General features: G+C 69.0%; 399 protein-coding genes, 3 tRNA genes, 2 rRNA genes and 1 pseudogene. 166 read left to right on the plus strand and 239 right to left on the minus strand.

Annotated elements, in window-relative coordinates; translation table 11 throughout:
• Window positions 1-216: 216 nt before the first annotated feature.
• Window positions 217-1,536, minus strand: a complete 1,320-nt coding sequence (locus LX88_RS27025; protein WP_258950608.1) for an NAD(P)-binding domain-containing protein — start codon at window positions 1,534-1,536, stop codon at window positions 217-219.
• Window positions 1,537-1,691: 155 nt separating this feature from the next.
• On the opposite strand from LX88_RS27025, the gene LX88_RS27030 reads away from it, so the two are divergent.
• The 4 genes from LX88_RS27030 (at window position 1,692) to LX88_RS27045 (ending at window position 4,835) form a co-directional block, all read left to right on the plus strand.
• Window positions 1,692-2,363 carry a hypothetical protein gene (locus tag LX88_RS27030; protein ID WP_258950609.1) on the plus strand — a complete coding sequence of 224 codons (672 nt, stop codon included), beginning with the start codon at window positions 1,692-1,694 and terminating at the stop codon, window positions 2,361-2,363.
• Window positions 2,364-2,373: 10 nt separating this feature from the next.
• Window positions 2,374-3,552, plus strand: coding sequence for an RtcB family protein (locus LX88_RS27035; RefSeq protein ID WP_258950610.1), 1,179 nt, complete (start codon window positions 2,374-2,376; stop codon window positions 3,550-3,552).
• Window positions 3,553-3,622: 70 nt separating this feature from the next.
• Complete coding sequence (locus LX88_RS27040) at window positions 3,623-4,207, plus strand: hypothetical protein (protein WP_258950611.1); 585 nt, start codon at window positions 3,623-3,625, stop codon at window positions 4,205-4,207.
• Window positions 4,200-4,835, plus strand: a complete 636-nt coding sequence (locus LX88_RS27045) for a hypothetical protein (RefSeq protein WP_258950612.1) — start codon at window positions 4,200-4,202, stop codon at window positions 4,833-4,835. The genes LX88_RS27040 and LX88_RS27045 overlap by 8 nt, the downstream gene beginning before the upstream one ends.
• A gap of 60 nt (window positions 4,836-4,895) precedes the next feature.
• On the opposite strand, the gene LX88_RS27050 is transcribed toward LX88_RS27045, so the two are convergent.
• The 3 genes from LX88_RS27050 to LX88_RS27060 all read right to left on the minus strand — a co-directional run bounded on the left by LX88_RS27050 (window position 4,896) and on the right by LX88_RS27060 (window position 5,976).
• Window positions 4,896-5,237 carry a hypothetical protein gene (locus tag LX88_RS27050; protein WP_258950613.1) on the minus strand — a complete coding sequence of 114 codons (342 nt, stop codon included), beginning with the start codon at window positions 5,235-5,237 and terminating at the stop codon, window positions 4,896-4,898.
• Window positions 5,238-5,391: 154 nt separating this feature from the next.
• On the minus strand, window positions 5,392-5,553 hold the full coding sequence (locus tag LX88_RS27055; protein WP_258950614.1) for a hypothetical protein: 162 nt from the start codon (window positions 5,551-5,553) through the stop codon (window positions 5,392-5,394).
• A 225-nt stretch (window positions 5,554-5,778) separates the two neighbouring features.
• A complete protein-coding gene (locus LX88_RS27060; RefSeq protein WP_258950615.1) occupies window positions 5,779-5,976 on the minus strand; it encodes a hypothetical protein in 198 nt (65 codons plus the stop codon).
• Between the two features lie 1,030 nt (window positions 5,977-7,006).
• Between LX88_RS27060 and LX88_RS27065 the strand changes: the two genes are divergently transcribed.
• Complete coding sequence (locus LX88_RS27065; RefSeq protein WP_258950616.1) at window positions 7,007-7,423, plus strand: hypothetical protein; 417 nt, start codon at window positions 7,007-7,009, stop codon at window positions 7,421-7,423.
• Between the two features lie 266 nt (window positions 7,424-7,689).
• On the opposite strand, the gene LX88_RS27070 is transcribed toward LX88_RS27065, so the two are convergent.
• From LX88_RS27070 to LX88_RS27085, 4 genes are all read right to left on the minus strand, one after another.
• On the minus strand, window positions 7,690-8,457 hold the full coding sequence (locus LX88_RS27070; protein ID WP_258950617.1) for a GntR family transcriptional regulator: 768 nt from the start codon (window positions 8,455-8,457) through the stop codon (window positions 7,690-7,692).
• Window positions 8,458-8,488: 31 nt separating this feature from the next.
• Entirely contained in the window at window positions 8,489-9,322 is an 834-nt protein-coding gene (locus tag LX88_RS27075; RefSeq protein ID WP_258950618.1) for a glutamate ABC transporter substrate-binding protein, read from the minus strand.
• Window positions 9,323-9,496: 174 nt separating this feature from the next.
• Window positions 9,497-12,166 (minus strand): bifunctional acetate--CoA ligase family protein/GNAT family N-acetyltransferase, encoded by a 2,670-nt coding sequence (locus tag LX88_RS27080; protein WP_258950619.1) that lies wholly within the window; start codon window positions 12,164-12,166, stop codon window positions 9,497-9,499.
• An 18-nt stretch (window positions 12,167-12,184) separates the two neighbouring features.
• Complete coding sequence (locus LX88_RS27085; protein WP_258950620.1) at window positions 12,185-13,357, minus strand: acetoin utilization protein AcuC; 1,173 nt, start codon at window positions 13,355-13,357, stop codon at window positions 12,185-12,187.
• Window positions 13,358-13,418: 61 nt separating this feature from the next.
• Here LX88_RS27085 and LX88_RS27090 point away from each other — a divergent pair, with 61 nt between their 5' ends.
• On the plus strand, window positions 13,419-14,021 hold the full coding sequence (locus tag LX88_RS27090) for a DUF3558 domain-containing protein (protein ID WP_258950621.1): 603 nt from the start codon (window positions 13,419-13,421) through the stop codon (window positions 14,019-14,021).
• A 27-nt stretch (window positions 14,022-14,048) separates the two neighbouring features.
• On the opposite strand, the gene LX88_RS27095 is transcribed toward LX88_RS27090, so the two are convergent.
• Window positions 14,049-14,900, minus strand: coding sequence for a sulfurtransferase (locus LX88_RS27095; RefSeq protein ID WP_258950622.1), 852 nt, complete (start codon window positions 14,898-14,900; stop codon window positions 14,049-14,051).
• Between the two features lie 78 nt (window positions 14,901-14,978).
• Between LX88_RS27095 and LX88_RS27100 the strand changes: the two genes are divergently transcribed.
• Genes LX88_RS27100 through LX88_RS27115 form a run of 4 tightly spaced genes read left to right on the plus strand, consistent with a single transcriptional unit; the run spans window position 14,979 to window position 19,855 of the window.
• Window positions 14,979-15,674 carry an iron-dependent transcriptional repressor DtxR gene (locus tag LX88_RS27100; protein ID WP_090073330.1) on the plus strand — a complete coding sequence of 232 codons (696 nt, stop codon included), beginning with the start codon at window positions 14,979-14,981 and terminating at the stop codon, window positions 15,672-15,674.
• Window positions 15,671-16,846, plus strand: coding sequence for a galactokinase (galK, locus tag LX88_RS27105; protein WP_258950623.1), 1,176 nt, complete (start codon window positions 15,671-15,673; stop codon window positions 16,844-16,846). The genes LX88_RS27100 and galK overlap by 4 nt, the downstream gene beginning before the upstream one ends.
• Window positions 16,847-16,882: 36 nt before the next feature.
• Window positions 16,883-17,845, plus strand: a complete 963-nt coding sequence (galE, locus tag LX88_RS27110) for a UDP-glucose 4-epimerase GalE (protein WP_258950624.1) — start codon at window positions 16,883-16,885, stop codon at window positions 17,843-17,845.
• Between the two features lie 6 nt (window positions 17,846-17,851).
• The gene (locus LX88_RS27115) at window positions 17,852-19,855 is read left to right on the plus strand and encodes a S9 family peptidase (protein WP_258950625.1); all 2,004 of its coding nucleotides are present in this window, start codon (window positions 17,852-17,854) and stop codon (window positions 19,853-19,855) included.
• Here LX88_RS27115 and LX88_RS27120 read toward each other — a convergent pair.
• Both LX88_RS27120 and LX88_RS27125 read right to left on the minus strand, forming a co-directional pair.
• Window positions 19,825-20,865: a DUF4192 domain-containing protein gene (locus LX88_RS27120; protein WP_258950626.1), complete on the minus strand. Its 1,041-nt coding sequence runs from the start codon at window positions 20,863-20,865 to the stop codon at window positions 19,825-19,827. The genes LX88_RS27115 and LX88_RS27120 overlap by 31 nt on opposite strands.
• 173 nt (window positions 20,866-21,038) lie before the next feature.
• The gene (locus tag LX88_RS27125) at window positions 21,039-22,838 is read right to left on the minus strand and encodes a Xaa-Pro dipeptidyl-peptidase (protein ID WP_258950627.1); all 1,800 of its coding nucleotides are present in this window, start codon (window positions 22,836-22,838) and stop codon (window positions 21,039-21,041) included.
• A 107-nt stretch (window positions 22,839-22,945) separates the two neighbouring features.
• Here LX88_RS27125 and add point away from each other — a divergent pair, with 107 nt between their 5' ends.
• Both add and cutA read left to right on the plus strand, forming a co-directional pair.
• Window positions 22,946-23,947 carry an adenosine deaminase gene (gene add, locus LX88_RS27130; RefSeq protein ID WP_258950628.1) on the plus strand — a complete coding sequence of 334 codons (1,002 nt, stop codon included), beginning with the start codon at window positions 22,946-22,948 and terminating at the stop codon, window positions 23,945-23,947.
• A complete protein-coding gene (cutA, locus tag LX88_RS27135) occupies window positions 23,944-24,258 on the plus strand; it encodes a divalent-cation tolerance protein CutA (protein ID WP_258950629.1) in 315 nt (104 codons plus the stop codon). The genes add and cutA overlap by 4 nt, the downstream gene beginning before the upstream one ends.
• Here the strand turns inward: cutA and LX88_RS27140 are convergent.
• Entirely contained in the window at window positions 24,241-26,265 is a 2,025-nt protein-coding gene (locus LX88_RS27140; RefSeq protein WP_308203462.1) for a helicase, read from the minus strand. The two genes, cutA and LX88_RS27140, sit on opposite strands and share 18 nt — an antisense overlap.
• 289 nt (window positions 26,266-26,554) lie before the next feature.
• Between LX88_RS27140 and LX88_RS27145 the strand changes: the two genes are divergently transcribed.
• Window positions 26,555-27,853 carry a 6-phospho-beta-glucosidase gene (locus LX88_RS27145; protein WP_258950630.1) on the plus strand — a complete coding sequence of 433 codons (1,299 nt, stop codon included), beginning with the start codon at window positions 26,555-26,557 and terminating at the stop codon, window positions 27,851-27,853.
• A 206-nt stretch (window positions 27,854-28,059) separates the two neighbouring features.
• Window positions 28,060-28,545 (plus strand): signal peptidase II, encoded by a 486-nt coding sequence (lspA, locus tag LX88_RS27150; RefSeq protein ID WP_258950631.1) that lies wholly within the window; start codon window positions 28,060-28,062, stop codon window positions 28,543-28,545.
• Here lspA and LX88_RS27155 read toward each other — a convergent pair.
• Entirely contained in the window at window positions 28,517-29,182 is a 666-nt protein-coding gene (locus tag LX88_RS27155) for an endonuclease V (RefSeq protein WP_308203464.1), read from the minus strand. The genes lspA and LX88_RS27155 overlap by 29 nt on opposite strands.
• A complete protein-coding gene (locus tag LX88_RS27160; RefSeq protein ID WP_258950632.1) occupies window positions 29,160-30,125 on the minus strand; it encodes a DUF3500 domain-containing protein in 966 nt (321 codons plus the stop codon). The genes LX88_RS27155 and LX88_RS27160 overlap by 23 nt, the downstream gene beginning before the upstream one ends.
• A gap of 205 nt (window positions 30,126-30,330) precedes the next feature.
• Here LX88_RS27160 and LX88_RS27165 point away from each other — a divergent pair, with 205 nt between their 5' ends.
• Both LX88_RS27165 and LX88_RS27170 read left to right on the plus strand, forming a co-directional pair.
• A complete protein-coding gene (locus LX88_RS27165) occupies window positions 30,331-30,615 on the plus strand; it encodes an ArsR/SmtB family transcription factor (protein WP_372511436.1) in 285 nt (94 codons plus the stop codon).
• Window positions 30,608-31,087, plus strand: coding sequence for an SRPBCC domain-containing protein (locus LX88_RS27170; RefSeq protein WP_258950633.1), 480 nt, complete (start codon window positions 30,608-30,610; stop codon window positions 31,085-31,087). The genes LX88_RS27165 and LX88_RS27170 overlap by 8 nt, the downstream gene beginning before the upstream one ends.
• A 105-nt stretch (window positions 31,088-31,192) precedes the next feature.
• Here the strand turns inward: LX88_RS27170 and LX88_RS27175 are convergent, their stop codons facing one another.
• From LX88_RS27175 to LX88_RS27190, 4 genes are all read right to left on the minus strand, one after another.
• Entirely contained in the window at window positions 31,193-32,134 is a 942-nt protein-coding gene (locus LX88_RS27175) for an MBL fold metallo-hydrolase (RefSeq protein WP_258950634.1), read from the minus strand.
• 39 nt (window positions 32,135-32,173) lie between these two features.
• Window positions 32,174-32,602 (minus strand): CBS domain-containing protein, encoded by a 429-nt coding sequence (locus tag LX88_RS27180; protein WP_258950635.1) that lies wholly within the window; start codon window positions 32,600-32,602, stop codon window positions 32,174-32,176.
• A gap of 144 nt (window positions 32,603-32,746) precedes the next feature.
• Complete coding sequence (locus tag LX88_RS27185; RefSeq protein WP_170176661.1) at window positions 32,747-32,914, minus strand: hypothetical protein; 168 nt, start codon at window positions 32,912-32,914, stop codon at window positions 32,747-32,749.
• Window positions 32,915-33,122: 208 nt separating this feature from the next.
• Complete coding sequence (locus tag LX88_RS27190) at window positions 33,123-34,082, minus strand: DUF6923 family protein (protein WP_258950636.1); 960 nt, start codon at window positions 34,080-34,082, stop codon at window positions 33,123-33,125.
• Between the two features lie 324 nt (window positions 34,083-34,406).
• Here LX88_RS27190 and LX88_RS27195 point away from each other — a divergent pair, with 324 nt between their 5' ends.
• Window positions 34,407-35,165, plus strand: a complete 759-nt coding sequence (locus tag LX88_RS27195) for a bestrophin-like domain (RefSeq protein WP_258950637.1) — start codon at window positions 34,407-34,409, stop codon at window positions 35,163-35,165.
• Here the strand turns inward: LX88_RS27195 and LX88_RS27200 are convergent.
• From LX88_RS27200 to LX88_RS27215, 4 genes are all read right to left on the minus strand, one after another.
• On the minus strand, window positions 35,162-35,818 hold the full coding sequence (locus tag LX88_RS27200; protein WP_090073300.1) for an EcsC family protein: 657 nt from the start codon (window positions 35,816-35,818) through the stop codon (window positions 35,162-35,164). The genes LX88_RS27195 and LX88_RS27200 overlap by 4 nt on opposite strands.
• Before the next feature lie 10 nt (window positions 35,819-35,828).
• The gene (locus LX88_RS27205) at window positions 35,829-38,345 is read right to left on the minus strand and encodes a PEP/pyruvate-binding domain-containing protein (RefSeq protein WP_258950638.1); all 2,517 of its coding nucleotides are present in this window, start codon (window positions 38,343-38,345) and stop codon (window positions 35,829-35,831) included.
• Window positions 38,346-38,427: 82 nt separating this feature from the next.
• A complete protein-coding gene (locus tag LX88_RS27210) occupies window positions 38,428-39,330 on the minus strand; it encodes an ADP-ribosylglycohydrolase family protein (protein ID WP_258950639.1) in 903 nt (300 codons plus the stop codon).
• A 61-nt stretch (window positions 39,331-39,391) separates the two neighbouring features.
• The gene (locus LX88_RS27215; RefSeq protein ID WP_258950640.1) at window positions 39,392-39,943 is read right to left on the minus strand and encodes a hypothetical protein; all 552 of its coding nucleotides are present in this window, start codon (window positions 39,941-39,943) and stop codon (window positions 39,392-39,394) included.
• Between the two features lie 98 nt (window positions 39,944-40,041).
• Here LX88_RS27215 and LX88_RS27220 point away from each other — a divergent pair, with 98 nt between their 5' ends.
• A complete protein-coding gene (locus LX88_RS27220) occupies window positions 40,042-40,563 on the plus strand; it encodes an HNH endonuclease (protein ID WP_090073293.1) in 522 nt (173 codons plus the stop codon).
• 27 nt (window positions 40,564-40,590) lie between these two features.
• Here LX88_RS27220 and LX88_RS27225 read toward each other — a convergent pair whose 3' ends face one another.
• From LX88_RS27225 to LX88_RS27235, 3 genes are all read right to left on the minus strand, one after another.
• On the minus strand, window positions 40,591-43,416 hold the full coding sequence (locus LX88_RS27225; RefSeq protein WP_258950641.1) for a vitamin B12-dependent ribonucleotide reductase: 2,826 nt from the start codon (window positions 43,414-43,416) through the stop codon (window positions 40,591-40,593).
• Window positions 43,417-43,481: 65 nt separating this feature from the next.
• Window positions 43,482-43,952 (minus strand): transcriptional regulator NrdR, encoded by a 471-nt coding sequence (nrdR, locus tag LX88_RS27230; protein ID WP_030474703.1) that lies wholly within the window; start codon window positions 43,950-43,952, stop codon window positions 43,482-43,484.
• A 259-nt stretch (window positions 43,953-44,211) separates the two neighbouring features.
• Window positions 44,212-44,496, minus strand: a complete 285-nt coding sequence (locus tag LX88_RS27235) for a hypothetical protein (protein WP_090073289.1) — start codon at window positions 44,494-44,496, stop codon at window positions 44,212-44,214.
• A gap of 222 nt (window positions 44,497-44,718) precedes the next feature.
• Here LX88_RS27235 and lexA point away from each other — a divergent pair, with 222 nt between their 5' ends.
• The gene (lexA, locus tag LX88_RS27240) at window positions 44,719-45,396 is read left to right on the plus strand and encodes a transcriptional repressor LexA (protein WP_372511437.1); all 678 of its coding nucleotides are present in this window, start codon (window positions 44,719-44,721) and stop codon (window positions 45,394-45,396) included.
• On the opposite strand, the gene LX88_RS27245 is transcribed toward lexA, so the two are convergent.
• Window positions 45,380-46,120, minus strand: coding sequence for a GbsR/MarR family transcriptional regulator (locus LX88_RS27245; protein WP_258950642.1), 741 nt, complete (start codon window positions 46,118-46,120; stop codon window positions 45,380-45,382). The two genes, lexA and LX88_RS27245, sit on opposite strands and share 17 nt — an antisense overlap.
• Window positions 46,121-46,244: 124 nt before the next feature.
• Here LX88_RS27245 and LX88_RS27250 point away from each other — a divergent pair, with 124 nt between their 5' ends.
• Window positions 46,245-47,348: a cytochrome P450 gene (locus LX88_RS27250; protein ID WP_258950643.1), complete on the plus strand. Its 1,104-nt coding sequence runs from the start codon at window positions 46,245-46,247 to the stop codon at window positions 47,346-47,348.
• Window positions 47,349-47,351: 3 nt separating this feature from the next.
• On the opposite strand, the gene LX88_RS27255 is transcribed toward LX88_RS27250, so the two are convergent.
• From LX88_RS27255 to LX88_RS27265, 3 genes are read right to left on the minus strand one after another with little or no spacing between them, the layout of a single operon-like run.
• Window positions 47,352-48,260, minus strand: a complete 909-nt coding sequence (locus LX88_RS27255) for an SdiA-regulated/phytase-like domain-containing protein (RefSeq protein ID WP_258950644.1) — start codon at window positions 48,258-48,260, stop codon at window positions 47,352-47,354.
• Window positions 48,261-48,298: 38 nt separating this feature from the next.
• Window positions 48,299-49,759 (minus strand): GTPase HflX, encoded by a 1,461-nt coding sequence (gene hflX / locus LX88_RS27260; protein ID WP_258950645.1) that lies wholly within the window; start codon window positions 49,757-49,759, stop codon window positions 48,299-48,301.
• Window positions 49,760-49,784: 25 nt separating this feature from the next.
• The gene (locus LX88_RS27265; protein WP_258950646.1) at window positions 49,785-50,285 is read right to left on the minus strand and encodes an ArsR/SmtB family transcription factor; all 501 of its coding nucleotides are present in this window, start codon (window positions 50,283-50,285) and stop codon (window positions 49,785-49,787) included.
• Window positions 50,286-50,339: 54 nt separating this feature from the next.
• Here LX88_RS27265 and LX88_RS27270 point away from each other — a divergent pair, with 54 nt between their 5' ends.
• Together LX88_RS27270 and LX88_RS27275 are read left to right on the plus strand one after the other, a co-directional pair.
• On the plus strand, window positions 50,340-51,581 hold the full coding sequence (locus LX88_RS27270) for an MFS transporter (protein WP_258950647.1): 1,242 nt from the start codon (window positions 50,340-50,342) through the stop codon (window positions 51,579-51,581).
• On the plus strand, window positions 51,574-52,470 hold the full coding sequence (locus tag LX88_RS27275; protein WP_258950648.1) for an SMP-30/gluconolactonase/LRE family protein: 897 nt from the start codon (window positions 51,574-51,576) through the stop codon (window positions 52,468-52,470). The genes LX88_RS27270 and LX88_RS27275 overlap by 8 nt, the downstream gene beginning before the upstream one ends.
• A gap of 16 nt (window positions 52,471-52,486) precedes the next feature.
• Here the strand turns inward: LX88_RS27275 and dapF are convergent, their stop codons facing one another.
• From dapF to LX88_RS27290, 3 genes are read right to left on the minus strand one after another with little or no spacing between them, the layout of a single operon-like run.
• Complete coding sequence (gene dapF, locus LX88_RS27280) at window positions 52,487-53,308, minus strand: diaminopimelate epimerase (protein ID WP_258950649.1); 822 nt, start codon at window positions 53,306-53,308, stop codon at window positions 52,487-52,489.
• The gene (miaA, locus tag LX88_RS27285; RefSeq protein WP_258950650.1) at window positions 53,296-54,204 is read right to left on the minus strand and encodes a tRNA (adenosine(37)-N6)-dimethylallyltransferase MiaA; all 909 of its coding nucleotides are present in this window, start codon (window positions 54,202-54,204) and stop codon (window positions 53,296-53,298) included. Before miaA ends, dapF begins: the two co-directional genes overlap by 13 nt.
• Window positions 54,201-54,881 carry a class III extradiol ring-cleavage dioxygenase family protein gene (locus tag LX88_RS27290; protein ID WP_258950651.1) on the minus strand — a complete coding sequence of 227 codons (681 nt, stop codon included), beginning with the start codon at window positions 54,879-54,881 and terminating at the stop codon, window positions 54,201-54,203. The genes miaA and LX88_RS27290 overlap by 4 nt, the downstream gene beginning before the upstream one ends.
• Before the next feature lie 170 nt (window positions 54,882-55,051).
• Between LX88_RS27290 and LX88_RS27295 the strand changes: the two genes are divergently transcribed.
• A complete protein-coding gene (locus LX88_RS27295) occupies window positions 55,052-56,398 on the plus strand; it encodes a DUF349 domain-containing protein (protein WP_258950652.1) in 1,347 nt (448 codons plus the stop codon).
• 131 nt (window positions 56,399-56,529) lie between these two features.
• Here the strand turns inward: LX88_RS27295 and LX88_RS27300 are convergent, their stop codons facing one another.
• Both LX88_RS27300 and miaB read right to left on the minus strand, forming a co-directional pair.
• The gene (locus LX88_RS27300; RefSeq protein WP_090073269.1) at window positions 56,530-56,997 is read right to left on the minus strand and encodes an Rv2732c family membrane protein; all 468 of its coding nucleotides are present in this window, start codon (window positions 56,995-56,997) and stop codon (window positions 56,530-56,532) included.
• Window positions 56,994-58,475 carry a tRNA (N6-isopentenyl adenosine(37)-C2)-methylthiotransferase MiaB gene (miaB, locus tag LX88_RS27305; RefSeq protein ID WP_258950653.1) on the minus strand — a complete coding sequence of 494 codons (1,482 nt, stop codon included), beginning with the start codon at window positions 58,473-58,475 and terminating at the stop codon, window positions 56,994-56,996. Before miaB ends, LX88_RS27300 begins: the two co-directional genes overlap by 4 nt.
• 131 nt (window positions 58,476-58,606) lie before the next feature.
• On the opposite strand from miaB, the gene LX88_RS27310 reads away from it, so the two are divergent.
• Window positions 58,607-59,521, plus strand: a complete 915-nt coding sequence (locus LX88_RS27310; RefSeq protein ID WP_258950654.1) for a TAXI family TRAP transporter solute-binding subunit — start codon at window positions 58,607-58,609, stop codon at window positions 59,519-59,521.
• Between the two features lie 6 nt (window positions 59,522-59,527).
• Here LX88_RS27310 and LX88_RS27315 read toward each other — a convergent pair whose 3' ends face one another.
• Complete coding sequence (locus LX88_RS27315; protein ID WP_258950655.1) at window positions 59,528-60,913, minus strand: sensor histidine kinase; 1,386 nt, start codon at window positions 60,911-60,913, stop codon at window positions 59,528-59,530.
• Between the two features lie 54 nt (window positions 60,914-60,967).
• A complete protein-coding gene (locus tag LX88_RS27320) occupies window positions 60,968-61,642 on the minus strand; it encodes a response regulator transcription factor (RefSeq protein ID WP_258950656.1) in 675 nt (224 codons plus the stop codon).
• A 159-nt stretch (window positions 61,643-61,801) separates the two neighbouring features.
• On the opposite strand from LX88_RS27320, the gene LX88_RS27325 reads away from it, so the two are divergent.
• From LX88_RS27325 to LX88_RS27340, 4 genes are all read left to right on the plus strand, one after another.
• Window positions 61,802-62,530, plus strand: coding sequence for an amino acid ABC transporter ATP-binding protein (locus LX88_RS27325; protein WP_258950937.1), 729 nt, complete (start codon window positions 61,802-61,804; stop codon window positions 62,528-62,530).
• 39 nt (window positions 62,531-62,569) lie between these two features.
• The gene (locus LX88_RS27330; RefSeq protein WP_258950657.1) at window positions 62,570-63,463 is read left to right on the plus strand and encodes a glutamate ABC transporter substrate-binding protein; all 894 of its coding nucleotides are present in this window, start codon (window positions 62,570-62,572) and stop codon (window positions 63,461-63,463) included.
• A 79-nt stretch (window positions 63,464-63,542) separates the two neighbouring features.
• Window positions 63,543-64,190 carry an amino acid ABC transporter permease gene (locus LX88_RS27335; RefSeq protein WP_090073259.1) on the plus strand — a complete coding sequence of 216 codons (648 nt, stop codon included), beginning with the start codon at window positions 63,543-63,545 and terminating at the stop codon, window positions 64,188-64,190.
• A complete protein-coding gene (locus LX88_RS27340; protein ID WP_258950658.1) occupies window positions 64,187-65,059 on the plus strand; it encodes an amino acid ABC transporter permease in 873 nt (290 codons plus the stop codon). The genes LX88_RS27335 and LX88_RS27340 overlap by 4 nt, the downstream gene beginning before the upstream one ends.
• 133 nt (window positions 65,060-65,192) lie before the next feature.
• Here LX88_RS27340 and LX88_RS27345 read toward each other — a convergent pair whose 3' ends face one another.
• Window positions 65,193-65,468, minus strand: a complete 276-nt coding sequence (locus tag LX88_RS27345) for a hypothetical protein (protein WP_258950659.1) — start codon at window positions 65,466-65,468, stop codon at window positions 65,193-65,195.
• A gap of 134 nt (window positions 65,469-65,602) precedes the next feature.
• On the opposite strand from LX88_RS27345, the gene LX88_RS44380 reads away from it, so the two are divergent.
• Window positions 65,603-66,250, plus strand: coding sequence for a response regulator (locus LX88_RS44380; RefSeq protein ID WP_308203465.1), 648 nt, complete (start codon window positions 65,603-65,605; stop codon window positions 66,248-66,250).
• On the opposite strand, the gene LX88_RS27355 is transcribed toward LX88_RS44380, so the two are convergent.
• From LX88_RS27355 to LX88_RS27370, 4 genes are all read right to left on the minus strand, one after another.
• Window positions 66,237-66,986: a succinate dehydrogenase/fumarate reductase iron-sulfur subunit gene (locus LX88_RS27355; protein ID WP_258950660.1), complete on the minus strand. Its 750-nt coding sequence runs from the start codon at window positions 66,984-66,986 to the stop codon at window positions 66,237-66,239. The two genes, LX88_RS44380 and LX88_RS27355, sit on opposite strands and share 14 nt — an antisense overlap.
• A complete protein-coding gene (locus LX88_RS27360) occupies window positions 66,983-68,851 on the minus strand; it encodes a fumarate reductase/succinate dehydrogenase flavoprotein subunit (protein WP_258950661.1) in 1,869 nt (622 codons plus the stop codon). Before LX88_RS27360 ends, LX88_RS27355 begins: the two co-directional genes overlap by 4 nt.
• Window positions 68,852-68,860: 9 nt before the next feature.
• Window positions 68,861-69,625 (minus strand): succinate dehydrogenase subunit SdhC, encoded by a 765-nt coding sequence (gene sdhC / locus LX88_RS27365; protein WP_258950662.1) that lies wholly within the window; start codon window positions 69,623-69,625, stop codon window positions 68,861-68,863.
• An 86-nt stretch (window positions 69,626-69,711) separates the two neighbouring features.
• Window positions 69,712-70,002, minus strand: coding sequence for an Rv0250c family protein (locus tag LX88_RS27370; RefSeq protein WP_030474675.1), 291 nt, complete (start codon window positions 70,000-70,002; stop codon window positions 69,712-69,714).
• A 227-nt stretch (window positions 70,003-70,229) separates the two neighbouring features.
• Here LX88_RS27370 and edd point away from each other — a divergent pair, with 227 nt between their 5' ends.
• Window positions 70,230-72,086, plus strand: a complete 1,857-nt coding sequence (gene edd / locus LX88_RS27375; RefSeq protein WP_258950663.1) for a phosphogluconate dehydratase — start codon at window positions 70,230-70,232, stop codon at window positions 72,084-72,086.
• 413 nt (window positions 72,087-72,499) lie between these two features.
• Window positions 72,500-73,123: a bifunctional 4-hydroxy-2-oxoglutarate aldolase/2-dehydro-3-deoxy-phosphogluconate aldolase gene (gene eda, locus LX88_RS27380; RefSeq protein WP_258950939.1), complete on the plus strand. Its 624-nt coding sequence runs from the start codon at window positions 72,500-72,502 to the stop codon at window positions 73,121-73,123.
• A gap of 15 nt (window positions 73,124-73,138) precedes the next feature.
• Here eda and LX88_RS27385 read toward each other — a convergent pair whose 3' ends face one another.
• The 3 genes from LX88_RS27385 to LX88_RS27395 all read right to left on the minus strand — a co-directional run bounded on the left by LX88_RS27385 (window position 73,139) and on the right by LX88_RS27395 (window position 76,888).
• A complete protein-coding gene (locus LX88_RS27385; protein WP_258950664.1) occupies window positions 73,139-75,679 on the minus strand; it encodes a helix-turn-helix transcriptional regulator in 2,541 nt (846 codons plus the stop codon).
• A 235-nt stretch (window positions 75,680-75,914) separates the two neighbouring features.
• Window positions 75,915-76,358, minus strand: a complete 444-nt coding sequence (locus LX88_RS27390) for a zf-HC2 domain-containing protein (protein WP_258950665.1) — start codon at window positions 76,356-76,358, stop codon at window positions 75,915-75,917.
• A 2-nt stretch (window positions 76,359-76,360) separates the two neighbouring features.
• Window positions 76,361-76,888: a sigma-70 family RNA polymerase sigma factor gene (locus LX88_RS27395; protein WP_258950666.1), complete on the minus strand. Its 528-nt coding sequence runs from the start codon at window positions 76,886-76,888 to the stop codon at window positions 76,361-76,363.
• Between the two features lie 260 nt (window positions 76,889-77,148).
• Here LX88_RS27395 and LX88_RS44840 point away from each other — a divergent pair, with 260 nt between their 5' ends.
• The gene (locus LX88_RS44840) at window positions 77,149-78,375 is read left to right on the plus strand and encodes a DUF4142 domain-containing protein (protein WP_504928587.1); all 1,227 of its coding nucleotides are present in this window, start codon (window positions 77,149-77,151) and stop codon (window positions 78,373-78,375) included.
• Window positions 78,376-78,629: 254 nt separating this feature from the next.
• Here LX88_RS44840 and LX88_RS27405 read toward each other — a convergent pair whose 3' ends face one another.
• The 3 genes from LX88_RS27405 to LX88_RS27415 are packed head-to-tail and all read right to left on the minus strand — an operon-like array spanning window position 78,630 to window position 81,318.
• Window positions 78,630-79,763 (minus strand): AAA family ATPase, encoded by a 1,134-nt coding sequence (locus LX88_RS27405; RefSeq protein WP_258950668.1) that lies wholly within the window; start codon window positions 79,761-79,763, stop codon window positions 78,630-78,632.
• Entirely contained in the window at window positions 79,756-80,523 is a 768-nt protein-coding gene (locus tag LX88_RS27410) for an RNA ligase family protein (RefSeq protein WP_258950669.1), read from the minus strand. Before LX88_RS27410 ends, LX88_RS27405 begins: the two co-directional genes overlap by 8 nt.
• A gap of 42 nt (window positions 80,524-80,565) precedes the next feature.
• A complete protein-coding gene (locus LX88_RS27415; RefSeq protein WP_258950670.1) occupies window positions 80,566-81,318 on the minus strand; it encodes a hypothetical protein in 753 nt (250 codons plus the stop codon).
• A gap of 145 nt (window positions 81,319-81,463) precedes the next feature.
• On the opposite strand from LX88_RS27415, the gene LX88_RS27420 reads away from it, so the two are divergent.
• Window positions 81,464-82,264, plus strand: coding sequence for a S1 family peptidase (locus LX88_RS27420; RefSeq protein WP_258950671.1), 801 nt, complete (start codon window positions 81,464-81,466; stop codon window positions 82,262-82,264).
• Window positions 82,265-82,318: 54 nt separating this feature from the next.
• Here LX88_RS27420 and LX88_RS27425 read toward each other — a convergent pair whose 3' ends face one another.
• From LX88_RS27425 to LX88_RS27455, 7 genes are all read right to left on the minus strand, one after another.
• Complete coding sequence (locus LX88_RS27425) at window positions 82,319-83,119, minus strand: alpha/beta fold hydrolase (RefSeq protein WP_258950672.1); 801 nt, start codon at window positions 83,117-83,119, stop codon at window positions 82,319-82,321.
• 108 nt (window positions 83,120-83,227) lie between these two features.
• A complete protein-coding gene (locus tag LX88_RS27430; protein WP_258950673.1) occupies window positions 83,228-83,683 on the minus strand; it encodes a MarR family winged helix-turn-helix transcriptional regulator in 456 nt (151 codons plus the stop codon).
• A 76-nt stretch (window positions 83,684-83,759) separates the two neighbouring features.
• Complete coding sequence (locus tag LX88_RS27435; protein ID WP_258950674.1) at window positions 83,760-84,269, minus strand: regulatory protein RecX; 510 nt, start codon at window positions 84,267-84,269, stop codon at window positions 83,760-83,762.
• A gap of 11 nt (window positions 84,270-84,280) precedes the next feature.
• Entirely contained in the window at window positions 84,281-85,327 is a 1,047-nt protein-coding gene (recA, locus tag LX88_RS27440; protein ID WP_090073224.1) for a recombinase RecA, read from the minus strand.
• Between the two features lie 147 nt (window positions 85,328-85,474).
• A complete protein-coding gene (locus LX88_RS27445; RefSeq protein WP_258950675.1) occupies window positions 85,475-85,669 on the minus strand; it encodes a DUF3046 domain-containing protein in 195 nt (64 codons plus the stop codon).
• 9 nt (window positions 85,670-85,678) lie between these two features.
• The gene (locus tag LX88_RS27450) at window positions 85,679-86,941 is read right to left on the minus strand and encodes an MFS transporter (protein WP_258950676.1); all 1,263 of its coding nucleotides are present in this window, start codon (window positions 86,939-86,941) and stop codon (window positions 85,679-85,681) included.
• 53 nt (window positions 86,942-86,994) lie between these two features.
• The gene (locus LX88_RS27455; protein WP_258950677.1) at window positions 86,995-88,857 is read right to left on the minus strand and encodes an Hsp70 family protein; all 1,863 of its coding nucleotides are present in this window, start codon (window positions 88,855-88,857) and stop codon (window positions 86,995-86,997) included.
• 109 nt (window positions 88,858-88,966) lie between these two features.
• On the opposite strand from LX88_RS27455, the gene LX88_RS27460 reads away from it, so the two are divergent.
• The gene (locus tag LX88_RS27460; RefSeq protein ID WP_372511430.1) at window positions 88,967-93,508 is read left to right on the plus strand and encodes an ATP-dependent helicase; all 4,542 of its coding nucleotides are present in this window, start codon (window positions 88,967-88,969) and stop codon (window positions 93,506-93,508) included.
• Between the two features lies 1 nt (window position 93,509).
• On the opposite strand, the gene LX88_RS27465 is transcribed toward LX88_RS27460, so the two are convergent.
• The 4 genes from LX88_RS27465 to LX88_RS27480 form a co-directional block, all read right to left on the minus strand.
• Window positions 93,510-94,496 carry a 1-aminocyclopropane-1-carboxylate deaminase gene (locus tag LX88_RS27465; protein WP_258950678.1) on the minus strand — a complete coding sequence of 329 codons (987 nt, stop codon included), beginning with the start codon at window positions 94,494-94,496 and terminating at the stop codon, window positions 93,510-93,512.
• Window positions 94,493-95,122: a GntR family transcriptional regulator gene (locus LX88_RS27470; RefSeq protein ID WP_258950679.1), complete on the minus strand. Its 630-nt coding sequence runs from the start codon at window positions 95,120-95,122 to the stop codon at window positions 94,493-94,495. Before LX88_RS27470 ends, LX88_RS27465 begins: the two co-directional genes overlap by 4 nt.
• Window positions 95,123-95,471: 349 nt before the next feature.
• Complete coding sequence (locus LX88_RS27475) at window positions 95,472-96,032, minus strand: GNAT family N-acetyltransferase (protein ID WP_090073213.1); 561 nt, start codon at window positions 96,030-96,032, stop codon at window positions 95,472-95,474.
• Entirely contained in the window at window positions 96,029-96,517 is a 489-nt protein-coding gene (locus LX88_RS27480; RefSeq protein ID WP_258950680.1) for a YbaK/EbsC family protein, read from the minus strand. The genes LX88_RS27475 and LX88_RS27480 overlap by 4 nt, the downstream gene beginning before the upstream one ends.
• A 203-nt stretch (window positions 96,518-96,720) precedes the next feature.
• Between LX88_RS27480 and LX88_RS27485 the strand changes: the two genes are divergently transcribed.
• Both LX88_RS27485 and LX88_RS27490 read left to right on the plus strand, forming a co-directional pair.
• Window positions 96,721-97,140 (plus strand): SAV_6107 family HEPN domain-containing protein, encoded by a 420-nt coding sequence (locus LX88_RS27485; RefSeq protein WP_090073464.1) that lies wholly within the window; start codon window positions 96,721-96,723, stop codon window positions 97,138-97,140.
• Window positions 97,137-97,883: a maleylpyruvate isomerase N-terminal domain-containing protein gene (locus LX88_RS27490; RefSeq protein WP_258950681.1), complete on the plus strand. Its 747-nt coding sequence runs from the start codon at window positions 97,137-97,139 to the stop codon at window positions 97,881-97,883. Before LX88_RS27485 ends, LX88_RS27490 begins: the two co-directional genes overlap by 4 nt.
• Here the strand turns inward: LX88_RS27490 and LX88_RS27495 are convergent.
• Entirely contained in the window at window positions 97,860-99,425 is a 1,566-nt protein-coding gene (locus LX88_RS27495) for an alkaline phosphatase D family protein (protein WP_258950682.1), read from the minus strand. The two genes, LX88_RS27490 and LX88_RS27495, sit on opposite strands and share 24 nt — an antisense overlap.
• A 24-nt stretch (window positions 99,426-99,449) precedes the next feature.
• On the opposite strand from LX88_RS27495, the gene LX88_RS27500 reads away from it, so the two are divergent.
• Entirely contained in the window at window positions 99,450-99,944 is a 495-nt protein-coding gene (locus LX88_RS27500; RefSeq protein WP_090073205.1) for a VOC family protein, read from the plus strand.
• Window positions 99,945-99,974: 30 nt separating this feature from the next.
• Here the strand turns inward: LX88_RS27500 and LX88_RS27505 are convergent, their stop codons facing one another.
• Together LX88_RS27505 and LX88_RS27510 are read right to left on the minus strand one after the other, a co-directional pair.
• Window positions 99,975-100,307, minus strand: coding sequence for a hypothetical protein (locus LX88_RS27505; protein WP_258950683.1), 333 nt, complete (start codon window positions 100,305-100,307; stop codon window positions 99,975-99,977).
• 112 nt (window positions 100,308-100,419) lie between these two features.
• Window positions 100,420-102,072, minus strand: a complete 1,653-nt coding sequence (locus LX88_RS27510; protein ID WP_258950684.1) for a DUF885 domain-containing protein — start codon at window positions 102,070-102,072, stop codon at window positions 100,420-100,422.
• 99 nt (window positions 102,073-102,171) lie between these two features.
• On the opposite strand from LX88_RS27510, the gene LX88_RS27515 reads away from it, so the two are divergent.
• Window positions 102,172-102,834 carry a DUF3153 domain-containing protein gene (locus LX88_RS27515; protein ID WP_372511431.1) on the plus strand — a complete coding sequence of 221 codons (663 nt, stop codon included), beginning with the start codon at window positions 102,172-102,174 and terminating at the stop codon, window positions 102,832-102,834.
• Here the strand turns inward: LX88_RS27515 and metF are convergent.
• Window positions 102,831-103,712: a methylenetetrahydrofolate reductase [NAD(P)H] gene (gene metF, locus LX88_RS27520; RefSeq protein WP_258950686.1), complete on the minus strand. Its 882-nt coding sequence runs from the start codon at window positions 103,710-103,712 to the stop codon at window positions 102,831-102,833. The genes LX88_RS27515 and metF overlap by 4 nt on opposite strands.
• A gap of 67 nt (window positions 103,713-103,779) precedes the next feature.
• Between metF and LX88_RS27525 the strand changes: the two genes are divergently transcribed.
• The 3 genes from LX88_RS27525 to LX88_RS27535 all read left to right on the plus strand — a co-directional run bounded on the left by LX88_RS27525 (window position 103,780) and on the right by LX88_RS27535 (window position 107,382).
• Entirely contained in the window at window positions 103,780-104,883 is a 1,104-nt protein-coding gene (locus LX88_RS27525; protein WP_307791247.1) for a polyprenyl synthetase family protein, read from the plus strand.
• 169 nt (window positions 104,884-105,052) lie between these two features.
• Complete coding sequence (gene mptB, locus LX88_RS27530) at window positions 105,053-106,501, plus strand: polyprenol phosphomannose-dependent alpha 1,6 mannosyltransferase MptB (RefSeq protein ID WP_258950688.1); 1,449 nt, start codon at window positions 105,053-105,055, stop codon at window positions 106,499-106,501.
• Complete coding sequence (locus LX88_RS27535; protein WP_258950689.1) at window positions 106,498-107,382, plus strand: phytoene/squalene synthase family protein; 885 nt, start codon at window positions 106,498-106,500, stop codon at window positions 107,380-107,382. Before mptB ends, LX88_RS27535 begins: the two co-directional genes overlap by 4 nt.
• 8 nt (window positions 107,383-107,390) lie before the next feature.
• Here LX88_RS27535 and LX88_RS27540 read toward each other — a convergent pair whose 3' ends face one another.
• Window positions 107,391-107,789 carry a hypothetical protein gene (locus LX88_RS27540; RefSeq protein WP_258950690.1) on the minus strand — a complete coding sequence of 133 codons (399 nt, stop codon included), beginning with the start codon at window positions 107,787-107,789 and terminating at the stop codon, window positions 107,391-107,393.
• Window positions 107,790-107,858: 69 nt separating this feature from the next.
• The gene (locus tag LX88_RS27545) at window positions 107,859-108,224 is read right to left on the minus strand and encodes an Rv2175c family DNA-binding protein (protein ID WP_245983951.1); all 366 of its coding nucleotides are present in this window, start codon (window positions 108,222-108,224) and stop codon (window positions 107,859-107,861) included.
• A 101-nt stretch (window positions 108,225-108,325) separates the two neighbouring features.
• Here LX88_RS27545 and pknB point away from each other — a divergent pair, with 101 nt between their 5' ends.
• Entirely contained in the window at window positions 108,326-110,344 is a 2,019-nt protein-coding gene (pknB, locus tag LX88_RS27550) for a Stk1 family PASTA domain-containing Ser/Thr kinase (protein WP_307791331.1), read from the plus strand.
• A gap of 72 nt (window positions 110,345-110,416) precedes the next feature.
• On the opposite strand, the gene LX88_RS27555 is transcribed toward pknB, so the two are convergent.
• The gene (locus LX88_RS27555; protein ID WP_258950692.1) at window positions 110,417-111,805 is read right to left on the minus strand and encodes a class II 3-deoxy-7-phosphoheptulonate synthase; all 1,389 of its coding nucleotides are present in this window, start codon (window positions 111,803-111,805) and stop codon (window positions 110,417-110,419) included.
• Window positions 111,806-111,981: 176 nt separating this feature from the next.
• Here LX88_RS27555 and LX88_RS27560 point away from each other — a divergent pair, with 176 nt between their 5' ends.
• Window positions 111,982-112,989 (plus strand): DUF2891 domain-containing protein, encoded by a 1,008-nt coding sequence (locus LX88_RS27560; protein WP_258950693.1) that lies wholly within the window; start codon window positions 111,982-111,984, stop codon window positions 112,987-112,989.
• Window positions 112,990-113,084: 95 nt separating this feature from the next.
• On the opposite strand, the gene LX88_RS27565 is transcribed toward LX88_RS27560, so the two are convergent.
• Window positions 113,085-113,849, minus strand: a complete 765-nt coding sequence (locus tag LX88_RS27565; RefSeq protein WP_258950694.1) for an IclR family transcriptional regulator — start codon at window positions 113,847-113,849, stop codon at window positions 113,085-113,087.
• An 80-nt stretch (window positions 113,850-113,929) separates the two neighbouring features.
• Between LX88_RS27565 and LX88_RS27570 the strand changes: the two genes are divergently transcribed.
• Genes LX88_RS27570 through dmpG form a run of 3 tightly spaced genes read left to right on the plus strand, consistent with a single transcriptional unit; the run spans window position 113,930 to window position 116,615 of the window.
• Window positions 113,930-114,706, plus strand: a complete 777-nt coding sequence (locus LX88_RS27570; protein WP_258950695.1) for a 2-keto-4-pentenoate hydratase — start codon at window positions 113,930-113,932, stop codon at window positions 114,704-114,706.
• Window positions 114,703-115,620, plus strand: coding sequence for an acetaldehyde dehydrogenase (acetylating) (locus LX88_RS27575; protein WP_258950696.1), 918 nt, complete (start codon window positions 114,703-114,705; stop codon window positions 115,618-115,620). The genes LX88_RS27570 and LX88_RS27575 overlap by 4 nt, the downstream gene beginning before the upstream one ends.
• On the plus strand, window positions 115,617-116,615 hold the full coding sequence (gene dmpG, locus LX88_RS27580; RefSeq protein WP_258950697.1) for a 4-hydroxy-2-oxovalerate aldolase: 999 nt from the start codon (window positions 115,617-115,619) through the stop codon (window positions 116,613-116,615). Before LX88_RS27575 ends, dmpG begins: the two co-directional genes overlap by 4 nt.
• 2 nt (window positions 116,616-116,617) lie before the next feature.
• Here the strand turns inward: dmpG and LX88_RS27585 are convergent, their stop codons facing one another.
• From LX88_RS27585 to LX88_RS27600, 4 genes are read right to left on the minus strand one after another with little or no spacing between them, the layout of a single operon-like run.
• Complete coding sequence (locus LX88_RS27585; protein WP_258950698.1) at window positions 116,618-117,550, minus strand: DODA-type extradiol aromatic ring-opening family dioxygenase; 933 nt, start codon at window positions 117,548-117,550, stop codon at window positions 116,618-116,620.
• Complete coding sequence (locus LX88_RS27590) at window positions 117,550-118,434, minus strand: alpha/beta fold hydrolase (protein WP_258950699.1); 885 nt, start codon at window positions 118,432-118,434, stop codon at window positions 117,550-117,552. Before LX88_RS27590 ends, LX88_RS27585 begins: the two co-directional genes overlap by 1 nt.
• Window positions 118,431-118,958, minus strand: a complete 528-nt coding sequence (locus LX88_RS27595) for a cupin domain-containing protein (protein ID WP_258950700.1) — start codon at window positions 118,956-118,958, stop codon at window positions 118,431-118,433. Before LX88_RS27595 ends, LX88_RS27590 begins: the two co-directional genes overlap by 4 nt.
• 14 nt (window positions 118,959-118,972) lie before the next feature.
• Window positions 118,973-119,743, minus strand: a complete 771-nt coding sequence (locus tag LX88_RS27600) for an SDR family oxidoreductase (protein ID WP_258950701.1) — start codon at window positions 119,741-119,743, stop codon at window positions 118,973-118,975.
• A gap of 39 nt (window positions 119,744-119,782) precedes the next feature.
• On the opposite strand from LX88_RS27600, the gene LX88_RS27605 reads away from it, so the two are divergent.
• The 4 genes from LX88_RS27605 to LX88_RS27620 all read left to right on the plus strand — a co-directional run bounded on the left by LX88_RS27605 (window position 119,783) and on the right by LX88_RS27620 (window position 122,922).
• Window positions 119,783-120,565, plus strand: coding sequence for an IclR family transcriptional regulator (locus LX88_RS27605; RefSeq protein ID WP_258950702.1), 783 nt, complete (start codon window positions 119,783-119,785; stop codon window positions 120,563-120,565).
• 77 nt (window positions 120,566-120,642) lie between these two features.
• Window positions 120,643-122,148 (plus strand): flavin-containing monooxygenase, encoded by a 1,506-nt coding sequence (locus LX88_RS27610; protein WP_258950703.1) that lies wholly within the window; start codon window positions 120,643-120,645, stop codon window positions 122,146-122,148.
• Entirely contained in the window at window positions 122,108-122,566 is a 459-nt protein-coding gene (locus tag LX88_RS27615; protein WP_258950704.1) for a cupin domain-containing protein, read from the plus strand. Before LX88_RS27610 ends, LX88_RS27615 begins: the two co-directional genes overlap by 41 nt.
• Complete coding sequence (locus tag LX88_RS27620) at window positions 122,563-122,922, plus strand: nuclear transport factor 2 family protein (protein WP_258950705.1); 360 nt, start codon at window positions 122,563-122,565, stop codon at window positions 122,920-122,922. Before LX88_RS27615 ends, LX88_RS27620 begins: the two co-directional genes overlap by 4 nt.
• Window positions 122,923-122,956: 34 nt before the next feature.
• On the opposite strand, the gene LX88_RS27625 is transcribed toward LX88_RS27620, so the two are convergent.
• From LX88_RS27625 to LX88_RS27645, 5 genes are all read right to left on the minus strand, one after another.
• Complete coding sequence (locus LX88_RS27625; protein WP_258950706.1) at window positions 122,957-124,753, minus strand: FAD-dependent monooxygenase; 1,797 nt, start codon at window positions 124,751-124,753, stop codon at window positions 122,957-122,959.
• A gap of 3 nt (window positions 124,754-124,756) precedes the next feature.
• Complete coding sequence (locus LX88_RS27630) at window positions 124,757-125,113, minus strand: putative quinol monooxygenase (protein WP_258950707.1); 357 nt, start codon at window positions 125,111-125,113, stop codon at window positions 124,757-124,759.
• A gap of 195 nt (window positions 125,114-125,308) precedes the next feature.
• Window positions 125,309-126,337: a 6-phosphofructokinase gene (locus LX88_RS27635; RefSeq protein WP_258950941.1), complete on the minus strand. Its 1,029-nt coding sequence runs from the start codon at window positions 126,335-126,337 to the stop codon at window positions 125,309-125,311.
• A 75-nt stretch (window positions 126,338-126,412) separates the two neighbouring features.
• Window positions 126,413-126,925 carry a polyadenylate-specific 3'-exoribonuclease AS gene (locus LX88_RS27640; RefSeq protein ID WP_090073187.1) on the minus strand — a complete coding sequence of 171 codons (513 nt, stop codon included), beginning with the start codon at window positions 126,923-126,925 and terminating at the stop codon, window positions 126,413-126,415.
• A 21-nt stretch (window positions 126,926-126,946) separates the two neighbouring features.
• A complete protein-coding gene (locus LX88_RS27645; RefSeq protein ID WP_258950708.1) occupies window positions 126,947-127,678 on the minus strand; it encodes a lysophospholipid acyltransferase family protein in 732 nt (243 codons plus the stop codon).
• Between the two features lie 228 nt (window positions 127,679-127,906).
• Here LX88_RS27645 and LX88_RS27650 point away from each other — a divergent pair, with 228 nt between their 5' ends.
• Both LX88_RS27650 and LX88_RS27655 read left to right on the plus strand, forming a co-directional pair.
• Window positions 127,907-128,401 (plus strand): hypothetical protein, encoded by a 495-nt coding sequence (locus tag LX88_RS27650; protein WP_258950709.1) that lies wholly within the window; start codon window positions 127,907-127,909, stop codon window positions 128,399-128,401.
• A 66-nt stretch (window positions 128,402-128,467) separates the two neighbouring features.
• Complete coding sequence (locus LX88_RS27655; RefSeq protein WP_258950710.1) at window positions 128,468-128,593, plus strand: hypothetical protein; 126 nt, start codon at window positions 128,468-128,470, stop codon at window positions 128,591-128,593.
• A gap of 59 nt (window positions 128,594-128,652) precedes the next feature.
• Here the strand turns inward: LX88_RS27655 and LX88_RS27660 are convergent, their stop codons facing one another.
• Window positions 128,653-128,868 (minus strand): hypervirulence associated TUDOR domain-containing protein, encoded by a 216-nt coding sequence (locus LX88_RS27660; RefSeq protein ID WP_090073183.1) that lies wholly within the window; start codon window positions 128,866-128,868, stop codon window positions 128,653-128,655.
• Window positions 128,869-128,922: 54 nt separating this feature from the next.
• Here LX88_RS27660 and LX88_RS27665 point away from each other — a divergent pair, with 54 nt between their 5' ends.
• Entirely contained in the window at window positions 128,923-129,252 is a 330-nt protein-coding gene (locus LX88_RS27665; RefSeq protein ID WP_258950711.1) for a DUF3140 domain-containing protein, read from the plus strand.
• On the opposite strand, the gene LX88_RS27670 is transcribed toward LX88_RS27665, so the two are convergent.
• Genes LX88_RS27670 through LX88_RS27695 form a run of 6 tightly spaced genes read right to left on the minus strand, consistent with a single transcriptional unit; the run spans window position 129,249 to window position 133,493 of the window.
• Complete coding sequence (locus tag LX88_RS27670; RefSeq protein WP_258950712.1) at window positions 129,249-130,232, minus strand: ROK family glucokinase; 984 nt, start codon at window positions 130,230-130,232, stop codon at window positions 129,249-129,251. The genes LX88_RS27665 and LX88_RS27670 overlap by 4 nt on opposite strands.
• Window positions 130,232-130,582: a hypothetical protein gene (locus tag LX88_RS27675; protein ID WP_258950713.1), complete on the minus strand. Its 351-nt coding sequence runs from the start codon at window positions 130,580-130,582 to the stop codon at window positions 130,232-130,234. Before LX88_RS27675 ends, LX88_RS27670 begins: the two co-directional genes overlap by 1 nt.
• A gap of 14 nt (window positions 130,583-130,596) precedes the next feature.
• On the minus strand, window positions 130,597-131,805 hold the full coding sequence (locus LX88_RS27680; RefSeq protein ID WP_258950714.1) for an ArsA family ATPase: 1,209 nt from the start codon (window positions 131,803-131,805) through the stop codon (window positions 130,597-130,599).
• Complete coding sequence (locus LX88_RS27685; protein WP_258950715.1) at window positions 131,802-132,242, minus strand: SRPBCC family protein; 441 nt, start codon at window positions 132,240-132,242, stop codon at window positions 131,802-131,804. Before LX88_RS27685 ends, LX88_RS27680 begins: the two co-directional genes overlap by 4 nt.
• A 23-nt stretch (window positions 132,243-132,265) precedes the next feature.
• Window positions 132,266-133,054 (minus strand): metallophosphoesterase family protein, encoded by a 789-nt coding sequence (locus tag LX88_RS27690; protein WP_258950716.1) that lies wholly within the window; start codon window positions 133,052-133,054, stop codon window positions 132,266-132,268.
• 58 nt (window positions 133,055-133,112) lie between these two features.
• Entirely contained in the window at window positions 133,113-133,493 is a 381-nt protein-coding gene (locus LX88_RS27695) for a polyketide cyclase / dehydrase and lipid transport (protein WP_258950717.1), read from the minus strand.
• Between the two features lie 98 nt (window positions 133,494-133,591).
• Here LX88_RS27695 and LX88_RS27700 point away from each other — a divergent pair, with 98 nt between their 5' ends.
• Window positions 133,592-135,388: an AMP-dependent synthetase/ligase gene (locus LX88_RS27700; RefSeq protein WP_258950718.1), complete on the plus strand. Its 1,797-nt coding sequence runs from the start codon at window positions 133,592-133,594 to the stop codon at window positions 135,386-135,388.
• Window positions 135,389-135,637: 249 nt separating this feature from the next.
• Window positions 135,638-138,505, plus strand: coding sequence for an AfsR/SARP family transcriptional regulator (locus tag LX88_RS27705; RefSeq protein WP_258950719.1), 2,868 nt, complete (start codon window positions 135,638-135,640; stop codon window positions 138,503-138,505).
• A gap of 5 nt (window positions 138,506-138,510) precedes the next feature.
• Here LX88_RS27705 and LX88_RS27710 read toward each other — a convergent pair whose 3' ends face one another.
• The 5 genes from LX88_RS27710 to LX88_RS27730 all read right to left on the minus strand — a co-directional run bounded on the left by LX88_RS27710 (window position 138,511) and on the right by LX88_RS27730 (window position 143,286).
• Window positions 138,511-138,927, minus strand: coding sequence for a DUF6892 domain-containing protein (locus tag LX88_RS27710; RefSeq protein WP_258950720.1), 417 nt, complete (start codon window positions 138,925-138,927; stop codon window positions 138,511-138,513).
• Window positions 138,928-138,965: 38 nt separating this feature from the next.
• Window positions 138,966-140,069: a glycosyltransferase family 4 protein gene (locus tag LX88_RS27715; RefSeq protein ID WP_258950721.1), complete on the minus strand. Its 1,104-nt coding sequence runs from the start codon at window positions 140,067-140,069 to the stop codon at window positions 138,966-138,968.
• A 10-nt stretch (window positions 140,070-140,079) separates the two neighbouring features.
• On the minus strand, window positions 140,080-140,847 hold the full coding sequence (locus LX88_RS27720; RefSeq protein WP_258950722.1) for a basic secretory family protein: 768 nt from the start codon (window positions 140,845-140,847) through the stop codon (window positions 140,080-140,082).
• Window positions 140,848-140,857: 10 nt separating this feature from the next.
• Window positions 140,858-141,862 (minus strand): C40 family peptidase, encoded by a 1,005-nt coding sequence (locus tag LX88_RS27725; RefSeq protein ID WP_258950723.1) that lies wholly within the window; start codon window positions 141,860-141,862, stop codon window positions 140,858-140,860.
• A gap of 65 nt (window positions 141,863-141,927) precedes the next feature.
• Window positions 141,928-143,286 carry an NYN domain-containing protein gene (locus LX88_RS27730; protein ID WP_372511438.1) on the minus strand — a complete coding sequence of 453 codons (1,359 nt, stop codon included), beginning with the start codon at window positions 143,284-143,286 and terminating at the stop codon, window positions 141,928-141,930.
• A 183-nt stretch (window positions 143,287-143,469) separates the two neighbouring features.
• Between LX88_RS27730 and LX88_RS27735 the strand changes: the two genes are divergently transcribed.
• Window positions 143,470-145,170, plus strand: coding sequence for a DEDD exonuclease domain-containing protein (locus LX88_RS27735; RefSeq protein WP_258950724.1), 1,701 nt, complete (start codon window positions 143,470-143,472; stop codon window positions 145,168-145,170).
• Between the two features lie 257 nt (window positions 145,171-145,427).
• Complete coding sequence (locus tag LX88_RS27740) at window positions 145,428-145,715, plus strand: Lrp/AsnC family transcriptional regulator (RefSeq protein WP_030465012.1); 288 nt, start codon at window positions 145,428-145,430, stop codon at window positions 145,713-145,715.
• Between the two features lie 83 nt (window positions 145,716-145,798).
• Here LX88_RS27740 and qcrB read toward each other — a convergent pair whose 3' ends face one another.
• From qcrB to ctaE, 4 genes are read right to left on the minus strand one after another with little or no spacing between them, the layout of a single operon-like run.
• The gene (qcrB, locus tag LX88_RS27745; RefSeq protein ID WP_258950725.1) at window positions 145,799-147,463 is read right to left on the minus strand and encodes a cytochrome bc1 complex cytochrome b subunit; all 1,665 of its coding nucleotides are present in this window, start codon (window positions 147,461-147,463) and stop codon (window positions 145,799-145,801) included.
• A complete protein-coding gene (qcrA, locus tag LX88_RS27750) occupies window positions 147,460-148,587 on the minus strand; it encodes a cytochrome bc1 complex Rieske iron-sulfur subunit (protein ID WP_258950726.1) in 1,128 nt (375 codons plus the stop codon). The genes qcrB and qcrA overlap by 4 nt, the downstream gene beginning before the upstream one ends.
• Window positions 148,584-149,396 carry a cytochrome bc1 complex diheme cytochrome c subunit gene (qcrC, locus tag LX88_RS27755; RefSeq protein WP_258950727.1) on the minus strand — a complete coding sequence of 271 codons (813 nt, stop codon included), beginning with the start codon at window positions 149,394-149,396 and terminating at the stop codon, window positions 148,584-148,586. The genes qcrA and qcrC overlap by 4 nt, the downstream gene beginning before the upstream one ends.
• 52 nt (window positions 149,397-149,448) lie before the next feature.
• Complete coding sequence (gene ctaE, locus LX88_RS27760; protein ID WP_253320751.1) at window positions 149,449-150,057, minus strand: aa3-type cytochrome oxidase subunit III; 609 nt, start codon at window positions 150,055-150,057, stop codon at window positions 149,449-149,451.
• A gap of 93 nt (window positions 150,058-150,150) precedes the next feature.
• Here ctaE and LX88_RS27765 point away from each other — a divergent pair, with 93 nt between their 5' ends.
• The 4 genes from LX88_RS27765 to LX88_RS27780 all read left to right on the plus strand — a co-directional run bounded on the left by LX88_RS27765 (window position 150,151) and on the right by LX88_RS27780 (window position 152,903).
• Window positions 150,151-150,552, plus strand: coding sequence for a hypothetical protein (locus LX88_RS27765; protein ID WP_258950728.1), 402 nt, complete (start codon window positions 150,151-150,153; stop codon window positions 150,550-150,552).
• 66 nt (window positions 150,553-150,618) lie between these two features.
• Window positions 150,619-151,029, plus strand: a complete 411-nt coding sequence (locus tag LX88_RS27770; RefSeq protein WP_258950729.1) for a hypothetical protein — start codon at window positions 150,619-150,621, stop codon at window positions 151,027-151,029.
• Window positions 151,030-151,035: 6 nt separating this feature from the next.
• Window positions 151,036-152,076, plus strand: a complete 1,041-nt coding sequence (gene trpD, locus LX88_RS27775) for an anthranilate phosphoribosyltransferase (protein WP_258950730.1) — start codon at window positions 151,036-151,038, stop codon at window positions 152,074-152,076.
• A gap of 146 nt (window positions 152,077-152,222) precedes the next feature.
• Window positions 152,223-152,903, plus strand: a complete 681-nt coding sequence (locus LX88_RS27780; RefSeq protein ID WP_258950731.1) for a lysophospholipid acyltransferase family protein — start codon at window positions 152,223-152,225, stop codon at window positions 152,901-152,903.
• Window positions 152,904-153,030: 127 nt separating this feature from the next.
• Here LX88_RS27780 and LX88_RS27785 read toward each other — a convergent pair whose 3' ends face one another.
• Window positions 153,031-153,447 carry a cytochrome c oxidase subunit 4 gene (locus LX88_RS27785; protein ID WP_258950732.1) on the minus strand — a complete coding sequence of 139 codons (417 nt, stop codon included), beginning with the start codon at window positions 153,445-153,447 and terminating at the stop codon, window positions 153,031-153,033.
• A gap of 14 nt (window positions 153,448-153,461) precedes the next feature.
• A complete protein-coding gene (gene ctaC, locus LX88_RS27790) occupies window positions 153,462-154,394 on the minus strand; it encodes an aa3-type cytochrome oxidase subunit II (RefSeq protein ID WP_258950733.1) in 933 nt (310 codons plus the stop codon).
• Window positions 154,395-154,575: 181 nt separating this feature from the next.
• Between ctaC and asnB the strand changes: the two genes are divergently transcribed.
• Window positions 154,576-156,504, plus strand: coding sequence for an asparagine synthase (glutamine-hydrolyzing) (asnB, locus tag LX88_RS27795; RefSeq protein ID WP_258950734.1), 1,929 nt, complete (start codon window positions 154,576-154,578; stop codon window positions 156,502-156,504).
• A gap of 42 nt (window positions 156,505-156,546) precedes the next feature.
• On the opposite strand, the gene LX88_RS27800 is transcribed toward asnB, so the two are convergent.
• Together LX88_RS27800 and LX88_RS27805 are read right to left on the minus strand one after the other, a co-directional pair.
• Window positions 156,547-157,311, minus strand: a complete 765-nt coding sequence (locus tag LX88_RS27800) for a class I SAM-dependent methyltransferase (protein ID WP_258950735.1) — start codon at window positions 157,309-157,311, stop codon at window positions 156,547-156,549.
• Between the two features lie 7 nt (window positions 157,312-157,318).
• On the minus strand, window positions 157,319-158,251 hold the full coding sequence (locus LX88_RS27805) for a carbohydrate kinase family protein (RefSeq protein WP_258950943.1): 933 nt from the start codon (window positions 158,249-158,251) through the stop codon (window positions 157,319-157,321).
• A 157-nt stretch (window positions 158,252-158,408) separates the two neighbouring features.
• On the opposite strand from LX88_RS27805, the gene LX88_RS27810 reads away from it, so the two are divergent.
• On the plus strand, window positions 158,409-158,582 hold the full coding sequence (locus LX88_RS27810) for a hypothetical protein (RefSeq protein ID WP_258950736.1): 174 nt from the start codon (window positions 158,409-158,411) through the stop codon (window positions 158,580-158,582).
• A gap of 114 nt (window positions 158,583-158,696) precedes the next feature.
• Here LX88_RS27810 and LX88_RS27815 read toward each other — a convergent pair whose 3' ends face one another.
• Together LX88_RS27815 and LX88_RS27820 are read right to left on the minus strand one after the other, a co-directional pair.
• Entirely contained in the window at window positions 158,697-159,065 is a 369-nt protein-coding gene (locus LX88_RS27815) for a HesB/IscA family protein (RefSeq protein ID WP_030474606.1), read from the minus strand.
• A 182-nt stretch (window positions 159,066-159,247) separates the two neighbouring features.
• Window positions 159,248-160,282: a glycerate kinase family protein gene (locus LX88_RS27820; protein WP_258950737.1), complete on the minus strand. Its 1,035-nt coding sequence runs from the start codon at window positions 160,280-160,282 to the stop codon at window positions 159,248-159,250.
• 42 nt (window positions 160,283-160,324) lie between these two features.
• Between LX88_RS27820 and LX88_RS27825 the strand changes: the two genes are divergently transcribed.
• The 3 genes from LX88_RS27825 to LX88_RS27835 are packed head-to-tail and all read left to right on the plus strand — an operon-like array spanning window position 160,325 to window position 162,621.
• Window positions 160,325-160,951, plus strand: coding sequence for a DUF3043 domain-containing protein (locus tag LX88_RS27825; protein ID WP_090071001.1), 627 nt, complete (start codon window positions 160,325-160,327; stop codon window positions 160,949-160,951).
• A 17-nt stretch (window positions 160,952-160,968) separates the two neighbouring features.
• Window positions 160,969-161,601, plus strand: coding sequence for a class I SAM-dependent methyltransferase (locus tag LX88_RS27830; RefSeq protein WP_258950738.1), 633 nt, complete (start codon window positions 160,969-160,971; stop codon window positions 161,599-161,601).
• A gap of 33 nt (window positions 161,602-161,634) precedes the next feature.
• Window positions 161,635-162,621 (plus strand): aldo/keto reductase family protein, encoded by a 987-nt coding sequence (locus LX88_RS27835; RefSeq protein ID WP_258950739.1) that lies wholly within the window; start codon window positions 161,635-161,637, stop codon window positions 162,619-162,621.
• A 6-nt stretch (window positions 162,622-162,627) separates the two neighbouring features.
• Here LX88_RS27835 and LX88_RS27840 read toward each other — a convergent pair whose 3' ends face one another.
• Window positions 162,628-162,828, minus strand: a complete 201-nt coding sequence (locus LX88_RS27840) for a hypothetical protein (protein ID WP_258950740.1) — start codon at window positions 162,826-162,828, stop codon at window positions 162,628-162,630.
• Window positions 162,829-162,846: 18 nt separating this feature from the next.
• On the opposite strand from LX88_RS27840, the gene cobU reads away from it, so the two are divergent.
• From cobU to cobS, 3 genes are read left to right on the plus strand one after another with little or no spacing between them, the layout of a single operon-like run.
• Complete coding sequence (gene cobU / locus LX88_RS27845) at window positions 162,847-163,386, plus strand: bifunctional adenosylcobinamide kinase/adenosylcobinamide-phosphate guanylyltransferase (RefSeq protein WP_258950741.1); 540 nt, start codon at window positions 162,847-162,849, stop codon at window positions 163,384-163,386.
• A gap of 10 nt (window positions 163,387-163,396) precedes the next feature.
• Entirely contained in the window at window positions 163,397-164,497 is a 1,101-nt protein-coding gene (cobT, locus tag LX88_RS27850) for a nicotinate-nucleotide--dimethylbenzimidazole phosphoribosyltransferase (RefSeq protein ID WP_258950742.1), read from the plus strand.
• Window positions 164,494-165,195 (plus strand): adenosylcobinamide-GDP ribazoletransferase, encoded by a 702-nt coding sequence (gene cobS, locus LX88_RS27855; RefSeq protein WP_258950743.1) that lies wholly within the window; start codon window positions 164,494-164,496, stop codon window positions 165,193-165,195. Before cobT ends, cobS begins: the two co-directional genes overlap by 4 nt.
• On the opposite strand, the gene LX88_RS27860 is transcribed toward cobS, so the two are convergent.
• Window positions 165,192-166,283 carry a branched-chain amino acid aminotransferase gene (locus tag LX88_RS27860; RefSeq protein WP_258950744.1) on the minus strand — a complete coding sequence of 364 codons (1,092 nt, stop codon included), beginning with the start codon at window positions 166,281-166,283 and terminating at the stop codon, window positions 165,192-165,194. The two genes, cobS and LX88_RS27860, sit on opposite strands and share 4 nt — an antisense overlap.
• A 92-nt stretch (window positions 166,284-166,375) precedes the next feature.
• Between LX88_RS27860 and LX88_RS27865 the strand changes: the two genes are divergently transcribed.
• The gene (locus LX88_RS27865) at window positions 166,376-166,645 is read left to right on the plus strand and encodes a hypothetical protein (RefSeq protein WP_258950745.1); all 270 of its coding nucleotides are present in this window, start codon (window positions 166,376-166,378) and stop codon (window positions 166,643-166,645) included.
• Here LX88_RS27865 and LX88_RS27870 read toward each other — a convergent pair.
• Window positions 166,584-167,819 (minus strand): APC family permease, encoded by a 1,236-nt coding sequence (locus tag LX88_RS27870; RefSeq protein WP_258950746.1) that lies wholly within the window; start codon window positions 167,817-167,819, stop codon window positions 166,584-166,586. The two genes, LX88_RS27865 and LX88_RS27870, sit on opposite strands and share 62 nt — an antisense overlap.
• Before the next feature lie 199 nt (window positions 167,820-168,018).
• Here LX88_RS27870 and LX88_RS27875 point away from each other — a divergent pair, with 199 nt between their 5' ends.
• A complete protein-coding gene (locus LX88_RS27875; RefSeq protein ID WP_258950747.1) occupies window positions 168,019-169,491 on the plus strand; it encodes a leucyl aminopeptidase in 1,473 nt (490 codons plus the stop codon).
• 57 nt (window positions 169,492-169,548) lie between these two features.
• Here LX88_RS27875 and LX88_RS27880 read toward each other — a convergent pair whose 3' ends face one another.
• Complete coding sequence (locus LX88_RS27880) at window positions 169,549-170,145, minus strand: nucleotidyltransferase family protein (RefSeq protein ID WP_258950748.1); 597 nt, start codon at window positions 170,143-170,145, stop codon at window positions 169,549-169,551.
• Between the two features lie 136 nt (window positions 170,146-170,281).
• Here LX88_RS27880 and LX88_RS27885 point away from each other — a divergent pair, with 136 nt between their 5' ends.
• Window positions 170,282-170,746 carry an OsmC family protein gene (locus LX88_RS27885; protein ID WP_258950749.1) on the plus strand — a complete coding sequence of 155 codons (465 nt, stop codon included), beginning with the start codon at window positions 170,282-170,284 and terminating at the stop codon, window positions 170,744-170,746.
• Here the strand turns inward: LX88_RS27885 and LX88_RS27890 are convergent.
• Entirely contained in the window at window positions 170,743-171,069 is a 327-nt protein-coding gene (locus tag LX88_RS27890; protein ID WP_030474592.1) for an oxidoreductase, read from the minus strand. The genes LX88_RS27885 and LX88_RS27890 overlap by 4 nt on opposite strands.
• Before the next feature lie 179 nt (window positions 171,070-171,248).
• Between LX88_RS27890 and lpdA the strand changes: the two genes are divergently transcribed.
• From lpdA to LX88_RS27920, 6 genes are all read left to right on the plus strand, one after another.
• On the plus strand, window positions 171,249-172,637 hold the full coding sequence (gene lpdA / locus LX88_RS27895; protein ID WP_258950750.1) for a dihydrolipoyl dehydrogenase: 1,389 nt from the start codon (window positions 171,249-171,251) through the stop codon (window positions 172,635-172,637).
• A gap of 51 nt (window positions 172,638-172,688) precedes the next feature.
• Window positions 172,689-174,434, plus strand: a complete 1,746-nt coding sequence (gene sucB / locus LX88_RS27900) for a 2-oxoglutarate dehydrogenase, E2 component, dihydrolipoamide succinyltransferase (RefSeq protein ID WP_258950751.1) — start codon at window positions 172,689-172,691, stop codon at window positions 174,432-174,434.
• 156 nt (window positions 174,435-174,590) lie between these two features.
• Complete coding sequence (locus LX88_RS27905; RefSeq protein WP_258950752.1) at window positions 174,591-175,481, plus strand: TIGR01777 family oxidoreductase; 891 nt, start codon at window positions 174,591-174,593, stop codon at window positions 175,479-175,481.
• A complete protein-coding gene (locus tag LX88_RS27910; protein WP_258950753.1) occupies window positions 175,478-176,056 on the plus strand; it encodes a phosphatase PAP2 family protein in 579 nt (192 codons plus the stop codon). Before LX88_RS27905 ends, LX88_RS27910 begins: the two co-directional genes overlap by 4 nt.
• Entirely contained in the window at window positions 176,013-176,741 is a 729-nt protein-coding gene (lipB, locus tag LX88_RS27915; RefSeq protein ID WP_258950754.1) for a lipoyl(octanoyl) transferase LipB, read from the plus strand. The genes LX88_RS27910 and lipB overlap by 44 nt, the downstream gene beginning before the upstream one ends.
• Window positions 176,742-176,794: 53 nt before the next feature.
• The gene (locus LX88_RS27920) at window positions 176,795-177,289 is read left to right on the plus strand and encodes a hypothetical protein (RefSeq protein ID WP_258950755.1); all 495 of its coding nucleotides are present in this window, start codon (window positions 176,795-176,797) and stop codon (window positions 177,287-177,289) included.
• Between the two features lie 19 nt (window positions 177,290-177,308).
• Here LX88_RS27920 and LX88_RS27925 read toward each other — a convergent pair whose 3' ends face one another.
• The 3 genes from LX88_RS27925 to LX88_RS27935 are packed head-to-tail and all read right to left on the minus strand — an operon-like array spanning window position 177,309 to window position 179,546.
• On the minus strand, window positions 177,309-178,238 hold the full coding sequence (locus tag LX88_RS27925; RefSeq protein ID WP_258950756.1) for an LLM class F420-dependent oxidoreductase: 930 nt from the start codon (window positions 178,236-178,238) through the stop codon (window positions 177,309-177,311).
• Window positions 178,239-178,248: 10 nt separating this feature from the next.
• Window positions 178,249-179,247, minus strand: a complete 999-nt coding sequence (locus tag LX88_RS27930; RefSeq protein WP_307791351.1) for a CaiB/BaiF CoA transferase family protein — start codon at window positions 179,245-179,247, stop codon at window positions 178,249-178,251.
• A complete protein-coding gene (locus LX88_RS27935; protein ID WP_258950757.1) occupies window positions 179,244-179,546 on the minus strand; it encodes an antibiotic biosynthesis monooxygenase family protein in 303 nt (100 codons plus the stop codon). Before LX88_RS27935 ends, LX88_RS27930 begins: the two co-directional genes overlap by 4 nt.
• 92 nt (window positions 179,547-179,638) lie before the next feature.
• Between LX88_RS27935 and LX88_RS27940 the strand changes: the two genes are divergently transcribed.
• Window positions 179,639-180,415, plus strand: coding sequence for a cyclase family protein (locus LX88_RS27940; protein ID WP_030474582.1), 777 nt, complete (start codon window positions 179,639-179,641; stop codon window positions 180,413-180,415).
• Between the two features lie 171 nt (window positions 180,416-180,586).
• Here the strand turns inward: LX88_RS27940 and LX88_RS27945 are convergent, their stop codons facing one another.
• The 7 genes from LX88_RS27945 to LX88_RS27975 all read right to left on the minus strand — a co-directional run bounded on the left by LX88_RS27945 (window position 180,587) and on the right by LX88_RS27975 (window position 187,141).
• Complete coding sequence (locus tag LX88_RS27945) at window positions 180,587-181,504, minus strand: acyltransferase domain-containing protein (RefSeq protein WP_258950758.1); 918 nt, start codon at window positions 181,502-181,504, stop codon at window positions 180,587-180,589.
• 67 nt (window positions 181,505-181,571) lie between these two features.
• Window positions 181,572-182,786, minus strand: coding sequence for a ketosynthase chain-length factor (locus LX88_RS44385; RefSeq protein ID WP_258950759.1), 1,215 nt, complete (start codon window positions 182,784-182,786; stop codon window positions 181,572-181,574).
• On the minus strand, window positions 182,783-184,051 hold the full coding sequence (locus LX88_RS27955; RefSeq protein ID WP_030474579.1) for a beta-ketoacyl-[acyl-carrier-protein] synthase family protein: 1,269 nt from the start codon (window positions 184,049-184,051) through the stop codon (window positions 182,783-182,785). The genes LX88_RS44385 and LX88_RS27955 overlap by 4 nt, the downstream gene beginning before the upstream one ends.
• On the minus strand, window positions 184,048-184,761 hold the full coding sequence (locus LX88_RS27960) for a hydroxymethylglutaryl-CoA lyase-like TIM-barrel protein (protein WP_258950760.1): 714 nt from the start codon (window positions 184,759-184,761) through the stop codon (window positions 184,048-184,050). The genes LX88_RS27955 and LX88_RS27960 overlap by 4 nt, the downstream gene beginning before the upstream one ends.
• A gap of 195 nt (window positions 184,762-184,956) precedes the next feature.
• On the minus strand, window positions 184,957-185,892 hold the full coding sequence (locus tag LX88_RS27965) for an aromatase/cyclase (RefSeq protein ID WP_030474576.1): 936 nt from the start codon (window positions 185,890-185,892) through the stop codon (window positions 184,957-184,959).
• A gap of 28 nt (window positions 185,893-185,920) precedes the next feature.
• A complete protein-coding gene (locus tag LX88_RS27970; protein ID WP_090070953.1) occupies window positions 185,921-186,172 on the minus strand; it encodes an acyl carrier protein in 252 nt (83 codons plus the stop codon).
• A 159-nt stretch (window positions 186,173-186,331) separates the two neighbouring features.
• Window positions 186,332-187,141: an AfsR/SARP family transcriptional regulator gene (locus tag LX88_RS27975; RefSeq protein WP_258950761.1), complete on the minus strand. Its 810-nt coding sequence runs from the start codon at window positions 187,139-187,141 to the stop codon at window positions 186,332-186,334.
• 210 nt (window positions 187,142-187,351) lie between these two features.
• Here LX88_RS27975 and LX88_RS27980 point away from each other — a divergent pair, with 210 nt between their 5' ends.
• The 5 genes from LX88_RS27980 (at window position 187,352) to LX88_RS44390 (ending at window position 195,037) form a co-directional block, all read left to right on the plus strand.
• Window positions 187,352-187,537 (plus strand): hypothetical protein, encoded by a 186-nt coding sequence (locus LX88_RS27980; RefSeq protein WP_258950762.1) that lies wholly within the window; start codon window positions 187,352-187,354, stop codon window positions 187,535-187,537.
• The gene (locus tag LX88_RS27985; RefSeq protein WP_258950763.1) at window positions 187,534-189,792 is read left to right on the plus strand and encodes a TOMM precursor leader peptide-binding protein; all 2,259 of its coding nucleotides are present in this window, start codon (window positions 187,534-187,536) and stop codon (window positions 189,790-189,792) included. Before LX88_RS27980 ends, LX88_RS27985 begins: the two co-directional genes overlap by 4 nt.
• A gap of 26 nt (window positions 189,793-189,818) precedes the next feature.
• Window positions 189,819-190,463 (plus strand): hypothetical protein, encoded by a 645-nt coding sequence (locus LX88_RS27990; RefSeq protein ID WP_258950764.1) that lies wholly within the window; start codon window positions 189,819-189,821, stop codon window positions 190,461-190,463.
• Window positions 190,464-190,565: 102 nt separating this feature from the next.
• Window positions 190,566-192,836 (plus strand): sensor histidine kinase, encoded by a 2,271-nt coding sequence (locus tag LX88_RS27995; RefSeq protein ID WP_258950765.1) that lies wholly within the window; start codon window positions 190,566-190,568, stop codon window positions 192,834-192,836.
• Window positions 192,837-192,886: 50 nt separating this feature from the next.
• The gene (locus LX88_RS44390; RefSeq protein WP_258950766.1) at window positions 192,887-195,037 is read left to right on the plus strand and encodes a sensor histidine kinase; all 2,151 of its coding nucleotides are present in this window, start codon (window positions 192,887-192,889) and stop codon (window positions 195,035-195,037) included.
• Here LX88_RS44390 and LX88_RS28005 read toward each other — a convergent pair.
• A complete protein-coding gene (locus tag LX88_RS28005) occupies window positions 195,021-196,028 on the minus strand; it encodes a ketoacyl-ACP synthase III family protein (protein WP_090070939.1) in 1,008 nt (335 codons plus the stop codon). The two genes, LX88_RS44390 and LX88_RS28005, sit on opposite strands and share 17 nt — an antisense overlap.
• A gap of 5 nt (window positions 196,029-196,033) precedes the next feature.
• On the minus strand, window positions 196,034-196,621 hold the full coding sequence (locus LX88_RS28010) for a flavodoxin family protein (RefSeq protein ID WP_258950767.1): 588 nt from the start codon (window positions 196,619-196,621) through the stop codon (window positions 196,034-196,036).
• A gap of 108 nt (window positions 196,622-196,729) precedes the next feature.
• Here LX88_RS28010 and LX88_RS28015 point away from each other — a divergent pair, with 108 nt between their 5' ends.
• Window positions 196,730-197,335, plus strand: a complete 606-nt coding sequence (locus tag LX88_RS28015) for a response regulator transcription factor (RefSeq protein ID WP_258950768.1) — start codon at window positions 196,730-196,732, stop codon at window positions 197,333-197,335.
• 21 nt (window positions 197,336-197,356) lie between these two features.
• Here LX88_RS28015 and LX88_RS28020 read toward each other — a convergent pair whose 3' ends face one another.
• From LX88_RS28020 to LX88_RS28030, 3 genes are read right to left on the minus strand one after another with little or no spacing between them, the layout of a single operon-like run.
• Complete coding sequence (locus tag LX88_RS28020; protein WP_258950769.1) at window positions 197,357-198,574, minus strand: NAD(P)/FAD-dependent oxidoreductase; 1,218 nt, start codon at window positions 198,572-198,574, stop codon at window positions 197,357-197,359.
• 1 nt (window position 198,575) lies between these two features.
• The gene (locus LX88_RS28025) at window positions 198,576-199,355 is read right to left on the minus strand and encodes an SDR family NAD(P)-dependent oxidoreductase (RefSeq protein ID WP_258950770.1); all 780 of its coding nucleotides are present in this window, start codon (window positions 199,353-199,355) and stop codon (window positions 198,576-198,578) included.
• Between the two features lie 14 nt (window positions 199,356-199,369).
• Window positions 199,370-199,693: a 2Fe-2S iron-sulfur cluster-binding protein gene (locus tag LX88_RS28030; protein ID WP_090070928.1), complete on the minus strand. Its 324-nt coding sequence runs from the start codon at window positions 199,691-199,693 to the stop codon at window positions 199,370-199,372.
• Window positions 199,694-199,864: 171 nt separating this feature from the next.
• Between LX88_RS28030 and LX88_RS28035 the strand changes: the two genes are divergently transcribed.
• Entirely contained in the window at window positions 199,865-201,283 is a 1,419-nt protein-coding gene (locus tag LX88_RS28035) for an alpha/beta fold hydrolase (protein ID WP_170176567.1), read from the plus strand.
• A 58-nt stretch (window positions 201,284-201,341) separates the two neighbouring features.
• Here the strand turns inward: LX88_RS28035 and LX88_RS28040 are convergent, their stop codons facing one another.
• Window positions 201,342-202,574 carry a cytochrome P450 gene (locus LX88_RS28040; protein WP_090070924.1) on the minus strand — a complete coding sequence of 411 codons (1,233 nt, stop codon included), beginning with the start codon at window positions 202,572-202,574 and terminating at the stop codon, window positions 201,342-201,344.
• A 30-nt stretch (window positions 202,575-202,604) separates the two neighbouring features.
• Window positions 202,605-203,363, minus strand: coding sequence for an SDR family NAD(P)-dependent oxidoreductase (locus tag LX88_RS28045; RefSeq protein ID WP_090070922.1), 759 nt, complete (start codon window positions 203,361-203,363; stop codon window positions 202,605-202,607).
• 99 nt (window positions 203,364-203,462) lie between these two features.
• Between LX88_RS28045 and LX88_RS28050 the strand changes: the two genes are divergently transcribed.
• Window positions 203,463-203,792, plus strand: a complete 330-nt coding sequence (locus LX88_RS28050) for a hypothetical protein (protein ID WP_258950771.1) — start codon at window positions 203,463-203,465, stop codon at window positions 203,790-203,792.
• Window positions 203,793-203,839: 47 nt separating this feature from the next.
• Here the strand turns inward: LX88_RS28050 and LX88_RS28055 are convergent, their stop codons facing one another.
• Both LX88_RS28055 and LX88_RS28060 read right to left on the minus strand, forming a co-directional pair.
• Window positions 203,840-204,853: an MDR family NADP-dependent oxidoreductase gene (locus LX88_RS28055; protein WP_258950772.1), complete on the minus strand. Its 1,014-nt coding sequence runs from the start codon at window positions 204,851-204,853 to the stop codon at window positions 203,840-203,842.
• A gap of 13 nt (window positions 204,854-204,866) precedes the next feature.
• A complete protein-coding gene (locus LX88_RS28060) occupies window positions 204,867-206,081 on the minus strand; it encodes a cytochrome P450 (protein ID WP_258950773.1) in 1,215 nt (404 codons plus the stop codon).
• Window positions 206,082-206,205: 124 nt separating this feature from the next.
• Here LX88_RS28060 and LX88_RS28065 point away from each other — a divergent pair, with 124 nt between their 5' ends.
• Complete coding sequence (locus LX88_RS28065) at window positions 206,206-207,330, plus strand: epoxide hydrolase family protein (RefSeq protein ID WP_258950774.1); 1,125 nt, start codon at window positions 206,206-206,208, stop codon at window positions 207,328-207,330.
• A complete protein-coding gene (locus tag LX88_RS28070; RefSeq protein WP_258950775.1) occupies window positions 207,327-208,733 on the plus strand; it encodes an MFS transporter in 1,407 nt (468 codons plus the stop codon). Before LX88_RS28065 ends, LX88_RS28070 begins: the two co-directional genes overlap by 4 nt.
• A gap of 47 nt (window positions 208,734-208,780) precedes the next feature.
• On the opposite strand, the gene LX88_RS28075 is transcribed toward LX88_RS28070, so the two are convergent.
• Window positions 208,781-209,989 (minus strand): cytochrome P450, encoded by a 1,209-nt coding sequence (locus LX88_RS28075; RefSeq protein WP_258950776.1) that lies wholly within the window; start codon window positions 209,987-209,989, stop codon window positions 208,781-208,783.
• A 143-nt stretch (window positions 209,990-210,132) separates the two neighbouring features.
• Here LX88_RS28075 and LX88_RS28080 point away from each other — a divergent pair, with 143 nt between their 5' ends.
• Window positions 210,133-210,969: an NAD(P)H-binding protein gene (locus LX88_RS28080; RefSeq protein ID WP_258950777.1), complete on the plus strand. Its 837-nt coding sequence runs from the start codon at window positions 210,133-210,135 to the stop codon at window positions 210,967-210,969.
• Window positions 210,970-211,032: 63 nt separating this feature from the next.
• Here the strand turns inward: LX88_RS28080 and LX88_RS28085 are convergent, their stop codons facing one another.
• Window positions 211,033-211,425, minus strand: a complete 393-nt coding sequence (locus LX88_RS28085) for a hypothetical protein (protein ID WP_258950778.1) — start codon at window positions 211,423-211,425, stop codon at window positions 211,033-211,035.
• A 233-nt stretch (window positions 211,426-211,658) separates the two neighbouring features.
• Here LX88_RS28085 and LX88_RS28090 point away from each other — a divergent pair, with 233 nt between their 5' ends.
• The gene (locus LX88_RS28090) at window positions 211,659-211,883 is read left to right on the plus strand and encodes an acyl carrier protein (protein WP_090070905.1); all 225 of its coding nucleotides are present in this window, start codon (window positions 211,659-211,661) and stop codon (window positions 211,881-211,883) included.
• Between the two features lie 9 nt (window positions 211,884-211,892).
• Entirely contained in the window at window positions 211,893-212,933 is a 1,041-nt protein-coding gene (locus LX88_RS28095) for a ketoacyl-ACP synthase III family protein (protein ID WP_258950779.1), read from the plus strand.
• 49 nt (window positions 212,934-212,982) lie between these two features.
• Here LX88_RS28095 and LX88_RS28100 read toward each other — a convergent pair whose 3' ends face one another.
• Window positions 212,983-214,461: an amino acid adenylation domain-containing protein gene (locus LX88_RS28100; protein WP_258950780.1), complete on the minus strand. Its 1,479-nt coding sequence runs from the start codon at window positions 214,459-214,461 to the stop codon at window positions 212,983-212,985.
• Window positions 214,462-214,602: 141 nt separating this feature from the next.
• Here LX88_RS28100 and LX88_RS28105 point away from each other — a divergent pair, with 141 nt between their 5' ends.
• Entirely contained in the window at window positions 214,603-215,076 is a 474-nt protein-coding gene (locus LX88_RS28105; protein ID WP_258950781.1) for a hypothetical protein, read from the plus strand.
• A gap of 115 nt (window positions 215,077-215,191) precedes the next feature.
• Here LX88_RS28105 and LX88_RS28110 read toward each other — a convergent pair whose 3' ends face one another.
• The 3 genes from LX88_RS28110 to LX88_RS28120 all read right to left on the minus strand — a co-directional run bounded on the left by LX88_RS28110 (window position 215,192) and on the right by LX88_RS28120 (window position 218,714).
• Window positions 215,192-216,940: a DHA2 family efflux MFS transporter permease subunit gene (locus LX88_RS28110; protein ID WP_258950782.1), complete on the minus strand. Its 1,749-nt coding sequence runs from the start codon at window positions 216,938-216,940 to the stop codon at window positions 215,192-215,194.
• A 247-nt stretch (window positions 216,941-217,187) separates the two neighbouring features.
• Entirely contained in the window at window positions 217,188-218,267 is a 1,080-nt protein-coding gene (locus LX88_RS28115; protein ID WP_258950783.1) for an acyl-CoA dehydrogenase family protein, read from the minus strand.
• Between the two features lie 21 nt (window positions 218,268-218,288).
• Window positions 218,289-218,714 carry a nuclear transport factor 2 family protein gene (locus LX88_RS28120; protein WP_258950784.1) on the minus strand — a complete coding sequence of 142 codons (426 nt, stop codon included), beginning with the start codon at window positions 218,712-218,714 and terminating at the stop codon, window positions 218,289-218,291.
• 162 nt (window positions 218,715-218,876) lie between these two features.
• Between LX88_RS28120 and LX88_RS28125 the strand changes: the two genes are divergently transcribed.
• Window positions 218,877-219,359 (plus strand): SRPBCC domain-containing protein, encoded by a 483-nt coding sequence (locus tag LX88_RS28125; protein WP_051768599.1) that lies wholly within the window; start codon window positions 218,877-218,879, stop codon window positions 219,357-219,359.
• A 76-nt stretch (window positions 219,360-219,435) separates the two neighbouring features.
• On the opposite strand, the gene ilvN is transcribed toward LX88_RS28125, so the two are convergent.
• From ilvN to LX88_RS28140, 3 genes and pseudogenes are all read right to left on the minus strand, one after another.
• On the minus strand, window positions 219,436-219,702 hold the full coding sequence (gene ilvN, locus LX88_RS28130; RefSeq protein WP_258950785.1) for an acetolactate synthase small subunit: 267 nt from the start codon (window positions 219,700-219,702) through the stop codon (window positions 219,436-219,438).
• Window positions 219,702-221,417: pseudogene (locus tag LX88_RS28135) on the minus strand (acetolactate synthase large subunit); the annotation flags it as partial. The gene ilvN and the pseudogene LX88_RS28135, both read right to left, overlap by 1 nt.
• Before the next feature lie 10 nt (window positions 221,418-221,427).
• Window positions 221,428-222,243 carry an AfsR/SARP family transcriptional regulator gene (locus tag LX88_RS28140; protein WP_030474542.1) on the minus strand — a complete coding sequence of 272 codons (816 nt, stop codon included), beginning with the start codon at window positions 222,241-222,243 and terminating at the stop codon, window positions 221,428-221,430.
• A gap of 543 nt (window positions 222,244-222,786) precedes the next feature.
• On the opposite strand from LX88_RS28140, the gene LX88_RS28145 reads away from it, so the two are divergent.
• Window positions 222,787-223,770 carry a sensor histidine kinase gene (locus tag LX88_RS28145; protein WP_258950787.1) on the plus strand — a complete coding sequence of 328 codons (984 nt, stop codon included), beginning with the start codon at window positions 222,787-222,789 and terminating at the stop codon, window positions 223,768-223,770.
• Between the two features lie 146 nt (window positions 223,771-223,916).
• Here the strand turns inward: LX88_RS28145 and LX88_RS28150 are convergent, their stop codons facing one another.
• From LX88_RS28150 to LX88_RS28160, 3 genes are all read right to left on the minus strand, one after another.
• Window positions 223,917-224,522 (minus strand): response regulator transcription factor, encoded by a 606-nt coding sequence (locus LX88_RS28150; protein ID WP_030474540.1) that lies wholly within the window; start codon window positions 224,520-224,522, stop codon window positions 223,917-223,919.
• Between the two features lie 275 nt (window positions 224,523-224,797).
• Entirely contained in the window at window positions 224,798-225,481 is a 684-nt protein-coding gene (locus LX88_RS28155) for an SDR family NAD(P)-dependent oxidoreductase (protein WP_258950788.1), read from the minus strand.
• Between the two features lie 67 nt (window positions 225,482-225,548).
• On the minus strand, window positions 225,549-226,139 hold the full coding sequence (locus LX88_RS28160; RefSeq protein WP_090070887.1) for a TetR/AcrR family transcriptional regulator: 591 nt from the start codon (window positions 226,137-226,139) through the stop codon (window positions 225,549-225,551).
• A gap of 89 nt (window positions 226,140-226,228) precedes the next feature.
• On the opposite strand from LX88_RS28160, the gene LX88_RS28165 reads away from it, so the two are divergent.
• The 3 genes from LX88_RS28165 (at window position 226,229) to lipA (ending at window position 228,635) form a co-directional block, all read left to right on the plus strand.
• Window positions 226,229-226,537 (plus strand): hypothetical protein, encoded by a 309-nt coding sequence (locus tag LX88_RS28165; protein ID WP_258950789.1) that lies wholly within the window; start codon window positions 226,229-226,231, stop codon window positions 226,535-226,537.
• Complete coding sequence (locus LX88_RS28170; protein ID WP_258950790.1) at window positions 226,534-227,424, plus strand: oxidoreductase; 891 nt, start codon at window positions 226,534-226,536, stop codon at window positions 227,422-227,424. The genes LX88_RS28165 and LX88_RS28170 overlap by 4 nt, the downstream gene beginning before the upstream one ends.
• Window positions 227,425-227,633: 209 nt before the next feature.
• Entirely contained in the window at window positions 227,634-228,635 is a 1,002-nt protein-coding gene (lipA, locus tag LX88_RS28175) for a lipoyl synthase (protein WP_258950791.1), read from the plus strand.
• A 125-nt stretch (window positions 228,636-228,760) separates the two neighbouring features.
• On the opposite strand, the gene LX88_RS28180 is transcribed toward lipA, so the two are convergent.
• The 9 genes from LX88_RS28180 to LX88_RS28220 are packed head-to-tail and all read right to left on the minus strand — an operon-like array spanning window position 228,761 to window position 232,543.
• Window positions 228,761-229,300 (minus strand): alkaline shock response membrane anchor protein AmaP, encoded by a 540-nt coding sequence (locus tag LX88_RS28180; protein ID WP_258950792.1) that lies wholly within the window; start codon window positions 229,298-229,300, stop codon window positions 228,761-228,763.
• Window positions 229,297-229,815, minus strand: coding sequence for a DUF6286 domain-containing protein (locus tag LX88_RS28185; protein ID WP_258950793.1), 519 nt, complete (start codon window positions 229,813-229,815; stop codon window positions 229,297-229,299). The genes LX88_RS28180 and LX88_RS28185 overlap by 4 nt, the downstream gene beginning before the upstream one ends.
• Window positions 229,812-230,126 (minus strand): Asp23/Gls24 family envelope stress response protein, encoded by a 315-nt coding sequence (locus tag LX88_RS28190; RefSeq protein ID WP_258950794.1) that lies wholly within the window; start codon window positions 230,124-230,126, stop codon window positions 229,812-229,814. Before LX88_RS28190 ends, LX88_RS28185 begins: the two co-directional genes overlap by 4 nt.
• Window positions 230,127-230,128: 2 nt before the next feature.
• Complete coding sequence (locus tag LX88_RS28195; RefSeq protein WP_093600157.1) at window positions 230,129-230,305, minus strand: hypothetical protein; 177 nt, start codon at window positions 230,303-230,305, stop codon at window positions 230,129-230,131.
• A gap of 11 nt (window positions 230,306-230,316) precedes the next feature.
• The gene (locus LX88_RS28200; protein WP_258950795.1) at window positions 230,317-230,757 is read right to left on the minus strand and encodes an Asp23/Gls24 family envelope stress response protein; all 441 of its coding nucleotides are present in this window, start codon (window positions 230,755-230,757) and stop codon (window positions 230,317-230,319) included.
• A gap of 56 nt (window positions 230,758-230,813) precedes the next feature.
• Complete coding sequence (locus tag LX88_RS28205; protein ID WP_258950796.1) at window positions 230,814-231,107, minus strand: hypothetical protein; 294 nt, start codon at window positions 231,105-231,107, stop codon at window positions 230,814-230,816.
• Window positions 231,101-231,448, minus strand: coding sequence for an Asp23/Gls24 family envelope stress response protein (locus LX88_RS28210; RefSeq protein WP_258950797.1), 348 nt, complete (start codon window positions 231,446-231,448; stop codon window positions 231,101-231,103). Before LX88_RS28210 ends, LX88_RS28205 begins: the two co-directional genes overlap by 7 nt.
• Before the next feature lie 4 nt (window positions 231,449-231,452).
• The gene (locus LX88_RS28215) at window positions 231,453-231,995 is read right to left on the minus strand and encodes an anti-sigma factor (RefSeq protein WP_258950798.1); all 543 of its coding nucleotides are present in this window, start codon (window positions 231,993-231,995) and stop codon (window positions 231,453-231,455) included.
• Complete coding sequence (locus LX88_RS28220) at window positions 231,986-232,543, minus strand: RNA polymerase sigma factor (RefSeq protein ID WP_030474528.1); 558 nt, start codon at window positions 232,541-232,543, stop codon at window positions 231,986-231,988. The genes LX88_RS28215 and LX88_RS28220 overlap by 10 nt, the downstream gene beginning before the upstream one ends.
• Before the next feature lie 186 nt (window positions 232,544-232,729).
• Here LX88_RS28220 and LX88_RS28225 point away from each other — a divergent pair, with 186 nt between their 5' ends.
• Window positions 232,730-232,936, plus strand: a complete 207-nt coding sequence (locus LX88_RS28225; RefSeq protein WP_258950799.1) for a CsbD family protein — start codon at window positions 232,730-232,732, stop codon at window positions 232,934-232,936.
• Here LX88_RS28225 and LX88_RS28230 read toward each other — a convergent pair.
• The 8 genes from LX88_RS28230 to LX88_RS28265 all read right to left on the minus strand — a co-directional run bounded on the left by LX88_RS28230 (window position 232,926) and on the right by LX88_RS28265 (window position 237,849).
• Complete coding sequence (locus tag LX88_RS28230; protein ID WP_258950800.1) at window positions 232,926-233,954, minus strand: saccharopine dehydrogenase family protein; 1,029 nt, start codon at window positions 233,952-233,954, stop codon at window positions 232,926-232,928. The two genes, LX88_RS28225 and LX88_RS28230, sit on opposite strands and share 11 nt — an antisense overlap.
• A 9-nt stretch (window positions 233,955-233,963) precedes the next feature.
• Window positions 233,964-234,257, minus strand: a complete 294-nt coding sequence (locus tag LX88_RS28235) for a hypothetical protein (protein WP_258950801.1) — start codon at window positions 234,255-234,257, stop codon at window positions 233,964-233,966.
• A gap of 86 nt (window positions 234,258-234,343) precedes the next feature.
• On the minus strand, window positions 234,344-234,829 hold the full coding sequence (locus LX88_RS28240; RefSeq protein ID WP_258950802.1) for a GNAT family N-acetyltransferase: 486 nt from the start codon (window positions 234,827-234,829) through the stop codon (window positions 234,344-234,346).
• 13 nt (window positions 234,830-234,842) lie between these two features.
• Window positions 234,843-236,045, minus strand: coding sequence for a cytochrome P450 (locus LX88_RS28245; protein ID WP_258950803.1), 1,203 nt, complete (start codon window positions 236,043-236,045; stop codon window positions 234,843-234,845).
• Between the two features lie 48 nt (window positions 236,046-236,093).
• Window positions 236,094-236,456, minus strand: a complete 363-nt coding sequence (locus tag LX88_RS28250; protein ID WP_258950804.1) for a hypothetical protein — start codon at window positions 236,454-236,456, stop codon at window positions 236,094-236,096.
• A 310-nt stretch (window positions 236,457-236,766) separates the two neighbouring features.
• Window positions 236,767-236,838, minus strand: a tRNA-Val gene (locus tag LX88_RS28255).
• 38 nt (window positions 236,839-236,876) lie between these two features.
• The gene (locus LX88_RS28260; protein ID WP_258950805.1) at window positions 236,877-237,341 is read right to left on the minus strand and encodes a peroxiredoxin; all 465 of its coding nucleotides are present in this window, start codon (window positions 237,339-237,341) and stop codon (window positions 236,877-236,879) included.
• A 76-nt stretch (window positions 237,342-237,417) separates the two neighbouring features.
• The gene (locus tag LX88_RS28265) at window positions 237,418-237,849 is read right to left on the minus strand and encodes a DUF3052 domain-containing protein (protein ID WP_258950806.1); all 432 of its coding nucleotides are present in this window, start codon (window positions 237,847-237,849) and stop codon (window positions 237,418-237,420) included.
• 319 nt (window positions 237,850-238,168) lie between these two features.
• On the opposite strand from LX88_RS28265, the gene aceE reads away from it, so the two are divergent.
• Entirely contained in the window at window positions 238,169-240,928 is a 2,760-nt protein-coding gene (aceE, locus tag LX88_RS28270; RefSeq protein ID WP_258950807.1) for a pyruvate dehydrogenase (acetyl-transferring), homodimeric type, read from the plus strand.
• Between the two features lie 49 nt (window positions 240,929-240,977).
• On the opposite strand, the gene LX88_RS28275 is transcribed toward aceE, so the two are convergent.
• Genes LX88_RS28275 through pnuC form a run of 3 tightly spaced genes read right to left on the minus strand, consistent with a single transcriptional unit; the run spans window position 240,978 to window position 243,916 of the window.
• On the minus strand, window positions 240,978-242,114 hold the full coding sequence (locus LX88_RS28275; RefSeq protein WP_258950808.1) for a GNAT family N-acetyltransferase: 1,137 nt from the start codon (window positions 242,112-242,114) through the stop codon (window positions 240,978-240,980).
• Between the two features lie 21 nt (window positions 242,115-242,135).
• A complete protein-coding gene (locus tag LX88_RS28280) occupies window positions 242,136-243,308 on the minus strand; it encodes a M14 family zinc carboxypeptidase (RefSeq protein WP_258950809.1) in 1,173 nt (390 codons plus the stop codon).
• Entirely contained in the window at window positions 243,305-243,916 is a 612-nt protein-coding gene (pnuC, locus tag LX88_RS28285; RefSeq protein ID WP_090071057.1) for a nicotinamide riboside transporter PnuC, read from the minus strand. The genes LX88_RS28280 and pnuC overlap by 4 nt, the downstream gene beginning before the upstream one ends.
• 67 nt (window positions 243,917-243,983) lie before the next feature.
• On the opposite strand from pnuC, the gene LX88_RS28290 reads away from it, so the two are divergent.
• Both LX88_RS28290 and LX88_RS28295 read left to right on the plus strand, forming a co-directional pair.
• Window positions 243,984-245,072, plus strand: coding sequence for a phytase (locus LX88_RS28290; RefSeq protein ID WP_258950810.1), 1,089 nt, complete (start codon window positions 243,984-243,986; stop codon window positions 245,070-245,072).
• A 21-nt stretch (window positions 245,073-245,093) separates the two neighbouring features.
• Complete coding sequence (locus LX88_RS28295; RefSeq protein WP_258950811.1) at window positions 245,094-246,140, plus strand: winged helix DNA-binding domain-containing protein; 1,047 nt, start codon at window positions 245,094-245,096, stop codon at window positions 246,138-246,140.
• Here the strand turns inward: LX88_RS28295 and LX88_RS28300 are convergent.
• The 3 genes from LX88_RS28300 to LX88_RS28310 form a co-directional block, all read right to left on the minus strand.
• On the minus strand, window positions 246,137-247,180 hold the full coding sequence (locus tag LX88_RS28300; protein ID WP_090070796.1) for a glucose-1-phosphate thymidylyltransferase: 1,044 nt from the start codon (window positions 247,178-247,180) through the stop codon (window positions 246,137-246,139). The genes LX88_RS28295 and LX88_RS28300 overlap by 4 nt on opposite strands.
• 140 nt (window positions 247,181-247,320) lie before the next feature.
• Window positions 247,321-248,091 carry a mechanosensitive ion channel family protein gene (locus LX88_RS28305; protein WP_258950812.1) on the minus strand — a complete coding sequence of 257 codons (771 nt, stop codon included), beginning with the start codon at window positions 248,089-248,091 and terminating at the stop codon, window positions 247,321-247,323.
• Window positions 248,092-248,308: 217 nt separating this feature from the next.
• Window positions 248,309-249,865 carry an alpha/beta hydrolase gene (locus LX88_RS28310; protein ID WP_258950813.1) on the minus strand — a complete coding sequence of 519 codons (1,557 nt, stop codon included), beginning with the start codon at window positions 249,863-249,865 and terminating at the stop codon, window positions 248,309-248,311.
• Window positions 249,866-249,986: 121 nt separating this feature from the next.
• Between LX88_RS28310 and LX88_RS28315 the strand changes: the two genes are divergently transcribed.
• From LX88_RS28315 to fabF, 5 genes are all read left to right on the plus strand, one after another.
• Entirely contained in the window at window positions 249,987-251,186 is a 1,200-nt protein-coding gene (locus LX88_RS28315; protein WP_090070790.1) for a PucR family transcriptional regulator, read from the plus strand.
• A 194-nt stretch (window positions 251,187-251,380) separates the two neighbouring features.
• The gene (locus tag LX88_RS28320) at window positions 251,381-252,310 is read left to right on the plus strand and encodes an ACP S-malonyltransferase (protein ID WP_090070788.1); all 930 of its coding nucleotides are present in this window, start codon (window positions 251,381-251,383) and stop codon (window positions 252,308-252,310) included.
• Entirely contained in the window at window positions 252,307-253,284 is a 978-nt protein-coding gene (locus LX88_RS28325; RefSeq protein ID WP_090070786.1) for a beta-ketoacyl-ACP synthase III, read from the plus strand. The genes LX88_RS28320 and LX88_RS28325 overlap by 4 nt, the downstream gene beginning before the upstream one ends.
• Before the next feature lie 46 nt (window positions 253,285-253,330).
• A complete protein-coding gene (locus LX88_RS28330) occupies window positions 253,331-253,567 on the plus strand; it encodes an acyl carrier protein (RefSeq protein WP_030474507.1) in 237 nt (78 codons plus the stop codon).
• On the plus strand, window positions 253,564-254,799 hold the full coding sequence (gene fabF / locus LX88_RS28335; protein ID WP_258950814.1) for a beta-ketoacyl-ACP synthase II: 1,236 nt from the start codon (window positions 253,564-253,566) through the stop codon (window positions 254,797-254,799). The genes LX88_RS28330 and fabF overlap by 4 nt, the downstream gene beginning before the upstream one ends.
• A gap of 242 nt (window positions 254,800-255,041) precedes the next feature.
• On the opposite strand, the gene LX88_RS28340 is transcribed toward fabF, so the two are convergent.
• Window positions 255,042-255,614: a hypothetical protein gene (locus tag LX88_RS28340; RefSeq protein ID WP_258950815.1), complete on the minus strand. Its 573-nt coding sequence runs from the start codon at window positions 255,612-255,614 to the stop codon at window positions 255,042-255,044.
• 604 nt (window positions 255,615-256,218) lie between these two features.
• Between LX88_RS28340 and lanKC the strand changes: the two genes are divergently transcribed.
• From lanKC to LX88_RS28360, 4 genes are all read left to right on the plus strand, one after another.
• Window positions 256,219-258,783: a class III lanthionine synthetase LanKC gene (lanKC, locus tag LX88_RS28345; RefSeq protein WP_258950816.1), complete on the plus strand. Its 2,565-nt coding sequence runs from the start codon at window positions 256,219-256,221 to the stop codon at window positions 258,781-258,783.
• 28 nt (window positions 258,784-258,811) lie between these two features.
• Window positions 258,812-258,976, plus strand: a complete 165-nt coding sequence (locus tag LX88_RS28350) for a SapB/AmfS family lanthipeptide (RefSeq protein WP_090058697.1) — start codon at window positions 258,812-258,814, stop codon at window positions 258,974-258,976.
• A 142-nt stretch (window positions 258,977-259,118) separates the two neighbouring features.
• A complete protein-coding gene (locus LX88_RS28355) occupies window positions 259,119-260,735 on the plus strand; it encodes an ABC transporter ATP-binding protein (RefSeq protein ID WP_258950817.1) in 1,617 nt (538 codons plus the stop codon).
• Window positions 260,735-262,453, plus strand: a complete 1,719-nt coding sequence (locus LX88_RS28360) for an ABC transporter ATP-binding protein (protein WP_258950818.1) — start codon at window positions 260,735-260,737, stop codon at window positions 262,451-262,453. Before LX88_RS28355 ends, LX88_RS28360 begins: the two co-directional genes overlap by 1 nt.
• 18 nt (window positions 262,454-262,471) lie before the next feature.
• Here the strand turns inward: LX88_RS28360 and LX88_RS28365 are convergent, their stop codons facing one another.
• Together LX88_RS28365 and LX88_RS28370 are read right to left on the minus strand one after the other, a co-directional pair.
• Entirely contained in the window at window positions 262,472-262,975 is a 504-nt protein-coding gene (locus LX88_RS28365) for a DUF3145 domain-containing protein (protein ID WP_030474501.1), read from the minus strand.
• A 202-nt stretch (window positions 262,976-263,177) separates the two neighbouring features.
• Window positions 263,178-264,518 (minus strand): S8 family serine peptidase, encoded by a 1,341-nt coding sequence (locus LX88_RS28370; protein ID WP_258950819.1) that lies wholly within the window; start codon window positions 264,516-264,518, stop codon window positions 263,178-263,180.
• Between the two features lie 143 nt (window positions 264,519-264,661).
• On the opposite strand from LX88_RS28370, the gene LX88_RS28375 reads away from it, so the two are divergent.
• The 3 genes from LX88_RS28375 to LX88_RS28385 are packed head-to-tail and all read left to right on the plus strand — an operon-like array spanning window position 264,662 to window position 267,632.
• The gene (locus tag LX88_RS28375; RefSeq protein ID WP_258950820.1) at window positions 264,662-265,897 is read left to right on the plus strand and encodes a hypothetical protein; all 1,236 of its coding nucleotides are present in this window, start codon (window positions 264,662-264,664) and stop codon (window positions 265,895-265,897) included.
• A 13-nt stretch (window positions 265,898-265,910) separates the two neighbouring features.
• On the plus strand, window positions 265,911-266,270 hold the full coding sequence (locus LX88_RS28380) for a VOC family protein (RefSeq protein WP_258950821.1): 360 nt from the start codon (window positions 265,911-265,913) through the stop codon (window positions 266,268-266,270).
• Between the two features lie 21 nt (window positions 266,271-266,291).
• Window positions 266,292-267,632, plus strand: a complete 1,341-nt coding sequence (locus LX88_RS28385) for a dihydrolipoyl dehydrogenase family protein (protein WP_258950822.1) — start codon at window positions 266,292-266,294, stop codon at window positions 267,630-267,632.
• On the opposite strand, the gene LX88_RS28390 is transcribed toward LX88_RS28385, so the two are convergent.
• The 3 genes from LX88_RS28390 to LX88_RS28400 all read right to left on the minus strand — a co-directional run bounded on the left by LX88_RS28390 (window position 267,620) and on the right by LX88_RS28400 (window position 269,164).
• The gene (locus LX88_RS28390; RefSeq protein WP_258950823.1) at window positions 267,620-268,246 is read right to left on the minus strand and encodes a TetR/AcrR family transcriptional regulator; all 627 of its coding nucleotides are present in this window, start codon (window positions 268,244-268,246) and stop codon (window positions 267,620-267,622) included. The two genes, LX88_RS28385 and LX88_RS28390, sit on opposite strands and share 13 nt — an antisense overlap.
• 95 nt (window positions 268,247-268,341) lie before the next feature.
• Window positions 268,342-268,560: a DUF6343 family protein gene (locus LX88_RS28395; RefSeq protein WP_258950824.1), complete on the minus strand. Its 219-nt coding sequence runs from the start codon at window positions 268,558-268,560 to the stop codon at window positions 268,342-268,344.
• Between the two features lies 1 nt (window position 268,561).
• Window positions 268,562-269,164: a hypothetical protein gene (locus LX88_RS28400; RefSeq protein ID WP_258950825.1), complete on the minus strand. Its 603-nt coding sequence runs from the start codon at window positions 269,162-269,164 to the stop codon at window positions 268,562-268,564.
• A gap of 136 nt (window positions 269,165-269,300) precedes the next feature.
• On the opposite strand from LX88_RS28400, the gene LX88_RS28405 reads away from it, so the two are divergent.
• Both LX88_RS28405 and LX88_RS28410 read left to right on the plus strand, forming a co-directional pair.
• On the plus strand, window positions 269,301-269,729 hold the full coding sequence (locus LX88_RS28405; protein ID WP_258950826.1) for a MarR family winged helix-turn-helix transcriptional regulator: 429 nt from the start codon (window positions 269,301-269,303) through the stop codon (window positions 269,727-269,729).
• Between the two features lie 124 nt (window positions 269,730-269,853).
• Entirely contained in the window at window positions 269,854-272,085 is a 2,232-nt protein-coding gene (locus LX88_RS28410) for a HelD family protein (protein ID WP_258950944.1), read from the plus strand.
• 57 nt (window positions 272,086-272,142) lie between these two features.
• Here the strand turns inward: LX88_RS28410 and crcB are convergent, their stop codons facing one another.
• Genes crcB through LX88_RS28425 form a run of 3 tightly spaced genes read right to left on the minus strand, consistent with a single transcriptional unit; the run spans window position 272,143 to window position 273,231 of the window.
• Entirely contained in the window at window positions 272,143-272,481 is a 339-nt protein-coding gene (gene crcB, locus LX88_RS28415; protein WP_258950827.1) for a fluoride efflux transporter CrcB, read from the minus strand.
• A complete protein-coding gene (locus LX88_RS28420; protein ID WP_258950828.1) occupies window positions 272,478-272,807 on the minus strand; it encodes a fluoride efflux transporter FluC in 330 nt (109 codons plus the stop codon). The genes crcB and LX88_RS28420 overlap by 4 nt, the downstream gene beginning before the upstream one ends.
• A complete protein-coding gene (locus tag LX88_RS28425; protein WP_258950829.1) occupies window positions 272,788-273,231 on the minus strand; it encodes a MarR family winged helix-turn-helix transcriptional regulator in 444 nt (147 codons plus the stop codon). The genes LX88_RS28420 and LX88_RS28425 overlap by 20 nt, the downstream gene beginning before the upstream one ends.
• 57 nt (window positions 273,232-273,288) lie before the next feature.
• Between LX88_RS28425 and LX88_RS28430 the strand changes: the two genes are divergently transcribed.
• The 3 genes from LX88_RS28430 (at window position 273,289) to LX88_RS28440 (ending at window position 277,226) form a co-directional block, all read left to right on the plus strand.
• Window positions 273,289-274,323, plus strand: coding sequence for an MFS transporter (locus LX88_RS28430; protein ID WP_258950830.1), 1,035 nt, complete (start codon window positions 273,289-273,291; stop codon window positions 274,321-274,323).
• A 74-nt stretch (window positions 274,324-274,397) separates the two neighbouring features.
• Window positions 274,398-275,201, plus strand: coding sequence for an SAM-dependent methyltransferase (locus tag LX88_RS28435; protein WP_258950831.1), 804 nt, complete (start codon window positions 274,398-274,400; stop codon window positions 275,199-275,201).
• 54 nt (window positions 275,202-275,255) lie between these two features.
• Window positions 275,256-277,226 (plus strand): diguanylate cyclase domain-containing protein, encoded by a 1,971-nt coding sequence (locus tag LX88_RS28440; RefSeq protein WP_258950832.1) that lies wholly within the window; start codon window positions 275,256-275,258, stop codon window positions 277,224-277,226.
• On the opposite strand, the gene LX88_RS28445 is transcribed toward LX88_RS28440, so the two are convergent.
• From LX88_RS28445 to LX88_RS28465, 5 genes are all read right to left on the minus strand, one after another.
• Window positions 277,192-278,550 carry an NAD(P)(+) transhydrogenase (Re/Si-specific) subunit beta gene (locus LX88_RS28445; RefSeq protein ID WP_258950833.1) on the minus strand — a complete coding sequence of 453 codons (1,359 nt, stop codon included), beginning with the start codon at window positions 278,548-278,550 and terminating at the stop codon, window positions 277,192-277,194. The two genes, LX88_RS28440 and LX88_RS28445, sit on opposite strands and share 35 nt — an antisense overlap.
• The gene (locus tag LX88_RS28450) at window positions 278,547-278,813 is read right to left on the minus strand and encodes an NAD(P) transhydrogenase subunit alpha part 2 (protein WP_211335646.1); all 267 of its coding nucleotides are present in this window, start codon (window positions 278,811-278,813) and stop codon (window positions 278,547-278,549) included. Before LX88_RS28450 ends, LX88_RS28445 begins: the two co-directional genes overlap by 4 nt.
• Window positions 278,810-279,907 carry an NAD(P) transhydrogenase subunit alpha gene (locus tag LX88_RS44395; protein WP_258950834.1) on the minus strand — a complete coding sequence of 366 codons (1,098 nt, stop codon included), beginning with the start codon at window positions 279,905-279,907 and terminating at the stop codon, window positions 278,810-278,812. The genes LX88_RS28450 and LX88_RS44395 overlap by 4 nt, the downstream gene beginning before the upstream one ends.
• 205 nt (window positions 279,908-280,112) lie before the next feature.
• Window positions 280,113-281,288, minus strand: a complete 1,176-nt coding sequence (locus LX88_RS28460) for a nitric oxide synthase oxygenase (protein WP_372511434.1) — start codon at window positions 281,286-281,288, stop codon at window positions 280,113-280,115.
• Window positions 281,289-281,470: 182 nt separating this feature from the next.
• Window positions 281,471-282,544: an FAD-dependent monooxygenase gene (locus tag LX88_RS28465; RefSeq protein ID WP_258950835.1), complete on the minus strand. Its 1,074-nt coding sequence runs from the start codon at window positions 282,542-282,544 to the stop codon at window positions 281,471-281,473.
• A 72-nt stretch (window positions 282,545-282,616) separates the two neighbouring features.
• Between LX88_RS28465 and LX88_RS28470 the strand changes: the two genes are divergently transcribed.
• The 4 genes from LX88_RS28470 to LX88_RS28485 all read left to right on the plus strand — a co-directional run bounded on the left by LX88_RS28470 (window position 282,617) and on the right by LX88_RS28485 (window position 286,263).
• Window positions 282,617-283,153, plus strand: coding sequence for a TetR/AcrR family transcriptional regulator (locus LX88_RS28470; RefSeq protein ID WP_258950836.1), 537 nt, complete (start codon window positions 282,617-282,619; stop codon window positions 283,151-283,153).
• 125 nt (window positions 283,154-283,278) lie between these two features.
• A complete protein-coding gene (locus LX88_RS28475; RefSeq protein WP_258950837.1) occupies window positions 283,279-284,820 on the plus strand; it encodes an ATP-binding cassette domain-containing protein in 1,542 nt (513 codons plus the stop codon).
• 31 nt (window positions 284,821-284,851) lie between these two features.
• Window positions 284,852-286,075, plus strand: a complete 1,224-nt coding sequence (locus LX88_RS28480) for a cytochrome P450 (RefSeq protein WP_258950838.1) — start codon at window positions 284,852-284,854, stop codon at window positions 286,073-286,075.
• Window positions 286,072-286,263 (plus strand): ferredoxin, encoded by a 192-nt coding sequence (locus LX88_RS28485; RefSeq protein ID WP_090071047.1) that lies wholly within the window; start codon window positions 286,072-286,074, stop codon window positions 286,261-286,263. Before LX88_RS28480 ends, LX88_RS28485 begins: the two co-directional genes overlap by 4 nt.
• Window positions 286,264-286,332: 69 nt before the next feature.
• Here LX88_RS28485 and LX88_RS28490 read toward each other — a convergent pair whose 3' ends face one another.
• Complete coding sequence (locus LX88_RS28490) at window positions 286,333-289,269, minus strand: AfsR/SARP family transcriptional regulator (protein WP_258950839.1); 2,937 nt, start codon at window positions 289,267-289,269, stop codon at window positions 286,333-286,335.
• A gap of 72 nt (window positions 289,270-289,341) precedes the next feature.
• Here LX88_RS28490 and LX88_RS28495 point away from each other — a divergent pair, with 72 nt between their 5' ends.
• The gene (locus LX88_RS28495) at window positions 289,342-289,470 is read left to right on the plus strand and encodes a hypothetical protein (protein WP_258950840.1); all 129 of its coding nucleotides are present in this window, start codon (window positions 289,342-289,344) and stop codon (window positions 289,468-289,470) included.
• A 115-nt stretch (window positions 289,471-289,585) separates the two neighbouring features.
• Here the strand turns inward: LX88_RS28495 and LX88_RS28500 are convergent, their stop codons facing one another.
• The 6 genes from LX88_RS28500 to LX88_RS28525 form a co-directional block, all read right to left on the minus strand.
• Entirely contained in the window at window positions 289,586-290,545 is a 960-nt protein-coding gene (locus LX88_RS28500; protein WP_258950841.1) for an NsdA family TPR-like regulatory protein, read from the minus strand.
• Window positions 290,546-290,824: 279 nt separating this feature from the next.
• A complete protein-coding gene (locus LX88_RS28505) occupies window positions 290,825-291,019 on the minus strand; it encodes a ferredoxin (RefSeq protein WP_258950842.1) in 195 nt (64 codons plus the stop codon).
• A 1-nt stretch (window position 291,020) separates the two neighbouring features.
• Window positions 291,021-292,214 carry a cytochrome P450 gene (locus tag LX88_RS28510; RefSeq protein ID WP_258950843.1) on the minus strand — a complete coding sequence of 398 codons (1,194 nt, stop codon included), beginning with the start codon at window positions 292,212-292,214 and terminating at the stop codon, window positions 291,021-291,023.
• 79 nt (window positions 292,215-292,293) lie between these two features.
• Window positions 292,294-292,857, minus strand: coding sequence for a TetR/AcrR family transcriptional regulator (locus LX88_RS28515; RefSeq protein ID WP_258950844.1), 564 nt, complete (start codon window positions 292,855-292,857; stop codon window positions 292,294-292,296).
• Window positions 292,858-293,006: 149 nt separating this feature from the next.
• On the minus strand, window positions 293,007-294,893 hold the full coding sequence (locus tag LX88_RS28520; RefSeq protein WP_258950845.1) for a glycosyltransferase: 1,887 nt from the start codon (window positions 294,891-294,893) through the stop codon (window positions 293,007-293,009).
• Window positions 294,894-294,975: 82 nt separating this feature from the next.
• The gene (locus tag LX88_RS28525; protein WP_258950846.1) at window positions 294,976-295,395 is read right to left on the minus strand and encodes a DUF6542 domain-containing protein; all 420 of its coding nucleotides are present in this window, start codon (window positions 295,393-295,395) and stop codon (window positions 294,976-294,978) included.
• Window positions 295,396-295,429: 34 nt separating this feature from the next.
• On the opposite strand from LX88_RS28525, the gene LX88_RS28530 reads away from it, so the two are divergent.
• A complete protein-coding gene (locus tag LX88_RS28530; protein ID WP_258950847.1) occupies window positions 295,430-296,497 on the plus strand; it encodes an LCP family protein in 1,068 nt (355 codons plus the stop codon).
• Between the two features lie 111 nt (window positions 296,498-296,608).
• Here the strand turns inward: LX88_RS28530 and LX88_RS28535 are convergent, their stop codons facing one another.
• Window positions 296,609-298,789: an ATP-binding protein gene (locus LX88_RS28535; protein WP_258950848.1), complete on the minus strand. Its 2,181-nt coding sequence runs from the start codon at window positions 298,787-298,789 to the stop codon at window positions 296,609-296,611.
• 238 nt (window positions 298,790-299,027) lie between these two features.
• Here LX88_RS28535 and LX88_RS28540 point away from each other — a divergent pair, with 238 nt between their 5' ends.
• Complete coding sequence (locus LX88_RS28540) at window positions 299,028-299,804, plus strand: STAS domain-containing protein (RefSeq protein WP_258950849.1); 777 nt, start codon at window positions 299,028-299,030, stop codon at window positions 299,802-299,804.
• A gap of 40 nt (window positions 299,805-299,844) precedes the next feature.
• Here the strand turns inward: LX88_RS28540 and LX88_RS28545 are convergent, their stop codons facing one another.
• Entirely contained in the window at window positions 299,845-300,084 is a 240-nt protein-coding gene (locus LX88_RS28545; RefSeq protein ID WP_258950850.1) for a hypothetical protein, read from the minus strand.
• Window positions 300,085-300,242: 158 nt separating this feature from the next.
• Here LX88_RS28545 and LX88_RS28550 point away from each other — a divergent pair, with 158 nt between their 5' ends.
• From LX88_RS28550 to LX88_RS28570, 5 genes are all read left to right on the plus strand, one after another.
• Complete coding sequence (locus LX88_RS28550) at window positions 300,243-301,115, plus strand: NsdA family TPR-like regulatory protein (protein WP_258950851.1); 873 nt, start codon at window positions 300,243-300,245, stop codon at window positions 301,113-301,115.
• 64 nt (window positions 301,116-301,179) lie between these two features.
• Window positions 301,180-301,542 carry a hypothetical protein gene (locus LX88_RS28555; protein ID WP_143086913.1) on the plus strand — a complete coding sequence of 121 codons (363 nt, stop codon included), beginning with the start codon at window positions 301,180-301,182 and terminating at the stop codon, window positions 301,540-301,542.
• Entirely contained in the window at window positions 301,539-301,670 is a 132-nt protein-coding gene (locus LX88_RS28560; protein WP_256239599.1) for a hypothetical protein, read from the plus strand. Before LX88_RS28555 ends, LX88_RS28560 begins: the two co-directional genes overlap by 4 nt.
• Before the next feature lie 4 nt (window positions 301,671-301,674).
• Window positions 301,675-302,346: a response regulator transcription factor gene (locus tag LX88_RS28565; RefSeq protein WP_258950852.1), complete on the plus strand. Its 672-nt coding sequence runs from the start codon at window positions 301,675-301,677 to the stop codon at window positions 302,344-302,346.
• The gene (locus LX88_RS28570; RefSeq protein ID WP_258950853.1) at window positions 302,343-303,644 is read left to right on the plus strand and encodes a HAMP domain-containing sensor histidine kinase; all 1,302 of its coding nucleotides are present in this window, start codon (window positions 302,343-302,345) and stop codon (window positions 303,642-303,644) included. Before LX88_RS28565 ends, LX88_RS28570 begins: the two co-directional genes overlap by 4 nt.
• Before the next feature lie 3 nt (window positions 303,645-303,647).
• Here LX88_RS28570 and LX88_RS28575 read toward each other — a convergent pair whose 3' ends face one another.
• Together LX88_RS28575 and LX88_RS28580 are read right to left on the minus strand one after the other, a co-directional pair.
• Window positions 303,648-304,517 carry an exodeoxyribonuclease III gene (locus tag LX88_RS28575; protein ID WP_258950854.1) on the minus strand — a complete coding sequence of 290 codons (870 nt, stop codon included), beginning with the start codon at window positions 304,515-304,517 and terminating at the stop codon, window positions 303,648-303,650.
• 31 nt (window positions 304,518-304,548) lie between these two features.
• Window positions 304,549-305,679 carry an MFS transporter gene (locus tag LX88_RS28580; protein WP_258950855.1) on the minus strand — a complete coding sequence of 377 codons (1,131 nt, stop codon included), beginning with the start codon at window positions 305,677-305,679 and terminating at the stop codon, window positions 304,549-304,551.
• 54 nt (window positions 305,680-305,733) lie between these two features.
• Between LX88_RS28580 and LX88_RS28585 the strand changes: the two genes are divergently transcribed.
• A complete protein-coding gene (locus LX88_RS28585) occupies window positions 305,734-306,465 on the plus strand; it encodes an AraC family transcriptional regulator (RefSeq protein WP_258950856.1) in 732 nt (243 codons plus the stop codon).
• Here LX88_RS28585 and LX88_RS28590 read toward each other — a convergent pair.
• Entirely contained in the window at window positions 306,462-307,163 is a 702-nt protein-coding gene (locus tag LX88_RS28590) for an SDR family NAD(P)-dependent oxidoreductase (protein ID WP_258950857.1), read from the minus strand. The genes LX88_RS28585 and LX88_RS28590 overlap by 4 nt on opposite strands.
• Before the next feature lie 111 nt (window positions 307,164-307,274).
• Between LX88_RS28590 and LX88_RS28595 the strand changes: the two genes are divergently transcribed.
• On the plus strand, window positions 307,275-307,829 hold the full coding sequence (locus tag LX88_RS28595) for a TetR/AcrR family transcriptional regulator (protein ID WP_258950858.1): 555 nt from the start codon (window positions 307,275-307,277) through the stop codon (window positions 307,827-307,829).
• A gap of 421 nt (window positions 307,830-308,250) precedes the next feature.
• Here the strand turns inward: LX88_RS28595 and LX88_RS28600 are convergent, their stop codons facing one another.
• From LX88_RS28600 to LX88_RS28610, 3 genes are all read right to left on the minus strand, one after another.
• Complete coding sequence (locus LX88_RS28600; protein ID WP_030474457.1) at window positions 308,251-308,982, minus strand: DUF7873 family protein; 732 nt, start codon at window positions 308,980-308,982, stop codon at window positions 308,251-308,253.
• A gap of 75 nt (window positions 308,983-309,057) precedes the next feature.
• The gene (locus tag LX88_RS28605; RefSeq protein WP_258950859.1) at window positions 309,058-309,483 is read right to left on the minus strand and encodes a hypothetical protein; all 426 of its coding nucleotides are present in this window, start codon (window positions 309,481-309,483) and stop codon (window positions 309,058-309,060) included.
• A gap of 74 nt (window positions 309,484-309,557) precedes the next feature.
• Window positions 309,558-309,635: transfer RNA gene (locus tag LX88_RS28610), tRNA-Ile, on the minus strand.
• 107 nt (window positions 309,636-309,742) lie between these two features.
• On the opposite strand from LX88_RS28610, the gene LX88_RS28615 reads away from it, so the two are divergent.
• Window positions 309,743-310,204, plus strand: a complete 462-nt coding sequence (locus LX88_RS28615) for a GNAT family N-acetyltransferase (RefSeq protein ID WP_258950860.1) — start codon at window positions 309,743-309,745, stop codon at window positions 310,202-310,204.
• Here the strand turns inward: LX88_RS28615 and LX88_RS28620 are convergent.
• Complete coding sequence (locus LX88_RS28620; RefSeq protein ID WP_258950861.1) at window positions 310,159-311,019, minus strand: oxygenase MpaB family protein; 861 nt, start codon at window positions 311,017-311,019, stop codon at window positions 310,159-310,161. The two genes, LX88_RS28615 and LX88_RS28620, sit on opposite strands and share 46 nt — an antisense overlap.
• A 70-nt stretch (window positions 311,020-311,089) precedes the next feature.
• Window positions 311,090-311,162, minus strand: a tRNA-Asn gene (locus LX88_RS28625).
• A 143-nt stretch (window positions 311,163-311,305) separates the two neighbouring features.
• Between LX88_RS28625 and LX88_RS28630 the strand changes: the two genes are divergently transcribed.
• On the plus strand, window positions 311,306-311,587 hold the full coding sequence (locus tag LX88_RS28630; protein ID WP_258950862.1) for a YtxH domain-containing protein: 282 nt from the start codon (window positions 311,306-311,308) through the stop codon (window positions 311,585-311,587).
• Between the two features lie 6 nt (window positions 311,588-311,593).
• Here the strand turns inward: LX88_RS28630 and LX88_RS28635 are convergent, their stop codons facing one another.
• From LX88_RS28635 to dnaG, 3 genes are read right to left on the minus strand one after another with little or no spacing between them, the layout of a single operon-like run.
• Entirely contained in the window at window positions 311,594-312,334 is a 741-nt protein-coding gene (locus tag LX88_RS28635) for a trans-aconitate 2-methyltransferase (protein ID WP_258950863.1), read from the minus strand.
• A gap of 24 nt (window positions 312,335-312,358) precedes the next feature.
• Complete coding sequence (locus LX88_RS28640; RefSeq protein WP_258950864.1) at window positions 312,359-312,859, minus strand: hypothetical protein; 501 nt, start codon at window positions 312,857-312,859, stop codon at window positions 312,359-312,361.
• Window positions 312,859-314,745 carry a DNA primase gene (gene dnaG / locus LX88_RS28645; protein ID WP_258950865.1) on the minus strand — a complete coding sequence of 629 codons (1,887 nt, stop codon included), beginning with the start codon at window positions 314,743-314,745 and terminating at the stop codon, window positions 312,859-312,861. The genes LX88_RS28640 and dnaG overlap by 1 nt, the downstream gene beginning before the upstream one ends.
• A 26-nt stretch (window positions 314,746-314,771) precedes the next feature.
• Here dnaG and LX88_RS28650 point away from each other — a divergent pair, with 26 nt between their 5' ends.
• Both LX88_RS28650 and LX88_RS28655 read left to right on the plus strand, forming a co-directional pair.
• On the plus strand, window positions 314,772-315,641 hold the full coding sequence (locus tag LX88_RS28650) for a sigma-70 family RNA polymerase sigma factor (protein WP_372511439.1): 870 nt from the start codon (window positions 314,772-314,774) through the stop codon (window positions 315,639-315,641).
• 114 nt (window positions 315,642-315,755) lie between these two features.
• Window positions 315,756-316,382, plus strand: coding sequence for a dioxygenase family protein (locus LX88_RS28655; RefSeq protein ID WP_258950867.1), 627 nt, complete (start codon window positions 315,756-315,758; stop codon window positions 316,380-316,382).
• A gap of 1 nt (window position 316,383) precedes the next feature.
• Here the strand turns inward: LX88_RS28655 and LX88_RS28660 are convergent, their stop codons facing one another.
• From LX88_RS28660 to LX88_RS28670, 3 genes are all read right to left on the minus strand, one after another.
• A complete protein-coding gene (locus LX88_RS28660; protein ID WP_258950868.1) occupies window positions 316,384-317,196 on the minus strand; it encodes a class I SAM-dependent methyltransferase in 813 nt (270 codons plus the stop codon).
• A 1-nt stretch (window position 317,197) separates the two neighbouring features.
• The gene (locus LX88_RS28665) at window positions 317,198-318,310 is read right to left on the minus strand and encodes a methyltransferase domain-containing protein (RefSeq protein ID WP_258950869.1); all 1,113 of its coding nucleotides are present in this window, start codon (window positions 318,308-318,310) and stop codon (window positions 317,198-317,200) included.
• 82 nt (window positions 318,311-318,392) lie between these two features.
• Window positions 318,393-318,950 (minus strand): carboxymuconolactone decarboxylase family protein, encoded by a 558-nt coding sequence (locus LX88_RS28670; protein WP_258950870.1) that lies wholly within the window; start codon window positions 318,948-318,950, stop codon window positions 318,393-318,395.
• 82 nt (window positions 318,951-319,032) lie between these two features.
• Here LX88_RS28670 and LX88_RS28675 point away from each other — a divergent pair, with 82 nt between their 5' ends.
• Window positions 319,033-319,209 (plus strand): hypothetical protein, encoded by a 177-nt coding sequence (locus tag LX88_RS28675; RefSeq protein ID WP_157512840.1) that lies wholly within the window; start codon window positions 319,033-319,035, stop codon window positions 319,207-319,209.
• Here LX88_RS28675 and LX88_RS28680 read toward each other — a convergent pair.
• From LX88_RS28680 to LX88_RS28700, 5 genes are all read right to left on the minus strand, one after another.
• A complete protein-coding gene (locus tag LX88_RS28680; protein ID WP_258950871.1) occupies window positions 319,206-319,724 on the minus strand; it encodes a Scr1 family TA system antitoxin-like transcriptional regulator in 519 nt (172 codons plus the stop codon). The two genes, LX88_RS28675 and LX88_RS28680, sit on opposite strands and share 4 nt — an antisense overlap.
• Before the next feature lie 78 nt (window positions 319,725-319,802).
• Window positions 319,803-320,804, minus strand: a complete 1,002-nt coding sequence (locus tag LX88_RS28685) for a serpin family protein (protein WP_258950872.1) — start codon at window positions 320,802-320,804, stop codon at window positions 319,803-319,805.
• Window positions 320,801-321,808 (minus strand): serpin family protein, encoded by a 1,008-nt coding sequence (locus LX88_RS28690; protein WP_258950873.1) that lies wholly within the window; start codon window positions 321,806-321,808, stop codon window positions 320,801-320,803. The genes LX88_RS28685 and LX88_RS28690 overlap by 4 nt, the downstream gene beginning before the upstream one ends.
• Window positions 321,809-321,878: 70 nt before the next feature.
• Window positions 321,879-323,117 carry a deoxyguanosinetriphosphate triphosphohydrolase gene (locus LX88_RS28695; protein ID WP_258950874.1) on the minus strand — a complete coding sequence of 413 codons (1,239 nt, stop codon included), beginning with the start codon at window positions 323,115-323,117 and terminating at the stop codon, window positions 321,879-321,881.
• Entirely contained in the window at window positions 323,117-323,791 is a 675-nt protein-coding gene (locus LX88_RS28700; protein WP_258950875.1) for a YdcF family protein, read from the minus strand. Before LX88_RS28700 ends, LX88_RS28695 begins: the two co-directional genes overlap by 1 nt.
• Window positions 323,792-323,842: 51 nt before the next feature.
• Between LX88_RS28700 and LX88_RS28705 the strand changes: the two genes are divergently transcribed.
• Window positions 323,843-324,574: a Type 1 glutamine amidotransferase-like domain-containing protein gene (locus LX88_RS28705; protein WP_258950876.1), complete on the plus strand. Its 732-nt coding sequence runs from the start codon at window positions 323,843-323,845 to the stop codon at window positions 324,572-324,574.
• A 16-nt stretch (window positions 324,575-324,590) separates the two neighbouring features.
• Window positions 324,591-325,463, plus strand: a complete 873-nt coding sequence (locus tag LX88_RS28710; RefSeq protein WP_258950877.1) for a serine hydrolase — start codon at window positions 324,591-324,593, stop codon at window positions 325,461-325,463.
• On the opposite strand, the gene LX88_RS28715 is transcribed toward LX88_RS28710, so the two are convergent.
• Window positions 325,453-326,298, minus strand: a complete 846-nt coding sequence (locus LX88_RS28715) for a hypothetical protein (protein WP_258950878.1) — start codon at window positions 326,296-326,298, stop codon at window positions 325,453-325,455. The two genes, LX88_RS28710 and LX88_RS28715, sit on opposite strands and share 11 nt — an antisense overlap.
• A gap of 324 nt (window positions 326,299-326,622) precedes the next feature.
• Entirely contained in the window at window positions 326,623-328,008 is a 1,386-nt protein-coding gene (locus tag LX88_RS28720) for a glycine--tRNA ligase (RefSeq protein ID WP_258950946.1), read from the minus strand.
• Window positions 328,009-328,101: 93 nt separating this feature from the next.
• On the opposite strand from LX88_RS28720, the gene LX88_RS28725 reads away from it, so the two are divergent.
• The gene (locus tag LX88_RS28725) at window positions 328,102-328,779 is read left to right on the plus strand and encodes a tetratricopeptide repeat protein (protein WP_258950879.1); all 678 of its coding nucleotides are present in this window, start codon (window positions 328,102-328,104) and stop codon (window positions 328,777-328,779) included.
• Here LX88_RS28725 and LX88_RS28730 read toward each other — a convergent pair.
• Window positions 328,760-329,137, minus strand: a complete 378-nt coding sequence (locus LX88_RS28730; RefSeq protein WP_258950880.1) for an antibiotic biosynthesis monooxygenase — start codon at window positions 329,135-329,137, stop codon at window positions 328,760-328,762. The genes LX88_RS28725 and LX88_RS28730 overlap by 20 nt on opposite strands.
• A gap of 17 nt (window positions 329,138-329,154) precedes the next feature.
• Here LX88_RS28730 and LX88_RS28735 point away from each other — a divergent pair, with 17 nt between their 5' ends.
• Genes LX88_RS28735 through LX88_RS28745 form a run of 3 tightly spaced genes read left to right on the plus strand, consistent with a single transcriptional unit; the run spans window position 329,155 to window position 330,190 of the window.
• Window positions 329,155-329,433 (plus strand): hypothetical protein, encoded by a 279-nt coding sequence (locus tag LX88_RS28735; RefSeq protein WP_090070657.1) that lies wholly within the window; start codon window positions 329,155-329,157, stop codon window positions 329,431-329,433.
• Between the two features lie 11 nt (window positions 329,434-329,444).
• The gene (locus tag LX88_RS28740; RefSeq protein WP_258950881.1) at window positions 329,445-329,795 is read left to right on the plus strand and encodes an ArsR/SmtB family transcription factor; all 351 of its coding nucleotides are present in this window, start codon (window positions 329,445-329,447) and stop codon (window positions 329,793-329,795) included.
• The gene (locus LX88_RS28745; RefSeq protein WP_030474433.1) at window positions 329,792-330,190 is read left to right on the plus strand and encodes a Fur family transcriptional regulator; all 399 of its coding nucleotides are present in this window, start codon (window positions 329,792-329,794) and stop codon (window positions 330,188-330,190) included. The genes LX88_RS28740 and LX88_RS28745 overlap by 4 nt, the downstream gene beginning before the upstream one ends.
• A 91-nt stretch (window positions 330,191-330,281) precedes the next feature.
• Here the strand turns inward: LX88_RS28745 and LX88_RS28750 are convergent, their stop codons facing one another.
• The 11 genes from LX88_RS28750 to LX88_RS28800 form a co-directional block, all read right to left on the minus strand.
• Window positions 330,282-330,986, minus strand: a complete 705-nt coding sequence (locus tag LX88_RS28750) for a TIGR03943 family putative permease subunit (protein ID WP_090070651.1) — start codon at window positions 330,984-330,986, stop codon at window positions 330,282-330,284.
• On the minus strand, window positions 330,983-331,993 hold the full coding sequence (locus LX88_RS28755; protein ID WP_258950882.1) for a permease: 1,011 nt from the start codon (window positions 331,991-331,993) through the stop codon (window positions 330,983-330,985). Before LX88_RS28755 ends, LX88_RS28750 begins: the two co-directional genes overlap by 4 nt.
• Entirely contained in the window at window positions 331,990-332,418 is a 429-nt protein-coding gene (locus LX88_RS28760) for a hypothetical protein (protein ID WP_258950883.1), read from the minus strand. The genes LX88_RS28755 and LX88_RS28760 overlap by 4 nt, the downstream gene beginning before the upstream one ends.
• Before the next feature lie 23 nt (window positions 332,419-332,441).
• Window positions 332,442-332,840: a YbjN domain-containing protein gene (locus tag LX88_RS28765; RefSeq protein WP_030474429.1), complete on the minus strand. Its 399-nt coding sequence runs from the start codon at window positions 332,838-332,840 to the stop codon at window positions 332,442-332,444.
• Complete coding sequence (locus LX88_RS28770) at window positions 332,837-333,661, minus strand: isoprenyl transferase (RefSeq protein ID WP_258950884.1); 825 nt, start codon at window positions 333,659-333,661, stop codon at window positions 332,837-332,839. The genes LX88_RS28765 and LX88_RS28770 overlap by 4 nt, the downstream gene beginning before the upstream one ends.
• A 50-nt stretch (window positions 333,662-333,711) precedes the next feature.
• Window positions 333,712-334,464, minus strand: a complete 753-nt coding sequence (gene recO, locus LX88_RS28775; RefSeq protein WP_258950885.1) for a DNA repair protein RecO — start codon at window positions 334,462-334,464, stop codon at window positions 333,712-333,714.
• 163 nt (window positions 334,465-334,627) lie between these two features.
• Entirely contained in the window at window positions 334,628-335,524 is an 897-nt protein-coding gene (era, locus tag LX88_RS28780) for a GTPase Era (protein WP_258950886.1), read from the minus strand.
• Window positions 335,525-335,687: 163 nt separating this feature from the next.
• A complete protein-coding gene (locus tag LX88_RS28785) occupies window positions 335,688-336,020 on the minus strand; it encodes a cytidine deaminase-like protein (protein WP_258950947.1) in 333 nt (110 codons plus the stop codon).
• Window positions 336,013-337,302 carry a hemolysin family protein gene (locus tag LX88_RS28790; protein WP_258950887.1) on the minus strand — a complete coding sequence of 430 codons (1,290 nt, stop codon included), beginning with the start codon at window positions 337,300-337,302 and terminating at the stop codon, window positions 336,013-336,015. Before LX88_RS28790 ends, LX88_RS28785 begins: the two co-directional genes overlap by 8 nt.
• A 5-nt stretch (window positions 337,303-337,307) precedes the next feature.
• Window positions 337,308-337,853, minus strand: a complete 546-nt coding sequence (gene ybeY / locus LX88_RS28795; protein WP_258950888.1) for an rRNA maturation RNase YbeY — start codon at window positions 337,851-337,853, stop codon at window positions 337,308-337,310.
• Window positions 337,854-337,858: 5 nt separating this feature from the next.
• Window positions 337,859-338,908 (minus strand): PhoH family protein, encoded by a 1,050-nt coding sequence (locus LX88_RS28800; protein WP_258950889.1) that lies wholly within the window; start codon window positions 338,906-338,908, stop codon window positions 337,859-337,861.
• 145 nt (window positions 338,909-339,053) lie between these two features.
• Here LX88_RS28800 and LX88_RS28805 point away from each other — a divergent pair, with 145 nt between their 5' ends.
• Both LX88_RS28805 and LX88_RS28810 read left to right on the plus strand, forming a co-directional pair.
• Window positions 339,054-339,800, plus strand: a complete 747-nt coding sequence (locus LX88_RS28805; protein ID WP_258950890.1) for a GNAT family N-acetyltransferase — start codon at window positions 339,054-339,056, stop codon at window positions 339,798-339,800.
• Window positions 339,801-339,810: 10 nt separating this feature from the next.
• A complete protein-coding gene (locus LX88_RS28810; RefSeq protein WP_258950891.1) occupies window positions 339,811-340,593 on the plus strand; it encodes a GNAT family N-acetyltransferase in 783 nt (260 codons plus the stop codon).
• Here the strand turns inward: LX88_RS28810 and LX88_RS28815 are convergent.
• The 6 genes from LX88_RS28815 to hrcA form a co-directional block, all read right to left on the minus strand.
• Window positions 340,590-340,907, minus strand: coding sequence for a histidine triad nucleotide-binding protein (locus LX88_RS28815; protein ID WP_258950892.1), 318 nt, complete (start codon window positions 340,905-340,907; stop codon window positions 340,590-340,592). The two genes, LX88_RS28810 and LX88_RS28815, sit on opposite strands and share 4 nt — an antisense overlap.
• 8 nt (window positions 340,908-340,915) lie before the next feature.
• Entirely contained in the window at window positions 340,916-341,506 is a 591-nt protein-coding gene (locus LX88_RS28820) for a TetR/AcrR family transcriptional regulator (RefSeq protein ID WP_258950893.1), read from the minus strand.
• Between the two features lie 9 nt (window positions 341,507-341,515).
• Complete coding sequence (locus LX88_RS28825; protein WP_258950894.1) at window positions 341,516-342,172, minus strand: alpha/beta hydrolase family protein; 657 nt, start codon at window positions 342,170-342,172, stop codon at window positions 341,516-341,518.
• Window positions 342,173-342,511: 339 nt separating this feature from the next.
• Window positions 342,512-343,243 (minus strand): 16S rRNA (uracil(1498)-N(3))-methyltransferase, encoded by a 732-nt coding sequence (locus LX88_RS28830; RefSeq protein ID WP_258950895.1) that lies wholly within the window; start codon window positions 343,241-343,243, stop codon window positions 342,512-342,514.
• Window positions 343,240-344,388, minus strand: a complete 1,149-nt coding sequence (gene dnaJ / locus LX88_RS28835; protein ID WP_258950948.1) for a molecular chaperone DnaJ — start codon at window positions 344,386-344,388, stop codon at window positions 343,240-343,242. Before dnaJ ends, LX88_RS28830 begins: the two co-directional genes overlap by 4 nt.
• Window positions 344,389-344,431: 43 nt before the next feature.
• On the minus strand, window positions 344,432-345,454 hold the full coding sequence (hrcA, locus tag LX88_RS28840; protein ID WP_090070623.1) for a heat-inducible transcriptional repressor HrcA: 1,023 nt from the start codon (window positions 345,452-345,454) through the stop codon (window positions 344,432-344,434).
• Between the two features lie 125 nt (window positions 345,455-345,579).
• On the opposite strand from hrcA, the gene LX88_RS28845 reads away from it, so the two are divergent.
• Entirely contained in the window at window positions 345,580-345,774 is a 195-nt protein-coding gene (locus LX88_RS28845; RefSeq protein WP_258950896.1) for a hypothetical protein, read from the plus strand.
• Here LX88_RS28845 and hemW read toward each other — a convergent pair whose 3' ends face one another.
• Entirely contained in the window at window positions 345,775-346,983 is a 1,209-nt protein-coding gene (gene hemW, locus LX88_RS28850) for a radical SAM family heme chaperone HemW (protein WP_258950897.1), read from the minus strand.
• 369 nt (window positions 346,984-347,352) lie between these two features.
• Between hemW and LX88_RS28855 the strand changes: the two genes are divergently transcribed.
• From LX88_RS28855 to LX88_RS28905, 11 genes are all read left to right on the plus strand, one after another.
• Complete coding sequence (locus tag LX88_RS28855) at window positions 347,353-349,032, plus strand: nitrite/sulfite reductase (RefSeq protein WP_258950898.1); 1,680 nt, start codon at window positions 347,353-347,355, stop codon at window positions 349,030-349,032.
• Window positions 349,029-349,187, plus strand: a complete 159-nt coding sequence (locus LX88_RS28860) for an Insertion element protein (RefSeq protein ID WP_090006108.1) — start codon at window positions 349,029-349,031, stop codon at window positions 349,185-349,187. Before LX88_RS28855 ends, LX88_RS28860 begins: the two co-directional genes overlap by 4 nt.
• Entirely contained in the window at window positions 349,184-349,879 is a 696-nt protein-coding gene (locus LX88_RS28865) for a phosphoadenylyl-sulfate reductase (protein WP_258950899.1), read from the plus strand. Before LX88_RS28860 ends, LX88_RS28865 begins: the two co-directional genes overlap by 4 nt.
• The gene (cysD, locus tag LX88_RS28870; RefSeq protein ID WP_258950900.1) at window positions 349,876-350,793 is read left to right on the plus strand and encodes a sulfate adenylyltransferase subunit CysD; all 918 of its coding nucleotides are present in this window, start codon (window positions 349,876-349,878) and stop codon (window positions 350,791-350,793) included. Before LX88_RS28865 ends, cysD begins: the two co-directional genes overlap by 4 nt.
• Window positions 350,794-352,137, plus strand: coding sequence for a sulfate adenylyltransferase subunit 1 (locus LX88_RS28875; RefSeq protein WP_258950901.1), 1,344 nt, complete (start codon window positions 350,794-350,796; stop codon window positions 352,135-352,137).
• 14 nt (window positions 352,138-352,151) lie between these two features.
• Complete coding sequence (locus tag LX88_RS28880; protein WP_258950902.1) at window positions 352,152-353,201, plus strand: ABC transporter substrate-binding protein; 1,050 nt, start codon at window positions 352,152-352,154, stop codon at window positions 353,199-353,201.
• A gap of 30 nt (window positions 353,202-353,231) precedes the next feature.
• A complete protein-coding gene (locus tag LX88_RS28885; protein ID WP_258950903.1) occupies window positions 353,232-354,008 on the plus strand; it encodes an ABC transporter ATP-binding protein in 777 nt (258 codons plus the stop codon).
• Window positions 353,992-354,864 (plus strand): ABC transporter permease, encoded by an 873-nt coding sequence (locus LX88_RS28890; RefSeq protein ID WP_258950904.1) that lies wholly within the window; start codon window positions 353,992-353,994, stop codon window positions 354,862-354,864. The genes LX88_RS28885 and LX88_RS28890 overlap by 17 nt, the downstream gene beginning before the upstream one ends.
• Entirely contained in the window at window positions 354,861-355,556 is a 696-nt protein-coding gene (locus LX88_RS28895; RefSeq protein WP_258950905.1) for a sirohydrochlorin chelatase, read from the plus strand. The genes LX88_RS28890 and LX88_RS28895 overlap by 4 nt, the downstream gene beginning before the upstream one ends.
• A 79-nt stretch (window positions 355,557-355,635) precedes the next feature.
• Window positions 355,636-356,031, plus strand: coding sequence for a hypothetical protein (locus tag LX88_RS28900; RefSeq protein WP_258950906.1), 396 nt, complete (start codon window positions 355,636-355,638; stop codon window positions 356,029-356,031).
• Window positions 356,032-356,543: 512 nt separating this feature from the next.
• Window positions 356,544-357,158 carry a cyclase gene (locus LX88_RS28905; RefSeq protein WP_258950907.1) on the plus strand — a complete coding sequence of 205 codons (615 nt, stop codon included), beginning with the start codon at window positions 356,544-356,546 and terminating at the stop codon, window positions 357,156-357,158.
• A gap of 30 nt (window positions 357,159-357,188) precedes the next feature.
• On the opposite strand, the gene LX88_RS28910 is transcribed toward LX88_RS28905, so the two are convergent.
• Both LX88_RS28910 and LX88_RS28915 read right to left on the minus strand, forming a co-directional pair.
• On the minus strand, window positions 357,189-357,641 hold the full coding sequence (locus tag LX88_RS28910) for a MarR family winged helix-turn-helix transcriptional regulator (RefSeq protein WP_258950908.1): 453 nt from the start codon (window positions 357,639-357,641) through the stop codon (window positions 357,189-357,191).
• On the minus strand, window positions 357,628-358,242 hold the full coding sequence (locus LX88_RS28915) for a DJ-1/PfpI family protein (protein ID WP_258950909.1): 615 nt from the start codon (window positions 358,240-358,242) through the stop codon (window positions 357,628-357,630). Before LX88_RS28915 ends, LX88_RS28910 begins: the two co-directional genes overlap by 14 nt.
• Before the next feature lie 62 nt (window positions 358,243-358,304).
• Here LX88_RS28915 and LX88_RS28920 point away from each other — a divergent pair, with 62 nt between their 5' ends.
• Window positions 358,305-359,075, plus strand: coding sequence for an enoyl-CoA hydratase family protein (locus LX88_RS28920; RefSeq protein ID WP_258950910.1), 771 nt, complete (start codon window positions 358,305-358,307; stop codon window positions 359,073-359,075).
• On the opposite strand, the gene LX88_RS28925 is transcribed toward LX88_RS28920, so the two are convergent.
• From LX88_RS28925 to LX88_RS28940, 4 genes are read right to left on the minus strand one after another with little or no spacing between them, the layout of a single operon-like run.
• A complete protein-coding gene (locus tag LX88_RS28925; protein WP_258950911.1) occupies window positions 359,072-359,488 on the minus strand; it encodes a YjfA family protein in 417 nt (138 codons plus the stop codon). The two genes, LX88_RS28920 and LX88_RS28925, sit on opposite strands and share 4 nt — an antisense overlap.
• Before the next feature lie 43 nt (window positions 359,489-359,531).
• Window positions 359,532-359,795 (minus strand): barstar family protein, encoded by a 264-nt coding sequence (locus tag LX88_RS28930; protein WP_258950912.1) that lies wholly within the window; start codon window positions 359,793-359,795, stop codon window positions 359,532-359,534.
• Window positions 359,792-360,241 carry a guanyl-specific ribonuclease gene (locus LX88_RS28935; protein WP_258950913.1) on the minus strand — a complete coding sequence of 150 codons (450 nt, stop codon included), beginning with the start codon at window positions 360,239-360,241 and terminating at the stop codon, window positions 359,792-359,794. Before LX88_RS28935 ends, LX88_RS28930 begins: the two co-directional genes overlap by 4 nt.
• Entirely contained in the window at window positions 360,238-360,444 is a 207-nt protein-coding gene (locus tag LX88_RS28940; protein WP_258950914.1) for a hypothetical protein, read from the minus strand. The genes LX88_RS28935 and LX88_RS28940 overlap by 4 nt, the downstream gene beginning before the upstream one ends.
• Window positions 360,445-360,514: 70 nt before the next feature.
• Between LX88_RS28940 and LX88_RS28945 the strand changes: the two genes are divergently transcribed.
• The gene (locus tag LX88_RS28945; RefSeq protein WP_258950915.1) at window positions 360,515-361,483 is read left to right on the plus strand and encodes a quinone oxidoreductase family protein; all 969 of its coding nucleotides are present in this window, start codon (window positions 360,515-360,517) and stop codon (window positions 361,481-361,483) included.
• A gap of 108 nt (window positions 361,484-361,591) precedes the next feature.
• Window positions 361,592-363,010, plus strand: a complete 1,419-nt coding sequence (locus tag LX88_RS28950) for an amino acid permease (protein ID WP_258950916.1) — start codon at window positions 361,592-361,594, stop codon at window positions 363,008-363,010.
• On the opposite strand, the gene LX88_RS28955 is transcribed toward LX88_RS28950, so the two are convergent.
• Genes LX88_RS28955 through LX88_RS28970 form a run of 4 tightly spaced genes read right to left on the minus strand, consistent with a single transcriptional unit; the run spans window position 362,985 to window position 368,698 of the window.
• On the minus strand, window positions 362,985-364,514 hold the full coding sequence (locus LX88_RS28955) for a DUF885 domain-containing protein (RefSeq protein WP_258950917.1): 1,530 nt from the start codon (window positions 364,512-364,514) through the stop codon (window positions 362,985-362,987). The genes LX88_RS28950 and LX88_RS28955 overlap by 26 nt on opposite strands.
• Entirely contained in the window at window positions 364,514-366,037 is a 1,524-nt protein-coding gene (locus LX88_RS28960; RefSeq protein WP_308203467.1) for a DUF885 domain-containing protein, read from the minus strand. The genes LX88_RS28955 and LX88_RS28960 overlap by 1 nt, the downstream gene beginning before the upstream one ends.
• A 10-nt stretch (window positions 366,038-366,047) precedes the next feature.
• Window positions 366,048-367,304 (minus strand): nitronate monooxygenase, encoded by a 1,257-nt coding sequence (locus LX88_RS28965; protein WP_258950918.1) that lies wholly within the window; start codon window positions 367,302-367,304, stop codon window positions 366,048-366,050.
• Window positions 367,226-368,698 carry a chitinase gene (locus tag LX88_RS28970; protein ID WP_258950919.1) on the minus strand — a complete coding sequence of 491 codons (1,473 nt, stop codon included), beginning with the start codon at window positions 368,696-368,698 and terminating at the stop codon, window positions 367,226-367,228. The genes LX88_RS28965 and LX88_RS28970 overlap by 79 nt, the downstream gene beginning before the upstream one ends.
• Before the next feature lie 97 nt (window positions 368,699-368,795).
• Between LX88_RS28970 and LX88_RS28975 the strand changes: the two genes are divergently transcribed.
• Complete coding sequence (locus tag LX88_RS28975) at window positions 368,796-369,227, plus strand: HD domain-containing protein (RefSeq protein ID WP_258950920.1); 432 nt, start codon at window positions 368,796-368,798, stop codon at window positions 369,225-369,227.
• Between the two features lie 73 nt (window positions 369,228-369,300).
• On the plus strand, window positions 369,301-369,528 hold the full coding sequence (locus LX88_RS28980) for a hypothetical protein (protein WP_258950921.1): 228 nt from the start codon (window positions 369,301-369,303) through the stop codon (window positions 369,526-369,528).
• A 55-nt stretch (window positions 369,529-369,583) separates the two neighbouring features.
• Here the strand turns inward: LX88_RS28980 and LX88_RS28985 are convergent, their stop codons facing one another.
• From LX88_RS28985 to lepA, 3 genes are all read right to left on the minus strand, one after another.
• Window positions 369,584-370,195 (minus strand): class I SAM-dependent methyltransferase, encoded by a 612-nt coding sequence (locus LX88_RS28985; RefSeq protein ID WP_258950922.1) that lies wholly within the window; start codon window positions 370,193-370,195, stop codon window positions 369,584-369,586.
• A 68-nt stretch (window positions 370,196-370,263) separates the two neighbouring features.
• Window positions 370,264-371,115, minus strand: a complete 852-nt coding sequence (locus LX88_RS28990; protein ID WP_504928588.1) for a DUF72 domain-containing protein — start codon at window positions 371,113-371,115, stop codon at window positions 370,264-370,266.
• A gap of 5 nt (window positions 371,116-371,120) precedes the next feature.
• A complete protein-coding gene (gene lepA, locus LX88_RS28995; protein WP_258950951.1) occupies window positions 371,121-372,956 on the minus strand; it encodes a translation elongation factor 4 in 1,836 nt (611 codons plus the stop codon).
• Window positions 372,957-373,039: 83 nt separating this feature from the next.
• On the opposite strand from lepA, the gene LX88_RS29000 reads away from it, so the two are divergent.
• On the plus strand, window positions 373,040-373,468 hold the full coding sequence (locus LX88_RS29000; RefSeq protein WP_090070562.1) for a type II toxin-antitoxin system PemK/MazF family toxin: 429 nt from the start codon (window positions 373,040-373,042) through the stop codon (window positions 373,466-373,468).
• Here the strand turns inward: LX88_RS29000 and LX88_RS29005 are convergent.
• Genes LX88_RS29005 through LX88_RS29025 form a run of 5 tightly spaced genes read right to left on the minus strand, consistent with a single transcriptional unit; the run spans window position 373,453 to window position 377,946 of the window.
• On the minus strand, window positions 373,453-373,629 hold the full coding sequence (locus LX88_RS29005) for a DUF397 domain-containing protein (RefSeq protein WP_258950923.1): 177 nt from the start codon (window positions 373,627-373,629) through the stop codon (window positions 373,453-373,455). The genes LX88_RS29000 and LX88_RS29005 overlap by 16 nt on opposite strands.
• Window positions 373,604-374,449 carry a helix-turn-helix domain-containing protein gene (locus tag LX88_RS29010; RefSeq protein WP_258950924.1) on the minus strand — a complete coding sequence of 282 codons (846 nt, stop codon included), beginning with the start codon at window positions 374,447-374,449 and terminating at the stop codon, window positions 373,604-373,606. The genes LX88_RS29005 and LX88_RS29010 overlap by 26 nt, the downstream gene beginning before the upstream one ends.
• A gap of 59 nt (window positions 374,450-374,508) precedes the next feature.
• Window positions 374,509-375,351: a transglutaminase family protein gene (locus LX88_RS29015; RefSeq protein WP_258950925.1), complete on the minus strand. Its 843-nt coding sequence runs from the start codon at window positions 375,349-375,351 to the stop codon at window positions 374,509-374,511.
• A gap of 2 nt (window positions 375,352-375,353) precedes the next feature.
• Window positions 375,354-376,301, minus strand: coding sequence for an alpha-E domain-containing protein (locus tag LX88_RS29020; RefSeq protein WP_258950926.1), 948 nt, complete (start codon window positions 376,299-376,301; stop codon window positions 375,354-375,356).
• Window positions 376,282-377,946 (minus strand): circularly permuted type 2 ATP-grasp protein, encoded by a 1,665-nt coding sequence (locus LX88_RS29025; RefSeq protein ID WP_372511435.1) that lies wholly within the window; start codon window positions 377,944-377,946, stop codon window positions 376,282-376,284. The genes LX88_RS29020 and LX88_RS29025 overlap by 20 nt, the downstream gene beginning before the upstream one ends.
• 98 nt (window positions 377,947-378,044) lie before the next feature.
• Between LX88_RS29025 and LX88_RS44400 the strand changes: the two genes are divergently transcribed.
• Complete coding sequence (locus LX88_RS44400) at window positions 378,045-378,905, plus strand: P-loop NTPase fold protein (protein ID WP_258950928.1); 861 nt, start codon at window positions 378,045-378,047, stop codon at window positions 378,903-378,905.
• Window positions 378,906-378,952: 47 nt separating this feature from the next.
• Complete coding sequence (locus LX88_RS29035; protein ID WP_258950929.1) at window positions 378,953-380,299, plus strand: P-loop NTPase fold protein; 1,347 nt, start codon at window positions 378,953-378,955, stop codon at window positions 380,297-380,299.
• 56 nt (window positions 380,300-380,355) lie between these two features.
• Here the strand turns inward: LX88_RS29035 and rrf are convergent.
• Window positions 380,356-380,472, minus strand: a 5S ribosomal RNA gene (gene rrf, locus LX88_RS29040).
• Between the two features lie 111 nt (window positions 380,473-380,583).
• Window positions 380,584-380,695 (minus strand): 23S ribosomal RNA (locus tag LX88_RS29045); the annotation flags it as partial.

The raw sequence follows: 380,695 nt of genomic DNA on the forward strand, positions 1-380,695 counted from the left end.
ACTTTCCGGACGTCCCGGCCCTAGCAATGGGTCTTTTGACGACGTCGTCAAAAGACCCATTGCTAAGCCGCAGCTCACAGTGTCACGCCTGGCTGATATATCGCATATCGCTCCCGCCGGATGCAAAAAACGTTTGCGGACGACGGCAAAAGACTCGTTGCAAAGATCCAATTCGCCGGGGCGGCGCAGCCGCTACGGCGAGCGGCACCGGGACAGTCAACGGCGGGCGGCGCCGGCTCGCCGTTCCCGCTGCAACTCCCGCTGATACCCGAGGAAGTCGACCTCCAGCGTGTGCCGCTTCGACTTCACGTACCGGCGCCGCAGCCTCTCCCGGTAAGCGGTGATCTCGGCCTTCATCTCCGGCACCGGCGGCAGCACCCCACGCCCGGAGATCAGGTCGGCGACCCACTCCGCCTGGGCCTCGGCCAGCGGCATGATCGCCCCCAGCGGCTGGATCAGCCCGAGGAAGTACAGCCCGGGATGCGCCGGGTCCACGACCCGCCGATACAGCGACACGTCGTTGTCGGCGGACGCCACCGCGGGAAACTCGGCGGCGGAGAGGAACGGGAACTCCACCTTGTAACCGGTGCAGTAGACGATCACATCCACTTCCTCGCGCGACCCGTCGGCGAACACGACCCCGGAGCCGTCCAGCCTCGTCAGGTTCGGCTTCACGGTGATGTCACCGTGCCCGAGCCGGGTGAGCAGGTCGTCGGACACCGTCGGATGCGCGGCGAGGATGCCGTGCGACGGTTCGGGCAGGCCGTAGTCGGAGAGCTTGCCTCGCGCCAGCTGCAGCATCACCCGCACGGACAGCGCCTGTAGCCACGCGGGTGCGAAGCGGGCGAGCGGCGAGGTGGTCAGGTGATCGGTCGGCATGCCGAAGAGGTACTTCGGCATGATGTGCGCTCCACGGCGCATGGCCAGGAACGTCCGCGAGGAGACGCGCGATGTCTCGACCGCGATGTCGCAGGCCGAGTTGCCGATGCCGAGGACCAGCACCCTTTTGTCCGCGAACCGTTCGGGCGTCTTGTAGAAGTGCGCGTGCGTCTGTTCGCCGTCGAACGAGCCGGGGAAAGCGGGCTCGGGCATCCGCGGCGACCAGTGGTGCCCGTTCGCGACGATCACCGAACCGTAGACACCGGCCATCTCCTCGCCCGTGTCGCGATCGCGCGTCGTGACGGAGTAACCACCCGGCGCGACGGAGACCGACGTGACCTCGGTCCGGAAGCGGATGCGGTCGCGGAACCCGTGGTGCTTCACGAAGTCGTCGAAGTACTCGGCGATCTGGAAGTGGGAGGGGTACGCGGGCAGCCGCGCGGGCATCGGGAAGGACTTGAACTCCATCATCTGCCGCGAGGTGTTGATGTGGAGGGACCGGTAGGCCGACGACATGCCGTTGTCGTTGAGGTAGCGCCAGTTGCCGCCGATCTCCGATCCGGCCTCGAAGCAGTCGAACTCGATGCCGCGGGCGCCGAGCACCTGACAAGCGGCGATGCCAGACGACCCCGCACCGATGACGCACACGCGTTCCATGCGACCGAAGTATTTTCACGTTCGAAGCGGCTGTCAATCACCGGACGCGATCGTGGCCGAACGCCTGCTCGAAGCCGCTGGGAGGCGAGGCGCGCGGTAGCCCGCGGAATGGAACGGGGTGCACCAGACCGGCCCAGGCCAATACGTTGTGGCCCATGCGAAATCTTCTCGTGGCAGTCACGTCGGTACTGGCGTTCGCGGTCTCCACCGGCACGGCGTCGGGTGCGCCGCTGCCGTCTCCGGAGATCTTCGCGTCGAACAACACCGCGGTCATCACCGATCCCGCCGACCCGCGGTTGCGGGACAGACTGGTGCGGTTCGACCGCGAGGTGCGCGGCATTGTGCGCGCCAACGGCGGTCTCACCACCCGTTCGACGCTGCTCGACGGCGTGTTCTGGTCGAGCGACCTGCAGCAGACGACGTTCGAACGGTCCCGCAAGTTCGACGTCACCCTCGACGAGGAAGGCCTGCGCCACACCGCGTCCACGATCAGCAAGCAGTTCCGGCAGGAGTCGGTGCTCACGTTCCGCTTCCTGCCCGCGAACTCGCCGCAGGTCGACGCCGTCCAGGTCGAGGTCGACGGCATCACCGCGACGCAGGTCCGTGAAGGCCTGCTCGCAGACGCGGTCGTGCGCGAGAAGCTAGGCGGCGGCAGCGTCACGTTGCAGGACAAGGCGATCCTCATCGCGGACGTCAACGACCTCCCGACGGTGCGCGCGTTCGTCACGAAGCTCGACGGGGACATGCGCAAGGCCAAGGTTCGCAAGGGCACGTGGGAGTTCGTCAGCGCGGAAACTCCTTTGTGGAACCGGCAAAACGCGGCCTAACCTCGTTGTCATGGCAGCAACTGTGGTCCGCGGCCAGAACGTGGACATCCGAATGTGGACTCGGCCGGACGAGGTCGAGGAGTTCGCCATGCGACAGCTCCAGAACATCTCCGCGCTCCCGTGGGCCGTGAAGCACATCGCGGTCATGCCCGACGTGCATTACGGGAAGGGCGCCACGGTGGGCTCGGTGATCGCGCTGCGCGACGCCGTCTCCCCCGCGGCGGTCGGCGTGGACATCGGCTGTGGCATGGCCGCCGTGCGCACCTCGCTCACGGCCAGCGACCTGCCGGAGACACTGCGTGGGCTGCGGTCTCGCATGGAGGCCGTGGTTCCCGTCGGTTTCGGTCAGCACAAGGCGACCGCGTTCACCGAGAGGGACGCGTCCGACTGGGGCACGTTCTGGAGGAAGTTCGACGACCTGACGCCGGCCGTGAAGGCGCGCGCCGACAAGGCGATGCACCAGATGGGCACGCTCGGCGGCGGCAACCACTTCCTCGAGGTCTGCCTGGACACCGACCAGCGGGTGTGGGTCATGCTGCACTCCGGATCCCGAGGCATCGGCAACGAGCTTGCGCAGCACCACATCGCGGTGGCGCGCACGCTCGCGCACAACTCCGAACTGCCGGACCCGGATCTCGCCGTGTTCCTCGCGGGCACGCCCGAGATGGCGGCGTACCGTCACGACCTGTACTGGGCTCAGGACTACGCGCGACGCAACCGCGCGGTGATGCTGCGCCTGGTGTGCGACGTGCTGCGCGCCGAGTTCCCGCAGATCGCGTTCGAGGAGCCGATCAGCTGTCACCACAACTACGTCTCCGAGGAGAACCACTTCGGCGAGGACGTGCTGGTGACGCGCAAGGGTGCGATCCGCGCCGGCCGTGGCGAGCTGGGAATCATCCCAGGTTCCATGGGCACCGGTTCGTACATCGTGCGCGGGCTCGGGAACCCCGACTCGTTCGAGTCGGCGTCGCACGGCGCCGGACGGAGGATGTCGCGCAATAAGGCCCGCAAGACGTTCACGACGCAGGATCTCGCCGACCAGACAAGTGGTGTCGAGTGCCGCAAGGACTCCGGTGTGGTGGACGAGATTCCCGGTGCGTACAAGGACATCGACACCGTGATGGCGAACCAGTCCGACCTGGTCGAGGTCGTCGCCAAGCTCAAGCAGGTGGTTTGTATCAAGGGTTGATGTTTCCCTTTTGGGTGAACGGGAAGCCTCCGGGACAGCAGAGTCTTACAGCCTGTCTTGGAGGTTTTCCATGTCAACGGGCGCCATCATCGGCCTGGTGGTCGCGGTTCTCGTGGTGCTGGTGGTCCTCGCGTTCGTGTTGAGGCCCGCCATGCAGCGCAAGAAGCTGCGCGACCGCTTCGGCCCTGAATACGACCGCGCGGTCACCGAGAGCGACAGCAGAACCGCTGCGGAGAAGGAACTCGCCGAGCGGGAGCACCGCCACAGCGAGTTCGACCTGAAGCCGCTTTCCCAGACGGCGCAGGAGAGTTACCGCCGCCACTGGGCGAACGTGCAGGCGAAGTTCGTCGACTCGCCGGAGAGCGCCATCGCTGACGCGGACCGGCTCGTGACCGACCTGATGGCCGAGCGCGGCTACCCCACCGAGGGGTACGAGGCGCAGCTGAGCGTCCTGTCCGTCGAACACGCGAAGACGCTGGAGCACTACCGCAAGGCGCACGACATTTCGGAGCGCCAGGAGATCGGCGAGGCAAGCACCGAGGATCTTCGCACCGCGATGGTGCACTACCGCGAACTGTTCACGGATCTGCTCGAACACGGCGCCGAGCCGCGTAAGAACAGGGAAACCGTGCGGAAGGAGAAGACTGATGTCTGAGGCTCCCACTCACGCCGCTGGGGTTCCCACACCGGCTCGGCCGCAGCAGGCCGAGCGCACCCCGCAGCAGACGCAGCGCACCGACGCCGAGCGGACTGACGCCCAGCGCGTTGAGGCCCAGCGCGTTGAGGCCCAGCGTGTCGATGGTCAGCGCACCGATGCGAACCGCACCGAAGCGCAGCGGACCGAAGCACAGCGGACCGAAGCACAGCGCACGGACGCGAACCGTACCGACGCCCAGCGCACTGACGCTCAGCGCACGGATGCCCAGCGGACCGAGCACCAGCGCACTGAAGCGCAGCGCACCGAACGCGAGCGCGGCGAGCAGCACCGCACGGATCAGCAGCCGACCGGGTCGCAGCGCGCCGACCAGCCGCGCACCGACCACAAGCTGTCCAGCAAGCTCGAGGACGAGTGGCAGGCAGTGCAGTACGAGTTCGTCGACGACCCGAAGTCGGCCGTGCGCAAGGCGGACGACCTCGTGACCCGCGCGCTCGAGGAACTGAACACCCGGCACCGTTCCCTCACCAAGCAGCTCGAGGGAAACAGTGATCCACAGACCGAGGACCTGCGACTGGCTCTCCACCGCTATCGGGAACTCTTCAAGTCGCTGGTCGCCGTCAAATAAGTGCTGGAAGCCCCGGCGCCGTGGCCGTAACAGGTGGCGGCGCCGGCAGGCGTTTCCGGATCAGCTGGGCAGCTCGCGGATCTCCATCTCGAGGACGTCGATCTCGTCGCTGATGGCCTCGTCCAGCATGTCGTCCAGCAACTTGCGGCACTCTGCCGATCCGCATCGCGGCAGTCCCGCGCCGAACCTCGGCACCTGCTCCCACCACACCGCCGGGTTGTTCCAGAACGACCCGGACCCCTGGTCGACGCCTTCGAGGCACCGCAGCCTCTGGTCGGCCGCCGGAAGAGCTCGCACGAACTCGATGAACAACGCGAGTGCGTCGGGATTGCTCACCGGGACCGCACCGTAACCGCGCAGGCAGTCCTCGAGTTCTGCGAGGAACTCCGCCTTGAAGGACACGGCACACCCCCGCTCCTCCGCACCGTCGCGGACGTCCTGAAGTTCGTGACAACAACAGTACCTCCGCGGCTCGGGCGGGAAACGAGTGCGAACGGGCGGTATCTTCCTGTGCTCGCACGGGGTCCCGGTGACCCGCAGTCACGTCACCCGGTGGTCACGTTCCTTCGTGGGAGACGTAGTGCGACGCGAGGAAACCGTTGTCCAGCTTGACGATCTGGCCCACGACCAGCTTGCCGGCCGGGTCGGCGCCGGACGTGCCGCTCGCGCCGGTCCGGTCGAACGTCAGCCGCCCGGACGCGCCCGGGAAGTCACGCAAAGTGCGCAGCCTGTCGTAGAGCTCTTCTCGTGACGCCCCAACGGAGGTGTGCCGCGCGACGACGCTGACGGCGTAGTAGGCGAGCAGAACGTGTCCGTTGGGACCCGAAAGGAATGCCCTGCGCGCGTGCTTCTTCTGTGCGGCCTCGTACGTGGTGAAGAACTGTTGCGTCGGCTGGGGAATCGGCTCGCGGCCCGGCGTCCACGCGAACGTCGTGAAGTAGAGTCAGCCATCAGCGAATCGTTTGACTCCTTCCAAATCCCTGAATTTCGTCCCGAGCTGTGTCAGGTCGTCACCGTCGAGCACCACCGGGTCGGTGCAGTTGCTGTGGCTCAGCTCCGCCAGCAGCCCGCCGACCTCCGCGGTGCGGCCGGCGTAGAGGATGAGCGGGTTCGGTGACTTCCCGCAGATGTCCGTGACCACCTGGCCCAGCTGCGTGGTGACGGTGCCGGCGGTCTCGGCGTCTCGCTGGCGAGTTCCAGGACGTGCTCAAGCCCGAACGGCACGACCGGGCTGTACTCGGCCCAGCACGGCGAGCGCGGGCTGTGTGGTCTCGCGGCTCTGCCCGAGCCGATTACGGCGATCACGGACGGAGTGCGTTCGGCGTAGGCGCGGACCTGCTCGGCGACCTTCACCGCATACTTGGACTCACCGCCGAAGTTCGCGAGCACGAGGCGCACCAAGGGGTTGCGGCTCAGTCCGTCGAGCTGGTCCAGTCGCGATGAGCTTCACGCACTGCAGTCCGTCCATTTTGGATATCCACGCGCGATCGCCGGAGAGGTCCGCGGCGAGCTCGGCGGGTTCGAGAATGCCGTAGCGCAGGCCGTGGGTGCTGTCCTAGAGGTAAAGCCGCGCCGTACAACACAAGCAGCACCACGACGAGGTAGGCGGCCACGCGGCGAACCGAGTTGCGGCCGGGCCAGCACCGCGGATAGGGGAACGTGCCGACGGCCGACTGGCGCGGCAGCGACGCCACCGGCGACGCGGAAATGTTGTGTTCGAACGCGCGTTTCCTCGTGCGGTAGGCGCTCAGGCGTTCCTCGGCGCCGTCGAGTTCCTGATGGGGCACGCAGCACCCGGTCGTAAATCTCGACGTTCGGGCGTTCGGTGCGGCTGCGGGAGCGCAGTTCCCAGGTCGCGATCACCGCGTCCTCCAGCAGTCCCGTCTCCGGGCGCACCACGCTGTCGTAACGGCGGTGCAGGTTCCGCGTGGTGCCGCTCCTCATGTACGAGCTGGATGGCGAGCCGCACCGCGAGCGGGTGGCCGTGCGTAACCTCCTACAGCTCCTCCACGAGCGCCTCGGGACTCGACCGTGCTGTTGCGCGTGCGGTTCCACTCGGCAAGGAGCGGCGGTCTGCGCCATGTGAACCGCTCCAGCCGCACGGACTTTGAAACAGGCGAGTTCGGTGCCGACGGGGTCGATTGCTTGATGGCGATGACGAGCAGCGACACGTGCGGTTCCTCGGCACGTCGCTCAGCGAGCAGACTGAGAAGTCGGTCGGCCGTGATGTCGGCGAGGAACGCGGCCACGGGCAGGCGGTCAATCTCCAGGTCCTCGCCAGCGCGGTTGAGGTTCCACGTGTGCACGAGCGCGGCGTCGAACTTCGGGCGTCCGGCGTAGTTCTCGAACCAGCGCAACGCACTCGCGACGCGCGGGTCGCCCAGCAGCCAGCGCAACGGCCGCGGTGCGACGACCGCGAGGCCGATGAGCCACAGCAGCAGGACCTTGCCGAGGCCCTGGGCGGCAGCACCTCGACGGCGTCCGCGACCGCGACGAGCCGGGTCATCTGCTTGGCCGCGAGTTCGCGGCCGCGGTGGTGGGGATCGTCGGCCGGTTCGGCGTACAGCGCGAACCGGGCGAGGTCGTAGCGCGGCAACCGCATGCGGCCGAACTCGGCGTGCCGGTAGGAGCGCAGTTGCTCGGCGGCGGCGGACGTGTTCGAGCAACGACGTCTTGCCGCCACCTCCGAGGCCGAACGCAACGATCACCGGCAGGGGTGTTTCGCGCGGCGTTCCACCAAGGACTCCACCAGTGTGGTGATGTCGTCCCTGCCGACGAGCCCGATCTCCGGTTCCAGCGCCATGATCCTCAGACGCCGCGGGAACCGCTGGTGTTCCGTGCCTGCAGGATCGGACTAGCGGTCGGCGTGCAGCCTCGCGACGAAGCTGAACCGGTCACCGCGGTAGAGCGATCGGGCGCGTTCGATCGGGTGGCCGTCCACGTCGTAGGAGACACGGTGCAGCAGCAGCATGGGCAGCGCCGGGTTCGTGCCGATCAGCAGCGCCTCGCGGGGCGTGGCGAGCACCGTCTCGACGCGTTCCTCGGCTTCAGCGAACCGCACGCCAAGCCGTTCGGTGAGGCACGCGTAGAGCGATCCGGCGGGGTCGAGCTTCTCCAGCAGGTCCGGGAAGCGGCCGCGGCTGAGGTACGTGGATTCGAGGCCGATGCGTTCGTCGTCGGCGAGCAGGACGCGCTCGAGGTGCACGATCGGGTCGCCCGGTTCGATCATCAGGTCGCGGGCCAGGCCGTCGTCGGCGCCGAACTCCTCGACCGTGATCACCGTGCGGTTCGGTTCCACGCCCTGACGGCGCATGCCTTCTGTATAGCTGACCAGCGACAACGGCTGCACGAGCTTCGGCGGCGCGACGAACGTGCCGCTGCCTTGGCGGCGGATCAGCTTACCTTCGAGCACGAGTTCGCTGACGGCCTGGCGCAGCGTGACGCGCGAGACGGAGAACCGTTCGGCGAGCTCGCGTTCGGACGGCAGGACGGTGCCTTCACCGAGGTTCTCGACGAGGTCGAACAGCTCGGCCTTCACCGCGTAGTAGCGCGGGACTCGGCCGTGTTCTGGGATGCCCGCGCGAACGGGTCGATCAGCGCGGTGCGGCGGGACGCGGTTCACGTGGCGTGAGCCTACGTGACGCCCCGTGTGATCACGGGGCCAGCTTCGGCGGATCGGGGATCTTGTAGCCGGAAGATCCAATGTTGACCTCGAGCGACTTGCGCCAGGCACCCGTGTCGATCATCTTCTGCATCGCGGCCCGGACCTTGGCCTTGCTGTCCGGGTCGTCGCGGTGCAGGCCGACGCCGTACTCCTCCTTGCTGAACGGGTCACCGACGACCCGCAGGAGCTCCGGGTTCTGGGCGGCGTAGCCCGCGAGCAGCACGTCGTCGGTGGTGACGGCGTCGACGTTCTCCGCGAGCAGCGCCGTGACGCAGTCGCTGAACTTGGCGTACTCGACCATCTTCACGTCCTTCGCGAACTGGTCGCGGACGTACTCGGCGGACGTGGAGCCGGCGGTGGAACACAGGCGGAGACTGGCGTTGAGCGACTTCGGGCCCTCGATGCGGCTCTCGTTCATGCGCACCAGCAGGTCCTGACCGGCGACGAAGTACGGGCCGACGAAGTCGACGATCTGCTTGCGCTTGTCCGTGATCGAGTAGGTGGAGACGACCATGTCGGCCTCACCGCTGGTCAGGAGCGTCTCCCGGTTGCCCGGCTGCGCTTCCCTCCAGGTGATGTTCTCCTCCGGGACGCCCAGTTCGTTCGCGATGTACTTGGCGACGTCGACGTCGAACCCGCGGTAGCTGCCGTCGAGCCTGCGCACCGCCAGTCCCGGCTGGTCGTACGACACGGCGACGACCATGCGGTCGCTCGAGCTGACCTTGCTGGCCATGCCGGACCCGCCGCCGCCGGCGCACGACGCGAGCAGGAGCACGGCAGCACATGTCGTCGCCACCAGGCGGAGAAGTGCTCTCGGCGTCATTCGTCCCTCTTACAGCGGTTATCAGCTACATCGCGTATTCCACGGGCATGCGCCTGCCCACCTCGTTCGGCGCTGCCCGGTGATGCGGGAAACCTAAGCGCCCAAAGGACGCATGTCCATACCTGCGCGCGAATGAAACATCGGAATCGTTGCGGTAACTCATCAGTACCGCGGTCACCTCAGACGGCGTGGACCGGCGTCGTGCAGGGACGGAGGCGGGCCGATGACTATGCGCGCGCTGCTCACGAAAGCGCCTGCGGCAGAAGCAAGAACGGGCTCGAGCTTGAGCGAACGCACCTCCGGAAGGTCCTCGGCCAGTGCCGCCAAACGGAGTACCAGATCCTGAAGTGCTTTCAGGTCCGCGGGTTCGTCGCCACGGTAACCGGTGAGCAGAGGCGCTGCTTTCGGTGCGGCAACGAGTTCCGCCGCGTCGGTGTCGGTGAGGGGTACCGCCCGGTAGGCCCGGTCACCGAGGAGGTCGCTGACCAGACCCGACAGTCCGAACCAGACCAGCGTGCCGAAGCTCGGGTCGTCCTGCAGGCCCAGGACGCAGCTGACTCCCTTGGGAGCCATGCGTTGCACGTACACGTCCGGTTTCCCGGAGAGCGCGGCGAGGTCGTGGTAGGCGGCCTTGACCGATTCCCGCTGGGCGATGTCGAGCCGGACGCCGACCAGGTCGGTGCGGTGGCGCAGGCGTTCGCTGGTGGCCTTCATCGCGACGGGGTAGCCGAGCTCGTCAGCCGCCTCGACGGCCTCGGCCTCGCTGTGGGCGATGCGGAACGGGACGACGTCGATGCCGTAGCACTCCAGCAGTTCGACGGCCTTGCGGTCGTCGAGGCGGAGCTCGCTGCCCGGGTTGTCCACAATGGATCTCGCCCGGTCGAGGTCGATGCCGCCGGGCCGGACGAAGGTGCCCTGCGGTGCGGCGCGCCAGCGGGCATAGCGGATGGTGCGGGCCAGGGCGAGCACGGCGCGCTCGGGACTGGCGTAGCTGGGGATCGAGCCCTTGCCGGGCATCTTCAGCTCGTCGGGGATGCCCTCGACCGCGAGGAACGTGGAGACGATCGGTTTCGTGCGGGGCGCGGCTTCCTTGAGCGCGCGGGCGTAGGCGGCGCCGGGGACCGCGATCGGGGGCACGAACACGACGACGAGGGCGTCGGTGTCGGAGCGGTCCAGAGCCTCCTGGACGGCCTTCGCGAACTCTTCGGGGGTGGCCTGGGCGCCGACGTCGACGGGATCGCCCGCGAGGTCGAGGTCCTGGGCGAGCAGCGTGTCGGCGGCGAGCAGGCCGATCGCGGTGGAGTTGCCGACGACGGCGACGCGCTTGCCCTTGGGCAGCGGCTGGTGGGCCAGCAGGAGCGCGGTGTCGAACAGCTGCGCCAGCGAGTCGACCCGGATCACTCCGGCCTGCTCGAACAGGGCCTGGACGCTCGCCTCGTCGACCTTCGCGCCGGTGGCGGCGAGGCCGGGGACGACGGCGTGCCGGCCGGACTTCACCGCGACGATGGGCTTGGTGCGGCCGAGCCTGCGGGCGAGCCGCGCGAACTTGCGGGGGTTGCCGAACGACTCCAGGTAGAGCAGGACGACGTCGGTGGAGGGATCGGTCTCCCAGTACTGCAGCAGGTCGTTGCCGGAGACGTCCGCGCGGTTGCCCGCCGAGACGAACGTGGACAGGCCGAGGCCCCAGCCCGCGGCGTTGGCGAGGATGGCCGTGCCGAGGGCGCCGGACTGGCAGAAGAAGCCCGCGCGGCCGCGTGCGGGCAGCATCGGGGCGAGGCTCGCGTTGAGGCGGACCTTGGGGTCGAGGTTGATCACGCCCAGTGCGTTCGGACCGACGACGCGCATGCCGTGCGCTCTTGCCTCCGCCGCGAGCCTGCGTTCGGCCGACAGCCCGTCGGGGCCCGTCTCGCCGTAGCCCGAACTGACGACGACGAGCGCCTTCACGCCCTTGGCGAGACACCCGTCCATGACCTCGTCGACGCTGGCCGCGGGCACGGCGACGACGGCGAGATCGACGTCGTCAGGGATGTCGAGGACGGTCGGATAGGCGCGGACGCCCCGGACCGCCCGATGCTCGGCGTTGACGGGGTAGACGGGTCCATTGAAGTCGGCTTCGAGGAGGTTCTTGAGGACCGCGTGCCCGATCTTGGTCGGGTCGGTGGACGCGCCGATGACGGCGATGCTGCGCGGGTGCAGCAGGTTGTGCACGCTGCGGGCCTCGGCGGCCTGCTCGCGGGCCCTGGCGACGGCGACGGACTCGTCGGTGGGGTCGATCGCGAACTCCAGGTGCAGCACGCCCTCTTCGAACGCCCTGCTGACCTGGTAGCCGGCGTCGCGGAACACCCGCACCATTTGCCCGTTCTCGGCGAGCACCTCGGCCTCGAACCGGGCCAGCCCGACCTCCCTGGCCGCGGCGGCGAGGTGTTCGAGCAGGATGCTGCCCAGCCCGCGCCCCTGGTGCCCGTCCTCGACGACGAACGCGACCTCGGCGCTGTCGCCCCGATGGGCGTCTCCCCGGTTGTCGCCGTGTTTGTCGCCCTGCAGCCGGTCGAACCGGCCGACGGCGACGATGTCGTCGCCCAGGAGCGCGATGAGCGCCACCCGGTCGTGGTGGTCGACGGTGCTGAACCGCTCCAGGTCGCGCTGGGGGATCCGCGGGTACGGCCCGAAGTACCGGAAGTACCGGGTGCGCTCGGACAGCCGTCCGTGGAACTCCCGCAGCTTCTCGGCGTCGTCCGGCGTGATCGGCCGCAGGTGGACGGTGCCGCCGTCGCTGAGGACGACGTCCGCCTCCCAGCTCCTGGGGAAGTCGAACGGATCTCTGCCCGGCACTTCTTCAGGCACGTTGTCCGGCACTTTGTGTCAGTCCCTGGGGTCGTCGGGATCGAGGCCGTGCAAGGGGAACACCGCACGCCGGGTCTCGCGGATAGCCTTGTCCACCGGCTCTTCCGCGTCTCCGCCCCACGGCTGGTACCCAGCGTCGCATCCATCGGTCATGGACGCAGGCAAAGGCCACTCGGGTGCGATCCGCGTCGCATGAGCCACCCAGTCCGCCGGCAACGGCCGGTTCGGGTCGACGTCGCGATCCAGCACCGTGGCCAGCAGGTGCGTCCACGACCGCGGCACCACCCTGAGCAGCTCGTACCCACCGCCGCCCAGTGCGAGCCACTTGTACCCGTGCTCGGTTACCAGGTCACGGAACGCCTGGTAGATCGCCCGGTGCCCGTCCACGCTCAACGACAGGTCCGCGAGCGGATCCTCCTTGTGCGTGTCGACACCGCACTGCGTGACCAGCACCTGCGGCCGGAACGCCCGCAACAACGACGGCACCGTCGCGTGGAACGCCCGCATCCACGCGCCGTCCCGCGTCCCGGCGGGCAACGGCACGTTGACCGCGCTGCCCTCGGCCCCCGCGCCCCCGACCTCACCGGCCCACCCGGTGCCGGGCCACAGGCTCATCGGGTGCTGGTGCAACGAGATCGTCAGCACCCGCGGGTCGTCCCAGAACGCCGTCTGCACCCCGTCTCCGTGATGCACGTCGACGTCGACGTAAGCGATGCGTTCCACCCCGCTACGCAGCAACCACTCGATCGCCACCGCGCAGTCGTTGTAGACGCAGAACCCGGCCGCGCTGTCCGGCATCGCGTGGTGCAACCCACCGGCGATGTTGACGGCCCGGTCCGCCTCACCCGACGCGATGGCCCGAGCCGCCGCCAGCGACCCGCCGACCACCAGCGCCGAAGCCTCGTGCATCCGCTCGAACACGGGGTTGTCCGGCGTCCCCAGCCCGTGCCCGACGTCCCACCCAGCCGTGGGAGCCGCCTGCACGGCGCTCAGGTAGCCCGGCTTGTGCACCAGCTCGATCTCGTCGTCGACGGCCGGCTCGGGCACCCGCATCTCGATGCCGTCGAGCACCCCGAGCGCCGTGGCGAGCCTGATGGTCAGATCGAGCCGCACCGGATTCAGCGGATGGTCGCCACCGAGGTCGTACCCCAGGAAGGACCTGTCCCAGACAACAGCGGCTGGCTTACCCATGCCCAGCAACCTACAGTCGCGAGCCCGGAACCGATCTCACCGAACAGGGGTCAGAGGCGACATGCACCTGCGACCAGCGGCCGTCCTCCTCGCACTGGGCCTGACCCTCGCCGCCGTCTCGGGCTGCGCCGAACAGGTCAAGGGCCAGGCCAGGGCCGACGCCAACGCGACCCAAGAACCCGCGGACCCCACCACGCCTTCGAAAAAGCCACCCACCAGCACCGCGCCCTCGAAGCCGGCGGACCCTGCCCCGCAGAAGCAGGGCGATGTGAAGATCACCACCAAGAAGAAGGCCACCGGCCTCGAGACCTGCGGCGTCCTCAAGACGGCGGACATCGAGGCGGCCACGGGCGGCAAGTCCTCGGCGGACGGCGGCTGCATCCACACCACCACCGGCCCGTCGACCGTCATCACCCAGATGGTCACCGTCCCCGACGCGGTGGACCAGGAAGGCGAGAAGAAGCAGATCGAGATCGGCGGCAACACCGCGTGGCAGGTCAGCGCCTCCAAGGAGGACTGCCAGGTCACCGTCATGCTGACCGACGACCCGACCGTCATCACCTCGGCCTTCTCGGTGAACGTCCTCGCGATCGAGGAGATGGACACCTGCGCGACGGCCCTGAAGCTCGCCACCGAGGGCTTCAACCGAATCCCCGGCGCCTGACACGAGCGTCCTGCCCCGCCGGGCCTGTCAGCCGCCGGTCGCGACCTCTCGGTCCAGCGCACACCAGTTGGACCACGACCCGGCGTACAACGCCGCCGGCTTCTCGGCCGACGTGACCCCCGCGACCTCCAGCGCGAGCACCACGGACGAAGCGGTCACCCCGGACCCGCAGTAGGCACCAACAGCCACATCACCCGACACCCCGAGCCCGGCGAACCGCGCGGCCAGCTCCTCCGGCCCGAGCCACCGCCCGTCCGCTCCGACGTGCCCGGTGGTCGGCGCGTTGAGCGCACCCGGGATGTGCCCGGCCTTGGGGTCGACCGGCTCGGTCTCGCCGCGGTACCGGGCCGCCGCCCGGGCGTCGAGCAGCACGCCGTCCTGAGCGAGCGCCACTGCCTCGTCCGCATCGAGCACGGGCATCTGCCCGGGCCGCACCACCACGTCACCGGCGGCATCCCCCGTCAGCGGCGCCGGCACCTCGGCGGTCACCGGCAGCCCGGCGGCCTCCCACGCGGCGAACCCGCCGTCCAGCACCGCGACCTCGCCGAACCCTGACCACCGCAGCAGCCACCAGACCCGTGCGGCGACCGACCCGTCCCCCGCGTCGTACGCCACGACCTGAACACCCTCACGCACCCCTGCCGCGCGCAGCACCTGCTGCAACCGCTCCGGTTCCGGCAACGGATGACGACCCCCGGTACCGGGGGCGGCGGACAGTTCGGTGTCCAGATCCAAGTACACCGCGCCGGGAACGTGGCTGACCTCGTAGTCTTGGCGTCCGGGTGGTCCGCCGAGACGCCACCGGACGTCCAGCACGACGGTGGCCGAACGCGCACTCAGCGCATCGGCGAGGGCCTCAGGAGTGATCAAGGGATGCACGGCTCACATCCTGCACCCGCGCGGACACCTGTGTCCCCCGGCACGACTACCATCGACACCATACGAAGGGGAGCGGGTGTGAACGACCTCATCGACACCACGGAGATGTATCTCCGCACGATCTACGAGCTCGAAGAAGAGGGCGTGGTGCCTCTGCGCGCCCGCATCGCCGAGCGTCTCGGCCAAAGTGGACCGACGGTGAGCCAGACCGTCGGCCGTATGGAACGCGACGGCCTAGTGATCGTGGCGGAGGACCGCCACCTCGAGCTCACCGAGCAGGGCCGCAACCTCGCGATCGCCGTCATGCGCAAGCACCGGCTCGCCGAGCGCCTCCTCGTGGACATCATCGGGCTCGAGTGGGAGCACGTGCACAGCGAGGCATGCCGCTGGGAGCACGTGATGAGCGAGGCGGTCGAGCGCAAGCTCATCAAGCTGCTCGGCAACCCCACCACCTCGCCCTACGGCAACCCGATCCCCGGCCTCGACAAGCTGGGCGACGGCGAGCCCGCCCCGCCCGCCGAGGCGGACCTGGTACGCGTGGACGAGGTGGCCCGCCGCGGTGGCGGCCGCGTCGAGGTGCGCCGCATCGCCGAGCACGTCCAGCTCGACCCCGACCTGATGGCCGAGCTCAAGGCCGCCGGCGTCGTACCGGGCGGCACCGTGGAGGTCGAGGCGCTCGGTGGCGCCAAGGTCATCCACGTGCGCGGCGGCAACGGCACCGCGGCAGAGCTCGACCCCGCGGTCGCCCACGCCGTCATGGTGCTCGCCCGGTGACCCAGGCGACGACACCGGCGGCGAAGGCGGCCGAGGCGTTCCAGCGCCTGCACGGACGCGCGCCCGGTGGGGTCTGGTCGGCCCCGGGCCGCGTCAACCTCATCGGCGAGCACACCGATTACAACGACGGCTACGTGCTGCCGTTCGCGTTGCCCCACCGCATCGCGGTGGCGGCGTCGCCCCGTGCCGACGGTGTCATGACCGTCAGCACGATGGGCGACGACGGCGGGCTGCAGGAAGCGGACCCGGTCGTGGTCGCGGACCTAGTCCCCGGCACCGTCAAGGGGTGGGCCGCGTACCCCGGTGGCGTCGCCTGGGCCCTTAGAGAGCAGGGGATCGCCGTCACCGGCGGGGCGGACCTCGTCATCGCGGGCGACGTGCCCGCCGGCGCCGGCCTGTCGTCCTCGCACGCCCTCGAGTGCGCTGTCGCGCTCGCGCTGCTCGGTCTCGCCGGCGTCGACGCCGAGCGGGCGGACATCGCGCGCTGGGTGCAGCGCTCCGAGAACGACTTCGTGGGCGCACCGACCGGCATCCTGGACCAGACGGCGTCGCTGTGCTGCATCGAAGCGCACGCCCTGTTTTACGACGTGCGCTCCGGCAAGCCGGAGCAGGTCGCGTTCGACGCGGCCGCCAGCGGGCTCGAGGTCCTCGTCATCGACACCCGCGCCAGCCACGCCCTCGTCGACGGCGGCTACGGCGCCCGCCGGGCGGGGTGCGAGCGCGCCGCCGGCATCCTCGGCATCCCCGCCCTGCGTGACGTCGACATCGCCGAGCTCGACCAGACGCTCGTCAGGCTGCCCGAAGAGCTGCGTCCGCTGGTGCGGCACGTCGTGACCGAGAACGACAGGGTCCTGCGCACCGTCGAGCTGCTCCGTGCGGGCCGGCTCGCCGAGGTCGGGCCTCTCCTCTCGGGCTCCCACGCGAGCCTCCGGGACGACTACCGGGTCTCGTGCCTCGAGCTCGACGTCGCCGTCGACTCCGCGATGGCGGCCGGTGCTCTGGGCGCCCGGATGGTCGGCGGTGGTTTCGGTGGCTCGGCCATCGCCCTCGTGCCCGTCGAACGGCACGACGAGGTCGAGCGGTCCGTGCTCGCCGGCTTCGCTTCGCGCTCGCTCACGCGGCCGAGGCTCTTCACGGCGGTTCCGTCCGCGGGCGCGGGCAGGGACCGGTAGCCAAGAACGATCTTGATCAGGAATGCGAGGACTGTGGTGAAGCTGCTCGTCACGGGCGGGGCCGGATACGTCGGCAGTGTGTGCGCTGCCAGGTTGCTCGAAGCCGGGCACGAGGTGGTCGTCCTCGACGACCTCTCCACCGGCCACGAGGACGCCGTCCCCGCGGGAGCGCGCTTCATCCGGGGTGACATCGCCGAGGTGATCGGCGATGTCCTCGCTGAAGGGTTCGACGGCGTTCTGCACTTCGCGGCGAAGTCCCTCGTGGGCGAATCCATGCAGGACCCAGGCAAGTATTGGACCGGCAACGTCCTTACCGCGATCCGTCTCCTCGACGCGATGAAGGAGCACGGCACGCCGAAGCTCGTCTTCTCCTCGACTGCCGCGACGTACGGCGAGCCGCGGGAGGTGCCGATCCCCGAGACCGCCCCGACCGCGCCCACCAACACCTACGGCGCCACCAAGCTGGCCATCGACCACGCGATCACGTCGTACGCCGCCGCGCACGGCCTGGCGGCGACGAGCCTGCGGTACTTCAACGTCGCCGGCGCCTACGGCGGCATCGGCGAGCGGCACGCGACCGAAACCCATCTCATCCCGCTCGTGCTGCAGGTCGCGCTCGGGCAGCGCGAGCACATCTCGATCTACGGCGAGGACTGGCCCACCGAGGACGGCACCTGCGTCCGCGACTACATCCACGTCCTGGACCTCGCCGACGCCCACCTCCTCGCGCTCGAGAACGCCACCGCCGGCGAGCACCGGATCTACAACCTGGGCAACGGCACCGGCTTCTCGGTCAAGCAGGTCATCGACACCTGCCGCGAGGTCACCGGCCACCCGATCCCCGCCGTCGTCGCCCCCCGGCGCGCCGGCGACCCGGCCGTGCTGGTCGCCTCCGCCGAGCGGGCTCGCGCCGACCTCGGGTGGAAGCCCGAACGCGCCGACATCACCGGCATCGTCCGCGACGCGTGGGAGTTCACCCGCGCCCGGCACGAGGCCTGAGCCGGGATGACCGACTTCGCCTCCTTCGAGAGCTACAACGCCACCGCGCGGCTCGCGTCGCTCGCGCTGTCCCCGGACGGCACCCGGCTCGTCACGGTCGTGTCCACGCTCGCGCCGGACGGCAAGACGTGGCAGGGCGCTCTCTGGGAGGTCGACCCCACCGGGGAGCGGGAGGCCGTCCGGCTCACCCGCTCCGCCAAGGGCGACTCCTCCCCCGTGTTCGCGGCGGACGGGTCGCTGCTGTTCCTCTCGGCCCGCCCGGACCCGCTCGCGAAGCCGGGCGAGTCCAAGGAGAAGAAGGCGCTGTGGCGCCTTCCGGTCCGCGGTGAGGCCGCCGAGGTGCTGCGACCGGGTGCCGGAGTCGGTCAGGTGCGTGCCGCCGGCGAGACGGTGCTGTTCACGTCGTCGGCGTACCGCTTCACGGAGTTCGGCGACGACGACAACGCCAAGCGCAAGGCCCGCGAGGACGCCGGCGTGACAGCGATCCTGCACGAGTCGTACCCGATCCGGTACTGGGACGCGGACCTCGGTCCGGCCTACCCACGGCTGCTGGCGGCCCCTCTCGCGGACGTCACCGCCGAGACGATCACCGACCTGAGCCAGGACTCCGAGACCAGGCTCAGCGACGAGGACGTCGCTCTCAGCCCAGACGGGAAATGGGCCGTCTACGGCCACGCCGTGGACGTCAGCGCCTCCTACGGCCGCAGGACCGAACTGCGGATCGTGGCCACGAACGGTGGTGCGTCGAGGGCGATCGCCTCCGAGGAGGGTTTCTCCTTCCACGGAGCCACGTTCACGCACGACTCCTCCGCCGTGATCGCCATCCGGTTCCGCGAGTCCACCTCGGACTTCCCACACCGGCGCGAGCTGGTGCGCGTCGAAGTGAGCGGCGACTCGATCACGCCACTGGCGCCCGGTTTCCAGGAGGAACCGGACCACCCGGTGGTGAGCCCGGACGGTTCGGCGGTCTTCTTCACCGCGAGTCACCTCGGCCACCAGCCGCTGTGGCGGCTGGACCTGGAAACCGGCGAGATCACGAAGCTGACGGTCTCCGGTTACTACAGCGATCTGGTCGTGAGCCCGGACAGCAAGACGCTGTACGCGCTGCGCAACTCGGTCGACCACCCGCCGCAGCCAGTGCGGTTCGCCGCCACCGGAGCCGATCAGGACCCGGAACGGCTGCGCGCGCCCGGTGCCATCCCCTCGGTGCCCGGCACCCTCACCGAGATCTCCACGGTCGTCGCCGACGGCAGGACCGTCCGTTCCTGGCTGGTGCTGCCGGAAGGCGCCTCCGCCGACTCCCCCGTCCCGCTGGTCCTGTGGGTCCACGGCGGCCCGGTCATGAGCTGGAACGGCTGGACCTGGCGCTGGAACCCGTGGCTGATGGCCGCGCGCGGCTACGCCGTCCTGCTGCCCGACCCCGCTCTGTCGACCGGCTACGGGCCCGACTTCATCAAGGCCGGCTGGGGCCGTTGGGGCGCCGAGCCCTACACCGACCTCATGGCCATCACAGACGTCGCGGTCGAGCGTGCCGACATCAACGCGTCCCGGACCGCCGCGATGGGCGGGTCGTTCGGTGGCTACATGGCCAACTGGATCGCCACCCAGACCGACCGGTTCCGCGCGATCGTCACCCACGCGTCCCTGTGGCACCTCGACGCCTTCTCCGGCGCCACCGACAGCTCCTACTTCTGGATGCGGGAGATGGGCGATCCCCTCACCCAGCCGGAGCGGATCCTGGCGAACTCCCCGCACCTGCGGGTAGCCGACATCAAGACCCCGATGCTGGTCATCCACGGAGACAAGGACTACCGGGTTCCCATCGGTGAGGGGCATCGCCTGTACTTCGACCTCGTCCGACACGGGGTCAATGCGAAATACCTCTACTACCCGACCGAAAATCACTGGATCCTCACCCCCGGGAACTCTCGGATCTGGTACGAGACGGTGTGGGCGTTCCTGGCCGAGCACGTCCTGGATCAGGACTGGGAGCGGCCCGAACTGCTCTGAGTACCGGCGAGGAGCTCACGGGCGCTGTCCATGTACTTGACCGACAGCTCCCGGATCTCCGACGGCGGGAACGCGGCGCTGACGACGGCTCGGACGAGCTTGCCGAGCGTGTGGCCGGGGCAGGCTTCCTCGGCCACATCGAGCGCGATGGACGCGATCCCGCCGTCGCCGCGCTGGTAGGCGTAGAACGCGAGCAGGCACGCGGGCTCGGCTCGTTCCGGTGCGGGGCATGCCCTGGTGAGCTCGAGCCACAGGCGTTCCGCCAGCCTGGACCTGGGCTGTGCCGCGAACCCCATGCTCGCGTCGCGCACCTCGGGCACCGCCAGTGCCTTCGCGAGAGCGACGATCTCCTTGTCCGGCAACGATCCCTTGCGATGCTCCACGGCGTCAATCGCGTCGCTCACCCGGCGCAGTTCGGTGCACGGGTCAGCGTCAGGCGAGCTCGTCATGAGTTCGTCGAGCAACGTGGATCTGCGTTCCAGAGCATCAGGTGGATCCAGTGTGAGGATCGCGGCCATGGCGGCGCGCGACTCGAACGTCACATTGCCTTCGTGTGCCGACGCGGCGGCGACAGCGGACAGCTGGGGATCCGGCAATGTGCCGTGACAGTCGATGTCGAGATAACACAGCCACTGCGCGTCTTTCTGGCACGACGGCAGCCACACGGCTTCGACGACTTCGATGCCCGCGCCACCCAACCGGTGTCTGAGGGCGGTGACCAGTGGCTCGTGCGGCAGTTCCTCGGGCATGTGCTCAGACGGCGGGCATACAACGACGAGGATCACTTCCGACGCGCCGTGTTCTTGCAGCGGACCTTCCAACTGGGCCGCAAGCAGGCCCCTATGTCGTGGGCGTGGAAGGTCGACGCGCATGGTCATGCTGACCAGATGGTCTTTCAGCACCAGCACGACCAGCGAGTCGGCCGGGTGGAACCCCATCAGGTGCGGGATCGCGGCGTACAGATCGCCGGCGTCACGGACTCGGATCGGCTTCGAGAGCGTTGAGGGCATGGGCCCACTGTGGAGGGCGGTCCGGGGTGGTGAGCCGAGTCGGCGCGAGATTGTGGACAACTCAGCGGCTGTGGACAGGTTGAGATCTTGGAGTGTTCCGGCGTGGGGTTCTGTCGGGGGTGGGTGCTAGGTTGCCGCGCTTCGGCCCCGAGAGACCGAAGCGCGGCGGCACGTCAGAACGACTGGAAAACGGAGCGCCAGCCGCCGACTACCGGCAACTCCACTGACGTCCGGGTGAGGTCCAGCGACAGGCCGGCACCCGGCTGCGGGCGCAGCGTGTAGTCGTAGTCACTGGAGATCACGACGAACTCGAGACGGTGACCGGCCTGCAGGACGTAGTCGTCCGGCACGATCGGCACCGCGACGTCGTAGAACTTGCCTGGCTTGATCGGCGACGTCTTGTCCGGCCGCTCCCGGTTCTGCGGGTCGGTCGAACCGCGCGTGATGACGTGCGACCTGCCATCCGGCGCACGGTCGACGAGCAGCGTCGTCACGTTCGCCGCGGGCCGGTCGAACGCGACCCGCAGGTTCGCCGTCGACTTGCCCGACAGCCGCACCGGCTTCTTCGCCGGCTCCGAGGTGTAGGAGAGACGGTTCGGCGAGGTCGCCAGGTCGATCAACGACTCAGCCGTCTTCGTCGCGTCGTCGGTCAGCTTCTCGACACCGCGGCCGGGCAGGACTCCGAGGCCGCCCTTGGCGGCCCCGCCCGCGGACAGCCTCAGCCGCACGTCGGACGTGCCGGGAGCCGGCCAGTCCTTCTCGTCGACCCACGTCTTGTCCTCGCGCTGCAGCGTCGCCTTCGGTTCCTTGTCGACGCCGTTGCGGTGACCCCAGAGGTACTGGGTGAACCAGCGGTTGAGCGTGCGCCGCCACTCGACCGAACGCAGCGTGTCGGCGTCCGTGTGCCCGGACTGGTGCAGCCAGATCTTGTGCGGCGCACCGGTCTTCTTCAACGCCGAGTACCACTGCTCGACGTGCGTCATCTTGACGTTCCAGTCGTTGAGCCCGTGCACCGCCAGCACGGCCGCACGGACCTTGCGGACGTCGTTCATGTAGTTGCGCTTGTCCCAGAACCGGCTGTAGTCACCGGTGACGCGGTCCTGGTCCTTCGCGATCTCGGCGATGATCGGCTTGCAGATTTCCCTGTCCGCGCGCGTGTAGACGTACTCGGCGAGCACGTCGGCGTCCTCGCCCTGGAACGTGCCGGGTGCGACGACGGCACCGTCCGCGCGGTAGTAGTCGTACCAGCTGGAGATCGCGGCGATCGGCACGATGGCTTCGAGGCCGCGCACACCGGTCGAGGCGACGGCGTTGGGCAGCGTTCCGTTGTAGGAGACGCCCATCATTCCGGTCTTGCCGGTCGACCACGTCGCCTTGATGGCCTCACCCGTGGCGGTGCGTGCGGTCGCACGGCCGTTGAGCCAGTCGACGACGACACGCGCCCCAACCGTTTCGTTGACGTCGCCCGTCGTCGGGCAGCCCGTCGACTTGCCGGTGCCGAGCGATTCGGCGTAGACGACGGCGTAGCCACGTGCGATGAAGTAGGCCTCGTAGCGACCCGACGTGATCGGGTTCGGGCCGAGGGCGGCGGTGATGCGTTCGTCGGAGGAGGCCTTGAGCAAGCGGCCATTGCGCTTGTCCGGTACGTACAGCTCGACGTCGACGTTGTGGTTGGCAACGTCGTTACCGCCGGAGAAGTACGGGCTGACCATGTAGACGACGGGGACCTTGAGACCTCGTTCGGTGGCGCGTGGCCGGACGACCTCGGTGTAGACCTCGTCGTCCTTGCCGTCGCGGTCACTGTCGACCGGTGCCCGGACCCAGAGGCTCTCCTTGACCACGTCCTTCGGATCGAAGACGGGTTGCGCCTCGCCGTCCTTGAACACCGGCCCTTCGGCGGCTTGGGCTGTCGTGGGCAGGAATGGCAGAACCAGCACCGCTGTCAGCAGTGCAACTCTTCGTGCGCCCCTCACGAGGCACCCCCAATGCGGAAGCCAGAGACAGGGATCGCCCTGCACCCTCTCCTTTGACTGCAAGACATGTCACCCGTCGAACGGCCCTTGACCTGAGAGCATGGACCGTGCACATTTCCGACTTCGTCCACGCGTTGCCGAAGGCCGAACTGCACGTCCACCTCGTGGGCGCGGCTTCCGTCGACACCGTTCTCGCCCTCGCGCGCAACCACCCCGGTGGGCGAGTGCCTGCCGACGAGGCCGCTTTGCGGAAGTTCTACGAGTTCAGGGACTTCCGCCACTTCATTACCGTGTACGGCATCATCAACGACCTCGTCACCACTGGCGAGGACGTCCGCACGCTCGTCGTCGGATACGCGCGTGACGCCGCACGGACCAATGTCCGATACGCAGAGCTGACGATCAGCGCGACCAGCCACCTGCGAGCGGGCATCGAGCCCGACGAACTCGTCGAGGCGTTGAAGGCAGGCCGCGACGAGGCGCTCGCCGTGCACGGCGTGACGTTGCAGTGGATCTTCGACGTTCCCGGCACCTGGGACCGCGACTGGGGCATGACTAGTGCGCGGTTCGCGACCGAGTACCGGCCCGAGGGGTTGGTCGGGTTCGGGCTGGGCGGATTCGAGTCGGACTCGCCGAGGGCGAAGTTCCGCGAGGCGTTCGCGATGGCGCGCGACGCCGGGCTGCACATGGTGCCGCACGCCGGTGAGACGACGCCGCCCAGCGAGATCTGGGCCGCGCTTCGCGATCTGCGTGCCGAACGGATCGGGCACGGCGTCAGCGCTGTGCAGGATCCGGACCTGGTGCGGCACCTCGTCGACGAGAGCATCGTGGTGGAGGTGTGCCCGACGTCGAACATCCGCACGGGTGCGGTGATGTCGCTGGACGAGCATCCGTTGCCGCGGCTCGTGGAGGCCGGCGTGCCGGTGACGATCAGCACCGACGACCCCGGCATGTTCCACACCGATCTCGACCGCGAGTACCTGCTGTGCCACGAGCGCTTCGGGTTCGGCCGCGACGAACTCGCCGGCCTCGCACGGGCGGCCGTGCGGTCGTCGTACGCACCCGCCGAACTGAAGGACCAACTGCTGAAGGAGATCGACGCCCTGTGAGTGGTACGAGTGTGGTGACGACGACGGTCGGCTCTGCCGAGGCTGCCGAGGCCCTGGCGAAAGGCGTCGTCGAGGCGAGACTTGGCGCGTGCGTACAGATCGTGCCGATCCGCAGCGTCTACCGGTGGGACGGCGAGGTGCGCGTCGACGACGAATGGCAGTGCGTCGTGAAGACGTCTGCCACCCGCGCCGACCAGCTCGTCGCGCACATCAAGGCGAATCACGACTACGACGTGCCAGAGGTCGTCGTCACCCCCGTCATCGGGGGCAACGACGACTACCTCACGTGGGTCTCAGAGGAGACCTCGTAGGTGACGTGGCAACGGCTCGGTGTGCAGGACGCCGAGCCGTTGCGTCGCCCTTGTCAGCGCCACGTACAGCTCGCTGGGCGACATGCGTTGCGGTTCGACGACGAGGACGACGTCGAACTCCAAGCCCTTCGCCGCTCTCGGCGGCATCCAGCCTTCGCCGATGACGGCGATCGTGCGTTCGTTGCACGCATCAGCGTGCGCGTCGAGTTCGTCGCGTACGGCCGCCGATACATCAGTTACGCGGCGGGCCCACGGACGTACTCCGGCCTTGCGCACCGACACCGGCGCCGACGCGTCCGGGTCGACGAGCTTCAGGACCGGGGTGGCGACGGCCATGATCTCGCCGGGGGTGCGGTAGTTGACCTCCAGCCTGCGGTAGGTGAACCGGTCGAACACCGATCCCCAGCTCCGGACGCCGCCGGCCGCCTGGCGCTGGGCCAGGTCGCCGACGACGGTCATGGACCTGTTCGGGCAGCGGCGCAGGAGCACACGCCAGTCCATCGCGGACAGTTCCTGTGCCTCGTCCACGACGAGGTGGCCATAGGTCCACGTGCGGTCGCCGGCGGCTCGCTCGGCGAGGGTGCGCTGGTCCCGGGCCTCGTGCCGGGCGGCCAGCACCTCGGCGTTGACGAAGTCCGTGACGATGTACTCGTCGGAGTCCGCGCGCCTGTCGATCGACAGGACGTCCATGACGCCGCGCGCGTATTCGAGCTGTTCCTCCTCTTCTCGTCTCGCCGCGCGCTCCGCGGCTCCGTCGGACCCGAGCAGGTCGGCGAGCTCGTCCAGCAACGGCACGTCGGACACCGTCCACGCTTCGGCGTCGGGCCGGTGCAGTTCCGGTGCGCCGATCCGGAAACAGCGGCCGTCGTACAGGTCGGCGAGCAACTGCTCCGGTGTGAGCAGCGGCCACAACCTGTCGACGGCGTCGCGCAACGCGGGGCTGTGCCGGAGTTCGTGGCGGACGTCCTCCTCGATCTCCGGCCAGTCGACGCCGATCAGCCGCATCGCCGGCGCGACGAGTTCCTCGGCGAGCGCGAGGAAGAAGTACTTGCGCGCGGCGTTGTGCGGCAGTCCGTAGTAGCGCGTCTTCTCCCGCGCGACGGCGGCGACGTGCGCGTCGAGCGGGACGACGACGTCCTCCAGCTCGATCTCGATGGGCTCGTCGGGAAGTTCCTGCCGGTCGGCGACGGCGACGGCCAGCAGGTCCAGAACTGATGTGTCGCCCTTCAGCCGTTGCAACGCCGGGGTGTCCTCGACGTCGGTGACGACGCCGGGATACAGCTCTCCGGGTGTCGCGAACACGACGTCGGTCTCCCCCAGAGACGGCAGGACGTCGCCGACGTAGCGGAGGAAGCCGGTGTTCGGGCCGACGATCAGCACTCCGTGGCGCGACAGGCGTTCACGGCGCGTATACAGCAGGTATGCCACGCGGTGCAGAGCCACGGCGGTCTTGCCCGTCCCCGGCCCCCCTTCGATCACCAGCACGCTGGGCCCCGAGTAGCGGATGATCTCGTCCTGCTCGGCCTGGATGGTCGAGACGATGTCGCGCATCGTCGCGGTCCGCGGTGCGTTGAGGGCGTCGAGCAGTGCGGCCGTGTCGGTCAGCAGTTCGTCGTCGTGGAAGTCGCACAGCTCCCGGTGACGAACCCGGAAGTGCCGCCGCAGTACGACACCCTCCGGGTTCGCGGCGGTCGCCGTGTAGAACGGACGCGCCGCGGGCGCGCGCCAGTCCAGCAACAGTGGTTCGAAGTCGTCGTCGAACAGTCCGATCCGTCCGATGTAGGTGCAGTCGCCGTTCTCCGAGTCGATGCGGCCGAAGCACAGTCCCACCTCGGCCGCGCGGTACTTCCCCAGTTCCCTCGTGAGCACCTCGACGGAGGCCTCCCGGTCCAGTCGCGGGGTGACGGTGTCCCGCAGTGCGGCCGCAAGACCGGCAGCCGCTTTGTTCCGTTCTTTGTCGAGCCTTTCATACAGAGAGGTGATCCGTGCCTGTTCGCTCGCCAACACCTTGCCCCCTGTGATACAATCCTCTTATCTTCCCGGAAGATTCATTCCGAAAATCCAAAGCCATTCTTTGTATCACACTTCAGTCGCGCGCGGCACCCTTTGCGAGAGCCCGCGATGAAGGTGATCGCCCTGGTCAGCGGCCCCGAAGAGCGTTCGCAGGCTCCGCACCCTTTCAACAGCGGATTGACTGCCAAACCTCCGGCAATTCGTCGTCGACCGCACCTGGAAATGTAGGATTCAGCGAAGCGGCCGCCACTGCGGAAGAGGCCTGAATGGATGTGGTGAAGGCATGAAGCTGGTCATCCTCGGCGGGGGCGGCTTCCGCGTGCCGCTCGTCTATCGCGCGTTGCTCGCCGATCACTCGCCCGGTCGCGTGACGGAGGTCGTGCTGCACGATCTCGACGCTGCCCGGCTGTCCGCGATCGGAGGCGTTCTCGCCGAACTCGCGACCGGCACAGCGCATGCGCCGGCCGTGACGACGTCGACCGACCTCGACGAGACGTTGCGCGGGGCGGACTTCGTGTTCTCCGCGATCCGCGTCGGCGGGCTAGACGGACGCGCGGCCGACGAGAGCGTCGCGGCAGGCTGCGGCGTGCTCGGGCAGGAGACCGTTGGCGCTGGCGGCGTTGCATACGGTCTGCGTACCGTGCCCGTTGCGCTCGACATCGCGCGCCGCATATCAGTGCACGCGCCGGACGCATGGGTCATCAACTTCACGAATCCCGCCGGCATGGTCACCGAGGCGATGGCGGCACACCTCGGCAGTCGCGTCATCGGCATCTGCGACTCTCCGGTCGGCCTCGGGAAGCGGGTCGCGCGGGCGGTCGGCGCCGATCTCGCAGACGCGTGGCTCGACTACGCCGGTCTCAACCACCTCGGCTGGCTGCGGGGTGTCCACGTGCACGGGCGGGACGTGCTGCCGGACCTGCTCGCGGACACCGAGCGGCTCGAGTCGTTCGAGGAGGGCAAGCTCTTCGGCTCGGAGTGGCTGCGGACGCTGGGTGCCATTCCGAACGAGTACCTGCACTACTACTACTTCACGCGTGAGGCAGTGGAGTCCGGCGCCTCGCGCGGGGCGTTCCTCCAGGAACAGCAGAAGCGGTTCTACGCGGCTCCTTCTTGGGAGAACTGGGAACGGACCCGCCTCGAACGCGAGCAGACGTACATGGCCGAGACCCGCGAGGACGAACGCGACAGCGACGACCTCGACGGCGGAGGCTACGAGCGGGTCGCCCTGGACCTGATGCACGCCATCGCGTCCGACAACCGAGCCACCTTGATCCTCAACGTGCCCAACAAGACGACGCTGGCCTGTCTGGACGCGGACGCCATCATCGAGGTGCCGAGCCTTGTGGATGCGAACGGCGCGCGGCCCGTCTCGGTCAGCCAGGTGCCGGATGAGGGCGTCGGACTCGTCACCGCACTCAAGGTCGTCGAACGCGCCACCATCAAAGCCGCCATCAGCGGTGAACGCGCACATGCGGTGAAAGCGTTGGCGCTGCATCCGCTCGTTGACTCCGTGAACATCGCCCGCAAGATCGTCGACGCGCATCCGCTCCTGTCCGGAGTCTTCCGCGCCACGTTCTGAGATCGTGGACGCCCACCTCTTGCGGCAACTCAGTGGATGTCTCGTTCCTGTCTGTGGAGCGCATCGTGGCGGAAGACATCGCGAGCGATCGGGGACGCTGGACGAGCAGTTTCGCGCGGCGATCGACGTTGACGACCTCGCAGCGTTCAAGGAGTGACGAGGGTCTGATGCCGAGTGGCGGTGTTCTTAACTACGCTCGTCCGCAAATGGACACCACCACCTCTCGCCGCGTGCCACTCGTCATGGGCATCGCCGTGCTCGTGCTGCTGCTGGACCAGGCCACGAAGTTCTGGGCCGAGAACGCGCTGACCGGCCGCGCGCCCATCCCCGTGCTCGGGGAGTTCCTGCAGCTCAGGCTCCTCTACAACCCCGGCGCAGCGTTCTCGATCGGTGCGGGGTCGACGTGGATCTTCACCATCGTCGCGGCCGTCGCCGTCGTGATGCTCGCGCGGTACGGCATGCAGCCGCAGACGAGGCTGCGGGCGGCCGCGCTCGCGTTGATGCTGGGCGGCGCGACGACGCACCTGCTCGACCGGCTGTTCCGGCCGCCGGGCTTCGCGCGCGGGCACGTCGTCGACTTCCTCGACTACAACGGCTGGTTCGTCGGCAACGTCGCGGACATCGCGCTGGTCTGCGGTGCGATCCTGCTCGTGCTGCTGAGCTTCACCCCGACGAAGCAACCTGCCGAGTGAGCGTGTCGGCGCGGCGGGTCGTCTCGGGCAGCCGGTAGCGCGGGGCCAGCCGCAACACCTCCGCACATGCCCGGTCCAAGTCGATCTTGTGGCCGATCGACACGAAGACGGGCTTCACGCCATCCTGCGTGCGCAGGGCTCTGCCGACGACCTCGTCGCCGTCGTCACCGTCCATGACGAGGTCGCTCATCGAACCGCGGGCATGGCCGGGCTGCTCGAACGCGCCCATCGGGTTCTTCGCGACACCGACGCTCGGGATGCCCGTGTGCACGCCGAGGTGGCACGCCAGGCCGAACCTGCGCGGGTGCGCGAGGCCCTGACCGTCCGCGACCAACAGGTCGGGTGCGACGGTCACCTGATCGAGGGCCCGCAGCAGGACCGGCATCTCGCGGAACGCGAACAGCCCCGCGATATAGGGGAAGTCCGTCGTGTCCTCGACGATGACCTCGTCGAGGATGGCCAGCGTTTTTGCATCGAACACCACACAAACGCCCGCAACCGAGTCATTGCTACGGTAGCCGACGTCCAGGCCTGCGACGGTGTCTATCTGCAGGTCAGGGGCGCTTTCGGTGATCACCTGGGTGCGCAGGCGTTCTTGCATCGCGACGGCGTCGTCAACCGTTCTGGGCCACTCCACGGACGACAGTGTGCCGTGACGCGTCGTAGTGGGCGGCGAGGAGGTCATCGCCGAAGTCACCTGAATGGCGACGCCAGACAGTGTGGACGTGGTTGGCCTCGTTGGCCGTGTTGTCGTACTCGATGAGCAGGTCCGGGCCTTGAACGCGGTAGTAGTGGCCTTCGCCTCGGCGCAGGGAGCCTTCCCACGAGAAGTGCAGGCGCTCCGGGTCGATCTGGGCGAACTCCTCGTCGGCCAGTTCGTAGGAGAGCCGGTCGAGGTAGAAGCGGACGATGTCGACGAGCAGCTCCGCCGCGGGTTTGCCGAGCTGAGCCGGCGTCACGCCGATCGGTTCAAACGGGCTGGTTCGCGGCGAGTTGCCGCTGCGGATGTCGTGCGGAGCGGTGTCCGAGACGACGGCCAGGCGGCGCGCGGTCGGGCCCATGCGGTCCAGGAGTTCGCGGGCGAGTTCCTCCTCCAGTCGCAGTGGCTGGCCCACGACGCGCCCGCGGTAGGTGACACGGGCCGGGTTCGCGCCGAGGAAGAACGGTGTCGCCGAAACGCGGCCGTCGGCGATGACGACGTTCACCGACAGGTGGTGTCCCTCGACTCGCCAACCCCACGGGTCGTCACCACCGGGCGTGCCGAAGAGCACGGTCCAGAAGTCGCCGTTATGTCGATCGCGGTGCCCGCCTTCGCGGTGGTCGAGCACGTCTTCCAATGCCATCACCGCTGCGGCCTGGGCATAAGCATGCGGGCTGAGCACTGTCGCGAGCATGCCGTGCACCGCCTTGCGCTGCTCTCGCCGAAGCTCGCCTAGCGCGAGTCCTGGGCGTGTACCGGGTGTGTACGCCCAGCGGTGCCTCAGGTCGTCGTCGGTGATCGCGCGAATCGCGTGTTCGCGCTGGTCAGCGGCGAGCAAGCCAATATATCGGTGCGTGGCGTCGGCGACGTCGTGCAGCATGCTTCGAACTTATAGGCCTTGAGGTCGCGGAGCAGCAGCTAGCGGGTTCCCGCGTGCGGCCGAAGTGTGTCGTTGAGAGTCACCTGCCGATGTTGCCGTTCCGAGCTCGAAACCTCGGTTCACAGGTGTTAAAAGCTTACGTAATGAAGCTGCCACATGATGATGACGCCATCTGGCGCGCCCTCGCGAATCCCTGAGGCGCGCGATTCTCGACGTTCTGCGCACGGGACCGCGCACCACGGGCGAACTGGTCGAGGCGTTGGAGACCAGCCGGCACGTCGTCATGCAGCACCTCGGTGTGCTCCGCGAGGCCGATCTGGTGCTCGTGGAGCCGCGGGGCCGGAAGCGGGTCAACCACCTGAATCCCGTGCCCATCCAGCAGATCCACCAGCGGTGGGTCGCGCACTACGAGGAGAACTGGGCAGCGGCGCTGGTCGGCTTGAAGCTCACGGTCGAGAGCGCCGGACAGGAGGATGAGCACGTTGGCTGAACCTGGTACCGAGCTGTTGCACAGCATCGTGATCGCCGTACCCATCGAGAAGGTGTGGGCGGAGATCACCAAACTCGACGGCAAGCAGCGCGCGATGATGGACGCGTTTCTCGACTCCGCGCTCGAACCAGGCGCGCCGCTGTACTACCGGTCCACCGATGGCAAGCGGGTCTTCGTCATCGGCCGCGTCGTCGAGGTCAACCCGCCCAGACTGCTCTCCCACACCCAGCGGCTCACCATGCGCGACGATCCGTGGACCGTCGTCTCGTGGGAACTTGAAGAGGTCGACGGCGGCACGCGGGTGACGCTGCGTAACTCCGGTTGGCCCGAGGGCGTCAAGCGGCTCGACAAGGTCGACGCGACCTGGAAGGGCATCCTCGCCGCACTCAAGCAGGTCGTGGAGTCCGGTGATGTCGGCGCCGCGCTGAGGTTCCAGTACGCGATCATGCGCGCCTTCATGTGGGCCGTCTAAAACGTGAAACCTGGTTTAGCAATGACTCTTCGGACGTCGACGTCCAAAGAGCCATTGCTAAGCAGCAGCTCAGAGCCCTGAAGGAAGCAATATATTGGGTGGGCGTCAGGCGTGGCAGGCGATGGGGCCGCCGTGGAGCTCCATCATGTCCATCCAGACGCGAGGCAGTTCGAGGCGCTCGGAGAGCGGTTTGCCGTCCAGTTCGTGGTAGGCGCGGTGGAGGTTGCCGACCAGGCGTTCGGACTCCTGCCACGACGAGAAGCGCGACTCCCCCGCCTCCCGGACGACTTCCATCGGGGTCTTGCCGGCGGCATGGCCGGACTTGGCCAGGTCTGAGAGGTAGGTCGTGTAGGCGACCAGGTCATCGAGAACGCGGGCGATTTCGGGGCCTCGCAGTAGCGGACCGTGACCGGGGACGATCACGTCGGCGTTGAACGCGCGCAGGAACTCGAGTGCTGACAGGTAGCCATGGATGCTGCCCTCCGCGAGGAACGGCTGGCCGCCCGCGAAGACCAGGTCGCCGGTGAACAGGACGCGCTCGGCCGGGAGCCACGCGACGGTGTCGCCGCGGGTGTGCGCTGGGCCGGGGTGGTGCAGTTCGACCACGCGCGTGCCCAGGTGCAGCGTCAAAGAAGTGCTGTATGTGAGGGACGGCGGGCGAACCTCGATGTGGCCGTAGTCCGGGCCGGTCAGGACCTGCGCGGCGATCAGACCGGCGGCGAGCACCTCTTCGCGGCACGCCTCATGGCCGACGATCACCGTCGAGGGCGGCACGAGCCAGTTACCGAAGGTGTGGTCACCGTGGTGGTGGGTGTTGATCACGTAGCTGGGAGCGGCGGCGGACACCGATGCCACCGAGGCGAGCAACGCGCGGTTGCGGGCCTCGGTGGACGTGGTGTCCACGAGCAGCAGCGTGTCGTCCGAGCCGACGACGACACCGGTGTTGTTGATCATCCAGGACCCGTCGGGCTGGATGTAGGCGTGGACCCCTGGTGCGACCTCCACCAGTTCTGGGACGAGTTCGGGCCGGTCAGGAGAAGGTTTCACCCGAGCCAGCGTACTGAGGCGTTTCCGGTCCGCCGCCGGTCAGCCTTGGGAGATGTAGGCCTGCAACTGGTCCTGCGATTGTTCGAGCTGACCGATCCGGCTCTTCACCACGTCGCCGATGCTGACGATCCCGACCAGTTGCCCGTCGGACAGCACGGGCACGTGGCGGAAGCGCCGCTCGGTCATCACGACCGTGAGGCTGTCCACCGTGTCCGACGGCGAACAGGTGAAGACGTCGGCGGTCATGATCGCCGACACGGGAGAAGACAGCAGTTCGACGCCGACCTCGTGCAGCCGGCGCACCACGTCGCGCTCCGACACGATCCCCGCCACGCCGGACGAACCGACGACGACGATCGCGCCGATGTTGTGTTCGGCGAGCGCTCTGAGCAGTTCGGACACCGGGACGTCCGGGTCGATTGTCGCGACCGCCGATCCCTTGGTCCGCAAAACGTCAGCGATCCTCACCTGGCGCCTCCGATCCTGTCGGTCCGGTAGCAACTCAGGCTAGATCGGATCCGGACAGAACGGGAGATCAAGCCCACGAAGGGAGCAGGGGACGTAGCCGTTCGGCCACGTCCCCTGCCGGTGTCGCGCCTGGTTCGGCGTCGGCTACGCGGATCCTCCGCGGCGACGGGTCGCGAACTGGCGCGGATGGACCAACGGCACACGCTGCTGCGGCAACTGGAAGTGCGTGTTCTGGTCCTGCTTGCCCCGCTTCTGCGCACGTCGCGCGGCACGGTTGCCCGGCTCGGGCTGGGGTTGGGTGGTGTCAGGCATGCGAAAGCCTCCTCGCGAAGAGGGCGTGCAAAGGGCACGGCGAAAGACGGCCGTGAGAGATGGACCCGCGCATGGGTCACCGGAGACGCGCGCGACGACGAGGTCGCGAAGGGCAGCGTCGAGAGCGCTGCGGGGCTTCATCAGATGAAGAGCATGTCCGCAACGCTAGCGAGGCCGCAGCCTCGTGCCAACCGAATTAAGCCGCGTCCTAACCCCGGGCCCGAGCGGCGGCCGCGCCGGCGCCGAGCATCACGAGGATGACGGTGACCATCGCCCACTTGCGGGACTTGGTCATCGGCGTCGTCTCCGGGTCGAGTGCGAGTTCCTTGCGAGGCTCGGGTTTCTGACGCGCGGCACGCACCGGCATCGGTTGCTGCGGTGCGACGGGCGGCGGTGTGGCCGCGATGGGCGAGGGCGGCGGCACGACCGGTGCGGGCGCCGGAGCCGGGGCGGGAACCGGCGCGGGAGGAGCAGGCGGTGGCAGTGGCGCCGGTACCTCGGGGCGGGGTGCGGGAGGTTCGACGCGCGGCGGCATCGGGTTCGGCAGACAGCCCGCCGCGTCGATCATGCCCATCTGCGGGCCGGTCGAGAGTTCCGCTGCCGTGGTGCCCGTGATGCGGTAGACGCGGCTGCGACCCTTGTAACCGTTGTTGATGGCGTAGACGGTGCCGGCCGAGTCGATCAGCACGGCGCCGTACGTGGACCTGCCGGGCAGTTCGGCGATCTCCGCCTTGGCCAACACCCGCCCGGTCATCGGGTCGAACGACACGACCTCGCCCGGCCCCCAGCCCGCGGCCGACACCCCGGTCAGCTTCCCGCTCGCCGGGTCGGCGGTGAAGTCGTCGAGCGTCAGGGCGGGCCAGTCCAGCACCACGGTGCGCACGATCTTCAGATACGACGGGCTGTCCGGGTCGATGTCGATGGCGTGCAGCCGGGCGTGGTCACGCACGTAGAACTTGGTGCCGACGACCGCGCCCGCCGACACGTCGTCGGTGCGGAACCAGTGCGCGTCAACAGGTCCGAGGTCGTTGACCACTCCCCTGGTGTCGATCAGCACGACGTGCGACGGGTTCTTCCACCAGCGGTGGCCCTTGGACGTGAGTCCGACCAGACGGCCCAGCGCCGGCGAGTACCCCAGTGCATTCACCGCGTAGTCCAGGCGGGCCACTTCCGTCACCCCACCGGATGACGCGTCCACTTTCGTGAACATCGAAAAGTGTCCACGATGGGATGAACGTACTTGATAAGCGTCACAGTTCGGCGGCGCAGCTTGAGCAACGGCGCTGGTGAACGGCGTGGAAAGCACCAATAGCGAGGAGACCGCGCCCAACGCGAGCGAATCCCGCCGCCACCGGTATGGAGTAACCCAATACGACAACCGGGTATTTGTGCTGTTGCCGCGCATTCCCACCTGACCATTACTCGTCAACCAGACCGTGCTGTACCGGTCACAGTAGACCGTGGTCTAATCCCACACCAGAAAGGAGCCGAATTGAGCATTTACCTCAGCGGCACGCTCTGGGTTCTCGGTGCCGCAGCCATCTCCGCCGTTCTCGTCGTCATCACCCGCCGGTTCGGCTCGGAGGAAGTGGGCGAGAAGAACCTCGGCGCGGGCGGATCGGTGTTCAGCATCGTCGCCGGTCTGCACGCGGTGCTCGCCGCGTTCATCCTCATCTCCCTGTTCGACTCGGCGAACGGCGCCGAGGAACAGGTGCAGAAGGAGGCCAACGCGCTGGTCGCCGTCGACTGGTCGTCGGACTCGCTGCCGGACCCCGTGAAGTCGCAGGTCGACCAGTTGATCCGCGACTACGTGTCGACCGTCGTCGACGACGAGTGGCCTCGCATGCGCGACGGCGAAGAGATCGGCAACCAGGGCTGGGCCACGTTGAACCAGCTCAGGGACGCGATCTCGACGGCGGCGCCGAACGGTGCCTGGCAGGAGGACCGCAAGGCCGAGGCGGCGAACCAGCTGTGGGAGGTCTACCAGGCCAGGCAGGAACGGCTGGACGCGGCGGACAACGGGGTCAACCCGGTCGTGTGGCTCGCGCTGCTGATCGGCACCGGGCTCTCGCTGCTGTTCCCGTACCTGTTCGGCGGGCCCACCCTGACCTCGCAACTGCTGATCACGATCACGCTGAGCTCGACCCTGGTCCTGCTGCTGTTCGCGATCTACCAGTTGCAGAACCCTTTCAGCGGCGGCGTGCTCATCCCGCCGGACGCGTTCAGTTCCGCGCTGGACCGGCTGAGCTAACGCTGATCGGTCGTTCCGTCCGCTTCCTCGATCTCGACGGACAGCACCTCGCCGTCGATGAACTTCGGCAACACGTCCGTGTGAGTGAAGTAGCGATTCGCGAACGCGCCGACCGCCCTGGTGGACGCGGCGTCGACGCCACCGCCGATGACGCCGCCCAGCAGCGGAACGCCCTTCGCCACGACAGTACCGAGTTTTTTCGTACCGTATTTTGTGATGAGTGCCGACGCGGCCTTCTTGGTGAACTGCTTGATGCCGACTTTCTTGAACAGCTCGGTTCCGGCATTGCCGAGAAGGCACAGCAGGATCGCCATCTGCACCTCGTCGCTGTCCACGTCGTGACCGCGCACCGCCGCGATGGACGCGATGAGGTGCGTCTGGATGACGTAGGTGGCCGCGACGTTGGACGGCAGCGAGATCGGCAGCGTGATCAGGCCGCCGAGGTTCGTGATGAAGCCCTGCGCGCCCGCCAGCGCCACGTGCGTGCGGACGAGGTGCTTGATCGCGTCGGTCTCGTCGCCCTTCTTGACGAGCGCGTCGGACGCCGCCTCGCGGGCGCTCTTGAACGGCCCGAAGCCGTCGACGCCGGCGCGCAGCAGGTAGTCGGCGATGCCCTGCTGGGCCTTGTTCAGCTCACCCTTGGACTCAGCCACGAACCCGACATTACGCGTCCGGCCGCCCTTCTGAGACCTCGACGGGCGACTCCGGTGTGATCACCGCGCCCGTGCTGCCGTCCACGGTGATCCGGTCGCCGGTTCTGATCCGCGTGACGGCCTCGCGCACCCCCACGACCGCCGGAATGCCGTACTCCCGTGCCACGACCGCGCCGTGCGAGTTCGCGCCGCCCATCTCCATCACCAGGCCGCCCGCCGTGAGGAACAGAGGCGTCCAGCCTGGGTCCGTCGACGGCGCCACGAGGATCTCGCCCGGTTCGAGGTGCGCGCCGACCGGGTCCATGACGACGCGTGCGATGCCGGTGATCGTGCCCGCCGACGCCGGTGTGCCGACGAGGTCACCCTCCGCGGGGGCGCCGTGGTGCACGGCTTCGGGTTCCGTGCCGTCCGACAGCAGCACGCGCGGGATGTGCCTGCGCCGCATCTCCCGGTCGTAGACCTCACGGCGCCCGGCCACCGTCGGGCGCAGATCTCCTTGCGCGGACCGCATTTCCTCGAAGTTCAGGAAGAACACGTCGTCCGCGACGTCCAGCCGCCCAGCCGCGACGAGTTCGGCGCCGATGGCGGCGACGCGCTTCCGTAGCACACCGAACAACGTGATGATCAGGTACTTCGGGTACTCCCGCAGGCCGGCGAGCACCCTGGTGCGACGCAGCGCGAAGCGCACGAACCAGCCCCAGCCTCGGGCACGGCGGGCGAGCGTGTCGATCATCGCCTCGGCTTCGGCGGCACCGCGTGCGAAGACCGCGTCGGGGTGGCCCTGGTCGCCTTCCAGGCGCAGGAAGTTCTTGATCACGCCGATGACGTGCGCCGGGTCGTCGGACCACCGCGGCAGGCCCAGGTCGATCTCGGCGACGGCGCGGTGGCCCCACCGCGCGAGGAAGCGGTCGAGCGCGGCCGGGCGTTCGCCGTCCTGGAGCTGCCGCAGCGCGACGGGATCGCGCCTGATCTCCTGCGCGAGGTCCCACATCGCCATGTCCATCTGGGTGGTGACGTTGTTCGGCAGGCCGCGCAGCACGGTCTGCAACTCCCCCGGCCCGGTCCTCACGACCTTGCCGACCAGGCCGAGCATCGCGAACCCGACCAGCGCGGTGGGCGCGAGGCGGGGCAGCACGGGCACGACGCACTGCTGTAGCGCCTGTTCGATCGAGAGGGTCGCGGACTTCTCCAGTATCTGGCGTTCCAACCGCAACGCCTCGCGCACGGCCTTCTCGGGGTTCGCCAGCGCCTTCATCGCCGTCACGGGTACGCGGAAGCGGCGGGCGAGCCGGAGAACGCGCTTCAACGCGGGCGTCGGCGACGAGTTCCTGATCGCGAACCTCGGGTCGTCGAACAGGCCCCGCAGCACCTCGGAGGAGCGCGCCTCCATCACGCCGAGCAGGCGCGTGACGAACTCGCGGCCCACCTTGCTCTGCAGGACCTTGGTGACATCGAAGAAGATGCGTTCGCCGTTCTCCACATAGGACTTGCTCCGCGGATCGCCGATCACGATCTCGAGGGCGGACTTGGAGATCTCCCGGAACGTCGCGCGCCCCATCGGCGTGATCGGTCGTTCGAGCCCCTGTGCGAGGCTGAAGCAGAAGTAAGCGTGCGCGGTGCCGTCCGGGTTGTCCGGCAACGGGAACAGCGTCGTGATCGGCCTCGCCTGGGTGAGGTGCAACTCGCCGTCGTCGTCGATCGCCCACTCGATGTCCTGTGGCGAGCCGTAGCGCCGCTGCACCTTGCGACCGAGGACGGCGAGCCCGTGGATCTGCCCGTCGGTGAGGCATTGGCCGGCGCTCTCGCCGACCTCGACGTGTTCGGTGCCGCCACCGGGCAGCGAGCGGATGACGAGCTTCTTGTCCCCCAGCCGTTTCTCGGCGATCTCGCTGCCGGAGACGACGAAGTGGTCGGGGTTGACGGCGCCGGACACCACGGCCTCACCGAGACCGGGGCTCGCGTCGATGACGATCTGGTCGCGCGTGCCGGTGACCGGGTTCGCGGTGAACATCACCCCGGACACCGCGGACTGCACCATCCGTTGCACGACGACGGCCAGGTAGGTCGTGGTGTGGTCGATGCCGTTGGTGTCGCGGTAGCTGACCGCACGGTCGGTCCACAGCGACGCCCAGCACCGGCGCACGGCGTCGACCACCTCGTCCTCGCCGACGACGTTGAGGAACGTGTCCTGCTGGCCGGCGAAGCTCGCGAACGGCAGGTCCTCGGCCGTGGCGCTGGACCGCACGGCGACCGGGACCCTGTCGCCGAGATTGCGGTACTCGGCGACGACCGCATCACGGATCTCCTGCGGCACAGCGGTTTCCAGCAACGTCCTGCGGGCGTTCTCCGGAGTGGTGCTCGCCAGCTCGTCAGCCTGCGCGACGGCGCGGTAGGCCTCGGTGGTGACGCAGAAACCCTGCGGCACCGGGAAGCCGGCCCTGGTGAGCTCACCGAGGTTCGCGGCCTTGCCGCCCACCGTGGCGAGCATCGTGCCGTCGATGGACTTGAAGCCGATGGTGAGCGTCATGGTCACCCCTCCAGGTGTCGCCTGAAAAGGAGGCTACGAGCATTCGGCGAATAACTCAACACGTGATGAATAAATCACGCCCTCAGGACGAAACCTCCTGATCAGAGCGCTCGACCCAATTCGGGAGAGGCTCGCGCTCCCGCCGCCACTCCTCCGGCGGGTTCGCGACGATGCCGCCGACGATCGCGGCCGTCGTGTCGACGTCGCCGCCGGCCCTGACGCACGCCGTGATGGCGGCGCGGTAGTCGTCGAGGTGGTGCGCGGCGACCCAGAGGGTGAACGGCACGGTGTCCTGCGCCGTCACCCGCGACCCGTTGCCGAGGACGTACGCGGCCTCTTCGGCGTCACCGATCTTGCGCGCCTTGTCGATCCCCTTGCGCACGAACGAGTCTTCGAGGTGGTCGAGCACCGTTCCGAGCAGATCTCGCGGCGGCGTGCCCGTCAGCCGTGCTCTGGCCGCGACGGCCGCCGCGTGTGCCACCGCGAGGCCTCCCATGACACCCTCGGGGTGCTGGTGCGTCACCTCGCTGGCCCGGATCGCTTGCGTCGTCACGGTTCGCGGGTCGTCGGCGAAGTACGCGCCCAGCGGTGCGATCCGCATCGCCGCCCCGTTGCCGCACGAACCTTGCCCGTCGAACGCGCTGGAGGCCGCGTCTTTCCACGGCGTGCCTTGGCGGATCTTGCGCAGGATGGTGAAAGCCCCAGCGCCGTAACCGCGGTAGGGCTCGCACCGATCGGCGAACGTCGCCGCGAGCCGGGTTGGGTCGACGTCACCGTGGTCACGGAGCTCGGCGACGAGGTTGCAGGCCATTTCGGTGTCGTCGGTCCACTCCCACGGACCCCGTGGCGGCTTGCCGGCCACGAGGTCGGGCAACGAGCGGCCGACCATGAAGAACTGAGCGCCCAGAGCGTCGCCGACGGAGAGCCCGTCGAGCGAGGCGTATGCGAGGTCCAGGCGCGCACGAGTGTGCAGAACTATGCGCATCACCTGCGATTTTACCGGTTCGGCCTACCCTGGGCACACGAATTCGGAGTGATCCGGGAGTTCACCTCGACAGCCCGGCAGGCGTGAAGACGAAGCTGTCGCGGAAGCCACCGTCACCACGCCGCGTCGCCATCAGCCGCATCTCCGGCATGAAGTGGAAGAACACCAGCGCCCCCGACCGGTCCGGGTAGCCGAGCGTCTTCGAGTACTTGGGGTTCGTACCGCCCAGCCACAACGGCGGCTCGCCGTACTCGGCGATCACGTCGTCGAGCAGGCAGTCCCGCTCCCCCAGCACGCCGGGGATCCGGCTGTCGGCGTCGAGCGACAGCCAGCCCTGCCGGTGCGCGAGGTCCGCGTACACCGAGGCCATGACGTCCTCGCTGCGGTGGCCGAGCGCCTCGTGCACCGCGCCGCTGACCATCGCCGCGTTCGCCGCGCCGCGCTTGACCAGCGACTCGAGCTCAATCTGCCACCGGTCCGTGCGGTCGTCGGCGAACGCCAGCGCGTCGAGCAGGGTGAGGATCACCGCCTCACCGCCGTACATGCCGGGACGCCGGACAGCCGCGTTGAGCTGACCGAGCAGGTACCGGCGTAAGTCGTCGAACGAAGGCATCTCTCCCCCTTGATGCGAGATGTTCTATCAGTTGCGGGTGGGCGAAACGGAATCGCCTTCATGACCGACAGGGGAGGCAACAACTGGGGAAGGACCACATGAGCATCAGCAACCAGCAGATCGTCGCGTACCGGGTCGAGCACGAGGTCGAGCTCGTCATCGACTGGAGCACGGCCCACGAACGATGCTGGCGCTGCGGTTACAGGTCCTCACTCGAGCAACACCTCGTCGTGCCTGCGTCAATGGGTGGCAGTCGCACCACGGACAACCTCGTGTTGCTGTGCGGGCGGTGCGTCAGCGAGTCGCCGAGCCACCAGGATCCGCAGTACCTGTGGCGGTGGCTGCGCGCGACTTCGGCCTCGTCCTACGACACGTACTGGACGTTGCGCGGGTGGGAGGAGTTCGAGGTCATCTTCGGCCGCAGGCCGCTGGAGTGCTTCGAGGAGGCGGCGGTCAACCACCGGTCGCTGAACGCGGAGTGCCGGGCGCTGGCCGCGGACGAGTTCGCGAAGACCGTCATGCGCTTCGGGGAGGGCCGGCTCAACCCGTCGACGATCGCGTGCGTGATCGCGGAGGTCGAGAAGAAGCTGGCGGACCGCCACGGCATCACACTGCCGTGACGGTCCGCCACTGGTTCAACTGAAGGATCAGCTGCAGCCGGACGTGCTGCCGCAGCCCTCGCACAGGTAGCACGAGCCGGCCGGACGCATCTTCGTGCCGCAGGTCATGCACAGCGGCGCGTCAGCGGCCTTGCCCAGGTGCAGCTCCAGCAGCTCGGTCGAGCTACCGACGTGCTTCGGCGTCTCCGCGGCGGCCTCGACCTGCTTCGGAGCGGCCTCCACCGAGCCGCGCAGACCCTCGAGGTCCACATCGGACGACGCCGGTGCGCCGTACTCGCCGGCCACCTGCGCCGAACGCTCGTCGGCGGTGAAGATGCCGAGCTGCGCGCGCTTGTCGTAGGACAGGTAGTCCAGCGCCAGGCGGCGGAACAGGTAGTCGAGCACCGACGTCGCGATGCGCACGTCCGGGTCGTCGGTCATGCCCGCCGGCTCGAAGCGCAGGTTCTGGAACTTCGAGACGTAGAACTCCAGCGGGATGCCGTACTGCAAGCCCACCGAGATGGACATGGAGAACGCGTCCATCACACCGGCGAGCGTGGAGCCCTGCTTGCCCAGCTTGACGAAGATCTCGCCCAGACCGTTGTCCGGGTAGGAACCGGCGTGCAGGTAGCCCTCGGCGCCACCGACCGTGAACGACACCGTCTGCGACGGGCGCTTCTTCGGCAGGCGCTTGCGGACCGGGCGGTACTCGACGACCGTCTCGGTCTTGGCCTCGGCGCCCTTGTTCGCGCCCTTGCCGGCGGACAGCGGCTGGCCGACCTTGCAGTTGTCGCGGTAGATCGCGAGCGCCTTCAGGCCGAGCTTCCAGCCCTGGTAGTAGATCTCCTCGACGTCCTCGACCGTGGCGTTCTCCGGCATGTTGACCGTCTTGGAGATCGCACCGGACAGGAACGGCTGCGCGGCAGCCATCATCCGCACGTGGCCCATGGGCGCGATGGAACGCTCGCCCATCGCGCAGTCGAAGACCTCGTAGTGCTCGCGGCGCAGGCCCGGCGCATCGACGACGTGGCCGTGCTCGGCGATGAACTCGACGATCGCCTCGATCTGCTCGTCCTGGTAGCCCAGCGACTTCAGGGCGCGCGGCACCGTCTGGTTGACGATCTGCATCGAGCCGCCGCCGACGAGCTTCTTGAACTTGACCAGGGCCAGGTCCGGCTCGATACCGGTGGTGTCGCAGTCCATCATCAGGCCGATGGTGCCGGTGGGGGCCAGCACGGACGCCTGGGCGTTGCGCCAGCCGTTCTTCGCGCCGATCTCCAGCGACTGCTGCCACGCCTCGGTCGCGACCTTGTGCGTGGCGGCGTCGTTTCCGCCGTAGGTGCGGATCAGGTCGTTGGCGGCGGCGTGCTTGCGCATGACGCGCTGGTGAGCCGTGGCGTTGCGCTTGTAGCCGTCGTACGCGCCGACCATGCCCGCGAGTTCCGCGGAACGGCGGTACGAGACACCGGTCATCAGCGAGGTGATGGTCGCGGCGAGCGCGCGGCCGCCCTCGGAGTCGTACGCGTGGCCGGTCGCCATCAGCAGCGCGCCGAGGTTGGCGTAGCCGATGCCGAGCTGGCGGAACTTGCGGGTGGTGTCCGCGATCGGCTCGGTCGGGAAGTCCGCGAAGCAGATCGAGATGTCCATCGCGGTGATGATCAGCTCGACGGCCTTGGCGAACGTGACGGCGTCGAAGCGGCCGTCGTCACCGAGGAACTTCATCAGGTTCAGCGACGCGAGGTTGCAGCTCGAGTTGTCGAGGTGCATGTACTCGGAACACGGGTTGGACGCGGTGATGCGGCCCGACTCGGGGCAGGTGTGCCAGTCGTTGATCGTGTCGTCGTACTGGATGCCGGGGTCGGCACAGGCCCACGCCGCCTGGGCGAGCTTGCCGAACAGCGACTTGGCGTCGACGCGCTCGATGACCTCACCGGTCTGGCGCGCGCGCAGACCGAAGTCGTTGCCGCTCTCGTAGGCGTGCATGAACTCGTCCGACACGCGGATCGAGTTGTTCGCGTTCTGGTACTGCACCGACACGATGTCCGCGCCGCCGAGGTCCATGTCGAACCCGGCGTCGCGCAGCGCGCGGATCTTGTTCTCTTCCTTCGCCTTGGTCTCGATGAACTCCTCGACGTCCGGGTGGTCGACGTCGAGGACGACCATCTTGGCCGCGCGGCGGGTGGCGCCACCGGACTTGATGGTGCCCGCGGACGCGTCGGCGCCACGCATGAAGGACACCGGGCCCGAGGCGGTGCCGCCCGAGGACAGCAGCTCCTTCGAGGAACGGATGCGCGAGAGGTTCAGGCCGGCACCGGAGCCGCCCTTGAAGATCAGGCCCTCCTCGCGGTACCAGTTGAGGATCGACTCCATCGTGTCGTCGACCGCGAGGATGAAGCAGGCGCTGACCTGCTGCGGCGAGCTCGTGCCGACGTTGAACCACACCGGCGAGTTGAAGCTGAACACCTGGTGCAGGAGCATGTACGTGAGCTCGTGCTCGAAGATCTCGGCGTCCTGCTCGCCCAGGAAGTAGCCGTGCTCCTTGCCGGCGCCCACGTAGGTCTTCACGACGCGGTCGATCAGCTGGCGCAGCGACTGCTCGCGCTTCTCACTGCCGACAGCACCGCGGAAGTACTTGCTGGTGACGATGTTCGTGGCGTTCACCGACCAGAACTCGGGGAACTCGACACCGCGCTGCTCGAAGTTCACCGAGCCGTCACGCCAGTTCGTCATGACGACGTCGCGGCGCTCCCACGTGACCTCGTCATAGGGGTGGCGGCCTTCGGTGGTGTAGACGCGCTGGATCTTCAGCGCGGCAGGCTTCGCAGCCGCCCGTGCGGCTGTCTTCTTGGCTGAGCCGCCGACGGTCTCGGTCACGGTGGATCTCCCTCGTACTGGTGCTTAGAAAAGATGATGGTCACGCGCGCTTGGGCGCACGCGGATCACTGCTCGGCCGGTGAGTCCTCGGCACGGGCAGTGCGAAGATCAAGGATTTCCTTCTCGAAGTCCTCTACCGAGGAGAAGGAGCGATACACGCTCGCGAAGCGCAGATAAGCGACCTCGTCGAGCTCACGCAGGGGGCCGAGAATGGCGAGGCCCACCTCGTGACTGGCGATTTCCGCGCATCCCGTCGACCGGATCGACTCTTCCACCCGCTGGGCGAGTTGCTGGAACGCGTCCTCGTCGACAGGGCGGCCCTGACACGCCCTGCGCACGCCTACGACGACCTTGTCGCGGCTGAACGGCTCCGTCACCCCGGAGCGCTTGACCACGGCGAGAACCGCTTCTTCGACCGTGGTGAACCTGCGGCTGCAGCTGTTGCAGGAGCGGCGGCGACGGATCACCTGTCCCTCGTCGACTTCACGGGAGTCGACCACCCGTGAGTCCGAATGACGGCAGAACGGACACCGCACGCCACTTCCCCCTTCTCAGCGCAGCACCCATCGCAGCAGCCACACTGGTCGGGTTACCCACAACCTGTGGACTACTTACGACGGTGTAACCACTAGATGTAGGGGTAGAACCTAGATCGCTGCGGACGGCAACGCAACTCGACACACCACTCGAACGGGGGAACGTTGCGCCGATCAGCGGCGATTACGCAAAAAAGCCCGCCGGTGACGGAGCGTTCACGTCACGGCGGGCACCGAAACACAAGATGTAGGGGCAGACCTACGGGGTGACCCCCGCCTGCTGTAGGTAGAGCACGCCGAGCGCGACCACCGTGAGTGCGCTCAGGACGCCGACCGCAATGAGTTCGAACAACGACTCGCGCTTCGGCCGGACCTCGCACGAACTCGACTCGCGCGACGAGGGCACCACGAGCGGACGCGGCTTGGTCGCCGGCCTGCGGGGCATGACACGAGGACCCGAACGGAGTGGACGTCCCGCTGCGACGTCCGCGTCTTCGACAACCCGCATCCGCTTCTCGACGAGCACCGCCATCACGACCTCCATCGCAGGTCAACCACTATGATCGAACAGGGGTTCGATCGAACGTCCGTGCGAATTTCTACCAGACCCGCCGTCCTGACGCCACAACACGCGCCCAAATACCTCGAACAGGTGTTTGATCTGTGCAGCAAACACGACTACCGTCGACCACGAAGATCGACGGAGGCCGGAATCCCATTCGTACTGGGGGCGGCGAGGAGGACAGCGACCGTGGCAGGCAAGACGATCGAGCCGGACCCAGCTCTTGTGGGCGCAGCGGTGAGTGAGATCGCGGGAAACGCCGGCCTGACTTTGCGCCAGCGCAAAGTGCTCGACGTGATTCGCGATTGGGTCGACCGATTCGGTTACCCGCCGAGCGTGCGTGAAATCGGTGAGGCCGTGGGCCTGACGTCGACCTCGTCGGTCGCGTACCAGCTCCGCGCGCTGGAGCGGAAGGGCTTCCTGCGCCGCGACCCGAACCGCCCGCGCGCGGTGGGAATGCTGCCCAACGAGATCGACGCGGGCCTCGACCCGATGTCCAAGCCGACGCCCGCGTACGTGCCGATGCTCGGCCGGATCGCGGCCGGTGGCCCGATCCTGGCGGAGGAGTCGATCGAGGACGTGTTCCCACTGCCGCGCGAGATCGTCGGCGAGGGCGAGCTGTTCCTGCTGCGCGTCGTCGGTGACTCGATGATCGACGCCGCGATCACCGACGGCGACTGGGTCGTGATCCGCAAGCAGCCCACCGCCGACCAGGGCGAGATCGTCGCCGCCATGATCGACGGCGAGGCGACCGTGAAGACGTTCAAGCGCAAGGACGGCCACGTGTGGCTGATGCCGCACAACTCGGCCTACCAGCCGATCAACGGCGACGAGGCCACCATCCTCGGCAAGGTCGTGACGGTGCTCAGGCGTCTCCCGTAACTTCCCCGCGGGCTCGCTTCTTCTTCTCGAAGAAGTCGAGCCACTTGTCCCTGGTGGCCTCCATGTCCACCACGACGAACGCGAAGAACTGGCCCATGTCCTTGAGGCGGGCTCCGACCGGGGTGCCGAGACCGAAGATCTCGGCACCGTCCAGTCCTGTCTGCGCCCAGACCGAGTTGCGATGGGCGCTCGACAGCCATGCCCGGTACCAGAGGTCGTCGCCCAGGAAGTAGCGCATGCGCTTGCCGTCGCGTTCCGCGTGCAGCAGGTCGATCTCCTGCAGGTAGGTGGTCGACCGCGACACCGTTCCCGGGCTCACCGACAGCCGCAGCACGAGTTCCGTCGCGGACAGGCTGCCCCGGTCGGTCATGAAGATCTCCGCGAGGATCCGCGCCGCTGTGCGCGTCAGCCCGGTCTGCCGGAAGACCGCGACCAGCCGCAGGTGGAACTCCTGCACCTGCGCCGGACTCCGGTCGAACGAGTACGCCTCCTCGTCGACGTCGAGGTCGTCGACCGCGGGCATCCGGCGCATGGCCCGTTCGCTCGCCGCACGGTGCGCGGCGCCCGGCCGGTAGTTGTTGTGGCCGCCGTTGCGCACCACTTCGCGCTGGATCGTCGAGGCTGGCCTTTGCAACCGCCTCCCGATTTCGGAGTACCCCAGCCCGTCCCAGAGGAACTGGGCGATGAGCTGCCGTTCTTCTTCTTCTAGCCGCTTACCAGGCACGACACCATGGTGCCTTGCGCTTCAAGCCATTGCAATGAGTCTTTTGACTTCGTCCGCAAACGTTTTTAGCTTGCAGGGAGAGGAAACAACCTCGTTGCAAGGGGGAGCAATGCCATTGAGTCCGATGACGTATCCGGACGGGCACGTCGGCTGGCGGGCGCACGATCACTCGACCGTGCGCGCCGTGCTCGCGGACGGCCGGTTCAGCATCCGGCCGGATCTGATGCACAACCCGTTCGGGCCGGGCAGCCCTGGGGACGCGCCGCCGTCGCCGCCCGGTGCGTTCACCGATCACGACCCGCCGGACCACACCCGGTACCGGAGCAGGCTGACCGGGCAGTTCACGGTGCGGCGGATGCGGCTGCTCGCCGAGCGGCTCGAGGTGATCACGGCTGAGCACCTCGACGCGCTGGCCGCTCACGGCTCGCCCGCTGATCTGGTCGAGCACTTCGCGGTGCCCGTGCCGGGGCTGATGATCTGCGAGTTGCTCGGGGTTCCGTACGAGCGGCGGACGGAGTTCCAGCGGGACGCGATGCTGCTGACCGGGGCGAGCGGTGCGGAGGCCGGTGAGGCCGAGGCGATGTTCGCCGCCTTCGGGAGGCTGCAGCGGTTCATGCTGGAGATGGTCGCGGCCAAGCAGGCCGAGCCGACGGACGACGTGCTGAGCGACCTCGTCAACTCGGAGCCGGACAGGTCACCGCTCAGCGACGACGAGATGGCGGCGATGGGCATGGCGTTGCTCGGAGGCGGCCTCGACACGACCACGAACATGTTGTCGCTCGGCGCGTTGGAGCTGCTCCGTGAGCCGGCTCGGGTGGAGGCGATGCTCGCCGATCCCGGCGCGGCCGTCGAGGAGCTGCTGCGATACATCAGTCTGACGCCCGCTACGGCGCGTACCGCGTTGGAGGACGTCGAGATCGACGGCGTCGTCGTGCGCGCGGGCGACACGGTGTTCGTCGAGCTGGGGTCGGCGAACCGGGATCCGGCGCGCTACGCCGATCCGGACGCTCTCGACCTGGCTCGGGGCGCGGCCGGGCATCTCGCGTTCGGGCACGGCGTCCACCAGTGCATCGGGCAGCACCTCGCGCGGATCGAGCTGAAGATCGCCTTTCCGGGGCTCTTCACCCGGTTCCCGAAGCTGCGGCTGGCCGTTCCCGAGAGCGAGTTGCCGCATCGGGCGAGTGTGGTGATCGGCGGTCTGGAACGGATGCCCGTCGCCTGGGACTGACCGTCAGGCGCGGCGGCGCAAGCGCAGGCCGATGACCAGGGCGGCGATCAGCACGAGGCCGCCCAGGGTCAGCGCCAGTGGCCAGTTCTGCCAGGACGACGACGCCGGCGGGGCCGCTTCGGACTGGTCGGCGGCGGGCGGCGGTGTCGTGGTCGCCGGAGGGGGTGGCTGGGCCAGGGCCGCGGCGCCCGCGACGGCGCGGATCGGGGTGCCGGTTCCCTCGGAGGCGGAGAGCAGGGTGCCGTCCGGGTCGAAGGCGATGGCCTCGCCCTGCGGTTCGTTCGGCAGCGGGACGCGGACCGGGTCGCCGGACAGGGCCTTCACGACGTCGCCGTCGGGGACCGGGAACAGGTAGGCGTCGGTGTAGGTGCGCAGGGCGATGACGGAACCGTCGGCGGCCGCGGCGGCTCCGGTCACCAGGCGCGAGTCGAGGGTGCCTTCCAGCGGGCCGCCCGGAGTGTCCGTCGACGACAGGGACACGCGCGTGACCTGCTCCAACGGCACCGACGTATCGGTTCGGAGCGGGGCCGTCGGGCGATACACCAGTGCGGAACCGAGGGGTTCCTTGGTGATGATGTACGGCGTCCCGGACTTGTCGATGAACAACGCCTCGGCGTCGTGCTTGCCGTCCGGGTAGGTGACGCGGAACCGCTCCACGGCGCCCGAAGGCGACACCTTGTGCAGGGCGACCGTGGAGCGGGACTTGCCGTTGTCGCCGGTGTCGGACGCCCAGAGGGTGCCGTCCGGCGTCATAGCCAGGTCTTCGACGTCGTAGGGGTCGACGGGCGCCGTGATCGTGCGCGTCACCACGCAGTCACGGCCCATGACCTGGATGCGCAGCGTGCCGTTGTCGCTGTCGCTGACGGCGAAGAACTGCTTTCCGTCGGACGTGAGCCCGGAGAGCTCTTGCATGGCTACCGGGCACACGTCCACCGGTGGAGGCGGGAGGATCAAGCAGGCGTCCCGTTCGTCGCGAACTCCTCGAGCACGTCGGCCAGGTCCGGGCGCACACGGGCGTTGAGCAGCGTGCCCGACTCCGTGTGCTTCTCGGACAGCACCTCGCCGTCGCGGTGCACGCGGGCGACGACCTCGCCACGCGCGTACGGCACGAGAGCCTCGATCACGACCTCGGGGTGTGGCATCAGCTCGGCGATGCGGACCTTCAGCTCCTCGATGCCGAGGCCCGAGTGCGCCGACACGAACGACGCGTCCGGGAACAGGTGCCGCAACCGGGCCATGCCCAGGTCGCCCACCGCGTCGATCTTGTTCACGACGAGCAGCTCGCGCGGCATCGGCGTGTCGGTCTTGTCGTTGATCTCGGAGAGAACCTCGCGCACGGCCTTGACCTGCTTCTCCGGCATGGCGTCGGAGCCGTCGACCACGTGCACGAGCAGGTCGGACTGGCCGACCTCCTCCAGCGTCGAGCGGAACGCCTCGACCAGCTGGTGCGGCAGGTGCCGCACGAAGCCGACCGTGTCCGTCAGCGTGTACGGCAGACCATCGGGCGTCAGCGCGCGGCGCGTCGTCGGGTCGAGGGTGGCGAACAGCGCGTCCTCCACCAGGACACCGGCGCCCGTCAGCGCGTTGAGCAGCGACGACTTGCCCGCGTTCGTGTAGCCCGCGATCGCGATGCTCGGGATCTCGTTCGCCGTGCGGCGGCCGCGCTTGGTCTCGCGGATGACGCCGATCGCGGAGATCTCGCGGCGCAGCTTGGAGATGCGCGCGCGGATCCGGCGACGGTCGGTCTCGATCTTGGTCTCACCCGGACCGCGCAGACCCACACCGCCGTTGCCGCCGCCGGCACGACCACCGGCCTGCCGTGACAACGTCTCACCCCAGCCGCGCAGGCGCGGCATCAGATACTGCAGCTGGGCCAGCTCGACCTGCGCCTTGCCCTCCTTGGACCGCGCGTGCTGCGCGAAGATGTCCAGGATGAGCGCGGTGCGGTCGATGACCTTGACCTTCAGCTTCTCCTCCAGCTGACGCAGCTGGCCGGGAGAGAGCTCGCCGTCGCAGATCACCGTGTCCGCGCCGGTCGCCTGCACCACGTCACGCAGCTCGGCGACCTTGCCGGAGCCGATGTACGTCGCCGCGTCGGGCTTGTCGCGCCTCTGCACGACGCCTTCGAGGACCTCGGAACCCGCGGTCTCGGCGAGGCGGGCCAGTTCGGCCATCGACGCGTCGGAGTCCGCGGCGGTGCCCTCGGTCCACACCCCGACGAGCACGACCCGCTCCAGGCGGAGCTGCCGGTACTCGACCTCGGTGATGTCCTCGAGCTCGGTGGACAGGCCCGCGACACGGCGCAGCGCAGCGCGCTCGACGCGTTCGTAGTCACCTGTGGAGAAGTCCTCCTCTTCCCAGGTGGCGTCGAACTCCGGGTCGAACTCTGTGCTCTGGATGTTTTCCGTCATTTGCCCTTCATCGTCCCACGGACAGTTAGTCCCCCGGATACACCGCGAGGTAGATCGCCACACGGGGAACATCCGGGTTGACCGGTTTCGCGGCCAGCTCATCCATCAACGACGCGAGCCGCTGCTTTAGTTCCTCGGGGTCGACGGTGACGACCAGACGGCTCTGATCCACGTCACTGAGCCCGATGTCGGCAACCTCGCCGAGGAAAGCGTGCAGCATCGCCTCGCCGACGGCGACCGCATTTTCGCTGTTGTCGAGCTGCCAGGAAAGCCCTGTCGACCGATAGGGGATCTCCTTGGCCCCCCGGTTGCCCGCGCGGGACGGCATGGCCTCCAGGAATCCCGCAGCGACGAGCTTGCGCACGTGGTGCAGCGTCGTGGCGGGGTCCTTGCCCAGCCGCTGCGCCAGCTCCTTGTTGGTGAGCGGGCGGTCGAACGTCATGCGGATCATCCGCAGCCGCAGGTCAGAGCTCAGGGCGGCGGCTTCCTCGCTCGTCGCTGGACGTCGCTTCCGGGAGAGTGGCACGCGTCCAGCCTAAGTGATTGACAGTTTCCAATCACTCAGCGCAGACTCCCCGGCATGGCGCTTTGGGGGCATCACGACTTCCGCCGGCTGTGGATCGGCGACACGATCAGCCAGTTCGGCGCGAGTGTCGGCATCACGGTCATACCGCTGCTCGCGGCCGGCGTGCTGAACGCGACACCGTTCGAGATGGGCATGCTCGCCGCGGCGAGCACAGTCGCGTTCCTGCTGATCGGACTGCCTGCGGGCGTCTGGGTCGACCGGATGCGCCGCAAGCCGCTGATGATCGCGATGGACGTCGTCCGCGCCGTGCTGATGCTGAGCGTGCCGCTCGCGTGGTGGATGGGTGTCCTCGACCTGCCGCAGCTGATCGTCGTGAGCCTGGCGATCGGCGTGTGCACGGTCTTCTTCGACGTCGCCTACCAGTCGTACCTGCCGTCACTGGTGGGACGCGACCAGCTCGTCGAAGGCAACTCGAAGCTGCAGGCCAGCATGTCCGTGGCCGAGGTGTCGGGACCGGCGATCGGCGGCTACGTGGCGCAGTTCCTCGGCGCGGCCAACGGCGTGCTCGCGACCGGCCTCGGGTACCTGAGCTCGGCGTTCTTCCTGTTCCGGATCAGGAACGTGGAGCCGGTACCGGAACGGCACCCCGACCCGCACCTGCGCCGCGAGGTCATGGAGGGGCTGCGGTTCGTCTTCGGCAACGCCACCCTGCGCAAGATCGTGGCCTGCACCGGCACGTCGAACTTCTTCCACGGCATCCAGAACGCCGTCAGCGTGCTGTTCCTGCTGCGGGTCGCCGGGCTGAACGAGGGCACGGCGGGCCTGGTCTTCAGCGCGAGCGGGGTCGGCGGCGTGCTCGGCGCGATGGTCGCGCACCGGCTCGGCCTGCTGATCGGCCAGGCCAGGCTGATCTGGCTCGTACCGTTGCTGACCTGGCCGTTCGTGTTGCTCATGCCGTTCACCAAGCCGGGCTGGGGCATCGTGTTCGCCATGGCGGGGCTCGCGATCAGCGCGTTCGGCGTCGTCGTCTACAACGTCGGCCAGGTGAGCTACCGGCAGGCGATCTGCCCCGACCACCTGCTGGGCCGGATGAACGCCTCGATCCGCTGGGTGGTCTGGGGCGCGACGCCGCTGGGCGCACTGCTGGGCGGCGGGCTCGGTTCGTGGATCGGGATCGTGCCGACGCTGTGGGTCTCACTCGTCGGCTCGGTGGCCGGGATGGCGTGGGTGCTGTTCTCGCCGTTGCGGTCTATGCGGGACCTGCCGGCCACGTCTAGCGTCGAGGCCCATGGATGAGGCACAAAAAGCAGGCACCACGGTGCTGCGGGACGGTCTCCACTTCGGCGAGGGACCGCGACGCGGCCCCGACGGCCGCCTCTTCTACTCCGACTTCTATGCGGGCGAAGTGCACGCGCTCGACCTGACGACGGGCGAGGACGAGGTCGTCGTCGCCTTCGACGGCCAGCCCTCGGGCCTCGGCTGGCTGCCCGACGGACGCCTGCTCGTCGTGTCGATGCTCGACCGGACGGTCCGCCGCCTCGAAGGCGGCGACCTCGTCCTGCACGCCGACATATCGGACATCGCGACCTTTCACGCCAACGACATGCTCGTCGACGGTGAGGGTCGCGCGTACGTGGGCAACTTCGGCTTCGACCTGCACGGCCTGATCGACGACGTCGGCATCCCGCGGCTGCTCGAACCGGACTTCGACCCGCCGGGCGCCGCGCTCGCACTCGTCCAGCCCGACGGCTCCGTCAGCGTCGTCGCCGAGGACCTCAAGTTCCCGAACGGCATGGCGCTGCTGCCCGACCCGACGGGCGAGTCCGAAAGCGGCAACATCCTCGTCGTCGCCGAGACCGTTGCATTCAAACTCACTTCGTTTTCGGTCGACCGCAACGGATCGTTGCAAAAGCGCAGGTTGTGGGCCGACGTGAAGGAGTTCGGGATCGCGCCGGACGGGATCGCGGGCGACGGGGACGGCGTGTGGGTGGCGCCGGCGTTGCAGCCGGCGGCGTTCCGCGTGACCGAAGGCGGCAAGATCACGCACCGGGTCGAGACGACGCAGACGGTGTTCGCCGTCGCGGTCGTCGACGACCACCTCGTGTGCCTGACGGCACCGGACTCGAACCCGAGCGTGGTCAAGCCGGACAGGCTCGGGAAGATCGAGATCTACAGGCTGAACTGATATATCGGATATCAGTTCACGCGAGAGCGTCCCACCACGACTTGTCGAGCTCGCCGCGGGCGACGAGCACGGCAGGTCCGGTGAGCGTCGACGTCGTCGGTTCGATGGTCACGAAGACCTGGCCGCCGAGGACGTCGACGGTCGCCGAGCCGGTGGTCCTGCCCTGGCCCGCGAGCCAGGAGGCGACGGCCGCGACGGTGCCGGTGCCGCACGAGCGGGTCTCACCGACGCCGCGCTCGTAGACGCGCATGCGCAGCGCGCCGCCGCGACCAGACTCGGGATCGATGACGTTGATGAGCTCGACGTTCACGCCGTGCGGGAACATCGTGGGGTCGAAGCCGGGCGGCACGGTCAGGTCGAAGCTCCCGACCGGGACGTCGGTGACGCACGCCAGGTGGGGGTTGCCGACGTCGACCGCGAAGCCGCCGATGCCGGCGCCGTCGACCGCGGCGATGGACGTGCCGGTGACCCGTGCGGGGCCCATGTCGTTCGTGACGGAGCCGTCCGGGTGCGTGGTGACCGTCTTGTTGCCCGCGCGGGTGGCGACGACGAACGAGCCCTGCGGCTGGTGGCCCGCGTCGACCAGGTAGCGGGCGAAGACGCGCAGGCCGTTGCCGCACATCTCGGCGATGGAGCCGTCGGCGTTGCGGTAGTCCATGAACCAGTCGGCCCCGGACTCGACGCCGGCACGCACGACGCGCAGCACGCCGTCCGCGCCCAGGCCGCGCTGCCGGTCGCACAGCGCCTGCACGCGCGCGACGGTCAGGTCCAGCTGGTCATCGAGGTCGGGCAGGACGACGAAGTCGTTCTCCGTGCCGTGCCCCTTCACGAACTCCACGGGACAAGGTTAGCGGCGGCGTCCACCAGATCAGGGCGGGCACCGTCGAGCCAGGTGATGCGCTGGTCACGCCGGAACCACGACCGCTGCCGCCGCACGAACCGGCGGGTGGCGCGTTTGGTCTCCTCCGCGGCGAAGTCGATCGTGCAGGCTCCGTCCATTGCGGACAGCACCTGCTGGTAGCCCAGGGCGCGCGACGCGGTCTTGCCGTCGCGCAGGCCGATCCGGACCAGGGCGCGCACCTCGGCCTCCAGGCCGCCGGCGAGCATCTGGTCCACCCGCAGGTCGACCCGCGCGTCCAGTTCGGACACCTCGCGGTCGACGCCGATCTGGACGGTGCCGTAGCGCGCGGGGCCGGGCTTGGGGAGGTTCGCCGAGAACGGTTGCCCCGTCAGCTCGATGACCTCCAGCGCGCGCACGATGCGGCGGCCGTTGGACGGCAGGATCGCGATCGCGGCGGCGGGGTCGAGCTCCTGCAAGCGCCGGTGCAACGCCTCGGGGCCCGCAGAGGCCAGCTCGGCCTCGAACCGCAGGCGCACGGCGTCGTCGGTGCCGGGGAACTTGAGGTCGTCGAGCACCGCCTGCACGTAAAGCCCCGAACCACCGACGAGGACCGGCGGGCGCCCGGACGCGAGCAGGTCCTCGACGACGGCCCGCGTCTCCCGCTGGTAGGCGGCCACGGACGCCGTCTCGGTGACGGACAGGACGTCGAACAGGTGGTGCGGCACGCCCCGGCGCTCGGAGACGGGCATCTTCGCCGTGCCGATGTCCATGCCGCGGTAGAGCTGCATGGCGTCGGCGTTGACGACCTCTCCCCCGAACCGCTCCGCGAGCGCGACGGCCAGGTCGGACTTGCCGGTCGCGGTGGGTCCGACGACGGCGATGGGCGTGATCAAGGGCGCTCCCAGACAGCGACGTGGTAGCCCACGCCGAACGGTGCGAAGAACTCGGCTCCGGAGCAGCGCCACGGGCCGGGCACGCCGGCGAGGACCTGCCACGCCGCACGGCCCTGCGCGCCCAGCTCGCGGGCGAGTTCCAGGTCGAGGCCGAGCAGGCCGTCCACGTCGGCGGTGGACAGCAAAGTGTGGACCAAAGAGTCGAAAGGTCCCGAACGCTCGTCTTCGGAACCGGGCGAGCGGGGGCCGTGGCGGGTGGAGCCGTCGCCGAGGACCAGCAACCCGCACTCCTCCTCCGCCAGTTGCCGTCCAAACGAGACACAGCCGGAAGCGGGCAGGTCACGGGGAACGAGTTCAACGCGTGACACCTCGACTGCACAGCGTTCGCGCAGCCACGCGGTGATCAGCACCGGCAACGGAATGCGGGCATCCGGCGGCAGGTCACCGCCGAGTGACACGGGCAGATCGACCCCATAACCGAGAAATGTTCCCGACAACGGCGGCACGTACGTAGCACGACCGTCGTCGCCCACCGCCACCGCGACCCACGGACCGGGCAGTTCTCCTGCCGCGGCAAGGGTTGCGGCGCGCACGGGCTCGGTTTCGGCGGCGGCTCCCACGACCAGTTCCGGCACCAGGAGGGGTGGGTGCGGCACCACCACAGCGCGCGTGATCACAACGAACGAGGCTACCTATCGTGGACTCCCAGTACCGAGTCGAGCTCTGACCTGTTTGAATGCGCGCGGGGAACTGGGGACGAGAGACCCTCCAGCGCCCGTATTGCATCGGCCCCGCCAACGGCGGGGCGCCCGTGGCAGGCACGGGCGTCAGATGGGAGGAACCGGCGATGTCGGAGCAGGACAGCACACCGGAGGCCGTGGCCGTGGCCACCCCCGTGGAGGTTGCAGCCGAGGGTGTGGTCGAGGAAACGCCGAAGGAGACCGCGCAGGCGACGCCTCCGGCCGTCCCCGTGGCGTCGGACCACCCTGACCGCTGGGGGCGCGTGGACGCCGACGGCACCGTGTACGTGAAGACCGAGGACGGCGAACGTGCTGTCGGGTCGTGGCAGGCCGGTGAGCCGGTCGAAGGCCTCGCGCACTTCGCGCGGCGCTTCGACGACCTGCGCACCGAGGTCGAGCTGCTCGTGTCGCGGCTCAAGACCGGCGCCGGTGACCCCAAGCACGCCATGACCAGCGCGAAGCACGTCAAGGAGCAGCTCGCCGAGGCCGCCGTCGTCGGTGACCTCAAGGCGCTGGCCGCCCGCGTCGAGTACGTGCTTCTCCAGGCCGAGGCCGGCATGGAGAAGGCGAAGGAGGCCAAGGAGGCCGCCCGAGCCCAGTCCGTGGCGCGCAAGCAGGCGCTGGTCGACGAGGCCGAGTCGATCGCGACCGAGTCGACGCAGTGGAAGGTCGCGGGCGACCGGCTGCGCCAGATCCTCGACGAGTGGAAGACCATCCGCGGCGTCGACCGCAAGACCGACGAGCAGCTGTGGCGCCGGTTCTCGAAGGCCCGTGACGCGTTCAACCGCCGTCGCGGCTCGCACTTCGCGGACCTCGACCGCCAGCGCACCGTGGCCAAGTCCTCCAAGCAGTCGCTGGTCGAGGAGGCCGAGAAGCTCGTCGACTCCGACGACTGGGGCACCACGGCCGGTCGCTACAAGGAGCTCATGGTCGAGTGGAAGGCCGCCGGGCGTGCGCCCAAGGAGGCCGACGACGCGCTGTGGCAGCGTTTCCGGGCCGCGCAGGACGCGTTCTTCCAGAAGCGTTCCGAGGCGTTCAGCGAGCGGGACGCCGAGTTCACGGCCAACGCGAAGCTGAAGGAGGAGCTGCTCGCCGAGGCCGAGGCCATCGACCCGACGGGCGACCTCGAGTCGGCGCGCAACGCCCTCTACAAGATCCAGGAGCGCTGGGACGCGATCGGCAAGGTGCCGCGCGAGCGCATCCGCGAGCTCGAGGGCAAGCTCCGCACCATCGAGGAGCGGGTCCGCGGCGCGGTCGACGCCCAGTGGCGCCGGTCCGACCCCGAGGCCGAGGCGCGGGTGGCGCAGTTCCGCGAGCGCGTGGAGCAGTTCGAGGCGCAGGCCGCGAAGGCCCGTGCCGCGGGCGACAAGCGCCGCACCGAGCAGGCCGAGGCGCAGGCCGCCCAGTGGCGCGAGTGGCTCGCTGCCGCTGAGCAGGCGCTGGCGACCCGCTAGTTCGTGACGCGCTGAAAGGGCCCCTCTCCCGTGCGGAGAGGGGCCCTCAGGCGTTTCTGGCGGGCAATGCGGCGCTTCTGGCCAGCAGTGCGCCCGTCACGCCCGGCGAACCGGGGGCGCGGCGGGGTTCGTCACAACTGCGGCGGCCGCGAAGCCGCGATCTTCACCCACTTCACCAGCAGGACGATGACCGCGATCGCCGCGATGATCAACCCGATCCCGGGGCCGGGACCGATCGTCTTGTTGCTCGTCGTCGTCTGCTGCGTCCAGATGGACAGCACGCCGATGATCGACCCCGCGAACAGGCCCAGCGAGCACACCCACGCGAGACCCCAGCGCCGCACGGCGAGCGTGATGCCGGAACCGAGCACGCCGACGCCCAGCGCGAGGTACGAGAACAGCCGTGGGAGGAACAGCTCCGACTCGCCGAGCAGGACCGCCAGCCCCGTGTGCTCCCCGACCCACGGCAGGATCAGCGACACCAGCAACGCCAGCACGGCGATCGAGATCGTCAGCGCTCCGGTACCGGGGTCGATCCGCTTGGCCGCCTGGTGCTCGACCGCGTCGATCTCCTTGCGCAAGAAGTCCTCATCACTCACTGGGCTGCGCACCCCGACACGGCGGGCAGCGGCTCGGGCGCTCCGAACGACGGCAGACCGAGGCCGATGCCCGCGGTCTTGGGCTTGATGCCGGCCTCGGAACGGTCACCGGCCTTGGTGCGGCGCCACGACAGCGGTTCGCCGTCCGCGACGAGGTAGTGCGGGGCCCCGTACGTCACGACCGTCTCGACGACGTCGCCAGGACGCGGAACCGTCGTCCCCGGCGCGAAGTGCACGAGACGGCCGTCGCGCGCACGGCCGCTCATGCGGTGCGTCTCAGCGTCGCGCTTGCCCTCGCCGGTGGCGACGAGGACCTCGACCGTGCGGCCGACCTGCTCGACGTTCAGCGAGTGCGTCATCTCGTTCTGCAGCGCCACGAGCCGCTCGAAGCGCTCCTGCACGACGACCTTGGGCAGCTGGTCCGGCAGATCGGCGGCCGGGGTGCCGGGGCGCTTCGAGTACTGGAACGTGAACGCCGACGAGAAACGGGCCTGGCGCACCACGTCGAGCGTGCCCTGGAAGTCCTCTTCGGTCTCGCCGGGGAAGCCGACGATGATGTCCGTGGTGATCGCGGCGTCCGGCATGGCGGCGCGGACCTTGCCGATGATCCCCAGGTACTTCTCGGTGCGGTACGAGCGGCGCATCGCCTTGAGCAGGCGGTCGGAACCGGACTGCAGCGGCATGTGCAGGCTGTGGCACACCGCCGGCGTCTCAGCCATGGCGGCGATGACGTCGTCGGTGAAGTCCTTGGGGTGCGGCGAGGTGAAGCGCACGCGCTCCAGCCCGTCGATCTCACCGCAGGCGCGCAGCAGCTTGCCGAACGCGAGCCGGTCGCCGAACTCGACGCCGTAGGAGTTGACGTTCTGCCCCAGCAACGTCACCTCCAGCACGCCCTCGTCCACGAGCGTCTGCACCTCGGCCAGCACGTCGCCGGGACGGCGGTCCTTCTCCTTGCCGCGCAACGACGGCACGATGCAGAACGTGCAGGTGTTGTTGCAGCCCACCGAGATCGACACCCAGCCCGAGTAGGCGGAGTCGCGCGCGGCCGGCAGCGACGACGGGAACGTCTCCAGCGCGTCGAGGATCTCGACCTGCGCCTCTTCGTTGTGGCGGGCGCGGTCGAGCAGCACCGGCAGCGACCCGATGTTGTGCGTGCCGAACACGACGTCCACCCACGGGGCGCGCCGCACGATCTCGCTGCGGTCCTTCTGCGCGAGGCAGCCGCCGACCGCGATCTGCATGCCGGGGTTCGCTGTCTTCTGCGGGGCGAGGTGGCCGAGCGTGCCGTACAGCTTGTTGTCGGCGTTCTCGCGGACCGCGCAGGTGTTGAAGACGACGACGTCGGCCTGCTCGGCCTCGGTGGCCCGCGCATAGCCCGCGTCCTCCAGCAGACCGGCGAGCCGCTCGGAGTCGTGCACGTTCATCTGACATCCGAACGTGCGTATCTGGAAGGTCTTCTGAACCTGCACGGTGCTCACGCCCATCACGATAACCCCTGGTCAGTGGCCCAACTTTCGCGGACCGCACAAAGCCCGCCCCATCCGCGCGCTGACCAGGCAGGACCTTCGTCGGGTGCAACGGCCCGCCTGCCCCGTGGCACGATGCGCTGGTGCTGGGACGACTGCATGCCGCCTTGAGCCTGCTGACCGCCGCGACGGTCCTGACGGGCTGTAGCAGCACGGTGTCGGACATCAAGATCACGATGGCCACCGGCAGCGAGAGCGGCGTCTACTACTCGCTGGGCAACGGCCTGGCGGACATCTGGAGCGGGCGGCTCGGCATCGCGCGGCCCCAGGTCGTCCGCACGGACGGGTCCAAGGACAACGTCACCCGGCTCGTCAACGGCCAGGCGCAGGTCGGCTTCTCGCAGGCGGACGCGGTCGAGGGTGTCGAGGGCGCCTCCCGGTTGCGTGCGCTGGCGCGCATGCACGACGACTACCTGCAGGTCATCGTCCGCGCCGACCTGCCGGTGACGAAGCTGCGCGAGCTGTCGGGACGACGCGTGTCGATCGGCGCGACCGGGTCGGGCGTCGAGATCATCGCGAGCCGGCTGCTGCAGGCCGAGAACGTCGCGCCCCAGGCGGTGAACCTGAGCCTCAACGAGTCGGCCCAGGCGATGCAGGAGGGCAGGATCGACGCGTTCTTCTGGTCGGGCGGCCTGCCCACGAGCAGGATCACCGACCTCACCAAGGGGCTCAACGTGCGGATGCTCGACCTGAAGGACGAACTGCCGAAGTTCCGCCAGCAGTTCCCGGTGTACGGGTCGGCGACGCTGCCCGCCTCGATCTACAACCTGCAGTCCGGCCCGGTCATCACCCTCGTCGTGCGCAACTTCCTGCTCGTCGACGAGGCGATGCCCGACGACGTGGCCGAGGCTCTCGTGCGGCAGCTGTTCGACGGCCAGCCCGAGCTCGTGAAGGCCCACTCGGCGGCGCGCACGATCGAACAGCGGTCGGCGATCGAGACGTCGCCGGTGCCGCTGCACAACGGCGCCATGCGCTACTACCGCGACACGAAGGTCTAGACGGGTCTACACGGCCGGGAGCGTGATCACGACCTTCAGGCCGCCGTCCTCGGGCGACTCCAGCGACACGGTGCCGTCGACGCGTTCGACCAGCAGCCGCACGATCGAGAGCCCCAGCCCGGAGCCCGGCACGTTCTGGTGGGCGGGGCTGCGCCAGAACCGGTCGGTGGCCCGCTCGAGCTCGTCGGGCTGCAGGCCGGGCCCGTGGTCGGCGACGGAGAGCCGGATGACACCGTCGACCTTGCGGGCGTCCACCACGATCAGCGTGCCTTCGGCGGTGAACTTCAGGGCGTTGTCGAGCAGCGCGTCCAGGATCGTCTCGACACCGCGCGGCGGGACGAGGCCCATGCCGACCCGTTCGCCGTCGAGCACGAGGTGCACCTCCTTCGCCGCCGCGGCCGACGACCACGCCGACAGCCGCGCCGCCACGGACTTGTCGACGTCGACTGGCACCGGGTCCACGGAACTGGACTCGGCGCGCGCCATGGCGAGCAGCTCGTCGAGGATGCGGTTGAGCCGGTCGGTCTCGCTCGCCGCCTCGACCTGGTGCACCTCCGCCTCGGAGTCGACGTGACCCTCCAGGTTGGACAGCCGGAGTTTCAGCGCCGTCAACGGGTTGCGAAGCTGATGTGACGCGTCGGCGACGAAGGCCCGTTGCGCGGCAAGCACATCGCTCACGTTCGCGGCCATCTGGTCGAACGACCGCGACAACTGCCGCAGTTCCGGAGGCCCGGACTCCGCGCCCACCGGTGGCACCGGCCGGCCCGACACGACCGCGGCGAGGAGCTTCCCCGTCGCCTCGTCCAGCGCCTGCACCGGCCGCAACGTCCAGCGCACCACGGGCAGCGCCAGCAGCACCGCGAGGGCCAGCACCAGCAGGCTTCCCGCGAGCAGCAGGGCCCACCACGCGAGCACCTCGAAGCGGGTCTTGGCCGTCGGCGAGAACGTGATCACCGCGCCGCGCACCTCGCCGTCGACCAGCACCGGTTCAGCGAGCACGACCTTGGAGTCGCTCCACGGTGCGAACAGCTCCGGTGCGACCGGCAGGCGCCCGGCCAGCGCCTTGCTGACCAGGTCCTGCACGGCCGGGTCACCGAGCGCGAGGTCGTTGCGCGAGGCCACCAGCGGCACCGTCGGGGCGTCGCGGGCCACCACGGCCACGCCGATGTCGTACAGCTCGTCGTAGCGCTCCAGCTCGGCGCGCATCAGGTGCGGGCTGTCGTCGATCAACGGCCGTTGCGCCAGCGACGCGAACCGGCTGGTGTCGGTGAGCCGGTCGAGGAACATCTCCTGCTGTTCCGCGGCCGCCACGTTGCGGCCCAGCGGCACTCCCAGGCCCACGAGCACCAGCACGATCAGGGCGAGTACCACGCCCAGCAGTCGGGACCTCACAGCCCGTCACCCCACCCGCTCGCGACACGCAGACGAAAGATCACCCAATCGAGATCACACCTGCCCCAGCCGGTATCCGACGCCGCGCACGGTCTCCAGCAACGACGGCCGGCCCAGCTTCGTCCTCAGGGTGGCGACGTGCACGTCGAGCGTCCGGTTCGCGCCGGACCACGTGCGGCCCCACACCTCGGCGAGGATCCGCTCGCGCGTGCACACCGCGCCACCCGCCGCCATCACCAGCGCGAGCACCTGGAACTCCTTGCGCGACAACGCGACCGACTCCCCCGCGACCGTGACCTCGTGGCGTCCCAGGTCGACGCGCACGTCACCGGTCTCGAACACCTCCGTGGACACCGAGCCCACCCCGACCGGATCGGCACCGCGGCGACGCCGGACGGCGTGCACGCGCGCGACCAGTTCTCCCACGTCGTACGGCTTGACCAGGTAGTCGTCGGCCCCGGCGTGCAGGCCGAGGATCCGGTCGTCGATCTCCCCTCTCGCGGACACCACGATGATCGCGACGTCCGAAGCGGCCCTGATGGCACGGCACAGCGTCACGCCGTCCATGTCGGGCAGGCCGAGGTCGAGCAGCACCACGTCGACGCCGGCGAGGCGGTCGAGCGTGCCGCGGCCCGTGGCTTGGCGGTCCACTTGGAAGCCCCGTCTGGTCAGGGCTGGGACCAAGGCCTCGGCGACCCTGTCGTCGTCCTCGACGAGCAGCACGCGCACTTTCGCTACCTCCCGGGCAACCGATGTCTGCCTGTGACAGAGTTGAGACCCTAAGTCTTGCTCAATGTCCTGGACTGGTGTGGTGGCGGACACCTAGGTTTCCGCCAACGCCGACGACCCCATATGGAGGACTGGATGACTGCCGCCTCTGCACCGCCGATGATTCATGTGGCGGGTGTGGACAAGTTCTTCGGCCCGTTGCACGTGCTCAAGAACGTGCAGCTGGAAGTGCCGAAGGGGCAGGTCGTGGTCGTGCTGGGGCCGTCGGGTTCCGGTAAGTCGACCCTGTGCCGGACCATCAACCGCCTCGAGCCGATCGATTCCGGCGTCATCGAGGTCGACGGGCAGCCGCTTCCCGCTGAAGGAAAAGAACTGGCTCGCCTTCGTGCCGACGTCGGCATGGTGTTCCAGTCCTTCAACCTCTTCGCGCACAAGACCATCGTCGAGAACGTCATGCTCGCCCCGGTGAAGGTGCGCAAGACGCCCGCCGCCGACGCGCGCAAGACCGCGATGCAGCTGCTGGAGCGCGTCGGGATCGCGAACCAGGCCGACAAGTTCCCCGCACAGCTCTCCGGTGGGCAGCAGCAGCGCGCGGCGATCGCCCGCGCGCTCGCGATGAAGCCCAAGGTGATGCTGTTCGACGAGCCGACCTCGGCGCTCGACCCGGAAATGGTCCAGGAGGTCCTGGACGTCATGACGGGCCTGGCCAAGGACGGGATGACCATGCTGGTCGTCACGCACGAGATGGGCTTCGCCCGCAAGGCCGCGGACCGGGTGATCTTCATGTCCGACGGCGAGGTGGTCGAGGACTCGACACCCGAAGAGTTCTTCTCGGCCCCGAAGTCCAACCGCGCGAAGGACTTCCTTGGCAAGATCCTGACTCACTAGTAGTCAGCCCACTTTCGAACGAATGGCAGGAGAAGGACGATGAGGGTTCGCACCCTTGCGGCGGTGCTGCTGACGGGCGCACTGGCCCTGACCGCGTGTGGCAAGGAGGGCAGCCCGACCGACCAGCCGGCGCCCGCCGGCCTCTTCGAGGTCGCCAAGGACGTCAAGGTCGACGGCTCGCCCACGTTCGAGAAGATCAAGGCGCGCGGCGAGCTCATCGTCGGTGTCAAGGAAGACCAGCCGGGTCTGGGCTACAAGGACCCGACGACGAACAAGTACAGCGGCTTCGACATCGACATCGCGCGCCTGATCGCCGCGAAGCTCGGTTTCGACCCCGAGACGAAGATCCAGTTCAAGACGATCCAGTCCGCTGCCCGCGAGCAGGCGCTGATCAACGGTGACGTCGACTACTACGTCGGCACCTACACGATCAACGCCGGGCGCAAGGAGAAGGTCTCGTTCGCCGGACCGTACTTCGTCGCCGGCCAGGACCTCCTGATCAAGGCCGACAACACCTCGATCACCGGCAAGGAAACCCTCAAGGGCAAGAAGGTGTGCTCGGTGACCGGCTCCACGCCGGCCAAGCGCATCAAGGAGGAAAAGCTGACCGAGGACGGCAACGTCCTCGAGTTCCAGGGCTACTCGCAGTGCGTCACCAAGCTCCTCAACGGTGAGGTCGACGCGGTCACCACGGACGACGCGATCCTCAAGGGCTACGCCGCCGCCGAGGAGGGCAAGCTGAAGGTCGTCGGCAAGACGTTCTCCAGCGAGCCGTACGGCATCGGCCTGCCGAAGGACGACAAGGCCCTGCGCGACAAGGTGAACGACGTGCTGCAGGCCTCGCTGGACGACGGCTCGTGGCAGAAGATCTACGACGGCACGCTGGGCAAGTCCGGCTCGTCCGCCGAGAAGCCGAAGATCGACAGGTACTGACGGTTCCTCACGTGGCCGGTGGATCCCGCGTGGGTCCGCCGGCCGTTCCTTTGAAGGCGGACGGACGGCAAGGAAACCGATGAGCGTCCTCACCAACAACCTAGATCTCTTCCTGCGCGCTTTCGGCCAGACGCTCCAGCTCTTCGCGGTCTCCGCGGTGCTGTCGCTGGTGCTGGGCACGCTCCTCGCGGCGCTGAGGGTCAGCCCGGTGCCGGTGTTCCGCGGTGTCGGCACGACGTACGTGACGGTCGTGCGCAACACCCCGTTGACGCTGGTCTTCGTGTTCTTCGTGTTCGCGTACCCGCTGCTGGACATCCTGAAGATCGAGCCGTACACCGCCGCGGTGGTCTCGCTGTCGCTCTACACGGCGGCGTTCGTCTGCGAGGTCGTGCGATCGGGCATCAACACCGTGCCGGTCGGGCAGGCCGAGGCCTCCCGCGCACTGGGTCTCACGTTCACGCAGATGCTCGGCTCCGTGGTGCTGCCGCAGGCGTTGCGCTCGGTCGTGCCGCCGATGACGAGCACGATGATCGCGCTGCTGAAGAACACGACGGTCGCGTCCGGCTTCGCCGTCGTCCAGGCGGGCAACATCCGCGAGCAGTTGGCGGATCAGGGTGACAACGTCCTCATCGGACTCCTGTGGGTCGCACTCGGGTTCGTCATCCTGGTGATGCCGCTGACGTACGTCCAGCAGGTCTTCGAGAAGCGGTGGAGCGTGGCCCGATGAGCATGGTGCTGTTCGACGTCCCGGGTCCGAAGGCCCGCGTCCGTCACAAGATCATGGCCGTCGTCGGCATCGCGGCGGTGGCCGCGGCGCTGGTGTACGTGGTGATGCGGTTCATCGTCACCGACCAGTTCACCGCCCGCAGGCTCGACTGGATCAACTACAAGCAGATCCAGCTCTCGCTGGTCGAGGCGATCGGCAACACGCTCAGCGCGTTCGTCGTCGGCGCGGTGCTGGCGCTGGTGTTCGGCGCGATCTTCGCGGCGGCGCGGCTGTCCGACCACGGGTGGGTGCGCGCTCCCGCGGCGGTGATCGTCGAGATCTTCCGCGCGATCCCGCTCGTGATCATGATGTTCTTCTTCTACTACGGCCTTCCCGTGGCCGGGGTGAAGCTGAGCGCGTTCACGGCCGTCGTGATCAGCCTGATGCTGTACAACGGCTCGGTGCTCGCGGAGATCTTCCGCGCGGGCATCAACTCGCTGCCGAAGGGCCAGAGCGAGGCCGCGTACGCGCTGGGCATGCGCAAGACGCAGGTGATGACGTTCGTGCTGCTGCCGCAGGCGTTGCGGGCGATGCTGCCGACCATCATCAGCCAGCTCGTCGTGCTGCTGAAGGACACCGCGCTCGGCTTCCTCATCACCTTCGAGGAGCTGCTGCGGTGGGGTACGCGCATCGGTGGTGACGCGGTGAACTTCGGCCGCCCGATGATCCCGGTGATGATCGTGGTCGCCCTGATCTACATCGGACTCTGCCTGTTGCTGTCGTGGCTCGCCACGTACCTCGAGAAGCGCAACCGCCGCAACAAGAAGGTCATCAAGCGCGACGACAACAAGGCCGAGATGCTGGTGCTCACCGGCGACGCTCAAGGCTGAACCCGTCTCGCACGAACGGGGCGCGTCCACATCGGACGCGCCCCGTTCGCTGTTCCCAGGCACTGCTTCGCGGTTGTTCGTCACGTAGCCGCCGCCTGGTCGCCGCGTTGGCTCGACGTCCGTCCAGGGGAAGTCAGACGTTCCAGTCGACGACACCACACCAGTCCTGCCTCGCTTCCCCCACGACGTCGAGGCAGAACGTGGTGCCGGCACGGAAGTTCGTGCCGAGCAACCGGCGCGAGCGGTCACCCGCGGGGAACAGCACGGGGCTGCCCGCCACCCGGCGGTCGCCGTCGCGGGACCACCGGATCTCCAGGTCGACCGGACTGGCCGTGACCCGGAGGTAGACGTCCGAGCCGTCGACGGTGATCGTGCGGACGGCGTGCAGGTCGGCGGATGCGGTGCGCATGGCGCGGAACGTATCGGCGTGAACGGAACCGGGTCGTCTCACGAAGAGTGGATCTCCCGTCAACTTTCGCGGTACGCTCGTGGTGGGGGATCTACCGCGGTGACGTCACATGAGTGAGGGGCATCGTGGCGCGCGTGCTTGTAGTGGACGACCAGCCGTTGTTCAGGGCCGGCCTGGTCGCGTTGCTGAACGCTTCACCTGATCTGACCGTCGTCGGCGAGGCCGGGGACGGTGCCACCGCGGCCGCGCTGGCCGAGTCGTCGAGACCGGACGTGATCCTGCTCGACATCCGCCTGCCGGATCTGGCCGCGCTCAAAAGCGTCGCGGCCTCCACGCGGGTGCTGGTGCTGACGACCTTCGACCTGGACGAGTACGTCCACGAGGCGTTGCGGCTGGGCGCGGCGGGGTTCGTGCTGAAGGAGTCCGAACCGGCCCGCCTGATCGCCGCCATCACCGCCGTCGCCTCGGGCGAGATGCAGTTCAGTCCCACGGTCATGCGCAGGCTCGTGGCGGCGTACCTGAGGGGCGATTCAGCTGTGTCGCCGTGGAGTTCGGCCGGTCTGGACGAGCTGACGGACCGCGAGCGCGAGGTGCTGCGGCTGGTCGGCACCGGGCTGACGAACACGGCGATCGCGACCAGGCTGACGGTCACGGAGGGCACGGTGAAGACGCACCTCAACCGCGTGATGACGAAGCTGCGGCTGACCAGCCGGGCGCAGGCCGTGGTGATGGCCTACGAGTCCGGGCTGGTCATACCGCAGGCCGTCGCTAGGACCGCTTGAACAGCTTGTTGCCGAGCCAGACGATCGGGTCGTACTTGCGGTCGGCGACGCGCTCCTTCATCGGGATGAGCGCGTTGTCGGTGATGTGGATGTGCTCGGGGCACACCTCGCTGCAGCACTTGGTGATGTTGCAGAGTCCGAGCCCGTGCTCGTCCTGCGCCTGGTCGACGCGGTCCGCGGTGTCGAGCGGGTGCATCTCCAGTTCGGCGACCCGCATGAGGAACCGCGGCCCGGAGAACGCCTCCTTGTTCTCCTCGTGGTCACGCACCACGTGGCAGGTGTTCTGGCACAGGAAGCACTCGATGCACTTGCGGAACTCCTGCGAGCGCTCGACGTCGACCTGCTGCATCCGGTACTCGCCCGGTGCCAGGTCCTTCGGCGGCGCGAACGACGGGACCTCGCGTGCCTTGGTGTAGTTGAAGGACACGTCGGTCACGAGGTCGCGGATGATCGGGAACGTCCGCATCGGCGTGACCGTGATCGTCTCCGACTCCTCGAAGATCGACATCCGGGTCATGCAGAGCAGCCGCGGCCGTCCGTTGATCTCCGCCGAGCACGAACCGCACTTGCCCGCCTTGCAGTTCCACCGCACCGCGAGGTCCGGCGTCTGCGTGGCCTGCAGCCGGTGGATGATGTCGAGGACGACCTCGCCCTCGTTGACCTCGACGGTGAAGTCCTCCAGCCCACCGCCGGAGTCGTCGCCGCGCCACACCCGGAACTTCCCCTGGTAGCTCATGCCAACTCCTCGGCGGTGAGGTACTTCTCCAGCTCGCTGCGGTCGAACAGGTCCAGCAGGTCGTGCCGGATCGGGATCTGCGCCTTCTCCGTCACCTCGGCCCCGTCGCCGTCGGCTTTGCACACCAACAGCTTCCGGCGCCAGTCGGCGTCCATCGACGGGTGGTCGTCGCGGGTGTGACCGCCGCGCGACTCGGTTCGCAGCAGCGCCGCCTTCGCCACGCACTCCGACACCAGCAGCATGTTGCGCAGGTCGAGGGCGAGGTGCCAGCCGGGGTTGAACTGCTGGTGCCCCTCGACGGTCAGCGCCTGCGCGCGTTCCTTGAGCTTCTCCAGCCGCTGCAACGCCTCCTGCATCTCACCGGCTTTCCGGATGATGCCGACGAGGTCGTTCATGGACTGCTGCAGCTCCATGTGCAGGGTGTACGGGTTCTCGCCGCCTTCCTGCTGGAAGGGTTTGAGCGCCGTGGCCCGCGCCTCGGTGACGATGTCCTCCGCCACGACAGGGCGTCCGGCCATCGCCCGCACGTACTCCGCGGCACCCGCGCCGGCCCTGCGCCCGAAGACGAGCAGGTCCGACAACGAGTTGCCGCCCAGCCGGTTCGAGCCGTGCATGCCGCCGGAGACCTCACCGGCCGCGAAGAGCCCTGGTACCGAGGAGGATCCGGTGTCGGGGTCCACCTCGACGCCGCCCATCACGTAGTGGCAGGTCGGGCCGACCTCCATCGGCTGCGCGGTGATGTCCACATCGGCCAGTTCCTTGAACTGGTGGTGCATGGACGGCAGCCGGCGGCGGATCTCCTCGGCGGGCAGACGCGTCGACACGTCGAGGAAGACGCCACCGTGCGGTGACCCGCGCCCTGCCTTGACCTCGGAGTTGATCGCACGGGCGACCTCGTCACGCGGCAGCAGTTCCGGCGGGCGCCGGTTGTTCGCCTGGTCGGTGTACCAGCGGTCGGCTTCTTCCTCGTTGTCGGCGTACTTGTCCTTGAACACCTCGGGGATGTAGTCGAACATGAACCGCTTGCCGTCGGAGTTGCGCAGCACACCACCGTCACCGCGGACGGACTCGGTGACGAGGATGCCCTTGACGGACGGCGGCCAGACCATCCCCGTGGGGTGGAACTGGATGAACTCCATGTTGATCAGCGAGGCCCCGGCGCGCATCGCGAGCGCGTGGCCGTCGCCGGTGTACTCCCAGGAGTTCGAGGTGACCTTGAACGACTTGCCGATGCCGCCCGTCGCGAGGATCACCGCGGGCGCCTCGAACAGCACGAACCGGCCGGACTCGCGCCAGTAGCCGAACGCGCCGGCGATCTTGTCGCCGTCCTTGACGAGGTCGGTGACGGTGAACTCCTGGAACACCCGCAGACGTGCGTCGTAGTCGTCGAACTCCTTGAAGTCCTCCTGCTGCAACGACACGATCTTCTGCTGCAGCGTGCGGATCAGTTCGAGGCCGGTGCGGTCGCCGACGTGCGCGAGCCGCGGGTACTCGTGGCCGCCGAAGTTGCGCTGCGAGATCCGGCCGTCCTTGGTGCGGTCGAACAGCGCGCCGTAGGTCTCCAGCTCCCAGACCCGTTGCGGCGCTTCCTGTGCGTGCAGCTCGGCCATGCGCCAGTTGTTGAGGAACTTGCCACCGCGCATGGTGTCGCGGAAGTGGACCTGCCAGTTGTCGCTCTCGTTCGCGTTGCCCATGGCGGCGGCGATACCGCCCTCGGCCATGACGGTGTGGGCCTTGCCGAACAACGACTTGCAGAGGACGGCGGTGCGCAGGCCGTGCTCACGGGCCTCGATCGCGGCTCGCAGACCGGCACCACCCGCGCCGATCACGAGAACGTCGAACGAGTGCCTTTCCAGCTCGGGCAAAACCACTCCTTAGTTGATGAAGCGGAGGTCGGAGATCGTTCCCGAGGCGACCAGCGCGACGTACAGGTCCGTGAGGCAGACGAAGATCAGCGAGGCCCAGGCGAGTTGCATGTGCCGGTTGTTCAGCTTCGAGATCTGCGTCCACGCCCAGTACCGGACCGGGTGCTTGGAGAAGTGCTTGAGCCGCCCGCCCGCGATGTGCCGGCACGAGTGGCACGACAGCGTGTACGCGGCGAGCAGGCTCACGTTGACCAGCAGGATGATGTTGCCCAGGCCGACGCCGGTGCCGAACGCGAGGACCGCGTCGTAGATGTTGATCAGCAGCAGGAGTGACGCCGCGTAGAAGAAGTAGCGGTGCAGGTTCTGGGCGATCAGCGGGAACCGCGTCTCACCGGTGTACTTGCTGTGCGGCTCGGCCACCGCGCACGCGGGCGGGGACGCCCAGGCAGCGCGGTAGTAGGCCTTGCGGTAGTAGTAGCAGGTGATCCGGAATCCCAGCAGGAACGGGATGATCAGCAGCGGCGGTGTCAGGAAGCCCGGCAGCGCCGGGAACCACTGACCGAAGTGCGAGGCCGCCGGGATGCACTCCTCCGTGAGGCACGGCGAGTACATCGGTGTGAGGTAGTGGTACTGGTCGACCCAGTAGTAGTCCCCCTGGAACGTGCGGAACGCCGCGTAGATCGAGATGAGCAGCAGGCCGACGAATGTCGTCAGCGGCGGCAACCACCATCGGTCCGTGCGCAGAGTCCTGGCGGCGATCTCTGCCCTCGCCATTGCTCACCTTTCTGGGGGTCCACGTCGTTGTGGAGGAAACGCGTAACGGCCCCCGCGGTCTGCGAGGGCCGTGAGTAAGGGCTGGGTCAGGTCCGGTTCCGGTACCCACCAAGTCCTTCGTCGTCCGCGTCCTTCCAGAGCGACTCGTCGTAAGGCGTGTCTGGCACGACCACGACCTCGCGTTCCACTTGAGGCGCTTCACGCTGCCTCGGGGTGCTCAGGTCGACGAGTTCGGTGGCGTCGATGTCCATGCGTTCCACGTCGTTGGCCAGGCGTTGCACGGCTGCCACGTCGCCGTACCTGGTGCGCAGGTTGCTGACGGCATGCCGCATCTGGCCGATGACCCGGCGCAGCTCGACGATCTCCGTGGAGTTCATGGGACACCTCCGTTCCAAGGTCGTGCCCCGCACTCTGCCCAATCTCAAGCCATGTGACAAGCACCACACGCCAAGATTCAAAACTGGTCGCCTCCCATCTACTGAATCGTTTTTGTGTCCGCGACCAGCCATGACTTACTGTGTGTGGCGTCACGCCCGTCTGTGGGACGCCACCGTTGTCGTCTCGTAAGGGCCCCACCACGGCCCGTGATGACCCGGAGACCCCCATGACCGAACTGCATCCTGTTCTGACAGAGGTGACACGCCGGATCGCCGCCCGAAGCGCCGATTCACGCCGTGCGTACCTCGAACGCGTGGCCGCCGCCGCGCAGGACGGAACGTCCCGGTCCGGCTTCGCCTGCAGCAACCTCGCGCACGGCTTCGCCGGAATCACCGGCGGCGACAAGGCCGCGCTGCGCGCGCTGCGCAAGTCCAACGTCGCGATCGTGTCGTCCTACAACGACATGCTGTCGGCCCACCAGCCGTTCCAGGAGTACCCCGCCTGGATCAAGGACGCGGTCCGCGCTGTCGGCGGCGTGTCCCAGTTCGCGGGCGGTGTGCCCGCGATGTGCGACGGCATCACCCAGGGCCGCGAGGGCATGGAGCTGTCGCTGTTCAGCCGCGACGTCATCGCGATGTCGACCGGTGTGGCGCTGTCGCACGAGATGTTCGACGCCGCGGTGCTGCTCGGCGTGTGCGACAAGATCGTGCCGGGCCTGCTGATCGGCGCGCTGTCGTTCGGGCACCTGCCGTCGATCCTGGTGCCCGCGGGCCCGATGTCGTCCGGCCTGTCGAACAAGGAGAAGGCCCGCGTCCGGCAGCTGTACGCGGAGGGCAAGGCGTCCCGCGAGGACCTGCTGGAGGCCGAGGCCGCCTCGTACCACTCCCCCGGCACCTGCACGTTCTACGGCACCGCGAACTCGAACCAGATGGTCGTCGAGGTCATGGGCCTGCACCTGCCGGGCGCCTCGTTCGTGCCGCCCGGCACCACGCTCCGCCGCGCCCTGACCGAGCACGCGGGCCGCCGCGCCGTCGAGATGGCCAAGGGCGAGGGCTACACCCCGATCGCGCACGTCGTCGACGAGAAGGCCGTGGTCAACGGCGTGGTCGCGCTGCTGGCGACCGGCGGTTCGACGAACCACACGATGCACCTCGTGGCCATCGCCGCCGCCGCGGGCATCGAGCTGAGCTGGGACGACTTCTCCGACCTGTCCGCGGTGGTGCCGCTGATCGCGCGGGTCTACCCGAACGGCGGCGCCGACATCAACCACTTCCAGGCGGCGGGCGGCGTCCAGTTCGTCGTGGGCACCCTGCTGGACTCCGGCCTGCTGCACGCCGACGTCAACACCGTCGCTGGCCACGGCCTGGACCGCTACCGCCAGGAACCGATGCTCGCCGACGGCGAACTGGTCTGGGTCGACGGCCCCGGCCGCTCCCTGGACCTCGAGGTCCTGCGCCCGACCTCCGACCCGTTCGCCTCCGACGGCGGCCTGCGCATGCTCACCGGCAACCTGGGCCGCGCCGTCATCAAGGTCTCGGCCGTGGCGACGGAGAACCACGTCGTCGAGGCCCCCGCCCGCGTCTTCACCACCCAGGAGGCGTTCCAGGAGGCCTTCAAGGCGGGCGAACTGGACCGCGACGTCGTCGTGGTGGTCCGCCAGCAGGGCCCGCAGGCCAACGGCATGCCCGAACTCCACAAGCTCACCCCGCCGCTCGGCGTCCTGATGGACCGCGGCTACAAGGTGGCGCTGGTGACCGACGGCCGCATGTCCGGCGCCTCGGGCAAGATCCCGGCCGCCATCCAGCTCACCCCGGAGGCCGCAGTCGGCGGCCCGCTCGGCCGGGTCCGCGACGGCGACGTCGTGCGGCTGGACGCCACCGCCGGAACCCTGGAGGTCCAGGTTTCGGTGGAGGAGCTGGCGACGCGTCCATTGGTGGACTTCCCGCCGACGAGCCGCGAGTGGATGGGCACGGGTCGCGAACTCTTCGCCGCCCTGCGCCGTAGCGTCGGACCGGCCGACCGCGGCGCGACGGTGTTCGGCCCGATCACCGCCGACCACTTCGCCCCGGTGACCCACCACTAGCCGTTCCGCCTTGGCCTCACCAATATATTGGCCTCGATACCACAGCTGACCTGTGCCTTAGCAATGACTCTTTGGACTTCGTCGTCAAAAGACCCATTGCAAAGGCGCGGCGAAGCCCGACAACACAGTCCGCCAACGCCGCCCGCCGACCGCGCCGGCATCACCGCCCAGCCCGTCCCGCGACCGCCCGTGCCACCTGCCCGGATGCCATTGCAATGAGTCTTTGACTTCGTCCGCAAACGTTTTTTGCATCCGACTGAGGGCAGCAGGCGCGAGACCGACAGACGTAAGGACGGCTGGTGCGGCGGCAGGCAGACTGATATGCGATATATCGGTTTCGGTTCCACACCCGGCCCAAGACTCGGCCCAGTTCGGCAAGGAGAGCAGCAGTGACCAACGGTGACAATCTTCGGGTGACGACCGGCGCGGACCTCCTCGGCCTGTCGCCAGTCATCCCCGTCGTCGTGGTCGACGACGCCGACCACGCGGTGCCGCTCGCCCAGGCACTGCTGCGCGGTGGCGTTCGCGTCATCGAACTCACGCTGCGCACCCCTGCCGCGCTGGCCGCGATCGAGAACGTCGCGCGCGAGGTCCCGGAGATCGTGATCGGCGCGGGCACCATCACGGCACCGGAGCACGCGGAGCAGGCGGCGAAGGCCGGGGCGGCGTTCCTCGTCACTCCCGGCACCACCGACCGGGTGCTCGACGCGGCCGACGCGACCGGGCTGCCGTACCTGCCGGGCGCGGCGACGGTGTCCGAGGTGCTGCGGCTGGCCGAGCGCGGGCTGACCGCGCTGAAGTTCTTCCCGGCCGAGGCGGCGGGCGGGGTCGACTACCTGAAGTCGATCGGCGGCCCGGTCCCGCACGTGCGGTTCTGCCCGACCGGTGGCATCACCCCGCAGACCGCGCCGAACTACCTCGCGCTGTCGAACGTCGGTTGCGTTGGCGGCTCATGGCTGGCTCCCAAGGACGCGCTCGTGCAGGGCGACTGGGACCGCATCGAGACCCTTGCCCGCGAGGCGTCACAGCTCGGGTGACCCAGTTCGTCGCCGTCAGGACCACAAGGCGGCGACGAGCTCAGCTCGTCCCGTGATGCCGAGCTTGCGGTAGGCGCTCGACAGGTGCAGTTCCACCGTGCGACGGGTGAGGTGCAGGGCTTCGGCGATCTGCCGGTTCGTCAGGCCCTGCGCCGCCATCCGCGCCACCCGGTTCTCCTGCTTGGTCAGGCCCTGCACCTGGTCGTCCTCGTGGCGGACCTCGTTGCCCGCGAGTTTGGCCAGCGGGTGCGCGCTCAGCTGGCGGGCCAGTTCGAACGACCGCCGCAGGTGGGCTGCGGCCTCGTCGGTCCGGCACTTGCGGCGCAGGTGGTGACCGAGCCAGTACAACGACTGGGCGTGCAGCAGGCGGTGCGGTGACGAGGCGAGGAGTTGTTCGGCCTCGGTGAGGACGTCGATGTCGTCGGTGCTCATGCCGACGCTCATCAACGCCGTGCCGATCACCCTCGGCGACCCCCACCGCTTGGCCAGGTCGAGTTCCTCGTGCGCGAGCCGTGCAGCGTCGTCACGGTTGCCCAGCGCCAGGTACGCGCGCACGGCGTGGTGCCGCCACGCGATGAGCGCGGGGTTGGGCATCTCGCGTGCGGTGAGCCTGCGGCCGGCTTCCAGCAGGTCCTCCAGCGCGCCCTCCGCGTGGCACGACGCGAGCTTGAGCCGGCCGCGGGCGTAGACGATGTTGATGTGCTGCAACAGGTCGCCGTCCTCGGCGACGAGCGGGGCCGCCTCGTCGAACTGGCCCATCTCGATGCAGACCTCGGCGAGCTTCGCGGTCGCGAGCACGACGGCCGGGCACTCCACGTTGCCCGTCGAGACCGGCGGCGTCAGGAACGTGTACGCGCGCGCCAGGTCGCCGCTGTTGTGGAAGGCGCAGGCGCGGGCGATCATGCTGAGCATCCCGCGGCGCAGGTGCGGGTCGTGCGAGACCGGCGCGGTGCTGTGCGAGCGCCAGAACTTGTTGATGTGCCCGGGGTTGTCGCCAAGTACCGGCACGAGGAACGTGAAGATGTAGGACGCGCCGAAGGCGTCGATCCACTCACCGTCCAGTGCCTCCAGCGCGTACTCGACGGCTTCGGAGTACGAGTCGCCGCTGCGGGCGTTGCCGACCGCGAGCAACGCGGACCGGGCACGCTTGAGGTTCGGGTCCTGCGGGACGTCGCTGACGAGATCTTCGAAGTACTTGCCCGCGCAGTTGGCCATGTGCGCGTCGCGGTTGGCCGCCAGCAGATAGGTGGTGCAGACGAGGTTCCAGACCAGGTCGCGGTCTTCCGGCAGCAGGCGGGCGACGACCATGATCGCGAGTGAGACGGCGAAGTGCGCGTCCGAACCCGTGCACATGCGCTGGATCAACGCCAGCGCGACGTTCGCGGCGAGGTGCGGGTCCTCGCACCTCACCAGTGCGTCGCGGACCCGGTCGCGGCCCAGTGCGTTGTCCCGCAGGTGTTCCGTGTGCCCGAGTTCGACGACGATCGCCAGGCGGTCCTCTTCGGACAGATGTTCTTCGAGCGCCCGTTCCAGGTGCTCGACGCCGCCGACCTCGCGCAGCAGGTCGACGGACCAAGGTAAGCGCACGGACCTGGCTTTCAGCACGTGCTCGGCGACGCGCTCGTCCGGGGCGTCCGACTCGAACAGCAACCAGGCGGCGCGGGCGTGCGCGGCGGAACGGACCGCGATCGGCATGTCGGCGAGAATGCTGTTGCGCACGAACGGATACCGGAACGTCAGCGGGTCGGTGTCGGCGAGCACGCCGAGGCGGACGAGCATGTCGACGGCGGGCAGCGCGTCGAGACCGGTGAGAGCGGAGAGCAGTTCCAGACCGGCGTCGCCGTCGAGGACCGCCGCGGACCGGGCGACCTCGGCGGCGCCGGTGTACTCGCGCAGCCGCATGCCGATCATCTCGCCGACCGCGGCCGAACCCTCGCCTTCCTCGCGCAGCAAGGCTTGCAGCAGATAGGGGTTGCCGCCGGTGAGCTCGTGGCAGCGCTTCGCGTCCCGGCCAGGGAGGTTCTCGGTGAGGCTTTCGACGGCGGTGACGTCGAGGCCGGCGAGGTCGAGGCGGTTCGGGTGGGCGCCGGCGATCTCGGGCAGCGTGACCTCGTCCGTGGAGAGGTAGCCCTGGGACGCGCCGAGCGCGATGACGACCGGCATCTCCTGCAGCCGTGGGCGCAGGTACGCGAGCGCGCGCTTGGAGAAGGTGTCGGCGACGTGCACGTCGTCGATGACCATCAGGATCGGTCCCTTGCGCGCGGAGTTCGCGGCGCGAGCGTACAGCTCTTCCAGGTCGTGCTCGTTCGCGAGGCACGGTGCGAGCTGCCGCACCACCGCGCCGGGGAGGTGGCTCTCCAGGCGGGCGCTCTTGGCGAGACGGACGGTGAACCCGCGTGCGCGGGCGTCGGCGGCGAGCGCGTCGAGCACCGCCGTCTTGCCGATGCCGAACCCGCCGGTGACGACGACGCACGAGCCGGTTCCCTGGACGGCGTCGTCCAGCAAACGTCCGAGAGTCGCGAGTTCCGAGTCCCGGCCGAGTAGTGGAGATGTCACCTCTGTCTACCCCTGCCTTCGGTACCGAGAGGACCGCAGGTCGAAGGTTTCGGTGTTCCTTCGGTGCCGACCGTAGAGACCTGCGCTTCGTCGTCGGGCAAACTTACCCACAGGTAACGACCAACGGAACTGTGAGCTGTTCGCAGTGGTGAGCGGGTGCAACGCGATGATCTTCGCGAGGCTGGTGCGCGGATGGTTCCGCCTCGCCTGCCTGCTCATCGGCTCCCGCCAGGGTTCACACGGGTCCCACCAGCGGAAACCTCTCGGCGTGGACAGATTCCGCGCGAGTGAGAGCGCCGGTGTCGACGGGGTTGTCCGAGTGCGAGGCCAGCGAGTCGACGACCGACAGCACCGCTGCGATGGCGACGACGACGCCCGCCGCCACCAGCAGGATGCTGCGGACGATCGCACACGGCTCGCGCATGCCGAGTGGGCTTCCGGTCAACGCCGGCCGCAACACCGGAGCGAACAGGCCGAAGTCGGCCGCGTCGCTCCGGCAGTCTTCGCACCCGGCTAGGTGCCGGGAGAAGCTCACGTGCTGTGCTGGGTCGAGCACCCCCAGCACATACGCCGCCACATCACCGCACGGCCCTTCCGGGCTCGTGCGGTTCTCGTCGTCGTCCTGATCTCGGTCTGGTCCTGCTCCCGCGTGCTCGTGATGTGGTTGACGGGTCACCATCACTAGCTCCTGTCCTGCAGTGCCCGGCGGATCGTGTGCATCGCCTTGTACAACCGGGACTTGACGGTTCCTTCCGGGATGCCGAGAACGATCGCGGCCTCCTTCACCGTTCGACCCATGACATACGTTTCGTAGATCGCTGAACGGTGTTCGTCACTCAATTGGCGTACCACATCAGTAATGACCATTACTGAAAGTGTCTGTTCCGTGTCGTCCGGAGATTCGGCGATGTCCGGACGCAACAATTCGACTTCCTGCGGGCGCGCCTGCCGGCTCCGCCATCCGTCGATCACAATGCGACGAGCCACAGTACAAAGCCAGCCGCGCAACATACCCGGTTCACGAACGAGGTGCGCGGAGTTCTGCCAAGCCCTGATCAACGTCTCCTGGACGACGTCTTCCGTCCACTGGCGGTCGTAGTTGGTCAGGCACAGGACCTGCGAGAACAACATCCGCTGGAACTGCCCGTAGAGCAACGTGAGCAATTCTTCGTCCTGGTGGGCTTGTGCGACCTTGCCCTGATCGACCATGAAGCTGACAACCTCCCCAGATATCGGCGACAGGTTCGCTTCGGGTGGCGGTCCTAGCGACTCGGCGGCCGAGCATGGAATCGCCCAGATACTACATCGTGAACACGAAAACCCCTCGGGTACGTAAATCAGGACCGAAAGGTTCGCAATTCATTATGTGATGCACGTCACATACATGTCTGAGCATGCCCCGTGAACCCCGACCTCACCTGCGCGTATCACCTTCGAAGGCAGCTCGATCGCGGGAGGGAACGGGCACTATGCGTTACCGATTGGACACGCTGGGACAGCACGTAGCGCTGTTCACCATCCTGTCTGTCGTATTTCTGGGGGCTTTCATCGGAGCCGTCCCAGCTAATGCGCAATCGACAGAAGTACAACAGTCAGACCGCTCGTTCATGGTTTCTTTGAGGCAAGCGAACTCTTGGTTGGTGCCGGTGAGCAAAGAAGCCCCGGCGCGTTCCACGGACACTGGCACAAGTAATGCCGGGCGGGACGTTTTCGAAGGGCATTCACGACTCGACATCGATCTCCTGAAATCCGCCGAAGGACTGGGGGTGGTTCTGCCGAACGACGTCAGCAGTGAACACCAGTCACTCATCGATGAGATGGCAGGACGCACCGGGGACAACCACGACCGCGCCTACGCGACGATCGTCCGGCAAGCGCAGGGCGGCCTTCTCGTAATGGCGGTGCAAACGCGAGCGACAACGCAGAACACCACAATTCGTACACTCGCTCACCAAGCCTCGCAGATGCTGATTCGTACAATGACGGTCCTGGAGAACACGGGCAAGGCCGACCCGTCCGCATTCGAATTGGTGACCGCCAAGGCACAGGTGAACGCGGTCCGCGTCATCGGTCAGAACATCGAACCGTCCGACCGTGAATTGCTCGTGCTGCTGACCCGGCATTCGCTGTGGCAGAAACCGGCCAGTCGTGAGAGCTCCAACCGGGCCCACGACGCGAAGGTCCGCAAGGTCGCGGGCCAGCTCGCCGCCGAGCACACGCAGCTGGCCCAGTCGGTCACGGAGGCCGCCCGCCAGATCGGCGTGGACCTTCCCTCCGAACCGACGACGGAGCAGAAGTCGTGGGCGAACGCCATCTCGTCCAGCTCGGGCGAGGAACTGGACAGCATGTACGCGAACCTGTCCCGCGCCGCCGACGGCTCGCTCATCAACCAGGTCGCCCACGCCCGCGCGACGACCAGGAACGTCCCCGCGCGCATCGCGGCCCAGACCGCCCTGACCGTCCTGCTCAAGCACATGCTCCTGCTGGAGAGCACCGGCCTGGTGAAGGCGAACTCGCTGCAGATGACCGACATCCCGGCTCTCACCCAGCCGAAGGCCAGCAGCAGCCCGCCACCGACCGACGACTCGTCCACGAGCGTCGGCTTCCTCACCGGCATCGCCGTCCTGGTGGTCGCCGCCGCGGGCACCCTCTGGCTGGTACGAGCAGTCGGCCACCACGGAGAACATCGCCGCTGACGCTCACTGACATATCGGCTGCCGCCCTCGCCAACCGATGTGTCAGTGCCCGGCGGGCCCTCCGCCTGCCCGCCGGACGCATCCGTCGCCCCTTAGCAATGGGTCTTTTGACGACGTCGTCAAAAGACCCATTGCTAAGCCACAGGTCAGAGTGATGTCAGGTTGACATAATCATGGTGAACGCTCACGCAGCCAGCGACTCGTCGGTTGTAGCGCCGTCCAAGCCAGGCCTCCGAAGGAGGCTCCGCCGGGGCTCAAGAACGGGTCGAGGGCAGTGCCGTGTCCACCCGTTCGACGACGTGCGCCTCGGTGGGGTCGACCGCCTCCCACTTGCCGACGAGCCGGTCGATCACGGTGGCCGGCACCGGCTCCGGGCGGGCGCGGTTGCGAGCGTGGATCACGTTCCTCGGTGCTTCGAGCCCCACCAGGGTGATGCGGGCGCGGTAGTCGGCGGCGAGGCCGATGCAGCGCTCTCGGAGTTGCTGGGAGATGTTGGTCGCGTTCCAGACGAACCGCTCCCCCGCCCGCAACAACACTCGGGCCTCCTCGAACGCGGCGGCGGACACAGCGCGCTGGTCACCGTCGGGTGCGATGCCCAGTCGCGAGCGCACCGCGTCGAGGCTCACCACCGGCCAGCCCGGCCGGTGGGTGGCGATCCAGTGGTCCTTGCCGACGCCCGGCAGGCCGGACAGCACCGTCACCTCGACGCGCGTGTCGTCGTAGGCGGCGTAGCCGGGGTCCCGGCCGGGCGTGCGGAAGTACTGGAACCGGGCGTGGCCGGACGGGAAGGCACGCGGCCGGTCCAGGCAGTCGCGTTCGCGGCAGTACTCCTCGAACAGCGCGATGTTCTCCAGCACCGAGTCGGCGTCGCCGCAGACCCGGCCGAGGATGTCGGCGCGGGCGAGCGTCGCCAGGTCGTCGTTGCGCGCGAGCAGGCTCACCCGGAACGCGATGCGGTCGAGGTCGGGGCGTTCCAGCGCCCAGAACGGCACCTGGTGGTGCCGCACCAGCGCGGCGACGTGCTCGCGCCAGGCGATCGGGCGTCCCATCTCCCACAACAGCTTGCGCGCCAGCAGGTCTCCCGCGCGGGAGTGTCCGTGCGCGGTGACGCGGCCGTCAGCGATCTGCGTGCGGAACGGCTTCGCGGCGTCGTGCAGCAGCACCGTCGCGAACAGGCGCACTCGGTCCGCCTCGGGACGCGACCACCATTCGGGCAGCGACACCAAGGCCTCGCACGCCATCCGGGTGTGCGTGGCGACGTCACCCTCGGCGTGGTGCACGGGGTCCTGCGGCACGCCTTCGAGTGCGCGCACCCACGGGAACGCCGAGCGCACGGCGTCCCAGTCGAGAGTCCACTGTGGTCCAGTGGGGCAGAGTTGTTCAAACACGGGCCACCACCTGGTTCGGCAGGATCGGGCGGTCCTGCCAGTGGCTGCCCGAGTCCAGCACGGCGGTGTGGAACGTCGGCCGCACCCACTTGTAGCGCTCGACCGTGCGCCCGCCCTCCTCCACCTTGATGTAGAGGCCTTCCATGTCGTCGTCCGAATCCGTTTCCGCGACGACGACTTCCGGGTTCTGCCCCGCCGCCCGCGCCGCGTCGACCAGCGCGTCACGCCACCGAAGGGTGCGGCACGTGGACGGCCCGAGCAACGCGATCAGGTCCCTCAAGCGGCGCAACGGCCCCTCGTGCAGCACCGGCACGGACACCACCGGCGTACCCGAGAGCACGCGACGGCGTTCCGGTGTGGACAGGAACTCACCGGTCGTCCGGTCGAGCAGGTCGAACTCGCAGAAGTGGTGCGGCAGCGCGTCGTAGAACACGGTGTGCTTGGCGTACAACCATTCCCCGTAGAGCACGTACCGCGTGCCGAGCCGCTCCCACAGCACGCCCTGGTGCGTCGCGGCCCACGCCTTCAGCGGCGCGAACTGCCGTTCTCTCGGCCCGCCTGCCAGGAAATGGCCGCGTGACTGGAGTTTCAGCACACCGGCGGAGTCGAAGCTGATGCCCGCGTTGGCACCGTCGAGCTTCTCCTCGACGACGAGGTGCCGCCCCGCGATCGCGCGGAACGGCACCTGGTCGAGGTCCTCGTCGCCTGGTTGCAGGCGCGAGCCCTCGAGGTGGGGCGTTCGCGGGTACTTGCGCAACATGCCCCGATTTGTATCCCGTCCGTGCGCCCGCGAGCGAACGGTTTACGCCTGGCCGACGAACGCAGCCTTGTCGGAGTTGAAGGTCGGCTCGAACACGAGCTGCATCTCACCGGGCTGCGCACCGACCGAGTACGCGACGTGGAAGGTGTAGGCCTTGCCCGGCAGGACGGTCGCCGAGTCGAACGTGCTGTCGCAGCCGCCGCTGGAGTCGAACACCATCTGGGCCTTCTGCCCGTTGAACTGCGCGTCGGTGCCGATCGACATCAACGCGGTCTCGAACGCGGCGCTCGTCCCGTTGGTGATGGTGATCTCGAACTTCACCGCACGGGCGATGTTCTGCGGTGCCGAGAACTGGCCGGGCGTGCACGCGACCGGCGCGGCGACGTCGACCGACAGGCCGTTCGCCCACGAGTACCGCTTGCCCCAGGTCGGGTTCTGGGCGAGCGCCTCCTGCTTCGGGGTCTGCCCGGCATCGACGACCTGTCCCTGGTTGGTGGTGCCGTCGAGGATCTCGACCGCGGCCTGCGTCGCCATCACGGTGAAGGTGATGGCCGCGACGCACAGGACGACGCCGATGATCGCCAGGATCCTGCGGGTGCCGAACAACGCGATGACGCCGAGCACGATCCCGACGGACGCCGCGATGGCGGTGAGGATGTTCAGGAAGATGACCCACGAGCAGACGACGCCGACGATCCCGAGGATCACCGCTGTCCAAGCGAGCGCACCGAACTTCGTGGGCTTCTGAGGTGCGATCGGATGCTCGGCGTAGACGGGCGGCGTCGGATAGGTCATGAAGGCTCCCGGCGGTTGCGATGTGTGACCACGACGTCGATCGGTCCGCTTCACCCGTTAGCCCCACCCGATTGCATCACCCGATCGAGTTACGAACGGCCAGTCGGCTGACTCCTGAAGGTAGCCGAGTGGCTACGATCCGTACATGGCACGACGACTCGCCACAACCCTGCTGACCGTGATCGCCGCACTGGGAGTGGCAACGCCGCCCGCGCAGGCCGCCGTCGACTTCACCGGCACGGTGAAACTCAGCAACTGCTCCGGATCGCTTGTCCGTCTGCCGGGTTCGCGCCCCGCGGACAAGGCGCTCGTGCTCACCAACGGGCACTGCGTCGAGCTCATGAAGGCGGGACAGGTGCACGTCGACCAGCCCGCGGACCGGACGTTCAAGCTGCTCGACGGTTCCGGCGCGGAGATCTCGACGCTGCAGAGCACCCGACTCGTCTACGCGACGATGACCGGCACCGACGCCGCGTTCTACCGCCTCGACAAGACGTATCAGCAGATCCAGCGGCAGCACGGTGTCCGCGCGCTCGAACTGTCGGCCACGCGTCCCGTCGCCAAGGCGGAGATCCGGATCGCCTCCGGCTACTGGAAGAAGATCTACTCCTGCCGGATCGACGGATTCGTCCACCAGGTCAAGGAAGCGAGCTGGACCTGGCACGACTCGCTGCGCTACACGCCGTCGTGCGACACCATCGGCGGCACGTCGGGCTCGCCGATCATCGACGACGCGAGCGGCAAGGTCGTGGGCGTCAACAACACCGGCAACGAGAGCGGCGGGCGCTGCACGATGAACAACCCGTGCGAGGTCGACGCCGGCGGCAAGATCACCGTACGCAAGGGCACCAACTACGGCCAGCAGACCTTTGGTTTCGTAGCCTGCTTCGGCCCCGGCACCGAGCTGAGCCTGTCGCTTCCCGGCTGCGAGGTCGCGAAGCCCTGAACGCGAAGAAGCCGGGACGCCCCTGCCCGCGTCCCGGCTTCTTCGTCTTTCCCACTACCGCGCGGCGCGCACGATCAGGTCGGCCACGGTGTCCGGGTGCGACACGGCCACCGAGTGCGAGGCTTCCTTGACCTCGACGACCGCACGGCCGTGGGCGCGCTCGGCCATCCACTTCTGCGCGGCGATCGGGATGTTCTTGTCCTTGCCCGCCACCACGAAGTACGACGGAACGGCGTGCCACGCGGGCTCGCCGGCCTTCTCGGTCAGCGCGGTGTCGTTGATCGGTCGCTGTGTCGCCGCCGCCAGCGTCGCGTCCTTGCGGGACACGTCAGCCGCGAACTGCTGCCAGTACTTGTCCTGCTGGATCGTCAGGTCCTTGCTGCCGTCACCGATGTCGATGGTGGACAGCGTGTCTCCGAGGGTGCTGCCGGGGAACTTGTTCGACAGTTCGAGGGCGCTCTCGCCCTTCTCCGGTGCGAACGCCGCGACGTAGATGAGCGACTTCACGTTCGGGTTGCCGAGCGCCGCGGCCGACTGGACCATGCCGCCGTAGGAGTGTCCGGCGAGGACGATCGGCCCCTCGATGGAGGCGAGCACCTGGCGCAGGTAGTTCGCGTCACCGGTGACGGACCTGAGCGGGTTCGCCACCGCCACGACCGGGAATCCCTTGCGCTGCAGGCGTTCCACGACACCGTTCCAGCTGGACGCGTCCGCGAACGCGCCGTGCACCAGCACGATGGTCGGCTTCTTGGTGCCCTGCTTCTGCGTGTCCTCCGCCGCACCGGCACCGGACGGAACAACGGCGGCCATCGCCAGGAGCGTCCCCAGAACCGCGAACACCTTGCGAACTCGCATTGGTCTCTCACTCTCGTCGGCCACCGTGGCGGTGGTTCATCGCGCTCGATTAGGTCGTGCACGATGTAAGTTACCCGACGAGTTACCTCGCACGCGATGTGTTTCAGCTCACTGACGCTCTGCGCCGTGCTTCACCCGGTTCAGCGCCCTGCGGAGAATGGTGATCTCCTCGAGGGTCATGCCGAGCGCCTTGCCGAGCTGGTTGAACATCTCGGCGCCGATCCACCGCAGGTCACGGCCCTTGTCCGTGAGCTGGACGAGCACGGAACGCTCGTCGTCGGGGTGCGTGACGCGCACCAGCAGACCGCTCTTCTCGAGCCGCTTGATCAACGGCGAGAGCGTGCTGTACTCCAGGTCGAGCTCGTGCACGAGCTCCCGGATCGGCCTCGAGTCCTTCTCCCACAACAGCAGCATCACCAGGAACTGCGGATAGGTGATGCCCGCCTTGTCGAGGATCGGGCGGTAGAAGCCGGTGACCGCTCGCGACGTCGTGTAGAGGTCGAAGCAGAGCAGGTCGGAGACCGTGGGGGTCACGACTGACGGCGCGTCGGGAGTAGTGCTCACGCTTTTCAGGCTACTCGGAGCCAACCACCCAAGCGGCGTGATCGGTTACGGCACCTCGAACGGGACCGGCCCTGGCCTACGACCAGGGCTCGTCCATCGCCGAGGCCTCGGCCCCCGCGGCGCGCAGTTCGTCGCGCACCACGCGATAGGCGAGGCCTTCCGCATAACCCTTGCGCGCCAACGCACCTACGAGACGGCGGATCTTCGTCGTCTCGTCTACGCCGGACAGGGTGCGCAGACGTTTGCGGACGAGCTCGCGGGCACGTTCTTCCTCGGCCTCGCTGTCGACCGCGGCGACGGCCTCGGCCACCACCTCGTCCGCCACGCCCTTGCGGCGCAGTTCCATGACCAGGGCGCGACGGCCCAGGCCGTTGTACGTGTGACGGGAACGCACCCACATCTCGGCGAACTGCGCGTCGTCGATCAGGCCGGCGCGGTCGAACTTGCCGAGAACGACCTCGGCCACACCGGGACTGATCTCCTTGCGCAGCAGGGCGTCGTACAGCTCCTGCCGGGAGCGGGCCCGAGCGGTGAGCAGCGCGTAGCAGATGTCCCGCGCTTTGCGCTGCTCCTCAGCCTCGTCCAACCCTCACGACCTCAGAACTCGACCGGCGCGACGGGAACCGTCTCGTCGGCGTCGAGGGTGGCGCCGATGCCGAGCTTGTCCTTGATGCGCTTCTCGACCTCGTTCGCGATGTCCGGGTTGTCCAGCAGGAACTTGCGGGCGTTCTCCTTGCCCTGGCCCAGCTGGTCGCCCTCGTAGGTGTACCAGGCGCCGGACTTGCGCAGGATGCCCTGGTCGACGCCCATGTCGATGAGCGAACCCTCGCGGCTGATGCCCTTGCCGTAGAGGATGTCGAACTCGGCCTGCTTGAACGGCGGCGCGACCTTGTTCTTCACGACCTTGACCCTGGTGCGGTTGCCGACGGGCTCGCCGCCGTCCTTCAGGGTCTCGATGCGGCGCACGTCCAGACGCACGGAGGCGTAGAACTTCAGCGCCTTACCACCGGTCGTGGTCTCCGGGGAGCCGAACATCACGCCGATCTTCTCGCGCAGCTGGTTGATGAAGATCGCGGTCGTGTTGGAGTTGCTGAGCGCACCCGTGATCTTGCGCAGCGCCTGGCTCATCAGGCGGGCCTGCAGACCGACGTGGTTGTCGCCCATCTCGCCCTCGATCTCGGCGCGCGGCACGAGGGCGGCGACCGAGTCGATGACCAGGATGTCGAGCGCGCCGGAGCGGACCAGCATGTCCGCGATCTCGAGCGCCTGCTCACCGGTGTCGGGCTGGGAGACCAGCAGCGCGTCGGTGTCGACGCCCAGCTTCTTCGCGTACTCGGGGTCGAGGGCGTGCTCCGCGTCGATGAACGCCGCGATGCCGCCGGCCTTCTGCGCGTTCGCCACGGCGTGCAGCGCCACCGTCGTCTTACCCGACGACTCCGGACCGTAGATCTCGACGACCCGGCCGCGCGGCAGGCCACCGATGCCGAGCGCCACGTCCAGGGCGATCGCGCCGGTCGGGATCACGGCGATCGGGGCACGGCCCTCTTCGCCGAGGCGCATCACGGAGCCCTTGCCGAACTGCTTGTCGATCTGCGCCAGGGCCAGCTCGAGCGCCTTGTCCCGGTCGGGTGCTGCGGGTGCCATCTTGGGTCCACCTTTTGTCGTCTGCCGTTGCTTCGTCATGTTGGACCTGACGCTACTGGCGGGGTCTGACAATTCTGCGAAGCCGGGGGTCGGAGCCACTGTAGCCGAACACGTGTTCGAGCACACGCGACACTCCCGGCGCCTGGTTCAGCGGCGATCTTCCGGAACATCGAACGCTTCGCAGATCGCGATCCAGACTTCCTTGGCCCCGGTTCCGGCCTCCAGCGCCTCGTCGGCGGTACGGCCGCCGAGCGCCGACAGCACGTGGTCACGGGCGATCATCTCGGCCCTGACCTGGCCGAACTCCCCCGACATGAGTTTGCGGAACATGGTGATGCGCACCGGGAGACCCTAACGAACGGGCCTGCGCAGCGATGCGAAGAGGCACACGACCAGCAGCGGCAGCGCGGTGAACCCGACGATCAGCCCGAGCGCCGCGTACGACCACGCCGTCACGACGACCCCGGCCACCGCTCCCCCGATGGCGCCGCCGACGTTCATCATCAGATCGGACAGCCCCTGCGCGGCGGGCCGGTCGTCGACCCGCACGGACTCCGTCAGCAACGCGGACCCCGCCACGAGTCCGGCCGACCAGCCGAACCCGAGCAGCGCCAGTCCCGCGGCGAGTTGCGGGGCGTCGTGCGAGGGCGCCATTCCCGCGACCCCGGACGCCGCCACCACCAGCGACGCGCCGATCGCGAGCACCGGCACGCGGCCCATCCGGTCCGCCATCCACCCGAACAACGGGCTCGCGGCGTACATCGCGGCGACGTGCAGGCTGATCACGACGCCGACCACGCGCAACGACGACCCGGCGTGGTTCATGTGCACCGGCGTCATCGACATCAGCCCGACCATCGCCGTGTGGCACAACATCACACCAACGAGTGCAAGTCGTGCCATCGGCCCGAGCGTCGCCCAGATCTTCAGGCCTCGGGGACTCTCGCCGCTGGAGCCTCCGGCGCAGCAGTCCGCGGATTCAACCGGTCGTGTGCTCTTCACGACGACCAGCGGGTCCGGCCGCAGCCCGAACTGGATCACCAGCACCGCGGCCGCGAGCACGACGGCCGCCAGCAGGAACGGCCCGGCACCCGCCGGGAGACCCAGTGCGCCGGCCGCCTGCCCGGCGGGATCGGCCAGGTTCGGGCCGATGATCGCGCCGATCATGGCCGCCCACACCACGAGGGAGAGTTCGCGCGCACGGCGATGCGGATGCGCCAGATCCGTTGCGGCATAACGAGCCGCGTAGTTCGCGCTGGAAGCCCCTCCGAACAGGAGGAGGCCCACGAGCAACATCTGCCACAGCCCGAGGCCCACGGCGACGGCGGCGATCAACGCACCGAGTCCGCCCATGCCGTAGCCGAGGACGAGCGCGGGACGACGCCCGCTGCGTTGCGCGAGCCGGGCTCCCGGCAGGGCGAGCAGCGCGGCACCCGCGACGGCCGCGGTCTGCGCGAGCCCGCCGACGGCCTCGGACCCGGACAGCGTTGCGGCGATCAGCGTGCTGAACGCGAGGCCGATCGTCACCGCCGCCGACCCCAGGATCTGGGTGCCGGTCAGGACCCGGACGACTTTGCGCTGCACGCGTTCGACCTGCGGCGCGACGGTCACCATGATCACGATCGTGGCACGGCCGAACGTCTCGCCGACAGGTCCATCAGGGGCGGTTACTCCCCCGGTTGCACGGACTTCTCGAAGAAATCGGCCATTTCGTCCGCCTTGAGCTCGTCCGCGTTCTCCTCGGCGGTCTTGGTGAGGATGCCGAACATGGGACGGCCCTTGGCGGTGAACACCAGCACACCGGTGCCGCTCGACGTGGCCGCGCGGTAGTCGCCTTCCAGGCCGTTGCCGGTCCAGTCGGCCTCGACGCTGTCGGTCTGGAACGACTTCGAGATGGAGGCCGCGTTGTTCTCCGCGCCGGTGACGCTGTCGGTGAGGATGTACTGGACCGCGTAGCCGTCGCGGATCGTGCAGCTCACGACCGTGCCCTTGATCTCCTCCATGCCGGTGATCTGCGCGGAGTCGGCCTTCTCGCAGCCGCCGCCGTCCGGCACGGTGCCCGCGAGCTGGCGCAGGCACTTCGTGAAGCCCTGGCCGTCCTGCGCGGTGTCGTCCTTGCACTCGTCGGCGCTGGGCAGGCTCGGGCCGGAGAACGCGAAGATCGCGCCGATCACGCCCGCCACCACGAGGACCGCGGCGCCGGCACCGATGAGGACCTTCTTGTTGTCCTTCTTCGGCGCCTGCTGCTGCGGGAAGTTCATCGGGTAGCTGCCGCTGGTGTTCGGGTTCACCGGGTAGCTGCCGCTCGCCGAGTACGCGCCGCTCGGGTACGACCCACTCGGGTAGGAACCGCTCGGGTACGACCCGCTGGGGTACGAGCCGCTGACCACGGGGTTCGGGCCGCTGACGTTCGGGTTCACCGGGTGCGGGCCGGTCACGGCGGGGCTGACCGGCGCGGTGACGACCGTGGGCGGCTCGACGAACTTGGGCTTGTCGTCCTCGGCCTTGAGCGTGATCATCGCCCGGTCCACGACCTGCGCGCCGGACGCGACGATCGTCTCCGGGTGGTCGGGGTTGGTCGGGACGATGCCGACCTTCTCCGCGATGATCTGCGCGACCAGCGGCATCCGGCAGGAGCCGCCGACGAGGTAGACGTGCTCGGGCGTGACGCCGGCGCGGCGGACCGTGGAGATGAGCACCTCGGTGCTGCGGATCAGGCTCGGCCTGATCAGCGCCTCCAGCTCGCCGCGCGTGATGAGGACCTTCTCGAACGGCTCCGGCATGAGCACTTCGACCTGGGGCAGCTCGGAGAGGTCCTCCTTCGCGAGGCGCAGTTCCTCGCGCAGGCCCAGGCGGGCGCGGTGGTCGTCCACCGTGACCGGGCGCATCAGCCGCTGCCAGCCCGCCGGGTCCTTGTGGGAGACCGTGCGGCCGATGTGCTCCAGCAGCGCCTGGTCGATGTCGAGACCGCCGACGTCGCTGAGGCTGCCGTCGGCGAGGATGCGGTGCTGGGAGTCGAGCACGGAGACGTCGAACGTGTCGGCGCCGAAGTCGTAGACGGCGAGCGGGCGGCCGCTGCCGAGCGAGGCCACCGCGATGGCCTCGGGAACGGGCACGAGTTCGCCGGTCATGCCCGCGAGCCGCGCCGAGGACAGCAGCTTGTTGCGCCTGCTCGGGCCCCACTCCGCCGGGTGCGTCAGGCGGATCTCGTCGAGGTGCTCGCCCTTCAGCAGCGCCGTCACGGCCTCCAGCACGCGGGCGTAGATGGCCGCGAGCGCGTCGTTGACCGGCAGGTTCTGCTCGCCGAGCTTGATCGTCGCCTTGTCGATGTGGCGCTTGGGGTTCGCCTCGTAGCGCGAAGGGTCCTGGCGCGAACGCCGGTCCGCTTCCCGCCCGACGCGCAGGGAACCGTCCTCGTCGAGGTAGACGGACGAGGGCATCGTGGGCCCACCGTCCACATCCACCACACCGTGGTCGGACAGCACCGCAACCGTGTTGGCGGTGCCCAGGTCGACGGACAGGACGCGCACCGTGCTCCCCTCGCAGGACGTACCCGGTGATCGTGCCACAGAGGGCCGTGACGGGTGCTCGGACCTGCGTAATCAGAAATTGTCGGACCTCGGCGTCATGATGGTCGCCATGGACGTGATGGAGGCATTCTCCCCGGCGACCAGGCAGTGGTTCGCCGGGGCCTTCGCCGCGCCCACCCAGGCGCAGACGGGTGCGTGGGCGGCCGCGGCGGCGGGCGAGCACGCGCTGGTCATCGCCCCGACGGGTTCGGGCAAGACGCTGGCCGCGTTCCTGTGGGCGCTGGACAGGCTGGCTTCCTCCACCGCGCCGTCGGAGCCGAAGCGGCGGTGCCGGGTGCTCTACGTCTCGCCGTTGAAAGCGCTGGCGGTGGACGTCGAACGAAACCTGCGCGCCCCTCTGGCCGGCATCAGGCAGGCGGCGCACCGGCTCGACCTGACCGAGCCGTCGATCACCGTGGGCATGCGCACGGGTGACACCTCGCCGGAGGAACGCAGGGCGTTCGGGCGCACTCCCCCGGACGTGCTGGTGACGACACCGGAGTCGTTGTTCCTGCTGCTGACGTCGTCGGCGCGCGAGTCGTTGCGCGGTGTGGAGACGGTGATCGTCGACGAGGTGCACGCGGTGGCGGGCACCAAGCGCGGCGCGCACCTCGCGTTGTCACTCGAAAGGCTGGACGCGCTGCTCGACCGGCCGGCGCAGCGGATCGGGTTGTCGGCGACGGTGCGGCCGGTCGACGAGATCAGCACGTTCCTGTCCGGCGGGCGGCCGGTGTCGGTGGTGCAGCCGAAGACGCCCAAGGTCATCCAGGTCGAGGTCGAGGTGCCGGTCGAGGACATGGCGCAGCTCGGCCAGCCGACGGGTGAGGTGTCGGGTTCCGCCGCCGGAGCCGAGCAACGCACCTCCATCTGGCCGTCGGTCGAGGCACGGATCCTGGAGCTGGTGCGGGCGCACCGGTCGACGATCGTCTTCGCGAACTCGCGGCGGCTCGCGGAACGGCTGACCGCGCGGTTGAACGAGCTCGCCGAAGAAGCCACCGAACTGGAGTCGTTCCCGGCCGAGGCCATCGGCCAGTCGGGCATGACGGTGCAGAAAACCGCGTCCGTCGCCCGCGCGCACCACGGCTCGATGTCGCGAGAACAGCGCACGGCCGTGGAAGAAGATCTGAAATCGGGCCGGCTGCCGTGCGTGGTGGCGACGTCGTCACTGGAACTCGGCATCGACATGGGTGCGGTCGACCTGGTGGTGCAGGTGGAGGCGCCGCCGTCGGTCGCGTCCGGGCTGCAGCGCGTCGGCCGGGCCGGGCACCAGGTGGGCGCGGTGTCGCGGGGCGTGATGTTCCCGAAGTTCCGCGGCGACCTGGTGTCGTGCGCGGTGGTGGCGGAACGGATGCGCGACGGCGCGATCGAGGCCGTGCGGTTCCCGCGCAACCCGCTCGACGTGCTGGCGCAGCACATCGTCGCGATGGTGGCGATGGAGACGTGGACGGTCGAGGAGCTGACGGCGCTGGTGCGGCGGGCGGCACCGTTCGCCGGGCTGCCGGAGTCGGCGCTGAACGCGGTGCTCGACATGCTGTCGGGCCGGTACCCGTCCGAGGAGTTCGGCGAGCTGCGGCCCCGGATCACCTGGGACCGGGTGAACTCCGAGCTGCGCGGCCGTCCCGGTTCGCAACGGCTGGCGGTCACCTCCGGCGGCACGATCCCCGACCGCGGGATGTTCGCGGTGATGACACCGCCGTCGGAGAAGGGGCCCGGCTCCCGCGTCGGCGAGCTCGACGAGGAGATGGTCTACGAGTCGCGGGTCGGCGACACGTTCCTGCTGGGCACGTCGTCGTGGCGGGTAGAGGACATCACGCACGACCGGGTGATCGTGGTGCCCGCGCCGGGTCAGCCCGCGCGGATGCCGTTCTGGAAGGGCGACGCTCCGGGACGTCCGCTCGAACTCGGCCGTGCGATGGGGAAGTTCCTGCGCGAAGTGTCCACGATGGAGGATTCGGCGGCGCGCGAACGCGCCACGTCCGCCGGTCTGGACGAGTGGGCGACGGACAACCTGCTGGCGTACCTGGGCGAGCAGCGGGAGTCGACGCGGCACGTGCCGAACGACAGGATCGTTCTGGTGGAACGGTTCCGCGACGAGCTGGGCGACTGGCGGCTCGTCGTGCACTCCCCGTTCGGCGCTCAGGTCAACGCGCCGTGGGCGCTCGCGATCGCGGCTCGCCTGCGGGAGAAGCGCGGTGTCGAGGTGCAGGCGGCGCACTCCGACGACGGCATCGTGCTGCGGCTGCCCGACGCACTGGACCACGAGGGCGTGGAGGTGACGGCGGGCGCGGAGGACGTGCTGCTCGACCCCGACGAGGTCGAGCAGATCGTGGTCGCGGAGGTGGGCGGCTCGGCGTTGTTCGCGGCCCGGTTCCGCGAGTGCGCGTCCCGTTCGCTGTTGCTCCCCCGCCGCGATCCCAAGCGCCGCACCCCGTTGTGGCAGCAGCGGCAGCGGTCGGCGCAGCTGCTGTCGGTCGCCTCGAAGTACGAGAGCTTCCCGGTGGTCCTGGAGGCGATGCGCGAGTGCCTGCAGGACGTGTACGACGTGCCGGGCCTGAAGGAGCTGATGTCGGACGTCCGCGCGCGCAAGGTGCGCGTGGTCGAGGTCGAGACCCCGTCGCCGTCGCCGTTCGCCCGCAGCCTGCTCTTCGGGTACGTGGGCATGTTCCTCTACGAGCTGGACGCTCCGCTGGCGGAACGGCGGGCGGCGGCGTTGTCGCTCGACTCGACGCTGCTCGCGGAGCTGCTCGGCTCGGAGGCGATTCGCGAGCTGCTCGACCCGGAGATCGTGGCCGAGGTCGAACGCAGCCTGCAGCGCCTCTCCGAGGACCGCCGCCCGCGGCACGCCGAGGACGCCGCGGACCTGCTGCGGTTCCTCGGAGATCTCTCGGACGCGGAGGCGCTCGAACGCGGCGTGCCCCGCGAGTGGCTGGACGAACTGGTGGCCGAACGCCGGGTGATCCGCGTCCGGATCGCCGGCGAGGAACGCAGCATCTCGATCGAGGACGCGGGCAAGGTCCGTGACGCGCTCGGCGTCGCTCTTCCGGTCGGCGTGCCGGAGGCGTTCACCGAACCGGTGGCGGATCCGCTGGGCGACCTGCTGAACCGCTACGCCCGCACCCACGGGCCGTTCCCCGCCTCCGAACCCGCCGCCCGCTTCGGTCTGGGCGTGGCCGTGGTGACGGGTGTGCTGGAACGGATGGCGGCCACGGGCCGGTTGGTGCGCGGTGAGCTCCGTCCCGGCGGCACGCACACCGAGTACTGCGACGCGGACGTGCTGCGCCGCCTGCGCCGGGCCTCGCTGGCCCGGCTGCGGTCCGAGGTGGAGCCGGTCGAACCGGCCGCGCTGGGCCGGTTCCTGCCGCAGTGGCACGGCCTGGGCCGGCGGTTGCGTTCAGCACCGACGGTCGACGACGTGTTCTCGGTGGTGGAACAGCTCGCAGGTGCACCGCTGCCCGCGAGCGCCTTCGAGTCGCTGCTGCTCCCGTCCCGGTTGCCCGGTTACTACCCGGCGCTGCTGGACGAGCTGACGGCGTCCGGCGAGGTGACGTGGACGGGCTGCGGTTCACTGGCCGGTGGCGACGGCTGGATCGCGCTCGCCCCCGCCGACGTGGCCGACCTGCTGCTGCCCGACCTGGTGCCGGAGTCGATCCCGGAGTCGCCGCTGCACACCGCGGTCCTGGAGGCGTTGTCCGGCGGGGCGTTGTTCTTCCGCCAGGTGGTCGACCGGGCCTCGCTGTCCGTGACGTGCACGGACGCCGAAGTCGTCGGCACGCTGTGGGACCTGGTGTGGGCGGGGCTGATCACGAACGACACGTTGTCACCGTTGCGTGCGTTGGTGTCCGGTGGCGGCGCGGCGCACAAACCCCGCCGCAGCGCTCCGCGTGGCCGTTATGCCCGGCTGCGTTCTCGGCCCGACATGCCCTCTCGCACGGGTCCGCCGACGGCCTCCGGTCGCTGGTCTCTGGCGGTGGCCCCGGCCGGCAACCCGACCCGCCGGGCGCATGCGCGTGCCGAGGCTTTCCTGGAACGCCACGGCGTGCTGACGAGGGGCGCTCTCGACACCGAACGCGTGACGGGCGGGTTCAGCGGCGTCTACAAGGTGCTGCGGGCCATGGAGGAGTCGAACCAGGTCATCCGCGGTTACGTCGTCGAGGGCCTGGGCGCCGCCCAGTTCGCGGCACGGGGCGCGGTGGACCGCCTGCGGGCGTTGTCGCGGCCGCCCGGCCAGCCCTCGCAGACCGACCAGGCCGCGGTGGTGCTCGCCGCGGCCGACCCAGCCCAGCCCTACGGAGCCGCTCTGGCGTGGCCGGTTCCGTTGGGCGAGGGCAAACACAGGCCGGCCCGCAAGGCCGGCGCGCTGGCGGTGCTCGTCGACGGCACCCCGGCGCTCTACGTGGAGAGAGGAGGGAAGTCGCTGCTGTCGTTCACCGACGACGATCCGACCCTGCGCACCGCCGCGAACGCCCTGAGCCGGGCTGTCCGCGACGGCTGGCTGGGCCAGCTGGCGGTCCAGCGAGCCGATGGGGAGGTGGCACTTACCTCACACCTGGCGACGGTCCTGCAGGAGGCCGGTTTCCGCGCCACCCCGAAGGGACTGCGCCTGCGGGCGTGACCTAGGCGGGAAACAGCGAGCTGTAGGCGTTGAGCGCCGGCTGCCCGCCGAGGTGGGCGTAGAGGACCGTGGAGTCGCGGTCGATCTCACCCGACGACACGAGGTGGATGAGCCCTGCGAGGGACTTCCCCTCGTAGACCGGGTCGGTGATCATCGCTTCCAGCCCGGCACCGAGCCTCATGGCCTCCAGCGTGGACTCGTCGGCGATGCCGTAGGTGCCGGCGTGGAAGCGGTCGTCGAGGAGGATGTCCTCTTCGGACACCGTGACCTCGCGGAGCTTCGCGGTGTTGTGCGCGATGCGGGTGATCTGCTCCAGGGTCTCCGCGGGTTTGGCGGACGCGTCGATGCCCAGCACGCGGCGGTCGGTGTCGTTCGCGAAACCGGCCACCATGCCCGCCTGGGTGCTGCCGGTGACCGAGCAGACGATGATCGTGTCGAAGAAGACGCCGAGCTGGGCTTCCTGCTGGCGGACCTCGTCGGCCCAGTTCGCGAATCCCATGCCGCCCAGCGGGTGGTCGGAGGCACCGGCGGGAATCGGGTAGGGCTTGCCGCCGTTCGCGCGGACCTCGTCGATCGCCTGTTCCCAGGCGGGTTTGACGCCGATGCCGAACTCGGCGTCCACCAGCCGGACGTCGGCTCCCATCATGCGGCTGAGCAGGATGTTGCCCACGCGGTCGCTGCCGACGTCGGACCACTCGACCCAGCTCTCCTGCACCAGCACGGCCTTCAGGCCGGCGCGGGCCGCGGCCGCCGCGACCTGGCGGGTGTGGTTGGACTGGATGCCGCCGATCGACACGAGCGTGTCGCAGCCGGTGGCCAGGGCGTCCGCGACGAGGTACTCGAGCTTGCGGGTCTTGTTGCCGCCGTAGGCGAGTCCGGAGTTGCAGTCCTCACGCTTCGCCCAGACGGCGGCACCGCCGAGGTGAGCCGTGAGGCGGTCCAGGCGGTGAACCGGAGACGGACCGAAGAGAAGCGGGAATCTGTTCACAGTTCCTCCTTCAGCGTGTTCCAGTTCTGGTCGACCAGGGTCGTGGCCAGCAGTTTGTCGCCCTGCTCGCACGCCTCGATGATCTGTTGGTGCTGCGTCACGGAATGCCGTGCGTTCGGCGAGGAGAACCGGCTGTGCTCGATCCTGCGCACCAGCGGCGTGAAGCGGTCGATGGTCGCGGTGATCGCGAAATTGCCGCAGCAGCGGACGGCCACGGCGTGGAACTCGTCGTCGGCGGCCAGCGCGGCACCGGCGTCGTCGGCGTCGAGCGCCTTCTTGAAAGCCTTGTTCGCGAGGCGCATCGCGGCGATGTCCTCAGCCGTCATCTTCGGCACCGCCAGCCCGATGGCGAGGGAGTGCATCGTCTGCACGACGACGAGCGCATCGTGCACGGGCTCCGCTTCAAGCGCGGTGACACGGGTGTAAGCGTGCGGCTTGGTCTCGACGAGACCCTCGTCGGTCAGCGTGGCGAGCGCCTCGCGCACCGGGGTGCGGGACAGACCCAGCCGTTCCGCCAGCTCGACGTCCTTGATGGGCGTGCCCGGCTCCAGATCACCGCGCACGATCGCCGACCGGATCTCGGCCGCCGCTCGCTCCTTCAGCGACCCATATCCAATATATTGCATATTGGTGAGACTAGGGCTGGGGCCACGTGATCGCAACCAAGGCAGCTCGACCTGGCGGTATACACGCTCTCTCGCCTCACCGCACCCCACCCGCGCCAACTCGGCAGCCATTGCAATGAGTCTTTTGCGGACGTCCGCAAACGTTTTTTGCATGGAGACGGTGCTCGACGTGGTCGAGCCAGCAGGGCGGGAACCGTGCGCGTTCGGCTACGACATGTCCGAGGAGAACGGCTGCCGGCCTGGATAAATGATCATGGGACGGGAAGTGGTCCCGGCCGTCTCACTCCTGAACCGCAGCGCGGAGCCACGCGGGCTGCGCGGGAGCCGGACTGACCTTTGAGGCTGCCGGTCAGACCGGCAGCTTGCGGCCGAGGACCGCGAACGGGCGCGGGTCGCCGGTGAACTGGTAGTGCCGCAGCACGTCCTCGAAGCCGACGCGGCGGTAGAGCTTCCACGCCTTGCTCGGGCCTTCGGGCGTGGAGAGCAGCACGCAGGAGGACCGCACGCCTTCCAGCAGGCGGCGCAGCAGGTCCTCGCCGAGGCCACGGCCCTGCGCGCGCGGCAGCACATGCAGTTCGGTGAGCTCGAAGTAGTCGGTGAGCCAGCTGTCGACGACGGCGGGCGGCGAGACCTGCATCAGTCCGCGCCGCACCTGCTCGTGCCACCACTGGCCGTTCGCGCCTCGGTAGCCGTAGCCGATGCCGACGAGTTCGTCCTGCTCCCCCAGCGCGACGACGCAGCGCCAGTCCTCGCGCATCATGTGGGCGAGCCACATCGGGGCGCGCTGCTCGACGGTGGCGGGCGGGTAGTTCATCGCCGTCACGTACAGCGCGAGGGCTTCGCCCAGCCGCTCGTTCAGTTCCGAGGCGGTGATCTCGACGATGCGCTCCAGGCGCGGCGAGGCCGTCATGCCTTCACCGCCGCGACGCGTCCGTCCGTCAGCGCCACCAGATCGGCGAAGGTGGTGGGGTAGACGGCGTGCGGATGGCCCGCGGCCGCCCAGATCTCCTCGTAGCCGGACAGCGACTCGTCCACCACGGTCTCGATCGGCGCCGGGTGCCCGACCGGCGACACGCCGCCGATCACCTGGCCCGTGTGCTCGCGGACGAACTCGGGGTCGGCGCGCTTGACGGCGTCCGCGCCCACGAGTGCGGCGACAAGTGACGTGTCCGCGCGGTGTGCGCCCGACGTCAGCACCAGCAGCGGGGCCGCCTCGCCGTCGCGCACCGCGGCGAACACCAGGCTGTTCGCGATCGCGCCTACCTGCACACCTACCGCCTCAGCCGCGGCTGCCGCGGTCCGCACGGCGTCCGGCAGCACGACGATGCGTGCGGCGGTGGCGGGCGGCAGGGCTTCCGCGACCTTGCGGATTCCGGGGTGTTCGAGCGCACTCACGTCTCCATGAGACCACGACTCGCGCCTACGCGGTGGGGCGGGTTGAGGAATCCATCGGCTGGCAGCTACTCTGGGGAGGACTCGAACAGGTGTTCGAGTTTCACCATGCCTCGGAGGTGGGGTGGGGGAAGCACCCCACCTCCGAGAGCCGCCGGCTTCCCCTCGGCGGTGACGTCGTTCACCGACGCCACGAGGAGGCCGAGATGACAGCCGATCTTTCGAATCCGGCAGCCTTCCCCATTCCGTTGCCCCCCGCGTCCGCGCTCGTCCTGCTGCGGCAGGCCCACGACTCGCTCGCCGAGTCGGAGCGCACGCCCGAGCCCCCGGAGCGGTTCGCGACCGCTTACCTCGCCGCGTTGCGCGCTGCCGCCGCGGTGCTCGCTTTACGTGGACGGCCCCACCGCGGGCGGTCGAGGCCGACCAGCGCGTGGGTGCTGCTCGCCGCGATGGCGCCGGAAATGACTGAGTGGGCCGCTTTCTTCGCGTCGTGGTCGTCCACACGGGCCGCCGTGCTCGCGGGGATCACCAGGCACGTCAACGCGCGCACGGCAGACGACCTGGTGCGCCAGACCCATCTGTTCGTGGCGCTCGTCGACCGTGTGATGAGCGAGGCGCAGCGGTGAACCACCTGGAAGTACTGCGCCGTGAGGCGGAGTTGCTCGTCATGTCCGCGATCGGCCAGCCACCGCACAAGGGCGTGCCCGCCTGCCCTGGCCTGAACCTCGGGGAGACCGTGCGGCACATCGGCGGCGGCTATCGCGGCGCGCTGGCGTGGATCAGACTCGGCCGCGAGCCCGAGATCGGGGAGTGGCAGGACTTTCCGGAGCCCGGTGAGGACGCGCTGGAGTTCATGCGGTCGGGCGCGGAGGCCGTGATCGCGGAACTCGAGGCGCACGACGAGGACGAGCCGTGCGCGACGTGGTGGCCTGATCAGCAGAACTACGGGTTCTGGCGGCGGCGGCTCGCGCACGAGACGACGGTGCACCGCATGGACGTCCAGGGCGCCGCTGGCATGGAGGTCGGTGCCGTCGCCGACGAGGTCGCGGCCGACGGCGTCGACGAGGTGCTCACGTTGTGGCTGGGGCACAAGCTGGACGTGCTCGGCGTGCGGGGGTCGCGGGACAGCCTCGTCACCATCCAGGTCGAGGACCACCTGTGGCTCACTCGCTGCGGCCCGCACGGCGCGTCGGCGTGGCGCGTGATCGACCCGGAGGACACCCACGTCGCCGACGCACAGGTATCCGCGAGCCCGATGACGATGTACCGCTGGCTGTGGGGACGGTTGCCCGACCGGATGGTCGAGGTGGTCGGCGACCACGACGCGATCGCGCAGCTGTGGGCGCTACTGCGGCTCGCGACCAAGTAGGACGCTCGCGGTCTCCTCGCCCGCTGCCGAGATCAGCCGGTAGCGGGCGCGGAGGCCGTCGAAGTCCAGTAGTGCCACGGAGTTCCCGAAGTGCGGGCCGCTGGTCTTGCGCCAGTGCACCAGGTCCTCCGGCACACCGACCAGCGTCGCGAGCCGGCGGAACACCCACGAGGCCGGGCGGGACCACGACAGCCGGAACCCCGGCCGCAGGAACTTCGGCGCCTCGTTGTGGATGGGCGAGCACACGAGCTGCGCGACCACGGCCTTGGTGGGCCTGGGGAACTCGGCCTCCGCGACATAGCTGTGGTGGACGTCGCCGGAGAGCACGCACACCGTGGCGGACCCGTTGTTCGCGGCTTTCTCGATCATGCGGGAGAGCCGGTCGAACGACTCGCGGAACGCCGGCCAGTGCTCCAGGTCGACCGCCTGCCTGATGCCCTCCGCCGCCTTGCCCTGCCAGCCCGGCTTGCGCGCGCCGATCTCGTTGATGGACTGCAGGTGGCTGAGCGAGTGCGGCATCAGCCACGGCAGTGACGAGCCGATCAGCAGGTGGTCGAAGTCACCCTCGGTGTTCCGCTCGATCCACTCGAACTCCTCGTCGCTGACCATCTGCCGCTTGCCCTCGTCGAGGATGCGGCCGGAACGCGTGTCGACCATGAGCAGCCGCGCGCGGCCGAACTCGCGGCGGAAGCTCCACCACGTCGACTTGCGGCCCTCCACCTCCTTGTCCGCTTCCTCGGCGAACTCCTCCAGCAACGGCAGCACGTCCGTGTCCTGGGCCTTCACCTTGGCGTACAAGGGGTTTCGCGCGAGCTCTTCCGGGCCCAGGTTGCCGAGGTGCTGGTAGACCCAGTAGGAGGAAATGGCACCGCGGATCCTGTCGCGCCACCACGGCTTGTCCGCCATCTCCTTGCGCCACACCGCGGACGTGTTCCAGTCGTCGCGCACGTCGTGGTCGTCGAAGATCATCGACGTCGGCACGACCGACAGCAGCCAGCGGATCTCCGGGTCGCCCCAGGTCTCGTGGTAGAGACGGGCGTACTCGCCGAAGTGCACGACCTCGCCGTCGGGTTCCTTCGTGCCGTCCCTCTTGTCCCGCAGCCACTGCTTGGTGGCCTCGGTGGGTTCGTCGGCGTAGACCTGGTCTCCCAGCAGGATCAGCGCCTGCGGCCACGCCTCCTCCGGCAACTTCATCAGCCGCTGCGCGAACGCGTCGAGCGCGTCGGGGCCGACCGGCTGGTGCGGGGCGGCACGGCACGACCCGAAGGCGATCTGGCGGACCTCACCGGTGCGGATGACCGGCTTCGGGAAGTCGCTGCCGGGTTCCGGCCAGACGTTCTCGCCGTCCAGTCTCACGTCGTACTCGGTGCGGGGCCCCAGGTCCTCGAGCCGGACGAGCGCGAAGTGCTGCCTGCCCGCCTGGAACGTGCGCGTGGTGTGCCCGGCGATCGTGACCTCGCACGAGGCGTCGGTCTCGACCCACACCGTCGCGGACGATGCGTCGACGTATCTGAGGAGGGGTCCGAGCACCAGCTTCGCCACTCGCGAGACAGTACCCTCGTACGAGTGGAAATCACGTTCGAGGCGGCGGATCCCTCCGCGCTGGCCGCGTTCTGGTCCGAGTTCGCCGGTGACGAGATCGAGTTGACGTTCGTGTGGAGCGACGCTCCGAAGATAGAGAAGAACCGGGTGCACCTCGACCTGGCGTCGACGTCGCCCGAACACCAGGCGGACATCGTGGCGCGGGCGTTGAAGCTCGGCGCCGAACACGCCGACGTCGGTCAGGCCGACGTGCCGTGGGTGGTGCTGCGCGATCCGCAGGGCAACGAGTTCTGCGTCCTCGAACCCCGGCCCGAGTACCCCGGCGTGATCGCGGCCGTCGTCGTCGACTCGCGTGATCCGCTGGCGTCGGCCGAGGCGACCGGGCACCCGGTGGCGCGCAGCGGCGACGGCTTCGCCTCGGTGCGGCCCGAGCCGGGTCCGTGGCTCGAGTTCGTGCGGACCGACGACCCGGAGCCGATCACGAACCGCGTGCGCGTCCGGTGGGCGGATCCGGCGTAAGGGCCGGCGTAGCCACGGCAATCCGAGATATCAGTTTGCTGATACGTCGGCTTGATACGCCTCCAGCAGATCGACCAGCGTGTCAGTGAGCGAGATCCCCGACTCGACGGGCACCTGACCTATGCCGGCACCCTCGTCGAAGATGTCCGGAACCGCCGTTGACGCGATCAGGTAAGACCAGTGAACGGGCGATCCGGCGTTACCGGTTCGTGTGGCCACGTACTCCTGGAACCCCGAGAGCGGCACTGCTCCGAGCGCCGAGTTGTAGCCCTCCACGAAGGCGACCGCGGTGCCGTACCTGTCATCCGGCAGATACATCCGGCGCCGATGTCTCAGGTGGAAGCACAGCTCCCGCAAGTCCATCGTTCGGCCCCCAATTTCCCCGCTTGTGCAAAAGACGTTTGCGGACGTCCGCAAACGTCTTTTGCGTAAGGGTGGGTAAGCGCAGGTCAGAGCGTTGCGCTGGGCGGTGGCGTCAGAGGGCGGCCAACCGTTCACGAAGGGTGTCGAGGCCCATCGCGCCCATCTCCAGGGCTTCCTTGTGGAAGCGCTTGAGGTCGAAGTCGGCGCCCTTGCGGGTCCGCGCGTCCTCGCGGGCGGCGAGCCACAGGCGCTCGCCGATCTTGTACGCCGGGGCCTGGCCCGGCCAGCCGAGGTAGCGGTCGATCTCGTCGCGGACGTGCGCGGGCTCCGAGAGGGTGCGGGTCATCATGAACTCGAGGCCGAGTTCGGGGGTCCAGCGCTCGCCGGGGTGGAAGCCGGTGCCGGCCGGGATCTCCAGTTCGAGGTGCATGCCGATGTCGATGATCACGCGGGCCGCGCGGAACAGGTGCGCGTCGAGCATGCCGAGCAGGTCGCCGTCGTCGTCGAGGTAGCCGAGTTCGCGCATGAGGCGTTCCGCGTAGAGCGCCCAGCCCTCGCCGTGGCCCGACACCCAGCAGATCAGGCGCTGGAAGTCGTTCAGCTTCTCGGACTGGTACACCGCCGTCGCGCACTGGAGGTGATGGCCCGGCACGCCCTCGTGGTAGACCGTCGAGGTCTCGCGCCACGTCGGGAACACCGACTTGCCCTCGGCGATCGACCACCACATGCGGCCCGGGCGGGAGAAGTCCGCGGTCGGCTGCGTGTAGTAGGCGCCGACGGCACCGCCGGGCGGGGCGATCCTGCACTCGAGGTTCATCAGCGCGTCCGGCAGGTCGAAGTGCACGTCGCGCAGGTCGAGCAGGGCCTTGTCGGACAGTTCCTGCATCCACGCCTGCAGGCCGTCCTGGCCGTGCACCTGGTAGCGCGGGTGCTCGTCGAGGAACGCCGCGGTCTCCGCCAGGGTGGCGCCCGGCTTGAGCCGCGCGGCCACCTCCTTCATCTCGGCCTCGATGCCGAGGAACTCCTCCCAGCCCCACGCGTAGGCCTCGGCGAGGTCGAGCCGCGAGCCGGTGAAGTAGCGCGAGCCGAGGCGGTAGCGCTCCTCGCCGACCGCGTCCTTCACCGGCGCCTGAGGAGCCAGCGTCGTGCGGAGGAACGAGGCGAAGTCCGCGTAGGCGGCGGCAGCGGCGGTGGCACCGGCGTCGAGAGAGGTGCGCACGGAACCGTCGACGTCGGCGGAGGCGGCGAACGGGCCGAAGAACGTCGTGGCGAAGGTGTCGCACTGCTTGGCGACCTGGGTGACCTGACGCAGTGCGGAAACGTGGCCGCGGGAGGCGGCGTGCGAGAGAGAGGCGCGCAGGCCGTCCAGTGCGGCGGGCACGGCGGAGAGGCGGCGGCCGATGGTGGCCCACTGCTCCGGCGTGTCGGTCGGCATCTGGTCGAAGATGTCGCGCACGGACTGGATGGGGCTCGCGATGACGTTCAGCGAGGACTCGGTCTCACCGGCCTCGTAGAGCTCGTGCTCCAGGCCCGTGCGTTCCAGGAAGACGGCGCGCGCCGCCTCCTCCGAGGCATCCGCCGGCTGCGCGGCGGTGATCGCGGCGAGAGCGCGGACGGCGAGTTCGTCGCGCGCCGCGTGCCCTTCCGGGGAGAGGTCCGTCAGCTGGTCGTCGGAACCCGCGAAGCCGAGACTCGTGGCCGCGATGGGGTCGAGCGCCACGTAGTCGCTGACGAATTTGTTGCTGATCTCGTGCACGGATGCCATGCGCCGAGACGCTACCTCGCGCCTCACGACACCAAAAGGTAGTTAGTCAAGCTCACGACCTTCGGAGGGAACCTGCGTCGTTCGGGTCGTACTGGCAGGATGTCCGCCGTGCGTCGTTCCCGGGCACTGCTGCTGCCGGTCTTCTTGCTACTCACCCTGTTCTCGCTGAGTGGTTGCGTTCGCGTGTACGCCGCCATGGCCGTGTCCGACGACGACCGCATCTCCGGCGAGATCGTCGCGGCCACGCCACCGACGCAGGACAACGACCCCGGTCCGCAGCTCAAGGTGCCGCCAGAGCTCGCGAGCCGCGTCACCACCAAGCCGTACCGGGTGGAGTCGTACGCGGGCACGCAGCTGTTCTTCAACGGCCTGTCGTTCGACGAGATGCGGACCCTGTCGACGTCCACCAGCTCGTCGAACAGCCGCTACAGCCTCAACTTCCGCCGGTCGGGTGATCTTGTCACCCTCTCGGGGTCGGTCGACCTGACCCAGGTGCCCGTCGAACGCGCGGACATCCAGATCAAGGTCAGCTTCCCCGGCAAGATCGTGAACACCAACGGCCGCGAGGAGGAGAACAACACGATCGCGTGGTCTCCGAAACCCGGTCAGGCGTCGATGCTGCAGGCCACCGTGCAGTACGCGGGTGAGAACTCCAGCTCGTTCTTCGGCTGGGCACTGCTGGTCGCCGGGCTCACCGGCGGTGCCGCGCTGATCGTCGTCGTGCTCGCGCTCATCGCGCACAAACGCAACGTCACCCTCTAGGCGCGCGTGACCAGACCCAGGCGCCCGAGCACTTCCTTCGTCGCCTTGGATCTGTTCATCGTGTAGAAGTGCAGCGCGGGAACGCCCTCGTCGAGCAGCCGCTGACACATCTCGGTCGCGATGTCGATGCCGGCCGCCCGGAACCCGGCGGCGTCGTCCAGGTACGGCTCCAGCCGGCGCGAGACGTCGAGCGGCAGGTCCGCACCGGACAGCTCCACGATCTTGGCCAGGCCGCGCGGCGAGAGCATCGGCATGATCCCGGGCAGGATCGCCGCGGAACAGCCCGCGGCCGCCACCCTGTCGCGCATCCGCAGGAACGGCTCCGGCGCGTGGAACAGCTGGGCCACCGCGTAGTCCGCGCCCGCGTCGAGCTTGCGCAGCAGGAACTTGAGGTCGGTGTCGAGGTCGCCCGAGCGCGGGTGCCCGTAAGGGAACGCCGCCACGCCGACGCAGAAGTCGCCGAGCTCGCGGACCAGCCGCACCAGCTCGTCGGCGTAGTTGAGGCCTTCCGGGTGCGCGACCCACTCGCCCATCGGGTCGCCGGGAGGGTCGCCGCGCAGCGCCAGGATGTTCCGCACGCCGATCGCCGCGTACCAGCCGATGACGTTGCGTAGTTCCGCCACCGAGTGCTCGACGGCGGTGAGGTGCGCGACGGGGAGCAGCGTCGTCTCCTGCGCGATGCGGCCGGTGGCGCGGATCGTGCGGTCCCGGCGCGACCCGCCGGCACCGTAGGTGATCGACACGAACGCCGGGTCGAGGCCTTCCAGTTCGCGGACGGCCTTCCAGAGGACCTTCTCGTCCTCCGCGTCACGGGGAGGCAGGAACTCCACCGAGAACTTGGGTGACTCACCCCGGAGCCGCTCCACCACCGACGTCATGGGACCAACCCTAGTGGGTCTTCCGCCAGGTGGGACTGCCGCTCACCATGTGGTACGCGGCCCCGACATGCGGGTGGCCCCGGACACAGCGGAACATGGACGTGTGTCCCACCACCCGATCGACGTTGCGTTGCCCCAGCACGTCGAAGCAGCGTTGACCACGTATCTGGCCTCCCGCCGCGCGTCCGGCGAGGCGATGGACCCGAGCTTCGCGAGCGCCGTCGACGCGCTCTCCGATTTCGTGCTGGGTGGTGGCAAGCGCATCCGCCCGACCTACGCGTGGTGGGGCTGGCGCGCGGCCGGTGGCGATCCCGGCGGCGAGCTCGCGGACGAGGTGCTCACGGCGGTCAGCTCGCTGGAGCTGATCCAGGCGTGCGCGCTCATCCACGACGACCTGATGGACGCCTCGTCGGTGCGCCGGGGCAGGCCGACGGTGCACATCGCGTTCGGCGAGCGGCACCGCGAGCAGTGCTGGCTCGGCTCGGCGGAGCGGTTCGGCATGTCGGCGGCCGTGCTGATCGGCGACGTCGCGCTGGCGTGGGCGGACGACATGCTCTTCGCCGCCGGGCTGCCGTCCGAGGTGCTGCGCCGGATGAGCGAGCCGTGGCGGGACATGCGCACGGAGATGCTCGCGGGCCAGTACCTCGACGTGCTGACGCAGGCACGGGGCGACTCGTCCCCCGACGCCGCGTTGCGCATCGACCGGCTCAAGACCGCCGCGTACACCGTCGAACGGCCACTGCACATGGGCGCGGCGATGGCGGGCGGCTCACCCGAGCTGATCGACGGGCTGCGCGCGTTCGGTGCCGACATCGGCGTCGCGTTCCAGCTGCGCGACGACCTGCTCGGCGTGTTCGGCGACCCCGAGGTGACCGGCAAGCCCGCGGGTGACGACCTGGCCGAGGGCAAGCGCACGCTGCTCGTCGCGCTCGGCACGCAGTTCGGCGCCGATGTGCTCGACACCGCTCTGGGCAAGCCCGACCTCGACCTCGACACCGTCGAGCAGGTCCGGCGCGCGCTCGTCGAGGTCGGCGCCGTCGACGCCGTGGAGGAGCGCATCGAGGAGCTGACGAAGAGCGCGCTGGCCGCCCTCGACGACGCTCCCGTGGCCGAACCGGCCGCCACCAAGCTCGCCGACCTCGCGATCAGCTCGACGAAGCGGACCTTCTGAAGTCGATCATGCACCTCCTCCGATGAGGGTTGATTAAGTCCTCGTGACCGTGTGGGCCGTTGCTTGCTGACGCTTACGCGCGTTGTGCAACGATGTTCGGGCGATGGCAGCAACTCCGTCCCCACCCCGCACGAGCTCCGAGGCGTCGATACAGGAGCTTCAACCAGTCGTGCGCACGAACACCTACGCCATCCCCATCCGCACGACCATGCTCGGCCTGCTGGGCGTGGCTCTGATCGCGCTCGGGGGCATGGGTGCCGGCGCGATCCTGGAGCGCGACCCGCTGCTCGCCCAGATCGGGCTGAGCTGGCTGCGCTACGGCCACGGCCGCGACCTCGCGAGCATGGTCCTGTACCTGGGGCTGGGCCTCGTCATCTGGGCGTGGATCCGGCTCGGCCGCCTCGTGCGGTGGGGCGAGATCGGCGACTTCGCGGTGCTGGTCGCGGTCACGGTCTGGACGTTGCCGCTGCTGTTCGCACCGCCGCTGTTCAGCAAGGACATCTACAGCTACCTGGCCCAGGGCCAGCTCGCGCTGAGCGGCTACGACCCGTACACGGTCGGGCCCGCGGTCCTGCAGAGCACGCTCAGCGAGAACGTCAGCTGGGTGTGGCAGCACACGCCCGCGCCGTACGGGCCGTTGTTCATCCTGATCGCCAAGGCGATCGTCTGGATCACGGACGCCAGCGTCATCCTCGGCGTCGTCGCCATGCGCTTCTCCCTCGCGGGCGGCCTGGTGCTGCTGTGCTGGGCGCTGCCGGGCCTGAGCAGGCACCTGGGCGGCAAGTCGGCGATCGCGCTGTGGCTGGTCGCGGCGAACCCGCTGGTGCTGATCCACCTCATCGGCGGCGCGCACAACGACCTGCTGATGATCGGGCTGATGGCGGCCGGCGTGCTGCTGGTGCTCGACCGCAGGCACGTGCTCGGCTTCGTGCTGCTCGCCCTCGCGTTCTCGGTGAAGGCGACGGCGGTCGTGATCGTGCCGTTCCTCGTCTGGATCTGGGCGGCGCGCCTGGACGGCGACAAGCGCGCCCAGTTCCGCAAGGCGCTGCTGCCGGGCCTCGCCGCGTTCCTCGGCACGTTCGCGGTGTGCACGGTCGTCGCCGGGGTGAACCTCGGCTGGATCCCGGCGCTGCGCAGCTCGTCGATGATCATCAACTGGTTGTCGCTGCCGAGCGCGGTCGGCGACTTCGTGCGCATGGTCGTGAACTGGTTCGTCTACGTCGACGGCGGCATCTTCATCGGCGTGGCGCGGGCGCTGGGCTCCGCGGTGCTGATCTGGATCGCGTACACGCAGTGGTGGGCGGCCCGCGACGGTGAGGTGCGCGACGCCATCCGGCGGGGCGCGCTGACGATGCTGGCCGTGGCGCTGCTGTCGCCCGCGACGCTGCCCTGGTACTTCACCTGGCCGCTGGCGCTGGCCGCCGGGTTCGCGTGGAGCACGGGCGCGCTGGTCACGGTGACGGTCGCGTCGCTGTTCCTGCTGCTGGTGACGTTCCCGAACGGCGACACGGCGCTCTACTCGTGGGGCTACCTGTTCTTCGCGCTGGCGGTGTCGGGCCTCGCGGCGCGGTCGCTGGTGAAGCCGGACCCGTTCGGCCTGTCCACGCGCTACGAATGAGCCCCGGGACCCTGGGCTCCGCCTACGCCGCCTGCCGCCGGGTCAACGCCCGGTACGGCAGGACGTTCTTCCTGGCGACGACGCTGCTGCGGCGTGAACAGCGGCCCGCGGTGCACGCCTTGTACGCGTTCGCGCGCTGGGCCGACGAGATCGTCGACGCCGCCGGCGTGAACGACCGCGCGGGCGAACTCGACGAGGTGGAGCGGCTCCTCGACGAGGAGCCGTCGAACCCGGTCCTGCTCGCCCTGGCCGACACGATGCGCCGCTACGACATCGACAGGTCGCTGTTCACCGATTTCCTCGCGTCGATGCGGATGGACCTCGACGTCACCGAGTACGCGAACCTCGACGCGCTCGGTCTCTACATGCACGGCTCCGCCGAGGTCATCGGGCTGCAGATGCTGCCGGTGCTCGGCACCGTCGTGCCCCGTGAGCAGGCCGCTCCGTACGCGGCACGGCTCGGGACGGCGTTCCAGCTCACGAACTTCCTGCGCGACGTCGGCGAGGACCTCGACCGCGGCCGGGTGTACCTGCCGCAGGACGTGCTCACCGCGCACGGCGTCGACCGAGATCTGTTGCAATGGGTTCGCCGTCATCGGCGCGCAAACGACCGGGTGCAAAGGGCGCTCGACGACCTCGTCGCGCACTCATATGCGATATATCAGTCCGCGGAACCGGGCATCGACATGCTGTCGGTGACGTCCCGCCCCTGTATACGCACTGCATACACGCTGTATCGCGACATCCTGGGGCTCATCGGCTGCGAGGTGCTGTGGCGGCGCGTGGCCGTGCCGAACTCACGACGGCTGGCGGTGGCGGTGCCCGGCGCCGGCCGGGCACTGCTCGCTCGGGCCCCGTTCGCACGCACGGCGACGCGATGAACCCCGCTTTAGATCACGACGACGCCGACGATGTTCGACGTCGCGGAGGCGTAGACGCTCGTGCCGGGGAAGAAGAGGCGCAGGTCGGCGGACGCGTCGATGCTGAGCTTCGCGGTGAAGGTCGAGTTCGGCTGGCAACTGCGGGTGTAGATGTTCGTCCACACCGACGCGCTCACCCTGACCTGGGCGAACACGTCCAGTCCCAGCGTGAGCTGACGCTCGCCCTTGACGCCGAGCTTGCCCTTGATCTGGAGCTGGTCGCCCTTCTTGAGCTTGACCTTGGCGCCACCCGCGTCGAGTTCGAGCGTGGTGGGCTTGGCCTGCACCACCGGCGCGGCGGTCGCGGCGACCGGCGCGAGGAGCAGTCCGAGGGCGGTGAGACCTGCGATGAAAGTCTTGGTGATCATGTGCACCAGCTCAGAGGTTCCGGGCGTCTCGCGCTCGCTGAGACGCCCGGAACCGCTGCAACGGGTGAACTAGAAGCCCATGGCCTGCGCGCGGCGCTTTACCTCACGCCCACGGTCTCCGCGCAATGCTTCGATCGGAGTGCCAGGGAGGCTTTCGTCCTCCGTGAAGAGCCAGCGCAGGATCTCGTCCGTGGAGAAGTTCTGGTCGCGCAGCACCGTGATGGTGCCGGTCAGACCCTTCACCACCCCTCCGGCAGCGATGAACGCCTCGGGGACGACGAGAACGCCGGCCCGCCGCTCGGCGAGCAGTTGCCCGTCGCGCAACATTTGGTGGACCCGGGTGACCGGAAGTCCCATTCGGTCGGCCACCTCGGGGAGAGGAAGAACCTCCAGGTCGGCAGCCAATACATCCGCAGCGGCAGGAATCGCACTCACGGGGGTCACGATGCCATAACCGAACTGGGAACGCCCTTCCGCCAACCGGGTCATCCTGAGCTTTACCATCTCGCACTGTGGAGAGGTCGGTTTCGAACGTGATGGGTGGACTGCTGGAGCAGCGCTACCGGGTGGACTCCGTGCTGGCGCGCGGTGGCATGTCCACCGTCTATCGAGGTCGCGACACCCGCCTCGATCGCGATGTGGCCATCAAGGTGATGGATCCGCACCTGACGGCGGACCCGGCGTTCGTCGCGCGCTTCGAGCGCGAGGCGCGCGCGGCGGCCCAGTTGCACCACCCGGCAGTGGTGTCCGTGCACGACCAGGGCGTCGACGGTGACCAGGTGTACCTGGTGATGGAACTGATCGACGGCGGCAATCTCCGTGACCTGCTCAACCAGCGCGGCAAGCTCGTTCCCGCCGTGGCGTTGAGCATCCTCGGGCCGGTGCTGTCGGCGTTGGGCGCCGCACACCGCGCCGGTCTCGTGCACCGGGACGTGAAGCCGGAGAACGTGCTGATCGGACCGGGTGGCCAGGTGAAGGTGGCCGACTTCGGACTGGCCCGTGCGATCGCCGAGAACGGTGTCACGAGCGACAGCGAGATCCTGGGCACAGTCGCCTATCTTTCACCTGAACAGGTGGAATCCGGCTCGGCGAACGCGCGCAGTGACGTCTACGCGGCCGGGATCGTGCTCTACGAGATGCTGGCGGGTCAGGTGCCCTACCGCGGCGAGACGCCCATCTCGGTGGCCTACCAGCACGTGAACTCGGACGTCCCGTCGGTTCCGGAGATCCCGCTGGCGCTCGACACGCTGGTGCGCAAGGCGACGCGGCGCGACCCGGTGCTGCGACCCCCGAACGCCGACGCGTTCCTGGCCGAGTTGGAGCGCGTGGGCTCGGAGCTGGGCCTCACGCCGCAGCCGGTGCCCGTGCCCGGTTCGGCGCCCGAGAACGACAGGACCGTCGTCATGCGGCCGGTCCCCGTCGCGGTCGGCGCCACGCCTCCCTCGGCCGCCGAGCTGACCAGGCCGGTGGTGCCGAAGCCGCCCCTGAACTCGGCGGCGATGACGACGGTCAGCACCGGGCCTCCTCCGACGCCGCCTCCCGGCATTCCCCTCGGCAACTCGGCGACGCGCACGATGCAGCGGCCGGAGCCGCCGCGCCGCCGTCCCCCGCAGAAGCGCAAGCCGAAGGTCGACCCGGTCGAGGCGGAGCGCAAGCGGCGCAAGAAGCTCTTCACGATCTGGGGTTCCGTGGCCGCCGTCGTGGTGGTCCTCGTCGGACTGTTCTCCTGGTACGTCAGCGCGAACCGCTACACGGAGATGCCGTCGGTGGCCGGGCAGTCCGAGCAGAACGCGATGCTGCTGCTCTCGAAGGCCGACCTCACCGGGCTGGTCGAGAAGGTGCCGTCCAACGACGTCCCCAACGGCACGGTCATCAGCTCCGACCCCGGACCTGGCGCCGAGCTGCGCAAGAACGAGCAGGTGAAGCTCGTCGTGTCGCGCGGCAGGCCCGTGGTGCCGTTCATCACCGCCGGTGCCGAGGTGGAGGCCGCGACCAAGGAGATCCAGGCCGCGGGGTTGAAGACGGCCAAGGACCCGGCGAAGGACGCGTTCCACGACACCGTGCCGATCGGCAAGGTCGTCGGTGTCGACCCGCGTCCGGGTACGGCGCTCGACCTCGACGCGCCGGTGACCCTCATCCTGAGCAAGGGCCCGCCGCCACGCCTGCCAGTGCCGAACGTGACGGGCAAGACGAAGGACGAGGCGACCGCTGAGCTGCAGCGCGCCGGTCTGGAGGCGGTCGACGCGGGTGGCGACGACGCGCCGGAGAACAACGGGTCACGCGTGGTGCGGACGGATCCGCCCGCGGGCACGGTGCTGGACCCGACGCAGAACAAGCGCGTCACGCTCTTCTACCAGAACAAGAACAACGAGGAGATCGAGGTCCCCGACGTCACCCGGCAGAAGGTGCGGGAGGCCAAGGAGGAGCTCGAACGGGCCGGCCTGAAGGTGAAGGTCGAGTTCAACAAGAGCAACAACGCGACCGTGGTGAACCAGTCGATCCCGCCGCGCACGCGGGTGAAGCGAGGAACCGAGATCACGATCGTCGGCCTCTGACATGGGCGAAGCGAAGGGCCCCGCGTTCTCGACGCGGGGCCCTTCGTTCTTCAGCTCGTCTTCAGGAAGCCGTCAGGACCGCAGCATCTCGGCGACGAGGAACGCGAGTTCGAGCGACTGCTGCGTGTTCAGGCGCGGGTCGCACGCCGTCTCGTAGCGGCCGGCGAGGTCGGCGTCGGAGATCTCCTGGGCGCCGCCGAGGCACTCGGTGACGTCCTCACCCGTGAGCTCGATGTGGATGCCACCGGGGTGCGTGCCGAGGCGGCGGTGCACCTCGAAGAAGCCCTGGACCTCGTCGACGATGCGGTCGAAGTGCCGGGTCTTGTAGCCGGTCGACGACTCGTGCGTGTTGCCGTGCATCGGGTCGCACTGCCAGATGACCTTGTGGCCGCTGGCCTCGACCTTCTCGATGATGGCGGGGAGCACGTCGCGCACCTTCTGGTTGCCCATGCGCGAGATGAGCGTCAGGCGGCCCGGCTTGTTGTGCGGGTCGAGGCGCTCGACGTACTCGACGGCCATCTCCGGCGTCGTCGTCGGGCCGATCTTGAGACCGATCGGGTTCGCCAGCATCTCGGCGAACGCGATGTGCGCGCCGTCGAGCTGGCGGGTGCGCTCACCGATCCACACGAAGTGCGACGACAGGTCGTACAGCTTGGGCTCGTCGCCCGTCGTGTCGAGGCGGAGCAGCGCGCGCTCGTAGTCGAGGAGCAGCGCCTCGTGCGAGGCGAAGATCTCCGTGCCGTGCAGCGACTGGTCGTTCACACCGCACGCCGACATGAACTTCAGGCCGCGGTCGATCTCGCCGGCCAGGGCCTCGTAGCGCTCACCCGCGGGTGAGGTGCGCACGAAGTCGCGGTTCCAGTCGTGCACGCGGTGCAGGTCGGCGAGACCCGCGCCGGTGAGCGCCCGCAGCAGGTTCATGGCCGCGCCGGCGTTCGCGTACGCGCGGATCATGCGGCCGGGGTCGGCGACCCGGGCCTCGGGCGTCGCGACCAGGGAGTTGATGATGTCGCCGCGGTAGGACGGCAGGCCGAGCGCGTCGATGCCCGACGAACGCGGCTTGGCGTACTGGCCGGCGATGCGGCCGACCTTCACCACCGGAAGGCTCGCGCCGTAGGTCAGCACGACAGCCATCTGCAGCAGGGTCCGGATGTTCGCGCGGATGTGCGGCTCGGTGTTGTCAGCGAACGTCTCCGCGCAGTCACCGCCCTGCAGGAGAAATGCCTCACCGTTCGCGACCTGCGCCAGTTGCGTGTGCAGCCGGTCGATCTCGGCGGGCACGGTGATCGGCGGCACGCTCTCGAGCACGGTCCGCACGCGACGCACCTGTTCGGCGTCGGGCCATTCGGGCTGCTGGGCGGCCGGGCGCGACAGTGCGTCGTCCAGGCGCTTGCGCATCTCGGGAGGCAGCGGCGGAAGCTCGGGAAGCGTGTCGATGGGCACGTCCACGGTCCAGTTCACGCTGCTCATCCTAGTTGTCCCACACTGAGAGACCGGGTCGGGCCCGTCAGCGCTCGCAGGGGTCCCGGCCTGGGCTTCATCCGGCGCAGCGGCCGTTACCTCCGGCGGGGTGAAGTCTGTTACTCGTCAACTATCCGCCTCTGCCCTGTTGAGACGTCGCGTTGCATGATGTGGCCATGAACGCCACCCGTTTGGATGACAGCACCGCGACCCGGCTGCTGGGCATCGCGGTCGACAACGTCCAGCGCGACCATCCGGTGCACTGGACGCACGTCATCGACGGCGACGACCGGCTCGTCCCGCAGCGGGTGCTGCACCCCGTGTTCGCCGGGTCGTTCGACTGGCACTCGTGCGTGCACCAGACGTGGCTGGCCGTGCGCCTGCTGCGGTTGCGTCCCTCTCTCGCGGGAGCGGACACGGCCCGCAACGCCCTCGACAAGCTGATCACTCCGGACAACTGCGCCACCGAGGCCGCGTTCTTCGCCTCTCCGGCCGGACGGCACTGGGAGCGGCCGTACGGCTGGGCGTGGCTGCTGCTGCTCGACGCCGAACTGCGCACCTCCGGACTTCCGTGGTCGGTGGCGCCGATCGCGGAGGTGCTGCGCGACCGATGGCTGGAGTGGATCTCGGTGGCGCGCCTGCCGATCCGCACCGGCACCCACAGCAACACCGCGTTCGCGACCGGTCTCGTGTTCGACGCCGCCCAGGCGACCGGCGACACCGAACTGGCCTCCGCGTGTGCCGCCGCGGCCCTGCGGTGGCACCGCGACGAGGCCGGGTACGGCGGCTTCGAACCGGACGCCGCCGACTTCCTCTCCCCCGCGCTGACGACGGCCGACCTGATGCGGCGCGCCCTGGACACCGCGGAGTTCGCCGGCTGGCTCGACGCCTACCTGCCGGAGCTCGAGTCGGAACGGTGGCGCGTGCTGCGCGAGCCCTTCCCGGTCGACGACCCCAGCGACCCCTACGGCTCGCACCTCGCCGGGCTCGCGTTGTCGCGCGCGTGGAACTGGGAGGCGATCGCGGAGGCACTGCCGGCCGGGCACCGGTACCTGTCGCTGGCCCGCGCGGCGTCGTCGGCGCATCGCGAAGCCGGGTGGACGTACGTGTTCGGCGGGCACGGCTACATGGCCGACCACTGGCTCGGGACGTTCGGTGCCTACCTCGACGTCAAAGCCTTCTGACCTGCGCTTACACCCCTTATGCAAAAGACGTTTGCGGACGTCCGCAAACGTCTTTTGCATAAGGCCGGACAAAACGGTCAGCGATATATTGGATATCAGCTGCCGGACGACAGCGTGGCGCGCCGGATCAGCGTCAGCGCGATGCCCGTCGCCGCCGCGTGCACCGAGGCCGCGTGCGCACGGGGATCGAACCGGGTGGTCGGCCCGGCGACGCTGACCGCGGCCAGCACGGCACCGTCGTGGCCGAGCACCGGCGACGCCACGCAGGCGAGGCCGACCTTGGACTCCTCGAACTCGTAGGCCACCGCCGTCTGCCGGATCGTGGCCAGCTGGCGGCGGAGCATGCCGGGCGTGACGACCGTGCGCGGGGTCAGGCGGGCCAGCGGAGCGGACAGGACCTCGGTGCGCAGGGACGGCGAGGCGTGCGCGAGCAGGGCCTTGCCGATCGCGGTGGCGTGCAGGGGCATGCGCCCGCCCAGGCGTGACGGTGAGGACGCCTGGCGGTGGCCGCCGATCTTGGTGGCGTAGACGACTTCGTGGCCCTCCAGGAGTCCCAGGTGGACGGTCTCGTGGGTGCGCTCGTAGAGGTCTTCCAGGTACGGCGTGGACACCTCGACCAGGCGGCGTTCGACCGACGCGCGGATGCCCAGCTGAAACAGGTGTCCGCCCAGGCGGTAGCCGCGCGCGCCGCGGTCGAGCAGGCGCACCTCGGCCAGGTCGCCCAGGACGCGGTGCAGCGTCGCCTTCGACAGGCCGGTGCGCCGGCCCAGTTCCGCGAAGCCGAGCTCGTCGTCGTCGGCTCCGAAGGCGTTCAGCACCGACATCACCTTGCCCAGCAGGGTGTTCGGCACCTCGGTCATCACTCGATCGTGCCACCGAGTTCCGGTCAGCGGAACTCCGCAGTGACCGGAACGCCGCAGGCACCACCACGATGTGCGGCATGAACGAAGTTCGAACCGCAGCGGAGCGCCTTGCGAGAGCGGCGCGCGAGAAGGTCACCTGTGCGCCCGTCCGGGATCTCGTCGGCGACGCCAAGGCGTACGCGGTCCAGCAGCACAACATCGCCGCGCGCATCGCGGCCGGCGCCGGACGGACCGGCCGCAAGATCGGGCTGACCTCGTCCGCGGTGCGCCGGCAGTTCGGCGTGGACCAGCCGGACTTCGGGGTGCTGCTCGACGACATGGCTTTCAAGGACGGCGACGTGCTGCCGACGCACCGGCTGTTGCAGCCGCGGGTCGAGGCCGAGGTGGCGTTCGTGCTGAAGGCGGACCTGACGGCCGGGCCGTTCGACGAGCGGGCGGTCGCGGCGGCGGTGGGGCACGTCCGGGCGTCGCTGGAGGTCGTGGACAGCCGGATCGAGGGCTGGGACATCACGTTCGCCGACACCGTCGCGGACAACGCCTCCGCCGGTCTCTACGTACTCGGCACCGAGGAGAGGGAGCTCGGCGAGGTCACGCCCGCGGAGGTGTCGATGGTGCTCTCCGTCAACGGCGAGGAGCGCTCGACGGGCACCGGCGCAGACTGCATGGGCGACCCGCTGACCGCCCTCGCCTGGCTCGCCACGACCGCCGCGGCCCTCGGCGACCCGCTCAGGGCCGGTGACGTCGTGCTCAGCGGCTCGCTCGGTCCCGTCGTGCCCGTCCAGGCCGGCGACGAGGTCGAGGCGACGATCACCGGTCTCGGCACTGTGCGGGCGACGTTCGGGGAGGAGTCGTGAAGGTCGCGGTCATCGGCTCGGGCAACATCGGCACCGATCTCGTCGTCAAGGTGCTCAAGCGGTCCACGACGCTGGAGGTGGCGGCGCTGGCGGGCATCGACCCCGCGTCGGACGGTCTCGCGAAGGCACGGGAGCTGGGCGTTTCCACCACGGCGGACGGCATCGACGGGCTCGTCGCGATGCCGGGGTTCGAGGACGTCGGGATCGTGTTCGACGCCACCTCCGCGGGCGCGCACGCGAAGCACGCCGAAGTCCTGGCCGCGCACGGGAAACGGGTCATCGATCTCACCCCAGCGGCGATCGGGCCGATGGTCGTGCCGACGGTCAACCTCGAGGAACACCTGGGCGCGCCGAACGTCAACATGGTCACCTGCGGCGGACAGGCCACGATCCCGATCGTCGCCGCGATCAACGCGGTCACGCCCGTGCCGTACGCGGAGATCGTCGCCTCGATCTCCTCGCGGAGCGCGGGTCCGGGCACGCGGGCGAACATCGACGAGTTCACCGAGACGACCGCGCGGGCGATCGCGGACGTGGGCGGCGCGCGGAGGGGCAAGGCCGTCATCGTGCTCAACCCGGCCGATCCGCCGATCACCATGCGGGACACCGTGCTCGCACTCGTCAACGCGCCGGATCCCCAGACGCACCAACGGATCCGTGCGTCCGTCGAGCACGCGGTCTCCGAGGTCGCGGCCTACGTTCCCGGCTACCGCCTCAAGCAGGCCGTGCAGATCGATCCGGTCGACCTGCCGGGCACTCTCACCAAGGAACCCGTGACGCATCAGGTCACCGTGCTGCTGGAGGTCGAGGGCGCGGCCGACTACCTGCCTGCCTACGCGGGCAACCTGGACATCATGACCAGCGCGGCGCTGCGAGTCGCGGAGACGATGGCGAAGGCGGTCGTGCGCGCATGAAGATCTACCTCCAGGACGTGACGCTCCGGGACGGCATGCACGCCCTGCGGCACCACATCGACCCCCGCAAGGTCACCGAGATCGCCAGGGCGCTGGACCAGGCCGGAGTCGACGCCGTCGAGGTCTCGCACGGCGACGGCCTCAGCGGCGGATCACTCGTCTACGGGCCCGGCAGCCACACCGACTGGGAGTGGATCGAGGCGGCCGCGGAAGCGTTGACCCAGGCCAAACTCACGACACTGCTGCTGCCGGGCATCGGCACGCTCCACGACCTCAAGCGCGCCCACGGCCTTGGCGTGCAATCGGTTCGCATCGCTACGCACTGCACCGAGGCCGACATCTCCGCCCAGCACATCGCCGGCGCGCGCGACCTCGGCATGGACGTGTCCGGGTTCCTGATGATGAGCCACCTCGCCGAACCGCAGGAGCTCGCGCGCCAGGCGAAGCTGATGGAGTCCTACGGCGCGAACTGCGTCTACGTAACGGATTCCGGCGGCCGCCTGCTCCCCCAGGACGTCCGCGAACGGATCCGCGCGTACAAGGACGTCCTCGACGACGACACCGAGATCGGCATCCACGCGCACGAGAACCTGTCGCTCGCCGTGGCGAACTCGATCACCGCCGTCGAGGAGGGCGCCACCCGCGTCGACGCCTCCCTGGCCGGACTCGGCGCCGGAGCGGGCAACTGCCCCATCGAACCGTTCGTCGCCGTCGCGAACCTCCAGCAATGGCAGCACAACGCCGACCTGTTCGCGTTGCAAGACGCAGCCGATGACCTGGTCCGGCCGCTGATGGACCGCCCTGTCCGCGTCGACCGCGAAAGCCTCACCCTCGGCTACGCGGGCGTCTACGGCTCGTTCCTGCGTCACGCCGGCACCGCTGCCCAACGCACCGGCGCCGATGTCCGCGCTCTCCTGCTGGAGGCGGGACGCCGACGCCTGGTGGGCGGTCAGGAGGACATGCTGACCGACATCGCACTCGATCTCACGCGGTAGCGTCACAGAACGGGGAAGGTGGTTCCGATGCCCATGCCCGTGATCCACTCGGGCACGGGCTCGTAACTGCTCCACACCAACGGAAGCCCCACGGCGACCTGCCCGATCAGCCAGCAGCGGATCTCGTGCCCGCCGCTGCCGGCGTGGTCCTCCAGCGCCTCGTGCCCGAGGGAGGCGACCTCACCGGCTGACCCCGCCGACAGCCGGTCGAGGAACCACTCGTCCCACACCGCGTTCACACGCGCGTCCGGGTTGCCGCCCATCGCGCGCACCCGAGGCTCCCGCGCGGCGGCGAACTCCTTCGCGTAGGACCGGCCCCGGATCAGCGACTCGCGCCGCTCCCCCACCACGGACGGATCACGCGGGTCGTTGGACGGCAGCCAGTGCGACAGCCCGCCGGAGGCGACCACGAGCACGCGGCCGGGGAACTCCGACGAGCGCAGCGCGGCCCCCAGAGCACGACCCAGCTCGACGCACCGGTCCAGCGACGGCAACGGCGGCGCGGCCGTGTTGACCACCAGCGGCACCAGCGGAAGCGTCGTCCCGCCGGTGATCATCTCGTAGCTCTGCACGATGCCGTGGTCGACGGTCAGCGAGTACGACAGCGACACGTCGAACCCCGCGCCGGCCAGGCCGCCGTACGCCGACCAGGCCAGGGTCTGGGCCACCGGCAACGGCCCGGAGCTGCTGCCGAAGTCACCGAACCCCACCGCTTCCTCGACCCCGAGCACGAACGGCGGCATCACGTCGTAGAAGTTGGCGTGGAAGTGGTCCGGCCCGATCACGACGATCGCGTCAGGCTCCAGTCTCTCCACGGCCTGCCGCACGCGGTCCGCGTCACGCAGGAACACCGAGCCCGGACCGGTGCCGTCCGGCGGCAGCAGGGTCGCGAACGGGCTGTGCGACATCCCCGCGAATCCGATGATCTCGGCCATCAGGACGGGTCCTTTCCGTGCAGCAACCAGGTGCGGTGCGTGTCGAGGAACTCGGAGACCTTCTCCCACTGCGGCCAGTGCCCGGCGTCGTCGATGACGTGCAGCCGCGCGTCCGGCAGCCACCCGAGCAGCATGTCCGCCTCGTCCAGACCGCCCGTGGGGTCGTGGCTGGTCCACAGCAACAACGTCGGCGCCGCGACCTTCCCCACCCACTCCGGGTCCCACGCGAAGTCCTTGCGCACCACGGGGTCCTGCAGCACGAGCGTGTTGGTGATCGCCTGTACGAACCCTGGCCGTGAATACACCTGGCGACGCAGGTTCACCAGCTCGTCGGTGACCATCTCCTTGTGGTGGAACAGGAACTCGACCCGCCGCCGCACGGTCTCCTCGCTCGGGTCGAGCACGGCGGCCATGGTGCTGTCCCGCATGCGTTGCATGACCTCGGGCTTGTTCGCGATGTTGCCCGGCGTGTTCAGCACCAACCGATCGACCCTCGAAGGGAAGTGCGCGGCGACCCATGCGACGACCCAGCCGCCCAGCGACTCACCGGACAGGTGCGCCTTCTCGACGCCCAGCGCGTCCAGCAGCCCGACGAGGTGCTCGGACAGCACGTCGATCGTGTACGGCAGGTCGGGCAGGTCGGACCAGCCGTGGCCGACCATGTCGTAGGCGGTGACGTGGAAGTCCTCGGCCAGTCCCGCGATGTCGCGCGAGTAGGCCTCCAGGTGGCCGCCGGTGCCGTGCAGCAGCACGAGTTCCGGCCCGGAACCGGCCTGCAGGACCCTGGTCCGGACGGTGTGGCCGCGCACCGGAACGTCGACGTGCCGCACGGTGTGGTCCACATGCGACAGTTCGCCCCAGATGCTGACGTGCTCGGGAATCACTGGTCCTCCCCTGTTGTGTCGAAACGGGCGCGGGCCTCGCCGAAGGTCGCGAGGCCGGCGCTCTGCCTGCGGGCGAGCCCGAACAGCGCGAGCAGCCGGGAGTTCTCGATGGTGAGGAACTCGACCGGGTCCGAGGTGGAGTCGTTGTAGTGGCGGTGCCAGGTCCACGGCGGGGTGTAGACGAACGAGCCGGAGGTCCAGGTCACCGTCTCGAACTCCTCCGGTTCGGCGTTCTGGATCTCGCTGTGGCCGTCGCCGGAGATCACGAAGTGCACGGTCTCGTGGTAGTGCCGTTGCATGTCCGAGCTCTCGCCCGCCGGGATGACCTGGCGGAACAGCTCGAACGTCGACGTCGGCAGCTTGCCCGCGATCCGCAGCGTCGTCGGGTTCGGCACGGCGCCGGGCGGGATCGTCTCCAGCTCGTCGTCGTGCACGACCAGCGGACGCCCGCCGTCCGGCCGGACAGCGTGCGTGAGCGCCCCGAGGAAGTCGGTCATGGCGAAGTCGGGTCCTGAGGTGGCCAACGCGATCGTCCCTTTCACACTGGAAACTCGGTGCGGCCGCCGTCGACGGTCAGCACGGTGCCGTTGACGTACGAAGCCTGAGGTGAAGCCAGAAAAGCCACGGCCGCGGCGATCTCGCCCGGATCCGCGGCGCGCAGGGCCGGGATGTCGGCGAGGTCCTGCGCGGCGGCGGTGTCGAGGTCCATGCCCGCCGCCTCGGCCCTGCGCCGCAGCACTTCCCGCCGCCGAGGCGTCAGCGTCGCGCCGGGAGCCACGCAGTTGACCGTGACGCCGTCCGCCGCGAACTGCCGCGACACGAGCTTCATGGCCGACGTGACGGCCGCGCGCAGCACCGTGGATGACGCCAGGCCGGGCTGCGGCTGCCGCACGGCGGTCGACGTGACCACCACGGCCCGACCGAACCCGCGCGCCGCCATCGGCGGCAACGCTTCCCGCAGCAACGCCAGCGGGCCGAGCAGCAGCAGATCGAGGTCGCGGTGCCATTGGTCGTCCGAGACCTCGAAGATCCCACCCGGCGACGGACCGCCCGCGTTCACGACCAGCACGTCGAGCGCCCCGTGGCGGTCGACGACCTCGTCCACCACCGCGGCGGCCTCACCCGGATCGGAGAGGTCGCGGACCACGTGGTCCGCGCCGAGTGCCGAGGCCGCCTCTTTCAGCGTCGCTTCGGTGCGTCCGGCCAGCACGACGCGGTGCCCGCTCTCGACGAGCGCCGCGGCCGTCGCCGCACCGATTCCGCCGGCGCCGCCCCCGACTAGCGCGACCCGCGTGGTGTTTGCGTCCATGAGCTCCTACAGTCGCCGTGTGCGAATGGTGGGCCAAGGATGAGTCCCAGTGACCGGGACTCGCAGTCAGGCGAGCCGAGCGGTTCACTCGAACGCGCGGCGGCGATCCTGGACGCCTTCGACGTCACCCACCGCGAGCTGGGCCTCGCCGAACTGGTGCGCAGGTCCGGGCTTCCGCGCTCGACGGTGCACCGCACGGCGGGCCGCATGATCGAGCTCGGCTGGCTCGACAAGCCGGACGACCGCTACCGGATCAGCACCGGCCTGTTCAAGCTCTCCAGCCTGGTGCCCGTGCGGCACGAGCTGCGCGAGGCCGTGCTGCCGTTCCTGCAGGACCTGTACGCCGCCGCCCGCGTGACGGTCCAGCTCGGCGTGCTCGACGGAACCAGGGTGCTGGTCGTCGAGAAGATCACCGGGCACCGGCCGATGCCGATGCTCGACCAGGTCGGCGGGATGATCCCGGCGCACTGCTCGGGTCTGGGCCGCGCGATGCTCGCGTTCTCCGACGCGTCCACTGTGGACGCGGTGATCGCCGCCGGTCTGGAACGCCGAACTCCCCGCACGATCACGAGCCCGACGGCGTTGCGCCGTGAGCTCGCCGCTATCCCGGACCAGGGTTGGGCCTACGACCGCGAGGAGGGCAACGTCGGCATCAGCTGCATCGCGGCCCCGATCTTCAGCGCTGGTGGCGGCGTTGCCGCGGCGTTGTCGGTGACCGGCCCGAGTGCGGCAGTGCGCCCGGAACGGATCGGTCCCGCCGTGCGGATGGCGGCCGCGGCGGCGACCCGTGCCTATTCGACGCGGCGCTGGGAGTCCCACTAGCCGGGACTCCCTGTTGGTCGCCGTCACGGGAGCGCTCCACAGTGTGGTCCGTCACATCCTCACTCAGGAGGACCAGGATGCGAGTCGCGATCATCGGTGCCGGAGTCGCCGGCCTCACCACCGCCAAGGTGCTGCTGCAGGCAGGGCACGAGGTCGAGGTGTTCGACCGGACACCGGACGTCGGCGGCGTGTGGAGCCGCACGAGGCGCTACCCCGGTCTCACCACGCAGAGCCCGAAGGCCCAGTACTCGTTCTCGGACTTCCCGATGCCGAAGGACTTGCCGGAGTGGCCGACCGGCAAGCAGGTGCAGTCGTACCTGGAGGCGTACACGTGGCACTTCGGTGTCGACGCGTGCCTGCGCCTGGAAACGACGGTGACGTCCGTGGTGCCCGTCGACGGCGGGTGGGAGCTGACCACGCACACCGGCACGACGTATCGCTACGACCGCGTCGTCGTGGCCAACGGTGTGTTCTGCGAACCCTCCGTGCCGGCGTTCCCCGGCCGTGACGAGTTCGAGGCGGCGGGCGGACGGGTGCTCGCGGGCACCGAGTTCCTCGACGTCGAGGAGGCGCGGGACAAGCACGCGCTCGTCGTCGGATACGGCAAGTCGGCGTGCGACGTGACGGTGCCGATCAGCGGTGTCGCCGCGAGCACGGACATCATCGCGCGGCAGTTGCTGTGGAAGGTTCCGCGCAAGATCGCCGGTGTCGTGAACTTCAAGATGCTGCTGCTGACCCGCATGGGCGAGGCGCTGTTCCGCTACCGCTTCCTGCGCGGGTTCGAGAAGTTCCTGCACGGCCCGGCGAACGGCATGCGGCGTTCGATGCTCAACTCGCTCGGGTCGGTGTCGGTCAGGCAGTTCGGGCTGGCGCGGCACGGCCTGGTGCCGTCCGGGCAGATGGAGGACATCGTCAAGGGCGCCATCGGCCTGGTCACCGAAGGGTTCTTCGAGGGCGTCGAGTCGGGTGCGATCCGCGTGCACCGCGACATGACCATCGCCCGGCTCAAGGCCGGTGGCGCGGTGCTCTCGGACGGTTCGGTGCTGCCCGCCGACCTGATCGTCTGCGCCACGGGTTTCACGCAGGGCGTGCCGTTCCTGCCCGCAGAGGTGCAGGCGCGGTTGTTCGACGAGCGCGGCAACTTCGCGCTCTACCGGCAGATCCAGCCGATCGGTGTGCCCGGTCTGTACTTCAACGGCTACAACTCGTCGTTCTTCAGCCCGCTCAACGCCGAGATGGCGGCGCTGTGGATCGCGGCCGACCTGGTGGGAGCGCTTTCGCTGCCGGACGCCGCCGCGCGCCGAGCGGATGTGACGGCGCAGCTCGCGTTCATGGACACCGCGACGAACAAGCACCACTGCCGTGGCACGAAGATCATCCCGTTCTCGTTGAAGAACGCCGACGAGGTGCTGGCGGACCTCGGCCTGCAGATCGGCCGGGCGACCCGCGCGTCGCACTGGCTCAACCCCGTCGCGCCCTCGGCGTACCGCAAGGTCACGCCCCAACTGCTCGCCCGTCTCAGTCGAATCGAGGTTGGAGACCATGGAAACCCCCGTGAAGCACCACGTCTACCGCAGCGGTGAGGGCACGAACGTCGGCGCGATCGGCCTGGGCATCTACACACGACTGACCGGCGCGGACACCAAGGGCGCCTACTCGCTGTTCGAGTACGTCGTGCCGCCGAACCTCGGCGGGCCGCCCACGCACGTCCACTCCCGCGAGGACGAGCTGTTCACGTGCGTGCAGGGACGGGTCGTGGTCGAGCTGGACGGCGAGGAACACGTGCTGGGGCCGGGCGATTCACTGCTGATGCCGCGCGGGGTGCCGCACATGTTCCACAACCCGTTCGACGTGGAGACGCGCGTCGTGGCCGTCGTGTCGCCGCCGGGGCTGGAGAACTACTACCAGGCGTTGTCCGAACTGCCGCCGGGACCGCGTGACATGAAGCTGGTCGCGGAGATCATGGTGCAGCACGGGCTTTCGCTGCAGAAGAAGCCATGAGCCGAGCCGAGATGGTGCGGCGGATGTGCGCCGCCGTGGATTCCGGTGACGCGGAGGCGTTCGGTGCGTGGTTCGCTGCCGATGCCACCTACGTCTTCGGCAACAACGAGCCGCTGATCGGCAGGGACGCCGTGATCGCGGCGACCGCGGGTGCCGCCGGAGCGTTGCCGTGGGTGCGGCACGTGGTCGACCAGGTCGCGGAGGTCGGGGACCAGCTGTTCTGCCGGTTCACCATCGAGACCGAGGCGCCGGACGGGAAACAGCTCGCACTGCCCTGTGTGACGGTGATCTGGATGTCCGGGGACGAGATCACCGACTACCGCGTGCACATGGACATGACGCCGGCGATGGCATGAGAAGAGGGGCCCGGTTCGCCGGGCCCCTCTTCTGTCATGCGGCTTGGACCTGGTGTGCGGCAGGGCTTCGGAGCCTCGTGAGGAACCGCCGGCAGGCCTCGAAGTCGAGTTCGTCGCAGCGCCAGGCGATGTGACCGTCCGGACGGACCACGTACAGGGCCTGCGAATCCGGTTCGGTGAGGCCGTAGTGCTCGAACACCTGCGCCGAGTCGGCCCGGTGCACGCGGGCATCTCCTCTGGCCTCGACGCGGGCGACGAGGTGGTGCACGACGTCGAGCCCGGCCAGCGCCGCCGTGTGCGAGGTGATCTCGTCGCCGGTGAGGTGCCTGCGGGACAACGCGATCACGTGCAGCCGGTAGCCCTGCAGCAGGTCGAACACCTGCACGCGGTCGTTGATCCTGGCGTCCGGGACCCGTTGGCCCGCCTGCGGTCCGTGCAGCGAGTAGAGCAACTCGTTGACGTTGATGTCGCTCGGCCGGTAGCCGAGGCTGATCTGCGAGAGGCGCTGGAACGACTTGCGGTGCGGGATCGGGGCCGCCGACATCCGTCCGAGCAGGAACGGCCCGGCGGTGTCGCGCAGCCACGCCTGCCAGCCGCGCAGGCCCGCCGCGACCCGGTAGAGGCGGTCGGTGAACTTCAGCAGCCTGACGCCCGCCGGATGCCGTTCGGCGGAGTAGGTGTCGAGCAGGTCCACGCCGTCGTTGATCGCCACCGCGAGCTTCCACGCGAGGTTGGCGGCGTCGTGCAGGCCGGTGTTCATGCCCTGGCCGCCCGCCGGGGAGTGGATGTGGGCGGCGTCGCCGACGAGGAATCCCCTGCCGCGCCGGTAGTCGTCGACGCCGCGCAGGTGGACCTGGTAGCGACTGGTCCAGATCGGCGCGCTGAGGGTGACGGGCAGGCTCATCGCCCTGCGCAGCTCCGCCTGGAGGTTCTCCAGGTCGAAGTCCGCCGCCGGATCACCGAAGTCGGTGACCATCACCCTGGACGTCTCGGCGCCTTTCAGGGGCAGGAACAGGCCGATGCGGTCGCGGTTCACGAACACCCGGAAGTGCGCGTGGTCGAGCGGCCACTCGACCTTGCAGTCGGCCAGGAGATAGCGCTGGCCGTACTTGTCGCCGTCGAATGTGATCCCGAGCTGCTGCCGGACGGTGCTGTGTGCCCCGTCCGCTCCCACGACGTACTGGGCAGTGACCGTGCGCTCTCCGACCAGCGCGGTGACCGCGTCCTCGGTCTGGTGGAGCTGGGTGAGCCTCGTGCCGCGGCGCACCGTGACGCCGTGCCGCGCGAGGTCCCTGAGCAGCACCTCCTCCACTTCGGACTGCGGCGCCATCAGGATGAACTGGTACGGCGTGGTCGCCGCCTTCGCGCGGTCGAAGTCGAGGCCGCCGACGTGCCTGCCCCTGATGTGGAACCGGATCCCGGTGGTGACGACGCCGCGTTCCAGCAGCTCGTTCGCGAGCCCGATGCTGCGGAACAACTCGATGGTGCGCGCCTGGACGGCGAACGCCCTCGATTCCGTGGCGGGGCCGGCGCCGGCGTCGACCACGCACACCTTCACGCCCTGGCGCACCAGCAGCGCCGCCGTCATCAAGCCGCTCGGACCTGCGCCGACGACGAGCACGTCGCAGTCGTACCGGGCCAGCCGCGGCCCGGTGGGCTTCGGCGGGGCGACCATCGGTTTCGCACGCGTCCTCGACTTGCCGAGGCCCGCCAGAAAGTTGCCGCCGGGACGAGCGGTGACCTGGGGCAGCGGGTTGCCGGTGAGCCGGCCCCACGTCCTGCGGGCGAGCAGGAAGAGCAGCGCGACGACGGCGAAGATCAGCAGGCCCACGGTTCACCTCACCGCCGGCAGGTCGCTGGACATGCGCAGGAACTGCTGGACCAGCGGTCCCCGCACGAGCGGCCCGATCGCGCGGACGAACTCCTGGACGTACGGCTCGGCGAGGTGCTTCTCCAGGTCCTGCTTCGACCGGAACATCTCGTAGATCACGAACTGCGACCGGTCCGCGCGGTCGCGGTGGACGTGGAACTCGATCGAGCCCTCTTCGGCGCGCAACGGCTCCACGAGGCCGAGGATCAACGCCTCGACCTCGTCCTCACAACCGGCTTTGGCCGTCGCGAACCCGAGGTGGGTGTAAGGCCCTGTCTCGTCCGCGTCCGGCTCGGGCAGGACGACTCGCGCGTCGCTCATCGGGTCTCCCTCAACTGCTCAACGGATGGTGAATTCACCATCGCAGTCAGCGAGAGCCGGGTCACAGCGCGAGTCCCAGCGAGCGGGACTTCGCCCCTTATGCAAAAGACGTTTGCGGTCGTCCGCAAACGTCTTTTGCATAAGCGATATATCGGATATTGGATATTGCCAGATAAGGCCAGGTCAGGGGCCAGATCAGGCGCCGAAGAAGACCTCGGCCTCTTCGTAGCGCTCGGTCGGAACCGTCTTGAGCTCGGCCGTCGCCTCCGACAGCTTCACGCGGACGATGTCCGTGCCGCGCAGCGCGACCATGGTGCCGAAGTCGCCGGCGGCGACGGCGTCGACGGCGTGCAGGCCGAAGCGGGTCGCGAGGACGCGGTCGTAGGCGGTCGGGGTGCCACCGCGCTGGATGTGGCCGAGGACGGCCGCGCGGGACTCCTTGCCGGTGCGGTCCGCGATCTCCTCCGCGAGCCACTGGCCGACGCCACCGAGGCGGACGTGACCGAAGGCGTCGCGCTCACCGGAGTGCAGCACCTCGGCGCCGCCCTCGGGGATCGCACCCTCGGCGACGACGATGATCGGGGCGAACTCGCTCTCGAAGCGGCGCTCGACGTGCTCGACGACCTTGTCGACGCTGAACGGGCGCTCCGGGACGAGGATGACGTTCGCGCCACCGGCGAGACCGGAGTGCAGCGCGATCCAGCCCGCGTGACGGCCCATGACCTCGACGACGAGCGCACGGTGGTGCGACTCGGCCGTGGTGCGCAGGCGGTCGATGGCCTCGGTCGCGATGTGGACGGCCGTGTCGAAGCCGAACGTGTAGTCCGTGGCGCCGAGGTCGTTGTCGATCGTCTTCGGCACACCGACGACGCCGATGCCGTCATCGGTGAGGCGCTTGGCGACACCGAGGGTGTCCTCGCCGCCGATCGCGATGATGGCGTCGACCTGGTTCTCCGCGATGGTCTCGCGGATCCGGTCGACACCGCCCTCGACCTTGTAGGGGTTCGTGCGCGACGAGCCCAGGATCGTGCCACCGCGGGTGAGGATCTCCTCGACGTCCGCGAGGTCGATCGACTTGGTGAGGTTCTCGATCGGGCCCTGCCACCCGTTGCGGAACCCGACGATCTCCCAGCCGTGTGCCTTGATGCCCTTGCGGACCACGGCCCGGATCACGGCGTTCAGACCGGGGCAGTCACCACCGCCAGTGAGCACACCGATGCGCATCTGCTTCCCCATCTCTCGTGTTCTGTGTCACGCAGACTGTCACGAGCTGTATCGGTGCAGCAACGCGGGTCTCACTTACCGGACGGGAAAACCGATTTTGAGCCGCTGTTCCTCGATCACCTTCCAGCGCGCGAGGTTGTGCCGCGCGTCGGCGAGAGCGTCGTGCGCGTCCACCGGAGGGGCCGGCAGCTTGGGGCGGCCGACGTCGTCCCAGCGTTGGCGCAGGTCACGGGTGAACCGGGGCAGCGAGCGCGGCAACGCCGGCATCGCACCCCACAGCTGCGCCAGCGCCACGTGGTCGTAGGCGGCGAACCAGGCCCACAGCTCGATTTCGTCGCGCGCCGCGTTGCGGGCGCCGAGGAAGTCGAGCAGGTCCTCGCGGATGCGCTCGCGGCTGCGCCACGCCTTGTCCGCGGGCGAGGGCAGCTGGTTGAGGACGTTCTGCCGCACCCACGGCCCCGCGCGATCGGGGTCGAACTCGGTGGACACGGCGTAGAACTCGCGGCCTTCCTCGTCGACCACACCGATCGACACGAGGTCGATCGTCAGCCCGTCCTCGATGAACTCACAGTCGTAGAAAAACCGCACCGCGACACCCTAGGGGTGCGGTCAGCTCGCCTTCTTCTCGGGCACCCGGTCGCCCTTCCCGCCCTGTTCCGGCGCGGCGGGCAGCTCCTTGGCCTTCGACGCGTAGACGTCGACGTACTCCTGGCCGGAGAGCTCCATCAACGCGTACATGATCTCGTCGGTGATCGACCGCAGCACGAACCTGTCGCCGGACAGGCCCTCGTAGCGGGAGAAGTCGAGCGGCTTGCCGATCTTGATGCGGATCGGGTGCGGCTTCCACATCCTGGAGCCGATGGGGTTCGCCTTGTCCGTGCCGAACATCGCCACGGGGATGACCGGCGCGCCGGACTCCAGCGCGATCCACGCGACGCCGACCTTGCCCTTGTAGAGACGGGCGTCGGGCGAACGCGTGCCCTCGGGGTAGATGCCCAGCAGCTTGCCCTCGCGCACGATCCGGACACCGGTGTCGAGCGCTCCCTGCGCGGCGGACGCGCTGGACCGGTCGATCGGCACCTGGCCGACGCCGGTGAAGAACCACTTCTGCAGCCTGCCCTTGAGGCCCGTGCCGGTGAAGTACTCGATCTTCGCCGGGAACGTGACGCGCCGCGACAGCATCAGCGGCAGGAAGAACGAGTCGGAGACGGCGAGGTGGTTGCTCGCCAGGATGGCTCCGCCGTCCTTCGGGATGTTCTCGGCGCCCTCGATGATCTTCGGCTGGAAGAACAGCCGCAGAATCGGTCCCAGGAGGACGTGCTTCATCAACCAGTACAGCACCTTGGGAAGCGCCTCCCTTAAGACCCCGCGGACCTTGATCCCGACAATCAGCCTACGGAGCCGACCGCACCTCACACAACGAGTCCCGGGTTAGTGCGTCACGGCCGTGCCGGATACGCGCGACCGGGACGTAGCGGGAACGTTCCTGAGAACGTGACTGAGCCGACTGCCGTAACCCGCAACACATCGCGACCGTGCAACGATGAGGGGTCAGAGGGTTGCGGCTTTGTGGAGAGGCTCTGGATGAACGCCCGGCGCGACTCGACCGACGGACCGGAGAACGTCGACGAGCTCTTTGCCGAGATCGTCGCGGGTCTCGAACGGGACGGGGTCGGCAAGGACTGGCTCGACCTCGACGAGGTGGGCCCGGAGACGAACACGGCGACCGGGCACGACGAGCCCGGGCCACGCACCGTCGTGGCGGAAGATCCGGCACCGGACCCTGCCGACGAGCCCGAACGCCGTGATCCGGCCGACGAGGACCACTACGTCCCGCCGGAGCCGCCGCCGTTCCCGGTGCTGCGCGCCTCGACCCTCGCGGCCCTCGGGCTGTTCGTGCTGGGCATCCTGCTGCTGGTCGCGCCCGGCATCTTCGGGCTGCAGTCGCGGATCGGCACGCCGCTGTCGCTGGTGGCACTGTGCGCGGGCGTCGGCTGGCTGATCCTGCGCATGCGCAACTCCCCTCCGCCGGACTCGGGATGGGACGACGGCGCGCAGGTGTGACACGTCACGACTTCGTTGATAACGACGTGATAACGGCCACTCAAACCTTCAGATAACGATTGGGTCATGCCTACCGTGTGGGACATGGACCAGATGCAGCACCTGATGATGGCCCGTGCCATGGCGACCCTGAGCAAGAAGGACGCGGCCAAGCGCCGTCGTCCGCGTATCCTGCGCCTGCTCGGCCGCTAGCTCCCTCAGACCGAGTGTTCGCGGCGAGCGAACAACCCCGACGAGCTCGCCGCGAACACTCATTTCTTCTTCTTCAGCGCTTCCGGCTTGTGGACCGCGTCCCTGCCGCTCTTCGCGCTCTCCACGCGGTACTGGGGCTCCTCCTTCGAGGCCTTCACCTTGCGCCCCGCCGCCTCCTTCTCCGTGGTGATCTCTTCCTTCACCTCGCCGTGGGTCTTCGAGCCGTGGCTCGACCACTCGACCTCGTCGCCTGGCTTGTAAGGATGCTTCGTCATGCCCGCGGGGTACCCCCGACCGGACGAGTCGATCCGTCCAGGAGGAGGACACCAGTGAGCGACGACCACGAGCAGATCCGGAAGGACTTCGGCGAGGCGGTCAACATGACCGCGTCGGAGCTGGAGAAGTGGCTCGGCACCGACGAGTCCAAGGAGGTCGGCGACAAGTCGTCCGGGGAGTCGACCGGGCACGCGTCAGGCCGCCGCATCGTCACGTTGCTGAAGACGAAGCGCGACGACCTGACCGACAGCGACTACCAGCACATGCGCAAGGTCGTCGGTTACGTGCATCGCCACCTCGCACAGCGGCCCTCCGGCGACGTCGAGGACAGCCGCTGGCGCCACTCGCTGATGAACTGGGGCAACGACCCGCTCAAGAGCTAGGCGCGGCGCGAGTGGTTCTTGGCTCGTGAGGCCAACTGGCCCGCCATCTCGCGAGCCAGGGTCGCCGCGCCCACGATGCCCGCGTCGTCACCGAGCTGGGCGGTGCGGATGCGGGCCAGGGGCCGGTGGCCGGCTCCCGTCACCACGGCGGAGTAGTGCTCGCGGGCGTCGTCGAGGAACAGCGGTGCCGAGGTCGACACGCCTCCCCCGATGACGATCACCTCGGGGTCGTAGACGTCGGCGACCAGCGCCAGGCCCTCGCCGAGCCAGCGGGCCAGGTCGGCCATCGCGCGCTTGGCCAGCGGGTCGCCGTCGCGGGCGGCCCCGGCCACCCGGCGGCCGGTCACCGCTCGGGAGTCGCCTGCCGCCTCGCGGGCCAGGACGGTCGAGACGCCGGGGTGCTTGGCGAGCAGTTCGACGGCGGTCGCGCTCAGGGCCGTGCCGCTGCAGTAGCGCTCCCAGCAGCCGTTCTTGCCGCACGGGCAAGGGCGGCCGTTGGGGACGACGCGCAGGTGGCCCAGTTCGGGGGCCACGCCGTAGGCGCCGCGGAAGACCTCGCCGTTGAGCAGCAGCGCGGCGCCGATGCCCGTGCCGATGGCGACGAGGACGGCGGTCTTGGCCCCCTGGGCCGCGCCGAAGCGGTGTTCGGCCAGGGCGGCGGCGTTCGCGTCGTGTTCCAGGACGACCGGCATGCCCAGGCGGTCGCTCATGCGGTCGGCCACGTCCGCCTGCCGCCACGCCAGGTGGGGCGCGAAACGGACCGTGCGGCGGTCTGAGGCGATGAAGCCCGCCACGGCGAGACCGACGGCGCTCACGGTGTGGCGGTCCGCCACCTCCTCCACGGCGGCGACGATCGCGTCTTCGAGGGCGCGTTCGCCCGCGGGCGTGGGGGCGCGTGAGGTGTCCAGGACCGAGCCGCGCGGGTCCACGACACCGGCGCGCACGCTGGTGCCACCGATGTCCACTCCGACGGTGAGCACTATTCGGACTTCCTGACGACCTTGATGTGCTGCACGCGCTGCCCGGCGTCGGGAGCCGGTTCGTCCCCGGCGGGCGGTGACGGCTGCGGGGTGCCGGGCTCGCGCAGGGCCGCCCGCAGCACCGCGACGAGGCCCGCCGCGTGTTCGGCGGCCTTCGCGGCCAGTTCGGAGCGGTCGCCGCGCAGCAGGGCCACGCCGTTGCACAACGGGCACCATCCGCACGTCTCGGGCGTGTGCGTGCCGTCGCCGGCCTCGGAGACGCGCTGCAGCCACGGCTGCATGCGCTCGGCGGCCGTGTCGATGAGCAGCCGCAGCTCCTCGGCGAGCTTGCCGGTGTTGTCCTGGGTCATCTACTAGCTCCTGATCAGCGCCACAGGGACGGGTCCGGCCGGAATCCCACCGTCACGCCACCCGAGTCCATCTCCGCACCGGTGACGATGCAGCGCCGCAACAACGACGGCAGCGCCACGAGCCGGCGCCGGCCGTCGACGGTCAGCGCCAGGTCGTCGCTCACGCGCGCGAGGTCCAGCTCCGTGTCGTCGGACAGCGGCAACGCGATCCGCAGCGAGTACCGGGCGTCGAGTCCGCGCCCGCTGCCCGACACCTCCAGCAACGACTCCGACACCGCCGCACCCGGCAGCGGGTCCGAATCGCCGTAGAGCTGCTCGGCGACCTCCAGCAGCGCCGGCACGCCCACGGGCTCCGACGCGCGGTGGTCGACCGTGCGGATCTCGCCGATCCCGGTCAGTTCGGCCAGCACGGCGTCCTGCTCCTGCCGGCGGGTGCGCAGCCAGGAGGCGGCGGCACCGCGCGCGGCACCCGGCGAGGGCACCAGCCGGTTCGCGATCACACTGTCGACCCGGATTCCCTGCAGCGCCAACGCCGTCAGCGTGCGGCGGGTCTCGGCGGCGACGACGCGTTCAGGCGTCAGCACGAGCCGCACCGAGCACGACGACGAGTCCGCGAGCATCGAGCGCAACGCGTCCAGCCGCTCGGCGAGGCGGCTCAGCGCGTCGGCCGTCGCGTCCCACTTCTCGACGGACCCGGTGCCCGCGACACCCGCGAGGAGCCCGCGCACCACGCGCCGGTGGGTGGGGAAGAGCCGTTCGAGGTAGCCCGCGAACGCCTCGGGCAGCGACAGCAGCCGCAACGTCTCCGCGGTCGGCCCGCAGTCGACGACCACGACCTCCCACGGCCCGGACGCGGCGAGCCGCCGCACCTCCGCCAGCGCGAGGAGCTCCTCGACGCCCGGCAGCACGGTCAGTTCCTCGGCGTCGAGCTCGTCGACGCCGGCGCCCGCCAGCACGGTCCGCAGGTGCCCGCGCAGGTCGCCCCACGCCTCGTCGACGAGGCCGCGCGGGTCGATCTGGCAGGCGAACAAGCCGGCCGCGCCGTCCACTTCGGACGGTTCGGCGCCGAGACGCACGTCGAGCGCGTCGCCCAGCGAGTGCGCGGGATCGGTGGAGACCACGAGCGCCTTGCGGCCGTGCGCGGCCAGCGAGGCGGCCGTCGCGGCCGACAGCGTCGTCTTGCCGACCCCGCCCTTGCCGGTGAAGAGCAGGACCCGGCTCAAGCCGCCTTCTCCGCGCGCTTCTTGAGTTCCTTGAGAGCGGTGTCGAGGATCATCTTCTCGGCCTTGCGGCGGAACAGCCCGATCATCGGGATCACCAGCTGCACCGACAGCGTGTAGGTGACCTTGGTGCCGGTGCCGGACGGCGTGAGGACGTAGCTGCCCTGCTGCGCCTTCTGCATGGTGCCTTTGACTAGTTCCCACTTCACCGACAGACCGTCGGCGGCCCAGTCGTACTTCAGGGTGTACTCGTCCTTGACGGGACCCTGGTCGATCGCGAACCGCACCTGCTCGGCACGGCCGTCGTCGCGGGTGCCGAGGACCTCGACTTCCTTCATCCCGTTCGCCCAGTCCGGGTACGACGGGAAGTCCGCGATGATCGCCATGATCTTCTCAGGCGGAGCGTCGATGACGATGGACTGAGTGGACTCGTCGGCCATAGACGTGGAGGTTACTCGCGTGGCTACCAATTCAGGACGTGAGGCTTGCCGCTGCGCTGGAAGTGCCCGACGTTGACGCACTCGGTGTAGCCCACGCGCACGCGCCGGGCCAGGGGCTGGTGCACGTGGCCGAACACCGACCAGCGCGGCCGTTCGCGCTGGATCTTCTCCAGCGCGGCCCGTGAACCCCACTCGGGACGGCGCGCGACGACGTCGTAGGTCAGTTCCGGGACGAGGGGCGGGATGTGCGTGCACAGCACGTCGACCTGCCCCATCCGGTCGAGCGCCGACGCCATGTCCTGCTCCGTGCGCAGGTACGGGAACCACGGCGCGTCGGGGTTGCGGACCAGTCCGGGCACCATCAGCCCGCCGCCGGCGAAGCCGAACCTGAGCCCGCCGATCTCCGCGGCCTCACCGTCGAGGACGTGCACGCCCGCTCCGGCGAACTGCGGCCACAGGTGCGGACTGTCCACATTGCCCGGTGTCGCGTACGTCGGCGCGGACATGGCGCTGAACAACGCGTGGTACTGCTCCAGCACCGCTTCCTCGACCACGGAACGGGCGTCGGCGAGACCGTCCCACAGCGACCGGATGTAGCTCGCCGTGTCCGCGCGTCTGGTGCCGCGTCGCAGCTCGGCGAAGATCCCGACCTTCTCGGCGCCGAAGACGCGGCCGAGGATCCCCTTGGAATGGTCGTGGTAGTCGACGAAGTCGATCAGGTCGCCGAGCACGACGAGGGCGTCCGCACCGTCACCGGCGCGCGCGAGCGCCTCCGCGTTGCCGTGCACATCGGAAACCACGTGAACCCGCACGGTTCCAACTTAGTTGACGCCGCATGGAGGTGTGCTGCGAGACGCGCGTCAAGCAAGATCACCCGTGCGGCGGGCAGCCGGCCGGACGACCGTCCTCCAGGGTCAGCTTGAGCCCGAGCGAGACCGACTTCGCGTCGAGCTGACGCCGCTGCACCTCACGGCGGGCGTTGCGCGGTGTGAGGGACCCCGAGGGCGGATCAGCGCGGAGGAAGTAGTGCAGCACGGTGCCGTCGAGCATGGGCTCGAGCCAGATCTCCATGGTGCCGACGAGCGCGCCTCCGACCGTCCAGCGCAGGCCCTCGTCACCCCTGTCGGCGTAGACGGCGAGCTCCAGATCAGGCCAGAACTCCCGCCACGAGGAGGGCGAGCTGAAGGCGGCGGCGACCACTCCGGGTGGTACCGCGAGGAAAGTCTCGTCGACGACGTCCACGCTGGCCATGAGGACAAAAGGTAACGGAAGGGCGTACCAGCCTTTGTATCGCCGGAATCACACGCTAGGTTTCCCCACCAGTAACATTTCACCGTACGGAGGTTGACGTGCGCGAGTTCAGCGTCCCCGCCACGGCCGCAGTGGCTCCGGAGGAAAACCTCACCGACATGGTGTGGGCCAACGCGGAGCGCTTCGGCAACGCCGTCAGCTTCCGCAGGCAGATCGACGGCACCTGGGTCGACATCACCGCGCGTGACTTCGCCGCGCAGGTCATGGCAGTGGCAAAAGGCATGGTCGCAGCCGGGCTGGAGCTCGGCGACCGGGTCGGCTTGGTCTCCAAGACCCGCTACGAGTGGTCGTTGCTCGACTTCGCCATCTGGGCGGCGGGCGGCGTCGTGGTGCCCATCTACGAGACGTCGTCGGCGGACCAGATCGAGTGGATCCTGTCCGACTCGGGCGCGACGGCGGTGTTCGTCGAAGCGTCCTCGCACCGAGCGATGGTCGACGACGTCGTCGGCAAGCTCCCCGAACTGCGCCACGTGTGGCAGATCGACGGAGCGGCCGCCGCGGTCGACGAACTGACCGCGCTCGGTGCCGAGATCACCGACGAGCAGGTGCACGAGCGCCGCGGGCAGGTGAAGGCGGAGCACACGGCGACGCTGGTCTACACGTCCGGCACCACCGGCCGTCCCAAGGGCTGCACCCTGACGCACCGCAACCTGCTGGCCGAGGTGCGGTCGGCGCTGTCGCGGTTCCCGGAGATCCTCACGGCCGGCAACTCGCTGCTGCTGTTCCTGCCGCTGGCGCACATCCTGGCGCGTGCACTGGCCGTGGCCTGCGTGTACTCGCGGGTCACCATCGGTCACACGGCCGACGTGAAGGACCTCGTCTCCGACCTGGGCCAGTTCCGCCCGACGTTCGTCGTCGCGGTGCCGCGCGTGTTCGAGAAGGTCTACAACGGCGCGAAGCAGAAGGCGCACGCCGGCGGCAAGGGCAAGATCTTCGACGCCGCCGAGGCCACCTCGGTCGCGTACAGCACCGCGCTCGACAACGGCGGTCCTGGCCTCGGCCTGCGGATCAAGCACGCCGTGTTCGACAAGCTGGTGTTCACGAAGCTGCGCGCCGCCCTGGGCGGTCGCGCGATCGCGGCGGTCTCCGGTGGTGCTCCGCTGGGTGCCCGGCTGTCGCACTTCTTCCGCGGTGCGGGCATCCCGGTCTACGAGGGCTACGGCCTGACCGAGACGTCGGCGGCGGCGTGCGTGACGTTCCGCGGCCAGGAGAAGGTCGGCACGGTCGGCCTGCCGGTGCCCGGCACGTCGGTGAAGATCGCCGAGGACGGCGAGATCCTCATCAAGGGCGACATCGTGTTCACCGGCTACTGGAACAACGAGGCCGCCACCAAGGAGGCCTTGGAGGACGGCTGGTTCCACACCGGTGACATCGGCGAGCTCGACGGCGACGGGTTCCTGAAGATCACGGGCCGCAAGAAGGAGATCATCGTCACCGCCGGTGGCAAGAACGTCTCCCCCGCGCAGCTCGAGGACCGGATCCGGGCGCACCCGCTGATCTCGCAGTGCATGGTCGTCGGTGACAAGCAGCCGTTCATCGGCGCGCTGATCACGATCGACCCGGAGTTCTTCCCGGCGTGGAAGGAGTCGCACGGCAAGCCGGCGTCGGCCGAGGTCCCCGACCTGATCGAGGACGCGGACCTGCTGGCCGAGATCCAGGCCGTGGTGGACGACGCGAACAAGTCGGTGTCCAAGGCCGAGGCGATCCGCAAGTTCCGTGTGCTGCCGGTCGACTTCACGGAGGCGGGCGGCGAGATGACGCCGTCGCTGAAGCTGAAGCGCTCCGTCGTGGCGACGACCTTCTCGTCCGACATCGACGCGATCTACGCGAAGTAACAGCAGGTCGAATGCGCGAAAGGCCCAGGAGCTAGAGAGTGCTCCTGGGCCTTTCGACCCCCAGCGATCGTGATCCGCGAACTTTCCGCGGAACCCGAGAAGTGTGTTGCCCCGGCCCCCCGACCGGGACATGAAGAAGATTGCCGTACGGCGCTGACGTATCGCTGACGCGCCGATGTCACCCGGCGACAGCGCGCTAATAGGGTGTGAGTCAGACGGGGTAGATCTGGTTCGCGCGAGGGGTTGGCAATGGCTTCGGGTCCGCAGTTCCGGCTGCTCGGCCCGCTGGAAGTACGCCTGGGCGGCTCCGCCGTCGTGTTGCGGGCGGGCAAGCACCGGGCGTTGCTGGCGGCGTTGCTGCTGCGGCCGAACCGCGTCGTTCCCGTGACGGAACTCGTCGAGCACGTGTGGGGGGACACACCGCCTGCGCGCATGCGTGGGACGTTGCAGACGTACGTGATGCGGCTGCGGGCGGCTCTGGGTGATCCGTCGCTGATCCAGACGGCCGCGGACGGCTACCGGATGCGGGTGGACCCGCTGGCCGTGGACGCCCATCGCTTCGCTGACGCGGCGGCTCGCGGACGTGCGGCCTCGTCGTCGTCCGACCTGGTCACGGCGCGGAAAGCGTTCGCGGAAGCCCTGGACCTGTGGCGCGGGCCGGTGCTGTCGGACGTGCCGTCGGAGACGTTGTACTCGGAGCACGCGCCGCGGTTGACCGAGCTGCTGATGAGGGTGCACGAGCAGCGGATCGACGTGGAGCTCGCGCTGGGCAACCACGCGGACCTGGTGCCGGAGCTGTTCGGGCTGACGCGGGACCACCCGTTGCGGGAGCGGTTCTGGGCGCAGCTGATGCTCGCGCTGTACCGCTGCAGCAGGCAGGCGGAGGCGCTGGAGGCGTTCCGGCAGCTCGACCGGACGCTCGACGAGCAGCTGGGCATCGACCCGTCGGAAGAGCTGCGGTCGTTGCACCAGGCGATCCTGATGGGCGCACCGGAGCTGGCGGCGCCGGTGGTGGCGCGGGAGCCGGAACGCGCGCCGCCGTCGCCGATGCAGCTGCCCGACGACATCGCGGACTTCACCGGGCGGTCCTGGCACGTGGAGCGGGTCTCCGGGCTGATCTCCGGCGGGTCGGTGCCGATCGTGACGCTCGCGGGACAGCCAGGGGTGGGCAAGACGACGCTGGCGGTGCACGTGGCGCACCTGCTGCGGGACCGGTTCCCGGACGGGCGACTCTACGTCGACCTGCGCGGGTACGCGCTGGGGGCGCCCGCGGACGGGGTGGACGTGCTGTCGCGGTTCCTGCGGGCGCTGGGCGTGCCGCCGGACGAGATCCCGCCGGACGCGGACGAGCAGAGCACCATGCTGCGGTCGCTGCTGTCGGGACGGCGGATGCTGCTGGTGCTCGACAACGCCTCCGCGCCGGACCAGGTGCGGCCGTTGCTGCCGGGCACGGCGTCGTGCCGGGTGATCGTGACGTCGCGGGACGACCTGCGCGGGCTGATCGCGATGAACGGCGCCCGGACCGTGCAGGTGGACGTGTTCCCGGCGGCGGAGTCCGAGTCGTTGCTGGAGAAGCTGCTCGGGCCGGGTGATCACGCGGAGCTGGCGGCGCGGTGCGGGCACCTGCCGCTGGCGTTGCGCGTGGCGGCTGCCTACCTGGCCGGGCGCGACGGCGTGACGATCTCCGGCTCGCCGATCGAGCTCGCCTACGCCGCCCTGCCGCCCGCGCCGCAGCGGTTGTTCCGACTGTTGTCGCTGGTACCGGGGCCGGACTTCACGCCGGAGGCCGCGTCCGCGCTGGCCGACGTGGACGCCGACGGCCTGCTGACGGTGCTGGCGATCGCGCGGCTGGTGGTGTCCCCGGTTCCCGGCCGCTACCGGTTCCACGACGAGCTGGTCCGCTACGCCGCCACCTTGCGCGAAGAGGCGGACAGCCCGTCAGAGCAGCAGGCGTCGTGGACGGCACTGCTCGACCACTACCTGCGCGGCGTCGAGCGCTGCGCCGAGCTGCTCTACCCCGGAATAGTGCGGCTGCCGTCGTCACCGACGGGTCCGGCGCCGCGGATCTCGACGTCGGCCGAGGCCCTCGCGTGGCTCGACGCGGAACGCCCGAACCTGATCGCCGCCATCCGGCACGCGGCCGAGCACGGCCCGGTGGTGATGGCCTGGCAACTGGCGGACGCGCTGCGCGGCTACCTCTGGATCGGCCAGCACGTCGGTGAGTGGCTGGCGACGGCGCACCACGGCCTGCAGGCAGCCCAGAAGTCCGCACACCGCCCGGCCGAGGCCGCGATGCACGCGAACCTCGGCACCCTCTACCTGCGGCTGGGCGAGTACGCGCGGTCCGTCGAGCACCACGACCACGCCATCGAGCTGTACCGGGCCCTGGGCGACAAGGACGCCGAGGCGGGCGCGCTGAACAACCTCAGCCTCGTGCACCGCCGCTCGGGAGACCTGGTCGCCGCGAAGGACACCCTGGTCCGGTGCCTGGAGATGCTGCGCTCGGCCCCGGCGGACAGCGTCAGCACCGGCCTGTACAACCTCGGCCAGCTCGCCGTGGAACTCGGCGAGATCGACGGCGCGGTCGAGCACTTCTCGCAGGCGCTGACCCTCGCGCCCAACGCCGACAGCCACACCTACCTGGGCATGGCCCTGCGCCTGCAGGGTCGTCTCGACGAGGCCCGCGCCCACCTCGAACGCGCCCTGGAGATCGGCAACGTCCCCGCCGGCGAGTCCGAGACCCTGGAGAACCTCGCCGCCCTGGAACTCGCTTCCGGCAACACCGACGCCGCTCTGTCCCTGGCGTCGCGAGCGCTGTCCCTCGTGGCTGACGGGGGTGACCAGCAGGTGGCGACGTCGGTGCGGATCACGCTCGGCGAGACCCGCCGCGCCCTGTCCGACTTCGGCACGGCCGCCGACCTGTTCGAGCAGGCCCTGACGACGGCCCGGCGGATCGGCTTCGCCTCGGGCGAGGTCCGCGCGCTGATCGACCTGGCCGTGGTGCTGCGCGACCTCGACCGGCCCGCCGACTCCCGCTCCGCCGCCGACCAGGCCGCGCGGCGCAGTGCCGAACTGGGATTGCGCGCTCTGGAGAACCGGGCCCGCGAACTCGCCTGACGCCGTCAGAGCCAGTCCGCCTCGATCCCGCGGGCACGCAGCGTCTCCAGCGCCTCGTCGTTGCCCGTGTACAACAGGGTCATCGACTTCAGGTTGGGGAAGTGCCGCAGGTCGGCGAACTCGTCGACGTCGAACAGCGCGTCCTCGCCGTCCCAGTTCGGCGCGATCTGGAGGTAGATCTCGTTGCCGCCGTCCATCTCGATCTCGGTGATCTTCTCCGCGAGCTCGGCGGGGACCTCGAGCGCCTCGAAGTAGGCCAGCGCCTCAGGCACCGCCTCGAAGCTCCCGGCGTCGTAGGTGTAGCCCTGCTCGGCGGCGTGCGCGCGGAGGTCGAACCTCGGCAGGAGGCCCTGGTTGTACATCAGCTCCTGGACGACGGCGAGCTTGAAGTTGGTGTCGGTGAACGGAATCGGCTGGCTCATGCCCGAACCGTATAGGCTGCCGATCCTCTCCCAGCCGGTCAGCCGATGAGGTTCTCGAGGCGGTGTGCGAGCTGGTCCCAGCGCCAGTGGTCGCTGACCCACTCCCGGCCGGCGCGCCCCATCTTGGCCGCCGTCCCGGGATCGGCGAGCAGCGAGGCGATCCGCGCGGCGACGTTCTCGACGTCGAGCCCGTCGACGACGTTGCCGGTGATGCCGTCGCGCACGGTCTCCGGTGCGCCGCCGGACCGGCCGGCCACCACGGGCAGCCCGGTCGCGGAGGCTTCGAGGTAGACGATGCCGAGGCCTTCGACGTCGAGGCCACGGCCGCGCGTGCGGCAAGGCATCGCGAAGACGTCGCCGGCGTTGTAGTGCGCGGGCAGTTCCTCCCACGGCACTGAGCCGGTCAGCACGATGTCGCGGGAACCGGCGGCCATCTTGTCGAGCGTCCTGCGGTACGGTCCGCCGCCGACGATCAGCAGGGCGGCGTCCGGCACCGTGCGCTGGATGAGCGGCAGCGCGCGGATCAGGACGTCCTGGCCCTTGCGCGGCACCAGGCGCGACACGCACACGATCACCGGCCGGTCGCCCAGCCCGTACCGGCGGCGCATCTCGGCACGCGCGGCGGGATCGGGGCGGTACTGCTCGGTGTCCACACCGGACGGGAGGTGCTCCAGCGCCGCCATCGGCCCGAACGCCGCCGAGAACCGCGAGCGGGTGTAGCGGCTGACGTACGTCACGACGTCCACTCCGGACCCGATCGCCCGCAGCGCCTGCCGCGCCACCGGCAACATCGACCAGCCGACCTCGTGCCCGTGCGTGCACGCCACTGAGCGGCTCAGGCCGAGTGACGGCGCCAGCAACGCCAGCGGTGCCGCCGCCCCGAACCACGCGGCCTCGCACGACTCGGCGCGGGCGATGTCACGCGCGCGGGCGAGGACGTCCGGCGTCGGCAGCATCAGCGACGTGGGGTGCCGCACCACCGGGAACGGCTGTTCGGCGTCGAACTCCTCCGCGCCCTTCCACTTCGGCGCGTAGACGACGAGCGAGTCCGCGGGCAGGCGTGTCGCCAAAGCGTGCAGGTAGGACTGGATGCCACCGGGGCGGGGCGGGAAGTCGTTGGTCACCAGCAGGGTTCGGCGCACAAACTCAACGCTATCCGATGGTCGTTCTCAGGAACTCACGCCAGCCCGCCACGTCGACGGCACGGGCGTCCACTGCGGACATCGACGCGTACCGCAGGAAGAAGTCCACGACACCGCGCTCCCCGAGCCGCGACTCCAGATAGACCATGATCGAGTACGCCTGCTGGTACGCGAGATCACGCCCCGAGCCGCCGAAGTCGGTCGGCAACGCCGAGACGTCCGATCTCAGCAGCGGCGCGGCCTGACGGAGCGACAGCCCCGTGCCGTGGAACGCCACCCAGTCCGCGAACCCCTCGACCAGCCACAGCGGGGCCGAGTCCGACGTCAGGTCACGCGTCGCTACGTGCGTGATCTCGTGCCGCAGCAGCACGCCCAGTTCCAGGTCCGACAACGCCGCGGCACGCACCCGGTTGAGGACGACGCGCTGCCCGGAACCGTCCCTGATTGCGACCCCGGCCATGTCCGCGAACGCGGGCCCGACGAGCGCCACGAGCTCGCTGTCCGTCGCCGGAACAACGACGGCGACCCGCTGAGCCCAACTGATATCCAATATATCGGCGACCTCGCGCACCGAGGAGTCCAGCAACCCCGCCACCCGCGACGCCAGCGCACCATCACAAGAACTGCTGCTCACAGTGCCCGCGGCAGCCGTCAGCACCGCCTCTTTGCAATGGGGTGTTGCGGTCGGCTGCAACTCAACGGGCCGTAGTGCAACGCTGACGCCCAGCAGGAACGTCATGGCGACGGTGACCGCCAGCAACGTCCGGAGGTGCCTCACCGGCGCAACGCTATCCCTCGATGCGCCGAATCACCGCGATGGGCCCGATGGCGTCGATCGGTGCGATCTTCACCGGCTGGCCCTCGGTGGAGGCGTGCACGGCCCGCGCGTTGTCGACGGCCATGGCCACGTGCGACCGGCTCGAGTAGTAGACGATCAGGTCGCCAGCACGGACCTCACCGCGTGACACGGCACGGCCGACCCCGGCCTGGCCGCCGGACGTGCGCGGAATCGTGACTCCGGCAGCCGCGTACGCCTTCATCGTCAGCCCGGCGCAGTCCCACTGGTCGAAGCCCGTGGCGCCGTACTTGTACTCGTCGCCACGCTGCGCCAGCGCGAAGGTCAGTGCTGCCCCCGCGGTCCCGGAAGGCACGCTGACCTGCGAGCGGTCGCCGGGGTCGCGCAACTGGTTCACGACGGGGGCGGGCAGCCGCGTCAGCGCCGTCCGCACCTGGTTGATCTGCGCCTGCAACGCCTGGTTGCGCGCGTCGAGGTCGCTCTTCAGCTTCTCGGCCGCCGCGGTGGTCTCCGCGGCGCGTGCCCGCGCGCTCTCCGCCACCTGGTGCGCCTGACGAGCCTTCTCCACGGCGGCGGACAGCCGCGCGAGCGACTCCGCCTTGTCGGAGGCGAGCACCCTCATCATCTCGAGGCGGGTCAGGAAGTCCTGCTGCGAGTCCGCGACGAGCAGCGCCGACAGCTGGTTGAACCGCGCCCCCTCGAACGACGCCTGGGTGATCAGGTCGACCTGCCCCTGGTAATCCTCCTCGTCGCGCTTGGCCTGCCGCTCGATCTGCTGCGCCGCCGCCACCGTCGCGGTCGCGCTGCCGAGCTCCGCCTTGCGCTGCACGAGGTCCTCCTGCGCGCGCAGGACCTCCTCGTTGAGCTTCGTCGCCTGCGCCGTCAGATCCGCGTACGCACGCGCGGGATCGGCCGGCTGCGCGGCTGAGGACACCGCCGGAGCGACCGGGAGTAGCAGCAGGAGAACCAGGAAACCACGGGTGAAGTTGCGCGACATGAGGTCGCCGATCCCCCTCGCCAGAACAAGACCGCCAAGATCGACGGCGTCAGGCTACCGGGTGATCAAACACGCCCGAGACGGGCCAGCAGCACGGCGGACGGCACCGGGTGCGCGCCACGGCGGCGCACCGAGTCCGCGACCGCCCGGTCCGACGTCACCACCACCACGGGCCGCCCCTCGGGCTCCGCCGTGACCAGTGCGCGAATGACGTCATCGGCCAGAACACCGGGGTCGCTGAAGAGCACGCGGACGCCACGAGGAGCAGCCGCGGGCACGGCCACCACCCCGGCGCCGTCGAACACCAGCGTCACCTCGGCGCCCGTGCGCGCGGCCAGCACGGCCAGCTGGTGCACGAGCCGATCGCGTTGATCCGACAACGACAGTTCCGGATAGCCGGTCTTCGTGACGTTGTAGCCGTCCACCACCAGGTGCACCGCGGGCAACGCCAGCAGCCGGTCCAGAGCGGCGGGGTCCTCGACCCGGCCAACGACGCCCTGCGACGCGCTGGCACCTCGCACGAGATCGGCGGGACGCGGCCCGGTGCCCTCGCCCAGGGCCAGCTCACGGCGCAGGCCCGTCACGGCACCGTCGAGGGTGTCCACGAGCAGTGCGAGCCGCACCTCGTCGGCCTGCCGGGCCTCGCGTGCGGACTGCCGCGCCACCTCGGCGTCGGCGATCGCCCGCTGGGCCTTGCCGCGTTCGGTCTCGGCGCGATCGCGCTCCCGGTCGCGCTCGGCGGACAGGCGCTTGACCTCGTCCGCGGTGCGTTCCTCGATCTTGCGCACCTCGGCGGCGGCGGCCGCGGCGGCGTCCTTGGCCTCGCGCAGCTTCACGCCCTGTTCGCGCAACCGCTTGCGCAGGCGTTCCAGCTCGACCTCGGCATCCGCGCGGACGCGTTCGGTGGCACCGTCGAGCTGGGAGCGCTCGGACCGCAGCCGTTCCAGCTCGCTCTCCAGCCGTTCCGCGCGGGCGACGGCCGCGTCCCGTTCGGCTCGCAGCGTCGCGTCGCCCACCCTGCGCGTCACCAGCTCCACGTAGTGCAGCGCGACCTCGTCGCCGGTCAGCACGGCCGCGGCGGCCGCCGTCACCGGGTCCGGTGAGGTCACCTCGAGCGTCGACGGCCTGTTCTTGCGCAGCCACTCGACCACGGCGGTGCGGAAGTTCGCGGAGTCCCGCAGGCCGGCCACGACCTGAGAACCGCCCAGACGAGCGCGCTTGGTCGGGGCGAACTTCGCCACCGGACGCAGGTGCTGGGGCACGTCGACCTTCGCCATCTCGCTCAGCGCGTCCGCCCCCAGCTCGGCGAGCCGCATCCGCAACGGCTCCGGCAGGGCCGACCAGTCCACAGAGGATTCGACAGTGGAATCATCCGCGGACTCACCTGCCTCATCGGCAGGCTGGTCGAACTCGGGCTCGGGCATCGGGTCGGGCACCCCACCAGGCTAGAGCCCCGGCACTCGAGCAACGCACGGACGTGTCCGCCCTTCGCAACAACGATCTGGAAAAGATCACCTGATCACCACTCCAATGGAGCAACCGCAGGTCAGAGCTCCACTGAAGATCAGCTCCAAAAATTGTCAGACCCCGTCGCTAACGTCAGCCACGTGACCGGACAACTGTCCTTCGACGAGCTCGGGACGCCCCTGCGCGACACGACGTTCGTCGTCTTCGACCTGGAGACCACGGGCGGCAGTGCCGAGGAGGACGCCGTCACCGAGATCGGCGCGGTGAAGGTGCGCGGCGGCCAGGTCATCGGTGAGTTCGCCACGCTCGTCGACCCGCAGCGCGGCATTCCGCCGATGGTGGCGCAGCTGACCGGGATCACGCAGTTGATGGTGACGGGCGCGCCGACCATGAAGACGGTGTTGCCCGCGTTCCTGGAGTTCGCGGCCGGTTCCGTCCTGGTGGCGCACAACTCGGGTTTCGACGTCAGCTTCATGAAGGCCGCCTGCGAACGGCACGGCTATCGCTGGCCGAAGCCCTCGGTCGTGTGCACCGTGAAGCTCGCACGGAGGGTACTGAGTCGCGACGAGGCTCCGTCGTGCCGTCTGTCGGCGCTCTCGGACCTGTTCCACACGGAGACCAAGCCGACGCACCGAGCGCTGGCCGACGCCCGCACCACCGTCGAGGTGCTGCACGCGCTGTTGGAACGCGTCGGGAACGTGGGCGTGCACTCGCTCGAAGAACTGCTGGCGTACCTGCCCGAGGTCACACCGGAACAACGCCGCAAACGCTCGCTGGCCGCCCACCTGCCGTCCACGCCGGGCGTGTACCTCTTCCGCGGGCCGAAGGAGGAGGTCCTCTACGTCGGCACGGCGTCAGACCTGCGGCGCCGGGTCCGCCAGTACTTCACGGCGAGCGAGGGCAGGCGCAGGCTGCGCGAGATGGTCGCCCTCGCCGTGCGGGTCGACGCCGTGGAGTGCTCTCACCCGCTGGAAGCCGAGGTGCGCGAACTGCGACTGCTGCGCGCACACCGCCCCGCGTACAACCGGCGCTCGAAGAACCCCCACCACGCCTGGTGGCTGACCCTGACCGACGAACCGTTCCCCCGGATCTCGCTGGTCAAGGTCCCCCGGGACGGCGCGCTGGGCCCGTTCCGCACCCGGAAGGCGGCCGAGTCGGTCGCGGACGCGCTGCTGGACGCCGTGCCGCTGCGCTCGTGCACCATCAAGATCCCGGCCACGAACCAACGCGCCTCCCCGTGCGCCCTGGCCGAGCTCGACCGCTGCAAAGCGCCCTGCGCGGGCCGGCAGACGGTCGACGAGTACTCCCCCGCCGTGGTCGCCGTGCGCGATCTGGTCGTCGGCAGGAGCGCGGACCCGTTACGCACGCTCATCACCCAGCTCGGCGGCCTGGCCTCGGCTGAACGCTTCGAGGAGGCCGCCCGCCGGCGCGACCGCCTGGCGGGCCTGGTCCGGTCCCTGGACCGGGCCCAGCGCCTGGCGGCCCTCGCCGCGCTTCCCCAGCTCGTGGCCGCCAGACCCGACGGCGAAGGCGGCTGGGAGTTCTCGGTCGTGCGCTACGGCCGCCTCGCCTCCGCCGGAGTAGCCCGCCGCGGCACCCGCCCGATGCCGGTGGTCGACGCTCTCGTCGCCTCAGCCGAGACGGTCATCCCTACCCCCGGCCCGCTGCGCGGTGCTCCCCCGGAAGAAGCCGCCGTCGTGCTGCGCTGGCTCGACCAGCCGGGCACCCGCCTGGTGTACGCGGACGAGCCGTGGTCGTCCCCCGCCGGCGCCGCCGCGGCGTGGGTGCCGTGGGCCGAACAAGCCGCGGGCGCCCGCCCCATCCACGACCGCTGGGCCTGACCGGAACACCTCGTTGCACGGCCCTTATGCAAAAAACGTTTGCGGACGTCCGCAAACGTTTTTTGCATAAGGAGGGTAAGCGCAGGTCAAATGGGGTGACTACGACCGATATATCAGTCGAGAAGTCGACAAAGAGACACGCGCAGGTCGTGCGCAGCTCGGCACTCGCGAGCGGCGACGTCCTCACGCAGGTGATCAGGCGGTAGGGCAGACTACGGGTGCTTGAGACACCGGAGCCCAGACCCGAGGAGGACGCCGTGGTCACCGCCATCGTGCTGATCCAGGCCGCCGCCGAACGCATTCCCGAGGCCGCGCAGGAGATCGCCGACATCGACGGAGTCACCGAGGTGTACTCCTGTGCCGGTGACGTGGACCTGATCGCGCTGGTGCGGGTCAGCAAGCACGAGGACCTCGCCGCACTGGTGCCCGGCAAGATCAGCAAGGTCGCGGGCGTGCTGAACACCGACACGCACATCGCGTTCCGCAGCTACTCGAAGCGCGACGACGAGGCCGCGTTCTCCATCGGTCTCGACGACGCCCAGTAGTCAGCCCCACAGCCCAGGGCCGCAGACACGACGAAGGCCCCCGTGAAAGATCACGGGGGCCTTCGTCGTGTTCGTGCGGTGGATCAGGCCTTCGGGTCGGACGGCTTGCCCGCGAGCTCGCTGGCCTCGTCCTGGGAGCTGAGGCCCTCCGAGGCGTGGGCGTGCTTGCGCGCGTTCTCCAGGGCCACGGTCTCCTCGACCGGGTCCGGCGACCACGTGCTGCCGACGACCGGGTGACCGGCCGAGCCGAGCTTGTTCATCTTCTTCGGCACCGACGCGCCCTGGTAGGCGAGCGCGATCGGGTGGCCGTGGTCGTCCACCGGGCCGAGCGGCTGGTGGACCTCGATGAACTCGCCGTGCGGCAGGCGCTTGATGATGCCGGTCTCGACACCGTGCTCGAGCACCTCGCGGTCGCCGCGCTGCAGGCCGATGCAGATCCGGTACGCGATGAAGTACGCGAGCGGAGGCAGCACCAGCATGCCGATGCGGCCCATCCACGTCGTCAGGTTCAACGAGATGTCGAACTGGTAGGCGAAGATGTCGTTGCCGCCCATGAGCAGCAGGACCATGAAGTACGTGATCGCCATCCAGCCGAGCGCGGTGCGGACGGGCACGTCACGCGGGCGCTGCAGCAGGTTGTGGTGCGCGTAGTCCTTGGTCATCTTGCGCTCGATCCACGGGTACATCGCCGCGATGCCGGTCAGCAGCGGCAGACCCAGGATGAACGGCAGGAACGGCGCCGGGATCGTGTAGTTGCCCAGGTAGAACTCCCACGCGGGCCAGATGCGGACCAGGCCGTCGGTCCAGCCCATGTACCAGTCGGGCTGCGAGCCGGCGGAGATCTGCGCGGGGTTGTACGGACCGAAGTTCCAGATCGGGTTGATCTGGAAGACGCCGCCCATGATCGCGATGACACCGACGACGATGGCGAAGAAGCCACCGCCCTTGGCCGCGAACACCGGCATGATGCGCACGCCGACGACGTTGGTCTCCTTGCGGCCCGCGCCCGGGAACTGCGTGTGCTTCTGGTACCAGACCAGCGCGAGGTGCGCCGCGATCAGACCCAGGATGATCGCCGGGATGATCAGGATGTGCGCGGTGTAGAGCATCGGGATGATGTCCGTGCCGGGGAACTCCCCGCCGAACATCAGCCAGTTCAGCCACGTGCCGATGACCGGGAACGAGATCAGCAGGGCCGCCATGACGCGGAGGCCGGTGCCCGAGAGCAGGTCGTCGGGCAGCGAGTAGCCGAGGAAGCCCTCGATCGCGCCGAGCATGAACAGCACGATGCCGATGACCCAGTTGATCTCACGCGGCTTGCGGAACGCGCCGGTGAAGAAGATCCGGAACATGTGCACGACGATCGCGGCCATGAACAGCAGCGCCGCCCAGTGGTGCACCTGGCGGACGAACAGGCCACCGCGCGTCTCGAACGAGATGTCGAGCGTGGACGCGAACGCCCGCGACATCTCGATGCCGCGCAGGTTCTCGAATGCGCCGTTGTAGGTGACCTCGGTCATCGACGGGTCGAAGAACAACGCCAGGTACGTACCCGACAGCAGCAGCACGATGAAGCTGTACAGCGCGATCTCACCGAGCAGGAAGGACCAGTGCGTCGGGAAGACCTTGTTGATCTGCTTGCGCAGACCGGAGGCCGGGTGGAACCGCTCGTCGGCAGCGTTGGCCGCCGCCCCTGCGACGCGCGCGGCGGCGTTGGCCGGCTTCGTCGGCGTGGTGATGGCACTCATGACTTCCGCTCCCAGAACGCCGGACCCACAGCCTCGATGAAGTCGCTGCGGGCTACCAAGTATCCGTCCTCGTCCACAGTGATCGGAAGCTGCGGCAGAGGACGGGTTGCCGGACCGAACCGCGGCTTGGCGTATTCGAAGACGTCGAACTGCGACTGGTGGCACGGGCAGAGCAGCAGACCGGTCTGCTGCTCGAAGAGCGACGTCGGGCAACCGAGGTGCGTGCAGATCTTCGAGTACGCGTACAGGTCACCGTAATTGAAGTCTTCCTGGCCTGCACGCTTGGTGACCGCCTGGTTCGGGCGCAGGCGGATGAGCATCACCGGCGCGTCGGCCCGCTTCAGGGCCGCGACCAGGGCGTGCTCGTCCTCGCGCTCGGACTCCCGGAACGGGAACACCGTCTCGAAGCCGCCCGGCTCGACGTCCTCGGGACGCACCAGGGAGACGTCGTGGAAGTTGCCGGTGTGGCGGCGCAGGTAGACCTTCTCGCCCTTTTCGGCCTTCCAGCCGGTGTGCCACAGCGAGTTCTTGGTCTCGCTGTCCGAGTGCGGGTTCTTGATGAGCGCACCCAGCGGAACAGCGGTGACGCCGAGACCCAGCACGCCGGCGCCGAGGCCCGCGGTGCGCTTGATCAGGCTGCGGCGGCCGAGGCCGCTGCGCTCACCCGCGTCGGCGAGCTCGGCGACCAGCGTGGCGCGGTCGACCTGGGCCGACGGGCCGTCGTGGCGCTGCTGCACCGCGAGCTCGTCCGGGATGAACTTCTTGGTGTAGAGCAGTGCTCCAACACCCAGGCCCGTCACCGACAGACCCAGGAACAGGCCGATCAGCGGGTTGTACAGCATGTGCAGCAGGTGGCCCTCGGGGTTCGAGGGGGACTCGTACTGCCACGGCCAGAACAGGAACACGCCGAGGAAGGCGAGGCCCGCCACCGCGGAGATCACGAACCACAGCGCGACCGCGCGCTGGGCGCGGCGCTCGGCACGGGTGCCGGGGACCGGGAACTTCTCCTCGTAGTGGACGAGCTCGACGCCGTCCATCTTCGTGCCGAGCTTGACGAGGTCGTCCCGGCTCATCTCCGCGAGCTCTGCCTCGCTGGGCAGCTCGATCGGCTTGTCGCCGCTCATGCCTTGGCTCCGATCCAGAGGGTCACGCCGATGAGCGCGGCGATGCCCACGATGAACGCGATCAAGCCCTCGGAAACGGGTCCGAACCCGCCCAGGGGGTTACCTCCGGAGTTGTTGTTCCCGTCGGTGACCGACTTGACGTACGCGATGATGTCTTTCTTCTCTTCCGGCGTGAGCTGGCGCTCGCCGAACTTCGGCATGTTCTGCGGGCCGCTCTGCATCGCCGTGTAGATCTGCTCCTCGGACACGCCGTCGAGTGCCGGCGCGAACTTGCCGGACGACAGCGCGCCACCACGACCCGTGAAGTTGTGGCAGCTGGAGCAGTTCAGGCGGAACAGCTCGCCGCCGCGGGCGGGGTTGTCGCCGCGCAGGCCCTCACCGGTTTCGGAGGGCTTCTTCGGGCCCTCGCCACCGCTGGCGTCGATGTAGGCCATCAGCGCGTTGATCTCCTCGGGGGAGAGCTTCGCGGGCTTGCGGATGGCCTGGGCCTCCTGCCGCGCCATGGGCATGCGGCCGGAGGAAGTCTGGAAGTAGACCGCGGCGTCGCCGACACCGATCAGGCTGGGCCCGCGGTCCTTCACGCCCTCGAGGGACTTGCCGTGGCAGCTCTGGCAGGTGTTGAGGTAGATCTGCTCGCCCTGGCGCACCAGGGCGTCCTGCTGCTGCGCCTGGGCGGTCTGCGCCTGGGGCGCGAAGGCGGCGAACAGCATGCCGGCGCTCAGCAGGCCGAAGCCCAGTGCGAGCAGTCCAGCGACCCGGCGGCGCAGCTTGGTGCGGGCGCCGCGGGGGCGTTTCGTCGTGGTGGTCATGGTGTGCGGCAACCCTTGCTGTCAGTTCGGGAGCTCGTGGCTGGGGAGCAGGTCAGGGCACGATGTAGATGATGGCGAACAGCCCGATCCACACGACGTCGACGAAGTGCCAGTAGTACGACACGACGATCGCGGAGGTGGCCTGTGCCGGCGTGAACTTGCTGAGCTTCGTCCGGATCAACAGGTAGACGAACGCGATCAGACCGCCGATGACGTGCAAGCCGTGGAAGCCGGTCGTCAGGTAGAAGACCGTGCCGTAAGCCGAGGACGGGATCGTGGTGCCGTGCTCGACCAGCTCGATGTACTCGCCTGCCTGCCCGCCGACGAAGATCGCGCCCATGATCAGGGTCACGATGTACCAGCGACGCAAACCGAAGACGTCACCTCGCTCCGCCGCGAACACGCCCCACTGACAGGTGAAGGACGACGCGACCAGGATGATCGTGAAGACCGACGCGTAGGGGATGTTCAGGTGCGTGGGAGGAGGAGGCCATGGCCCCTCGTTCTGGGCCTTCACCGTGAAGAACATGGCGAAGAGGCCAGCGAAGAACATGAGCTCGCTGGACAGCCAGACGATCGTGCCGACGCTGACCATGTTCGGGCGGTTCAGCGAGTGCACGCGCTGGCCGATTGAAGGCGCTGCCGTGGTCACGAGCAGCATTATTGCCTGCGCTATTTCCGTCCGCCCATCGGGTCCTGGGCAGATCATGGGTCGGCTGGGTCACACGCGGGGTCATCGCGAGGAGATCAACGAATGGGCTTGCTGAGCCGATTGCGCGACATGCTGCACCGACAGGCCGAGCCGGCGTTGTCGGTGGACGACCCGGCGCTCGTCGTCGTGGTCGAGGCGTTCGACATCGCGGAGGCCGATTCGGCCGCCCTGGCGCGTTCCCCGCAGTGGCGCGCGGACGAGCTCGCGGTGCTGCGGCACCACGTGCGCATCCCCGCTGAACAGGTAGAACGTGCGCGCGAACTGCTCACGCCGGACGGCTGGGTGCTGGTGGCCGGTGACATATCGCATATCAGTCGCGTGCAGAAGCTGGACGCGTTGCACTGCGCCCAGGAGCGGTCGCGGATGGCCTCGCTGGCGCAACGGCTCGGCGGCGAGGCGCTGGGGTGGGACGCCCTGCAGAAGTCACCCGAACCGGCCCGATAGCATCACGGCGACCTTGGTCACTTTCTTCAGGGACCGCAGTCGGCAGTCGCAGCGGAGGATCCAGAGATGAGCACGCAGACCACGAAGATCCTGGTGTTCAGCCACCGGCCCGAGGTGCGTGAGACGATCATCACTGCGGTCGGCCGCCGTCCGGCGCCGGACCTCGCGCGCGTCGACTACGTCGAGGCCGCGACGATCGCGGACGTCCTCTACGAGGCGGACGCCGGCACCGTCGACCTGCTGATCCTCGACGGCGAGGCGCAGCCGACCGGGGGCATGGGCCTGTCCCGCCAGCTCAAGGACGAGATCACCAACTGCCCGCCGATCGTCGTCGCGGTGCGCCGCAAGGACGACAGGTGGCTCGCGACCTGGTCGCAGGCGGACGCGGTGCTGGTGCACCCGCTCGACCCGCTGGCCGCCGCCGAGACCGTGGCCGAGGTGCTGCGGGGCTCGGCAGTGCCCGTCGTCAAGGGCTGATCGGCCATGAGCCAGCGCACCTGGCCCTCGCTGCTCAACCGCCTGCTCGACGGCGTCGACCTGACCGCCGACGACACCGCCTGGGGCATGGACCAGGTGATGTCGGGCGAGGCGACCTCGGCGCAGATCGCGGCGTTCATCGTCGCGTTGCGCGCCAAGGGTGAGACGCCGGAGGAGGTCGACGGTCTCGCGACGATGATGCTCGAGCACGCGAACCGGTTCACGGTGGACGTGCGGGCGACCGACATCGTGGGCACCGGCGGCGATCATTCCGGTTCGGTGAACATTTCGACGATGGCCGCGATCATCACGGCCGCCGCGGGTGTGCCCGTGGTCAAGCACGGCAACCGCGCGGCGTCGTCGCAGTGCGGCACGGCGGACGTGCTGGAGGCGCTCGGCGTCGCGATCGACCTGCCCGCGGACGGCGTGCGGGAGACCGTGCGCGAGCTGGGCATCGGTTTCTGCTTCGCGCCGGTGTTCCACCCCGGCTTCCGGCACGCGGGCCCGGTGCGGCGCGAGATCGGCATCCCGACGTCGTTCAACCTGCTCGGCCCGCTGACGAACCCCGCCCAGCCCACCGTCGGCCTGATCGGCTGCGCACGGGCGTCGGCGGCACCGCTGATCGCCGGCGTGTTCGCGCGCCGCCGCAACACCGCGCTGGTGGTGCGGGGTGACGACGGCCTCGACGAGATCACCACGACCACGACCACGTCCGCGTGGCTCGCGCAGGACGGTGTGGTGCGCACGGAGACCATCGACCCGGCCGTGCTCGGCGTGAAGCCCGCCCGCGAGGAGGACCTGAAGGGCGGCGACTCGTCCGTCAACGCCCAGGTGGTCCGCGACCTCGTGGCCGGCAAAACGGGGTCTGTGCGGGACGCTGTGCTCGTGAACGCCGCGGGCGCCATCGCGGCGCACGGCGGGTTCTCCGAGGACCTGCACGCCGACCTGACGGCCTCACTGGGCCGCGCGGCCGACGCCATCGACTCGGGCAGGGCGGCGACGCTGCTGAACCGGTGGGTGGAGCTCTCCCAGGCCCTCAAGGGCTAGCGAAGCGGTGTTCCGGTCACGCGTCGTCGCCGGCGCGTGACCCTGCTCGCACGACCGCCGCATCGGCGTAGTCCGAGCGAGTGATGGGCCCGAGATGCGCGCCACGTGGTAACGCCGTGGCAATCGCCACCTGGAATGCTGGAGACATGGCCCTCCTCTACCCGGTGATGAAGCACGTCGTCGCGCGCACTGCCCGTCTCGTCTACCGCCCTGTGGTGGACGGGCTGGAGAACATCCCCACCGACGGCCCCGTCATCCTGGCGGCCAACCACCTCAGCTTCATCGACAGCGTCGTCATGCCGATGGTCGTGCCGCGCCGCGTGTCGTTCCTCGCGAAGGCGGAGTACTTCACGGGCACCGGCCTGAAGGGCTCGCTGTCGCGCCGGTTCTTCTCCTCGCTCGGCCACGTGCCGGTGCACCGCGGCAGCGGCCGTGACGCCCGCGCCGCGCTCGACACGGCCGCCGAGATCCTGGCCCGCGGGGACGCCTTCGCCATCTACCCCGAGGGCACCCGCTCGCTCGACGGCAGGCTGCACCGCGGCCGCACGGGCGTGGCCCGCATGGCGCTCGAGTCCGGCGCCCCGGTCGTCCCGGTCGGCATCATCGGCACCGACAAGGTCCAGCCGGTCGGCAGCAGGTTCCCGAAGATCGTCCCCGTGACGGTCCGCTTCGGTGAGCCGCTCGACTTCAGCCGCTACGACGGCATGCAGGACTCGCTGCCGGTGCTGCGCAGCGTCACCGACGAGATCATCTACCGCATCCTCGACCTGAGCGGCCAGGAGTACGTCGACGCGTACCAGAAGACCCCGGTCGCCGCGGCGGCGTAACCCTGCGCAAGACCTGCGAAGGCCCCTTCCCGCGACGACGGGAAGGGGCCTTCGTCATGTGACGTGTCAGTTCCCACGAACGACGAAGGCCCCCTCCGCATCGGAGAGGGCCTCGGTCGTTGCTGGGTCAGTCGTGGTTCGGACCGGTGTGGTACTCGAACACCAGGCCGCCGACCGCGATCAGCACCAGGACGATGGCGATCACGAGCAGCCATACGTGCCAGAACGCCACCGCGACACCCGTGGTCGCCGCCGCGGCGGCCAGACCGACCGGCCAGTACGAGCCGGGGCTGAAGAAGCCCAGCTCACCGGCGCCGTCGGACACCTCGGCGTCGGGGTTGTCCTCCGGCCGCACCTCGATGCGGCGGGCGACGAACCGGAAGTAGGTGCCGGTGATGAGGGCCAGGCCGCCGGTCAGCGCGAGCGCCACCGTGCCGGTGGGCTCGACGTGGCCGGTCGCCAGGTGCGTCCAGTAGCCGTAGACGACGGCCATCAGGAACGAGAAGGCCATCACCAGGTCGAATACGCGAGCTTCGATCTTCATCGCGGGGCGTGTCCCTACTTCTGGCCCGCGCCGGAGGCCTCGCGGGCCGTCCGGTCGGTGTTGAACGGGGTCGTCGTCGTGGCCAGCGGTGAGCACCACTCGTCACAGTTCACCTGGGAGAGGGCTTCGGCCGTGGTGTACGGCTTGCCCGTCTTCTCGTTGACCTGCTTGCGCAGCTCGATGTACTTCTCGAAGTCGGCTTCCTTCAGAGCGCGGACCTCGAAGTTCATCACCGCGTGGTACGAACCGCAGAGCTCGGCGCAACGACCGACGAACGCACCGGGACGGTCGATCTGGTCGATCTGGAAGACGTTGTCCTGGTTGTTCTTCTTCGGCTCCGGGAAGACGTCCCGCTTGAAGTGGAACTCCGGCACGAAGAACGAGTGGATGACGTCCGTCGAGCGCAGCGTGAACTGGATGCGCTTGCCGGCCGGCAGCACCATGACCGGGACCTCGCCCGAGGTGCCGACCGTGCTGACGACGTTGCCCTCTTCGGTCTTGTGGTCCGGGTACTGGAACTCCCAGTTCCACTGGAACGCGATCACGTCGACGTTCACGTCGGGCTTGCCCGACTTGTCCGTGACGTAGTTCTGCGTCACGGCGGTGAAGTAGAACAACACCGCCACGATCACCGTCGGCACGACGATGAGCACGATCTCCAGCGGGAGGTTGTACGCCGTCTGACGCGGCAGTTCCTCCGACTTCTTGCGGTGGAACACCACCGACCACAGGATCAGACCCCACACGATGACGCCGACGACGAGCGCGGCGATCACGGACCAGGTCCAGAGCTCGCGCATCTTCTCGGCCTGCGGCGTGACGGCCTGCGGCCATCCGAAGCGCAGCACCTCGTCCGTGGAGCAACCGGTGGCCCCGATGCCGACCAGGCTCACAAGCCCAGCGGTCTTCACCAGCCGGGATGCCCTGGTGCCCTCCTTCAGGCCCACTGCTCGCCCGCCTCCTCGTTCCATGCCAACGGATCAAGCGGGAGCGTAGCCCAGCGCAACCACGCTCACCCCTCGGGGGCACCGCCGCTGCGGTGCAGTTTCGGTCACACAGAGCCCCTTCGGCATACTGGGGACTTCCCCGTGGTCTTCCCCTTCATGTCTTTTGAGAGGTGCGAGAGCCTTGTGCGGCCTGGCAGGACTTGTATGCCCTAGCGAGAACGAGGCCGAGAACGCGCGCCCGGCCGTGGAGGCGGCGCTGCGCTGCATGCGGCACCGCGGACCGGACGAGAGCGGCACCAGGCGGGTCGACGAGGTCGTGTTCGGCTTCAACCGGCTCGCGATCATCGACATCGAGCACTCCCACCAGCCGTTGACCTGGGGTCCGGCGGAGTCACCGAGCCGGTACACGATCAACTTCAACGGCGAGGTCTACAACTACCTGGAACTGCGGGCCGAGCTCACCGAGAAGCACGGCGCGGTCTTCCACACCGACGGTGACACCGAGACCATCGTCGCCGCCTACCACTACTACGGGCCCGCGGCGATCACGAAGCTGCGCGGCATGTTCGCGTTCATGATCTGGGACTCCGAGCGCGAGATCGTGTTCGGCGGCCGCGACCCGTTCGGCATCAAGCCGCTGTACTGGGCGCAGGGTCAGAGCGGTGTCGCGTTCTCCAGCGAGAAGAAGATCCTGCTGGAGCTGGCCCCGTCCATCGGCATCGCGCCGAAGATGAACGTCAAGGGCCTGCAGCACTACCTCACGCTGCAGTACGTGCCGGAGCCCGCCTCGCTGCACGACCACATCCACCGCGTCGAGTCCGGCCACTCGTTCACGCTGGTCCCGGGTGAGTCGCCGAAGTTCGAGCGCTACTTCCCGGCGGAGTTCAAGGTCCGCACGGTCCGCAGCGAGGCCGAGGCGAACGCGCTGTACGACGAGATCACCGCGGCGCTGCGCGACTCGGTCGCCAAGCACATGCGGGCGGACGTGACGGTCGGCTCGTTCCTGTCCGGCGGCATCGACTCCACTGTGGTCGCGGCGCTGGCCAAGGAGCACAACCCGGACCTGATCACGTTCACCACCGGGTTCGAGCGCCAGGGCTTCTCCGAGGTCGACGTGGCCGCGGAGTCGGCGGCGCTGATCGGCGTGAAGCACGTGGTCCGCACGGTGAGCGCGCAGGAGATGATGGACTCCCTGCCGCTGATCACCTGGTACCTCGACGACCCGGTGGCCGACCCGGCGCTGGTGCCGTTGTGGTTCATCGCCCGTGAGGCGCGTCAGCACGTGAAGGTAGTGCTGTCCGGTGAGGGCGCGGACGAGCTGTTCGGCGGGTACACGATCTACCGCGAGCCGTTGTCGCTGGCGGGGTTCGAGAAGGTGCCGGGCGCGCTGCGCAAGGCGATGGGCAAGGTCTCGACGAAGATCCCGCACGGCGTGCGCGGCAAGGACCTGCTGCGTCGCGGCGCTTTGACGCTGGAGGAGCGCTACTACGGCAACGCGCGCATCTTCCTCGACGACCACCTGCGTCAGGTGTTGCGCACGTACGACCCGGCGGTGTCGCACATGGACGCGACGGCCGGGCCGTACCGCGAGTCGCGCAACTGGGACCCGGTGACGCGCATGCAGCACGTCGACCTGTTCACGTGGCTGCGCGGCGACATCCTGGTCAAGGCCGACAAGATGACCATGGCGAACTCGCTGGAGCTGCGGGTCCCGTTCCTCGACCCCGAGGTCTTCAAGATCGCGTCGCAGATCCCGAGTGAGTTGAAGATCACGAAGGACACCACGAAGTTCGCGCTGCGCAAGGCGATCCGCGACATCGTGCCGGCGCACGTGCTCAACCGCCGCAAGCTCGGCTTCCCGGTGCCGATCCGGCACTGGCTCAAGGACGAGATGCACGACTGGGCGGTCGACATCGTGCGCAGGTCGCAGACCGACCAGTACATCGACAAGAACGCGGTGCTGCGGCTGATCGAGGAGCACCGTTCCGGCGTGCTCGACCACAGCCGCCGGATCTGGGCGCTGCTGGTGTTCATGATCTGGCACGGCATCTTCGTCGAGGGCCGCATCCAGCCGGTGGTGCCGGAACCGCACTACCCGGTCAAGCTCTAGGTCCGGTGCGTCAGGGCCCCTCCGCGGAGGGGCCCTTTCGTTTCAGCGACGGCCTTGTGCGCTGCAGATCGCGTACGAGCTGACGACTGTCTCCGGGGACTCCATCAGCTCCAGGTAGCGGTCGAACTCGGTGTCGGTGAGCGGGAGCTTCGCGCGCACCAGGCGTGCGGTCGTGGCGAGCACGCGGCACCCCGCGGAGCCGCCCTCCCACTCCTGCACGTCACGGGACCCGCTGACGTCGTTCAGGCCGGCGTCGCGCAGGGCCCTCTCGACGCGTGCGCCCCACGCCAGTTCGGCGCCGGCGTGGTCGAGCATCGTCAGCAGGGCGTTCTTGACCCGCATGATCAGCTTCGCGTCGTCGGGAGCGGCGGAGAGGACTTCGAGCGGCAGGCAGTCGAACTCTTCGAGGACGAGCCAGCCACCGGGCCGCAACGCGTCGCGCAGCTTGCGCAGGACGAGGTCGCGGGCGGGGAGGTAGAAGAGCACCAGGCGGGCGTGGACCAGGTCGAACGCGTTGCCGGGCAAGATGCCGGACACCACGTCGTGTTCCAGGACGGTGACGTTGTCGCGTTCCTCGAGCCTGGTGACGTCGATGTCGGTGACCGTCACGTGCCCGGCCGGGGCGACGACGTCGGCCAGCCAGTTCGCCACCGATCCCCCGCCACCTCCCACTTCGAGGCAGCGCCAGCCGTCCGAGACACCCAGCTGCTCGACGCGGGCGAAGGTGCCCGCGTCGAGCAGTGAGCTCAGCGCGTCGAACTTCGGATCGAGCGACTCACCGGTGTCGCCGAACAGGTACGTCCCCATTGTCCGATCATGGCAGGACGGGAGCGATCTCCTCAGCGGCTTGCGCACCAAACGCGCCACGAATGCGGGCGAGCGCCGCCTCGCGCTCGATCACCCACTCCTGCGTGCCGACGGTCTCGAGCACCTCGACCGCGATGAACGAGCCGAGCTGAGCTGCTCGTTCGATGCTCAGCCCCGCGGTGATGCCGGCGAGGAAGCCCGCGCGGAACCCGTCGCCGACGCCGGTCGGGTCGGTCTTCGCGACCTCGGGGACGGCGGGGACGTGCAGCGCGAAGCCGTCGCGGTCGACGATCTCGACACCCTTGGCGCCGAGCGTGGTGACGCGCTTACCGACGCGGGCGAGGACGTCGGCCTCGGTCCAGCCGGTCTTCTGCAGCAGCAGTTCCCACTCGTAGTCGTTGCTGAAGAGGTACTCGGCGCCCTCGATGAACGCGCGAGCCTGCTCGCCGTCCATGCGGGCGAGCTGCTGCGACGGGTCGACGGCGAACCTGTAGCCGCGCTGACGGCACTCGTCGGCGTGCCGGAGCATGGCCGCGGGGTCGTCCGGGCTGATGATGACGAGCTCGAGGTTCTCGACGCGGTCCGCGATCGGCGCGAGCTCGATGTTGCGGGACTCGGCCATCGCACCGGCGTAGAAGGAGGCGATCTGGCACATGTCGTCGTCCGTCGTGCAGACGAACCGCGCGGTGTGCGCGACCTCGGACACGTACACGCCGGACGTGTCGACGCCGTGCCGCTCCAGCCACGAGCGGTAGTCGTCGAAGTCCTTGCCGACGGCACCGACGAGCACCGGACGCACCCCGAGCACACCGAGGCCGAACGCGATGTTCGCACCGATGCCACCGCGACGGACCACGAGGTCGTCGACCAGGAAGCTCAGTGACACGCGGTCGAGACGCTCCGCGACCAGCTGGTCCGCGAAACGACCCGGGAAGTGCATGAGATGGTCGGTCGCGATGCTGCCGCACACGGCTAGGGGCACGTCGGCTCCTCTTTTCTTGTTGCGCTACGTGACAACTCACCCGGACGAGTACCGCTGTGAAGACTACTGTTTGGTAGGGCTACCGCAGGTCAGACCGCCGTCATACGGTCGGGAGGTGACGATCCCAGAGGCGAGCACGATGAGTGAACTGATCGAGGACTGCGCGCAGCTCCCCTTCGCTCTGACCCACCCCGAGCACCCCCTTCCCGTCCCGCGCGACGCCGCGCCCTGGCAGGTCGACGAGCGGTGCGCCCACCAGGTCGAGGGCCTCGCCGAATACGGCGTCTAGCCCCAGGTCCGGCTCACGGGCCCATCCGGGCAATACCTGAAAGATTTTCAGGTTCACACGCGGAGAGGCCGCGTTCCCGTCGATGCGGGAACGCGGCCTCTCCGCGTGTTCGCCTTAGTGGAACGAGTCGCCGCAGGCGCAGGACCCGCCGGCGTTCGGGTTGTCGATCGTGAAGCCCTGCTTCTCGATCGTGTCCACGAAGTCGATGACAGCACCCTCGACGTACGGGGCGCTCATGCGGTCGACGGCGACCTTCATGCCGTTGAAGTCGACCATCGCGTCACCGTCGAGCGCGCGCTCGTCGAAGAACAGCTGGTAACGAAGACCGGCGCAACCACCGGGCTGGACGGCGATGCGCAGGTGCATGTCATCGCGGCCCTCCTGGTCGAGCAGCGCCTTGGCCTTGACGGCGGCCGCATCGGTCAGCGTCACGCCGTGGCTGGGCGCCTCAGTGGTCGAAGCGGCATCCTGAGCGGTCGTCATGGCTCTCCTAAGAGGTCCTTTGCGGGCGGTTCACCCATCAACAACACGGGCGTTCCCCGCCTTGTTCCGCTTCCCATGGTCCCACAACGACGCCGCATGTCGCCCTAGGTGTCGACTGTCACGTAGACCACGCTCAAGCCAGCCGATATATCAGCTACACCCTCTAACCGGGTTCTCGCACTTCAGCGCGACCACTGCCGTGCCACGTGCTGCGCCGTTGCAATGAGACTTTTGCGGGCGTCCGCAATCGACTTGTGCACAGAGCCGACGTGGTCGGAGACCGAGTAGGCGGCCTGGACGCCGGCGGCGCCCATCTCGCGGCGGCCGACGCTGACCTGGCCCGCGATGGCGATGCACGGGATGCCGCGTTCGGCGGCGCCCGCGGCGACGGCGGTGACGAGCTTGCCTCGCAGGGACTGCCAGTCGAAGCTGCCCTCGCCGGTGATGACGACGTCGGCGTCGTCGAGGGCGGTGTCGAGGCCGGTGAGGTCGCGGACCAGGCCCGCGCCCGACGTCATCGTCGCGCCCAGCGAGAGCAGCGCGGCACCCAGGCCGCCCGCCGCTCCGGCACCCGATACGCCGGATACGGGTGTCAGGACGTCCATGGCGGCCAGCTTCGTTTCGAGGCGTTCGACGGCTTCCGGGGACGCGCCCTTCTGCGGGCCGAACGTGCGCGCGGCGCCGTGCGGGCCGAGGAGCGGGTTCTCCACGTCGGAGGCGGCGACCAGCGCTGTGCCGGTCAGGTCGGTGCCCGCCTCCGACAACGCGGCGAGCATGCCGGCGCCTCCGTCGGTCGTGCCGGAGCCGCCCAGGCCCACCGTTATGACATCGTTGTCAGCCGCCGCTGCCGCGATGAGCTCGCCGACGCCGCGCGTGGCCGCCGTCTCGCAGGTCTGCGGGCGGAGTTCCGCGGGGATCAGGTGGAGGCCGCACGCTTCCGCGGACTCGATGTAGGCAACACGCCGACCGGCGGTGTGCACGCTGAGCCAGCGCGCTTGCACCGGTTCGCCCAGAGGGCCGGTGACGCGGACATGCCGGATGTCGCCGCCCGTGGCGGCGTGCAGCACGTCGACGAAGCCGGGGCCTCCGTCGGCCAGTGGGCGTTCGGCGACGACGTCGCCGGGCTTGGCCTCGCGCCAGCCGGTGGCGATGGCGTCGGCGGCCTCGCGGGCGGTCAGGGTGCCGCCGAAGCAGTCCGGAGCGATGAGTACGCGCACCTCGCGAAAGGTACAGAAGAACCACTGTCCTACCCTGTCGTCGTGAGGTTCCTGCGCCGCAACGCCGCCGACACCGATGCCACGGCCACCGAGTCGACCGACGAGGTCGCCGACTCCACCCGTTCCGCGGGCAAGGGCAGGCCCACGCCCAAGCGGCGTGAGGCGCAGGGCAGGCGCTCCGGGCCCGTGCCCCCGCCTCCCCGCACGCAGCGCGAGGCGTTCAAGCGCATGCGCGGCAACAAGGTGAGCAAGGAAGAGCGCCGTGCCGCGGCCACCGAGCGCCGTCAGCGCATGATGGCGGGCGAGGACAAGTACCTGCTGCCGCGCGACCGCGGTCCGGTGAAGGCGTACATCCGCGACCTCGTCGACTCGCGGCGCAACCTCATGGGCCTGTTCATGCCGCTCGCGATCCTGGTGTTCGTGGCGCTGCTGACGCCGTCGCTGGCCGTGCAGCGGTACGCGACGCTCGCGACGACGTTCATGCTGATCGCGATGGTCATCGAGGGCATCGTGCTCGGCCGCCTGGTCACGCGGAAGGTGCGGGCGAAGTTCCCGACCGAGCCGATCAAGGGCCTGTCGATCGGCTGGTACTCGTTCATCCGCGCGAGCCAGATCCGCAAGCTGCGCGTGCCCAAGCCGCGTGTGAAGCCGGGCGACGCGATCAAGTAGCCCGTGATCGACTAGCGGTGCGCGAGAAGCAGCGCAAGCTCCAGCTGCCGGAGAAGCTGCGGTGGAACCACAACGAGTGGTACCGCCGCCGGCTGCTCCGGCAGTTGCCGTTTCGGGCCGCGTCGGCGCTGGACGTCGGCTGCGGTCTGGGTGACCTGGCGCGGCGGATCAGGGCGGACGAGGTCACCGCGATCGACGCCAGCGCGCGCATGATCGAACGGGCGAGCGCCACCACGGACGAGGTCCGATGGGTTCACGGCGACGTGCTCACCCACGACCTCGGGCGGTACGACGTCGTCACCGCCGAGGCGAGCCTGCACCACCTGCCGTTGCGTGAAGGTCTCGCCAGACTCGCCGCGCTCACCAGGCCGGGCGGGACGCTGATCGTCATCGGGCTGTACATGACGGCGAGCCGGGCCGATCGGGCCATGGAGCTGGTGACGTTGCCCGCCAACGCCGTCGTCGGGCTCGCCAAGGCCCTCAACGGCACCGGCGGCACGCCGCACGATGCCGAGATGCCGGTGGTGATGAGCGCGCCGACGTTGGCCGAGATCCGGGCGGCGGCAGCGGAGATCGTGCCGGGAGCGCGGATCCGCCGGCGCTTGTTCTGGCGGTATTCCATGGTGTGGCACGCGCCCGAAGTTCATTAGCAGCACGAACGATTTCGGTTTAAGCTCCGATGTATGAAGTTCCGTCGACTCGGCCGCAGCGGCCTGTCCATCAGTGAGATCTCGTACGGCAACTGGCTCACGCACGGTTCCCAGGTCGAGGAGGAGCAGGCCCACGCCTGTGTGAAGGCGGCGCTGGAGTCGGGGATCACGACCTTCGACACCGCCGACGTCTACGCCAACACGGCCGCGGAGTCGGTGCTCGGCCGGGCGCTGCAGGGCCAGCGGCGCGAGTCGCTCGAAATCCTCACCAAGGTCTACTGGCCGACCGGTCCCGGCGGCCCCAACGACCGCGGGCTCGGCCGCAAGCACATCATGGAGTCGGCCAACGCGTCGCTGAAGCGCCTGCAGACCGATTACGTCGACCTGTACCAGGCGCACCGGTACGACTACAGCGTCCCGCTCGAAGAGACGATGCTCGCGTTCGCCGACCTCGTCCGGCAGGGCAAGGTCCTCTACGTCGGTGTCTCCGAGTGGACCGCCGAGCAGATCACCCGCGGTGCCGCGCTGGCCCGCGAGCTGAACGTCCCCTTCGTGTCGCACCAGCCGCAGTACTCGATGCTGTGGCGGGTCATCGAGCCGCAGGTCGTCCCGGCGTGCGAGCGCGAGGGCCTGAGCCAGATCGTCTTCTCCCCCGTCGCGCAGGGCATCCTGACCGGCAAGTACCTGCCGGGCGCCGAGGTGCCGGAGGGGTCACGCCTGGCCGACGCGCGCGGGTCGCAGATGATCGCGCGCTGGATGCGGGACGACGTGCTCAACGCCGTTCAGGCGCTCAAGCCGATCGCCGAGGAGGCGGGCATCACGCTGGCGCAGCTCGCCGTCGCGTGGGTGCTGAAGAACCCGAACGTCGCGTCCGCGATCATCGGCGCGTCGCGTCCCGAGCAGGTCTTCGAGAACGTCAAGGCCATCGACGTCGAGCTCGGCGACGACGTGCTCACGCAGATCGACAAGGTCCTGGAAGGCGTCATCACCGACGACCCGAGGCTCACCGCCCAGGGCTGAGCCCTCTCATCGGGCGGGGTGCAGGCTCATCGGGCCGTACACCTCGGTTTCCGACCGCAGCAGCGTGACCTGTTCGACCCCGGCGTCGAGCAGGTCACGCCACCCGGCGCTGAACCACTCCTCGGCCTCGTTCTGGTCCGCGAACATCACATCCGGGCCCGCGACGTCGCGTCCCTGTGCATCCTGGTAGCGCCAGCGGTATTCCACGGACGAAGGCTAACTCTCTTGTCACCTCGCACGCTCGTGCTCGGCGGAGCACGTTCGGGCAAGTCAGCGCACGCGGAAGGTCTGCTCACCGAGGCGACCGTGACCTACGTCGCCACCGCGCGCCGGTACCCGGACGACCCTGACTGGGACGCGCGCATCGCGCTGCACGTCGCGCGGCGCCCGTCCACCTGGCACACGGTCGAGGCGTCCGCGCCCGCCGACCTGCCCGCGTTGCTCACGGCGACGCAGTACGAGGACCCGCCGATCCTGGTGGACGACCTGTCCACGTGGCTGGTGGGCGTGCTCGACGAGGCTCAGGCGTGGGAGGGCGACGGCTCCGAAGCCATCGCGCGCGACGTCGACCACCTCGTCCGTTCGATCGCCACGTGCCGTGCGCGGCTGGTGCTCGTGACGGCGGAGGTCGGGCTCGGCGTCATTCCGTCCACGCGCTCTGGCAGGCTCTTCCGCGATCACCTCGGTGCGCTCAACGCGCGCGTCGCCGAGGTGTGCGACGAGGTCACGCTCCTCGTCGCCGGCATTCCCCTGAAACTGCGATAGGAGCGACCAGGTGAGCACCGAGTTCCCGCCGGTTGAACCGCCGGACGAGACCGTTCTGCGCCAGGCCGAGGCCCGGCACGCGGTGCTGACCAAGCCGGTCGGCTCCCTCGGACGGCTCGAAGAGCTGGGCAACTGGATCGCCGCCTGCCAGGGCTCCGTGCCTCCGAAGCCGTTCGTGCGGCCGCGTGTGGTCGTGTTCGCGGGCGACCACGGCATCACCGCGCAGGGCGTGTCGGCGTTCCCGAGCGAGGTGACCGGCCAGATGGTCGCGAACTTCATGACCGGCGGCGCCGCGGTGAACGTGCTCGCGCAGGTCGCGGGCGCCACCGTGCGCGTGGTCGACATGGCCGTCGACGCGGACACCCCGGCCGGCGTCAGCCAGCACAAGGTGCGGCGCTCGTCCGGGTCGATCGACCGCGAGGACGCGCTCACCCGTGAGCAGTGCGAACTCGCGATCGCGGCCGGCCGCGCACTCGCCGACGAGGAGGTCGACGCGGGCGCCGACGTGCTCGTCGCGGGCGACATGGGCATCGGCAACACGACGCCCGCCGCCGTGCTGATCGCGTCGCTGACCGGGTCCGAGCCCGTCGCGGTCGTCGGGCGCGGCACCGGCATCGACGACCAGGCGTGGATGCGCAAGACGGCGGCGATCCGGGACGCGCTGCGCCGGGCCCGCCTGGTGATCAGCGACCCGGTCGCGTTGCTCGCCACGGCCAGTGGCGCCGACATCGCCGCGATGGCCGGGTTCCTCGCGCAGGCCGCCGTGCGCAAGACCCCTGTCGTGCTCGACGGCGTCGTCGTCGGTGCGGCCGCCGTCGTCGCCGAGGAGCTGGCGCCGGGGGCGCGCGAGTGGTGGGTGGCCGGGCACCAGTCCGCCGAGCCCGCGCACGCGATCGCGCTCGGGCACCTGAACCTGAAGCCGCTGCTGGAGTTCGAGATGCGGCTCGGCGAGGGATCCGGTGCCGTGCTGGCGCTGCCGTTGCTGATCTCGGCGGTGAAGGTGCTCGCGGAGATGGCGACGTTCGAGAGCGCCGGCGTGACGAACCGCGAAGACCTGACCCGGGAAGAACCAGCCGAAGAAGAACCAGCCCCGGAAGACCCGGCTGAGTGAAGCTCGCGTTCTCCTGGCTGACCGTCCTGCCGCTGCGGGTCGACGACGTCGACCGCAAGGCGGCAGGACGGGCCATCGCAGCCACGCCCGTCGTCGGCGTCGTGCTCGGCGCGTTCGTCGTCGGTGTGCTCGAACTGCTCGCGATGTCCGATGTGCCGGCGCTCGTGGCCGGGTTCCTGGTCGTCGGCGTCGTCGCCCTGGCAACGCGGGGCATGCACCTCGACGGGCTCGCCGACGTCGCTGACGGGCTCGGTTGCTACGGGCCGCCGGAGCGGGCGCTCAGGGTCATGAAGGACGGCGGCGCGGGACCGTTCGGCGTCGTCTCGCTGATCGTGGTGCTGGGTGCGCAGGCCGCCGCGCTCCCCCACGCTCACTGGGGTGTCGTGCTGCTGGCGTTCGCGACGAGCCGGGCGGCGTTCGGCATCTGTTGCATGCGCGGCGTGCCCGCGGCACGGCCCGAGGGGCTCGGTGCGCTCGTGGCCGGGACACAGCATCCGTTGCTGGTCATCGGCACGTGGGTGGTGCTCGCCGCAGCGGCGATTCCGCTCGGGTGGCGCGCGGTCGTCGCCGTCGCCGTCGCGTTCGCGCTCGTGTGGCTGCTGGTGAAGCACACCGGAAAGCGTTTCGGCGGCATCACCGGTGATGTGCTCGGTGCTGCCGCCGAAATCGCGCTTCTGGCCGTGCTGGTGATCGCTTAGGCCTTGAGGGTCGTCATCCAGCCGTGGGTGTCGGCGACGTGGCCGTGCTGCAGGCCGGTCAGGCGCTCGCGCAGCTTCGTCGTCACGGAGCCGGTGCCGCCGTCTGCGATGTCGAACTCGCCACCGGCGTGCTTGACGTGGCCGACCGGTGTGATGACCGCCGCGGTGCCGCAGGCGAAGACCTCGGTGAGCTCACCGGAGGCGTTGGCCTTCTCCCACTCGTCGGTCGAGATGCGGCGCTCCTCCACGGACAGGCCCAGCTCGGAGGCCAGCGTCAGCAACGAGTTCCGGGTGATGCCGGGCAGCAGCGTGCCGGTCAGCTCTGGCGTGATCACCTTGTCCCCGAAGACGAAGAACAGGTTCATGCCGCCCATCTCCTCGACCCAGCGGCGTTCCACCGCGTCGAGCCAGACGACCTGGTCGCAGCCCTTCTCGGCGGCCTGCGCCTGCGCCACGAGGGACGCGGCGTAGTTGCCGGCGAACTTGGCAGCGCCGGTGCCACCGGCGGCCGCGCGGACGTACTCGGTCGAGAGCCACACGCTCACCGGGCGGACGCCGCCCGCGAAGTAGGAGCCGGCGGGAGAGGCGATCAGCACGTAGAGGTACTCGGTCGCGGGTCGCACGCCGAGGCCCTTCTCCGTGGAGATCATGAACGGCCGCAGGTAGAGGGACTCCTCCTCGGCCGAGGGCACCCAGCGGCCGTCGACCGCGAGGATCTGCCGCACGGACTCCAGGAAGAGCTCGTCGGGGAGTTCGGGCATCGCCATGCGGCGGGCCGAGGCGCGGAAGCGCTCGGCGTTGGCCTCAGGGCGGAAGGACGCGATCGAACCGTCGGGCTGCCGGTAGGCCTTGAGCCCTTCGAAGATCGCCTGGCCGTAGTGCAGCACCATTGCCGCGGGGTCCAGTGCGAGGGTGGAGTACGGGCCGACTTCAGCGTCGTGCCAGCCCTTCTCGCGGTTCCAGCGGATCGTCACCATGTGGTCGGTGAAGTGCTGCCCGAAGCCCGGCTTGGCAAGTACCTCCGCTACGCGCTCCGGGGTCGCCGGGTGCGGGTGGGGAGTCCGGGTGAAAGGCAACTCGCTCGTCATGGGAGCACGGTAACCCGCAGGTGGGGATACGGAAAATCCTCTTCCCAAAACTCGGACGTCCTACTAGTTGAACCTCGATAGAGTCCCCGGCCATGACCGAGCCGGAAAGATCTTCGAAGGGTGCTGACGTCCGCACCGTTTTGCAGGCCGCACTGCTCGTACTGGGCACCGGCATGACGTTTCTCGACGGTTACGTGCTCTGGGGTGGCGGCGGCATCGTCACCGCGGTGTTCGTGGCCGGGATCTTCCTGTTCTGCTACTGGTCGATCACCAAGGAGAAGCCGTCCACCAACGGCCGCATCATCGGGCTTGCGGTGTGTGTTGCCGTGACGCTGCTCGTTTTCCTCTCAGTGACGCTGTAAGCCCGATCAGACCCGTGCCCACGCCCAAGCCCGCGATCGAGATGAGCATCGCGGGCACCGGCAGGCTCATGGCGAGCAGCACCGAGAGGCCGAGCCCGAGGCAGGCCGTGCGCATGGGCCACGTGCGGTCGTTCTGCAGCAGCACCCGGGCCGACGCGTTCGTGAAGGCGTAGTAGAACAACGTCCCGGAGGCCGCCACGCCCAGCGCCAGCCCCAGTGGCATCAGCACGACGGCGAGCGCCGAAGCGACGACCACGACGAGCGACAGCGCGCCGGGCTTGAGGCGGGTCGGCAGGTCGCCGTCCTCGGCCAGCCCGGTGAGCGTGCGGTGCGCGGACGCGAGGACGAAGTGCAGCGCGGCCACACCGGCCACCGCCGCGGCGACCTGCACCAGCGGCACCAGCGCGGCCGAGTCGGCCGCGACGAGCGCGTCCCGCAGCGGAGCCGGCGACAGCGCCAGGCGCGCACTGCCGAGCTGGCGGAGCACGCCCGCGCCCACGGCCAGGTAGACGGCGAACGACAGTCCGATCAGGACCGGGATCGCGATCCTCAGCACGGCCGGCGAGTGCGGCTGCTCGCCGCGGTGCGGTGCGGTGACGCGTTCGAAGCCGGCGAACGCCATGAACATCAGGCCGGCGACGCCGACGAGCTCGTTGACGGTGCCCGCCTCCCCCGCCGACGGCACGGGCGCGATCGAGAAGCTCGCCGCGACGACCAGCGCCAGCACGCCGAGCAGGACCACCGACACCAGCACGCTGACACCGGTGGTGAAGCGGAAACCGGCCGCGCCGAGCAGCGCCGTCGCGACGACGAGGGCGAGCGCGCCGATCATCGGCTGGTCCGGCACCACGTAGGCGCCGAACATCAGGGCGACGGCCGCGGCCATGGCGCACCGGCCCAGCAGGTGTGCACTCGCCGTCATCCTTGCGGGCCACACGCCGAGCTGCGCACGTACGTATCCGTAACCGCCGCCGATGTCCGGATAGGCCCGGGACTGGTCGGCGGTGGAGAAGGCGGAGCACAGGGCGGCGAGCGCGGAGATGGCCAGCGCCGGGAGCACCCACCAGCCCGCAAGGCTTGCGGCAGGGGCGAATCCGGCGAAGACCCCCGCACCGAGCACCGCGGGAAGACCGAGCGCGACCGTCGTGACGATCTCGCGAGGCGTGTGGGTCACGGGTACACGTTCTCAGATGCGGCATCCGGCCGTAACCACCCGGTCGACTGACGCGTGAAACGGGCGAATCGCCACTGTGCGCAACTGTCAACGTCACGGATTGCGGCGATCGTGGCGGGGCTGGGCATTGGTGGGACAGTCCGACCTTTAGCATGAGTCACGATTCCGAGCCTCGCCCGCAACAACCCTGGAGCAGCACGTGACAGCCCCGAAGCTGGCCCTCACCGAGGGTGACCTGAGCACCACCGCCGCGGACGCAGTCGTCGTGGGCACCCTGCAGGGTGCGGACGGTCTGGAGCTCGCACCCGGTGCCGAAGCTGTCGCCGCCGCGTTCGACGGCGCGCTGCTCGACGTGCTCGGCACCCTGCGCGCGTCCGGCAAGGCCGACGAACTGGTGAAGGTGCCGACCTTCGGCAAGATCGCCGCCCCGCTCGTGCTGGCCGTCGGCCTCGGCAAGACCGCCGGCGAGGAGCAGGTGCGCCGCGCGTCCGGTGTCGCCGCCCGCGCGCTGGGCGGCAAGAAGCGCGCGATCAACACGCTCGCCGCCCTGCACGTCGGTGCCGCCGCCGAGGGCACGCTGCTCGGCGCCTACTCGTTCACCGAGTACAAGTCCGACAAGGGCGAGGGCCCGGTCGTGAAGGTCGACCTGCACGCCGCCGGTTCCAAGGAGAACAAGGCCGCGCTGAAGGCCGCCGTCGCGATCGCCGAGTCCGTCGCCATCGCGCGTGACTTCATCAACACGCCGCCGAACGACCTCTACCCCGCCTCGTTCGCCGCCCGCGCGGAGAAGCTCGCCACCGCGGCCGGCCTCGACGTCGAGGTCCTCGACGAGAAGGCGCTGAAGAAGCAGGGCTTCGGCGGCATCCTGGGCGTCGGCGTCGGTTCGACCCGCCAGCCGCGCCTCGTGCGCATCTCGTACAAGGGCACGAAGGCCGTCAAGAAGGTCGCTCTGGTCGGCAAGGGCATCACGTTCGACACCGGCGGCATCTCGATCAAGCCGGCCGCGGGCATGGACGAGATGACCTCGGACATGTCGGGTGCCGCCGCGATCGTCGCCACGATGGTGCTCGCCGCGAAGCTCAAGTACCCGCTGGAGATCATCGCGTCGATCCCGATGGCGGAGAACATGCCGTCCGGTGACGCGTACCGCCCCGGCGACGTGCTGACCATGTACGGCGGCAAGACCGTCGAGGTGCTCAACACCGACGCCGAGGGCCGCCTGATCCTGTCCGACGCCATCGTGCGCGCGTGCGAGGACGACCCGGACTACCTGATCGAGACCGCGACGCTGACCGGCGCGCAGGTCGTGGCCCTGGGCAAGCGCACCTCGGGTGTCATGGGCTCGGACGAGTTCCGCGACCGCGTGGCCGCCATCGGCACCGCCGTCGGCGAGTCGGCGTGGGCCATGCCACTGCCCGAGGAGCTGCGCGCGGACCTCGACTCCCGCCTGGCGGACCTCGCGAACGTCACCGGTCACCGGTGGGGCGGCATGCTCGCGGCCGGCCTGTTCCTGCGCGAGTTCGTGGCCGAGGGCGTGCAGTGGGCGCACATCGACATCGCCGGCCCGGCGTTCCACACGGGTGGGCCTTACGGCTACACCTCGAAGGGCGGCACCGGTGTTCCGGTGCGGACCATCGCGGCCGTGCTGGCGGACATCGCGGCCAACGGCTGAGTCCTGCTTCTCACGGAACGGGCGGAGATCCTTTGGATCTCCGCCCGTTCGGCGTTCTCAGGGCCACGGGAGCACGGTCAGCGTGGGCCATTGGGCTCGCCACCTGCTCGTTTTGGTCTCGTAGACGTGGCGCGGAGCCACCACGGGATTGGGTCGCACGACGAGGTTGAACACGTCCGCGAGACCGTGCGGCGCGTAGACCCGCCACCGCCCGTCGGGTTCCGACCGGATGCCGACGCAACACGTGGTGGCGGCGAACGAGTCGATGGCCGCCTCCGTCGAGTCGTGGGGCGGGCAGGGCACCCCGAACTTCTCCTCGTACCAGAGGTGGACGCGCGCCTCGTTGCGGATCTCGACGGTCGCGGGCACGCCGGCGAACCGCTCCCGGCCCGCTCGGATGACCACGTCCTCGGCTTCCCAGGACAGGTCGGACGCGTCGAAGTAGAACAGGTCGTAGTCGAGGACGCCCTCGGCGGCGGGCCGGCCGGTCATGACGTTCCACACCGTCTGGAACACGCATCCCGCCGTCAGGTACCAGCCCGGCAGGCACAGCTCGGCCGCTCCGGCGAGGACGTCGGTCAGCACCTCGTTGCGCCCGAGGACGTCCCGCAACGCCTCGGCCTGTTCGTCGACGGGCAACCGGCCGGGTCTCATCCGAGTCCCAAGTAGACGATCATGGTGCACAAAGGAGCGCTCACCCGAATTCCTTGTTCCACGGAGGGAATGAGTGCCGGATTCCAGTCCGATGTGGACTGTTGCCGACAGCCCGGCGAGAGAGGAGGATTTCCACATGGGGACGCATCACTACGAGGCCGACGTCGTTTGGACCGGGAACACCGGGAGCGGCACTTCCGGGTACAACTCCTACGAGCGCGCGCACGAGGTCCGGATCGAGGGCAAGGAGACGATCCTCGGGTCGTCCGACCCGTCGTTCCGGGGTGACCGCGGCCGCTACAACCCCGAGGAACTGCTGGTCGCGTCGCTCTCGCAGTGCCACATGCTCTGGTACCTGCACCTCGCGTCGACCAACGGCGTCGTCGTGACCGGCTACCGCGACCACGCGACCGGCACGATGGCCGAGCACCCGGACGGGTCCGGGCGGTTCACCGAGGTGCTGCTCAACCCCGTCGTGACCGTCGCGGACCCCGCCACCAAGGAAACGGCGCAGGCGTTGCACGAGAAAGCGCACTCGCTGTGCTTCATCGCGGCGAGCGTCAATTTTCCCGTGCGGCACGAACCGACCGTGGAGTTCTAAAGATCGCCCGAGGCTTTTTTGCGCGCGGTGTAGTCGCGCATGCGCTTCGGGTAACCCACGATGCCCGCGTCGTAGATCGGCATGCCGAGTTTGCGCGCGAACGACCTCGCGGCGTCCGGTGACGCGACTCGGCGGCGGGTCCACTCCCCGTCGTGAGCGACCAGGACCACAGTGGTTTCGGTCACCGTGGTCTTCGGCTCCACATAGGCCTCGACGCCGTGACGGCTCTTCGTCCACTGTTCGAGATGGCTCGTGTCCTGGCCTGAGGCGGTGCGTAACACACCTGGGCGTGGCTTCCTGCGGAAACGATCGAACAGCCCCATCGAGCACCTCCTGTGCTTCCCTGCACCATGGTGCCAGGTAAGGGTGTTATGAGTAGGTGAATGATCAGCATCGGGCATGGTGTCGGATGCCGGATCACCACGGTCCGGCAACTAGTGACAAGATGGCCGCGTACCTCGCGCGCACCCGCGCGTAGTAAGTAATCCCGAGGAGATCCGAAGTGACTTCGCCGGAACTGGAGTCGGCCACCAACGCCGATCTCGTCATCCTCGGCGGTGGTTCAGGTGGCTACGCCTGCGCGTTCCGCGCGGCAGAGCTCGGCCTGTCCGTCGTCCTGGTCGAGAAGGACAAGCTGGGCGGCACCTGCCTGCACCGCGGCTGCATCCCGACCAAGGCGCTGCTGCACGCGGCCGAGGTCGCGGACAACGCTCGCGAGGGCGACCAGTTCGGCGTGAAGAGCTCGCTCGAAGGCATCGACATCGCCGGCGTCAACTCGTACAAGGACGGCGTCGTCTCGCGGCTCTACAAGGGTCTGCAGGGTCTCGCGAAGGCCAACAAGGTCACCTTCGTCGAGGGCGCGGGCACGTTCGTCGGCCCGAACACCGTCGAGGTGAACGGCCAGCGCTACGTCGGCAAGAACGTGGTCCTCGCGACCGGTTCGTACGCCCGCAGCCTCCCCGGCCTGGAGATCGGCGGCCGGGTCATCACCAGCGACCAGGCGCTCAACCTGGACTTCATCCCGGAGAAGGTCGTCGTCCTCGGCGGCGGCGTCATCGGCGTGGAGTTCGCGAGCGTGTGGCGTTCGTTCGGCGCCGAGGTGACCATCGTCGAGGCCCTGCCCCGCCTGGTCCCGGCCGAGGACGAGTACGCCTCCAAGCAGCTCGAGCGCGCGTTCCGCAAGCGCGGCATCAAGTTCAAGACCGGCGTGAAGTTCACCGGCGCCACCCAGTCCGACGCGGGTGTGTCGGTCACGCTGGAGAACGGCGACGTCCTCGAAGCCGACCTGCTGCTCGTCGCGGTCGGCCGCGGCCCGAACAGCGCGGGTCACGGTTACGAGGAGGCCGGCGTCAAGATCGACCGCGGCTTCGTCGTCACCGACGAGCGCCTGCGCACGAACCTCCCGAACGTCTACGCCGTCGGCGACATCGTGCCCGGCCTGCAACTCGCGCACCGCGGGTTCCAGCAGGGCATCTTCGTGGCCGAGGAGATCGCCGGCCAGAACCCGAAGGTGATCGACGAGGCGGGCATCCCGCGCGTCACCTACTGCAAGCCCGAGGTCGCCTCCGTCGGTCTCTCCGAGGCCGCCGCCAAGGAGAAGTACGGCTCCGCCGAGGTTTTCGTCTACGACCTCGCGGGTAACGGCAAGAGCCAGATCCTCAAGACCGCCGGTGGCGTGAAGCTCGTCAAGGCTCCCGACGGCCCGGTCGTCGGCATCACCATGGTCGGCGAGCGCGTCGGCGAACTCATCGGTGAAGCACAGCTGATCTACAGCTGGGAGGCTTACCCGGAAGACGTGGCTCCGCTGATCCACGCCCACCCGACCCAGACTGAAGCCCTCGGCGAGGCGTTCCTCGCCCTGGCCGGCAAGCCGCTGCACGTGCACGGCTGACCGTTCCCCACACAAAGTCAGCCACACGAGAGCACGAGGAGTCAGCGAACAATGGCCTTCTCCGTCCAGATGCCCGCACTCGGTGAGAGCGTCACCGAGGGCACGGTCACCCGGTGGTTGAAGCAAGAAGGCGACCGGGTCGAGGTGGACGAGCCGTTGCTCGAGGTGTCCACCGACAAGGTCGACACCGAGATCCCGTCCCCGGCGGCCGGCGTCCTGCAGAAGATCGTCGCGCAGGAGGACGACACCGTCGAGGTCGGCGGTGAGCTCGCGGTCATCGGTGACGGCGACGCCGCACCGTCCGAGCCCGCGCCCGCCCCGGCCCAGGAGTCCGCTCCCGAGCCGCAGCAGACGCAGCCTTCCGCGCAGCCGTCCGAGGAGGCTCAGGAAGCTCCGGCTCCCGAGGCCCCCGCCCAGTCCGGCGGCTCGGCCGAGGGCACCGACGTCACGATGCCCGCACTCGGCGAGTCCGTCACCGAGGGCACCGTCACCCGCTGGCTCAAGCAGGTCGGCGACAGCGTCGAGGTCGACGAGCCGCTGCTCGAGGTGTCCACCGACAAGGTCGACACGGAGATCCCGTCGCCGGTCGCGGGCACGCTGCTCGAGATCAGCGCCGGTGAGGACGAGACCGTCGAGGTCGGCGGCAAGCTCGCCGTCATCGGTTCGGGCAGCGCGGCTCCGGCCGCCGCTCCCGCGCAGGAGTCCAAGCCCGAGCCGAAGCAGGAGTCCGCCCCGGCCCCGGCTCCGAAGCAGGAGTCCGCACCTGCTCCGCAGCAGGCCGCCCCCGCGCAGCAGGCGGCTCCGGCCGCTCCGGCTCCGCAGGCCGCGCAGTCCACTTCGGACGACGCGAACGGCGCGCCGTACGTCACCCCGCTCGTGCGCAAGCTCGCGTCGGAGAACGGCATCGACCTGGGCTCGCTCAAGGGCACCGGCGTCGGTGGCCGCATCCGCAAGCAGGACGTGCTGGCCGCCGTCGAGGCCAAGAAGGCCCCGGCTCCCGCGCCCGCCGCCGCTGCTCCGGCCGCCGCTCCCGCCTCGCGCACCTCGGCTCCGGCCGCGGTCGACAACTCGGGCAAGCGCGGCACCGTGCAGAAGCTCCCGCGCCTGCGTCAGATCGTCGCGCAGCGCACGCGTGAGTCGCTGCAGGGCTCGGCCCAGCTCACCCAGGTGTTCGAGGTCGACGTGACCAAGATCGCCCGGCTGCGCAACCAGGCCAAGAAGGCGTTCGAGGCTCGCGAGGGCGCGAAGCTCACGTTCCTGCCGTTCTTCGCCAAGGCCGCCATCGAGGCCCTCAAGGCCCACCCGGTGCTCAACGCGTCGATCGACGAGGAGCGCAAGGAGGTCACCTACCACGGTGCCGAGCACCTCGGTCTGGCGATCGACACGGAGCGCGGCCTGCTCAACGCCGTGATCCACAACGCCGGTGACCTGAACCTGTCGGGCATCGCCCACAAGATCGGTGACCTGGCGGCGCGCGCCCGCTCGAACAAGCTCACGCCCGACGAGCTCGCCGGCGGCACGTTCTCGCTGACCAACCTCGGCAGCAACGGCGCGCTCTTCGACACCCCGATCATCCAGCAGCCGCAGGTCGGCATCCTGGGCGTCGGCGTCGTCAAGAAGCGCGCGGTCGTCCTGACCGACGAGGACGGCAACGACACCATCGCGATCCGCTCGATGATGTACCTCGCGCTCACCTACGACCACCGCCTGGTCGACGGTGCCGACGCGGGCCGCTTCCTCACGACGGTCAAGAACCGTCTCGAGGAGGGCGCGTTCGAGGCCGACCTCGGTCTCTGAACGCCTGAGCGGTGCTGATCTCCGGCACATCGGAGATCAGCGGAACGTATGACCTGAAGGCCACCCCGGTTTGCCGGGGTGGCCTTCGGCACATCCTGGGTCGGATGTACCGGGAGTGGCTGTGCACGCGGTGCGTGAGTGGGGAACGATCTATCTATGCGAGTCGTCATCGCGGGATCGTCGGGCTTGATCGGAACGAGCCTGGTGGCGTCCATGCGCGCCGCCGGCCACGAGGTGCTGCGGCTGGTGCGCCGCAAATCCGCCGCGCCCGACGAACGCGGCTGGGACCCGTACGCCGGACGCATCGACGACGGAACGTTCGAGGGCGCCGACGCCGTCATCAACCTGTGCGGTGCGGGCATCGCCGACAAGCGGTGGGACGACGCGCGCAAGCAGGTGCTGCACGACAGCCGGGTCGTGCCGGCCGAGGTGCTGTCGGCGGCCTGCGTCGAGCACGGGGTGCCGGCGCTGGTCAGCTCGTCGGGCGCTCATTTCTACGGCGACACCGCGTCGCGCCTCGTGGACGAGGAGGCGCCGGGCGGCCACACCTTCATGTCACGGCTGACCCAGGACTGGGAGGCGGCGACGTCCGCGGCGCAGGCGGGCGGCGTGCGGGTCGTGCTCATGCGCACCGCTGTCGTCATCTCTCCGTCGGGCGGTGTGTTCGGCCGGTTGAAGCCGGTGTTCCAGTTCTTCCTCGGCGGCAAGCTCGGCAGCGGTGAGCAGTACTTCCCGTGGGTGTCGCTGGACGACGTCGTGTCCGCCTACCGGTTCGTCGTCGAGCACGAGGAGGTCAGCGGGCCGGTGAACGTCGCGGGCCCGGCTCCGGTGACGAACGCCGAGTTCACCAAGGCCGTCGCGACGGCCCTGAGCCGGCCGGCGCCGTGGACGGTGCCGGCGTTCGCGCTCAAGACGTTGCTCGGCGGTGAGATGGCGCAGGAACTGCTGCTCAGCGGTCCGGGCCTGACGCCGAAGGTGCTGGAGCGGCACGGGTTCCACTTCCTGCACCCCACGCTGCCGGCGGCCCTGAACGCGGCGGTCGCATGACGCGTGCGGTGGCGGCGGCGCTGGTCATCTCGTGGGTCCTGCTGGGGCTCCCCGAGACGACGAGCCTCGACGTGTGGGTGCACGACGGGCTGCCGCGACCCGAGTGGCTGCGCGCGACGGCGTTCGTGGTGAGCCTGGTGCTCGGGCCGACGATCGGGTGGGCGTTCGCGGCGGTGCTGTTCGTGCTGGCCTGGCGGCGGCGCGACCCGCGGTTGTGGAAGGCGCTGGCATTGCACGCGCTGTGCTGCGCGACCTTGCTGACGCGGTTCCTGTTCGACCGCGTCCGGCCCGTCGAGTACCACCTGCCGAGCTATCCGAGCGGGCACACGGTGGCGGTCGCGTCGGTCGGTTTCACGATGGTCGTGCTGCTGAAGCGCGGTGTGCTGTGGGCGGTGCTCGCGGTGCTGGTGGCGGGGTTCGCGAGGATCGTCCTGCAGATGCACTGGGTCACCGACGTCATCGGTGCCGTGCTGGGTGTGACGGGCGTCGGACTCTTGGCGGCCATGCTCCTGGGGTTGGTAACGTCGGGTCGTGAACTCGTGCCGGACCTCGTCAGACCCCGTCGTCATCCGTGAGCTGGGGCTCATCGACTACATGGCGGCGTGGGACCTCCAGAAGGAGATCGCGGAGGCGCGCGCGGGCGGCACCAGCCCGGACACCCTGCTGCTGCTCGAACACCCGCCCGTCTACACCTGCGGCCGGCGCACCCTCGACGAGGAGCGCCCGCGCGGTGGCGGCACCCCGGTCATCGACGTCGACCGCGGTGGCAAGATCACCTGGCACGGCCCGGGCCAGCTGGTCGGCTACCCGATCGTCAAGCTCGCCGATCCGATCGACGTCGTGGAGTACGTGCGGCGCGTCGAGCAGGGCCTGATCGACGTGTGCGACCGGCTCGGCGTGCACACCGGCCGGATCGAGGGCCGCAGCGGCGTGTGGCTGCCCGCCGACGACCGGGGCCCGGAGCGCAAGGTCGCCGCCATCGGCATCCGAGTGCAGCGCGGCGTGACCATGCACGGCTTCGAGATCAACTGCAACGCGAGCCTCGACGCGTTCGGCGACATCATCCCCTGCGGGATCAAGGACGCGGGCGTCGCTTCCCTCTCGCACGAACTGGGCCGCGACGTCACCGTCGCCGAGGTCCTGCCGCTCGCCCGTGACGCTGTGCTCGCGGCCCTCGACGGAACGCTCCCCCTGACGGACCGCACTTTGGCCCGCACTGGCCCCGTCGCTCCGGGTATCACCTTCGCTAGCATTCCGTAGCCCCGCGGCGGGACCAGCGGCGTCTCCCGGGGGAATTCGGAGGAGGGTGCGTCGTGAGGTTGTCCCGACGCCAGTTGTTCACGGCTGCCGGTGTAGCGGCGCTGGCAGGCGGAACGAGTTCGACCGGGCCGGTGGCGGCGGCCGCTCCCGTGCGGACGTGGAGCGGTGAGATCCAGGTCGGCGACTGGGAGCAGTACTACCTCGGCCTGGACGGCGGAGCGCACCAGAAGGCACTGAGCGCGCTGGGCATCGCCCATCGCGACGGCGTCCGTGCCGACGAGCAGTACCTGGCGGTGCCGGTCGAGTCCGTCCGGCGGGCCGCGCTGGAGTTCGGCGACCACGCGGCCGCCGACGTGCTGCGGGCCCGCTTCGACCTCGACTCCCCGTCGATGCTCGGACGCGGGTTGAAGCTGGTCCTCGGGCAGGACGGGCTGGAGGAGCGCTACTTCGACGAGCCCGGCCTCCAGCTGCGCTACATCGGATACCGGCGGCGGTTCGCGAACCACGTCCTGCCGATGCCGTCAGCAGTGCGCAAAGCGCTCGCCTGATATCCGAGTACGCGACAGATCAGAGCTGGGGTGCCACGTCCGACGCGATCTCGGTGATGTGGTCGAGGTCGGCCAGGTCCAGGGTCTGCAGGTAGACGCGCTGGACGCCGGTCGCCTCACGCCACGCGCCGATGCGGTCGGCGACCTCCGCCGGGGAGCCGGCCAGGCCGTTCTCCCTGAGTTCGGCGACCTCGCGGCCGATGGCGGCGGCACGGCGGGCGACGTCGGCGTCGGTGCGGCCGACGCACGCGACGAGCGCGACCGAGCGGGTGATCTCCTCCGGGTCGCGGCCGATCTCCTCGCACGCGGCGTCGACGCGGGCGAACTGCTCGACGGCGGCGTCGATGCCGACGAACGGCAGGTTGAACTCGGTGGCGTAGGACGCGGCCAGGGCAGGCGTGCGCTTGGCACCCATGCCGCCGATCAGCACCGGGACGCGCTCCTGCGCCGGCTTCGGCAGCGCGGGCGAGTCGGTGAGCGTGTAGTGCTTGCCCTCGAACGAGAAGGTGCCGCCGACCGGGGTCTCCCACAGGCCGGTGATGATCGCGACCTGTTCCTCGTAGCGGTCGAAGCGCTCCCCCAGCGACGGGAACGGGATGCCGTACGCGTTGTGCTCGGCCTCGTACCACCCGGCGCCGATGCCGAACTCCACGCGGCCGCCCGACATCTGGTCGACCTGGGCGACGCTGATGGCCAGCGGTCCGGGGTGGCGGAACGTCGCGGCGGTCATCAGCGTGCCCAGGCGGATCGTCGACGTGTCGCGGGCGAGCCCGGCGAACGTGATCCACGGGTCGGTCGGGCCGGGCAGTCCGTCGCCCGAGCCCATCTGGAGGTAGTGGTCGGAGCGGAAGAAGGCGCCGTAGCCGGCGTCCTCGGCCGTCCTGGCCACCCGGAGCAGGTCGTCGTAGCTCGCCCCCTGCTGGGGCTCGGTGAAGATGCGCAGTTCCACGAACCTGAATCTAGTCCGAGGAAAAGCGTGGTGCAGGAACGGCTGCCCCTTCGGTGGTGAACACGCCGCGGGCGACCAGGTGCGGATGTGAGGCCGCCTCCTCCAAACTCAGCACCGGGGTCACACAGGCGTCGGACGAGGCGAACACCTCCGACCACTCGTCGCGCGTGCGGGTCAGGAACGCCTCGGCGAACGTCTTGCGCAGCAACGGCCAGGAGTCGCGGTCCATCTGCTCGGGCAGGTCCGCGGCGGTCAGCCCCAGTCCGGCCAGCAGCAGGGCGTAGAACTGCGGCTCCAGCGACCCGACGGCGACGGACCCGCCGTCCGCGCACTCGTAGATCGAGTAGAACGGGCACCCGCCGTCGAGCAGGTTCGAGTCCGGCGCGTCCTCCCACACCGACTGCGCCTTCATCGACCAGATCATCTGCGCGAGCGACGCCACGCCGTCGACGATCGCCGCGTCGACGACCTGGCCGAGGCCGGTGCGCTGCCGCTCCCACAGCGCCGCCAGCACGCCCAGCACCAGGTAGAGCGAGCCGCCGCCGAAGTCGCCGACCAGGTTCAGCGGCGGCTTGCCGATCGCGTGCAGCACGCCGGTGACCGACAGGTAGTTGATGTCGTGCCCGGCGCGCTGGGCCAGTGGGCCGTCCTGGCCCCACCCGGTCATCCGCGCGTAGATCAGGCCGGGGTTGACGGCCAGGCAGTCGGACGGCCCGAGGCCGAGCCGTTCCAGCACACCGGGGCGGAAGCCCTCGATCACCACGTCGGCCGACGAGATCAGCGCCAGCACCGCGGCCCTGCCGTCCGCGGACTTCAGGTCGGCGGACACCGAACGCCTGCCGCGCAACAGGAAGTCGCGGGAGGCGTCCGGCACCACGGACAGCCCGCCGGACGGGCGTTCGACGCGCACGACCTCCGCGCCGAGGTCCGCCAGCAGCATCGCGCCGTGCGGCCCGGGACCGATGCCGCCGAACTCGACGACCTTCAGCCCGTCCAGAGGCCCCATCAGGCTTCTGCGGAGGCTTCGAACGACAGGCGCGGGGTGAAGATCGCGCCCGTGGACTCGGCCAGGCCGCGCATGGCCTTGGCGTGGTTGCCGAAGTCCGGGTGGGCCAGGGCCGCGCGCAGGGCGTCGGCGCTCTCCCACAGCGCGATGTTGATGTACGACGCCGGGTCGTCCAACTGCCGCGAGAGCGTGTACTGGATCAGGCCCGGCTGCTCGCGCAGGAAGGCGGCCGTCTCGTCGAAGGCCTTCTCGAACTCCTCGGGGTCACCGGTGAGCGTGAAGCGGTTCAGGAAGGTGATCATGAGAAAGCTCCTCAAAACGGTGTCAGACTGGGGAAAACTCTGCCCACCGCCTCTTGAGACGTGCTCAAGGAACGCCCGCCAAGCTTTTCCGCATGCGCATCATCGATCTGTCTTCCCACATTGACGCATCCGCGTACGAAGCGGACCCGGTGACGCACGAGGTGCTCACGGCCGCCCAGGGTGCCGAACACATGGCCGAGCAGCTCAAGGCGCGGCTCGGCATCGAGTTCGACGTCTCCGTGCTGCGGGACTCCGAGTTCCTCACGCTGGACCGCATCAGCCTCACCTCCCACACCGGAACGCACGTCGACGCGCCGTCCCACTACGGCTCGAAGACCACGTACGGCAACGGAATCCCCCGCCACATCGACGAGATGCCGCTGGAGTGGTTCCACAACCCCGGCGTGAAGCTCGACGTCCGAGGCCACGGCACCGGCGTCATCGGCGTGGAGGTGCTGGAGAAGGAGTTCGCCCGCATCGGCTACACGCCGAAGCCGATGGACATCGTCATCCTCGACACCGGTGCCGCCGAGCACGCGGGCACCCAGACCTACTTCACCGACTACACCGGACTCGACGGTCCCGCCACGAACTTCCTGCTGGACCTCGGGGTCAAGGTGATCGCCACGGACGCGTTCAGCCTCGACGCGCCGTTCCCGGACATCGTCAAGCGCTACCTGGCGACCAAGGACGAGAGCGTGCTGTGGCCCGCGCACTTCGCCGGCCGCGACCGCGAGTACTGCCAGATCGAGCGCCTGGCGAACCTGGACGCGTTGCCGGACTTCGGGTTCACCGTCGTCGCGTTCCCGGTCAAGATCAAGGGCGCCGGCGCGGGCTGGACGAGGGCCGTCGCCCTGCTCGACGACTAGTGCTCAAGTGAGAGCTGAATCACCGTACTTACCTTCGTAGGTATGGAAAACAGCGATTGGCCACCGGAGAACGAAGACCACATCGTCCGCGGAATCGACTGAGCACCGCCAAAGGGCCGCCCTTCCCCCAGGAGAGTTCAACTGGGAGAGGGCGGCCCTTTTATGTCGCGGTCAGACCAGACGAGCGCGAGCGGCGTCGATGGTGTCCGAGGAGTCCAGCAACGGCAACACCTGCGACGCACCGGACCGCACGGCCTTGGTGCGGCGCGCGAACGACGTCAGGGTCTGGCCGGGTCCGGCCTCCACCAGCAGCACGTCGTACATCGCCACGAGCTCGTTCAGCGCCGGTCCGAAGTAGACGGCGTCGGTCAGCTGCCGGGTCCAGAAACGCGCGGACAACGCGTCCTCAGGAGTCATCAGCTTGCCCGTGTAGCCCGAGTACAGCGGCATCTGCGGCGCCCGAGGAGAAGCACTCCACGACGCCAGTGCCTCGTCCACGGCGGGCTGCATCGCCGGGCTGTGGAACGGCGTCGACGCCGGCACCGTCACGACGATGTACTCGTCGGCCTCCAGCCGTGCCCGCACCCGTGACAGCGGCTCGTCGGACCCGGCCAGCATCGTCTGCCGGGCCGAGTTCACGGCGGCGATCGCGACGTCGCCTTCCAGGTACGGCAACAGATCGGCCTCGGAAGCCGCGGCGGCCAGCATGCCGCCGGACGGGATCGGCACGGCCGAGAGCACCCGGTCCCGCACCAGGGACACGGCTTCCTCCAGCGTGAACACGCCCGCCAGCGTCGCCGCGACGACCTCACCCGCGGAGTGCCCGATCAACGCGACGGGCTTGACGCCCCAGGACAGCACGGTGCGTCCCAGCGCGTAGTCGACCGCGAACAGCAACGGCTGCGCGCGGGACACGTGGTCAATGTCGGCACCGGAGAGCCAGTCCTCGCACGCGACCGACCCGACCTCGCCGAACAGTTCGAACACCTCGTCGATCACCGAGGTGAACACGGCATCCGTGCCGTACAGGGACGCCGCCATCCGCGGGTACTGCGATCCCTGACCCGGAAACATCAGTGCTACGTCCACAACACGCCTCCAGAAACGGCTCAAGGCCGTGAAGGGAACACCTTCACGGCCTTGAGGCACATGACATCTACCTGTACTCGCGGACCACCATGGCGGAGTTGTAGCCGCCCTTGCCGCGCCCGAGCACCAGCGCGGCCTTGATCTTGCCGTGCCGCGCCTCGTTCAGCACGAGGTCGAGCTCGTACTCCGGCACGACGTTCTCGACGTTGACGGTCGGCGGGATCGCGCTCCAGTAGATGGAGAGGATCGCCGACGCCACGTCCAGGGAGCCACCACCGGCGAACAGACGCCCGGTCATGGTCTTCGGCGCCGTCACCGGCACGCCGTACGGCCCGAAGATGCCCTTGATCGCCTCGGCCTCGGCCTTGTCGAGCTCGGGGATGCCCGCCGCGTCGGCGAACACCACGTCGATCTCGGAGGCGTCCATGCCGGCGTCGCGCAGCGCCAGCTCGGCCGCCCGCTTCAGACCCGGTTCCCGGGACGGCATCTTCGAGTCGAACGTCGCGGCGTACCCGACGATCTCACCGTAGATGCGCGTACCCGGACGCCCTGCCGCCGACTCGGGAGTCTCGACGACCATGATCGCGCCACCCTCTCCCGCGACGTACCCGGAGGCGTCGCGGTCGAACGGCAGGTAGGCGCGCTTCGGGTTGTTGTTGCGGGACAGGCAACCCGACGCCTGGTGCGCCACCCACGCCCACGGGCAGAGCGACGAGTCCATGCCGCCGGTGAGGGCGAGCTGGACACCCTTGCGCAGCTGGCGCCGGGCGTGACCGATGGAGTCGATGCCACCGGCCTGCTCGGACACCACCACCGCGCCGGGACCACGCGTGCCGTGCCGGATGGAGATCTGGCCGGTGTTGACCGCGTAGAACCACGCGAACGACTGGTACGCCGAGACGTACTCCGGACCCTGGTGCCACAGCTTCTGCAGTTCGCGCTGCCCGAACTCGTACCCGCCGGCGGTCGCCGCGGTGATCACCGCGATGTCCGTGTCGGGGATGTCGTTCGGCTGCACACCCGCACCACGCAACGCCCAGTCCGTGCCGACCAGTGTCAGCCGCGTCATGTGGTCCGTCTGCGGCAGCAGGCGACCCTGCAGGTGCCGCCCTGCCTCGAAGCCAGGCACCTCACCGGCGATCTTCGCCCAGTAGTTCGCGCTGTCGAACCGGGTGATCGGCTTGATCGCCGCCTCCCCGTGCAGGGTCGCCCGCCAGTACGCGGTCGGCCCCAAACCGTTCGGCGACGCAATGCCGATTCCCGTCACCACCGCCCGAGTCACCGGCCTGCCCCTTCCACCTTTTTGAGCACCATCGCGCTCTGGAATCCACCGAAGCCACTGCCCACGGTCAGGAGGGTGTCGACCTTCTTCTCACGCGCCACCAGTGGCGTGTAGTCGAGGTCGCACTCGGGGTCCTGCTCGTGGAGGTTCGCCGTCGGCGGGATCAGGTCCTGCTCGAACGCCAGCAGCGAGCCGACGATCTCCAGCGAACCGATCGCGCCCAGCGAGTGCCCGATCATCGACTTGAAGCCGGAGACCGGGGTCTTGTAGGCGTGCGCACCCAACGAACGCTTGAAAGCCGCCGTCTCGTGCAGGTCGTTCTGCTTGGTGCCCGACCCGTGCGCGTTGATGTAACCGACGTCCGTGGCATCCGCACGCGCCTGCTTCAGCGCGATGTTGATGGCGTCGGACATCTCGATGCCCTCGGGGTGCAGGCCTGTCATGTGGTAGGCGTTGCACCGCGAGGCGAAGCCGGCGACCTCACCGTAGATGTGGGCACCGCGAGCGCGGGCGTGCTCCAGCTCCTCGAGCACGATGATCGCGCAACCCTCGCCCAGCACCAGGCCGTCGCGGGTCTTGTCGAACGGCCGGCACGCCGTTGTGGGGTCGTCGTTGCGGGTGCTGGACGCACGGATCACGTCGAAGCACACCACGGTGATCGGGGAGAGCGGGGCCTCGGTGCCGCCGGTGACGACGACGTCCGCGGAGCCCTCCATGATCAGCTCGGCGGCGTAACCCACCGAGTCGAGACCCGAGGTGCAGCCCGTGGAGACCACGGAGACCGGTCCCTCGGCGCCCACAGTCCACGCCAGCTCCGTCGCCATCGAGGACGGCGTGAAGTAGTCGTAGAGGTGCGGGACGGCGTAGGACTGGTCGACCTCCCAGTACTTGCCCCGGTCGGAGCCGACGATGAACTCACGCTCCAGCGAGGTCGTGCAGCCGACCGCGGTGCCGAGCGAGACACCGATGCGGCCTGGGTCGAGCTGGTCGAACTCGATGCCGGAGTCGGACATCGCCTCACGACCCGCGACGACCGCGAACTGCGCGGCCCGGTCGAGACGGCGGATCTCCTGCGGCGTCAAGCCTTCGCGCACTGGATCGAAATCTGCTTCCCCCGCCATGCGGGAGCGGTACGGAGACGCGTCGAAGTGCGTGATGTTGCGAGTCGCCGTACGCCCTTCGGACAGCAGTTTCCAATACGCCTTCGTTCCGATGCCACCAGGTGCGACCACGCCCACCCCGGTGATGACGGCGCGACGACTCATCGGACACCTCCAATCGCCTTCTGTGCGGACACGGTCTGCTCCAATCTCGGACAGGGCACGGGAGCGATACCTGTCTCTGCCGAATGAACCGATGGTGAATCGGCCCGATCGAGGCCACCTCGAACGACGGCGTAGGACCCCTGTACGAGTCCCGCCCCCGCATCGGCAGCGAACAGCTGTTTCGCGGCCGTTCCTCCGTCGTCGTGACATCCAAATCCAAGGGGTACACCGGTTTCCGCGACCGACGCGACGATCTCGCCGATCTGGTCCGGCCACAGCTTTCCCGCTGTGTCGTGCAGCAACACGGTTTCCGCCCCAGCCTCCGCGGCTGTCAGCACGACCTCCAAAGCGTGTTCGGGGTCGATCAGCCAGCCGTCGAAGAAGTCCCGCGCCTCGACGACCACTCGTCGTTCGGCGCGCACGAGTTGACGCACGGCTTCCCGGACCACCGAGATGCCGTGCCCTTGGACGACCACCGCCACCGCGGGGGTTTCCGCGGCCAGCAGTGCGGTCAGGTCCTCCGCACCGCCCGAGGCGATGAGGGTGGCGATCCGCAACCGGAGTTCGATCGCCGCCCGGTGGTAGAACGACCGGGCGGGTCTGCCTCCGTCGACGAACGCGACTCCGAGCGCGTCGAGGCGCCGCGCCGCGACCAGTCTGTCCGAAATGGACAGGCTGGTGCGACGCAGCGAGATGTCGTAGAGCTTCATCTAGAACCCCGACAGCAGTACTCGGGAAGCCTCGATCTCGTAAGCGCAGTGCCCCACTTCCGAAGGGCAACCCTTGCGCTGGTGCTCGACCGCGGCTTTCTCCAGGTACATGGAGACCACGTAAAGTCCGTTGCGGCTTGCAGCGCGTGCTGCGGCGGTCAACAAGTCCGCGCCACCCAACCCCATCGCGTCACCTCATCCGTTCTCGGCGAATTCCTTCGCGTGCCGGAGCGTCGTGAGGCTGTTCGTGCCCAGCGCGTGACGGATGAGCTCGCGAGCGCGCTCGATCGTCCCGTCCGCCCCCAGCACGTCGGGGATGACCTCGGGCCGGATGACGACGGTGTGGTGCGACGTCGCCTCGATGCCGGCCTCGATGCCGTCTCCGATGTCCCTGAACGTCCACCGGCCGACGTGCGCCGCCATGATCGGAGGCGTGTGCGTCTGCTTGTAGACGATGCCGTCGTACGGGGTGCAGACCCGCACCGAGTGCGTGGTGTGGATCGACCCGTCCGGGCTGCGCGTGTCCATCTCCATGGACTGCACGCCGGTGACGGCTTCCGTGAGGTCCAGCCGCGCGACGTGCGGCAGGCGTTCCGGCCACAGGTCGGAGCGGTACAGGAACTCGTAGACGTCCTTGCGGCTCGCGTGGATCGTGATGCTGTCCGAGAACGACAGCACCAGCTTGTCGTAGTCGTCGCCGTACTCGGCCGCCCGCTTGAGGGCGGCGAGCTCGGCGTCGCTGTTGTTGTTGACGGCGTTCAGGATGAGGTCGACCGCCTCGGGCTGCGCCGCGGTGAAGTGGTGGAGCAGATCGACCCGCGTCGCCGAATCGGCGATCGGGACGATCCGCCACTCCCCACCCATCGTCTTCACCGGGGCGGCCGAGCGCTCCTGCTCGAACTTGATGTGCAGGTTCGCCGGGTCGAGCTCTCGCCGGGACGTCCACGTGCGCACGTCACCGTTGGCGAACGCGTGCAACCGCAACCGCTCCGTCGAGCCGTCCCGTTCGAACACCTCGGCCTGAACCGTGGGTCCGAAGATGTACGGCCAGGTCGTCACGTCCGCGACCAGGTCGTACACCACCTTGGCGGGAGCCCCGATCATGACCGTGTGCGTGGTGGTGTGCGTCATGTCCGTCTCCGTATCCGAGTCGCCGGCGTCAGGCCGCGATCTGTCCGTTGACCTTGTCCAGCAGCTGACGCGGCGTCTCGATGTACGCCAGCTCGTCGTCGGAGATGGCGGCACCGTGCTTGCGCTTGATCAGCGCGACCGTCTCCAGCAGGGCGAGGGAATCGAAGCCCAGCTCGAGGAACGGGAGGTCGAGAATGTCCTGGCCCGGCTTGAACGAGTCGTCGTCGCCCGCGGCCTCGTTGAGGATCTCTTTGAGGCCCTCGATGGTCAGTGCGCTCACGGCTAGCTTCCTTTCCTCCAGCGGGCGGTTTCCGCGCGCCCACGACTGAGGTTGTCACCGCGCACCTGTAAGTCACTGGAGAGATTCTCGAAGAAAGCGTTGCCCTGCAAGCAAAAACGGCCCGCGCCACAGTGTGGCGCGGGCCGTTGGAGCTTCGATCTAAGCCAGAAGGCGTTGCAACTGACGAGTTTCGGCGCTGTCGAGGCGCGGATCAGACGTCAGGATCGCGTGCTGCAGTGACTGCAGGCGCGACGACGGCTCGACGCCGAGCTCCTCGATCAGGGTGTTGCGCAGGGCTTTGAACGAGTCGAGCGCCTGCCACTGCCGGCCCGCGCGGAACAGCGAGATCATGTACTGCGCGCACAGGTTCTCGTTCATCGGGTTCTGCACGGTGAGCACGGACAGCTCGCTGAGCAACGCCTTGTGCTTGCCCATCCGCAGCTCGGCGTCGATGCGTGCTTCGAGCACGCCCAGCCGTGCCTCTTCCAGGCGCACGATCTCGATGCCGAGCGGCATGCCGGGCCGCACGTCCACGACCGCGGCACCGCGCCACATCTCCAGCGCCTGGCGCAGCAGCCGGGAGGCCGAGGCGTAGTCCTCGACGTCGTAGGCCTGCTGGCCCGCGCGGGAGAGGCGTTCGAACTCGTGCACGTCGACGGCCTCCGCCGGCACGTCGAGCAGGTAGCCGCCGTACCGGGTGACGAGCACTTCCTTGGCCTCGCCCTCACCGGACGTCGCCAGCGCGTCGCCGATGAGCTTGCGCAGCTGCAGGATGTAGGTCTGCAGGGTGGTGCGGGCGCTGCGCGGCGGGCGGTCGCCCCACAGCTCTTCGATCAGCGTGGGAACGGACACCACCTGCCCGGAGTGCAGCGCGAGCAGCGCCAGGATCTGCCGTGGCTTGGCCGCGGTGGGCGTCACCGAGCGACCGTTCACCTTGGCCTCGACGGGCCCCAGGACCTTGATCTGCATCGCGACCCCTCCTTCGGTTCCGAGCACGGGATTAGTCTGCTCGGCCCAACGGCGCGGCGTTAGTGCACAGGCCATCGATGTCAGGTGAGTTCTGCCCGTGCCGGGTATGAAAACTTCATACGAAGGCGCATTAGCCGGTAACTACCGATCCATTAGCGCTGGTCCGCATCATTACCCACAACAAATCACACGCAAACATCGGAGCTGAACATGTACCCCACCGTCACCGTGGAGCACTTGTCTTCCGTCACCACCACCACAGACGACTCCGACGACATGAAGATCTACCAGTTCGACCGTGAGGCCTCGATGGACTGGCTGTTCCCGTGGGGCTGGTCGACCATCACCGGCTCGGGCAAGGCGTGCGCCGCCTACGACGAGGTCCTCGCGGCATGAGACCCGAACTGGCCGAACCCGGCGAACAAAGAATTGGGTTCAAACGCCATCTCCGCCCGCAGATCGTGCACGGCGAGGCCGTTTATCTGATCGGCGAGTCAGGGGTCACCGCGATCCAGGGCTCCCACGTCGAGGCATTGGCACCACTGCTCGACGGCACCAGGGACCTCACGGCGCTGCTGCGGGACGTGCCCGCCGGCCTGACCGCGGACAGGGTCGAGCGGATGCTCACCCGGCTCGCCGCGGCGGGACTGATCGGCAGGCGCGGCACGGAGGACGGTTCGGCCACGACCGAGGCCTCGCTCGCGTACTGGGACGCGGCGGGTCTCGACCCCGCGGACGCGGTGGCAGCGACAACGACGTCGCTGGTCTCCGTCGTCGCGATCGGCGACATCGATCGCGACGCGCTCGCGGAAACCCTGCACCGCAACGGACTCACGGTCACCTCGGGGAGTGGTGACCTGACGGTCGTGGCGTGTGCGGACTACCTGGAGCCAGAGCTCCGTGCCATCGACGAGGCGCACCGCGCGTCCGGCACGCCGTGGTTGCTGGTCAAGCCGGTCGGGGCGCAGGTCACCGTCGGCCCGTTCTTCACCCCCGGCGACGGCCCGTGCTGGCGTTGCCTCGCCACCCGCTTGTCCGCGAACCGGACGGCGGAGGCGCACGTGCGGGCGCGGTGCGGGCAGAAGGGCCCGGCTCCCCGCCCACTCATCGGCCTGCCGTCGCTGCACGCGATGGCGGTGGAGATCGCGTCGGTCGAGGTGGCCAAGTGGCTCGCCGGCCTCCGGCACGAGACCCAGCGCTCCATCTGGAGCTACGACAGCCTGAGCATGAAGGTCACCCAGCACGAGGTGCGGCACCGTCCGCAGTGCGGCGGTTGCGGTGACCAGGAAGTTGTCGCGCGCAGAGCGTTCGAGCCGGTCGAACTCGCGAGTCGCGTGAAGCGCTCCTGCGACGGCGGCGGGCACCGCGCGTCGCCGCCGCAGGAGGTGCTCGACGAGTACCGCCACCTCATCGGCCCCGTCACCGGGGTCGTGCGGGAGATCCGCCGGGCGGAGGGTCCCGCGTTCTTCAACTCCTACCGCTCCGGCGCGAACATCGCGGCGGGCGGCGAGGGCATCGAGGGTCTGCGTTCGGCGTTGCGCGCGGACACCGGCGGCAAGGGCGTGACCGCGCTCGACGCCGAGGTCGGCGCGCTGTGCGAGGCCGTGGAACGCCGCAGTGGCGCGTTCTTCGGCGAGGAGGCCCGCGTCAGCGGCAGCTTCACCTCGCTGGGCGACCGCGCGATCCACCCCGACTCCGTGCAGCAGTACCACCCGCGCCAGTTCGAGACCCGCGACGAGTGGAACGCCCAGCACGCCGACTTCCAGTACGTCACCACGCCGTTCGACGAGCACGAGGTGATGGACTGGACCCCTCTGTGGTCGCTCACCGAGCAACGCCACAAGTTCCTGCCCACCGGCATGGTCTACTTCGGCGCCCCCTGTCCGCCGAGCATCGTGTCGAACTCCAACGGCTGCGCGGCCGGCAGCAGCGTCGAGGACGCCGTCCTGCAGGGGCTGCTGGAGCTCGTCGAACGCGACGCCGTCGCGATCTGGTGGTACAACCGCACACCCGTGCCCGGCATGGACCTCGACTCGTTCCGCGACCCGTGGATCAGCGAGCTGCGTCAGGTGCACGCGGGCCTCGGCCGCGAGGTGTGGCTGCTGGACGTCACGTCGGACCTCGGCGTGCCGACCATGGTCGCGATCTCGAGACGGACCGCCGGTGAGCGGGAGGACATCATGCTCGGCTGCGGCTCGCACCTGGACCCGCGGCTCGCGGCACGCCGGGCGCTCACCGAGCTCAACCAGTGCATGCCGATGGTGTGCGGGCCGATGGACCTCGGCACGTTCGACGTCGACATGCGGCGCTGGTTCGAGACGACGAAGCTGGTCGAGCAGCCGTGGCTCGCGCCCGACCCGTCCGTGCCACCGCGGGAGGCGTCCCACCACGGCTACCTGTTCCGCCACGACCTGACCGACGACGTCCGCGCGCTCCAGCACGCACTGGAGCAGCGCGGGATGGAGGTTCTCGTGCTCGACCAGACCAGGCCCGACATCGGACTTCCGGTCGTGCGGGTGGTGGTGCCGGGGCTGCGACACTTCTGGTCGAGGTTCGCTCAAGGGCGCCTCTACGACGTGCCCGTACAAATGGGGCGACTGACCCGCCCCAGACGATACGAAGAGCTCAACCCGATCCCGCTGTTCATGTGATGCTCACCTGCCAGAGCGGAGGCGCCGTGGTGCCCACGCAGTCGCACATCCCGGCCGGGCGGCCGCTGTGGTCGTTGCTGGAGGACGCCTTCGTCGACGAAGGCGTCGAGCACCTGACCGTGCACGGCAGATGGGGTGCGATCGAGATCGCGGACACGAGCCCGCTCGTGCGCGAGGCGTTGCACCGCATGAGCCTCGGACCGGTGGCGCTGGAGAACATCTCCGCCCTGCACGACAACTTCGTGCGGTGGAAGACCGGCTCCGGCCCGTGCCTGATCTGGCGCAAGCTCAAGAACACGCTCGACCAACTGGGTGGTTGTGTCGTGCCGTCGCTCGGCCTGAACGACGGCGCCGGTCCGATCCTCTCGGTCGTCGCCGTCACGCGTGACGCCGTGTTCGCGTTGCCGCCAATCGAGGAGGACGCGGTCGTCACCATCCGGCCGCGCACCGAGATCGAGCGCCTCAACGGCGACCAGGCACTCGCCTGTCCCGGCCTTTCCTACCAGGTGATCCTGCACAGCGCGCCCGCGACGGAGATCGCGAAGTCGTTGCTGCACACCGAGAGCACGATCGCTCAGGTGGCGGAGTCGTTGCAGGTGGAGAAGACGCTGGTCGGAGATGTCATCGCCTATCTCGCGGGGGCGGGACTCGTCGTCGTCCGGGAGTGTTGAGCCGTCGCCATGTTGCTCCGATCGCGGATCGCAAAACGCGAGAAATCCCAGGATGCGCCCGTATCATGGCCGCGTCCCGACCCTCGCGTGGGAGCTGCTGCTGTGACGCAACGACTGGAACGTTCCTCGGTCTCCCGTCGTTTGGCGTACGTAGTCATCAGCGTGGTGTTCGCCAACTACCTCGGCAACGCCTTCTTCTACGTCCTGCAGGTGTCGGCGACGTTCCCGCGGATCGCGGCCTCGCTCGCCTGCCTGCTCACCATCGGGTACCTGCAGCTGCGGGTGTTCTCACGGCCCGGCGCCGACCTGCGCTCGAGCCGGGCGTACCTGGCGCTGGGCGCGATGGTGCTGCTGGTCTACGTGCCGATGCCGTTCTTCCCCGCCGCCTGGCCGGGCATGCCGGGGTTCCTCGCGGGCAGCGCGTTGCTCGTGCTGCCCAACCGGGTGCGCTGGCTCGCGTTCGGCGCGGTCGTGCTGAGCAACGGCCTGATCCAGTCGTTCTACGTGCCGACGCTGCCCCTGATCGGGCAGGCCTACTACGTGGTGGGGGCGACGGTCTCCGGCCTCGTCGTCTACGGCCTGTCCCGGCTGCCGACGCTGGTGCGCCAACTGGAGACCGCGCGGTCCGAACTGGCCGAGCTGGCCGTGTCGCAGGAACGGCTGCGGTTCGCCCGCGACCTGCACGACCTGCTCGGGTTCAGCCTCTCGGCGATCACGCTGAAGGTGGAGCTGGCCCGCAAGCTGATCGGTGAGCACACCGACAGGGCGTTGCGCGAGCTCGCGGAGATCCTCGGCATCGCCCGCGAGGCGCTGACGGACGTTCGTGCGGTCGCGTCGAGCTACCGCGAGCTGTCGCTGTCCGAGGAGATCGAGTCCGCTCGGTCCGTGCTGACGGCGGCCGGCGTCGCCGCGACGATCGAGACCTGCCACCCCGACCTGTCGCCCCGGTCGAGGACCGTGCTCGCCACCGTGCTGCGCGAGGGCGTGACGAACCTGCTGCGGCACAGCAACGCCACCCGGTGCGCGATCACCATCCGCGGCACCGACGAGCTGGTGTCGATCGACATCGTCAACGACGGCGCGCCGGCGGAGGTCTCGGCCGACCGCGGCAGCGGCCTCACCAACCTCGCCACCCGCACCACCGCGATCGGTGGCTCCCTGCTCGCGCAGACCGCTCCCGGCGGCACGTACCGGCTGCACGCCGAGATACCCGCCGACTCGGAGCCGGAGAAGAAGCCCGCGCCGGGGGTGCGCACGGCACGTCCGGCGATCGCCACGACGTTCGCGCAGGTGCTGCTCACCTCGGTGGTGATCGGGTACCTCCTGACGACGACGATGCTGGTGCTCAACGAGTACGCCCGCATCGGCGCGACCGGGATAGTGCTGACCGCGGCCGGCGTCGTCGGCACGGTCGGACTCGTGCTGGGAGTGGTGAGCAGGCCGCGGATCCGGCTGAGCCTCGCCCAGCGCTGCTGGGTGCTCGGAGCCATCGCCGCGTTCGTGTACGTGCCCCAGCTGGTCTACGGCGACCCCTACCTCGGCCTGACGGGCTTCCTCGCCGGGTCCGCGGCCCTGGTGCTGCCGTCCCGCGTGGGCTGGCCGGTGTTCTTCGCGGTCGTCGCCTCGCAGGGCGTCATCTTCGGGGTGAACGGGTTCGACGCGGTCGAGATCGCCTACGGCGTCATGGCCGCGATGAACCACGGCCTCGTGCTGTACGCGTTGTCCCGGCTGCGGTCGATGGTGACCGAGCTGCACGAGGCGCGGGAGGAACTGGCGACCGCGGCGGTGACGCAGGAGCGGTTCCGGTTCGCCCGCGACCTGCACGACCTGCTCGGCTACAGCCTCTCCGCCATCACGTTGAAGAGCGAGCTCACCCACCGGCTCGCCTCGATCGACCCCGGCCGGGCCCGCCAGGAGCTCACCGAGGTGCTGGAGATCTCCCGGCAGGCGCTGGCGGACGTGCGGTCGGTGGCGCTGAGCTACCGCGAGCTGTCCTTCGACGAGGAGACCCAGTCGGCGCAGGCGCTGCTGTCCGCGGCCGACATCGAGGTGACGGTCCGCATCGACGCGTGCGACCAGCTGCCCACGGACGTGAAGGTGACGCTCGCGACCGTGCTGCGCGAAGGCGTCACGAACCTCCTGCGGCACAGCAAGGCCGAGCACTGCGAGATCGTGCTCTCCAGCTCGAGGCACCTGGTCACGATGGACATCGTCAACGACGGGATCCCCTCGATCGAGCGGAGGTCCCGCGACGGCAGCGGCATCGGCAACCTGACCACCCGCGTCCGCGCCCTCGGCGGCGACCTGCACGCCGGGCTCACGCCCGAGCACACCTACCGGTTGCGCGCCGAGATCCCGCTGCCGTTCAACTGAGGCCCCCGCGGAACGGGTGAATTCGCAGGTCGCGGGCCTATCATGCCGCCGTGACGCGAAGACCGGAGCACTCGGCGGTGTCCTCCCGGCTGGCGTACGCCGTCGTGAGCGTGGTGTTCGCGAACTACCTCGGCAACGCGTTCCTCTACGTCCTGGAAGCCGGTGCGACGCCGGTGCGGATCGCGAGCTCGCTCGCGGTCCTGCTGGCGATCGCCTGCCTGCAGCTCGGCGTGTTCTCCCGGCCGGGCACGAACCTGCACTCCCCCAGGGCGTACGTGGCACTGGGCGCGCAGGCGCTGCTGGTGTTCGCGCCGGTGCCGTTCTTCCCCACGGCGTGGAGCGGCATGGTGGTGTTCCTCGCGGGCAGCGTGCTGCTGGTCCTGCGCGGTGGCACCCGGTGGTTCGTGTTCGTCGCCGTGGCGGTGGCCAATCCCCTGAGCAAGATCTCGTACGACATCCCGCCGAGCGTGATGGGCTACTACACGGCGTCCTCGCTGACCGCTGGTCTCGCCGTCTACGGCCTGTCCCGGTTGCCGTCGCTCGTGGCACAGCTGGAGACGGCCCGCTCGGAGCTCGCCGACCTTGCCGTGGCACAGGAACGGCTCGGGTTCGCCCACGACGTGCAGAACCTCCTCGGCCTCAGCCTCGCCACGATCGCGCTGGAGGCAGGGCAGGCCCGCCGGTTGATCGGCGAGCACACCGGCCGGGCGCTGGAGAAGACCGCCCGGATCATCGCCGTCTCCCGCGAGGCGCTCGCGGACGTGCGCGACGTGGCGTCGAGCTACCGCGGGTTGTCGCTGGCCGACGAGATCGAGTCCGCCCGGTCCGTGCTGACGGCGGCCGGCGTCGTCACGACCATCGAGTCGGACGTCCCCGAGCCGTCCCCGAGGTCGCGCACCGCGGTCGCGACGGTGCTGCGCGAGGGCGTCGCGAACCTCCTGCGGCACGGCGGGGCGACCCGCTGCGAGATCACGATCAGCGGCGACGACCGGACGGTGACGATCGACGTCGTCGCTGACGGCACGGTCCGGCTGCACGCCGAGGTGCCGGCCACGAAGGAACCGGCGCACCGGCCGTTGTTCGCCGGTCCGCCCATCGCGACTCGGTTCGCGCGGGTGCTGCTCGCCGCGGTGGTGGCCGGGTACGGCGTCATGGCGACGCTGCTGGCGTTGTACTACCTGCCCGCGATCGGCTTCGGCGGGATCGTGGTCTGCGCGGTGAGCGGCGCGGTGACCGGGGCCCTGGTGCTGGGCTTCGTGAGCCGCCCGCACGTCCGTCCGGCGCTCGGCCACGCGGCGCTCGCCGGGATCGCGGTCTGCGTGTACGTGCCCCAGTTCGCCTACGGGCACCCGTACCTGGGCGGTGTGCCGGGCTTCCTCGCGGGCGCCGCGGTGCTGCTCCTGCCGCGGTGGGCGGGCTGGGCCGCGTTCGCCGTGGTCGTCGCCGGTCAGGGCGTGCTGCAGGCCGTGTGGGGCTATCCGCAGAGCGACGTGGTGTGGGCGCTGATGGCGACGACGAACCACGGACTCGTGCTGTACGCGCTGACCCGGCTGCGGTCGATGGTGACCGAGCTGCAGGCGGCACGGGAGGAACTGGCGACGGCGGCGGTGACGCGGGAACGGCTGAGGTTCGCGCGCGACCTGCACGACCTGCTCGGCTACAGCCTCTCGGCCATCACGTTGAAGAGCGAGCTCACCCACCGGCTGGCCTCGGCCGGCAGCGGCCGGGCCCGGCAGGAGCTCGCCGAGGTCGCGGAGATCTCCCGGCAGGCGCTCGCGGACGTCCGATCGGTGGCGCTGAGCTACCGCGAGCTGTCGTTCGACGAGGAAACCGTTTCGGCACAGGCGTTGCTGTCCGCGGCCGACATCGAGGTGGCGGTGCGGATCGACGCACATGACCTACCCGGCGACGTGCAGGTGACGCTCGCGACCGTGCTGCGCGAAGGCGTCACGAACCTCCTGCGGCACAGCAAGGCCGAACACTGCGAGATCACGCTGACGTCGTCGCCGGACCTGGTCGCGCTGGACATCACCAACGACGGAATTCGCTCCGTCGCTAGGAATTCCTCCGACGGCAACGGGATCGGCAACCTCACCACCCGCGTCCGCGCGCTCGGCGGCGAACTGCGGGCCGGTCCGACCTCCGAGCACACCTACCGGCTGCGCGCCGAGATCCCGTTGCCCGTCACAGCATCTCGATGACCGCGCAGCCCCAGCTGTAGCCGGCGCCCACGCCGAACATCACGATCCGCTGACCGGACTTCGCCTTGCCGGTCTGCACCAGGTGGTCGAAGCTCGCGAACTGGTCGCCGGCGCCGAGGTGCCCGACCGTGCGGCTCCAGCTCCACGTCGTGCGCTCCGGCTCGATGTCGTACGGGCGCAGGTAGTTCACGTCCAGCCGGCGGCGGCCGAAGTGCGGCAGGATGATCCAGTCCGCGTCACCGATCTTCATGTCGGCGTCGGACAGCGCCTGCTCCACGGCGAGCGCCTGGCCCGCGTTGGCCTTGTTGATGCCGTAGGACAGCCCGAACTCGCGGCTGAACGTGTGCTTGGCCTCCTCGAAGTCCACCGGGATGCGGTGCGAGAACGGCGCGAGACCGAACGGCACGTCGCCGCGGTGCAGCGGTTCGAGGTCGGAATCAGCGTTGATGGCCAATGAAAGCAGTTTCGCGTAGCCGCCGCGGGTGGACAGCACGAGAGCCGACGCGCCGTCGCCGTAGGGCGTTCCGGGGTCGGTCCTCCAGCGGTCGATCCCCGGCAGGCAGAAGCGGTCCGAGGACGTGAGGAGGGCGTCCCTGCCGGGACGGGCGATCAGGTAGGACACCGCGAGGTCCATCGCGGCCAGGCCGCCGTTGGACATCTGCCGGATCTCCAGCGCCAGGCACGAGTTCCGCACCGTCTCGCGCTGGATGTAGGACCCGACCGGCCAGAGGTCCTGGCCCTGGTGGTAGGTGGTGGCGTGCAGGATCAGGTCGACGTCGTCGGGAGCGGATCCCGCCCGTGCCAACGCGACCCGTGCCGCCTCGACCGCCATCTCGGCCGCGGACTCGTGCGGGGACACGGACACGGACTCGACGTCCGTGCGCGCGACGAGCTTCGGCTCGCAGTCCCCCGACGCGATCGCGTCCGCGACGTTCAGCGTCGAGGGCAGGCGCACACCGCTGCCGTTGACGAAAACATCCTTCACTCGCACCGCGGTCAGACCTCCTTCAGCGCGCGTGCCACGCGCACGACGCGTTCCGCCTGGATCTGGGCCGCCTGCAACGCGATCTCGTCGACCGGCACGTTGCCCGCGCCCAGGACGTGAGAGGTGCCGTAGGGGTTCAGGTCTCCCCCCGGCGGCACGATGATCCCGCCGAAGTGGCAGACCATGTTGTAGATCGACACGAGCGTGGTCTCCATGCCCCCGTGCAGGCTGCCGCCGGAGGTGAAGGCGCTGTACACCTTGTCGGCGAGCAGGCCGCTGAACCAGGCGGGCCCCAGCGTGTCGATGAACTGCTTGAGCTGCGCGGACACGTTGCCGAAGCGGGTCGGCGTGCCGAAGACGACGGCGTCGGCCCACAGCACGTCGTCGACCGAGGCGATGGGGACGTCCGCGGTCTCCTCCAGGTGCGCCGCCCAGGCGGGCCGCGACCGCCACGCCGCCTCGGGCGCCAGCTCCGCAGCCCGTACCAGCCGCACCTCGGCGCCGTGCTTCTCGGCCGTCTGGGAGATCTCCGTGGCGATCCGGTGAATCGTTCCCGTCGAGGAGTAGTACACGACTGTCACGTTGACGCTGCGTTCCATGACGCATCCCTTCGCGAGGCAGCTCGGTTCACCCTTGCGGTGCCGCCTTGATGTGGCGTGGAGCGCGACATGAACGTTGGGAGATATGGTGTCGCGCGGAGGGGCGCGATGATCAGGGTTCTGCTCGCGGAGGACATGCACATGGTGCGCGGTGCTCTCATCGCGCTGCTCAACCTCGAACCGGACATCGAGGTCGTGGCCGAGGTGAGCTCGGGCGACAAGATCGTGCCGGCCGCTCGCCAGCACGGTCCCGACGTCTGTGTGATCGACATCGACCTGCCGATCCTCGACGGGCTGACTGCCGCGTCGACGATCCGCGAGACGATGCCGCAGGTCAGGACGTTGATGCTGACGTCGCTCGGCCGTCCGGGGACGTTGCGCAGGGCGCTGGCGGCCCGCGTGGACGGGTTCCTGCTCAAGGACGCGCCGCCGACGGAGCTCGCCGACGCGATCCGCCGGGTCGCCGCCGGGGAACGCGTCGTGGACAGCCAGCTCGCCCTGGCCGCGTGGGACCGCGGCGAGTGCCCGCTGACCGACCGCGAACTGGAGGTCCTGCGGCTGGCGGCGAACGGCGCCGACGCACCTGACATCGCTGTCGCGCTGTCGCTTTCGGTCGGTACCGTCCGCAACTACATGACGACGATCATGACCAAGCTCAACGGGCGCAACCGGGTGGACGCCATCCGCATCGCCGAGGAAGCCGGCTGGCTCTGACGGCTGTGCGGACGGCATCGGTCAGGCCGCCTTCTGCTGGCTGGCGCGCAGGTCGAAGCCCGGCTGGGCGACGATCTCCGGGGTGAGCGAGTTGCCGCCCTCCAGGATCCGGCGCCCCATCAGGAAGTCGATCGGCCGGTTGTAGGCCTCGATTCCAATCAACCTGTCATTTTTGAAGCAGAACACCGAGAACCGGCCCTCGGCCGGGTCGCCGACGGTGACCGTGCGGTCGTGGCCGTTGGTGAGGCCCGCGGTCTGCAGCTTCACGTCGTACTGGTCGCTCCAGAACCACGGCAGGGCGGTGTAGGGCTCCGCGCTGCCCATGATGGCCGCCGCGACCGTGGTGCCCTGGTCCGTGGCGTTCTGCACCGATTCCAGGCGGATCAGGCCGCCGGCGTGCGTGCTGGCGAACCGCGCGCAGTCGCCGACCGCGTAGACGCGCGGGTCGACCGTGCCGAGGTGCGCGTCGACGACGATGCCGTTGTCGACGGAGAGCCCGGCGCGCTGGGCGACCTCGGTGTTCGGGATGACGCCGATGCCCGCGACCACGAGGTCCGCGACGAGCACCGTGCCGTCCGCCAGTTCCACCAGGCCTTCCCTGACGGCGGCGACGCCCGTTCCGGTGAGGATCTGGACGCCTTCGCTGCGGTGGCGGCTGACGAGGTGCTGGGCCGTCTCCGCGGACACCGCCCGTTGCATCACCTGCGGCTGCGCCTCGACGACGGTCACCTCGTGGCGCAGCTTCCGCACCACGGCGGCGAATTCGAGGCCGATGAACCCGCCGCCGATGACGACGACGTCGAGCCCGATCTGGCCGTCGAGCCGCTGCCTGATCGCGTCCGCGTCGGCGACCGTGCGCAGGTTCAGCACGTGCTCGGCGCCGGGGATGGGCAACGGCCGCGGCCGCGCTCCCGTCGCGAACACCAGGTGGTCGTAGCTGACCGTCCGGGCACAACCCAGCACCGCGACCCGCGCCTGGCGGTCGACCCCGATCACCCGCTCGCCGCGCACGAGCTTGATGCCGTGGTCCTCGTAGTACGAGTCCTGCCTGAGCACCAGCCCGGCGAGGTCGGTCTCCCCCGCCAGGTAGGCCTTGGTGAGCGGCGGCCGCTGGTACGGCGCCGCCTGCTCGTCACCGATGAGCGTGATGGGTCCGCGGTGTCCCTGCTCGCGCAGGGACACCGCGACCTGGCAGCCCGCCTGCCCGGCCCCGACGACGACTACCGACTCGCCGCGCATGTCAGTAGTTGCCCAGTCCGCCGCAGACGTTGAGCGCCTGTGCGGTGATCGAGGACGCGGTGTCCGTGGTCAGGTACGTCACGAGACCGGCGACCTCTTCCGGCGTGCTGTACCGACCCAGCGGGATCTTGGCGTTGAACTTCTCGAGGACCTCTTCCTCGGTGACGCCCCAGTGGTTCGCGTACCCCTGGCGCACCCGGCCGGCCATCGGCGTCTCGACGTAGCCGGGACACACCGCGTTGACGGTGATGCCGGACTTCGCGAGCTCGATGCCGACGGCCTTCGTGAAGCCGACGACGCCGTGCTTGGACGCCGAGTAGGGCGCGGCGAACACGACGCCCTGCTTGCCGCCGGTGGAGGCGATGTTGATGATCCGGCCCCAGGTCTGCTCGACCATCTTGCCGGTGGACAGCACCTCTTTGGTGAAGCGGAAGACACCGTTGAGGTTGGTGTCGATGACGTCCAGCCAGAGGTCCTCGTCCAGCTCGGCGGTGATGCCACCGCCACCGCGTCCGGCGTTGTTGACGAGGATCTCGATGGGCCCGAACACGTCCACGGCCTTCTGCACCGCGGCGCGGATCTCCTCTGTGGACGTCACGTCGGACGACGCGCCGTCCGCCTCGATGCCCTCTTCACGGAGCTGCTTCACCGTGGTCTGGACGTTCTCGGCGTTGCGGGCCACGACGAAGACCGCGTGCCCCTCCTTGCCGAGACTGCGCGCGACCTCGAGACCGATTCCACTGGTGGCGCCCGTGACCAGGGCGACCCGTCGCTGGCTCATGCTTCTTCTCTCCCTCAGAGTTGCTTCTCAGGCATGTGCACGACGAGCCCGTCCTGCTCCTCGGTCACGGGGATCTGGCAGCTCAGCCGGCTGTTCTCCTTGCGCTCACAGGCCGTGAAGTAGAGGAGCTCGTCCTCGACCTGGTGCATCTGCGACAGCGGCTTGGTGTTCTCGGGGTCCACGTACACGTGGCACGTGCCGCACGAGGCTCCACCGCCGCACTGGGCGACGATTCCCTTGATGCCGTTGAGAACCGCGCCGCGCATCACGGTGTCGTTCTGGGCAACGTCGACAACGGTCTCAACCCCGTCGTGCGCTACGTAAGTGATCTTTGGCATGGCAGTTCTCCCACGGATCTGCGGCTCGCCGGACGAGGTTCACCTTGAACGGCGGCGCTTTGCACGTGGTGGAGACCACCTTGAGCGTTGTGCCCGTGCTGCTCCGCTGGCATTCGAGCCCTTCTTGCGACTCTGCGGTGTCGGCGTACACCCACACGCGGAGGTTCCACCGTGCCCCTCAAGGAGTTCTACGACCAGCAGGTGAACTGGTCACCGCCGTTCGAGGACGGCCTTGAACGCGCGACGGTCGTCGTGCCACGCGACTATTCCGACCCGGACGGTCCGAAGCTCACCATCGCCGTCGCCCGCCTCAAGGCGACGGACCCGTCGAAGCGGCGCGGTGTCCTGCTCGCCGTCAACGGCGGGCCCGGCGGCGACGGCGGCGACGGCCTCGGGCTGATCAAGCGCCTCGGCAAGCGGGTGCGGACCGCCTACGACCTCATCGGGTTCGACCCGCGCGGCTACGGCGAGTCCACCAAGCTGTACAGCGAGGTGACGATTCCCAAGGCGCCCTTCGACTCCCGGCCGCCGGACTCGTTGTTCGAGCAGCTGGCCGAGGACATGCGGCTGCGCGAGCTCGGCTGTGAGAAGGGCGGCGGTGAGCTGCGCCCCCACATCACGACGCGCAACACCGCGCGTGACATGGACCTGATCCGGGTCGTGCTGGGCGAGGAGAAGATCTCGTTCGTCGGGTACGCGTACGGCACGTACGTCGGCGCCGTCTACGGCACGATGTTCCCGGAGAACCTCGACCGCACGGTCCTCGACTCGTGCATCAATCCACAGTGGACGTGGCGCGAGCAGTTCGTCACGCAGGCGGAGGCGGTCTACCGCAACGTCGCGCTGTGGGCGGAGTGGACCGCGCAGCGCGACGGGCACTTCCACCTCGGCACCAGCTCCGAGCAGGTCATCGCCGAGATCGAGGCCGTCGTCGAGAAGCTCGAGGAGGGCGACCAGATCCAGCTCCGCACGCTGTTCGACGGCGCGGTCGGCACGCGGTCGACGGACCGGGCGCAGTGGGACTCGCTGGGCTACCTCATCGGCGACCTCCGCACCACGTTGCAGGACGCCAACTACGACAAGGCGCGTTCGCTGATCGTCGGGCAGGCCACGTGGCGGCCGCAGGACTCCGAGGGCGACCTGCGGGTCGGCGTGCTGGAGGCCATCACGCTGGAGACCTACTGGCCGCAGGACCTGGAGGTCTACTACGCCGACGTCCGCAAGCACCGCGCCCAGCACCCGTACGGCTACGGCGTGCTGCGGGCCCAGCCGTGGGTCGGCGCGTTCCGGACGTTCGAGAGCCTCGAGCCGCCGACGAAGCTCGCGCAGCCCGGCTACCCCAAGGGTCTCGTGGTGCAGGCCGACGGCGACCCGATGGACCGCGTCGAGGGCGGCATCGAGCTGGCCGCGCTGCTGGACCACCCGCTCGTCCTCGTCGAGGACTCCGGCGACCACGAGGTGTACGGGCTGGCGGGCAACGAGGTCCTCGACTCGCTGGTCGACGACTACCTCGTCGACGGCGCGCTGCCGGCGAGCAAGCACACCAGGGTTCCCGGGCACGTGCAGCGCCCGAACATCCCGAAGGACTGACGGCACAACGCAAAGGGGCCCCGCACCGAAGTGCGGGGCCCCTTTCGCGTACCAGAACTCAGTCCTCCGCGGGGAGGTCCCAGGTGACCGGCAGCTCCCAGAGGCCGTAGATCACGGCGCCCTCCTTGCGAGGGATCTCCAGGAACGGCTTGGCCAGCCGCAGCGACGGGATGCGCTGGAACAGCGTCGACCACACGAGCTGCATCTCCAGGCGCGCCAGGTCGGCACCGATGCAGTGGTGCAGGCCGTGGCCGAACCCGAGGTGCTTGCGGGTTCCGCGCTCCAGGATCAGCTTCTCCGGCTCCGGGAAGATCTCCGGGTCACGGTTGCCGTTGAGGCCGAGGCACAGGATGCCGTCGCCGGCCTTGATGGTCTTGCCGCCGATCTCGATGTCCTCCAGCGCGACGCGCGGGATGGCGGTGTCACCGATGGTCGCGAGGCGCACGAGCTCCTCGACGGCGGGCTCGATCATGCCCTCGGGGTCGTCCAGCAGCAGCTTGAGCTGGTCGGGGTTCTCCAGCAGCGCGGCGGTGCCGAGCGACAGCATCGAGGCCGTGGTCTCGTGGCCGCCGTTCATCAGCAGGCGGATCATGTTGAACAGGTCGCGGCGCGTGTACTCCTCACCGGACGCGGCGTACTCGGCCATCGCGCGGCTGAGCAGGTCCTCGCCGGGCTCCTGCTCCTTCTGCGTGATCAGCTTGTCGACGTAGGCGTTCACCTCGACGATCGCGGCCTGGCGCTGTTCGGGCGTCGAGTGGCCGCCGAGCAGACAGGTGCCGTGCTCGATGAAGAAGTCGTGCTCGTCCTGCGGGATGCCGAGCAGCTCGCAGATGACGGTCATCGGCACGGCGAGCGAGAACTCGCGGTGGAAGTCGATCGGCGGCGTCATCGTGAGGATCTTGTCGATGTACTCGTCGACGATCTCCTGGATGCGCGGGCGCAGCCGCTTCACCTGGCGGTTGGTGAACGTCACGGCCGCCTTGCGCCGGGTCTTGGTGTGCTCCGGGTTGTCGTAGCCGATGAACGACGTCTCGGTGCGGAACTCCGGCGGCGCGATGAAGTAGAACGGGAAGTTGTCGTGCTTGCGCGAGGCGCTGATCCGCGGGTCCGTGAGGAGCTGCTTGATCGTGTGGTAGCCGCTGATCGTCCAGATCCGGAGCCCGGACCCGGTCAGCGTCACCTCGACGACGTCTTCCTCGGCCATCTCGGTGTACTGCGCGGGCGGCGTGAACGGGCATGTGCGCTTGTACGGGAACGTGTCCACACCTGGCTCGGTGGCGCTGCTGGTCATCTGGGTCTTCCTCCTAGTCGAGAAGTTGGCTCACGCCAGGTCAGCGCCGCCATCGAGCGTGATGACTTGACCGGTGACCCACGAGCTCGCGGGCTCGGCGAAGCGGGTGATCCACGGAACGACGTCGTCGACCTCGCCGGTGCGCCCCAGCGGCGTCTGCGAGGCCTGGAAGCCGAAGTAGCCCTCGACCTCCTCGGGGCTCAAACCGTTGGCGGAGTAGACCTCCGTGCGCACCGCGGCAGGGGCGACCGCGTTGACGCGGATGCCCTGCGGGGCCAGTTCGAGGGCCCAGCTGCGCACGAGGCTGTCCACGGCCGCCTTGCTGGCGCCGTACACGCCACCGCCCGGCACCGCGATGTGCCCGGCGTTGCTCGAGACGAACACGATGCTGCCGCCCGGCGAAGTCAGCTGCGGCAACAGCTTGGCGGTCAGCACCAGCGGGCCGACCAGGTTGGTCTCCAGCACGTCGCGCGCGGTGGCGAGGTCGAACCCGGCGACCGGCGTGAAACGGAAGATGCCGGCGTTGTGCACCAGCACGTCCACCTTGCCGCCGCCCAGTTTCACGGCGTCGGCGACCTTCTGCGCGCCTTCGTCCGTCGTCACGTCCGCGACGACGGCGGTGATCGCGGGGTGCAGTGCGACGACCTCGGTGAGCCGGTTCTCCCGGCGGCCTGTGATGATCACGTTCCCGGCGCCGAGGTCGGCGAACGCCAGCGCCGCCGCGCGGCCGATGCCGGTTCCCCCACCCGTCACGACGACCTGCTGTCCGGCAAATGGTGCGTCCGACATGACGCCTCCAGCTTCTTTCCACTCGGTAGGGCAGTCGACGTCAACCCTGCTGGTTGAGCCTTGAGTCCAGGTCTAGCTGGGACGGAAACCCTGGGATGCATGGGAACTCTTGCGGTGGGCAGGTGGCGTGCCCGAGTCGGCAGACCCGGTGGCCACACGGAGAGCGAGTTCGAGTTCGCGCGCGACGGCACAGCGATGCTCGTCGTGGGCGGAAGGGGATCCGGGACGTGGACCCAGACGGGCCCCGACACGTTCAGCTACCGGATCGACGAGGAACTGACCGAGACACCAGGCACGATCGAGATCGCGCAGGACGCAGTGCTGCGCGGCGACGAGTTCGTCAGCAACGGCAACGCTGTGGTGCGCCTCGCGAACGGCACGACAGCACGCGAGGCCGCGATCCGCATCACGGCGCAAAGGCTCGGATGACCTCGAAGGGGGCGCCAGAACAGGCGCCCCCTTCTACAACACGCGCGTCAGGAGAACTTGACCGTCACGTTGCCGGTGTACTTGCCCGCCAACAGCGACAGCAGCGCCTGCGGCGCGGTCTTGACCCCGCCCTCGTCGACGATCGTGTGCGGGAAGACGAACTTGCCCTCCTGCAGCCACTGTCCGAAGTGGACGACCCAGTCCTGGATCTGCTCCGGCAGGTGGTAGCAGGCGAACGGGCGGATCTCCAGGTGCTTCGTGATCGCCGTCATCAGGTCGATCCGCGGGTGCTCGGCCGTGCCGTCGTTCTGGTTGGCGAGAGCGCCGCACAACGCGAAGCGGGCGTGCGGGCGGGCCGCCTGGATCGCGGCCTCGAACTGCTCGCCGCCCACGTTGTCGAAGAACACGCTGATGCCGTCGGGAGCGAGCTCGCGCAGCCGGTCGGCCACGGGGCCGTCCTTGTAGTTGAACGCGGCGTCGAAGCCGAGCTCGTTCACCAGCCAGTCGACCTTCTCCTGGCTGCCGGCCGAGCCGATCACCTTGGCACCACGGGCCTTCGCGATCTGCCCCGCGAGCGACCCGACGCCGCCGGCGGCACCGGTGACGAACACGACGTCACCCTCGCCCGCCTGCGCGATGGTCGCCATGCCGTAGTAGGCCGTCGGCCCCTGCGACAGGAAGTAGACCGGCGAGGGCACGTAGTGCGGGTTCTGCTTGATGAACTGCTGCGCCGGCCCGGACCAGTACTCCTGCCACGGCCCGAACGACTGCACCAGGTCCCCGACCTCCAGGTCGGGGCTGTTCGACCTGACCACGGTGCCCACACCGCCGGCACCGGCCGGTTCGCCGACCTTCCACGGCGGCACACCGGGGATCTGGCAGTCGGACCTCATGAACTCCTTGAAGGCGGCGGCCACCGACACGTAGTCGACGCGCACCAACACCTCACCGTCACCGGGCTCGGGGACGGCCACCTCGACGACGTCGAAGTGCTCGAGGGTCAGGTCGTCCTCGACGTGCTTGGCGAGCCTGACCTCCCACTGCTTCTCGGGGATGCTCATGGCTCTCCTTTATCTATCCCCAGGTGACGGGGAGGCTGACGAGTGAGTGGTTGATTTCGCCCTGGTGCCACGCCAGGTCCTCGTACGGCACGGCGAGCCGGAGGTCCGGGAAACGGCGGGTCAGGCCTTCGATGGCGATCGCCATCTCCATGCGCCCCAGCTGCTTGCCGAGGCAGTAGTGCACGCCATGCCCGAACGCGATGTGCGGGTTCGAGGCGCGGTCGATGTCGAGCTGCTGGGGGTTCTCGAAGACGTCCTCGTCGCGGTTCGCCGAGGACAGCACGAAGAACACCGCGTCACCCTTGGCGATCTTCTGCCCGCCGAGCTCCAGGTCCTCCGCCGCGATGCGGTGGAAACCCGTGGTGTCGGTGGCGAAGAGGTTGACGTGCCGCAGGAGTTCCTCGACGGCCGCGGGGATCAGCGACGGGTCGGCGACGAGCCGCTGCCACGTGTCCGGGTGGTCGTGCAGCAACGCCAGCACGGAGTTGGAGATCTGGTTCGCGGCGGTGTCGAAGCCGGCGCCGATGAGGGTGAACGCGAACGTCACCAGCTCCTGCTCGCTCAGCTTGTCGTCGTTGTCCCGCGCGGAGATCAGGTCGGACAGCATGTCCTGGCCGGGCTTCTCGCGCTTCTGCGCGATCAGGCCCATGACGTACCCGGCGAGCCGCCCGAACGCGCGCATCGGCGCCTCGGGGTCGTTCTCGTCGAACGTCGCGAACGCCCGCGCGTCCGTCTCGAAGATCTTCAGGTCGTCGGTCGGCACGCCGAGCAGGTCGCCGATGATCGTGAGCGGCAACGGAACGCACAGCGCCTCGACGAGGTTGACCGGCGCGCCCTTGAGCTCGATGGCGTCGAGCAGCTCGTCGGCCACCTTCTGCACACCCGCCCGCATGGCCTCGACCTTGCGGACGGTGAACGCGCCCATGACCAGCTTGCGCAGCCGGGAGTGCTCGGAGCCGTCCAGCGAGATGATCATCTCGGGCGTGGTGGTCATGGCGCCGCCGACCTGGGGAGCACCCTCGACGCACGTCAACGCGCGGCTCAGCCTGGAGTCGGCGAGCCCGGCGCGGACGTCCTCGTACTTGGTGATCACCCAGGTCGGCGTGCCGGAGTTGGTGGGTACCTTGGCAACGGGGCACTCGGCGCGCAGCTCGTCGTACTTGGGGTCCGGGCCGCGGTAGGAGGAACCGCTGAACGGGAACTCCTCGTCCAGTTCAAGGGGCAGCACGGGAACACCTCCGGGGTGGTTACTTCGGCCTGGCCTCGCGCCGAACAGTGCTACGCGCACCTCGAAGGCGGCTCGAAACCTGGATGTCGACCGGGATTTGAGCCCCCGTACCTACCTTCGCGCCATGGACACTGCACTCGTGCCGTTCCGGGTCGAGGTTCCCGACTCCGAACTGGCGGACCTCACCCGGCGGCTGGCAGCGACCAGGTGGCCGGACGCGGAGACCGTGGACGACTGGTCGCAGGGCATGCCGCTGGCCTACGCCAAGGAACTGGCCGAGTACTGGGCAGGCGTCTACGACTGGCGTGCCACGGAAGCGAAGCTGAACGCCATCCCCCAGTTCAAGACGGAGATCGACGGCGTCGGGATCCACTTCCTGCACGCGCGCTCCCCGCACCCGCAGGCGCGGCCGTTGCTGCTCACGCACGGCTGGCCCGGTTCGGTCGCGGAGTTCCTCGACGTGATCGAACCGCTCACCAACCCGCCGGACCCGGCCGACGCGTTCCACGTCGTCGCGCCCTCGTTGCCCGGCTACGGTTTCAGCGACAAGCCGACCGGAACCGGCTGGACGCTGGAACGCATCGCCGCGTCGTTCGTCACGCTGATGGGCCGCGCCGGCTACGACAAGTTCTACGCGCACGGCAACGACTGGGGCTCGTTCATCACGGGCATCCTCGGCCACATCGCGCCGGACCACGTCGAGGCCATCCACCTCGTGATGCCGTTCGCTCCGGCACCCGAGGCGGAAGTCCAGCTGACACAAGAGGACTACAAAGGACTCGGTGCGCTCAAGGAGTTCGCCGCCAAGGAGTCCGCGTACGCGGCGGTGATGAACACCAAGCCGCAGTCGCTGGCGTACGGGCTGACCGACTCCCCCATCGGTCAACTTGGCTGGGCCGGTGAGAAGTACTGGTCCTGGAGCGACCACGACGGCGACGCGGAGAAGATCATCTCCCGTGACCGGATCCTCGACATGGTCTCGGTGTGCTGGTTCACCGCCACGGCCGCGTCGTCGGGCCGGTTGTACTGGGAGAGCTACAACAAGTCCCCGCTCACCCAGGTCGGCGTGCCGACCGGCTTCTCGGTGTTCCCGGCCGACGCGCGGATGCCCAAGGCGTGGGCGGAGCACCGGTTCACCGATCTGCGCTACTGGAAGGAGATGCCGTCCGGCGGCCACTTCCCCGCGCTGGAGAACCCCGTCGTCCTCGTCGAGGAGCTGCGGACGTTCTTCCGCCTGGTGCGCTCATGACGGCCACTCTCGACAAGCCGGGCACCAAGCTCGGCCTGGTGCTGGCCGTCTGCTGCCTGGCGCAGTTCATGAACGTGCTGGACGCGTCGGTCATGAACGTCGCCCTGCCCTCGATCTTCGAGGAGCTGAAGTTCGAACGGCACGACCTGCAGTGGGTCAACAGCGCATACACGATCGCGGTGTGCGGCTTCCTGCTGCTGGGCGGCCGGCTCGCCGACCTGTTCGGGCAGCGCCGGGTGTTCCTCTTCGGTGCCGCGCTGTTCACGGTCGCGAGCGCGGTCGGTGGCATGGCGACCTCGCCCGGCGCCCTGATCGCGGCCCGCGGGTTCCAGGGCCTGGGCGCGGCCGTGATGGCACCGGCGTCGCTGACGGTGCTCGGCACCACGTTCCGCGATCCCACCGCCCGGGCGAAGGCCTTCGGCTGGTGGAGCGCGGTGTCCGGCACGGGCGGGGCGGCCGGCGTGCTGCTCGGCGGCATCGTCACCGAGTCGCTCGGCTGGCGCTGGGTGCTGCTGATCAACGTGCCACTCGGCATCGCGCTGGTGGCCATGATCCGCAGCGCCGTGCCGGAGACTCCGAGCAACGGCGGGCGCAAGGCCCTCGACGTCCCCGGCGCGTTCACCGTGACGCTCGGCCTGATGGCGCTGGTCTACGGCATCGCGCAGTCGCACGAACTGGGCTGGGGTTCATGGCAGGTCGCCGGTTCGCTGACGCTGGCAGTGGTCCTGTTCGCGTTCTTCCTGCGCCAGCAGACGGTGTCCGACCACCCGCTGATGCCGCTCGGCATCTTCCGCAACCGCGCGGTGACCGCGACGAACATCGTGGCGTTCTTCGCGATCGCGGCGCTGTTCAGCACCTTCTACTTCCTGACCCTGGTGCTGCAGCAGGTGATGGACTTCAGCGCACTCCAGACCGGTCTCGGCTACCTGCCGCTGTCGATCGGCATCGCGCTGGGCGGGTTCGGCGTGGCGAGGATCGTGCCGAAGATCGGCCCGCGGCCGGTGCTGATCGCCGGTCTGCTGACGGCGACCGTCGGCCTGCTGTGGGTGTCCACAGCGGACGAGACCTCGACGTTCCTGGGCTCGATCCTGGTGCCGACCACCCTGCTGGGCCTGGGAATGGGCGCGGTGCTCAACGCGACCACCAACGCCGCCACCTCCGGTGTGCCGCGCGAGCAGGCGGGCCTCGCGTCCGGTCTGCTCAACACGATCCGCCAGATGGGCAGCGCGATCGGCCTGGTCGTGCTCGCGACGATGTCGTCGGCCCGCGCGGACTCGTTGCTGGCTCAGGGCGAACCGCTGCGGCACTCGCTCGGTTCCGGCTACGGGCTCGCGTTGCTCGGCGCCGCCGCCTTCACGTTCTGCGGCGCGCTGGCAGCACTCGCCGTTCCCCGCAAGAAGTAGTCCCCACAGCGAAAGGCCCCCGGCCGTCCCGGGGGCCTTCTTGCGTTTCAGAAACCCTTGCCGTGCAGGTCGACCGGCAGCGCGACGAGCCGGTGGTTCATGTCGGCCCGCTGCCACTCCAGGTCCTCCTCGGCGACGGCGAGCCGCGCGGCCGGGAAGCGCCGGGTCAGCTCCTCGAACGCCGTGGTCAGCTCGATGCGGGCGAGCGGGGCACCGAGGCACCGGTGGATGCCGTAGCCGAACGCGAGGTGCGCGTTGTCGGTCCGGGTGAAGTCGAGCGTGTCCGGATCGGTGAACAGCGTCTCGTCCCGGTTCGCCGAGTTGGTCGACACGAACACCGCGTCGCCCTTGGGGATCGTGACCCCGAACAACGTCACGTCCTCCGTCGCGATCCGCGGCAGACCCGTCGTGTCGTTGGTGGACAACGTGATCCACCGCAGCAGCTCCTCGACCGCCGCCGGCACCTCCTCCGGCCGCTCCCCCAGCCGCACCCAGGTGTCGCGGTGGTGCCCCAGCAACGTCAGGACCGAGCTGGCCAGGTGGCAGGCCGTGGAGTCGCCGCCGGCCCCCAGCAACGTGTATCCGAGGCCGATGAGTTCGCCGACCTCCAGCTTGTCGTCGCCGATCCGCGCCTCGGTCAGCGCCGACAGCACGTCGTCGCCGGGTGCCGCCATCTTCCCGAACACCAGCCCGGCCATGAACTCGCCGAGCTGCTCGCCCGCCGCGGCCGCCAGTTCCGGCGCGTCGACGGCGGCGAACTCGCGGATCAGCCGTGCGAACGTGTCGCGGTCGCCGGCGGGCACACCCAGCAGGTCGCTGATCGCGATGATCGCCAGGGGGAACGTGAACTTGCCGAGCAGGTCGACCGGTCCCTCGAGGGCTTCTTCGTCGGCCTGGTCCAGCAACTCTGTCACCAGCTGCCGGATTCTCGGTCGCATGGACTCGATCCGGTCGGCCGAGAACGCCTGCGAGACGAGGTCGCGCAGTCTCGTGTGGGCGGGCGGATCGAGCGAGATGATCATTCCGGGCGGCGCCTGGAACAGTCCGGGAAAGGTCGGCGCCGCCGGTTCGTAGGACGCCGCACGGGAGAACCGCACGTCGTCGAGCACCACGCGGACCGAGTCCTGCGTGGTGACGATCCAGCAGTGACCGCCGCCGTTCGCGGGCAGGCGCACGACAGGGCTCGACGCGCGGAACCCGGCGAACTCCGGCGCCGGACCGCGGTAGCTGGATCCGGGAACGGGAAAGGAAACCACCGTGCGCTCCTCGCGACTCTGGGGATTGTTTCCGCAGGTTAGGAGCCTCGGCCTGAAGCACGGTCTAGTGCCGTTCGAGTGACCGGGTGAACGCTGAGCGTGATCGCCCATTCCAGGCGACCCACCCAGTCCGGGAGATTCACATGACCATCCTCGTCACCGGGGCGCGCGGCAACGTAGGCCGTCGCGTGCTCCAGCGGCTTTACGCGGCGGGTCACAGCCTCCGCGCGTCCGGCCGGAACCCCGCGGAACTCGACGTCCCAGAAGGTGTGGAGACCGTCGCGCTCGACCTCAACGACCCGGAGACTTTCGTCGCGGCCCTCGCCGGTGTCTCCAAGGTGCTGCTCTACGCGGAGCCGGACGGCATCGTGAAGTTCCTCGACGAGGCCGAGAAGGCCGGCGTCGAGCAGATCGTGCTGCTGTCGTCGAACACCGTCGGCCTGCCGGGTGCCGACCAGGACCCGCTGGCGCACCACCACGTGCTCGTCGAAGAGGCCGTGGTCGGCTCGGGTCTGAACTACACGATCCTGCGGCCCGGCGCTTTCATGAGCAACGCGTTCGGCTGGAGCTACTCGCTGCAGCAGGGCGACACGATCGACCAGGTCTTCCCCGAGGCGCAGGTGGCCCCGGTGCACGAGGACGACATCGCCGACGTGGCCGTGGTCGCGTTGACGGAGAAGAAGCTGCAGGACGAGATCGTCGACCTCACCGGTCCCGAGTCGCTGACGTTCCGCCAGGAGCTGGAGATCGTCGGCGAGGTGCTCGGGCGCAAGCTCGTGATCAACGGGCTGACGCGCGAGGAGGGTGAGGCGCAGATGAGCAACTTCGTGCCGCCGCCCGTCCTGACCTCGCTGCTCAACCAGTGGGAGGCCGCGGTCGGTGTCGTCGCGGACACCAGCGCCACGGCCGAGCGGGTCACCGGCAAGCCCGCCCGCACGTTCCGCCAGTGGGTGGAAGAGCACGCCTCGTTCCTGGTGTGACCCGCGCGGACCCGGAGCCGGGACGAGGGCGGCGGACCCGTCCCGGCTCCGTCCGCGCGCGTTCTAGACGCGAGCCATCGTGAACGTGATCGCGGACGTGCCCAGGTTCGTGCCGTCCGCGAGGAAGAACGTGGACGGGCCGGAGCTGGTGAAGTTGTTCGGTCCACTTTGGACTGCATCCTGGTCGAAGTCGACGTACGCGAAGTAGGCGCCGTTCTCGTCGTAGACCTTCTCCCCGCGGAACTTGTAGTGGAACGTGTTGACACCGGTCGACCACCAGGTGCCCTGCGTGGTCGTGTTCTGCTCGTTGGTGACGAACACCTTGCCGTTGGCCTTGAACTGCAGCTTGGTCGGGTGGTCCCCGTCCGTCCGGGTCACGTACCCCGTCCAGTTGCCCACCGGCGTGCAGGTCGCGTGCGCCGCGGTCACCGTGCCCGACAGGGCAAGCAGGACCACGGCTGTGATGGCTCCTGTGCGCGCGAAGAAGGCCGAACGTTTCGAAGTGAACGTCTGCATCTGTGTGGCTCCTGATCCGGGTTGCGTGCGACGGACGCGCGCTACCGTGGGCGCCCTCCCTCGACGCAAACTTCAGAACGGCTCGAACGCGCGGCTTTCCGTTGCGGCCCAAGCTCATCTCGACCCGGGTAACGCAAAGTTTTCGTTACTCATGAGCTGACAGGGAGGACGCCGTGGCCGAACGCGAGACAGAGCTCTGCGATCTGTTCGGGGAGGTGCTCGGGGTACCGGGGATCGAGCCTGACGACCACTTCTTCGACCTGGGAGGCCATTCGCTGCTTGCGTCGAAGCTGGTCAAGCAGGTCCACGAGCGGTACGGCGTCCGCGTCCCGTTGCGCAGCTTCTACGAGGACCCGACGGCGCGCGCCGTCGCCAAGCAGCTGGACCAGGCAGCCTAGGAGTTCGAGATGCGATGGAATGACCTGTACATCGCCGGTGTGGGCACATATCTGCCCGAGCAGGTCGAGACGGTGGACGACGCCATCGCGGCCGGCCGGTACACAGAAGAGAAGAAGGCCATGAACGGCTACCGGGAGCTGCGGGTCGCCGCTCCCGGTGAGACCGGGCCCGTCATGGCCGCGAGGGCCGGCCTGGAAGCGGTGGAGCGCTCCGGCCTGAGCCCGCTCGACTTCGGCCTGACCGTGCACGCCTCCCTGTCCCACCAGGGCCTCGACCTGTGGACGCCCGCGAGCTACGTGCAGGCCAACACCGTCGGCGGCACCGGACCGGCCTTCGAGGTCAAGCAGGGCTGCAACGGCTTCATGGCCGCCGTGGACCTGGCCGCCTCGTACCTCTCTTCACACCGGGACCTGCCGGCGGCGCTGGTGACCGCGGGCGACGCGTTCCACCTGCCCTACTTCGACCGGTGGGCCTCGGAGAAGCAGAACGTCAACGGCGACGGCGCGGGGGCGTTCGTCCTGTCGAACCGTTCCGGCTTCGCCCGGATCCGCTCGATCCACTCGCACGCCGACTCGACGCTCGAGCAGATGTCGCGCGGCTACCAGGAGTGGACCACGGGGCCGTTCGCGGACGGCCAGACCCTGCAGCTCAACAGCGGCGTCGAGGACTTCCTGCAGAACGCCGACGTCGACCTCGACGACATGATCTCGCGCATCGGCGGCGGAGTGCGGCACTCGCTCAAGATGGCGCTGTACGAGGCGGAGATCGAACTCGCCGACGCTCGCTTCTTCCTGCACCAGCAGCTCGCGGAGACCATCGTCACGCACGGCATCTGCGGACTGCTCGGCGTCGACCGCGCCTCCACCACGTACGACTGGGCCAAGCAGTACAGCATGGTCGGCACCGCGGACATCGCACTGGGACTCGACCACGTGCTGGCCGAGCGCGACCCGCGGCCGGGTGACCTGGTCGTCCTGCAGTCCTCCGGCGCGGGGTACGTCTGGACCGCGGCCGTGATCGAGATCCTCGAAGTTCCGTCCTGGGTCTAGGAACGCGAAAGGGGCGGGCTCCTCGTGAGCCCGCCCCTTCGGCGTGGGTTCAGACGTAAAGAGACTTCGAGCTCCAGTCCGGTTCCGGCAGCGCCTTGCGGTCGGTCTTGCCGTTGTTCGTGATCGGCAGTTCGTCCACGACGACGAACCCGGCCGGCACCATGTGTTCGGGCATCGTCGCGCGCATGTGGGCCTTCAGTGCCCGCTTGTCCAGCTCCTCACCGGACTTCACGACCCACGCGATCAGTCTGCGGTCACCGCTGGGGTGCGCGCGGAGGCTGACCGCGGCGGTGCGGACCTGCGGGTGCTCGGTCAGCGCGTTCTCGACCTCGCCCGGTTCGATCCGGAACCCGCGCAGCTTGAACTGGTCGTCGATCCGGCCCAGGAACTCGGCCACGCCGTCCGCGCGCACCCGTCCCTGGTCGCCGGTGCGGTAGTAGCGCACGCCGTTCCAGCTGCCGCGCACGAACTTCTCGTCCGTGAGGTCCGGCCGCTTCCAGTAGCCGCGCGCCACCTGCGCGCCACCGATCCACAACTCCCCCGGTGTGCCCGCCACCGCGGGCTTCCCGTCCGCGTCGACGACCACGACCTCGACGTTCTGCAGTGGCGTGCCGATCGGCACGGCGCCGCTCAGGTCCTCGTCCGCGCCGATGCGGTGGCAGGTCGCGAACGTCGTGGTCTCGGTGGGCCCGTAGCCGTTGACGATCTGCAGCTCCGGCACTGCCTCCCGCAACTGCCGCACGTGCGGGACGGACACGACGTCCCCGCCGGTCATCACGGTGTGCAGGCCCTTGAACGCGGCCACGTCGACGTCGATCTGCCGGTGGAACAGCGCCGCGGTCAGCCACAGGACGCTGATCTCGTTGGACCGCAACAGGTCGCCGAGCTCCTCCGCCTGCACCACACCGGGCGGGGCGAGCACGACGCGGGCGCCGTTGAGCAGCGCGCCCCAGATCTCGAACGTGGCGGCGTCGAACGCGACCGGTGCGAGCTGCAGGATCCGGTCCCCAGGCGTGATGTCGACGTAGTTCGGCCCGGTGACGAGGTTGGTGATGTTGCGGTGCTCGACCATCACCGACTTCGGCCTGCCCGTCGACCCCGAGGTGTACATGAGGTAGGCGAGGTCCTCCGGAGCGACCGCCGGGAGCTCCACAGTGGACCGGCCGGCGGGCGGTGGCACCCTGATCGCCGTGAAGCCGGCGAAGAACTGGCCGATCACCAGCGACACGTCGGCGTCCGCCAGCATCATGGAGACCCGTGACTCGGGGTCCTCCGGGTCGATCGGCACGTACGCCGCGCCGGCCTTGAGCACTCCCAGCAGCGCCACGACGAGCTGCGGCGACCGTTCCAGGCACACCGCCACCCGGTCCCCGTGCCGCACCCCGGACTCGACGAGCTCACCGGCCAGGGCGTCCGACCACCTGTCCAGCTCGGCATAGGTCAGGGACCCCTGGTCCGCGGACAGCGCCACCGCGTCAGGCGTTCTGGCCGCCCGGCAGCGGAACGCGTCGGTCACCGTTGCAGACATGCGCCAGCTCCTCTCATTTCGCCCATCCTCCGCAACCCGCCTCGAAACCAGCTCGGGTCACAACTGGCGCTACAGGGGTGTTTGAGCTGCCCGAACAACACTCAGCGCGTCCGCTGCCCACCTCACCGGAGGCGCATCCCCATGAACGTCCGCAAGAAGGCAATCGCCGCCGTGGCCGCCTGCGTGCTGGCCACCCCCGTCGTCGCCGCCGCTGGTGCCACCGCGAAGCCCAATTACGACACGGCACTCGTCGGCCGCTGGGACCTCACCGTCACCATCCACATCGAGGAACCCCCGCTGCTCACACCACTGTTCTGCGACTTCACCGCCGACTACCAGCTGCACTGCGAGACCAAGCCGGGTTACCCCGACCACCTCGAGGGCCGGGGGATCTGGACGATGGCCAAGGACGGCCAGTTCAGCTTCTGGATCACGCACCACGCCCACCGCGACGCGAACGGCAACCCGGTCGGCTCGATCAACGCGAGCCATCTCGGCAAGATCAGCACCAACAAGAAGAAGTTCAACACCAAGGCGCACACCTACATCGACATGAACGACGGCACCCCGTGGCAGGGCCCCGTCGACATCGAGGGCGCCGCGTTCCGCATCTGAGCCTCCACCCCAGAAGGCCCCTCGCAATCCGCGAGGGGCCTTCTGACGTACTGGGAACGAGCACCGAGGCCCCAGGCGGATCGCCTGGGGCCTCGGGGTTTCCAGCTGGGAAGAACTACGCCTTCGCGGTCTCCTCGGAACCCTCCTCAGAGGCTTCCTCGGCCGGCGCGCCCCACTCCTCCTGCTTCAGCCAGCGAGGCAGGAAGGAGGCGAGCAGCAGCGCCAGGGCGGCGAAGCCGAAGCCGACGTACAGCGTGGTGCGGAACGCGTCCGTGAAGGACTGGCCCGCCGCCTCGTGCGTGTACTTGTCGGCGATCGCCTTGGCCTGCGGGTCGTTCTGGACCGCCGCGCACGCCGCCGCGTCCGGCTTGCCACCCAACGTGGTGGCGGCACAGGACTGGAAGGCACCCGCGAGCTCGGTGGCCTTGGCGTCGGCGACACCGGCGGCCACCAGTTCCTGGCGGACCTGCGGTGCCAGCGACTCCGCGTTGCTCGCGCCGTTGGAGGCCAGCGGAGCGAAGAACGCCAGAGTCACGATCGAGATGCCGACCGCGAAACCGAGCTGCTGCTTCGTGTTGATCAGGCCGGATGCCGCACCCGCGTCCTCGTGCGGCACCTCCTGCAGTGCGAACAGCGCGATCGGGGTGGCGGTCATGCCGAAGCCGAGACCGATCAGCAGCAGCCCGGGCACCAGGCCCCAGCTGGTGATGTCGGGGCTGATCGTCAGCAGCATCACCGCGACACCCACGGCGATCACGACGGCACCGACCTGCAGGACGGCGCGGCCGAACTTCGGCACCAGCGCGATGACCGAGGCCGACGCGGTGATGAAGGCACCGACGCAGAACGCCAGCAGCGTGACACCGGTCCGCAGCGGCGAGAAGCCGAGACCCTCCTGCAGGAACAGGTAGAGCGCCAGCATGAACATGCCGGTGAAGCTGAACATGCCCAGCATCAGCGCGAGGGCCGCGGAGAAGCTGCGGGACTTGAACAGGCTCAGCGGCACGAGCGGCATGCCGTCCTTGCGCTGCTTGGCGCGCTCGTAGGCGACGAAGCCGATGAAGCCGACCACGGAGGCGGCCATCAGCACGAAGCCCCACGCCGGCCAGTCCATCTCACGGCCGAAGGTCAGCGGGAACAGCAGGGCAGTGAGGCTCAGCGTCGCGATGACGACACCGATCAGGTCGAGCCTGATGCGGCTCGGCGCCTTCGACTCGTTGATGTACTTCCAGCCGAGGACGTAGCCGATGATGCCGATCGGGACGTTGACCAGGAAGATCGTCCGCCATCCCCAGTCGAAGATGTTCGCGGCGACGAGCACGCCACCGACGAGCGGTGCGATCGTTGCGGCGAGACCACCGATGGTGCCCTGGATGGCGAAGACCGCGCCCTTCTCCTTGTCGGGGAAGGTGACGTGGATGATCGACATGACCTGCGGGACCATCAGACCGGCCGCGAGACCCTGCGCGAGGCGGGAGGCCACGAGCATCTCGGGGTTGGTGGCGATACCGCACAGGAACGACGTGACGACGAAGCCGAGCACGCCGAGCTGGAACATCTTGCGACGTCCGTAGATGTCGCCGAGACGGCCACCGGTGATCAGTGTGAGCGCGAACGCGAACACGTAACCGGCGGTGATCCACTGCAGCTGCACGAAGCTCGCGCCCATGCCGTGCTGGATCGCGGGAAGCGCGACGTTGACGATGCTGCCGTCCAGCATGTCCATGAACGTCGCGACGGTCATGATGATGAACGCGATCCAGCGACGCGGATCGGCCGCCGGCGCGTCAACGACCGGAGCCGCCTGCGCGCCGGCAGTCGCCGACGGCGACTCCAGGTCGTGGTTGGTGTTGGTGGAGGTCACGATTTCTCCTCAGAGGACTTGATTTCGCTGCGCACGACAGGCGATGGCTCAGGACTACTCGGTGTGGCGGAATGCCGGTCGAGTTGAACGAGGTCCCACCTCCTGCCTGAAAAAACGACTGCCGGTCGATGCCCCCCAGGGTGATCCCCTCCGCTTGAGTCCCGGTCAGGTCGCGGCGGAGCGTTTCGGGCGCATGCCGAAGGCCCTGGTGCCGGGGAGGTGGGCACCAGGGCCTGTCGATTCCGGGTCAGCCGTACAGCGACGCCGGATAGGTGCGCACGGACGCGGTCTCGTACCGCAGCGCGACGTGGCTGGAGCAGCTCACCACGTCACGCCAGAACCGTTGCAGCGCACCGCCTTCCGCGAGTCCACTGGTACCAGCGGCCCGCACCAGGCCGCCGGCCGCGTCGACCAGCACCTCGGCCGCGTAGGCGACGTTGCGCTCGTTGCGCGCCATCGCGGCCGGGGTGAACTCGCGGTCGTCGAGCACCTTGGCGTTCTGCTCCACGAGCAGCTTCGCCGACTCGATCTGGCCCGACGCGCGGACCAGGTCGACCGCGGACGTCACGGACTGCTTCTTCCCCGACAGCACCGCGACGCACGCGTCAAGTGCCCCCATCGCCGCACCGACGGCCGGAGCGGCGAACGTGAGGCCGCCGACCGCCTGGAACGGGACGTTGTGGCTCGGCACCGGGGACCAGCTGGTGCCGGTGATGAGATCCGCCCGGTCGAACGAGAGGTGCGACGGCACGAAGACGTCGTCCACCACGACGGAGTGGCTGCTGGTGGCCTTCATGCCGACGCTGTCCCACGTTTCGAGGACGGTGAAGTCCTTGCGCGGCAGCGCGAAGAAGCGGCCTTCGGCACCGATCATCCCGCACAGCAACGCCCAGTCGGCGAAGTCCACACCGCTGACGTAGGCCCACCGGCCGCTGAGCCGGTGCCCTCCGTCCACGACGGCGCCCTTGCCCATGGGCGGCTGGCCGGTCACGACGAACGTGTCCGGGCCGTCCGCCCAGATCTCGTCGTGGCCCTGCTGCGGCAACAACCCCGCGAACCGCGACGACAACGCCGACAGCGACGCGCACCACGCCGTGGCCGAACAGCCCTGGCCCACGGTGAGGACGGCCTCGGTCAGTTCCGCGAAGGACCCTTGCGAGCCACCACGTGCGGCGGCGACGAAGTGCCGCGCGAACCCGGCTTCGCGCAGTGCCTCCACGACCTCGGGAGCCAGCCTGCGGGTGGCGTCGGCCTCGGCCGCGTGTTCCGCGGCGATCAGCTTCACCTTCTCCGCGGCTGCGGCCAGCCCGGTGTTTTGAGCAGTCACCTCGTCACCTCCTGATGAGCTTCACGCAGCCTGAACAGGCAGGTCGCGGTGAATCGTGCGGGACTTGGTGTAGAGCTTCCCGTCGATGCGCACGAGCACGTCCTCGATGGAGAAGGTCGGCTCGAAGCTGACCACGCCCTCGGCGGTCGTGCGGGTGACGAGCGACGCGTAGCTGACGTTCAGGGTGTTCTCATCGACCTCTTCGATCAGGTAGTGGTCGTTCCAGTGCCGCACGGCGACGCCCTTGTAACGGGGCAGCGCGGCGCTGGCGCCGGCGATCAGGGCCGCCCGGCCCTCGACCTTCTCGCTCCGGTGGGCGTGGTCGGTGACCCCGTCCTCGGTGAACGTCTGGGCGTAGCCCTCCACGTCCAGCGCGTCGAGCAGCCGCATCTGCTGGGCGTAGAACGTCTGGACCTCGATGTGGACCGCAACATTGACTGGGGGCACGACAACTCCTCGGTCTGCCGGTTTCGCTACCCGCGAATATGGGTGCGCCCGCTGGACATCCGGTCGAGCCGTCCTGGTTCGACCGCGGTTCCAGGTGAGGTTGAGACGAACCAGGCACGGTCTTGCGAGACATCTCCCTTTCTATTTCGCGAGGAGGGCCACATGGCCTCAACTCCCGATGTCGCCAAGTCGGTGACGGTCGAGGCGACGATCGAGCAGGCGTTCGCGATCTTCGCGTCGAAGCCGATCGAGTGGTGGCCGGAGTCGCACGTGTTCGTGAAGGACCGGCAGGCCATCACGATCGAACCGTTCGTCGGCGGGCGCTACTTCGAGCGCGGCGCGGACGGCGAGGAGATCGCCTGGGGCACCATCACCGAGTGGGACCCGCCGAAGCGCCTCGTCATGACGTGGCGGGTCGGCCCCTACTGGCAGCCGATCTTCGACGACGAGAAGGCCTCGTTCATCAAGGTGGACTTCGAGGTCGTCGGCCCGACGACGACGAAGGTCACGCTGACCCACGCCGACCTGCACCGCCACGGCGACATCGCCGAGGGCATCCACAAGGCGCTGGACGGTCCTTCGCCCGGCGAGACGCTGGAGACGTACGCCCGCGTCATCGAGAAGCACATCCCGAAGGCCGCCTGAGAGCCCGGAATCTCTCAGGCGCACAAAAAGGAACGGCCGCCCCAAGCCTCCGGGGCGGCCGTTCCTTCGTGCGTTGCTAGGCGCCGAGCTCGATCGCCTCGTCGTGCGTGCGGTCGACGACGTTCTTGACGTCCACGACCCGGCCGAGCTGCTTGATCAGCTGGACGACGGTGCGTCCCGGCTGCAGGTCGACGATGACGTCCAGGCGGGAGAGGTCACCCCGTTCGGCCGGCGCGAGGCTCAGCGACTCGACGTCGACGCCGCGGCTGGAGAACAGCACGACGATCCGTGCCAGCGCGCCCGGTTCGTTGCGCAGGAGAAGGGAAAGCGAATGTCTGGTCATCACTCTTCCTCGTCGAACAGGGGCCGGATGCCCCGTGCGGCCATGATCTCGTCGTTGCCCGTGCCCGCGGCGACCATCGGCCAGACCAGGGCGTCCTGACCCACCACGAAGTCGACGACGACGGGCCGGTCGCGGACCGCCATCGCCTCCAGGATGGTCCCGTCCACTTCGGACTGGTCCTCGCACCGCAGCCCGACGCAGCCGAGCGCGTCGGCGAGCTTCACGAAGTCGGGGTGGCGCTGGTGGGTGCCGAGCCGGGTGTTGGAGTACCGGCCCTCGTAGAACAGGGTCTGCCACTGGCGGACCATGCCGAGGTTGCCGTTGTTGATGATCGCGACCTTGATCGGGATGCCTTCGGCGGCACACGTCGCGAGTTCCTGGTTGGTCATCTGGAAGCAGCCGTCGCCGTCGATGGCCCACACCGTGCGGTCCGGTGCGCCGGTCTGCGCGCCCATCGCCGCCGGCACCGCGAAGCCCATCGTGCCCGCGCCGCCGGAGTTGATGAACGAGCCGGGGCGTTCGTACCTCACGTACTGCGCCGCCCACATCTGGTGCTGGCCGACACCCGCGGTGTAGATGGCCTCAGGACCCGCGAGCTTGCTGATGCGTTCGATCACGTACTGCGGCGCGAGCATGCCGTCCGCCGGCCAGTCGTAGCCGAGCGGGTAGGTCGTGACCAGGCCGCCGAGGTAGTTCCACCACTCCGTGAGGTCGGTTTTTCGCGTTATCACCGCTGAGAGCGCTGCCATGACGTCGCGGCAGTCGCCGACGATGCCGACGTCCGCCTTGCGGTTCTTGGAGATCTCGGCGGGGTCGATGTCGGCGTGGATCACCGCGGCGTGCGGGGCGAACTCCGGCAGCAACCCGGTGACCCGGTCGTCGAACCGGGTTCCGAGCGCGATCAGCAGGTCGGCCCGCTGCAGTGCGGCGACCGCGGGCACCGTGCCGTGCATGCCGGGCATGCCCAGGTGCAGCGGGTGCGAGTCGGGGAACGCGCCACGGGCCATGAGCGTGGTGACGACCGGGATCCCGGTCCTCTCCGCGAGTTTCCGGAGCTCCTGCGCCGCGCCGCTGCGGATCACGCCGCCGCCGACGTAGAACACCGGCCGCTTGGACGAACCGATGAGCTGGGCGGCGTTGCGGATCTGGACCGGCGAGAGCACCGGGCGCGGCGGCAGGGCGAGCTTCGGCGGTGTGTAGGTCGTGGCGGTGGCCAGCACGTCCTTGGGCAGGTCCACCAGCACCGGGCCCGGCCGCCCCGATGACGCGAGCATGAACGCCTCGGCGATCACCCGCGGAATGTCGGCCGGGTCGTGCACCTGAAAGCTGTGCTTGGTGATCGGCAGCGTGATGCTGCGGATGTCCGCCTCCTGGAAGGCGTCCGTCCCGATCACCGACCTCGCCACCTGGCCGGTGATCGCCACGATCGGCACCGAGTCCATGTAGGCGTCCGCGAGCGGCGTCACGAGGTTCGTCGCTCCCGGCCCCGACGTCGCCATGCAGACGCCCACTCGTCCGGTCGCCTGCGCGTACCCCTGGGCGGCGTGCCCGGCGCCCTGTTCGTGCCGCACCAGCACGTGCCGGATCTTCGAGTCGTACAGCGGGTCGTACGCGGGCAGGATCGCCCCGCCCGGCATCCCGAAGATCACCTCGCAGCCGACGTCCTCGAGCGCCTTGATCAACGCACCTGCACCGGTGGTATCCACGGTTGCTCCCGAACGGATCTCAGCCCGCGAGCTGGCGCTCCAGCTGGCGGGGCGACAACGGCTTGTCGAGCGACGGCTCGGAGCTCAGGATCGCCCGCTGCAACTGACGCAGCCTTTCGGACGGCTCAAGCCCCAGCTCCTCGATCAGCGTGTCGCGCAGCGACTGGTAGGCCTCCAGCGACTTCCACTGCCGTCCCGCCCGGTAGAGCGCGAGCATGTACTGCGCACACAGGTTCTCGTGCATCGGGTGCTGCGCGGTGAGCACCGACAGCTCCGACAGCAGCGACTGGTGCTTGCCCAGCTGCAGGTCGGCCTCGATGCGGGTCTCCAGCACGCCGAGACGGCTCTCCTGCAACCGGGTGACCTCCATGCCGAGCCGGACGCCGATCTGCACGTCCACGAGCACCGGTCCGCGCCACACCTCGGCGGCGCTGCGCAGCAACCTGCTGGCCGACTCCAGGTCGCCGATCTCGAACGCCCGCTGACCCGCACTCGCGAGCCGCTCGTAGCTGCGGACGTCGACGCTCTCCGGCGGAACGTCCAGCATGTAGCCGCCGTAGCGGGTCACCAGGACGTTCTTCGCGACACCGGGACCCTCCCCCGGCATGGCCGCCTCGATGCGCCGGCGGACCTGCAGCACGTACGTCTGCAGAGTCGTGAGTGCGCTGCGTGGCGGTGTCATTCCCCAAAGCTCTTCGATCAACGTCGGGACCGTCACGACGTGTCCTGCCTGCAGTCCGAGCAGCGAGAGCACCTGCCTGGGCTTCACCGCGCTCGGCGCGATCGAGACGCCGTTCTCCCGTGCCTCCAGCGGTCCAAGAACCTTGATCTCCATTGGAGCTCCCCTGCTCAGCGGCGGACGACTTGGTCGTGCCACCAAGTTCACCTGAGCGGGGCTATCGAACGCCACGTATGCGGGCATGACTCTCAGATGGCGATCTACTGCGCCCGGCGTGAGATATTCATATACTCGGACGAACCCAAACCGTCCCGTCCGGTAATCGCACGAACACATGCCGTGACCGTTAGCCACAAATACTCGTCCATTGGCGTGACATTGAGTGGCGAGTCAATGCGAGTTCACATTCTGAACCGATTCAGTTGCCGTCCCGAACTGCCTTCGCATGTCTAGTATTCGGCCTGGGCGCGCGTCGTGCGAGGTCTTTGACCGGCGTTGACTCCCAGATTTTGCTCTGGAGCGGTTGCTCTTGGGGGGCACGTGAATGCTTCGCCTGCGATACCGAGATACCGCGCGGTCATCGTCGCGGTCTTCGCTGCGGTCTGCCTGACCGACCTGACCCGCGCACTACTTCTCGCAGGCGAAGTCACCGAATTGGCGGTGTCGGTCATTGATTTAGCGGTACTTGTCCTGCTGCAAGTGTCGTATTTCCGGCCTCTGAGCGCACTGCGCCGGCACCTCGCACTGGCAGCCCAGGCGGCACTGCTGGTCCTGCCCTACGTCCTCTTCGGCCATTCCTGGGCGGGCGTCGCGGGCCTGGTGGCCGGCAACGCCCTGCTGGTCCTGCGCCCGGTTTTCGGCTGGTCGGTCTTCGTCCTGACCGTGCTCGCCACCGGCTTGGCCCAAGCCGTCCACGGCGAGGCGATGATGGCCACCGCGGCCACCGCCCTGCTCCTCGCGGGCCTGGCCACGGGCTTCGCGACCCACCGCGACTGGCCCGCCGCCCCCGGCCTGCCGCCGTCCCCCACCCCAGCAAGCCCGGAGATCGCCGTCCCGGACATCACGGTCACCACGACCGCCGCCGTGACCGCCGAACGCGTCCGCGTGGCCCGCGACCTGCACGACCTGCTCGGCTACAGCCTCAGCGCCATCAAGCTCAAGAGCGAACTGGCCCACCGGATCGTCGCCGACCGCCCGGACCACGGCTGGGAGTTCATGCAGGAGCACATCACCGACATCTTGGACATCACCCACCACGCCTTGGCCGACGTGCGCTCCCTGGCCCGCGCCTACCGCCCGCTGTCCCTGGCGGACACCTCGGACTCGGCCAAGGCGATGCTGGCGGCGTCGAACATCGACGTCCGCGTCGAACTGGCGCACGACCCGCTCCCGGAGCCGATCGAGACCGTTCTGGCCGCCGTCCTGTGCGAGGCCGTCACGAACGTCCTGCGCCACAGCGACGCCAGCACCTGCACCATCGGCGTGCACCAGCTGGGCACCACGATCCTGCTCGACGTCATCAACGACGGAGCCGCCGCCCGCCCGGTCTCAGCCGACTGCAACGGCGTCCGCAACCAGGCCGAACGCGTCAAGGCCGCCGGCGGCACCTTCACGGCCCGCCACATCGGCGACGGCTCGTTCCACGTCCACGCCGCCATCCCGGCCGCCGCCCCGAAGCCGTAGCTCCCAGGGCTCTGCCGCCGTTCACCCCGCAGACGATCTTTGCGCAGCCTCCTGACCTGGACCTTAGCAACGACTCTTTGGACTTCGTCGGCAAAAGAGTCGTTGCAAGGGTCAGGCGAAGATCAGGACGGGCAGCACGAGCGAGGTCAGAACCAGCCGGACTTGCGGGCGATGCGGACCGCGTCGACCCGGTTGCGGGCGTCGAGCTTGGCCGTCGCCGCCGTCAGGTAGTTGCGGACCGTGCCCACCGACAGGAACAGCGTCGTGGCGATCTCCATGGCGTCCGCGCCGTCCGATGCGAGTCTCAGCACTTCGAGTTCGCGAGGTGTCAGCGGGCACTCGTCGGTGTCCCACGCGGAAAGCGCGAGTTGCGAGTCGATCACGCGCCGCCCAATCGAGACGCCGCGAATGGCGTCGGCGAGTTCTCCGACCGGAGCATCCTTGAGGATGAACCCGTTGACTCGTGCGTTGAGCGCGCGGCGCAGAGTGCCCGGTCTGCCGAGGCTCGTGAGAATGAGAGTGCGCGTCTCCGGAGCGGTGTCGTGGATGACGGTGGCGGCGGAAAGGCCGTCCATACCGGGCAGGTCGATGTCGAGCACCGCCACGTCCGGTTTGTTCTTCTCCACTGCGGAGATGATTTCGTCACCCGTCGCGACGGACGCGACGACCTCAATATCCGGTTCGAGATTCAACAAGGCGACCAAAGCACCGCGGACCATTTGCACGTCCTCGGCTAGTAGCACTCTGATCATCCGACCCCCTTGCTTGCCCCCAGGTCACCATTTTGAGTCTTACACTCGGTGACCATGCAGGACAAGCATTGAGTCCGGCTGCGCCCAGCGTTACTCCGAATGCGCTAGGAGCAATTAATAAGCGCAATCGGTGGATGACTTGGGGTCACCGCGCGCTCACAGATCGCTCAGGGACCGAATCGAGAACCGGGACGACTCGAGCAGGACCCGAGCACAAAGCGGTACAAGCGATTCGGTCCCTGAAGCGGGACCTGGAGTCTGCGCGGTGACGCGACTCAGCGCGTCTCGCCCCACCGCTCCAGCAGTTCCAGACCGCCGTCGACGGTGATCACCTGACCCTGGATCCACGCGGCTTCGTCGGTGCAGAGCAACGAGACGGCGTTCGCGATGTCCTGGGGCAGGGTGACGCGACCCGACGGGCTCTTGATCGCGAGCCGGTCCACCAGGTCCGGGTCGATGTTCATGGGGCCGTTGTCGACGACGGTGGTGACGACGGCGTTCACCGCGACTTTGTACCAGGCCATTTCCAGCGCCAGCGTCCGGATGACGCCGTGGACCGGCGTCACCGTGTAGCCGGCGATGACCACGCGGCCGCCGTCGACAAGAGCCTTGGCGAGCGGTTCCACGATGTTGAGCAACGGCGTGAGGTCCGGCGATACGGCGTGGTGGACGAACACGTCCAACTGGCCGCGCTCTTCCTTGACCCGGTCGAGCAGGAGCCGGACCGAGTGCTCGTCGTGGATGTTGAGCTTGGTGACCGTCACCGAGCCGGGCTTGCCCGCGAGCACGGTCTTCGCGCGCTCCAGGTCGACGTTGTCGTCGTCGGAGGTCGTGAGGATGACGTGGGCGCCGTTGTCGCAGAGCTTGCTCGCGATGGCGAGACCGAGCCCGTGCGTTCCCGACGTGACAACTGCGATCTTGCCGTCGAGTCCCAGGCGCGTGTTGACAGGTTCGATCATGATGCCGACCACCTCTGTTGTCCGCGTGGTGATCGACGTTGCGCCGGGCCGCTAGGGCCGAACTCGACTACTTCTTGCGCAAACCCTCCAGCACACGCAGGATCGCTCGTTCGACCTCGCGCCCGGTGCGCTTCGGGTCGGACGAGCTCGCGATGGTGCTGGCGCCCGCGGACAGTGCTCCGAACAGCAGCCGGGCCATGATCTCGACCGGCGCCTCCTCGATCTCGCCGGCGTCGACGAGCAACTGCACGGCCGTGCGGAGCAGACCGAAGCTGAACTGCTCTTCCGCCTCACGCCAGCGTTCCCAGCCCATCACCACCGGCGCCTCGTGGACGATGATCCGCTGGTACTCCGGTTCCAGGCACTTGCGGACGTACGCGCGCAGGCCTCCCACCGCGGTCTCCCACGGGTCGCCGTCCGCCGTGATCAGCGCGGTCAGCGAGGAGATCGACTGGGTCTCGACCTGGGTGAAGGCCGCCTCGAACAAGGCCTGCTTGCCGCTGAAGTGGTGGTAGAGCGCACCTTTCGTCACGCGGGCGCGTTTGACGACCTCGTCGAGCGAGGTGCCGGCGTAGCCGCGCTTGGTGAACAGGTGCACTGCGCTGTCGACGAGCGCCTGCCTGGTCGACTCCGAGTACTCGGCGCGTCGTGTTCGCACACACGAAACGTATCTCACATACCGCCGGTACGTACCGGTGGTATGGTCGTGTCATACCGACAGTATGCGAGAGACCGGGGGTACGAGACATGGGCTGGGCAGACCACTACCGCCGCCGTGACGCGCTCGACGCCGTCCTGAACGACGCTCGCCGCGACCCGTTCGCGCCGCTGATCGTGGATCCGGACGTCTTCGGCTCGCTGCACGAACTGCTGCTGGCGCTCGACCACCGCTGGCAGAACAAGCTGACCGCCCGCATGGAGAGCGCCCGGCTGGACGGCGACGTCGACGAGGACCGCGTCACCGCCGAACTCGCCGCCGAGGAGCCGGTGTTGCGAGCAGTGCTCGACGCACACCTATCGCTCGGCAGTTACCGGACGGTAGGAATGACTCCATGAGTCGTTGGACCGAAGCCGACATCCCCGACCAGACCGGCCGCACAGTCCTGGTGACCGGTGCGAACTCCGGTCTGGGCCTGCGCACCGCCCAGGTGCTCGCGGCCAAGGGGGCCCACGTGATCATGGGCTGTCGCTCGGTCCAGCGCGGTGAAACGGCACGGCAAACGGTCCGCGGGTCCGCCGAGGTCCTCGAACTCGACCTCGCCGACCTCAGCTCCGTGCGCGCGGCGGCGGAGAAAGTCGAAGCGCTCGACGTCCTCGTCAACAACGCGGGCATCATGGCCGTTCCCAACGGCCGCACCATCGACGGCTTCGAGCGCCAGTTCGGCACGAACCACCTGGGCCACGCCGCTCTGACGTGGCTGCTGCTGCCCGCGCTGAGGCAACGTCCGGGCGCACGCGTCGTCACCGTCGCATCGCTTGCCCACCAGTACGGCCACATCGACTTCGAGGACCCGAACTTCGACCGCCGCCCGTACACCCTGCGCGGTTCGTACGGGCAGTCGAAGCTCGCCAACATCCTGTTCGCGCGGGAGTTGGACCGTCGTTCGCCGGACGTGACCTCGATCGCGGCTCACCCCGGCCTGACGGTCACCGAGCTGACCAACAACATGGCGGACTCGCACAAGTCGCTGGTCCTGCGGGTCGGCGGCAAGATCAGCCACCTGTTCTCGCAGTCCGTCGAGATGGGCGCGCTGCCGCAGCTCTACGCGGCGACGTCATCAGAGGCACGGGGCGGCCAGTACTACGGTCCGGACGGCTTCAACGGTTTCCGCGGCCACCCCGCCGTCGCGCGGATGACCGCCGCCGCTCGCGACGACCTCGCCGCGAACCGCCTCTGGGAACTCACGATCAAGCTGACCGGAATCGCTCCAGATCTTCCGTAGGGTGTCGGCGCCCTCTCCCGGGAAGGCGCGATCGGCACCTCCGGACCGGGAACATCTTCGCTCCGACGGGGTTGTTCATGTTCGACGTGACCTGCGTCGACAACAGATCGTGAACAACGAGCGCTCCACCGGGAGCCCGGTTCCGGCACTTACTCTGACCTGGGAGTGCGTGACCCCGGACACTTGAGCGCGGAGCGTAGGGTGGGGACGTGACTGTGGTGCCAGAGGGTCGGAAGCTGCTGCGGCTCGAGGTCCGCAACAGCGAGACGCCGATCGAGAAGAAGCCCCCGTGGATCAAGACGCGGGCGAAGATGGGCCCCGAATACCGGGAGCTCAAAGGTCTGGTCAAACGCGAAGGCCTGCACACGGTCTGCGAAGAGGCCGGCTGTCCCAACATCTACGAGTGCTGGGAAGACCGCGAGGCCACGTTCCTGATCGGCGGCGAGCAGTGCACCAGGCGCTGCGACTTCTGCCAGATCGACACGGGCAAGCCCGCCGACCTCGACCGGGACGAACCCCGCCGCGTAGCCGAGTCGGTCCAGGCGATGGGCCTGCGCTACTCCACGGTCACCGGCGTCGCCCGTGACGACCTGGAGGACGGCGGCGCGTGGCTGTACGCCGAGACCGTGCGCCAGATCCACGAGATGAACCCCGGCACGGGCGTCGAGCTGCTGATCCCGGACTTCAACGCGGTCCCGGAGCAGCTGGCCGAGGTCTTCGAGTCGCGTCCCGAGGTGCTCGCGCACAACCTGGAGACCGTCCCGCGGATCTTCAAGCGCATCCGCCCGGCGTTCCGCTACGAGCGTTCCCTCGAGGTCATCACCAAGGCCCGCGAGTTCGGCCTGGTCACCAAGTCGAACCTGATCCTCGGCATGGGCGAGACCCCCGAGGAGGTCACGGAGGCGCTCAGCGATCTCCACGACGCGGGCTGCGACCTCATCACCATCACCCAGTACCTGCGCCCGTCGCCGCGGCACCACCCGGTCGAACGCTGGGTGAAGCCGGAGGAGTTCGTCCAGCACAAGGAGACGGCCGAGGAGATCGGCTTCCTCGGTGTGATGGCGGGCCCGCTCGTCCGCTCCTCCTACCGCGCCGGCCGCCTCTTCGCGCAGGCGAAGCAGAAGCGCGGCGAGGACCTCCCGGAGAGCCTCCAGCACCTGCTGACCGTGTCGGCGTCCCAGGAGATCACGAGCTTGCTCGCCCCGCGCTAGGCGGCGTGAACGGCGGAGCAACCGATATATCAGCTGGTCACCCACCCAGGGTGACCAGCTGTTTTGCAACCGGATGCAAAAAACGTTTGCGGACGTCCGCAAACGTTTTTTGCACAACCGATATATCAGTGCGTTCGAGCGACGGCCTTGGAGGCCGACATCCGGAACTCCACGGTGGCGTGGAGATCGGGTGTGCCGAGCGCCTCGCGGAGGCGAGGAAGGCCCTCGTCGTCGATGCGGCGGCGGATCCCCCGCAGATCGGCGTCGCCGTGGGCGCGGACGACGAGGGCCAGGCGTGGGGCGGTGTGCGGACCGGTCAGCGCGGCCTCGACCTTGCGCACACCGGGGTAGGTGGTGACCTCTTCGGCGAACGGCGCGGCGGCCGTCGCGGTGGTGATGCGGGTGGTGCCGGCCTCGTCGGCCCAGCGCCAGGTCGCCACCTTGCGGCGTGGAATCTGGCCGGCGAGCCAGCGCAGGCACACGAGCGCGATGACGACCGCGGCGGCGGCGACCACCCACAGCACCCATGCGGGCGGCAACGCGGTGCCGGGCAACACCGGGGCGTTCCGGTCCACCTGGGGCACACGACCCAGGTGGACGGCGACCGCGGCACCACCCGCGATCAGCAGGACGAAGCCCAGCAGGCCTAGCGAGAACCGGTTCATGACGCGCTCCTGAGGGCCTTGACCCGCACCACGACCTGCGGCGGCCGGGCGAGGGCGAACTCGCTGACGCGGCTTTCCAGCGCGGTGCGGACGGCGCCGTCGAGACCATCGGCCACAGAGCGCCGGGTGCGCACGACCGCGCGGACCCGGCGACGGCGCACCTTCACCGCCGCGGACTCGACGCCGTCCACCTGGGCGGCGGCCCGCAGGGCGTTGCGCAGGCCGCGCACCGACACGGCGGTGTGTTCGTCCAGCACCGCGGTCCGCGACTTCCCGGGCACCACCGCGACGAGGAGCAGCAACAGTCCGATGGCCGCGACGACCCCGCCCGCCACGGCCACCTCCCGCGCCGACCACGTCGTGTCGTGCAACGAGCCGACGAGGGAGTCGTAGGGCAGCAACGGTCGTTCGCCGAGCGCGAGCTGGATCGCGCACACGGCGACCAGCACGGCCACGGCCAGCAGGACGAACGCCGTGAGCGTGGCGGGCAGGGCCCGGCGGGAGCGGCGGGTCACAGGACCCTCCTCACCGGGACCACGTCCGCCCGCAGCACGCCGACCGACACGTCCACCACGGAGACCTGCAGTCCGGTGAGCGCGGCCACTCGTGCGACCAGGTGCGCACGCACGCGGGCGGCGGTCGACGCGACCGGTGCCGGGTAGCGCAGGTCGAGGCGTGCGTCGAGCGTCGCCACTCCCCCGGTCACCCTCGCGGCGACGGCGCAGCCGAGCACGTCCGGCACCTCCATGGCGGCCCGTCCGGCGATGCGGCCCACCGCGCGGTCCGCGACGGTGGTCAATCCTGGCTGTGCGGTGAGCGTCGTCATCGTCAGTCCCGATCCCTGCCCAGCAGCTGCGCGAGGTCGAGCTTGCCCTCGGCGACCCGGCCCGCGACCAGGCCGAGCGCGCCGAAGACGAGCACGAGCAGGAACGCGCTGAAGCCCCCGAACGCGGCGGCCAGGCCGAGCGCGAGCCCGGTCAGCAGGCCCAGTGCGGTGGTGCTCATGGCGTCTCCCCTCACTGCACGCGGGCGGTTTCGGGCTCTTCGCCCTCGGAGTCGCTCGGGATGTGCACGTCGTTGACGTTGATGTTGACCTCGACGACCTCGAGGCCGGTGATCTGCTCGATCGCGGTGATCACGTTGGTGCGCACCGACTTCGCGAGGTCCGCGATCGGCACGCCGTACTCGACCACGAGCTCCAGGTCGACGGCCGCCTGCTTCTCGCCGACCTCGACCGACACGCCCTGGCCCGCGCTCGCGGTGGCACCGGGGATGCGGTCGCGCAACGCGCTCAGCGCACGGGTCGCGCCGCCGCCCAGCGCGTGCACGCCGCGGATCTCCCGCGCCGCGAGGCCCGCGACCTTCTGCACCACGACGTCCGCGATGGTGGTGGATCCCTTGTCGGTCACCAGCTTCCCGCCCGCGACACCATTCTTCTCCGCAGTCTGCGTGCTCATCGCAATTCCTTCCTTCGAAGCGTCCACAACAGAGAGACATCGGCCGAGGACGAACGTCACGACCCGTTCAGGTGATCGAGGGCACGTTTGTCCACATCGGTCACAACGATGCGCACCACGGCGCTTTCCCATTGCGTGCCAAGGAGAACGGACCGCAGTGCCGCGCCCGCATCCTCGATCGCCAGCGGGAGGCGGGTGGCGACGACCCGGACGCACACCAGGCCGTCCTCGACGTCGACGGCCAGCGCGTCGACGTCCCAGGAGATCCAGGAACGCGCGGGCTCGGGCACCGAGGGCCGCAGTCCGTCGACCTTCTCCAGCGCCTTCAACAACTCCGTCACGATCACCATGCGACGTCCACCACCGTGACCACCACGGACTCCACCGCGACACCGGTCAGTTCCGGCACGAGCGCCCGCACCGACCGTTGCACGGCACGAGCCACGGCCGCGGCCTGGTCCTGGCCCGAGATCACCACGTCCACCTCCAGCGCCACGGCGGCATCGGACCACCGCACCCGCACGCCTTCCACCGGCGCCGGCTGCAACCCCTTGATCTGCTGCCGCGCCGCGCGCACCACCGAACTCACCAGGCCCGCCACGCCGGGCTGCACCCGCACGCCCGCGACCCGCTCGGCCGCGTGCACCGCGACCGCCGCCACCGCCGGAGCGGACACGACTGTTTCGATCACTCGCTCATCCTTCGAGAACGTCGGCCACGACGAGGTCCAGGCGGGCGAGCCGCACACCGATCCGCGCGGAGGCCGCCGCCAGCACCCGGCGCCGCACCTCGTCGTACGCCTGGTGCGTGACCAGATCCGCGGTGATCGCGATGGTCAGCTCGACCTCGATGACCGGGTCCGACACGGTCGACTCCAGCGCTTCCGTGACACGGCACGCGCGCGCTCGCACGCCGTCCACGCCGTCCGCCGCGTACCGCAGCACCGCCGCGACGGCGCGCGTGCTGATCCGGGCCAGGCCGTCACCGGGCAACGGCACGACATCGGACCTCCGCGCATCGGCGCGCACTGCGGCCATCACGCGGCTGACCAGGTCGAACGGAGGCTCGACCTCTTCGCGGACCAGTTCGTCGGTGGCCGCGCGCAACACCAGAAGGCTTTCCCTCACAGCCGCGCAGTGCGGGCACGAGCGCGTGTGCTCGTCCGAGAGGTCGATCGCCTCCCAGACTTCTTCGACGTCCCGCCCGCACGGCAGGACGTAATCGGACGTCACCGCCACGGCGCCATCACCTCCGCGAGTTGTGCCCGTGCCCGCGCGAGCCTGCCGCGCACCGACTGCTGGGTCGTGCCGATCGCCTCGGCGATCTCGTCGTACGACCGGCCGTGGACCTCGCGCAGCACCCAGCACGCCCGCTGTTCCGGCGTGAGGCCGCGCAGTGCGGCTTGCAACGCGTCGAGCTGCGCGTTCACCTCCACCGCGCGTTCGGGCCGGGTGCGCGGTGCCGCCGACTCCTGCTCGTCGAGCTCGGTGTCGGCGTGCGGCTTGCGCTTGCGCAGCACGTTCAGGCACTGGTTGGTGGTGGTGCGGTAGAGCCAGCCGAGGAACGCCCCGTCGTCGTTGAGCTGTCCGAGCCGCCTCCACGCGGTCAGGAACACGTCCTGCACCGCGTCCTCGGCGTCACCTCTGCTGCCCACGATGCGCAACGCCAGCCGGTACATCGGCCCCTGATAACGACGAACAAGCTGCTCATAGGCACGCATGTCACCGTCACGAGACCTCGCCACCAGCGTGGCATCGTCGAGTGCGGCTGCCTCAGCCACGCCCATGCGCACACCCCCGCCCAATTTTGCTTCGTCGCCCGATGGACACGTTCGATAGCGGAACGTCACGCGGTTCCCTGTTTTCCCGCCGGTGACCACACTCACCCGGTTTTCACCCGTCAGTGGCGTGACGAAGGCAGGGCGGCGGGCATCGAACTGGCGTCGGACGAACTCGGAGCTCAGGAGGACGCGATGTCGCTGTCGGACAAGATCGGCAACAAGGCGGAGGACCTCGGCGGCAAGGCCAAGGAGACCGCGGGTGAGGTCACCGGCGATGAGCAGCTCGCGAACGAGGGCCGCGCCGATCAGGCGAAGGCGGCCGTGAAGGACGGCGTGGAGAAGGTGAAGGACGCTGTCGGCGGGGTCGTCGACAGCGTCGCCAAGCACCTCAAGAAGTAGAGCGGACCTCACTCGTGACGACGCCGTCGAGCTCGCGCACGAAGCCGGCGCCGAACGCGCTGGACGGCGTGTGCGAGCCGGGCGTCACGCCGCCGATCTTCGCGACGGCGCGGACCACGGCGTCCGCGGTGAGGCTGTAGGCGTTCGGCGTGGTGATCGCGCATTCGACCTTCGTCTGCGCGTCCCACGCCTCGCCGAACACCTCGGCCCTGGTGTTCGCGCGCTTGCGCTCGTCAGGGCCCTTGACCTTGCCGGCGACGGTCATCGCGACGTTCTGCACGAACGACGTCCGCAGCACGGGCGCGAACAGCTGCTGCAGCTGACCGAGCATGCCCGGCACGGTGGTGAACGTGGTGATGTTCGGGATGCCGGTCGAGCGGTAGGCGGTGCTCACATCGCCCCACGGGATGCTGCCGACCTCGCGCGGCCCCGACCGGAAGTGCGCGGTGCGCCTGCGGTGGCCGATGCGGACGCTCCTCAGTTCGCCGTTCACCCGGATCCGCCCACCCACCGCGGCGCCCTCGACGGACGTCTTGGTCGTGCCCGCGCTCGCCCCTCCCCCGACGACGAACGCGAGGTCGAGGTGCGTGGCGGACGGCAGGGCGTTCTTCAGGATCGCCGCGAGGCAGTCCGTGGGCACGACGTCGAACCCCGCACCGGGCAACAGCACGATGCCCGCCTCGCGCGCGTCGGCGTCCCTCAGTGCGACGGACTCGAAGACGTCGATCTCACCGGTGATGTCGAGGTAATGGGTGCGAGTCTGCAGGCAGGCGTCGACCATCGCGCCGGACGTGCGCGAGAACGGTCCCGCGCAGTGCACGACAGCCTCGACGTCCTCGAGGTTCGCCCGCGCCTGGTCCAGGTCGAACGCACGGTGCTCGAGCCCCAGAGCGGCGGCGATCGGCTCGACCTTCTCGAGCGAGCGGCCGGCGAGGATCGGCCGCTCCCCGCGCAGGACCGCGAGCTCGGCGATGAGACGTCCGGTGTAGCCGTTGGCGCCGTAGACCATCCACGTCATACCTCGACCTTACCGGCGAGTAGCCCGTCGGGAACCGACCAAAGAGCCGATCAGCAGCAACGCGCCGAGCCCGGCCACCGGCGCCCCCCACAGCAGCCGCCGCTGCCGCAGGTCGGCGCAGATGTCCACATAGGCCGGACCGGCCGCGGACACCGCCGGCTCCTCGAACCCGATGCCCAGGCTGTTGCCGCACGGGATCAGCGCCCCGCTCGGAGCCTCGACGGCCAGCATCACGAGCAGGATCGCACCCCCGCCGAGCAAGAACGCGAGACCGACCACCACGGCGAACGTGCGCACTGACATGAGCAAAAGTTACGTCTCAAATGGACTTCGGGATAGCCCTGGTCAGACGTATTGGGGTTGATCCCCTAATCCCCCGCTGAACGCTTTCACGCCCCTGGTTCCCACGATGCGGGCGAAAACGCGTAGCGCTGCTCCACCCGGCCGTCACGCGGATGCGGCACAGGGTCGCCGACCTTGATCCACTCCAGGCGTTCGTAGAGCCGCACTCCCCGGACGTTGTCGACGTAGACCGTCAACTCCGCCCTCTCGTACCCATTCTTGATCAACACTTCGGGCAACGCCCGCAGCAACGCCTCACCGGTACCCTTGCCCCACGCGTCGGGATGCACGCCGACGTAGTTCACGAAGGCGGTGTTCGTCTCTTGTGGACCGCCGGCGAGAAAACCCACCGCCCGGCCGCCTTCCCGGGCGAGCAGCAACAGCGAGGGCTCCTTCGCGAGAGCGCTCTCCAGCCCCGGCCGCGCCAGTTCGAGCGACGGAACCTCGTCGTAGCCGTCCCTCGCGGCAACGGCGTGCGCCCAGAGCAGCGCGGCCGTGTCGACGTCTCCGGGTCCCCCTTGAACGATCTCCATGCGAGCCAGCCTGTCAGCGCCTGAGCACGACCGGTAGCGATTTCAGACTGGCCATGATGTCGTTGTGCGTCACCTCGGGCTGCTCGCCGCCCGCGTAGACGGTGCGCGGGAATCGGCCGATCAGATGCCGCAGCACGGTCTCGGTCTCGAGGCGCGCGAGCGCCGACCCGAGGCAGAAGTGCGGGCCGTGCCCGAACGTCGCGTGGCCGGTCGTCTCCCGGTCCAGCCGGTACTCGTCAGCCTTCTCGTGCGCCCGCGGGCAGCGTCCGGCGGCACCGAGGTTGATCAGCAACAGCGTGTTCTCGGGGATCGTCACCCCACTGATCTCGACCGGTTCGGTGGCGATGCGGTGCGTGGCGCTGCGGACGGGCGAGTTGTGACGCAACGTCTCTTCCACGAGCCGCGGCACCAGTGCGGGATCTTCAGCGGCCTTCTGCCACAGCCCGTTGTCCAACGCGTCGTGGGCAACGTTCGCAATGAGGCCCGCCGTCGTCTCATGACCACCGACCACGAGCAGGAACGCCATCGCCATCAGCTCGTCGTGGCTGAGGTGGTCACCATCGTCATCAGCAGCCGTGGCCAGCACACCGAACAATGACTGCGAATCCAGCCCGCTGCTCGTGAGCAGCCCGTGGAAGTAACCGCCCAGCTCGTCACTCGCCGGCTGCGACACCGCGGGTTCCATCGACATCATCGTCTCGATCAACGTGCGGACGCGCGCGCGATCCTCCGCAGGCAGCCCCAGCACCTCACCGATGACATGCATGGTCATCGGCACCGCCAACTCTTTGACGAGATCGATCTGCTCGTCCTCGGCAAGCCCGGTGACCAGTTCCGCACTGATCTCCTCGATGCGAGGCGCGAGCTGCTGCACCGCCTTGCCGTTGAACGCCTTCACCGCAAGCGCCCTCAACCGGGCGTGCTGCGGGTTGTCGCTGTTGAGCATGCTCGGCCCGAACAGCCCAGCAAGGTTCTCCTGCGCACTGCCACGCTCGGCGAGCTGCCGCTTGATCTCGCGCTGCAGCTTCGCGCTGTCCTTGGAGAGCCGCTGGTCGGTGAGCAGCTGACGGGTCAGCTCAAGCCCAACCGTGACCACCTGCATCCGCACACCGTTGGGCAACATCACGAGGTGCAGCGGACCTTCTGCGCGTGCGTCGTCCTCGATCCGATGGTGATCACGTGCGCGTAAATCGCCGCCGGTCAACAAGTTCGACATGGCCGGTCTCCGCCTTCGTTTGGATTCGACTAAGACCGTTCTACCGGGCTACTGCAGCGCGTCCAACGCCCTGATCGTCTCAACGGAGGGCAACCGAGGCGGCTCGGCGGCAATGGCCTTCCGGCCGAGCACCCACTCGGGCAGGTGGTGCCGGAGCGCGGCCCGCCCCTGCGCGGTGATGTCGACGGGCGAGGCCATCCCGTGGTCCACGCGCTGTTCCCAGGTGATCCAGTCGCGGAGCCGCATGATCTCCAGGTCGACCGCGTCCCACTGCTTGGCGGGCCGGTGCTCCAGGTACCAGCTCGTGGCGCCGCGGTGCACGCCTCCCTGTTCCACTAGCGCGAGCAGCTTGACCTGCTCCTGCGTGACGGTGGTGGTGTCGGGCTTCGCGGCCTTGGCCTTGCGTCTCACAGGTGGTGGTCCTTCGGAGCTGGCGGGTCCAAACGTCCCCGACGAACTCGAACAAGGTACGGCACGACCATGTCGGATGCCACGCAACTGCTGACGTGTCCGGCGTCCAGGCCGAACGAACGCGGTGGTGCGCGTCTTGAGGCTGGGGTTGCACCCCCGGCGAATGGGCCCGGCTGAGGCCCCTGCACACCGGCCACGCTGGGTCGGGACCAACCGCACCGTGGGGGTTTGGGGGGCTCGGCCCCCCAACATCATCCACGGCCGACCGGCGAAAGTGGCGAAGCCACTGAGCAGGGTCGGCCTTCGGCCGTGGGCGCGACAGGGTTCGAACCTGCGACCGCTCGGGTGTAAACCGAGTGCTCTTCCGCTGAGCTACACGCCCCGACCCCAGCACCGCGAAGCGCAGGGGGTACAGCTACATCATGCCCTGAGAGAGGCTACGGCCTTCTTCCAGGCGTCCTGATCGCGGGCCTGACCGGGCGCGTTCACCTCGGCGAAGCGCACGACGCCGGAGACGTCGACCAGGAACGTGCCCCGCAGCGCCATGCCCACGGCCTCGTTGAACACGCCGTAGGACTGCGCGACGGCTCCGTGCGGCCAGAAGTCGGACAGCAGCGGGAACTGGTAGCCCTCCTGGTTCGCCCACGCCTTCAGCGCGAACGGCGAGTCCACGGAGACGCCCAGCACCTGGACGTTCTCGTCCTCGTAGGTGGCCAGTTCGTCACGCAGCTGGCAGAGCTCGCCCTGGCAGGTGCCGCTGAAGGCGAACGGGTAGAACACCAGCAGCACGGCTTTGGAGCCACGGAACGACGACAACGTCACGGGTTGCTTGTTGTAGTCGTTGAGCGTGAAGTCCGGGGCTTCCGAACCGATCTCGACCGCCATGAACACACCCCTCCAGCCGGACACAGGACCACGGGCGGTGTGAACGCCCGTGGTTCAACCCTATGTCAACGAGAGGTCAGCGCTTGGCCTTGGCCGACTTCGGCCACACGAGGCGGATGCCGGCCCAGTCCTCGCCCACGCTGATGTTGGAGGTCTGCGACAGGCCGGCGGTCGGGACCGCTTCGGCGACGTCGCTCGGCTCCACGTGGCCGGGGCGGCCGGTCTTCGGGGTGAGAACCCAGATCACGCCGTCCTCGGCGAGCACGCCGGTGGCTTCGAGGAGGGCGTCGACCAGGTCACCGTCGTCCTCCCGCCACCAGAGCAGGACGACGCTCACCGTCTCGTCGGCATCCTCGTCGAGGAGGTCGCCCCCGATTCGCTCCTCGACAGCGGCACGCAAGGCGTCGTCGACGTCCTCGTCCCAGCCGAGTTCCTGGACGACCATGCCTGATTCGATCCCGAGCTTGTCGGCGACGCCGAGCTTGCCGGCGTCTTCCGCGGCGACCACGGTTTTCACTCCTCCAACTACGCAAGAGCGACAGCCCTGAGACTGCCGCTGAAGTCTGTTACTCCGGCTAGCGAACACTGTCAGCTACCTCCGGCGCAACTGTTGACCACGTGACACGCCGTAACAGGTACCCCTGTGAAGATCTCCGCACCGGCATGAGGCACGCTCTACATACCTCTTATCGCGCGCGCGTGAGCGACACGATCCAGAACTACCGACCGGTAGCCATGACGAAGTCGTCGCGCAAGGACAACGATAGGGGTGCGTGGCACGGTTTCCGGGCCAGCGCGAGTACCGCCAACGAAGCCGAGGAGACACCTTGAGCCCGCAGAACACCGGCCCCGAGCGGGTGCGTGTCATTCGCGATGGTCTGGCAGCGCACCTGCCGGACATCGACCCCGAAGAGACCTCGGAATGGCTCGAGTCGTTCGACGAGGTGCTCAAGGGCGGCGGTCAGCAGCGGGCTCGCTATCTGATGCTGCGCCTGCTCGAACGCGCAGGTGAGAACCACGTCGGCATGCCGTCGCTGATCAGCACCGACTACGTCAACACCATCCCCACCGAGCGGGAGCCGTGGTTCCCCGGTGACGAGGAGGTGGAGCGTCGTTACCGTGCGTGGATCCGCTGGAACGCCGCGATGACGGTGCACCGCGCGCAGCGGCCCGGTGTGGGTGTCGGTGGACACATTTCGACGTACGCGTCCAGCGCGTCGCTCTACGAGGTCGGCTTCAACCACTTCTTCCGCGGCAAGAACCACCCCGGCGGCGGCGACCAGATCTTCATCCAGGGTCACGCCTCCCCCGGTGTGTACGCCCGCGCGTTCCTCGAGGGTCGCCTGAGCGAGCACCAGCTCGACGGCTTCCGCCAGGAGTACTCGCACGCCGGTCCCGGTGGCGGCCTGCCGTCGTACCCGCACCCGCGCCTCATGCCGGACTTCTGGGAGTTCCCCACGGTCTCCATGGGCATCGGCCCGATGAACGCGATCTACCAGGCGCGGTTCAACCGCTACCTGCGCGACCGCGGCATCAAGGACACGTCCGACCAGCACGTGTGGGCGTTCCTCGGCGACGGCGAGATGGACGAGCCCGAGTCGCGCGGCCTGCTGCAGCTCGCCGCGAACGAGCAGCTCGACAACCTGACGTTCGTGGTCAACTGCAACCTGCAGCGCCTCGACGGCCCGGTGCGCGGCAACGGTAAGATCATCCAGGAGCTGGAGTCGTTCTTCCGCGGCGCGGGCTGGAACGTCATCAAGGTCGTCTGGGGCCGCGAGTGGGACGCGCTGCTGCACGCCGACCGTGACGGCGCTCTCGTCAACCTGATGAACAGCACGCCGGACGGCGACTACCAGACGTACAAGGCGAACGACGGCGCGTACATCAAGGAGCACTTCTTCGGCCGCGACCCGCGGACGAAGGCGCTCGTCGACCCGATGACCGACGACGAGGTGTGGAACCTCAAGCGCGGCGGCCACGACTACCGCAAGGTCTACGCGGCCTACAAGGCGGCGACCGAGACCGTCGGCCAGCCGACCGTCATCCTCGCCAAGACCATCAAGGGCTACTCGCTCGGCAAGCACTTCGCGGCGCGCAACGCGACGCACCAGATGAAGAAGATGACCCTGGACGACCTCAAGGGTTTCCGGGACAGCCTGCGCATCCCGATCTCCGACGAGGTGCTCGAGAAGGACCCGTACCTGCCGCCGTACTACCACCCCGGGCAGGACAACCAGGAGATCCAGTACATGCTGGAACGCCGCCGTCAGCTGGGTGGCTTCCTGCCGGAGCGCCGCACGAAGTCCAAGGCGCTCGTGCTGCCGGGCGACAAGGTCTACGACGGCATCAAGCGCGGGTCCGGCAAGCAGGAGGTCGCCACGACGCAGGCGTTCGTCCGGCTCGTCCGCGACCTCGCGAAGGACCCGGAGATCGGCCCGCGCATCGTGCCGATCATCCCGGACGAGGCACGGACGTTCGGCATGGACTCCATGTTCCCGACGCAGAAGATCTACAACCCGAACGGCCAGGCGTACACCTCGGTGGACGCCAACCTGATGCTCGCCTACAAGGAGTCCGAGCAGGGCCAGATCCTGCACGAGGGCATCAACGAGGCGGGTTCCACGGCGTCGTTCACGGCGGTCGGCACGTCCTACGCCACGCAGGGCGAGCCGATGATCCCGATCTACATCTTCTACTCGATGTTCGGCTTCCAGCGCACGGGCGACGGCCTGTGGGCGGCGGCGGACCAGATGGCGCGCGGCTTCGTGCTCGGTGCCACCGCGGGCCGCACCACGCTGACGGGTGAGGGCCTGCAGCACGCTGACGGTCACTCGTTGCTGCTGGCGCACACGAACCCGGCCGTCGTCTCGTACGACCCGGCGTGGTCCTACGAAGTGGCGCACATCGTCAAGGACGGTCTGCGCAGGATGTACGGCGAGAACGCCGAGAACATCTTCTACTACATGACGGTCTACAACGAGCCGTACGCGCAGCCGGCCGAGCCGGAGGGCCTGGACGTGGAAGGCCTCCTGCGGGGCCTCTACAAGTTCCAGGACGGCCCGCAGACCGGTGGCCCCCGCGCGCAGATCCTCGGCTCGGGTGTGGGCCTCCCGTGGGCGCTCAAGGCCCAGCAGATGCTCGCCGACGAGTGGGGCGTCTCTGCGGACGTGTGGTCCGCGACGTCGTACTCGGAGCTGCGCCGCGATGCCGTCGACACCGACCGCCACAACCTGCTGCACGTGGACGCCGAGCCGCGCGTGCCGTACGTGACGCAGGTGCTCAAGGACGTGCAGGGCCCGGTGATCGCGGTGTCCGACTGGGCGTCGGCGATCCCGGACCTGATCCGCCCGTACGTCCCGACCGACATGACGACCCTGGGCACGGACGGCTTCGGCTTCTCCGACACCCGCCCGGCCGCCCGCCGCCACTTCCTGGTGGACGCGGAGTCCGTCGTCGTCGCCACGCTGGCCGCACTGGCCCGCCGCGGCGAGGTCGAGCAGGCCAAGGTCGTCGAGGCGGCCCGCAAGTACCGCATCAACGACGTGCAGGCCGCTGGGCCTTCCACGAGCGACGCGGGCCTCGCGTAGTCACTCGCTGAACCGAAGGGCCGCTCCGCACCCGCGGGGCGGCCCTTCTTCACGCCCTGAGGGCGTACTCGGTGAACTGACCGGCGATCCTGAACCCCAGACGCCGGTAGACGGTCTCGCCGTCCTCAGAGGCCTGCAGGACGGCAATGCGGTACCCCTCGGCGCGTGCGGTGCGCAACGCGGCCACGGTGATGGCACCGCCGTAGCCTCTCCGGCGATCTCCGGCGAGGGTCGCGATGTTGTAGATCCCGGCGACGCCCGCGTGCAGGAACACCTCCGCCGTGCACACTGCCCGGCCGTCCACGTACCCGACGAGGTAGCGCGCCTGGCTGGTCAACGCGTGCGGTGCGGCCTCGGCGTAGAAGCGGCGGACCGTTTCGGCGGGCGGATCCCAGTTGGCGGCGAGGATCACGGCGTAGTCGGCGAGTTCCGCCTCCTTGGTCACCCGGCGGATCTTCAACCCCTCGACGCGTGGCTCGGGCAGAGCGGCGTCGGCGAGGTCCATCCACATCGCGGCCTCGGTCTCCGCCGCCGCGATGCCGGACTGCACCAGCACCGGGCCGAGGTCGGCCGGTGTGGAGGCAGGGCCCACCCACCACGAGGAAGGCCTCCTGATCGACCGCAGGGTCTCGGCGACGCGGACCTCGACGTTCGACGTGGTGAACCGGGCCGCCGCGACGATGTTGAACGTGTCGTCGTCCAGGCCGCTGTCCGCGACCAGCAGGTCGTCCGTCTCGACGACGGTCGCGCGCGGCAGGTGGCGGTGGAGGTGGCACGCGTGCTCGGCGAGGTTCTGCTCCATGCCCGTCAGCAACGCGGCGTTGATCCGCCGCGACGGGTCGTCGGCGGGCTCGGTCAGGTCGTACTCGTCGACCTCCACCGTCGCTCCGACCGCGGCGAGGAACTCGACGGCCTCGGCCGGGAGCGACCAGCCGGCACCTTCCCGGCCGGCGCTGTCGCGGAAGTGGCGCACCACGACCAGGCTCGCCGTCACGCCGGGATCGGCGGTGAGCGCGACGAGCTCGTCGCGGACGGGTTTCAGCCGGTCGACGAGGTGCTGGACCTGTTCGTCGACGCGGCCGAAGCCCCGCTCCACGACCCTCCACGGCTTCTCGTCGGGCTCGATCGCGAGCCGGACCGGCCTGTCGGTCGTCAGGGCGAAGTAGCTGTACTGCTCAACACGCACACGGCCATCTGACCACGCCGGTCAGCACTGGGCGACGGGCTGGGCCTTCAGCAACGGCTCGTCGGCGCGGGCGTCCAGCAACAACGGCACCAGAGCGCGGGCCTCCTGCTTCAGCGGCACGATGCGGTCGCCGCCCCGCAGGTACTGGGACTTGACGCCGTGCAGAGCCAGTTCGTCCTGCACGTCGCGGTACTGCGCCCCGGTCAGCACATACCCGCACGGAGGCGTCGCCACGACGTCCGAGGGGTCAGGCGCCTGGTTGTCCGCCCCGCCGAAGTAGATCGGACCGGACCGCACCGCGCGCGACTGAGCGGTGGCGGCCTCGATGGCGGAACGGTTCGAGCCGACGAACGACTGCGTGCCGTCCAGCGCCTTCAGGTGCGAGTCGACGCGGAAGAGCGGCGTGTTGTCGACGTTGGTCTCGACCAGCAGGCCCATGCCGTGCTTCAACCCGCCAGTGTTGCGCAGGATGCGTTCCTGGCCGTCGCCCGCGACCTGGCGGACGGGCTCGCCGGTCACCGGGTCGACGTAGATGCCGTACACGCCGGACGTCCGGCCTGCCGCCTCCACAGAAGGCCTGACGTAGGAGCGGGAGAGCGTCTCGGACAGGTCGTGCACGCCGTCAGCGACGTTGAGGTTGCGCGGCCACAGCCAGAGGACGTCCTTCACGTAGTAGGGCGCGGAAGGGCCGAACTCGTGCAGGTCGTGGATGACGTCGGGCTGCCAGTCGCGGATCACGGAGGCCATCGCGCGTGCTTCGGCGGTGCGGAGCAGCAGGTGGTCGCGGTTGATGTCGATGCCGGCCGAGTTGCCGCGGGTGTCGGCCGCGCGGCCGTCCGGGTTGGCGTTCGGCACGAACAGGTAGGTCGTGCCGGACGAGCGCGGCAGGGAACGCATGCGGATCAGGCACGCCTCGCGGCCGGCGGGTTCGTCGCCGTGCTGGGAGCAGATGAGAAGAACCACCGTGCGCGCGGAGCGGGAGCCCACGCGCACGAGCTGGATGGGACGGCCTTGGGCGGTCGTCCCGATCTGGGAAACAGGCAGGCCCGTGGCGCGCAGGTAGGCCTGTTCCTCGGACTCGGTGGTCCACTTGCCGGTGAGCTCGAATCCGGTTCGCGGCGCGGGCGCGGCGACGGCCGGAACGGCTGCCAGCGACGAGACGGCGGTCAGCAGAGCGATCAACAGTCCCCTCATAGAGGAGACTTTGCCGCCTGTGTCAAACGGCGGGCGGTGCGGTTCCAGTCGACGAAACCGTGGACCACCAGGCCCGCGAAGATCACGTAGACGAACGCGCTGAAGTACAGGCCCGACTGGATCTGCAGCGGCACGCCGACGGCGTCGACCGCGAGCCACACCAGCCAGAACTCCACCAGCCCGAGGCCCTGCAGGGCGAAGGCCAGGATCGTGCCGATGAAGATCGCGGCGTCCGGCCACGGCGCCCACGAGGCGTCCAGCGCGTCCAGGACCAGCGCGAACGCGACGGTGCCCACGACGAAGGCGCCGACGATTGCGAGCCGTTCGCGCGGGGAACCCTTGCGCACCACCACGCCGAAGACCGGGTCGCGGCGGCGCACCCACGCGTACCAGCCGTAGACGGCGATCGCACCGACGGCGACCTGCCTGGTGGCCAGGCCGCCCAGGTGCGCCGACAGGTAGACGGTGAAGAGGAGCGCGACCGAGACCAGCTGAACGGGCCAGGTCAAGAGTGAACGGCGCTGTGCCAGGAACACGACCGCGAGCGCCAGCACCTGCCCGACCAGCTCCGTGTACGCGATCTTCTGGCCGAAGATCGTCAGTCCCATCTCGTACCACACGGCTTGTTCCCCCGCGGTTCAGTCGCAGTACACCGGTGTTCCCTACGGTCCCACCATGTCATCTTCCTTAGCACTGGCGCTCGTGCCTTTGTTCCTCACCGCCCCCGCGACGCCCGTCATCACACCGACGGTCATCACGCAGACGTTCGAGGAGCCCGCCGACGCGGACGACCCCGCCATCTGGGTGAACCCACGCAACACCGAACGCAGTGTGGTCCTGGGCACGCTGAAGGAAGGCGGCCTGGCTGCGTTCGACCTCAACGGCCGCACGATCGGCGTCCACCCGGCACCGCTGCCGCCGGCGCCGGACGCGAAGCCGGGCCGCTTCAACAACGTCGACGTGCTCGGCGACCTGGCCTTCGTCAGCGACCGCGGCCGTGACCGCATCCGGGTGTTCCAAGTGGACGAACGCGGCGTGCGGGACGTCACGAACCCGGCCACCAAGCCGGTGTTCTCCAAGACCGAGGCCGAGGTCGACGACCAGCACACGGTCTACGGCCTGGCCGCCGGACGCGTCGGCAGCAAGGATGTCGTCGTCACCAGCCGCCGCAACGAGACCAGCATCGCGCTCCTGCAGGTCGTGAAGGGTGACCGGTACGACACCAGGAAGGTGTCCACTCTGGACCTGCCGAGCACCTTCACCCTTCCGGACGGCGAGCAGTGGACCGTGTGCGGCGAGCCCGGTGAGGGCCCGCAGGTCGAGGGCATGGTGATCGACGAACGCACGAACACCCTGTACGCCGCCCAGGAGGACGTCGGCATCTGGCGCATCCCGTTGCGGAGCAACGGCTTCGGCAAACCTCAGCTCGTCGACAAGGTCCGCACGTGGGGCGCGCCGCAGAAGTACAACCCCGAGACCGAGGAGTGCGAGGCGGACGGCCCGAACCCCGGCTTCGGCGGCAAGTGGCTCGAAGCGGACGCCGAGGGCCTCACGATCGCGGACGACGTGCTGCTCGCGTCCAGCCAGGGTGACTCGCGGTTCGTCGCCTACCGCAAGGCGGACATGAAGCCGCTGCAGGACTTCAAGGTCGACGGCGTCGAGCACTCCGACGGCGCCGACATCGTGCTGGGCAAGCTCAACCTGCTCGTCGTCCACGACGGAGAACGCCCGAACGGCACCGGATTCGCGTTCATCAGGTTCTAGTGGCGCCATTAGTCTGTCCGGATGGGGACAACGCTCAGCCAGGACCAGCTCAACAGAGCACTGATCGAACGCCAGATGCTGCGCGAGCGCGCCGACCTGAGCGCGCTCGCCACCATCGAGCACCTCTTCGGCATCCAGGCGCAGGAGCCGAAGTCGCCCTACGTCGGTCTATGGACCCGTCTCCAGAACTTCCAGCCGAAAGAGCTCGAAGACCTCCTGACCAACCGCGAAGCCGTCCGCATGCTGCTGATGCGCGGCACGATCCACCTGGTCAGCGCACGGGACGCGCTCGGTCTGCGCCCCCACACCCAGCTCAAGCTCGACCGCGAACTGCAGAGCGGCCCGTTCGCCGCCCGTCTGAAGGGCCTGGACTTCGACGAGATCGCCGAGGCCGGCCGCAAGATCCTCGACGAGACCCCGCAGGGCACCGCGGAAGCCGGCAAGCAGCTCAAGGAACGCTGGCCCGACCGCGAGCACACCGTCCTCGGCAACGCCCTGCGCAACAAGCTGGCCCTCGTCCAGCTCCCGCCGCGCGGCCTGTGGCACAGCAGCGGCAGGGCCGTCTGCACCACCGTCGAGAACTGGCTGGGCCGGCCTCAGCAGGCGATGGACAGGCAAGAGCTGGTTCTGCGCTACCTGAAGGCTTTCGGCCCGGCGACGGTGATGGACGCGCAGCAGTGGTCGGGTCTCACCAGGCTCGGCGAGGTCTTCCAGCAGCTCGAGCCCGGCCTCGTGACGTTCCGCAACGAGGCGGGCAAGGAGCTCTTCGACCTCCCCGACGCCCCGCGCCCCGACCCGGAAACCCCTGTCCCGGTGCGGCTCCTGCCCGAGTTCGACAACATCCTGCTCGCCCACGCCGACCGCAGGAGGGTCATCGCGGACGACCGGCTCGGCGTCGTCATCGGCGGCAAGCCCACGGTCCTCGTCGACGGCTACGTCGTCGCCACCTGGGCCGTCTCCAAGGAGCGCGCGATTTCCGTCGACTACATCGACGAGCAGCCGAGGAGCAGGCAGAAGGCGGTCGCCGAGGAGTGCGACCGCCTTCAGGACTGGATGAGGAGGAACTAGGCGGCGAGGTCGACGTGCGCGCCGTCACCGACGACCAGCCGGTGCTGGCGCGCGGAGCCGACGCGGGCCCGGCGCCCGATCAACGAGGTCTCGATGCCGGAGACGTTGTGCACGGTGGCCTCGTTCAGCACGATCGAGTCGGCCAGCCCGGAGTCGACGATCCGGCAGTCCGCGCCGATGGACGTGTACGGCCCGATGATCGACTCCTCGACCAGCGTCCCGGCACCGATGATCGCGGGCCCGACGATGCACGACCGCACCACGCGCGCACCCTCCTCGACCACGACGTCACCGATCAGCCGCGACTCGTCGTCGACGATGCCCTGGATGTCCGTCCGCAGCCCCATCAGCAGCTCGCGGTTGCACTCCAGCACGTCCTCGACCTTGCCGGTGTCCTTCCAGAACCCCGAGTACATCCGCGCCCGCACGTCGCGTTCGTGCGTCACCAGCCACTGCAGCGCGTCGGTGATCTCGAACTCGCCGCGCCACGACGGTTCGATCGCGTCGACGGCGGCGTGGATCGCGGGCGTGAAGAAGTACACGCCGATCATCGCGAGATCGCTGCGCGGCTCCTGCGGGTGCTCGATCAACCGCGTCACGCGCGAGTTCTCGTCCACCTCCGCGACGCCGTACAGCCGCGGGTCCTCCACCTTGTCCACGAGCACCTGCGCGGACGGCCTCAGCCGCGCGAACTCGTCGGCGATCTGGCCGATGCCCTCGACCAGCACGTTGTCACCCATGTACATCACGAAGTCGTCGTCACCGAGGAACGGCCGGGCGATCCGCACGCAGTGCGCCAGGCCCAGAGCGACGTCCTGCTGGATGTAGGTGATCGAGACCCCCAGGTACGAGCCGTCGCCGAACAGCTCGGAGATCTCCTGGGCACCGTCGCCGACGACGATGCCGATGTCGGTGATGCCGACGTCCCGCAGGTTCTCCACGACGTACTCGAGCACCGGCTTGTTCGCGATGGGGACGATCTGTCGAGGCAGCGAGTATCCGGCCGGGCGTACGCCCGCGGACAGCACAAGGGCTTTCATAGGTCCTCCACCGCGACGGAACAGTTCGGGTGGACATGAGGCTGGGCGCGGGCACTGGACCGGAACTGGAGAACTGTCAGAACACCAGAAAGGGGCCCTGCGCAAGATGTTTGCGCAGGGCCCCTTCCACGAGGTGAGAATTACCTCTCGGACATCGGGGTGCCCGACGGAGGGGTGGCCATGTCACCCAGCCGGCCGCCCACGGTCTGCGGCATCTCCTGCGACGCGCGCGGCATCGGCGACTGGATCTGCGCCTCCTCCTGCGCGCGGGTCAGCCAGCCCTCCCAGCGCGACTGCATCGGGCGGACCAGGCCGCCGCCCACACCGATGACGATCACGCCGGCGATGGTGGCGAGCACCGCGATCAGGACCGGCATGGTCACCGAGATGGCGATGCCCAGCTGGTTGAGCGCCGCGATGATGCCGAGCGCCATCACGAAACCGTAGGTGATGTTGCCCATGAGCTTCGTGTACGAGCGCTGGCCCAGCGCACCGGTGACGAGACCCTTGAGCGCGGTGCCGATGGCCGACGCGACGATCACGAGCACCAGCGCGACGACGATGCGCGGCAGGTAAGCGATGACCTCGTTGAGCAGCGTGCTGACCGGGTTCGAGGCGCCGAAGACGCCGAACGCCAGCTGCAGCGCGATGAGCAGCACGAAGTAGTACACGATCTTGGCGATCAGACCGGACGCGTCCATCGACGACTGCCGCATCGCGCCGTTGAGGCCCGACTTGTCGACGAGCTTCTCGAAACCGACGCGCTTGAGGAGGAACTGAACACCCTTGGCGAGTGCCTTGGCGATGAACCAGCCGATGACCAGAACGAGCAGGAAGCCGAGCAGCTTCGGCACGAACGTGGCGACCATCGCCCACGCCTGGCCCAGGCCCTCGGTGATTTGCGAGCCCACGGGCCCTCCTAGAACAAAGTTGCGGTGAGTGAGATCAGACGCGGTGATCGTTTCGTGGATCACACCGCTCCACAACTTCGACACTGCTACACGAAAGGGTGGCTGACGTGGATTTTTGTCGCAATACAGTCCAGAGTGGAACTACCGGTGGGGACCGGGGAGAGGGAAGCGCCCGCCACGCTCCGTGGCGGGCGCTTCCACATTTCCAAGCCCTGACCTAAGGCCTCGCGGAGAAGCCGCGGCCGTCCAGATAGGTCTGCATCCCCTCCGGTGACAACGTCGGCGCGGCGCCTCCCTGACCGTCCTTCGGCACCTCGGGCCTGGGGTCGCCGGTGCACTCGGAACTGCTGCCCGGCAGCGCCCCGTCGACCAGGTACCGGTTGACCTTGTCGTCGACGCACTTGTTGCCGCCGTTGTAGAGGCCGTGCTTGCCCTCGTCGGTGACGGTGATCAGGTTGTGCCCGAGGCGCCGCGCCATCGCCGGTCCGCTCGCGTACTGGGTCTGCGTGTCGCCCTCGGACTGCACGACGACGCCGATCGGGTAGCCGTTGCGCCCGATCTTGACCGGCGGCTCCGGCGGCGTGAACGAGCGGAAGGTGCACGTCATGGGCGCGGCCCGCACGATGCCGAAGCCGTACGGGTAGCGGTCGCGGAACATCCGCATGTCCTCGTAGTAGTTGTGCAGGTCGGTCGGCCAGTCCGACTCGCAGGTGACGGTGTCGAAGACGCCCGACCGCAGTTCGTCCAGGCCGGTCCTCGCGAGCACCTGGCCCGCCTTGGCGCCCTCGGCGTTCGCCGGCTGCTCCCCCGACCGCAGCTTGGTCACGATCGACGCCAGGTCCGACCACAGTGGACGGTAGCGGGCACCGACGCCCATCGCGCCGTCGAAGGAGGACCGGTTGTGCTCGCCGACCGGCGTCGCGTGCAGCTTCGCGGCGACCTTCTCGACCTCGGCCAGCACCTCGTCACGCGACTTGCCCAGCCCGAACTTCTCGTTGCGCTCCCCCACCCACGACGCCCACGTCTCGACGTCCTTGCGGTAGGCGATGGCCTGCTGGCGGAACTGCTCGTGCCAGATCCACTCCGGGTGCACGGCCGAGTCGAGCACGCTGCGGTCGAGCCGGTTCGGGAACAGCGTCCCGTACACCGCGCCCAGGTACGTGCCGTAGGAGTAGCCCAGGTAGTTGATCTTCTGCTCGCCCAGCACGGCGCGCACCACGTCCATGTCCCTCGCGGTGTTCGCGGTGCTGATGAACTGCCGGATCCCGCCGGCGGACTTCTGACAGGCCTCCTCGGCCTCGCGCGCCTCGGCGGCCCACTTGCCGAACTCGCCGTCCGCCGGCCGTGACTCCGGCGCGGCGATCGCGGGCGCGGCCCGGCAGTTCAGCGCCGTCGAACCGCCGACGCCGCGCGGGTCGATGCCGATCAGGTCGTAGACCTGGACGAGCTCGGACTTCCCGAGGAACAGCGGCAGGCCGAGCCCTGATCCACCGGGTCCACCCGGATTGGTGAACAGCACACCACGCCGGCGATCGGCCGCCACGGCCTTCTTGCGGCTGATCGTCAGGTTGATCTTGTCGCCTGCCGGTTTGGTGTAGTCGAGCGGCGCGATGAGCCTCGCGCACTCCAGCTCGGCGAGCTTTCCCTGGCACGGCGCCCACTTGACCGGCTGGGAGTGGAACTCGACGAGTGGATCGGGTGGATCGGCGGAGGCGGCCGTGCTCGTGGTCAGGAGAGCGACGACCCCTAGGGCGAGTGCCGGGAACCTACGCAAGACGAAACCTCCGCACCGGACGAACATGACCTCTGCTGCCCGAAGGTAGGACTGTTCATTCAGGTACATGGGTTCTGTCACCCATCCCGGTGATGTCCGCTCGAACGCCTAAGCTGCGGGTATGACCAGCAGCAAGGTGAAGGAGGAGCACCCGCCGACGCTCTCCGCCCGCACCATGCGCAAGATCGAACGCGCGTCGGGCTCACTCGCGACCGCCAGCGTGGCCGAGATGGAGCGGCGCCTGCCGTGGTTCGCGCGGATGCCCCCCGACCAGCGCGCGAGCGTCCTGCTGCTGATCCAGAACGGCGTGGCCGGGTTCGTCGAGTGGCTGCACGACCGGCAGCAGGCGATCCGGCTGACCGCGGACGCGTTCCGCAGCGCCCCCAAGGACATCTCCCGCTGGGTCAGCCTGCGCCAGACCGTCGAGCTGGTCCGGATAGCGCTGGAGCTGTTCGAGGAGCAGATGCCGCTGATGGCGGCGAACGAGGCGGAGCGCGCGCTGCTGATGGAGGGCGTACTGCGGTACGGGCGGGAGATCGCCTTCTCGGCCGCCACCTCCTACGCGGCCGCCGCCGAGGCACGCGGTGCCTGGGACGCGAGGCTGGAAGCGCTGGTCGTGGACGGTGTCGTGCGTGGCGATCCGGAGGAGTCGCTGCTGTCCCGTGCCGCCGCGCTCGGCTGGGACCCGGCGCTGGAGGCGACGGTGCTCGTCGGCAACCCCGGCGGCGAGGACCCGCCCGCGATCATCTACTCGGTGCGCAGCAAGGCCGCCCGCGCGGGCCGTCCGGTGCTGCTGTCCGTGCAGGGCTCACGGCTCGTCGTCGTGCTCGGCGGCCCGACGGAGACCGGCGAGGACGTGCTGGGCCGCATCTCGGAGGGCTTCGGCGAGGGCCCGGTCGTGGCAGGGCCGACCGTGGCCAGCCTCGCCGAGGCCCATCGCAGTGCGAGCGACGCGCTGAGCGGGTTGCGCGCCGTGGTGGGCTGGCCCGCCGCCCCTCGCCCCGTCCGCTCGCTCGACCTGCTGCCGGAACGGGCGCTGGCCGGCGACCCGGAGGCCGAGTGGCAGCTCGTCGACAGGGTCGCCCGGCCGCTGGAGGACGCGGGTGGCGCGCTGCTGGAGACCGTCGACGCCTTCCTGGAGGTCGGCGGCGTGCTGGAGACGTGCGCGAAAAGACTCTTCGTCCACCCGAACACGGTCAGATATCGTCTTCGGCGCGTTCAGGAAATGACGGGAAGAAATGCACATGACGCTCGAGACGCGCTTGTGCTTCGCGTCGCATTGTCTGTAGGACGCCTAGCGCGCTCCCGTGGCCTGTGGTAGCGAGCGAGCTGTGACGGAGTTCGCACACATCCGTTGGGGTGAGGACCAAACGACCCTCCGCAGCGCTGAGCTGCGCTTACGTCGCGGAGCGTTCACCTGACAGACACTTTTGTAGGGTCTCTACAAATACGATCGCAGTACTTCGTTCTTCACAGCATGGGGTGCGGGTGGGTTCACCAGCTTTAGTAATCGACGTGATCGCACTCCTCGCGCCCGGACAAGGGTCCCAGACGCCCGGCATGCTCGCCCCCTGGCTCGAACTGGAGGGGGCCGAGAAGCAGGTGCGGACGTGGTCGGAGATCACGGGCCTGGACCTGGTGCGCCTCGGCACCACCGCGGAGGCCGACGAGATCGTCGACACCGCGATCACCCAGCCGCTGGTCGTGGCTCTCGCCGTGCTCGCGTTCGGTGAGCTGCGCCGCCGCGTCGAACTGCCCTCCGCCGTGATCGTCGGCGGCCACTCGGTCGGCGAACTCGCCGCCGCCGCGGTCGCGGGCGTCATCAGCGCCGACGACGCCGTCGCCCTGGCCGCCGTGCGCGGTGCCGCGATGGCGCAGGCGTGCGCCCTGGAGCCGACCGGCATGGCCGCGGTGCTCGGCGGCGACGAGCCGGAGGTGCTCGCCCGCCTGGAGGAGCTCGGCCTCGTGCCCGCCAACCGCAACGGCGCGGGCCAGATCGTCGCGGCCGGTCCGCACGCCGCGCTCGACGAGCTCGCGGCGAACCCGCCGGGCCCGGCGAAGATCCGCAAGCTTGCCGTCGCCGGCGCGTTCCACACCAAGTACATGGCGCCCGCGGAGGACGCGGTGCGCGCGCGTGCCGCCGAAGTCACCACGCACGACCCGTCGCTGCCGCTGGTGTCCAACAAGGACGGTCAGGTCGTCACCGAGGGCGCCGAGGTGCTGCGGCGCCTGGTCTCCCAGGTCACGAGCCCCGTTCGCTGGGACCTCTGCCAGGCCACCTTCGTCGAGAAGGGCATCGCCGGCTCGGTCGAGCTGCCGCCCGCCGGTGTGCTGACGGGTCTCGCCAAGCGTGCGATGAAGGGCACCGCGACCCTCGCTCTGAAGACGCCCGACCAGCTGGAGAAGGTCGCGGAGCTCTTCGACACCGCTGGAGCCGATAAGTGACGGCCTTCCAGGCCCCGCAGGCAGTCGCGGGTAGCCGCATCCTCGGTCTCGGCAGCTACCAGCCCGAGACCGTGGTGAGCAACCACGACCTCGCCCAGCGCATGGACACCTCGGACGAGTGGATCCGCGAGCGGGTCGGCATCGTCAACCGGCGGGTGGCGGCGAAGGACGAGGGCGTCGTCGACATGTCCGTCATCGCGGGCACCAAGGCGATCGAGGACGCGGGCCTCACGCCCGCCGACATCGGCGGCATCATCGTGGCGACGTGCACCATGCCGTCGACCATCCCGAACGCCGCCGCCCAGATCGCCACCAAGATCGGCATCCAGGCCGCGGCCGCGTTCGACCTGAACGCCGCGTGCGCGGGCTTCTGCTACGCCGTCGCGACGGCGGCGGACATCGTCCGCGGCGGCTCGGTGCGCAACATCCTCGTCATCGGCGCGGAGAAGCTCACCGACTGGACCCACCAGGACGACCGCTCGACCGCGATCATCTTCGCGGACGGCGCGGGTGCCGTCGTGGTCGGCGCCAGCGACACGAACGAGATCGGCCCCGTCGCCTGGGGCTCGGACGGCTCGATGTCCGAGGTCATCAGGATCGACGACCGCGACTCGTTCATCCACCAGGAGGGCCAGACGGTCTTCCGGTGGGCGACCACGCAGATCGCACCGGTGGCGATCCGCGCAGCCGAACTCGCCGGGGTCGAACTGTCCGACGTGGACGTCTTCGCCCCGCACCAGGCGAACCTCAGGATCATCGAGGCGATCGCCAAGCGCCTGCGCAAGAATGGTGCGCGAGAGGACCTGAAGGTCGCTCGAGACATCGTCGAATCCGGCAACACCTCCTCGGCCTCGATCCCCATGGCGCTGGACCACATGCGGTCGGCGGGCGAGATCTCCTCCGGAGACGTGGTGCTGATGGTCGGTTTCGGCGCGGGCCTGTCCTACGCGGGGCAGGTGGTCCGGTGCCCGTGAGTACCACCCAGAGTTTTTCCATCGTTTCAATCGAAAGGGAACTTCAGTGAGCGAGAACGTCCTGTCCGGCCTTGCCGAGATCGTCGAAGAGGTCGCCGGCGTTGCCGCCGACGACGTCACCGCTGACAAGTCCTTCGTGGACGACCTCGACATCGACTCGCTGTCGATGGTCGAGATCGCCGTCCAGGCTGAGGACAAGTTCGGCGTGAAGATCCCGGACGACGAGCTGGCCAACCTCAAGACCGTTGGTGACGCGGTGAACTACATCACCAGCAACAAGTGACTTCGGGCATCGAGGTCGTCATCACCGGGCTGGGTGCCACCACCCCGCTCGGTGGTGATGTCACGTCCACCTGGGACGCGTTGCTGGCGGGCAAGAGCGGGGTCGGACCCATGACCCACGACTGGGTCGAGAAGTACGACCTGCCCGTCAAGATCGCGTCGCAGCTCGTGGTGGACCCGACCGAGGTGCTCCCCCGAGTAGAGGCACGCCGCCTGGACCGCTCCGAGCAGGTCGCCATCGTCGCGTCCCGCCAGGCGTGGTCCGACGCGGGCCACGACGACGACACCGTCGACCGCCAGCGCCTCGCCGTCATCATCGGCACGGGCATCGGCGGCGCGATCACCCTGCTGACCCAGGACGACATCCTGGAACAGCACGGCCTGCGCAAGGTGTCGCCGCTGACCGTCCCGATGCTGATGCCGAACGGCCCGGCCGCGCACGTGGGCCTGGAACTGAAGGCACAGGCGGGCGTGCACGCCCCGGTCTCCGCCTGCGCGTCAGGCGCGGAAGCCATCGCGTGGGCGTACCGCATGATCATGGCCGGCGAAGCCGACGTGATCGTCGCAGGCGGCGCGGAAGCGTGCATCACGGCCATCCCGGTGGCGGGCTTCTCGCAGGCCCGCACCATGAGCACCCGCAACGACGAGCCGGAGAAGGCCTCACGCCCGTTCGACACGGGCCGCGACGGCTTCGTCCTCGGCGAGGGCGCGGGCGTCATGGTCCTGGAACGCCGCGAGTTCGCGGAAGCCCGCGGCGCGAAGATCTACGGCCGCCTCGCGGGCATCGGCACCTCGGCCGACGGCTACCACATCACGGCCCCGGACCCCGAGGGCGTGGGCCAGTCACGAGCGATCGCCGCAGCCCTGCGCTCCGGCGGCATCGACCCGTCGGACGTGGGCCACGTGAACTGCCACGCAACGTCCACCCCGGTGGGCGACGTCGCGGAGACCGTGGCAATCCGCAAGGCGATCGGCGACCACCCGGTCCTGACCGCCCCGAAGGGCGCACTGGGCCACCTGCTGGGCGCAGCGGGAGCGGTCGAGGCGATCGTGACCGTCCTGTCCATCCGCGACGGCATCGTTCCCCAGACCCTCAACCTGGAGAACCTCGATCCGGCCGTCACGCTGGACGTGGTGGCAGGCGAACCACGCAAGATCAAGCTGGAAGCGGCGGTGAACGACTCGTTCGGGTTCGGCGGCCACAACGTGGCCCTGGCCTTCACCCCGGCCTAGAGCACCACACAGCACCACCACAAGGCCCCGGCCCGCATCGCGGACCGGGGTCTTGTGCATGCCCACCAACGATTTCCGGCACGCTCGCGCAGGGGTCCCGTCGGGTTGAGGCTCCCCCGCGACCCGACCCGGCCGGTCTTTGATCAGATTGTGGGGGCCTGGGGAGCGGAGTCCCCAGGAAGCAGCGCAACCACACGCCCGCAACGCAACCACCGACGCGAACCGCCAACGCCGAAGGCGAATCAGCACTTCTCCATCTGAGGGTTCCGGTTCTCCGGCGCCTCATCCACCTTCAACACCCCACCCTCCCAAACCAACACATAAACAACCCGCCACCGGATACACCCCTCAGGCAAGGCAGGCGGAGCCTTGGCAACGTCCTGAGTGGACACAAAAGAGATCAAAACCCGCAACCGCCGCCCCACGACATCGGACTCGACCCGCTGCACCACCACCCCGCCATCCCGGGTGGTCTCGTAAGCAGCAACCCACCCGGCCTCAGGCGTGGACGAAGCCCGCCGAGCCGAAACGACCTCACGCCACCCGTCGAAGTCCAGCGAGTTGATCGAGTCGAAGTACCCCTGCAGAACACGCTGCACGGCAGTCCGATCGGGATGGGTGAACGAGTCAGGGCTCAACCGAACCTCAGAGGACCCGGGCAACGGCCCCACGACAGACGAGGACGCAACGGCAGGCGCCCCACGGGCCTCGGCCGGCCGGGAGTACACGGTCCGCCCCACCATCCCGGCCGCCACCGCTGCACCGGTGATCACGACCACGGCCGGCACCAGCCAGCGGCTTGCCACGCTCCCCACGCGCGCAAGCCTAGCCGCACGGCACGCGAGCAGTGGAGGGCCGCTCACAGAACGTGTCCCGTTACATCGAAACACAAAACTTCACTCGAACGATTACATCACATCAGAATTTGGCGACTTGGATGTAGCAAGACAATGTTTGCTACACAAAAGGCGAGACCCAATCTAATCCTATGAATGAGTACTAATGGCGGAGCCCATACCGCCATTCGGCGGTACCAAACACGCAATAGCAGCCAATTAAGGCTTCACTCGTAAAGAGCAACCAACACAGCGCGTACACGACGTTTGTACCCCACTAACTATACGTCGGTCTCCGCCTGGAATACCGCAGCTCAGAGGCGCCCGAGATCGGGAACGCAGCAGTGCCGTTTAGCGGAACCGCAGCACATCCCCGTCCAGGCACATCCGAGCAAACATCTCAACCGGGTGAGATGGACCCAAACCTCATCACCGCTAGTCACATACGCACCGGTAACCAATGGTCTTTCGGACACGAACGGGCGACCCATATGACTCGAACGGCGGATTCCCCATAGCTGCGGGATTGTGCGGGAATATGCGGCATCAAAGAAAACGAAAACGAGTCAGGGAGGGGAATTCGGTGGACCTCAGATACGAGGCGTACTGCTTCGCCGATCGGCAGTTCTACGATCTGCAGAGCAGCACCGAAAGCACTCCCAACGATGACTTTTCGACCGAACTCCCCGCGTTGCCGCCCGACTGGACGACAGTGGAGCGCAACGTTTGGCGGCACCACCACCCGGCTGGGGCACAGCTCCCCAACCAGGGATGGAAGATCCACGTCTCCGCCGGCCTCGACAACGCCGGCGCGGTTCTCAAAGCCACTTTCGACTACTGCGTCGAACGGCGAATTCCCTTCAAGTACCTGCAGACGATCTCGATCGTCCTGGCCAGGAACTCGAAGTACGCGCCCCGTGACGGCAGCGGCAAGCTGATCACGATCTACCCGAAGGACGCCGAGCAGCTCGAGACCATCTGCACCGAGCTGGCGCAGGTGCTCGACGGCGAGCACGGGGCCTACATCCTGAGCGACCTGCGCTTCGGCAAGGGGCCGCTGTACGTGCGGTACGGCGGGTTCGCCGAGCAGTGGCTCGAGATCGACGGGCAGCAGGTGCTCGCGATCGCGGGGCCGGACGGCGAGCTCGTCGCGGACAAGCGCAAGCCGGTGTTCAGCCTGCCCGAGTGGATCGAGCTGCCGGCCTTCCTGAAGCCGCACCTGGACGAGCGCAACGCCGGCGACGCGGACAAGTTCCCGTACCAGATCAAGAGTTCACTGCACTTCTCCAACGGTGGCGGTGTCTACCTCGCGACGCGCAAGAGCGACGGCAAGGAGGTCGTGCTCAAGGAGGCGCGGCCGCACGCCGGGCTCGACCGCGAGGGTCGTGACGCCGTGGCGCGGCTGGAGCTCGAGCACCAGATCCTCACGAAGCTGCACGGTGTCGACGGCGTTCCCGCGGTGTACGACCGCTTCACGGAGTGGGAGCACCTGTTCGTGGCCATGGAGTTCATGCCGGGGCGTTCGCTCGGGCAGTGGCTCGGCCACAACTACCCGTTGACGCACAGGGACACCACCGGCGAGCTCCTCGAGAACTACCGCGTCAGGGCCGAAGCGCTCATCGCCAAGGTCGAGGACCTGGTGGCGCGGGTGCACGAACGCGGTGTCGTGTTCGGCGACCTGCACACGATGAACATCCTGGTCGGCGAGGACGACGAGGTCTCGCTCATCGACTTCGAGCTGTCGTCGACGATCGAGGACGTGCACCGCCCGACGCTCGGCGCGCCGGGGTTCCAGGCGCCGAAGGACCGCGAGGGCTTCGACATCGACGCCTACCCGCTGGCCGCGCTCAAGCTGTGGATCTTCCTGCCGCTCAACGCGGTGCTGGAGCTCGCGCCGGCCAAGCTGCGCCAGCACGTGCACGTCGTCGCGGAACGGTTCGGGCTGAGCGAGGACTACCAGCGGCAGATCCTCGACGTGCTCACGCCGCGCGTCGACCCGCCGGCCGATCCCGCGTTCACCGCGTTCGACGACGAGAACCCGGACTGGACGGTCGTGCGCAAGGAGATCGCCACGGCGATCTCGCACAGCGCGACCCCGCACCGGAAGGACCGCCTGTTCCCCGGCGACATCGAGCAGTTCGAGACCGGGGGCGCGGGCTTCGGCCACGGCGCCGCGGGCGTGCTGCACGCACTCGCGGAGAGCGGCGAGGGCCGTTATCCCGAACACGAGGACTGGCTGATCAGGTCGGTTCGCACCGACCCGCCGAAGCAACCCGGCTTCTACGTCGGCGCGCACGGCATCGCGCACGTGCTCGAGAACTTCGGTCACCACGACGTCGCCACCGAGCTCGTCGAGAGCTACGTCCCGCTCGTCCGCACCACGCAGGACCACGGGCTCAGCGCCGGCCTGTCCGGCATCGGCCTCAACCTGCTGCACTTCGCGGACTCGCGTGACGACCAGAACTTCGTCGCACAGGCCGAGGAACTGGCAGAACGGCTCGCGAAGCAGCTGGAGCAGGCGCCGCCGCCCGGCGACAAGGCGAAGGCCGGGCTGCTGCACGGCTGGTCGGGTCCCGCGTTGTTCTTCCTGCGCATGTTCGAGCACACCGCGCAGCCGCGCTGGCTCGACCTGTCCGAACAGGCGCTCGAGCGCGACCTGGCCGAGACGATGGTCGCGCTGGACGGATCGCTGCAGGTCCGCGACGGCACGTTCCGAAGCCTGCCGTACGTCGGCATCGGCGGCGCGGGAATCGCGTTGGTGCTCACGGAATTCGCGAAGGTCGCGCCGGAACGTCCCTGCGTGGCGAAGCTTCCCGAGCTGCTCGGCGGCTGCACCGGCGAGTTCGTCATCCAGCCCGCGTTCACGCTGGGCAGGGCGGGACTGATGGCGACGCTGGCGCACGCGGCCAGGCACCGGCCGGACGAGCGTCTCGAACGCTCCGTGCGGCAGCACCTCAAGGCACTCGGCTGGCACGCGGTGCGCTACGGCGGAGGGCTCGCCTTCCCCGGTGTGCAGCTGCGCCGGCTCTCCATGGACCTCAACACCGGCGGCGCGGGCGTGCTGCTCGCCATCGCCTCCACTGTGGACGAACGTCCACCACTCCCCTTCCTCGGAAGGGCCCAGGCCCCGGTCCTCTCGGACCGGTAGCAAGATCCCTCGAAACTAGGAGACAGTCATGGGCTTCATCCTCGACATGCAGGACCTCGAGACCCCCGAGGCGCCCAGCAACGCGATGGCGTCGGGCCACGGCGGCGGCGGTGGCGGCGGCTCCACGACCGCGTCCAACGCTTCGCTGCTGCTGCCGTGCTCGCACAGCACCGTCAGCCTGCTCGCCTGCTGATTGCGCCTCAACTGAAACACCGCGGTGAGTGAGCGGCATAGGCGAAGTATGCCGCTCACCCTCCGACTGCAGGGCCCGGCAGCCGGCCAGCTGTCGGGCCCTGCCTCATGATGCGCCCTCGTGACCCCCGGAGGAACAGGCGATGGCCAAACCCGGTGACGCCCTGCTGTTCTCCGTCGTCCGCCGCGACCACCGCCCGTGGTTGCTGATGCTCAACGCCGCGGTCGCCACGACCGGCGGCCTGCTCCTCCCCGCCGCGCTCGCCGACGCCGTCGACATGGCGCTGAGCGGCAAGTTCGTGCTGTTCACCGTGGTGTGGCTGCTCCTGCTGGCGGCGACCGAGATCGTCGGGGACGCGATCGGCATCGTGCTCGCCGCGAGTACCACGAGCCGTGCCACGGCCTGGTTGCGGCGCAAGCTCTCCGGGAAACTCCTCGACCTCGGTCACCCCTCCCCGTTCGCCGCCGGTGACGCGGTGAGCAGGGTGACGGGTGACTGCGGCAACGCGGGCGGGATAGCGGTCACGCTGATCACGCTGGTCGTCACCGCCGTGTCCTCGGCGGGCGCCGTCGTCGCGCTGGCGTTGCTGGACTGGCGGCTCGCGGCGGTGTTCGTGCTGAGCGTCCCGCTGGCGGGTCTGCTGATCCGCACCCACATGCGCATGACCGCCGACGACGTGCTGACCTACCAGGAAGTGTCCGGTGAGGTGTCCGCGCGGCTGCTCGACTCGGTGTCCGGTCTGCGCACGATCGCGTCCGCGGGCATCGCCGACCGCGAGACGGACCGCGTGCTGGAGCCGCTGCCCCGGCTCGCCGCGGCCGGCGCCGGCATGTGGCGCACCCAGGCGAAGATGATGTGGCGGGCCGGCCTGTTGCTGCCCGCCGTCGAGATCGCGGTGCTCACCGCGGCGGGTTTCGGTGTCATGGAAGGCAGGCTGAGCACCGGCGACGTGCTCGCCGCCCTCGGCTACTCGGCGCTCGGCATGGGCATCGTCGGCCAGATGACCCAGCTGACCGTCCTCGAACGGACCCGCGCGTCCGCTTCCCGGATCGTCGAGGTCCTCGACACCGAAGCACCGGAACGCCCTGCTCCCCAGCGGTCCAACGGCGTCATCGAACTGCGGGGCGTCAGCGTCGGCGAAGCGCTGCGGGACGTGGACCTGATGATTCCGGCCGGCACGTTCGCCGCGATCGTCGGCAGCTCCGGCGCGGGCAAGTCGACGCTGGCGGCGGTGCTCGGCGGACTGTCCGCTGTGGACGCGGGCGAGGTGACCGGCCACGACTCGGTCGGGTACGCCTTCGAACGCCCGGCGTTGCTGGGCACCACGATCGGCCGTTCGATCGGCTACGGAACGGACGCGGACGAGGTCCAGGTCAGGGACGCGGCCGTCGCCGCCCAGGTCCACGACGTGCTGATCCGACTTCCGCAGGGCTACGAGACGCCGGTCGCCGACGCTCCTCTGTCCGGTGGTGAGGCGCAACGGATCGGCCTCGCCCGCGCGATCATCCGGGATCCCGACGTGCTCGTGCTCGACGACGCCATGGCGAGTCTGGACACGGTGACCGAGGCCAAAGTGGACAAGGCGCTCACCACCGCGCTGCTCGGCCGGACCCGCGTCGTCGTGACGCATCGCGCGGCGACGGCCGCGAGAGCGGACCTCGTGGTGTGGCTGGAAAACGGCCGCGTCCGGGGCACCGCCACCCACCAGGAGCTGTGGACCAACGCGGACTACCGAGCCGTGTTCACCGGAGGCGAGTGATGCGTTTCTACCTCTCGACGCTGGCGGGACATCGCAGAGGCGTCCTGGTCCTGCTCGGCTGGTCCCTGCTCGAGGGCATTCCCGCGTTCTTCGGCGGCAGGTTCGTCGGCACGGCCGTCGACAAGGGCTTCGCGGCGGGAGACCCGCTGGCCGGCGTGCTGTGGCTGCTCGCGTTCGCCGCTCTCGCGGTGGTGGGGGCACTGGGCCAGCGGCAGGTGTTCGCCCGGCTCGGCTCCGTCGTCGAACCGATGCGAGACGCCCTGGTCGCGCGGGTCGTGAACGGCGTGCTGAACGACCCGTCGCACCGCCGCACACCGGACGCCAGCGCGGTCGCCATGATCACCCGGCACGTCGAGGTGGTCCGCGACGCCACCGCGGGCGTGCTGGTGCAGGCCCGTGCCCTTCTGGTCACGACGCTCGCCGCGCTCATCGGTGTCGCCACCACGGCCTCCGCGCTGATCTGGCTGGTCGTGCTCCCGATCGTGGCCGCCCTGGTGCTCTTCGGACTGATGCTCCCGTCGCTCGCCAAACGGCAACGCGACGCCGTGATGGCGGACGAACACACCGCGGAAGCGTCCGGTTCGGTGCTGACCGGCCTGCGTGACGTCGCCGCCTGCGACGCGGCCGCCGAGGCGTACGGGGACGTCGCGAAGCAGATCGACCTGCAGGCCGAGGCCACGATCACCGTCGCGTGGGCGAACTCGTTGCGCGCCACGGTGATCGCTTTGGGCGGCTTCGCACCGATCGCCCTGCTGGTCGCGTTCGCTCCCCCGCTCGTCGCGTCCGGCCAGCTCACGACGGGTGCGGTCCTGGCGGCCGTCGTTTACCTGACCAACAGCGTCAACCCCGCGCTGCACGGCCTGGCCCGCACCACCAGCACCGTCGTGATGCGGCTGATGGTCGCGCTCAAACGACTTCAGGAAGCGGCGCCGCGCACCGACAGGGACATGGGCACCGAGACCCCGTCCAACGGCGAGTTCGTGCTGCGGGACGTCACGTTCGGCTGGAGCCCGGACGCGGAACCCGTGGTGCGCGGCCTGTCGCTCGACCTGCGCCCCGGTGACCACCTGGCCGTGGTCGGCCCGTCCGGCATCGGCAAGTCCACAATGGCCAGTCTGCTGACCGGCCTGATGGCACCGGACAACGGCTCCGTCCTCTTCGGCGGGGCGCCCGTCGACCGGGTGACGCCGACGGTCCGGCACCACGCGATCGCACTGATCCCGCAAGAGACTTACCTGTTCACCGGCACCGTGCGGGAGAATCTCACGCTTCTCGCGCCGTGGGCGACCGACGAGGACCTCGTCGAAGCCGTGAAAAAGGTTGGCGCCAAACCACTTCTGGACCGCATCGGTGGGCTGGACGCGGCGCTCGGCCACGGCGGCGAAGGTCTTTCCGCTGGTGAGGCGCAGCTCCTGGCAGTCGCGCGGGTCTACGTCACGTCCGCGGGCGTCGTCATCCTCGACGAGGCGACCTCACATCTGGATCCCGCCGCCGAGGCCCGGGTCGAACGGGCTTTCGCGGAGCGGAACGGAATTCTCGTGGTCATCGCGCACCGGCTGAGCTCGGCTCTGCGAGCGAACCGGGTGCTGGTCATGGACGGCGGCAGGCCGTTGCTCGGCACCCACGAGCACCTGCTCAAGACGTCCCCGCTCTACGGGCAGCTCATGCTGGCCTGGGATCCCACGCACCGAGAAGAAACCCCGCTGCCCAAACGGTAAGCGGGGTCCACTCAGGACTCATCCGACGCGGTGCAGCCACGTCACCGGGGCGCCGTCGCCCGCGCGACGGAACGGTTCCAGCGCGTCGTCCCACGCGGCACCGAGCAGTTCGTCGACGCCGTGCGCGAAGGACTCACCGCCACGAGCACGCACCGCGAGTGAACGCAGCTGGTCCTCGTTGACGACGATGTCGCCGTTGGCCGAGGTTCTGGCGTGCCAGAGCCCCAGAACGGGCGCGAAGCAGAAACGCTCGCCGTCCTGACCTGAGGACGGTTCTTCGGTCACCTCGAACCGGAGCATGGGCCACGCGCGCAGCGCAGCCACGAGTTTGGCGCCGGTGCCGGCGTCTCCGGTCCATGCGCATTCGGCGCGCAACTGGCCTGGTGCCGCTGGTTGCGCTGCCCACCTGAGGTCTACCCGGACACCGAGGGTGCCCGAGATCGCCCACTCGACGTGCGGACAGACCGCAGACGGCGACGAGTGGACGTAAACCACGCCACTGGTGCTGCCACGGGTGCTCACTGCTGACCTCCGCTACTCGACGAGGGACGTCTTCCCCTACGCCTTTGCCGAGTGTGAGGTGATCACCGCGAAAACCCGTTCGCTGCATTCTGCCTCGACTTGAGGCATGTCCGCCATAAGAACCAGCTCGATCATCACCCGACCGGGGCAGATACAGGTCTTAAGTCCCGATCTCCCCGGCCGAGCGATGCCTGATCGTGATCTACAGAGCGTTTACCGCGGCCACCACGTCCACTAGACCGGTGCCCTTGTCGAACGACGAGGTGTAGGGGCCCGCGGGCCCGTAACCGGTGCCGTACTTGTAGGCCGTGGACTTCAGCGCCCGCTCGATGTCGGCGGGGGTCGCGGAAGGCTTGGCCTGGAACAGCTGTGCGACGATCCCGGCGACGTGCGGCGCCGCCATCGACGTGCCGCTGATCGTGTTGAACGTGCCGAGGTCGAGCAGTCCCGGCCCGTTCTGCGGCTTCAGGCCGGTCGCGCAGATCGGCAGGTAGAGCCGGCAGGACGAGGCGATGTTCTCCCCCGGCGCCGAGATGTCCGGCCAGGTCGCGGAGTTCGCGGCGAGACCACGGGATGAGAAGTCCGACACAGCGCCGTCGCGGGTGCCGGTCTCCTGGTCGTTGTAGGACGCGACCGAGATCACGCCGGGAGTCGGGTCGACGCCGGGTGGGTTGGACAGGTTCGCTGAACCGTCGCCGCCGTCGTTGCCGTTCGCCCACACCACGACGACGCCTTCGGCCACGAGCTGTCGTTGCAGCTTGACAGTGACCGACTCGGGGTCGAACGCCCCGCCACCGGACGGACCATAGGAGTTGTTGACCACCTTGATCGGCGGGCACGTCGAGGCGGGCACACCGGCGCCGCAGGGGGCCCGGTGGTTCTCCAGCACCCAGTTCAGCGCCGCGTCGGCGCCGAGGATGAGGATCGCCGCGCCGGTCGAGATCACGACGCCCTTCGCGCCCGGCGCCGCGCCGCGGATCACCGGTCCGCCGGTGGTCTGCACGTCACCGCCGATCGCGATGCCGGTGACGTGCGTGCCGTGGCCGCCCAGCGACGTGGTGTCGGTGTCGAGGAAGTTCGGCACCGGCACGATGCAGTTCGTCTGCGTCGAGCCGTCCAGGCACAGGCTCTTCAGGTTGCGGACGATCCGGCCGCCGAACGACGGGTGCGTCGGGTCGACGCCCGAGTCGATCACCGCGACCGACACACCCGCGCCGGTGAGCCCGAGGCTGTTGCGGGCGTCCAGGCCGCGGGTGGCGGTGTGCGAGGTCGAACCGAGGAACCTGATCGGTTTCTGGACCTCGACGCGCGTCACACCCGCCTTGGTCCTCGCGGAGGAGATCTGCGCGGAGTCGCCCCGCGCGGCTACGACGCCGATCCTGCGGAAGCTCGTGAGCTTCTGCAGACCGGCTGCCTCGACCGCCTGTTCCGCGGCGGCGATGTCGGCTCCGTGGACGTAGACCGTGGAGGCCGGAGCGGCCGTCGCGACAGGGGATGCGACGGCCACCAGCAGTACGGCGAGCGATGCAGCGCGTTTGTACATGGACCCTCCGTGAGCATTGGCAGGCAATCCATCTAACGACTGATCCACTTATGGGTGACGGCCATCACCGAAAGTCTCGACCGAGTGCGTTTGGCCGACCCCGGACGGCTACGGTGTCCCCCCGTGCGGAAAGGTAGGGACTCGTGCGGCTGATCCGTCTGGGCGCTGAACCCTCGGCCATTGGGGCGGACGTCCGTGCCGCCCTCACGGCGTGGGGCGTCGGCACCGAGGTTCTGGGTGGTATCGCGCTGATCGGCGTCCAACCGCCTGACTGCCCCATACCGCTGGACGCGATCGTCGTGCTGCCCAAGGGTGTTCTCGTGATCGTCGGTGTCGACCTGCCCGACCCGGGGATGAAGCTCGAGGCACCGCTCGGTGGCCAGTGGAAGATCGACGGCTGGCCGCTCGTCGCCAAGGACGGCACGGCGAACCCGGCGACGGAGGCCGTGGCGGCGGCGACCGCGGTGGCGCAGCGGATCCAGGCGATGCGCGCGGAACCGCTTCCGGTCAGCACGGTCGTGGCGGTCGGCCCGTTCGTGAGCCAGGTCGTGCAGCCGACGGTCGACCTCAACCGCGGCGTGCGGGTGCTGCACCCCAAACCGTCCACTGTGCTCAGTGCGGCTCGTGAGCTCGCGACGTCCACGGTGCCCTGCACGGCGGACCACGCGGCGAAGCTCTTCGCGATCCTGCAGAACACCGGCTCGCCGCCGGACGCCAAGGCGTTCATCGCGGAGGGTTTCAGCGACGCCGTCTCCCCCGACCTCGCGGCCGCCAGCACGATGCTGATCCCCAAGGCCCAGCTGCTGCAGGTGATCGGCCGCAAGCGCTTGCCCGGCAAGCTGACCTGGCCCTACCTCGCCGGAGCCGCATTGCTCGCGCTGATCCTCGTGGTGTGGCTCGTGGTGGCGTTGCCCAGCGACGACAAGCCGGCCGACGCGACGCCCGCGCCGACCTCTGCCCAGCCGACGTCGGTGGTCGTGGACGGCACGACGTTCGTGCCGAAGGAGATGAAGAAGGACCAGGAGTGCCAGGCGCAGGCGTTCGGTGACGTGAAGGCGTGGCTGGTCGCGAACGACTGCGGGGTGCTGCTGCGCGCCACCTACGAGACGACGCTGAAGGACAAGCCGGTGACGGTGCTGGTGGCGGACATGGACCTGTACGACGCCCCGAGTGCGAAGGCGTTGCACGCGGTCGTCGCGCTGCCTGGGTCCGGCGGTGTGCACGGGCTGGACGGCAAGCCGCTGAAGAGCGCGGCGTTCGCGAACGGCACCAAGGGCAGCCACGTGACGCTGGCGTTCGCGGTGTGGTCCGGCGGTGCGGGCGACCCGTCGCTCGACCCGATCGCCAAGCAGGCGTTGCGGTTGCCCACCACCCGGTAGCAAGGTGGAGGGCATGGTCGGACAACTTCGTTCTGTCGTACTTGACTGCCCGGACCCCTCCGAGCTCGCGTCGTTCTACGAGAAGCTGCTCGGCGCCGAACGCCTGGCCGGCGGTGACGACACCTGGGTCGTGATCGTCGCGAACGGCACGCGGGTCGCGTTCCAGCTCGCCCCCGAGTACCAGCCGCCCGTGTTCCCCGATCCGCACGGCTCGCAGCAGTTCCACCTCGACGTGCTGGTCGAGGACATCGAGGAGGCCGAACCCAAGGCCTTGGAGCTCGGCGCGAAGCTGGTTCAGAAGGACAACGACGACACGTTCCGGGTCTACTCGGACCCTGTCGGGCACACCTTCTGCCTCGTGTGGCTTTCTTGATCGAGGCCTACTCTTGCGGCCATGGACTTCGACGTCATCGTCATCGGTGGTGGCCCCGTAGGTGAGAACGTGGCCTGGCGGACGGCCGCGGGTGGCCTGTCCACCGCCATGATCGAGAAGGAGCTGGTCGGCGGCGAGTGCTCGTACTGGGCGTGCATGCCTTCCAAGGCGTTGCTGCGACCCGGTCACGCGCTCGCGGCCGCCCGGCGCGTGCAGGGCGTGAACGCGGGTTCGCTGGACGCGAAGGAGGTGCTCGCGCGGCGCACCGGCTTCACGTCCAACTGGGACGACGCGGGCCAGGTCAAGTGGGCCGAGTCGGAGAACATCCACGTCATCCGCGGCGACGGTGAGGTCACCGGCGAGCGCGAGGTCACCGTGGGCGGCGAGGTCCACCGCGCCCGTCAGGCCGTCGTGGTGTGCACCGGCAGCGTGCCGAAGATGCCGCCGCTGGAAGGCCTCGCCGACACTCCCGTGTGGACCTCGCGCGAAGCCACGTCGGCGCGGGAGGTGCCGGAGTCGCTCGTCGTGCTCGGCGGTGGCGTCGTCGGTGTCGAGATGGCGCAGGCGTGGGCCCGGCTGGGGTCGCAGGTGAAGCTGGTGGTGTCGGGTGACCGGCCGCTGCCGAAGTTCGAGGAGTTCGTCGGCCCGCTGGTCGTGGAGGGCCTGCAGGAGGACGGCGTCGAGGTGCTGCTGGGCGGGCGCGCCTCGTCGATCAAGCCGGGTGAGCTGACGTTGCAGGACGGCCGGGTCGTGCGGGGCTCGGAGATCCTCGTCGCCACGGGGCGGGTGCCCGCCACCAAGGACGGCAAGCCGCTGACCATCGACGACTCCTGCCTGGTGTCCGGTGTGGACGGACGCTGGCTGTACGCCGCCGGTGACGTCACCGGCCGGGCGCTGCTGACGCACCAGGGCAAGTACCAGGCCAGGGCGGCTGGCACGGCGATCCTGGAGCGGTCCCGCGGGTTCGAGCCGAAGCAGTGGTCGGCCGGGCAGGCGTGGGCGGACCACGTGGCGGTGCCGCAGGTCGTGTTCACCGACCCCGAGGTGGCGTTCGTCGGGCACACCGCGGCCGAGGCACGGGCGGCGGGGCGTGACGTCAGGGTCGTCGACCTGGACATCGCGGTCGCCGGGTCGTCGCTGCACGCGGACGGGTACAAGGGCAAGACGCGGATGGTCGTGGACGAGCGCACGCGGACGCTGGTCGGCGTCACGTTCGTCGGTCAGGACGTCGCCGAGCTGCTGCACTCGGCCACCGTCGCGATCGTCGGAGAGGTCACCGTGGACCGGTTGTGGCACGCGGTGCCCTCGTACCCGACGATCAGCGAGGTCTGGCTGCGGCTGCTCGAGTCCTACGGCCTCTGAACCGGGTCCTGAGGCCGTTCCAGCACGGCCCCGAGCATGCCGGTGAGCAGCTCGTTCGCCGTGCCGACCACGTACGCGCGGTCGTCCTCGCCGACTCGTTCGGCGAGCTTGAACAGCGCGTCCGCGGTCTGCACGGCGATCCGGAACGTCAGCATCACCGGGGCGTCGCCGTGGGCGCCGAACCGGTCGACGAACATCTCCGCCAGCCGTTCGGCCATCAGTTCGTACTGGTCGACGCTGGAGTCGAGGCGGTGGCTGTCCAGCATGTCGCTGAACCGCACCCGCCCGAAACCAGGCACCTCGTGCAGCATCCGCATGTACACCGCGACGACCTGCGTCATGGCCTCGCGCCACGTGTCCGCGATCAGGCCCGCGGTGAACAACTCCTCCACCTCGCGGAGATAGGTCTCCATACCGCGAAGCGCCAGGGTGTGCACAACGGATCTTTTGTCGGGGAAGTACTGATAGAAGGAACCAATGGGCACTCCGGCCACATCGACGATGCGAGCCGTGGTGATGTCGTCGTAGTCGTATTCGTTCAGCAGGCCCGCGCAAGCGTCCAGGATCGCGGAAACGGTTGCCGCGCCGCGCTGTTGCACAGGCTGCCGACGCATCACCCTGGCTAACCTGCCTTTTGCCGGATCTTCATGCACGCCGACATCTTTATCCATAACAGCGCTCGAGCCCAAGCACAGGTTCTCGACAGGTTTCAGCCCAGGTCTCCGCGACGTTTGCGATGAACCACCCAGCCGAAGTCGACGAGGCACACGACGGCGAGTAGCAAAAGCACCACGCCGAGCCAAACGAAGTCGGCTCGCATCGCCAGCCACCCGGCCACCGAGTTGAAGACCAGGCCGAATCCGGCCAGCCACAACCGCAGGGTCAACGCACTGCGCGGAGGCGCGGGGGGTGGCAGGTAGTCGCTCACCTCATCCGGTTTCCCGCAGCAACCGGGTCTCAACCGGCCTGAGCCGCCGCGGCGGTTTCGTCACGTAGGGGCGAACCAGGCGCGTCAGGGCCAGGCCAGGGGCGATCAGCGGGACCACGGCGGTCAGCACGGCGGCGGTGATGCCCGCCCGCACGACGTCCTTGGGCATGACGGCGACGCGGTCGACGACGAACGCGCGCCTCCCGGTGATCGACACGGCCGCGAGGACGACCAGGAACAGGCCCAGGCTGAGGATCGCCCGTTGCACCGCGGCCTCGTAGCCTGCCGCTTCTCCCGCGACCAGCACCGCGAACCACCCGGCGAGAGCGGGCAGCTGACCCCGTTCGGTGGTGGCCGCCCAGCTCAGGCCGCCCAGCGTGGCGAGCCAGACGAGGACGCCGGCGCGTTCCTGAGCCCATAGGGATGCCGAATCGAGGGGGATGCCGGTCCAGGCCAGCAGACCGAGCGGACTGGGGGGATCGGCGGCGAGCTGACCGAGCACCCAGGCCAGGGTCCACGCGGACAGCAGCGCGGCCAGGACGAGTTGCCACCGGGGCCGGCGCACCACGCACTGGGCGAGCCGGACGATCTCCGCACGCGTCATACCCCCACCTTGCCGCTCCCAGGTGGTTTGCGGAGAAACGTCACCCCATCGCTCACCCTGTCGGCCCTCGTCCGAGCGCGTTCATCACGCAGCGCAATCCACGATCGGGGGACAGATCTTTTCTAGACTGAGGGACATGAGCATTGATCAGCTTCTGCGTCTTCCCAGCTACCTGATGCTCGGGCTGGTGCGCGAAGCTCGCCGGATCGGGCGCGCCGGTCTGCGCGGGCCCCACCTGACGGTGCTCGCCTACCTGTCCGAGCAGGAGGCCGTGGCGCAGAAGCGGATCAGCGACCGCGTGCGGATGGACCCGAGCGACCTCGTCTCGGTGCTCGACGAGCTGGAAGAGCTCGGGTTCGCGCAGCGCAGACGCGATGAGAGGGACCGGCGCCGGTTCACCGTGTCGATCACCGACGGGGGCAGACGGGCGCTGCGCGAGCGACTGGAGACGGCTCGGGCCCATGAGGAAGAGCTGCTGGCGCCGTTGACCCCGCACGAGCGCGATACGTTGGCCACACTGCTGCGTAAGGCGTACCTGCACCACGCCGATATGCGTGTAGATTAGACAGTCTGCGCTCAGCGACCCAGCGCGGGCAGGACAGTGCGAATCGGAATAAAAGCCGACGCCGCATGATATCGAGAAATGAGGCAAGTTGTCAAGCCCCTCCGATGACCTCCGGCTCGCCGAAATGGAGCCGGAGCAGGAATACGTGGCCATGTTGTACGGCCGGCTCGACGACCTCCGTGAACAGACGTCGAAACGACTCGCACAATCGTTGCGACAAACCGGCGGCACGCACCAGATGCGGTCCGAGCGCGACACGTCCGTCGCGATGTACACAGATCAATTGGCCCAGTACAGCGCGGTCGAGAACGGCCTCGCGTTCGGCCGGCTCGATTTCCACAACGAAGACCGCTTCTACATCGGCCGAATCGGTCTGTTCGACGAGGACAAGGAATACGAGCCGCTGCTGATGGACTGGCGGGCGCCCGCCGCCAGGCCGTTCTACCTCGCCACCGCCGCCAACCCCGACGGCGTGCGGCGGCGCAGGCACCTGCGGACCCGCTCGCGCAAGGTGATCGGCCTCGACGACGAGGTGCTCGACATCAACTCGGTCGGCCGCGCGTCCAAGGACAGCCTGACCGGCGAGGCGACGCTGCTCGCCGCGCTGAACGAGTCGCGCACCGGCCAGATGAGCGACATCGTCGCGACGATCCAGGCCGAGCAGGACAAGATCATCCGGTCCGAGCTCAACGGCGTCGTCGTCGTGCAGGGCGGACCGGGCACCGGCAAGACCGCGGTGGCCCTGCACCGGGCCGCGTACCTGCTGTACACGCACCGCCGTCAGCTGGCGAAGCGCGGCGTGCTCGTGGTCGGCCCGAACACGACGTTCCTGCGGTACATCAGCCAGGTCCTCCCCTCGCTGGGCGAGACGGGCGTGCTGCTGTCCACGGTCGGCGAGCTGTACCCGAACCTGACCGCGACCGGCCGTGAGTCGGCTGCCGCGGCAGCGATCAAGGGCCGTCTCCAGATGGCGGACGCGATCGCCGCGGCGGTGCGCGACCGCCAGGAAGCGCCGCCGTCCGTCGAGATCCGCTTCGACAACGACGTGCTGCGCCTGGACCGGCGCGTGATCGCGGAGGCGCGGGGCAGGGCACGCCGCACCCGCCGCGCGCACAACGAGGCGCGCCGCACGTTCGCCCGCGAGATCATCTCCTCGCTGTCGGGCATGGTGGCCAACCGCCTCGGCGGGCACCTGCTCGACAAGGCGGACATGGACGACATCCGCCGCGAGCTGCGCGAGTCCGACGAGGTCCAGGCGGCGATCTCGTCGCTGTGGCCGGTGCTGACACCGTTCTCGCTGCTCTCGGAGCTCTACCGGAACCCGAAGCGCCGCGCCCGCGCGATGGCGAAGTTCACCCGCGAAGAGCGCGACCTGCTGCAGCGTTCGAACGACGACTGGACTCCGGCGGACGTGCCGTTGCTGGACGAGGCCGCCGAACTGCTCGGCGAGGACGACACGGAGGCCAAGGCCCGCGCCGAACGCCAGCGCCGCCAGGCCGCCGAGTACGCCCAGGGAGTCCTCGACATCCTCGACCTGGAGGACGACGCGGACCCCGACATCCTGATGGCCTCGGACCTGATGGACGCGTACCGCCTGGCCGAGCGCCACGGCGTCGACCGCTACGAGACCGCGGCGGAACGCGCCGCGGCCGACCGCACCTGGACGTTCGGCCACATCATCGTGGACGAGGCCCAAGAACTGTCGGCGATGGCGTGGCGCACGCTGATGCGCCGCTGCCCCAGCAAGTCCATGACGGTCGTGGGCGACATCGCCCAGACCGGCGACATCGGCGGTGCGACCTCATGGGGTTCCGTGCTGTCGCCGTACGTGCAGAACCGTTGGCGCCTCACGGAACTATCGGTCAACTACCGCACGCCGGCCGAGATCATGGAGGTGGCCGCGGACGTGCTCGCCTCCGTGGACGTCTCCCTGGTGCCGCCGACGTCGGTGCGGGAAACCGGCGTGGCACCTTGGGTCTCCACGGTGTCGTCGTTCTCGTCCGAGGTGCCCGAGCTGATCGCCCGCGAGGTCGCCGCAGTGGGCGACGGCAAGATCGCGGTGATCGTGCCGGCCGCGCTGCTGCCGTCGGTGGGCTCCTCGATCGCCGCCGCGGTGCCGGGGTCGTCCGTGGGCAACGAACTGGAGGAGGCGCAGGTCGTGGTGCTCGGCGTGACCGACGCCAAGGGCCTGGAGTTCGACGCGGTGGTCGTGGTCGACCCGGACGGCATCCTCGCGGAGTCGCCGCGTGGCGCGTCGGACCTGTACGTCGCGCTGACCCGCGCCACGCAACGGCTCGGCGTCGTGCACACCGGAACGCTGCCGGACGTGCTGTCCCGGTTGAAGGACATTTCGTAGCGATCGAGCGGAAGCCTGGGTGGCGACGAGGACGCCCCCAGGCTCACCGCGGCGAAGTCAGTGCGCCAGAGCAAGACCGACGGACGCCGCGCCGACCCCGAGCACGACACTGACGACGACGTTCAGCAAGGCGGATCGGTACTTCTCGGTTTCCAGCAGCTTCACCGTCTCGTAGCTGAACGTCGAGTACGTCGTGAGCCCACCGCAGAACCCGACACCCAGCAACGGCATCCAGGACGTCCCGACGACGAACCCGATGAGCAGGCACCCGACGACGTTGACAGTCAAAGTGCCCCACGGGAAGTCCGAGGAGTGCCGCGACTGCACGAACCGGTCGAGCAGATAACGGGTCGGCGCGCCGAGAGCGGCTCCGAGGAACACCACCAGCGCGGTCACCGAGTCACCCGCAACCCGAGAAACGCCGCCCCCACAGCACAAACAGGCGTGGCCAACAGCGCCCAGGACCAAGACACCGCGTACGACGAGAACGTCGTGAACCCGCCCAGCACCCCGACCCCGAAGAACGCACGCACCAACGGCCGAGGCACCAGCCCCATCAGCACCCCGATGAGGAACGACCCCAGCACGTTGATGACGAAGAGCCCCCAAGCGCCCGGCACGAACACGGACAGGCCGTAGCGCGCCACACCCCCGAGCCCGCCGCCCAGTGACACCAGCGAGACGAAGGCGAGAGGCCGGGACTCAGGTCGTGGGCTCGGCAAGGTGCTCCACCAGGTGGTCCAGGGCCTTCAGCGCGCGCACCACGTCCTCGCGTTCGGACGACTCCAGCTTGCCCAGTGCGGCGCCGATCCGCTTCTCGTGTTCGCGCTGCCAGACGAGCAGCTGTTCGTGTCCACGAGGTGAGACGGATAGCCGCGCTACCCGTCTGTCCTTGGGGTCTCCGCCGCGCACCACGAGGCCCGAGTCGATCAGTTGGGACACCAGCCCGGACACGGTGTTGGGAGCGAGGCGCAACGCCGCGGCGAGGTCGCCGACCTTCATCGGCGGGCGCTCCGCCAGGGTCTGCAGCAGCTCTACCTGCGCCATCGGCAGGGATTCCCACGGCCAGTCGGCCCGGATGCTCGTCCGCAACGCCCGGCGCAGGCGAGTGACGACGTCGGTGAGCGTGCGGGCTTCGTCTGACATGCGGAAATCTTACTGAACTCGAGGTAATAGCTCTGTGTCAGATATAATCTGACCACGATGAACTGGTTCGTCACGGAGTCGCCCAGACCGGCGTGGGTCGCACGCCGGTCGTACGCGCTTTGGCTGGTCATCGCGACGGTCTGCTTCGGTGCGTTCATGGGGCAGCTCGACGCCTCGATCGTCACGCTGGCGTTCCCCGCGATGAGCGCTCACTTCCAGGCCGATCCGGAGTGGATCTCGCTCAGCTACCTGATCACGCTCGTGGCGCTGCTCGTCCCAATGGGCAGGATCGCGGACCGGGTCGGGCGCAAGATCGTCTACATCTACGGCTTCGCGTTGTTCACCGGGGCATCTGTCGCGTGCGTGTACGCGCCGGGGTTCGACGCGCTCATCGCGGCGCGGGTCGCTCAGGCCGTGGGGGCGGCCATGTTGCAGGCGAACAGCGTCGCGCTGGTCATCACGGCGGTGGCGCCGGAGCAGCGGCGCCGGGCGCTCGGGGTTCAGGCCGCGGCGCAGGCGGCCGGGCTGGCGGCGGGGCCGTTGCTCGGCGGGTACCTCACCGAGAACTTCGGGTGGCAGGCCGTGTTCGCGATCAACGTGCCGATCGGCGTCGTGGCCATGATCGCCGGCCACTACCTGCTCCCCCGCACGAAGACCGCGCGGGACAAGGGAAAGCCGACGTGGAAGGTGGTGCCCGGGCTGCTCGGCGTGCTGGTCACCTACGCCGCGTTGTTCGCGCCGATGACGGTGCTGCCGTTCACCATGGAACAACCGTTGGCACAGATAGGACTCACGGTCGCCGCGTTGCCGCTCGGGTTCGCGATCGCGGCGACGTTGCTGAGCACGCCCGGCGTCAGGACCGGGGCGCTGATCGCCGGCATCGGGCTGATGATGCCCGTGCCGCAGGTGGTTCAGCTCGTCGTCATGGGCATCGGGCTGGGCATCATCGCGCCGGCCTGCACGAAACGGGTCATGGGTGCGCTGCCGGAAGGTTCGGCCGGGGTCGGGAGCGGGCTCGTGAACGTCGCACGGGGGCTCGGCACAGCGCTGGGCGTCGCCGTGGCGACGCTGGGCGTTCACACTTTTCAGTGACAGCAGCGGTTCTGCTGTACCAATCGTCCTCGGACCCCTGCCGCACGCGTGCGGCGGCTCAGTAGCCTGGTCGCATGTCTGAACGGGTGAGCTGGGTTCCGGAAGGCGTCGACACGGGCAAACCGAGCGCCGCGCGTCTTTACGACTACCTGCTCGGGGGAGGGCACAACTTCGCGGCCGACCGGGCTCTCGCGGAGAAGTTCCTGCAGGCCCAGCCGAACGCCCGCACGATCGCGCGGCTGAACCGCTCGTTCCTGCGCCGGGCCGTGCTGTTCATGGTCGACCGCGGCATCCGCCAGTTCCTCGACCTCGGTTCCGGCATCCCGACGGTCGGCAACGTGCACGAGATCGCGCAGAAGGCCGACCCGGAGTCCCGCGTCGTCTACGTGGACTTCGAGGAGGTCGCGGTCGCGCACAGCCGGCTCATCCTGGAGCACGACCCGAACGCGACGGTCATCCAGGAGGACATGACGAAGCCCGGCGCGGTGCTGCAGGCGACGCGGCACAGCGGTCTTCTCGACTTCTCCCAGCCCATCGGCGTGCTCACGGCCGGCGTTTTCCACTTCGTGCCGCCGCAGGCCGACCCGAACGCGATCGTGGCGACGTACCGCGACGCCGTGCCCGCCGGTAGCTACCTCGCGGTCTCGCAGTTCACCCAGGACCTGCAGCCCGAGGAGATGGCGGGCGTGGTCGAGGTCATGAAGAAGAGCCAGAACCCGATGTACCCGCGCACGAAGAGCGAGATCGAGGGGCTCTTCGACGGCTTCGAACTGGTTGAGCCCGGCATCGTGCCGACCCCGTTGTGGCGACCCGAGGGCGCGAACACCGACGATCCGGACAAGGCGGGCATCTACGCCGCCGTCGGCCGCAAGGTGTGACGGGCCTGTCGTTGTTGGCCGCACGGCGGCGAATCCGTACGCTCTGTGCACAGGATGGAACTTCCTGAACTCGCCGCCCGCTGGATGCACGCGCTGACGTCGACCGCGTACATCCCGCTGTCCCACGCCGAAATCAAGCAGGCGCTGCTCGATTCGCTGCGTGAGCTGCCGGGGTCACCTGAATCGGTCGCCAATCGATTGGTGTCACTGCACGCAACCGGGCCGGACTCGCTGCGGGCCACGATCGAGGTCCTCTCGCCCGCGTTCGAACTACCCGTGCTGGCCCGGTTGAGCTCCGCGTACGCGCAGGCCATGCGGCTGGACGCGTTCGACCAGCAGGAGCAGATCAAGGTCGCGATCGTGCGGGCCAAACAGCGGGTCGAGCGCACGCTGCAGGTCAGCCAGGCGCGGTTCCAGGAGGTGTTCGACTCCGCCGCGCTGGGCATCGTGATCACCGACCTCACCGGCAGGTGCGTCGAGGCGAACGACACGCTCGCCGAGATCGTGGGCCTCGGCTCGGGTGCCGACCTCACCGACCGGGACCTGCGCGACTTCTACCACCCCGACGACCTGGCCGCCCTGGGCGCCTCGTACCGGAAGGTGAGCGAGGGCCACGTCGACAGGTTCCGCGACCAGCGCAAACTGATCCGCGCGGACGGTGAGCCGGTGTGGGTGCACCTCGTGGTCTCGGTGCTGCGCGACGCGGACGGCCGGCCGACGCACCACGTGACGATGGTCGACGACATGAGCGAGCTGCACCTGTTGCAGCGCAGCCTCGACCACCAGCTGCTGCACGACTCGCTCACCGGCCTGTCGAACCGCCAGCACTTCATCTCCCAGGTCGAACGGCAGCTCGACGGCAAGCCGATCACCCTGTACCACCTGGGTCTGGACGCGTTCTCGGTCGTCAACAACGGCCTGGGCCACGAGACCGGCGACAAGCTGCTCAAGATCGTCGCGAACCGCCTGGGCGAGCTCGCCGCGGAGAAGAAGGCCGTGCTGGCGCGCATCGGCGGCGACGAGTTCGCGTTGATGACGGTGTCGGACAACGTCACCTCGACCATCGAGGAGATCCAGGCCGCGCTCGGCGAACCGACCTTCGTGGACGATCACGGCATCGCGCTGTCGGTGAGCATCGGCGTGGTGGACCGTCCGCCGGCGTTCGCGACCGCGGGCGAACTCATGCGGTGCGCCAACGCCGCGCTGCGCCAGGCGAAGGCACGCGGCAAGCGGCAGTGGGCGTTGCACGACCCGCACGACGACGCCCGCCGCCGCGGCAAGTACGCGCTGGCCGCGTCCATGCCGGGGGCGTGGGAGCACGGCGAGATCGAGATCGTCTACGCGCCGGTGCACGACCTGGAGTCCCAGGAGGTGCTCGGCGCCGTCGCCCGCCTGCACTGGGACGACCTGAGCCACAACGACACGATGGCGCTGGCCGACTCCACGGGGCTGTCGCTGCCGATCGGCCGCTGGCTGCTGCAGGAAGCGTGCGCTCAAGCCGCGAGATGGGCCGCGGAGTTCGGCGACGGGGCGCCCACGCTGCACATCGCGCTGGGCGCCTTGCAGTCCCGCGACGAGGACCTGGTGGCCGACGTCAAGCGAGCGCTCGACGAGACCGGGTTCCCGCCGGAACGGCTGCGGATCGCGCTGGACATCTCGTCGGTGCTGGCCGGCGACGACAACGCCCTGGTACTGCACGACAGCGGCATCGTCACAGCGCTGGACGGGTTCCGCGGCGGCCACGACGAACTGGCCGTGCTGACCGAGGTGCCGGTCCGCTCGGTGATCACCCGCGCACCCGCGCCCAGCCCGGACTCCCCGCTGTACCAGGCGATGCGGGCCCTCATTGAAACCGTGCACAGTCTCGGCGTGCGGTTCGGCGTCGACGAGGTGCACACCCTCGAAGACGCCGAGCACTGGCGGCGGGCCGGCGCGGACGGCGTGATCGGGCTGATGCCCGCCCTGGGCGCCGCCGAGGTCACCGAACTGCTCAAAGCTGCTTCACGGCCGCCAGGAGCTTCGTGAGCGAGTCCTTCGCGTCGCCGAACAACAACGTCGTCTTCGGGTTGTACAGCAGCTCGTTGTCCACGCCCGCGAACCCCGGCCGCATCGACCGCTTCATGAACACCACGGACTTCGCGCGGTCCACGTCGAAGATCGGCATGCCGTAGATCGGGCTGGACGGCTCGTCCCGCGCACCCGGATTCACCACGTCGTTGGCCCCGACGACCACGGCCACGTCGACCGACGTGATGCCGGGGTTGACGTCGTCGAGCTCCTTGAGCTGCTCGTACGGCACGTCCGCCTCGGCCAGCAACACATTCATGTGCCCCGGCATACGCCCCGCCACGGGATGGATCCCGTACGCCACGGACACCCCACGCCGTTCGAGCTGCGCCACGAGCTCACGCACCGCGTGCTGCGCCTGCGCGACGGCGAGCCCGTAACCCGGCACGACGACCACGTTGTTCGCGTACCCCAGCAGGATCGCGACGTCCTCGACCGTGCCCGACTTGACCGTGCGCTGCTCTTCTCCCTGCGCGACAACGGTCTTCGCCTTGAACGCGCCGAACAGGATGTTCGCGAGCGACCGCCCCATCGCCTGCGCCATCAGCCGGGTCAGGATGGTGCCGGACGCGCCGACGAGCGTGCCGGCGACGATCAGCAGCGTGTTCGCCAGCACGTAACCGGACGCGGCGACCGCGAGACCGGTGAACGCGTTGAGCAACGAGATCGCGATCGGCACGTCCGCACCACCGACCGGCAGCACGAACAGCACACCGAGCGCCAGACCGACGACCGCCAGCAGCCACAGCAGGAACCCGTTCGGCACCGCAATCGTCAACGCGCACAGGGCGATCGACGACGCGGCGGCCGCGATCGCGAGCTGCTGGCCGGCGGGCAACAGCACCGGGCGGGTCGTCATCAGTTCCTGCAGCTTCAGGAACGTGACCACCGAACCGGAGAAGCTCACCGAGCCGATCAGCACCGTCAGCACGGTCGCGAGCCGGAACAGGACAGTCGAGTCCGGCACCGCGAAGAACTCGGCCAGCGCCACCAGGGCCGCCGCCGCGCCGCCGACCCCGTTGAACAGCGCCACCATCTGCGGGATGGCCGTCATCTTCACCGACCGCGCGGCCGGGATGCCGACCACGACACCGAGCGCGACGGCGATCAGGATCCACAGTCCGTTGTGGACCACGCCGTGGACGTACGCGGTGACGACGGCGACCAGCATGCCGAACGCGCCGATGAAGTTGCCGTAGCGCGCGTACTTGGGCGAGCTCAGGCCTTTCAGCGCCAGGACGAAGCACACCGACGCGACGAGGTACATCAGCTGGACCGTCATCGCTTGAACATCTCCAGCATCCGGTCGGTCACCACGAACCCGCCGACGACGTTGACCGTGGCCAGGAAGACCGCGACCAGCCCCAGAACCAGCTCCAGGGTGCTCTCGGCGGACCCGGTGATCAGGATCGCGCCGACGAGGATCACCCCGTGGATGGCGTTCGCACCGGACATCAGAGGTGTGTGCAGGATCGTGGACACCTTCGAGACCACCTCGAAGCCCACGAAGACGGCCAGCACGAAGATCGTCAGCAGGTCGATCACGGCAACTCCTTGCGGATCTGACCGGCGTGGGTGAGGCAGCAGCCGTCGAGCACCTCGTCCGAGAGGTCCGGCGACACCGACCCGTCCGCGATCATCAGCTTGAGCAGGTTCAGCACGTTGCGCGAGTAGAGCTTGCTGGCGTGCACCGGCATGGACGACGGCAGGTTCAGCGCGCCGTGCACGAGCACGTCGCCGACCCAGGTCTCCTGGCCCGCGACGGAACCGGCGTAGTTGCCGCCGGACTCCGCGGCCAGGTCGACCACGACGGAGCCCGGCGCCATGGCCTTGAGCATGTCCGTCGTGACGAGCACCGGGGCCTTGCGGCCGGGGATGGCCGCCGTGGTGATCACGACGTCGGACGCCGCCACGTGCTCACCGATGAGTTCCCGCTGGCGTTCCAGGAACTCCTCGGACTGCACGGACGCGTAGACACCGGACTGCGTCTCGAGCTCGAGTTCGAGGAACTTCGCACCGAGGCTGCGGACCTCCTCACCCGCGGCCTTGCGCACGTCGTACGCCTCGACGACGGCGCCCAGCCTGCGAGCGGTCGCGATGGCCTGCAGGCCGGCCACACCCGCGCCCAGCACGAGCACCTTCGCCGGCGGCACGGTGCCGGCGGCGGTGGTGAACATGGGCAGGAAGCGCGGCAGTCGTTCGGCGGCGACGAGCACCGCCCGGTAGCCCGCCACCAACGCCTGCGACGACAGGGCGTCCGCGCTCTGGGCACGTGTGACCCGGGGCAGCAGGTCGAAGCTGAACGACGTGACGTTCCGCCGCGCATAGACCTCTAGAAGTTCCCGTTCGCCTTGGGGCTGCAGGAAGCTGATGGTGACGGCACCCGGTTTCAACGCGGAGGCCTGGGCGGTGGTCAGCGGCTGCACGGACACGACGACGTCGGATTCCGGCGTCGGGTCCTCGGGCGTCACCGTCGCCCCGGCCGCGCGGTACGCGGCGTCGAGGGCGTGGGCGTGACGCCCGGCGCCTTCCTGTACTTGCACGGTCAGTCCAGCGTCGACCAGCGACGACACCGTTTCCGGTACGCAGGCGACTCGGCGCTCGGCGGGCCGCGACTCTGCGGGGGTTCCCACTCTCACCGTACGCACGTTACGCGATCAAAGGTGACCTGGGCCACATCACAGTTGCCAGTGCGCCGCACCGGTCCCCGGCAGGCACCCTGCCAGCCCAGTCGCGGGCATCACGTGCTCACCGAGCGTCCATGCCGGCGTTGGCGATCGCGTGGTGGAGCAGCGCGGACCCGGCCGCCGCCGCGGCCGGGGCGAGCACCACGCACAGTTCCCGTCAGTGTGCGACAGGACATCCGGAAGGCTTGGCGGCGGGGAAGAAGTTCGGCAGCAGTTCACCCGAGTCGTAGTAGCGGTGGTACACCGGCGTCAGCCCGCCCGACACGGGTGGCACGATCCACGACCAGTCCGCGGGGCAGGTGCGTCCGGCGGCCTCCTCCTTCTCCAGGTGTGTCAGGAACCTCTGCGACTCCGTGTGGTGGTCCGTGATCGTGACCCCGGCCTCCGCGAACGAGTGCAGGACGGCGCGGTTGAGCTCCACCAGAGCTCGGTCGCGCCACAACGTCGCCTCCGACGACATGTCCAGGCCCATTCGCTTGGCGAGGTACGGCAGCAGGTCGTAGCGGTCGTGGTCGGCCAGGTTGCGGGCGCCGATCTCGGTGCCCATGTACCAGCCGTTGAACGGCGCGGACGGGTAGTCGATCCCGCCGACGCGCAGGCGCATGTTGCTGATGGCGGGAACGGCGTGCCACTTCACGCCGAGTGCCTCCAGCCACGGGAAGTCCGGGTGGGACAACGGGACTTCCAGCACGTCGTCGGCGGGGATCTCGACGAGCGCGGGGTCTTGGCCCTTGCAGGACACCATGAGCGGCAGCACGTCGAACGGGCCTCGTGTGGACGGCGGCTGCCAGCCTCGCTTCAGCGCGAGCTCGGTGAGGGCGAGGTTGCGGCCGTCGCCGAGCACTCCGCCGTCGGCGCCGCGGTAGGCGGCGTAGCGGATGATCTGCTCGTTGACGATCTGCGGCGCGTCCATGCCGGGTTCAGCGGGGGCGAAGACCGTGATGACGGGCCGGATCTTGCCCTTGTTGGTGGCCACGCGGAGGTGCTCGACGCACTCCTTCGCCACGTCGGCGGGAGCGGACACGTCCCGCTGGTCGCGCACTTTCAAGCTCCGCCAGTAAAGGCGGCCGATGCAGCGGGAGCTGTTGCGCCAGGCCACCCTGGCGCCGAAGGTCAGTTCGGCGGTGGTGTGGCGGTAGGTGCCGGTCGCGGCGATCTCCGCGTGCACCTCGGCCAGCCTGGCCTCGACGGGACCGAGGTCCGGGTTCTCGGTGTGGTGCTGCCGGACGAAGTCCTCAGCCTCGGCGATGTCGATCTCGCCGGTGTTCTCGACCTGCGCCGGGGGAAGCGCCGTGAGGGAACGGGGCATCACGTCAGTCGGGACGGGGGTCATGGCGAGGCACCGTAGTTGCGCTTTCGTGAAGGAGAAACCGCCTGTCGCGCTAAGCCATCTGGATCACTGGACCGCGTCCGACACGCTCAGCAAGTACTTGATCCTACAACCGGGTGACAAAGGGCGCGACAAAGGGTGGTTCTAAGCCGTTATCGCGCCGACATCAAACATTGACCAGTGATTCAGCTCACCGCCGGACTCGACCCGTTCGAGTGAACTTCGGTGGGCACTTCCCACGCCGAGAAGCGCGTCATCCCCCGCATTGCCAGAGAAGAAGGCAACGCGCGGAAGGCGAGGTTCCGCAATGCCGACGCCATGGGCGATCGAACTCCGATCCCGAACTTCCCCGCCATCCGCGAGCCTTTCCACACGGACTGGGTGCGCGGCCGCCGCAATGCGTCATAGCGCGCGAGATCACCGCCGACCGACGCCAGCGTCACCGCGTCCTCCAGCGCCATGCACGCCCCCTGTCCCAGGTACGGCGTCATCGCGTGTGCGGCGTCGCCCAGCAGCGCCACCCGGCCGCGCACGAACGTGGGCAGCAAGGGCAGTTCGTAGATGTCGTGCCGGATCACGTCCGGGGTCGACGCCAGCAGTTCCGGCAGCGGGTCGTGCCACCCGGCGAACAGCTCCGCCGGGTCCAGGTCGGCCGACGGCGGCGCGACGGCGGCGACGTACCAGCACACCCGGCCGTCGCCCAGCGGCAGGACGCCCGCCTCGGCACCGGGACCGAGTGTCTGCGAGATGGGCAGCTCGTAAGGCCCCGGCGCCACCCCTCGCCACGCCGTGGCCCCCGCGTACACCGGTCCCGGCGCGCCGGGCAGCAGTTCCGCGCGGAGGCGGCTGTTGATGCCGTCCGCCGCCACCACGAGGTCCGCGTCCAGCTCGTCAACGCCGGTCACCTCGACGTTGTTGAAGAGGATCTCGGGCGGCAACGCGCGCAGCAGCACGCCGTGCAGGTCGGCGCGGTGCATCGCGATGACTTTTTCCTGGCCGATGTCGGGCAGGTGCAGGAGCCAGCGCCCGTCCGCTGCCCTGACACCGCCGGACACCCGCGGCGTGCCCAGGCGACGGGCCTCGTCGGCGAGACCCATCCACTCCAGTGCCCGCAGCGCGTTCGGCATCACGCCCACGCCCGCGCCGATCTCACCGAACGCGGCCGCGCGTTCGTGGACGACGACCTCCCAGCCGACACGACGCAACGACACCGCCGCCGCCAGCCCGCCGATGCCGCCACCCACCACGATCGCCTTCATCGCTTCCTCCTCTACAGATGTAGAGGACTCTACATCTGTAGACTACATCTGTAGAGGGAGATTGGGACCACAGTGCGCAGAGACCTCATCACCGACGCCGCGATCCAGCTCGTCGCCGAGCAGGGCATGCGCGGGCTCACCCACCGCGCGGTCGACCGCCGCGCCGGCCTGCCCGAGGGCTCCACCAGCGCGTACTTCCGCACGCGCAAGGCGTTGATCGAGGGGTTCGTCGAGCGGCTCGCGGACCAGGAACAGCGGGACATCACGCCTGATCCGGACGACGTCGCGGGCAGCATCGCGAGGACCATCGACAGCTGGCTCGTCGAGCGGAACAGGACGCTCGCGAGGTACGCGGCGATGCTGGAGGCCACGCACCACCCCGAGCTGAAGTCGATCATGGTCCACTCCCCGCGCGAGCAGGCCACCGCGATCGCGAAGATGCTGGGCCACGAGGATCCCGAACGGGCGGGCGCGCACTTCACGGCGTTCCTGGAGGGCCTGCTCTTCTACCGGCTGGTCGGCGCCGGCAGCACGGTCGGCCCGGCACCGGGCACCGAGGAGAGCGTGCGGGACCTGAAGGCGGCCGTGGAAAAAGCGTTGCGACCGTAAGTACCGTGGGTTTCATGGGATTCGGGTACGGGGTCTTCTACCTCTGATCACGGACGTGTGCCACCGCGCAACACGTCCTGATTTCGCGTACCCAGAAGAGGATCCCCGTGCGTTCGCATGTTCATTTGACGACCCAAGATCTCACCAAGGGCTATGAGGCCGGGCCCGTCATCGACGGCATCTCGCTGACGGTCTCCGCCGGCCAGCGCCTCGGCATCATCGGCGAGAACGGCCGAGGCAAGACCACTCTGCTCCGCCTGCTCGCCGAAGACCTGCTGCCGGACCAGGGAACCGTCTCCCGCCACGGTTCGTTGAGCCTCGTGCAACAGGAGATGCCTTTTCACGAGGGCGAAACGGTGGGGGACCTGCTGTCCGAGGCGCTGCGCGAAAGCCGCGACGCACTGTCCGAACTGGACTGTGCGGCGGAGCCGTTCGACGAGCAGCGTTACACCGAGGCTCTGGCCCACGCCGAGAACATCGAGGCCTGGGACGCGGAGCGCCGCGCAGACATCGCACTGAAGGCACTCGACGCCGACCACGACCGGGCGACACCGCTCGCACACCTCAGCGTGGGACAACGCTATCGGGTCAGGCTCGCGTGCCTGCTCGCCGAACGCGCCGACGTCCTGCTGCTGGACGAGCCGACCAACCACCTCGACTCGGGCGCGCTGGCCTTCCTGACCGAACGCCTGCAACAACACCACGGCGTCGTGGTGCTCGTGAGCCACGACCGCACGTCGCTGGACGAGGTCTGCACCCAGTTGCTCGACCTCGACCCGGCCCCGGACGGCGAGGTGCACCTGCACGGCGGCGGCTACCGGGCGTTCAAGGAGGCCAAACGCGCCGAGCGGCAACGGTGGGAGCAGCGGTTCGCCCAGGAGGAGGCCGAGCACGACGAGCTGACCGGGAAGGTCGAACGCGCCCAGTCCCGCCTGAAGGACGGCTGGCGCCCTCCGAAGGGCACGGGCAAGCACCAGCGCACGACGCGTGCCGCGAACAAGATGCGCAACGTCGCCCGCAGGCTCGAAGAGCTCGGCGACCAGCGCGTCGGCGCTCCTCCGCCCCCGTTGCGCTTCATACCGCCGGAGTTGGAGGCGAGCGGCGACCTGCTGCACGCCACCCCGCTCGAAGTACCGGGAAGGCTGCACCTCACCGAGCCGATCTCGCTCAGCGCGGGCGAGAAGCTGCTGGTCACCGGACCGAACGGGGCGGGCAAGTCGACGTTGCTGGGCGTGCTCGCCGGCCGCGTCACGCCTGCCCGCGGCACGGTGCACCACGTCGGCCGGGTCGCCCTGCTGGCCCAGGAGTCGGCGTTCGAGAACGAGGACTCCACCGCGGTCCAGCTCTGTTCGCGCGTGGAGGACATCGGTCTGCTCAGAGGGAAAGACCTGGTGCGCCCGGTCGGCCGCCTGTCCACTGGTCAACGCAGGCGCCTGGAGCTGGCGATCCTGCTGAGCGGCTCGCCCCACGTCCTGCTGCTCGACGAACCGACCAACCACCTGTCGATCGCACTGGTCGACGAACTGACCGAGGCGCTCGACCAGACCATGGCGGCCGTGGCCGTCGCGACCCACGACCGGCAGATGCGGACAGATTTCGGGTCGTGGCGGTCCGTCACCCTCAATTCACCTTCACGAAGTCATGAAACTTCTGTAGCTTCGAAATAGGTCTTCTGCCGAGCACTGGGAGGTGTGCGAGATGACCGAAATGATCTCCGAAGAACTGATCTCCGACCAACTGCCCACCACGCGCCAGAACCCGTTCGACCCGCCCGCCGAGGTGACCGCCATCCGCGAGCAGGCCCGCATCAGCAGGCTGAAGTTCGCCGACGGTCACCTCGGCTGGCTCGTCACCGGCCACCACGAGGTCCGCGAGATCCTGGGGAGTCCGAAGTTCACGACCAACCCGGCCAAGCACCACCTGCTGGACCTCAGGTTCCAGGGCGAGGTGCCCGAGGAGCGCCGCAAGGTCGAACCGGGCATGTTCCTGAGCCAGGACCCGCCGGACCACACCCGGCTGCGCAAGATGCTGCAGGGCCAGTTCACGGTCCGGCGGATGAACCAGCTGTCCGAGTGGATCGGCACGATCGTCGACGACCAGCTCGCGCACCTGCGGTCGCTGGGCGGCAAGGCCGACCTGGTGAAGGAGTTCGCGCTTCCGGTGCCGTCACTGGTGATCTGCGCGCTCCTGGGCGTCGACTACGACGAGAGGCACAGGTTCCAGGACGACACGACGAAGCTGCTGAGCCTGGACTCGACGTTCGAAGAGGCCATGGCGGCCATGGGACGCATCCAGGAGTTCATGCGCGAGCTGATCGTCCGCAAGAAGGCCGATCCGGGCGACGACATGATCAGCGACCTGCTCGCCACCGGGGAACCGACCGACGAGGAAGCGTCGAACATGGCGCTGCTGCTCCTGCTGGCGGGCCACGAGACCACGGCGAACATGCTGGGCCTCGGCACGTTCACGCTGCTACAGCACCCGGACCAGCTCAAGATCCTGCGTGACGAGCCGGAGGTCGTCGACAACGCCGTCGAGGAGCTGATGCGGTACCTGTCGATCATCCACTTCGGACCGGTGCGCACCGCCACCGAGGACGTGGAGGTCGAGGGCCACCTCATCAAGGCCGGCGACACCGTGCTGATGCACGTGCCGACGGCGAACCGCGACCCGGAGAAGTTCCCCGGCAACCCCGACGAACTGGACCTGCGGCGTCCGGCCGGCGGCCACGTGGCGTTCGGGCACGGCATCCACCAGTGCCTGGGCCAGCAGCTGGCCCGCATCGAGATGCGGATCGGTTTCTCCAAGCTGTTCCAGGAGTTCCCGGACCTCCGCCTCGACGTCGGCCCCGAGGAGGTGCCGCTGCGCACCGACATGGGGATCTACGGGGTCCACTCGCTGCCAGTAGCGTGGTCGGCATGAAGATTTCCGTCGACCAGACGAAGTGCTGCGGTTCGGGGATGTGCGCTCTGACCGATCCGGACCTGTTCGACCAGAGCGACGAGGACGGCACGGTCGTGCTCCTCGAGGAGCACCCGGACGCCGCGCACGAGGCCACCGCGAAGGAAGCGGCGAACCTCTGCCCGGCGGGCGCGATCACGATCAGCTGATCCGCGGCGCGCCGGCGCCAGGCGACACCCGTCGCCTGGCGCCGGCGCACGCACCAAGTCGTGCGGTTTTCAGCCAGAACCAGGGCTGGTGGCGTGGCGCAGCTCGTCGACCTCCGCCTGGAACCCGGCCGCGGTCAGCGTCTCCTCGGCCAGCTGCCAGTGCTCCCGGGCCTCCTCGCCCCGGCCGGACCGCTCCAGGGCGTTGCCCAGCACCCTCAACGACCGCCCGAACTCCGGCGGTGACCCCATCTTCCTGGCCTGTTCCATGGCCAGCGAGGCCAGGCTCAGTGCCTCCTCGGCGGACGAGGCCATCCCGGACCTCAGGCGCCACACCCAGATGCGGCCCTGCCGGTCGTCGTGCTCCTCGAAGAACTCCCAGGCCTGCCGCAGCTGTTCCTCGGCCAGAAAGTCCTGCCCCGACCGCACCAGCGTGTCCGCCAGGAACAACCGGACGTTGGCCGCCAGGTCCGGATCGCCGAGCTTCTGCGCGGCGGCCAGCGAGGCCCGCAGGAACGCGGCGGACTCGGCCAGCTCGCCGGTGAACTGGTGCAGCCGCCCCAGCTCGAGGGTCGCCATCAGCTCGCTCTGCTCGTCCCCCAGCTGCCCGGCGACGCGCCTGGCGCGTTCCAGGTACTCCTGGGCGGCGGCCAGCCCGCCGGCCCTGCGCTCGATGGCGCCCAGCGAACACAGCACCTCGATCTCGCCGTGCGGGTTGCTGGAGGCCACGAACCGGGTCATGGCCTCGCGATGCGCCGCACGGGCCTCCGCGGACCGCCCGCTCCACTCGTGCATCCACCCCATGCCGTACCAGGCGTAGGCCTCGCCCCACACGTCACCGGCGGCGGCGAACCCTTCCTGCGCGGCCTGGAAGTCCGCGGACGCGGCGCCGTAGTCGTGCAGCCGGGCCCGCAGGATCCCGCGCTGCTGGAACAACATCGGCCGGCGTGCGGCGGGCGCGCAGGAGAGCCCCAGCGCGTTGATCTGCTCCCAGTCGTCGAACCGGGCCCGCAGGTCGCAGAACGCGGCCGACCGGATCGCCAGCTCGGCGGCCAGCGACCCGAGGCCCAGCGCCGCGGCCTGGGTGATCACGGCGTGGACGTTCAGCCATTCCGCGTCGAACCAGTCGGCCGGGTCCCCGAGGTCGAACCGTTCCAGCGCAAGGGGTTCCAGCCGGACGCCCTGGTGCGGCAGCTCCACGTCGGCCCGCATCGCCAGGTCGAGCCACTGCTCGAACAACGCCTTCAGGGCAACGGCCGGGTCCTCGGAGGCGGCCTCACGGCCGAAGGCGCGCAACAGGTCGTGCAGCCGATAACGCACCTGCCCCACCGCGTCGCGGCCCGCGTAGTCGACCAGCCGGGCGTCGACCAGCGCCTCGACGTGGTCCTCCGCGTCGTCGAGGTCCAGCCCCAGCAACGGAGACGCCACCCATGCCGGGAAGTCCGGTGTGTCGACCAGCGACAGCAGGCGGAACGCGGTCCGGTGCGACTCGCCCAGACCGTCGTAGGACAGCGCGAGCGACGCCCGCACGTCGAGGTCGCCCAGCGACAGCTCGTCGAACCGGCGGCGTTCGTCGGACAGCCGGCCGGCGAGCTTCGCGAGCTGCCAGTGCGGGCGCGCGACCAGCCGGGCCGCCGCCACCCGCAACGCCAGCGGCAGCTTGCCGCAGTAGTTGACGATCTCCTGCGCCGCAACGGGTTCGGCGGCGCAGCGAGCCTCACCGACAGCGGCCCGCAGCAACGCCAGCGCATCGGTGGAGGGCAGCACGTCCAACGGCACGACGTGCGCGGCCTCCAGGCCGGCCAGCGCCGCCCGGGAGGTGACCAGCGCGGCACCGGAGGTGGTTCCCGGCAGCAACGGCCGCACCTGGGCCTCGTTGACGGCGTTGTCCAGCACGACCAGGATCCGCCGGTCCGACAACAGGTCCCGGTACAGGTCGACCCGGTCCTCCACGGAGGACGGGATCGCACTACCCGAAACACCGAGTCCGCGCAGCAACCGGTCCAGCGCCGCGGCGGGTTCGACGGGTCTCTGCTCACCGCCGCGCAGGTTCAGGTACAGCTGCCCGTCCGGGAACGTGTCCCGGACGGCGTGGGCGCAGTGCACGGCCAGCGAGGTCTTGCCGACGCCACCGGGTCCGGTGATCGTCCACGTGCCACCGGCGCGCAGTCCGGCCGTCAGGCGGGCCACCTCGTCGGAGCGCCCGGAGAAGTCGCCGACCGCGGGCGGCAGCCACGACGGTCCGGCCTGGACGGCGACCGGCGCCGAGGAACCCGCCAGCACCTCCATGTGCAGCGCGCGCAGTTCGGCGTTCGGGTCGATGCCGAGCTCGTCGGCGAGCACGTCGCTGGCCCGCCGGTAGACGTCCAGCGCCTGCGCCTGCTGGCCGGTGCGGTGCAGGGCGAGCATCAGCTGGTACCAGAAGCGTTCGCGCAGCGGGTGTTCCGCGACGAGCGAGCGCAGTTCGTCGACGACCTGGTCGTGCCGGCCCAGTTGCAGCTCGGCGTCGTTGCGGCGTTCCAGCACCTCCCAGCGCTGCTCGTTGAGCCGCTGCACGTCGGTCTGTTCCATCCGCAGCGACGACACCTGGTCCAGGGCGGGGCCGCGCCACAACGCCGCGGCCTCACCGAGCAGGCGCGCCTCGGTCTCCAGGTCGGGCGCGCGGCGGGCCTCGGCGCGCAGCCGCTGGAACGTCAGCAGGTCGAGCTGGTCGTCCTCGACGTGGATCGAGTAGCCGGTGGGCCAGGTGCGGACGAGTTTGCGGTCCGCCAGGTCGTCCAGCGACTGCCGCAACCGCATGACGTACGTCTGCAGGGTCGCGCGCGCCGCACCGGACGGTTCTTCGCCCCAGAGGTGTTCCATCAGCTCGTAGGACGAGACCGGCGCGTTCGCCTTCATCAGCAACGCGGCGAGCAGGACGCGCTGCTTGGCCGAACGCAGCTCCACGACCCGGCCCGAGTCGATGACCTGCAACGATCCAAGAACCCCGAACCCCCACCGCCGTTGCATGAGCCGATCCTAACCAGCCGGTAACCCGAGGTGTCAGCGAAATGTCAGCGGGCCGCGTGATGCTTCTCGCCCATGAGCAGGACAACCCTCGCCGCCGCCGCGGCGTTGTGCACCACCACGCTCAACGACCGCACCTCGGCCTGCGTGGAGTGGAACTCCGGCGCGACGACCTACCTGGTCCGCACCGGCACTCGCTGCTGAGGCACCAGGCTGGAGCGGCGTCTTGGCCCCCCAGCGGGGCGTCGCTCCTCTACAGACGGTGTCACCGGGGCCCGAAGCCCAAACCTCTCCTCGGGTTCCGGTGACATCTTCCAGTTCAGGCCGCGCCTCGCGACGCCGTCATGAACTTCCCCAGGCTCGACGCCAGGTCGTCCGCGGCCTCGTTGCCCCGCAACCGTTCCGCCTCCTGCTTCAACGGCCGCATGCGGTCCCGCGTGCGGGCCGAGCGGATCGAGCCGGACAGTGCGATCGCCTGCTCCCCGATCTCCCGCGCCTGTTCGGCCTCGTTCTGCACCAGGTAGTTCATCGCGAGCGCGGCCAGCCGGAACGACTGGCTGCGCGACGCCTCCGCTCCCCCGGAGGAGATCGCCCTGGTGAGCAACGGGATCGCCGACCGCGCGTACTTCACGTCGCAGGTGCGTGCGAGCTCGGTGTGCACCATGCCGCCGATCGACACCAGGTCGGCCAGGTCGAAGAACCGCGCCCACGGCGGTGCGTCCTCGGCCTCGGACCGGTGGAACTCGTCCTCGGCGCGCGCGAACTGGCGCAGCGCCTGCCTTTCCGCACCCATCTTCGCGAACGCCCACGCCTCGTTGGCGTGCAGGATCGACACGGCCAGCGTGGACCCGCTGGCCTGCGCGATGGGCAGACCCCGCTGGAACGACGACAACGCGTCCTCGGCCAGCTCGTAGTGCAGGTGCACCCGCCCCATCCGGTAGTGGATGTTCGCTTCCAACGCGCTGTTGCCCGACGCACGCGCGAGGCCCATCGCGCGGCCGAAGTGCAGGTGCGCCGATTCGAGCAGGCCCATGTCGAACGACGCCCAGCCGGCCAGGTTGTGCAGGTCCGCGATGGCCACCTGGAGCCGGTGCAGGACCTGTCCGGACGAGCTGGTGTCGATCAGCGGGTTCGCCCAGTTCAGCAACGCGACGCAGGCGTCACGGCAGGAACCGCCGCCGTATTCGTGGTCGAGCGCCCGCAACGCACTCGTCAAGGTTTCGACATGCCGCACGTCGGTCTTGTCCACACGATCTGGAAACGCCTCGTCGTTCACCATAGGTCGGCCCTCCTGACGTGCGCAGCGCACCCCTTTCGGGGATACCCGTTGCACACCGCCGGTACTCACCCGCGCCGACGACACCATCCCGCTGTCAGGCCTGGTCGGGAAGGGTCTTTCGACTCTCCCGGGCACGCCGGCACGACCGCCACAACGCCGTGGTGGTCGCGCCTACGATCTCGGACGGCCGTGGTGAACGGAAAGGGGCCAACGAGGTGTCAGCGCACGGGAACTGAATCCATCTCCCGTGACGACTGCTCACCGGAACGGCCGATCAGGTCACTCTTCCAGGGTCACCACCTGGGCCGGGCACCTGTCCACCGCGTCACGAACGCCCGGCAGGAGTTCGGCGGAAGGCTCGGCGACCAGCACGATGCCGTGCCCGTCGTCGTCCGACTGGTCGAAGACGTCCGGTGCGGCGAGCACGCACTGGCCCGATCCGATGCACCCCGTCTGGTTTATCCGGACCGTCACGTCACCACACCACCGGGATCTCGGCGGCGCCGTAGGTGATCATGTCGTTGCGGTAGCTCATCTCCGTGACGGGCACGGCGGGACGCAGGTTCGGGAACCGCTCGAACAGCGTCCGCAGGCCGATCTGCAGCTCCGCACGGGCCAGGTTCGCGCCGAGGCACTGGTGCGGCCCGAACCCGAAGCCCAGGTGTGACACCGCGTCGCGTTCCAGGTCCAGCTGCTCGGCCCCAGGGCAGAGCGCCTCGTCCAGGTTCGCCATGAGCGACAGGCTCACCCAGTCGCCCGCCTTGATCAGCACACCGTCGACCTCGACGTCCTCGGTCGCCCTGCGGGTGAGTCCCGGTCCGCCGAGCGAGCCGACCGTGTACCGCATCAGCTCCTCGACCACGACGTCCGCACGGCTCGGGTCGCGCCGCAGGACCTCCAGCTGGTCGGGCTTCTCGAACAGGTGCAACGTGAAGAGGCCGAGAAAGTTCGACGTGGTCTCGTGCCCGGCGGCGAGCAGCCCGATGCAGAGGAAGATCAGCTCTTCCATGCTGAAGTCGGTGTCGTTGGCCATCAGGCCGATCATGTCGTCGTTCGTGCCCGCGGCCCGCTTCTCCTCGACGATCGGCGTGAGCACCTCCGCGAGCTTGGTCGCGTGCGCGAGGTACTCGTCCTTCGAACCGTTCTTGCCGAAGAGGTCGCCGGCCGTGACCTGGAACAGCTCCTGGTGCTCCGGCGGCACGCCCAGCAGCTCGGCGATCACCAGCGACGGCAGCGGCAGGCACAGCGAGGCGACCAGGTCGGCGGGAGCGCCCTCGGCCTCCATCACGTCGAGGTGCTCGTCGACGATCTGCTGGATGCGCGGCCGCAGTTCGTTCATGCGCTTGACCATGAAGCCGCGCGAGAGAGGACGCCGCAACCGCATGTGCTCGGCGCCGTCGATGCCGTTGATGTTGCCGGGCTGGTCGGGGTCGAGCACCTCGTCGCCGTCGTCGGTGCGCATCTCCGGCTGTCCGCCCTTGCGGGTGCTGAACCGCGAGTCGGAGAGCACCTGCCGGACCCCGGCGTAACTGGACACCATCCAGGCCTCGACACCGTTGGGCCAGATCATCTTGACCGGCCCGCCGGCGACGGCCTCGGCGAAGCCGGCCGGTGGGTGGAGCGGGTGGTCGCGTTCGTGGTGGACCGGGCAGACAGCAGCTTCAGTCACGGGAGTTCCCCTCAACAGAACAAAACTGTTCTTTTGACTTCCATGACCGAACGTAGCGAAGAAACTACGCTTTGACGAGTTATTTGGCCCTAAAGGTCCCGATCAGCGGTCTCAACAGGCCGTCGACGATGCCCTCGATCACGCCCTGCTCCTCGGACCTGAGCACGAAGGTCGAGATCAGCGCGGTGATGAGGACGTCGGCGTCGAGCCGCTCCGGCAGTTCGCCGCGCGCCTTCGCCCGGTCCACGGCGACCCGCAGGTGCTCCGTGTAGGCGCGGTCGACGTGCTCCTCCCGCAGGCACGCGAGGTCGGCGTCCTGACGACTGCCCTCGAGCAACCCGAGGAAGATCCCGGCGGTGTCGAACGGCATCGGCTCGCCCCACGCCAGCAGGATCTGGCGGACGTCCTCGGCGAACGTGCCCTCGTCCGGCTGGGCCAGTTCGGGCAGGTTCGCCTTCAGGGCGTCCGTGATCAGCCGCGCCTTGGACGGCCAGCGCTGGTAGAGGCTCGCCTTGCTGGCACGCGCCCGGCCGGCGACGAGGTCCATGTTGAACCGCGCGTAGCCGACCTCGGCCAGCACACCGAGCACGGCGGCGAAGACCTCCTGCTGACGCTCCGGCGCGTCCAAAGGCGTGCGGCCCAACCGATCTCCATTTTTGGCCGCTGCTCCGCAGACGGCGGCGAGTTCGCCTTCGAGTCGGCCATCCGGCCTCCGCTTCGGCCCGAATCGCCTGCGGCGGTTGACCCGAAGAGGAAACCGTACGACCGACGCGAACTCGCGTTCGGCATTGCTCAGGTGACGTGCACACTACCGCCGGGCGCGTCCATGAGCCGACCGGTGCGCCGCACCGACATCCAGCGCAGCTGCGTGCCGTGCAGCGCCGTGATCAACGACTGGATGACCACGACGTACATCAGCTGCCGATAGACCAGCTGCTGCAACGGATAGGCCCACAACGGCCTGAGCGACTCGCCGTCGAGCCGCAGCGCGTAGCCGGCGCTCGCCGTCTGGATCAGCAGGAACACCGTCCACACGATCAACCCGAGCGGCGCGTCCGCGACGAGGAACCCGTACAGCACGAAGAGGTCCATCACCGGTGCGAGCAGTGGCAGCAGCAGGTGGAACGCCAACAGGTAGAGGAGCCCGAACCGGCCCATCGGCCCGTTCTCCACCAACGCGCCACGGTGCTTCCACATCGCCTGAAAAGTGCCGTACGACCAGCGATAGCGCTGCCGGAACAGGCCGTGGACGCTTGCCGGTGCCTCCGTCCACGCCTTGGCCTCCGGACGGTAGGCGACCCGCCAGCCCGCGCGCGTGACGGCCATCGTGAGGTCGGTGTCCTCGGCCATCGTGTCGTCGCTGACGCCGCCGACGTCGGTGAGCGCGGCCCTGCGGAACGCCCCGACCGCCCCCGGCACCGTCGGGATGCAGCGCAGCGCGTGCAGGATCTGGCGGTCCAGGTTGGAGCCCGCGCAGTACTCCAGGTGCTGCCAGCGCCCGAGCAGGCCCTGCCGGTTGCCGACCTTGGCGTTGCCGGAGACCGCGCCGACCCCGGTGTCCGCGAACGGCTGCACGAGCTGGCCGATCGTGTCCGGCTCGAAGATCGTGTCGCCGTCCACCAGCACCAGCACGTCGTGCGCCGCCTCGCGGACACCCGCGTTCAACGCCGCCGGCTTGCCCTGGTTGGCCTGCCGGATCACGGTGACGCCGGGCAGGTCCAGCTCCTCAGCGACGTCCGCGGTGCCGTCGGTCGAGCCGTCGTCCACGACGATCACCTCGACGTCGGCGACGTGGTTGTTCGCGGCGATGGACCTGACCGTGGCGGCGATGTTGAGCGCCTCGTTGTACGCGGGGACGACCACCGAGACCGGCGGCGCGAACCACGGCGGCGGCTCGTTCTCGCGCCGCAGCCGGCGGTCGGTGTGCGCGAGGCCCAGCTGCATCAGGGTGCGCAGCAGGCCGAGCAGCGCGGCGATCGCGATGGCCGTGCCGAACAGCACGAGCACGACGCCGCCGTTGCGCTGGGACCACGTGGTGACCGCGCCGGTGAACCGTTCGCGCGTGGAGGCCTTTTCCGGTGGTTCGTCGCTGACGAGCACGAACCGGTAGCCGGGCTGCTTCGCGAGCTCCCTGGCGATGTCACCGCCGATGCTGCCGTCGTCGTGCAGCCGGACGACGCCTCCACGCTGCGCCAGCGACATCCGCACCAGCGTGCCGATGTCCTGGTACTCGCGGTCACCGCTGTCGACCTCGGCCGGAGCGCCCACCAGTCGCGTGTGGACACCCAGCGCGTCGGCGAGCGCGGCCTGCGCGAAGGCGAGGTCCAGCGGGTCGACGTGGTCGCCCTCGGCGCGGAAACCGTCGATGCCGATCCGGTGCCCCTCGGCGACGATCCGGCGCGCGACGTCCGGATGCCGGGTGACCTGGGCGCCGGTGACGAAGAAGGTCGCCTTGATGCCCGCGGCGCCGAGCCTCTCCAGGGTCCGCGGCGTCCACTTCGGGTCCGGGCCGCCGTGGAACGCCAGCGCGAGCGTGCCGTCCGGCAGTTCCCGGTGCCCGCCCGCGACCGGGACGGGCTCGGGCCTGATCGCGGCGTAGGCGTGGAACGACACCACGCACATCAGGACCAGCAGCCCGAGCAGGATGGAGATCCAGTGCAACCGCGGTGTGCGCCTCACCACGCTCCCAGCAGCGTGCCGCCCACCACGGCGGCGAACACGATCAGTCCACTCGCGACGGTCCAGCTGACCAGTCTCGCCGCTACCCGTCTACCGCCGGTTCTGTCGACGAAGACCTGCATTTCCTCTTCCCCCCAGTGATGATGCGGACGACCGCGACCAGCACGGCCACGCCGACCGCCGCCGCCATCCACGGAAACCCGTTCACGAGCAACGGGACCGCGTCAGCGGCGAACTCCTTGCTGCTTGCCCACTGCGCGTACCTCTTCGACTGCCGTTCCCAGGCCGCGTTGCCCACCGCGACGACGACGAACACGAGAGGTGGCGCCGGTGCCACCGTCCACAACCCCACCCGGCGAACCAGTGCCGAGGCCACGAGGGTGCCACCCACCAGCCACACGCCGAACGCCCAGCCGAAGTCGCCCCCGTCCACCCAGACCCCCGTCTGCGTGAACACCGCCAGCATCGCGAGCGCGGCGAGAGTGGGCAGTTGAACCCCCATGAACACCTAGAATAGTTCAGGGGGTGTCCTGTTCATGCAATCACGTGTCGGCTATCACCGCACGGTCTTCCTCGTCCTCACGCGCATCGCGTGGGCGGCCCTGAGCGCGGTCGTCCTCGCCGCCTCCGCGTTCGCCTGGACCACCGTGTCCACCATCTCGGCGGGGGTCGAGCGGTCCTACGCGATCCCGGACGACGCGCCGCGCTCGGAGTCCGGCCGCAACATCCTGATCATGGGCCTGACGACCAGGCTGGACCTGCACGGCGAACCGCTGCCGGACGACGTGCTGCGGCGCATGCAGGCGGGCGAGAGCGACCGGGGCGGCTACAACGCGAACACGCTGATCCTGTTGCACATCCCCGTTTCCGGACCGGCCGTGGCGATGTCCGTGCCCAGGGACAACCTCGTCCCGCTGTCGTCGGGCGGCGAGGGCAAGATCAAGGAGGCCTACGGGCGCGCCAAGATCGTCGAGGAGGACCGGCTGCGCGCGGCCGGTACGCACGACAAGCGGGAACTGGAACGCGCCGGGCGGGAGGCCGGGCGCAGGGCCCAGGTGCGGACGGTGTCGTCGTTCCTCAACCAGCCGATCGACCACCTCGTGGAAATTTCGCTGATCGGGTTCTTCCACATCGCCGAGGGGCTCGGCGGCGTGGACGTGTGCCTGCGCAACGCGACGAAGGACCCGTTGTCCGGCGCGGACTTCCCGGCCGGTCCGCAGCACCTCGACGCGGGCCAGGCGCTGTCGTTCGTGCGGCAGCGGCACGGGCTGCCCGACGGCGACATCGGCCGGACCAGGCGGCAGCAGGCGTTCCTGTCCGCCGTGACCAAGCGGCTCAAGGGCGCGGACGTGGGCGCGGTGCAGGCCATGATCGACATGGCCAAGCAGGACGTCGTGCTGGACGCGCGGTTCGACCTGGTCGAGTTCGCCCGCGACATCCCTGCCGAGGTGCGGTTCGACACGCTGCCGATCGAGGGCGGCGCGCACCTGGGCGGGCTCGACGTGAACAGGGTGGACCAGGCCAAGGTGCGGGCGAAGGTGACCGAACTGGCCAAGGCGCCGCCCCCGCCGCCACCCGGCGACGGCGTTCCCTGCATCGACTAAGCACCTCACACCCGGTTGATGAGGGGAGCTTTCATAAACCTGAGGTTTATGAAAGCTCCCCTCATCAACCGCAGGTTCCCGCCGTTTCGAACAAGAGTTGTGGCCAGGCGCTTAGACGCGGCGTTCGGTGACCCAGGTGGCGATCTGCGCGCGTGAGCTGAAGCCGAGCTTCTGCAGGATCCGCTCCACGTGCCCCTCCGCGGTCCGCCGCGCGATCACCAGCCTGGCCGCGATCTCCTTGTTCGACATGCCACCGGCGATGAGGTCGGCGACCTGCTGCTCACGCCGGGTCAGCGGGGTGAGGGTCAGGACCGGCACCGGGTCCTGCGCCTGTTCCTCGCCGATCGCGAACGCGATGGCGTCGTCCAGCTCGAGGTCCATGCCCTTGCGGAACACCGCCCGGAACTCCTGCTCGCCGAGCGTGGAGACCGTCGCGGACTCGCAGTCGCCGTGCGGCGTGCCGAAGTAGCGCGACCCGAACATGGGGTAGCCCACCGACTGCCAGATCTCGTTGGTGGCGCCCAGCAGCGTGGCCGCGCGCTCCGCGTCGCCCTGCGAGGCGGAGATCCAGGCCAGCAGCTCGATCGCGAGCACGATGCCCAGCAGGTCGTGGAACGAGCGCTTGATCCGCAGGCACTCGCGGCCGAGCAGGTCGGCGCGGGCCAGGTCGCCGCTGACCCACGCGCACAACGCCAGCACCCAGATCGCGTAGGCCTGCGCCCACAGCTCGCCGTGCTCCTCGCCGACGGCCTTGGCCTCGACGCAGAGCCGTTCGGCGGAGGCGAAGTCGCGCCGGAACGTCGCCGAGATCGCGAGCTCGATGCCGGCGAGCATGGTGTGGCTGTTGACCGTGCCCTGGCTCCGGTACAGGCGCATGGCCTCCTGGAACCCGCTGTCCGCGAGGTCCAGGTCGTCGGCCACCAGGTGCGTGCAGGCGATGCGGTGGGTCGCGTAGGCGAGCGCGGAGCCGTCGCCGGACTCGACGGCGTATTCGCGGCACTCGTCCAGCATCCGCACCGACGCCGACAGGTCGCCCTGCAACGTCGAGACGTAGCCGTTGACCCACAGCGCCTTGGCGCGCAGCGGGCCCGGTTTCGCGCTCGCGACGGCGCGGTCGAGCCAGTGGCGGCCCTCGCCGAGCATGCCGCAGCCCGCCCAGTAGAACCACAGCGTGCTGGCCAGGTGCACGCAGTGCTCGCCGCCGTGGTCGAAGCAGAAGTCCAGGGCGGACCGCAGATTCCCCTGTTCCAGGCGGGTGCGCGTGAAGATCTGCGGCTGGGCCGGCCCGAACCACTCCTCTTCGCGGCGCTCGGCCCACTCGATGAAGTGGTCGCGGTGCCGTTCGCGCATCACCTGTTCGCGACCGGCGTCGCGCAGCTTCCCCAGACCGTACTGGCGCAACGGCTCCAGCAGCCGGAAGCGGGTGCCGGACGGGTGCTGCTCGGCCACCACGACGGACTTGTCGACCAGGCCCATCAGCGCGTGCATGACCTCCTCGCGAGGGACGCTGTCGCCGGAGCAGACGCGTTCCGCGGCCTCCAGGTCGAACGTGCCGGAGAACACCGACGCCCGCGCCCACAGGATCTGCTCGGACCGCGTGCACAGGTGGAAGCTCCAGTCCACCGCGGCGTGCAACGTCTGGTGGCGCGGGTCGCCGCCGCGCTTGCCGTCCGAGAGCACCCGGAAGGTGTTGTCCAATCTGGACGACAAGTGGTCGAGGCCCAACACGCGCAGGCGCACCGCGGCCAGTTCGATGGCCAGCGGGATTCCACCGAGCAGCGCGCAGATCTGGCTGACCTGCCCGTGGTTGCGCGCGTCGAGGACGAATCCGGGGTCGACGGCGGCGGCCCGTTCGGCGAACAACGCCAGCGCCGGGTCCTGCGCCAGGGGCGTGACCTGCCAGAGGTGTTCGCCGTCGACGCCCAGGCGTTCGCGGCTGGTGACGAGCACGCGCAGGCCGGGAACCCCGCGCAGCAGCGCGTCCACGAGGTCCGCGGTCGCCCCGATGACGTGCTCGCAGTTGTCCAGGACCATCAGCATCTGCCGGTCGCGCAGGTGTTCCACCAGGACGGTGCGGTGCATGCGGACCGTGTCGTCGTGGATGCCGAGCTGTTCCAGAACCGTGTGCACGACCAGTTCCGGGTCGGTGACGACGCCCAGGTCGACGAACCACACCCCGTCGCGGAACGCCCTGCTCGTCTCGGCGGCAGCACGCAACGCCAGCCTCGTCTTGCCGACGCCACCGACACCCGTCAGAGTGACGAGGCGCGACTCGGACAGCAGCCTCCTCACCTCGGCGACATCGTGCTTGCGGCCGACGAAAGTAGTTGTGTCAGCAGGCAAATTGCCTTTGCGACCTGGGTACAGCGAACCGCCCACAGCCGCACCCTAGGTCTGCTCGATCTCCCGCTGCAATGCGGTCCCCCGGAGGTACCAACGCTGAAACACGGGTAGTTACCCCCTAGGGCGCATCCGGTCACCGCGCCAGTCTTGGAGGCTTGGGGACGTGGCCGCGGGAGGGGACGGGATCATGGCCGGTAGCAGCCTCGAGGTCGACCTCCGCGAGCAGAACGGCGTGCTCGTCGTCCGGTTCAGCGGACGGCTCGACTGGGCGACGTACATGCGCGCGCAGGACGTGTTGCTCGACCACGCCACCAAGGAGCTCGTCGGAGTCGTGGTGGAGCTGGACGAGCTCGTCGCCGAGTCCCCCGCACTGCTCGTGCTGTTCGACGTCGTGTGGCTGTCCGCGGTGCGCTGGCCTGGCATCTCGCTGAGCATCGTCGTCAGCGACCACCGGCTGCGCTCCACGCTGGAGTCGCGCGGACTCCCCCGGCACATCCCGATGTACTCGACGACCTCGGCCGCGGTGGGCGCGGTCGTGCGCCTCAAGCACGAGGACCGGGTGGACGCGCCGCTGCCGACGTGCCGCTGCCTGCCCCACGTGGCCGAGCGGATCACCGAACGCGCCTGCGAGCGGTGGGGCGTCCAGGCGATGCTCGACGTCGCACCTCAGGTGGCCGTCGAGCTCGTGTCGCACGTCGAGGACGACGGCCCTCTCGCGCTGCTGCTGCGCATGCGTGGGGACAAGTTGTCCGTCGCCGTGCGCACGACCGCACGTCTCGACCTCAAGCAGTGGCACATCATGCGGCACAACGTCGCGTCCATCGCCGTCTGCAACTTCACGATGGGCGAGACACCGGCCGGGGGCGGACGACAGGTCATCTGGGCCCTGCTCGACGTGCCGGAGGACAGCCGCCGGCCGCCGATCCACCTTCCGGAGACCGCCGTCTTCACCCGTCAGGCTTAACGCTTCCGGGTCGTTCTGCGGGGCCGTTCTACTGCCGGTTCTACCGGGCGTGCGTCGCCGCGACGCTCGTGCGGTAGGCCCTGAGGAACTGGCGGTCCGCTGACGCTTCGGACGAGTCGACACACTGGTGCAACCAGCAACGATGCAGAGCGCATGTCACCCGTGAACAGGGGTCGAGGCCCAGCTGCTCGGCCAGGTCCTCGGCATTGAGCACCGCTATCAGCGTCGTGTCCTCCGCCTCGGAGGAGGTCACCAGCCGCAGGTGCGCGCGTCGCCTCATGACCCAAGCCTGCTCCTTTGGGCTTCGTCCTGCCTACCCGCATTAATACCTGCTCAATCCCCATTTTCGGACAATTCCACGCGACAACGGGCCCCTTCTCAGCCGGACCTGGGCGCCCTACGCTCGGGTTTCACAAGGCGGCGCAGGAGGTGTGCTCCATGGCGGATCCTGCGTACTTCCCTCCCCCGCACTCCAGTCGCATCGGCGCGAGCGATGTGGAGCAGCTGGAGTCGCAGACCCGTTCGCTGCGGTCGGTGGACTACCAGTACGGCGGAGGGGCGTGCCGCGACGCCGTGGTGGTGCGGATCTACTGGGCGCAGCAGCTGCTGGCCGCCGAAGCCTCCGACGAGGTGCGGGCACGGCTGTTGTCCGCGGTCGCGGATCTGCACAACCTGGCCGGGTGGACGTCGTTCGACAGCGGTCAGGTCGGGGCGGCGTACCACCATTTCGACCGTGCACTGGACTTCGCGCGTCACGACGAAGACCTGATCACCAACATCGTTTACCGGCGTGGGCGCGTGCATCTGCACCACGGCGCACCGGGCGATGCGCTGGCTTACTTCCAAAGAGGTGCTTTCGCGCCGTTGGCGGCGAGCATCATGTACGCGAACGAGGCGTGGGCGTACGCGTACCAGACCCGTTCCGAAGAGGCGTTGCGCGCGTTGGGGAAGGCTCAGGACTCGTTCGCGTCCGCGGACCTGTCGCGCGTGCCCGACTGGGCGCGGTTCCACGACGAGACCGACCTGACGGCGATGGCCGGCACGATCCACACCGAGCTCGGCGACACCCGTGCCGCGGTTCCCGCTCTGCTGGCGGCGATCGAGAACTTCGGGCCGGCGATGGCGCGCAGCCGGACGTTCTGCCTGATCTCCCTGGCCACGTGCCACTTCCTCGACGGCGACTTCGACGAGGGACGGACCGTGGGGACGCGGGCGATGAGCGCGGCGGAGGAGCTGAAGTCGGAGCGGGTGTGGGACCGGATGCGCCCGATGACGCAGGCGGCGGCCGTGCGCGGGATAGCCCTGCGTTGATCTTTGCAGAACCCGAACATTGGGCGGACCTCGTCCTGACGATGGCCGGTCATCGTTCTGTGCCATGAACATTTCGCGAATCGGTGGGCTCGTGGCGGGAATGCTGCTGCTGGGCGCGGGGACCGCGTCGGCGCAGGAACCGATCACGATCAGCCCGGAGAAGGTGCAGCAGATCTGCTCGAACCGCGTCCCGCGCGTCGAGGCCAAGGTCAAGGCGCTGACCGACAGGATCAACGGCGGCGCGGAGACGCTCGGCTCGAAGAAGTGGATCGAGCAGAAGGCCGCGGACGCCCGCAAGGCCGGCAACACGGCGCGTGCGGACGTGCTCGACGCGCGGCTGAAGCTACGGGACGCGCAGCTCGTGAAGCTGGCGAAGTCCGGTGAGCGCGTCGCCAAGTTCAAGTCCGAGCACTGCGGGTCGAAGTGAGGTGGGCGGCCGCGGTCGTTCTGCTGTTCGCCCTGACGGCGTGCCGGGGCGAGGAGCCGGCGCCGGACCTCGATGATGTGGAATCAACGCTGAACAGCATCGAGTCGGACATCAACCAGCCGGGGTGAACGCGTGGAACGTGGCCTGGTGCTCGTCGTGGAGGACGAACCGGCGATCGCCGAGTTGATGGCGCTGTACCTGCGGCGCGACGGCTTCGGCGTGCACCTGGAATCCTCGGGGGACGCGGCACTGGCCGCGGTCCGCTCGCTCTCGCCCGTGGCGGTGGTGCTGGACGTCGGCCTGCCCGTGCTGAACGGCATCGAGGTCTGCCGGGCCCTGCGCGCGGCCGGTGACTGGACGCCGGTGCTGTTCGTGACGGCCCGCGACGACGAGGTGGACCGCTTGCTCGGGCTGGAACTGGGCGCCGACGACTACATCACCAAGCCCTTCAGCCCGCGCGAACTGGCCCTGCGCGTGCGAACGGTGCTGCGTCGTTCGTCTGGCACCGTATCGGACGTTCTGCAGGTGGGTTCCGTACGGCTCGACGTCGGCGAACGGCGCGCGTTCGCCGGTGCCACAGAGGTCTCGCTGACCTCGACGGAGTTCGGACTGCTTTCGCACCTGATGAGAAATCCACGCCAGGTGTTCTCGCGAGAGCAACTTCTCTCTGCCGTGTGGGGGTATTCGTCTGTGGCCGGCACACGAACCGTCGACGTCCACGTGGCCCAGCTACGCGCCAAGTTCGGTCCGCTCAGTCCAATTCGGACAGTGCGTGGCGTCGGCTACTCAGCGGACGCGTCGTGAACCTCGCGGGCAGAATCGCGTTGCTGTGCCTGGGAGTTGCATTCGTGGCCGTGACCGTGGCGGGCTTCGTGTCGATCCGTCTGGTGCTCTCGACGTCGCAGCAGGTGAGCCGTGAGTTCCTGCGCTCCCAGGCCGACGTGGTGGCGGGCCAGATCTCGAACGACCGCGTCGAGCAGATCCTGGAGGGCCAGGACATCGCGATCGTCCGGATCACCGCGTCCGGTGACGTCACCGGCACCGACCGCGCCGCCGTCCGCGCGGTCCGTGCCGTCGACTACCGCGGTGTGCTGTCGGGTTCTGCCGTGTCCGGGGTGAGCGGCCGTCTGAACGTGGAAGCCCGTCCGTCGGGGGCGGGCGGCTTCGCCCTGGTGCAGAAGACCGAGACCAGCGGCACCTACCGCAAACTGGTGCGGAACATCCTCGGCGCCCTGGGCATAGGCCTGGCCGTCGCCTGCCTGGCAGGCCTGGCCCTGGGCACCTTCCTCGCCCGCCCGCTGCGCCGGGTCGCCTCGGTCGCCCACTCGATGAGCGCGGGCCGCCGCGACCTGAGAGTCCCCACCTCCGGCACCCACGAGCTGGCCGAGGTGAGCCAGGCGGTGAACTCCCTGGCGGACGCGTTGCAGCGCAGCGAGTCCCGGCAACGCGACTTCCTGCTCTCCGTGTCCCACGAACTGCGCACACCCCTGACCGCCGTCACGGGCTTCGCCGAATCCCTGGCGGACGGCGTGGTCTCCGGTGCACAGGTGGCCCCGGTGGGCACCGTGATCCTGGAGGAGTCCCGCCGCCTGGACCGCCTGGTCACCGACCTCCTGGACCTGGCCCGCCTCGGCGCGGACGACTTCCGCCTGGACATGGCCGCGATCTCCCTGGAACCGGTGGTCCGCTCGGCCGCCGAGGTGTGGCACGCCCGCTGCCACGCCCGCGGAGTGCGGTTCGCGCTGGAGGTCTCGTCCTCACCGGTGGTGTGGGCGGACGCGCGCCGCCTGCGCCAGGTCATCGACGGCCTGCTGGAGAACGCCCTGCGCGTCACCCCGGCCGGCCGCCCGGTCGTGCTCGCCCTGTCCTCCGTGCTGGAGGTGCGGGACGGCGGCCCCGGCCTGGCCTCCGAGGACTACCCCGTGGCGTTCGACCGCGGCGTGCTGCACGCGCGGTACCAGGACTCGCGGCCGGTCGGGACCGGTGTGGGGCTCGCGCTGGTGCACGGGCTGGTGACGCGGATGGGCGGAACGATCGTGGCAGGACCGGCGGCGGAGGGCGGCGCGGCGTTCACCGTGACGCTGCGGCCGGGCGACCTGTGACGGTCACTTCGCCTGCGGGAGCTTGACCTTCTTCTTCGCACCCGGCGACGAAGGCGGCGGCACCACGGGCCCGATGTCCCCGTCAGGCGCCTCGTCCAGGTCCACGATCACCGGCGCGTGATCACTGGGCCCGGTCCCCTTGCGCGCCTGCCGGTCGATCCACGCGGCCTTGGCCCGCGGTGCGACGGAGCTGGACGCGAGGATCAGGTCGATCCGCATGCCGAGGTCGCGGTGGAACATGCCGGCCCGGTAGTCCCAGTAACTGAAGATGCGCTCGGTGGGCCACCGGTCGCGCACGACGTCGTGGAACCCCAACGCCTCGATGGCCTGCAACGCGGCGCGTTCGGGTTCGGTGACGTGGGTGTGGCCGATGTAGGCCTCGGGGTCGAACAGGTCGGCGTCGGTCGGCGCGATGTTGATGTCGCCGCACACCAGCGCGTCCGAAGGGCCCGCCTCCAGCACGTCGCGCAGAGCTGCCAGCCACTCCAGCTTGTACTTGTAGTGGTCCGACTCCGGCTCACGGCCGTTCGGCACGTACAGCGAGTGGACGCGCACGCCGCCGCACGTCGCGGCCACGGCACGGGCCTCCACGTGCGGGAAGCCCGGTGCGCCGGCCACGCCCACCGCGACGTCGTCCAGACCCACGCGGGAAAGAATGGCCACGCCGTTCCACTGCGTTTCGCCGAACAGGGCGAACTCGTAGCCGCGTTCCTTCAGGGAGTCGCCCAGCAGCGTGGTGAAGGCGTCGTCGGCCAGCTTGGTCTCCTGCAGGCACACGACGTCCGGCTGCCGTTGGTCCAGCCACGGCAGCAGGCGGGGCACGCGTTGCTTGACGGAGTTCACGTTCCAGGTCGCCACTCGCACGCGCTCCACGGTAGTCAAACGAGCTAGAGCCCGCATGGAGCTAGACGCGCACGGGTGAGCGCAAACCGCGTGCAGCCACCCACGCCACGATGGGCAGCACTACTAGAGACAGCAGGCTCCACTGGAGGTTCCACACGCCGGCAATGGCACCGACAACCGGAGAACCCAGGCCGCCGATGCTGACCGCGAGGCCGAGCGTGACGCCGCCGGCGGTGCCGAGGCGGTTGGGCAGGTAGTCCTGGCCGAGAGTGACATGCAGCGAGAACGGCACGTACAGCGCCACGGCCGTGAGCGCCACCATCAGGTACACGGCCGGACCGGGCACCAACGCGACTCCGGCGACCGCGGGTACCGCGGCCGCATAAGACACCCGAAGAACACGCACGCGCCCGAACCGTCCGGCCAGCACGCCGCCGAGCAACGTGCTTGCGGCGCCGACCCCGAACAGCACGACCAGCGCCGCCGCTCCAGCCGCTGGACCACCGCCGACGCGGCCGGTCACCCAGATCGCGAGGAACGTGCCGAGCCCGAACGTCACCATCGACCGCGCGACGATCACCACTGTCAGCCTGCTGAACTGGCCCCAGTCGTCACGGCCGGCCGGCACCTCCGCGGCGGCAGCGCCGTGCACCCCGCGCAGCGCCACCGTCGTCAACACACCTCCCACCAGCGCGGGCACCGCGAGCAACGGACTCCACGCGAGCCCGCCGAACGCCAGCACCGGTGTGACGAGCACGGGGCCCAAAGCGAACCCGACGTTGCCGCCCACCGCGAACCAGCTCATGCCGACGTGGCTGTCCTGCGCGACACGGCGGGCGAGACGGGCGGCTTCGGGGTGGTACGCGGCGACACCGAGACCTGACAGCGCGATCGCGAGCCACGTCATCAGGTACGAGTCGCTCAGCCCGGACAGCCCGATGCCCGCACCGGCGAGCGTCATGCCGAGAGGCACCAGCCACGGCATGGGACGCCGGTCGGTCAGCACCCCGAACAGCGGCTGGACGACCGAGGACAGCAGCGTCGCGGCGACCGTGACGCCGGCCGCCGCGACGTAGCTGTAGTCGCGTTCGAGCACCAGGAACGGCACGACGGCCGGCACGGCGCCCTGGTAGAGGTCGTTCACCGCGTGCCCGGCGACCAGGACCGACATGCGCCGGCGGGAGTTGTCCACGCACTGATCGTCGTGCCCGCCAGCGGGTTCGCGATTCCGATATTCTGCCGATGTATGTCGATTTCTCGCCATCTGCCGGCGGCACCGACCACGAGCCGAGACCTGGCGGCCGCCAGTGGTGTCACCGCGCATTGGCACGACGAACACCAGATCGTCTATGCCAGCCGTGGTGTCGTGGCCGTGCACACGGAGACGTCACGCTGGATCGCGCCCGCGCACCGTGCGTTGTGGATCCCGTCCGGCGCCGTGCACTCGCATCGCGCATACGGCGTCACACGGCTGCATTTCCTCGGCCTCACGCAGAACCCGCTGAAGCTCCACGAGCCGACGGCACTCGCCGTGTCCCCTCTGCTGCGTGAACTGCTCATCACCTACACAGAGCTCGCCGACCGAGAAACCCCTGCGAGCAAACGGATGCGCTCGGTGCTGCTCGACCAGCTGGCCACCGCATCCGAACGACCGGTGCGCGTCCCCGCCGCCCACGACCCCAGGCTCGCGGCGGTCTGCGCGACGCTCGAGACCGACCCCTCGGACACCCGCGGTCTCGAAGCGCTCGGCCGCGAGGCAGGCGCGAGCGGCAGGACGCTGACCAGGCTGTTCCGCGACGAGATGGGCATGACCTTCCCCCAGTGGCGCACGCAGATGCGGCTCTACCATGCCCTGCGCCTGCTCGCCGAGGGCCAGCCCGTCACCGCCGTCGCCGTGCAGTGCGGGTTCACCACCGCGAGCGCGTTCATCGACGTCTTCCGCCGCTCGCTCGGCCACACCCCCGGTTCGTACCTCTAGAGCGTCGAGAACACCTCCTCCGCGCGGTCCCGCTTCACGAACATCCGCCACGCGGTCTCCGCGACGTCGTCCGGGTCCAGGGTGTGCCCGGCCAGGGAGCCGAACCGTTCCGGCATCGACTTCACCGTCTGGTGGATGTCGCCGCGCTCGACCACACCACCGATGGTGAGCGTGCCCGCGTACACGCCCTTCTCGGCCAACGCCGCGTTCAGCGTCACCGCGTAGTTGCGCAGCGCGGCACTCGACAGCGCGAGCGCACCGAGCACCGGCATCGGCCGCACCGCGCTCAGTCCACCGGCGAACAGCAGGCCACCCCCGCGCTCGACCACGCCCGGAAGCACGTGCTGGACCACGTCGACGGCCGGGTAGAGCCAGTTCATGGCGGCACGCGCGTCTTCGGACGTGGTCGTCGTGATCTCACCGGGCACGTCGTTCAGATCGGTGGCGCCGGGCCCGTAGTACACGACGTCCACCGGGCCGATCTCGTCCAAAGTGGACAGGAGCCGCTCACGGTCACGGACGTCGACGGCGAACGCCCGCGCCTGCACGCCGGCGGCGGCAAGGGCCTTCACGTAGTCGGCATGCCGACCACCGCGCCGCGATAGCAGCACGACGTCGTAGCCCTCACGCCCGAACCGGTGCGCGATGGACATGCCGAGCCCGGGGCCGACCCCGAGCACAAGAGCGGTGGGAGACATGGGTTCCGTCCTTCCGAACGTTAATTCGAGGCAACCCTCGACTTACGCCCGCCGACGCTACCACAGAATTCGAGGGCACCCTCGACTTAACGCCCGAGTAGGATCCGCCCCATGGTCACCGCGTCGAGGCCCCTGCGTGCGGACGCGGCACGCAACCGGGACAAGCTGCTGGCAGCGGCCACGGAACTGTTCGCGGAACGCGGCCTCGACGTGCCCCTGGAACACATCGCCCGCAGGGCCGAGGTCAGCATCGGCACGCTGTACAAGCACTTCCCGACCCGCGAGGACTTCGTGGCGCAGATCTTCCCGCAGCGCCTGGCCGCCCTGGACGTCATCGGCGAGAAGGCCCTGGCGGAACAGGACCCGTGGCAGGCCTTCGCCGGCTACCTCGAGGACCTCTACGCGTTGCAGGCGGAGGACCGGGGCCTCAACGACGTCCTGGCCCGCGACCTGCCGAACGCCCCCGAGGTCGTCTCGGCCTGCCACCGCGGAGCCGGCCACGCGGGAATCCTGATCGACCGCGCCTTGGCGGCGGGTGTGCTGCGCGCCGACTACTCGATCACCGACCTCGCCACGCTGACCAGGGCGATCGCCCAGGTGATCCGCGACTCGCCCGGCGAGTGGCGGCGCTTCCTGTCGATCTACGCAGAAGGCCTGCGCGCGTAGGGGAACTCCCCCGGAAACGCGGGTGGGGCCCCGGACATGTCCAGTCCAGGGCCCCGTTTTGCCGCCCATTTGCGCACACCAGCGACGTTTAAGAGTCGGATCAGTCCTTAGGTCGCCGCGCTCTTCCGTTGAGCTACGGCCGCACGGGTGGAGCGGCCAGCAGGATTCGAACCTGCACCTCGGCGAGTCTTGTCCGGTCTCGGGTGATCTGGCGTTCGGCGGAAATGCTGAGCCTGGAGCGAGAGTCTGAGTGTGATCCCGGCTTGCCTCTACCGATTGGGCTACCCCGGCGCGGTGGTGCCGGGAGGAGGATTCGAACCTCCACTGGTGACCGAGTGGTTCAGGCTGACGTTTCAGTTTCAGCTTTCACGCTCCCTGAAGGGAGCGCACCCCCGCGCTCCAGCGGGGGAGTCTGTGGACGCTAGCGGAACAGGTAGTCGAAGACCACCTCACCGACGCGCTGGTCGGTGATCTCCAGGCCGTTGGCCTCCTCGCGCGCGAACTTCACCGCGTGCTGGAGCTTCTCGACCCGGTCGACGAGCTCGTTCACCCGCCGGGCCGGCAACGCACCGGAGAACTTCACCGTGGTCCAGTACCCCACCGGGATGTCCTCGTAGTACACCTCGACCTGCGCCGGGTGCTTCTCCGTCGCCTCGGCCTTGACGTGGTTGCGCGGCACCTTCTTGGTGCGGATGGTCCGGACCTGTTCGGTGCGCCAGTAGTCGGCGGACTCGTCGAAGTTCCAGTCCTCGGCCGCGTCCAGCAGCGGCAGCTTCTTCACGAACGTGTGCAGGTCGGTCAGCTGCTTCTCGAGGAACAGCAGGTACGACACCGGCACGTCGCGCAGCAACGTCTGCCCGTCGACCACCACGTCGGCCTTCGCGACGCAGTTCGCCCAGTCCTTGGTAGCCGTGACGTCGAAGAGCCGGGTCATCACGGCCGCGGTCTTCCGCAGCACGTCCTCGGCCTTGATCTGCACGCGCGTGGACTCCGGCGGCAGCACCTCGCCGTCCTCGTCCTTCGGCTGGTACGTCCGGGAGATGCCGGCCAGCAGGGCGGGCTTCTGCAACCCGTGGTGCGCGTCGGTGAGGTCCCGAAGCGTGCCCCCCTTGACACTCTTCTCCACCGCGATGATCTGGTTCAGCTTCGTCATGCCGCACCCCCTTTGTCCCGCGCACTTTAACCACCGAAAAGCCACGCCCGCACGCGATTTGCCAGGTGGAGGTGCCTAGTACTCCAGCTCGAAATCGCGGTGGTCGTCGGGGTTGACCACAGCGACGAGCTTGTTCCCCGGCTTCAGGCTGGAGTCGTACCTGGTGTAGTGCTCGATCACGAACTCGGGCACGTCCGGGCCCTTGATCAGGAGGCGGACCCGGACCGTGGCGTCCTCGCTGATCAGCTCCATGGACAGGACCACGGCGGTCGCGGGCAGACCCACCTCGTCCAGGCGCAGCAGCCGCCGCTTGGCGAGCGCGATACCGCGCCATATGGCGATGCCCAGCGGCAGCAGCACCACGGTGAGCACGATGCCGACGGTGTTGCCGTCGTTGGACACGTAGATGATCGGTCCGGTGGCCATCACCGTCAGGGCGAAGAGGTGCAGGAACACGTTGTGGCCCCGGTTGACCCCGCTTATGAACCCCTCATCCACCATTCCGACACCGTAAGCGGGTCGCGGGGTGGCGTGGGCCGAGTTGGCGCGAGTGCGGCCGGACTCGCTGGTGAGAGTGGTGGGGCAGGTGGGGCTCGAACCCACGACCTGACGGATTATGAGTCCGCTGCTCTGACCAACTGAGCTACTGCCCCCTCGCAGCCGCGGCGCCCCCTACCGCTAACACCGCGTGATGGAGGATACCGATCAGCCCGATCGGGCCTTGCACACCCCCGTGGCGAGCGACACATAGGGTGGACGCGTGCGTTTGACCCTCCGCGACTTCACCCCGGCGGACGAGCCGGAGGTGCTGGCGTTGTTCGCCGACTGCGACGACTGGTTCCAGGCCGCCACGGGGCACCCGTCCGGGCCCGGTGACGTGCAGAGCCTCTTCTACGCGTTGCCCGAGGGGGCCTCGTTCGAGCAGAAGCACCTGCTGGTCGCGCAGGCGCAGGGCATGATCGGGTTCGTGGACCTGGTGGTCGGCCATCCCGCGCGGGGTGAGGCGAGCATCGGGTTCTTCCTGGTGCCGCGGGACCTGCGGCGGTGGGGCATCGGCACGGAGATGGCGAAGGCACTGGCCGAGCGCTTCCCGGACGTCACGCGCGTGCACGTCAGGCTCGACGACTTCAAGCCCGGCAACGAGTTCCTGAAGGCGATGGGCTTTCTCTTCGACGGTCAGCGGGCCGTGCTGGAGGTCGCGCCCAGGTCCGACGGCCGGTAGCCGCGCGGGTAGCCCGGGTAGGTGCGGTTGGGGGCGCTGGTGAGCTTCAGCGCCTTGCGCACCGGCATCCGGCGCACCACGAAAGCCCTGAGGCGCAACGCACGCCGCCCCACGGCGCCGACCCACGAGGGCGGCGCGGCGAACCCGAACGCTCGCACCATCGCCGGGTCCAGCATCGCGACCACGGCCCGTGCGACCACCGGGCGTGCCACGGACGGGTACCACGAGCAGAACAGGTCCAGCGTGTACTGGCCGATGCGGCGGTTCGACGGCGCGAACACGAAGTGCTCCCGCTCGTAGGCCGTCTTGAAGACCAAGAACTCGTCGTAGCCGGCCGGGATGTCCCGGATGCCCATGCGGGCGCCGACCGCGCCGTAGAAGTGGAACCCGGCCAGTTCTTCGTTGCGGGTCAGCGGACGCCAGCCGTAGCGGCGCACCCAGTCGATCGGGTCGTAGATGAACGTCGACAGCACGTAGAGCATGTCGTCGTTCGAGATGTCGTAACGGCCGTGCTGGCGGTTCACGACGCGGAGCGCCTCACGGCCGCGCGGGGAGTCGTAGCCGTGCTCGACCAGTTCGGCCATCAGAACGGCCGTGTCGTCGTAGCGCTTCTGCGGGCGTCGTTCGAACTCCCCGGTGCGTTCCAGCAGGCCTGAGATCGTCGGGACGCAGTACGTGCGGAAGAGCGCCATTTCAAGGGACTTCTGGTAGTCCCACGGGAACTCCAGGCCGGCGGAGATCCGCATGATCTCCTCGTGGTCGGCCACGGGGTCGAGCGCGGAGATGCGGCGGAGGTTCGCGAAGCGGGCGGCCATCCGTCCAAGCTGGCTCAAGGCCGGACAAAGCACTAGGCCCCAGTCGGATGACTGGGGCCTAGTGGCTAAGCTCCCCCAACTGGACTCGAACCAGTAACCCTGCGATTAACAGTCGCATGCTCTGCCAATTGAGCTATGGGGGAATGTTCGGTTGTTCTCGCCTGTCAGGCTTGGTTCCTCCTGACAGTGGGTAACTCTACATGAGCCGCGGAAGGGGTTTTTCAAGGACCCCCCACTTGGCGGCAGCACAGGCTCTGACCAGGCACGATGCGAGAGGAGACGCCACATGAAGGGCATCTTGGTGGGTGCGGCGATCGGCTACGTGCTCGGCGCGAAGGCCGGCCGGGAGCGTTACGACCAGATCGTGCGCCTCTGGCACCGCTTCACCGCCAACCCGACGGTGCGCAAGACGGCGGCCCAGGCCAAGGACAAGGCGTTCGAAGCCGCAGTTCAGGCCAAGGACAAGGCCACGGACGTTGCGGAGAAGGCGGCGGAGAAGGCTCCCTGGCGCCACCAGGAGGAGACCAACGGCAAGATCTCCACTCCCCCGATGACGCCCCGGAGGTGACGCGCTTCACACCTGGGCGACCGCGAAGATCCGCCTGAAAGGGAACCAAGTGGTGCCGTCGGCTCGCTGCGGGTACGCCTCGCGCAGCCGCGGCGCCAGTTCCGCCACATAGGCGTCCCAGTCCGTTGAGGACAGTGCTGCCCGCACGGGCCGCAAAGCCGTGCCGCTCACCCATTCGAGTACCGGATCCGGGCCGGACAACCGTTGCACGTACGTGGTCTCCCACACGTCCGCGACGGCGCAGTCGCCGAGCAGGTCCGCGTACTCGACAGGGGCCAGAACCGGTTTCTCCGCACGGAAGACGTGCGCCAACCCCTCTCCCGCCACCTCGCGGATCAGGCGGTGCGAAGCGTCCGCGTAGTTGCCGGGGACCTGGAACGCGAGCCACGCTCCGGACGGCAGCGCGCCGACCCACTTCGACACGATCGAGGGATGTGACGCGACCCACTGGAGGACCGCGTTCGACACCACGACATCGGTGTCCGGCAACGGTTCCCACGTCGTCACGTCGTCCACCCGAGCGTCGATCCCGGCCGCACGCGCCGCCTCGACCATCTCCGGGGACGAGTCGAACGCCTCGACCACCGCGGAAGGCCACCGCTCGGACAGCGACGAGGTCAGGTTGCCGGGCCCGCAGCCCACGTCGACGACACGACGAGGCTCCGAAGCCCGTACGCGCCCAACGAGTTCATAGAACGGCCTCGCCCGGTGATCGGCGAAGGCCAGGTACTGCGCCGGATCCCACATACGGCTAACAGTACACGCGTACTGCTAGCGCGCAAGCTTCGAAGCGAGCCCCGAGACGGCCTCGCGCACGGCTTCCAAACCCACGCCGGCATCCCCGCGCGCCTGCCACACCACGCCGTCACGGCCCGGGATCTTGCGCTGCAGGACCCACACGCCGGGCGACTCGATGCGCTCCCGCACCCGGATCGACCCCTCGACGCGCTGGCTGATCGCCCGCAACACGCGCCGCGGGTCGTCCAGCGCGAACCGTTGCGCGGGAAGGTCTTCCAGCAGCACGACGGGCCCTTCGACGGAGGCCTCGGCCGCCTCCACGACCCGCAGCACGCCCTCCCACTTCACCTTGCTGATCAGGTGCCAGCCGATCCGCCGCGGCTCGTCACCCGGCACCCACAGCCCCAGCGACGTCACCACGACGTGCCCGCCCGTCTGCACGGGCGCGTGCGCGATCACGGTCTCGTCGTTCTCCAGCGACCCGGTGAAGCCGTCCGGCGCACCGTTGCCGAACAACCGTCGGAACAACCCCACTACAGCACTCCAGCGCTCTGCTGCAGGAGCGCCTTGCGGTACTCCTCCAGCGCCACCAGGTCGCCCCACAGCGCCCGGTACTCGTCGGCGTCCTTGATCGGGGACAGCCGCCGCAACCGCGACTTCACGTCCTCGACCTGCTTGCCGACCTGGACCTCCTGCAACCGCGCGATGACCATCGACACGTAGCGGAACTCGTCGTTCTGCTTGACCGCCAGCGGTTCCACCGCGAGCTCGGTCATCACCGACCGCACCGACGCGTGCGAACACGCCTGCGAGATCGCCTCCAGGTACGCCGAGCCCTCGAGCCCGCAGGACGCGCCACCGGCCGCGCGGATCGCCCGGTGCAGCGCCACGTACGCCGGGTCCGTGAAGGACTCGTCCGGCAGCGAGTCGTACATCGGACCGGCGTACTCGGGCAGCCGGAGCGCGATCTTGAGCACCTCGCGTTCGGGCACCAGCCGGGGATCGCGCGGGTTCGGCCGGGGCGGGCCGTCGACCTCGACGCCCAGCGCCATCTGGTTCGGGTCGGCGCGCTGGGTGGCGACCGGCGCCTTGCCGCCGGAGACCTGGCGGACCCGGCGGACGACCATCGCCTCGTCGTCCCAGCCCACCCACCACGCCAGCCGCGTCGCGTAGCCGTCGCGCTTGGCCCTGTCCTTGATCTGCGCGACGAACGGCACCATCTTCTTCAGCGCCTCGACGCGGCCGTCCACGGAGTCGAGGTCGTAGGACTTGAGCTGGGCCTTGATCGCGAACTCGATCAACGGGATGCGCCGCGCGACCAGGTCGCGCACCGCCACGTCGCCCTTGGCCTGCCGCAGCTCGCACGGGTCCATGCCGTCCGGCGCGACCGCGATGTAGGTCTGCGCGGAGAAGTGCTGCTCCCCGTCGAACGCCTTCAGCGCGGCCTTCTGGCCCGCCTCGTCGCCGTCGAAGGTGAAGATGACCTCGCCGTTCACGTCGTCGTCGATCAGGAGCCTGCGCAGCACGTTCATGTGGTCCGTGCCGAACGCCGTGCCGCACGAGGCGACCGCTGTCGGCACGCCGGCCAGGTGCATGGCCATCACGTCGGTGTAGCCCTCGACGATGACCGCCTGCTTGCGCTTGGCGATCTCGCGCTTGGCCTGGTCGAGCCCGAACAGCACCTGCGACTTCTTGTAGATCATCGACTCGCTGGTGTTGAGGTACTTCGCCTGGATCGGGTCGTCGTCGAAGATCCGCCGCGCGCCGAAGCCGACGACGTCGCCGCTGATCTCCTTGATGGGCCACAGCAACCGCCGGTGGAACCGGTCGATCGGCCCCTGGCGGCCCTCCTTGGTGAGCTGCGACTTGATCAGCTCCTGCAGCTCGAACCCGCGGCCGAGCAGGTGCTTCGTCAGCTTGTCCCAGCCGCCGGGCGCGAACCCGCAGCCGAACTGGCGTGCGGCGGCCTCGTCGAAGCCGCGCTCGGCCAGGAACTCCCGCGCCGCCTGCGCGTCGGGCGTCGCGAGCTGCTCGGCGTAGTACTCGGCGGCCGCCTTGTGCGCCTCGATGAGCCTGCCGCGCGTGCCGCGGTCGCGCTGGATCGTGGCGCCGCCGCCCTCGTAGGTCAGCTGGATGCCCACCCGGTCCGCGAGCCGCTCGACGGCCTCCACGAACGACAGGTGCTCGACCTTCATCACGAAGGCGATCACGTCGCCGCCCTCGCCGCAGCCGAAGCAGTGGAACGTGCCGTGCGACGGGCGCACGTTGAACGACGGCGACTTCTCGTCGTGGAACGGGCACAACCCCTTGAGTGCGCCGCCGCCGGCCCGCTTCAGCGAGACCTGGTCACCGACGACCTCGTCGATACGGCTGCGCTCACGCACCAATGCGATGTCGCTCTCCCTGATGCGTCCTGCCACGCCTTGGAGTCTAATGCCCTGGCAAACTGCCAACCGTGACCACCGCCGACGTCTTCGGACTCCACCGGACGCACCTGATCGGCGTCGCCTACCGGCTGACCGGCAGTTTCGCCGACGCTGAGGACGCCGTGCAGGAGGCGTGGCCGCGGTTCGCGAAGGCCGAGGGCGTGCAGGACCCGCGCGGCTGGCTCACGACCGTCGTCAGCCGCATCTGCCTCGACCGGCTGCGCTCCGCCGCCGTGCGCCGCGAGACGTACGTGGGCTCGTGGCTGCCCGAGCCGCTGCTCACGACCGGCGAGGACGACCCGCTGGCGAGCGTGGTGCAGTCCGACGGAGTGCGGATGGCCGCGCTGGTGGTGCTCGACAGGCTCACGCCGCACCAGCGCGTCGCGTTCGTGCTGCACGACGCGTTCTCCTTGCCGTTCAACGAGATCGCCGACGTGCTGCAGGTCTCGGAGGCCGCCGCGCGCAAGCACGCCTCCCGCGCCCGCAAGGCCGTCGCGGACGCCGATCCGCCGCCCCGCGCCGCGCTGGCCGAGCAGCAGGAGGTGCTGGAGAAGTTCCTGCGCGCCATGGCGAACGGGGACATCGACGGCGTGCTCGAGCTGCTGCACCCCGACGCGGTGATGATCGGCGACGGTGGTGGCAAGGTGCGCACGGCGGTCAACACGGTCTCCGGAGCGGACAAGGTCGCTCGCTTCTTCCTCGGCCTGATGCGCAAGTACGGCTACCCGGAGGAGCACCGGCCGATGTTCGTCAACGGCGAACTGGGTGTGCTCATGCCCGCGTACGGCGAGGTGACCGCGCGTGTGACGGCGTTCACCGTGCACGAGGGCAAGGTCAAGGCCGTCTACGACATCGCGAACCCGGACAAGCTGACCCACGTGGCGTTCTGACCGGGGTTTTGGTCTGGACCGCAACTGGAACCGGGATCGTTCCGTGGCTAACGTTCGGGCCGCTGGTCCAGCCCAAGCCCCCTGCCGCGGGTTGCAACCACCGGAGTCCGAAACATGCCCGAACACGACATCCCCTCACGCCGGGCCTTCCTGGCGACCGGTGCGGCCGCTGTGGTCGCACTGACCGCCGCCGGCGCCACCACGGCGCGCAGCGCGCCCCTTCCCCTGACCCCGACCTGCGTCGATGACGACGACACCCCGTCGGTCATCGAAGGTCCCTACTTCAAGCGGAACTCCCCGCAGCGCACGAACCTGCGCACGCCCGGCGTCACCGGGATCGTGCTCAGCATCACCGGGTTCGTCTACAACATGAAGTGCCAGCCGATCGCCAACGCACTGCTGGACTTCTGGCAGGCGGACGACCGGGGCGTGTACGACAACACCACGTACAAGATGCGCGGCCACCAGTTCAGCAACGCCTCCGGCGCGTACGTGCTGGAAACGATCGTGCCCAAGGACTATCCGGGCCGCACACCCCACATCCATGTCAAGGCCCAGCCTCGCGGCGGCCGGATCCTCACCTCGCAGCTGTTCTTCCCGGACAACCTCAGGGCGTACGGGATGAACGTTCCCTACCTCAACCGGCGCGACGCCTACCTCAACCGCGAGTGCGAGGTCGAGCTCGGCCCGCTCGTCGGCAACCGCTACACCGCCAAGTTCGACTTCGTCCTGAACGTCTGACCTACCAACGCAGGCGCAGCAACTTCCCGACGTCACGTAGCTTCGGGATCGCGCTGACGACCTTCATCTGGATCCTGCCGGACCTGGGCAACGCGTCCAGGTGCGGCAGGTCCACGCTGCGCCAGGAGTCCACAGTGGTCAGTCCGGGGCGCAGCGCCTCGATCTCGCGCGGATCGTCGACGCCCCAGTGCAGGGTCGCGCCGGCGTTGCGCACGGCCGGCACGAGCTTCTGCAGCTTGATCCCCCACGGGCCGTAGACGTCGAACAGCAGCTCACCGCTGGAGAACCGGCTGGTGATCCTGCTGATCAACGCATGCCCCTCCGCCTGCGTGAGGTACATCGACAGCCCCTCGAACACGGCGACGACCGGCCTGTCCGCGGGTACTTCGGCGAGCCACCAGTCCTCGGTGACCGAGGACGCCACGAGCCGGTAGTCACCTCGCGGCACGGGCAGGAGCTTGTGCCGCAACGCGACGACGTCCGGCATGTCGACGTCGACCCACCGCACGGTGTCCGGGCGTTCGATCCGGTGCGCGCGGGTGTCCAGCCCGCAGGCCAGGTGAAGCACCGTGCAGGACGGGGTGCGCCGCAGGAACTCGCGCGTCCAGTCGTCGAGCACCCTGCCCCGGATGGCGACGCCGACCGCGCTGGTCGTGTTCATCCCGGTCTTGGCGAAGTCGTAGTCGATGCGGTCCACGGCGCGCTTGGCCTCGTCGTCGTGCAGCACGGACGCGGGGCGCTCGCTGTCGAGCGCCCGGCCGTACAGCGTGGCGAGCATGGTCTCCTGCGCACCTGTCAGGGTGATCTTCTCCACGTCACACCGTCTCGCCCCGGCGGATCACGTAGGTGAAGCTCTCCCAGTCGTCACCGGCCATGTCGTCGGGAACGATGCTGACGACCTGCGAGCCGCAGTGCGCGAAGAGCAGCCGCACGAGGTTCGTGTCGACGCCGAACATCTCGATACCGCCGTCCTTGCGCTGGTGGGGCGCCTGGTGGGCCTCGATGACGACCTCCTTCCCAGCCCCGGACGGGGACGCGACGGCGTCCTGCACCACGGTCACCCGCGTCCGGGCCGGCGTGCTGCCGACCGCGGCCCACCAGGTGACGGCCTCCTGCACGACGTCCAGTTCAAGGTGGTACTCCCCGGTCTCCTGCGGTGCGACGACCTCCAGCTCCACCTCGGCGGTGGCACCGGGTGCGAGGTCGTGCGGCAGGTCGGCGCGGCCGTCGTCCCAGGTGACCGGCTCGTGGCCCTTGAGCCAGTGGTTGCCGAGCCTGATCAGCTGGCCGGACGGCCAGGTGTGCGCGCTGACGTTGGTGAGCCGGGCCCGCACGGTCACGGTCTGACCGACACCGATGGGAGTGGGCACGTCGATCAGCTCGATGCTCGCGCGCATGCCCTTCACGGACAGCTCCTCGCGCCTGGTGGGTCGGCAGGGGAGCTGGAACACGAGCACCCCGCCCGGCCGGACGACCCGCTGCAGTTCGAGCAGGGCCTGCACCTGCAGGGCTGGCGGCGAGTGCTGGAGGGAGATGAGGCTGAGCGCGGAGTCGAACGACTCGTCGTCGAAGGGCAGCCGGTACCCGTCGTAGGCGACGAAGCTGATCCGGTCGGGGAACTGGTTGATCCGGTTCGCCTCGTCGACCATCGACTGCGCGACGTCGACGCCCACGACCTCGTGCACGTGCGCGGCGAGCGCGTTGGACAGGCGTCCGGCGCCGCACCCGAGGTCGATCACCCGTTCCCCGAACGACAGCCCGGCCTCGTCGACGAGCTTGCGCACCGACGCGATGGGCCCCGTCGCGGTGGCGAGGAACTCGCCGAGCTCCCACCCGCCGTTGCGCCGGTCCGGATCGGTGAGCACCGCCCACAGCGGGTCGACCCGCCCGAGGTCCTCCCACGTGGTCTTGAATCGATCGACCGGCATGCCGCTACTCCCCAGGTGCTTGGCGTGGTCCGCGGACGGACTCTATCTGCCCCGGCTCGCTCCGCGTGCGCGATCGGAGCGTCTAGGCCAGTGGCACGCGGCAGGCGTCACCACTGGTGAAACCCTGGTCCCTGATGTCGAACGCGCTGTTGAACCGGGCCCGCTGGTTCTCCAGCGCGACCTGGTAGGTCAGCGCGACGAGTTCCTTGCGCCCCAGCAGCTCCTCCAGCTCGGCGACCTGCTCGTCGGTGACGGCGACGGGCGTCTCGGTCATCGCGTCGGCGTAGGCGAGCGCCTTGCGTTCGAGGTCGGTGAACAGCGGCGACGTGGCGTACGAGTCGATGTGCTTGAGGCGCTCGACGTCGAGGCCGCCGTGCTTCATCAGCATCGCGCCGAAGTCGACGCACCACGAACAGCCCAGCTTCACCGCCGTGCGGTAGACGCACAGCTCGAACAACGGCCCGTGGATCGCCTTCTTGACCGCCAGCTCGTGCCGGCCGCTCGCCATCAGCAGCTTCGGGTGGTGTGCCATCACCGTGACGGGCTCCGGCACCGCTCCGAACTCACGCCGCGCGAACCAGTACACGGCCTTGAGCAGCAGGCCCGTGTTCTTCTTGGTGACTCCCTTGATCCTCGTCATGCTCCATGGACGAGGCGGCCCGCCAGAACGTGACACCTTTGGGTGACTGGGGCGCGAGCCGGTCTACTCATAGGGTCCCTGCATGAGCAACGACTTCGTGCTGGACATCGATCACGAGTCGGCCGGCCTGCTGGCGGGAACGCTGCTGGCAGGCGACTCGTGTGCGGTTCCGGTGCGGCACCAGAACGTCAAGCTGCTGCTGTGCGCGCTGCCCGGTGAGGACGGCATGAGGCTGTTCCTGCGCCGCAACACGCCTTAGCGGTCATAAACGGCCACGTATTCCATGAGCACATCGCGCGACTTCTCGTTGTCGAGCGCGACGGCGTGCATGCGCTGAAAGACGGCAACGGCCCGTTCGACGGTCGCCTCGTCGCTGGCGAGCGTCCAGTTCGCGAGGTAGACCAGCGGCGGCTCGTGCTCGTACTGGACGAGCGCGTAGTCGAGCCCGACCGCCGCCGCCCCGCCCGCGCTGGCCGGCACGATCCGGATCGACGGCGCGTGGAACAGCAGGTGCAGGACCTGGTCCTCCATCAGCCGGTTGCCGCCGACGACGGTGCGCAGCGCGTACTCGTGGATGAAGAACACGCACTGCGGTAACACGCCGTCGCGTTGCAGCTCCGGCGTCGGCGCGAACCCCAGTGCTCTGGCCAGCGCCTTCGCGTAGCACTCGGTTCTGAGCAGGACGGGAATGGTGACGCCGCTGAAGCACGTGATCTGGGTGGCGCCCGCTGCGGCGAGCACGACGAGTTGCTCACCTGCACCGTGCTGGGTCATGCGTGGAACGGTAAGGCCAAGATCATGATCTCGCCGTGCGAAACGCGCGCTCCACAGGGCGAATGCTGCCGGAAATGATTACGGAGTGGCTACCTGTGCCAGGAAGTAGATCGCACCCGACCGCGCATGCCGGACCGCGACCAGGAACGGCCGGTCGATGTTCACGACGATCGGGTCCGGTCCTGGCCCCGACCTTCCCCTGGACATGACCACCGCGGTCGCGGCAGCGCCCTCCAGGCCCTTCTCGTCGAGGCGGAGCACGGCCTCGTGGATCATCTCGCTGACCGTCAGCGGGTCCGGCGAGAGCCTGCCGAGGTCGGCCTCGGGAGTGAACATCGTGCCCGCACCGAGCCGCTTCAGCGTGTCCCGCAGCTCGAACTTCTCCCGAACGTCCACTTTGGGCAGTGACAGCTCGACCGAGGTGGTGTCGCTCACGTCGAACGCGGACGGGGGCAGCGGTTGCTCCAGCGACTCGTCCGGCAGCAGCACCAGCGCCTCCACCACCGGCCCGGCGGGCAACGCAATCGTCTGCCAGCCGTCGGTCCTGGCGTAGCCGAGCTCGGCGGTCGTCTTCATGGTCGGCACCTCGACGTCGCCGCCGGGAGCGTGGAACACCCTCGGCTTGGTCTTGTGGGCCTTGAACGCGGTCGTCCAGCTCGCCTTGAGGTAGAGGGCGTTGACGATGACCGCCCCGTCGAATTCCAGGCCTGCGGGCAGCAGTTCGGGGATCAGGCCGCGGGTCGTCTCGGCGACGTCGGCGTTGACGAGCTTGCGCACGGTCTTGGCATCGGAGAAGTCCGCACGCCGCACCGAGGACGTCAACGAGAAGTCCGGGTTCAGCGGCAGGCCGTCGTCGGCCCACAGCGTGTTCGCGACGGCCAGGTTTCGGACGTGCGGCGCGGCCCGCGGGTCGAACCCGTCGAGCAGCAGGTCGAGCTCCTCACGGGTCGCGCCCCGGGCAGCCTCCCGGACCAGCGCGAGCGCACTGGCGACGGAGAACGGCGACCAGCACGCGTTCGCGTCGGGATCAGGAACGGCGACGCGGTGGAGGTCCAGCGCGAAGGTGGTCAGATCGCTCACGGGTGGGCGACCTGCGCCAGGAAGTAGATCGCACCGGACCGCGCGTGCCGGACGGCTACGAGGAACGGCCGGTCGACGGTCACGACGATCGGGGCCACCGGGATCTCCATCGACACCGTGCGGAACGTGACGGCGGTGGCCGCCGCGCCTTCGAGGCCTTCCTCGTCCAGGCGCAGCACGGCCTCGTGCACGACGTCGTCCACGAACATCCGCTCGTCCGGCGAGAGGCCGGAGAAGTCGGCGTCGCGCGCGAACATCCTCTCGACTCCCTGCTGCCGCAACGTGTCCTTGAGGGTGAACTTCGCCCGTACGTCCACTTTGGGCATGGAGAGCTCGAGCCGGGTGAAGTCCTGCGCGGTCAGCACGGACCGGCTCAGCGGCTGCTCCAGCGACTCGTCCGGCAGCAGGACCACGGCCTCGACACCGGAGTCGGCGGGCAGCACGATCGTCTGCCAGCCGTCGTGGCGGGCGTAGCGGAACTTCTCGGTGACCTTCATCGTCGGTACGTCCACGTCGCCGCCGGGCGCGTGGAACGGTTTCGCGGCGGTCTCCCAGGCGGAGAACGCGTTGAGCCAGCCGACCTTGAGGTACAGGGCGTTCACGATGATCGCGGCGGCGTCCGGCGGCGGCGGATCCGTCAGCAGTTCGGTGATGAGGCCGCGGGTGGTCTCGGCGACGTCGGTGTTGACCAGCTTGCGGACGGTCGCGGGGTCGGAGAACGCGGTGCGCCGCACGGAGCCGGCGAGGGAGAAGCCGGGGTCGATAGTCAGGTCGTCGTCGGCCCACAACGTGTTCGCGACGGACAGTTCGGGGACGTCGAGCGCGTCGGAGGCGTCGAAGTCCCCGAGCAGGTCGTCGAGTTCCGTGCGGGTCTCGCCGCGCGCGGCCTCGCGGGCCAAAGCCAGCGCACTGGCCACGGAGAAGGGCGACCAGCACGCGTTCGCGGACGGATCAGGGACGGCGACGCGGTGCAGGTTCAGGGCGAAGTCGGCCTGGTCGGTCACGGAAGCACTCCCCTAACGGCGTGGACCTGGCGGTGACCGGCGGTCCCGTTCATCCGCCGCGACCTCGAACCTACGCCGATGCGCGGTGCCAGGCCACGGCCTGCGCGTCGGTGAGCAGCGCGACCTGGTCGATGACGACACGAAGCCTTGCGGCGTAAGAGGAAGCAGCCGCGAACACCGGGCGGAACGCGGGGTCGAGCAACGTCGGGCGCTCCATCAGGCGGCCGGCGAGGCCGGTGATCAGGTCGCGTTGCTCCGCCTGCATGGCCAGGCGCGCCGGGTCGCTCATCACGTACCGGACGGCCATCGCCTTGAGCAGCGCCACCTCCGCCGCGACCTGCGTCGGGACCTCCAGCGAGGCGTTGTACCTCGTCAGCGCCCCGTCGCCATGCACGGCACGGGTCGCGGTGACGGCGGCGGAGGCGAAGCGGCCGACCAGTTCGCTGGTGAGGTTCTTCAACGCCACCTGCGCGCCCAGCGAGCCGTCGTACTCGCGGTCGGTCCAGTACGCGATCACCGGTAGCTTCAGCAGTTCCTCGGCGGTGGCCTCGAGCGTCGCGACGGACTCGTCGGAGAACGTCTTCGCGGCGAGCGACGCGATGGCACCGCGTTCGTCGGGACGGGCCAGCGCGCCGAGGCTGATGCGGTGGGCCAGCACGCCGTCCTCGACGTCGTGGACGGAGTACGCCACGTCGTCGGACCAGTCCATGACCTGTGCCTCGATGCACCGCTCACGGTCCGGTGCGCCCGCACGCATCCACTCGAACACTTCGAGGTCGTCGTCGTACACGCCGAACTTCACGGTGCCGGGCGTGCGCTTCCACGGGTACTTCGTGGACGCGTCGAGCACGGCGCGCGTGAGGTTCAGGCCGTGCGCGGTCTTCGGTTCGAGGCGCGCGAGGATGCGGAACGTCTGCGCGTTGCCCTCGAAGCCACCGCACGGGCCCGCGAGCTCGTTCAGCGCCCTCTCGCCGTTGTGGCCGAACGGCGGATGCCCGATGTCGTGCGCGAGACCGGCCGTGTCGACGATGTCGGGATCGCAGCCCAGTTCCTCACCGATGCCGCGGCCGATCTGCGCGACCTCCAGCGAGTGCGTGAGGCGCGTGCGCGGCACACCGGTGACCTCGGAGCCCTCACCGGGGCCGACGACCTGGGTCTTGCCGGCGAGCCTGCGCAACGCGGCGGAGTGCAGCACACGGGCCCGGTCACGGGAGAACGGCGTGCGCGTGTCGGTGCGGGCACCCGGCAGCGCTGCGCTCTTGGGCTCTTCGGGGAGCATGCGCTCCGTGTCGTGGCCGGTGTATCCCATCAGCCGATTTTAGGGAGCTTGAGCTCGTCGAACACGCCGGCGTGCGCCTTCATCAGGCGGTAGTAGAGCAAGGCTCCGGTCTCGCGCTTGATGTAGAACCACTGCGTCCCGCGCGTCTGCACGTTCGGGCCGCTTCGGGTCGGGGACGTCCACGCCTGCAGACCGGCGTCCTCCGCCATCGTGCGGGCGCGCAGCGAGTGCCACGGATCGCTGACGATCACGGCCGTCTTCAGGTCGCGTTCCCTCGCGACCGACGCGACGGCCCGCAGCGACCCGAGCGTGTCCGCGCCCTCGCCGACCTGCAGCACCCTGTCCTCCGGCACACCGCGCTTGACCAGCCACAACTTGCCGACCTGGCCCTCGGTGAAGTTGTCACCGGGCTGACGGCCGCCGGTCGTGGCGATGTAGCTGACCACGCCCTCCTCGTAGAGCCCGAGCGCGTGCTCCAGGCGTGCCGCGAGCACGTCGGACGGGACGCCGTTGTACTGCGCGGCGCCGAGGACGATCGCCATGTCGGCCTTCGTCCAGTCGTCCACGCGCGCGACCTGCCAGACGCGGAACGCCGTGCCACCGCCCACGAGCATGCCGATGACCAGCGCCCCGAAAACGAGGCGCAACACGATTCGGCGAATCCTGGCGAGTGGTTTCAGCGGCGTGGTTCGCACACCACGCATGCTCCCAGACCGCACGGGTGTCGCGTTGACGCCCCTGCGAGGATCATCGTCATGCCTGCTGAGCAGCCCACCATCCTCGCGACGTCCGGAGGTCTGCGCTCCGGCAGCAGGACCTTCCTCGAGTTCAACAAGTTGATTCACTTCGCCCTGGACCTGTCCGGCGTGGACGGCCGCACACCGCGCCTGTGCCACGTCGGCACCGCCGGGGGCGACCAGCGGGCCATGAACGCGAACATGGCGGAGGCGGGCCGGGTCGCGGGCGTCGACGTGTCGGTGCTGAACCTCTTCACGATGCCGCCGACCGACGACCTCGAGGACTACGTGCTGTCCCACGACGTCATCTGGGTGGGCGGTGGCTCGGTGGCGAACCTGCTCGCGGTGTGGGAGGTGCACGGGCTGGGCGCTGTCTTCCGCACGGCGTGGGAGGCCGGCGTGGTGCTCAGCGGCGTCTCGGCGGGCTCGATCTGCTGGCACGCGGGCGGCGCCACGGACTCGTTCGGCCCGGACCTCCGGATCGTGACGAACGGCCTGGGCTTCCTGCCCTACGGCAACGGCGTGCACTACGACTCGGAGGAGCAGCGCCGCCCGAAGATCCACGCGGCGGTGGCCGCCGGAGTGCTGCCGAAGACGTACTGCACCGACGACGGCGCCGGTCTGCTCTACCGCGGCACCGAACTCGTCGAGGCGGTGACGGAACGGCCGGGTTCCGGCGCATACGTGGTGGTCAGGGACGATTCTTCAGGAACCGCACAGGAGGAAAAGCTCGACACCCGGCTCCTGTGAGGCGGAACTTGGAAGTGTGCGCTGGGCCCTGATCCTCTTCCTCGTGGCGGCCGTGTTCGCCATCCCGGAGGCGTCGCCGTGCCTGGCGCACGGGAAGCCTTCCGCTGACATCTCGCGCGGTCCTGACGTGCTGGACACCGGCGACGGATCACTGGATCCCGGAGACGCCGGCATGTCGGACACCGGCCAGTCCTCGGCGATGTCCGACATATCAGCCACTGACATGTCGGATGTCGCCGCTGCGGGCGGTGTGTCCGGCGTCGGCGTCGCGGTGCTGGACCTCCAGACGGACCAGGCGGTCTCGGAGCAGGGCGACAAGCCGTTCTACTCGGCGTCGCTGTCGAAGCTGATCCTCGCCGTGGACGCGTTGCAGCAGCAGCTCTCCGACGAGGACCAGGACCTGATCCGCCGCGCGTTGAGCGCGAGCGACGACAACGCCATGGACGTGCTGTGGACGAGGTTCGACGGCGTGGACGCCATCGGCCGCGTCGCCGCCGCAGCGGGCCTCACCGGCACGCACGCGCCGGACGACCCGTCGCAGTGGGGAGAGGTCGTCATCACCGCGAACGACATGGTGCGGCTCTACCAATACATCCTCGGCTCGCCGGCGCGTGACGCGGTCGTCGCGGCCCTGTCGTCCGCCCCCACCACCGCCGCCGACGGCTTCGACCAGGCGTTCGGCCTGCTCGGTGTCACCGGCGTCTACGCCAAGCAGGGCTGGATGTACTACCTGCCGAGCGACGTCTACCTGCACAGCGCGGGTGTGCTCGACGGCCGCTACGCCGTCGCCGTGCTCACCACGAACCCGACCGGTTCCTGGACCACGGCCAGGGAGTCGATCAACGCCGTCACGTCGGCAGTCCTCGCGAAGCTGGGCGTCAACGGCTGACCCTTCTGGCCGGACGCTCCCGCCACGGCCGGTCCCACTCGCCGGTGAACTCGCGCATCACGAGGATCGCGATCACGAGCAGCACCACCGCACCGAAGACCAGCGCACCGAACAACGCCCCCGCGACGCCGGCGCCGGAGGAGAACTCGGAGACGGCGAACCCGGAAGCGGCGAGGACGATGACGTAGTTGCCGACGTTGCGGCGCCGTGCGGAGTAGACGTCCGTCACCCGCGCCAGACTCACCCCGAGCACGACGGGCGTGAGCGTCACCAGCAGACCGACGACCAGCAGCGCCGGCCGGTACAGCGGCATCACGAGCGCCACCGTCATCGCGGACACCGCCAAGGCGAGCCCCACCGTGACGAGCACGGTCCCGAGCACCCTGATCCGCTGCAACGGAACCCCGGCACCGGATTCCGGCACGAGCGGCCCGAAGGCCTCGACGACGGCCTTGTGCACGGCGTAGCTCCGCCACACGACCAATGCGAGCGCACCGAGCGCCGGCACCGAGAGCACTAGCAGGACCACGACCGCGAAGTCCCCAGGCCTCCCCACCGGCTCGGCGCTGAACGCGAACCCGTAGAACAGGTAGAAGACCGCCATCGCGGTGCCCTCCAGCACCACGAACACGTGCCGCAACCGAGCCGCCGACTCCCCGTCGGTGACCCGCATCGCCACCACGCCGCCCGCCACCGCGCACAGGCACACCAGCCCGCCGCTCACGGCCGTGGCCAGGAGCACCTGCGGGTTCCCCACCTCGGTCAGCGCCGAGAACCCCACCACCCAGGCGAGCAGCACCGCCCCCGCCACAGCCTGCCCGCGTTCTCCCGTCATGTCATGGACACGCGGGAACGTCCCATGATGTTGCTCGCGGAGCGAAACCCGCGATCACGGGATGAACGTCTCCGGGGCCAGCCGCGTCAGGTCCGGCACCTGGACCACGCCCACACACACGGCCGCACAACGGAGTGTCACGAGGAGACCCAGGCCGGACACGCCTCCGACCACCGCGGCCGCACCGCCCCACCGAGCAGCGAAACCCCTATCCGCGTCAACCTCTGCGCACCCAAGCCATCAGCACGCACAACCGCGCCGTTCTGTTGCCTCGGAACAGCAACGGGCCCGGCGGAGAACCACCGGGCCCGAAAACCGTGAGAACTAGCAGCCGACGAGACGCGCCGCGAGGTACGACTCCAGCTGGTCCATCGCCACGCGCTCCTGCGACATCGTGTCGCGCTCCCGCACCGTCACGGCGAGGTCGGTGAGCGTGTCGAAGTCGACCGTCACGCAGAACGGCGTGCCGATCTCGTCCTGGCGGCGGTAGCGGCGGCCGATGGCGCCGGCGTCGTCGAAGTCGACGTTCCAGTTGCGGCGCAGGGCCGTCGCGAGGTCGCGGGCCTTGGGCGACAGGTCGGCGTTGCGCGACAGCGGCAGCACCGCGACCTTGACCGGCGCGAGGCGGCGGTCGAGCTTCAGCACGACGCGCTTGTCGACGCCGCCCTTGGCGTTCGGCGCCTCGTCCTCGGAGTAGGCCTCCAGCAGGAACGCCATCATCGGGCGGCCGACGCCGGCCGCCGGTTCGATGACGAACGGCTTGAAGCGCGAGTTCGTGGCCTGGTCGAAGTACGACAGGTCGACACCCGAGTGGTTCGAGTGCGTCGTGAGGTCGAAGTCGGTGCGGTTCGCGATGCCCTCGAGCTCACCCCACTCCTGGCCGCCGAACTGGAAGCGGTACTCGACGTCGACCGTCCGCTTCGAGTAGTGCGACAGCTTTTCCTGCGGGTGCTCGTAGTGGCGCAGGTTCTCCTTGGAGATGCCCAGATCCGTGTACCAGCGGGTGCGCTCGTCGATCCAGTACTGGTGCCATTCCTCGTCCGTGCCGGGCTCGACGAAGAACTCCATCTCCATCTGCTCGAACTCGCGGGTGCGGAAGATGAAGTTGCCCGGCGTGATCTCGTTGCGGAACGACTTGCCGATCTGGCCGATGCCGAACGGCGGCTTCTTGCGCGACGTCGTCTGCACGTTCAGGAAGTTCGTGAAGATGCCCTGCGCGGTCTCCGGGCGCAGGTAGTGCAGGCCCTCTTCGGTCTCGATCGGACCGAGGTGCGTCTTGAGCAGGCCGTTGAACATCTTCGGCTCGGTGTAGGTGCCACGCACGCCGCAGTTGGGGCACGGCACGTCGGAGACGTCGCCCTCGGCGACCTCCTTGCCGGTGCGCTCCGCGTACTCCTCCGACAGGGCGTCCGCGCGGAACCGCTTGTGGCACGACTCGCACTCGACGAGCGGGTCGACGAACGCCTCGACGTGACCGGAGGCGACCCACACGTCACGCGGCAGGATCACCGACGAGTCCAGGCCGACGACGTCTTCACGGCCGCGGACCATGAAGTTCCACCACTGCCGCTTGATGTTGTCCTTGAGCTCCACGCCGAGAGGCCCGTAGTCCCATGCCGAGCGGGTACCGCCGTAGATCTCCCCGCACGGGTAGACGAACCCCCTGCGCTTGCAGAGGCTGACAACGGTCTCGATGCGATCGGCGGGCAAGGGGAACTCCATCGGGGGAATGAGATTCGGGGGCTCAAGCCTAGCCCGTCACGTCACGCCCCGAACGGGCGACCGGAGCCTTACCCTGCAGGAATGGAAGACCGGCTGCGAGAGCTGTGGGACTTCGCCGACCTGGACGGCACCGAGGCGAGGTTCCGCGCGTTCCTGGGCGACGTGGAGACCGACGACGAGCGGGCGGAGGTGCTGACCCAGCTCGCCCGCGTCGAGGGCCTGAGGGAGAACTTCGACGCAGGTCACGCTCTGGTCGACGAGGCGGAGGTGCTGGTCGCCCCCGACTCGACGGGCCGGGTGCGCGCCCTGCTCGAACGCGGCAGGCTGCACCGCTCCGCCGGCGACCCGGAGGCGGCGCAACCGCTGTTCGTGGCGGCGTTCATCCTCGCCAAGACGCGTGGTGACCTGTCGCTCGCGGTCGACGCCGCGCACATGGCGTCGCTGGTCGACGACCCGGAGAAGTGGACCAAGCAGGGCATCGAGCTGGTCGTGGCCAACCCCGGGCTGGTGCGCTGGCTCGGCCCGCTGCACAACAACCTCGGCTGGTTCTACTTCGAGAACGGCCGCTACGACGAGGCGCTCGAGGCGTTCGAGAAGACGCCGGAGGCGTACGCGGAGAGCGGCAAGGCCAAGACGCTGCACGCGCTGGGCCGGCCCGCGGAGGCGGCCGAGGCCGCGCGCAGGGCGTTGGACCTGCTCCCCCACGACTCGCAGGAGGAGTGGGTCGAGGAGATGGAAGCTATCGCCGAGGGTTCGTAGGGCCCGCAGCCTCGCCGAGACGCACCGTGAACGCGTCCTCGGCGAGCACGCTCGTGTGCGTCTCGACCTCGCCATCGGTGCTGGTCAGCGCCGGCTCGTACATGGCGGGTTCGTCTGTGAGCGCCTCGGACAACAGCGGGATGACGTGTTCGCGCACCGGGAACGGCGACATCGCGCGCCGGTAAGCCACCACGGACTCGAACTCGACGGTCAGCACCCAGCGGTCGTCCTCGTCGGTCGACCGCGCCAGCGTGCCCTTGTGACATCCCGGCTGAGCGGTCAGCAGCTTCAACGCCTCTTCGACGCGCACGGTGAACGTCTCGGGGTCGGACACGCGGAATCGGCACACCAGCAGCACGGTGCAAGGATGGCACGGTGACCTCCAAGCGCCCTCTCCTGCCCGGCGACGGCCCACTCGCGCGTGTGCGCCCCGTCGTTGCGTTCGTGCTCGTGCTCGGTCTGTTCGTCACCGGCGTTCTGGTGGGCGGCACCCTCGGCGCGGTGCTGCTCGGTGTGCTGATCGTGGGCGCCGCGGTGCTCCTGGCCGCCACCTGGAAGGTTCTTTCCCCAGCTCACCGCACATTGCGCGTGGTGGTCCTGCTGGTACTGCTCGTCATCACCGTAGAATTGGTTGTGAAAATCCCTACCAGGTGAGGTGCGCCGCCATGACCGTTCAACTGCACGGCGAGCACTCCCCCGAACGCGAGGCCCCGGCGCCCGCGGCACCCCGCCCCGCGCACACCCTCGCCGAGGCCGGCGACCTGCTGCGCGCACTGGCTGCCCCGGTCCGCATCGCCATCGTTCTGCAGCTGCGGGAACACGACCGCTGCGTGCACGAACTGGTCGAGGCGCTGGGAGTCGCGCAGCCGCTGATCAGCCAGCACCTGCGCGTGCTGAAGTCGGCGGGCGTGGTGCACGGAGAAAGGCACGGCCGCGAGGTCGTGTACCGATTGGTGGACGAACATCTGGCGCACATCGTGGTGGACGCTGTGACGCACGTCGAGGAGAAGTTGTGACCGGACTGAGGTCCACCAAGCAGCGCACCGCGGTGTCGAACCTGCTCGACCAGCTCGACGACTTCCGCAGCGCCCAGGAACTGCACGAGGAACTGCGCCGCCGCGGCGAGGGCATCGGCCTGACCACGGTCTACCGCACCCTGCAGTCCCTCGCGGACGCGGGCCAGGTCGACGTCCTGCGCACCGACTCGGGCGAGGCGATCTACCGCCGTTGCTCGGCGCACCACCACCATCACCTCGTGTGCCGCCACTGCGGCCGCACGGTCGAGGTGGAGGGTCCCGCCGTGGAGAAGTGGGCGGACCGGGTGGCGGCCGAGAACGGCTTCTCCGAGGTCAGCCACACCGTCGAGATCTTCGGGACGTGCGCGGACTGCACGGCGAAGGGCCTCAAGTAGTCCGACAGCCACCTCGCTGCTTACCGCACGCGGGGCCCTTTCGTACCGACATGCGGTACGAAAGGGCCCCGCGTGCCGGATTTGAGCCGAGCTAGGACTCGTAGGGCTCGACGGGCTCGGCCACGGGCGTGAACGACTCGACGGTGAAGCTCGGCACCCACGAGTTCTTCTCGGAGGCCGACTTCGGCACGACCTGCCCGGTCACCTCGACCCACTGCTCGTCGGGCAGCGCGGGCACGTCCCCGGTCACCCGCACCTTCAACGGCCGGGCGTCGGCGGCACAGCACGAGATCGCGAGCCGCGCGACGAACGTGTCGCCCTCCGCGCGCAGCAGGAACCCGGTCAGCTTCACCCGGCGCCCGTCCAGCGTCCCGGACTCGTCCCACGCCGTGCGCGTGACGAACTCCGTCATGGACAGCGGGATCACGTCGCCGGACGGCAGTTCGCCCAGCAGGTTGCGGGAGCGCTGCGTCTGGTTCGTGTCGGCGGCCGAGTTCACGACATCGCCGCCGAGGGCCGGGGGCGAGATCAGGAACACCGCCAGCACCGGCAGCAGCATCAGCCACGTCGAGCGCGACGAGTGCGAGTGCTCGTGGTCGTCCTCGGAGACGGCCTTGCCGCGGCGGATGTCCTGGACGATCGCGAAGAGCGCCAGGCCGATCATGATCACGCCGGCCGCGATCAGCAGTGGCAGCAGGCTCTTCTGCACGTACCGGAGGTACAGGCCCGAGAAGCTGATCTTCAGCAGCGCGCCGCCGAGCAGGACCAGCAGGATGTTCTGGGTTTCCCGTCTCACAGCAGCACCACTCCACTCACTACGGCGCACAAGATCGCCACCACGAAGGTAGCGGGTGCGAAGCGGAAGGCGAAGGACTTGCCGAACGCACCGGCCTGCAGCGCGATCAGCTTCACGTCGACGGCCGGGCCGACGACGAGGAACACCAGCCGCGGCAACAGGGGCAGCGCGGAGAACGCGACGGCCACGAAGGCGTCCGCCTCGGAGCACAGCGCCAGGATGACGGCCAGGAAGGCCATCACGATCACGCCCAGCACGATCTGGCCGCCCAGCGTCTGCATCCACGCGGTCGGCACGAACGTCTTGAACGCCGCCGCGAACAGCCCGCCCAGCACCAGGAACCCGCCGGCGTCCACGAGGTCGTGCCGCGAGCTTTCGGCGAACACGGCCCACTTGGACCTGCCGGAGTTGTCACCGAGCTTGGCCAGCGCACGTTCGGCGATCCACTCCATCTTGCCGAAGCGCACCCACAGCCAGCCCATGACCATCGCGGTCAGCAGCGAGCCCACGAACCGCGCCACGACCATCATCGGGGCGTCGTTGAACGCCACGGCGGTCGAGACCAGCACGATCGGGTTCACGGCAGGGGCGGCCAGCAGGAACGTCAGCGCCACGGCCGGTGCGACGCCCTGCTGCATGAGCCGCTTGGCCACCGGCACCGAGGCGCACTCGCAGCCCGGCAGCGCGATGCCCGCGACACCGGCCACGGGCACGGCCAGCGCGGTCTTCGAGGGCAGCAGCTTGCGCAGCGCCGAGGCCGGCACGAACGCCGCGATGGCACCCGAGATCAGCACGCCCAGCACCAGGAACGGCATGGCCTGCACGCAGATCGCCACGAACACCGTCGACGCCGTGCGCAGCTTCGGCGCGTCGAGCAGGTCGACGAGTCTTGACTGGAAGAGCAGTGCGAGCACGAGGATCCCGCACAGCACCTCCAACGACGTGATCTTCAGCCGAGGCGGGCCCGAGCGCCGCTTCGACGAGCGGATCTCGCCGGTGATCGTCATTCCGCGTCCGCGTCCAGGTCCAGCAGGCGGCGGTACTGGCGCGCCATGCCCTCACGGATCTCCTCGGGCGAGGGCGGCTCGTCGAACTCCGCGTCCTCCTCTTCGAGGTCGTCGTCGAAGTCGACGGGGGTGCCGTTGACGGTCTCCTCGTCGTCGGCTTCCTCTTCGAGGGCGGCCTCGCGGAGCTCCTCGATCGTCGCGGAGACGTCCTCGGCGGACAGCGCGGGCAGCATCGGCTTCACGATGGCCAGCACGCCGCCCTCGGCGTCGTCCAGCGCCACGGCCTCGGCCAGCGCGACGGCGTGGTCACGCTCGTACGGGCCGCAGATGAACGAGTCCCAGTCGTCGCCGCCCGAGGGCTCGAACGTGACGGTCCACGGGAACTCGTTGACGTCCGAGTCCTCTTCCGGCTCGTAAATGATCACGCCACCCATGGAAGGGTCCTTTCTCAAGAAAACCGGGAGAGGAGCTCGCCGCGCACCTGCGACGCGGTCGACACGACGAGCATGAGCAGCGTGCTCAGCGGCTCGGGCTTGAGGCCGTCCGCCGGGAAGGCGTACCGGAGCATCACGTCCGTGCCTCGTTCGGACGCGATGACACCCAACGTCCCGAACAGGCCCTGACCAGCGCGTTCGGCCACCCACACCGCCACGTCGCCAGGCAGGTCCCACGCGACGACGACCGTCAGCGAGAGAACCGTCAGCCCCTCGGCCAGTTCCATGCCCTGCACCGCGCACGGCACGTCGCCGTGGCGGAAGCTCAACGCGCCGTCGTCGTCCACGGAGACGTCGTGGAACAGCTCCAACGCCTTGCGCGCGGCCTCCAGGGCCTCACCACTCGCGTTCACGACGACACCGCCTCCTCACCTGGTTTGTCGACGGCACCGCCGAAGCGGCGGTCGCGGCCCGCGAACTTCTCGGCGGCACGCCACAGGTCGCGGCGGTCGAAGTCGGGCCACAGGATGTCCTGGTAGACCATCTCGGCGTACGCGGACTGCCAGAGCAGGAAGTTCGAGATGCGCTGCTCACCGGACGGCCTGATGAACAGGTCGACGTCGGGCATCTCCGGCTTGTACAGGTACTTCGCGAGGGTGCGCTCGTCGACCTTGTCCGGGTTGATCTTCCCGGCGGCGACCAGCCGCGCGACCTCGCGGGCGGCGTCACCGATCTCCGCGCGGCCACCGTAGTTCACGCACATCACGAGGTTCAGCACGTCGTTCTCGGCCGTGCGGACCTCGGCCTCCTGCAGCTGCTTGATCACGCTGCCCCACAGCTTCGGCGAGCGGCCGGCCCAGTGGATGCGGACACCCATCTCGTCCAGCTCGTCGGTGCGGCGCGCGATCACGTCCCGGTTGAAGTTCATCAGGAAGCGGACCTCTTCGGGGCTGCGCTTCCAGTTCTCCGTGGAGAAGGCGTACAGCGAGAGCCACTTCACGCCCAGCTCGATGGAGCCCTTCGCGACGTCGAGCACGACCTGCTCACCGCGCTTGTGCCCCTCCACCCGCGACAGCCCGCGCTGGTTCGCCCAACGGCCGTTGCCGTCCATCACGATCGCGATGTGCTTGGGCACCAGGTCGGCGGGGATGTCCGGGGGCGTCGCACCGGACTCGTGCGGCTCCGGCGGGCGCGGTACGCGCTTCTCACGCTCAGAGCGGCGGCGACGCAGCATGACTCCAGGCATCCTCTCGGGGCGAAAACCGTTGTCGGGTAGCCGCCACATTAGCCGTCCGCCGGCTGTGCCTTTCGCTCGACCAAAGGCAACGACCTGAGCTGCCGTTCGAGGTGCCACTGCAGATGCGCCGCGACCAGGCCACTCGCGTCACGGCGGGCGATGTGCGGGATCTCGTCGACCACCGTCCACTGCCCGTGCAGCAACGCCGAGAGCAACGTCAGCGTGTCCTGGGACGGCGACGACGAGCCGGCCGGACGGCAGGTCGGGCAGCACGAGCCGCCCGCCTGGACGCTGAACGCCCGGTGCGGACCGGGATTGCCGCACTTCGCGCACTCGTTCACCGCGGGCGCCCATCCCGCGAACGCCATCGCACGCATGAGGAACGCGTCCAGCAGCAGCGACGGGTCACGCTCACCGTTCGACAACGCCCGCAGCGCCCCGGCCACGAGCATGTAGAGCCGCAAGGCCGGTTCGCCCTCTTCGGCCGTGAGCCGGTCAGCGGTCTCCAAGATGGCGCACGCGGCCGTGTAGCGCTGGTAGTCGGTGACGATGCCGACGCCGAACGCGTCCAGCGTCTGCACCTGCGTGATGATGTCGAGCGACCGGCCGGGGTGGAACTGCACGTCGACGTGGCAGAACGGCTCCAGCCGCGCGCCGAACTTCGACGACGTGCGACGCACGCCCTTGGCCACGGCGCGGAGCTTGCCGTGCTTCTGGGTCAGGAAGGTGATGATCCGGTCGGCTTCACCGAGCTTCTGCACGCGAAGCACGATGCCGGTGTCGCCGTACAGGTGTGCCATGGTGCCGTGACCTCCGGTCTTTGCCTCGTGTTCCGACGTTCAGACGGTCGCATCGCGGTGCCGGCCCCGCGCCCTCATATCGGGCATATGGGGGCGCGGAGCCGGTGCCGTGAGGTGGCCTGCTGGGCGCCGGAAGACGCGGTGAAGACTGGAGGTCACGGCACTAAAAACCCAGGCGGCGCAACTGCTTCGGGTCCCGCTGCCAGTCCTTGGCGATCTTGATGTGCAGGTTCAGGTACACCCGGCTGCCCAGCAGGCGCTCGATCTGCTTGCGCGCCTCCATGCCGACCTGCTTGAGCCGCTCGCCCCGATGGCCCAGGATGATCGCCTTCTGCGACGACCGCTCCACGAACACGAACGCGTGGATGTCGATCAAGTCGTTGCGGCCCTCACGCGGCTGCATCTCCTCGACCACGACGGCGATGGAGTGCGGCAGCTCGTCGCGCACGCCCTCCAGCGCGGCCTCGCGGATCAGCTCGGCGACCAGGGTCTGCTCCGGCTCGTCGGTCAGGTCGCCGTCCGGGAACAGCTGCGGGCCCTCCGGCAGCTTCTTCAGCAGCAGGTCGCTCAGCGTGTCGACCTGGAAGCCGTCCACCGCGGACACCGGGATGATCTCGGCGAACTCCATGATCTTCTGCAGCGCGAGCAACTGCTCCATCACCTGCTGCTGCGACACCAGGTCGGTCTTGGTGACGATGCCGAGCACGGGCGTGCGCTTGGCGACCTTCTCCAGCTCGGCGGCGATGAACTTGTCACCGGGGCCGACCTTCTGGTCCGCGGGGACGCAGAAGCCGACGACGTCGACCTCCGACCACGTCTCGCGCACCAGGTCGTTGAGGCGCTGGCCGAGCAGCGTGCGCGGCCGGTGCAGACCGGGGGTGTCGACCAGCACGAGCTGGCCGTCCTCGCGGTGCACGATGCCGCGGATCGTGTGGCGCGTGGTCTGCGGCTTGCTGGACGTGATGGCGACCTTCGTGCCCACCAGCGCGTTCGTCAGCGTCGACTTCCCTGCGTTCGGGCGGCCGACGAAGCACGCGAACCCGGAGCGGTAACCATCCATCCGCCCATTGTCCCTCTAGCCGGTTCTGGCCGTTCGCGGGGCCTTCCGACAACCCAGTGGTGCGGCCCGGAACGTTGGTGAGGTAATCCACGCTCAGCAGGCCGCCTCGTGGCACCGCGAATCCCCCCGGCGACCTTCCGAGCCACACCAGTGGAACTGCTCGTTAGAACTGCTTGCGAAGCTCGCCTGAGAGGTTCGCAAGCAGCACCGGACCGGTGGGCGTGAGGTCGCGCACGGCCGCCAGCGACTCACCGTCCACCCGGTTCGACTCGGTGACGACCGCCGCCGCCTCCAGCCCCTCCGCACCGCTCGACACGGCGGCCGCGACGGCCGCCTGCAGCGCGGTGAGCTTCAGCGACGGCAGCGAGACCGTGGAGGCGTTGTAGGTGCGGCCGTCGAGGTCGCGCACCGCCGCACCCTCCTCCGCGCCGTTGCGGGCGCGAACGGACCGCGCGAGTGTGATGAGCTTGGCGTTCTCGGGGTCGACGTCAGGCATCGTCATCGTTCTCCTTCTGCACGGGACGTACGAGCACGGTGGTGACGCGGATGCGACCGCGTTCGTCCTTGCCGCCCTCGGCCCGCATGCGCAGGCCGGCGATCTCCGCCTCGGTGCCGGGCAGCGGCACGCGCCCGAGCCGTTGCGCGAGCAGGCCGCCGACGGTCTCGACCTCGTGGTCGTCGAGCTCGGTGCCGAACAACGCGTCCAGGTCGTCCACCGGCAGGCGCGCGCTGACCCGCACCGCGCCGTCCTCCAGGTGCTCGACCGGCGGCCTGTCGTCGGTGTCGGACTCGTCGGTGATCTCGCCGACGATCTCCTCGAGGATGTCCTCGATGGTCAGCAGGCCCGCGGTGCCGCCGTACTCGTCCACGACGATCGCCATGTGCCGGCGCGACACCTGCATCTCGCGCAGCAGGTCCGCGATGGGCTTCGAGTCCGGGATGAAGCTCATCGGGCGCATCAGCTCGGAGACGCACTTCGGGTCCTCGCCCTCGGCGAGCGTGGCCCGCATGAGGTCCTTGAGGTTCACCACGCCGAGCACGTCGTCGACGCTTTCGCCGATCACGGGGACGCGGGTGTAGCCGGTGCGCAACGACAGCGCGAGCGCCTGCCGCAGCGACTTCGACTGCTCGATCCACACGATCTCGGTGCGCGGCACCATGATCTCGCGCGTGATGGTGTCGCCCAGCTCGAACACCGAGTGGATCATCTCGCGCTCGCCCTCGTCCACGACGCCGCGTTCCTGCGCCATGTCGACCAGCTCCCGCAGCTCGACCTCGGAGCTGAACGGGCCCTCGCGGAAGCCCTTGCCGGGCGTGATGGCGTTACCGAAGAGGATCAGCAGCTTGGACAGCGGCCCGAGCACGCGCCCGAGCTGCCGGACGGTGCCCGCGGCGAGCAGGCTCACGCCGTACGGGTGCTGACGGCCGATGGTGCGCGGTCCGACGCCGACGAGGACGTACGACACGATGAGCATGCTCAGGCACGAGTACAGGACGGCCAGCCAGTCGTTCTGCACGTACTGCAGGTACACGCCCGTGATGAGCGCCGTCGCCGACAGCTCGAAGAACAGGCGCAGGAGCAGCAGCAGGTTGACGTGCCGCGGCCGGTCGTTGAGGACGTGCAGCAACTGCCCGGTGCCCCAGCGACCCTGCCGTTGCAGGGCCTCCACCCGTGCGCGTGACACGGTGCCGAGAGCGGCATCCACACACGCGAACAGGCCTGCGGCAAGCACGAGTAGAACGGCCAGCACGATCACACTGGCAGGGTTCTCGCTCATCGGCGTCAGGCTTCTTCGTTCTTCTCGTCCAGGCCGACCGCGCCGAGCACCTTGTCGTCGGTGCTGCGCTGGTGCGCGACCCGTTCGGCCTCGTCCCGGGCGGTGCGGAAGTCGCCGAGGATGCGGTTCTGCAACGTGAACATCTCACGTTCCTCGGCGGGCTCGGCGTGGTCGTAGCCGAGCAGGTGCAGCACACCGTGCACGGTCAGCAGGTGCAGTTCGTCCAGCAGGCCGTGGCCCGCCTTCTTGGCCTGGTCCTTGGCGAACGCGGGGCACAGCACGATGTCCCCGAGCAGCGCGGGACCGAGGCCCGCGGCGTCGGGACGGCGCGCGGAGTCCAGCTCGTCCATGGGGAAGGCCATGACGTCCGTCGGACCCGGCAGGTCCATCCAGCGCTCGTGCAGGTCGGCCATCACGTCCAGCTCCACGAGCAGGACGGACAACTCGGCCAGCGGGCTCACGCCCATGCGGTCCAGCGCGAAGCGGGCGGCGGAGACGATGGAACCCTCGTCGACTCCGACACCCGACTCGTTGGCGATCTCGATGCTCACGGCGCCTATCGTCCTCGCCGCTGGTTCCCCCGGCGTGCACCGGGTCCGTGGTGCTGCCCGTTCTGGTCGACGAGGTCCTGCTGGACCTGCCACTTGTCGTACGCGTCGACGATGTCGCCGACCAGGCGGTGGCGCACCACGTCCTGGCTGGTCAGCATCGAGAAGTGCACGTCGTCGACGCCTTCGAGGATGTCCCTCACGACCCGCAGGCCGCTGCGCTGGCCGCCGGGGAGGTCGACCTGGGTGACGTCACCCGTGACGACCACCTTGGAGCCGAAGCCGAGGCGGGTGAGGAACATCTTCATCTGCTCGGGCGTGGTGTTCTGCGCCTCGTCGAGGATGATGAACGCGTCGTTAAGCGTCCTTCCCCGCATGTATGCGAGGGGTGCGACCTCGATCGTGCCCGCCTGCGTGAGGCGCGGGATCGACTCCGGGTCGACCATGTCGTGCAGCGCGTCGTAGAGCGGGCGCAGGTACGGGTCGATCTTCTCGTAGAGCGTGCCCGGCAGGTAGCCCAGGCGCTCGCCGGCCTCGACGGCCGGGCGGGTGAGGATGATCCGGTTGACCTGCTTGGCCTGCAGCGCCTGCACGGCCTTGGCCATGGCGAGATACGTCTTGCCGGTGCCGGCGGGGCCGATGCCGAACACGATCGTGTTCTTGTCGATCGCGTCGACGTAGTGCTTCTGGTTCAGCGTCTTCGGCCTGATGGTGCGGCCGCGGCGGCTGACGATGTCGAGGCTCAGGACCTCGGCGGGCGACTCGACGTCGTTCGCGCTGAGCATCGCGATGATGCGGCGGACGGCGTTCTGGTCGATGGCCTGGCCACGGCCCGCGAGGGTGATGAGCTCGGAGAAGACGCGTTCGGCGAAGGCCACGTCGGCGGGGTCGCCGGACAAGGTGATCTCGTTCCCCCGCACGTGCACGTCGGCGTCGAGCAGTTCCTCCGCCAGCCGGAGGTTCTCGTCGCGCGACCCGAGCAGCGTGAGCACCGCACCTTCCGGCACGGCGAACCGGGACTGACCTTCCTTGTTGCTCTGCTGGTTTTCTTCGGCCACGTGGCCCCGGCCTGCTTCCTGTCGCTCGGATCTGGTGCCGTCGATGCTAGTCCGGCCGAAAATGGGTGGCTACCGCTTTGCTCACCGTGTGTGCTCGGGAGCTGTGGAGATTCGCAGGCTTGGTGTCGAGGACGTACCCGAGTGCATGAAGCTCGTGACGGACCGGGGTTGGAGTTGGACGCCCGCGCAGTGGGAGATGCTGCTGGCCCTCGGTCCGGGCTTCGGCGCCTTCGACGAGACCGGGTTGCTCGGCACGACTCTGGTCACGCCGTATCCCGAGGTGCAGGCGGTCAGCGGCGTGCTGGTCGGTTCGTGGGCCGGGCGCAGGGGCATTGCGGGCGCGTTGATATCCCATGTATTGGATACGGGCCCGTCGGTGCTGTACGCGACCGCGATGGGTGAGCCGCTGTACGAGCGGCTCGGCTTTCACTCGGTCGGGCGTGCGCTGGCGTACCACGGCGAGATCGCCGGTGCGGCGGCCGGCGTGACGCGGCCGGCGACGTCAGGTGACCTGCCCGCGGTGGTGGAGCTGGACCGGGCGGCGAGCGGGTTCACGCGAGAGGCGTTCTGGGCGCACGTGTTCGGTCCGTCATCGCTGTACACGACTTACATCGCGGACGACGGTTTCGTCTGCACGCGGCGCACGGATGAGACGTTGGTCATCGGTCCGTTGGTAGCCCCGAACGTGACGGCGGCATGCGGGATCATCGCTGACGTGGCTGCCGACGCCGGGCCGTCCCGTGTGGACGTGAGCGACCCGGAGGTGGCGTCGTTCCTGTCGAGCAAGGGCTACGAGGTGCGCGGCGGCTGCGCGTTGATGGTGCACGGCGTCGATGACGTCGGCGGCGACCGTACGCGGTACTTCGCGCCCGCGTCGCTCGCGCTGGGATGACTGGGGAACTGTGGAACTGCGACGACTGACGTTGGACGACATCCCCGCGTGCTCTGACCTGGCCGAGAGCCGGTCGTGGCCGCGCGAGGAGAGCAAGTGGGAGTTCCTGCTCACGCACGGCGAGGGCTGGGGACTGTTCGACGAGCACGGTCTGGTCGGCACGACGATCGTGACGCGCTATCCGGAGCTGGCATCGGTCAGCATGGTGCTGGTCGCCGAACGCGCCGCGCGTCAGGGCCACGCACGCCGGATGGTGTCCCATGTGCTGGACACGGGTGTCTCGACGTTGTTCGCGACGCCGATGGGCCGCCCGCTCTACGAGCAGCTGGGCTTCCACGCCGTCGGCTTCACCGACATCCACGCAGGCACCTTCACCGGACCGGCAGCCGGCGTGTCGCATCTCGCGACGCCCGCCGACCTCGACGACCTCGTCGCGCTCGACACCAAGGTCACCGGCCTCACCCGGCCGTACCTGTGGGAGTCGCTGCTCAGGATGGGCACGGTCCGGATCTCCGAGCACGGCGTCGCGGGCACGTGGCAGGTGCGCGAGGCCCGCAAGCTGATCGGCCCGGTCATCGCGGACTCCCCCGCCGACGCGTGCGCCCTCATCGCCGACTGCGCCGCCGGGGATCCCAGCGTGCGCGTCGACGTGCACGACCCCGAGGTCATCGCGTTCGTGCGTGAGAACGGCCTGGAGTCGTGGGGTGAGGCCACCTGGATGGTTCGCGGCGCCGGGCACCTGCCGGGCGACCGCACCCGCTACCGCGCGCCCCTGCTGCAGGCCGTCGGCTAGAGCCGCCTGCCGCCCAGCAGGTGCAGGTGGGCGTGGAAGACCTCCTGTCCGCTGTCCGGGCCGGTGTTGAAGAGCAGCCGGTAGCCCGACTCGGCCACGCCCTCGGCGTCGGCGACCTCCTTCGCGGCGGCGAAGAGGTCGCCGAGCTGGTCGCCGTTCAGGTCGACGGCGTTCGGCACGTGCTCGCGCGGGATGAGCAGCACGTGCACGGGCGCCTTGGGCTGGATGTCGCGGAACGCGAGCGTCGTCTTGGTCTCGTGCACGATCGTCGCGGGAACCTCACCGGCGACGATCCGGCAGAACAAACAGGACATGCCCCAAGCTAAGCGAAGAGCCGGCCCAGCTGCTCGTCGACGGCCTCGACCATGTCGGCGACCGTGAGCTCGTCGGGGCCGAGCCCGTGGTGGATGTTGAGGCCGTCGATCAGCACGATGAACCGCCGCGCGGCCTTCATCGGCACGACGCCGTCGCTCAGCTCACCTGCTTCTTGCGCCGCAACGAGAACACGCGCGATCTCGCCGTACAGCTCGCGCGTGCCGACGCGTTCCAGCTCGTGCAGCGACGGCTCGACCATGGCCCGCGGCAGGAACGACAGCAGCACCGCGGCCTCGACCCGGCGGTCGTCGTCCACGGCCAGCATCGCGTGTGCGAAGGACCGCAGCACCTCCCGGTTGCCGGCCGAGGTGTCGATCTTCTCCAGCCGGGCGATGAACCGCCGGTACGCGAGCTCCATCGCGAACCCCAGCAACGCGTCCTGCGTCGGGAAGTAGTGGCGCACCGACCCGCTCGACCAGCCGGACTCGGCGGCGACGGCGCGCACGGAGGCGTGGTCTATCCCGTCCCGCTGGACGATGCGCCACACTGCCTCGGCGAGCTCGCGGCGGCGTTCCTCGTGGTCGACAACCTTCGGCACCGGCCCTTTCTAGCAGTCGCGCGTGAGCCGAACGACAGCCGCGCGGCACCTCTCCCACGACTCGGTGCCCGGCGTGATCACGTCCATGTGGCCGGCTCCCCGCACCACGACGAGTTCCGCCTGCGGCTCGGCGGCGCAGAACTCGATCGACTGCTCGACCGGAACGTCCTCGTCCTGGTCACCGTGCACGCACACCACCGGCTTACCGATGGGGATCAGCGCCGCCGGGGAGGCCTCCGCGAACTGCTCCTCGGTGCACAGTTCCAGCGCCCGCGGCGTGATGTGCTTCGTGAAGTCCAGCACCGCCGCCTGGGCGACCGCTCCGGCCACGCGCGCGCTGTGCTTGGCCGCCCACACGGCGAGGTGACCTCCGGCGCTGTGCCCGAGCGTCACGACGGGCCCGATGTCGACCGCGTCGATGGCGGCGAGCACGTCCTCACCGGTCTGCGGCCACCCACCGCCGCCGCTCACCCGGCGGTATTCGACGTTCCAAACGACAAATCCTTCCGCGACGAGCACGTCCGCGAGAGGGCGGCCGAGTTCGAGCCCGTAGCGCTGGTGCCAGAAACCACCGTGAATGACGACAACGGCACCCTGAGTCGCGGTCTCGGGAACGTGAAGCTCGCCGAACTGACTGGGGTGGTCACCGTAAGCAATTCGCTGCACACGCAGAACTTACGTGAACGCCAAGAATTCGCCGAGAAGCGCGCCGGTTCGATAGTGGGTGACGAACCCGCAGGCCAGGGGCGGGATTCAAAGGCACCTGAAAACCAAAAGGGGCGCCTCGCGGTCCGAAGCCTGGGGGTCGCTTCGCCGCGAGGCGCCGACGCCGGACCGAGGGGGGAGGTGTCCGGCGAGTCTTTTGGTCAGAAGGGCTAATCGTCTACTCCGTTTCCGGATAGACCAATCGGCCCCACTGCGAACAAGGGTAACCCCAACCGCCTGCGGTTCGCTACAACTTGCGTCAAGCCAATCCATCCGATGTTCATCTCGAAGTGATCGGGGTCACCACCTAGTAGTACGTACCCCAATGGCACCAAGAGCAACCGCGGCGGCGGTAGATGCACGAAGAACGGTTGGACCCAATCGGACGATCCGCGCACCCGAAGATCGCAACGCGTCCAGCTCCTCGGGCGTGATCCCACCCTCGGGACCCACGACGAGCAGCACGTCACCGGACTCGGGCAGCTCGACGTCCGCGAGCCGTTCGGTCGCGCTCTCGTGCAACACGAGAGTGAGCGCCGACGACGACACGCGATGAGAAAGCTGGTTCGTGCTCACGGGTTCGTCGACGAACGGCACTCGCGCGCGACGGGCCTGCTTGGCGGCTTCACGGACCGTGGATCGCCAGCGTCCCAACGCCTTCGCGCCGCGCGGGCCGTCTTCCCACTTCGCCACGCACCGGGCCGCGCGCCACGGCACCACACCGTCCACGCCGGCCTCGGTGGCGAGCTCGACCGCGAGCTCGCCACGATCGCCCTTCACCAGGGCCTGGGCCAGGACGACGCGCGGTGCCGGTTCGGGCTCCACCCAGCGTTCGACCACGCGCAACGCCAGAGCGTCCTTCTCCACCGCCACCACGGAGCAGCGCACCTGGGCACCGGAACCGTCCGACAGCACGAGTTCCTCACCCGCGCGCAACCGCTTCACGGTGGCGGCGTGCCGGCCTTCCGGCCCGTCGAGCACGAACTCCTCGCCGGAGGGCAACGCCTCGACGAGGAAGACCGGCAGGGTCACCGGTGTCCGCGTGAGGAGCGCAGGCGGGAGAACAGCCCGCCGCCGCCCTTGCCGTTGTGGGACAGCGACGGCTCGCTCTCGCCGCGCATCTCGGCCAGGTCGCGCAGCAACGACGACTGCGCGGCGTCGAGCTTGGTCGGCACGACCACCTCGAGGTGCACGTGCAGGTCGCCGCGACCATCGACACGGCCGGTGGACCGCAGCTTCGGCATGCCGCGGCCCGTCATGACGAGCTGCGTACCGGGCTGCGTGCCGGGGTCGATCTGCAGTTCTTCCTCGCCGTCCAGGGTCTTCAACGGCAACGTGGCGCCCAGGGCGGCCGTCGTCATCGGGATCTGGACGATGCAGTGCAGGTCGGCGCCGTCGCGTTCGAAGATCTCGTGCGGGTGCTCCTCGACCTCGACGTAGAGGTCGCCGGCCGGGCCACCGCCGGGGCCGACCTCGCCCTGGCCCGCGAGGCGCACGCGCATGCCCTCGGCGACACCGGCGGGGATGTTCACCGAGATCGTGCGGCGCGACCGCGTGCGGCCGTCACCGGCGCACTGCTGGCACGGGTCGGGGATGACCTCGCCGTAGCCGCGGCACACCGGGCACGGGCGTGACGTGACGACCTGGCCGAGGAACGAGCGCTGCACCGACTGGACCTCGCCGCGGCCGTGGCAGGTGTCGCACTGGACGGGCTTGGAATTGTTCTGCGTGCCCGCTCCGTGGCAGCGGTCGCACAGGATCGCCGTGTCGACGGTCAGCTCACGCGTGGCGCCCGCCGCGCACTCCTCCAGCGTCATGTCGAGCCGGATGAGCGCGTCGGAGCCGGGCTGCACGCGGCTGCGAGGCCCCCGGCCACCGCCGGGCGTGGCGCCGAAGAAGGCGTCCATGATGTCGCCGAGGCCGAAGCCCTGGAACGGGTCACCGCCCGCGCGGCCACCGCCGCCCGAGTCGAGCGGGTCGCCTCCCAGGTCGACGACGCGGCGCTTCTCCGGGTTCGACAACACCTCGTAGGCGGCCGTCACCTCCTTGAAGCGGGCCTCCTCGTTGGGATTGACGTCCGGGTGCAGCTGCCTCGCGAGCTTGCGATAGGCGCGCTTGATCTCATCCTGTGTCGCGTTCTGCGAGACACCGAGGATGCCGTAGTAATCCCTGGCCACCTTGTTCGCTTTCGTGTTCATCTCAAGTGCAAGACGTTTCTGGTCAACGACCGGTCAGGATCTCACCGACATAGTTGGCGACCGCACGGACGGCGGCCATGGTCCCGGGGTAGTCCATGCGCGTCGGTCCGACGACACCGAGACCCCCGAGCGGGTTGTCACGGCTGCCGTAGCCGATGGACACCACGGAAGTGCTGCGCATCTCAGCGGCCTCGTTCTCCTCGCCGATGCGCACCAGCACGCGACCGGGGTCGCGGGAGGCGGCGAGCAGCTTGAGCACGACGACCTGCTCCTCCAACGCCTCCAGCACCTGCCGCAGCGAGCCCGGGAAGTCGGTGATGCTGCGCGTGAGGTTCGCGGTACCGCCGAGCACCAGCCGTTCCTCGGGGTGCTCCACCAGCGTCTCGATGAGCACAGTAGCGACTCGCAGCATCGGATCGCGCAGGTTCGGCGGAACCTCGTCGGGCAGCTCGGCGACCTTGGCACTCGCCTCGGCCAGCCGCTGCCCCGCCATCGCCTGGTTCAGCACACCGCGCAACTGGGCCGTGTGCTCCTCGCTGATCACGTCCCCGAGCTCGACGATGCGCTGGTCGACGCGGCCGGTGTCGGTGATGAGCACCAGCATCAGCCGCGACGGCGTGATCGGCAGCACCTCCAGGTGACGCACGGCCGCGCGCGACAGCGTCGGCACCTGGATCACCGCCACCTGGCGGGTCAGCTGCGCGAGCAACCGCACGCTGCGGCGCATCACGTCGTCGAGGTCGATCGCGCCGTCGAGGAAGCTGCGGATGGCCCGCTTCTCGGCCTGCGAGAGCGGCTTGATCTCACTCAGCTTGTCGACGAAGAGCCGGTAGCCCTTGTCCGTCGGCACGCGTCCCGCGCTGGTGTGCGGCTGGGCGATGTAACCCTCGTCCTCCAGCGCGGCCATGTCGTTGCGCACGGTCGCGCTCGACACACCCAGGTTGTGCCTGTCGACCAGGGCCTTCGAGCCGACGGGCTCCTGGTTGGACACGTAGTCGGCGACGATGGCGCGTAGCACCTCGAACCGACGCTCATCGGCGTTCACCGCTGTTCACCTCCGTGTCCACTGCTCCCGAGTTTACCCAGCCGGATTCGTGCCCGGTGGCGGCTCTGAAGTCGTGCTCGATCCGGGCTCCGGTTTCTGTCGGTGCCGCTCGCTAGGGTCCAAACGTGGACAACGTGGTGTGGCTGCGGCCACCCGGCAAACCATGCCTGGTGCTCAGCGCCGACGAGTGGTGGAAGGGCTCGGTCGTCTGGGAGGAGACCCGCAGGGAGGACGGGCTCTGGTGGGGCACCGTGACGTACGACAAAGAAGGCCAGAAGGTCACCGAGGTGCGCAGTCAGCACGACCTGCGCGCCCGCTGATCAGGGAAGCAGCCGCCTGACCACGGCGTCGGCGAGCAGCCGGCCGCGGTCGGTCAGCACGCAGCGGTCGTCGTACGGCTCCAGCAACCCGTCGGCGATCGCCTGCTCGGCCTCCTCACGGCCGGCCTCGTCCAGCACGTCGACGGGCAGCCCTTCGGCGAGGCGCAGTTCCAGCAGCACCCGTTCGACGCGCTGGTCCTCGGCCGACAACGTCTCGCGGCCTGCGGCGGGCGACTTGCCCTCGGCCAGCAGAGACGAGTAGCGCGCCGGGTGCTTCACGTTCCAGAAGCGCACGCCGCCGACGTGGCTGTGGGCACCGGGGCCGAAGCCCCACCAGTCGGCGCCCTTCCAGTACAGGACGTTGTGCCGGCACTGCGCTTCCACGGACGTCGCCCAGTTCGACACCTCGTACCAGGAGAAGCCGGCGCCGCTCAGCACCGAGTCGACCATCTCGTACGACGACGCCAGCACGTCGTCGTCGGGCATGGGCAGGTCGCCGCGGCGGATGCGGCGGGCCAGGCCCGTGCCGTCCTCCACGATCAACGCGTAGGCGGACACGTGGTCGACGCCCGCGGCCAGCACGGCGTCGAGAGACGCGGCCAGATCCGAGGGCCGCTCCCCCGGTGTGCCATAAATCAGGTCCAGGTTCACATGTTCGAACCCGGCCGCGCGGGCCTCCAGCGCGGCCTCACCCGGACGGCCTGGCGTGTGCTTGCGGTCCAGCACGGCGAGAACGTGCCGGGCCGCGGACTGCATGCCCAGCGACACGCGCGTGTAGCCGGCCGAGCGAATGCCGGAGAAGAACTCGACGGACGTCGACTCGGGGTTCGACTCCGTCGTCACCTCGGCGCCGGGGGCCAGGCCGAACGACTGGCGCACAACGTCCAGCACCTCGCCGAGACCCGACGCACCCAGCAAGGAAGGCGTACCGCCGCCGACGAACACGGTTTCGGCCGGCGGAGCGTCCCCGAGAACAGAAGCGGCCAGGTCCAGTTCGCGGCGCAGGCCCTCCAGCCACGACTCCGGTGACGCCGAGGAGCCCAGCTCACCGGGCGTGTAGGTGTTGAAGTCGCAGTAGCCGCAACGGGTCGCGCAGAACGGCACGTGCACGTAGATGCCGAAGGGGCGCGTGCCGACACCGGCGAGAGCGGAAGGGGGAAGCGAACCGTCGGCGGGCGCGGGCTCGCCATCGGGCAAAGCGGAGGGCATGACTCCCAGTGTCCCCTACACGGCCCGAATGGCGGTGTTCGACCAGGGAAAGTATCTGTCGGTGACAGAAGTATTACGGAGTGAAACCAGCCTAGGATGTCAACTCACCCTCGTCAATCCCAGCATTCGGTTGGCGGTGGACCACGCACTGGACGGCATGCACACTGAGGTCATGCATTCGACTGGAGTCCGCCTCGTGGCCCGCCGCCACGTCGACTTCCGTCGTGTCTCCAGCGCGATGTGCCGTCGTTCGGCATGACCGCGCGCTGATTTGTTCCCGTCAGCGCTCGGCGCGCTGACGACGCCCCCACCACAAGCACCTCCGGGCTCGCACGCGCACTGAGCGCCTCGAAACCCCGGAGGATGGCGATGGCCACGCCGCAGACGTCACCGCGTGCCAAGCAGCGTCGCGGCGAGGGGCAGTGGGCACTCGGATACCGAGAGCCGCTGAACCCCAACGAGCGGAGCAAGAAGGACGACAACCCGCTCAACGTCCGCGCCCGCATCGAGAACATCTACGCCCACGGCGGTTTCGACTCGATCGACCCTGCCGACCTGCGGGGACGGTTCCGCTGGTACGGCCTGTACACGCAGCGCAAGCCCGGCATCGACGGCGGCCGCACGGCCACGCTGGAGCCGGAGGAGCTGGACGACGAGTTCTTCATGATGCGCGTCCGCAGTGACGGCGGTGCGCTCACCACGCAGCAGCTGAGGGTCCTCGGCGAGATCTCGCAGACCTATGCGCGCGACACCGCGGACATCACCGATCGGCAGAACATCCAGTACCACTGGATCCGGGTCGAGGACGTTCCCACGATCTGGCAGAAGCTCGAAGCGGTGAACCTGACGACGATGGAGGCGTGTGGCGACAGCCCGCGCGTCATCCTCGGCTCGCCGGTCGCGGGCATCTCCGTGGACGAGGTCATCGACGGGCAGCCGGCGATCGACACGATCCTCGAGCGCTACATCGGCGACCCGCGCTTCTCCAACCTGCCGCGCAAGTTCAAGACGGCCATCTCCGGTCTGCAGGACGTCGCGCACGAGATCCACGACATCGCGTTCGTCGGCGTGAACCACCCCGAGCACGGGCCGGGCTTCGACCTCTGGGTCGGTGGCGGCCTGTCCACGAACCCCATGCTGGGCAAGCGCCTGGGCGCCTGGGTGCCGCTCGACGAGGTGCCGGACGTGTGGGAAGCCGTCATCAGCGTCTTCCGCGACTACGGCTACCGCCGCCTGCGCCACCGCGCGCGCATCAAGTTCCTCGTCGCCGACTGGGGTCCGGAGAAGTTCCGCCAGGTCGTCGAGGACGAGTACCTCAAGCGCAAGATGATCGACGGCCCGGCGCCGGAGACCCTGGACCAGCAGCTCGACCACATCGGCGTGCACAAGCAGAAGGACGGCCTGTTCTACGTCGGTGCCGCGCCCGTCGCGGGCCGCGTGTCGGGCTCGATCCTCGTCGAGGTCGCGAAGTTCGCCGAACGGGCGGGCTCCGGCCGCGTCCGCTTCACGCCGCAGCAGAAGATCATCGTGCTGGACGTGCCCGAAGCCGAGATCCCGACGCTCAAGAGCGACCTCGCCAAGCTGGGCCTGCAGGTCGACCCGTCGCCGTGGCGCCGGGGCATCATGGCCTGCACCGGCATCGAGTTCTGCAAGCTCGCGATCGTCGAGACCAAGGCGCGTGCGGTCGACCTCGTCACGCAGCTCGAAGCCAACCTCAAGGACATCGTCGACGGCGTCACGGCGCCGATCACCGTGCACATCAACGGCTGCCCCAACTCCTGCGCCCGCATCCAGACCGCGGACATCGGCCTCAAGGGCCAGATCGTCACGGACGAGTCGGGCAACCAGGTCGAGGGCTTCCAGGTGCACCTCGGCGGCGGTCTCGGCCTCGACGCCGGGTTCGGCCGGAAGTTGCGCGGCCACAAGGTGACCGCGGCCGAACTGCCCGAGTACGTCGAGCGGGTCGTGCGGAACTTCGTCGCCCAGCGCGAGACCGACGAGCGGTTCGCGCAGTGGGTCGGCCGGGCGGAAGAGGGTTCGCTGCGATGACCGAGAGGGCGACGCCGTTCTACTGCCCCTACTGCGGTGACGAGGACCTCCGGCCGCAGGAGGAACCCAGCTACGCGTGGCTGTGCACCGGGTGCCGCCGCGTCTTCAAGGTCTCGTTCGTCGGGCTCAACCTGCCGCAGGAGGTGAAGAAGTGAGCGATCTCAAGGAAGACCTCAAGATCGTCGCCGACGCGGCCGAGCAGGAGCTGAGGGACGCGAGCCCCGAGGAGGCGCTCGAGTGGGTCGCGCGGACGTTCGGTGACAACTACATCGTCGCCTCGAACATGCAGGACGCCGTGCTGATCGACCTCGCCGCCAAGGTGAAGCCGAACTTCGACGTGCTGTTCCTGGAGACGGGCTACCACTTCCCGGAGACCATCGGCGTGCGTGACGCCGTCGGGGTCGTCTACCCGGAGGTGCGCGTCGTCAACGCCGCCGCCGAGCAGTCCGTCGCGGACCAGGAGGCGGAGTTCGGCCTGCTGTACCAGTCGGAACCGGCCCAGTGCTGCAACCTGCGGAAGGTGATCCCGCTGCGCCGCGAGCTTGCGAAGTACGACGCGTGGGTCACCGGCGTCCGGCGGGTGGACGCCCCGACCAGGGCGAACACACCGATCGTGCAGTGGGACGACCGCAACGGCCTGGTGAAGATCAACCCGATCGCGCCGTGGAGCGACGACGAGTTCAACGCCTACATCCGCGAGAAGGGCGTCCTCGAGAACCTGTTGGTGCAGGAGGGTTATCCCTCCATCGGCTGCCTGCCGTGCACCGCCAAGCCGTTGCCGGGACAGGACGCGCGCAGCGGCCGGTGGGCCGGCCAGTCGAAGACGGAATGTGGGTTGCACGGATGAACTCCAAGAATGGGGCCAGCACAGTTCTGGACACCCTGGGACGCCTCGAATCCGAGGCGATCCACATCTTCCGCGAGGTCGCGGGCGAGTTCGACCGGCCGGTGATCCTCTTCTCCGGCGGCAAGGACTCGACGCTGCTGCTGCACCTCGCGATCAAGGCGTTCTACCCGGCGCCGGTGCCGTTCCCGTTGCTGCACGTCGACACCGGGCACAACTTCGACGAGGTCATCGAGTTCCGCGACCGCGTCGTCGCGCAGCACGGCCTGCGCCTGGAGGTCGCGAAGGTCCAGGACTGGATCGACGACGGCCGCCTGGAGGAGCGCCCGGACGGCACGCGCAACCCGCTGCAGACCGTGCCGCTGCTGGACTCCATCACGCAGCACAAGTTCGACGCGGTCTTCGGCGGCGGGCGCCGGGACGAGGAACGGGCCCGCGCCAAGGAGCGGATCTTCAGCCTGCGCACGGCGTTCGGCCAGTGGGACCCGAAGCGCCAGCGCCCGGAGCTGTGGAACCTCTACAACGGCCGGCACCGCGCCGGTGAGCACGTCCGCGTGTTCCCGCTGTCGAACTGGACCGAGCTCGACGTCTGGAACTACATCGAGCGCGAGGGCATCGAGCTGCCCGACATCTACTACTCGCACCAGCGCGACGTGTTCCTGCGCGACGGCATGTGGCTCGCCGAAGGCCCGTGGGGCACGGCGCGCGACGGTGAGACGTTGCTGCGCAAGACGGTTCGTTACCGCACGGTCGGCGACGGCTCCTGCACGGGCGCCGTCGAGTCCGACGCCGCCGACATCCACGCGGTGATCGCCGAGGTCGCCGCGTCACGACTGACCGAGCGCGGCGCCACGCGGGCCGACGACCGGCTGTCCGAGGCCGCCATGGAAGACCGCAAGCGGGAGGGTTACTTCTAAATGAGCGACCTGTTGAGGCTGGCCACGGCGGGCAGCGTGGACGACGGCAAGTCCACGCTGGTCGGCAGGCTGTTGTACGACACCAAGTCCGTGCTCGCCGACACGCTCGACGCGGTGCACCGCGCCAGCGCCGACCGCGGTCTCGCGACGCCGGACCTGTCACTGCTCGTCGACGGCCTGCGGTCGGAACGCGAGCAGGGCATCACGATCGACGTGGCGTACCGCTACTTCGCGACGCCCAAGCGGTCGTTCGTGCTCGCGGACACCCCCGGGCACGTCCAGTACACCCGCAACACCGTCACCGGCGCCTCCACCGCGCAGCTCGCGGTCCTGCTCGTCGACGCGCGCAAGGGCGTCATCGAGCAGACCCGGCGCCACGCGGCGGTTCTCGCGCTGCTGGGCGTGCCGCGGCTCGTCCTGGCGGTCAACAAGATCGACCTCGTGGACTACGACGAGGTGACGTTCTTCCGCATCGCCAAGGAGTTCACGGCGCACGCCACGGCCCTGGGCTACACCGAGGACGCGGTCGTCCAGATCCCGGTGTCCGCGCTGGCGGGCGACAACGTCGTGGACAAGTCCGCGAACACGCCCTGGTACTCCGGCCCGACCCTGCTGGAGCACCTGGAGACCGTGCCGGTCGAGCCCGACCCGCACGACGCCGCTTTCCGCTTCCCGGTGCAGTACGTGATCCGCCCGCGCACGGCCGAGCACCTCGACTACCGGGGTTACGCCGGTCTGATCGCGGCCGGCACGATCAAGCCGGGCGACGAGATCGTCGTGCTGCCGTCGGGCCGCCGCTCGACGGTCACGAAGATCGACACGGCGGACGGCGAACTGACCGAGGCGGCGGCCGGCCAGTCCGTCACGCTGCTGCTGGCCGACGACATCGACATCTCGCGCGGCGACCTGATCTCGGTGGCGGGCAACGAGCCCACGGTCACCGACGAGCTGGACGCCACGCTCTGCTGGCTCGCGGAGAAGCCGCTGCGGCCCGGCGCCCGAGTCCTCGTCAAGCACGGCACGCGCACCGTGCAGGCGATGGTCACCGAGCTGCGCGACCGCTTCGACGAGCAGAACCTGTCCAGTGTGGACAGCCCTGCGTCGCTGGAGCTCAACGAGATCGGCCGAGTGGCTCTGCGACTCGCGGAGCCCGTTCCGCTGGACGACTACAGCTTCAGCCGGCGCACCGGGTCCTTCCTGGTGATCGACGCGAGCGACGGTTCCACGCTCGCCGCCGGACTGGTCGGGGCTCCGCTGCCGCTGCTTGAGGACGGCGTGGAGAGCTGTACCGGGGGTAGCGCCGCTACCCCCGACACCCACGCCCTCGTCTCCCCCGGTCCCTGAAAGGCCATTTCCCCGTGAACCTCAAGCCCGCCATCGCCGTCGCACTGATCGCACTGACAGCCCTGTCCGGTTGCAGCCGCGCCGGTTCCACCGACACCCCTGCCGCCGAGTCCAAGGGTGCCGCCGCCGAGGTCCGCCTCGGGTACTTCCCGAACGTCACCCACGCCGCCGCGCTGATCGGCGTCGAGCAGGGTCTGTTCGCGAAGGAGCTCGGCGGCACCAAGCTGACGACGCAGACGTTCAACGCGGGCCCCGACGAGGTCAACGCCCTGCTGGGCGAGTCGCTCGACATCGCGTACATCGGCTCCGGCCCGGCGATCAACGCCTACGCGAAGTCCAAGGGCGAGGCCGTGAAGCTCATCGCCGGTGCCACCTCGGGTGGCGCGCAGCTCGTGGTCAAGCCCGAGATCAACTCGATCGAGGACCTCAAGGGCAAGACCATCGCGACTCCGCAGCTCGGCAACACGCAGGACGTGGCGCTGAAGAAGTACCTGGCGGAGAAGAACCTCACCGGCCAGGTGACCGTGCAGAACGTGGAGAACGCGGCTTCGCTCGACCTGTTCAAGAAGGGCGACATCCAGGCGACCTGGTCGCCGCAGCCGTGGTCGGCGCGCATCGTCGCCGAGGCGGGCGCGAAGGTGCTGCTGGACGAGAAGACGCTGTGGGACGGCGGGGCGTTCCCGACCACCGTGGTCATCGTGCGGACGAAGTTCCTGCAGGAGCACCCGGAGACGGTCGAGGCCGTGCTGAAGGCTCACGTCGCCGCGATCGACTGGGCGAAGGCGAACAAGGACGAGGCCAAGAAGTCCGTGAACGCCGCGCTGGAGAAGCTCACGTCCAAGAAGCTCGGCGACAAGGTCCTCGACGCCGCGTGGGACAACATCGAGCTCACGACCGACGCGCAGGCCAAGCACTTCCCGCAGCTCGCGAAGGACGCCGTGACGGCGGGCGTGGCCAAGGAGGCCCCGAACGTCGCCGGGTACGCCGACTTCACGTTGCTGAACAAGGTTCTCCAGGCACAGGGCAAGCCGCAGGTGCAAGCAGCCGGACTGGACCAGAAGTAAGTCTTCGACGCCGAGGGAAGGCACACGACCATGACCGCCACGCTCGAGACCACTGTTCCGTCCACTGTGGATACTGCCGTTGAACTGTCCGGGGTCCGGAAGGTGTTCGGCCACGGCAACTCGGCCGTGGTAGCGCTCGACGGGGTCGACCTGCGGGTCAAGCCCGGCGAGTTCGTGTGTCTCCTCGGCGCGTCCGGCTGCGGCAAGAGCACGCTGCTCAACATCGTCGCGGGCCTCGACGCCGCGACGTCCGGTGAGCTGCAGCTCAACACCTCACGCCCCGCCGTGATGTTCCAGGAGCCCGCGCTGATGCCGTGGCTCACCGCCGCGCGCAACGTCGAACTGGCACTGCGCTTCGCCGGTGTCGGCCGGCTGGCGCGCAAGCGCCGCGCGCTGGACCTGCTGGAACTGGTGCGGCTGGGCGACGTCGCGGACAAGCGCCCGCACGAGCTCTCCGGCGGTATGCGTCAGCGCGTGGCCCTGGCCCGCGCACTGGCGTCCACCACCGTCTCACCGGACGGCGCTCCCGCCCTGCTGCTGATGGACGAGCCGTTCGCGGCCCTCGACGCCATCACGCGGGACGTGCTGCAGAGCGAACTGCTGCGCGTCTGGGAGACCACGAACACCGCGATCATCTTCGTGACGCACGACGTGCGCGAGGCCGTCCGCCTCGGCCAGCGCGTCGTGCTCCTGTCCTCACGTCCCGGCCGCGTCGTGCGCGAGTGGGACGTCACGGACTCCTCGACCGAGGTCCTCGACGAGATCAACACCCATCTGCGAGAGGTCATCAGTGGCCACGCCTCCTGACACGCTCGACAAGGTCGGCGCCGGCCTCGACGCGCTCGATGTGCCGGTAGAGGCACACCGGCCGCCGGTCTGGCGCCGCTTCCTGAAGACGGGCGTGCCACCCATCATCGCCTTCGCCCTGCTCCTGGGCGTGTGGCAGGCGTTGTGGGCTTCGGCTGTGCTGCCCGAGTTCCAGCTCCCCGCTCCCATCAACGTGTGGGACGAGCTGGTCCGCTCGATCTCCACCGGCGAGGCGTTCGGCATCCTGTGGACCTCGCTGCACCGCGCGGTGCTCGGGTTCCTGGCGGCCGTCGTGATCGCGACACCGCTGGGTCTGCTGATCGCCAAGGTGCGGGTGGTGCGCGCGGCGATCGGGTCGTTGCTGACCGGCCTGCAGTCACTTCCCTCGGTGGCCTGGGTCCCGGCGGCGATCCTGTGGTTCGGCGTGACGCCGTCCACGATCTACTTCGTGGTGCTGATGGGATCGGTCCCGTCGATCGCGAACGGCCTGGTGGCGGGCATCGACCAGATCCCGCCGCTCCTCCCGCGCGTGGGACGCGCCCTGGGCGCCGGCCGGCTCGCTTCGGCCCGCCACATCCTGCTTCCCGCCGCCCTGCCCGGTTACCTGGCGGGTCTCAAGCAGGGCTGGGCGTTCTCGTGGCGCTCGCTAATGGCCGCGGAGATCATCGCGACATCGCCCCAGCTCGGCGTCGGCCTCGGGCAGTACCTGCACAACGGCTCGTCGCTGAACGACATCAACATGGTGATCGCCGCGATCTTCCTGATCCTGCTGGTGGGCATCGGGATCGAACTGCTGCTGTTCCGGCCTCTGGAACGCGCTGTGCTGCGGGCCCGCGGACTGACGGGGGCGCTGTGATTCCTCTTGTCGCCGTCGCCCACGGCAGCCGCGATCCCCGTTCCGCCGCGTCGATTCACGCTTTGCTCGATGTGGTGCGCTCGCTGCGGCCCGAGTTGGACGTCCGCGGCTGCTTCCTGGACCTGTGCGCGCCGCGGTTGAACGACGTGCTGCGCGGACCCGCCGTGGTCGTACCTTTGTTGCTGGGCAAGGCTTATCACGCCCGCGTCGACGTTCCCGCCGCCGTGGCCGAGTCCCGCGTGCCCGCTGTGGTGACGGACGTGCTGGGGCCGGATCCGCGGCTGGAGTCGGCTGCGTTGCGGCGGCTGTCCGAAGCCGGGGTCTCCTTCGGGGACCGGTCTTTGGGTGTGGTGCTGGCCGGCGCCGGGTCCTCGCACGGTCCGGCCAACGAGGCCGTGGCGCGCGTGGCTCGGCGGTGGGCTCGGGAGTCTGGGTGGGCCGGAGTGGAGGCTGCGTTCGCGTCGATCGCGTCGCCTAGCGTGCCTGAGGCGATCGAGCGGTTGAAGGCTCGTGGTGCGTCGCGGATCGCCGTGGCGTCGTGGTTCCTGGCGCCGGGGTTGTTGCCGGACAAGGTCGCTTCGCTGGCTGGGGATGCTGTGGTGGCGCGGCCGTTGGGTGACGACGTCGAGGTCGCGCAGTTGGTGCTGGACCGGTACGACTTCGCCCTGGCTCGTCAGACGGTCGCTGCTTAGCTTGCGCTGCAAGCAACTCCTTGATTTACGCGCAAGCACCCGAGCGGGGATTGTCGGTGTCACCTGCGATCCTGTTTGGATGCATATGTTCGTCGACGAGACCGAACGCGGTGGTCACCTGCTCGCCGCGACGCTCGTCGCCCCCGCCGCGCTGCACTCGACCCGGTCGCTGATGCGGAGCCTGCTGCTGCCCGGCGAGCGGCGAGTGCACTTCAAGTCCGAGAAGGACAGCCGCCGCAAGTTCATCGTGTCCCGCATCGTTGAACGGACCTTCGACGTCGTCGTGGTGTCCAGCCGCGAGAAGGGCGACTCGGCGCGCGCCGTTCTGCTGGAACGGCTGGTGACAGAAGCGGTCGACCGAGGAGTGAGCCGGCTCGTTCTCGACTCTCGCGACCACGCGGGCAACGCACGCGATCGTGTCGTCCTTGCGCGCACGAAGGCGCGCGACGCCGGCATCGTTTACGAACACATTTAGTCGTCCGCCGAACCGGCGTTGTGGGTGAGCGACGCCGTGGCCTGGTGCCTGGGAGCGGGTGGCGACTGGGTGCGGCGGATCGGTCCCGTCGTGACCCACGTCGAACCCTGAAAAGCGCGAAGCCCAGGCAGCAACCGTCCGGAAGCGCACCTGGGCTCACTTCCTCCGCCTAGTGGCAGAGGCTATGCGCACAGCCTAGCACATTTGAGCCCAACCGCTCACCGACCTGCCGGTGAATCCTTCTCCAAAAAGCGCGAAGCCCAGGCAGCGACCGTCCGGACGCGCACCTGGGCTCACTTCCTCCGCCTAGCGGCGAAGGCTCTGCACCTAGCCTAGCGCGTTGAGCCCAACCGCTGCCGCACACCACTTCCGGCCGCCGCCACAAGATCGAACACACAGCGCCGTTCGGGCGATGTGAACCGTGAACTGTTGACGTGAAACCTACTCATGAGTAGTCAGGTGATTACGCCGCGTGCTGGAAGTGTCCCTCGTCCACTCATCGGGGAGAGGCCATGAAGCTAGCCGGAATCGCAGCAGCCGCACTGGTACCGATGCTGATGTTCGCCGCGAACGCGTCAGCAGCAGCTCCGCAGACCATCACCTACAAGCTCCGGGCGAGTGCCGCCGGGCAGTCGTCGGACTTCACGCTCGACCAGGGCGTCGACGCGGCGGCGCCCGCGACCGTCGCACCCGGCGGCACCCTCGCGGTCACGATCGACCCCGCGCCCAACAAGATCCCGACCGAGGCCGGCGGCCGGCAGGTGCGGGAGATCAAGGGGCTCGCGCTGAAGTTGCCGGTGCCCGCCAACTCGACGTTCCGGTCCGCGTCGCTGTCCGGCGGGGCTGGGCTGGGTGGTACGCCGACGGTTGCCTTGCAGGGCAACGACGTCGTGTTGAGCGTGCCCGGTCCGATCAAGGGCGGCGCGGACTTCGAGCTGCCGACCGTCACGATCAACCTCCAGGCCGGAGGTACCGGGACGATCACCACGAAGCTGGGTGGCACCAGCTACGACGCCCCGGGCCTCACCTTCACCGCCGTCGTCACGGTCATCGGGTTTCCGGTCAACGCCGCCGCGAAGGGCTACCCGGACCCGAGTCCCGTGCTGACCACGACCACGATCGGCTAGCGATCCCGATGCCCAACCCCCTGCCGGGCATCAGGAAGTAGCCGCGACCAGTGCGGTCATCGTGGCGAGCGTCGTGCGCAGGTCTTCCAGCGAGACCTGCGCACTGACGCGGTTGGCCCACTCGTACTGCGCGTCCCGCAACCGTTCGATCGCGGCGAAGCCCTCCGGGGTCGGCTGTACCAGCTTCGCGCGGGCGTGTGCCGGGTTCGGCAGGTACTCCGCCAAACCCTTGTCCACCAACAGGTCCGCGATCCGCTGCACGGACTGCCGCGCCAGCCCCATCTCCCGCGCGATGCCCGAGACGGACAACGGCTCGCGCAGCACCGCACCGAGCACCTGCCACCACGCCGCGGTCAGGCCGACGGGCTTCGTCATCACCTCGGCCGCGTCGAGGAACGCCCCGTACAAACGGAAAGTCCTCATCACGACGTCGGTCAGCACGTCGCCCGACTCGGTCCTGGACGCCGGCTCAGCCCTGGACACTGGCCACCAGCTTCCCGAACGCCTCGGCGGAGTCGTCGCGGTTGAACTCGTACCAGGCCTCCCGGGTCCCCGGCGAGAACGTCTCCAGCTCCGCCAGCACCTCCCGGGCGAACTCCAGCGAGGAAGCGCCGCCCGCCGTGATCACGCCGTCAGCGCGCACCACACGTTCGTCGCGGTAAAACGCCGCGCCACCGTAAGAACCAAGCTCCTCAGGGAAGTTCGACGTGTGCGGCACGTCGTCGAGCAGCCCTTCGGCCGCCAGCCCGATCGCCGCCCCGCAGATCGCCGCGATCGGCTTGCCCGCCTCGCGGAACCGCCGCGCGAGCTTCCCGAACGCCGCCAGCGAACCGGACTCCCACCCGTCGCCACCCGGCAGGACGAGCATCGCCGCGTCCTCCACGGAAACGTCCTCGATGGCGATGTCCGGCAGCATCCGCACGCCGCCGACCGTGCGGATCGGGTCCGTGGTCAGCCCGACCGTCCGCAGCTCGTACCGCCCCGGCTGCTGCTGGAACTGCTGCAGGCTCACCTGGGCGGCCACGTGGCCGTACTCCCAGTCGGCGAGCTGGTCGGCCAGAACGAGGTACACCGTCTTTGTCATGACAGTAGACTGTCATAGTTGACAGCATGCTGTCAACAGAGCCGGAAGCTAAGGTCAGCGCCATGGCAGACGAGCTGGTCCACTACGAGGTGCAGCGTGGCATCGCGACGATCACGCTGGACTCCCCCCACAACCGCAACGCGCTGTCCTCGCAGCTGCGCCGGGAGCTCAAGGAGCACCTCACCAGCGCGGCGGGCGACGACCAGGTGCGCGTGGTCGTGCTGACCCACACGGGCTCCGTGTTCTGTTCGGGCATGGACCTCAAGGAGGCCGCCGGTGCGAGCGCGGGCGACCAGGGCGTCAACGAGTTCCCCGCGATCCTCGAACAGCTCTGGACCAGCCCGAAGCCGGTCGTCGCGGCACTGAACGGCCCGGCCCGCGCGGGTGGCGTCGGCATCGTCGCGGCGTGCGACATCTCCATCGCCGCCACCGGCGCCACGTTCGCGTTCAGCGAGGTCAGGATCGGCGTCGTGCCGGCCGTCATCTCGGTGACCGTGCTGCCGCGCCTGCTCCCCCGCCAGGCGCACGAGCTGTTCCTGACCGGCGAGACGTTCGACGCGAAGCGCGCGGTCGAGATCGGCCTGCTGAACTCCGCGACCGACGACGTCGACGCGGAGGTCCGCCGCTACACGGACATGCTCGCGCTCGGTGCCCCCAACGCGCTCGCGGCCACCAAGGAGATGCTGCAGCAGGAGAGGTCCACGAACCTCGGCGAGGTCTTCGCGGACATGCTCGAGCTGTCGGCACAGCACTTCGGCGGACCGGAGGGCCAGGAGGGCATCACGGCCTTCAAGGAGAAGCGCAGGCCGTCCTGGGTGCCCGCGGAAGGCTAGAACCAGCCGGTGCACTCGATCATGCCCTGCGAGGAACCGCAGGCCCGCATGACCTTGCCGTCGTCCTTGAACGCCTCGGTGTACTTCGCGGAACCCGAGTCGATCCTGGTGTAGCCGAGGAAGCCCTCGTGGCCGTTGCCCGAGGGCTCCTTGCGGTCCGCCCAGATCTCCTCGCCGGGCGTGCCGTGGGAGATGCGGGCCCAGGCGCACTGGGACTTGTTCGAAGCGCGCAGCTCGACCACACGGCCGTTGCGCATGGTCACGGGGTTGTCGCCGTCGATCGTCTCGAACGGCGAGAAAGCCCCCTCCTGCGTGCAGTCGGGGTCACCGGCGAACGACACCGCCGGGCAAAGCACTCCTACTACCGCCACGACGCCGAGCGCACAGCTCAAGCGGCGGAATTGCGTTCCCATGGCAGTGCACTGTCCACTCCGGACGCCACCACCGCAGCCCCAGTCACCGTTCTGTGCGAATCACGCGCACTTTCCGGTCACCTGATCCAGCGGTCTGCTTCGCGGCGTCACGCAGCACCTCGAGCACCGAGGAGTCCAGCCCCGCAGGCACGACCAGCACGTATTCACCCTCGGGCAGCCACGAGAGGTCGGTCAGGCTGTCGTACAGGGCGTCGAGGTTCTGCCCGAACCACTCGGGAAAGTCCAGCGCGGCGGCAATGGCCGAGATCGCGGCGGACTTCTCCGAAACGAGAATGTGCCGTTTCATTTCTTCACGTCCACGACGACGAACGACGAATAGTGGTCGCCGGTGTAGAAGACTTCCTTCTCCGAACCGGTGACGAGGCGACGCGCGCCGCGATCGGTGCTTCCCGGCGTCGGCACGGTGTACTCCTTGTAGTACCCGGAGTTCTTGGCAGGCAGCCGCTTCTCCCGGTTCTGGAACGTCACGCCGTCGTTGCGCGGGTGCGGGAACGGCCCGTTCGCCTCGATCAGCTTCCAGGTCTTGCCGGCCTCGGCGGGCAGCTTCGACAGCGGCTCGATCTCCAGCCCGGAGTTCGAGCCGGGCACGGTCTCACCGTCCGCCGCGCTCGTGACCACCGGCTTCGAGGTCCCAGGAGGCGGCTCCGCCGAGTTGTCCTTGACGAACCACCCGATGACGACCAGCGCGAGGAGCCCGACCAGTGCGACGGTCAGGCGACGACCAGGGCTCACGCGGCAACCTTCTCGGGTTCGGGCTCGGCGTCAGGGACCGACGCCGGGTTCTTCGCTCCCCAGTCAGCGACCCGGTCGATCAGCCGCGCCACGCCCAGGCAGAGCGGGAGCACCACGACCATCACGACGGGGAACTGCACGGCGACGGGCAGCTGCACGACCCACAGCTCGACCCCGTCCCACCACTGCACCAGCCAGTCCACGCACCTCAGCCTAGTCTCGTGACCGGTGTCACGGCATTTGGCCACGATCCAGGTGGGTATGTTGCGAACCATGTTCGCCGTTTACGCAGCAGAACCCAGTCCTGAGAACCCGCTGGCGTCGCTCCGCGTCGGCGAGCGCCCCGACCCCGAGGTTCCCGCCGGGTGGGTGCGCGTCGCGGTCAAGGCGGCCAGCCTCAACATGCACGACCTGTGGACGTTGCGCGGCGTCGGCATCAAGCCAGAGCAGTTCCCGATGATCCTGGGCTGCGACGGCGCCGGTGTCCTCGACGACGGCACCGAGGTGGTGCTGCACTCCGTCATCGGAGACCCGGACTGGACCGGCGACGAGACGCTCGACCCGAAGCGCTCGCTGCTCACCGAGAAGCACCAGGGCACGTTCGCCGACCACGTGGTCGTGCCGGCCCGCAACGCGCTGCCCAAGCCCGCGGACCTCACGTTCGCCGAGGCCGCCTGCATGGGCACGGCGTGGCTGACCGCGTACCGGATGCTGTTCGTGAAGTCCGGCCTGCGCCCCGGCCAGACGATGCTCGTGCAGGGCGCGTCGGGCGGTGTGTCGACCGCGCTGATCCAGCTCGGCCGCGCCGCCGGTTTCCGCGTGTGGGTCACGGGCCGAAGCGAGGAGAAGCGCGCACTGGCCACCACCCTCGGCGCCCACGACGTCTTCGAGTCCGGCGCGCGGTTGCCCGAACGGGTCGACGCCGTGTTCGAGACCGTCGGCAAGGCCACCTGGTCGCACTCGATGAAGGCGCTCAAGCCCGGCGGCATCGTGGTGATCTCCGGTGCGACGTCCGGTGACGCCTCCGCGGCCGAGCTCCAGCGGTTGTTCTTCCTGCAGCTGCGCGTGGTCGGCTCGACCATGGGCACGCGCGAGGAACTGGGCGACCTCATCCGGTTCTGCGCGATCAACGGCCTCAAGCCGCAGATCGGCGCGGAGCTGAAGTTCGAGGACGCCGAACAGGGCTTCCGCTCGATGCTGGACGGCGAGACGGCGGGCAAGATCGTGTTCAGCCGCCCGTAAACAGCACGAAAAGCCAAAAAGCGGCCCTCTGATTGGTGGGTCCGGACAAACCGCGTGACAGTGAACACGCATAGGTTCGCCCGGACCCACTCATCAAGGGAGCTAGGCATGACCACACAGGGCGTCTTCAGGCGCAAGCCCATCGAACAGATCGCCGAGGACAAAGGCGACGGGCTCACCAGAACACTGGGCCTGTGGCAGCTCACGGCGATCGGCATCGGCGGCATCATCGGCGCGGGCATCTTCTCGCTCGCGGGCGCCGTCGCGAACAAGACGGCGGGCCCGGCCGTGCTGATCTCGTTCCTCATCGCCGGTGTCGCGAGCGCGGCGGCGGCGTTCTCGTACGCGGAGTTCGCGGGCCTGATCCCCAAGGCCGGCAGTGCCTACACCTACGGTTACGCGGTGCTGGGCGAGATCGTCGGCTGGTTCATCGGCTGGGACCTGCTGCTCGAGTACACCGCGATCGTGGCGGTGGTCGCGATCGGCATCTCCGGCTACTTCACCGAACTCCTCAGCCTGCTCAACCTCCAGCTGCCGCAATGGATGCTGGGTGCGCCGGGCACCGAAACAGGTGACGTCACCGCGGGCACGTACAAGGTGAACCTGTTCGCCGTCCTGCTGTGCCTGCTCATCGCGTACGTGCTGAACATGGGCATGAAGAACGCCGCACGGTTCGAGACCACGTTGGTGTACCTGAAGGTCGCGGTGGTGGCGCTGGTCATCGTCGTCGGTGCGTTCCACATCGACACCGACAACTACAACCCGTTCTTCCCGTTCGGCCTCTCGGGTGCGCTCACGGGTGCGGCGACGGTGTTCTTCGCGGTGTTCGGCTACGACGCGATGTCGACGGCGGCGGAGGAGTCCAAGGACTCGCAGCGGCACATGCCGAAGGCGATCATCTACTCGCTCGCGGTGTCGATGGTCCTGTACGTGCTGGCCTGCCTGGTGCTGACGGGAATGGTGAACTACAAGGACGTCGACGCGGAGTCCGCGTTCGCCACGGCGTTCGCCGACGTCGGCCTGCCCGCGCTGGGCATCATCATCAGCGTCGGCGCCATCCTCGGCATCACGACGGTGCTCTTCACGTTCTTGATGGGCGCCGCCCGCGTCGGTTACTCGATGAGCCGCGACGGCCTGCTGCCCCAGTGGTTCGCGAAGTCGCACCCGGTGAAGCGCGTGCCGTCGCGCATCACCTGGGTGCTGGGCATCGCCTCCGCGGTCATCGCCGGTTTCCTGCCGATCGCGGAGGCCGCCGAACTCACCAACATCGGCATCCTGCTGGCGTTCGTCGTCGTGTGCATCGCCGTGATCGTGTTGCGCTACAAGCAGCCCGACCTCCCGCGCACGTTCAGGACGCCGGGCATGCCCGTGGTGCCGATCATCGGCGTGATCTTCTCGCTCTGGCTGATCACGTTCCTCAACCCGGAGACGTGGCTGCGGTTCGGGGTCTGGTTCCTGATCGGCCTGATCATCTACTTCGCCTACTCGAAGCGGCACTCGCTCATGGAGCGTCAGTCCAGGAAGTGACGATCTGGTCGAGGGTGGAGAGCGGCACCGCGCCGCTCCCCACCACCAGGTCGTGGAACGCCCTGATGTCGAACCTGTCGCCCAGCTTCGTCTCGGCCTCGGCCCGGACGCGCTGGATCTCCAGGCGCCCCACCATGTACGCGAGCGCCTGGCCCGGCGTCTCGATGTACCGGTCGATCTCGGAGTCGATCTCGGGCTCGGTCATGACGGTGTTCTCGCGCAGGTAGTCGACGGCCTGCTGCCGCGACCAGCCGAACGCGTGGATGCCGGTGTCCACCACGAGCCTCCCGGCGCGCATCGCGTCGAGTCCCAGCATCCCGAGGCGCTGCTCGTCGGACGAGTACAGGCCCATCTCGTCGGCGAGGCGCTCGGTGTAGAGGCCCCAGCCCTCCAGGTACGCCTCGATGAACGCGTACTTGCGCATGTTGGGCAGTTCCGTCTCGGCGGCGATCGAGAACTGGTAGTGGTGGCCCGGCACGGCCTCGTGGAACGCCGTCACCTCGGACAGCGTGCGGCTGCGTTCGGTGGCGCCCAACGGGTTGAGCCAGTAGGTGCCGGGACGGCTGCGGTCGGCGGGCGCGGGCTGGTAGAACGCGATGGCCGACGTGCTCTGCTCCCCCTCCGGCACCGCGCGCACCTGGCAGCCGATGCCCGGCATGCGGCCGAACCACTTCGGCGCCTCGGCCTCCGCGCGGGCGATCGCCGCGACGGCGTTCTCGATCATCTGCTCTTCGCTGTCCCACAGCATCTCCGTGCGCAACCGCCGGAAGATCTCCGGAACGTCGCTGACGCCCCACACCCGCGAACCGATCTCCGCGTACTCCTCGCGCAGCGACGCGATGATGTCGAGCCCGAGCCGGTGCAGCTCGTCGGGCGTGCGGGAGGTCGTGGTGTAGCTGCGGACCAGGTTCGCGTAGTTCGCCTCGCCCTCGGGCAGCCAGCAGAGCCCGGCCTTGTCGTCGCCGCGGCCGTCCTCGATCGACGCCAGCACGTCGCGGAACCCGGCGACGGCGGTGCGGATCTCCGCCGAGTGCCCGCCTTCCCACTCCTGCGCCGGCAGGGCCAGGAAGGCGTCCATGCGGTGCACACCGGTCCGGAGGTGCCGGCTCAGCGGTCGCCGGTCGGAGTTTCGAACCCTCTCGGCGGCCTGCTCGATGAACCGCGGGTACTTGTCGAGGCGCTGGGACACGTTCAGCTTCGAGGAGATCATGAGCAGGCTGTTCACCGGCGAGCTCATGGTCGCGACGCTGTGCTCGACCAGCCTGGCGTCGATGCGGTCGACGATCGCCGTGCCCTGCTGCTTGATCACCGCGAGCGTGACGGCGTCTTCGGTGTCGTCCGTCTCGGCCCTGTCCAGGAGAGCGGTGATCCGGTCGCGGTCGGTCTTCTGGCCGTCGGCGCTCAGGTCACCGAGCTCGTTCTCCCAGCCCGGCACCCCCAGCATCGTGGCGTGCAGCGGCGAGTAGTCCATCATCGCCTGGAACATGTCATCTGCGAGCGACATCAGGTCCTCCTGGACCAGTCGGAAACGAGTTTGCCGAGCGTGGGCAACGGCACGATGCCGTTCTGCAGCACGAGGTCGTGGAACTCCTTGATGTCGAACCGGTCGCCCATCGACGTCCTGGCCTCCTCGCGCACGCGCTGGATCTCCAGGCGTCCCACCATGTACGCGAGCGCCTGGCCGGGCGCCTCGATGTACCGGTCGACCTCGGACGTGATCTCCGCGTCGTCCATCGCGGTGTTCTCGCCCAGGTAGTCGATGGCCTGCTGCCGGGGCCATCCGAGCGCGTGCAGGCCCGTGTCGACCACCAGCCGGCCGGCGCGCATGGCGTCGAGGCCCAGCATGCCCAGGCGTGCCTCGTCCGACGAGTACAGGCCCATCTCGTCGGCCAGGCGCTCGGTGTAGAGGCCCCAGCCTTCGAGGTAGGAGTCGATGAACGCGAACTTGCGCACGTTCGACAGTTCGGTCTCGGCGGCGATCGAGAGCTGGAAGTGGTGGCCGGGAATGGCTTCGTGGAACGCCGTCACCTCGGACACCGTGCGGCTGCGTGCGGTGGCGTTCAACGGGTTCACGAAGTACGTGCCGGGACGGGACCCGTCGAGGGCCGCGTCCTCGTAGTACGCGAACGCGGCGTTGTGGCGGTCGACCTCCGGCACGAACTTGATCTCGCAGCGCGCCAGGGGCAGCCGCCCGAACCAGTTCGGCGCCTCGGCCTCGGCCCGCGCGACGGCGTCGACCGCACTGACGAGCATCTCGTCCGCGTTGTCCCACAACAGGTCCGTGCGCAGCCGCCGGAAGATCTCCCGGACGTCGCTGACACCCCACACCCGCGAACCGATCTCCGCGTACTCCTCGTGCAGCCCGGCGATCAGGTCGAGCCCCAGCCGGTGCAGTTCGGCGGGGCTGTAGGAGGCGGTCGTGTAGTCGCGGACGAGCTTGCGGTAGTTCTCCTCGCCGTCCGGCAGCCAGCACAGGCCGGCCTGCTCGTCGTCACGGCCGGGCAGGCCCAGCAGGACCTCGCGGTACCGGGCGAACGCGGGACGCAGGTCCGCGTCGCCCTCCCACTCCTGGCGCGGCGAGGCGAGGAACCGTTCGACGTACGCCGCGCCGTTCTCGACGTGCCGGCGCAACGGTCTGCGGTCGGTGTCGAGCAACCGTCGCCGAGCCTGTTCCAGGAACCGCGGAACGAGGTGCGTCCGCTGGGAGAAGTCCACCTGGGATGCGGTCCTGAGCAGACCCGCGACCGGTGCGTTGGCCCCTCTCGACACCGTGTGCTCGACCAGCCGCGCGTCGATCCGGGTGATGATCGACTCGGCCTGGTGCCGGATCACGTCGCGCGAGACCTGGTCCTCGTCGCTGTCGTCGAGGCGCTCGAGGATGCCGGTCAGCCGCACCCGCAGTGCCTGGTGGCCGTCGACGCTGAGATCTTCGAGCCTGTCGTCCCAGCCCGGCACACCGATGAGCGTGGCGAACAGCGGGTTCGAGTCCATCAGAGCGTGAAACATCTCATCGGAGAGCGAGGTCACGCCCTCCTTCTTAGCCGCGCGGGAACCGCTCTGCCAAGGAATTGATCGTTTCCGACAGCTCGGCGCCGATCCGCCGCACCAGCTCCCCCGCGGGTTCGGCCGTCGCGAGCGGGTACGTGGTGCCCGCCCAAAGGGACATGACCTCCACCTCACCGGTCGCGCGCACGGGCCTGGTCAGGTGATGCACGTTCGGGTACGCGGCGGGCGCGTGCGGGCCCTGCTCGACCAGGAACCGGTTCACCAGTCCCCGCGCGGGCCGTCCGCTGAACGCCCTGGTGAGCGCGGTGCGCCGGACCCCTGCGGCGAGCGCTTCCCGTTGTGCCGCATTGGTTCCCGCCTCCGGGCAACCGAGGAACGCGGTGCCGAGCTGAGCCGCGACCGCACCCGCCGCCAGCACGGCGGCGACGTCGGCGCCGGTGACGAGGCCGCCGGTCGCGATCACCGGCAGGCCGACGGCGGCGCGCACCAGCCTGATCGCCGCGAGGGTGCCGTACAGGTCACCGCCGCCGGGCGAGACGCCGTCGTCGACGAACGTGCCGCGGTGACCGCCCGCGTCGGACCCCTGCACGCACACGACGTCGGCGCCGATCTGCTGCGCCTGCCGTGCCTCGCTGGGGGTCGTGACGGTCACGACGACCGTGGAGCCCGCTGCCTTGAGCCGGCGCACGTCGTCGACGTCGGGCAGACCGAAGGTGAACGACACCACGGGCACCCGCAGCGCCAGGACGAGTTCGAGCTTCGCCGCGTAGTTGTCGTCGTCCCAGCGGGGATCGCCGGGGGCCGCGCCGACCTTCTCCGCGTAGGACGTGACGCGTTGCACGTAAGAGGAAATGTCCGCTGTCGGCCGTGTGCCAGGCACGAAAAGGTTGACCCCGAACGGTTTGCTCGTGAGCTCGCTCGTGCGCGTGATCTTCTCCGCGAGCTGCTCGACGGTGATGTACCCCGCCGCCAGGAACCCGAACCCGCCTGCTTCGCTCACCGCGGCGACAAGTTCGGGGGTGGAGGGGCCACCTGCCATCGGCGCGGCGATCACAGGCACGGCCAGCGTGTGGAACATGAAGGACAACCTAGTGCGATCGGGCGCCGAATGCCTGGTGAAGCACTGTGTCCTTGGTGACGTGAGGACCGCTCCGGACGGACGTCCGGCGCCACGTCCACTGTGGACGTGGCGCCGACCGGTTCCATCATCTAGGGCAGGGAGTCCAGATGAGGAGCGACCGTGTTGGCGAACTGCCAGTTGTTGGAAGCGTCCCAGTTGATCGACCACGTCATGGCGCCGCGGATGGACGGCCAGGTCGTGCTCGGCTTGAACGTCCCGCAGTTGGTGCCACGGGCGAGGCAGCTGAGCGCGTTGTTGACGTTGGACGGCGACTGGTAACCGCCGCCGGCACCGGACGGCGACGCCGGCAGGCCGAGGCCCACCTGGTCGGCGCGCAGACCGGACTGCAGCTGGATGCACGCGAGCGCGGTCAGGAAGTTGACCGTGCCCTGGCTGTGGACCTGCTGGTCGCAGCCGAGCATCGAACCGGAGTTGTAGTACTGCATGTTGACGATCGTCAGGATGTCCTTGGTGGCCAGCGCCAGCTTGAAGTACTCGGCGTTGACGTTCTGCATGTCGATCGTCTGCGGCGCCATGGTGATGACGGTGCCGCCACCGGCGTGGATGGCACGCAGCGCCTGGCCCATGTACTGGGCGTTGACGCCGTTCTCCAGGTCGATGTCGACGCCGTCGAAGCCGTAGCTCGAGATCAGGCTCTTGACGCTGTTGGAGAAGTTCGTCGCCGCCGTCGAGTTGCCGACGCTGATCGTGCCCTTCTCACCGCCGACGGAGATGATCACCTTCTGACCGCGGCTCTGCACGGTCTTGATGTCCGCGCGGAACTGCGCGTCGGTGTAGCCGCCGAGCTGGCTGCTCAGGCCGGGGTCGAGGTTGAACGCGACCTGGCCCTGCACCGCCGTGGCGTCGGCGAACGAGACCGCGATGATGTCGTAGGTGGTGGGGACGTCCGCCAGCTTCAGAGCGCGCGCACCGTTGTAGAAGTTCTGCCAGTAGCCCGTCAGGACGTGCTTGGGCAGACCGGTGTTCGGCGGGTTGCTGGTCGTGGTGGTGGTCGTCGTGGTCGTCGTAGTGGTGGTGGTGGTCGACGTCGTGGTGCTCGTGGACGTCGGCGGGGTGCCGGGACCGTCGAGGTTGACGTCGTCGGCGAAGTACGCGGGCTGGCCGTACCAGCCGTGCAGGTAGATCGTGACGCTGGTGGCGCTGCCGGTCGTGAAGTCGACGGTCAGCTGCGAGAAGCCGCTGGAGCCGGGCGTCCAGGTGTTCTTCTCCACGCCACCGGTGACGCCGAGGTAGACGTAGCTGCCCTGCACCCAGGCGGACAGCTTGTAGGCCGTGTTCGGCTGCACCGTCACGGTTTGCTGGCACCGCGCGTTGCTCTGCCCGGCGGGAGCGCCCTGCAGTGCGTACGTGCCGGTGCGCTTCGTGCTGTTGGTGACGCTCGTGCCCTCGGTGCAGGTCCAACCGCTGAGGTTGCCGGCCTCGAAGCCGCTGTTGGCCGCGAGGTTCGCGGCGGCAGCACTGCCGTTGATCACCAGCACCAGACCGGCGCACGCGAACAGCGCGGCGAGCAGCGCCACGGCTGCTCGTCTGGTCTTGGACATGGTCCACCTCCACACATCATGCGGCGGCCATGTTGTGAGTGGACTAAAAATGGACTAGACCACTGCCCCAGGTCAAGACCTGGTTTAGCTTGATGTCGTGTTCACCCTCGAAGACGCCATCGCGATCGCCACCTCGGCCCACGACGGGCAGGTCGACAAGTCGGGCCGGCCGTACATCGGACACCCGTTGCGGGTCATGACCGCCGTGACGGGAGAGCACGAGCAGATGGCCGCCGTCCTGCACGACGTCATCGAGGACACCCCGGTGACCGCGGACGACCTGCTCGCGCACGGCTGCCCCGCCTCCGTGGTCGACGCCGTCGTGGCGTTGTCGCACCTGCCGGAGGAGCCGCAGGAGGACTACCTGCGGCGCGTGGCCGCGAACCCGCTGGCACTCTCCGTGAAGCGCGCGGACATCAGCGACAACCTCGCGCCCGCCCGTATCGCCCGGCTGGACGAGGCGACGCAAGATCGCCTGAAGGCCAAGTACGCGCGAGCGCTCGGGTTGCTCGACGAGTACGTGAGCTAACTCGCTTCTTCATCGGTACAGGTCTACTGAACAGGGTGTATTATCGAAACGTAACCAAGATTGGAAGGACACGATGACCCGCCAAGACCTGTCCGTGAAGTCCCTGCGCTCGAGCCTGGCTTCCCGCCGTGCCGCTCGCACGAAGCGCCAGAGCCTGGAACGGCAGCTTGCCAGCTACACCACCGAGAGTGACCGGCTCGAACTGGACGCCATCCTGTCGCGCCACAGCGCGGAGGAGACCGGCGAGCTCCGTTCGATCATCAACCGCCAGGCGATGGACCGCTTGATCCGTTCCGCCTGACGAGTAACCCCTTGGGCCACCCCGGCAACGTTGCCGAGGGTGGCCTTCGCGTTTTCTAGAACAGCCGCTTGAGGGTCAGGACGTTGTCCTTGCGCATCTCCTGCTGACCGTCCGGCCCGGTGAGGGGCCGTTCCACCACCTCGTCGGTGACGATGATCCAGTTGTCCTTGAGCGCGAGGTGGTCGAGCACGTCCTTGGTCGTCGGGAAGTAGTAGTCCTGGTGCTCGGACCACGACGGCGCCCCCGCGTGCCCGCCGACGATCAGGTACCCACCCGGCGCCACGGCGTTCGAGGCCCGCTTGAGGATGCTGTTGCGCTCCCCGTCCTCCTCGACCGGCGAGTGCAGGAACTGTGCGCTCACCAGGTCGTACAGGCCCTCGGGGAACGTGGCCTTGAGGTCGTGCTGCTCCACCGAGATCTCGACACCGGCGTCGTACGCGTGCTTCAGCGCCCGGTCCAGCGCGACCTGCGACACGTCGACGCCCAGCACCCGCCAGCCGCGCTTCGCCAGCCAGACGGCGTCGCCACCCTCCGCGCACCCGATGTCGAGGGCGCTGCCGGGCTCCAGCCGTTCGGCCTCGCGCACCAGCAACGGATTCGGCTTCCCGGACCAGACCTGGTCCCGCTCCGAGTAGAAGGTCTCCCAGAACTCCTGCGCTGTCGTCATGCTTCCAAGGTGCCGCAGACCGTGCCGAATTGGCAATCAACGTTGCTGATCCGGCAACGACAGGTCACTCAGAACAGGGTCGCGGGCTCGACCGGCTCGGGCTCGGGCAGTGCTTCGAGGCTGGGCACCAGCGCTCGCACCTCGTCGTGGAACCGGCGGGCGAGCGCGGGCGCGTCGTGGTTGTCGGGGGTGTGCAGGAAGACCGTCGGCGACCTGCCCTCCCGCAGCCAGCCGGCGATCACCTCGGTCCACGACCGCCACCCCTCGACCGTCTCCTCGACCGAGTCACGGCCCAGGTAGCGGACGATCGGCTGGTCGGTCAGCCCCTGCGTGCGCCGCGGCAACCGCGGTTTCCTGTCCCAGGCCTCCCGCTCGGCCTCGCTGGTCGGCGGGCTCTGGAAGAAGACCGTGGTGTCGAACGGCACCCACTCGGCGTCCGCGCCGGCGAGCGCCCCCTCCAGCAGCGACGTCGCTGCGCCGTCGGTGAAGAACAGCGGGTGACGCACCTCCACGGCACGCCGGAGGCCGGCGGGCAGCCTGCGCAGGAAACGGCCCAGGGCGTCGACCTCCGCCGGGCCGAACGAGCCGGGCAGCTGGGTCCACAGGACCGCACGCTCACCGAGAGGTTCGATCGCGTCCAGGAACGCCCGCATCTCGGCCTCGACGCCGGCCAGGCGTCGCTCGTGCGTGACGACCTTGGGCAGCTTGACCACGAACCGGAAGCCGGGGCCGGTCTGCTGCGCCCAGGTCGTGACGGTCTTCCTGGCGGGCGTCGCGTAGAACGTGGTGTTGCCCTCGACGGCGTTGCACCAGCCCGCGTAGGCGCGCAGCCGCTCCCCGGCAGGGAGCGACTGCGGCAGGAACCGTCCGAGCCACGCCTTGTGGTTCCACATCGCGCAGCCGACGTGAAGACGTGCCACTGCGCCTACTTCTTGCCCTTCGGCTCATCCGTGGACAGCGCGGCGACGAAGGCCTCCTGAGGCACCTCGACACGCCCCACCATCTTCATGCGCTTCTTGCCTTCCTTCTGCTTCTCGAGCAGCTTGCGCTTACGGGTGATGTCACCGCCGTAGCACTTGGCCAGCACGTCCTTGCGGATGGCGCGGATCGTCTCGCGGGCGATCACGCGGGCACCGATCGCGGCCTGGATCGGCACCTCGAACTGCTGCCTGGGGATGAGCTCACGCAGACGGGTCGCCATGCGCGTGCCGTACGCGTAGGCGTAGTCCTTGTGCACGATCGCGCTGAACGCGTCGACCGTCTCACCCTGCAGCAGGATGTCGACCTTGACGAGCTCCGCGTCCTGCTCGCCGGACTCTTCGTAGTCCAGCGACGCGTAGCCGCGGGTGCGCGACTTCAGCGAGTCGAAGAAGTCGAAGATGATCTCGCCGAGCGGCATCGTGTAGCGCAGCTCGACCCGGTCCTCGGAGAGGTAGTCCATGCCGCCGAGCTGGCCGCGCTTGGACTGGCAGAGCTCCATGATCGGGCCGATGTAGTCGGACGGCGCGATGATGGTGCACTTGGTGATGGGCTCGTAGACCTCGGCGCGCTTGCCCTCCGGCCAGTCGGACGGGTTCGTCACGACGATCTCGGCGCCGTCCTCCATCACCACGCGGTACACGACGTTCGGCGCGGTGGAGATGAGGTCGAGACCGTACTCGCGCTCCAGGCGGTCGCGGGTGATCTCCAGGTGCAGCAGGCCGAGGAAGCCGCAGCGGAAGCCGAAGCCCAGCGCGGCCGACGTCTCCGGCTCGTAGGTCAGAGCGGCGTCGTTGAGCTGGAGCTTGTCGAGCGCCTCGCGCAGCTCCGGGTAGTCCGAGCCGTCGACCGGGTACAGGCCCGAGTAGACCATCGGACGGGGCTCGCGGTAGCCGGCCAGCGGCTCCGTGGCGCCCTTGCGCTCCGACGTGACGGTGTCGCCGACCTTGGACTGGCGCACGTCCTTCACGCCGGTGATCAGGTAGCCCACCTCGCCGACGCCGAGGCCCTGGGACGGCTTGGGCTCCGGCGAGACGATGCCGACCTCGAGGATCTCGTGGGTCGCACCGGTCGACATCATCTTGATGCGCTCGCGCGGCGTGATCTTGCCGTCGACGACGCGGATGTAGGTGATGACACCGCGATAGGTGTCGTAGACCGAGTCGAAGATCATCGCGCGGGCCGGGGCGTCGTCGCTGCCCACGGGGGCCGGCACCTTCTTGACGACTTCGTCGAGCAGCGCGCCGACGCCGAGACCGGTCTTCGCGGAGACGCGCAGCACCTCGTCCGGCTCGCAGCCGGTGATGTGCGCGATCTCCTTCGCGTACTTGTCCGGGTCCGCGGCGGGCAGGTCGATCTTGTTCAGCACCGGGATGATGGCGAGGTCGTTCTCCATCGCCAGGTACAGGTTCGCCAGCGTCTGCGCCTCGATGCCCTGCGCGGCGTCGACCAGCAGCACGGCGCCCTCACAGGCCTCCAGTGCGCGGGACACCTCGTAGGTGAAGTCGACGTGGCCAGGCGTGTCGATCATGTGCAGGACGTGGTCCTGCCCGTCGAGCTGCCACGGCAGGCGCACGTTCTGCGCCTTGATGGTGATGCCGCGCTCACGCTCGATGTCCATGCGGTCGAGGTACTGCGCCCGCATCGCCCGCGCGTCGACCACGCCGGTGAGCTGCAACATCCGGTCGGCCAGCGTCGACTTGCCGTGGTCGATGTGCGCGATGATGCAGAAGTTCCGGATGAGCTCCGGCGGCGTGAAGGTCGTGTCGGCGAACGAGGTCAAGGCAGTCCTCAACAGGAAATCGGACGGGTGTCCCCTTATGGTCCCATAGAGGTCGGTGTGCCCTGCACCACTAGGGTGCGTCCGTGCAGACGAACGGTGAAGACCCCCGCCCGGCGAAGGGCGCGGTGCGCGAGATTTCCGGCGCGGCGCAAGCCACGAAGCTCGACTACGCCCCCACCATGGACGGCGACGCCGATCCCGGCGAGGTCGTGTGGGCGTGGGTGCCCTTCGAGGAGGACGCCACCCGCGGCAAGGACCGTCCGCTGCTGGTCGTGGGGCATGCGAACGGCGACCTCGTGGCGCTGATGCTCTCCTCGAAGGAGCCGCGCGACGACTTCGTGGAGCTGGGCGCGGGCGCCTGGGACCGCGACGGCCGCCCGTCGTACCTGCGCCTCGACCGCGTCTTCGCCCTCGACTCCGACGACGAGATCCGGCGTGAGGGTGCCGTGCTGGCACCCGCCGCCTTCGGCCTGGTCGTGGACGCCCTACGCGAACGTCACGGCTGGCGCTGAACGAACGCACGCCACGCGGGTGCGCTGAAGCTCAGCGTGCCCGCGTCGGCGTTCTTGGAGTCACGAACGAGCACGTCATGAGCGAAAGACAGCTCTACACAGTTGCTGTCCTCGGTAGCACCGCTGTAGCTGCTCTTACGCCAAGCGCGGTCCCTGCGCATAGAAGTCCCCTCGCGGTCGGCCGACGTACTCCGCCAGCTTGCTCCGCGATTGTTCCGTATCCATGGCGACCTGCTCCAGGTGGTTGAAGAGCAGCCGGGTGCGTGCAATGGCCCCTGGGTCCTGCACGAACACCTTGGCGACGTCCGTGTCGCTGAACGCCACCGGCAACGACTTCTCGTACTCCCAGAGCACGAGGCCAGTCGACGGCACCACGATGTGCGCAGGCACGACCCTGATGAGATGCGCATCGAACAACAACCGGGCGTACTGCTCCTCCATGATCCGATCGCTGCCTACCCGCTGCCGCAACGCGAGTTCGTGGACGTAGAACAGACATTCCGGCCGGTTGTGCCGCCGCAGAATCGACTGACGATCGATGCGGAACTGCACGACCGTGGGAATCCGCTCCTCCGCGACGAACCCGCCGAGCCGGTAGAGGGCATCGGCGTACTCGGGTTCCTGAACCAGGCCAGGCACCGCGAGCGGGTCGTAACTCATGATCTTCTTCGCCGTCGACTCCGCGAACGCGAGCGTCCTCAGGTTGCCGGACACCTGGATGATGTACTCGTCGAAAGCCGTCGCGTAGCGGCGCCGGAACACCTCGAAGTAGTCGGCGTCCTTGCCGCACGCGGTCAGGAACTGCACGAGGTCGATCTCGCTCGCGCGCGCCTTGCCGTGCTCGATGGTGGACATCTTGCTCGGATCCCAGCCGAGCCGTATGGCCATCGCGCGGCCACCCAGGTCGGTGCAGGTCTCCCTCAGTCGGCGCAGCTCGTCACCGAGTTCCCTGCTGTACGCAGTGGATGTGATCACGGTCATAAGCCGACGCTAGGGTTTGTAGCGGGTCCAAAGAAGGTGCTCATTCGGGTGAAAACAACCTACGCGAGGCGCGTGATGTCGACCGTCACCTCCAGCGCGGTGGCCGCTCCACCGGAGTAGATCCCCTTCAACGGAGCCACATCCGCGTAGTCGCGCCCGAGCGCCACCCAGATGTGCCGTGGCCCGACCGACATCGCGTTGGTCGGGTCGTACCCCCACCACCCGCCGGTCCACGCCTCGATCCACGCGTGCGACTCGCCCCGCACCGTCTCCCGCAGCGCGCCGTCCTTCTTGGTGTGCAGGTACCCGGAGACGTACCGCGACGGAATCCCCATTCCTCGCAACAACACCAGCGTCAGATGCGCGAAGTCCTGACACACGCCCTTGCGCTCGTGCCACGCGTCGACGGCCGAGCTGTGCACACCCGTCGACCCCGGCTGGTACTTCAGCTGCTCCCACACCCACTGCGAGGCGGCCAGCACGGCCTCGGACGGCGTCTTGCCCTTCTTGAGCTCACGCGCCTTCGCCAGCAACTCACGGTTGCGCGGCGTGTAGCGCGTGGGCTCCAGGAACTCCGTGTACCGGTCGAGGACGTTCTCCTCGCGCATGTCCGCCCACGTCCCCGTGGTCACCGGCTCGATCACGTCGCTCGTCTCGACCACCGACGACGCGACGACCTGCAGTTCCTTGTGCGGCGCGTGCAGGTCGAACGACGTGACCTCCGTGCCCCAGTAGTCCGTGTACCGGTACGCACGGGTCGCCGGCGTGGTCTCGACGCGTGAGACGACCACGTTCTGACGGCGGTCACCGCGCGGTGTCAGCCGTGCCTCGTTGTAGGACTGCATGACCGGGGCCTCGTACTGGTAGCCCGTTGTGTGCACGACACGCACTCGCCAGCTCATGGTCAGCCCACCTCGGTGTTCGTCCAGGCGACCCACGGCGCCACGTGGAAGTACTGCGTCGAAACAGCCTCACCGACGTCACGCACGGTCTTCTGCAACGCCGAGAGACGTTTCGGCAGGTCAGGCAGCAGGTCATGCGGCCTCAGGAACTCCAGCTCACTCCGTGCCTTGCCGAGCAACCGCAACGCCTCCGCGCGCGCACCGACACGCACGGACGGTTGGTTCTCCAGCTGTTCCAGACACGACTCGGCCTGCCTCAGCGCGTGGAACACCGACCGCGGGAACAGCCTGTCCAACAACAGGAACTGCACCACTCTCGACGCGTCCAACGCACCGCGGTACGTCCTCAGATACGTGTCGTGCGCACCGGCCGACCGCAGCACCGTGACCCATCCAGGTGAAGACGCCTTGTCGCCCACACGAGCCAACAGCAGGCGCACGATCATGTCGACGCGCTCGACCGAACGTCCCAGCACGAGGAACCGCCACCCGTCGTCCCGTGACATCGTGGAGTCCGCGAGCCCGGCGAACATCGCCGCCCGCTCCTCCACGAAGCTGAAGAACGCGTGCGGCCCCATCGTGCGCGCGTAGGTCTGCCGTTCGGCGACGGCGTTCCACATCGCGTTGAGGCACTCCCACATTTCGGTCGACACGACCTCACGGGCACCACGCGTGTTCTCGCGCGCGCTGTTGACCGACGACACGATCGAACTGGGGTTGTCCTTGTTGTACGCCACCAGTTCCGTCAACGACCACACGTCGAACTGGTCGGCACCCTCCGGCGGTGTGATGCCGAGAACCGTCAGCAACTGCCGTGACGTGGCGTCGGGGTCGACGGTCGCGTCCTCCAACAGCTGATGGACCGAAACGTCCAGGATGCGCGCCGTGTCGTCCGCCCGTTCGACGTAGCGGCCGATCCAGTACAGCGACTCAGCGTTGCGTGCCAGCATTTCGCGCGCCTCCCTGCTGCTGCTGTTGTTGCTGTTGCTGCGGGGTGGTCAGTTCCGGCCCTTGCTCGGCCGCCGCAGCCTCCATTTCGGACGGACCGGCGAGCCCGGGCTGCGCCAGTTCCCGTTCCTGCGTGGACGACTTGGCTGCCAGCACCCACGTGTCCTTGGACCCGCCGCCCTGCGACGAGTTCACGATCAAACTGCCCTCCGGCAACGCCACCCGCGTCAGCCCACCGGGCAACACGAAGATGAAGTTGCCGTCGTTCACCGCAAAAGGCCGCAGGTCCACGTGCCGCGGCGCCAGCCGGTTGCCGATCTTGGTGGGCACGGTGCTCAGCTGCACGACAGGCTGCGCGATCCACCCGCGCGGGTTGGTCTTGATCCGCTTCCGCAACGAGTTCAACTCGCGCACCGTCGCGTCGGGCCCGAACACGATCCCGTACCCGCCAGAGCCCTCGACGGGCTTCACCACCAGCTCGTCGATGCGGTCGAACACGTGTGACCGCTCGTCCGACAACCAGCACCGGAACGTGTCCACGTTGGGCAGCAAGCACTTCTCGCCGAGGTAGTACTGCACGATCTCCGGCATGTACGTGTAGACGAGCTTGTCGTCCGCCACCCCGTTGCCCACCGCGTTGGCGACGACGACGTTGCCGGCCCGCGCCGCGTTCAACAGCCCGGCGATCCCCAGCACCGAGTCCGGCCGGAAGTGCACAGGATCCAGGAAGTCGTCGTCGATGCGCCGGTAGATGACATCGACCTGCCGCTCACCCTCGGTCGTCCGGAGGTACACGAAGTTGTCGCGGCAGAACAGATCCCGCCCCTCGACCAACTCCACACCCATCTGCCGCGCGAGCAAGGAGTGCTCGAAGTAAGCACTGTTCGCAAGGCCAGGCGTGAGCACGACAACGTTCGGATCCGCGGCGTTGGGCGCGGCAGCGTTGCGGAGTGCCCTGAGCAGATGAACCGCATAGTCACCCACAGCGCGCACACGGTGCCGTGCGAACAGGTCAGGAAAGACCCGAGCCATCGTCCGCCGGTTCTCCATGACGTACGAGACACCGGACGGACACCGAAGGTTGTCTTCGAGCACCCGGAACGTCCCCTGCTCGTCCCGCACCAGGTCCACACCCGAGACGTGGATGCGCACCCCGTTGGGAGGACTGATGCCGGCCGCCTCCCGGTGGAAGTGCTCGCAGCTGGTGATGAGCCGCCGCGGCAACACTCCATCCCGGACGATCTGCGCGTCACCGTAGATGTCCGCGAGGAACATCTCCATCGCCCGCACCCGTTGAACGATGCCCTTCTCGAGCTTCGACCACTCAGTGGCCGTGATGATCCGCGGGATCAGGTCAAGCGGAAACGGCCGCTCCTGACCACTGAGCGAGAACGTGATCCCTTGGTCCACAAAGGCCCTGCCAAGGGCCTCACTCCGCGCGTTCAGCTCGTTGACCTGCGACGGAGCCACCGACTCGTACAGCGCGCGGTAAGCACTCCGCACCCCGTTGTCCGTCGAGAACATCTCGTCGTAGGCACCGGCGTGCGGCCGTTCGGGATTCAGATAGCCGTTGAACAGCTCACCGAGCCTCGGCGTGGTGACCGTGCGGCTGCGGCGCAGTCCTGAGGTGCGGGCTCGGGGCTCCATGGTCCACATCTTGAACCTAGTTACGCCGACCGCGCACTAGTCCAACCGGACAGAAACATCCTGGAAACGAAACCCAGTGCTTTGCCGACCTTGCAGGCGTGACCTCAGCCGAAGTGCCAGGCATGGAACTAGAACACATCACCGAACTCAGCACGCCCATCACCGAGTTGGCCATCGATGATGGGGACCCCGAAAAGCCCGTGCTGTGGGCGTTCTTCGACGGAGGGCCACCGCAGACAGTTCTGGCGAACACCGGTGAACACTTCGCAGGCGAATCCACCGCGAGTTTTCAGAACGCAGCTCGCAGCCAGCGATCGCTGCAGGTCGCAGGCCTGGAAGTCGAAGCAGACGGCGCGGACATCATCGTGATCTCAAGCTCAGGCGGCGTTCGCCGGCTGACCGGGCACGGCACACCTGTCACCACGTTGGGCCTGTTCCCCGCTGCAGGCGAACCGCTGCTGATGTCCGGGAGTGGAGGCGGTTCCATCCGAATTTGGAACCCGCGCACCGGCGAGGTGCTGCGCCGGAGTCAACGGTGCCAGGTCTCGGTACTGCTCACCTTCGCCGGTCCGGACGGTGGTGTCCGGATCGCCTCAGGAGGTCGGACTGGCGAGTTGTGCGTTTGGAACCCCTTGATACCGGGTTCGTCCAAGGCCGGGCCTGTCTCGACGCACGGGTTCAGCGATCGGGTGGCACGGACGGACCTGCTGGACCGTGGCAGCCTGGTGTCGACGCTCACCGAGATGCTCCGGCCACGTCACGGCGACGCGCCGACCGTGATCACCGTCGAGGGAGCGTGGGGTTCGGGTAAGAGCACCTTGCTCGAGCTCGTGAAGAGGCGACTGTCCACAAAGCCCACCAAGTTGCTACCCGGCCCCAGACTCACCCTGTTCCGCGCGGACCTCATGCTTTGGCGATCTGAGCTGAAAGCGCTGAAGCCTCCCAAACGGCCCCAGTGAAAAAAGTACCGAAGTACTTCCTGGAGGACTTTCAACGGACACAGAAGATGCTGGACAAACCAGTGCCCGAGCCGGTGGTCGTGTCGTTCAACCCGTGGCGACATCAGTCGAGCGAGCAGGTGTGGGCAGGCTTGGCGAAAGCCCTCGCCGACGCCGCCCGACCCGCGATCATGCCGCACCAGAACATCCATGAGCGGTACTGGTTTCATCGCAACGCCAAGCGCGTGGATCGGCGTCACCTGCAACGCCAACTCTGGCGGAGAACGTTCTCACCGTTGCTGTCGTTCGCCGGTCTGGGTTTCGGGCTGTCCATGCTCGGCGCGCTGACCAAGTCGAACATCGGCTGGGCATGGTGGGCGACTGCCGGGCTCGCCGCGGCAGGAGCACTGCACACTGGGCTCCGGTACGTGTTCGGCCGAGCGTCGGCGTTTCTGCCTGGGGAGCTGTTCGCAGGGCCTGTTGTCAGTAATACCTTCTCGAGCACCGCAACGGATCCGATGATCCGTGACCCGTACTACCACGCTCGCTCAGGCTATCTATACCTCGTGCAGCACGACGTCCAGCAGTTGCTGAAGGACCTCGAAGCACAGAACTACCAGTTGATCCTGCTGATCGATGACCTCGACAGGTGCACTCCTCGTACGACGGCAGAAGTGTTCGAGGCGATCAACGTCTTCCTCTCGGACGACTTTCCTTCCAGCAGATTCATGCTGGGGCTCGACACCTCGGTGGTCGCGTCGCACGTGGACCGCGCCTACAAGGAACTCGCCGACGCGAACATCGTGACGCACCTGGACGACCCAAGTCCTGGATGCACGTTTCTGCGGAAGATCGTCCAGCTTCAGGTCCGACTGCCTCGCACGACCGCTGACAGCATCGACCAGCTGTTGCTCGCGCAACTGGGTCCGATACACCTCGAACCGCAGACGGAGACATCTGAAGCCGCTCAGAAGTCCGGGAACACGCCGCGCCAGAAAAGGAGCTCTGCTTGGAGAACCGATCAGAAGATCATCGCGATCGAGCAGCACCCGAAGGTCCGCGAGCACCTGCGTCACCGGCTAAGGGCCCAGCCTGAGCAGTCCGTGCGCGAGGAGAAGCGGCTGCTGAATGTATGGCAGTTCTACCTGCGCATGCTGAGATCCGTCGACGTCGTGCAGGCATGCCATCTGGTCGCCGTCGCCGAGATCGCAGTCAGGTGGCCGGCGTACCTGCACCGGCTGCGCTGTGGATGGCAAGACTTGGCCGATGCGGTCGACAACGACGTCCAGTGGGGCGCGACGATCGCCAAGCTCGGGTACGCCTATTCCGATCGCAGGGCCGCGGCGAACTTGCGGGAGTTGCTTCGGGATTGCGATGCGCCAGCGGTTGCGAAGCTGGCGAACAGGTTGTTTTGAACGTGAAAAAGCCCTGCGGGGAGCGCTTGTGGCGCTCAACCCGCAGGGCAAATTAAGTTCGGCGGCGACCTACTCTCCCACACCGTAACCAGTGCAGTACCATCGGCGCAGAAGGGCTTAACTACCGGGTTCGGAATGGGACCGGGTGTTTCCCCAACGCTATGACCACCGAAACACTATGAAATTACAACCTGAACCCCGACACCAGCAGCAAACAGCCTGCCGGCGGGTTCGATCGGTCCTGGTTGTTCTTCCAGAACCGCACAGTGGATGCGTAGCGTCTTTGTAACAAGTCCTCGGCCTATTAGTACCAGTCAGCTCCAACCGTTACCGGTCTTCCACCTCTGGCCTATCAACCCAGTGGTCTAGCTGGGGGCCTTAACTCACGAAGAGTGG

It is taken from the genome of Lentzea californiensis (assembly GCF_024648825.1).
Classification (GTDB): Bacteria; Actinomycetota; Actinomycetes; order Mycobacteriales; family Pseudonocardiaceae; genus Lentzea; species Lentzea californiensis.

What these genes read in the sequence shown, in the direction of transcription:
- LX88_RS27025 (WP_258950608.1), bottom strand. Translation starts at nt 1,536, where the DNA reads ATGGAACGCGTGTGCGTCATCGGTGCGGGGTCGTCTGGCATCGCCGCT.
- LX88_RS27030 (WP_258950609.1), top strand. Translation starts at nt 1,692, where the DNA reads ATGCGAAATCTTCTCGTGGCAGTCACGTCGGTACTGGCGTTCGCGGTC.
- LX88_RS27035 (WP_258950610.1), top strand. Translation starts at nt 2,374, where the DNA reads ATGGCAGCAACTGTGGTCCGCGGCCAGAACGTGGACATCCGAATGTGG.
- LX88_RS27040 (WP_258950611.1), top strand. Translation starts at nt 3,623, where the DNA reads ATGTCAACGGGCGCCATCATCGGCCTGGTGGTCGCGGTTCTCGTGGTG.
- LX88_RS27045 (WP_258950612.1), top strand. Translation starts at nt 4,200, where the DNA reads ATGTCTGAGGCTCCCACTCACGCCGCTGGGGTTCCCACACCGGCTCGG.
- LX88_RS27075 (WP_258950618.1), bottom strand. Translation starts at nt 9,322, where the DNA reads ATGACGCCGAGAGCACTTCTCCGCCTGGTGGCGACGACATGTGCTGCC.
- LX88_RS27085 (WP_258950620.1), bottom strand. Translation starts at nt 13,357, where the DNA reads ATGGGTAAGCCAGCCGCTGTTGTCTGGGACAGGTCCTTCCTGGGGTAC.
- LX88_RS27090 (WP_258950621.1), top strand. Translation starts at nt 13,419, where the DNA reads ATGCACCTGCGACCAGCGGCCGTCCTCCTCGCACTGGGCCTGACCCTC.
- LX88_RS27115 (WP_258950625.1), top strand. Translation starts at nt 17,852, where the DNA reads ATGACCGACTTCGCCTCCTTCGAGAGCTACAACGCCACCGCGCGGCTC.
- LX88_RS27120 (WP_258950626.1), bottom strand. Translation starts at nt 20,865, where the DNA reads ATGCCCTCAACGCTCTCGAAGCCGATCCGAGTCCGTGACGCCGGCGAT.
- LX88_RS27145 (WP_258950630.1), top strand. Translation starts at nt 26,555, where the DNA reads ATGAAGCTGGTCATCCTCGGCGGGGGCGGCTTCCGCGTGCCGCTCGTC.
- lspA (WP_258950631.1), top strand. Translation starts at nt 28,060, where the DNA reads ATGGACACCACCACCTCTCGCCGCGTGCCACTCGTCATGGGCATCGCC.
- LX88_RS27160 (WP_258950632.1), bottom strand. Translation starts at nt 30,125, where the DNA reads ATGCTGCACGACGTCGCCGACGCCACGCACCGATATATTGGCTTGCTC.
- LX88_RS27185 (WP_170176661.1), bottom strand. Translation starts at nt 32,914, where the DNA reads ATGCCTGACACCACCCAACCCCAGCCCGAGCCGGGCAACCGTGCCGCG.
- LX88_RS27205 (WP_258950638.1), bottom strand. Translation starts at nt 38,345, where the DNA reads ATGACGCTCACCATCGGCTTCAAGTCCATCGACGGCACGATGCTCGCC.
- LX88_RS27210 (WP_258950639.1), bottom strand. Translation starts at nt 39,330, where the DNA reads ATGCGCATAGTTCTGCACACTCGTGCGCGCCTGGACCTCGCATACGCC.
- LX88_RS27215 (WP_258950640.1), bottom strand. Translation starts at nt 39,943, where the DNA reads ATGCCTTCGTTCGACGACTTACGCCGGTACCTGCTCGGTCAGCTCAAC.
- LX88_RS27220 (WP_090073293.1), top strand. Translation starts at nt 40,042, where the DNA reads ATGAGCATCAGCAACCAGCAGATCGTCGCGTACCGGGTCGAGCACGAG.
- LX88_RS27235 (WP_090073289.1), bottom strand. Translation starts at nt 44,496, where the DNA reads ATGGAGGTCGTGATGGCGGTGCTCGTCGAGAAGCGGATGCGGGTTGTC.
- LX88_RS27250 (WP_258950643.1), top strand. Translation starts at nt 46,245, where the DNA reads ATGACGTATCCGGACGGGCACGTCGGCTGGCGGGCGCACGATCACTCG.
- LX88_RS27255 (WP_258950644.1), bottom strand. Translation starts at nt 48,260, where the DNA reads ATGCAAGAGCTCTCCGGGCTCACGTCCGACGGAAAGCAGTTCTTCGCC.
- hflX (WP_258950645.1), bottom strand. Translation starts at nt 49,759, where the DNA reads ATGACGGAAAACATCCAGAGCACAGAGTTCGACCCGGAGTTCGACGCC.
- LX88_RS27270 (WP_258950647.1), top strand. Translation starts at nt 50,340, where the DNA reads ATGGCGCTTTGGGGGCATCACGACTTCCGCCGGCTGTGGATCGGCGAC.
- LX88_RS27275 (WP_258950648.1), top strand. Translation starts at nt 51,574, where the DNA reads ATGGATGAGGCACAAAAAGCAGGCACCACGGTGCTGCGGGACGGTCTC.
- LX88_RS27295 (WP_258950652.1), top strand. Translation starts at nt 55,052, where the DNA reads ATGTCGGAGCAGGACAGCACACCGGAGGCCGTGGCCGTGGCCACCCCC.
- LX88_RS27325 (WP_258950937.1), top strand. Translation starts at nt 61,802, where the DNA reads ATGATTCATGTGGCGGGTGTGGACAAGTTCTTCGGCCCGTTGCACGTG.
- LX88_RS27330 (WP_258950657.1), top strand. Translation starts at nt 62,570, where the DNA reads ATGAGGGTTCGCACCCTTGCGGCGGTGCTGCTGACGGGCGCACTGGCC.
- LX88_RS27335 (WP_090073259.1), top strand. Translation starts at nt 63,543, where the DNA reads ATGAGCGTCCTCACCAACAACCTAGATCTCTTCCTGCGCGCTTTCGGC.
- LX88_RS27340 (WP_258950658.1), top strand. Translation starts at nt 64,187, where the DNA reads ATGAGCATGGTGCTGTTCGACGTCCCGGGTCCGAAGGCCCGCGTCCGT.
- LX88_RS27345 (WP_258950659.1), bottom strand. Translation starts at nt 65,468, where the DNA reads ATGCGCACCGCATCCGCCGACCTGCACGCCGTCCGCACGATCACCGTC.
- LX88_RS27355 (WP_258950660.1), bottom strand. Translation starts at nt 66,986, where the DNA reads ATGAGCTACCAGGGGAAGTTCCGGGTGTGGCGCGGCGACGACTCCGGC.
- sdhC (WP_258950662.1), bottom strand. Translation starts at nt 69,625, where the DNA reads ATGGCGAGGGCAGAGATCGCCGCCAGGACTCTGCGCACGGACCGATGG.
- LX88_RS27370 (WP_030474675.1), bottom strand. Translation starts at nt 70,002, where the DNA reads ATGAACTCCACGGAGATCGTCGAGCTGCGCCGGGTCATCGGCCAGATG.
- edd (WP_258950663.1), top strand. Translation starts at nt 70,230, where the DNA reads ATGACCGAACTGCATCCTGTTCTGACAGAGGTGACACGCCGGATCGCC.
- LX88_RS27390 (WP_258950665.1), bottom strand. Translation starts at nt 76,358, where the DNA reads ATGGTGACCCGTCAACCACATCACGAGCACGCGGGAGCAGGACCAGAC.
- LX88_RS27395 (WP_258950666.1), bottom strand. Translation starts at nt 76,888, where the DNA reads ATGGTCGATCAGGGCAAGGTCGCACAAGCCCACCAGGACGAAGAATTG.
- LX88_RS44840 (WP_504928587.1), top strand. Translation starts at nt 77,149, where the DNA reads ATGCGTTACCGATTGGACACGCTGGGACAGCACGTAGCGCTGTTCACC.
- LX88_RS27410 (WP_258950669.1), bottom strand. Translation starts at nt 80,523, where the DNA reads ATGTTGCGCAAGTACCCGCGAACGCCCCACCTCGAGGGCTCGCGCCTG.
- LX88_RS27415 (WP_258950670.1), bottom strand. Translation starts at nt 81,318, where the DNA reads ATGACCTATCCGACGCCGCCCGTCTACGCCGAGCATCCGATCGCACCT.
- LX88_RS27420 (WP_258950671.1), top strand. Translation starts at nt 81,464, where the DNA reads ATGGCACGACGACTCGCCACAACCCTGCTGACCGTGATCGCCGCACTG.
- LX88_RS27425 (WP_258950672.1), bottom strand. Translation starts at nt 83,119, where the DNA reads ATGCGAGTTCGCAAGGTGTTCGCGGTTCTGGGGACGCTCCTGGCGATG.
- recA (WP_090073224.1), bottom strand. Translation starts at nt 85,327, where the DNA reads ATGGCACCCGCAGCACCCGACCGGGACAAGGCGCTCGAGCTGGCCCTG.
- LX88_RS27450 (WP_258950676.1), bottom strand. Translation starts at nt 86,941, where the DNA reads ATGGTGACCGTCGCGCCGCAGGTCGAACGCGTGCAGCGCAAAGTCGTC.
- LX88_RS27460 (WP_372511430.1), top strand. Translation starts at nt 88,967, where the DNA reads ATGGACGTGATGGAGGCATTCTCCCCGGCGACCAGGCAGTGGTTCGCC.
- LX88_RS27470 (WP_258950679.1), bottom strand. Translation starts at nt 95,122, where the DNA reads ATGCAATATATTGGATATGGGTCGCTGAAGGAGCGAGCGGCGGCCGAG.
- LX88_RS27475 (WP_090073213.1), bottom strand. Translation starts at nt 96,032, where the DNA reads ATGACGGCCTCGCCGCGCCTGGAGCGCATCGTCGAGATCACCGCCTCG.
- LX88_RS27485 (WP_090073464.1), top strand. Translation starts at nt 96,721, where the DNA reads ATGACAGCCGATCTTTCGAATCCGGCAGCCTTCCCCATTCCGTTGCCC.
- LX88_RS27505 (WP_258950683.1), bottom strand. Translation starts at nt 100,307, where the DNA reads ATGGACTTGCGGGAGCTGTGCTTCCACCTGAGACATCGGCGCCGGATG.
- LX88_RS27510 (WP_258950684.1), bottom strand. Translation starts at nt 102,072, where the DNA reads ATGGCATCCGTGCACGAGATCAGCAACAAATTCGTCAGCGACTACGTG.
- LX88_RS27515 (WP_372511431.1), top strand. Translation starts at nt 102,172, where the DNA reads ATGTCCGCCGTGCGTCGTTCCCGGGCACTGCTGCTGCCGGTCTTCTTG.
- metF (WP_258950686.1), bottom strand. Translation starts at nt 103,712, where the DNA reads ATGACGTCGGTGGTGGAGCGGCTCCGGGGTGAGTCACCCAAGTTCTCG.
- LX88_RS27525 (WP_307791247.1), top strand. Translation starts at nt 103,780, where the DNA reads ATGCGGGTGGCCCCGGACACAGCGGAACATGGACGTGTGTCCCACCAC.
- LX88_RS27535 (WP_258950689.1), top strand. Translation starts at nt 106,498, where the DNA reads ATGAGCCCCGGGACCCTGGGCTCCGCCTACGCCGCCTGCCGCCGGGTC.
- LX88_RS27540 (WP_258950690.1), bottom strand. Translation starts at nt 107,789, where the DNA reads ATGATCACCAAGACTTTCATCGCAGGTCTCACCGCCCTCGGACTGCTC.
- pknB (WP_307791331.1), top strand. Translation starts at nt 108,326, where the DNA reads ATGGGTGGACTGCTGGAGCAGCGCTACCGGGTGGACTCCGTGCTGGCG.
- LX88_RS27560 (WP_258950693.1), top strand. Translation starts at nt 111,982, where the DNA reads ATGAACGCCACCCGTTTGGATGACAGCACCGCGACCCGGCTGCTGGGC.
- LX88_RS27565 (WP_258950694.1), bottom strand. Translation starts at nt 113,849, where the DNA reads ATGACCGAGGTGCCGAACACCCTGCTGGGCAAGGTGATGTCGGTGCTG.
- LX88_RS27570 (WP_258950695.1), top strand. Translation starts at nt 113,930, where the DNA reads ATGAACGAAGTTCGAACCGCAGCGGAGCGCCTTGCGAGAGCGGCGCGC.
- dmpG (WP_258950697.1), top strand. Translation starts at nt 115,617, where the DNA reads ATGAAGATCTACCTCCAGGACGTGACGCTCCGGGACGGCATGCACGCC.
- LX88_RS27585 (WP_258950698.1), bottom strand. Translation starts at nt 117,550, where the DNA reads ATGGCCGAGATCATCGGATTCGCGGGGATGTCGCACAGCCCGTTCGCG.
- LX88_RS27600 (WP_258950701.1), bottom strand. Translation starts at nt 119,743, where the DNA reads ATGGACGCAAACACCACGCGGGTCGCGCTAGTCGGGGGCGGCGCCGGC.
- LX88_RS27605 (WP_258950702.1), top strand. Translation starts at nt 119,783, where the DNA reads ATGAGTCCCAGTGACCGGGACTCGCAGTCAGGCGAGCCGAGCGGTTCA.
- LX88_RS27610 (WP_258950703.1), top strand. Translation starts at nt 120,643, where the DNA reads ATGCGAGTCGCGATCATCGGTGCCGGAGTCGCCGGCCTCACCACCGCC.
- LX88_RS27615 (WP_258950704.1), top strand. Translation starts at nt 122,108, where the DNA reads ATGGAAACCCCCGTGAAGCACCACGTCTACCGCAGCGGTGAGGGCACG.
- LX88_RS27620 (WP_258950705.1), top strand. Translation starts at nt 122,563, where the DNA reads ATGAGCCGAGCCGAGATGGTGCGGCGGATGTGCGCCGCCGTGGATTCC.
- LX88_RS27630 (WP_258950707.1), bottom strand. Translation starts at nt 125,113, where the DNA reads ATGAGCGACGCGCGAGTCGTCCTGCCCGAGCCGGACGCGGACGAGACA.
- LX88_RS27635 (WP_258950941.1), bottom strand. Translation starts at nt 126,337, where the DNA reads ATGCGCATCGGTGTGCTCACTGGCGGTGGTGACTGCCCCGGTCTGAAC.
- LX88_RS27655 (WP_258950710.1), top strand. Translation starts at nt 128,468, where the DNA reads ATGCCTACCGTGTGGGACATGGACCAGATGCAGCACCTGATGATGGCC.
- LX88_RS27660 (WP_090073183.1), bottom strand. Translation starts at nt 128,868, where the DNA reads ATGACGAAGCATCCTTACAAGCCAGGCGACGAGGTCGAGTGGTCGAGC.
- LX88_RS27675 (WP_258950713.1), bottom strand. Translation starts at nt 130,582, where the DNA reads ATGACCCAGGACAACACCGGCAAGCTCGCCGAGGAGCTGCGGCTGCTC.
- LX88_RS27685 (WP_258950715.1), bottom strand. Translation starts at nt 132,242, where the DNA reads ATGGCCGACGAGTCCACTCAGTCCATCGTCATCGACGCTCCGCCTGAG.
- LX88_RS27695 (WP_258950717.1), bottom strand. Translation starts at nt 133,493, where the DNA reads ATGGCCAGCGTGGACGTCGTCGACGAGACTTTCCTCGCGGTACCACCC.
- LX88_RS27705 (WP_258950719.1), top strand. Translation starts at nt 135,638, where the DNA reads ATGGCTTCGGGTCCGCAGTTCCGGCTGCTCGGCCCGCTGGAAGTACGC.
- LX88_RS27710 (WP_258950720.1), bottom strand. Translation starts at nt 138,927, where the DNA reads ATGAGCCAGCCGATTCCGTTCACCGACACCAACTTCAAGCTCGCCGTC.
- LX88_RS27725 (WP_258950723.1), bottom strand. Translation starts at nt 141,862, where the DNA reads ATGTCGCGCAACTTCACCCGTGGTTTCCTGGTTCTCCTGCTGCTACTC.
- LX88_RS27730 (WP_372511438.1), bottom strand. Translation starts at nt 143,286, where the DNA reads ATGCCCGAGCCCGAGTTCGACCAGCCTGCCGATGAGGCAGGTGAGTCC.
- qcrB (WP_258950725.1), bottom strand. Translation starts at nt 147,463, where the DNA reads ATGAGTGCCATCACCACGCCGACGAAGCCGGCCAACGCCGCCGCGCGC.
- qcrA (WP_258950726.1), bottom strand. Translation starts at nt 148,587, where the DNA reads ATGAGCGGCGACAAGCCGATCGAGCTGCCCAGCGAGGCAGAGCTCGCG.
- qcrC (WP_258950727.1), bottom strand. Translation starts at nt 149,396, where the DNA reads ATGACCACCACGACGAAACGCCCCCGCGGCGCCCGCACCAAGCTGCGC.
- ctaE (WP_253320751.1), bottom strand. Translation starts at nt 150,057, where the DNA reads ATGCTGCTCGTGACCACGGCAGCGCCTTCAATCGGCCAGCGCGTGCAC.
- LX88_RS27765 (WP_258950728.1), top strand. Translation starts at nt 150,151, where the DNA reads ATGGGCTTGCTGAGCCGATTGCGCGACATGCTGCACCGACAGGCCGAG.
- LX88_RS27770 (WP_258950729.1), top strand. Translation starts at nt 150,619, where the DNA reads ATGAGCACGCAGACCACGAAGATCCTGGTGTTCAGCCACCGGCCCGAG.
- trpD (WP_258950730.1), top strand. Translation starts at nt 151,036, where the DNA reads ATGAGCCAGCGCACCTGGCCCTCGCTGCTCAACCGCCTGCTCGACGGC.
- LX88_RS27780 (WP_258950731.1), top strand. Translation starts at nt 152,223, where the DNA reads ATGGCCCTCCTCTACCCGGTGATGAAGCACGTCGTCGCGCGCACTGCC.
- LX88_RS27785 (WP_258950732.1), bottom strand. Translation starts at nt 153,447, where the DNA reads ATGAAGATCGAAGCTCGCGTATTCGACCTGGTGATGGCCTTCTCGTTC.
- LX88_RS27800 (WP_258950735.1), bottom strand. Translation starts at nt 157,311, where the DNA reads ATGGGGACGTACCTGTTCGGCGACACCGGTGAGTCGCTCGATCCGAAG.
- LX88_RS27805 (WP_258950943.1), bottom strand. Translation starts at nt 158,251, where the DNA reads ATGCACTTCCCGGGTCGTTTCGCGGACCAGCTGGTCGCGGAGCGTCTC.
- LX88_RS27815 (WP_030474606.1), bottom strand. Translation starts at nt 159,065, where the DNA reads ATGACGACCGCTCAGGATGCCGCTTCGACCACTGAGGCGCCCAGCCAC.
- LX88_RS27835 (WP_258950739.1), top strand. Translation starts at nt 161,635, where the DNA reads ATGAAGTTCCGTCGACTCGGCCGCAGCGGCCTGTCCATCAGTGAGATC.
- LX88_RS27860 (WP_258950744.1), bottom strand. Translation starts at nt 166,283, where the DNA reads ATGACGAGCGAGTTGCCTTTCACCCGGACTCCCCACCCGCACCCGGCG.
- LX88_RS27865 (WP_258950745.1), top strand. Translation starts at nt 166,376, where the DNA reads ATGACCGAGCCGGAAAGATCTTCGAAGGGTGCTGACGTCCGCACCGTT.
- LX88_RS27880 (WP_258950748.1), bottom strand. Translation starts at nt 170,145, where the DNA reads ATGAGACCCGGCCGGTTGCCCGTCGACGAACAGGCCGAGGCGTTGCGG.
- LX88_RS27885 (WP_258950749.1), top strand. Translation starts at nt 170,282, where the DNA reads ATGGGGACGCATCACTACGAGGCCGACGTCGTTTGGACCGGGAACACC.
- LX88_RS27890 (WP_030474592.1), bottom strand. Translation starts at nt 171,069, where the DNA reads ATGGGGCTGTTCGATCGTTTCCGCAGGAAGCCACGCCCAGGTGTGTTA.
- sucB (WP_258950751.1), top strand. Translation starts at nt 172,689, where the DNA reads ATGGCCTTCTCCGTCCAGATGCCCGCACTCGGTGAGAGCGTCACCGAG.
- LX88_RS27905 (WP_258950752.1), top strand. Translation starts at nt 174,591, where the DNA reads ATGCGAGTCGTCATCGCGGGATCGTCGGGCTTGATCGGAACGAGCCTG.
- LX88_RS27910 (WP_258950753.1), top strand. Translation starts at nt 175,478, where the DNA reads ATGACGCGTGCGGTGGCGGCGGCGCTGGTCATCTCGTGGGTCCTGCTG.
- LX88_RS27935 (WP_258950757.1), bottom strand. Translation starts at nt 179,546, where the DNA reads ATGATCACCTTCCTGAACCGCTTCACGCTCACCGGTGACCCCGAGGAG.
- LX88_RS27940 (WP_030474582.1), top strand. Translation starts at nt 179,639, where the DNA reads ATGCGCATCATCGATCTGTCTTCCCACATTGACGCATCCGCGTACGAA.
- LX88_RS27955 (WP_030474579.1), bottom strand. Translation starts at nt 184,051, where the DNA reads ATGAGTCGTCGCGCCGTCATCACCGGGGTGGGCGTGGTCGCACCTGGT.
- LX88_RS27960 (WP_258950760.1), bottom strand. Translation starts at nt 184,761, where the DNA reads ATGAAGCTCTACGACATCTCGCTGCGTCGCACCAGCCTGTCCATTTCG.
- LX88_RS27965 (WP_030474576.1), bottom strand. Translation starts at nt 185,892, where the DNA reads ATGACGCACACCACCACGCACACGGTCATGATCGGGGCTCCCGCCAAG.
- LX88_RS27975 (WP_258950761.1), bottom strand. Translation starts at nt 187,141, where the DNA reads ATGCAGATCAAGGTCCTGGGGCCCGTCGAGGCCAAGGTGAACGGTCGC.
- LX88_RS27980 (WP_258950762.1), top strand. Translation starts at nt 187,352, where the DNA reads ATGTACCCCACCGTCACCGTGGAGCACTTGTCTTCCGTCACCACCACC.
- LX88_RS27985 (WP_258950763.1), top strand. Translation starts at nt 187,534, where the DNA reads ATGAGACCCGAACTGGCCGAACCCGGCGAACAAAGAATTGGGTTCAAA.
- LX88_RS28010 (WP_258950767.1), bottom strand. Translation starts at nt 196,621, where the DNA reads ATGGAACGCAGCGTCAACGTGACAGTCGTGTACTACTCCTCGACGGGA.
- LX88_RS28015 (WP_258950768.1), top strand. Translation starts at nt 196,730, where the DNA reads ATGATCAGGGTTCTGCTCGCGGAGGACATGCACATGGTGCGCGGTGCT.
- LX88_RS28020 (WP_258950769.1), bottom strand. Translation starts at nt 198,574, where the DNA reads ATGCGCGGCGAGTCGGTAGTCGTCGTCGGGGCCGGGCAGGCGGGCTGC.
- LX88_RS28025 (WP_258950770.1), bottom strand. Translation starts at nt 199,355, where the DNA reads ATGAGCCAGCGACGGGTCGCCCTGGTCACGGGCGCCACCAGTGGAATC.
- LX88_RS28030 (WP_090070928.1), bottom strand. Translation starts at nt 199,693, where the DNA reads ATGCCAAAGATCACTTACGTAGCGCACGACGGGGTTGAGACCGTTGTC.
- LX88_RS28040 (WP_090070924.1), bottom strand. Translation starts at nt 202,574, where the DNA reads ATGACCAGCAGCGCCACCGAGCCAGGTGTGGACACGTTCCCGTACAAG.
- LX88_RS28045 (WP_090070922.1), bottom strand. Translation starts at nt 203,363, where the DNA reads ATGTCGGACGCACCATTTGCCGGACAGCAGGTCGTCGTGACGGGTGGG.
- LX88_RS28050 (WP_258950771.1), top strand. Translation starts at nt 203,463, where the DNA reads ATGGGAACTCTTGCGGTGGGCAGGTGGCGTGCCCGAGTCGGCAGACCC.
- LX88_RS28055 (WP_258950772.1), bottom strand. Translation starts at nt 204,853, where the DNA reads ATGAGCATCCCCGAGAAGCAGTGGGAGGTCAGGCTCGCCAAGCACGTC.
- LX88_RS28065 (WP_258950774.1), top strand. Translation starts at nt 206,206, where the DNA reads ATGGACACTGCACTCGTGCCGTTCCGGGTCGAGGTTCCCGACTCCGAA.
- LX88_RS28070 (WP_258950775.1), top strand. Translation starts at nt 207,327, where the DNA reads ATGACGGCCACTCTCGACAAGCCGGGCACCAAGCTCGGCCTGGTGCTG.
- LX88_RS28080 (WP_258950777.1), top strand. Translation starts at nt 210,133, where the DNA reads ATGACCATCCTCGTCACCGGGGCGCGCGGCAACGTAGGCCGTCGCGTG.
- LX88_RS28095 (WP_258950779.1), top strand. Translation starts at nt 211,893, where the DNA reads ATGCGATGGAATGACCTGTACATCGCCGGTGTGGGCACATATCTGCCC.
- LX88_RS28100 (WP_258950780.1), bottom strand. Translation starts at nt 214,461, where the DNA reads ATGTCTGCAACGGTGACCGACGCGTTCCGCTGCCGGGCGGCCAGAACG.
- LX88_RS28105 (WP_258950781.1), top strand. Translation starts at nt 214,603, where the DNA reads ATGAACGTCCGCAAGAAGGCAATCGCCGCCGTGGCCGCCTGCGTGCTG.
- LX88_RS28125 (WP_051768599.1), top strand. Translation starts at nt 218,877, where the DNA reads ATGGCCTCAACTCCCGATGTCGCCAAGTCGGTGACGGTCGAGGCGACG.
- ilvN (WP_258950785.1), bottom strand. Translation starts at nt 219,702, where the DNA reads ATGACCAGACATTCGCTTTCCCTTCTCCTGCGCAACGAACCGGGCGCG.
- LX88_RS28140 (WP_030474542.1), bottom strand. Translation starts at nt 222,243, where the DNA reads ATGGAGATCAAGGTTCTTGGACCGCTGGAGGCACGGGAGAACGGCGTC.
- LX88_RS28150 (WP_030474540.1), bottom strand. Translation starts at nt 224,522, where the DNA reads ATGATCAGAGTGCTACTAGCCGAGGACGTGCAAATGGTCCGCGGTGCT.
- LX88_RS28155 (WP_258950788.1), bottom strand. Translation starts at nt 225,481, where the DNA reads ATGATCGAACCTGTCAACACGCGCCTGGGACTCGACGGCAAGATCGCA.
- LX88_RS28165 (WP_258950789.1), top strand. Translation starts at nt 226,229, where the DNA reads ATGGGCTGGGCAGACCACTACCGCCGCCGTGACGCGCTCGACGCCGTC.
- LX88_RS28170 (WP_258950790.1), top strand. Translation starts at nt 226,534, where the DNA reads ATGAGTCGTTGGACCGAAGCCGACATCCCCGACCAGACCGGCCGCACA.
- LX88_RS28180 (WP_258950792.1), bottom strand. Translation starts at nt 229,300, where the DNA reads ATGAACCGGTTCTCGCTAGGCCTGCTGGGCTTCGTCCTGCTGATCGCG.
- LX88_RS28190 (WP_258950794.1), bottom strand. Translation starts at nt 230,126, where the DNA reads ATGACGACGCTCACCGCACAGCCAGGATTGACCACCGTCGCGGACCGC.
- LX88_RS28195 (WP_093600157.1), bottom strand. Translation starts at nt 230,305, where the DNA reads ATGAGCACCACCGCACTGGGCCTGCTGACCGGGCTCGCGCTCGGCCTG.
- LX88_RS28200 (WP_258950795.1), bottom strand. Translation starts at nt 230,757, where the DNA reads ATGAGCACGCAGACTGCGGAGAAGAATGGTGTCGCGGGCGGGAAGCTG.
- LX88_RS28205 (WP_258950796.1), bottom strand. Translation starts at nt 231,107, where the DNA reads ATGGTGATCGTGACGGAGTTGTTGAAGGCGCTGGAGAAGGTCGACGGA.
- LX88_RS28220 (WP_030474528.1), bottom strand. Translation starts at nt 232,543, where the DNA reads ATGGGCGTGGCTGAGGCAGCCGCACTCGACGATGCCACGCTGGTGGCG.
- LX88_RS28225 (WP_258950799.1), top strand. Translation starts at nt 232,730, where the DNA reads ATGTCGCTGTCGGACAAGATCGGCAACAAGGCGGAGGACCTCGGCGGC.
- LX88_RS28230 (WP_258950800.1), bottom strand. Translation starts at nt 233,954, where the DNA reads ATGACGTGGATGGTCTACGGCGCCAACGGCTACACCGGACGTCTCATC.
- LX88_RS28235 (WP_258950801.1), bottom strand. Translation starts at nt 234,257, where the DNA reads ATGTCAGTGCGCACGTTCGCCGTGGTGGTCGGTCTCGCGTTCTTGCTC.
- LX88_RS28240 (WP_258950802.1), bottom strand. Translation starts at nt 234,829, where the DNA reads ATGGAGATCGTTCAAGGGGGACCCGGAGACGTCGACACGGCCGCGCTG.
- LX88_RS28245 (WP_258950803.1), bottom strand. Translation starts at nt 236,045, where the DNA reads ATGTCGAACTTGTTGACCGGCGGCGATTTACGCGCACGTGATCACCAT.
- LX88_RS28260 (WP_258950805.1), bottom strand. Translation starts at nt 237,341, where the DNA reads ATGGCGGTCGAGATCGGTTCGGAAGCCCCGGACTTCACGCTCAACGAC.
- LX88_RS28280 (WP_258950809.1), bottom strand. Translation starts at nt 243,308, where the DNA reads ATGAGGGGACTGTTGATCGCTCTGCTGACCGCCGTCTCGTCGCTGGCA.
- pnuC (WP_090071057.1), bottom strand. Translation starts at nt 243,916, where the DNA reads ATGGGACTGACGATCTTCGGCCAGAAGATCGCGTACACGGAGCTGGTC.
- LX88_RS28290 (WP_258950810.1), top strand. Translation starts at nt 243,984, where the DNA reads ATGTCATCTTCCTTAGCACTGGCGCTCGTGCCTTTGTTCCTCACCGCC.
- LX88_RS28295 (WP_258950811.1), top strand. Translation starts at nt 245,094, where the DNA reads ATGGGGACAACGCTCAGCCAGGACCAGCTCAACAGAGCACTGATCGAA.
- LX88_RS28300 (WP_090070796.1), bottom strand. Translation starts at nt 247,180, where the DNA reads ATGAAAGCCCTTGTGCTGTCCGCGGGCGTACGCCCGGCCGGATACTCG.
- LX88_RS28315 (WP_090070790.1), top strand. Translation starts at nt 249,987, where the DNA reads ATGACCAGCAGCAAGGTGAAGGAGGAGCACCCGCCGACGCTCTCCGCC.
- LX88_RS28350 (WP_090058697.1), top strand. Translation starts at nt 258,812, where the DNA reads ATGGGCTTCATCCTCGACATGCAGGACCTCGAGACCCCCGAGGCGCCC.
- LX88_RS28355 (WP_258950817.1), top strand. Translation starts at nt 259,119, where the DNA reads ATGGCCAAACCCGGTGACGCCCTGCTGTTCTCCGTCGTCCGCCGCGAC.
- LX88_RS28360 (WP_258950818.1), top strand. Translation starts at nt 260,735, where the DNA reads ATGCGTTTCTACCTCTCGACGCTGGCGGGACATCGCAGAGGCGTCCTG.
- LX88_RS28370 (WP_258950819.1), bottom strand. Translation starts at nt 264,518, where the DNA reads ATGTACAAACGCGCTGCATCGCTCGCCGTACTGCTGGTGGCCGTCGCA.
- LX88_RS28380 (WP_258950821.1), top strand. Translation starts at nt 265,911, where the DNA reads ATGGTCGGACAACTTCGTTCTGTCGTACTTGACTGCCCGGACCCCTCC.
- LX88_RS28385 (WP_258950822.1), top strand. Translation starts at nt 266,292, where the DNA reads ATGGACTTCGACGTCATCGTCATCGGTGGTGGCCCCGTAGGTGAGAAC.
- LX88_RS28390 (WP_258950823.1), bottom strand. Translation starts at nt 268,246, where the DNA reads ATGCGTCGGCAGCCTGTGCAACAGCGCGGCGCGGCAACCGTTTCCGCG.
- LX88_RS28400 (WP_258950825.1), bottom strand. Translation starts at nt 269,164, where the DNA reads ATGACGCGTGCGGAGATCGTCCGGCTCGCCCAGTGCGTGGTGCGCCGG.
- LX88_RS28405 (WP_258950826.1), top strand. Translation starts at nt 269,301, where the DNA reads ATGAGCATTGATCAGCTTCTGCGTCTTCCCAGCTACCTGATGCTCGGG.
- LX88_RS28410 (WP_258950944.1), top strand. Translation starts at nt 269,854, where the DNA reads ATGGAGCCGGAGCAGGAATACGTGGCCATGTTGTACGGCCGGCTCGAC.
- LX88_RS28425 (WP_258950829.1), bottom strand. Translation starts at nt 273,231, where the DNA reads ATGTCAGACGAAGCCCGCACGCTCACCGACGTCGTCACTCGCCTGCGC.
- LX88_RS28430 (WP_258950830.1), top strand. Translation starts at nt 273,289, where the DNA reads ATGAACTGGTTCGTCACGGAGTCGCCCAGACCGGCGTGGGTCGCACGC.
- LX88_RS28435 (WP_258950831.1), top strand. Translation starts at nt 274,398, where the DNA reads ATGTCTGAACGGGTGAGCTGGGTTCCGGAAGGCGTCGACACGGGCAAA.
- LX88_RS28440 (WP_258950832.1), top strand. Translation starts at nt 275,256, where the DNA reads ATGGAACTTCCTGAACTCGCCGCCCGCTGGATGCACGCGCTGACGTCG.
- LX88_RS28445 (WP_258950833.1), bottom strand. Translation starts at nt 278,550, where the DNA reads ATGACGGTCCAGCTGATGTACCTCGTCGCGTCGGTGTGCTTCGTCCTG.
- LX88_RS28460 (WP_372511434.1), bottom strand. Translation starts at nt 281,288, where the DNA reads ATGACCCCCGTCCCGACTGACGTGATGCCCCGTTCCCTCACGGCGCTT.
- LX88_RS28465 (WP_258950835.1), bottom strand. Translation starts at nt 282,544, where the DNA reads ATGAAGGCGATCGTGGTGGGTGGCGGCATCGGCGGGCTGGCGGCGGCG.
- LX88_RS28480 (WP_258950838.1), top strand. Translation starts at nt 284,852, where the DNA reads ATGACCGAAATGATCTCCGAAGAACTGATCTCCGACCAACTGCCCACC.
- LX88_RS28485 (WP_090071047.1), top strand. Translation starts at nt 286,072, where the DNA reads ATGAAGATTTCCGTCGACCAGACGAAGTGCTGCGGTTCGGGGATGTGC.
- LX88_RS28490 (WP_258950839.1), bottom strand. Translation starts at nt 289,269, where the DNA reads ATGCAACGGCGGTGGGGGTTCGGGGTTCTTGGATCGTTGCAGGTCATC.
- LX88_RS28495 (WP_258950840.1), top strand. Translation starts at nt 289,342, where the DNA reads ATGAGCAGGACAACCCTCGCCGCCGCCGCGGCGTTGTGCACCACCACG.
- LX88_RS28500 (WP_258950841.1), bottom strand. Translation starts at nt 290,545, where the DNA reads ATGGTGAACGACGAGGCGTTTCCAGATCGTGTGGACAAGACCGACGTG.
- LX88_RS28525 (WP_258950846.1), bottom strand. Translation starts at nt 295,395, where the DNA reads ATGGGGGTTCAACTGCCCACTCTCGCCGCGCTCGCGATGCTGGCGGTG.
- LX88_RS28530 (WP_258950847.1), top strand. Translation starts at nt 295,430, where the DNA reads ATGCAATCACGTGTCGGCTATCACCGCACGGTCTTCCTCGTCCTCACG.
- LX88_RS28540 (WP_258950849.1), top strand. Translation starts at nt 299,028, where the DNA reads ATGGCCGGTAGCAGCCTCGAGGTCGACCTCCGCGAGCAGAACGGCGTG.
- LX88_RS28545 (WP_258950850.1), bottom strand. Translation starts at nt 300,084, where the DNA reads ATGAGGCGACGCGCGCACCTGCGGCTGGTGACCTCCTCCGAGGCGGAG.
- LX88_RS28550 (WP_258950851.1), top strand. Translation starts at nt 300,243, where the DNA reads ATGGCGGATCCTGCGTACTTCCCTCCCCCGCACTCCAGTCGCATCGGC.
- LX88_RS28555 (WP_143086913.1), top strand. Translation starts at nt 301,180, where the DNA reads ATGAACATTTCGCGAATCGGTGGGCTCGTGGCGGGAATGCTGCTGCTG.
- LX88_RS28585 (WP_258950856.1), top strand. Translation starts at nt 305,734, where the DNA reads ATGTCGATTTCTCGCCATCTGCCGGCGGCACCGACCACGAGCCGAGAC.
- LX88_RS28590 (WP_258950857.1), bottom strand. Translation starts at nt 307,163, where the DNA reads ATGTCTCCCACCGCTCTTGTGCTCGGGGTCGGCCCCGGGCTCGGCATG.
- LX88_RS28595 (WP_258950858.1), top strand. Translation starts at nt 307,275, where the DNA reads ATGGTCACCGCGTCGAGGCCCCTGCGTGCGGACGCGGCACGCAACCGG.
- LX88_RS28600 (WP_030474457.1), bottom strand. Translation starts at nt 308,982, where the DNA reads ATGACGAAGCTGAACCAGATCATCGCGGTGGAGAAGAGTGTCAAGGGG.
- LX88_RS28605 (WP_258950859.1), bottom strand. Translation starts at nt 309,483, where the DNA reads ATGGTGGATGAGGGGTTCATAAGCGGGGTCAACCGGGGCCACAACGTG.
- LX88_RS28620 (WP_258950861.1), bottom strand. Translation starts at nt 311,019, where the DNA reads ATGGCCGCCCGCTTCGCGAACCTCCGCCGCATCTCCGCGCTCGACCCC.
- LX88_RS28630 (WP_258950862.1), top strand. Translation starts at nt 311,306, where the DNA reads ATGAAGGGCATCTTGGTGGGTGCGGCGATCGGCTACGTGCTCGGCGCG.
- LX88_RS28635 (WP_258950863.1), bottom strand. Translation starts at nt 312,334, where the DNA reads ATGTGGGATCCGGCGCAGTACCTGGCCTTCGCCGATCACCGGGCGAGG.
- LX88_RS28655 (WP_258950867.1), top strand. Translation starts at nt 315,756, where the DNA reads ATGCCCGAACACGACATCCCCTCACGCCGGGCCTTCCTGGCGACCGGT.
- LX88_RS28665 (WP_258950869.1), bottom strand. Translation starts at nt 318,310, where the DNA reads ATGCCGGTCGATCGATTCAAGACCACGTGGGAGGACCTCGGGCGGGTC.
- LX88_RS28670 (WP_258950870.1), bottom strand. Translation starts at nt 318,950, where the DNA reads ATGACGAGGATCAAGGGAGTCACCAAGAAGAACACGGGCCTGCTGCTC.
- LX88_RS28675 (WP_157512840.1), top strand. Translation starts at nt 319,033, where the DNA reads ATGAGCAACGACTTCGTGCTGGACATCGATCACGAGTCGGCCGGCCTG.
- LX88_RS28680 (WP_258950871.1), bottom strand. Translation starts at nt 319,724, where the DNA reads ATGACCCAGCACGGTGCAGGTGAGCAACTCGTCGTGCTCGCCGCAGCG.
- LX88_RS28695 (WP_258950874.1), bottom strand. Translation starts at nt 323,117, where the DNA reads ATGGGATACACCGGCCACGACACGGAGCGCATGCTCCCCGAAGAGCCC.
- LX88_RS28700 (WP_258950875.1), bottom strand. Translation starts at nt 323,791, where the DNA reads ATGCGTGGTGTGCGAACCACGCCGCTGAAACCACTCGCCAGGATTCGC.
- LX88_RS28705 (WP_258950876.1), top strand. Translation starts at nt 323,843, where the DNA reads ATGCCTGCTGAGCAGCCCACCATCCTCGCGACGTCCGGAGGTCTGCGC.
- LX88_RS28715 (WP_258950878.1), bottom strand. Translation starts at nt 326,298, where the DNA reads ATGACGGGAGAACGCGGGCAGGCTGTGGCGGGGGCGGTGCTGCTCGCC.
- LX88_RS28725 (WP_258950879.1), top strand. Translation starts at nt 328,102, where the DNA reads ATGGAAGACCGGCTGCGAGAGCTGTGGGACTTCGCCGACCTGGACGGC.
- LX88_RS28740 (WP_258950881.1), top strand. Translation starts at nt 329,445, where the DNA reads ATGACCGTTCAACTGCACGGCGAGCACTCCCCCGAACGCGAGGCCCCG.
- LX88_RS28755 (WP_258950882.1), bottom strand. Translation starts at nt 331,993, where the DNA reads ATGACGATCACCGGCGAGATCCGCTCGTCGAAGCGGCGCTCGGGCCCG.
- LX88_RS28770 (WP_258950884.1), bottom strand. Translation starts at nt 333,661, where the DNA reads ATGCTGCGTCGCCGCCGCTCTGAGCGTGAGAAGCGCGTACCGCGCCCG.
- recO (WP_258950885.1), bottom strand. Translation starts at nt 334,464, where the DNA reads ATGGCACACCTGTACGGCGACACCGGCATCGTGCTTCGCGTGCAGAAG.
- era (WP_258950886.1), bottom strand. Translation starts at nt 335,524, where the DNA reads ATGGATGGTTACCGCTCCGGGTTCGCGTGCTTCGTCGGCCGCCCGAAC.
- LX88_RS28785 (WP_258950947.1), bottom strand. Translation starts at nt 336,020, where the DNA reads ATGCCTGACGTCGACCCCGAGAACGCCAAGCTCATCACACTCGCGCGG.
- LX88_RS28790 (WP_258950887.1), bottom strand. Translation starts at nt 337,302, where the DNA reads ATGAGCGAGAACCCTGCCAGTGTGATCGTGCTGGCCGTTCTACTCGTG.
- LX88_RS28805 (WP_258950890.1), top strand. Translation starts at nt 339,054, where the DNA reads ATGAAGCTCGTGACGGACCGGGGTTGGAGTTGGACGCCCGCGCAGTGG.
- LX88_RS28815 (WP_258950892.1), bottom strand. Translation starts at nt 340,907, where the DNA reads ATGTCCTGTTTGTTCTGCCGGATCGTCGCCGGTGAGGTTCCCGCGACG.
- hemW (WP_258950897.1), bottom strand. Translation starts at nt 346,983, where the DNA reads ATGCCCTCCGCTTTGCCCGATGGCGAGCCCGCGCCCGCCGACGGTTCG.
- LX88_RS28855 (WP_258950898.1), top strand. Translation starts at nt 347,353, where the DNA reads ATGGCCACGCCGCAGACGTCACCGCGTGCCAAGCAGCGTCGCGGCGAG.
- LX88_RS28860 (WP_090006108.1), top strand. Translation starts at nt 349,029, where the DNA reads ATGACCGAGAGGGCGACGCCGTTCTACTGCCCCTACTGCGGTGACGAG.
- cysD (WP_258950900.1), top strand. Translation starts at nt 349,876, where the DNA reads ATGAACTCCAAGAATGGGGCCAGCACAGTTCTGGACACCCTGGGACGC.
- LX88_RS28875 (WP_258950901.1), top strand. Translation starts at nt 350,794, where the DNA reads ATGAGCGACCTGTTGAGGCTGGCCACGGCGGGCAGCGTGGACGACGGC.
- LX88_RS28885 (WP_258950903.1), top strand. Translation starts at nt 353,232, where the DNA reads ATGACCGCCACGCTCGAGACCACTGTTCCGTCCACTGTGGATACTGCC.
- LX88_RS28900 (WP_258950906.1), top strand. Translation starts at nt 355,636, where the DNA reads ATGCATATGTTCGTCGACGAGACCGAACGCGGTGGTCACCTGCTCGCC.
- LX88_RS28905 (WP_258950907.1), top strand. Translation starts at nt 356,544, where the DNA reads ATGAAGCTAGCCGGAATCGCAGCAGCCGCACTGGTACCGATGCTGATG.
- LX88_RS28915 (WP_258950909.1), bottom strand. Translation starts at nt 358,242, where the DNA reads ATGACAAAGACGGTGTACCTCGTTCTGGCCGACCAGCTCGCCGACTGG.
- LX88_RS28920 (WP_258950910.1), top strand. Translation starts at nt 358,305, where the DNA reads ATGGCAGACGAGCTGGTCCACTACGAGGTGCAGCGTGGCATCGCGACG.
- LX88_RS28925 (WP_258950911.1), bottom strand. Translation starts at nt 359,488, where the DNA reads ATGGGAACGCAATTCCGCCGCTTGAGCTGTGCGCTCGGCGTCGTGGCG.
- LX88_RS28930 (WP_258950912.1), bottom strand. Translation starts at nt 359,795, where the DNA reads ATGAAACGGCACATTCTCGTTTCGGAGAAGTCCGCCGCGATCTCGGCC.
- LX88_RS28945 (WP_258950915.1), top strand. Translation starts at nt 360,515, where the DNA reads ATGTTCGCCGTTTACGCAGCAGAACCCAGTCCTGAGAACCCGCTGGCG.
- LX88_RS28950 (WP_258950916.1), top strand. Translation starts at nt 361,592, where the DNA reads ATGACCACACAGGGCGTCTTCAGGCGCAAGCCCATCGAACAGATCGCC.
- LX88_RS28955 (WP_258950917.1), bottom strand. Translation starts at nt 364,514, where the DNA reads ATGTCGCTCGCAGATGACATGTTCCAGGCGATGATGGACTACTCGCCG.
- LX88_RS28970 (WP_258950919.1), bottom strand. Translation starts at nt 368,698, where the DNA reads ATGTCCAAGACCAGACGAGCAGCCGTGGCGCTGCTCGCCGCGCTGTTC.
- LX88_RS28980 (WP_258950921.1), top strand. Translation starts at nt 369,301, where the DNA reads ATGACCCGCCAAGACCTGTCCGTGAAGTCCCTGCGCTCGAGCCTGGCT.
- LX88_RS28985 (WP_258950922.1), bottom strand. Translation starts at nt 370,195, where the DNA reads ATGACGACAGCGCAGGAGTTCTGGGAGACCTTCTACTCGGAGCGGGAC.
- LX88_RS29005 (WP_258950923.1), bottom strand. Translation starts at nt 373,629, where the DNA reads ATGCGCAGGGACCGCGCTTGGCGTAAGAGCAGCTACAGCGGTGCTACC.
- LX88_RS29010 (WP_258950924.1), bottom strand. Translation starts at nt 374,449, where the DNA reads ATGACCGTGATCACATCCACTGCGTACAGCAGGGAACTCGGTGACGAG.
- LX88_RS29015 (WP_258950925.1), bottom strand. Translation starts at nt 375,351, where the DNA reads ATGAGCTGGCGAGTGCGTGTCGTGCACACAACGGGCTACCAGTACGAG.
- LX88_RS29020 (WP_258950926.1), bottom strand. Translation starts at nt 376,301, where the DNA reads ATGCTGGCACGCAACGCTGAGTCGCTGTACTGGATCGGCCGCTACGTC.
- LX88_RS29025 (WP_372511435.1), bottom strand. Translation starts at nt 377,946, where the DNA reads ATGGAGCCCCGAGCCCGCACCTCAGGACTGCGCCGCAGCCGCACGGTC.
- LX88_RS29035 (WP_258950929.1), top strand. Translation starts at nt 378,953, where the DNA reads ATGCTGGACAAACCAGTGCCCGAGCCGGTGGTCGTGTCGTTCAACCCG.